The sequence below is a fragment of the Aquimarina sp. Aq78 genome, assembly GCF_900299525.1.
Taxonomy (GTDB): domain Bacteria; phylum Bacteroidota; class Bacteroidia; order Flavobacteriales; family Flavobacteriaceae; genus Aquimarina.
Genome location: NZ_OMKA01000029.1, coordinates 236,986 through 698,358, shown reverse-complemented (window position 1 = coordinate 698,358; position 461,373 = coordinate 236,986). Strand labels below are relative to the sequence as shown.

The window sequence follows — 461,373 nt, the reverse complement described above, 5'->3', positions numbered from 1 at the left end:
ATCATTTCTAAAAGAACGAACCCAGCCTTTAACAAGTACGGGCTGTAATAGCTTATCACTTTGTAGTACCTCTATTATTTTAGTATGTTTCATCTGTTTTTTAAATATTATTTGTTTTTGATCTTATATCTACTAATAGAATTGGCAGGTGTAAAACCAAAGATGTTTGAATTTTGAGGTAGCAAAGATAATTTTTTAATCCGATTGAAGCATAATCTTATGAATCCAAAAAAGGCATAGTAATCAAAATATATTTTGATGCTCTTTTTTGGACCTGCAACTTCGTATAATCAAAATACCAAAATCTGACGTTTTTCGGAAATATTGTTCTACGTAAAAACCGTAAATAGGTGTGTTTTTGATTGGTAAACAGATGTTTTTCGGAGTTTTTTTGCTAAAATACCGTAAAAAAAGAAAGTTTTTTTTAATGTTTAAAATACTGTTAATCAGTAATTTAAATGTTGTTTTGTTGAGTTTTACTTGTTTAAATAGTGTTAAAGTTTATGTTGTTTGTGCAAAAAGGGGATTTTTCCCCCCTATTAGGTATTTCAAAATATAAAAAGGGGCAGTATCTTGCATATGCAATTATGACGATTGTGTTTACGTTAAGTTTAGTTCGATAGGTTTTGGGGTAATCTATCTTACAGAAGTCCCGCTAGTTTCTAGCGGGGCTTTTTTTATGAAGATATTACGTGTTCTTAGTACTTTATTTCCTTATTCTTCCTCGTCTTGAGTTTCTTCAAGTTCTTCATCATTAGGAATGATTTTCAAGGTAGGCTCTTTAAGAGTTTTCTTATTTGCAATACTTCGTTCTAACGAAAGTAATAGAGAAGGAAGTAATAAAAGATTTGCCAGCATAGCAAATAATAAGGTTGTTGATACCAGACCTCCAAGCGCCTTGGTTCCTCCAAAACTAGATATCATGAATACAGAAAAACCAAAAAATAAAACGGTTGAGGTATAAAACATACTCACACCTGTTTCTCGCAATGAAGCAAGAACAGATTTTCTAATTCTCCAATGATTTGATTTTAATTCTTGTCGGTATTTTGCAAGGAAATGTATGGTGTCATCTACAGAAATACCAAATGCAATGCTAAAAACTAATATTGTAGAAGGTTTTATCGGTACTCCAAGATATCCCATAAGACCGGCAGTCATAAGTAATGGTAATAAATTTGGAATAAGTGATATAACAATCATTTTCCAGGATCGAAACATCCAGGCCATAAAAAGGGCAATCAAGATTACTGCAAGCCCCAGAGAAAGAGATAAGTTCCATACCAGGTATTTGGTTCCTTTCTGAAAAATAAGCGCCTTACCGGTAAAAGAAACATCGTATCTCTCTTTAGGGAAAATTTTCTCTAGCTGTGGTTTTAGAGTAGCTTCTATACGCTCCATTTCTTCTGTCCCTACATCTTTCATGAAGGTAGTGATTCTTGCATATTGCCCGGTAGAATCCACATAGCTATTCATTATTCCAACTTTAGACTCAAAACTTTTGGCGTATGGTAAAATAAAATTTCGTTCCTGGTTTGTCGGTATTTGATAATATTTTGGATTTCCATTATAGAAAGCTTGTTTAGAGTATTTAACAAGGTTAACAATAGAAATAGGTTTTGATAACTCAGGAGTTTCTTCGAGAAGTACCTGAAGTTTTTCCATACGTTTTAATGTAGGTAATTTTAATACTCCTTGTTTTCTCTTAGTATCTACTAATATCTCTAAAGGCATAACACCATCAAATTCTTCTTCAAAAAATTCTATATCCTTATAAAACCCAGCAGATTTTGGCATATCTTCTAATAGACTTCCAGAAACTTTTATGGTGTAAATACCAATAATACTAACGATTAAAATAATGACAGAAGAAAAGTAAATTGTTACCCTTCTGGTTTTTACCATCCTTTCCATCCAATCCATTAACTTCTCAATCCATCCTTTGCCCAGATGTTTTAAGTGTCTTTCTTTGGGTTGAGGCATATAGCTATAAATGATGGTGATGACCAGAAGACAAAGTATAAATAGAGCAATTATATTTAATGAAGCAACAATACCAAATTCTTTAAGTAATTTACTTTCGGTTAAGGCAAAGGTTGCAAATCCTGAAGCGGTAGTTACATTAGTCATTAACGTAGCATTACCTACTTTGGTAATTACCCGTTGAAGAGATTTTGCTTTATTTCCATGTTTTTTTATTTCTTGTTGGTATTTGTTGATTAAGAAAATACAATTAGGAATACCAATTACAATCACTAATGGAGGAATAATGGCCGTAAGTACGGTTATTTCATATTCTAAAAGCCCTAAAATTCCAAAAGCCCACATTACTCCAATAATTACAGCAGTCATGGATATAAAAGTGGCTCTTAAGGACCTAAAAAAGAAAAAGAAAATCAATGAAGTAACCAGTAAAGCTGCAAGAATGAAGATTTCTATTTCATCCATTATGTTTTGAGAATTCAAAGTTCTGATATATGGCATACCAGATACTTTTACATCCATGTTATACTCTTTCTCAAAAGCTAGAACAGCAGGGAGTAAAACTTCTTCAATAAACTTTTTTCGCTTTTTGGTGTTTACAATATCCTTTTTTAGATATAGTGCACTTTGGATAGTTTTTGATTTCTTGCTGTATACAAGCCCTTCATAAAATGGTAGCTTATTAAATAACTCGTGTTCGTATTTAGAGACCTGTTTTTCAGTATAGCTAGAATCTTTAATAAAAGGTATTAACTCGAATCGTGCAGGGTTATCTTCTTTTTTTAAAGTTTTAAGATCGGCAATAGAAACAACCAGATCAATTTCTTCATATTTTTTAAACGAATTATTAAAATCATTCCAAGCCTTCAGTTTTTTAGAAGTAAAAAGCGTACTGTCTTTGACAGCCATTACAATTAGATTGCCTTCTTCTCCAAATTTTTGAAGGAATTTTTGATATAATATATTTACCTCATGATCATCGGGGAGTAGATTAGCCTCTGAGTGAGAAAACTTCATGTTTTTCCACTGAAAACCTAAAAAAATTGTAATTCCTATTATTGCTAGAAATATTATCGCTCTATTACGAAGTATAATTCCAGCCAGTGCATTCCAAAACCCGAAACTGAATAATTTTGCCATCCTTTATTTTCCTGCTGCAAATGTAAGGATTGGGGAATTATTATTTATGTATTTCTGAAAAGAAAATGATTTATTGTATAATGACTATAGTTTTAGGTAAAAAGTAAACTTACCCGAAATATTATCCTCAAAACGAGGAAGATGATAGGCCCCATAGCGATATGCAAAACTAAGCCCAAAGCCAGCAAATAATTTGTTGATTTCAAATCCGGATTCTTGATAGCCATGTTGCAAAGATGAAAAAATTACCCCTTGATGATTTTCAAGATTACTTACATCTCCGATTGCATAACGAGTTATAAAAACGAGTTCTGGTTTAAACCAATTCGTCACTTTTACGGGTTTAATTCTATGTTTAATCTGTAATGTTGTCAATCTATCATTAAAAAACTCACCAAAATACATGGTTTCAAAGGTTCTTCTGCCAGCTACAGAAAATCGTTGAAGTACTGTTTCTTTGGTTGGTGCATTGGGATAAGCATGGTACAAATGTGTAAGAGGGATATCCCCAGTGGCAATATCTGCTTCAAATAAAATACTCGTTTTAGATTGGTTAATACGACTAATAATATATTCTGCTTTTAATCCTATTTTACTGTAAGAGAAATTACTATCAAATACGCCCTTAAAACCTTGTGTGTATTGTGCTGTAATTTTTGGATATCCGTCATGAATTTCTTTATACCTATTAGGTGTTTTTAGAAATTTACTAAATGGACTCCATCTCAATGCAATTGTAGCTTCTGCTGTTTTATATCCCGAAAATAGATTGCCGTCATTTAGATATTGATACCCTCCCGTTTGATTTATATTACTCATAGAAAATTGAGTTTCTGAAAGTAGTTTAGGAAATATCTGCTGCTGCAAACTAGCACTCCATGTTCTGTGTTTGTAATAGAAATCTATATTTACTAAACGTGGCTCGAATAAAGAATATACCCTTCTATCTGTAAGATAGAGAAAACTACCTACTTCTCTAATATCATCGGTATAATTAAAATTAAACCATGAGTTTGATTTTTTATTGATCAATAAGCCTCCTCCTATACCATATTTAGATTTTGAATCTCTAAATCCATACACAAAATACCCCTCTAGTCTAAATTGATTAGAGAATTTTGTATTTGTTAGGCCACCAACTCCTAACCGTAACCCTTCATAATTATTATATTTTATAGGATAAGTGAGATCAAAATTGAAAAAACCTACAGGGTAATATCCAATATTAAAACTTTGGATAACATCAATTCTACGTTCTATGTTTTGTGCTTTTACAATACTATCTATAACATGAAACGAGTTTAGGTCTTTTTCTGTAATTGCACTGGTACGATATTGATTCCAATATGACTCGGGTCTGTTATTGGCTTCGGGATCTATCCTTATCGCTGCTTGATTTTGTTTAATGTTTTGAGTGGTATCTAATTTGATATCAAATAAGTCTGTTGTAGAAACTAAAAAATCATTATTTCCAGAAAAACTTTTTTTATCATTGCCTAATCTTCCTACAGAGATTTGTCCACCAAATAAGCTCACTTTTTGTCTTCCATTCCCTGGTCTTATTGCGATATCTTGTTTGGTTGGAAACCAGCTTTCTTGTTCAGAGAAGTATTTAAAACTATGAGTTGCCATCACATTAAGTTCACCTCGCAGCTCTATAATAGCTTTTTGAATAGCAAATGTTTTTGTGTCTATGTAAAGTACGCCTTCTAAACTCGCATAATTTTTAGACTTACGAGGTTGAAAAAGAATAACAAAAGCTGGATTTTTGCCCTGTACAGTATCCAGAACTTTATAATAATAATTTCTAAGAGCTCTGTTTGATAATGGTCCTATGTATTTGTTATTAAAAATTGTATAATCTTCATTGTAAAGAGAGTTGGATTGTATTTTGATCCCTAGTACATTATAGATAGGCTCTTTAAAACCACTCATTCGAGTCGCTAAAACTGTTTCTTTTTCGCCAGCATTTTTTCTAAATTGGTGTAAACTTATTTTCTCTGAAAGGAAAGAATGAGCTTTATTAAATAGATGTTCCATATCGACACTAGTAGTGTCTCGAGTATTTAATTGAGCCTGATTATCTTCTGTGATTTTTAATTTATTATAGCTTTTATAGCTAAAACTGCGTAATAACTTTTTGGGGTTATTTTTGTTTTTCCTACGTATTGCTTCTACAATAAGTTGAGTTGCAATGTTCTCGGGAGTATCTAGCCTTACTGCCTCAAGATTTTCCTCTTTAGTAGTAAGTCGTATTTCTATTTTTTCTGAATTTCTGGATGTAATTAAAACAGTCTTTGTTTGATATCCCAGATAACTTATGGTAAGATTAACAGGGTAGGTGTTACATCGTATAACAAACTCACCCTTAACAGAGGTTAAAGCGTATGAAGAACTACTGGTTTTTACAGTGGCAAAAGGTAAGGGTTGATTAGAACTTTCATCAATGACAATACCGTTAATACTAACTTGAGAAATTAAGACAAAGTGTACAAAAAATAATAAACAAAAAAATTTGTTCTGCATTATACCAAATAGGTTCAAAAATGACGAAGATACAAAAAAAGCGTTTCTAATTAGAAAACGCTTTATTTATAATTTCTATACATTAGAAATGTTAAACTGTCATAATTTCTTTTTCTTTATGACTAAGCATCTCATCAACTTTTTTAATGTATGTATCTGTTAATGCCTGAATGTCTACTTCTGTATTTTTTGCCAAGTCTTCTGACAATCCATCTTTTTCTAATTTTTTAATCTCATTATTGGCATTTTTACGATCATTACGTATACCAACTTTAGAATCTTCTGCCTCAGCTTTTGCTTGTTTTGCAAGATCTTTACGACGTTCTTCTGTAAGAGGGGGGACGCTAATGATAACGCTTTCGCCATTATTCATTGGATTGAACCCTAAATTAGCTATCTGAATACCTTTCTCAATCTCAGGGATTACAGATTTATCAAAAGGTTGAATTGTAATAGTTCTTGCATCAGGAGTGGATACATTTCCTACTTGGTTTAATGGGGTAGGAGAGCCATAGTATTCTACCATAACGCTACCTAACATGGCAGGAGATGCTTTACCAGCTCTAATATTGAGTAATTTTTTTTCTAAATGAGTAATTGCTGCTTGCATTGACTCTTTGGTCGAATCTATAATAAAATCTATTTCTTCGTTCATGTTTTAGTTCTTTTCTTCTGACTAATCAAAAAATAAGCCAATATGATTAAAGGTTTACTTGAGTACCTATGGATTCGCCAGAAACTACTCTTAGTAAATTTCCAGCTTTATTCATGTCAAAGACTATAATAGGTAATTCATTTTCCTGACTTAATGTAAATGCTGTTGTGTCCATAACTTTCAGACCTTTACGTAAAACATCATCAAATGATATGAAATCAAATTTTGTTGCATCAGCATTTTTTTCTGGATCAGAGGTATATATTCCATCTACTCTTGTGCCTTTTAGAATAACATCTGCATTAATTTCTATAGCTCTAAGTACAGCGGCAGAATCAGTAGTGAAATAAGGATTTCCTGTTCCTCCACCAAATATTACAACTCTTCCTTTTTCAAGGTGACGCATTGCTCTTCGGCGTATAAACGGTTCTGCAACTTCATTAATCTTTACTGCAGACTGTAGTCGAGTAGGTATTTCGGCATCTTCAAGAGCACTCTGTAAGGCTAATCCATTAATAACGGTTGCAAGCATACCCATGTGGTCTGCTTGAACCCTATCCATTCCTTTACTGGCACCTGCGACACCTCTAAAAATATTACCTCCTCCGATCACAATAGCAACTTGTACACCTTTTTCTGTGATTTGTTTGATTTCATGGGCATACTCTGCCAATCTTTTAGGATCAATTCCATATTGACGATCACCCATTAGAGCTTCGCCAGATAATTTAAGTAATATTCTTTTATATTCCATTATGAGATTTAACTGTGGTGCAAATATAGCGATATTCTTAATTTAGAAAATAGTTTGGATTATAAAGGTGAATTTTTAAGTTAAATTGTATAAATGTTAAAGTTTAAAAACTATTTAAAAAAGGGTGGTTTTCCCCTGTACAAGGTATTGATTGGTGTTGAATTATGTTATAGGTTTGCGTCAAGGAAAACAAAAAAGGTGTTGGGGGATGATAAATATTTTCAGAAAGGAGATAAAACGTTTTTTTAATATACGAATACCATATAGGTATTGATGTATTATAGACTGATTGGGGAGTTAGTCTGTATTGGGGGAAAGTTTTTGGAGAAATTCAAAACTTATAAACGTTAAGAACCAGAAAGAAAATATTTTGAAAATGATGAATAAAAAACCGCTTCTGTAATAGAAGCGGTTTTTATTTTTTCAGATAAATCTGAATACTATGTGATTTTTGGATTAGCCTAAAGCTACTCTTTCAAAAGCAACTACAGATACATCACCAAGTGTTTTTACATAATCTGCAACACTTTTCTTTTCATCTTTAATGAAATTTTGGTCAAGAAGGCATTGTTCTTGATCTAGTGTAGTATTATCAGAAATAAATCTTTCTAATTTTCCAGGAAGAATTCTATCCCAGATTTGCTCAGGTTTACCTTCTGCTTTAAGCTCTTCTTTCAATTTTTCTTCTGCTTGTGCAATTACATCATCAGTCAATTGAGATCTTGAAATAAATTGAGGAATATTTTTCAACGTTTTCCCTAATCGACCAAGTTCAATATTTTCTTTTTCGATTGCAGCAATTCTTGCTTGAGTTTCTGAAGCAACATATTCTGGATCAAAATCTTTGTAAGACAATGTAGTTGCTCCCATAGAAGCTACTTGCATAGAGATATCTTTAGCAAGTGTCTCTGCACTATCTATATCGGTTGATAAACCGGTTAAAGCACCAATTTTATTACCGTGGATATAAGATCCTACAAAAGGAGCTTCTAATACTTTAAAATCTCCTATTTCGATTTTTTCTCCAATAACACCAGTTTGCTCAGTAAGTTTTTCCTGAACAGTCATACCATTAAAATTTGCAGCTAAAAATTCTTCTTTAGAAGAAGTGCTAAGTGCTAGTTCGGCTAATTCTCGTGCTAAAGAAACAAAAGAATCATTTTTCCCTACGAAATCAGTTTCGCAGTTAAGAGAAACGATTACTCCTTTGTTTTTTGCGTCATTAACTTTTGCAATAACGGCACCTTCGGCAGATTCTCTATCTGCTCTTTTATCAGCAATTTTTTGTCCTTTTTCTCTCAGGATCTTGATAGCTTTGTCAAAATCTCCTTCGGCCTCAACAAGGGCTTTTTTGCAGTCCATCATTCCGGCACCTGTAGCTTTACGCAATTTACTTACTTCGGCTGCTGTAATATTTGCCATATCTTTAAATATTTAATGTGTAAAATGTATTGTTTGTATAAAAAACAAGTCGTTTAGTTAGTACTGCAAAAGTAAAGAACCAAACGACTTATCAATTTTATATTAAAGTTAAGTTTTATCATAGAGACAAAAATTTAACTTCGAATTTTAATAGATTGTATATCTATTTGTTTATTCTTCCTCTTGCTTTGCAGCTTCAGTTGCTGGAGCTTCTACTGTAGCCTCAACCTTTGCAGGTGTTTCAACCTTTGGAGATGTTTCAGCTTTTACAGGAGCTTCGGCTTTTGCCGGTGCTTCAGCTTTTGCATCTTTTTTAGGAGCATCTTTTTTAGGTGCTTCTTTTGTTGCTTTTCTTTCGCTTAAACCTTCTATAACAGCATCACTTACATAAGTCATAACTTTGTCTATAGATTTAGAAGCATCATCATTTGCAGGGATTACATACTGTACCTGACGTGGATCAGAGTTGGTATCAACCATTGCAAAAATAGGAATGTTTAATTTCTGAGCTTCTTTTACTGCGATATGTTCGCGAGTAATATCTACAACAAATAATGCCCCAGGTAGACGAGTCATATCAGAAATAGAACCTAAGTTCTTTTCTAATTTTGCTCTTAAACGATCTACTTGTAAACGTTCTTTTTTAGATAGTGTGTTAAAGGTACCGTCTTTCTTCATTCTATCGATAGAAGCCATTTTTTTGACTGCTTTACGAATAGTAACGAAGTTAGTAAGCATACCACCAGGCCATCTTTCTGTGATATATGGCTGATTAGCTTTACTTGCTTTTTCGGCTACGATTTCTTTAGCTTGTTTTTTAGTCGCAACAAAAAGGATTTTTCTGCCGGACGCTGCTATCTTTTTTAAAGCTTCACCAGCTTCATCGATTTTTGCAGCAGTTTTATATAAGTTAATGATGTGAATACCATTACGCTCCATATAAATATATGGTGCCATATTTGGATCCCATCTTCTTGTAAGGTGACCAAAGTGTACACCTGCATCAAGTAATTCTTTTACTTCGATATTGTTTGCCATTTTTGTAATAGTTTACGTTCTGTTGAATTAGCAATGCTCAAGTGACTACTTTTTGTATGGCCTTGTGCATTTAGATGCTAAACTAACCCCTCATGAATTGAGGTAACAACAAATACTGTTTTAATAAATTAACGTTTAGAGAACTGGAATTTCTTACGAGCTTTCTTCTGACCGAATTTCTTACGTTCTACCATTCTTGGATCTCTGGTCAATAAACCTTCTGGCTTAAGAATACCTCTGTTTCCTGTTGCTTTTCCGTCTTCTGTTTCTTCAGCTTCATCTGTATCAAAAGTACACATTGCTCTTGATATTGCTAAACGTATTGCTTCAGCTTGTCCTGTGATACCACCACCGTAAACATTTACCAAGATGTCAAATTTTCCATCATTTCCTGTTAAAACCAATGGTTGGTTTACTTTGTACTGCAATGTAGCAGTAGGGAAATAATCATTTAAATCTTTTTTGTTTACCACGATCTTTCCAGAACCTTCTTTAAGATATACTCTGGCTACAGCCGTTTTTCTACGACCAATTTTGTGAATAACTTCCATTACTTAAATTCGTTTAAGTTAACAGTTTTAGGTTGCTGAGCTTCCTGACTGTGATCTGCTCCTGCATATACCTTTAAATTACGGAATAAAACTGCACCTAATTTGTTCTTAGGTAACATTCCTTTTACCGCTTTTTCAATTAAACGCTCTGGATTTTTGTCATACAATTCCTGAGCAGTAAGACTTCTTTGCCCTCCAGGGTATCCAGTGTGACGGATATACGATTTATCTGTCCACTTTTTTCCTGTTAAGTTGATTTTCTCGGCATTGGTAATGATAACATTATCACCGCAATCAACGTGTGGGGTAAAGTTAGGCTTGTGTTTTCCTCTTAGTAGTAATGCAACTACAGAAGAAAGACGCCCTAAAGTCTGTCCCTCAGCATCTACATGCAACCATTCTTTTGTAACGGTAGCTTTGTTGGCAGATACTGTTTTGTAACTTAATGTGTCCACACTAATTATTTTTACTTAATTAAACATTCCTTTTCCTATATAAAATAGGGGTGCAAATGTACAATTATATATTTATATAGCAAACAGGTAATAGATATTATTTTTAAAGTATGATGCATTGGTTTTCAGCTACATTAATGTAATAACAAGTTGTCTTGTTTGTTTTATGCTCCATAATCACCTTCTCCTGTTAATTTTTTACTAAAAAATGACATAAAGTGTGACAAACTAAAATAATTTCTGTCATCTTAGTTATATCAATCATCAAACTTCTAATCATCATGAAATGTTATACCTATTTATTGGTACTCTTTTTGGTTCCTATTATTTCTACTGCACAAGATTCTACAGGTACAGTTAAAAAACGAATTTACACTACAAAACTACTTAATAATGCCGAAGGATTAACAATTAATGGTTTAATTGATGAACCTGGTTGGGATGTGGTAGAATGGGCAGGTGATTTTATTGAAAATGAGCCTGATGAAAATACGCCTCCAAGTCAAGAGACTAAATTCAAAATTGTATATGATCAGAAATATCTATATGTAGCGTATCGATGTTATGATACCGAACCAGATAAAATAGAAAAAAGACTATCGAGAAGAGACGGTTTTGCTGGGGATCGTATTACACTTATCTTAGATACATATCACGATAAGAGAACAGCGTTTTCTTTTACTATAACAGCGGCAGGAGTGAAGGGGGATGAGTTTGTTTCGCGAAATGGTGATAACTGGGATAGTAGTTGGAATCCAATATGGTATGCAGCAAGTAATATAGATGATGAAGGGTGGACCGCAGAAATAAAAATACCTTTAAGCCAGGTAAAATTTGGTAAAAGCAAAGAACAGGTATGGGGGCTTCAGGTAAACAGACTGTTTTTTCGAAAAGCTGAGCGATCAGTTTGGCAACGAATCCCTAGAGATGCTCCTGGATTTATAAGTGAATTTGGAGAGTTGCATGGTTTGATTAATATCGAAGCGCAAAAACAATTAGAAATCCAACCATTCGCAGTGACACAATTTGATACGTATCCTGAAGAAGAAGGAAACCCGTTTAGAGATGGTGAAGATTTTAAATTAAATGGAGGATTGGATGCTAAAATCGGAATCACAAATGATCTAACTTTGGATCTAACTGTAAATCCGGATTTTGGGCAAGTTGAAGCTGATCCGGCTGCTATTGCATTAGATGGATTTCAGATTTTCTTTAGAGAACAACGACCTTTTTTCGTAGAAAATAAAAATATTTTTGATTACCGTTTTGCTAATAATCAGGATAATTTATTTTATTCTCGTAGAATTGGAAGAAGCCCGCAAGGTTCAATCTCAGGAATTGATAATGAATTTATAGATAAGCCCACTAATACCACAATTCTTGGAGCTGCAAAGTTTAGCGGAAAAACCAAAGATGGATGGTCTATTGGTATTTTGGAGAGTGTAACTTCTAGAGAAATTGCCAAAATTGAAGATGAGAATGGAAATGAAAGAGAAGCTATTGTAGAGCCATTAACCAATTATATGGTAGGTAGGGTACAGAAGGACTTTAATCAGCGTAACTCATTTATTGGTGGAATTATTACAGCCACTAATCGAAATCTTGGAGACACTTTTGATATAGATGAGGATGATCCAAATACAGATGAGACATCAGAAGTAGCAGGAACAAGAGAAAATAATCTTAATCTTCTTCGGAAATCTGCATACACAGCAGGATTAGATTTTAGACATAACTGGAAAGATAGAAAGTATTTTGTAGAAGGTAATATTGTAGCTAGTCATGTTGAAGGTTCTGAAGAAGCTATCGAAAATACTCAGAATTCACTCACACATCTTTTTCAGCGTATTGATGCAGATCATGTAAACTTAGATCCTAATCGTACTTCACTTACCGGAACTGGTGGTAAGCTTAGAGGAGGGAAATCCGGAGGTGGAAATTGGAGATATGGAGGAGGAATTTATTGGCGTTCTCCAGAATTAGAATTAAATGATATCGGTTTTTTACGACAAGCAGATGATATTAGACAATTTGCAAACCTTCGTTACCTCTTTTTAAAACCTACCAAATTTTATAGAAGAGCTAATCTTAGATTTAACCAATCATCAGCATTTGATTTCGAAGGTAACTATAATCGTATTGAATACGTTTTAGGAGGAAATATTGATTATAAGAACAATTGGTGGACCGAGGTAGAAATGATTCATAAACCTCGAATTTTTACCAATACAGTTCTGCGTGGTGGTCCTCGTTGGAGATTCTCTGAAGAAAATATAGGAGTGTTGTTTTTTGGATCAGATCAAAGAAAGAAATTTAATTTTACTGTCGGTCATGTAAATTCATGGACGAAGCAGAATAATTTTTCTTTCAAAAGATACGTGTTAAGACTTAGGTATCAGCCATTTAATTCGTTTAGTATGTCTGTGAATCCAGAATTTGTACGACGCCGTAGTAAAACACAATATGTTACCGATGTTGATTTTAATGGTACACCGAGATATATAACCGCTAACATTGATCAACAAACTCTAAGTGCGAGTATACGATTAAATTATAGTATTAATCCGAACCTTACGATTCAGTATTATGGACAACCGTTTATATCTCGAGGGAGGTATACAGATTTCAATAGTGTTAATAATCCAATTGCAAAAGATCTTAATGAACGTGTAACATGGTATGATCAGGATCAGATTTCGTTTGCAGATGATGAGTATTCTGTAGATGAAAATAGAGATGGTAATGTAGATTATACTATTGACAATCCTGATTTTGCATTTGTTCAGTTTCGTTCTAATCTAGTGTTGCGTTGGGAATATATTCCTGGTTCCGAAATATTTTTGGTATGGTCACAAGGGGTTACCGGAGATGGAAATGCTACTGATGATCTATTTAAAAGTTTGGATAATCAGATTCTGAATCAGCAGCCAGAGAACACATTTTTAATTAAAGCAACATATCGCTTTGTATTGTAAAGTTTCTGAAAAAGTTTTTATACAATAAATAATATTAAACGTATTTTGCGACAATATAGAATGTCGTAATATGAAGTATTTTTATGTTGTATTAACTCTGGTTTTTTTAGTGGCTTGTACTACGTCAAAACCTAAAGAAAGAGTTGTTGTATTTGAGGAGAAACCAGAAGTATCAAAAAAGGATTCTATATCTTTCTTTTTAGAACATTATGAAAAGTTTTTTGCTACTAATTTTAATGTTTCAGAATGCCCTGGAGCAGCAGTCGTGGTGGTTAAGGGTGATGCTGTTATTTATAAAAGGGGCTTTGGGGTAAAAGAAATTCATACACAGGATTCTGTAGATGTAAATACAGTCTTTAGAATCGCAAGTTTATCCAAGGGTGTGACGGCAGTTTTGGCAGGAAATTTAGTAGATCGTGATGAATTACAATGGGATCAAAAAGTTAGGGAATCAGTAAAAACATTTAGTTTAAGAAATAGTGAACAGGCAGATCGACTTAAAGTAAATCATTTATTATCACATACAACAGGACTTTATCCCTATACATATACCAAGCTTATACAAAAAGGTTGGTCTTTAGAACAAATTATCAGGAATTTTAAAAGAAAAGGAGTTGTATCCAAAGAGGGCGTAGATTACGAATATCAAAATGCAATATTTTCGGTTATTGAAAAAATAATGGAAAACCAAACCGAGAAATCGTTTGAAACCCTTCTTAAAGAGAGGGTATTTGATCCGGCAGGGATGCGTACAGCATCAAGTACATATTCGGCAATAAAAAAGAATGATAATGTAGCTTTACCACATAAGTATAATCATTATTCAAACAAATACAGGGTTACAGAGATTCATAAAAATTATTATAATGTAGCTGCTGCAGGAGGAATTAATGCGTCAATCTCTGATATGGGAGAGTATTTAAAGGTGTTGTTGGGATATCGTCCAGATGTTATATCAAAAGAAAGTTTGAGTGATATTTTTAATCCTATTATTTGTACTAGTGATGAAGATACCTATGTTAATCTGTGGGATGGAGTAACAGATTCATATTATGCAAAAGGTTGGCGAGTTTTGGATTATAGAGGCAGAAGAGTAATGTATCACGGGGGTAATGTAAATCAATATAAAACACAATTGTTAATTGATCCAGATAATAACATTGGTGTTTGTGTGTTATTTAATGGTCCCAATCCATTTAATGGACCGGTGATTCCTACTTTTTTAAATTATTATGATTTTTATAAAGAAATAGGTCAAAATCAATAGGTGAAATGATCTTTAGTTTTGACCGGCTTAACTTTTAATATTTGCTGAAATGAACTTAAAATTTTTATTTTTTTTAGCTGTATTTGGACTCACATCCTGCTCTTCTAATGATGATTCTGGGGATGTAAAGCTTCCGATATTTGGCACTTACAAATTGGTTACATATACTACTAATCCTACCTCGGATATCAATAATGACGGAACAACATCAGAGAATCAAACATCAGAGACCGATTGCCATGATAGCTCTTTTCTTACTTTAAATGATGATAATACATTTAAAGGAAAGCTTACTTTTCTTGAGTTGGAATCGGATACTAATGGAGTGGAAACACAAAATATAGAATGTTTTTCAGAAGATATAACCGGAACTTTTGTGCGTGAAAATGAAACTGTAACATTATCATATACATTTGATGAAGTAGAAAAAACCCTAGTGCTAACATTGGTAAATAATCAAATAACTTCTAAAAAGATGGATATTGATTTATTGACTAGAGATGATAGTAATACTTTGGTTTTTGTTGACGCTACCCTGATATTGGTTTTTGAAAAATAAAATAAGTAAAACAAAGAGCCCCTAGAGGTCATCAATACCTTTAGGGGCTCTTTGTTTTACATTGAATTTTCTACACTGTTTTAAATTGATATTTTTAATAAGCTTCTAGCCAGTCTTTACCCAATCCAAGATCTACATCTAATGGTGCCTCTAAAGTATAGGCATTTTTCATTTCGGTTTTGATACTTTTTAATTTGGTTTTGGAACTATTTGCTTTTAATTTTTTGTGCAATCACACCAGAAGATATTGTAACTGAAATAAACTTTTAGGCTAGTTTTATCTAAAAATAACAACAAATGATTTTTTGCGAAAAATTTTGTTTGTAATTTTATATGAACAAAACAGAATAGCATTTATAGTTTGTTAAGATTCTTGCATGTAAAAAGTATCGGTTGTTCAAATTTTGTAAAGTTATTTATAGGGAGATAGAAGAGAGTTATTGTAAAGAAAAATATTTTAAACAGTAATATTTTAAGCTGTTAAGGATACTTTATTTCAATATTGTAAACTTTTAAAACCTAAATAAATTATGAGAAATTTAAAACCAGTATTTTTTACAATTGTCATTTTGTTGATGGGAAAGATTTATTCCCAGGATCACAATTATGCAGAAGCACTGCAGAAATCACTATATTTTTATGACGCAGAAAAATCCGGAATTGGTATTACCGGCGGACGTTTGGAATGGAGAGGGGATTCTGAAATCGAAGATTCTAGAATCCCATTAGACGGTAGCCTAACCAACCTATCGGATAGTTTTATTGCAGAATATAGAGAGATTTTGGATCCAGACGGTAACGGAACGATGGATTTAAGCGGAGGATATCATGACGCCGGAGATCATGTAAAATTTGGATTACCCCAAAGTTATGCTTCTTCTACTTTGGAGTGGGCTTTTTATGAATTTAAAGAGGCCTTTAATGTAATAGGAGAAAGAGCTCATATTGAAGAGATTCTTCGATGGTCTTCAGATTATTATTTAAGAAGTACTTTCAGAAAACCAACAGGAGAAGTTATTGCATTCTGCTATCAGGTAGGAGAAGGTAGTGAGGATCATAATTATTGGGGACCGCCAGAATTACAATCATCAGAAGAATACCCGCGTCCAGCTTATTTTGCAACAGAAGAGAGTCCTGCAAGTGATCAGGCTTCTGGTGCAGCTGCGTCATTAGCTTTAACCTATCTTAATTTTAAAGAGGATGATCCAGATTATGCCAAGAAATGCCTGGAAACAGCAGTTGCTCTATATGAATTTGCTGTTTTGCATCGAGGGAACGGTTATTCTGGAGGGTTTTATAATTCATCATTTGATGAAGATGAGCTTTCCTGGGCGGCTATATGGCTTCATATTGCTACTTCAGAACAAAAATATCTTTTAGATATTATAAGTGTTGATGCAAATGGGAGATATACAGGCTGGCTGAGTAAAATAATAGCATCTGTTCAAGATAACTGGCAAAACATTTGGGTACATTCTTGGGATACCAAATGGGGAGGTGTGTTTGCAAAACTGGCCCCTGTCACCAATAGTGATAGAGATTGGTATATGTTTAGATGGAACTTGGAATATTGGTCAGGAATTCCTCATCAGGATAGTGGTGATGGGGCTTATCTTGCAAAAAGCCCTGCAGGGTTTTCTTTTTTAAATGCATGGGGAAGTGCCAGATATAATGCTGCCGCACAATTTCAAGCTCTTGTGTATAGAAAATACACAGGAAGAACAGATTTTTCAGATTGGGCTAAAACTCAAATGGATTATATATTAGGTGATAACCCTTTAAAAAGGTCATACTTAGTAGGGTATTCTGATAATTATGCAGAACATCCTCATCACCGGGCTGCACATGGATCATCAACAAATAATATGGATGTTCCCGAAAAACATAAGCATATTTTGTGGGGAGCATTGGTTGGTGGACCGGATTCCTCAGATAATCATATAGATGAAACCTCAGATTATGTTTATAATGAAGTTGCAATTGATTATAATGCAGGCGCAGTAGGAGCACTAGCTGGGCACTATTTTTATTATGGACAAGGTGATTCTCCTATTCAGGATTTTCCTCCTAAAGAGCCTAAAACAGATGAGTATTTTGTAGAAGCCAAAGTTGAACAGGAAAATAAAGAACGATCACAAATAACAATAGCTATAAAAAATGCTACTGTGCATCCCCCTAGAATGATTGACGATATAAAAGTTCGTTATTTTTTTAATATTTCAGAGCTAATTGAACAGGGGCAAAGTATTGAAGATGTTTCAGTTGAAATATACTATGATCAGAGTGGTTTTGAAGGAAAACCCACCAAAGTAAGTGAAATTTTAGCCTGGGATATGGCTAAAGGAATATATTATGTAGAGTTTGATTGGGCCTCAAATTATTTTTATGGTTCAAGATCAATTCAGTTTGCGTTAATATCTCGTCAAGATGATAACTGGACTAGCCATTGGGACCCATCTAATGACTATAGTAGGCAAGAAATAAATTCGGATAGTTATTTAAAAACAACTTATATGCCTGTTTATGTAAATGATAAGTTGTTTTTTGGAACCGAACCAGATGAAGGAAATAATAATAGTCCTGTAGCAAAAATTAAAGCTTCTCAAACATCTGGGACTGCTCCGTTAAGTATTGTTTTGTCTGCAGAAGATTCTTTTGATCCGGATGGTGATGAAATTACTTATTTGTGGAAACTACCCAATGGGGTTACAAGTACAGAAAAAGAGATTGCCACTACATTTACAGAATTTGGGAAATATGTTGTGGAGCTAAAAGTTTCGGATCATGAAGGCCTTAGTGCAGAAGCTCAAGTTACGATTACTGTAACAACAGATACAGGAGGGAATTCGTGTTGGTTAGATTTTTTTCAGGTTCCGAGAAATACTTCTTTACCTTCTACTAGTCAGAGTAAGGAATTTAAATCAATCCATGTTTTAGGTAAGGATATAGCATTAGATAATGTAGTAAACTTTTCTTTTAATTGGGATGTGATTAATAATGGGTTATATCAATTTGCATTAAATACAAACAATGGAACCCCAAGTTGGTATGTAGACCTTTTGAGTAATATTGAACATTCTTTTGGTCAAGATAGGCCAAAAATTACCATTTCAAATTCTGGTTTGGCAGGTTTAGATAATACGTATTATCCAAATTGGTATGGAAGCTCATTTGTTCTAGTGCAGACAGAAGGGGATTATGCTATCTTATTTAGTAATTCTGATGATAAGCCAGATTGTGGTTTAAGTAAATTCCAGAATACTTCGAATTTACTAAGTAGTATAGAAGTGGTTCCAAATCCGTCAAAAGATAAAATTACAGTATTAAATACGCGAGAAATTAATGAGTTTGAGATAACTGATATAATGGGAATAAGAATCGAAAAGAAAAGGTTTGATAATCAAAATTCTTTCGAGTTAGATGTTTCTCAATATCAATCAGGAGTATATTTTGTAATATATGAAAACAAGTTTGGGGGTATTCAATATAAGAAGTTTGTGAAAAATTAGATCAGATAAATAGAGTTGTATTATGGCTGTAATTTAGATTAATCGAGTTTCGATTTTTTGAAATTAATAAAAAGAAATGACTCTTGAAAAGTAAAGAAGCCTGAAAAATTTGTTAAATCTAATTTTTCAGGCTTTGATTTTTTAGCTTTTTATTATTGAAATGGTTTCTGGTAAAAAAACAAAGAAAATTAATGAGCTTCTAGCCAGTTGTTACCTAATCCAAGATCCACATCTAATGGTACCTCTAAAGTATAAGCATTTTCCATTTCGGTTTTGATTAAGGTTTTTATAGTTTCTAGTTCAGGTTTAAAAACATCAAATACCAATTCATCATGAACCTGAAGTAACATTTTGGTCTTGTAGTTTCCTTCTTTCAATTTTTTATGAATATTGATCATTGCGATCTTGATAATATCAGCTGCACTTCCTTGAATAGGAGCATTTACTGCATTTCGTTCTGCTGCACCACGAACAATTGCATTAGCAGAGTTAATGTCTTTTAGATATCGGCGTCTTCCTAAAACTGTTTGTACATAGCCATTTTCTCTTGCAAAATCTACCTGCTCACTCATATAGTTACGTAGCTTTGGGTAGGTTTTGTAATACGTATCGATTAATTCTTTGGCTTCACTTCGCGAAAGACTGGTTTGATTACTTAATCCAAAAGCCGAAACACCATAAATAATACCAAAGTTTACTGTTTTGGCATTACCACGCTGCTCTCTGCTAACATCTTCTATAGGAACATTAAACACTTTTGCAGCTGTCGAAGCGTGGATATCTTCTCCATTTTTAAAAGCCTCGATCATGGTCTCTTCTTTACTTAAAGCAGCAATGATCCTTAATTCTATCTGAGAATAATCTGCCGCTAGTAGTGTGTGTTCTTCATTTCTGGGAACAAATGCTTTTCTTACTTGTCTTCCTCTTTCTGTACGAATAGGGATATTCTGTAAATTAGGATTATTAGAACTTAGACGTCCGGTAGCAGCCACTGTCTGCATATAATCTGTATGAACGCGCCCGGTATTTTCATCAACCTGTGCTGGTAATGCATCAACATAGGTGCTTTTTAATTTAGATAAACCACGAAAATCTAATATATTTTGAATAATCTCATGGTCCTTTGCTAAGTAAGATAATACATCCTCTGCAGTAGAATATTGTCCTGTCTTTGTTTTTTTGGGTTTATCTACCAATTTCATTTTTTCAAATAATATAACACCCAATTGCTTTGGTGAAGCAATATTAAACTCTTCTCCAGCTGCTGTATAGATCTTTTGCTCTAATGTTTTAATATCGCTATCTAGTTCTTCAGAAAGAGATTGTAAAAAGTCTTTATCTAGATTAATCCCTTCGACTTCCATATCTGCTAGAACTCTTAGTAACGGAATTTCAATATCCTTAAACAAAGAAACCGTTTTAGCTTCAGTAAGTTCTGGTGCAAAATGTTCTTTTAGCTGAAAAGTAATATCTGCATCTTCTACAGCGTATTCGGTTTGTTTGTCAATTGGTACTTGTCTGAAGGATAACTGATTTTTACCTTTTTTACCAATCAATTCGGTAATAGAAACAGGGGTGTAATTGAGGTAGGTTTCGGCAAGTACATCCATGTTGTGTCTCATATCCGGATTAATGAGATAATGCGCTAACATCGTGTCAAATAGCGTTCCTTTGACCTCGATATTATATTTTGCCAGAACTTTGATATCATATTTTAGATTCTGACCAATTTTTGTAATATGTTCGGCTTCAACGAAAGGTCGTAGTTGTTCGATCAACTCTTGTGCCTCGTTACGATCTTCGGGAAAAGGAATATAAAAACCTTTTCCTGCTTCCCAGGAAAAAGCAATCCCTACCAGCTCTGCAGTTAGTGGGTTAAGACCTGTGGTTTCAGTATCAAAACAAACATTCTCTTGTTTTAATAAATTCTGAAGGAATAACTTCATTGCCATTCCCGGGGCAATACTTTGATAAAAATGCTCGGTATTAGTGATTGTTTTTCTACTGGAAAAAGAAACGGCTTCACCAGATTCCTCTGCTTCGCCAAATAATGAAAATTGACCTGCTCCGGCTTGTGTTGTTTTCTTTTTTGTAGCAGAACTGCTTGCAGCTTGGGCAGATGTAGTTGTTGCTTCTCCCGAAAAAATCTTAACAAACTGATCTGCAAGTCTTCTAAACTCTAACTCTTCAAAAATCGTGTGTACTTTTTGTGCATCAGGTTTTGTGAGTTCATAATCATCGGCATTAAAGGTTACATCGCAATCTAAAATAATGGTTGCAAGTTTTTTAGAAAGAAGGCCTAATTCTGCATTTGCTTCTACTTTTTCTTTCATTTTTCCTTTTAGCTTATCAGTATTAGCTAATAAGCCTTCCATAGAGCCGTATTCTGCCAGGAATTTTTTAGCAGTCTTGTCGCCAACACCTGGTAGTCCAGGGATATTATCAACAGCATCCCCCATCATACCGAGGTAATCAATAACTTGCTCTGGTCGTTCTACTTCAAACCTTTTTTGTACCTCTGGGATTCCCCAGATTTCGATTCCATTTCCCATTCTGGCAGGACGGTACATAAAAATATTCTCAGAAACTAATTGCGCATAATCCTTATCAGGAGTAACCATATAGGTTTGATATCCTTCTTTTTCAGCTTGTTTGGCGATGGTACCAATTAAATCATCTGCTTCGACACCAGCCCTTTCTATAATAGGAATGTGCATAGCCTTTAATATTTCCTGAATTATGGGTACAGCTATTTTAATGGCTTCAGGAGTTTCATCACGATTAGCTTTGTACTCAGGAAAAATTTCTAATCGATCTTTGCTCCCTTGTTTGTCAAATGCAACAGCCAAATGATCAGGTTTTTCTCTTTTTATAACATCAAATAAAGAATTTACAAAACCTAAAACTGCAGATGTATCCTGCCCTTTTGAGTTAATTCTCGGGTTTTTAATAAGTGCATAATACCCTCGAAAAATAAGAGCGAAAGCATCCAGAAGAAAAAGACGTTTTTGTGACATGATGTAAGTTAAATTTTTAGAAATGCAATATAAAAAGAAGATTAATCAAATTAGTGTCAAAAACTATAATAAATATAAAAAGAAATGCCGTCAAAAACTGACGGCATTTCGCCCCAAAATAAAATTGATAACAATGTATCAACTGCTATAAATACGATAGTAAATTTTATATATAGTATATGATTTTTTAAATTGTAATTAAGCCCTAAAAAGGAATATGAAACGAAGTTACAAATAAAAATCTTAGTTCTAAAAGAAATTGTTAAGATTTATGCCCGATAAAGACATGATTTTAACGCTTTTCGGTCACAAAATTTATTTATCGTTAATTTTTACTTAAAAAATAGCTGCAAATTAAAAAGGAGGAATAGCTTTGTTCAATAATAAAACTGTAAAACAAATTATGCGTTGGTTAATTCCTATAATTCTATATATACTTATTGAAACTTATGCATATCAAGCCATTCGAACTATCACCAAAAATCAATGGGTACAAATAGGATATGTGGCATTGTCATTACTTATTTTAAGTTATGTGATTTATGTTTTTGCTAATTATGACCGTAGTGTTGGTCCAACTAAGTACACATTACGAGCTAGTGCTCTTTTGTTACTCACGTTGGTGCCTAAATTAATTATGGTGTTGTTTTTATTTGGAGAAGATATCATTAGAGTTTGTGTGGCGGGATATAATTATCTTACCAACACTTTTTTTGAAGGTACAGCCACTCAATATTTTCCGGACCGAAGAAAATTTATAAGTCAATTAGCGCTGGGTATTGCTGCAATACCTCTTGGAGGATTGTTACATGGTATTTTTAGAGGGAAATATAATTTTAAAGTGATACGTCATGTATTGCATTTTGAAGACCTTCCTGCTGCATTTGATGGGTTTCGGATTACACAAATTTCAGATATACATTCTGGAAGTTTTGATGATGTTGCTAAAATTGAATATGCTGTGGATTTAATTAATGAACAAGAAACAGATTTATTGTTATTTACCGGGGATATTGTGAATACTGTAGCAGAAGAAATGGATGACTGGATAGATACATTTAAGCGTATTAAGACGCCCAGGTATGGTAAATATTCTGTTTTAGGAAATCACGATTATGGAGAATATGTTACTTGGGACAGTCAGGAGGAGAAAGATGCAAATTTTGAAGCAATAAAGGAAGTTCATACTAAAATCGATTTTAATCTGTTACTTAATGATAGCACTTTTGTAGAAAAAGATGGTGAACGTATTGCTGTAATAGGAGTAGAGAATTGGGGGCATAATTTTAAGAAAGCTGGTGATTTAACAAAAGCGTCTGAAAAGGTGACCAAAGAAGATTTTAAAGTGTTGTTAAGTCATGACCCTTCACATTGGGAGTATGAAGTAAAGAAACATTCGGATCATTACCACCTTACGCTAAGTGGGCATACACACGGATTTCAATTTGGGATTGAAATTCCCGGATTTGTACGATGGAGTCCAGTGCAATATGTATATAAGCAATGGGCAGGTATGTATGACGAAATGGGAAGATATCTGAATGTAAATCGAGGTTTTGGGTTTCATGCTTTCCCAGGACGGGTTGGTATATGGCCTGAGATTACAGTTATTGAACTGAGAAAAGGATCTAAAGATGCTTAATTCGCAGAAAGTGTTATATTTACAACTGTTTAATGGCCGATTATAAAAGGCCCAAACATAAAAGTTTTTGAACATGTCAAAGTTTGGAGATATAATAGGTATTGAAGTTCCTGTTTTATTAGACTTCTTTACCGAATGGAATGAGCCCTCTCTGGCAATGCACCCTGTGTTGAAGGATGTAGCCGCAGCACTTGGAGATAAAGGGAAAGTTATAAAGATCGATGTAGATAAGAATGAAGAGTTGGCTACAGCTTTACGTATTAAAGGGCTTCCTACATTAATGATTTATAAAGAAGGTGAGATGGTTTGGAGACAAAGTGGTGAGCAAGATGCTAATACACTAATAGGTCTCATGAAAGAGTATGTTTAAAACCTAATGGTGTCAAAAACATATCCTCTCTTGGTAAAATAGTCTAAAACTTCTGGTAGTGCGGTAGTAAGGTTTTTTGAGGCTTTTATGCTGTCATGAAAAACAATAATGCTTCCCTGTTGTGCATTTTGGAGCACATTTTGTAAACATTCTTCTGGAGATATTGTTTGTTCCCAATCTTTCGATAATACATCCCAAAGTATAATTTTATATCCTAACTCTTCTAGTGCTTTAAATTTAGTATGGCTTATTTGCCCATATGGCGGTCTAAATATCTGTTGTATGTCTTTGTTGGAGGAATACTTCTGGATTAGATTTTGGCAATCTATAGTGTTGTTAATATACATATCCAGGCTGGTTTTCCAGGCTTTTAAGTGATTCATAGTGTGGTTACCTATAGTATGACCTTCTGATAGAATCTGTCGAAAAACCTCGGGATGTTTTCTAATGTTATCACCAATACAAAAAAAAGTTGCTTTGGCATTATATTGATTTAATTGTGTCAAAACAAATTCTGTAACACCTGGTATAGGACCATCATCAAAAGTTAAATATAGCTTCTTTTCATTATTTGCATAAAAATCCCAAGTGTAATTTGAGAAAAGCTGTTTGATAACTTTAGGAGTTTTATTTGGGATTATTTGCACCATGAGTATACTAAAAAAGTGAGCCTCAAAAAGACTCACTTTTAATAATTAGTTTGGTATGCTGTCTAAAGAATCTAAAGGTTTTTCCTGATTTTGAAACTCTTTAATTAGATCTTCTTCTTGTTTTCGTATGGCTTCTTCATCGTTGTATTCTTCATCTTCAGAGTAGAGTCTGGTAAACAATCTTAAGTATCTGTTAAACTCATCTGCTTTTTCTTCTATCATTTCCCGATCCTGATTGATTAGCAATAGATCAACTACACTACGATAGCGTTCTACATTGGTAACAATCTCTTCTGCATGACGGTATTGATCTTTAAGCTCTAGGCTGCCAAAATAAGTAAGTTGCTCTTGGTATTTTTTAGCAAGTTTTGTCCAAAGATCTCGTGCTTTTTGCTTTTCTCCTACTTCATAATAACCAGAGATGTATGGTTCTACCAGAGTGTAATATTCGTAATATTCAATCGGCATCTTGTCCATTGCCAGATCTAGAATTTCTTTGGCTTTATCTTTTTTATCCTCCTGGATTAAAACCTCTACAAGTCTTGCTAAATTACTACGATATGTAATTGCATTTTTTCTGGTTTCTGGATCATGATATATATTTGGATCATTGCTATTGCCCCAATCCCAGCTGGTTACATTTTTATACATGAGATCTGTATCTATTCTACCCATTTCAAAAGGATTTCGTGGGTTTACTTTAGTACGAATCGGAACTAATTTGAAGGTTACTCCATCTAATTGAAGGTAATCTTTCATCCATAAGAAATCATCATTGCCATAACTTCCTCCAGTAAAATAGATGGGTCTTTCCCAGTTATTATTGGCAATAATATCCAACATTAAAAGACGATTTTTAAATAATAAATCTCCATTAAGATGAATATCAATATAAGGTACAATAAGATCTGCATCTTTTTGAGCTACAATACCATTTCTAAGTACAGCTTCTTTATCTACAGGAATTCGTATATGTTTTGTAGGAAATGTATTTACTTTTTTACCACTTTGTAAATCTCCTTTGGTTCTGGGGTCATCTGTTTCTATCCATCTCATCCAGTTTTTGATAAGCATGGTATCAGAAGTTACGGGTTTGTGGTAAATAGCATCATTATTTCCGAATCGATAGAATTCATGAGTTAATTGAGAAGGAATAGGTTTTCCTTCATATGCAGCCCTTTTCATTTGATCGATATACCAATCTGTTGCAAAAAGGCTTGTGTTTACAGTTCTAACATCTGTACGGTAGCCTTCAATTTCTTGTGCATACCATAGTGCAAATGTGTCGTTATCTCCTATCGTAAATAATATAGCATCTTTCTGGCAAGATTGTAAGTACATTTTTGCCATGGATTGTGCAGTATATCGATTCGAACGATCGTGATCATCCCAGTTTTGTGCTGCTAATAGTATAGGTACAGCTAATAAGCAAACCACGGTAACTATAGGAGCAAGTATTTTGGGTTGTAGATATTTTTTAAGCAAATCAAACAAAGCATATACACCAAATCCTATCCAAATGGCAAATACATAAAAAGACCCTACCAGTGCATAATCTCGCTCTCTTGGTTCAAAAGGTCTTTCGTTAAGATAAATTTTTAGTGCTAAACCTGTAAACAAGAAAAAAATGAGCAAAGCCCAGAATTTTTTCTTATCTCTTTGTAACATAAATACAAACCCAATTAGCCCTAGTAATAGTGGTAAGAAATAGTAGGTGTTACGAGCTTTATTTTTAAGAACGTCACTAGGCAGGTTGTCTTGAGATCCTAAGCGAGCTTCATCGATAAATTGGATACCGCTAAGCCAGTTACCTTCTAGATCTGTAAGTTTACCTTGGTTATCATCTTGTCGTCCAACAAAATTCCACATAAAATAACGCCAGTACATATATCCTATTTGATAATCAAATAAGTATACCACATTATCCCAAAAAGAAGGTTTCTCTACGTCGATATAGTTGCCAAACGATTGTAGAAATTTATTATAATCATCATTATCTAATTTTCCGGTGGCATATTCCCTTCTAAATTGAGTAACGGCATTAAGTAATTCTTCTTCACCTTGATATTCGGGTTTAATTGTAAATTTAATTGGTCCGGTAAACTCCATATAGTTAGCGATATGTTCTGTACTCCACATTCTTGGTAAAATAGCTTTATGGGCATCATCAAGATTCTGTTTTGCATTTTTCCAATCGTTAACTATAATATATTTTCCGGTTTTAAGATCTTTTTCATATTTAGGTTTGCCATCTTCATAAGGACTGTTCTCATCCAGGCCTGCATAGATTTCTGTAAATTGGGGTCCGTAAAAAAGATGAGTTTCTGGATATTGTTCTAAGTTGTAATACGCCAGAAGTTCTCTTGCGTTATTAGGATTATTTTCATTGATTACAGTTCCGGCATTTGCTCTAATGGGTAACATAACCCAGCTAGAAAACCCTAATAGAATAAACATAACACATAATAATAATGTGTTTAATTGTATATAATTTTTTTTACGAGTGTATTTTATTCCAAAATAGAAAGCTGCAGCGATTATTAATCCAGCAATAATAGTCCCCGAATTAAAAGGCATGCCAATAGAATTAACAAAAAATACTTCAGCTGCACCAAAGAATTTAAGTGTTGAAGGTAATAAGAGTTTAAAAATAAACAATAGTATTGCGACAACAACGATATTGGCAATAATGAAATTTTTTATAGTAATCTCTTTATAGTTTTTGAAATAATATAATAATCCTATTGCTGGGATAGAGAGTAATCCCATAAAATGAACACCGAAAGATAGTCCTACAATAAAAGAAATTAAGATTAGCCATTTATTACCTCTAGAGGTATGCATATCCCGTTCCCATAATAATCCGAGATAGAAAAGAACAGATAAAATACAGGTTGCCATTGCATATACTTCGGCTTCTACAGCATTAAACCAAAAACTATCAGTAAATGCAAATGCAAGAGCTCCAACCAAACCACTTCCTAGAATAGCCATTGCTTTTCCATCTGTTAATTCTTCATCTTTTACAATCACTTTTTTAACAAGAATAGTTATAGACCAAAACATAAAGAGAATAGTAAAAGCACTCGCAAAAGCAGAAGTCATATTTACCATTAATGCAACTTGTGTTGGGTCTGATGCAAAAGCAGAGGCAAATGCTCCAATCATTTGAAACAATGGTGCTCCTGGTGGGTGGCCAACTTGTAATTTTGAGGAAGTAGCAATGTATTCTCCTGCATCCCAAAAACTAGCAGTAGGTTCTACCGTCATTGCATAAACGCATAAAGCGATGACAAAAACGATCCACCCTAATATTTTATTCCACTTGGTGAAGTTGAATGTACTCATAAGATTTGTTCAGTTATATAACGTGTGGCGAATTTAGTAATAAAAATACTTTAACCTTAGTTTTTTTAGGAAACGCTTAACAGAAGTTTATATTTTACGCTTATAACAACTGTTTTATAAATAGATTAGCGATTTAATAGAATAAATTTTAAAAAATGTTTGCAGAGCCAAAAGAAAATTTTAAATTTGCACCCGCAAACACGTATTGGCCTATGGTGTAACTGGCAACACGTCTGGTTTTGGTCCAGAAGAGTCTAGGTTCGAGCCCTAGTAGGCCAACAAAAAAGGAGCAAATTTATTTGCTCCTTTTTTATTTTATGTTGTGAAGACATTAAATTTTAAAAGTCAACACTGGTCTTTTTGCGTGATTTACAACATCTTCACCTAAGCTTCCGTTAATAAAATGTGATATTCCTTTTCTGCCATGAGTGCTAATTCCAATCATACCCGCATTGATAGAATCGGCAAAATTAAGTATTCCTTTTTCTACCGTATTGTCGTTATAGATGTTTAAGCTATAATCTTTTATTGCCAGGTTAGAGATCATATTATTCATTTTCTCTTCGGTTTCATAAGTAGTTTTAAATCCATTGGCTGTGTTTACCCATACTAAATGAAGCTTTGCTTGAATTGATTTAGAAAAATCGTGCGCTGCTAAAAGGCATGGTTTATCTTCATCATCAAAATTTGTAGCATATACAAAATCATTAATTCCAAAAATATCACAATCTTCTTTAATTACTAATACCGGTTTTTTTGATGTTCGAACCACTTTTTCTGCATTAGAGCCTATAAATAATTCTTCAAAACCGGAAGAACCATGAGATCCCATGATAATAATATCTATATTATTTTTGGTACTCGAATTGATAATCCCATGTAGTACATCTTCAAAATTCACAGTCTCAATGACATCAATATCTTTTAAATAATCTTGATTTAATACTTCTTCAAACTTTTTATGGGTTTGTTTCATGAAAAAAATGGCTTCGGGAGCAGGCCCTGGTGCCCCAGAAGACATTAGATCTGTAAGATGCATAGGGAGCTCTAAAATATGTAACAGATAGATTTTAGCGTTATTTTTTTTCGCTATTTGAGCCGCCACTTTTAATGCATTTTCGGCTTGTTTAGAAAAATCTGTTGGGACTAGTATGCTTTTGATCATAATACTGCTTTTTTGAAATGTGTTATTTGTTTATCACTCTGGATTTAGAACGTATTGGTAGTTATGTGCTTAAAGTAAGAAGCTACTTATTATAGTATATCTTAAATTTACGAATAAATTCATTCTTAGCGATATTTTGTATATAAGATATTATTACTATCTTTGCACCGTTGAAATTAAAAAACCAGGATGAGGGGACGAAAAGTCCCCTCTTTTTATCTATTTATGTCATTAAAAGACAAAGTTCAGAGTTTATTAGAGGGGGCACTTCGAGAAAATCCGTCCCTATTTCTAATTGAAAGTAAAATTCATCCCGATAATAGTATTGAAATTATTATTGACGGAGATGATGGTGTGAAAGTAGAAGATTGCATTGCGGTAAGCAGAGCAATTGAGCACAATTTAGATAGAGAAGAAGAAGACTTCTCTCTTCAGGTAATGTCTTCAGGTGTTTCTGAAGGTCTGAAACATGTTCGACAGTATAAAAAGAATGTGGGCAGAAAACTTAAGGTGAAAACAACCGAAGAAACAATCGAAGGAGAGTTGATCTCAGTGACCGAAGATGCAATTGTCTTAACGTGGAAAACACGAGAGCCAAAGCCTGTAGGTAAAGGTAAAGTGACTGTTACTAAAGAAGCTAATATAGCTTATGAAAATATTGTAGAAGCAAAAGTTATGATAACATTTTAATTATAATATATTGATATGGAAAATATCGCATTAATAGAATCATTTTCAGAATTCAAGGATGATAAATTTATAGATCGTGTTACTTTAATGTCGATCTTAGAAGATGTATTTAGGAATGCTCTAAAGAAGAAGTTTGGTAGTGATGACAATTTCGATATCATTATAAATCCTGATAAAGGAGATTTAGAAATTTGGAGAAACCGTATTGTAGTAGGAGATGGCGAAGTTGAAGACGGTAATCAAGAGATATCACTAACTGAAGCACAAAAAATAGAGCCTGATTTTGAGGTAGGTGAAGACGTGTCAGAAGAAGTTAAACTCATAGATTTAGGAAGGCGTTCTATATTAGCGCTACGTCAGAATTTGATTTCTAAAATTCATGAACATGACAATACTAATATTTATAAACAGTTTAAAGAATTAGAAGGAGAAATATATACTGCCGAAGTTCATCATATTCGTCATAGAGCGATTATCATGTTGGATGATGAAGGTAATGAGATTATATTACCTAAGGATAGACAAATACCTTCTGATTTTTTCAGAAAAGGAGAAAATGTACGAGGAGTAATCGAATCTGTTGAGCTTAAGGGTAATAAACCATCCATAGTTATGTCTAGAACATCGCCTCTGTTTTTAGAGAAATTGTTCGAATCAGAAATACCAGAAGTATTTGATGGGTTAATTACAGTTAAAAAAGTAGTTAGAATTCCTGGAGAAAAAGCAAAAGTTGCAGTAGATTCGTATGATGATAGAATTGATCCTGTAGGAGCATGTGTAGGTATGAAAGGTTCTCGTATACATGGTATCGTAAGAGAATTAGGTAATGAAAATATTGATGTTATTAATTATACAAATAATTTACAATTATTTATTACTAGAGCATTAAGCCCAGCAAAGGTAACTTCTATAAAGATTAATGAAGAGACCAGTCGGGCAGAAGTAATGCTAAGACCAGAAGAAGTTTCTAAGGCTATTGGTCGAGGAGGTCATAATATTAGATTAGCAGGGCAACTAACAGGCTATGAGATAGATGTGTTTAGAGAAGGGGTAGAGGAAGATGTAGAACTTACAGAATTTTCTGATGAAATCGATTCATGGATTATTGAAGAATTTTCTAAAATTGGTTTAGATACTGCAAAGAGTATTTTAGAACAAGATATTAGTGATTTAGTAAAGCGAACTGACCTTGAGGAAGAGACAGTAGGCGAAGTGATTAGAATTTTAAAATCTGAATTTGAAGATTAATAATCACAATTAATTATATTTGAGCATTAAATAAAAGGCATTTATGGCTGAAGCAGGAACAATGAGACTAAATAAAGTATTACGCGAATTCAATATCTCGCTAGATCGGGCTGTTGACTTTTTGAATTCAAAAGGTCACGAGATAGATGCGCGTCCTACTACAAAAATTTCTTCAGAGATTTATCAGCTCTTGTTTGATGAATTTCAAACGGATAAGAGTAAAAAAGTGGCTTCAAAAGAAGTTGGAGAAGAAAAGAAGAAAGAAAAAGAAGCGTTGCGAGTGCAGATCGAAAATGAGCAGGAAGAAAAGCGTAAACGTGCAGAAGCTCGAGAAGTTGTAAAAGCCAAAGCTCAATTAAGCGGACCTAAGCAAGTTGGTAAGATTGAATTAGAAGGTGAGAAACAAGAAGATAATACTGCAAAGCCCGAAGAAAAAGCAGTTGAAGCTCCTAAGAAAGAAGAGGTAAAAGAAAAGGAAGATGTGAAAAGCAAAACTCCTGAAATAGTTTCAAATAGACCTCAGAAAAAAGGAATTAAAATAACGCGACAAGCGCCAAAAGAAATAAAAGAAGAAAAACCTGTAGAGCCCGTTGTGAGTAAAGATAAGCCTAAAACTCCAGCGCCAGAAGTGGAAGCTGAAGTTTCTGTAGAACCAGAAAAGGTTAAAACTCAGTATAAAAAATTAGATGGCCCTAATTTTACGGGTCAGAAAATTGACTTAACTCAGTTTAAAAAACCAGCAAAAAAGAAGGAAGATAAATCAGATAAGAAATCTTCAAATGCAGGAGATGCCGCCAAAAAACGTCGACGAAGAATAAGTAAAGAAGGTGGAGGTGCTCAAAAATCTGGAGGCGGTAGACCAGGAGGTCAGTCTGGCGGAGGTAACCGAGGATCAGGAGGAAATAGAGGTAGAGGCCCTGTAAAAGGTAAAAGACCTGCTATTGTAAAAGAAGAACCAAGCGAAGAAGAAGTACAAAAACAAGTGCGAGAGACTCTTGAGAAGTTACAAGGGAAATCTAATAAATCAAAAGCGGCAAAGTATCGTAGAGATAAGAGAGATCAACACCGCCAGAAAGCGGAAGATGATGTAGCACAACAAGAGCAAGAAAGCAAAGTGCTTAAAGTAACAGAATTTGTTACAGCTTCTGAAGTTGCTACGATGATGAATGTAGCGACTACTGATATTATTTCGGCTTGTATGTCATTAGGAATAATGGTGACAATGAATCAACGTTTAGATGCAGAGACCCTTTCTATCGTTGCAGATGAATTTGGTTATGAAGTTAATTTTGTAACTGCAGATATTGAGGAATCAATAGAAGAAATTGTAGATGCTCCTGAAGATTTAGTAGAAAGAGCTCCTATTGTAACTGTTATGGGACATGTTGATCATGGTAAAACATCTTTACTTGATTATATTCGAGAAGAAAATGTAATAGCCGGAGAGAGTGGTGGGATTACCCAGCATATCGGGGCTTATGGAGTACAGTTAGAAAGTGGACAAAAAATAGCATTTTTAGATACACCAGGTCACGAAGCGTTTACTGCGATGCGTGCACGTGGTGCACAAGTAACGGATTTAGCTATTATTGTAATTGCTGCAGATGATGATGTGATGCCACAGACTAAAGAAGCGATTAGTCATGCTCAGGCAGCAGGAGTTCCAATTGTATTTGCAATTAATAAGGTAGATAGACAAGAAGCAAATCCTGAAAAGATAAAAGAAAAACTGGCTTCTATGAATTTATTAGTAGAAGATTGGGGAGGAAAAATCCAATCCCATGATATTTCTGCTAAAACTGGATTAGGAGTTAAAGAATTACTTGAAAAAGTACTTCTTGAAGCTGAAATATTAGAGCTTAAAGCAAATCCAAATCGACTGGCGTCTGGTACAGTTGTCGAGGCGTTTTTGGATAAAGGACGTGGTTATGTTTCTACTATTTTAGTACAAACAGGTACACTTAAAATAGGAGATTATGTTCTTGCTGGTAAAAATAGCGGTAAGATTAAGGCAATGCAGGATGAACGAGGAAATAGCGTGAAAGAAGCAGGGCCTTCTACGCCAGTTTCAATTCTTGGATTAGACGGTGCTCCACAAGCAGGGGATAAGTTTAGTGTGTTAGAAGATGAGCGAGAGGCTAAAGATATCGCCTCAAAACGAGCGCAATTACATAGAGAACAATCTGTACGTACACAACGACATATTACACTGGATGAGATCGGACGTCGAATTGCTTTAGGAGACTTTAAAGAACTTAATATTATTCTTAAAGGAGATGTTGATGGTTCTGTAGAAGCATTGACAGATTCATTCCAGAAACTATCCACAGAAGAGATTCATGTAAATATCATTCATAAAGCAGTGGGGGCGATCACAGAAAGTGATGTGTTACTTGCATCTGCATCTGATGCTATTATTATTGGATTTAATGTAAGGCCAGCAGGTAATGCGAGACAAGTCGCTGATAAAGAAGAAATCGATATCAGAACATATTCGATTATTTATGATGCTATTAATGATCTTAAAGATGCAATGGAAGGTATGCTTTCTCCGGTAATGAAGGAAGAGATTACAGGAACTGCAGAAATTAGAGAAACATTCAAGATTTCTAAAGTTGGTACAATTGCAGGATGTATGGTTCTTACAGGTAAGCTTTTCCGAAATTCTGGCATACGCTTGATTCGAGAAGGTGTTGTAGTGTATACCGGTGAGTTTGCTTCTTTAAAAAGATTTAAAGATGACGTAAAAGAAGTGGCGAAAGGATATGATTGTGGTCTGCAGATTAAGAACTATAATGATATTAAAGAAGGTGATATAGTAGAGGCTTACCAAGAAGTAGCGGTGAAGAAGAAGTTATAATGCTTAGAACATATAATAAATAATAAAACCCGATGTGAAAACATCGGGTTTTGTTTTTTATGAATAAAAAAGAATGCTTATTTTTTTTCAGGTCTAAATATGAATGCATTAGGGAATTTAGTGTGCACTTCTTTTAATGCTCTGTCAGCTTCAAGTCTTGTGCGATAGTTTCCCATCCATACTTTGTAATTAGGTGTTTCCCATTGGATCGATGAACTCCATTTCGGAAATGCATCTTTTGATGCTCTTATGATCTCATTTGCCTTATTTAAGTTTCCATAATATAGCTGAATCTTGTAACGATCACTAAATTCTCCATCTTTTTCCATTTTAGATTTTATGTCAAGTAGCATTTTTATTCTTGGATCTTGATTGATGGTAACAGACGCTTCTGGTTGTGGTAATATGTTTACGGGCACAAAATTTGGAGTTTCAGGAGTGTTATTTGTGGTATCCTGAGCATTTAAAGTGCTGGTAATTATAAGGTAAAAACCAAACAGAAAAATATGGTTTGTGGTGTTTAACATTCTCATTACAAATTGATTTGATGCAAAGGTAAAGTATAATAACTCAAAATCATTAAAAAATATTATTTAGAATTGTTATAAATTAACAGTTAACGGTTCTCTAACATTTCCAAAATCGACTAATTATAGTACTTTTGTCGTCGAATTAAAAGTGCTGGTTTTATATCTTTTTTAAGAGATTAATGAAAAAACCATACCAAAAATAAGACGATAATTCTACTTGATAATATGAAACAGGTGAAACACCGAAATTCAGCCTCTAAAATCCTAATCCTAGGAACTGTTTTTTTATTTACTTTTTTTAACCCTGTCTTTGCACAGGATGAAGCGGCTGTTGATAACGCTGCTGTAACTGAAGCTTCGTCTGGAGGAGATGTAGCTAAAGGGGAAGAGTTGTTTAAATCACTTTGTGCGGCTTGTCATAAGCGTTATAAAAAATCAGTTGGTCCTGCTCTTTTTGGAGCAGCTGATAAGTATGACAAAGCATGGTTGTATTCATGGGTAAAAAATAGTGCAGCTATGGTCGCTTCTGGCGACGCGCAAGCTGTTGCTGTTTTTGAAGAATATAATAAGACTGCAATGAATGCTTTTCCGCAGTTAACAGATGGTGATATTGATAATATTTTGGCCTATGTAATGGTGCCTAAAGCTGATCCGCCACCACCTGTGCCAGGAAGTGATACTGCTTCGGGAGGTGAAAGCTCCGGGGTTTCTGCTAATGTGATTTTAGCAATATTGGCGTTAGTATTTCTAATGTTACTAGTAGTTTTATTTCTGGTAAATAAAACGCTGAGAAGCTTTGCAGAAGCTAATAATGTAGAATTGCCACAGATAGAAAAGAGAACTCCAATATGGAAAGCATTTATCCAAAACCAATTCTTGGTTATGGTTACAGCTATTTTCTTGTTACTGGCTAGTGGTTACTTTGTGTATGGATACTTTATGCAAATAGGGGTTGACCAAGGGTATCAACCTGTTCAACCAATACACTATTCTCATAAAATTCATGCTGGTGATAATAAGATAGAATGTAAATATTGTCACTCTTCTGCTAGAGTTAGTAAGACATCAGGGATTCCTTCTCTTAATGTTTGTATGAACTGTCATAAATCCATTAGTGAAGTGGCCGATGCTACTGCAACAGCAGAATACTCTAAAGAATTCTACGATGGTGAAATCCAAAAATTATATAAAGCAGTAGGTTGGGATACAGATACACAGGCATATACGGGTGATACACAACCAGTGAAGTGGGTTCGTATTCATAATCTTCCTGATTTTGCATACTTTAATCACTCTCAGCACGTAAGTGTTGCGGGGGTAGAGTGCCAGACATGTCACGGTCCGGTAGAAGAAATGGAAATTATGTATCAGCATGCTCCACTTACTATGGGATGGTGTATCAATTGTCACAGGGAAACCAATGTGAAAATTGCTGATAATAAATATTATGAGAAAATTCATAAAGAACTTTCTAAGAAATATGGTGTTGATCAATTGACAGCTGCTCAAATGGGTGGTCTGGAATGTGGTAAATGTCATTATTAATAATAAAACAATTGTTTTTCGTAAACGGAAAAATAGTAAGAAGCTAATATCAATTATATATGTCATCAAACAAGAAATACTGGAAAAGTGTTGAAGAGCTAAACGAAAATAGCTCTATTGTTGAGACGCTACAACAAAACGAATTCGTTAAGGAGATTCCTACGGATGAGTTTTTAGGTGATAAGTCATCATTAGAAAATTCGTCGACTTCTCGTCGTGATTTTCTTAAATATGTAGGTTTTAGTACAGCAGCTGCTTCGTTAGCAGCATGTGAAGGTCCTGTTAAAAAATCAATACCTTACGTAGTTCAACCGGATAGAATAGTACCTGGTGTTGCTAACTATTATGCTACTACAATAGCAGATGGGTATGATTTTGCTAGTGTTTTAATTAAAACTAGAGAAGGTCGACCTATAAAAGTAGAAAATAACAACCTTGCAACATCTAATGGTGATGCAAATGCAAGAGTTCATGCTTCGGTATTATCATTATATGATAGTTCTCGTCTTCAAGGACCTAAAAAAGGAACTGAAGATATCAGTTGGGATGAGCTTGATAAAGAAGTAGGAGCTAAGCTAAATAGCCTTGGAGGTAAACAAATTGTTTTGTTAACACAAACATATGCTAGTCCATCTACATCGAAATTGATTTCAGAATTTAAAGCAAAATATCAAAACGTTAAACACGTAGTATACGATGCTGTTTCTAATAGCGAGGCTTTAGATGCATATCAAATGATGTATGGCGAAAGAGCACTGGCAGATTATGATTTTTCTAAAGCAAATACAGTAGTAAGTATTGGTGCAGACTTTTTAGGAGATTGGCAAGGAGGAGGATATGATAGTGGTTATGCCAAAGGGCGTATCCCGAAAAATGGAAAAATGTCTAAGCATGTCCAGTTTGAGGCAAACATGTCTTTAACAGGAGCTAATGCAGATAGAAGAATACAAGCTACTCCATCAGAACAAAAACAAGTACTTGCTGCATTATATAAATATGTAACGGGATCTGGTTCTAAAGGAGCTTTGGATTCTAAACTGGATGCAGAAGTAGTTAAAGCGGCTAAGCAGATTCAAAAAGCAGGAAGCAATGCTGTAGTAGTTACTGGGATTCAGGATGTGGATGCACAATTAGTAGTTTTAGAAATTAATAAAGCAATACATAGTAAAGCTTTTAGTAAAACTACTCCACGTACTATCCGTCAAGGAGACGCTAAAGCAGTTGCTCAATTGATAAAAGATATGAATGCTGGGCGCGTTGGTGGTTTGCTAATTGCTGGTGTTAATCCAATGTATTCATTGCCAAATGCAGACGAATTTAAAAGTGGTCTTGAGAAAGTAGATATATCAGTTGCATTTAGTATGCATAATGATGCTACGGCTGAGTTGTGTAACTACGTTGCAACAATACCTCATTATTTAGAATCTTGGGGGGATGTTGAGTTGAAAAAAGGGAGCTACAGTTTAATGCAACCAACTATTCGACCATTATTTGATGCAAGACAATTCCAGGAAACTTTATTAAAGTGGACAGGTAATTCATCTACATATCTCGATTATATAAAAAGTGCATGGACAGGTATTCTAGGAGGTACTTCATGGAATCAAGCCTTGCATGATGGAATATTGGTAAAACCAGTACTTCCAAAACAAGAATTGGTAGAAGCACTTGAAGCGCCAGAAGGAGATGTGGCTGATATAGAAGCTGCTCCGGTACCAACTTCGGCTGGACCAGATGTTAGTGCTGCATCAAGAAGACTTTCTGTAGCGAAATCAAGTGGAATAGAACTTACATTATATACTAAAACAGCATTAGGAGATGGTCAACAGGCTAATAACCCTTGGCTGCAAGAAATGCCTGATCCTATTACCAGAGCATCTTGGGATAACTACTTAACGGTTTCTAGAGCAGATGCTGCTGAGTTAGGGTTAACCAATGAAAATGTAGCAAATGGAGCTCTAAACGGTAGTTATGCAAAAGTAACAGTTGGCGAAACTGAAGTTGTTGTTCCAGTAATTATTCAACCAGGACAAGCTAAAGGCTCTGTTGGTTTAGCTTTGGGGTATGGTAAGTCTAAAGGACTTAAAAAAGATATGATAGTAGGAGTAAATGCCTATTCTTTATATCAAAACCTTAATGCAGTACAGAATGTTTCTATTATGGCTGCAGAAGGAGTACATGAGTTTGCTTGTGTGCAATTACATAATACATTAATGGGTCGTGGAGATATTGTAAAAGAAACGACTCTTGAAATATTCAATACAAAAGATAAGCACGATTGGAACGCAATTCCTGAAGTGAGTAAAAATCATATAGAATATGAGGTTACCTCTCCAGAAGTTGATCTTTGGGATGAATTTGACCGTTCCGTTGGGCATCATTTTAATCTTTCAATAGATTTAAATGCATGTACAGGATGTGGTGCTTGTGTGATCGCTTGTCATGCAGAGAATAATGTACCTGTTGTAGGTAAATCAGAAATACGTAGATCTCGTGATATGCACTGGTTACGTATTGACCGTTATTATTCTTCACAAGACAGTTTTGAAGGAGATAATAATAAGAAAGATGCAATAGCAGGTTTAGGAAGTTCCTTATCAGAGTTTGGTGAGATGGAAAATCCGTCAGATAATCCTCAGGTAGTATTCCAACCAGTAATGTGTCAACACTGTAACCATGCTCCATGTGAGACTGTATGTCCAGTTGCTGCTACATCACATGGTAGACAAGGACAAAACCATATGGCATATAACCGATGTGTAGGTACAAGATATTGTGCTAATAACTGTCCATATAAAGTACGTAGGTTTAACTGGTTCTTGTATAACAACAATGATGAGTTTGATTATTACATGAATAATGATTTAGGTAGAATGGTACTTAATCCTGATGTAACTGTACGTTCCAGAGGGGTTATGGAGAAATGTTCTATGTGTATTCAAATGACGCAAAAAACTATTTTGGATGCAAAACGAGATGGTAGAGAAGTTAAGGATGGAGAATTCCAGACGGCTTGTTCTGCAGCTTGTTCATCAGGTGCTATGGTATTTGGTGATATCAATGATAAGGATAGTGAAGTAGCTAAACTTAAAGAGGATGATCGTATGTATCACTTACTAGAACATGTTGGAACTAAGCCTAACGTTATGTACCATACCAAAGTAAGAAATACTACAGAAGCTTAATTAACTAATTAAAGAATCAATTCAATTATAAAGGATTATGTCTCATTACGAAGCACCTATAAGAAAACCTTTAGTAACCGGTGATAAAACATACCATGATGTAACTTTGGATGTAGCAGCAGCGGTAGAAGGAAAAGCAAATAAATCTTGGTGGATTGTCTTTTCTATTTCACTTATTGCTTTCCTTTGGGGGATAGGGTGTATTATTTACACAATATCTACAGGGATAGGAACCTGGGGATTAAACAAAACAGTAGGATGGGCCTGGGATATCACCAACTTTGTTTGGTGGGTAGGTATTGGTCACGCCGGAACCTTGATTTCAGCAGTACTACTGTTATTTCGTCAGAAATGGAGAATGGCAATTAACCGTTCTGCAGAAGCGATGACTATTTTTGCAGTTATTCAAGCAGGATTATTCCCAATTATTCACATGGGGCGCCCTTGGCTGGCATATTGGGTATTACCAATACCTAATCAGTTTGGATCGCTATGGGTGAATTTTAATTCACCATTATTATGGGATGTATTTGCAATCTCTACATATCTTTCTGTATCACTAGTATTCTGGTGGACCGGATTGCTACCCGATTTTGCAATGATTCGAGACCGAGCGATAACTCCATTTACAAAAAAAATATACGGACTTCTATCTTTTGGATGGAGTGGTAGAGCAAAAGACTGGCAACGTTTTGAGGAAGTATCTTTAGTACTTGCAGGTTTAGCTACACCATTAGTACTTTCTGTACATACCATTGTATCATTTGATTTTGCTACTTCGGTGATCCCTGGATGGCATACTACGATATTTCCACCATATTTTGTGGCTGGAGCGGTTTTTTCAGGATTTGCTATGGTGAATACGCTTCTTATTATAATGAGAAAAGTATCAAACTTAGAAAACTACATTACCGTTTTACATATAGAATTGATGAATATTGTAATCATGATTACAGGTTCTATTGTAGGTGTTGCCTATATAACAGAGCTGTTTGTAGCATGGTATTCTGGAGTTGAATACGAACAATATGCATTCCTTAATAGGGCAACAGGACCATATTGGTGGGCATATTGGGCGATGATGACATGTAACGTATTCTCACCGCAGTTTATGTGGTTCCCAAAATTAAGAAGAAGTATAATGTTTTCTTTCTTTATCTCTATTGTGGTAAACATAGGAATGTGGTTTGAGCGTTTTGTGATCATTGTAACATCACTTCACAGAGATTATTTACCATCATCATGGACGATGTTCTCTCCTACTTTTGTTGATATAGGAATATTTATAGGAACAATTGGTTTCTTCTTTGTCTTATTCTTATTGTACTCACGTACGTTCCCTGTAATAGCACAAGCAGAAGTAAAATCAATTCTGAAATCTTCTGGAGAAAAATATAAGAAACTAAGAGAAGCAGGAAAAGATCATAGAGATGAGCTTCCCAAAGGTAAAGCAGAAGTGGTTAAAGAAAAACCAACAAAGAAAAAAACCGAAACCAAAGTAGAAGTAAGTGAAGAAGATATCAATAGTCTATTGGGTAACCTAGGGACATTTGATCCATCAACACAAACTGCTGATGATCTTAAAAAGGTTAATGGTATCGGACCAGTAATGGAAAAGAAACTTAACGAGATCGGAATATTTACTTTTGATCAAGTAAGTAAAATGACCGAAACTGAATACGATTTATTAGATAATATCACTGGATCTTTCCCTGGTAGAGCACAACGCGATGATTGGGCTGGTCAGGCAGAAAAACTTAAAAATAACTAGAAGTATGGCATCAAAAGTTATACATGCATTATATATAGACGACGACATCCTGATGGATGCTGTCAAGAAAGTTCGTGCAGAGCATTATCATATCGAAGAGGTATATACTCCTTTTCCGGTTCATGGACTAGATAAAGCAATGGGATTACCTCATACACGATTAGCGATTACATCTTTTATGTATGGCTGTGTTGGGCTAACGGTTGCAATTTTGATGATGAACTATATCATGATCGAAGATTGGCCTCAAGACATAGGTGGTAAACCTAGTTTTAGCTATATCGAAAATATGCCGGCATTCGTTCCGATTATGTTCGAACTTACAGTGTTCTTTGCAGCCCATTTAATGGTGATCACTTTTTATATGAGAAGTAAGCTATGGCCATTTAAAAAAGCCGAAAATCCTGATGTAAGAACTACAGATGATCATTTCTTAATGGAAGTAGATGCAGGAAATCACGATGTTGATCAACTCGCTAGCTTTTTGGGTGATACCGGAGCAGTAGAAATTAAAGTAATAGATAAGGAAGAAGATAACCATTAGTAATAATGAATAATACTATAAAAATATTAGCCGCGGCAGTAGTGATGATTTGCGTTGTTTCTTGTAAAAAAGATTCAAAACCTAATTATCAATTTATGCCTAATATGTATGAACCGATAAGTTATGAAACTTATGGTGAATATGGTGTTTTCCCTGGCAGTCAGGAAGCTATGTTACCTGCCGAAGGCTCAATACCAAGAGGATGGATGCCATATGATTTTGAAAACTCACAAGAAGGTTACTTACTTGCTAAGGATACATTAAAGAATCCTATCCGATATACAAAAGAAAATGAAGATGAAGGAAAAGAATTGTATGACATCTATTGCGCAATTTGCCATGGGGGAAAAGGAGATGGAAAAGGACCTTTGGTACAAAGAGAAAAGATTTTAGGAGTTCCTAGTTATGATGATATTGGTAGAGCAATTACTGAAGGAAGTATTTATCATGTAATGTATTACGGAATCAACTCTATGGGATCGTATGCCTCCCAAACCAATGAGCATGAACGTTGGCAGATTGTCCAATATGTACAGAAATTAAAGGCAGACCTGGAAGGGAAAACGCCTCGAATAGATACAGATGCTACTACTACTGTTGTAGAAACAAAAGTAGAAGAACATCAAGAATCAGCAGAAGATCATAGTAACGCACACTAGTGCATTAGTAAAAAAGTTAAGAATAACGATATTATAAAGATATGTATACGCTATCAAATAGATTAAGATTATTTTCTGTCATCCTTATGGTTGTAGGTCTTGTAGGTCTTATTGTTGGATTTGGACAAAGACCTGGATCTGTAGAAGAGGTAAAAGAAATGATGGCAGCGCACGACGCTCATGGGGGTGGTCATGGTGAATCCCAAGTAGCAGAGAGTGGTCATGGTAATCAAGGACACGGAGAAGAAGATGCTCATGGAGGAGATGCACATTATGAACATATATTACACCAACTACAAAATAAGCCTTGGGCTTCATTATATGTAGCAGCATTTTTCTTTTTTATGATAGCATTGGGAGTATTAGCATTTTATGCAATACAATTTGCATCACAATCGGGATGGTCTCCAGTACTTTTTAGAGTAATGGAAGCGATAACAGCATATTTGGTGCCAGGAGGAATTATCCTCTTCATAATCTTAGCATTATCAGGATTCCATGTTAATCATTTGTTTGTATGGGCAGATCCAGAAGTTGTAGCTCATGATGCATTAATTCAAGGAAAATCTAGCTGGTTAAATGGCTGGGGATTCATTATTAGAGCAGCTATATTTTTAGGAGGATGGTTACTATATCGTCATTTTGCTGTTAAATATTCAAGAAAGCAGGATGAAGATACAGAAGGAAATAAGTGGTATAAAAAGAGCTTTAAGATATCTGCAGGTTTCTTAGTATTTTTTATCTATACAGAATCTATGGCATCTTGGGATTGGATTATGAGTTTTGATCCACACTGGTTTAGTACCTTATTTGGATGGTATGTATTTGCAAGTTTATTTGTTTCGGGTATTACTACGATCGCTTTAATAAGTATTTACTTAAAATCTAAAGGATATTTAGAATTTGTAAATAATAGTCATATTCATGATTTAGCTAAGTTTATGTTTGGTATCAGTATTTTCTGGACATACCTTTGGTTCTCTCAGTTTATGTTGATATGGTATTCTAATATACCAGAAGAAGTAACCTATTTTATTACTCGTATAGAAGATTATAACCTTCCATTTTTTGGGATGTTAGTAATGAACTTTATTTTCCCAATATTGGTATTAATGAATAGTGATTTTAAACGAGTAAACTGGTTTGTTGTAATGGCAGGTATCGTTATTCTTTGTGGTCACTATATTGATGTTTATAATATGGTAATGCCTGCAACAGTTGGTGAATCCTGGTTTATAGGTATTAGTGAAATAAGTGCTGTGTTATTGTTTTTAGGACTATTCTTATTCGTAGTGTTTAGAGCATTAACTAAAGCTCCATTATTGCCTAAAGGAAACCCTTATATAGAGGAAAGTAAACATTTCCATTATTAAAATTTGAATTGTAAAAAAAGAAGATAGATAAAAATGACTGTATTCTTAACCTTAGTAGTTATAGCACTTTTTGGAATCACGTTGTGGCAAATGTCAAAGATATTGAAGTTGTCTCAAGCTAAAACAGATAACTCTCAAGTAGCGAACGACAAAGACAATAATTTGCAAGGTAAGCTTATGCTTGCATTTGTAATATTTCTTTACCTGCTTACCATATATTGTTTTGTACAATATGACTCATATTTCCTTCCAGAATCAGCTTCTGAGCATGGTGTGGATTATGATAGATTAATGTTGATCTCGATGGTATTGATCATGATTGTACAGATCCTTACACAAGGATTGTTACATTTCTTTTCATATAAGTATCGAGGTAAAAAAGAAAATAAAGCATTATTCTTTGCAGATAATGATAAATTAGAATTTATCTGGACTATTATACCAGTTATTGTACTTGCAGGATTAATTATATATGGACTGTTTACATGGACCGATATCATGAATATTGATGAAGAAGATGGAGACCCATTAATAGTTGAATTGTATGCATATCAATTTGACTGGCGTGCTCGATATTCTGGAGAGGATAATGAATTAGGTAAAGCTAATGTTCGTTTTATAGAAGGAATTAATACCTTGGGTCTTGATGTTTCTGATACCTACGGAAAGGATGATAAAATAACTAACGAATTACATTTACCTGTAAATAGAAAGGTCATTTTTAAAATGCGTTCTCAGGATGTATTGCATTCTGCTTACATGCCATTTTTTAGAGCACAGATGAATGTTGTACCTGGTATGATTACAGAGTTTGCTTACACACCAACTGTTACTTCTGACGAAATGAGAAATAGCGAATTTATGGTAGAAAAAGTAGCTACAATTAATAAAATAAGAAGAGAAAAAAGCAAGAAACTAGTAGCTGCTGGAGATGAGGCTTTAGAAGAATATACATTCGAATACTACCTGTTGTGTAATAAGATATGTGGAGTATCACATTATAATATGCAAATGAAGATTATAGTAGAATCCGAAGAAGATTATAAGGCATGGTTAAAAACACAACCTACCTTTGGTGAGCAATTATCAGCTCAAGCAAGCAACTAAGAAAGAAGAAAATTAATATATTATATTAAAAAGAAATAGCGTTATGTCAGTAACTCAAGGAGATAACCACGATCACGATCACGACGATCACGGACATCATAAAGAAACATTTATTACCAAATATATTTTTAGTCAGGATCACAAGATGATCTCTAAGCAGTACTTGATTACTGGTTTGATTATGGGTATTATTGGTATTGCAATGTCTTTATTATTTAGAATGCAATTGGCATGGCCAGACCACCAGTTTACCATTTATGAAATTCTATTAGGTAAATTTGGCGAGGATGGAATTATGGATCCGGGGATTTATCTGGCTTTGGTTACAATACATGGTACTATAATGGTATTTTTTGTATTAACAGCAGGATTGAGTGGTACATTTAGTAACCTTCTTATTCCATTACAGATTGGAGCTCGTGATATGGCTTCTGGATTCTTAAATATGATATCATACTGGTTATTCTTTCTAAGTAGTGTTATCATGGTATTGTCGTTATTTGCAGAAGCAGGACCCGCATCAGCAGGATGGACAATTTATCCTCCTTTAAGTGCATTGCCACAAGCTATAGGAGGTTCTGGAACAGGGATGACACTATGGTTAGTTTCTATGGCGATATTCATTGCTTCTTCTTTACTTGGTTCTTTGAATTATGTAGTAACCGTAATTAACTTACGAACCAAAGGAATGTCGATGACACGTTTACCTTTGACAATCTGGGCGTTCTTTGTAACGGCTATTATTGGTATTGTTTCGTTTCCGGTATTATTATCAGCAGCATTATTGTTAATTATGGATAGAAGTTTTGGTACTTCTTTCTATTTAAGTGATATATATATACAAGGAGAAGTACTGCATAACCAAGGAGGTTCTCCGGTTCTTTTTGAACACTTATTCTGGTTCTTAGGACATCCAGAAGTATATATTGTATTACTACCTGCTCTAGGTATTACCTCAGAGATTATAGCTACAAATGCCCGTAAACCTATATTTGGGTATCGTGCGATGGTTGCTTCTATTTTAGCAATTGCATTTTTATCTACAATTGTTTGGGGTCACCATATGTTTGTATCTGGTATGAATCCTTTCTTAGGTTCTGTATTTACATTTACAACCTTATTGATTGCTATCCCTTCAGCAGTAAAAGCATTTAATTATATTACCACCCTATGGAAAGGTAATCTGCAGTTTAATCCCGCAATGTTATTCTCAATAGGATTAGTATCAACATTTATTACTGGAGGTCTTACAGGAATTATCCTTGGAGATAGTACATTAGATATTAATGTTCATGATACTTATTTTGTAGTAGCACATTTTCACCTGGTGATGGGTATTTCAGCACTATATGGATTATTCGCAGGAGTATACCATTGGTTCCCTAAGATGTATGGCAAGATGATGAATAAGAACTTGGGGTATGTTCATTTTTGGATTACCGCAATCGGAGCATATGGAGTATTCTTCCCAATGCATTTTGTAGGAATGGCTGGATTACCAAGACGTTACTATACCAATTCTAATTTCCCGTATTTTGATGATTTAACAGATACCAATGTGTTGATTACAATTTTCGCTATTTTTGCAGCTGTTGGGCAATTAGTATTCTTGTATAATTTTATCAGCTCTATTTTCTACGGAAAGAAAGCAGTTCAAAATCCATGGAAATCGAATACTTTAGAATGGACTACACCAGTAGAGCATATGCATGGTAACTGGCCAGGAGATATTCCTCATGTACACAGATGGCCTTATGACTATAGTAAGACAAATGAAAATGGTGAATATGTAATTGCAGGACAAGATTTTGTCTCTCAGATTATTCCATTACAAGAAGGAGAAGAAGAAATGCATCATTAATATATGTATTTTAAAAATATATCAAGCCTTTTCATTTTTGTGAAAAGGCTTTTTCTTTTCTGATCTATTCCTATTAATTAACGGGTATTCGAAGTTGATCGGGAGCTCTTTTTACTATATTTGTTAATGACACTCTGGTGTTATCAATTAAACCCGGATTAAATAGTAGTAGTAAAATTAATACCGATATAAAGCTATCGGATCAATGATAAAGAGACTTTATAAATGAACGAAAACCTTGATCCAACAAACGAAAACTTTTCTAGCGAAGACCTGGATATAGAAAGAGCATTAAGGCCTCTTGCCTTTGATGATTTTGCTGGTCAGGATCAGGTTTTAGAAAATTTGAAGATTTTTGTTCAAGCAGCAAATTTAAGAGATGAAGCTCTTGATCATACCCTTTTTCATGGCCCTCCTGGTTTGGGTAAAACCACATTAGCTCATATTCTCGCCAATGAATTAGGAGTAGGAATTAAAGTTACTTCGGGCCCAGTTTTGGATAAACCCGGAGATCTAGCGGGATTATTAACAAATCTTGATGATAGAGATGTATTATTTATAGACGAAATTCACAGATTAAGCCCTATAGTAGAAGAATATTTGTATTCTGCAATGGAAGACTATAAGATCGATATTATGATCGAGAGCGGCCCTAATGCACGTACAGTTCAAATTAATTTGAATCCATTTACTCTGGTTGGAGCAACAACACGCTCAGGATTATTAACGGCACCTATGAGAGCTCGTTTTGGGATTCAGTCCCGATTACAATATTATACGACAGAACTCTTGTCTACCATAGTACAGCGTAGTGCTCATATACTTAATGTGCCCATTTCTATGGAAGCTGCTATCGAAATAGCAGGTAGGAGTAGAGGAACACCTAGAATAGCTAATGCTTTATTGCGTAGAGTGCGCGATTTTGCACAAATTAAAGGAAATGGAAAGATAGATATCGAAATCTCAAAATTTGCCTTAAAAGCACTTAATGTAGACGCCCACGGTTTGGATGAGATGGATAATAAAATTTTATTGACTTTGATTGATAAATTTAAAGGAGGCCCGGTAGGATTAACTACAATAGCAACTGCGGTTAGTGAAAGTCCAGAGACTATAGAAGAGGTATACGAGCCCTTCCTGATTCAGCAAGGATTTATTATGCGTACACCAAGAGGTAGAGAAGTAACAGAAGCAGCCTATAAACATCTGGGAAGAGTAAAAGGAGGAATTCAAGGAGGATTATTTTAATAATTATTAGTTCTCAATTTAATACAAGACCACAGTAAAATGAATACCAATCTCCCCATAGTTTCTTTTTTTAGAGTTCTTAATAATGCAAGTCGTATTCTTAAAAATCCACTTCCTTTTCATCATGAAAATTTTGAAAAGCATGGAGACACTTTTAAAGTTCAATTAGGATTTGGTAAAACCGCTATTTTTACTCGTGATGCAGGTTTTGCAAAACATATGTTGCAAAAACAACATAGACGATATAGTAAATCCGAATTACAAACTAAAGATCTGGCAAAGTATGTAGGAGAAGGATTATTAACTTCTACAGGAGAAAAATGGTTAAAACAAAGACGTTTAATTCAACCTGCTTTTCATAAAAAAAAGCTGGAATCCTTGATAGATACGATCAAAGAAGTAATTCAGGAAGAATTCCTTAGGATACCCTCTAACAAAGAGATCGATATTTTTCCTGTAATGAGTGATTTGGCCTTTAAGGTAGTTGCAAAATCATTATTTGGTTATACAGATACCCAAGGAGATACCATTTCACGATTGCAATATATAACAGAAGCAGCTCAGAAATCATTAGTACAGGAAATAAGACAGCCTTATAAACGATGGTGGTTTTATTTGAGTGGAAAAATCAAAAATACACTCAAGCTAACTCAGGAAGCAAGAGATATTCTTAATACAATTATAGAAGAAAGAAGAAACTCGGATAAAGTATATAATGATCTGTTGGATATGTTATTAACATCCAAATATGATGATGGTAGTGTGATGGGTAATGAACAGTTGATAGATGAAATTCTAATTCTATTTGTGGCGGGTCATGAAACTACATCTAATGCTTTAACCTTTACTGCTGTATTGCTGGCACTTCATCCCGAGATTCAGGAACAAGTGTATAAAGAGGTTTCTGAAACTCCAGATGATTTACAACCAATGGAACATATAGCAAAATTTCGATATACAAAACAGTGTATTGAAGAAGCAATGCGGTTATACCCACCAGCTTATTTTTCGGATCGTGTGGCTATAGAAGAAGATAATTATCAGGATTTAAAACTAAAAAAAGGAACGACTATCCTGGTTTCTTTTTTTGAAATCCACAGACATAAAAGTTTTTGGAAAAACCCTTCAGCATTTGATCCCGATCGATTTCATCCCGACATAGATAAAAAAGAATATTCTGATTGGTATTTCCCTTTTGGATCAGGACCCAGAATGTGTATTGGTAACAATTTTGCGATGTATGAAATGATTTTGGCTATAAGTACTTTGGTAGGGAAGTATAAAATAAGTACTGATCTTCATAAAGTAGATATTAAACCATTGATTACCTTAAAGCCCGAAAACGCAATGCTTACATTTGTCGACAGATAAGCATATTGTAGTTTACATCTTTAGTTTTATATTTAAGCTAAACTTTTATCTTATACCAATTTGATTATTTAATGACGTATTAAATGAAGAAATTACTGATCTTTCATTTATGTTTTTTGATAAGCTCATCTGTCTTTTCGTTACAAGAAGGTGAAGCATATCAAAAAGGAGTTGCGGCTTATACTCATTATAATTATAAAGAAGCAATACTTCATTTTAAGCTTGCTTCACGCTATTTTATAGAGAAAGATGATATTAAAAACTATCTAAAATCACAATTGTATATTTCTAATATCGAAATTTATAAAAACAATTTTTCTTCAGCATTAAAAACTATTAATGTTTCTATTCAAAACTATACATCCTCAAGAATAAAAAACGACAGTCTATGGGGTGAGTTAATGAACACAAAGGCTGTCGTTTATAGAAAAGATGGTTTGACTACAAAAGCATTACAGATAAGCGATGAAATTTTAAAAGAACAATTAAAGAAATCAACTTTACCTAAATATAATCTTGTAAGAACATATACTGTACGAAGTAACATTTTATGGACTATTGGTCGATTTGATGAAGCGGTACAATTGATAAAGAAAACATTAAATCTTTCCGAGTATTCGATTTCAGATTTAAATAGAGCAGAATTATTAAATAATTTGGGAAGCGCCTATTTATTGAAAGGAGATTTTAATAAAGCACATAATTATTATAATAAAGCATATCAGCTTAAGTTAGAAAACAAGGCTAATTTATATGATCTGGCAATAACAACTTTTAATATAGGAGTTGTAAATGAGGCCTTGGGAGATTATGATAAAGCTATAGAATTTTATCAAAAATCAGCTGCGTACGATCTTAGAAACCAAGGCGAAGAGGTAGGCTTTATTACAGATATTTATACCGCTATTAGTGGTATTTATTCTAAGAAAAATGATTTAGAAAAAGCAGAAGAGTATATCGATAAGGCTTTAAAAAAAGCAATGATTATTTATGGGGAGAATCATCTTAATACTGCAAATATACAAGCTTGGTATGTTAGATATTTAAAGTTAAAAGGAGAGTATACAATATCTTTAGATTTTGATAAGAAAGCATTACAAATTAGAGAAAAATCTTATGGAGTATATAATTGGTTTCCAATACAGAATCTAACATCAATTGCTGATACTTACGTGAAGCTTGTCGACTATGTAGAAGCCGAAAAATACTATAAAGAAGCATTACGAAGAAGTGAAAAAATGGATTCTAAGTTTCAGGAAGCAGAGTGTTATCAAGGTTTGGGCGATATGCATATGAAGCAAAAGAAGTATAGAGAAGCAATAGATTTCTACACTAAGGCATTCATTAATTTTTCGAATCACTTTTATAAAAATCATAGGTATGTCTTAAAAAGTGAGCTATTATTAGCAGAAGCTTTGTTTAAACAAGGAAATCATAAAAAAGCTTTTACAATAATTCAAAAACATCTTGCCTTGTATACTAAAGGAGAGCATGATTTTCCTTTACTGGTAGTAGAAGCGATACATCTTAATAATTGTATTGCTTTAACCCAATATACGAATTCAAAAACAATAAAATCAGTTGAGGAATCGTATAAAAACATGGATTTGATGATCCAAAATATTCGTGAAATCAAAAAGCAATATACTACTGATCGATCCTTGATAAATGTAGGACGTAAAAACCCAGATTATTTTGATAAGGCAATCGAGATTTGCTATGTTTTGTTTCAAAATACTCAACAAAAGAAGTATTTGGAAAAAGCATTCCAATTTTCAGAAATTAATAGAAATAGTGCATTGGTAACGGGGATAAAAGATAAACAGTTTAAAAAAATTGCTGGAGTCCCTGATTCACTATTACAACGGGAGAATATGTTGAAAAGAAAATTGTCCTCTATTAGAACAGTACTACATACTCAAACACATTCATTCAAGATAGATTCTACTATGAGTTTACGATTGAAGTATAGTATGAAGCTTGAGAATTTGTTACATAAAATTGAAAGAGACTATCCTAGGTATTATCAGCTAAAATATGCTGATCACACGATCAAAGTCTCGCAATTACAAAAGGAATATTTGGATACAAATACAACTTTGATTGAGTATTTTGCTGGAGAGGAAAACCTATACATTTTTGTTATAAATAATGATACTATTGACTTTAAGAAGTTTCCAATAATAAAGGGTTTGACTAAATCAATTAAGGAATTTAGAAAACAAGTACTTAACCAACAAAATATCAAAGAAAATTCTGAACGAATATTTACAGCTTTACTGAAAAACTTGAACCTGAAAGAAACACTGATATTGGTAACAGATAACATACTTAATTATGTTCCATTTGAGGTTTTGCATAATGGAAAAGGATATATGCTCGAAGAGTATGCTATAAGTTATGCGGGTTCTGCAACAGTATTGAAAGCATTAACCGAGAGGTCATTAAAAACTACAAAAGAAATGAAATGGAGTGGTTTTGCACCGAAATATAAAAATAATAATTCCTTTGCTTCAAGCGATACCGAGGTTAGGAGTATTTCGAAAATCATGAAAGGTAAAGCATTTTTGGGTGAAGAGGCTTCTGTTAAAAATTTTATTGCGAGTGCTACTAATTCTTCAATACTACATTTGGCCACTCATGCAGAGATTGATAAAAAAAATGCAATGTTGAATAGGCTTATATTTTCTGAAAATGGTAATAAGAATATTTTAATGGCATCGGATATTTATGGATTATCAATTCCTTCAGAAATGATTGTGCTTAGTGCTTGTAACACAGGATTCGGAAAATTAGAAAAAGGTGAAGGCGTGATGAGTATGTCAAGAGCTTTTCATTATGCGGGAGCAAAAAGCACAGTAATGAGCTTATGGAAAGTGCCAGATAAAGAAACCTCTGTGATAATGAACTATTTTTATAAAAACTTGAAAAAAGGATATGCTAAAGATAGAGCATTGCAACAAGCAAAACTTAAGTATCTCGGTAGTGTAAAAGATAACGCATTAAAACACCCTTTTTATTGGGCCGGATTTGTGGTTTCGGGTAATACAGAATCTTTGGAGCAAGGTTTTTTATACTGGTGGATGACGATATTGGTTTTGGTTCCGGTTTTTATTTTTAGAAAAAAACTAATTAAGTTTTTTGAGTAGCTCTTTAGCTTCTTCCTTTTTATATTCACTGTCAGGAATCTTTATTAGTAATTCTAATTGTTCTATGGCTTTGCTAAGCTGATCAACTTTTAGATAAGCCATAGCCAGATACCAATGATTTTTTTCACTAAACGAGTTTTCAATTTTATCTCGCTCTTCCAAAATCACAATTGCTTTTTCAGCTTCATTTAGTTTTAACAAGGCATTTGCTTTATAAAATTGAAGAGTGTCGTTTTCTTCAGTTTCTAATACTGTATTGAATGCGTCAAGAGCCTTTTTAAAATTACCGTTTTCGTAAGCATTAAAGGCTACTGATATTTTGTTTTTATGATCATTTCCTCTTACTACAGGTTGAAGAATATTTCTATACGGCTCAAAGTAAGTAGCGAATAACTCTTCATTTGATACTGGTTTTTTGATGTTCCAAAAATAGGTGGTTCCTAATAGTACAAGAATAGAAGCTGCTATAGACCACCATTTTAATTTATTTTTTTTCTTAACATTAGACTCAAGATCAGAAAGCAAATGTCTAAAATCATCATCATCCTTATGTTCTACTACTTTTTTAAGGTTAGTATGAAATAGTACTTCATCTCTGAAATTTTGATCAACACTTAATAATGTGTCAAATTCCTGTTGTTCCTCAATTGTTAAGGTGCCTTGAATATATTTTGATATGAGATCCTGGGGTTTCATTGTTTAGGGGGATTAATCATTGCTCTTAATTGCTTAATACATCGGGATTTTTGACTACTCACCACATTAGTATTATCATATCCTTCTTTTTGGGCAATCTCTTCTACTGTTAGTCCTCGATAATAGAATAATATTAACATCTCCTGGCATCGTTTTCCTAATTTATTAAAAAAAGTTTGTAAAAGCCTTTGCTCTAACGAAAGCTCGACAGGTTCATCAAATGTGATTTTTTCGATGTTATCGTTGGCAATATGAAGTTTTGGTTCTAGTGAAACGGTATTTTTATGCTGTTTATAATGATTGAAAATCATTCGTTTACCGATACCAAATAAATAGGTTTTTAAAGAGCTGTTCACAACTTCCAATTTTCCTTGTATTGCTTGCTTTCTAAGTACTACAAATGCATCTTGATAGATATCGGCCATGGTGTCTTGGTCTACACCATATTTTTTTCCAAAATTAAAAAAAGCGCTCCTGTGTAAATAATATAATTTACTTATTTCCTTAGGATTACTATGAATTAAAATGTCAATAAGGGATTGATCCACCGAGTATGATTTCTATTCCTCTAAGGTATAAAAAAACATTTTTCCTCCTATAGATGTTAAGATTCGGTTTTTTTCTTCCATAAAGAGTATAAAACATATAAAAGTTAAGAATTATGAATCGCATTTTAAAAAAATTAACGCTTAAGGAAATTACTCTTGAATTCATTCCCTCACTAGGGATATCACTATTAATAGCAGAATCTTTTTACAAATTAGGAAGCTTTGCTTTTGAGTGTATTGCTTTTTTAGCAACCTGGTATTTTATTGGTTACGCAATCGATAAATTAAAAATAATTAGTAACGCAATAACCAAAAACAATTAGCATTATGGCAAAAGTGACAAAACCAGCGATAAAAATCAATCCGGTAGTAGTAGGTAAAGTATTCCAGCCAAATCAACAACAGGCAGATATTGTTTTGACAAATAGTAAAGTAAAATTACAAGGAACAAAGATAGAAATCTTTGGATCCGCAAACAATTTACTTGCCACTTTCGATTCTAAAACATCAAACTTTATAGTACACAAAAAGTTGATGGTAGGAAACCTTGACGTGTTGGATAAACTAAAAGATCTGGAAACGAGAGTAAAAAACCTGGAACCTTAAAAAAAGAATCATGGCATTAAGTGTAAGAAATATTTACCAACAACAAGGCATTTCGTTTCCCGTAATTAGTATAAGACAACATCATGAAATGCATTTTGGCTTACCAACATCTATAAAAAAAGCACATTCGGTGTTTTCTTCAGAAAATGATGGAAATGGATTTAAGTGTGGGTGCAGGAAAAGCAATTCATTAAAGCTTGTAATCTTGCCTAAAATCTTAACAAAAGAATTTGGAGAGGTTGTTCCTTCCTGGGTCTCTGCAGCAAAAAGAGATTCAAGGACCGGCGCGCAAATACGAACGATAAAAGGTGTTTTGACACAGAGCAGAATATCGGGTACAGATTTTCCTCTTAAACCATGGCATCATAGTTATGACTGGAACTATTTTGTAAAAACTGACAAACAGTTCTTTTACCTAAATAGCCCTGCAAATGGGAAGTATGATGCTAAAAATAAGATTGCCGTAATGGAATGCGAATGGGATTCTAAATTTGTTCCATTATGGTCATTACCCATGCCTGGCGATCGTATACAAGTTACAGGAAGATGGATCTATGACTGTGGGCATCCTAAAAATGGAAAACACAGATCCGAAATTCACCCTCCAAAAGCAGTAGTTTCTTTTCGGGAAGAGACAGATCTTTTTTCGGGGAATAAAGGACTGTCCAGGGCTAATCAAGCAATCGTTTACATAAATAAAAAAGGGGGATACATCAACCAAAAGATCAATGATCAAAATTATACTTTTGATCTCTACCTGCCGCCAAAACCATCAGATTCTTCAATCCCAAAATTCAAAGTAAAGAAAATGATTGCTAGTGCTATTAATCCAATAATTACTCCTTTTCCTAGTGATGATCCAAAATTGTTACGAGTGACGATTCCACTGAAGGGGAAAAATATTCCATCAGAAAATTATGGAGTAATAATTAGTGGGGGATGGTCGGATCCCAAAGGAATAGATGCTAAGCATATTAAAAAAGTAACTGTTGCAGTACGAGAAGCTGTTTTTAAGAAGGATAAAGATCCCGATGGAATAATTTTTAAAAAGAAGGATGAATGGTATCTGTATGTTGGTATTAATGGCCGATGGAGATTGTTTGAAAGTTTGGATAAAGGAAAACGCACATTAAATCACAACGTAGTTCTTCATTTACACAAAACACAACACGTTAAAATATCAACAAATGGATATGAAGCCGATCCTATTCATGATATTCTTGGTAAATCTGTAGGATTGTCCTCAAAAGTAGCAAGTTCGTCCAGCTTAAATTCTCAGGAAAGAAAAACAGCAGGAGAGGGGATTAGAAAAGGGTTTTTAAAGCTAGGAACAGATTTGTTAGAAGGAGGTGATATTGAGAATGATAAAATTGGGATTGTAAATGCTACATTTCCTTCAGGTAAAAGAAGTACTAATAGTGTTGTCACTTCGAATCTAGGAGATTATCAAATTACTGTGAATATTACATAACCTAACCTTCTCATATAAAATTTAACGTAATCAATGATCCCATACTCTTATGGATATGGAGACATATACCCTTATGTAATATAAAAATAGAACTATTAATAGTTCAGAATTAAAGCTTAAAAATAATTGGTATTAGATAACACGTAAGCTGAAAAGTGTATAGAGTAAGCAAGAAAATAAAATATATAATAAGTTATGGCCACGATTAGGGAAAAATTTGTGAAAAAGGGGAAATGGAAAACTATGGAAAGCTTTTTTAATGCCAATGGGGTTGCTTTTTTTAAAGCCCCAAACGATGCTTCAATTAAAGTTAGATATGGTGTTGGCTGGTTTGGGAAAGACAGACAGAAACAAAAGTTAGACGGAAGAACCTACAAAAAACTTCAAGTTGGTAAATGGTCATTGACCAGAGCAAGAATGCAAATAAAAGTAAAAAAGGATACTAATGTGACCTATTATGTTGATGGAGGAGGAGTGGCTCAAAACTCTCCTGAAATTAGATTCTGAATACAACTGAAGTATACTTTCTAAAACCATTTTTTGAATAGCATAATCTGGATTTAAGTAAACACGGTAGCCGAAAAGTGAATAGAGTAGGCAAAAAACTAATTATTAAATAAAATGAAAAAACTAACAAATCTAAAAATGTATGTAGTAGGAGTATTTTGCATAGTAGCAATTGCTTCTTGTGAGAAGGAACAAGAGGTTATTCCCGAAATTTCAAATAATACCGAAGGCTTTATGAGCAAAACAGGTAAAAGTGATACCAAGATTGAAGAAAATGCGGAAGTTGTAGTTCCAATATTGCATCGAAGTTATAGCGCCGATATAAGTAAAGAAGATGCTGATGCAAGATTTGAAGAAGAAGTTGCAGAATATATGAATAAGAATTCGGTAAATACCAATTATGAGAAAGGTTATAGTACAAGGTGGTATTATAGAATCCGTACAAAGACAGGAGCTCAAAAAAATAATGAAACTGATGGAGATGCTAAGGCTAGTGTGAGGTTTCGAACTAGTAGAGGAATCTATACGCATTCGGTATCTAGTTTAAATAATGCTGGGGATGATCGAGAAAGAGGGCAAACAGACTATTATTATTTAAGTGCAAGATACCCGGGACAAGCTATAAGTTGGGTAGAAATTCAATCCGCCAAAATTTCATTAAAAGGAACAGATGGATGGTTTATAACAAATTATGATGTCTATGCGTACCCATCATATCAAACAGTTTCTGCTACAGGAAGTACTTATTTAAGATCCTACCCAAATCGATGGTTGGATAACACATTTTTCTGGGGATGGGATACGTATTCTACAGGAGAAAGAGGAACTGGTAGATTAAATTTTTAAAATAACGATATGAAAAATTTAAAAATAGAAGGAATTAAAACCCTAAGCAAAACTGCACAAAAATCAATAGGAGGCGGAGATATAAACCTTCCTGACCCCATACTTACGTGTTGGCAATGGAAATGGTTATGTGATACAGTTGGCTTTCCGCCATTAACCGGAAGATATTGTAGATGGGTTAAAGTACGAGTACCCTGTAGATAGATATAATCTTGAATGTCTTTAAATGTTCATAGAATACTAATTTTAAAATAATAAAAATCATGAAAATTCTTAAATTAAATGGGGTTAAGGTTCTTAGTAAAATTGCTCAAAAATCAATTTTTGCAGGAAGGATCAATAACTGTAAACAAATACTCTGTGCCGGTTTGTCGGCAAGAGAATGTGCAGAGATTTGTAGAAACCCATACTAGACTATGCTTAATTATAGATGTAGTTAGGTCACAGACTAAGGAAAACCAGATTGCCAAAATTGGTATTCTGGTTTTTGAGATAAATAATAATAAACGTGCTAACTAATACTTTTTTTAGTATTAAAATGTTAGTAGATGTAGGGTAACTATTTAATATATAACTGATTATGAAAAAACAGATTTTTGTACTTGCTATATTGGCAATTATGATATCATCGTGCTCAGGCGATGATGATTCAAATCCAAATCCAAACACTAATAATGATACTATTATTGGTACATGGATTTTAGAAAGTACAACAGAACAGGGCTACAATCAAAACATAGAGAGTACTCCGATAGGTTGTGATAAAAATGCAACAACATTAAAATTTGATAAAGAAACCACTGTGAATATAAATTCGATGGTAGTTGTTCAAAACGGGACTAAGTTATGTGTAAGTGGAGGCAGTGAAGAAATTACAGATGATACCATAAAATTGATAAAAGGAACCTTTCCTCCTCCAAAGGATATATTTTCATATAAATTACAAGGTGATATACTTACACTTACTGATGGGGGAAATGATGATTTTGTATTTAAAAGAGCGAATTGAAAAAAGTTTAAACAACTTCTTTATGTATTTTTGCAGGAACAAATATGCAATACGCTAATAAACTAAATGATGATTGCTTTTAGAAATGAAATTTTACTAACCGTTATAGTATTAATATTATTATTTTTTGTGTTATTGATAACAAAAAGCGTAATCAGGAAATTCTCAATACTAAAATCCATAAATGCCAATCGAAGAAAATTAATTCGCAATTTGACCAATCTGGTTCATTATCTTATTGCAGGGATTGCCTTGGTTATTATCTGGGGAGTAGAACTTAAACAATTTAGTGTTTTTATTTCTTCGGTTTTAGCAGTATTGGGCATTGCTTTTTTTGCGCAATGGTCAATCTTATCTAATCTTACCGCAAGTATTATTTTGTTTTTTAGTCACCCGGTTAGAATAGGAGATAGGATACGGGTTTTGGATAAAGATTTTGACTGGACCGGAGAAGTGAAAGATATTACAGGATTTTATCTTTTTATGGTTACAGATCGAGGCGAAAACATAACTTTGCCTACATCTCTGGTGATACAGAAAGGAATCCAAATCATGAATAAATATCCAGAAAAACAAATTGATCATAAAGAAGAGGTGTAATTGAATTCTAAAACCAAATACACTCAACGTATTAAAACCGAGGCAAAACGCTTGGGTTTTCTGTCGTGCGGAATTTCTAAAGCAGAATTTCTGGAACAGGAAGCTCCGCGTTTAGAAAAATGGCTCAACCAGAATATGCATGGTGAGATGCAGTATATGGAAAATCATTTTGATAAACGCTTAGATCCTACCAAATTGGTTGATGATTCAAAAAGTGTAATATCATTATTACTCAATTATTTCCCTTCAGAAACACAAAAAGATCCCGAAGCTCCCAAACTATCTAAATATGCTTATGGTACCGATTATCATTTTGTAATTAAAGATAAGCTAAAGCAGTTATTACATTTTATTGAGGAAGAAATTGGTGATGTACATGGGCGAGCTTTCGTAGATTCTGCGCCAGTATTAGATAAAGCCTGGGCCGCAAAAAGTGGATTGGGTTGGATTGGTAAAAATAGCAATCTGTTAACACAACAAGTAGGTTCTTTTTATTTTATTGCAGAGCTAATCATAGATCTTGATTTAGAATACGATACACCTGTTACAGACCACTGTGGTACGTGTACAGCATGTATTGATGCTTGTCCTACACAGGCAATTGTAGAACCTTATGTGGTAGATGGCAGTAAATGCATATCTTATTTTACGATAGAACTTAAAGAGGAGATTCCTAATCACTATAAAAATCAATTTGAAGATTGGATGTTTGGTTGCGATGTATGCCAGGATGTATGTCCGTGGAACCGTTTTTCTAAACCACATAATGAACCACTTTTTAATCCGAAACCAGAACTGCTAGAGATGTCAAAAAAAGATTGGCAAGAAATTACACAAGAAGTATTTTCAAAAGTGTTTCAAAAATCTGCAGTAAAAAGAACCAAATTCTCTGGATTGAAAAGGAATATTGATTTTTTATTTGAGGATTAAAAAACGGTTAACATGATTCTCTAAAAATAAGCTTGGTAGGTAGAATGACTTCTTTATGAAGACTAGGAATATTCTCTTTGTTTAGTTCAATTTCATTTAACAAAATCTCGGTGGCAACTACTCCCATTTGATGCGCAGGTTGATGTACTGTTGTTAATGTAGGAGAGACAACAGAAGACATAAACCAGTTACTAAATCCAAAAACAGCTACATCATTGGGGATTTTGATGTTGTTTTCATTAAAATATTTTATCGCACCAATTGCGACAAGATCGGTTATTGTAAAAATAGAATCGACCTCGGGATTTTCCTGTATTAGCTTCTTTGCATTGTTATATCCATCTTCAAAATCTGTATTGTTATTACACAGATACACCAAAGAAGCATCATATGTGATCCCATGATCTTCTAATGCTTCTTTATATCCCTCAAAACGATCGTTAGAAATTTTTGGATTAAGATCCCCTCTGAAATGTGAAATCTTTTTGTATCCTTTGGAAATAAGATATGAAACAGCCTCGTATGCAGCTTTTTTATCGTCGATCCGTACTTTAGAACAAGGTATAGAAGGTTCTATTTTATCAAAAAGTACCAAAGGAATATTTCGACTCAGTACTTTTTTTAAATGAACGAATTCGTTAGTTTTATTAGATAAAGACATTAAAATACCATCTACTCGTTTATCAATTAATAAATTTATTTGTAATTTTTCAAGAAATAGTTTCTCACTAGATTGGAGGATGATAACCAGATACCCTTTTTTTTCTGCTTCTTCAATGATACCATCTATTACTTTAGAAAAAAAATGATGTACCGTAGTCGGGATGATAACACCAATTGTTTTTGTTTGCTTAGTTCTTAGGTTTACAGCTAATTGATTAGGTGAGTAATTCAATTTTCTGGCAGTCCGAAGAACCTTTTCCTTGGTGTCTTTATTTACATCTGGATAGTCTTTTAGAGCCTTAGATACAGTTGCTACAGAAATTCCTAATTCATTAGCAATATCTTTTAGAGTAGTAACTTTCATAGACTAAATGTTATATTTATTAAATATACAATTTAAGCTAAAATACAATTAGATTAATAAAATATAAAAATTTGAAAAGCCTCTCTTGTTAGTGAAAAAGGACAAAATGAATGAAAAAAGTACTTTTATATGGGCTTTTTACCCTAAATGAATAGTTCTTTCGAAATCGTTTTCGATCGTATCGAAAACGATTTCGAAGCCCATGAACCTTAAAGAAAAAATAAATTATCATTATGGTTTTATGAAATTGCAGAGAACTAAATACTTAAAAAATTATGAGAACAAGACTATGTATTATTCTCTTCTTAGTTTTCGGGATAGGGGATTCCATTGCTCAAGGAGGAAAAAGCGTATCAGGAACAATTAAAGATAATAAGGGCGTTCCGGTAATTGGGGTTAATATAGTACTGGAAGGAACCAATAGAGGAGCAACATCAGATTTTGATGGAGAATATATTATTAATAATCTAGAAGCCAATGCTACTTATGTTTTGATAATTTCTTCGGTGGGATTTAAGACCGTAAGAGAGGAGATTGTTATGGCAGATAACATCGTTAGAGATATTGTTTTAGAAGAAGATCTACTTTCATTAGATGAGATTGTAGTTACTGGATCTTCTAATCCACGAACAAAATTAGAATCCAGTGTAGCAATAACCACAATGGGAGTCAAAGAAATAGAGCAAAAGGCTCCGCAGAGTACTGCTGATCTACTACAATCAGTCCCTGGATTTGTGGTTGAAACTTCAGGAGGAGAGGTAGGAAATAATCTTTTTGCCAGAGGAATTCCATCCGCTGGAGCATATGAATTTGTTCAGATTCAGGAAGATGGACTTCCCGTTTTTGAAGATGGGGCCTTACAATTTGCCAATGCAGATAACTGGTATAGGTTAGATGAAACTGTTAAAAGAATGGAAGCTATTCGAGGAGGATCTGCCTCTGTTTTTGCTACAAATTCACCTGGTGGAATTATCAATTTTATCTCTAAAACAGGTCAAAATGAACTAATAGGAAGAGCCAAAATGACTGTAGGAGATTATGGGCTTTTTAGAACTGATCTCAATATTGGAGGAGCAATTATCGAGGATAAATTGCTTTTTAATATAGGAGGATTTTATAGAGTAGATCAGGGAATTAGAGACCCGGGATTTGAAGCGAACAAAGGAGGGCAGATGAAATTTAATCTTACCTATAAATTTGATGGAGGTTATGCGAGGATCAACTATAAAAAACTGGATGACAGAAACCTCTTCCTACTTCCTATTCCATTGCGAGGAGATAGCGATGGAAATCCAGAAGAATTCGAAGGATTCGATGCCAATTACGGAACATTAGCATCAAGAAATTTTAGTAGACTTCGTGTGCCTCAAATAGGAGGAGGTTTTTTTGAAAGAGATCTAGAAGATGGTGTAAATCCCAATGTAGATGCGATTGGAGGAGAGCTTAAATATCAGATCTCTGATGTGGTATCAGTAAAGAACACATTCAGAAATACAAGCATTGATCTAAATTATAATGCAATTTTTAGTACTGGAGGGCCAAATACACAAGCCGATTTTGCTACAGGAACAACTCAGTTTCCACTAACCGATGCAGCAAATGCCGAGTACACATATGTAGATACAGGCGCAGCTTTGAACCCAAATACATTGGTAATGCGTGCAGATCACTGGGCAATCGATAAAGACATGTCTAATTTTGCAAACAACCTGGCATTTTCATTTAATTTCGAAAAAATAAATGTCACCCTGGGATATTATTATTCTAATTGGAAATCAAACCAATATTGGAATTGGAGTAATTACCTGGTTGATGTATCTGATAATCCAAGATTGGTAAATCTGGTAGATACCAGTACAGGAATTTCCAGGACCTATAACGGAATAGAAAGAATTACCTGGTTAGAAAGAGATGCACAAACCAAAGGAAGATTAAATGCTCTTTACATAGATGCAGAAGTTAATTTTACCGATAATTTAACTGCTAATTTTGGACTTCGCTACGACGATGATAAATATTCTGGATATCGCGATAATGCACGCTTTTTTTCGACAGATTTAGGCTTGCTGCCTGATAATACTGCCGATGATGCCCTTACTGTTGTAGATGGTAATCCATATACATATTGGAATTATGATGTAGACGAATTATCATATACTACTGCATTAAATTATAAGTTTAGTGATAACATGGCAATCTACGCAAGACATAGTCATGGATTTAGATCACCAATAGAAGAATCTTACTATGACAATGCCTCTGATCTTAGTGCTATCGAAGTTACCGAGGTCGATCAGTCAGAATTAGGATTTAAGTATTCTTCGTCTAACATAGGTATTTATGCTAACTTTTTCTATATGAATATGGATAATATTGCCTTTACAGATATTTTGGCAGATGGTACTTCAGAAAATAAATTTGCCGATGTAAATAATATAGGAATAGAGCTTGAAGCTAATGCTAAATACAAAGCTTTTGCAGTAGAAGCTAATATTACAGTTCAAAAACCAGAGTATGATAATTTTTCTGGAGCTAATGCAGATGGTACAACTTTTAATTATGAAGGAAACAGTGCCAGAAGAATCCCTAATGTATATTTTACATTGAGACCGCAGGTAGAAATTATTAAAGATCTGGGATTATATACGCAATGGTCTTATTTTGGAAAAAAATATCAGGATGAAGCTAATACCACAGAACTCCCTGCTTTTAATGTTTTTAATGCTGGAGCGTATTACAAGATAAAAAACTTACGTTTTGGGTTTGATGCTTCTAATCTGTTTAATGAAATAGGATTAACAGAAGGTAACCCAAGAGGAACAACTAATGCTAATGATGATGTCTTTCTGGCACGGCCAATTTTGGGTCGAGCGTATAGATTATCTGTAGCAATAGATTTTTAATTGTTTGGAGCCAAAAAACTGCTCGTATTGCTCGGGCAGTTTTAAATTAATAACCAGTCACGACTATTTTTAATGAAGAATATATCTATAAAAATATCCTTGTTTATCAACTATTTTATTTTTGCTATTCTCCTTAATAGCGTAGGAATAGTGATCTTAAAATCTCTGGAGAATTACCATGTTGATGAGATCGAGGCAAGTACTTTAGAATGGTTTAAAGATTTACCGATAGCATTGGTTTCATTTTTAATCGCTTCTTTTTTACCAAGAATAGGATATAAGAAAGCAATATTATCAGGGTTACTGATTTCTTTTATTGGGTGTTTGGGGATGTACTATGGTAATTCTTTCTGGTCTGCAAAACTTCTTTTTGCTGCAATAGGAGTATCCTTTGCTTTAGTTAAAGTTTCGGTATATACATTAATAGGGATAATTACAGAAACCAAAAGAGCCCACAATAGTTTAATGAGTACTATAGAAGGGGTTTTTATGATAGGAATAGCTACGGCTTATTTTCTGTTTCCTGGATTTAATAATGATAATGATCCAGATGCATGGTTACGGGTGTATTGGCTTTTGGCGGCATTGATTTTTGTGTCATTTCTATTGCTGTTCTTTATCAGATTTGAAGAAGGAAATGAAGTTCCGGGGGTAAATCTATTAGACGATATCAGGCAAATGATGCTTTTATGTACCAAAATGTTGGTCATCGTATTTGTTGGTAGTGCTTTTTTATTTGTGATGGTAGAACAAGGAGTGATGACATGGTTACCCACATTTTATAAAAGGGTATTACAACTTCCACCTAATGTAAGCATTATGATGTCTAGCGTTTTTGCAATATCATTGGCTATAGGAAGGATAGGTGCAGGAATTTTATCAAAACGAATACCTTGGGTTTATATTCTTACCGTATGTATAGGATTAGCAATACTTATGGTAGTTTTTATTTTACCAAAAACCCTTAATGTTGAGGTGCAGGAAATCCAGAAGATTACAGATATACCATGGATTGGATATGCGTTTCCACTTATTGGATTATGCATTGCCCCGATATATCCTTTAATAAACTCTGCCGTATTAAGTGCTTTACCCAAAAAACTGCATAGTTCTATGACTGGTCTTATTGTAGTTTTTTCTGCTTTAGGAGGCACTACAGGATCTACAATAGTAGGCTGGTTATTTAAAAATGTTGGTGCCCAACAAGCATTTTATTATACGATAATACCAATGATTTTACTGTTATTGACATTGCTGGTATTACACAAATTAACAAGAAATAATGTTGATTAAAATATATAAAAAAGATGTCTTACACAGTTTACTTCAACAAGAAGATACAGATGAAGACAAGAAGATTACCATTGATGATCAGGGTCCAAGAGAATTTAAAATACAGACCATAAGTAACGAAGTTTATACTATTCGGGGAACCTATCACTTGTCTAATCTGCTTCAGGAATTAAAATTGGCAAAAGAAAACCAGGAAGGGGTTATAGAAATTTCTTTAGCAGAGGTAAAACAGCAACCCGGCATTAGAATTTCTAAAATGATAAAAGAACACTATTGGGATCGGTTGACCAGAAAATTGGATCGAAGTGGTATTGAAAAAATTCTGTCTGATGATAAACAGAATATAAAAGAGAAACGGTTATATGTTCCTTTTCATGATAAAGAAGCTTATTCTTATTATCAAGAAATTACAAAAGAAATAGATCATATTATACTGGAGACTCTTCCCGAAAAAATAACGCCAGAATTTGTGCGATCCATAAATGATAAACCTGGGATTTTAGGATTAGCATTAACCACTACTAATCATAAAAAAGAAGCTGTTCCGTTTTTGGTCCCAGGAGGAAGATTTAATGAAATGTATGGATGGGATAGCTATTTTATAAACATAGGCCTTTTGCTGGATGCCAGAAAAGAACTTGCCAAAGGGATGATAGATAATTTCACATATCAAATCAAGAATTATGGTAAAATTCTAAATGCCAATAGAAGTTATTATCTAACAAGAACTCAACCTCCCTTTTATACATCTATGGTTGTAGAATATTATGAAAAATATAGAGATCAAACACCCATCTCCTGGCTAGAGGAATGTGTAAGGACAGCTATTTATGAATATGAAACTGTTTGGATGCAATCAGGAAAAAGATTAGCGTCAAATGGATTAAACAGATTTTATGCAGAGGGGATAGGTATAACAGCAGAAGTAGAAGAGGGACATTATGATTACATATTACATAAATATAAGAATGACGATTCGCAATCTATCGAAGAATTTAGAAAAAAATACCTGCAAAGAGAGATTGATAGTGAGGAACTTGATCAATATTTTTTGCATGATCGAAGTGTAAGAGAAAGTGGCCATGATACCACATATAGATTAGAGGGGATATGTGCCGATCTAACTACTGTAGATCTCAATACATTGTTATATAAGTATGAAAAAGATCTGGCATATATCATCAAGAATTTTTTTGATAATGTATTTGTATATGAAGACAGAAAACTACGATCAGAGTATTGGGATGATGTTGCATCCAAACGAATAGCACTAATGAATCAATACCTATGGGATGAAGAAACAGGAAGTTATTTTGATTATAATCTGTTAGAAAAAAAGAAAACCCGTTTTGAATCGGCAACCGGGTTTTATCCATTATGGGCAAAAATATGCACAGCTGATCAGGCAAAAAATATCATAGCGTACTTATTGCCTAAGCTAAAATGTAAATTCGGGATTGCCGGAAGCTCTAAAGCTTCACTTCATGATGTTCCAGAAGATGCACCACAACGACAATGGGACTACCCGTTTGGGTGGGCACCACATCAAATGATAATTTGGAAAGGACTGCTTAACTACGGGTATCAGGATCTGGCAGAAGAGCTTATATATCGATGGCTATGGATGATCACTAAAAATGCAGCAGATTATAATGGTATTATTCCTGAAAAGTTTGATGTTGTTAATGGTACTTATAAGGTAGATGTAGAGTATGGTAATGTAGGGTCTGATTTTAAATATGTTCCCGATGGTGGTTTTGGATGGATGAATGCTTCCTATCAACTAGGGTTAAGCCTTCTGCCTGTAGAATATAAGTATAAATTAAATCAACTTGTGGATCCTGATGAAATATTCAGTAAAATCAATAATTAATTGATAAATCTTTAATAAGATTGTTAAATGTAGGGTGTTTTTTCTCAATTCTGATTTTTCGCAAAGATTCCTTTATATTAATTTCCGCATCTCAAACAGACTTGTACCTTTGTATATATATTAGTATCAAAATACCATAACCGCAAATCACGTAGTTATGGTATTTTGATCTTTATTTTTATTAGCACATATATCTTGATTTAGTATGAGTATCGAAAGTAAAAGAAGAGAGGCATTAGTATATCATGCCAAGCCTACCCCGGGTAAAATTAAAGTCGTTCCTACTAAAAAATATGCAACTCAAAGAGATTTGTCTTTAGCATATTCTCCTGGTGTTGCAGAGCCTTGTTTGGAAATCGAAAAGGAAAAGGCAGACGTCTATAAATATACAGCAAAAGGAAATCTGGTAGCTGTAATATCAAATGGTACTGCGGTATTAGGATTAGGAGATATTGGTCCAGAAGCTTCAAAACCTGTAATGGAAGGAAAAGGGTTATTGTTTAAGATATTTGCCGATATTGATGTGTTTGATATCGAAGTAGATACCAAAGATGTAGATGCTTTTATCGAAACAGTTAAAAATATTGCCCCAACATTTGGAGGAATAAACCTTGAAGATATTAAAGCTCCAGAAGCTTTCGAGATCGAAAGACGATTAAAAGAAGAACTGGATATACCGGTAATGCATGATGATCAACATGGTACAGCTATAATTTCTGCCGCAGCGTTATTAAATGCATTAGAAATTGCAAATAAAAACATTGAAGAAGTAAGAATTGTGGTTAGTGGTGCCGGTGCAGCAGCAGTATCTTGTACAAGATTGTATAAAGCTTTTGGTGCCAAAGCCGAAAATATCGTCATGACCGATAGTAAAGGTGTAATTCGTAAAGACAGGGAGAGTCTTACTCCCGAAAAAGCAGAATTTGCTACAGATCGTGATCTAAATGACTTAGAGGATGCAATGCGAGATGCAGATGTGTTTATCGGTTTGTCGATGGCCAATCTGGTAACTCCGGATATGCTGGTAACGATGGCAGATAATCCTGTTGTTTTTGCAATGGCAAATCCTGATCCCGAAATAAAATATGACCTGGCAATTAAAGCTCGTAAAGATGTGATCATGGCTACAGGAAGAAGTGATCATCCTAACCAGGTAAATAATGTATTGGGATTCCCTTTTATTTTTAGAGGAGCGCTGGATGTTAGAGCTACTGCAATTAATGAAGAAATGAAAATGGCGGCCGTAAAAGCATTAGCCGAGCTAGCCAAAGAACCTGTTCCAGAGCAAGTAAATATAGCATATGGAGAAACACGTCTTAATTTTGGTAAAGACTATATCATCCCAAAACCGTTTGACCCAAGACTTATTGCCAAAGTACCTCCTGCAGTAGCCAAAGCAGCTATCGAAAGTGGTGTAGCAACCGCACCCATTACTGATTGGGAAAAGTATGAAGATGAATTGCTGGAGCGAATGGGTAATGATAATAAAATAGTACGATTGTTATTAGATAGAGCAAAAACAAACCCTAAACGAGTTGTTTTTGCAGAGGCAGATCATCTGGATGTATTAAAAGCCGCTCAGACTGTAAAAGAAGAACGTATTGCGTTTCCGATTTTATTAGGACGTAAAGATATCATACTCGAACTAATGAAAGAGATTGATTTTGATCCTACAGGTGTTGATATCATTGATCCTAAAGCAGATGAAGAATGTGATCGTAAAAACAGATATGCCAAACAATATTGGGAAACCAACAAACGCAAAGGAATTACCCTCTATGATGCAGAAAAATTAATGCGGGAGCGTAACTATTTTGCTGCTATGATGGTTAATGAAGGAGATGCAGATGCATTACTTTCTGGGTATTCCAGAAGTTATCCAACTGTAGTTAAACCTATGATGGATTTGATAGGGCTTGCCAAAGGAGCGACTCGTATTGCAACGATGAATGTGATGATGACCGATAAAGGCCCATTGTTTATAAGTGATACCTCTATTAATATCGAGCCTTCTTCAAAAGAATTGGCAAAAATAGCGCAAATGACTGCAAGAACAGTAGAGATGTTTGGAGTTAAACCTGTGATTGCGATGGTTTCATATTCTAATTTTGGATCATCAAAACATCCTACCGCTTCAAAAGTACAGGATGCAGTAGCATATTTACATAGATATTACCCTAATCTTGTTGTAGATGGTGGACTGCAAATGAATTTTGCATTAAATAGAAAAATGAGAAAGGACAAATTTCCATTCTCTAAGCTTAATGGGCAAAAAGTCAATACGTTAGTGTTTCCTAATTTAGATTCGGCCAATAGTAATTACAAATTATTAAGCGAAATTAATAATGCAGAATCTATAGGGCCCATTATGATGGGGATGAATAAACCAGCTCATATACTTCAGTTAGGAGCAAGTGTAGAAGAAATGATCAATATGGCAGCAGTTGCTGTTATTGATGCTCAGCAGAAAGAAAAAAGAGATTTGCAATTATCATTAATGCCTGATGTTGTTTAAACGGTTGATTGGTAACACCAAGTGACGGTAATGTCCCAGACTGGTGCTTTTGAGAAAAAGTGTGTTTTTAGGATTGATTATCAATATTTTATATAATAAACGAGCCTCTTTATTGAGGCTTGTTTATGTTGTTTACACTACTTAAGATTGTTTAGAACCTATGAAATAAGGGTTTTATATTGCTACGTGGGTCAAATTGGTGCTTGGTTATATTTGCAATTATGAATTGTAAAAACTGTAACCAACCAAATTGTATAAAGCGAGGTAAAAGAAATGGCAAACAACGTTATTACTGTAGAGATTGTTGTACTTCATTCCAAGATTTATATTCTTATAAAGCATATCAAACCACAACAGATACTTTAATTAAAAGTTTACTCAAAGAAAGTTGTGGTATTTTGAGTATTTCTAGAATTATAGGTATTTCAAAAAATACAGTACTCTCTAGAATGCTAAAAATTAGTCATCAAATTAAAGTTCCATATTTTAATAAGTTAGGTTGCAAATTTGAGGTCGATGAGCTGTGGAGCTTTATTGGTAGTAAAAACAATGTAGTCTGGATTACATATGCTATAGAAAGAGAGACCAAGAACATTATTGATTTTTTTGTAGGTAGAAAAACAAAAGATACCATCAGACCTTTGATAGATAAATTAGTGTTATTAAAGCCTAAGAACATTTATACCGACCGATTAAATATTTATCCAGGATTGATCCCTAAAGAAATTCATAAAGTGTTTCGGTATTGTACCAATAGGATAGAACGTAAGAATTTAACCTTACGTACTCATATTAAAAGGTTATCAAGAAGAACAATTTGTTTTTCGAGAAACAAAGTATATCTCACGGCACATTTACGAATCTATTTTTGGGGATAGTTTTCTTAACCATAAAAAATTACTTCTATCCCAATCTCACTGATTTAATATGGAAATCGGGGGTTACATACTACCCTTTACGAAAACGGAGAGGAATCTAAAGCGGAAGAAGAAAAAGAAAAAAATTAAATTGCAGATATATGGATTTTGTTAATATAATTTTGGGTTTCTTATTAATCGTGTTTGGCATACTTATTTTGATTTATTACCGAAATCATGTGAAAAAGTATACAGGTCTTACGATGAATCTTATAAGCGGTGGTATAGGCTTTATTATAATTGGAATTGGATTAATAATAAGAGAGCTTTTAAAAATTTAAAATGAAGTAAAATGAAATACGTATTTATATTATTTATTTCTTGTTGCTCTATTAAAGCACAAAACTGTAAAGGATTTATGCATGGCACTTTTGAAATGAAATATCAATATGGCGAAGTCATGGTGGAAAGAAGTGGTAATTGGCAATTGGAAAAAACCGAGGAGTACCAAACTGTTAGTCTTAGTAAAATAGAAAAGATAAATGATTGTAAGTATCTTTTAACTCTTTATAAACAGTTAAAATTAGGTAAGCTTGCAAATCCGAGTGATCGGGTTTACAAACCCGATCACTCGGATATGATAGCGCAGAAATGTTTTCTGTGCTGCGCATGAGTAAGCGGTAAGAGTAATTAAAGATTAAAAATCAACTATATCTCTGTAGCTAGTTTTTTGTTGGTATTACCACAAGAAATATTACCCATTTTTACGATGCCACTGGTGTGAAATTAAAAAAGATCGCAACAGAGGGAAGTTCTTTAACAGGATGGAGTGTAAAGAAAATACCCTGTCTCGTCCTAAAATCGAATTACATTACTAGAACGAATTAAAAGTTATGAAGTTTTTTTTTAGGACAAAATGAGGCGAGACCCCACTTACATAAGTGGGGGTAAGTACTTATATAAGTAGGGTGTTAATGGTATACATGCCCCAGGGGTACTTATGGTAGTGGGTATAGTTCGCTAGAATCCCGGTTAGGGGTACTTCGATTAGAGGGGTGGGGTACTTCAATCAGAAGCAGCACTTGTGTTCAACAGAGGTGCCACCTCTGTTTTACATAGGATTGCCCTGTATTTACACAGGGGGAGGGGTACTTCTGCAGTAGGGGGAGGGTACTTCATAAGTACCCCTTTATATACTTCTTTTTAATTAAATATAGAAAACCTGATGGTTTGGATTTGCACCTTAAATTTGAACTATTGGGCTATAATACAGCAGAAATGTTTTCTATGCTGGGTAGAGTAAGTGGTAAGCGTCCAAAAAAAGAACTCCATTCTTAAAGGGCTTTTTTTATCCCGTGTATGTAGCAGAATTTTATTACATTTGGTTGCTTAACACTCAACTCTTCTTGAATTTTAATATTCAAGCAATAATAATTATGATTTTATGCTCTGATAAAGTGTTTTTTTTGGTAGCACTAACGATGTCACTAAAAAAATAAGATTGGAGAAAAACTAACCCTGATGAAGATCAGGATTTATTTTTGCAGTATAGAAACTCAAAAAGAGTACATTAACTTAACAAATGATCACACATATCAAGGGGAGGCTTGTCGAAAAAAATCCAACTGATGTAGTAATAGATTGTGGTGGAGTAGGGTATTTATTACATATTTCATTACATACTTTTTCTTTGATTCCCGAAGGAGAAGTGCTACAGTTATATACACATCTGCAGGTAAAAGAAGATTCTCATACCTTATTTGGTTTTGCCGAAAAATCAGAAAGAGAAATTTTCAGGCTTTTAATCTCGGTTTCGGGAATAGGAGCAAGTACAGCCAGAACCATGTTATCCTCATTACACCCCGATCAAATTAAAGAAGCAATAGCTTCTAATGACGTAGCTACAATTCAATCTATTAAAGGAATCGGAGCCAAAACTGCCCAACGTGTTATTATAGACCTAAAGGATAAAATCCTTAAAGTATATAATATAGACGAAGTTTCAGTGTCGCAAAGCAATACTAATAAAGATGAAGCGTTATCTGCATTAGAAACCCTAGGATTTAATCGAAAAATTGCAGAAAAAGCTATTGATAAAGTTCTAAAACAAAGCCCCAAAGAAACAGTTGAAAATATTATTAAACAGGCACTAAAAAATTTATAAAACATTGAGTTTTTCGAATTACTTACGCGTTGATTTTTTTAGGATATTAGTATGTTTGATAGCACTTTATAGTGGGGTGTTACAAGGGCAGGACAATCAAACTGTTCGGGACTCTACAAGTACTACATTTTCTTTGGGAGCATTATCTTTACCAGATCCAAACAGTATTGTAACCAAGTATGAATACGATCCGATTACGAATCGATATATCTATCGAGAGAAACTAGGGGATTTTAATGTACGATATCCTCTTTTCTTAACTCCATCAGAATACGAAGCTTTAGTAGAAGAAGAACAACGAAGAGCTTATTTTAAAGAAAAGATAGAAGCTTTTAGCGGTAAAAAAGACGGTAGTGAAGAGAAACGAAAGAATTTACTCCCTATTTTTTATGTCAATTCTAATTTCTTCGAATCTGTTTTCGGGGGAAATGAAATTGAAATTGTTCCGCAGGGATCTGTAGAAATAGATTTAGGATTACTCTATACAAAACAAGATAATCCTGCTTTTTCTCCTCGTAACCGAAGTAATTTTACATTCGACTTTGATCAAAGAATCAGTTTAAGTTTACTGGGTAAAATAGGGACAAGGCTACAGGTAACAGCCAATTATGATACAGAATCTACTTTCGACTTTCAGAATCAATTAAAATTAGAATATACGCCTACAGAAGATGATATTATCCAAAGTATCGAGGTAGGTAATGTAAGCATGCCATTAAATAGTACATTGATCCAGGGAGCACAAAGTCTTTTTGGAGTTAAAATGGGATTGCAATTTGGGCGAACCACTGTTACGGGAGTGTATTCTGAACAGCGTTCTGAAACAAGATCTGTAAATGTAGAAGGAGGAGGAACGGTAGAAGATTTTGAACTTTTTGCGTTGGATTATGATGAAAATCGACATTTCTTTTTATCACATTATTTTAGAGATACATATAATAATTCTTTGGCTAGTTATCCTTTTATTAATAATAATATACAGATAACAAGGATCGAAGTATGGGTGACGAATAGAGCAACAAGTGCGCAAACCTTGACCAATGCGCGTAATATTGTTGCGCTTCAGGATATAGGAGAAGCACCAGATGCGGGTAATTTTACAATACCAGCCTCTTTATTTAATACAGGTGCAGGAGCTTTTCCTGATAACAGTAATAACGATCTGGATCCAGCAACTATTGGTCCAGGAGGACCTGTTACCGAAGCAGTGCGACAAGTATCAACTGTGCAACAAGGATTTGTTGGTGCAATAGCTGGTTTTAATGAAGGATTTGATTATGCAATTTTAGAAAATGCAAGAAAATTAAATCAAAGTGAGTATACGCTAAATACCCAATTAGGATATATCTCTTTAAATCAAAAGCTGAATAATGATGAGGTTTTGGCAATTGCATATCAATATACCAGAAATGGAGAAGTTTTTCAGGTTGGTGAATTTGCAAATGATGGAGTAGATGCTACTGTAGGAGATAATACAGGGGGTACTGTAGACGCAGGTTCAAGTCAAAGTTTAGTAGTTAAAATGCTTAAAAGTCCTATTGTTAATGTGACATTACCAATATGGGACCTGATGATGAAAAACATCTATAGTACAGGAGCTTTTAGACTAGAACAAAATGATTTTAGATTAAATATTTTATATTCAAATCCTTCTCCGGTAAATTATATTACTGCTGCAGAAGGATCGTCGGTTGCATTACCGAGTGATGTAGAGCAGACAACACTACTCAAAGTTTTTAATCTGGATCGTCTTAATCCTAATAATGATCCGGTGCAAGGAGGAGATGGTTTTTTTGATTATGTACCAGGGGTCACTATTGACTCACAAAATGGCCGTATTATTTTTACTACTATAGAACCATTTGGAGAGCATCTTTTTGATAAACTGGATAATGGACCCGTAGGAGCAGATTATACTAATCCTAATTCGTATAACCCAAATCAGGCGCAATACGTATTTCGCGATTTATATACACAGACTAAGATTGTTGCGGGACAGCAATCTGCCGATAAAAATTACTTTCAGTTAAAAGGAAGATATAAATCTTCTGGTCAGGATGGAATTCCTTTGGGAGCATTTAATGTTCCTCAAGGTTCTGTAACTGTTACTGCGGGAGGAAGAACTTTGCAGGAAGGAGTAGATTATACAGTGAATTATCAATTAGGAAGAGTAAATATTCTGGATGAAGCATTACTATCTTCGAATACACCTATCCAGGTTTCTACCGAGAATAATGCTGTCTTTGGTCAACAAACAAAACGTTTTACAGGACTAAATATAGAACATAAATTTAGTGACGATTTTATTATAGGAGGAACCTATTTAAATCTGAATGAAAGGCCAATTACTCAAAAATCTAATTATGATTTTGAGCCTATTAATAATACAATATTAGGGTTTAATGTAGCATATTCTACCGAAGTTCCTTTCTTAACCAGAATGGTGAACAAACTCCCTAATATCGATACAGATGTACCCTCGAATGTTTCGGTTAGAGCAGAAGGAGCATACCTGATTGCAGGGGCGCCAAGAGGAGCTAATTTTGATGGTAAAGTAACCACATATATAGATGATTTTGAAGGGGCACAGACCAGAATAGATGTAAGTTCGCCATTGTCGTGGGAACTCTCTAGTATACCTATTGGTTTTGGTGATCCTAGTAATCCTGCTAGTGATATTGTTGTTGATGGTATACAATCGGGATATCAAAGAGCAAAATTGTCTTGGTATTCTATTGACCCGATCTTTTATAGTAATGGAAGACCAAGTGGAGTGTCTGAGCAAGATTTGGCCTCTAATGCTACCAGAAGAGTATTTATTAATGAAATTTTTCCAGAAACAGATATCTCACAAGGGCAAACCTTAGCATTGTTTACACTGGATCTTAATTATAGACCTGGGCAAAGAGGACAATATAATTTTAATCCAGCATATGCTCCGGGGAGTTCGTTACCACAACCCGATTCCAGAAATAATTTTGGAGGAATAACCAGGCAATTAACATCTACTAATTTTGAACAATCTAATGTAGAGTTTATTGAGTTTTGGTTAATGGATCCTTTTGAATATGATGATGTAGATAATCCTGGAGGTACCATCGTGTTTAATTTAGGTAATATTAGTGAAGATGTACTTAAAGATGGTAGAAAACAATATGAAAATGGATTACCCAAAGGAGGAAGTGGTAGTTTTGTAGATACAGATTATGCCAGAGTTCCTGTAAATCAATCTTTGATCTATGCTTTTGATTCTGATGGTCCGGACAGAATAGATCAGGATGCTGGATTTGATGGTTTGGGAGATCAGGAAGAAAAACAAAAAGCCGAATATGCTGCATTCCAATCTTTAGATGATCCTTCGGGAGATAATTATACCTATTTCCTTCAGGCAGGAGGAACTATTCAACAACGATATGACGGTTATAATGGTACAGAAGGTAATTCACCTACCAATGTGTCTAATGATGATCGAGGAAATACCACTTTCCCTACAGCAGAAGATGTAAATAGGGATAATACGATGAATACGATTAATAGTTATTTTGAGTATGAGATTCCAATTTTTAGAGGTATGGGAGTGGGTAATGATAACGGGACTGGTTACATATCTGATGTTAGAGATATTCCGGTTAATGTGCTGGGAGGTCAAATAAATACTAGATGGGTACGCTTTAAGGTTCCTATTTATAATCCAGATAGAGCTATAAATATTAGTGATTTTAGATCTATTCGATTTATGAGGATGTATCTTACTGGTTTTGCAGAACCAACTTTGTTACGATTTGGTAGTCTTGATTTGGTAAGAGGTGATTATAGAAGATATGTTGTAGAAGGTAATACTGTAAATGACCCAACAAGTGGTCTTAATATAACAGGTAACAGTGATGTAATTGTGACCTCGGTAAGTTCTGAGGAGACCGCAAATTATGTGACACCGCCCGGAGTTGTGAGAGAGCAGTTAAATAATAACAATAATATTATAAGAGACGATGAGCGATCATTGGCGCTTACAGTAAATGACCTGCAATCTGGTGATGCCCGTGGAGTGTATAAGAATTTCAATGTTGATATGCGTCAATATGAGAATCTTGAAATGTTTTTGCATGCAGAATCACTTCCTGAACCGGCAATCCCAATTCAGGATGGAGATCTAAAAGCTTTTATTAGAATGGGTAATGATTTTACCAATAATTTCTACGAGATCGAATTACCTTTAACCGTTTCTGGTCGGAATGATAGTAGTCAGAATGGAGCGTGGCCAGAAAATAATCGATTAAGCCTTCCTTTAGAATTTCTTCAGCAAATAAAATCTAATGTATTAGGAGATGATGCTCTTAGTGCAAATGATCTTAATTTCTTTACAGGTCCTAATAATCTTAGAGTAGGAATTAAGGGTAATCCTAATTTTGGAGATGTACGAGTGATGATGGTGGGTATCAAAAATGATAGTGGTAGTGATCAATCAGGAACAGTTTGGTATAATGAAATGCGTCTAAGTGATCTTAAAAATAGAGGTGGTTGGGCTGCTGTAGGTAGTTTGGATGCTAATATTGCGGATTTTGCTAATGTTAGTGCTTCAGGAAGAATTAGTACTATTGGATTTGGAGGGATTGAACAAGGGCCTAATGAACGAAGTAGAGAGGATCTTAAGCAATATGATGTAACCACCAATGTTAATTTAGGGCAATTATTACCCAAAAAATGGGGAATGCAAGTGCCATTTAATTATAGCCGTGGAGAAGAGTTAATTACTCCGCAGTTTGATCCCGAATTTCAAGATATAGAACTTCAGGATCGATTGGATCGCGAAACTGATCCTGCTGAGAAAGAACGTATAGAAAAACAATCAACAGAGTACACAAAAAGACAAAGTTTTAATGTTATCGGATTACGTAAAGAGAGAACAGGGGATGGTAAACCAATGCCATATGATGTAGAAAACTTTGCGTTCTCAGGGACGTATAATCAAACAGATCATCGTGATTTTGAGATAGAAAAATCACTAGATCAAAATGTAAGACTGGGAGGAACCTACGATTTTAGTTTTCAGCCAAAAGAAGTAGAGCCTTTTAAGAAAGTTAAATTCTTAGGCAAGAGTAAATATTTTGACTTGATTAAGGATTTTAATGTAAACTTACTTCCTACGAGTATCTCGGTAAACTCTAATATCAATAGACAATATAATGAACAGGTTTTTAGAGATATTACTTTAGGGCCAGACGATATCAGGTTGCCGACATTATATCAACGTAATTTTCTGTTTGATTGGCAATATGGAGTCAACTATAATTTGACCAAGTCTTTAAATTTTAATTTTACTTCTGCTAATAACCGTATTGTCAAAAATTTTATTGATGAAAATAATGAAGTTGATAATACCATAGATGTATGGAGTGGCTTTTTTGATATAGGAGATCCTAATACGCATAGTCAACAACTTCAGGTTAATTATGAAGTTCCTTTTAAGAAAATACCGGTGTTAAAATTTATACGTGCAACATATGCGTATAATGCAGATTTCCAATGGGTAAAAGGAAGTGAAGCTTTAAAGACTTTGGAGAATATTCCAGATCTAGGAAATACTGTTCAGAACGCTAATGTGCATACGTTAAACGGTTCATTGGATATGAATACATTGTATAAATATGCAGGATTAACCAAAGTGAAACCCGGAAGAAAAAGTGTAAAAAAGAACGGTAAAGATTCGAAAGATAAAAAAGAAGGAGCTCGGGCGCCAGAGAGTCCACAAAAAAATAAACCCAAAAGAGGTAGAAGCAAATTAAGTGTTGGTGATAAGGCATATAATACACTTATAGGATTAGTTACCGCAGTAAAAAAAATAAATGTGAATTACCAACAAGATAATGGTATTTTCCTGCCCGGTTATACCAGATCTCCAGGGTTTGTAGGTACTCTTAAACCTACGGTTGGGTTTACTTTTGGTAGCCAATCTGATATTCGGGACCTTGCTGCACGTAATGGGTGGCTTACGTTATATCAAGAATTTAATCAACAATATCAGGAGGTAGAAGGAAAACAACTTAATATACAAGCTTCTCTGGGATTGTTAAAAGGGCTTAAAATTGATATTAGTGCCAATAGAAATTCTGCTGAAACCTTTACCGAAAATTATCGGGTAAACACAAATTCTGATGGTAGTATTTTTGATGATGATCCGTATCAATCTCTTACCGGAAATACCTTTGGTAATTTTACCATATCAACAGTAATGATCAGGACTGCGTTTAAAAAGAGTGATGAATTTTCATCAGAGGCGTTCGATAAATTTAGAGAAAACAGATTGATTATTGCTAGACGACTGGCAATAGAGAGAGGGAACAACCCAAATACAGATAGTGATGGAGATGGTTTTCCTGATGGTTACGGAAGAACGAATCAAGCAGTTTTGCTACCGGCGTTCTTAGCCGCTTATACAGGAGGCAGTCCAGAAAAAGTTAAAAAAGGAGCTTTTAGAGATATCCCATTACCTAATTGGGATATAAAATATACAGGTTTAATGAATTTAAAATGGTTTAAGAAACGTTTTAAAAGATTTTCTGTAGCTCATGGGTATCGAGCTAATTATACCATTAATCAATTTCAAACCAATCTGGAGTTTAGAGGAGGAAGTGAATTTGATGAGGCAGATAACTATAGAAACCCTTTGTTGTTTTCTAATGTTAATTTAACCGAGCAGTTTAGTCCGCTTGTTCGATTGGATATGGAGATGAGAAACTCGATCAAAATCCTTGCAGAATGGAAAAAAGATAGAGCGTTGTCATTAAGCTTTGATAACAACCTACTTACCGAAATTCAAGGAAATGAATATATCATTGGGCTAGGATATAGGGTAAAAGACATTACGTTTGCTACTAAAATAGCAGGAAGAAAAAAAGTAATAAAAAGTGACCTTAATCTAAGGGCTGATTTGTCACTACGTCAAAATGAAACGCTGATTAGATATCTTGACTTAGAGAATACTCAAGTAACGGCAGGACAAGATATTTATGGAATAAAGTTTACTACAGATTATGCGTTAAGTAAAAACTTAACAGCGTTATTATTTTATGATCACACCTTTTCTAAGTATTCTATTTCTACCGCATTTCCTCAGACAACAATTCGAGGAGGATTTACATTAAGATATAATTTTGGGAATTAAGATTTTCCTATTACCTTTTGTTTAAAATGGTGTATTATTGTTTTTTGATAATTTTTTATCAGGTTTTCTCAAAATTTAATAAAATAGATTTATTTTCGTCATCATAATATTAACAACTCATAAATTTTTTTGAAATGAATACTCCTGTAGATTTAAAATATACCAAAGATCACGAATGGATCAAAATTGAAGGCGATATTGCAACTATTGGTATTACTGATTTTGCGCAAAGCGAATTAGGTGATATTGTTTATGTAGAAGTAGAAACAGTTGGTGAAGAATTAGAAGAACAAGAAGTTTTTGGTACCGTAGAGGCGGTAAAAACGGTATCAGATCTATTCTTGCCAATGGCAGGCGAAATTATTGAATTTAATGAAGCTTTAGAAAGTGAACCAGAATTGGTAAATAGTGACCCATATGGAGCTGGTTGGATGGTAAAGGTTAAAATATCTGATGTTTCTCAAATTGACGATCTATTGCTGTCTGCAGATGAGTATAAAGAAGTTGTTGGGGCATAAGACCCTTTTTGTCTTGGTTGTCGTATTAACCTCTCTGGTAACATGGGCATCACTGGCAAAATTTATTAACCCAGTTACATTTAAGATAGAAGGGAGTGATAAAATAGGTCATTTTATTGCATACTTTACCTTAACTATAGCATGGGCTTTGTTTTTCTTTTTTTCTGAAAAACTGAATAAAAATTTAAAACAGAGTTTGATTATTACTTCGATTATATGTATCCTATATGGTATCCTGATGGAAGTATTACAAGCACTTTTAACAACATATCGTAGTTCTGATTGGTATGATGTAGTTGCAAACACAAGTGGTACAATTTTTGCAGTATTTGTTTTTGTAGTGTTTAAAAGTAAATTACTGAGATTTAAGCAAAATAAACAGGAAATCAGATAGATAACAGCTGTGTTATCACTGAAAAGTAGATAACATAAAAGTTAAAAAACTTATTTTTTGTTTTACATTTTGATCTTTAGTTGGAAATTACAAAAGAAATTAGCTATTTTAGCAATCCTATAACGATTATATAATATGGAACCAAAGAAAAATCCAAAATCAGATTTAACTAAGAAAAGTATCTTATTCCTTCAATTAGGACTTATTTTAGTTCTTTTTATAACATGGCAAGGAATAGAGTGGAAAACCTATGATAGAACCAATATAGATATAGGTCAGGTTAATCTTGATGAATTGGAAGAAGAAGATGTGCCAATTACTCAAAACCTGAATACACCTCCACCACCTCCACCACCTCCACCAGCACCAGAAATTATTGATGTAGTAGAGGATGAAGAAGAAGTAGAGGAGACTATTATTGAGTCTACAGAAACGAATCAGGAAGAAGAGATCGTTGAGGTAGAAGAAATTGAAGATGCAGATGAAGAAGAAGTAATTGCTGATGTACCATTTGCAGTTATTGAGAATGTGCCGATTTTTCCTGGTTGTGAGAAAGCAGGAAATAATGCAGCTAAAAAGAAATGTATGAGTGATAAGGTTAAGAAGTTTATTAACCGTAAATTTAATACAGAGATTGGTAGTGAATTAGGTCTTTCGGGTGTTAATAGAATCTATGTGAGATTTAAAATTGATAGAAGTGGTAATATTGTTGGTGTTCAAGCAAGAGCTCCACACCCAAGATTACAAAAAGAAGCACAAAGAGTTGTTAAGTTATTACCTAAAATGACTCCAGGAAAACAAAGAGGAAAAGCAGTAGGTGTACTGTATTCTCTACCAATAGTTTTTCAGGTACAGGACTAAAAAGAAAATACTTTATAAAATATCAGAATCCCGTCACAGTATGTAGACGGGATTCTTTTTTTGGTATGCTTGTTGATTTAGATTAATTGTAACGTTAAAACTAAATATTATGAGTAACAAGCACGATGCTAATGTACGAAAAAGTACATTGGTGAATTTTCAGATTGGACTTATAGCAAGTCTTTTATTTACCTATGTAATGTTTGAGGTGTATACCGCTACACCAATAGTTAATGATAACGACATTGACCTTACAATCGAGGAACCTGATATAGATTGGGATGGGGTTTACAAAATTTATGAAGAGCCCAGGCCAAAAGAAGTTGCCAGAAAGTATACTAAACCTGTAGTGACTCCAGAGGAATTTAAAGTCATTGATAATGATACTGAAATAACAGATGCAGATAAGGTGTTCAAAAATGAGCCAATCGAATCTAAGCCATTTGATCCTAGTACAATTAATGATGTAGAGCCTATAGTTGAAGATCCTCCGTTTTTTGATTTTATAAAAGTGGAATCTGTTCCTGTATTTCCTGGATGTGAAATGTTAGGGACCAATAAAGAAAAGGCAGCTTGTTTTTCTGAAAAAATTAGAAAAATCGTTTCCAGAAAATTTAATACTGGATTAGGAGAAAAATATGGTTTAACAGGAGTGCAGCGAATCTACACTCAGTTTGATGTTGATGACGATGGGATGATTAAGAATATCAGGGTTAGAGCAGCGCATCCAAAATTAAAAAAAGAAGCGCAAAGAGTGATTAACTTGTTTCCGCAGATGACACCTGGTAAACAACGAGGTAGAGCTGTAACTGTAAAGTATCAGTTGCCAATTGTTTTTAAAATACAGAACTAAAGATAAAAGCCTGCTGATTATATTAGCAGGCTTTTTTAATGGATTCTTTTTATTTGGTGAGACTAGTGTAAATCGTTTTTCGCATACGTTCTGAGTTAATAAATCCATCACCGTATCCTTTTGCATCATAGGTCGCCGTAAGAGAGGTGTTCTTTATAATATCTTTTTCAGATTTCCCAGCATCGATTTCTTTTTGAATAGTACCGGTAATTTCTTTTAGCATTTTCAAAAACATTTCCAGATCTTTTTTTGCTGCCAATTTCCCATGTCCGGGAATAATTTTAGTGGCATCGTTTGCGATAAGTAATGCTTTTTCTGATGCTTTTATGTACCCCTTAATGCTTCCTCCAGATTTTAAATCTATATAAGGATACCGTCCATTAAAAAAGGTATCTCCCATATGTAGCACATTTCCATTTGCAAAATAAATAAGAGCATCTCCATCGGTATGGGCATTGTGTACATGAAACGCTTTTACGTTTTCATCTTTGAAATATAATTGCAAGCCTTCGTTAAATGTAATTACAGGTAACGATGACGGAACAATGCTTCCTTTTTCCTTTTGTCTTTTTTCCATTCTGGATCTTACATTTTTTTGAGCAAAGATCGTAGCGCCTTTATTCGCCATATTTTCATTTCCGCCGGTATGATCCCCATGATAATGTGTGTTGATTACCATAGTAACAGGTTGGTTGCTTATTGTTTTTAGATTGGTGAGAATTTTATCAGATAATCTTGCAAATTGATCATCAATGATAAACAATCCTTTTTCGTTTTTGAAAACACCAATATTACCTCCTTGACCAGTTAGCATATAAATATTATCAGACAATGGGTCAATGGTGATTTTGACTTCTTTATCTTGTGCATTGGCAGCAAAGAAAAGTGTAAAGACTGCGAGAATCAGTAATTTTTTCATTAGAGATGATTTTATGTGGTTTTTTATGATGATTTGTCGGTAATAAAGCACAAAAATTACTCTTGGCTATTGGGGTGATTATCAAAATGTTCTGTAAAAAGAAATTTTGATCAACTCTTAGAATTGTTTGTTTGTTGTAGGGAAAGTTGTTAAAAGGTGAATTATAAGTAGTTATAAGTTGTCTAAAATGCTTTTAAGATATATCTTTGCACCACTTTTAAAAAAGCTATTTAGAAAACGTGCAAAATTTGAGCGTGACCCAAACGAATACTATAAAAATCTCGATTGTTCAGGATTTTAAAGAAATTACAAAAATGCGTCTGGCATTAAGTGTGGTTTTTTCTTCTGTTGCCGGATATTTGTTAGGTGTAGAAACGGTTTCCTGGAGTACCCTGATTCTTCTCGCTGTAGGAGGTTATTTTATGGTAGGGGCCTCAAACGCGTATAATCAGATTATAGAAAGAAATTTAGATAAACTGATGGATCGTACTAAAAATAGACCGATTCCGTCTGGAAGAATGTCTGTTAATACGGCTTTTGCAATTGCTACATTTTTTACAATTGCAGGAATATCTGTGTTGTATACGATTAATCCTCAAACGGCTATGTTTGGAGCGATTTCTATATTTATATATGTAAGTTTATATACTCCTTTAAAAACAAAAACACCATTGTCTGTTTTTGTTGGTGCTATTCCTGGAGCAATTCCTTTTATGTTAGGATGGGTGGCGGCAACAAATAATTTTGGGATAGAGCCAGGAACATTGTTTATGATTCAATTCTTTTGGCAGTTTCCACATTTTTGGGCTATAGGGTGGTTTTTGTTTGATGACTATAAAAAAGGAGGATTTTTTATGCTTCCGACAGGTAAAAGGGATCAAGGTACTGCTGTGCAGGTTATTATTTATACATTATGGACTGTGGTAACCTCTTTAGTACCTGTTTTTGGAGTTACTGGTAAACTTTATCTTACTCCGGTATCAGGAGTAATTCTTCTATTTTTAGGAATAATTTTAATTAGATCTGCAGTTCGATTATATAAGGTTAGAGATGCTAAAACAGCAAAGCAATTAATGCTAATGAGTGTCTTATATATTACATTATTACAAGTCATTTATGTAGTAGATAAATTTGTTAGAATATGGATTTAACACAAGGAACAACACAAGAAAAAGTTAATAGGTCCAAAAAAACCATGATGTGGTTTGCTATGATTAGTATGGCAATGGTGTTTGCAGGACTTACTAGTGCTTATGTTGTGAGTAAAAGCAGGAAAGACTGGGGGATAGATCTTGTTTTTCCAAATGCATTTATATATAGTATATTGATCATAGTAGCAAGTAGTGTTACATTCTACTTTGTGAAAAACGCGATTGAGAAAAATAATAGAAGTCTGGCTACAGTATTACTGCTCTCTACACTTGCATTAGGAATTGTATTTATATTCTTGCAATTTGAAGGGTTTAGCGATATTATTAGACAAGGATATCATTTTACAGGTCCGACATCTAATATCGTTACTACGTTTATGTTTATAATTGTAGTAACACACCTAGCACATATCATTGGAGGGATATTAGTGCTTTTAGTTGTAATTTATAATCATTTTAAACAAAAATATAAAACAGGTCAAACTCTTGGTTTAGAACTAGGTGCTATGTACTGGCATTTTGTTGATTTCCTGTGGGTTTATCTCTTTTTGTTTTTGTATTTCGTTAAATGATCTTAGATCATTGATTTAATACTATAAAAGAGATTGTTTTAAAGAAAAGCATCTGTGACAATTAAAAAATAAATTTGAGCAGGTGAAATGATAAAATTGATTATTTTTGTGGGAAATTTAACAATACCAAATTCTTTATATGGAAACAACTGTTACTAAAACAGGTACTGAAGATAAAACCTGGGGAGGTGGCAATCAACCACTCAAGGTAAGTTATGGTAAAATGATGATGTGGTTTTTTATCCTTTCGGATGCACTTACATTCTCTGGTTTTTTAGCCTCTTATGGTTTTTCAAGATTTAAATTTATAGATTCCTGGCCTATAGCCGATCAAGTATTTAATCACTTTCCATTCTTACATGGGGTAGATGCTCCAATGTATTATGTGGCTTTGATGACTTTTATCTTGATTTTTTCTTCGGTAACTATGGTATTAGCCGTAGATGCTGGACACCATATGAAAAAGAAAAAGGTAATTTTTTATATGTTCTTAACTATAATTGGTGGAGCAATATTCGTAGGATCACAAGCCTGGGAGTGGAAAAACTTTATCAAAGGAGAATATGGCGCGGTAGAAACCAAAGGAGGACAAATTTTACAATTTGTAGATGGAGAAGGGCATAGAGTAGGTCTAAAAGATATCGCAATTATCGATACCCATAAGGATAGGACTCAACATGAGCGAAAAAATGGAATCTGGTATAAAAAAGAAGGAACTCTTCCTACCTATACTATTGAAGAAATAAGAACAGGTTTTGCAAAAAGAAAAGATCTTTTAGTAAGAACTCAAACGCTAACAGAAAAAGGAGAGAAAACAATCTTGTCAAGAACAGAGTCCTTGAAAAGAATGCAAGCAGACGCTATTGGTATTGTAGAAGGAGCAAATCTTACACATAATGAATATGGTACTCCATTATTTGCTAACTTCTTCTTCTTTATAACTGGTTTTCACGGTTTTCACGTGTTTTCTGGAGTCGTTATTAATATCATCATCTTTATCAATGTAATTCTCGGTACTTATGAAAGAAGAAAGAATTATGAGATGGTAGAAAAGGTTGGTTTATACTGGCACTTTGTAGATTTGGTATGGGTATTTGTATTTACATTCTTTTACCTGGTTTAATAAAAATTTAGTAGTTATACAGCATGGCACACGATACAGCGCATCACGAATCGAATATAGGAAGAATCTGGAAAGTATTTATTCTATTATCTGTTGTTACAATAGTAGAAGTAATATTAGGGATTATAAAACCTGCATTTTTAGTAGAAACCACTTTAATTAGTATGAAACTATTAAATTGGATTTTTATTATTCTTACAATTTACAAAGCATATTATATCACCTGGTCATTTATGCATATGGAAGGTGAGACTAAAGGCTTAAGAAGATCTGTCGTTTGGACAGGAATTTTCTTAATTTGTTATTTAATGTTTATCCTGCTTACAGAAGGAGATTACATATTTGAAATCTATAAAAATGGGCATGTAGCTTGGGATTTTTAATCCGTTAAATATATAAGTTAAAAGCATTGTAAAAAGACGGTCTATTAAGCCGTCTTTTTTTATTTTTACACAATTGTTCTGAGCTTATTTCAGAATTTATACCATTTGTTGTTTGAATTTTATTTTCTAGTAAATTGAAAGAATGAACGGTATTAGATATCGATTTTATAACTATTTGATACTTGTCAAATGAAAAAATTTCTTGTCTTAGGAGTCTTATTTGTATTGCCATTAGTGGCCTATTTATTTTTTGCTTCTGGAGTACATAATTTCGCCAAACTTCCTGTGCTTAATGAATCTATAGAAAATCTTAAAAATTTTGAACCACTAGCCAAAAAAGAAGTTAGTTTTTCTGATAAGATTACTGTACTTGGTTTCTTAGGGAAAGATATTCATAACAAACAGGGAAATGCTTTTAACCTAAATCAAAAAATTTATAAAAAAAATTATGGGTTTCGTGATTTTCAGTTTGTAATGGTTTTGCCTTATGGTAGTGAGAATGCTGCAAAGAAACTATTGGACGAATTAGACAACATTACCGATGTTTCTGAGTGGAACTTTGTTTTTGGTACCCCAGAAAGTATAAAAACCTTATTTAGGAGTTTAAAGACTCCGCATCAATTAGATGATAATTTGGCTACTCAGTATGTGTATATAGTCGACAAAAATGGAGGACTAAGAGGTAGAGATGGTAATTTAAAAGAAAATGAATCAAAAGTATATGGGTATGATGCAAGTTCTGTTGCTGATTTATCAAATGTCATGAGTGATGATGTAAAAGTGATTCTTGCAGAATATCGTTTGGCTTTAAAAAAATATAAAGCTGATCGTAAAAAGAAATAAAGAGTAAGCGCATGAAAAAAAATTCTTACATCGGGATATCGTTTATCATATTGGTTTTTGGAATCATTTTTATACCAAAGATTATAAATAGAATTAAAAGTACTTCGATTGTTAAAAACGATAGGATGAGTGCTAGTAACCCTGTTGCTAATGAAAAACTTAGTTATATAAAACTTAACGGAGCTCCAAAAAAGGTTCCTGAGTTTGCATTCTTAGATCAGGATAGTATTCTAATTACTAATCATGATTATAAGGGTAAAGTATATATAGCAGAATTTTTCTTTACCAGTTGCCCTACTATTTGTCCTAAGATGAATAAAAATTTAGTATATCTGCAAAATAAATTAAAAGACGATGAAAACTTTGGAGTAGCTTCTTTTACGATTAATCCTAAGTTTGATACGCCAAAAAGACTTAAGAAGTACGCAGAGAAGTATAAAGTAATAGATCCTGACTGGCATTTTTTAACAGGAGATAGAGAAGATATCTATGAACTGGCCAATGCTGGATTTAATATTTATGCTGCAGAGAATCCCGATGTGCCAGGTGGATTTGAGCATAACGGCTACTTTGCTTTAATTGATCAGGAAGGATATATAAGATCTAGATATGATGCGTCAGGTAATCCTATTATTTATTATAGAGGAACAATTGGGGTAAAGGAAAAAGTAGATGAAAATGGAGAAGAAGAACAAATAACTATTTTATTAGAAGATATAAAGAAACTATTAGATAAGAATGAGTAACAACAACCAATCAGATGTAGAAAAAAAATACAATAAATGGATTGTAATTTTATCGGTTTTTATTCCTCTTGCAGTAGCAGCATTATTTGGAGTTAATCTGAGAAAACTTGGGTTTGATGTGCAACCCCTTACTTTTTTACCCCCAATATATGCAACTATTAATGGTTTAACCGCTGTGATTTTACTAGCTGCTTTATGGGCAATAAAAAATAAGAATATTGCATTGCATGAGAAGCTCATGAAAACAGCTATTTTATGTTCGGTGTTGTTTTTATTGATGTATATCGCGTATCATATGACTAGTGATTCTACTCGATTTGGAGGAGAAGGAACGATACGATATGTATATTATTTTATTTTGGTCACTCATATAATCCTGTCTGTTGTTGTTATTCCTTTTGTATTGATTACTTATGTAAGAGCACTAGCGAAACGATTTGATAGGCATAAAAAAATTGCGAGAATTACATTTCCGATTTGGTTATATGTAGCCGTTACAGGAGTGATTGTGTACTTTATGATATCACCATATTATGTTTAGTTTGAATACATATTTATGCGAATAAAAGTTTTTTACATACTAATTCTTTTTTTGATATTTACCATCCCGGTAGAGGCACAATGTGCAATGTGCAGAGCAGTTTTGGAGAACGAAGAGGGGCAGGAAACAGCAAAAGGAATCAATAATGGTATTGTATACCTAATGGTTGTACCATATATCTTAATAGGAGTTGTGGGGTATTTTATTTATAGAAATAAAAGAAAATCGACAACTACAAAAAAGCCATAATTAAAGAGTTCTTAATTTTTTAACATTTTCATAACAAGAAAAGCTGTAACAAAAATACCATGTAGCTAGTCTTATGTAACAAGACGACACTAACCAATCAATAAGTCTTCAGGGGAAAACTGTAAGATTGATCTAATACTATACAGTATTTTTAGGCTAGTGTGTCTCAGTTTTACTAAGGTATTTTGCCTTGCAAATCTTAATCCAGTATTATGATTGAAATAAAAGACTTACATAAATCTTACCAAATGGGAAGCAATTCGCTTCATGTACTTAAAGGAATAGATTTTAATGTAAAAGAGGGCGAGTTGGTCGCTATAATGGGATCTTCGGGTTCTGGAAAATCTACATTGTTAAATATCTTAGGAATGTTAGATGAGGCCGATAGCGGAAGCTATTTTTTAGATGAAGTTCCTATAAAAGGATTAAACGAAACTAAAGCAGCACAGTATCGTAACAAATTTTTAGGATTTGTTTTTCAATCTTTCAATTTGATTAACTACAAGACAGCTTTAGAAAATGTTGCCCTTCCATTGTACTACCAACGCAAAAAACGAAAAGAAAGAATTGATACAGCAATGGATTATCTTAGCAAAGTAGGATTGGCAGAATGGGCAACCCACCTACCAAGTGAGCTTTCCGGAGGACAAAAACAACGTGTAGCAATTGCCAGAGCATTAGCTGCAGATCCTAAAGTGTTATTGGCAGATGAGCCCACAGGAGCTTTGGATAGTAAAACTTCGTACGAAGTAATGGATATCATTCAGAATATTAATGATGAAGGCAAAACAATATTAGTAGTAACTCACGAACCAGATATTGCTGATATGTGTAAACGTATAGTACACCTTAAAGATGGTGTTATTGTTGAAGATAAAGAAGTAGAACAAGTTAGAGCATCTCAATATGTTTGATAGAGATAGATGGGGTGAAATATTTGAAGCTATAGGAAAAAATAAGCTACGTACATTCCTTTCTGGGTTTACAGTGGCTTTAGGAATCCTGATCTTTACCATTCTGTTAGGACTGGGTAATGGTCTTCTCAATAGTTTTTTAAGCAGTTTTGTAGATGACGCTCAAAATATCATATTCATTCGTGGAGGAAATACATCAAAAGCGTATAAAGGCTTTCAGGAAAATAGAAGAATTCAGTTTAAAAATGAAGATTTCGAATTTATAAAAAGTAATTATATAGGCAAGGTTGAGTTTGCTACCCCAAGAATATATAGAAATGGTTCTGCAAAATATAAGAAAGAATCTGGTAGCTATAGCATAAGAGCTGTGCATCCAGATCATCAATATCTTGAGAAAACCATAATGATGAACGGACGATATCTTAATGAATCAGATGTTAACGAGCGTACCAAGAACATTGTTATTGGTAGATTAGTAGAGAAAGATCTTTTTAAAAATGAAAAGGCCTTAGGTAAAATGTTAAATGTAGATGGGATAGCCTATAAAATAATTGGAGTTTTTCAAGATAGTGGCGGTGATAATGAAGAGCGAATAATCTATATGCCATATAAAACTGTTCAATTACTCTATGGAAATAATGATCATATTAATCAGATAAACCTATCTTATAATATGGCTATGAGTACCGAGCAGGCTATTGCATTTTCTAAAAAAATTGAAGAAGATTTTAAAGAAAAATTTAAAGTAGCCCCAGATGATCAAAGTGCAATCAGGGTACGAAGTTTTGCAGAAGATATTAAAGAAACTATGGTTATTCTTGGAGGTATTTATATGATCATATTTGTTGTAGGTATAGGGACTCTAATCTCTGGAGTTATTGGTATTGGTAATATCATGACATTTAGTGTTAAAGAACGTACCAAAGAATTAGGAATCAGAAAAGCACTGGGAGCATCACCAAAATCAATCATAGCTATGGTGCTTCAAGAATCAGTTCTGATAACATCTGTTGCAGGATATCTTGGATTAATTTTAGGGATTTTGGCATTAAAACTTATAGGTAACAACCTGGAAGAGTTCTTTATTCTTAACCCTAAAGTTGATACAGGTATTATTATGACTGCAACAATAATATTGATATTTTTTGGTCTTTTAGCGGGATATATTCCAGCAAGAAGAGCAGCAAGAATAAAGCCTATAATTGCATTGAGAGATGAATAACTAAAAATCGAATTGGTATGAAATTTATATTTGAAAGAGATACCTGGCAAGAAATTTATGGAGCTATTCGTAAGAATAAAATAAGAACCATAATTACAGTTATCGGGGTAACCTGGGGAGTGTTTTTATTTGTGTTTCTTTTGGGGATGGCTAAGGGCTTGGATAATAGTTTTAGAAGTCAGTTTAATGATTTTGCAACCAACACGATGTTTGTTTGGGGGCAACAAACCAGTATACCTAACGAAGGTTTTAAAAGAGGGAGACGAATGCAACTCACATTAAATGATGTAGAAACATTAAAATCTCAGGTCGATGATATTGAGTATATCGCCCCTCGTAACGTTACTGGTCAATGGGGAACCCCACCAGGGCAATTTGTAAAAGGTTCTAAGTCAGGAGCATTTAAGGTGTTTGGTGATTATCCAACGATCGACAAAGTATCAAAGAAAAAAATATTTGATGGAGGGAGATTTATTAATGAAGAAGATATAAAATATGAACGTAAGGTCTGTGTGATTGGTGAAGATATCTATAAGCAATTCTATGATAAAGATGAAGAGGCAGTAGGAGACTTTGTGAGAATAAATGGAATTTATTTCAAAGTAATAGGAGTATATAAACCTACTCAATCTGGATTTGAAGGAGATGATTCTATTTTTCTGCCATTCACAACATTTCAAACAATTTTTAACCAAGGTCAAAATATATCCTGGATGGTAATCACCGCCAAACCAGATAAGAATATAGTAAATACAGAAACTACAATAAAAACTACGCTTAAGAGAATGCATAATGTGCACCCAGATGACACTCAGGCTTTTGGGAGTTTTAATCTAGGCGAAGAAGTAGCGAAAATTAATGGATTTCTGGGTGGTATGCGTTTGATTACCTATATCGTAGGAATAGCTACACTTATTGCAGGAGTAATTGCAATAGGTAATGTTCTTTTAATTACAGTTAAAGAGCGTACAAGAGAGATTGGAGTGCGTAGAGCATTGGGGGCGACACCAGCAGAAGTAAGAGGGCAAATCATGTTAGAGTCTGTATTGCTTACTTTTATAGCAGGATTATTAGGTTTTATTTTTGGTACACTGTTACTTTGGGGTATCAATACTGCAATTGGTAATAATGATGATGTGCCCATTTTAAATCCTACAGTCGATTTCTTTGCGGTAGCAGGAGCATTATTGTCAATAGTGTTGTTAGGAACGTTAATAGGACTTATTCCAGCACAAAAAGCAGTAAGTATAAAACCAATAGAAGCATTAAGAGAAGAATAAAATAAATAACCAGAATAATCATCAATCAAAATGAAAAAGTTTTTTAAAATTTTACTAGTTGTAGTTTTCGTGGCCTTACTTGGTTTTTCAGGTAAGTACCTTCTAGATTCTAATAGCAAATCACCGATTGTATTTACTACAGAAAAAGCGTTTAAAACTTCTATTGAAGAAAAAACAGTAGCAACAGGAAAAGTGGTTCCAGAAGATGAAGTGGCAATCAAACCCCAGATCTCAGGAATTATAGAAAAGATTTATGTTGAAGAAGGAGCAGCAATAAAAACCGGAGACTTAATAGCCAAAGTAAAAGTAGTGCCTAATGAACAATCCTTAAACAGTGCCAGAGGACGTGTTAAAAATGCGCAAATTGTTCTGAATAATTCTAAGGTAGAGTACGATAGAAATAAAGCGCTTTTTGATAAAGGAGTAATCTCTAGTCAGGATTTTAATACTGTAGATCTAAGATATAATCAGGCAAAACAAGACCTTTCAAATGCTCAGAGCGATCTTCAGATCATACGATTGGGTTCTGCAGGAGGTTCTTCTACAGCTAATACTAATATACGTGCAACTGTATCAGGAACAATCCTTGAGATTCCTGTTAAAGAAGGAGATCAGGTGATCGAAAGTAATAACTTTAACGATGGAACCACAATTGCTACAATTGCAGATTTGAACAAAATGATTTTTGAAGGAAAAGTAGATGAAGCAGAGGTGAATAAATTAAAAATTGATATGCCTCTAAAAGTTAGTCTGGGAGCAATTCGAGATAAAGAATTTGATGCAAAACTAAAATTCATTGCACCAAAAGGAGATGAAGAACAAGGAGCAGTTCAGTTTAAAATTGAAGGTGAAGTTTTTCTGGATAAATCATACTTTATAAGAGCAGGATATAGTGCAAATGCTTCAATTGTTTTGGAAACAAAGAATGATATTCTCGCTGTAAAAGAAGCCCTTTTACAATTTGATAAAGAAACAGAAGACCCTTATGTAGAAGTACAAACGGGAGATCAAAAGTTTGAAAGAAAAGATGTTGAGATTGGTATTTCTGATGGCATTAATGTTGAGATCCTATCAGGAATAACTGAAGAAGATGATATTAAAGTTTGGAATAAAACCGAGCCAATTAAAAAAGAAGATGAAAAAGGTTAAAACCAGCATGTTTTAAAACAATATTTTTGATAGTAGTTAGGTAATTAAAAATATTTTTTTAAATAATCTGTAACAACATCAATCAAATATATACCTATACCATAGTATGAAAATAATAGTAAAAGATTTAGGCAAGTTCTCGTCACAAAAGGACACTATAGATTTTAAACTTATGAGAGTTAGAATTTTAATTTTATGCATTACATTTTTTGGAGTGCTAGAAACTCAGGCACAAGAAAAGAAGTGGACATTACGCGAATGTGTAGAATATGCTTTAGAAAATAATATTGCGATAAAGCAATCAGCATTAGATGTAGAGGCAACAGAAATTGATAGGATTGATGCTATAGGAAATTTTCTACCTACGTTAAACGCATCTGCTTCTAACTTTTGGAGTTCTGGTTTATCAACAGATCCTATTACAAACGAAAATAAAACACAGACATTTAGAAGTTCTAATTATAATATAAGTGCTGGAATAACCATATTTGGTGGTTTAAGAAATATAAAAAGATTTCAAAGAGCAAAACTTAATAAACTACTAAGTCAATATAACCTCGGTAAGTCTAAAGATGATATCGCGTTATTTGTTGCAAATAGTTATTTGCAGGTCCTTTTAAACAAAGAATCATTAAAAGTAGTAGAGAAACAGCACGAGATTACATTAGAACAATTACAACGTACTAAAGATCTTGTAGAAGCAGGAGTGTTGCCTCAAGGTGATCTTCTCGAAATTGAAGCAACTTCGGCAGATGAATTAACTAGAATTGTGCAGGCAGAAAATGCTGTGCAGATTGCATTAATTGGATTAGCACAACGGTTGCTGATTAAAAATTACGAAGATTTTGATATTATAGAACAAGAGTATCTGGTTCCCGGATCAGAAATGTTAGATAAACCTATAGATCAAGTGATTGCTCAGGCCAGAGAATCAAGATACGAAGTACAGATTGCCGAGCAGAATAAACTTATAGCAGAAAAAGACCTTGAAATTGCAAGAGGAGCATACTATCCTACATTAAATGGTTCTTTTAATTATAATACAAGAGAATCAGGAGCTAAATCTTTTGCACGTATTTTGGATGAGAATAACCCTGTAACAACTCAAAGTATTGGTGTTGTAGAAGCAACAGGGCAGAATGTTATTGGTCAGAGCCCTAATCTACTTCTTGTAGAACAGAATGCTGCATCATATATTGATCAGTTGTATACTAACGATGGGATTTCTTATGGATTATCTCTTCAGGTACCAATTTTCAATGGATTTTCTGCAAGGAATGCTGTAAAAAGAAATAAGGTTAATGTAAAGCGTACAGAATTTCAATTAGAACAAGCAGAATTGGATTTGGATAGTAACGTATACCAGGCATATCTTGATGCAAAAGGAGCTGCAGAGGCATATGAAGCTGCTCAGGTTTCTGTAAAGGCTCAGGAAAGAGCATATGAATATGCAAAAGATCGTTATGATGTAGGACTAACTAATGCATTTGATTTTAGTCAATCAAAATTTAGATTAGAAAATGCTCAGAGCCAGGAAGTACAAAATAAATTTGATTATATTTTTAAATTAAAAGTGCTAGAACTTTATTTCGGAATAAAGATCGCTGATATAAAATTATAGAATAGTGGCATTCGATTTTTTGGCTGCTATATAGAAAAAGATTGTATTTTCATAGAATAGAATTAACGTTAAAGTACGTCATGAATAAAAAAAAATTACTCTTCATTTTAGGTATAGTTGCTGTTGTAATTGTACTACTCGTTTATGGTAAAAAAGCTGGATGGTTTGGTGAAAGCGGAAACTTTAAAGAAGTATCAGTTACCAAAATTGAGAAAATTGATATTGTAGAAACTGTTTCGGCTACGGGTAAAATACAACCCGAAGTAGAGGTTAAACTTTCTTCAGAAGTATCGGGAGAGATTATCGACTTGCCAATCAAAGAAGGCCAACAAGTTCAAAAAGGAGATCTTTTGGTTCGTATAAATCCAGATATTATTCAATCTGGATTAAACAGATCTCAGGCGGCATTAGAAAATGTAAGAGCAGGATTAAGACAGGCCGAAGCTAGTTTAAAAGAATCAAAACTAAGCTATGATCGTAATAAAGCATTGTTTGACAAAGGAGTGATTTCTAAAGCAGATTGGGATAGATCAATCTCGGCATATGAAGGAGCAGAAGCTGCTAAACAATCGGCATATTATAATGTAAGAAGTGCTCAGGCAACTGTTAATGAAGCCAAAGATAATTTAAGCAGAACTACGATATATGCCCCGATGACTGGTACAATTTCTAAGTTGTCTGTAGAACTTGGAGAAAGAGTAGTAGGTACTCAACAAATGGCGGGTACAGAGATTGTACGTGTTGCTGACCTTAGTAATATGGAAGTAGAAGTAGATGTGAATGAAAATGATATCGTTAAAGTTTCAATCGCTGACTCTACTATTGTTGAAGTAGATGCTTATCTAAAGAAACAATTTAAAGGAATTGTTACAGAAATCGCTAACTCTGCAGAAAATGCTGTAAGTGCAGATCAGGTAACTAATTTTAGAGTGAAAGTTCGAATTCTGGAAGAATCATATGCCGATTTAACAGAAGGTAAACCCGAAAACTATTCTCCGTTTAGACCAGGTATGACAGCTACAGTCGATGTTATTACTGATAAAAGAAAGGATGTAATAGGAGTTCCTATAAGCTCAATAGTAATTAAAAATGATACTTCAGCTATAAAAGAAATCTCATCTAAGGATAAAATCTCATCAGATACCAATAAAAAATTCGAATGTGTGTTCGTTAAGAATGGCGAAACAGCAAAATTAAGAGTGATAAAAACAGGTATCCAGGATGATAGTAATATTGAGATAACTAGCGGATTGAAAGAAGGAGATGAGGTTATAACAGGGCCCTATAATGTGGTTACCAAAATACTTAAAACAGGAGATAAGGTAACTACCGAGAAAGAGAAAAAATCTACCAAATAAAAATACGATCAAAAGTTAGGTATTAATCAAAATATCTATCAGTTAAAACTTCAGTATAATATTTAGTAAAGGACACATCTAATTAGATAAACAATTTTGTCTAATTAGATTATCTTTGCCTAAATTTTTGATAAATGGCCTATATCCTTTGCATAGAAACTTCAACAACCAATTGTTCTGTAGCTTTAGCTAATGGCGAAGAGGTGATTGGATTAATAGAGGATTATGATAGTACATATTCTCATGCAGAACGGTTGCATAATTTTATAGATAAAGTTATCAAAGAAGCTGGGTTGACCCCAAAGGATCTTTCTGCGGTTTCGGTTAGCAAGGGTCCTGGGTCATATACGGGATTAAGAATAGGAGTGTCTGCAGCAAAAGGTTTATGTTATGCATTAGATATACCATTACTATCTGTTTCTACTCTTCACTCATTAGCACTACAAGTATCACAGGAAAATGATAGCTACATTGTCCCTATGCTTGATGCTCGAAGAATGGAGGTGTATTCTGCTGTATTTACTAATACTTATGAAGAAATAAGAAAGACAGAGGCAGAGATTCTTATTGGTACTTCTTTTGAAACATATTTGCAGGAGAAAAAAGTATATTTCATAGGAAACGGTGTAGAAAAATTTTCAGCTATTTGTAGCGATGCTAATGCTGTATTTATACAAAACAAATTGCCATCTGCAAATGAGATGGCAATGTTAAGTTATCCTAAATTTTTGAAAAAAGATTTTGAAGATGTTAGTTACCTCGACCCGTATTACTTAAAAGACTTTGTGACGGGCTAGAATCAGAGCTTTTTAGAGCATTATATCTAGCAACAAGTCGAATTAAATCTTCTTCTTTTCTCAAACGAATTCTTTCCTTTTTTAAATAAGTTTTTAATTCGTTTTCTTTATCATTAAATGCTGCAAGCATTTCTTTTTTGTTCATAGGTAATTCCATGATAACACCCGATTCTTCTAGATAATAGGAGGTAAGCATTCTAAGTGTACCTGGATCAGAAGGACCACTGATTATCGGGCCTGTTTTTTCGGGATCTTTTACCTTGAGTGTAAATTTTTTATAAATACGATATTTATCGGTTAATTCTACTAATACATAGTAGCCATCTCTATTGCTTCCTCGTTGATTTTTGAATTCACAGTAATAAAAATAATCACCATCAATTCGAGCATGAATAGTTGGGCTTTTAACCACTTCGTATAATTTGGATTGCGAATTATATTCAAGAGCATCAGAATAGATGTTATATTTAAGTTTAGCATCAAAAGTTCCTGATTTTTCATCAATAACACTAGATTCTTTATAACGACTCTTCATATAAATACTACCATCATATTCATCATATAAAGAAACTCTGGTAGTAGGTGTAAGTAAATTTCGGGGTAATTGAGCAAATAATGCCGACGATGCTGTTAAGCATAAAAAAAGTAATATTCTTCTCATAGTTTTTCGATTTAGGTATGATAAACTTAAAGAAATAACACTTTAAATACAAATATTATGCTTTTTTGATCAAATTTTTACGAATTTCATAATTCAAACACATGAAGCGTTAAATTATTAGGAGTAAAATTGCAATTTTAACAAATAATTCACATACAATTTTTACGGTAAAACCGTAAAAATTGTAAGATTTAGACTACTAACTTGCTGTTTGTCTATGGTTTAATGTGTTTAAAAAACCTGTGAAATACACTTTTTTAACATTTATTGAGTGACTCAAAATGAAAAAATGATTGAGCATTTTATGAACACATTATTGAAAAAAGGTTTTATAATGTGCTATAGAAATTTATTAATTTAGCCAAATCTTTTTCTTTCTTTAAACTTAATTTTTCTTTACCAATAAAATCTTTTACTTCTTTTTGATTTTCAGGAAAGATACTTACCGTTTTCTTTTTACTTGAACTAACAGGGAATAGTTTTTCGTTTATTTCTATATAATAGGTCTGTTGATCTGTAAACTTTGCAGGAGTATTTTTATGGTATGAAGTATTTGCAATTTTGGCTTTGGTATATTTTTTTACAAGTAATTTGTATAAACTAATTTTAGCATTACCTCTTAGTTTGACTAAATACCCCTTCTTTGTTTGGTCGTTTAAATCTTTGTACTTCTTGTAATGATATTCTTTATTATTAATACGAGCATATATATGTTCACTCTTAAGAAGACCATGTAATTCGGTAACTTCTGAGGTTTTACTTACTTCTATTTGATCGTCAAATACATTATATCGTAAAAATAATTTTTGAATTTTTTGTTTAGAATTCGTATGTACAATTTCTCCTAATTCAAACTTTTCGTTTTCATATGGAGATCCTTTTGTTTTACTATGAATATCATTTGATTTTTTAAAGTCTTTAACATTATTGTGTGTTTGAAATAAAGGAGTTAAAAAATCTGCATGAGCAGTTCCTATTTGAGCATTAACGGCAAATACAAACATGGAAGCTATAAAAAATAAGATCATTTTTTTCATAATAAGTGAATTTTGGATTAGTGTTAAAATACTGTTTTAGATAAATTTGGTTCAAAAACCACGCCAATTTAATTTAAAATTCAATATTGATTTCAGTTGAATCCCTTATGAGCTTTTCTCAAAGGTATTTACTCTAAAGGTAAAATGTTTTTAAATTCTTCAACCGGATATTTACATGAATTGTTTACGCATAAATAAAACAAAGTTTTGTCTTTAACAAATCTGTTTTTTAATAAGGCTGTATCAGAATCTGATGTACCCCCCGCCATTAGTTTATTTGGAATATAAATTTGACTGACTTCTTTTAATTTAATTTTTGCTTCTTTACCTATAATAACCAATTCATAAAAGTCAAAAGAAAAATTAAGCATAAGGTCTAACCAATTAGAGTATCCTGATGCATAAGACTTGATTTTCGGTTTAATATTATGTAACATTTGTTCACTTATTTCTTTGTAATTAGAACGATCATAATAATGAGATAGTAGAAATAAGTTCTTAGCCATAATCGAATTGGATGCCGGGATTACATTATCACTATATTCTATAGTGCGAGTAATGAGTTTTGGATCTTGATCAGAAGTGAAATAGAATATGTTTTTATTCTCATTAAAAAAGTGACTTAAAGTATATTGTGTAAGTTGCTCTGATATTTCTAGCCATTCTGGATCAAATGTATTTTGGTATAAGGCTATAAAGGCTTCGATAACTAGTGCATAATCTTCTAAATACCCATTAATGGTACTTTTACCATTTTTGTAGTTATGAAATAAAGAAGTATCGGTTTTTAACTGAGTAGTTTTGATGAAATTTGCATTTTTTATAGCAGCATCCAAAAACTTTTTCTCTCCAAAAACTCTATAAGCATCCAGGTAACCTTTTAACATTAAAGCATTCCAGGAGGTTAAAGTTTTATCATCTAATCGTGGCCGAGACCGTTTTTCACGTTCATGAAGTAAAACTTTTTTCCATTGAGAGATTTTTTTTATCAAGACTTCGCTGTCGATATTATTTTTATCACAAAACTTTTGATGAGTATCCTTTCTAATTAAAACATAGTTTTCTTTTTCCCAGAAACCGTATGAATTTATATTATAATAATCAGCAAAGAGGGGATAGTCATCATCTGGTACTATATTTTTTAGTTCTTCTTTGGTCCATACATAAAAAGCTCCTTCTTCTAATTCTCCGTCCAGAGTTTTACTATCTGCATCCAGGGATGAATAAAAGGCACCTTCTTTATTAGTGAGTTCTCTTGATATAAAATCCAGAGTTTCATATACCACATCCTTAAACCAGGGATCATTGGTGATCAAAAAAGCATCAGAATACAGACTTACCAATTGCGCATTATCATATAACATTTTCTCGAAATGAGGAACATGCCATTTCCCATCAGTAGAGTATCGCGCAAATCCTCCCCCAACATGATCATATACCCCACCATATGATATTTTTATCAAAGTATTTTTTACAAAATCTAATAGCGTTTCGTCTTTGGTTTGATAGGCATATCGAAGAAGAAAATGATAATTATTTGGCATCATAAATTTTGGAACTCGTTTTGTACCTCCTTTTTGATGGTCAAAATGAGAACTCCATTCTTTTACAGAAGATGCTATAAATTCTTTGTCAAAATTAATAGCATTAGTATTTACCTCGATGAGGTCTACAGCTTTAATTCCTTGTTCCAGTTTTTCGGCATATTCTATTAACTTATCGGGTTGTTTTTCATATAAGTTTGAAATTTGTTTTAATGCATCAACCCAATTCCCTTTAGGAAAATAAGTACCTCCCCAAACAGGTCTTCCGTCGGGTAATATAACCATATTAAGAGGCCAACCACCACTACCAGTCATTAATTGTACAGCACTCATATATACCTGATCTATGTCTGGTCGTTCTTCACGATCTACTTTAATATTTACATAGTTAGCATTCATGATTTCTGCTACTTTTGGGTCTTCAAAACTTTCATGTTCCATAACATGACACCAATGACAAGCTGCGTATCCTATGCTTACAATGATAAGCTTGTTTTCTTTTTTAGCTTGTTGTAGTGCTTCTTCTCCCCAAGGTTTCCAATTCACGGGATTGTGTGCATGTTGCAAGAGGTATGGACTGGTTTCATGAATAAGATCATTAGTATAGGTATGTTGTTCCATAGGAGATTTGTTTTGACTTGTGCATGTTGTGAACAATAATGATAATATAAAGAGGTATGAATATTTCACCAGAGTCGATTTTAGTAATGTATAAAAATATAAAAAGCATCCTGAATAATTCAGGATGCTTTTTATAAAGAAGAAATAAAATTATTATTTTACTTCAAAAGAGATTTTTAAGTTCACTCTAAATTCGGATACGTCATCATTTTTGACCACTACGCTTTGATCAACTATATATGCCGATTTAATATTTTTTACCGATTTGCTAGCTTGTTTCACTGCATTTTTGGTTGCATCTTCCCAGCTTTTTTCAGAATTCGCTAGAACTTCAATAACTTTAATAATTGCCATTTTTATGAGTTTTTAAATTAATTTTTTTAAAGAGTCTCTAAGATACAATAAACAGTTGCTTTTCGGAAAAAATAGCATGTATTCTTTTATATGATTTTTCGATATAATTATCAATTTATCGTTTAAAAGCATGCCAGTTAAATTTTTGATAGAAAACTATTATTCTGCGCCTATCAATTTTTTATATCCATCAGCATTTAATAAGGCATCAATTTCGTCTGGATTAGAGATCTCTATTTTAGCAAGCCAACCATTGGTATAAGGATCAGAATTTACCATTTCTGGATTTGACTCCAGTTCTTCATTAACTTCGATAACAGTACCTGAAATGGGCATAAAAATATCAGAAACAGTCTTAACCGCTTCAATGGACCCCATTACTTCTCCTTCATTAAGTTCTTCATCCAAAGATTCGAGCTCTACATAAACGATATCTCCTAACTCACCTTGTGCAAAATCGGTAATACCTATATGTGCAATATTATTCTCTATTCTGATCCATTCGTGATCTTTACTATACTTTAATTCTTCTGGTATATTCATAGTTTTATTTTTTTATGAAGGGTGTTTTTTTAACTACTGCTTTGATACGCTTATTTCGAATTTCGATAAAAATAGTACTGTCTGCTTTAGCATGGGAAACCGTTACATAGCCAAGCCCTATTCCTTTTTCTAATATAGGTGATTGACTTCCGGAAGTTACTTTTCCGATGAGTTCATCATTTTCATTATATATTGTATATCCAGCTCTAGGGATACCTTTTTCTATCATTTCAAAACCAACTAATCTTTTGGTAATCCCTTCTGCTTTTTGTTTTTGTAAGGCTTCAGAATTGATAAAAGGTTTAGTGAATTTTGTAATCCAACCTAACCCCGCTTCTAATGGAGAGGTAGTGTCATCAATATCGTTTCCGTACAAACAGAATCCCATTTCTAATCGTAATGTATCTCTTGCTCCAAGTCCGATAGGTTGAATGTTATCTTCTTTTCCGGTTTCAAGAATTGCATCCCAAAGTTGTTCTGCTCCAGAATTAGGCACGTAAAGCTCAAAACCTCCTGCACCTGTATATCCTGTAGCAGAAATAATTACATCTTGTATTCCTGCAATTTCCCCCATAACAAAAGTGTAGTATGGGATATCAGCAAGAGTTACTTTGGTAAGTTTTTGTAATACTTGACTTGCAAGTGGACCTTGTACAGCAAAAAGTGACATCTCATTAGAACGATCAATCATTTCTACATTATCGGTATTATGACTTTTTATCCAGTTCCAATCCTTATCAATGTTAGAGGCATTAACTACCAATAGATATTCTTGATCATCTAGTTTATAGATAATAAGATCATCTACAACACCGCCTTTATCATTAGGCATACAAGAATACTGTGCACTTCCAATGTTTAGTTTGGTAGCGTCATTACTACTTATTTTCTGAATTAAATCTAACGCTTTAGGGCCCCTAAGGATAAATTCACCCATATGCGATACATCAAATATACCAACACCTTCTCTTACGGTTTTATGTTCTTGTACTACAGAGGTATATTGAAGTGGCATTAAATATCCTGCAAATGGGACCATTTTTGCTCCCAATTCTTGGTGCTTAGCTTCGAGAGCTATGCTTGTTAGTTCTGTTTCCATATTAGTTTATAGTTATTTCTGTATTCTTTGTATCTTCTTCAAAAGCCGAAACAGGTAGACAACTGCACATTAAATTTCTGTCTCCATGGGCATCATTTACACGACCTACACTAGGCCAGAATTTATTACTTTTTATATGAGGTAAGGGAAAAGCAGCTTTGGTTCGGGAATACGGCATATCCCAATTATCCTGAGCAATAAAATCCATCGTATGAGGTGCATTTTTTAGGACGTTTTGATCTCTAGAGGCAACTCCATTTGTTATTTCTTCTATTTCACTTCTGATACTGATCATAGCATCAATAAAACGATCGAGCTCTTCTACGGTTTCACTTTCTGTAGGTTCTATCATAATCGTTCCTGCAACAGGAAATGATACAGTTGGCGCATGAAACCCATAATCCATAAGTCTTTTTGCAATATCAGTTACGGTAATATCCTCTTCTTTAAATGCTCTACAGTCGATTATAAGCTCATGAGCATTACGTCCGTTTTCTCCAGTAAATAGGATAGGGTAATGATCTACAAGTTTTTCTTTAATGTAATTAGCATTTAGAATTGCCATTTCTGTCGCAGAGGTTAATCCTTCGCCACCCATTAATGCAATATATGCATAGGAGATAGAAAGAATACTTGCACTACCCCAAGGTGCTGCAGAGATAGCTGCGATAGCTTTTTCTCCTCCCGCGTTTTTTACCACAGCGTTACCAGGTATAAACGGAGCAAGTTCTTTACTTACTGCAATAGGACCCATTCCTGGTCCACCACCACCGTGTGGGATACAAAAGGTTTTATGAAGGTTAAGATGACATACATCTCCACCGATAATTCCAGGGCTTGTTAACCCTAGTTGAGCGTTTAGATTTGCTCCATCCAGGTATACTTTCCCTCCATTATTATGAATAATCTCACAAGCTTCTTTGATGTTTTCTTCAAAAACACCATGAGTAGAAGGGTAGGTAACCATTAATGCCATTAAATTATCTTTATGCTTTTCTGCTTTAGCACGCAAGTCATCAATATCTATATCTCCATTTTCTCTACAGGATACAATAACTACTTGTTGACCCGCCATAGTTGCTGTTGCTGGATTGGTACCGTGCGCAGAGGATGGGATAAGGGTTATATTTCTGTGGGTTTGATTTTTATCTGCATAATATGCTTTTATAACCATTAAACCAGCGAGTTCTCCCTGAGCTCCACTATTTGGTTGTAGAGAGGTGGTATATAAACCAGTGATTTCTGCTAACCAAGAGGCCAAATGTTCAAACATTTGATGATATCCTTTTGCTTGATTTGTTGGTACAAAAGGATGAATATTAGCTAATTCACCCCACGATAAAGGCATCATCTCTGTAGTTGCATTAAGTTTCATGGTGCATGAACCTAAGGCAATCATAGAATGTACTAATGAGAGATCTTTATTTTCTAATCTTTTTAGATATCTAAGCATTTCATGCTCTGCCTGATAAGAATTAAATACAGGGTGTTCTAAATAAGAAGATTTTCTTTTTAAAGAAGCAGGGATTGCTGTTGTGTCAATTTTCCAATCTGTTATTTTTACAGCTTTACCCTTTGCAGTAGCAAAGATTTCGGTGATGTCTTGTAGATCTGCTAATGTTGTCTTCTCATGTAGTGATATTCCTATATGATTATCATCAAAATATCTGAAATTAATTTCTTTATCCAGCGCTAATTTTTTGATACTTTCTTTGTCCTCAACTTTAATCTTTAAAGTGTCAAAAAAATGAGTGTTAGTTTGCGTATATCCAAGTTTTTCTAATTCCTGATTAAGCTTAGCTGTTGATAAATGGATTTTATTGGCGATCCGAGATAGTCCATCTTTCCCGTGATACACAGCATACATACCAGCCATTACAGCAAGTAATACCTGTGCGGTACAGATATTTGAGGTAGCTTTTTCTCGTTTAATGTGTTGCTCTCTGGTTTGTAGTGCCATTCGATATGCAGGACGACCATGGCTATCTTCTGTTACTCCAATAATTCTACCAGGAATATGACGTTTATATACTTCTTTTGTAGCAAAATATGCAGCATGTGGCCCTCCATATCCTAGGGGTACTCCAAATCTTTGTGAAGTACCTACAACTACATCTACTCCCATTTCGCCTGGTGCAGTAATATGTGTTAATGCCATTAGATCTGATGCTACTGCAATTTTTACTTCATGCTTTTGTGCTTCAGTAATATAAGATGCTGGATCTGTAATTGCGCCATCACTATCCGGATATTGGATAAGAAGTCCGAAAAGATCTGGATTTGAGATATCAAGTTCAGCGATATCTCCAACAATTACATTAATACCGATAGGTTCTGCACGACCTATGATAAGCTCTATGGTATGCGGAAATGTTTTTTTATCAATGAAAAATGTACTGGCTTGTTTTTTTGCTCTGCTTTTTACACGATATAGAAGTGTCATGGCTTCTGCTGCAGCCGTAGCTTCATCCAAAAGAGAAGCATTAGCTAGTTCCATTCCTGTAAGATCTGTAATCATGGTTTGATAATTGATCAAGGCTTCTAATCTACCTTGTGCTATCTCTGCCTGATACGGTGTGTAAGCAGTATACCAAGCTGGATTCTCAAGAATATTTCGCTGAATAACTGGCGGTACAATACAGTCGTGATATCCCATTCCTATAAATGAACGGAATACTTTATTGTTTTCCATCATAGATTTGAAGTTGGTAAGGAACTCCAATTCTGTTTGAGCTGCTGGTAATGCTAATGGTTTTGTAGAACGAATGTTTTTTGGAACCGTTTCATCAATTAACTGTGTTAATGATGAAACACCAATCACGTTTAGCATTTGACCAATTTCCTTTTTACCTGGGCCTATATGCCTTGGTAGGAATTCTTGTTTAAGTGTACTTAGATCTTTCATAATATAACTATCCGCTAGATTGTTTTTATTTATACAAAGGAAATTTTTTCATCCAGTTATTTACTTCTGTTTTGATAGATGAAATCTTAGAATCATTATTATGGTTTGATAATACTTCATCTATAAAACCAACCATGGTATACATATCATTTTCTTTCATTCCTCTTGTAGTAATGGCAGATGTTCCTAATCGCATACCAGACGTTACAAATGGTGATTTATCATCAAAGGGAACCATGTTTTTGTTAATTGTAATATCTGCTTTTATCAATGTGTTTTCTGCTAATTTTCCTGTGATGTCTTTTGATCGCAGATCAATAAGAGCCATATGGTTATCGGTTCCGTTAGAGATAATATCATACCCTCTTTCTATTAAGGCAGCACACATTGCTTTGGCATTTTTTGCTACTTGTTCTACATATACTTTATAGTCATCTGTAAGTGCTTCGCCAAATGCAACTGCCTTTGCTGCGATTACGTGCTCTAATGGTCCTCCTTGAGTTCCAGGGAAAACAGCCATATCTAAAACATTAGACATCATTTTGATTACTCCTTTTTTGGTAGCATGGCCCCATGGATTTTCAAAATCTTGCCCCATCATAATCATTCCTCCTCTTGGGCCTCTCAATGTTTTGTGTGTTGTGGTAGTTACAATATCACAATGTTTTATAGGATCATTTAATAGACCTTTAGCAATTAATCCTGCCGGATGAGAGATATCTGCTAATAATAAAGCTCCTGTCTGATCTGCTATAGCTCTTAATCTTTCATAATCCCAATCACGACTATAGGCAGATGCTCCGCAAACAATTAATTTAGGCTTTTCTCTTTCTGCTGTTTCTGCAACGGTATCCCAATTGATAAGACCTGTTTCTTGTTCTACTCCATAGAAACTTGGTTGATAAAGTTTACCGGAAAAGTTAACCGGTGATCCATGAGTAAGGTGGCCTCCGTGTGATAGGTCAAAACCTAGTATTTTATCACCTGGATTAAGACAGCCTAGCATTACAGCTGCGTTTGCTTGTGCTCCAGAGTGCGGTTGTACATTTACCCATTCTGCTCCAAAGAGTTTTGCAGCTCTATCTATAGCAAGTGTTTCTACCTTATCGACTACTTCACAACCACCATAATATCTTTTTCCAGGAAGCCCTTCTGCATATTTATTGGTTAGAGAAGAACCCATGGCCGCCATAACCTGCTTAGATGTAAAGTTTTCTGAGGCAATTAGTTCTATTCCATGTTCTTGACGTTCTGTTTCTTCTGTGATAAGGTTTTTTATCTCATTGTCCTGAATATCTTGTACCATATTTTCTTTTTTTTAGCATATTATATCCAATATTGAGCATCGGATTTTGGTTACTGTATTTTTTTTGACGTATAAGATTTTTATGAATCAAAAATTAACGGATGCAAATTGTGAAGAATAAAATTGAAAAAATAGTACAAAATTGCAATCGAATATTTGTATCGATTTAATAAAATGAAAACGGAGATAGAATGCTGTTTTGTAGTTTGTAAGGGGATATTTTAGGTAATTACCTTATTGGCAAATTGTTTAGGGGTAATACCTATTATTTTTTTAAAATGCCGGGTAAAATGACTTTGGTCAAAAAAACCAGACTGATACGCAACTTCTGTTGCTGATAATCTTTCTGTTAGTAGTTTTTTGGCTTTTTCTATTCTAAGATTTACTAAATATTGATGTGGAGGTAGTTGATATTGTTTTTTAAAAGATTTGATCAATCCGTATTCTGAAATGCCTGTTAAGTTAGAAAGATCATGTGTCGAAACTTCTTCAAGATAATGGTCGTGTAAATATTCTTTGATTTGCCGTGCAACAATAAGTTTTTCTGAAATTGGTTCATTATTTATTTCAGTATACGCATACCTTTGGATAAGCTCTTTAAGAAAGTCCATAAGTAAACATTCGGACTTTGGATTATGTTGATTGTAAATCAAATTCGGAAATACGGCTTTCCCTTTTTTGAATAATACCTTATTGTTTATAATATTTTCTTTGAAAATAGGTAACTCTATAGGCAGATTTAGAGTATCCATAGCCTTTTTCATGATCCCAATAGGAACATACATAGTAAGAAAGTTCCATGGAGAATTATTCACGGGTTTTCCAGTGTGTACTTCATAGGGATTGAAAACAAGGATTGAGCCAGTGGATAAAATAAAATTAGAAGAATCGTTAGAATAATCACCAATACCATAATCCATAAAAATTATAGTATAACTTTCATGAAAATGAGGTTTAAATTGATGAGATGTAAATGATCCTTTAAATAACTCTAAATTATCGAGAGCGTTATTTATAAAATGCTGGACATTATTATGTTTATTTTTGTCATACATTATCCCAATAATTTATTTTGAGTGATTCATTCATCATCCAAAACCCAAAAAATATTTTCTTGGGATGATTCTTAATTTACACTAATAAAAAATAGTTTGTACTTCTTTTAAGTAGCTAATATATGTCGGTTTTATAAATTATCTACGATCAATAGTTTGAAATGTATTAAAAAGTGTATGATTTGGTGTTTTGATACTAGTATATGGTAATTTAGTATGATAGAGAATAGATAAAAGACTATGTTTAAGGTTTTTGATAAACAGTATTAGCCATTTATAGCCTCTACATATTCTACTTTATCTTTTAGCATCTCTTTCAACATGTTTTCGATTCCGTTTTTTAATGTAAAAGTAGAAGATGGACATCCACTACAAGCACCTTGTAAAACAACCTTTACACCTTTGCTCTTTGGGTCATAAGAATCAAATAATATGTTACCTCCATCACTGGCTACAGCTGGTTTTATATATTCTTCAATAATATTTACAATATCTTTTGAAACATCATCCAGGTTTTCAAAATCTAAATCAGATTGTTTTTCTACTTCCCCTTTTGACACAGCAGCATTGGCGGTTAAAACTTCTTTCCCTTGCTCTAGATAATTACGTATAAAATCTCTGACCTCAGTAGTGATATCATTCCAATCTGCCATATCATATTTACCTATAGAAATATAATTCTCATTAATGTATATTTCTTTAACAAATGGAAAATGAAATAACTCTTGTGCTAAAGGGGCTTCGCCGGCATCATCAATATTTTTAAATTCATGCCCCGAAGTGACTAATTTTTTATTAGCCACAAATTTTAATACCGCAGGATTAGGTGTACTCTCTGCATAGATAGTAATAGGGACTTTTTTTGTGGTTTCAGCTTCGGTTTCAATAACAATTGGTTGACCGCTATTAAGATAACTTTTGATTTGTTGTGCAACTTCTTCTTGCACGTCAGACCATTCTACAATATCATACTTATCTATAGCAACAAAATTTTGTGCAATAAAAACTCTTTTTACAAATGGTAGATAAAACAACTGTTGTGCAAGAGGAGCATTTTTGGCCTGATCTATATTCTCAAACTCATAACTGGTATGCTGTGTTAAAAAGTAATTGGCTTCAAATTTAACAATACCTGGATTTGAAGTAGTTTCTATTTTTATTTCAAAATTCTTTTCCATGCGCTATTTTTTGCAAATTTACTAAAAAGCAACACGATATTAGTAGTGTATTTGTAATGCTAACAATTTTTAACTAATCTTTGATAAATGTAAATAAAGAAAGTGTATAATTTTAGTTTTGTTATTGCATTAATAATACTTGTAGAGATATAAAGAATAATAAAATTACCTGCTAAAATAATTCATCTCAAAATCTAAGTTAGATATTGTTATATTTTATGAATGTAATTGTGTTTGTGTAAAACATCATGGTCAAATATTTTTTCTAATGTCTGTCAATGAGTTAACAATAACAACGTACGAGAGATGTGAATTCTTTGGTTTATATTGGCTTCAAAAAGTATAAATCTTGTATTCTGGCAAAAATTTATATCTTTGGAACAATTGAAATACAAAGATTTATTTTAAAAATTAAGGTGAAGCCTCACAATATAAACTGTTTTTAATAGTTTAGATTGAATTCACAAATTCTATTTTAGCCCCTAAATGATAGTGCTCAAATGAACTTAAAAACATTCTATGTAGTAGTATTTGTACTAGTATCTCCATTTGTCTTTTCGCAAGAAGGTATTCCTGTATACTCTGATTATCTTTCTGATAATTTGTACTTGATACATCCTGCAATGGCTGGTGCATCAAATGCTAATAAAATTAGGCTTACTGCTAGAAAGCAATGGTTTGATGTGAATAATGCTCCTAATTTACAGACCTTAAATATTAATTTTAGAACTGGTGAGAAATCTGGTTTAGGAGGAATTGTATATAGGGATGAAAATGGTAGGTTTTCTCAAACAGGACTGTATTTAACATATGCTTATCATCTTTTGTTTTCTAGAGATAGAACAGATTTAAACATGTTATCTTTTGGTCTTAGTGCCGGTTTAATACAATCTAATGTAGATTTAAGAGGGCTTGATGATCCTTTTGATCCTGATCCTGTAATTCTGGATAGAGTACAAAAAGATGTATATTATAATGTAGATGTGGGATTATCCTATAATTTTTTAGAGTGGTATGCTCACATTACTGTTAAAAATATATTACCAACTGTTCGTGATATTTTTGATAATGATACACCAATACGAGAATCTAATAATCAACGTAGATATATCTTTTCTTTAGGATATTTATTTGGCATTGGTGCTACTCCTTGGAGTTTAGAGCCATCTATTATGTATCAAGCTACAGATGAAACTCAAGAAAGTACCATTGATGCTAATTTAAAAGTGTACCGGGATTTTAGCTCCAGTACTTTATGGGGAGGGATATCTTACAGACGTAGCTTGGATGGAGCAGAATTTTCTCAGGATGGTACTTCGATAGAGAGCCAGCAATTGCAATACATAACCCCATTTTTAGGAATTAATTATAAAAAATGGATGGCTGGATATACCTATAGTTATCAATTAAATTCGGTAGTTGTTAGTAATGGAGGTTTTCACCAAATTACTCTGGGGTACGATTTTGGAAAACGTAAAGAAAGATGGAACTGTAATTGCCCCGCCGTTAATTCAAAAAACTAATCAAAGCAAAAAAAAAATAGTATTTAAAATAGAAATGCCTGCAAATCTGCAGGCATTTCTATTTTTATTTGGTAAAAGTACCATCAAATTGTAGTCTTTGATCTTTTATAGGAACCAAAGAGGATAATTCGTATACATTTTTATAACCATATCCATAGAGGTTTATAAATGTTGGGATGTTTAATGCTAAAGGAGCCATTTTAGAAGCAAAATTAATAGAATCTCCATCAATATTGTTATTGCAGTAAATCAAAATTCGAGTTTCTTTAGAAGGTATTTTCTTTGCCAGTTTACCTTCTGTAAAATCAGAAAAATTGATGTGGGTAGCACCTCTAAGATGTTTTTGTTTGTAAGCGCTTTCAGAGCGAGTATCTAATAAAATAGTGTTCTCCTCTGTCATATACTTTAGAAAAATTTCCAGAGGGATTAATTGTTCTTTCCTATATTCTAAAATTTCTTCAGATATTTCCAGAAAAGAATCATAATCAACATTCGATTTTGATAACTTCTTTTGTTGCTGCGCCTGCATGGATATTGGTATTAGAATTAGTATGATTATTTTAATAACTGTTTTCATCTTGAATATTTATTTTTCTTTGAATACATTATTATTTTAGGATTTATTCTTCCCAGGAGAAAGATTTTTTTCTTCCTTGCTTTTTGATTGCATTTAGTAAAGCAGCTTCGAGATTTGTATCATCTTTTTTACTATTGTCTTTAATATATAATACACGCTTTTTATTTAACTCTTTAATCTTTTGTTGTATCTTTTTACGTGCTGTACTTTTTTCTGCGATATATTGCTTTAACTCGGCTTTAGATTTACCTTTAAGCTCTTTTGGTAATTCGTCTTTAGCTACTTTTTCTACTTCAAAAGCCTCGTCTTCTGCAGCATCAATTAGATCCCAACTTTTGTTTTTATAGAAACCAGAGCTTTTACTAACGGTTCGACTTACAGCATTTGCAGAGCTATACGATCTTGCATTACTGTCTTGTTCAGCTTGCAATTGTCTTTTTTGAGCTCCTTGATGGCCGTAATAGATATACGTACTATTTAGTTTATGATTGAGTTCGAGAATGATATCATCATATGGTGTTGCAATATGTACGGTTTCGCGATTATGATCTATGGCACTATATTCTCCGGTTGTGATATCTGCTCCGTGTTTCCACCTCGTCTCAATACCTTGTCGGTAATTACCACAAAAAATAGTGTTAATTGTAATGTCTTTTTCTAATGCATCTGTAGCTGCATCTTTATAATCTACGGGACCTTGAGTAAATGGTTCATTACCCGCTATGAAAATTAGTTTTAAGTGATCATTATTTTTTTTCCAACCTAATTGGTTAATTGAGGTATTGATCACTTTACCACAATATTCGTTCCCTCCATTAGTAGTAAGTGCAAAAAGCTCTTTTGATATCTCATCCAAATCATCAGAAAACGGTAACACCTGTCTAATAAATCCTTCTTGAGATGGTAAACCATCATTACCATATTCATATAATGCTATCTCCAACTTTATTTTGTTATGTCCACATTTAGCATACGAAAGCTCATTTACGATTTCCCATAGTTGAGCCTTAGCCTGATCAATAAGACCATCCATACTATTACTGGTGTCTAATAGTAAAGCTACTTGTATGTTACGCGTATTCGGATCAGTTTTAGTAGTCTGTATCAGGTGATTTTTTTCTTTTTGAAATGCGAGATCGGAGTTCGATTTATTATTTGCGTTACAAGAAATAGTAACAAGTAAACATAATATACTCCATGTAAAAAACGTCTTCATAGTTTCCCTTTTTTAATTTTGGATAAAACTACAGCGAACTTTTTTGACTAAAAATCTAAAATGAGGGATTAGAGAAAGTGAATGAGGGAACTTACCCTTTTAATTAGGGAAGTTTCTTTTTTCTGCTAAAAAGCTGCTATAAAACAGTATAATCAAAAGATCCGAATTTTATTATCCCATTTAAATGGGTTAAGTTTACCTTGTTTTAATAGTATATAATGAAGAAGATTGGTTTGATAATAGTATTTCTTTGGTTCCTGCCTGTATTGGTTTTGGGACAAGAGAATGCTAGAATGAAGAGACCAGAATCAATGAGTATCAAAGGTTCTGTGAAAGAAAAGAGTACTCGAAAAGCGGTTAGAGATGTAGAGGTAACTGTACTAGGGAAAGGAACAGTAACAACTGATATTTTTGGTAATTTTAAAATAGAAGCCCGTGTTGGAGACGAACTTGTAATTACTCATGATAGTTTTAATACAATTCGATATACGATCAAAGATGGTCAAAAAATTGATATTGAAGTACATGATAACCCTCGGGAGGCTGAATCACCATCAATTTCAAAACAAAAGAGCGAGTCTCGGTATAAGAAAAATCTAAAAGCAGCAAAAAGTACTTTAAAAAAGGATGCTGCTACAAGTATAGAGTATATCACTAATGCTTTAGAGACTATACGAGATGATGACCCTTCGTCAGATGATAAAAAAGCCGAATTGTTTGAGTCATTAGCAGATATTTATAAGTATTGGAAACAACCCGATCTTGCTGAAAGTAATTATCTCATGAGTCTTAAAAATAAATATAGTACTGATGTAAAAATTAAATTGGCTAATGCACGATTAGAAGGTAAAAATTATCAGGCGGCTTTAAATACTTTTGACCAGTTACAGCGATCTAGGTTAAATAATACTCAAAGGGCTATTGTCTATGAAGGTTTAGGAGATAGTTATAAAGGACTACAAAACTACCCTGATGCTATTGCCAATTATAATAAAGCTCTTTCTATAAGCCAGAGAAAAAAACTGGATGATAGAGTGATTTTATTAAATTCTAAGTTAGCCGAGGTATTACAGCAGGAAGGAAATATTAGAGATGCTGAAGAGTATTTGGATAATTCGGTACAGTTAGCGCAACAAAAGGATAAAAAGACATCGGCACGGCAAAGATCGACTGCAGCAGATTTTTATAATAAGAGTAATAGCTATGGTAAAGAAATACAATTAAGAAAAGAGGCACTCGAGGATATCGAAGAGATCGAGAAAACTAATGAAAATGAAGGTCCAACGGCAGAAGATAACTCTTTAACTACCCAGGTACAGAATTATAAAATTGCTAGTGCCTTTGCTGCGCAAGAAGAATATGATGAAGCTATTCCATATCTGAAAGAAAGTATTAAGGAAGCAGAATCAAAAAATGATCTAATTGTTCAAAAAGATGCCACCCGAAAACTGGGAGAAGTCTATCGAGAAAAAGGAGAATTAAAAAAAGCATCAGATGCCTTTGAAGAATATGAGGTAATCATTGATAAATTATATATACAAAAAGATCAGGAGATATCACAGGCAGCTCGTTTTAGTAGAGAGTTAGCACAGAGAGCAAATAGGATTACCACGCTAGAGAAAGACAGGGAGCTAAATGAGGCAAAATACGAATTGGCATTTGCTTCTCAAGAAATAGCAAATCAACAAAGTATACGACAACAAACTGTAATCTATTTTTTAATAGGGTTAACAGTTTTATTACTTCTTGCTGCATATTTAATGTATCGTAATATGAAGCAACAACGGTATGCAAATAACCTTTTAGCATTAAAATCACTACGCTCCCAAATGAATCCTCATTTTATTTTTAATGCTTTAAATTCTGTAAATACATTTATAGCTACGAGTGATGAAAGAACCGCAAATCGATACCTTACTGATTTTTCGTTATTAATGAGAGCCGTTTTAGAGAATAGTGAAGAAGATTTTATTCCTCTAGAAAAAGAAATAGAACTCTTAAGGTTATATGTGCAATTAGAGCATTTTAGGTTTCAGGATAAATTTGAATATACGGTTGAGGTTGATCCCGAAATCGACATTAATGAATATATGATTCCTCCTATGTTATTGCAGCCATATGTAGAGAATGCTGTATGGCATGGATTACGATATAAAACTGAAAAGGGCTTGTTGTCCATACGTTTTCAAAAAGAAACATCAGAGAGTATAGAAATTATAATTACTGATGATGGAATAGGGCGTAAAAAGTCTAAAGAATTGAAAACGCAAAACCAAAAACTTCAAAAATCCAGAGGGATGGGCAATATCAAAAAGAGAATTGCAATCCTTAATAAAATGTATAAAGATAAGGTAGATGTTTTTATATCGGACCTCGAAGATAATACAGAAGGAACCCAGGTAAAATTAATTCTTAAGAAAGACAAGTAAATGAACTTAACTGCAATCATAGTAGATGATGAAGCTAATAGCCGAGCCATACTTAGAAATTATTTAGGCAAATATTGCCCATCGGTTACCATTTTGGGAGAAGCTTCCAGTGTAAAAGAAACATTAGTCCTGCTAGAATCTCATACTCCTGATATGTTGTTTTTGGACGTAGAAATGCCTTACGGTAATGCATTTGATTTATTGGAACAAGTGCCTGATCGTACATTCGAAATTGTTTTTGTAACGGCCTATGATCATTATGCGGTAGATGCTTTAAATGCTCAGGCAACCTATTACCTGTTAAAACCTATTGCAATTGATAATCTTATCAAAGCTGTTGATCATGTAAGCTATATCAAGCAACGGGAAGCTGCTCTTTTGGACACTGTTTTAGTTCCTAAGGTGACTACGGTAGAAGGTAAAATCACGATCCCACAGCAAGATGGTTTTGAAGTTCTACAGATTTGTGATATTCTATATTGCGAAGCAGACGATAACTATACCAAAATTTACCTGAATAAAGGTCAGAAGCTAGTAAGCAAAACGCTGAAATATTTTGAAGAATCCCTAAATACGCACGGATTTGTACGAACTCATAAAAGCTATTTGGTGAATGTGAGTAAAATAACACGATATCGGAAGGGAAAAGGAGGAAGCGTTGTGCTTTCTTCGGGCAAAGAATTATCTGTGTCTTCTTCTAAAAAAGGAACATTATTGAATTATTTTAAATAATCATGATTTATAATTATTAAATTCTAATTTTTTTTGTTAAAATACGCTAAGAAAACAAGTGTTAGTTGTTGTAATTTGTAATATCCGGTATTATTAACTACAAAAACTTAAAATAATGAAAAAAAGAGAATCGTTAAAAAAACTATCTCTAGAAAAAATCAAAATTTCTAACCTAGCCTCTAAAGCTATTATTGGAGGGACAGGTAATCCATCATTACATAGTTGTGCCGGACAAGGTAATCAACCGGGGCAAACGTGTTACACTAATAATTGTGGAGGCACTGGTGGAGGTACTGGTGGTGGAGGAATTAGCGGGCCTATTTACTGTTAATCCTCTTTTAAGTTAGAGAAATGAAGATTGTCTAGAAGTAACTTGTTTATTGTCTTTTTGAGAACTAATTTATTGCTTATGTCTTATAAAAATGAAGAACATTATTTTTTAGACAATCTTTTTTAAGTTTATGTATTATAAAAATTAAAAGTCTAAAGTTTTAGCAGTATACGTAATAGTATTTTCATGTAATATATTCTTTAGTATATCTACGTTACCATTAGTATATAAAGTATGTTTACCTATTTTGGGGTTTGGATTTAAAAAATTATTTGCAATCAACACAGCTTTAGTTTGTCGTGCAACCGCCTCTCCCGAATCAATAATTGTAATCTCGTTGGGGAGCATTTTTTTTAGAAGTGGGATTAAGTACGGGTAATGTGTGCATCCAAGGACTAAATGATCTATGTTTTTGTTAAGCATAGGGGTAATATAAGAATGAAGTAATGTGTACATTTCATCCGTATCTATCTTGCCTTTTTCAATAAGCTCCACCAGTCCAGTGCCAATGACTTCGAGGACTTCAATATTTTGAGTATATAGATCTGATGTTTTGACAAATAACTCACTAGATAAAGTACCTTTTGTAGCAAGTACACCTACTTTTTTTGTTTTGGTGTAAATAGCTGCCGGTTTTATCGCCGGTTCAATTCCAATAATTGGTATGTTGTAAGTGGATCGTAGCGTTTTTATGGCATTTGTAGTCGCAGTATTGCATGCAACCACGATGATCTTACAATTTAAATCAAGGAGTTTTTCGGTGTTTTTAATGCTTAATGCGGTAATCTCTTCTTTACTACGTTTGCCATAAGGAGCATATTTGCTATCAGCCAGAAAGATAGTGTTCTCATAAGGCAATAGGGAGGCGATTTCTTTCCAGATTGTTGTTCCACCAACACCTGAGTCAAATATACCAATAGGTTGATCTTGCATAATCACATAATAGTTTATCCCAAAAATAAAAAAACAGTGAGATGACATCTCACTGTTTTTTTATTTTTATTAAAAGTTTAAAGTAAAACTGTTAGATACCTAGGTCTTTTTTTACATCTGCCATTAGGTTTTTACCATCAGCCATAATTACTCCGGTTCCTGTAGTAGAATCTAATACATATTGAAAACCTTGTGCTCTTGCTACCTTTTGGATAGATGTACGTGCTTGTTCATAGATAGGCTTCATTAGTTCGATCTCTTTTTTCTGAAGATCCTGAAGTGCATTTGTTCTATAATCGTTAATGCTTTTCTCTGTAGCCTGTACTTCTTGCTGTCTTTTTAAGTTCTCCTCATCAGTTTTAGTTTCAGCTTCCTGAGAATATTTTTTGATAGTGTTTTGTAACTCTAACACCATATTTCTAATTTCTGCGTCATAGGTCTTATTCAATTTTTCGATCTCACTTTTTGCAGCTTTAAAAGCAGGCATTGCTTCTACTAGCTCTTGTGACGCGATATGCGCTACTTTAGATTGAGCATTCATAAAACTTGAGGTTCCTATGATAAGTGCAATAGCTACTAGTAATGTTCTAAATTGTTTCATTTGTAAGTAATATTAAAAGGTGTTATAAATTTATAAAAATTAATTTTTTAATCATTATCTGTTCAGTTGTCAGAACCAGACGATGAATCATTATTTTTCAGATTTTCTTTTTGAGCTTTTAATGCATTAATAGAATCTTTTTTTCTTTTTTGTAGTTCTAATAATCTTGCTCTTCTTGCTTCGAATTCTTTCTTTTTTGCAGCTCTTATAGAATCTCTTTGGATTTTACGTTCTTTAAGAAGTTGCTCTCTTTCTGATAATCTTTTTTGAGCTGCTCTTTCTCTATCTGATATTTCTGTTTCTTGTTCTACATTTCTTTTTTCGGCTCTTTCCAGAGCTTTCTTGTCTTTTTTGCTATTGAGCTGTTTTCTTTTTGAAGCTCTGTTTATTCTTAGCAATACCTGATCACTTATATCAAATCGATCTGCAGAATAGAGCATCACAAGATCTGCTGATTTGTCAAAAACAAAATCATACTTTTTGTTTTTTGCAATCTCTTGAACTGCTACAAAAACTTGATCCTGTACTGGTTGAACTAATCTTTTTTTCTGAATAAAAAGATCTCCATTTGGACCAAATCGTTTTTGCTGATATTCTAATATCTCTTTTTCTTTAAAAAAGATATCTTCCTCTCTTTCTTCAATTAGTTCTTTGGTAAGCAAGACTCTTTCATTATTAAGGTCTTTACGCATTTCTTCAACTTCTTTGAGCTCAGCTTCTATTTCAACTTTCCATTTTTGTACTTTGGTTTCGAGTTCAGAAGAAGCTTCATTATATTCTGGAACATTTTCCAGAATATATCCCATATCAATATAGCCAATCCTAATACCTTTCTGCGCATGTACTGCGTTTGTGAAAAATAGCCAACTGACTGCTGCAACTAGTAAAAGACCCTTTGTTTTCATAACTTTGTGTGTATATAGAAATAATCGTGCCAAAACTAAAATTGTTGTCCTATAATAAAATGGGTTTCCCATCCATTAGCCTGATTTGTTCCCGGAATAGGATCAAAACCATACCCAAAATCTATACCTAATAACCCAAATGCTGGCATAAAGATACGTAAACCTGCTCCAGCAGAACGACTTAATTGGAAAGGGTTGAAACTTTTAAAGCTATCATAGGAAGCTCCACCTTCCAAAAATCCTAGCACATATATTGATGCTGCGGGTTTTAGTGTTATAGGATAACGAAGCTCTAACGAATATTTGTTATAAATTGTTGCCCCATCGGCATCAAAATCTTGATTATTAGTTCTACTTTGAGGTGTAAGAGATTGATTTGGGTATCCTCTTAATGAAACAACTTCACGGCCATCAAGACTTGTAGCCCCTAATCCATCTCCTCCCAGGAAAAAACGTTCAAAAGGAATATTACCTCTATTGTTGTTATATGCACCTAAAAAACCATATTCTGCTTTTGTCTTTAAAACCAGGGGTTTTTTCCCTATATTAACTAAACTTGTATACCAGGTACCATCAAATTTAAGTTTATAGTATTCTAGCCATTTAAAACGCTCCTGATCGATTTCTCCAATTTCAGTACCTATTTCAGCACTTCTTACAAGATCTCTCGAATTTGTGTTATCAAGATTACTTCTTTCTTCTTCTAAAGAATCTCTACGATCTGCTAATTCACCATAATCTACCCCATCAAAAAGAGAGTAGGGTACAGAAAGTTTAGCAACAAGATTAAACTCTGATCCACCAGTTGGAAAAATTGGGTTTACAGTAGTGTTATTTCTATTGATCCCAATGGTATAGGATAAATCATTAGAAGATCCATTACCAAAAGTAAATAATCGAGTGTTATAGTTTTTAAGATTGTAATGTCTTACACTGATGGCTTGAGATAATGTAAAGTAATTATCTGGCCAATTTAATCTTTTGGCTATTCCTATTGATCCACCAGTAATAAGGAATTTACTGTCTCTATCTACTTTACGTGTTCTGTTGTTAAGCAAGAACTGAATAGTATGAGAGAATGATGTAGAGAGCTGATATGGTCTTTTTCCTCCTAGCCATGGTTCTACAAAAGAAAGGCTATAGGTTTGAAAAAATCTACTGGCCTGAGCTCTAACTCTAAGAGTTTGACCATCTCCCATTGGTAGAGGACTGTAGGATTCTTTGTTAAAAATATTACGTATTGAAAAGTTACTAAAAGCTAGTCCCAGAGTTCCTACAAAACCACCACCTCCAAAACCACCTTGAAGCTCAATTTGACTGGATCCTTTTTCTACTACCGGATAATTAATATCTATAGTTCCTGCTTGAGGATTTGCATTTTGAAATTGAGGTTCTAATTGTTCTGGATCAAAAAATCCTAATTGCCCCAATTCACGAACGGTTCGTACTACAAGATCCTTACTGTAACGTTGACCTGGTCTGGTTCTAAGTGTTCTATAAATTACGTGATCATTTGTTTTATCGTTTCCGGTAACGGTAATATGATCAAAATAGGTTAATTTCCCTTCACGTACTCTGATTTCAAAATCAAGAGTGTCATTGTACACTTTTGTTTCTACTGCATCAATAGAAGAAAATAAATACCCATTATTTTGATATAAATTGGTAAGATCATTTGCATCTGGCTTACTATTATCTGCAATTTGTTTTTCTAGAAGAACGCCATTATAGACATCTCCCTTTTTAATAACTAGCTGTCGGGCTAATTCTCGGTCGGTATATACGCTATTACCTAAAAATGTAATATTACCAAAATAATACTTATTACCTTCTTCAAGATTAAGATTAAGCGATACACTATTATCATCTTCTATAATCAAACTATCAGAGGTGATACGAGCATCTCGATATCCTTTTTCTTTATATTTAGTAATGATATTATCTTTATCCTCCTCGTAATCTGCCCGGATATATTTTGATCGTTTCCAGAATCTTAAAAATTTCTTACGCTTGGTGTTTTTCATTGCTCTGCGCACCTTAGCATCAGAAAGTTGCTCGTTTCCTTCTATATTGATTTTATCAACCTTAACCCGATCTCCTTTGTCGATCAGAATAACCATATTTACCTTGTTGCTAGCAACTGTATCTTTAATAGGAATGGTGTTAACAACAACTTTAGTGTTTAGGAATCCGTCTTTTTTATACTTATTAGTAATAAAGTTACGAGTTGTAGTTATAAGGTTTTCTGTAACCTTAGCGCCTTTGGTTAATCCATTATCTTTAATTAACTCTTCGGATTTACGCTTTTTAATTCCTTGAATACGGGCTTCGTTTAACTCAGGTACTTCTTGTATGTTAATTTCGAGATCAGCAACGTCTCCTTCTACATTACTAATGTAAAAATTAATATCGCTAAATAATTCGAGATCCCACAATTTCTTAATGACTTTACTTATCCGATCTCCCGGAAGAAAAACACGTTCCCCTTTTCTAAGACCAGTAAAAGTAATTACTGTGTTTTCATTGTAACTGGTAATCCCGGTAACTTTAATATCCCCAATAATATATTCTTTCCCGTTAGCACCAGGTAAATTTTGTGCAGAAAGTGATGTTGATATTAATAAGGCGAGTAACGTAAAATACGTAATAGGTAGTTTTTTTGTCATTTCTTTAACTGAGCTGCTCACTAGTTTTTCCAAATCTTCTTTCTCTTTTTTGATAATTGAATATGGCCTCGAATAAATCGGCTTTTTTAAAGTCTGGCCATAAAATTTCTGTAAAATATAATTCTGCATACGCAATTTGCCATAGTAAAAAATTACTAATACGTTGTTCCCCACTGGTACGTATCAATAAGTCCACATCAGGCAGGTCTTTTGTGTACAAATGCTCATTAATGACTGATTCATTTATAAGATGTGGCGAAATTACACCATTTTTAACTTTAATACTTATTTCTTGGATAGTTTTTATAAGCTCTTCTCTGCTTCCATAGCTCAGAGCCAGAGTAAGTGTCATATGTGTATTGGATTTGGTCTTTTCGATAACTTCTAAAAGTTCTACTCTTGCTTTTTTGGGAAGCGACTGCAAATTTCCAATAGCATTAAGTTTAATATTATTGTCTTGAAGTGTTTTGATTTCCTTTTTTAAGGAGTTTACCAAAAGTTTCATTAAGGTGTCTACTTCAAGTTTTGGTCTATTCCAGTTTTCTGTAGAAAAAGCATAAAGTGTAAGATACTTAATGCCTATCTCGGCACTGCTTTCTACAGCTTCTTTAACAGCTTTAGTTCCGTTTTCGTGACCAACGGCTCTAAATAGACCTTTCTTTTTTGCCCATCGCCCATTACCATCCATAATAATGGCAACGTGCTGTGGGATATTAGTGTTTAATTGTTTTTTATCAATCATTTTTAGAAAGCACAAAAACACGGTATTCTACCCCAGGTATACGATAGTGTTATACCTGTAAATACATACCAGTCATTGTTATTTAAATTACCAAATCCTGTTCCAAATCTATCATCAGGATTACTGCCATCAAGGTTATCAGTAAACGTGTATCGAGCACCTATTTCTGCGCCAAATACAAAATTTTTACCTAATGTTTTTTTAATCCCTAAAACCATAGGGATTGCGAAACTCCATTTATCAGCATATGCGTCGATTTGATTATTCGCATCAACAGCTAATGCACCATAATTAAATGTGGTGATTCCTGTATATAGATAAGGGGTAAATTGGGATCCTCCGTCGTAAAGATACCAATCCCAGAAATTAAATTCCATTCCTAGCGATATTTCTTTTACAGAATTGCTAAAACTTAATCCTCTTTGTTTTCTTCTGTCATCTCCTTTATCGTCATTAGCATTGAGTTTAGCATATAAAAATGAAGCTCTAAAAGCATGTCGTTTACTTCGATTCCATTTTCCGATAGCTCCAAAAGCAACATTATTAGGTGAAATATAGTATGTAGATCCTACATCTCCTATATAGTTAGCTCCTCCAGCCATCAAACCTACCTCGTAAGTTTGTGATGCGATTGGTTGTATAAAAAATACAACAATTATAAGTGATGCTAAGTATCTCATAGATTTTCAAAAGTTTGCAAATATAACAATTAACTTTAGTACACAAGAATTTGAGTAAAATAGTATGAATAAAAAACACTTTTTAGTACATTTTATTGTTCAATTGCGTTTATCTTCCCCCCAAAGCATCTTTTTACGCAACGTTTTTAGAAAACTATCATCTTGAAGAACTACCATGTTGATTTTGAAAGGAGCTTTTTTAATAACTACTGTAGCTTCATTTGGGAGTGTATGTATTCTAGAGTCTAAAGAAATTAAATAGGTGTCTTCTCTTCCGGAAACTTGTAATTTGATTTCTTGACTATCTGGTATAACAAGAGGTCTTGCATTAAGGTTATGTGGAGCAATAGGAGTGAGTACCATGCTTTCTGCATCAGGCATCATTACCGGGCCACCGCAACTTAATGAATATCCTGTAGAGCCGGTAGGGGTAGAAACAATTAAGCCATCTGCCCAATATGAAGTAAGGAATTCATTGTTAAGACTTGTGTGTACAGTAATCATAGAGGTTGTATTTCTTCGGCTTACTGCGATCTCATTCATGGCAAAATTTAATACTCCGAATTCTTCAGTTGCTGGTAAAGTTTCTATCGTTACGAGACTTCTTGAAGAAATATAAAATTTTTTGTCAAGGATGAGTGCTATAGTATCTTTAATTTCTTCTTTTTGAATGGTTGCCAAAAAACCTAGTCTTCCAGTGTTGATACCCGCAATAGGGATTCCTAAATCTCGAACATAGGTAATCGTTTTGAGAATAGTACCATCTCCTCCAATACTAAAAAAAAGATCATAAGATGTATCCAATTCCTCAAAAGTGCTAAAATGAGAATATGTTTTATCTATTTCATCATGAAGATTTATCAATTCGAGAAAATTTTTCTCAATTACAACTTCTACACCATTTTTGTCAAGAGTTTCTAATAACTGTTGGATGTAGATTCCCGAATTTTTATGATAGAACTGGCCGTATATACCGATCTTCATTATAATTTGATTTGTGTTAGTATTTGATTAGGTAAACTGTTTTAAATATTAAGGTATTTTGCTAAATATTGGGATCTTTCTTTAAGGTTTGTCAAAAATGTATCATCTTGATGTTTTGAAACAATATTATAGCTATATCTTCTAAACGTTTGTACAATATTGTTAATGTCACTATCACTAATTTTTAATGTGATCTGTGCAACATCATTTTCCATATTAGATATAAATAACCCCAACACCTTGGCATTATTTGATTCTACAATTTGTGAAATTTCACTAAAAGAATAATCCAAAACACCTTTTTCTACTATTAAAATATTACCAGGTTCGCTAAGAAACGGGGTTTCATTAAAAAGGTTTATAATATCTCCAAGTTCAAAAAAGCCTAAATAACTATTGTTGTCGTCAAGTACTGGCATAATATTAGAATTATTTTGTGCAAAAGATTCTAGAATATCCAACCAGTTATCATCTTTCCTTACATAAAACCCTTCAAGGGCGTATTGATATGTATCCAAAGTTTTGTCGGTTTCAAAACATCGGATATCTGCTTCAGAGATACATCCTAGATATATATTCTGTTTTATAACTGGAAAATGGGTGTAAGTAAGTTCATTGAATAGCAATTGTGCCTCTGTTACTTTGACAGATACATCAAGAGGTTCTATTTCATTAACTATGTATAAATTCGTTTTCATAACTTTTGGGGGCTATATTATGCAAAATAATCAAAAAATATACAATCAAGGCGTTCTCAACTTTGTATTTTTGCTTTTTTAGTAAAAGACATCAAAAACCATGACAAAGTTAAGTGTTAACGTTAATAAAATTGCAACTTTACGTAATTCAAGAGGAGGAAATACTCCGAATTTAATACAAGTAGCTACCGATATTCAGCATTTTGGAGGGGAAGGAATTACGATACATCCAAGACCAGATGAGAGGCATATACGATATCAGGATGCGTATGATCTGAAGCCAATTGTAAATACAGAATATAATATAGAAGGAAACCCAATCCCTAAGTTTATAGAGTTAGTATTGGCTGTTAAACCAACACAGGTTACTTTGGTGCCTGATGCAGTGGATGCTATAACAAGTAATGCGGGCTGGGATACAAAAAAACACGAAAGTTTTTTGAAAGAAGTAATATCTGAGTTTAAACGTAATGATATTAGAACCTCAATATTTGTAGATCCCGTTTCTGAGATAATAGAGGGAGCTGCAATTACGGGAGCGGATAGAATTGAATTGTATACCGAAGAATTTGCTTCAGAATATGCTAAAGGAAATTTGAAAGCGATACAACCTTACACGGTTTGTGCTCAACAAGCAATAGACCTTGGGATTGGGGTGAATGCAGGTCATGACCTCTCTTTAGATAATATCAAATTTTTTAAAGAAAATATTCCTGGACTTCTTGAAGTTTCTATTGGGCATGCTTTAATAAGTGAATCTATATATCTGGGATTAGAAAATGTAGTTAATATGTATTTACATCGATTAAAATAAATTGTAGATATGAAGTTACATGCAAACGTTTTTGGCAAAGGGCAACCTTTTATAATCCTTCATGGATTTTTAGGGATGGGAGATAATTGGAAAACACTTGGAAAGAAAATCTCTGAACAAGGATTTCAGGTTCATTTGGTAGATCAACGAAACCATGGTAGAAGCCCTCATAGTAATGAGTTTAGTTATGACATACTTGCAGATGATTTAGCAACGTATTGTGAAGAACATCATTTGCAAAACTGTAATGTTTTGGGACACTCTATGGGAGGGAAGACGGTAATGCTTTTTGCATCAAAATATCCTGATTTGATTGACCATCTAATTATAGCTGATATAGGACCAAAATATTATCCGTTGCATCATCAGGATATTTTGGATGGGTTAAGTGCTTTAGATTTTGAGATTTTAAAATCCAGAGGAGAAGTGGATCAGGAGTTAAGCACGTATGTGCCTGATGCAGGAGTAAGAATGTTTCTTCTTAAAAACTTGTACTGGATAGATAAAGGAGTACTTGGATTGCGAATAAATTTAAAAGCATTGATTGAAAATGCTCATGAAATAGGAGTAGAACTTCCTGAACAATATACCTATTCTGGGTATACTCTTTTTCTTAAAGGAGAAAGATCTAATTATATTCTGGATGAAGATGAAACCAGAATAAAAAAACAATTCCCTAATTCGATAATCGGGGAAATTTCAAACGCTGGCCACTGGTTACATGCCGAAAACCCAACTAATTTTTTGGAAGAAGTGTTAGAATTCATCAAAAAATAGAGAAAAAATGCTATGTATGCATAATATTTTGATGATTTCGTTGGATAATTAGTATTTTCTATTAAATTTGGAAAATCAAATTTTAATATAGAACTTATATAAACTTTTTGTTTACCTACGAATTTTACATTTTGGCCTCTAAGTTTTTGTGTCTTTACCATAATATGGCTTGGTGATACTCTCAGGAAATCTTTTATTCTAGATTAACTGTCAAAATTTTTCACTTACAAACAAAAAAGTAGACAAGTTCATTCTAAACATAACAAACAATACTAATTAATTATGAGAAAACTTTTATTATTTATTCTGTTCGTCTCGGTAACCTTGGTTACGTATGCAGGCGGATATAGAGTTAGTGTGCAAGGACAAAGAGCTGTTGCCATGGGGCATACTGGAGTAGCGGTGGTGAATAGTGCAGAATTGGTATTCTTTAATCCTGCGGGTCTTGTGTACTTAGAAAATAAATTAAACGTAAGTGTTGGTGCAAGTGGTATCTTTACGAATGTAATATATCAAAACCAAGGATTAGGTACCTCTTCAGAAACTGATAGTTCTGTAGGTACTCCTCTTAGTTTATACGGTTCTTATAAGGTAAATGATTGGATGTCTATTGGTTTGGGGGTATATACTCCTTTTGGTAGCGAAGTAGAATGGCCGACTGATTGGGCAGGTTCTCATTTGGTTAATAATATTGAATTAGCGGCAATCTATATACAGCCAGTAGTATCATTTAAGATTTCTGATCATTTTAGTATTGGAGGTGGGCCAATTTATGTTACCGGTTCTGTGAATTTTAATCGTAATGCTAGTAGAACAACAACCGATTTAGAAGGTAACCGTTCCAATATTACGGTTGATGATTCTGGAGTTACTAATTGGGGATGGAGTATAGGTGCAATGTTTAATCCTACCGAAGATTTTCATATAGGATTTAACTACCGTAGTGAGATTATTATGGAAGTTGAAGGGGGAGAAGCTACTTTTTCGAATTTTCCAAATTCTCCTGCTACACCAGCTAATGGAACTACAACTTTTAATGCAGAATTGCCATTACCAGCAGAGCTTACTATAGGACTGTCATACGAATATGAGAAATGGGTATTTGCATTTGATTATAACAGACAATTCTGGGATGTGTATAAATCATTGGACCTTACTTTTGGTAATGGTTCTAATTCAGTAAACCCACGTAATTATAAAAATTCTTCAGTATACCGACTTGGATTACAGTATCAGGCGACTGATAAAATTACCTTAAGAGCAGGGTATTATCGTGATGAAACTCCGGTGCAACCAGGCTATTTCGCTCCAGAAACTCCTCGTAATGACTCTGATGGGTTTACTGGTGGTTTGAGTTTTGCTGTAACACCTAAGTTAGCTATTGACGCTTCATTCTTTTATTTAAGATTTGAAGAAGTAGATGCTTCTTATGATTTTGGTACAAACTCGACAGGTGGTAGAGAATCTTTTGGAGGAACATATAAATCCAGCGCATTTGCTCCTGGACTTGGTTTAACTTATAAAATGTAATAAAGATGATGAGGAAAAATATAAAATACTTAGCAATTCTTGCATTAGGAATAATAGCATGTGAACCAGAATTTGATAATCCTATTGATGAAGCAGGAACGTATACAAGTGGAGAAGCTGATTTTAGTACTTATGTAGCATTAGGGAACTCACTTACGGCTGGTTTTGCGGACGGAGCATTATATATAACAGGACAAGAAAATTCATATCCTAATATAGTATCCAAGCAATTTGCATTTGCAGGTGGTGGTGATTTTACACAACCATTAATGTCGGATAATACAGGAGGAGCATTACTAGGAGGAACTCAGATTTTAGACAATAGATTTGTGTTAGTTTTTGATGCAGATGGTAACCCTGTAGGACCTTCTGTATATACAGGAGCTGCACCTACTACAGAGATAACTAGTAGTTTAGATGGTTCTTTTAATAATATGGGAGTTCCAGGAGCAAAAAGTTTTCATTTGGCTGCACCAGGATATGGTAATGTAGCTGGGGTAGCAGGTGGTTTGGCAAATCCTTACTATGCAAGATTTGCTTCTTCTACAACGGCAACGGTGATAGGAGATGCTGTAGCACAGAATCCTACCTTCTTTAGTTTATGGATCGGAAATAATGACATACTTAGCTATGCTACTTCTGGCGGTGTAGGAGCAGATAATAATGAAGTGCCTAATCTTGATCCAACTTCATATGGTTCAAATGATATTACAAATACTACTGTATTTGCAGGGGTATATAGTCAATTAATTGATGCGCTTACTGCAAAAGGAGCTAAAGGAGTGTTGTTGAATTTACCAAGTGTAACTTCTATACCATTTTTTACAACTGTTCCTTATGCACCATTAAGTCCTTTAAATCCTGATTTCGGACCGCAAATACCAACACTTAATGCAACCTATGCAGGATTAAACCTTGCATTTGCAGGTATTGGTGTTCCAGAAAGAGCAATAGAATTTTCTGCTACTGGAGCAAGTGCTGTGGTAATTAAAGATGAATCACTCGATGATAAAACGGCACAATTGACTGCGGCTTTGACTCCTACATTTGGAGCATTAAAAGCAGCTCTTTTTGGAGCGCAGTACGGTCAGGCAAGACAAGCTACTGCAGATGATTTGTTAGTGCTTACCAGTTCAAGTATTATAGGGAAACTTAATGAAGCCAGGTTTGCAGAATTAGTTGGTTTAGGTTTGTCTCAGGAAGAAGCCGGACAATTAGCAGTTAATGGTGTTAGTTTTCCTTTAGAGGATAAGTATGTGTTAACACCTGCAGAACAAACGGCTATAGAAAATGCTCGTACAGGATTTAATGCTACTATTGCAGGTCTTGCGACAGCAAAAGGGTTGGCATTTTATGATGCAGCAGCCGATTTGGCGCAAGCAGCAAATGGAGGTATTCCTATTGATGGAGGAGCGATTACATCAGAATTTGTTACAGGAGGAGGGTTCTCATTAGATGGGGTGCACCCAACACCAAGAGCTCATGCTCTGATAACAAATGGGGTATTGGATGCTATCAAAGCTACTTATGGGGCTAATTTGCCAAGGGTTAATCCTGCGGATTATGGTACTATTACCTTAAATAATGATGTTAATTAAGAAAATATACTAAACAATGTTTAGATAAAAGCCTGCTGTTTTTTTTCAGCAGGCTTTTTTATTGAATGAGATAAAGTTTATATTTGAGGTATGAATTTTATACTTAAACTTATTTTAAATGCATTAGCAGTGCTTCTTCTAGCCAAGATCCTGCCAGGAGTAGGAGTCGATAACTATGTTAGTGCATTGATAGTTGCAGCCGTTTTGGCAATTTTAAATACAATTGTAAAGCCTTTACTGGTTATTTTAACGCTACCAGCTACAATACTTACTTTAGGATTGTTTCTTTTAGTTATTAATGCAGCAATTATTTTATTGGCAGATTATTTTATAGCAGGTTTTAGTGTAAATGGATGGTTGTGGGCACTGATCTTTAGTGTCTTGTTATCTGTGTTTCAATCAATACTACATTCTATTTTGAAGAAAGACAAGAATTAATGTAACGCTTACTGTTTTTCAAGGAGTTAAAAGTTTGTTGTGATGTAAAAAAGTATTACTTTTGCAAGCCAATTTTTAGTAGTAAACGTAGAGATAATGAATATTTCAAAAGAGCAATTAGACGAATTAAATGCAGTGGTAACCGTAGATATCGCTAAAGAAGACTATAGTGATAAGGTTGAAAAAATCCTTAGTGATTATCGTAAAAATGCTAACATTCCTGGTTTTAGAAAAGGTCACGTTCCTATGGGACTTGTTAAAAAACAATATGGAAAAGCAGTTTTGGTAGATGAGGTAAATAAGCTGTTACAAGATGCATTAAATAAATATCTTACAGAGGAAAAACTTGATGTATTAGGAAATCCTTTGCCTAAGGAGCAGGATAATTTTGACTGGGATACTGATAATTACTCTTTCGAATTCGAACTTGGATTAGCTCCAAAATTCGAAGTGAAGCTTAATGGTAAAAAAGCTATCACTCACTACAAAATTGTAGCAAACGATGAGATGATCGATAATCAGATCAAAACTATCCAAAAGCAATATGGTAAACTAATACCTAAAGATACTGTAGAGGAAGATGATTTGGTAGCTGGTTCTTTTGCTAATGAAGAAAAAGAAATTGATAATCCATTTACTGTTTCCCTAGATAAAATTAAAGGTAAAAAGAACCTTGATAAATTTATGGGAGCAAAGGTAGGTGATGTTATCAAATTAAAAACAAAAGGATTGTTTGCCGATGATCATGATTTGATAAGTGCTTTAAAAATAAATCATGATGAAGCACATGATCTTAATATAGAAGTAATCTTTACAGTTTCAGAAATAAATACTCAGGAGCTTGCAGATTTAGATCAAGAGTTGTTTGATAAACTATATGGTGCTGGTGTTATAAAATCGGTTACTGATTTGAGAGAAAAAATAAAAGAAGATGCCGAACGCCAGTTCGAGCAACAATCAGAACAACAATTGCTTAATGCTATTACTGAAAACGTTTTAGAGAATACTAAATTTGACCTTCCTAATGAGTTTTTACAGAAATGGATTAGAGCAACTGGTGAGCAGCCTTTAACAGAAGATGAAGCAAAGGATGAGTTTGAAAAAAGTGAAAAAGGATTACGTTATCAATTAATCGAAGGTAAAATAATTAATGATAATAACCTTCAGGTAACTTTTGAAGAATTAAAAGATTTTGCAAAAGATTTGATTAAAGGTCAGATGGCTCAATTTGGGCAAAATTCTCCAGAAGATAAAGAGCTAGAGGATATTGCAGCAAGAATATTATCAAATCAAGAAGAGGTTAAAAGAATCTCTGAGCAATTGATGAGTAAAAAGTTGCTTAATTATTATAAAGAAAATGCGAAGCTAAAGATAAAAGAGGTTAGCTTTGATGAATTCATAAAAGAAGTTTACAAATAATTAATGTTGTAATTTACTAAGGAATTATACTTATATTTAGGGCGTTAAACTATCTTTAGGTTAACGCCCTTTTTATCAATAAAAATTTCAGAAAAAGAAATATGGATTACGGAAAAGAATTCGAAAAATACGCTACACAGCATCATGGTATTAATAGCAATTATTATGGCCAGATCGTTAGTAGTATGTATCCAACCGGGATGACTCCTAATATCATAGAAGAACGTCAAATGAATATTGCTATTTTTGATGTTTTTTCGAGGTTAATGATGGATCGTATTATATTTTTAGGAACCGGGATTAATGATCAGGTGGCTAATATTGTTCAGGCTCAATTGTTATTTCTCGAAAGTGTAGATTCTTCTAAAGATATTCAGATTTATATTAATTCTCCAGGAGGAAGTGTCTATGCAGGCCTTGGTATTTATGATACAATGCAATTTATCAAACCAGACGTAGCTACTATATGTACAGGTATGGCTGCATCTATGGGAGCTGTGTTATTATGTGCAGGGCAAAAAGGAAAACGTTCTGGATTACCTCATAGTCGCGTAATGATTCATCAGCCATTGGGCGGTGCTCAAGGACAAGCAAGTGATATAGAAATCACTGCACGTGAGATTTTGATATTAAAAGAAGAATTATATAAAATTATTGCCAAACACTCCGGACAAACCTACGATAAAGTTTATGAGGATAGCGATAGAGATTATTGGATGAAAGCAGATAAAGCTCTGGAGTATGGAATGATTGATGAGATTTTGACTAGAGAATGATGTGATTTTTCTTGTTAATAAGGGGATTTTTCCCTTATACTTGTATGCATATACGAAAACAGGAGAAGTTTTTATGAAAATGAAATTAAATAACTATGGCTAAGGAAGACTTAGAATGCTCTTTTTGCGGAAGAAAGAAGCCCGAAACCAATTTGCTTATTGCAGGGTTAGATGCCCATATTTGCGATAGGTGTATTGTTCAGGCACATGGAATTGTAGTAGAAGAAGCTAAAGATGAAGAAACAGGTGAGCTTAGTAACGAATTAATGTTACGAAAGCCTATGGCTATCAAGAAGTTTTTGGATGAATATGTAATAGGACAGGAATTTACAAAAAAAGTAATGTCTGTTGCAGTATATAATCATTATAAGCGCTTATTGCAACCACAGACAGAAGATGATATTGAGATTCAAAAAAGTAATATCATTATGGTGGGTCAAACGGGTACGGGTAAAACATTAATGGCTAAGACCATTGCCAAAATGCTTAACGTTCCATTGGCTATTGTAGATGCAACTGTACTTACCGAAGCGGGTTATGTGGGTGAAGATGTAGAAAGTATTCTTACACGATTACTTCAGGCTGCAGATTACAATCTTGAAAAAGCACAGCGAGGTATTGTATTTATTGATGAGATTGATAAAATAGCTCGTAAAAGTGACAATCCTAGTATCACCAGAGATGTTTCTGGAGAAGGAGTTCAACAAGCTTTACTTAAGTTGCTAGAAGGTACTGTAGTAAATGTTCCGCCAAAAGGTGGACGTAAGCATCCAGATCAAAAATTTATCGAAGTAGATACCGAAAATATTCTTTTTATTGCAGGTGGTGCCTTTGATGGGATCGAAAAAATGATCCAGAAACGATTAAATATGCAAGCGGTTGGATATAGTGCTTCTAAAAGTGAAGACGCTATAGAGAAAGATAATCTGCTGCAGTATATTATTCCGAGAGACTTAAAAGATTTTGGATTGATTCCTGAGATTATTGGTAGACTTCCTGTGCTTTCTTATATGAACCCTCTGGATGAAGAAACCCTTAGGTCTATTTTAACAGTTCCTAAAAATGCTATTATAAAGCAATATAAGAAGTTGTTTGAAATGGATAATATTGGTTTTTCAATTACTGATGGTGCATTAGAGTACATTGTAGAAAAAGCTCTGGAATACAGATTAGGAGCAAGAGGTCTTAGATCACTTTGTGAAGCAATTCTAACAGACGCAATGTACGAACTGCCAGAAAGCGAAGAAACAGAGTTTAGAGTAACTAAAGATTATGCCGAAAAGAAGCTAAATAAATCTACAATTAAAAAGCTAAAAGCAGTCTCTTAAGTAGAAGAAAAATATAGAAAAACTTTTTATATAAAAAAAACACCTTTATAAATTTATAAAGGTGTTTTTTGTTGGTTGATTAGTTGATGATATAAATTATTCTGAATATGATATTCGTTCCTTATTATTAGTAATAATATCTTCTGTATTTTTTAAAACGAGATCACTGTTGTTAAGGTGTATTTCGAAACCATTTTGACGAATTAAAGCTTCGTAAAATGTTGCTTTAGAAATTTCACTATAACATGTGTCTTCTTCTAATGTGTTTTCTGTTTTTAAAGCCCTAGTTGAAGAAGAAATATTTGTAGTAGTCTCCTTTGAAGTTACAGTAGCCGTTTCATTGGCTTTAGTAATATGATTTTTGGTTTTGATTTCTTGTGCGTTAATTCCTATAACCAGAAATAATAAAGTAATGCAAGATATCGTAGTTTTCATATTTTGGGGCTTTGGTATATTTAATAACTATCTGAGGACAAATTTAATATGAAAATAAGAGCCTAAAAAATGATTTGATATTTTTTAGATCAAACGCTTTTTTTGAACGATGAAATACTAATAATTTTGTTAAAAACGACAATTCTTACATAGTTATTTTACGGTTTAACCGTAATTATTTATGTTTTTATTTGAAGTTTTTATGGAAAAAAGACCGATTTAGATAGGCTTAACTGTTTCTTAATCAGGGAGAATAAGAACCCACACTATTTAATGCAATTAATTCTTCAATATAGGTTCGTTCATTGGATAACCTTGGGATTTTATGTTGCCCTCCCAGTTTGTCATTCTTTTTCAGCCAATCATAGAATAGGTTTTGTCTTGCAATACGTACATGAAGAATATTAAGAGTTGTATTGTTGTATCTTTTGGCTTCATAATCACTATTTACCTGTTGCAGGTTTTGGTCTAGAATATGAATAAATTCTTTAATGTCTTTAGGATGTTTTTTAAATTCAATGATCCACTCATGTGCGCCTTTTTCTCGTCCTTTCATGAAAATTGGAGCCACGGTGTAATCTACAATCTCACTATTAGTGGTTTTGGTTGTCTTTCTAAGAGCTTCTTCTGCATTTTCGATAATAAGCTCTTCTCCAAAGACATTAATGTGATGTTTGGTTCTTCCTGATACCTTAATTCTATATGGATCTATAGAGGTAAAGCGAATAGTATCTCCAATTTTATAACGCCATAATCCAGCATTAGTCGTAATGATAATAGCATAATTTTTTCCAACTTCTACTTCGCTTAATGGGATCACCTTTTCGGTTTTGGTACCATATGTATTCATGGGTATGAATTCATAAAATATCCCATAATCTAACATTAATAATAACTCAGAAGAATTATTATGATCCTGTATAGCAAAGAAGCCTTCAGAAGCATTATATATTTCATAATATTTAAAAGAGTTTCTAGGTAAAATTTTGCTGTATTGATCTTTGTATGGCTCAAAACTTACCCCACCATGAAAATACACTTCGAGATTATTCCATATTTCGAAGATATTCTCATTTCCTGTAATTTCTAACACTTGATTAAGTAAAACCAACATCCAGGAAGGAACACCAGCTAAGCTAGTTACATTTTCCTGAATAGTCTCATTAACAATAGCTTTCATTTTATACTCCCAATCACTCATTAATGACACTTCGTTGCTAGGAGTAGAGCTAAACTCTGCCCAAAAGGGCATGTTATCTATGATTATTGCGGATAAATCTCCAAAAGAAGTTCCGTTTTCTTTATATAATTCTTTACTACCTCCTAATCTAAGGCTTTTGCCGGTAAAGAGTTTTGATTCCTCATTATTATTAAGATACATGCATAAGAGATCTTTACCAGCGGCAAAATGACAATCTTCTAGTGATTCTTCACTAACAGGGATAAATTTACTTTTTGAACTGGTAGTACCGCTAGATTTTGCAAACCACTTGATAGGAGTGGGCCAAAAAATATTGTGTTCTCCCAAACGACTTCTTTCGATTATCGATTCATAATCTTCATAAGATCGTATAGGTACACGTTCTTTAAAAGTTTCATAATTGCTTATGGTTGCAAAATCATAGCTTTTCCCAAATTCTGTATTCTTAGCTGTTTCTAATAGCACATGCAGCAACTCAAGCTGAACCTCATTAGGATACTTAAGAAAAAGCTCCATTTGATGAAAACGCTTTTTTAAGAACCAGCTGGCTATAGAATTAACTAATGGGATTGGCATTTTTTAATGTATATTTAGGCAAAAATAAAGTACACCAATTCTGATATAAAATTGGAATACATTATTTTTGTTGTTGTCAATTAGAAACTAAAATAATAAAAATAATCACATTCTTCTTATTAGATTATTATATAACGAAATTTTATGCAATATCAGGGAGTACTAACAAAAATGCAAACAGAAATTAATGACCCTATTCAATATTATTTGGTTTTCGAATCCGATTTTATCCATATGAATCAGTTATTGGATAAAAAAATACGAATAGAATTTGTAGGGTATCAATGTCTTGCCTGTGGTGAAAATAAAAAAATATTTAGACAAGGATATTGTTATGATGACTTTTATAACCAACCTCAAGTTGGAGATTGGGTAATGCGCCCAGAATTAAGTACTGCACATTTAGATATTGAAGATAGAGATTTAGAATTTGAGAAAAAGGCACAGCTTCAACCACATATTGTGTATCTGGCTAATTCTAGTAATGTTAAGGTGGGGGTAACCAGAAAATCCCAGGTACCTACAAGGTGGATAGATCAGGGAGCACATGAGGCTATAGAAATTGTAGAGGTTCCTAATCGGTATTTGGCAGGTATTACCGAGGTGGCCTTAAAAGAAAAGGTTGCTGATAAAACAAATTGGCGTACCATGCTTAAGAATGAAATAACAGACGAAGACCTGATCTCTTTTAAAGAGAAACTAAAGGATTTTATCCCTGATGAGGTAAAAGAGTATTTTATTGAAAATGGAAAAGAAACTCAACTTCATTTTCCTGTGCTTCAATATCCCAATGCATTAAAAAGCCTCAACCTAACGAAAACACCAGAATATTCTGGTGTGCTAAAAGGAATTAAAGGGCAATATCTTATTTTTGAAGATAATACAGTCTTTAATGTGAGAAATAACGAAGGATATGTGGTTAGTTTAACAATAACCTAGCATGTTTTTTTTGCAATTATAGCCAATTCTTCTTTTCCGTAGATTTCACATTGTTGTAACGTACTTTGAATATCATCAATAGTTGTTCTTGGGTTTATAAGGCACATTCTAAGTACGATCTGACCTTGTAAAACTGTAGTTACCAGTATTGCCTCTCTGGAATCGACTATTTTTTTAGAAATATTCTGATTGATACGATCTAATTCTTCTTCAGAAAGCTGATGACCAATAGGATGATATCTAAAGTTAATTATGGCTAATGTCGCCGGTGATGTAATTTCCCAATATGTGCTTTTTCGTAAGATATCTTCGGTCTGTTCTGCAAGGTCTATGTTGTATTGTATGGCTTTTCTAAAAGATTCGAGGCCAAATGTCTTCAATGACATATAAAATTTTAATGCACGAAAACGTCGAGTTAACTGAATACCGTGGTCATAAAAATTAATTTCAGACTCATTACCTTCTATATCTCTTAAGTATTCTGGTTTCTCACTAAATGTACCGCTTAACCAGTTATGATCTTTAACCAATAAACAACCCATCTCATAAGGTTGAAAAAACCACTTGTGTGGATCTACAGTTAATGAGTCTGCTCTTTCGATACCTTTTAAAAGTTTTTTTCCTTTATCAGCTAAAATTGCCGCACCTCCATAAGCTCCATCGACATGCATCCATAAATTTTCTTCCTCACAGATATTTGCAATTTCATCCATAGGATCTACAGTTCCTGTATTGGTAGTACCTGCAGAAGCAATTATGCAAAATGGTTGATATCCTTCAAGACGATCTTTGGCAATCACATTTTTTAATTTGTTTAAAGAAACTTTAAATTCTAGATCAGTAGGGATAAGTCTGATCTGCTCTTTTTTAAAGCCAATTACTTTGATTGCTTTTATATTTGAAGAGTGAGCTTGATCTGATAAGTAGATTATAGCTTTAGAAAAATCTTGCCCACATTTTATCCTTCTGGCTGTTACCAATGCAGTAAGATTTGCCATCGAACCGCCACTTGTAAATATTCCTCCACCCTTTTTTGTTGGAAATCCAAAAATCTTAAGCAACCAATTCATAACTACTATTTCTAATTCTGCTGCTGCTGGAGATGCTGCCCAACCACCAGAGAATATATTAAAACCAGTTGCAATAGTATCAGCCATTGCACTTATATAGTTACTTGGCCCAGGTACAAAAGAGTATGATTTTGGGTGAGATACAATACTACTGTTTGGAATGACTTGATCCATTACAAAATCCAGAATTTCATCTGCAGGAGTGGGGTGATCAGGTAGATCTTCTGTTAGTAATGAGTCCATCTCTTCTCTTGAAGCAATGGTTACAGGTTTTTTTGAGTTCTGAGTCTCAAAATGATCTACAATATGATCTATAATCTTATACCCATAACGTTGCATTTCTTCTTTTGGCAACATTAATTTAGAGTTGAAATCGTCTTTTTTCACAGCAATATAATTTTATCAGAATTGCGAACAAATATAAAAACACTTAATGGATAATTACTTGTACAAATGGATCAAAAAATGGTATTTTGCTATAGGTTACGTCTTTATTCAGCCAAAAAATTGATACCTTGGAAAATAGAAATAACTACCAAGACTATACCTATAATCCTAGAAAGCTTAGCTTTTGAATCCCCTGGTTGTTGTGCGATTTTATTTCCCCATAGACTATAAAAATATAATGTTCCTATTTTTCCTAAGTAGATTCCCAGAAAGAAAAGAAAAAGAGAGGTGAGCGGATTTTGAACTGTGAGTTTAAAAATATATTTGTTCACCAGTGAAATGGCTAAAACCCAGTAAATAATTACTGGAGGATTTAATACTGCTAAAGAAAAGCCGGTAAGGAATTTAGAATTGGATAGTTTTAATTTGTTGGATTTATGTTTAGTATTTATTTTCTTCTTGAAAAGTAAGAAATACATTCCAATAGAGAAGAAGAGTATAATGAACACGATTTGTATCCATTGATTTTCTTGAAAAAAATCGGATAATTCCATACTGCAATGCAACGCAAAAAGGGCTAGTAAAACTTCACCAATCCCTGCAGCTAATGCTATGTAGGATGCGTTTTTAATATTCTCTTTTACAGAGGTATGAATAACAGCCAGATTAACAGCTCCAAGAGGAAGTGCACCTATTACTGCCGTAACGGTTCCTAATAAGAGATATAGTACAGATAATGTCATAAAATCTTAGTAGTTATAAATCCGATAATCTTACAATTAAATAAAAAAAATAGAAGCGACAACTGTCGCTTCTAACCCTAAGTAAATATGATAATTTAAACACATTACTAATTTAATTTTTTAAAAATTTCCGTTAACTCCTATTCTCATTTTTTTAATGACTTCTTCATAGTAAAGAATTGTCCAGATAATTTTTTCTGTATCAGCATACGGAACCAACTCTTCTATCGTTTCTTTGGTGACTTCTAAGTTTTTTCGTGTAGACTCCTTGTTATTTCTGAGGATTTTGAGGTGTCGGGAATCTTCCTTAATGCCAATATCACTTAGTCTTACACCAGGTTCATTGGTAAGTGATAGAAATGGGAGTATGGTTATGATTTCCTCGACCCGATCTTGATATAACTTTACGAGTTGCCCTTTCTTTAAGGCTTGTAGGTCACTAATAGTGTGAAATTTATTAGTCTGACTCCTTTGTGTAAAGAATATGGCTTCATTTGCTTGTTGTGCAAGAATTGTACTTGCTGCAAGAAAGAAGATTAAGCTTGTTAATATTTTTGACATAGTGTTTGTAATATACATTTGATTTGGATTGATCTCGTATAGTAAAATCAAGAGCAAGCTATTTTATTATTGCATCACCATATAATTGTTTAATGATTTTTTTAATTGAAATTTAGGAACAATAGAGCTTTTTGGATCACTAAACAAATCATTTACACCGACAAAGCTTTCGGTAAATCTATTGTATTTTAGAATATCCAGGGCTCCGTTAATTGTCGCATTGCTAGTGGTTATACCTTTACCATGAATATTGAAAAAACTATTATCCATCATAAATGCTTTTTGTATAACGGCTAAAGATGTATATGATTTATCAAACTTAACAACATCAGAGAAACCAGATATTTTAGAATTATGTATATATGTTATTGCCGAATTAGATGTAGAAATAGCTGCAGTTGTATGTTGGTAATTGGTTTTGTCAGACAGATTAACAAGAGTTGCATTTGCAATAGTAACATCTGTTATAGCATCTGGTTTAATGTATCCAAGTTCTTTATTGTATCCATCTATTTCGATAGCATATGACCCCTGTGGACTGTTAATGTATGGGTGTCTTATAGCAAGAACATTCTTAATTGTTCCTCTAAAACCTTCAGAAATTTGGTAATCATCATCTTGTGCCTTAAGCGAAACCAGATTTTGAATATTATTTTTTCCTCCGTGGATATTATAAGAATCCTGACCAGAATAACTTACCATAATATCTTTTACGATAGAAGAAGTTCCTAAGCCATATAGAGATAATCCATTAGATTCTTTGTTTCCAGAAAATTCGATTCTCACATATCTTAGTATTGTTGTTTCTTCATTTATGTTATTTCCGCCATAAACAGAATACTGAGGGTTGAAATCTCCTTCAAGTATACCGTTACCCGAAACAGTATTCACTTTTCCTGATCCAGCAATAATTATACCTCCCCAATCACCACTATTTCGGGATTTAGAAGCTTTGCTAGAGGTAAAAACAATAGGATAAGCTTTGGATCCTGCTGCAATTAACTTTGAACCTTTAGAAATAATAAGATTTGCAGGGTTTTCATGATCACATCGTATAATTGTTCCTTCTTGAATAGTTAAAGATGCACCATTCGTTACATATACATCACCAGACATTGAATAAACAATATCATTTCTTAAATAAGTGTGATCCATTATAATATTAGGTAGTTTCTCATCAGCTTCTGGATAGTCAGTTTTATTTGGTGTAAAGTTTGTCCATCCTTTGGTCCATCTGTCATTATTTTCATTAAAATCTTGTGCAATAGCTAGATTAGAAGTTAATAGTAGGATAAAAGCTGTTAATAGAGAACATCTTTTTTTCATAATAGTTTATTTTGGGGTTAAACTTTTTTTGGAAGAAATTTCTTTCCTCCGATTTTGGGACTACTAAGATAGAAGAGTTTTAACAAAATTGGTTACGTGTTTACCGTAGACTTTGTACGTTGGTCGTTATTTTAACTTAAATTAGTAAAATATTATGAGTAAAATTCCTACATAACTATTTTTCTATCATGCTGATAATCAAAAAATTAACGAATGTTTACTGGATTTTTGTAAATATTAAACAATTTTGTTTGGTAAATTCATTTTTTTGTTAAAATAGGGGCGTTTCCCCCTATTTTAGGGAGCTATTTGTACGCTGTTTTTCCTTAGAATGTGATATTTAAGAACGGAAAATGACGACATATTACATGTGATATGTGTGATTTGTAAGTGAAAAAGTGTTTTGAAAACCTGTTTATTTGTAAAAAAAATCGACTTATTAGTTAATAACAAGTCGATTTAATTATATGGATAGGAATATGTACTAATATACTTGGTTAAAAATTTCCATTAGCACCTATTCTAACTTTTTTAATTACTTCTTCAAAATATAAAATACCCCAAATAATCTTTTCTGTATCTGCATAAGGGATAAATTCTGAAATTAAGCCTTCATTACTTTCGATCATGTCTGTAGTCATCGTATGGTGCTTATTAAGTGACTTTAAGTGATCTGAGCTTTCTTTAATACCAATATCAGACAATTTAATACCAGCTTCATTAGTAAGAGCTAAATAGGGGAGAACGGTTATTATCTCATTAATACGATCTGTATACAATTTAACAAGTTCACCCTTTTTTAGGTCTTCTAATTCATCTATAGTATGGAATTTTTTGGTTAGTGCCTTTTGCTCAAAAAAAACATTCTTTCTTGTTTGAGCATAATTAAGGTTCATGATAAAAAAGACAAAGAAAGCGATACTGAATAATTTCATTATTGTGATGATTTTAAGTGCATATATTCAAATTTACTGCATTACAGTATAATTTTCCGAATCCTTTAATGTAAATATTGGTTTTTTTTCATCAAAAGGATCAGTAAACAAATCGGCAGCACTTTTAAAATGATTGGTATACATATTATATTTAAGTAATTGATCAGTATTTATAGCAGAGTCATATTGTGTTAGAACTGATTTACTATGCACATTGAAAACGCTATTTTCTAATGAGAAATACTTTTGAAGATCTGAATAGGATTTGTATGTCTTATCAAATTTTACAACATTAGCAAAACCAGATATACGCATGTCGGTAAGGTTCAGTTTAGCTAAATTCTTAGATGAAATTGCAGCTGTAGTATGCTGATAATTGCTTTGATCAGACAAGTTTACTAAAGTTGCATTTTTGATGTGTATGTTTGATAATGATTCTAGATTGATAAAGCCTTCTTTTTTATCATATCCATCTGCTTCGATAACATAAGAACCACTAATATCACTAATATAAGGATGTCTAATTGCAAGAATATTGTTTAATTCTCCACTATACCCTAGTGTAAAATCATAATCATCATCTTTTGCTTTATAAGAGATTAGGTTAGACATGTTCACATTACCTCCAAAGCATTCGAAGGAATCATCAGCCGAGTAACTAATCATGACGTTGTTTATGATGGAACCATTTCCTAAAGCATAAAGTGATAATCCATTTAGCTCCTTGGATTGATTAATTTTTTTCCCTGCATATTCAATTCGAACATAAGACATCATAGTTGTTAATTCATTTTCCTGTGTTCCTCCATATGAAGAATATTGAGGTAGAAAATTTCCTTCTATCATTTTAGATACAGCAGGAGAATTAATTGTGCCGGATCCGGCAATTATAATACCACCCCAATCTCCGGCTTTTCTGGATTTTTGGGCCTTATTTGATGTAAATACAATTGGAAACCCTTTTGTGCCTCTTGCAATTAATTTAGAACCTTTGGTTATTACTAAACTTGCAGCATTTTCGACATCGCATCTGATTATGGTTCCTTCTTGTATCGTTAAAGTGGCATTATTAATTACATAAACATTTCCCGACATTAGGTAAGTTACATCATTTTTTAAATAATAGTTACTATCAATAATATTAGGAAGTACTTCATCTGGTTCTGGGTACTCTCTTTGATTAGGCTCAAAATTTGTCCATCCTTTAATCCATTGCATTTGATTGTCATTAATTTCTGCTTGCGAGAATGATAAAAAGGAAAGGGAACAAAAAAGAATTATGGGGATACTCTTCAATTTCATAGCTATGGGGATTTAGTTTTACAGTAAAATTATAACTATATGTATACTTATATTGTAGGTATAAGATTACTAAATTGTTAACGTATCTTTAACAGGTGTATTGCATCCAAGATTATGTTTTTATCAGTGAAACTCTATTTTGAAAAGCTGCGTAGCAATGTATTCAAAATATACCATTGCACTACATTTTTCAGTGTAACCGTAGCCCTTCGATAAACTCAGGATAAACTGGCTATGCTAAAACTAGGAAAATGTGTCATATTTTATGGTACTTTCAAATCTCATAACGAAGTTCTAATCTATAATTCGGGTTAAAGGGAAACTTGTCGTGAACCCGTTACAAGGTTGTCCTAATTTTTTGATTATTCAAAGAATCAGGACAATATAGTGTCAATAGTATTATAGTTTTACAAAAATGCTAGAAAGGGGGTGTACGACGATTTCCCTTTTTAAAGGAAAATTTGCAATGGTATAAACAATTGTTTATCTATCCCAATTCAATCTCCCAAGGGAGGAGGATAAGTTTCCCTTTGAGTTGGGGGATAAATAAGATAGTAAGGGAAGTTTTTGTTCACCCCAGTATCTGTGCTTGTTTTATAATAGAAAATCTATTACATTTTTGAAATACTGCAAACACTACTGTTTTTCCCTATATTTTTCAATTTTACTATAATAATGATGCTATACAAAAATTAAAAAAAAGCATTAGTATTTATGGTAGTACACTAATGAATTGAATCCTATTGAATAATCCGGGTTTAAATAATTTTTTAAAACAAACTTAATTTCACACAATCATGAATACAAAAAAAATCAGGTCATTTAAAACTCTCGCACTGGGCACAGTTTTACTTTTCGCTTCTTGTCAAAAAGAGAACGTAGAAGAAAGTGTAACCGAAGACGTAACAACATCTAACGGAAAATTAATTGAAAAGTATTTTGATGGAGATTTAGTTACTGTCAAAGACATGGGTAACGGAGAATACCTTTACCATGATGATATCATTCTTTCTGAAGAACATGTATCAGACACTCCTCAAATTGTTGATCAAAAATTAACGTTACAAGATCCTGTTAAAAAATGGCCAAACAACACTGTTATTTTTGCCTTAAGTAGTAACTTAAGTCTTAAGTTACGTACTAATATACTATTGGCGATGAAAAGATGGAGTAGAAAAACTAATATAAAGTTTAAAAAAAGAACCAATGAGTTGTTCGGTTATGTAACTTTCACACAATCTACAGATGTATGTTCAACTTGTGGTTTGGCATCTATTGGGTTCAATTTAGGTGGAGGAATTATTAAATTAGGTCATAATGTCGGTGCCAACCTTGTTACTCATGAAATAGGTCATACGCTTGGTTTTCGTCATGAACAAGCAAGACCAGAAAGAGACAACTATATTATTATAAAATGGGAAAACATTCGAAGTGGTCAAGAAGATCAATTCAAGATTAAGAATTCAAGAAGATTAACTAGGGCATTTGATATTAATAGTATAATGATGTATCATCAATATGCTTTTTCTAAAAATGGTAAACCAACAATTACGTTACTTAATGGTGAAGGCTATACCGGAGCTCAGGAAACTATATCCCCGTTAGACATTATAGGCACTAATTTAGAATATCCTAAAAGATAATTCTATATTTTGATGGAAAATCTCTATACACATATAAATCTGTGATGTAAAAACCAATTGGATCATCATATCCAATAAAATATTATTTTCGAGTATAAGAGAGTACTTGAGAAATCAGGTACACTCTTTTCTATTACATTTATTAATTCTTTGTTTTTGTAGAGTCTTTTTTCTTTTTCTTACCTAAAAACCCTCCTAAAATATTTTTTGCCGTATTTTTTAATGTTTCTTCAGTATTATTTGAATTCGTTTTAGAAGAATCAGTTTGTTTTTTAGAATTTCCTAATAGGTCTGTTAATACTTTCCCACCCTTGCCGATAAGCTCTCCTTTCACTTTTTCTTTCTGTTTATCTACTATTTGTTGTGTGAGTTGTTTTATAGCTAGGTCTGTATTTAAGTTAATCTTTGGGTTTTTAAAATTACCAGAGAGCCCAATTGGTAGCCCAACAGTCATATTATTAGCTTCTTTTTGATCAAGTTGCGAGATCAAATTTCCAACCTCACTACCTAGATATTTGGCCGGTACATCTAGTTTGATATTATAATTCATGTTTTGTTCAAAACTATGGTCCCCACCAGCAGTAACCTTTATCCCCTGGACATCAAACTCAAAAGGTTTTACATTAATTTTTCCATCATCAAAACTCAGGTTAGTTTTAATGTCTTTTAGATTCAATTGATCAATTTCTACAAAATTAAGCTGGTTGTCTAAGGTAGATAAAAATGGAGTCTTAGTTGTAGAAACTTGAGCATTAAGGATTTCGGCAAGTGCTTTACCTTTTAATGAGGTTAAAACAGGAATAAGATTTTCATTGAGATTACCATTCAGGTTGATTTTTGTTGTAAGGTTACCAGTAAGTGCTTTTGCTATGGGAGCTAAACCTTTTATTAATTCTAAATTATTAAAAGATTTTACAATATCTATTTTACTTAAGTCGAGAGCCATATCAAAAGTTGGAACTTTAGACTTAGTAGATACGTTACCATTAAGAGCCATTCCTCCATCAAAAATATTAGAAGTTACGTTTTCTAGATAGGCGGTTTCATCTTTTATCTTTACTGTTCCTTTTGTATTTTGTAATTCTAAGTTATCGTAGAATACTTTTTTGGTATCAAAGTTTAGTGTAGCATCCAGAAAAGAGGGAATTCTCATGGTTTCATCTTCTGTTGTGCTTGCTACCTCTTCTTCGGCTTCGGCCTCTTGTTCACTCACCATAAAATCATCTACAGCAAACACATTAGAGTTTACATCAAAATTTCCTTTTAGGTCTTGCTTAGCAAATAAAAAGCCCATAAGGTTTTGTATAGTACCTGTAGCTGCAAGATCAGATCTTCCGGTGGTGGCCTGCATCTTATCTAATGAGATGGTTTCTGGTGTAAAACTTACATTGGCGTTTTCTATTTTTATTTCATTAGGCGTATCAGAAGAAGCATATGTAAATTGAGAGATACTGGCAGTACCTGAGCTTTTTACATTCTGATATTGTTCCTTTTCTAAAGATTGCATATCAAAATTGGTTTTGACATCTGCATTAACAATTCCATTTATTTTTTCTTCCAATTGTAACGGATATGCCTGATTTAGATTAGCCAGGTTTAATGTGCCTTTCAGCATCATATCTACGACCATGTTTTTAGTTAGATTTCGCAAACTACCTTTGGCAGCAAAAGAATCCTGATCTATTTTGAAAGTTAGATTATCAATGTTTATATATGTATCATCCACTAACCCGGTTTCATTCTTGATCTGAGTATCGATATTTATGCTTTTAACACCTTTAGGTAAGTCAGGGTATTTAAAAGAAGCATTACTTGAAGCGATCTTGATATCCATTTTTGGGATATAAGTATCATCAGATTTTCCTTTAATAATTCCATTAATAGAAAAATCTCCGCTAGTTTGTACTCCATCCAGGTTTTTGACATAAGTTTCGGGGATAACAGCCAGAAAATTCTTAAAATCAGACGAAGGGGTTTTAAAACTAAGATCTACATCAGTATATTTTTCGAATAACTGAACGTAACCAGCAAATTCAAGAGGTAATCTGTTGATCTGGGCCTTATTTTCTTTAAAAGAATAACGTTGATTCTCAAGATCTAATTCTATTTGAGCATCAAGTTGTAATTTGTTTTTATTTAGATACTTAGTGCCATCGAGGTTTAATGAGGCTTCAGTATTCGTTTTGGTATCCAAAATTATTTTCTCACCAGAGATCGACCCATCACCGCTATGATTAAGATCTGTCATCGCCAATATGGTTTTGCTTATATCATCTTTAAATAGAATTTTACTATCGTTTATTTCATAATGATCTAAAGCAAAGGTAAAAGCACCACTTTCTTCTTCTGGTTGAGTTTCTACAACATCTTCCTGTTTTTTAACGATATCAACATTAGAATTTCCTAATGAATCAGTTTTGATTGCAATATTGGCTTCATCGATTACTATTTTTTGAACACTAATAGGTTCTGAAGCATTTTTAAATAACTCTTTAATAGACATATCCAAGGCAATTTTTTTAGAATATGCTAAGGTATCTCCTTCAAAAGGCGCATAATTAATGATCGAAAGTTCATCGATAACCACAGATGCCTGAGGAAAGCTCCTGATAAGACTGATGTCCAAATTTGCAAAATCTACTTTTGCATGTACATGCTCATTGACCAGGTAACGTACTTTGTCCTGGATAGTTCCCTTAAATAAAAAAGGAATTGAGATGACACCTATGATAAGTAATAGTAAAAAAATACCAAGAATTTTGAGGACTTTTTTCATGATAAAAATAGCTTTGAGATAAAGTAACGATTTACAAAGATACGATGTTACTTTTTTTAAGTTAACTATTTGTTAGATTTTAAATTTCCAAAGCTAATTCACCACCTTGTTTTAGCTTAAATCGTTTTCTCATAACATATACACATAGATACAAAATTGGAGTATCTAGTGCAGCAACCAATATTTTAAACAAAAAACCATTAAGTAATAATATTCCAAAACGATCCCAATCGATAATCCCAGCAGAGCAGAGTAATAAAAGAACTGTTAGTGTATCTATAAACTGGGAAGAAAAAGTAGAGAAATTATTTCGCAGCCAAAGGTGCTTTCCTTTGGTGACGCGTTTCCAAAAATGAAAAATCTGGATATCGATATATTGTGCAAAAAGATAAGCCATCATTGATGCAAATACAGCAATTACTGTAGCGCCAAAAACCTGATTAAATATTTCATCATTTATTGGAGACCAAGCCGTAGCAGGAACCGAAGATGAAGCATATACGATAAGTAATGAAAAAAAAGATGCAAAAATACCAGCAGTAACGATTTGATTAGCTTTCCTCTTACCATATACTTCACTAATAATGTCTGTGATCAAAAATGTAATAGGGTATGGTAGAATCCCTACAGAAATTTCAAAAGTATATATTCCAAAAAAATCCCAGTAAAAGAATTTTTGAAAAATAAGATTAGATACCACCAAAGATGAAATAAAAAGCGCACCAAGTATCAGGTATATTCTATAAGCAGTACGTTTATTTTTTAAGTTTAGAAGAGTTTCGCTCAAAATAAAATAATAGTTAATAATAGTTCGCTCAAAAATAAGGCGAAGTGATTTTGTTTTGTTTAATTTGTCCTAAAAATAAGGAGTTCTGATCAGAATATAAAAAATCCAATATTGAAAACATCCCGTTTATTACATATTTCATTAGGAAGTAATATAGGAAATCGCATAGATTTTCTGCAGAATGCTGTTAATGAGATATATGAAACGATAGGAGATATAGTTTCAATTTCTGGAGTTTATCAAACTCCGGCCTGGGGATTTAATAGTGATGATTTTTATAATGCTTGTGTTACAATACGTACTTTTCTTTCTGAAACTGAAGTATTGACGATCTTGTTAGGAATCGAAAACTCTCTGGGTAGAAATAGAACAGATGGCGAAGGGTATGAGGCAAGAACGATTGACCTGGATATTATTTTCTCTTCGGAAGGAAATATAGAAACCAAAGAATTGATAGTTCCCCATCCTGCAATGCAGGATCGAAAATTTGTGCTAGAACCACTAGCAGAGATTGCGGGAGATATGGTACACCCAATATTGAAGCAAAACGTAAAACAATTGTTAAAGAGTACTTCTGATGATTCAAAAGTGACTCTACTTGGTGAAAAAATAACAAACCCAAAAGAGAAGTATACTTTATCACGGTTTCAATACCTTACTGTCGAGGGAAATATTGGAGCTGGTAAAACAAGTTTGGCACAATTGATTGCTAAAGAGTTTAATGCAAAACTCATTCTGGAACGGTTTGCCGATAATCCTTTTTTGCCAAAGTTTTATGAGGATATGGAGCGTTATGCTTTTCCTCTCGAGATGTCTTTTCTGGCAGATCGTTATCAACGTTTACAAGATGATATAGCGCAATTTGATTTGTTTAAAGATTTTGTAGTGAGTGATTATGATGTATTTAAATCATTGATTTTTGCTAAGGTTACTTTACAATCAGAAGAGTTTATGCTGTATAAAAAAGTATTTGACCTGATGTATAGAAATTTAGCCAAACCCGGACTATACGTTTATTTATATCAAAATACAGAACGTCTTTTAGAAAATATCAAAAAAAGAGGTAGAGACTATGAGCAAAAAATCCCTGCAGAATATCTGGATAAGATCAATAAGGGGTATTTGCAATTCATGAAATCACAACCGCAATTTAATATAAAGATAATCGATGTATCTGAACGGGATTTTATAGCAAACCGATCTGATTACATTTCGATTATCGAAGAGATTTCAAAATAATGCTATCCAGCTTGATTTAACTCCTTTGCTATTTTTTGCACTTCATCAAGAACACGTAACAGATTTCCACTCCAAAGTTTTCCGATTTGTTCTTCTGTGTATCCGCGTTTTACCAATTCTAGAGTTACATTAAAAGTTTCAGAAGCATCACTCCATCCTTCAATTCCACCACCTCCGTCAAAATCAGAACTAATGCCTACATGATCAATGCCAATTTTGTTAACCATATAATCAATGTGATTTACAAAATCCACGACATCTACAGCAGGAGGAAGACTATCCATTTTTTTTACTTTTTTTCTTCGAATCGTTAGCATTTTCATATAAAAATCATAGTACTTTTCTTTTTCTTCGGTACCTAGCTTAGCTATTTCTTTTCGATCTATCCAAGTTACTCCCATAGAATCAGCAATTTGCTTAGCTATTTCTACTTCTTTCTTATTTCGTTTTTCAAATTTCTCTGTATTTAGGTAAGAGGTAAAAGCTACGGTTTGAACCACACCACCATTTTCTTTTAACCATTGCAATTGTTCGTCATCCAGATTTCTACTATGATCACATAATGCTCTTGCAGAAGAATGAGAAGCAATGATCGGAGCTTTGGTAAGCTTGATCATTTGTCGCATAGATTCTTTAGAAGGGTGGGAAACATCTATCATAATCCCTGTTTTATTCATTTCTGTAATAACTTCTTTTCCTAGATCGCTTAAGCCATTATGCAACCAAATGCCATCTGCTTCACCAGTATTAGAATCACAAAGCTGGCTATGCCCATTATGAGAAAGTGACATATATCTGGCACCAAGGTCATGAAACTTCTTTACATTACTAATATCGGTTCCTACGGGATATCCATTTTCGATACCAATCATAGCTACTTTTTTTCCTTTTTTATGAATACGACGAACATCATCAGATGTTAAGGCTAGTTCAATTTGATCTGGTGCAATTTCTTCTGCTAGTTTATGAATAGCCTTAAATTTTGACATTGCAATTTCGTACGCTTTTTCATAACCTTTAGTTGTTAGAGAGTCTTGTCCTGTATAAACAATAAACCAGGCAACATCTAATCCACCCTTTTTCATTTTTGGTAAAGTGATTTGTGAACTAAGATCCTGAGTGTAATTTATAGAGTCTGTAAAGTTTTTTACATTAATATCACAGTGAGTATCTAGAGTAATGACTTTATTATGAATTTCTTTTGCTTTGGCGATAAGTTGATCCTCTGTAATGGTTGATTGATCTTCTGTAGAAGTATCTTTTTTCATATTCTCTTGTTTGCATGAAATAAGTAAGAGTACAATAGCAGCAAAAATTGAAAAGTTTTTCATAATTAGATGTGATTATGTGTTTTATAGCGTTATAAACTTACAAAACAAATTCCAGATGATATTTTTAATAATAGAAACTGCCCGAAAAAATTCTCGGGCAGTTAGGGTACATTCAAAAAAACTAAACAAATCTTATCTTTTGATAAATTTTTGAGTTACTTGTCCTTCTTTATTATTAATGATTATAAAATAAACACCGTTACTTAGATTACTAACATCGTAAGCCGTAGTTTCGTTATTAGAATCTACTATGTCAATTGTTTTTCCTAGAAAATCTGTAATGGTGATTTGTGTTTTTCCTCCATTTTTCGAGAATCCAGGATGTTGGATAGATAAAGAGCCAGATGCAATAGGGTTGGGATAGATACTTATCTTTGGATTCGTTGTACGGATTTCATTATCAGTGAGATCACTATCTGCAGAACCAGAAGTAATTTTTAAATTATCGATAGCCATATCACTTCTGTAACTAGATCCTGTAGTTCCTTTAAGTTGTAATTTTATTGTAGATCCGCTATAAGTAGATAAGTTTACGGTTTGAGAACTCCAACTATTTCCCTGGTTTCCATTTTTGCTCCAGGCAGTGGTCCAGTTTACACCATCATTGGTAGATACACGTATTTCTAAAGTACCCATATTTGATCCATACATGTGATAATCAAAGCTAAGTTCTGCATTTGATTCACTGGTTAAATCTACACAAGGACTTGTTAATAAAGCTACTTTATTAGGAAATCCATTTCCGCTACCAGAAGCTTCGGTAAAAATGTAATTACTACCATTAGTTGCAGAAGAAGGCCCTGTGCTAGATGATGGCGTGCTATTGCTATCAACGGTCCAGTTTATATTATCACTAGTTTCTTGTGTCCATTCACCAATCCCGGATTCAAAACTTTCGTTATAAGGAAAACTGGTAATCCCGTTACAAGAAGAAGGATTGGTTGTAGTTTCCTTGATTTTGATATTATCAATTGCTATATCACTTCTCCAACTCGTTCCTGTTGTTCCTTTAAACTGCAATCTAATCACAGAACCAGAATATCCAGAAAGATCAACAGTTGCTTGATTCCAGGTGTCTCCTTTGGCTCCATTTTGTGACCATATAGAAGTATAAGATGTTCCATCATTAGTACTTACCAAAACTTCTATAGTTCCTATATCTCTACCTAGCATGTGATATCCAAATTCTAGAGACATATTACCAGCCTGGGGTAAATCTATACATGGGCTGTTTAATATTGCTGTTTTATTAGGACTCCCGGCTGGGGTTACATTTGTAGATGCTTCTGTGTAAAGGTAGAAAGAGCCGTTTTGTGCTGTAGAAGGTCCTGTTCCCGACGAGGGAGTTCCGTTAGAGTCTCTTGTCCATTCGATATCATCTCCTGTGGCATTAGTCCAATCTCCTAATCCAGATTCAAAACTTTCACTATACGGAAAATTACTGATAGTGGAGCATACGGGTGGATTTGTTGGACTGGTTAAATAAGCTCTGTCTGATTCTAATGATGCTACAATAGCATTTTGTTGTTGACTAGAGAATCCCCCTGTACGACAACTTTTACGAGTGTAAGACATTACATTGTTAACATCGGGTTGATATTGATCTCCATTGGCATCTGTTGCTGTTCCGGTATAATTGCAGCTAGAATTAACAAGGCTACTAAGTCTTGGATCTGCTGGGGTATCGCAGAAAAAATCTCCTGCAGAAGAGCAGTTTGTTCGTTGTACAAGTTCTCTTCCATTAGACGTAGAGTGCGTATGCAGGATAGAAAAATAATGCCCTAATTCGTGAGAAGAAGTAGAGCCATTTTGTGAGCAAGAAGCATCTAATATTGCTCGGTTTCCGGTTCCCGGAAATTTAGCAAATCCACAGATGGTAGAACTGCCCGAAGTTACTTCAGAAAAGTAAAAAATATTGATAGCCTCGGCAACTTCATATTGTACTAGTTGACTGTCATTGCTTTTATTAAAAGAATTATTCCAACTGGTCTTGTCAATGTATTTGGTAGGTGCATATTCGTGAAATGAAATATTCATCGGAGCATACGTTGCATTTAATTCATCCATTACATTTTGAATCTGTGCGCTGGATACTGCAGGAGAACCTCCGCTCGAGTTACGAGAGACATGATGTTGTATTGGTAATGATACAGGTGTTGCCAGAGCCTTACTGCCGTTATCGGTAATAGATTTAAGGCGTTTGAGCATAAAAGTATCGTAGTTTTTAGGCGGTTCTGCACCACAATCTTTTTCCTGAGCAAATCCGAATTGTGTTGTTGTTAGCATTGCGAGCGCGAGAAAAACAACTGCTTGTTTTCTTAATTTCATAAGTTTGAGTTTGTTAATGTTTTTTAATAGTTCTTATTAATAAAGACGTAAAAAAGATAAATAACCCTTATAAAATTATTTTTTGTGTTAAAATAGTATAGATCAGGACTGGGATTCTATATCAGAAAAGAGAAGGATAAGTATAGTAGTTTTGTTTCGAAATCTCCTATAGCTTATTAAAGAGATCCCAGATCACAACTCCTGCACTAACCGAAATATTGAGAGAATGTTTGCTACCGTATTGAGGGATTTCAATAACAGCATCACTTTCAGAAACAACTTGCTGCTGGACACCTTTAACCTCATTCCCAAAAATAATTGCATATTTTTGATTGGGTTCTAGACTAAAGTCATTTAACATAATTGCATTTTCTGCTTGTTCGATAGATAAGATTTTTACATGCTGAGACTTAAGATTCTGTACTAGCTGTAATGTATCTTTTTGATGCTCCCAATCTACAGTGTCGGTAGCTCCTAATGCAGTTTTTTGAATATCTTTATGGGGGGGAGTTGCAGTTATACCACAGAGGTATATTTTTTCCACTAAAAATGCATCGGCAGTTCTGAATACTGATCCGATATTGTTTAAACTTCGAATATTATCCAGAATAATAATTAAAGGAGTTTTTTTTGATGCCTTAAATTCTTCTACAGTCTTACGATCGAGTTCGCTATTTTTGAGTTTTCTGCTTCCTTCCATTATCGCAAAAATAGTATTTATCACAAATTCTACGATTTATACTCGATAAAACTTTGAGAATTCTTTACATTTTTTGAAATGAATTATGGTGTTAAACAATCATTATTTAAAATAATTTACAAAGTCCTTGTATTTAATGTAGTATAGACCTCTTTCTGTATTGAAGTAAAATTGTGAATAAAATTGAATAACTCCTACGGGCTATATTTCAAAAAAGATAGAAGAATAGCTACTTTAGCATGATTCATAAAACTATACTTCATTGGCAGCAAAAGACGGAAAAAAGGTAACTCCATTAATGAAACAATACAATGCTATTAAGGTTAAATATCCTGATGCATTATTATTATTTAGAGTAGGGGATTTTTATGAAACTTTTGGTAAAGATGCAATTAAAGCTGCGGCTATTTTGAATATTGTTTTAACCAAAAGAGGTAATGGGAGTGAGCAGGAAACGGCATTAGCTGGATTTCCGCATCATTCTTTAAACACGTATTTACCAAAATTGGTTAAAGCTGGGGAGCGAGTTGCTATCTGTGATCAATTAGAAGACCCTAAGCAGACCAAAACTATTGTTAAACGAGGTGTAACAGAACTTGTAACTCCTGGAGTTGCACTTAATGATGAGGTGTTACAGAGCAAAACCAATAACTTTTTATGTGCGTTGCATTATGGGAAAAAAGAATTGGGAGTAGCGTTTCTTGATGTTTCTACAGGAGAATTTCTTACCGCTCAGGGTGATGTAGCTCATATGGATAAGTTGATGCAAAACTTTAATCCTAGTGAAGTTTTGATTAGCAAGCCAAAAAAGAAAGATTTTGAACAAGATTTTGGCCAAGACTTTCATACATTCTTTATAGAAGATTGGGTGTTTAAACCTGATTATGCAGATGAGACTGTAAACAAACATTTTGAGACAAAAACATTAAAAGGATTTGGGGTAGATCATTTACAGGAAGGTGTTATAGCGGCAGGTGTAATTCTTCATTATCTTGGAGAAACCCAACATCATAAATTAAAACATATTACAGGGATCCAACGTATTGCAGAAGATCAATATATCTGGATGGATCGTTTTACGATACGTAATCTTGAGCTATATCATGCCAATGCAGCAAATGCGGTAACTTTACTTGATGTTATAGATAAAACGATCTCACCGATGGGTGGTCGTACATTAAAACGTTGGTTAGCATTACCACTTAAGAATATTTCTGCCATTCAAAAACGTCATGAAGTAGTGCAGTTTTTTTTGAATAACACAGCATTGCATCAAAAAATTCAGCATCAGATTAAGCAGATAGGGGATATTGAGCGATTGATTTCTAAGGTAGCTACCGGAAAAGTAAACCCTCGTGAGGTTATTCAGCTTAAAAACTCTTTGGAAGCTATTGTGCCTATAAAATCACAGGCATCTAATAGTAATAACGATGCACTAAAAGTAATAGGAGACACTCTTAATGACTGTGAGTTACTACGTAATAAGATTAAAGAGACTTTAAATGAAGAAGCTCCTGTAAATGTGTTGAAAGGAAATACAATTGCTAATGGATATTTAGAAGAATTAGATGAGTTAAGATCTATTGCTTTTTCGGGAAAAGATTATTTGGATAAAATGCTGGAACGGGAAACCGAAACTACTGGTATTACTTCTTTAAAGATAGCTTCTAATAATGTATTTGGATATTATATCGAGGTTCGAAATACACATAAAGATAAAGTCCCTGATACCTGGATTCGTAAACAAACCCTGGTAAATGCAGAACGTTATATTACAGAAGAACTCAAGGAATATGAAGCCAAAATCCTTGGAGCCGAAGAAAAAATTCTAGCACTAGAACAACAGTTGTTCGGTGATCTTGTACTTTGGATGAATGAGTATATCAAACCTGTACAGCTAAATGCTACTTTGATTGGTCAATTGGATTGTTTATGTTCTTTTGCTCAATTAGCCACAGAAAATCAATATGTACGTCCTTTAATAGACGAATCGCATGATTTAGAAATTAAAAATGGTAGACATCCTGTAATCGAGAAACAATTGCCACCCGGTGAGCAGTATATCGCTAATGATGTTCTGTTGGATAGAGATAATCAACAGATTATTATGATCACGGGCCCTAATATGAGTGGTAAATCTGCAATATTAAGACAGACAGCATTGATTGTGTTATTGGCGCAAATGGGATGTTTTGTTCCTGCGGAAGAAGCAAAAATAGGAGTGATTGATAAAATATTTACCAGAGTAGGAGCAAGTGATAATATCTCTATGGGAGAATCTACATTTATGGTAGAGATGAATGAAACTGCAAGTATCTTAAATAATATATCTGATCGTAGTTTGGTGTTGTTAGATGAGATTGGTCGAGGAACAAGTACCTACGATGGAATATCTATTGCCTGGGCAATTAGTGAATTCTTACACGAGTATCCGGCAAGGCCTAAGACTTTGTTCGCCACACATTATCACGAGTTAAATGAGATGTGTGAGACCTTTGGTCGTATTAAAAATTATAACGTATCGGTAAAAGAATTAAAAGATACAGTTCTTTTCTTGCGTAAATTAGTTCCTGGTGGTAGTGAACATAGTTTTGGGATTCATGTGGCTAAAATGGCAGGAATGCCTCAGCAAGTCTTACATAGAGCAAATAAGATGCTTAAAAAACTTGAAAAATCGCATAGTAGTGAAGAGCTTACCGATAAGATCAAAGGAATGCAGGAAGAAGATAAGGTGCAATTGAGTTTCTTTAATTTGGATGATCCATTACTAGAAGAAATCAAGGAAGAAATTCTGGATATCGATATAGATACGCTTACTCCGGTAGAAGCATTAATGAAGCTTAACGAGATTAAACGTATGTTAACCAGGAAGAAAGCATCGCAGGTGTAAAAAAAAATATTCTTTTTTGTAAAAAGACTTTGGTATTACTAGAATTGTTTTAAATTTGCATCCGCAATAACGAGTTGCGAAGTTCTTAAACATACTGCGAAAGTAGCTCAGGGGTAGAGCATCACCTTGCCAAGGTGAGGGTCGCGGGTTCAAATCCCGTCTTTCGCTCTGAGATAAAATATATACCAAGCTGAAGTGGTGGAATTGGTAGACACGTTGGACTTAAAATCCAATGGCCTGTAAGGCCGTGCGGGTTCAAGTCCCGCCTTCAGTACTTAACCCTCAAAGTCTTTTGATTTTGAGGGTTTTTTGTTTTTTTCTTCTTTCAGATTTATAATAACTAAATCAATTTACAGGAATATATAAACTGCAACATAACCTAAGTCTAATCAAGATGCATTTAGACACATGAATACTTTAAATAGATCGAAAAAAATACCTTTATTCAATTCAATTTATTATTTTCGATTATAACTAAAAAACTCCTCAACAAGCTAAATATAATCTCGATGATAATACTAAACTAAAAATATAAACGAACTTCAAATTTGTGGAATTGCTCATCGGCGATTTCAAGAAAAACAAATCTTCCATCAAAGGAATTGAACTTGTTTTTAATTTAATCCAACCTCTTTTTCTGAATATCATACTCTACAAGTTGTTCTTCGTGTTTGTATAAGATCGTATAGATGAAAGATTAAATATAATCGCTGTTTCTGATTAATTTAAAGTGTATGAAAATAATGTTTTTATGAATAATTTAAGAAATATATTTTTTGCTAATAAAATGTTATTTATTTGTTAAATAATGTCGTGGTAAGAGTGTTTATACATATTTAAATTACTGTATATCAGCATATTGTAAATGGTTGTTCTTCATGTTTTTTTTAAATACGGTTTTACCATAAACACCCTGTTGATTAAGATTTGTACATTTGAAATGACATTTAGAAAGAGACTTACTCTTATAAGCTAAGTGACAAACTACCCCATTGCTTTTATTATAAAAAGATTGATTAAATGAAATGATTTTCAACTTAATTGATCTACTTTCAAAATTATTTTTCAATAATCTTGATTCATAAAAATTCTTACTAAAAAGGAATTGTGAGTCATGTGGCGAAGCTATATCCTTAACTTAATAAACCTTTATACTCTTAAAACCAAAGAATATGTGTAATAGTAAACCTCAGTGGTATGTGCTATATGTAAAAGCGCGTCATGAAAGAAAAATAGAGATCCTGTTAAAGGAGAATCAGATAGAGACATTTTTACCATTAGTTAAAACAGTTCGAAAATGGAGTGATCGAAAAAAAGAGATAGAGATGCCATTATTTCCCTCCTATATTTTTGTGAAAATTAATTTAAAGAAAGATGCACATAAAGTTTTATCTGTAAGATTATATTGCTTTTTCATTCGTTTCGGAGAAGAGTTTGCAAAAGTTCAAGAATACGAAATAGACTCGATTAAACTTCTTATTAAGATGAATGTACCCATGAAAGTAGAAAATTACACCCCGCTATTAAAAGTAGGCAAACATGGAAGAATAAATGGAGGTGTATTAAAAGGGTTAAATTGTGAAATCATTAAAGCTGATAATGAAAATAAAATCGTAGTACGTATTGATTCTATTAAGCAAAATATTGTAGCAACTGTGCCATTATCTTCCATTTCTGAAGTTGCAATTTAAGAGAATTTTAATAATGTAAAAGTTCTAAAAACATAAGGTTATTTGGACTGTCAATGATACTTATACTCTCAGTTATCTAATTTATGAAAATTGATGATTTTAAAATCATCAAAAATGATATGGATTAAAAAAACAGTAGACGTCATAATGTAGATATAAGTATTTAACCTCTGGTTTTATAAATCAAAACATATTTCATAATAAAAATTACGATAGAATATGGTTGTATAACTGTTGTGCTTTTTTAGAAAATGAACACCTAAAAGAAGGTAAATACCAGATTTATAAGGTCAGATTACGTATAAAGTAGGTGAAAATCATTGGTTTTTGCGTTGCTTCAATATAGATACACAAACACTTTAACATATCATATCAGGATTATTTAACAGGGTAATCCTGATTACTAACTCTTTTATTTATGATTATGAAACTAATTGAAAAATTAAGTAAAATCGAAAAATTTATAGGGAACACAAAAACCTATCAATTGGATTACAAGCGTTCTAATCTTTTTGCAAAATTAGAATATGGAAGTTTTATGGGAAGTATAAAAGATCGACTTGCATTTTATACAGTAAGAAAAGCAATACTAGATGGTTATATTAATGAAGATACTACTGTCATAGAATCATCTTCTGGGAATTTTGCAGTCGGTTTAGCTGGAATTTGCAAATGCTTAGGACTTAAATTTGTTGCAGTTGTAGACCCCAACATTACAGAAGAAAAAGAAAAACATCTTTCTTTTTTAGCACATAAAACTATCAAAGTTCACAAAAGAGATCAATATGATTCTTATCTACTTACTAGGATCAAATTGATTAATACCATTCTAGAAGAGAATGGTAATTACTTTAATATCAATCAGTATAAAAATATTAATAACTATTTATGCTATTATAATACAATGGCAAACGAAATCATTAGGGATTTTAAAAGACTAGATTATCTTTTTATAGCTGTTAGTACTGGAGGTACAGTTACAGGACTATCGTTAAAATTAAAAGAGCATTATCCAAACATTAAGATTGTTGCAGTAGATATAGAAGGATCAATCATATTTAGCAATGAGGTGAAAAAAAGAAGCATTTCAGGAATGGGAGCCAGTAGAAAGAGCAACTTTATAGAAAAAGGAAAACTAGATGAAGCGATAATTCTTCCTCAGAATGAGATAATGCAAGGATGTTTTGATTTACTAAAAGAACAAATGGTATTTGCTGGAGGGTCTTCTGGAGCAGTATACGTAGCAGCTAAAAAACTACTAGAGAAAGAAAATAACCCTGATTTGAATGCTTTAATTATCTGCCCAGATAGAGGACATGCCTATATAGATAGTATTTATAAAAAAGTAGATAATAAAGTATTAGAAAAACTTCCTAAATCACAACTAGAATACGGGTCATTGGTATAAAATAACATTACGAGAAAATAAAAAATAACTATCAATATTGCATTATAATGATTTACTTAAACGAAAAAGATTTATTTACAATCGGGCTTAATTGGAAAGAATTTACAGAAACGATTAGAGAAGGTGTACGTTGCTTAAACCAGGGGGAAAGTGTACAGCCCATAAAACCATATTTAAGGTTTAAAGATATTAAAAACAGAATTATTGCTATGCCTGCATATCTGGGTAATGATTTTGACGTAGCCGGAATTAAGTGGATAGCAAGTTTTCCAGATAATATCAAAAAAAATAAAGCAAGAGCAAACTGTGTTACCATCTTAAATCATGCAGATACAGGAGAACCAATTTGTATTATTAATACACAACTTATTAGTGTATTAAGAACAACGACAGTAAGTAGATTAATGATCGAAGAGTATTGTTCTTTAAAAAAAATACAAAATCCTAAAATCGGGATTATAGGATTTGGCCCTATAGGAAAGTATCATTTAGCAATGTGTCAGGATTATTTTAAAGATGATCATGCAGAGTTTTTTATTTATGACCTTAATGGAGTACGTCCAGAAGATATAGATATGTACGATAATGTTACTGTCGTAGATGACTGGTATAGTGCGTACAAAGATGCAGATGTTTTTATGACATGTACAGTTTCTAATGAGAGATATATAGATAAAAAACCAAAAGAAAACTCACTACACCTAAATGTTTCACTAAGAGATTATAAAACCGAACAACTCGATTATTTTAAAGATGGAATAATAGTAGATAAGTGGAAAGAGATTTGCAGAGAAAATACAGATATCGAAGCCATGCATAAAGAACGTAATCTCGTTGAAACCGATGTTAAATCGATAGAAGATGTTGTAATCAACAAATGTTTAAAAGATATGGTAGATAAAACAGCCATCCTTTTTAATCCTATGGGAATGGCAATTTTTGATATCGCCTTAGGACATTATTTTTATAATAAATCAAAAGAATTAAAAGTAGGTGCAGTATTGTGATCTTTTGTATAAAGATTGTAAAAAAATATTTCAATTGCTTTCATTTATTATATGTGGAACACATATAAGCAAATAAAGTCTCTTATCTCTCTTTAATTTCTTCATTCATCAACAATACTGTTATACTTTTTCAGGTATAAAAGAAACCATTTCGATAGTATTTTTTGCATAGTTAAGCAATACTACAGCCGTCGTATAACCTAATTATAGTGGGGTGTGTGATGATGATATGCGCAAAGAAGTCAAAAAATAATAAAAAACTAAAAAATGAACTCACTTAAAAAATACCATTTATCTGAAACATCAAAAATAGTTTCATCTTCAGTACCAGGCAAAAAATCAAAACTATTATTAGATCTGCAAAAAGATATAGAAAGCAGCGTAGTTTCTTATCCCAGAAGTATGCCTATTGCTATAAAAAGAGCAAAAGGAAGTATTATCGAAGATGTAGATGGAAATCAATTCATAGATTTTTTTAGTGGATGTGGCGTTTTAAATGTTGGGCATAGTAATGATTTTGTTTTAGAATATGTAAAAAATCAACAATCAGAATTAATTCATGCCTTAGACTTTCCTACAGAAAATAAGCTTTTATTAATTCAAAAAATAATTAATCATTTACCAAAAAACATTAGAGAAGATTATAAAGTAAGTTTTGGTGGACCCACTGGTTCTGATGCTGTTGAAGCAGCAATCAAGTTGGCCAAAATCAAAACAGGAAGAGATGGTATCATTGCTTTTACAGGGGGGTACCATGGGATGACTTCTGGAGCCCTGGCTGTGACTTCTGATACGTTTTTTAGAAATAATTTAACATCTCTAATGCCCAATGTACATTTTGCGCCTTATAATTATCCATACAGAAAGACATCCGATATTAGTAATGAGATAGATGGTATAGCTTACTTTAAAAATATACTCACAAATGGTCATTCTGGGATTTCTAAGCCAGCTGCAATTCTTGTAGAACCTATCCAGGGTGAAGGAGGGAATATTGTACCAGAAGACGGCTACCTCGAAGAACTGGTAAGAATTGCACATGAGAACGATGTACTGGTAATATTCGATGAAATACAGTGTGGTTTTTTTAGAACCGGTAGTTTTTTAGAATTTATGAATACAAGTGCTGTACCCGATATCATAACTTTTTCTAAAGGTTTTGGAGGAATTGGGTTTCCAATTTCGGGATTGATCTATAAAAAAGAAATTGAAGCTTGGGGGCCTGCTGCACATATAGGAACTTTTAGAGGAAACCAAGTTAGTATAGCTGCAGCACGAGGAGCCTTTGATTTTATTGAAACATACAATATAGAAGAACATACTATAGCAATAGGTTCATATTTATTAGAGAAATTAAAGGAATTAGAAGAAGAAAACCCATTTATAGGAGAAGTACGAGGAAGAGGAATGATGATAGGAGTAGAATTTGTAAAAGATAAAAAAAACAAGGAACCTTTTCCAGAATTCATAAAAGAGTTCAGATTTCAATGTTTTCAAAGAGGTTTGCTATTTGAAGTGGGAGGGCATTATAGTAATGTATTGCGACTAGTACCTCCGTTGGTTACCACATATAAGATTGTAGATGCTGCAATAGCTATTATGAAAAAAGCAATAGCCGTTTGTATGGAAGAATACTTAGAACCTACTCTCGCATAAACCTTAATAATACTACTAATAACAATGTCACTCATGAAACCGTCTGTTCCGGAAAGTATATCCATGGAAAAAACACTTATAGAAGTATTTGATACATACTTACAACAATCACCAGATAAAACTCTTTATAGATTTCTCGAAGACGGGGAAGAAGAGAGTGATTCGAGAACGTATCAAGAATTATATAATAGAGCTCAAATTATAGCATCTCACATTTTGGAATATGCTAATCAGAGAGATCGTGTTTTGTTATTATACCCTTCCGGATTAGATTTTACAGATGCTTTTTTTGGTTGTTTACTTGCAGGGGTGGTTGCAGTTCCTGCATTTCCCCCTCAGGGTAAACGAAGAATAGGAAGATTAGAAAAAATAGTTTCGGATTGTAATGCTACTCTTGTTTTAACCAAAGAAACAATTTATGAAAAAACCAGGTCTTGGTTTGATTCTGAATTAGATTGGCTTAGAACAGATGAGTTAAGCGATATTTTGAAGAAAAAACTACCAGAAATCTATCCTGATACTATTGCTTTTTTACAATATACTTCCGGATCTACAGGCAACCCAAAAGGGGTTATTGTTAATCATTCCAATATAGTTCATAATAGTGAATTATTTAAAAAATGCTTCAGAACAAACTCAACATCTGTTGGAGTGTCCTGGTTACCAATTTACCATGATATGGGATTAATAGGAAACATAATTCAGGCATTTTATGTTGGTTTTGAACTTATCATTATGCCTCCGGTAGCATTTGTTCAAAAACCTGTCAGGTGGTTAAAAGCATTTTCAAAATATAGAGGAACAATTAGTTGCGGACCAAACTTTGCTTATGATTTATGTACAAATCAAATAAAAAAAGAAGATTTAGAAGGAATAGATCTAAGCAGTTGGAGAGTGGCAATTAACGGATCTGAACCTATTCGCCCGGACACCTTTGATAAATTTGCTTTGAGATTCGAAAAATACGGACTTAAAAAAGAGACGTTATTTCCAGGATATGGGATGGCAGAAGTCACATTAACTGTCAGTGGATGTAAGTTCGATACTCCACCTATTACATTAGAATTAGACAAGAGAAAATTCCATAACAAAGAAATTAACGTTGTAGAACCTTCTGAGGATCAGGAAGACACCATACGATTAATGGGAAATGGACCTGTAATAGAAGGTCTAATTGTAAAAATTGTAGACCCTGAGACTAAGCAAATTTGTGATAGTAATCAAATCGGAGAAGTGTGGGTCAATGGAGAAAGTGTAGCTAAAGGATACTGGGAGAAAGAAGAGATGACAAAAGAAATTTTCCAGGCATTTCTCAAAAACACAAACGGAGAAGAAGATAAAGAACAAGGACCTTTTTTACGAACAGGAGATATGGGGTTTCTTTATGATGGGGAACTGTATATTTCAGGACGTTTAAAAGAAATGATGATTTTTAATGGGGTAAATTACTATCCTCAGGATTTAGAGCGTACTGTACAATATGCACACCATGATATACAAAATAATGCAGGAGTGGTGTTTTTTACAAACATTGACGAACAGGAAAGGTTAATTGTAGTTCAGGAAATTAAACGAACAAGTATCCGAACATATAGCTTAAAATCTGTAGTAAGTAGTATATGCCAATCGATATTGGAAGAGCATGAATTATCCGTTCATAAAATAATCCTAATAAGCCCAGGACGAGTGTCCAAAACCTCTAGTGGTAAGATTCAGAGATTAGCAACCAAATTGGCATATGAGTCTGATACACTTGATGGTGTAATTGATTTCTGGGAGAGAGGAGTTATCTCAGAAAAAGAAGAAAATCTAACCTCAGAAAAAGATTCATCACAAAAAACCAATGAGCTTATAAAATGGCTTCAGGAACAGATAGCTCAAGAACTAAACTTAACCCCTTCTCGAATCAATATAAACAGATCTTTTGCAGAGTTAGGAATGACTTCAATACAAGGTATTCGATTATCTGGAGAACTATCAAGGTATTTAAATAGAGATGTTTATCCGACTTTGATATACAGTTATTCTAATATTGTCGATCTAGCTATACACCTTTCAGGAGAAGAAAACGAAAATATTGATCAGGAACGAAAAAATGAAATTTTAAAGAATGAACCAATAGCCATTATTAGTATGGCATGCAGATTTCCGGGAGCTGAAAACTTGCAGGAGTTTTGGGAAAATCTAATTGGAGCAAAAGATGCAATTACGGAAGTACCAGAAGATAGATGGGATATTGATGAGTTTTATGGAGATATTTTAGATGGACGTAATATGAATACCCGTTGGGGAGGGTTCATAAATAATGTAGCAGAATTTGATGCAGATTTTTTTGAAATCACACCGCAAGAGGCAAAAAAGATGGATCCCCAACAACGTATCTTATTAGAATTAAGTTATCATTTATTAGAAAATTCTCTCAAAGGACCTAAATCATTTAAAGGTTCAAATACAGGTGTCTTTATCGGAATTAGCCAGAATAGCTATAATGATTTAATCAAAAATAGTGAACAAGATAAGAATGTATATTCAGGTTTAGGAAGCGCCTTAAGTATTGCTGCAAATAGATTGTCATATTACTACAACTTTGATGGCCCAAGTATGGCAATAGATACTGCCTGTTCTTCTTCGTTGGTAGCTATTGATGCAGCGGTAGAGAAATTACATAATGGAAAATGTGACATGGCAATTGCAGGTGGGGTAAACTTAATTATATCTCCAGAAATAACAATTGCTTTGTCCCAGGCTGGGATGATGTCTGTTGATGGTAGGTGTAAAACATTTGATGGTAGTGCCAATGGATATGTTCGTAGCGAAGGATGTGGGCTGGTACTGTTAACACCTTTATCTAAAGCACAAAAAGAAGGTCATGAAATATTAGCAGTAATAAAAGGTAGTGCGGTTAACCAGGATGGGCATAGTAATGGATTATCTGCTCCGAATGGTCTGGCTCAGGAATCAGTCATGAAAAAAGCACTTCAAGATGCACAGATTACTCCACAAACTGTAAGCTATGTAGAAACTCACGGAACTGGAACTTCACTTGGTGATCCAATTGAAGTAAATTCAATAAACAAAGTTTATAATATAAATCGATCCAAAGAGAATCCGTTATATCTGGGTGCAGTTAAAGCTAATATAGGACATCTGGAATCCGCCTCAGGAATTGCCGGGCTTATCAAAACTGTGTTGTGTTTGCAACATAATGTAATCCCTGCCCAACTTCATTATAACAGTCCAAATCCACATATCAACTGGAAAGATATGACTGTAGCCATATCTAATAAAACTTTAGAATGGAATTCTACTCAGGAAAATACAGTAAAAAGAGCAGGGGTTAGTTCTTTTGGTTTTGGAGGTACAAATGCACATTTAATTCTCGAAGAAGTAATACCGGATTTTGATAAAAAACAATACCCCGAAACTATTGAAAACGACCATTTGGTTTTAGCTCCGGTATCTTTAAAATCATCAAAAGGATTAACATCTTACTACAAGGATATTATCAATTATGCAGTCTCTAATTCTTCGATTTCCTTATCAACACTTGCACATAATTTGGCTCTAGGTAAAGAGCATTTTTCCGAGAGATTAGCAGCCATTTATTCTCCAAATGATGATATAACTAAAGGTTTACAAGAAAATAAGGAAGGAATAGTAGCACGAAATCACCAGTTTTCAAATCTTGAAACAGCTTTTTTATTTACAGGACAGGGAGCTCAGTATATTTCAATGGGACAAGAACTGTATGCAGAACAACCTGTTTTTAAGGAAGCGATAGATACTTGTTTTTTGATACTAAAGGATATCTGGGATTTTGATTTAAAACAACTCTTGTTTTCTGATACTAGTAAAGAAAAAGAGGCTTTGCTGGCTAGAACAGAATATACTCAACCGTCTTTGTTTTGTATAGGGTATGCGTTATTCAAAGTTTGGGAAAATTGGGGAGTTTATCCAACAGCCCTGTTAGGGCATAGTATTGGCGAAATAACTGCAGCCTGCATTGCTGAAATATTTAGTTTGGAAGATGCATTGAAGTTGGTTGTTTCTAGAGGAAAACTCATGCAAAATTTACCAGAAAATGGATACATGATGGCTCTGTCAGTGACAGAAACAATCGCTATGGATTTGATAAAAGATTTAGAAAACAAAATTGTTATTGCAGCAGTAAATAGTCCAAATCATATCGTTTTATCCGGCGAAACCGAACCAATGTCATTATTGGAAGAAATACTGTCTTCCAAGAAAATTCCACATAAAAAATTAAATGTATCTCACGCTTTCCATTCACCATTGATGGAACCCATGTTGAAAGATTTTGAAGAAGTAGCTTCAAAAATAAAATATCACAATCCCAAGTATAATGTTGTGAGTAATGTATATGGTAAAGTTTCAGGTGGTGAGCTATGTAACTCTTCATACTGGGTGTCTCAGATAAAATCAACAGTATTGTTTTCTCAAGGAATTTCAGAATTATGTTCGATAGGGATAAACACTTTTATAGAGCTAGGCCCACACCCAACATTAACGAGTTTAGGACAATATAGTACTCCTAAAGGTTATGAAGCAATTTGGTTACCATCTTTACAAAAAAGGAAAGAAGACAATAGGGTTTTGTTAAATAGCCTAGCAACCTGGTACGTAGAAGGTGGTACAGTAAATTGGGAAAATTATTATCGAAATGCTATTTGTGAAAAGCAATGGTTACCTAACTACCAGTTTCAAAAGCAACGTTATTGGGTTGATGATGTTCAAACAGGAAAAGAAGAAAAACAATATCTATATGATTATTCCTGGGAGAAAGAAAACTTGGAGGTCAATGATGTAAATAATATTGAAGGGCATTACCTGATTATAGGTAATAAGGAAACATTAGATACTACTTTAATAGAATCCGTTGAAATGGTAAGTACCAAGGTTGATTATGTGGATTATAATGAGTTTAAAAGCTTTGAAAAACTGGATTCAATCACAAATATAATTGTGACATGGCACTTTTTTGAGCGGAACCGAAAGATGAATTTTGGTGAATTTTCTGAAGAGACAACCTTAGCAGGAGCGACACAATTACAAGAAATTATTACACTTTTTGAGAACAAAAGATTATCCAAACTAAGTCATTTCTGGTGGGTAACCAGTGGAGTTTATGCAGGTTCGGAAACAGGTTTGTCCTTATCTCCATTATTAGGATTGTCCAGAGTGTTTATGAATGAGCATCCTGATATTTCGATGGGAATAATAGATATTGATTATGGAGATATTGAAAAAAATACGCTCTCAACGGTGTGGAGTCGAGCAACCGGTAGGGAGCAATATCTATACAAGGATAATGAAGTATTAGGATTAAAACTTACCCGGTATTTACCTGATAGTACTCCAAAAGCTTCTTTGACATTATCACCGGATAAAGCCATCCTTATTACCGGAGGATTAGGCGAAATAGGATTAGAGGTTTCTAAATGGCTAATTGAACATACAGAAAGCAATAGAATTGTATTAATAGGGAGAAATCAACCAACAAAAAAAGCTCAGTCCAAAATAGAAGAGTTACATAAATTAGGTGGAGAAATTATAACAATCAAAGCAGATGTTGCTGACAGGGAGTCTATAGAAAAGTGTATTAAGGAAATTCAGGAGATATATACAATTCAAGGGGTAATTCATCTTGCTGGAGTCATAGATGATAATGTATTGGTTGATCAAACACCTGAACGTTTTACAAAAGTCTTAGTACCCAAAGTTAGTGGAGCTTGGTATCTTCATGAAGCCACAAAATCAATCGAATTAGAGTTTTTTGTACTGTTTTCTTCAATAGCTTCCGTTTTTGGATCAAGTGGTCAGTCTAATTATGCAGCTGCTAACTCTTTTTTAGATGGTTTAGCAACGTATAGAAGAAACAATGGCTTGGTTGCCAATACCATCAATTGGGGAACCTGGACAATAGGTAGTTTTTCAAACTTATCAAAACAGGAGAAAAACAGGATTGCACAATCAGGTATATCGCCTATTTCTAAAGAAGTGGGGTTTGATTTACTTCATAAAATAATTACCAAAAAAGAAAAATCAAATCTGTTGTGCGCAGATATTGATAGTAGTAAACTACAACAGCAACTACTAAATTTTTATGGAAGAATTCCTTCTTTTTATAAAGAAATAATTTTAGAGAAGAAAGCAGAATCAAATGTTGTTATTAACGATTTTTCATTCATAGATAAACTTAGAAATTTGGCTCAAGAAGATCGCGCCAATTTTTTACAAGAGGAGTTAAAAAAAGAAGTTTGTAATATTCTTTCATTGCAAACTGTTGCAATAGACCAACCTTTATTAAATTTTGGTTTAGATTCTTTGATGGCATTAGAACTACGAAATCGTCTGGCCAATAAATTAAAGAAGAAACTACCAAATACAATCTTATTTCAATTTCCTACAATCATAGATTGTGTAACATATTTACTCAATGAAATTGAAAATGATGAAAAGGTTAAAGAAGATACGGTTATAAGCCTGCAAAAAACAAAAAGACAGGATACTATTCCAGCATCTTATGCTCAGGAAGCGTTGTGGTTCATAGACCAATTACAAGGTAGTAAAGAATATCATGTATTTAGAGTATTAGAATTATCAGGGCTACCGGATAAGGAAGTCTTAGGAAAATCACTTACTCAATTGATCAATAAACATGAGATATTACGTACGGTTATAGTAAATGATGATAACGGAAATTTATATCAAAAAATCCAGGAAACAGAAGATTTCAAAGTAAACCATCTTTATCTGGAAAACAGATCAGAATTAGATACAGAAATAAGGAATATTCTGAACAGACCTTTTGATCTATCCTCTGATGTAATGTTTAGGGCAACTTTAATAGAAACAACAACTTCTGAGAATTTCCTGATTTTCGTATTACATCATATAGCCGCAGATGGTGTTTCTGACGCGATAATCTTTGATGAGTTTCTGGAAGCATATCAAGCTTTTTCTGCAAAGAAAGAAATACATAATGATGTTCTGGATATACAATATGCAGAATATGCTATATGGGAACGAGAGTATCTAAAGGGAATCACTCTGGAATCCATGTTGGATTATTGGAAAAACAAATTAGAAGGACATAACAGGTTACAATTACCTTTTGATTTTTCATATCACCAAAAAGAAAATAGAAGAGGAAAGAAAATCGAAGTTAGATTGGATGATGCACTTAGAACAGAGTTGATTTATATCTCAAAACAGGAAGGTGTTACCCTTTTTATGACCATGCTCAGCGTGTTTAAAGTGATGATGTATAGATACAGTGGTCAGGATGATATATGTATCGGGACTCCTGTGGCCAATCGTACAGAGAAAGAACTTGAGCACATGGTTGGGATGTTTGTCAATACATTGGTTTTGAGAAGTGATTTAAGCGGAAATCCAAATTTTAGGTCATTATTACAACAGATCAGACAGATTACGTTGGAAGCGTATGAAAACCAGTCGGTTCCTTTTGAAAAAGTAGTAGAAAAGGTTGTTACTCAAAGAGACTTTAGCGGTAACCCGATATTTCAGGTAATGTTTGGTGCCCAAAGTACTACAGATATAGATAAGTTGGAAGTAGGAAACTTAAAAGTTTCAGAATATAAAGTTACAGACATACCAGCTATGTTTGATCTAACCTTTACAATGGATGAAAGAAAGGATCATGTGTTGCTTATAGTAGAATATTGTGCAGATCTGTTTAGAGAAGATACTATATATAGAATGATTAGCCATTACAATGAGTTATTAAAATCTGTTATAGAGAATATAGAAAGTTCAATAGACACCTTGTCAATGCAAAGTATAAAAGAGAAAAACCAACTTTTATACGAATTTAATGACACCCAAACCGATTACCCTTTAGATAAGGCACTAGTTGATTTACTGCAAGAGAAGACAAAGCAAATTCCCAATAAAACTGCAATTGTTTTCGAAGAAATAACACTTACATACAAAGAATTAGATGAAAGGTCAAATCAGTTAGCCCATTATTTAAGAGAAAAAGGCATAAAAGAAGATGTACTGGTTCCAATTTGTTTAGAGCGTTCTATAGAAATGGTTGTTGCAATTTTAGCTGTATTCAAAGCTGGAGGTGCTTATGTGCCAATGAAACCTGATTATCCGGAGTCTCGTATGCGCTATATCTTGGATCAAATACAAGCAAAAATAGTACTTACTGATGACCGAACTAGTTCAATCATTCCGGAAAATGATAAAGTAGAAATTTTCAAAGTAGACAGTGAAAAGAAACTGTTAGGAAAATATCCAGTTAATCTGCCTGACCTAATAGTATCGCCTGATTCACTGTCATATGTGATTTATACCTCAGGAAGTACAGGAAAACCTAAAGGGGCAATGATTGAACATCGAGGTATGTTAAATCACTTGTTCGCAAAAATAGATGGTTTAGGGGTTACCGCAGATAGTGTCGTTGCTTTTACAGCACCATTTACATTTGATATATCGGTATGGCAGATGTTCAGTGGGTTGCTGGTAGGAGGAAGTATCGTGATTTATAAAGAAGAAATGATTTATGAACCTACTTCATTATTGGCTTCTATAAAAGAACATAAAGTGAACATTCTTCAGCTGGTTCCTTCATATGTATCCGAAATATTAAATATAGATTCTGAAAACGTACTTAACCAACTTACATACTTTATAGTTACCGGAGAAGCTGTCTCACCGGCATTGTTGGTGGATTGGTTTAATAAATATCCAACCGTTCCTGTTGCTAATGCATATGGTCCGACTGAAGCATCAGACGATGTAAGTACACATTATATGCATAGTGCACCGGATGTAGTTAATGTTTCAATTGGTAAGCCTATGTCTAATCTGCAATTATATGTAGTTGATTCATCTGCCAACTTATGTCCAATTGGAGTTCAGGGAGAATTATGGGTTTCTGGTATTGGTGTAGGAAGAGGGTATCTTAATGATAAAGAACGAACTAACAAAAGCTTTATAAATAACCCTTTTGTAAAAGGAGAGAGAATCTACAAAACTGGAGATCTGGCGAGATGGTTACCCGATGGTAGTTTGGAGTATCTGGGACGGATTGACAATCAGGTAAAAGTTAGAGGTCATAGAATAGAATTAGGAGAAATCGAAAATGTACTGTCAAAATCGGAGACCGTTAAGAGTTGTTGTGTTTTGGCAAGAAAGGATCATAGAGGAAGTAATCGCCTGATAGGTTATGTGGTATCGGAGAATGAATTCGATAAAATCGGCTTGCAAAGCTACCTGAAATCCAAATTACCAGAGTATATGGTTCCTGGGTTGTGGGTTAATCTGGATAAAATGCCATTAACCCCTAATGGGAAAATAAATAGAAAAGGTCTTCCGGATCCGGATGAATCAGAATTTTCGACACAAGAATATACAGCTCCTACAAATGAAATAGAAACTCAAATGGTTACGGTTTGGGAAAACTTGCTTGGGATAGATAAAATAGGAATACATGATGGCTTTTTCGAATTAGGAGGACACTCACTATTAGCTACGCGATTAGTATCAGAGCTTCGGAAACTGTTTAATGTTGAAGTGACTATAAAAGACATTTTCGAGTTTACAACGATAGAACAATTAGCTCTTTGCATACAGTATGCTATTGATACTCAGAAAAAAGATAAAAAGGAATATAAACTAACGATCGAACTGTAATTGCAAAGAAATGAAAAATAAAGTTTTTGATATTTTAAAGGAAGCACATAGCAAAGGAATAATATTAGAACTGAATGATGATTCGTTGAGTTTAAAATCAGAAAACGATACTATAGATTCTGGTTTACTTAAAGATATAAAATCAAACAAAGAATCAATTGTAAATCATTTAAGGAGATATAAAAATGAATTTAAAACTCCTGCCGAAATTTCATCAATTCCTGCTTATGACCGGGAAACCTTAGATAAAATCCCGTTGTCATTTAATCAGGAACGTTTATGGTTTATAAATCAATTAAACGAAGGGAGTTCAGAGTATCATATGCCCTTGATATTAAAACTTCAGGGAGATATCGACGATACAATATTGGGTGCCGTATTGAAAGAAATCATTTCGAGACACGAAATTTTACGTACTACAATATACGCAGAAGATGGAATTGGTTATCAATCAATAAAAGCTGTGGATCAATGGCAATTGGGATCAAAAACATGTACTACCCAATTAGAAATAGAAGAAGCAATAGTAGATTTTGTACAAAAACCTTTTGACCTATCTCAAGACTATACGGTTAGAGCTTGTTTGTATAGGTTGAACCCCAAAGAGAGTTTCTTAACCCTGGTATTTCATCACATTGCGGCAGATGGGCAGTCGCATAGTATCATTGTTAATGAATTCACAGAGTTATATAGTGCATTACGAGAAAACAGAACACCAAAATTAGAAAAACTACCTATTCAGTATGCTGATTACGGAATATGGCAAAAAGAGTATTTTGATGAGGTAGAGTTAGAGAATCAATTAGCTTATTGGAAAACTCAACTTGATGGTGTACCTGTTTTGAGATTACCCTTAGATTTTAAACGCCCATCCGTACGAAGTACCCAAGGAGCCAATTATTCTTTTAAATTGGATGAAGAGCTATACCAGCATTTAGTCCGATTATCGGATCAGGAAGGAGTTACCTTATTTATGTTGTTAATATCCGCTTTTCAGGTAATGTTACACCGATATAGTGGTCAGGATGATATATGTGTGGGAACTCCAATGGCAAATAGAAATTTAACAGAGTTAGAGAGTTTAATTGGATTTTTTGCAAACACGTTGGCGATTCGTAACAATTTCAGTAATGACCCCACATTTATTGATATAGTAAACAACATAAAGCAAACAACTTTAAATGCATATCAATATCAGGCAGTTCCTTTTGAAAAAGTAGTAGATGCTGTTGTAGATGCACGAGACATGAGTATAAGCCCTCTGTTTCAGGTAATGTTTGCGCTACAGGATATCCCTGATAACATAGCATTAGAAGGAGTTGATGTATCAATCCATGAATATAAGAACACAACATCAAAGTTTGATTTTACTGTTGTGGTGATGAATAATCAGTCCGACCTTAGTCTTGAGGTAGAATATTGTACTGATCTGTTCAAAGAAAGTACAATTCAACAAATGATGACGCACTATCAGCAAATTTTGAGGAGTATCATTAAAAACCCAAATGAACGTATAGCATTATTGCCAATGCTGACTATAGTAGAAGAGGAACAATTGTTATCAGCATTCAATGCTACGCAGGTATCATATCCTAAAGATAAAACTATAGTGGACTTATTTATGGATCAGGTGCACAAAAATCCAGAAAATATTGCTGTTATCTACGAAAGTAAATATTTGACTTATAAGGAGTTAGATGAAGAATCGAGTTGTTTTGCAAATTTTTTATTGTCTAATCATGAAATTGCTATTGAAGATCTGATTGGAGTAAAATTAGAAAGAAGTGAATGGTTAATCATAGCTTTTCTGGCAGTATTAAAAACGGGTGCTGCATATGTTCCTATAGATCCTAACTACCCGAAAGAAAGAATTGCATACATCGAAAAAGATAGTAACTGTAATATTATTATAGACGATAATTTACTTCAGGAATTTATTCAAAGTGAAGAATCGTACAATATTGAATTACCTCAAATCAATATAGAAATTAATAACCTGGCTTATGTAATCTATACATCAGGATCTACAGGTAAACCAAAAGGAGTATTGATTGAACATAAAGGTATTATCAATACAGTATTATCTCAAATCCACGATTTTTTAATCAAAAGAACAGATCATTGTTTGCAGTTTTCAAATCAATCATTCGATGCCTCCATTTGGGAGATATTAATATCATTGTTAGGAGGAGCAAAGCTTTTTATAATAGATGAAGAGGTAAAATCTGATACAACTCAGTTTGTAAAATATATTCAGGATAACAAGATTACTTTTGCAACATTACCTCCTGCATTTTTAAAATTAGTTGACTGTGAGCAGATACAATGTATTGATACATTAATCACTGCTGGAGAAGAAGCTCCATTAGAACAGGCAAAAGCTTTTTCAAAGTTTGGAACTTATATTAATGCATATGGTCCTACAGAAACAAGTATATGTGCAACCACATATAATGGTGACATAGTTAACCCTGTTCCGATAGGAAAACCTATTTCAAATACAGAAGTATATGTTTTGGATACAAATCAGCAGTTATTGCCAATAGGATGTGTAGGAGAATTATGTGTGTCTGGTAACGGACTGGCAAGAGGATATTTAAATCAAGAGGCTTTAACCAATGATAAATTTATACCTAATCCATTTTTTGCAAGAGATCGAATATATAGAACAGGAGACCTGGCAAGATGGTTACCTGATGGAAATATAGAATTTGTAGGAAGGATAGATAATCAGGTTAAGATTAGAGGATATCGAATAGAATTAGGAGAAGTTGAGGCAGTATTGCAAGAAATTCAAGGGGTTAAGCAGTCCGTTGTTTTAGCAAAAGAAGATACAAAAGGAAATAAAAGTTTGGTAGGATATGTGGTTTCTAACCAAACATTTGACAAAGAATCAATTCAAGAGCATCTACTATCAAAACTACCGGATTATATGATACCCAAGTTATGGGTATCATTAGATGCAATCCCAATAACTTCTAATGGTAAAGTTGATAAGAAAAACCTTCCGGATCCTGATACATCATATTCTAGTGTAGCTACATATGTTGCACCCAGAAATAAAACGGAAGAACAATTGGTTTCTATCTGGAAATCATTGTTGAATGTGGATACCATTGGAGTGTATGATGATTTCTTCAAACTGGGAGGCCATTCCTTGTTGGCAACACAAGTGGCAGCCAAAGTTCGAACAGAAATGAGAAAAGAGCTGAGTATAAAGAATGTTTTTAATTATTCTACTATTTCGAGTTTAGCAATGTTTTTGGCCAAACAGGGTAAAGGAGCTTCATTACCACAAATTACTAAGCAAGATAAGGAACCTACAATTCCTTTGTCTTTTAGTCAGGAACGTTTGTGGTTTTTGGATCAGTTACAAGGAAGTGCAGAATATCATATTCCGGTTATTTCCAATCTGGAAGGAGATCTGCAAATTTCATTATTAGAAGCTTCTTTAAAAGAAATTGTAATCAGGCATGAAGTATTACGAACCGTTATCGGATCAAAAGATGGAATACCTTATCAAGTTGTGATCCCTTCAGAGGATTGGCAATTATCTTTGGTAGAAACAACAACAAGTCATTTAGAAAATCAATTAGAAGAATTCATAAAAGAACCGTTTGACCTCGCAACGGATTATATGTTGAGAGCTCAATTATATCGACTAGAAGGTGAAAAATATACGCTGGCTCTGATCTTGCATCATATTGCAAGCGATGGATGGTCAGATGGTATTTTGGTTAGCGAATTAACATCATTGTATACTTCTAAAACTCAAAATCAGGATAAATTATTAAACGAAATAACACTTCAATATTCAGATTATGCCATCTGGCAAAGAAAATATTTGAAAGGAACATTTCTAGAATCTCAGTTAAAGTATTGGAAAGAAAAATTAAGCGGAGTAACCCCTTTAGGTTTGCCTTTAGATTTTCCGAGACCTTCAATTCAAAGTACTTCAGGAGCTGACTTACAATTTAAGCTGGAAAGGAAGTTGAGAGCACCTTTAATGGCAATATGTAAAGAAAAAGAGGTTACCCCATTTATGTTTTTGCTTACTGTTTTTAAAATATTGATGCATAGATATAGTGGGCAAAAGGATTTTGCCATTGGAACTTCAGTTGCTAATAGAACACATACGGAGCTTGAGAATCTAATAGGCTTCTTTGTAAATACCCTTACCATTAGAAGCAACCTGGATAATGATCCTACTTTTGATGAATTACTAAAACAAGTAAAACATACAACCATAGAAGCTTTTGATCATCAATCTGTTCCTTTTGAACGTATTGTTGAGCAAGTTTTAAGTACCAGGGATATGAGTATGAATCCATTATTTCAGGTAATGTTTGAGTTTCAGGAGATTCCTGAATCATACGATATGGAACTGGAAGGATTACATTTATCTCCGTACCCATATAAAAATACAACAGCTAAGTTTGACCTTATCATGACAGCTATAGATACTGGAACTGAATTGGTATTAAATATGGAGTATTGTACGGATCTCTTTACAGAAGAAACCATACAAAGAATGGCAGGTCATTATCAGGAGTTGTTACGAAGTATTATACATCATACCGATCAGAAGATAGTTGTTTTGCCGATGTTACTTCAGGGAGAAAAAGAGCAGATAGTCAATGAATTTAATGATACCAAAGTTGAGTACCCGTTTAACAAAACAACAGTTGAAATCTTCGAGGAACAAGTGCAACAAACACCAGATAATGTTGCTGTGGTATTTCAAGGAGAGCAGCTAACCTATGCAGAACTTGATGCAAAATCAAATCAATTAGCTCATTATTTAAGAGAGAATGGGATTAAAGAAGATATGACCGTGGCAATTTGTCTGGAAAGATCAATAGAGATGATCATTGGTGTGATGGCAATACTAAAATCGGGAGGAGCCTATGTGCCTATAAAACCAGATTACCCCGAATCACGAATTCAATATATCCTTGAGGAGATACATACTTTTGTTGTACTGACAGATATTGCAAGCAAAGAAATAATACCAGAGTTATCAGGTGTAGAAACGGTGATCTTAGATCAGGGAAATAAAGTGTTTTCAGAATTTCCAGAAACATCATTAGGATTGAATATCTCACCTTCATCTTTGGCGTATTTAATTTATACCTCAGGAAGTACAGGAAAGCCGAAAGGAGCAATGATCGAACACTTAGGGCTTTTGAACCATTCGTTATTGATGATCGATAACTTCGAAATGGATGCTAATAGTGTGGTTGCTTTTACTGCACCTTTTACTTTTGATATATCTGTATGGCAGATGTTAAGTGGGTTGCTATGTGGAGGTCAAATTGTTGTTTATCCAGAGAAACTGATTCAGGAACCTCCTCTTTTTCTTGAATCATTACAAAGAGATAAAATTAGTTTACTACAACTTGTACCATCATATATGTCCAGTTTGCTGGAAATAAGTTCTGAAAATGATTTACAAAAACTAAAATACTTTTTAGTGACTGGAGAAGCAGTATCGTGTGCTTTACTATTATTATGGTTTAACAAGTATCCTGATGTTCCGGTTGTCAATGCTTATGGACCTACTGAGGCATCCGATGATGTTAGTTTTCATTTCATGTACGAAGCACCGGATGTGGTAAATGTTTCCATCGGAAAACCAGTAGCTAATATGCAATTATATGTAGTGGACACCTATCATAATTTGTGCCCTATTGGAGTACAGGGAGAATTATGTGTATCCGGAGTAGGAGTAGGAAGGGGATATCTTAATGATCAAGAAAAAACACACAAAAACTTTATCAAAAACCCATTTTCAAAAGATTCTCAATCCCGAATGTATAAGACCGGAGATTTGGCTAGATGGCTACCTGATGGGAGTCTGGAATATTTAGGAAGAATGGATGATCAGGTAAAAGTAAGAGGTCATCGAATTGAACTGGGAGAAATAGAAAGTGTTTTACTGCAAAAAGAAGAAATAAAGAATTGTTGTGTACTGGCCAAAGAGGATTCCCGTGTTGGTAATCGCTTAGTAGGCTATGTCGTTTGTCAGGAAGAGTTTGAAAAGAAAGATATTCAGGAATATTTAAAATCCAGATTACCCGATTACATGGTTCCGGCTATATGGGTGGAGTTAGAAACCATGCCATTAACTGCTAATGGTAAAACAAATAAAAAAGCACTACCTAATCCGGATATTACCAAACTTTCATCACAAGAATATGTACCTCCTAGAAACGAAACTGAAAAAGAACTAATTGACATCTGGAAAAACCTCCTTGGAGTGGATGTAATTGGAGTCTATGATGATTTCTTCGAGTTGGGAGGTCACTCACTACTAGCAACACGTCTTGTGTCTGTAATTCGAAAGAAGTTAGGTGTTGAATTGATTATCAGACAAGTTTTTGAATTTACAACTATAGAAGAACTAGCAAGTCATATAGATCTTTTAAAGCTCGATCAGGGAGAAGAAGAATATGCCTTAACCATGAATATATAATTTTATCGTAATGAGTAAAAAGATTCTAGACCTTTTAAAAAAATTACATAAAGAAGGAATTAAAGTAAAACTAGATAAAGGTTCTTTATCCATAAAGTCTAAACAAGAGCGTATTGAACCGATATTAATTGAAGAAATAAAAAAACATAAACAAGATATTATATCCTATCTTGAAAAACATCAAAATCCAGTACAAAAGAAAGGTAGTCTTTTGGAGAGTGCAATTACTCCATTTGACCGTACAGTCATAAATAAATTTCCATTGTCGTTTAGTCAGGAACGATTATGGTTTATAGATAAGTTAGAAGGGAGTATTGCATATCATATTCCTGTTGTTCTACAATTGCAAGGAGATCTGGATATTATAGTTCTGAAAAGTTCTTTAAAAGAAGTATTGTCCAGACATGAAGTATTACGAACAGTAATTCAATCAGAAGAAGGTAAAGGAAGTCAGGAACTCTTATCTCCGGATAATTGGAGCATGGATGTTATAAAAATGACTTCATCTTCTATACTGGATGAAGAGTTGAAAAACTTTATCGATCAACCTTTCGATTTGTCGAAAGACTATATGATGAGAGCTAGTTTGTATGAGCTAAGTAAAGATGAACATATTCTTACAGTAGTTTTTCATCATATTTCCAGTGATGGATGGTCTGATGCTATTCTGATCAATGAATTTGTAGAATTATATACTGCACAAAAAGAAAAACGAAGCCCCGCGTTGAATGATTTACCCCTTCAATATATTGATTATGCATTATGGCAAAGGAAATATATACAAGGCGAAATTCTTGATGGAGAATTAGCATATTGGAAGAATCAACTTTCCGGAATATCTCCATTACTGCTACCAACTGATTATCCACGACCATTAATTAAAAGTAAGTCGGGATCCGGATTTTTATACGAGCTGGATATTGAATTAACCGATAGGATATCAAAACTCTGCAAAGAGCAACAAGTGACATCTTTTATGATGTTATTATCTGCTTTTAAAATAATACTGTCCCGATATAGTCATCAAGAAGATATTTGTGTAGGAACACCAATAGCCAACAGAACACAGGCAGAACTCGAAGAATTAATAGGCTTTTTTGTCAATTCACTCGCTTTGAGAACTACAATTGACTGTGAACTTGATTTCAATGATTTATTGCAAGAAGTGAAGAAAACCACATTAGAGGCTTATGATCATCAGTTGGTTCCTTTTGAAAAAGTAGTAGATCAGGTGGTTGATAGCCGTGATATGAGTACTACACCTTTGTTTCAGGTAATGTTCGTTTTACAAAACATCCATTCAGAAACAGAAATAAAATTGGATGGATTAACATTGTCTAACTATGAACAAAATAATACTACGGCCAAATTTGATCTTACGTTTACTATAGAAGAAACTGAATCAGGATTTTCGCTATATGTAGAATATTGTACGGATTTGTTTAAAAAAGAGACGATACAACGTATGGTAATTCATTATGAAGAACTATTAAAAAATATCGTTCGAAACCCAAAAGCAAAAATTGGCAACTTGTCAATGATAACCGAGACAGAAAAGGAAGAACAATTAAATTTACTTTCAACAACATCAATAGATTACCCATCAGACCAAACTATAGTAAGTTTATTTGAAAATCAAGCATTGAAAAACCCAGATGCAGTAGCGGTAGTCTTTGAAAATGAAAAGCTTACGTATAAAGAATTAGACGAAAAATCTAATCAACTGGCTAATTGTTTGGTAGCTAATGGAGTCCAGAAAGAAGAGTTGGTTCCGATATGTATGGAACGATCATTAGATATGATCATTGGACTGATTGCAATCATGAAAGCTGGGGGTGCTTATGTACCGCTAGATCCATCAATACCAAAGAGTAGGGTCGATTTTATTTTAGAAGATACACAAGCAAAAATAATACTTATCCAATCCTCACAGATATCTCTTTTGGAAGATAAAAATAGTATTAAACCAATTCTTCTAGACAAACTCTCATATAACGATTATAAAAGAACCAATACCGGAATAATAATTCATCCAGAGTATTTGATTTATGTGATATATACGTCTGGAACCACAGGAAAACCCAAAGGAGTTCTATTAGAACATCGTAATGTAGTTCGTTTATTCTTTAATGAGAAAGGGCTTTTCGATTTTAATGATCAGGATGTTTGGAGCATGTTTCATTCATTTAGTTTTGACTTTTCGGTATGGGAAATGTATGGTGCTTTATTATATGGTGGAAAACTGGTAATAGTACCAAAATCTCATACCAGAGATATGGTATTGTTTTCAAAGTTTGTTGAAAAAGAAGGAATAACTGTTTTAAATCAAACACCATCAGCATTCAAGGTATTTCAGGAAGAAGCTTTAAAAGAAAAAATAAAATCATCAGTTCGATATTTAATTTTTGGAGGAGAAGCGTTAAGCCCTTCAATGCTAAAAGAGTGGAATTCAATTTACCCGGATTGTAAAATCATTAATATGTATGGTATCACAGAAACTACCGTTCATGTGACCTATAAGGAGATCACCATACAAGAAATTGAAGCAAACATAAGTAACATAGGTACAGCAATACCTACATTGGGGTGTGTGGTATTAAATGAGGGTAAACAAATAGTACCAAAAGGAGTTGCAGGAGAATTATATGTTTTGGGCGCAGGAGTAGCAAGAGGATATCTTAACCGACCGGAACTAACAGAAGAAAGATTTACACCATTAAACATAGATAACTTAAATACAATTCCTTGTTATAGATCGGGAGATTTAGTTAGAAGACTGGTTACCGGAGAATTAGAATATTTAGGGAGAATTGATACGCAGGTAAAAATCAGGGGGTATCGCATAGAGTTAGGAGAGATAGAAGCGCAAATCGAAAAATTAGCTGTAGTAAAACAATCAGTGGTCTTAGCAAAAGCAGATAAGAATGGTAATAAAAGACTAGTTGCCTATATCGTATTTGAAGAAGAAATTGATAGTGCAGAAATTATAGAAGAGTTAAAAGGAAAACTTCCTGAATATATGGTACCTCAGTTGTATGTATCATTAGAATCTTTTCCATTAACTTCTAACGGGAAAGTCAATAGGAAATCACTTCCGGAACCACCAGAAAATGCTTTTGTACGAAATGAATACATCGCTCCGGAGAATGAAAAACAAGGAATTCTGGTAGAAATCTGGAAAAATCACTTAGATCTGGATACTATTGGAATTACCGATGATTATTTTAGAGTTGGAGGAGATTCCATTACTATGATCCGCTTGATGAGCGAAGTAAATAAGAAATTTAAAATTGACATAAAAATAGCCCAGTTCTATGCTAATCCTACTATCAAAGGTTTATCCAAATTATTAGGCACTTGTGGATTATCCGAAAGCAAAAACAAACTAATAGTTGAGATAGAAAAGACATTAGAAGAGTTACAGGAACAAGTAAAAAATATCCACCCGAACCCACAAAGTATAGCATCAGTATATCCTATGAGTGATATTCAAAAAGGAATGCTCATTACTTCTCAAAATGGGGTCGAATCTGGTGATTTTGGTATATACCATGATCAGTTTGCAGATCAGGTACCATTGGTTGATGTTCAATTGATGCAGAGGTCTTTAGATCTTTTGGCGGCGAAACACGAAACATTAAGAACAGGATTTGATTTTTATAATTTCACAGAACCTGTTCAGATAATATACAAAGAAGTAAATAACTCAATTGGTTATGATGATATTTCATATAAAAACACTTCAGAAAAAGAAATATACATTGAAAAATTCTTGAAAACCGAACGTGAGCTACATCCTTTTCAAATTGATAAAGCACCTTTATGGCGAATCAATATTTTCAAAGTAAGTGATTCAGAGATGGTCTTTGTCATACAATTTCATCATGCCATATTGGATGGATGGAGTGAAAAGACATTAAAAGTAGAACTATTTAATCTGTACGAGAAATTAAAAGAAGATTCATCTTACACTCCGCCAAAATTACAATGTGGTATGAGAGATAGTATGATTTCTGATATGGTAGAGCAGAATGATGTGGAGAATAAAAAGTACTGGAAACAGGAATTAGAGGATTATAGAATACTAGATATTTTTACAGAAGCATCTAAAGTAGAAATGCAAACCAGAAATTATGAAGATGATTTCAAGGATAAGTTATTAACAAAATGTGAGAAGGATAATGTTTCTCCTAAAGCTTTGTTTTTCGGAGCATATGTATATGTACTTAGCATGCTATCCGGAGAGAAGGACATGATCGTTGGGATGGTAACTAATAGAAGGCCAATGGTGAATGATGGAGAAAAATTATTAGGATGTTTTTTAAATACAATTCCATTTAGATTTGATTTAACTTCAAGAATCCTTAGCTGGACTGAATATATTAAGCAAATAGATCAAAAACTAAAAGATTTAAAAGGTAAAGATCGATTATCTCTCATAGGAATTTCCAAGCTAACTGATGAAATACATTATAACAACCCGTATTTTGATATTCTTTTCAATTTTGTTGATTTTCATGTATTTAATCAAATAAAAGATAAAACTCTTCTTGATCATGAAGCAAATGAAAAACTCAATATTGAAGATGATTTTGAACGTACCAATACATTTTTGGATTTTAACGTAAGTCTAACATTTAACAGATTACAAGTTGGAATAACTCAAGCTAGAGAATTAAAATCAGGTCATTCGATAGATGATGTATATAAGTATATTGATCAATTCCTGAATTGTTATTTGGATGAAACAAACCAAGTTTTTGATAGCACATATTTACTTCAGGAAATAGAGAAAGGTCAATTACTAAAATCTTTTAATGCTACTAGTTTTCCATACCCTAAAAATAAAACATTAGTAGAGTTATTTACAGAAAAAGTTAAAGACTCTCCGGAAAGTCTGGCATTAGTTTCTGAGGGCACACGGATTACTTATAAAGAACTGGATGAAGAGTCCAATCGATTAGCGCACTACCTTTTATTAAATAATTCTTTAGAGATAGAAAATTTAGTAAGTGTAAAACTCCCTCGAAGTGAATGGTTAGTGATATCCTTTTTGGCAATTATAAAATCAGGGGCTGCATATGTACCGATAGACCCTAATTATCCTGAAGAACGAATTCATTATATAGAGAAAGATAGTAATTGTGCGGTTGCTATAAATGAAGGATTGCTAAAAGAATTTCGGGAGAATAGGGAAAACTATGATATAACGTTGCCAAAGGTTAATATCACTGCAACTAATCTAGCCTATGTAATATATACATCGGGATCCACAGGTAAACCTAAGGGAGTAATGATTGAGCATCAGGGAATTGCAAATACCATATTATCACAACTGGATAATTTTGGAATTTCTGTAACAGATAATTGCTTGCAGTTTTCGAATCAATCTTTTGATGCTTCTATATGGGAGATATTATTATCTCTCTTGGGAGGAGCTACATTATTCGTAATAAGCGAAGACACAAAATCCGAAGTAAAACGTTTTGAACAATATATTGAGGAACACAAAATTTCTTTTGCAACCATACCACCAGCTTACTTAAAGTTAGTGGATTGTAGCCAGATAAAAAATGTAAAAACCTTGATCACAGCAGGAGAGCAGGCACCTCTGGAAAAAGCAAAGTCTTTTTCAGAATATGGAACATATGTAAATGCGTATGGTCCCACTGAAACAAGTATTTGTGCAACAACGTACAAAGGAAATATCACAAGCTCAGTTCCTATAGGAATACCAATTTCCAATACATCTGTTTACATCTTGGGGTCAGCACATGAGTTACTCCCATTAGGAGTTATAGGAGAATTATGTGTGTCTGGAACAGGGTTAGCTAGAGGGTATCTGAATAAAGAAGACCTTACAAATGAAAAATTTGTACCCAACCCATTTGTAAATGGAGAACGAATGTATAAAACAGGCGATTTGGCAAAATGGTTACCTGATGGCAATGTAGAGTATGTTGGTAGAAAAGATGACCAGGTTAAGATTCGTGGATACCGTATTGAACTTGGTGAAATAGAAAGCGTATTGCAAGAACAACCGGAGATAGATCAATCTGTTGTATTGGCAAGTAAAGATATCAATGCGAACAATAGATTGGTAGGATATGTTGTATGTAAAGATGTTTTTGACAAAACCCACATACAGGATCAATTACAATTGAGATTACCCGATTATATGATTCCTAAGTTGTGGATAGAATTGGATGCTTTACCGGTAACACCAAACGGAAAATTAGATAAAAAGGCATTGCCAGAGGTAAATGACATAGTACTATCTAAAGAAAATTATATAGCACCGCAGAATGCCATAGAAGAAAATCTATGTGAAATATGGCGGGATCTGTTGGGTATTGAAAAGATAGGGGTGTCAGATAATTTCTTCGAATTAGGAGGCGATTCAATTTTAACTATCCAGGTTATAGGAAGAGCCAGGCGTTTGGGGTATTCGGTACAATCAAAAGATGTGTTCAAGTATCAGACAATTGCCGAATTATCAAGTTTTATTAGAACCAGAACTAAGTCGGTTATTGGTGAACAGGGGAAGTTAACAGGAAGAAGTGATTTATTGCCTATTCAACAATGGTACCTTGACACTAGTTACTCCAGGAATATTCATTTTAATCAGTCTATGTTATTGCTTGTGGACAAATCAGTAGAAGAGGAGTTTATAGTAGGGGCGACAAATTTATTGATAGAACATCATGATGCACTCCGTTTTGAATACTATAAAGAAAATGATGTATGGTACCAAATATATGGAAGAGGAAACGGTAAAGTATACATTGAAGATATCAGTACCAAAACGATAGAAGAAATACCAGATGCTCTTGCTGAGATATGCCAATCCTATCAGCATAGTATATCTATTGAAAAAGGAGAGGTTTTTAAAATGGTACTGATTAAAACACCAGAATCAGAAGAAAAAAATCGTCTGTTTATGGTAGCACATCATATGGTAATAGATGGAGTTTCCTGGCGAATTTTATTGAACGATTTGGATCATATTATCCCTTCTTTAATAAACCATAAAAAAGTACAACTGGGAGAGAAAACCAGTTCGTATCGTCAATGGAGTAAACATCTAAGGGAATATACGACCAATAAAGCATTTTTTACCCAAAAATCTTATTGGGATACTATTATATCGTTTTATAAAGCCTTGCCGGTAGATAAAGAATTTATTGGAGAAAAGAATGGGAGAGATGTAAATAATTATGCCATCACGTTAGATGAAGTTTTGACAGAGACATTGCTGAAAGAGGTTAATCAGACGTACGGAACAGAGATAAATGATATCTTATTGAGTTGTTTAGCAATGACAATTAGTAATTGGTCGGGCTATGATAAGATTGTAATTGGTTTAGAAGGTCATGGTCGTGAAAATATATCAAAAGATATTGATGTGGCTAATACTATTGGATGGTTTACCAATTTATACCCTGTAAGCTTACCCGCAATTCCGGGAGAACCTCTTGAAAATGTAATAAAATCAGTAAAAGAAGAACTACGTAACATCCCTGATAAAGGGATTGGATATGGAGCTTTGAAATACTTACATCCGGAAGATGAGGTAAGAAATGCCCTGTCTGGGGATCATTGGGATATTATATTCAACTATTTAGGACAATTCGACAATATTGTAGATCAGGATTCCTGGTTTATGATGTCCTCAGAAAATGTTGGGAATGATGTAGGAGATCAAATGGAATTTGATAACAAATTAGAAGTAAACGGCTCTATCCAGAGTGGTAAGCTAATACTAGGATGGAGTTATTCTGCTTTAGAGTATAACCCAACCACAATAGAAACGTTGGCGGATAATTATTTGTCAAATCTTAAAAAGATAATTCTTCATTGTAAAACTAAAGAAGAAAGAGTAGTTACTCCTTCTGATTACGGTTTAGGGAAGGAAATAGGATATGAAGAATTGGATCTTTTTGCTAAGGCTTCCAAAGAAGCAGAGCTAGAGGGAGATGACATCTTGGAATTTTAAATTAAAATCAATCAAAAGAGTCGGTACTAAAAAAAACATAATGGAATTTTTTATAAAAAAATTAGAAAACCTTAATCTGTTTTTGGTGAACAAAGATGGGAAGTTAATACTAAGAGGACGTAAAGGGAAATTAGAGGAAGATGAGATTACCAAAATAAAGAATAATAAAGAGATTATTGACTTTATTAATACAAACAAAGGAAATTTAATTAGATACCTATCTGAGCAATCGTTAACGCCATTAGTTTATAAACTAAGTCCGTTACAGGAAGGAATATTATTTCATGGATTATATGATGAAGGTTCAAAAGCATATATAGTTCAGTTATCCATAGATTTTCCTGAAGGAGTTCGGATAGAAGCTTTAAAATTATCCTGGCAATATGTTTTGTCAAATCATAGTATTCTCAGAAGTGGATTCTTGCATGAAGAACTAAGTATCCCAGTCCAACAAGTTCATAAAACAGTTGATATGCCTTTTGTAGAGTTGGACTATAGTATGTATTCGGGATCAAAACTAGAAGAACAAATAATTTCTTTTTTAGAAGCAGACCGTCAGCTGGGATTTTCATTTAGTGAACCTCCTTTGATTCGGGTGGCTTTTATAAAAACAGGTGAAATTTCTTATAAAATGATTATAACCAATCATCATATTATAAGTGATGGTTGGTCTACACCTATTATGATGGCCGAGCTAATAGAGGGATATGAAGCTTTTGTAAAAGGAGAAACACCTCCGGCAAAAAAAGAAGATCTGTACGAAGATTATATAAAATACATTGCAAGGAAAGATGTTCAAGGAGAAGAAAAATTTTGGTCTGATTACCTAAAGAATATAGAAACACCTTGTTTATTGCCTTTTTCAAAAGCAGGATTATCCAGAAACAAAGCTGTAGGTGAATTTAAAGAAATAGTATCTCTGTTGGATTTTAATTTTACTGAAAATCTAAAAAAGTATGCACAAAAAAACCGTATCACTGTAAACACATTAATCCAGGGAGTTTGGTCTTTACTTTTGTCTAAGTATACGGCAAATCAGGATGTTGTATTGGGAGTAACAGTATCGGGACGGCCAGAAGAGCTGGAGAATTCGGAACAACGGATAGGGCTATATATTAATACCTTGCCATTATATACTAGAATAGACGAAAAAGCTTTGATAACAGATTGGTTATTAGAACTGCAATCCACTCATGCTACCTGTAGAGAACATCAATATACAAGCTTGTCCAAAATTCAAAGCTTGAGCGGGGTTAAAGGAGACTTGTTTGATAGTATTATTGTATTTGAAAATTATCCTGTTTCCGATGCTTTTCAGGAAGGAGGAACGTTACAAGCTGGAGAGATTACAGGTAAAGAACAAACAAATTATTTGTTAACTATAGAAGCCGGACAGGGAAAAGAGTTCGAGATAAAGTTTTGTTATAATAGATCTCTGTTGCCAGATGCTACTGTAAAAATGATTCAAGGGCATTTTAATACAGTGCTAAACCAAATTATAAATACAACAGCAAGTACCGTTTCAGAAATTGATATTTTAACCAAAGAAGAAAAGCACCAATTGTTATTTGATTTTAACGATACGGCTGTTGGTTATCCATTAGACAAGACGGTAGTTGATATTTTTGAGGAAAAAGTAAAAAGTATTCCTAATGAGATTGCTGTTGTTTACGAAGAAGAAATAGTAACATATATAGAATTAGAAGAACGCTCCAATCAGCTTGCGCACTACCTAAGATCTCAAGGTGTTGAAGAAGATGTTTTGGTCGGTATCTGTTTAGATCGTTCTTTGGATATGATTATCGCTATTTTGGGGGTGTTTAAAGCTGGGGGTGCTTATGTACCAATGAAACCCGATTATCCGGAATCACGTATCAATTATATCCTAAATGAGATAAAAAGCACTATTATTATTACAGATATAAAAAGCGAATCTGTTATTCCTTTAATCTGGGAGCGAAATATATTTGTTTTGGATGCCAATAAAGATTTGCTTTCGGAATATCCTGTAAGTCCTTTATCGATACCTATTTCTCCTACGGCTTTATCTTATGTGATTTACACATCAGGTAGTACAGGTAAACCAAAAGGCGCTATGGTAGAACATAAAGGGATGCTCAACCATTTATATGCAAAAATTGACGGATTAGAGATTACATCAAATAGTGTGGTGGCCTTTACTGCTCCCTTTACTTTCGATATATCTGTATGGCAGATTTTTAGTAGTTTAATGATGGGAGGACGTATTATTGTGTATAAAGAGGAATATGTCAGAGATCCTGCATTACTATTAGGATCAATACATAAAGAAGGGGTGAATATCCTTCAGATAGTACCTTCTTATGTGTCATCACTATTAGAAATCGATTCGAATAACATTTTAAATCAGCTAAAATATTTTATTGTTACCGGTGAAGCTGTATCTGCCTCCCTTTTAGCTGACTGGTTTAGTAAATATCCTAATATTCCTGTAGCAAATGCATATGGTCCTACAGAAGCATCTGATGATGTAAGTACTCATTTTATGTATGAGGCTCCTGATGTGATAAACGTTTCTATTGGTAAACCTATGTCAAATATGCAACTATATGTTGTGGACAAGTTTAATAATCTATGCCCTTTGGGGGTTCAGGGTGAATTATGGGTTTCAGGAGTCGGAGTAGGAAGAGGATATCTTAATGATCAGAGAAAAACGAAAAAAAGCTTTATCAATAACCCATTTGTAAAAGGAGAAAAAGTATATAAAACAGGAGACTTGGCTTGTTGGTTGCCTGATGGAAGCTTAGAATATCTGGGAAGAATTGATGATCAGGTAAAGGTTAGAGGTCATCGCATTGAACTAGGTGAGATAGAGAGTGTTTTATCAAAAGAAAATACTATAAAAAGCTGTTGTGTATTGGCAAGAAAGGATAGCAGAGGTATAAATAACTTAATCGGTTATGTAGTGCCAAAAGAAGATTTTGATAAACAACGAATTGTGAGGTATTTAAAATCCAACCTGCCAGATTATATGGTTCCTGTTTTATGGGTAGAATTAGGGGATATGCCTTTAACTCCTAATGGAAAAATAAATCGAAAAGTTTTACCGGAACCAGAAACCTCAGAATTATCATTGCAAGAGTATGTTCCTGCTAGAAATGATATTGAAGAAAAGTTAGTGGATATCTGGAAACATATTTTATCCATCAATCAAATAGGAATTTTTGATAACTTTTTCGAATTAGGTGGGCATTCATTGCTAGCTACCCGTATGGTATCAGCAACTCGAAAAGCATTAGATATAGAAATTGCGATCAAAGATGTTTTCGTATATCCTACTATTGCGGAGCTGGGAGAACATATCCAGGGAAAATCAAAAGGTAAGTTATTGCCTTCAGTGACACCTCAGGAAAGAACAAATCGTATTCCTTTATCATTCAGTCAGGAGAGATTGTGGTTTGTAGATCAATTAAAAGAAAGTATTGCTTATCATATTCCTGTAATTGTAGGTTTAAAAGGAGATTTGGATATTTCTGCTGTGGAGATGTCTTTGAAAACTATTCTTTCTCGTCATGAGGTTTTAAGAACTGTAATTAAATCAGATGAAGGAGTTGCGTATCAGGAAATTTTGCCCCCAGATGAATGGAAAATGGATAGAATTACGATATCCGACCCTTCAGAATTAGATAAAGTAGTAACTGATTACACTTCTCGACCATTTGACTTATCGTCAGATTATATGCTTAGGACATGTTTATGTGAACTGGGAGAAGGAAAATATGTGCTAGCTACGATTTTTCATCATATTTCCAGTGATGGCTGGTCAGATGGTATTTTTATTAATGAATTTGTAGAATTATATCAATCTCAACAAGAAAAAAGAGAACCGTCATTAGTAAATTTACCTATACAATATGTTGATTACGCCTTGTGGCAACGTAAGTATATCGAAGGACAACTTATGGATGTTGAACTGTCTTATTGGGAAAACCAACTGACAGATGTATCTCCTCTGGTCTTACCCACGGATTATTCAAGACCTCAAATACAAAGTACTTCAGGAGCAGTGTTATCATTCGAACTGGATAAAGAACTACGAGATGTATTGATGAATACGTGTAAGGAGGAAGGAGTCACTTTATTTATGCTTTTATTGACAGCATTTAAAGTGCTGTTGTATAAATATAGCGGCCAACAAGATATATGTGTAGGTACGCCTATTGCAAACAGGACACAAACGGAACTGGAAAATTTAATAGGTTTTTTTGTAAATACACTGGCAATCAGGAGTAATTTAGAAGGAAATCCAACATTTGTTGATTTACTTAATGTTGTAAAATCGACAACCTTAGATGCTTATGAACATCAATTGGTTCCCTTTGAAAAAGTTGTAGATCGTGTAGTAGATGTACGCGATATGAGTACGAGTCCGTTGTTTCAGGTATTCTTTGCATTACAAAATACTCCGGAAGAGGAAAATTCTGAGTTAAATGGAATTACTTTATCCTCCTATACTTCTGAACATACAACTTCCAGATTTGATATATCAATGACAGCAGAAGATATAAAATCCGGAATATCATTAGAGATAGAATATTGTACAGATTTATTTAAAGAAGAAACCATTTATCGTATGATGGTTCACTTTGAAGAATTACTAAAAAATATTGTAATAAGACCTAAAGAACATATTGCTGATGTAACAATATTGACCGAAGCAGAGAAGGAACAGTTGCTAGTTAATTTTAATGCTACCCAAACAGATTACAATAGTAAAAGAACGGTTGTTCAATTATTTTTAGATCAGGTGGCTAAGACTCCCGAACATACAGCTATCGTTTTTAAGGGAGAGGAAATGACGTATACCGAATTAGATAGACATTCTAATCAATTAGCTCATTACTTGTTATCGAATTATACATTGGGTAAGGAAGATCTGATTGGCATCAAATTAGACCGAAGCGAATGGTTGATTATTTCAATACTGGCAGTTCTAAAAACAGGATGTGCCTACGTGCCAATAGATCCCAATTATCCTCAGGAAAGGATATCCTATATCAAGGAAGATAGCAATAGCGGGACTATAATAGATCAGGATTTATTGGATCAATACCAGGGAGATAAAGAAAATTATGATGATACTCTTCCGGATATAGATATACAAGCAAATCATCTGGCATATGTTATCTATACTTCAGGATCTACCGGGAAACCTAAAGGTGTCATGGTCGAACATAAAAGCTTGATTAACCTCTGTCTATGGCATCAACAAACATATGAGGTTACGGATCAAAGTAGAGGAGCATTGTTTTCAGGAGTAGGGTTTGATGCTTCAGTTTGGGAGATTTACCCATATATCTTAGGTGGAGGATCGCTTTATCCAATATACGAAGACGAAACTCGATATGATATTTCCTGGTTGACAAACTTTATAGAAGTAAATGAGATTTCACATATATATATCCCATCTCAAATTTGCCATAATTTAGTAGAAGAGCAGGTGTATCTTGATCAGGTAAAGATTCTTACAGGAGGAGATACGCTTAAATTAACCAAACCTACATCATTAAAGATTTATAATAATTATGGTCCTACTGAGAACACTGTGGTTACCACTTTTTGCGAAGTGTCAGAAAATCAATCTAATGCAATCCCTATTGGTAAACCTGTTTCTAACACATCAGTTTACATTTTGGGAACCAGTGAAGAATTATTACCAATAGGAGTAACCGGAGAATTATGTATTTCCGGATCAGGGCTGGCCAGAGGATACTTAAATCAAAAAGAGCTAACCCAGGATAAGTTTGTAAAAAATCCTTTTCAGGAAGGGCTGATGTATAAAACCGGAGATTTAGCCAGATGGTTACCAGATGGGAATATAGAGTTTATAGGAAGAAAAGATGACCAGGTTAAGATTCGGGGGTATCGTATAGAGCTGGGAGAAATAGAAAATGTATTAGAAGAAATACCTGATATTATACAAAGTGTAGTGTTGACCAAAGAAGATACACACAGCAACAAACGTTTGGTAGGATATGTGGTAAGTAACGACACGATAGACAAAGAAGAGCTTCAGAACCTTCTCCTTTCTAAATTACCAGAATATATGGTGCCAAGATTATGGGTAGCATTAGAAACGATTCCGTTGACCAATAATGGTAAAATAGATAAAAAGGCTTTGCCAGATCCTGATATGTCTGATATAGTCAAGGATTACGTAGCACCACAAAATGAAATAGAAGAAAGCTTATCTGTAATATGGCAGGATGTATTAGGAATAAAACAGGTTGGGATACATGATAATTTCTTTGAACTAGGAGGAGATTCAATCATTACTATTCAGGTAGTAAGTCGAGCCAAACATGAAGGGTTGGTAATGCAGCCAAGAGATCTGTTTAAGTACCAGACAATTTCAGAATTAGCAGAAGCTATACAACAAGGATCATCTTTGGTTGTCGGAGAACAGGGAATATTGACAGGAGAGAGTGATTTGTTGCCAATCCAGCAATGGTATTTTAACAATTCTTATTCTGAGCTGGAAGACGCTAACTATAATCAGACATTATTACTTTCTATTGATAAGAGTATGAAAATCTCATATCTCGAAGAAATGGTACAAACATTAGTGGAGCATCATGATGCGCTTCGTTCTACCTACCATAAAGAAGGAGAAGAATGGAAACAAACATATAGCAAAAATGTAAGTACATTAATAGTTGAAGATCTTAGTTTGATTCCTACGGGTAACCTTACAGAATCGATAACAACCGTATGTAAATTTTACCAACGCAGTTTATCGATCGAACGAGGAGAAGTTTTTAAAATAATAGTATTTAAAACACCAGAGGAAGAAAGTGACAATCGTTTATTTATAGTAGCACATCACTTATTGATTGATGGGGTTTCCTGGCGTATTTTGATAAATGATATAAATCTTATCCTGAACTCATTACAAAGAGAAACGAAGGTTGATTTAGGTGTAAAAAGTAGTTCATATCGTCAATGGGTAAATAGCATAAAAGAATATGCTGTAAACAAAGCGTTTTTCTCTCAACAGGAATACTGGTCTTCCATTATAAACTCTTATAAAACGCTAACTGTAGATTATTCTGATAAAGGTCTTAAAAAATGGGGGACAGTGAGTGAGTGTCATATGATACTTGATAAAGAACTAACAACTTCGCTATTACAGGATGTAAATCAAGCCTACGGAACAGAAATAAATGACATATTATTAAGTTGTCTGGCATTGACCATTAGTAAATGGTCAGGTTTTGAAAATGTTGTAGTAGGTCTCGAAGGCCATGGTCGTGAAGATATAGCAAGAGATATAGATACAAGTAATACAGTTGGGTGGTTTACCAGTTTATACCCAATCAGCTTATCACTACAGTCTAATTTTTCATTGGGTGACGTTATTAAATCTGTAAAAGAAGAGTTACGTAGTATCCCGAATAAAGGATTAGGATATGGAGCATTAAAATATTTGCATCCGGACACTGCGGTTAGAGATGCATTATCAGGAACGCATTGGGATATTACATTTAATTACCTGGGGCAATTCGATAATATTATGAAAGAAGATTCTATAATTGGTCTGGCTGGAGAATTTTCGGGAAATGATGTAGGAGATCAGGTAGCGTTTTGTAATAAACTTGAAGTTAGCGGATCTATAAATGATGGATCTCTGGTGTTGACTTGGTTTTATTCCGAAAATGAATATAATCAGGATACGATAAAAAAACTTTCCGACGAATATAAATCTAATTTAACAGCTTTGATTCATCATTGTGTGTCCAAGGAAGCTAGAGATTTTACGCCTTCAGATTACGGATTGGGAGAGGAAGTAAATTATCAGGAATTAGATGCTTTTTTAAATGAAGATTCGGACTCCGAAGAACTCTTAAAAATTTAAAAAGAATTACATCCACGGTAATTCTAAACAATAAATTTTATTACTGTATTTAATCTGCGATACCTGCTTGGAACTACAGGTTAGAATTCTCTACTGCACAATGTTAATGTGGGTTTTACCCCATCATAAAGAAATTTAAACGTATTAAAAAATGAAAAACTTTATAGATCAGTTAGCTATCTATGGCTTGTTTTTAAAGGAAGAGAAAGGAAATTTGTCATTAAAAAAATATAAAAACAAGTCAGATGTAAAACCATATGATCTGAAAAAAGACCCTCTTAATATCATAAGTTTTCTAAAAGAGAATAAAGAAGGTTTAATCGAATTTTTGAGAACAGAAAATAAAAACTCAGAATCTCAAAAGGTTAGAGATTCAATTTATAAACTCAGCCCTCTTCAGGAAGGGATGTTGTTTCATAGTCTATACGATGAGGATGCCAAAGCATATATAGTGCAATTAACCATGGATTTTCCAAAGGGAGTGGACACCGAAATTTTAAAATCTGCCTGGAATCACATTATAGACAACCACAGCATATTGAGAAGTGCTTTTTTCTACAAAGAACTAAGCGTTCCGGTGCAACGTGTTTATGATAAGGTAGTAATACCCTTCACAGAGTTGGATTATAGCATGTATTCCCCTACAGAGTTGGACGAAAAAATAAACGCTTTTATAGAATTAGATAGTACAAGAGGTTTTTCTTTTACCCAGGCTCCTTTGATGAGAGTAACACTTATTAAAACAGGAAAAGTATCCAGTAAAATGATTTTTACAAATCATCATATCTTGTTTGATGGGTGGTCAATGCCTATCCTTCTGGAGGAACTTCTTAATGCATATGAAACTATTTTTCAGGGGAGTAATCCACCTGAGCAAAAGAAAGATTTATATGAAGATTATATAAAATATATAGCAAAGAAAGATACCGTTGAGGAAGAGAGATTTTGGAAAGAATATCTTAAGAACCTGGAAACCCCGGGATTATTACCTTTTTCAGAAGCAGGAGTATCCAGGAATAAGGCAATTGGAAACTTCAAAGATGTTTCATTGACCTTGGATGATAATTTTACGGATAAACTAAGGAATTATGCTCAAGACAAACGATTAACGGTCAATACCATATTACAGGGAGTTTGGGCCCTTTTGTTGTCAAAATACACAAATAATAATACGGTAGTATATGGAGTAACGGTATCCGGACGTCCTGCAGAATTGGAAAATTCTGAACACAAGGTGGGATTATATATCAATACACTACCACTATGTACTACTGTAGAAAATGATATGTTGATCTCGGATTGGCTTTTAGAATTACAATCTGGCCATGCAGCAGGAAGAGAACATCAATATACAAGTTTATCTAAAATACAGAAAATCAGCAATGTTCAAGGAGATTTATTCGATAGTATTTTGGTGTTCGAAAATTATCCTGTATCGAAAACACTCTCCGAAAGAGAAAGCATATTAGAAGTTGATAATTCAGAGGTTAAAGAATTGGCAAATTATCTATTGAACATTACAGTAAACCTAAGCGAAGGGTTAGAAATTAATTTTAACTACAATGCTTCATTACTTGAGGATGCTACCATTAAAATGATCCATAATCATTTTGAATATTTATTACAGCAAATAGTAAACCCTTCCATTAACAAAATATCAGAATTCGACATTCTTACAGAAAAAGAAAAAGATGAAATACTACATGTGTTTAATCCTGATAAGATAGATTATGTACAAGATAAAACAGTGTTGGATGCATTTGAAGAACAGGTGCAAAAATCACCTGATCAGATAGCAATAAAATTTAAAGACAAGCAACTTACTTATCAGGAACTAGATGACGAATCAGACAATCTTGCTAATCATTTGTTATCCGGCTATGAGATAAAACCCGGAGATTTAATTGGAGTAAAACTGGAGCGAAGTGAAGTGTTGCTATGTGCCTTAGTAGCAATTCTGAAAACAGGTGCAGCATATGTACCTATAGATTCCAATTATCCGGAAGAAAGGATTTCTTTTATTGAGAGTGATACCAATTGTAAAGTGATAATAGATGAAGATTTTCTGGATGCATATAACAAAAAGGGAAAAGATAGTGAGTTTCCAAAAATAGCAATAGATCCAAATCATCTTGTGTATGTTATGTATACGTCGGGTTCTACAGGAAAACCTAAAGGAACAATGATAGCACATAAAAGTATTGTGAGTCTGGCAAAATCCTGTGATTATGTACCGTTGGGTTTTCAGACCAAATGGTTATCGACCGGATCTATTTCTTTTGATGCTACTACTATTGAGTTTTGGGGGACATTACTTAATGGAGGAACATTGGTTCTTATGGATAGAGATACCTTATTGGATTGTCAACGCTTGAAAAATGTAATTATAAAAGAGAGCGTAAACACCTTATGGATGACAGCTTCCTGGTTTCATCAAACCGTAGAAGAGGATATAGCTGTTTTCGAAGAAATCAAATACCTTATTGTTGGAGGTGATAAAGTTATTTTTAAGTATACCAATAAGTTGTTGTCTCATTATCCGAATATAAAAATAACAAATGGGTATGGCCCCACAGAGAATACTACTTTTTCAACAACATATTCTATTGAAGAAGAATTTAGTAAAGATCTTCCGATAGGAAAACCTGTGAATGATTGTCAAGCATACATCTTTGATGAATCCTTATCCTTTTTACAACCCGTAGGAGTTGTAGGAGAATTGTGTTTGGGAGGAATAGGATTAGCAAAAGGTTATTTACATCAAGAAAGTTTAACAAATGAAAAGTTTATCCCAAACCCGATAATAGAGGGAGAAAGAATGTATCGTACCGGAGATTTGGTAAAATGGTTACCTGACGGGAATATCGAGTTTTTAGGAAGAAAAGATAATCAGGTTAAGATTAGGGGATACCGTATCGAACTTGGAGAAATAAATAATGTAATACAAGAGATCCCGGAAATTAGTCAATCTGTAGTAATTGTCAAAGAAGACCATGACCAGAACAAACGATTAATAGGATACGTAGTTTATAACGAACCAATTAGTAAGGAGCTTATACAGGATTATCTACGGTCAAAATTACCTGGGTATATGGTCCCTCAGGTATGGCAGGAATTAGATGCAATACCATTGACTAATAATGGTAAGATTAATACAAAAGCATTACCGAATCCTGATTTATCCGATTTAATAGTAGATTATGTAGCTCCCCGTAACTTAATAGAGGAAAAATTGGCGATCATATGGAAGGATTTATTAGGCATTTCAAAAGTGGGTGTTTATGATAACTTTTTTGACCTTGGAGGTCATTCTTTGCTAGCAACCCGATTAGTATCAGCACTTCGCAAAACCATGAAAATTGAGATTGCTATCAAAGATGTTTTTATATATCCTACAATTTCAGAGTTAAAAAACTATTTGGATACGAGATCTACGGGAGTTGAGCTACCATCATTGGTTAAGCAGGATGTTGAAGGAAAAATTCCTTTGTCATTTAGCCAAGAACGTTTATGGTTTTTGGATCAGTTACAAGGTAGTTTAGAATATCATGTGCCTATTATCTTACGAATTAAAGGAACATTGGATATATCTATCTTAGAAGCTTCTTTAAAAGAAATAGTTAAAAGACACGAGTCATTACGAACGATCATAAAATCTGATGAGGGGGTTGGATATCAGGAAATTTTATCCTCAGAAGATTGGTGGATGAATACAATTCCTATATCATCTTCCGTAAAACTAGAAAATTTACTTTCCATATTTGTGGAAAGACCTTTTGATTTATCCAAGGATTATATGTGTAGGGCGTGTGCATTTAAACTTGGAGAACAAGAATATGTTTTAGCGATTGTTTTTCATCATATTTCCAGTGATGGATGGTCTGAAGGAATTTTGATTAACGAATTAACAGAATTATATACCTCAAAATTAGAAAAACGAACTTCAAAACTAAAAGGGCTTTCACTACAATATAAGGATTATGCCATATGGCAACGTAAGTATTTAGAAGGGAAAATACTGAAAGAACAATTATCATATTGGGAGAGAAAATTAGAAAAAACGTCTCCTTTAATTCTGCCTTCTGATTATGAAAAGCCAGCCCAAAAGAGTGGTACTGGCGCTGGTTTTTCTTTTGAGCTGGATAAAGATACAAGAGCAGCTTTAGAAGTAATTTGTAAACAAGAAGGAGCTACCTTATTTATGGTTTTGATAGCAGCTTTTAAAGTTTTGCTTTATCGATATAGCGGTCAATCAGATATTTGTATAGGTACACCAGTGGCCAATAGAACACAGGAAGAATTAGAAGGGATCATTGGTTTTTTTATAAATACATTGGTATTGCGTAGTAATTTAGAAGGAAATCCAACTTTTTTAGAATTTCTTAAAGAAGTAAAAAACACAACATTAGAAGCTTATGATCATCAGTTAGTTCCTTTTGAAAAAATAGTTGATCGTGTTGTTGATACACGAGATATGAGTGTTAATCCATTGTTTCAGGTAATGTTTGTTTTACAAAACATTACCGAAGAGAAAAAAATTGAACTCGATGGATTAAGTTTGGCGCCGTACCATTATACTAATACTACTTCCAAATTTGATATTAAAATTACCGCAGAGGATAATGAAGAAGGATTGTCCCTATGGGTAGAATATGCAACAGATCTTTTTAAGGAAGAAACTACTCGTAAAATGATTTGTCATTATCAGGAAATATTAACTAATATATCTAAAAGCCCTGAAACATCAATAGATATAATCCCTCTGTTAACCGAAGGTGAAAAAAATCAGTTGTTAGAAGTGTTTAATTCTGATAAAACTAATTTCTCTTCAGATAAAACTATCGTGGATTTGTTTGAAGAGCAGTGTTTGAAAAATGAAAAAGCCGTAGCAGTTGTTTTTGAAGGAAAAGAAATAACATACAGAGAGTTAAGAGAAAAATCTAATCAATTAGCTCATCTATTAGGTGATAAAGGAATAACCAAAGATACATTGGTAGGAGTATGTCTGGATCGATCTCCTGAAATGATTACAGCAATTATGGCAGTGCTTAAAGCTGGGGGGGCATATGTCCCAATTGATTCTGAATTTCCAATGGATCGAATAAGCTATATTATTGAAGATGCAGAGATAAAATTGATTTTATGTGCTGAGACCAATATCCAACTTCTAGAAAGTATTAGAAATATAGACCTCGTTGCATTAGATAGGGATCAGGAAATTATCAGTAGTAAATCTATTGAATCATTAAATAATTTGATATCCTTAAACGATTTAGCATACGTAATCTATACCTCTGGATCAACTGGAAGACCTAAAGGAGTAATGATAGAACATAAAAGTATATTAGATTATTTTCATGGACTGATCAAAAAACTTGGGATAAAAGATTCATATCATTATGGATTAATGTCTACAACAGCGGCAGATTTAGGAAATACTGTTTTGTTTGGTTCTTTACTAACAGGAGGGACTTTACATACATTCACAAAAGACGAACTAAAAAATCCGGTAGCACTTCAATCATATTTTGAAAACAACTCAATCGATTTTATAAAAATAGTTCCCTCTCACTGGCTTTCTTTAGAAACTAATAATGGAGTATTATTACCAGAACAAGGGATTATTTTTGGAGGGAGCATTCTGAATGTTGAAGTAATTCAGAAGATAAAGAAAACCGGAAAAGACTTAAAAATAATTAATCATTACGGACCAACGGAAACTACTATCGGAAAACTACTTCATGAAGTAAATATTCATAGACAATACAGCAATATACCAATAGGTAAACCTTTTTCGGATGCAAGGATCTATATTCTGGGACCCCAGGAGCAATTAGTGCCGATTGGTGTTGTTGGAGAATTGTGTATCAGCGGACCCGGGCTGGCCAGAGGATATTTGAAGCAAGAAGATCTAACAAGTCAGAAATTTATAGATCACCCATTTATAAAAGGAGAAAAACTATATAAAACAGGGGATTTGGCAAAGTGGTTGCCAGATGGTACTATTGATTTCATAGGAAGAAAAGATCATCAGGTAAAAGTTCGGGGATATCGCATAGAACTTGGAGAAATAGAAACAGTACTATCTCAAATACCTGAAATTGTGGACTGCTGTGTAATAACCAAAGAAGGAGCAGGAGGTGATAACCAATTGATAGCATATGTGGTCACGGAAAAAAAGTTTAATAACGAAGCTTTACAGAATAATTTACAATCCAGATTACCAGAATATATGATCCCGCGATTGTGGATGAAACTGGATGAAATGCCTTTGACAAATAATGGAAAGGTTGATAAAAACTCATTACCGGATATAGAGTTGTTAAAGACTTCCAGAATAACATATGTTGCACCTAGAAACAAAATTGAGAAACAGTTTGTAGAAATATGGCAAAACATATTAGAGGTAGATAAGGTAGGAATACATAACAATTTTTTTAGCTTGGGAGGGCATTCCTTACTAGCTATGAAATTAGTAGTTCAAATGAATAATGTATACAATACAACATTAAGTATTCGAGATGTATTCGAGTGTCCTACGATAGCAGCATTAAGTGATAAATTGCCATCAATAGACAATGATTCAGATAAGATTCTTATAGGCTTTAATAAAGAAGGATATAAAAAACCTATATTTTGTGCTCCTTCCGGAGTGGGTACAGCTATACCTTTCTACAATCTGGCAGATTTATTAGGTGAAGAACAACCTTTTTATGCTTTTCAATGTCCGGGAATAGATGGAATAACTCCTACCCTGAAAACTGTAGAGCAAATAGCCTCTCTTTTTATAACAGAAATGCAAAAAGTAAACCCTTATGGACCGTATTGTATAGGAGGATATTCTTTTGGAGGTAAAGTAGCGCTTGAGATGGCATTACAACTCCATAATAGAGGTTATGAAGTTAGTGAACTGTTAATTTTTGATGCGGCAGTAATTAACCACCCTTTGACTTCTGTTCTGATACCTGAAGAAGACATTGAAACACTATTATTCGAGATAGTTCGTTTTATTAATCTGGAATTTGGCGTAAATATCAACTTAATTCCTTCTTTATTCCAAAATGTATCGGACGATAAAAAGATAGGAGTGGTGTATAAATTAATAGAGAAGCTGAAGTCTCCATTTGAAACAAAAATGAAAGGACGGGTTCAGGTTTATATTAATAACTGTACATTTAGTTACTATCCCCAAACTAATGTTAAGTTAAATACTCAGGTTTTATTGTTTAGAAGTAAAGACAAATTAGATGTTGATCCCACAACACTTAGAGGTACAGACAAAGAAATTTTTGAGAAAGTATTACAGGCAAAAGATTTTGGTTGGCAGGAGTATACTAATAAAGAAGTAAAAGTATACCCAATAAAAGCAGGTCATACCGAAATATTATCACTTCCACATGTCATTGAAATAAGTCAAAATCTCAATGAAAACTTAAAGATACATCAGCAGATACTTGCCGATGAACCTTCTTTGGGATAAAATCTTCAAAATATTACATCCGAACACAGGTGTTGTGTAGGTGTATCACATATAAATAAAAAGTTAATGAAAAAATATTATGTCTATTTGGGACTACTAATGTTTTCAATATTTGGAACGGATTTAACAGATTTTGCATTGAGTGTGTGGATATTGGATCAGCCTGAAGGAAGTATAACTATATACTCAATGATTTGGTTTTTTGAAGCTGCGCCGGCAATTTTTTTGGCTCCTGTTATAGGTGGTTTAGTAGATCGATGGAACAAAAAAAAGATGATAATTTATGGTCAGCTCATTGCAGGATGTGGTAGTTTGACCTTAATGACGTTGTATTATCTTGGGAATTTGGTTCCGTGGCATATCATGATAGTCGCTGGGATAGGTTCTATAGCCAGTATGTTTGTGTTTAACGCCTTTTATATTTCAACCACCGCATTGGTGCCAAAAAATAGATTAGTGAACGCACAAGGGGCATCCAGTACAATCCATTCTATTATCCAGATGGGGGTTCCTATACTAGCTCCTGTGCTGTATAAACTCATTGGATTGAAAAATATATTTTTTATTGATGCAGTGACCTTTTTTGTGTCAGTTATTTCTTTTAGCATATTAAGTTTTGTCGTTGTCGCTCAGTCAGAAGAAAAATTTAGCTTAAAAGCAGATTTTTTAGTTGTCAAAGAATTTATGAATCAAAAAAAAGGATTTATTTATCTATTTTCATTCTTCTTCTTGACAAATTTTTTGATAGGACTTATTACGGTATTACTGACACCGTTAATTCTTGACTTCTCAGATGAGTATGTCTTGGGAATTGTACTAGCAGTAGTTGGTTCAGGAAGTTTGATTGGCGGAATTATTATGAGTAGCACAAAGGGCATTAAAAAGCCAATTCAAGTGGTTATTTGGGCAAATGTTATAGTAGGCCTTACTCTCTGTAGCTTTTTTATTCAGATTAATCCTTATATCCTGGCAATCGGAGGAATGCTAATATTGGCCATGTTTTCTATTTCAGGGATTGCTAATGATACATTTTTTCAAACTGTAGTTCCCGTAGACTTACTTGGAAGATTAACAGGCGTCGGAACTTTAGTTATAGGAGCGGCTGCCCCTATCGCCTTTCTTTTATCAGGATTTGTTGTCGATAAATTAAGCAATATATTTAAGAATTTTTCTCTGCAAATACTTAATCGTTTTCCAGGAACCAGTATCACAACATCTATTATAATCGTATTCGTAATATCAGGTGCATTATTAACTATAATTTCATTGGTGTATAGAAAAAATAAATCATTGCAAGATCTTGACAGATTGTATTTTACAGAATTAAATAAACACCAAAAAAGATAGTTTCTAATGAATGAAATTTTAAGAGATAAAATAAAAATTATAGCAATACCTTTTGCAGGAGGTAATAAATATAGCTTTAAAAACATATCAGAGTTTATGTCAAAAGACTTTGAATGGATTACTGTAGAGCTACCTGGTAGAGGAGCCCGGTTTAAAGAAAGGTTGTTAGATGAAATCTCAGTAATGGTTCAAGATATATTTGAGCAAATATATCGGCATATAAAAAACGAACCTTATCTTATTTATGGTCATAGTATGGGAACCCTGTTGGGTTACGAATTAACCAAGCTGTTGATTCAGAAGAATATGCGATTGCCTATTTGTTTGTTTTTTACAGGTAGAGGAGCTCCTGGAGCAGTTTCAAAAAAGGAAATCTCCTCATTACCAGAAGATTTGTTTTGGAAAGAAATTAATGAGATGGGTGGGCTTCCTAAAGAAATTTTACAGCATCAGGATCTTTTATCCCTATACTACCCAATTCTGAAATCCGATTTTAAAGCTATCGAAAATTATACATACTATAAGATTAAAAAGCCGCTGCCCGTTCCTTTATTTGTTTGTATGGGAAAAGATGAAATAGGGCAGAGAGAAGACAAAGTTTCTTTAGATAAAATTAAAAAATGGAATGAAGAAACAGAACTTCCTCAAATCATACAATTTCTGGAAGGAGATCATTTTTTCATATTTAAAGACCCAAGAGCTATTGCTTATAAAATTAGTAATGCCTGTGGTTCAATATTGAATCAAAAGATGATTATAGTACAATAGAAAAGTCTAGTTTTGAATGATTTAGTTGTCTAAAAAGACTAAAAAGTTGAAGGTTGTCAATTTAAGCTGACAGTTAAAAAGTTATTTTCAAAACTATTTATATGATCTCTATTACTACGTTTGAAAAGATTTAAGAATGCATTCTATAGATATATTTTATACATCTTTTAAAACCCCTCTGGAACAAAGTCTTTTTTCAGATTATTTATCATTACTATCGCCAGATTTGAGAAAAAAAAATTCACAATATATTCGTTGGCAAGATAGACATGCGCATTTGTTCGGACGCTTACTATTGATTGAAGCACTAAAGAGTTGTCATATAGAAAACAATATCTGGGATCTTATCGCTTATAACTCACACAAACGACCATATTTAACCTTAAATGGATATGACTTTAATATATCTCATTCTGGAGATTATGTGATTTGTGCAATAGGAAAAAATACCAGGCTTGGTATTGATATTGAAGAACATCGAAAGAGAAACCTAAAAGATTTCAGAGATTTAATGACTGCAGATCAATGGGATGAAATTAACAGTGCGAGCTGCCCGTTAAATGTGTTTTATAAATATTGGACTATTAAGGAAAGTGTGATTAAGGCAGATGGACGGGGGTTTTATATACCTCTGAATGAACTTGAAGTGAAGAATAATACCGTTAGTTTTGACGATGAATTATGGTTTGTGAATGATTTTGTGTTCACTAAAGGTTATAGTGCTGCACTAACAACCAGTCAATTATCAACATTTAAAATGCATGATGTAAATTTTTATAACTCTCTTATGGTGTAGCTCAAATTAGTGACAAATAGGTTTATTCTGTCTTTTTAGAATCACTGATCATACCAATACTTAGGACCGTTCTAAACCCTAGATGCTCTAACGAAGAGTCTATGCTGGTGGCCATTCTGGCACTATTACGATAACTGGCACAATAAGAATCACTACATAAAAAAGAACCCCCTTTTATGACCTTTTCTTGCAAAGCAGGATTGTTAGGATTGTAGGGTTTTACAGCGCCCTTAGGATTATGAGTTAAACCTTGCTGTTTTAATTGATTGTAATACGTTGTATTGTACCAATCTTGTGTCCATTCCCAAACATTTCCAGCCATGTCATATAGATTATACGAATTGGATGGATAGGAGCGAACCGGAGCTTTGTTTTCAAAACCGTCTGTTTTGGTGTTTTCTAGAGGAAACTCTCCTTCCCACGTATTGGCATGATTACTTAAATTTTGTATATCATTTCCCCAGAAAAAAATAGTGCTTTTTTCTTTCCCTCTGGATGCATATTCCCATTCTGCCTCAGTAGGCAATCTTCTTTCTGCCCATTTACAATACGCCACAGCATCTTCATAGGCAATATGAACAACGGGATACTTGTCTTTTCCTTCAATAGAACTTTCTGGACCTAAAGGATGTTTCCAGTTAGCTCCGATTTTCCATAACCACCATTGAGAATAGTCGAAAAGATTTGGAACACTCTTTTTTGTTTTTTTGAAAATTAATGATCCGGGTTGTAGTATAGAGTCATGAGGTTTAGGAGCATTAGGAGGTAATTGTTTTTTCATCTCTTCCCAAACAATTTCTCGTTCTGCTACTGTTACATAGTTAGTGGCATCAATAAATTTTTTAAACTGCGCATTTGTAACTTCTGTTATATCCATAAAAAAACCATCTACCGAAACGGGATGAGCAGGAGTCTCATGTTTCATGATCATACGATCATTTTTCACGGCTCCTTGATTGAAGTTTCCTCCGGGAATCCAAACCATTCCTTCTGGTATTGTTATTCCTTCTGGTATATCCTTAATGATTTGTATCTGTTGTGTAGTTGAGGTTTTTTCAACTTTTTTGAGCTCTTGTTCTTTTTTACAACTTGTAATTATTGCTAAAAAGATAAGTAATAGTGTCTCTTTTCTATATCTTTTGCAGTATTTGTCTTTATTCATTTAGTAATTGTGTTTTATATCTAAGTTGTTTTAAGCTGGTTATTCAAATGTAATCTTTTTTGGATCATTAAAAGATAAAGTTTTTAGGTGTATTCTGCAAAACGATAAAAGCTGCTTTTAATCGAAGATTAACCTTTTTATTAGGCTGTTTTTGTACTTTTTGAATATCATAATTATATTTTAGTATCTAATTCTTAGGGAGTTACTTAAAATATTTCTAATGAAAAAGGAGCTAGATATTTCAGAAATACAATTGATCATACGCAATTTAATCGCATTTATAGTGGTAGAAGGAAAGGAGTATGTGAGCGATAAAAAAAAGAAAGCATATGTATCTGGATATGTACAGCTTTTGATAAAAACTATTCACCTTATCGATGATCAGGAGGAACTCTCGATAATAGAGGATATTGCAGAAGATATCTCGACTTATCTCGAATGAAAAAACACCACTACTGATTTTACTATGATCGAAGAGAGCCTTTTTACTACGTTAAGAAAGCTCTCTTTTTTTTAAAGTAATAATAACTTTTATATCTTATGCGTTTTAATATCCAAATCTATAGCGCTGTGAACGAACAAGATTATATTGAACGGTTAAAAAACGAAAATAAGTTACTTCAGGATAAGCTGGATAAAATTAATAAAGGGAAACAGAAAAAAAGAAGATTTAGATGGTGGCTCTTAAAAAAATCCAGTACTCCAATTTTTGGCAATCGACTTAAGCGAAGTATTAGTGCTGCTATTAATGAGTATAAAGAATATAAAACAGTTTCTGTAGATACGGTTTCTGATGTATCATCTAGTGTGATCTGGCGAGTTACGAGAATTGGATTGTTTGCATTTTTGTTTGCGATAGTGCCTTCATTGGTATTGATTTTTCAGACAAAACTATTGCTAAATCAAAATAAATTAATTACCAGCCAGAATAACCTTGTAGAGGCAGATCGAAGATCGTCATTAGTATTTGTAATGGGTGATGTTCTTACTGATTTAAATGAAGAATTGAAATATAAAGGCTCTGGTAGTCGTAATATAAGCAAAACATTAGAAGCTAGAATAGTTGGTCTGTGTATGGCAATGAAACCATATCGCTATATTGATGATGGAGTGTTAATTGAAAAACCAATTAGTCCAGAGCGGGGGCAACTACTATTTACGCTTTTAAAAAGTGATCTAGGTCTAGAATCTTCACAAGATATTTTAAATTCTGCAGAGTTTAGATATACAAACCTTAGAAAGGTTAATCTGGGAAGAGGAGTTAATCTTAAATATGCACGATTAGATTATTCTGATTTAACAGAAGCTCAGATGCCTGCTGCTAATATGGAAAGCTGCGACCTTAAAGAAGTACGAATGAGTAAAATCAATTTATCAGATGGTAATTTAAAAAGAGCACGGTTACATAATGCTAATTTGCAGCGAGCAGAATTGTTAAGTGTTGATTTTACAAATGCTAATTTGTATGGAGCAGACCTTAGCGGTGCTGATCTCTCTGAAGCGATATTGTGGGGAACCAAATTAGAAAATGCAAATTTAACAGATGCAATATTGGATAATGTTATTGTAGATAGGCAAGATTGGATAGCATACATTTCGGACTCTTTGGATCTGGAAGGTGCAGGAGAGATCGCAAAAAAATATAGAATTAAAAAACAAGGAAAGAAACAGTTTGTTCTGATTCCCAAAAAATAATACTATTTATTACTTGAACTCATCTTGAGTAATGCTTTTGCCTACAAAATTCACATTTTGTACCATAATGAAGTTCTTTCTTTTCAACGTAGCTAAGGCTATGCAGAAAAGAAAGAACTTCATTATGGCACAAAAGCCATACTTTTCAGCTTAAAACCGCTACTCAAGATGAGTTCCTTATAAAAATTAGGTCATGTGTTTTTTTAACGAGCCAGTTTCCTGCCGGAAAATATAATGCAAAGAATAAAGCCATCCCTAAACTGAAATTTTGAGGGCTAAATACCTTATCCAGGATATTATCTGGATATACATAAGATGACTGAAGCCAATATCCTAAAAATTCTAATATCCCCATTGCAACTAACCCATATGCATATTGCTCAAAAAAGGTGTATTCCTTTAAGATAATTGAAATGGGTACCATATATAAGATATAACATGTAATTACTTGCCACCAATATGTAAACCTGGCAATTTCTACTTCGGTTCCAAAACGATTCATTCCCAATCCCCATAAGAAGTAGATAATAATATAGGTTAGGATTAAAGTTTTTGGAGCTTCTTTTAGAGTGTTTATATGTTTAGACAGTATTCTTTTCATTATGAAGATATATTTGAGCAATCATACGGAAAAACGGCTTTTTGGTAATACTATGTTTTTCTATTGTACTCTTGCGAATAATAGTTTCTAATTCTTTATTAGTAAAGGCTCTTTGTATAGCAATCAATCCATCTTTCTTTGTCATATCCGAAACAGGAAGCATAAAACGTATTGTTTTAAACATATGGTACGCCATTTTACTTCTATACAATTCACTAAAAATAATATGTTTTACAGTATTAGATTGCAATTTTTTTAAAAAATAAATTAGGTTTTCATTATTGAAATGATATATAAAATGGCTACTGATCAAGAGGTCGCAATTAGGTAATACAAAATCCTTATCTAAAATATCAGCGGTATTAAAATTAATATGAGTAGGATCAGGATTATTTTGCAGTGCATAAGAAATACTTTTAGGATTGCCATCAATTCCTGTAAATGTGGCTTTTATATTATGTTTCTTTAGTGTTTCTGAGATATGTGCAATACAATCTCCACCACCACAACCAATATCAACAATATGAATTTTTTCTATAGTTGGATGTGTTATACAATAGTGCAATATGGCCTTACTTAATTGTCTATGATTACCAAAATAAGTATTGATAAATTTTAAGCTGGCTAATGTTGTATCGAGTATCCCTCCTGATAGGGATAAGTTGTCAAGTTGCTCAGATTTATGTAATCGAACTCTAAGGTTCACAATATTGTATTAATTAATGATACTAGTATTTTTAGTCCTTAGAATAATAATAACTTTACAAAAAAAGACGAAATTCTATGACTAATGATGATATTAATGAAATAATTAGGAGAAGACGATCTGTTTTTCCGGCACAATACAATGAGAAACCTGTACCTAAAGCATTGATTAAAATGGTATTGGAAAATGCAAATTGGGCTCCGACACATAAACTCACACAACCTTGGCGTTTTAAGGTGGTAGAAGGAGAAGCCAAAGATCGATTGGGAGTGTTTTTATCAGATACATATACCGATATCACTTCTAATGAAGATTTTTCTCCGTTTAAGCACACTAAAATTATTGATAAGTGTAAATCTGCCAGTGCGATAATTGTGATTTGTATGCAACGAGATCCAAAAGAGCGTATTCCGGAGTGGGAAGAAGTTGCATCAACTGCAATGGCGGTACAGAATATGTGGCTAACATGCACGGCAAACGATATTGGTTGCTATTGGAGCAGCCCTAAGTTAATCAACTATATGGGTGATTTTTTTGATTTTGAAGAAGGAGAACACTGTTTAGGTTTCTTTTATCTCGGGTATTATGATGAAGACGAGAAAAACACTTCAAAACGAGAACCGATAGAGAGTAAAGTACAATGGATGGAATAAAAAAAACCATCCACATTGTGGATGGTTTTTATAAGTCATACGACTTATTGTATTTTAAAAATACGACTATTGCTGAGTCATTGCTTGAGCAAGTTTTTGCATCTTTTCAGAACTAGCAGTCATATAGTCAGTCCATTTTTTAACATCATCACCAGATAATTTTCCAGCAATACCTTGAGCTGCTGCGCCAAGTTCTGATCCTTCTTGAGCAAGTCCAGCAAAAGCAGTCATATCTTTGCTTTCTACGATTTTTGCATACTTAGCCATATACGCCTCATATTTTTTTACGTATTCTGTTACTTCAGCGTTGTCAAAATTAGGAACACCGTCAACAGCTTCTTCTACTTTTTCTGCAACTTCTTCGGCAGCTTCTTCTACTTTTTCTGCAACTTCTTCAACAGCTTCTTCTGCTGTATCTGCTGCTTCTTCAGCTTTATTAGCAGCATCTTTACAAGAGATCACTGTTAAAAACACTAGAGCTAAAGCTCCTAAAAAAATTTTTTTCATAATAAATAGATATAGTTAATTTTGGTTACTTAACGCCAAATCTAATACTTTATTTTATCTATTCGAAATTTAAGATGGGTAAAAAATACACACTGGTTTTTATTATTTGGCTACTATATAGGCCTAAGTGCTTGTTATCCTTGTAAATTAGGTGTTTATATAGATAAAGATTTCTTAACGATATATTATTATAAGCTACTATTTTTCTCGGTTAAGTATTTCCAGTAGCGTTTTGGAAGGTGTTGTTTATGTAATTTGTTGTTTTTACGGGATTTTATGTTCACATTATTGTAGTATGTTCCCCATAATTTTTGAAATTCGGCTTCATTCTGAGCGAGTACCTCTTCTGAAATTCGAACCTTTTTTCTAGAAAAGCCTTCTATAGTTACTGTTTCTACAGTGTTTAGATCGTAGTAAATACCATAATTTCTTTTGATATCATAGATAACCCATTGCTGGTCGGCATATCGATCTTTAAAATGATGAATGATTAGTGGCAAAACATTAAAATCTGGTTCGACAGTAGCGGTGTATATATTGTCATTGGTTAATTGAAAACGTACAAATGCTTCCATTCTGTGTTTTTCTCGACCTACCATCCTCGCAACCTGACTAATTTTTAGAATATCTTTATTACTGAAATCAATATTTCTATCGTTTTTTTTGGTAAAAATGTTTTGTACATAACTCAATAATGTATTCTCTACGCCTTTGATTTCACTCAAAAATACTTTAAAGAAATCCTGTTGTTCATTTCGAGTTGTTTTAGATTTAAATCCTTTCCATACTCTTGATGCTTTATACCTCTCGGTGATAACCTCTTCTGTTATTGTAAATAATTGAGTATTGGTTTCTGATTCTTTTCTAATAACTGCATCAGATATTTTTTGATCATATACCATAAAAATACAACTTAAAAATCCTTCAAAACTTCCATCATATAGTAATATCGTTTGCGGATTCATAAGTATTGATATTAGGAGAAAAGACTTAATTGTTGATTAAAGTATTTTTTATACTTACTATTAGAGCTTTTTAGGATCTTAGCTTTTAATGTATGAGGATCATGATCTTTGTTATAAAAATCCTTAGAATTACAAGTGATAAAATATTGGGCTCTGTTTATGGCTATGCCAATAGCTTTAAGATGAGACCAATCTAAATTTCTAAATTTTCTGGCCTGTAGTATTTTAAATACAGATTGCATGCCAATACCGGGAACTCTGGCCAATATCCTTTTATCTGCTTTGTTGATGTCAATAGGGAAGAGATGTAGATTACGTAATGCCCAACTTAGTTTTGGGTCAATATCTAAGTCCAGGTTTTTGTATGTGTCATTCAATATTTCGTTAACAGAAAATCCATAAAATCTCAATAACCAATCGGTTTGGTAAAGACGGTTTTCTCTAAGGATAGGAACCTCAGTTCCTAAGGATGGTAACCGAGAGTCTGTCATAACAGGAATATATCCAGAGTAATATACTCGTCGCATATCAAATTTTTTATAGTAATAGGTGGCAGAATACATGATATCTCGATCACTCTCACCAGTTGCTCCAATGATCATTTGAGTACTTTGCCCTGCCGGAGCATATTTGGGAGTGTTCTTTATCGTTTTACGCTCTGCTTTATATTGAATGATTTCATTTTTAACCTTTTGCATAGGTTTTATGAAATCCTCATGTTTTTTATCTGGCGCCAAAAGTTTTAATCCGGATTTGGTTGGGATTTCAATATTCACACTTAATCGATCGGCATATAATCCTGCCTCACGCATCAATTCATCACTGGCACCAGGAATGGATTTGAGATGGATATAGCCATTAAAATTCTCTTCTAATCTGAGTTTTTTGGCCACAGCAACTAATCGCTCCATGGTAAAATCAGAGTTTTTGAATATTCCAGAGCTTAGAAATAGCCCTTCGATATAATTTCTTCTATAAAAATTAATAGTTAGATCAACTACTTCCTGAATTTTAAAAGCAGCTCTTTTAATATCATTACTTTTTCTGGTAATACAATAGGCACAATCATAAATGCAATGATTGGTAAGCAAAATTTTTAATAAAGAAACGCAGCGTCCATCTTCTGTATAACTATGACAAATTCCGAAACCTGTATTATTTCCTAATCCTTTTTTAGGATTGGCTCTTTTACCTCCGCTACTGGCGCATGAAACATCATATTTTGCGGCATCTGCCAAAATGGAGAGTTTTTGACGTATTCGCTCAAACGACATAGATGCATTCTGTAGCGGTTTTTATTTGATTTTTTACGGTTCTTATTATTTCTTCTATATCGGTTAATATCTGATAATCTGTAAACCTAAGAACGGTAATTCCTAATGACGAAATAAATAATTTTTTTGGGGCATCTAAGTTGTGGATATCCGAGAACTCGTGCGCATAACTGTCAATTTCAATAGCAATTTTTGATGTAGTACAATAAAAATCAAAATTGTAATTTTTCACGGCCTTATTTCTAAGAAAATGAAATCCTTTTTCTGAGAGTTTTTGATGAAGTTGATCGATAGTTGTAATAGAACTATCGAGTGAATGTCTAATGATTTTCTCTGATACTTTTTGGTATAAAGGAATGGTTTGTGAAGACATAGTAGATGTATTTAGTTGTAATTTTTCCAAATTTATGGAATTTTTCCATAAATATTAAAATAAAATTATGTTAAAATTGGAAATATTCCAAAATCTTGTATCTTTGCTACTAATTATCCCAGGTCACAGCACCGTTTTTATATGATAATACTATTAAAATTTCGATTTTATGGATAATTCAACCAACCAAACCATAAAGCGTTTTAAACAAATTCGCGAGGAAAACCATTTTACCCAATCTGATTTTGCTAAGGTTTTGCAGATTAAAAATTCTACAGCTGATATAGAAAGGGGTAAGACCAAGATTTCAGGAAAAGTTGTAGCCAGATTATTGCAGGAATTCAATATTAATCCCTTGTGGTTGTTTGGAGAGAGTACTCAAAAGAAAATACAATTACACCTGGGAGATGTATCTCCAAAAGTAGTTACTATAGATTCTCAGAATAATGAAAATATAGTTTTGGTAAATGTAAAAGCCGCAGCAGGATATCCTCATAATGTTCAAGATTTAGATTGGTATCAACAATTACCTGCATTTGATATTCCTTTACCAGAATATCGAAATGCTACATATCGTGGTTTTCAGGTAGAAGGGGATAGTATGCTGCCATTACTAGAGCCCAAAGAGTGGGTGATTGGTAAAGCGGTAAACAACCTTTCTGAAGTGAGTAATAATACAATTTGCGTAATCGTTTTAGAAGATAGTGTAGTGGTAAAGAAAATTAGAAAAAATAAAGATGCTTCTATAATAACGTTAATCTCTTTAAATTCTGAGTACTTACCATATACGATTCAGACACATCAAATAGTTGAGCTTTGGGAAATAAATAGCAAGTTAAGCTTCAATATTGATGCTAATTCTGATACGGCTAGTATGAAACAGCTACAAGAGGCAATGTTGGAATTAACCTCTGAGGTGAGAAGTATGAAACACTAATTTATGAATCCAGACTCTTGTGCGTGTTTGATAGCTTCATCATACGTGTGAACAAGAAGAATAGGAGAGGCAGTAAAGGAATGTATAATCTTTTTAATTCGTTTTTCTTTTCGGCGATGCTTTACGTTTCTTAAGTAAATGGCTAAAATACGACCACGATATTGCTCTGCAATTTTAGTATAAATATCGGCATCTTTTTCTCCACTATCTCCAATAAGAATAAATTTAAGATGTGGATACATCGTTAAAAGATTCACAATTTCGGACTGCTTATGCGGAACTTTAGGTTTTGGTGTTTTATCAAATGGTGTTCTAAAATCTCTAAGTAAAATTGGACCTTTTGGAAAATGATGTTTGTTAAAAAAGGCACTTAGATAATCATACAAATTCCACGGACTATTACTTACATAAAAAAACGGATTAACAGGCGTTCCTTTTGTCCCCAGATGTAATTTTTTACAAAATTTCACCGTGCCTTCTATTGCAGTTCTTTTATCAAAGTTTTTGAAAAGTGTATTAGCAATAACTCTCCATTTAAATAATGAAGCGACACCTGTATGTATAATAGTATCATCAATATCACTTATAATTGCGAATTCTGCATGATCTGAAGGGACAAGCATTTGACTGTTAAATATATTTTTATTGCTTATTTCTTTGCGTGTGTCTTCTTTTTTGTAAGATACACTATACGAAATCCAACCTTTTTCATTTATATATTTAGAAAGCTTAGGGATATCGAGTTCCAGGTTGTAATACCCTTCGAGATCTGTATTTGTTTCTATAACTTGCCCATCGGGTAATTTTAGTTCTATCTTGATATTTCGGATTTCATCACTTTCGAGCTGTCTGTAAATATTCCGTAAGGTTTTAAATATATTTTGATTTGTACTAAAATCAATATTTTCATCTTCAAGAGCTCTTCCTGTTGCACGAAAAATGGAATTTGTGCCGTAACCAAGGTAAGTATTGATACGTAAAGCTTTTTTCTTAAACATGAAAAATATAAATTTTAGTAATTTGCTTATGCTTCGTTTGCTATAATTTTATGTATTAGTCGTAGTTATTTAGTTTTTTTACTAAGAGATATCATAAAAATAAACAACCTCGCCCAAAGAGCGAGGTTGTCTTATACATTAATTTTAGGATTCTTATTTTATAGAAGCTTTAATTGCTTCAATTTCTGCTTTTACTTCAGCTTCTGATCCTTTTAATTCTTTTACATCACGTTTTACTTTTCCTTTTTCAGAAGTTTCTATGGTAACAGTAGCAGTTGCTAACTCGCCTTCCATATTCATACGAACTTCGATTTTCTTTTCTGAAGCATTATTCGTTGACTGTGTCACTTCTATAGTATTAGTTGCAACAGCAGTTTCAGAAGTGTGTCCTCCTAAAATAGGAGCAATTACTAGTCCTATAAGGCATGTTAACTTAATTAAAATGTTCATCGATGGACCAGAAGTGTCTTTAAATGGATCTCCAACAGTATCACCTGTTACTGCAGCTTTATGAGCATCAGAACCTTTAAAGGTCATTTCTCCGTTGATTTCGACACCGGCTTCAAATGATTTTTTAGCATTATCCCAGGCACCACCAGCATTGTTTTGGAAAATAGCCCATAACACACCACTCACGGTAACTCCTGCCATATATCCTCCTAGCATTTCTGCGATGGCTTTAGTATCCATACCAAAAATCATCGGAATGAAAGCTATTACCAGTGGAAATCCAATAGTTAATAAACCAGGTAACATCATTTCTCTTAAAGATGCTTTAGTAGAAATAGCTACACATTTATCATATTCTGGTTTTCCTGTTCCTTCCATGATTCCTGCAATATCTTTAAACTGGCGACGTACTTCTTGTACCATTTCCATAGCAGCTTTTCCTACAGCATTCATTGCTAAAGCAGAGAATACTACTGGCACCATACCTCCAACAAATAACATTGCTAATACAGGTGCTTTGAAAATATTAATTCCGTCAATTCCTGTGAAGGTAACATAAGCGGCAAATAAAGCTAAAGATGTTAGCGCAGCAGAAGCAATAGCAAATCCTTTTCCTGTTGCTGCTGTTGTGTTCCCCACAGAATCTAGTATATCTGTTCGTTCTCTTACTATTGGTTCCTGTTCGCTCATTTCTGCAATCCCACCAGCATTATCAGATATTGGTCCAAAAGCATCAATAGCTAATTGCATAGCTGTGGTAGCCATCATCGCAGAGGCTGCCAGTGCAACTCCATAAAACCCTGCAAAGGCATAAGATGCCCAAATAGCTCCTGCAAATAATAATACAGAAGGAAATGTAGAAATCATCCCGGTAGCTAAACCAGCAATAATGTTTGTTCCAGCACCTGTGCTTGATTGTTGTACAATTTTAAGGATAGGCGACTTACCTAATCCAGTATAATACTCGGTTACAGAAGAGATTACTGCTCCTACTAATAAACCTACTAAAGTTGCATAAAAAACTCTCATTGAAGAGATCTCAACAAGACCTTCACCAAAGAATTCCATTTTCATTGTTTCAGGAAGCATCCACTTACATAATGCAAAACAAGCCGCTGCTACTAAAATAATTGATGTCCAGTTACCAATATTAAGTGCTCCCATTACTTGAGCTTCTTTGGCATCGTTACTTTTAATTTTGACAAGCATCGTACCTATTACAGAGATGATAATTCCAACACCTGCAATTGCCATTGGCAATAAGATTGGTCCAATACCTCCAAAAACATCTGTAATAGAACCTCCCATATCTTTGATCACATAGTTACCTAATACCATAGCTGCAAGGACAGTTGCTACATAAGATCCAAATAAATCTGCACCCATACCAGCAACATCACCTACATTATCCCCTACATTATCTGCAATGGTAGCAGGGTTACGTGGATCATCTTCTGGGATACCTGCTTCTACTTTACCAACCAAATCTGCTCCTACATCTGCTGCTTTGGTATAAATACCTCCACCAACACGAGCAAATAATGCAATAGATTCTGCTCCTAAAGAAAATCCGGCTAAGGTTTCTAAAACGACAGTCATTTTATCGGCAGAAGTCCATTCACCTCCCATAAAGACATTATAAAATATGATAAAGAAAGTTGTTAATCCTAATACTGCTAATCCTGCAACACCAAGTCCCATTACCGTACCACCACCAAAAGAAATTTTAAGTGCATTTGGTAAACTAGTACGAGCTGCTTGGGTAGTTCTAACATTTGTCTTGGTAGCAATTTTCATCCCTATGTTTCCAGCAAAGGCAGAGAATACTGCTCCAAAAATAAAAGCGATCACAATCAGCCAGTGTGTTGTGTCTACTACTATAGAAACTATAAATAATAAAACACTTACTATTACCACGAATATTGCAAGTAATTTGTATTCTGCATTTAAGAAAGCTAAAGCACCTTCATAAATATGATCCGAAATTTCTTTCATTTTACCATCACCTGCATCTTGTTTCATTACCCAAGATTTTTTGATAAGCATATAAACTAGCCCTAGTAATGCCAAAACAATGGGCATATAAATCATATTCGATTCCATTAAATATATTTTAAGTTAATTCGTCGCTAAAAGTAGTAAAAATACCCTAAATACAAAAGGATAGTTAGATGGCAATAATTTTAAATAATTGATCGTACAAAAAATGAAAAAAACTACTGTTTTCGGGGAGTAAATTATGATAATGATGTTCTATTTTTGTGTAAGTTTAAAAAAGAGAGATAGATATATGATTTTATATTTTTATAGAACTGCGTTTCTGATAGTGTTTTATAGTATCTTTTTTATAAATTCTTCAAATGCTCAATATGCATTTGAAAAATATTCTGCTCCATCCTACAAAACATATAATACGTGGAAAGAATATGATAAAATAGCTACTAAGGGAACCTATGATTGTACTTTATCGATAGATCAATTTTTTGATAATAAAGATAGTATAACTATTCAATTAACCTGGTTCGCTGCCCAAATCGATTTTGGGATGATTCGTATTTTTCGAAATAAAAGGCAAATTCAAAAAATGAAACAACCAGGTTCATTTTCTCCTTTAACTATGAAAGGAGGGCTTGTTTTGGTGTCGGATATTAATGGTGATGGGTATAAAGATGTAAAGTTGATACAACAAGGTACAGGAAACGGAGTGATGGGTATGCTTGTTAAGGTCTTGTATTTATTTCAAAAAAATGATGCACTATTTCAAAAAATATCTTTTGATGATATGGTGTTTGAAGGGCATCGAGCAGAAAGGGATGTTGATGATGATGGTAATCATGAAATCATAACAATGAATCTGGAGCATGCTAATGGACACAGTTACTGGGCTTATAATGTTTTTGAGTATAGTAATGAGAGTTTAAGAAATGTAAATTTTAAAGTAGATTATCCAGTTCTTATTCAGTATACATACAAAAGGAATTATGAAATTACTCAACATATGAGTATGCTTCAAATGAAAAAGTATGAAAGAGAATTTCCTTCTGAGTATGATGTAAAATAAAAAGCATGGAGTTTTCTTTAAAAGAAAACTCCATGCTTTTTAAAGTTCTTAGAATTGATATTTAGTAAATACTAAATAATCCTTTTGGTTTGTTTTCTAGTTCATCAAAACGTTTAATACAGGCCTTGATAATATCTTTAGCTTCATCAATATTACCCCATCCACCTACATCAACTTTTTTTCGCTCTAAATCTTTATATACCTGAAAAAAGTGTTCTATTTCTTTTATTAAATGAGGATTCATTTCTTTTAGATCGGCAAGTCGGCTTGCAATAGGGTCAGAAACAGGAACACATATGATTTTTTCGTCAGGCCCTTTTTCATCTGCCATATGAAAAACACCAATAGGTTTAACTTCCATTACACAACCAGGAAATGTTGGTTCTGTAACTAACACTAAAACATCCAGAGGATCTCCATCTAAAGCCAGAGTTTCAGGAATAAATCCATAATCTGCCGGATACATCATAGAGGAAAAGATCATACGATCATATCTGATTTTTTTTATATCAAAATCGTACTCGTATTTATTTCTACTTCCTTTTGGTATTTCAATTAGTACGTCAAAGCTTTCTTTAGTAGCTGTACTCATAATTCTATTCTCTTTTTAATGGGCGGCAAATATAGGTATTACAAGGGGTTAGTTAAAATTTATAAAGAAAAATTATTACTTTTTTAGTTAAATCTTAATATTGTGATGAACTAAAAGGTTTTTAGATAAAAATAGACGGTAACAATACAGAAAAATATAATGATTGTATGATGCAATCGATGTTTTTAAACCAGTATACAGTAATCTTTTTCTAGAAATAAAATCCAAAAGATCCGGTAACTCCAAATTTACGAGCATCAGGATTATCGAAATAGTTCCCTCTGAAATGAAAATCTATTCTGAAAACCTTAAAAATATTCCCTACACCCAAACTATACTCCCAATAAATTTCGTCATTTGGAGCTCCTACACTTTGTAAAAACCCTGAGGCATCGATTGCGATGTTTTCATTAGATAATTCTCCCCAAACACCTCTTATACCAACCAATTCTCTAAGATTTAGTTTTCTTAGTAGCGGGATTCTAGAAAATATTCTACCATTAAAATTATGTTCTAAGTGAAGAGAGGTATAAGTATCTGTAACAAATTCATAATAGTTTAATAATGGAAAAGTATTATATATTGAAAGATAAGTTTGATTTCCTGGGATAACACTTAACAAGCCTAATGGGACTTCGCCAAATGTTTTTCCAACTTCCAGTGAGCTGTTTAATACACCAAAACCTCCAATGTTCCATGGTTGTCGGTAGAAAAATTGTAATTTTTGATATTCAAAATCACTTTCTATTAAACCCTTTACACCAACACTATAATTTAGAAATAGGGTGGAAAAATCCCCATCATTTACAACAATTCTATCTACACCATATCCTGTAGTTTTCCTACCTGGTGTATATGTAATTTGTGTTGCTATTTCGGTTTGTTTGATCTGAGTCCGTAATTCATTGGTTTCGGGATCAAGAAAATCTAAGCTAAATAATGAACGATCTGCTGGTTTTAAAGTTCTATAGGATCCTGTGACTCCAATTGTCAGGTTTTTTTTGGGTTCTATTTGCATAGAAAAAGCAGACAGATTGATAGATGTAAGTCTATCATTATCTCCAGTCGCAATAACAGAAGAGGAAGCCAGACTTCTCCCTTCAACATTATTAGTATTGGTTAAACTGGCACCAAGTTGCTCTACATCTCGTCGGTTTCCGGCAGCTACGATAAGCCTTGATTTTCGATCGACAAGATATTTTCCTGAAATCCCATATTTAAACTTATTGTCTTTAAAACCGTAAGCACCATATCCTTCGATACGCCATCTATCATTAGAAGTGAAATAAGTTCTACCACCTGCTCTAAGTCTAAACCCTTCAATATCATTAAATCCAATAGTATTGAAAAGTGGTCCAAAATCAAAACCATTAAACTCTACGTAACCCGAAGCTAATATGGTTCCAATATTATAAAGGCGTTTAAAAGCTTTTACTGTTTTAAGAGTATCGAGCAGTTTGTAAACTTTTTCTTCATCTTTATTAAGTTTTTCCATTCTGGCATTAGCCCAGAAAGAATCCTCTCTATTATAAATATCTTGATTATATGGATCTACTTGGCTTTGATAGAATTTGTTGTCTTTTTTTATGTCAAATTTATAATTGTCATATAAAGTGGTTCTTTTACCATATACTCCACGTGATTTTTCTTTCTTACTAAAAGCGAAATCAGACTGAAAATAATCTTTGGTAATTAGAAAAATAGAATCATTTAATACATCGAACTCTTGTTCGATATATAAATCTTTTACCCAGTTGATATTGGCACTCTTTGTAACTTCTAAGTTTATTTCTTTAATGGCCCAGGTGGTGTCATTTACCCAAAAATCGCCTTTAAAAGTCAATTCGTTTTTTCTTCTAGGGTAATATATAATATTATAACACCATTTGTTGCCTATATATGCACTATCGGTTAAGACATAATTATATACGCTAATACCGGTCCTAGATAGCGGACTGGTAAAACTTTTGTCAAAGAATTTTAAATAATTTTCATACACATCGTAATCAGAGTACAGATCTTTAACAAATGCAATTAAAGTTTGATTATCACTAAATCCGGCATTTTTATTTCCTGCCAGTACTTCTTTCTCTTCATTGATTATATTATCACCATATACTTTAGAAAGAGCTTCGTTAAGAAAAATAGGTAAATAAGTTTTTCCGGTTATTCTCGACGTATCTACATCATCAAAAATAAATTCCATGCCATTAAAAATCCTACTGTTGACCAAAGCACTATCAATAGTATTAAGGTCAAATTCTAATTTTTCATATTTATCATAGGTGTACTGTTTAAACTTCTTAACTCCGTTTTCTCGTCGATTTTTCCAGATTTTTCTTAGAATATCAATTGCGGGATTATTTTTTTTAGAAGTTTTTCCTTTATAAATAACAACTTCATCTAATGTAGCGGCTTCCTCTTCGAGGACGATTTCCATCTTATAGGTAACCCGTTTGGCTAGTTTTATAGTTTTGGTTTTAAAACCAATAAACGAAACTTTGACATTAGAATAATTATTATCGGATTCCATATAGAACCTACCATTTTCATCGGTTATGGTACCTATTGTAGAATTTGCAAATACAATATTAGCAAAAGGAACAGGTTGCTTATTACTATCATAAACCTGGCCGCCAATTTTAGTTTGTGAATAAAGAAATGTACAGCTACATAAAGTAAAAAGTATTCCTAAAATCAAATGTCTCATCTAAAATTATTAAGATTAATACTTGTGATAATTAGTGGATCACCTCAATTTTTGGGCCATTTTTGTACTTGATGGTGTTCCGAAAACTGATGAAACGCAAAATAAAGGAGTTCATTTTATTTATACATCACTTTTTTAACAGCTTTAACAACATCTTTACTGTTTGGTAACCATTCTTCTAATAACTGAGGAGAATATGGGGTTGGTGTATCTGCTGTATTGATTTTTATAATGGGTGCATCTAGGTAGTCGAAGATATTGGATTGCACCTGATATGTGATTTCTGAAGAAATATTAGCTAAAGGCCAAGCTTCTTCAAGAATAATTAATCGATTTGTTTTTTTAACAGAAGTAAATATAGCATCCAGATCTAAAGGTCGAACAGTTCTTAAATCTATGATTTCACAGGAAATATTTTCTTTAGCTAATTCATCTGCTGCTTTATAAGCTTCTTTGATAATTTTCCCAAATGAAACGATAGTAACATCATTACCTTCTCTCTTTGTTTCTGCTACTCCAAGAGGAATTGTAAATTCACCTTCTGGCACTTCGCCTTTATCACCATACATTTGTTCACTTTCCATAAAGATAACAGGGTCGTTATCTCTAATAGCAGATTTTAATAATCCTTTGGCGTCTTTTGGATTTGAAGGAACCACTACTTTTAATCCTGGTGTATTGGCAAACCAATTTTCAAAAGCTTGTGAGTGTGTAGCTCCTAATTGCCCTGCAGAAGCAGTAGGACCTCTAAAAACAATAGGAATGTTAAATTGACCACCACTCATTTGGCGCATTTTTGCAGCGTTATTAATGATTTGATCTATTCCAACCAATGAAAAATTAAACGTCATGAATTCGATAATTGGTCGATTACCATTCATGGCACTTCCAACACCAATACCAGCAAAACCTAATTCAGAGATAGGAGTGTCAAGAACTCTATCTGGGCCAAACTCGTCCAGCATGCCTTTACTCGCTTTATACGCTCCGTTATATTCTGCAACTTCTTCACCCATTAAGTATATGGATTCATCTCGTCGCATTTCTTCAGTCATTGCTTCGCAAATTGCTTCTCTGAATTGTATGGTTTTCATGTGCTTATTTTTATTGTTTTTAGTCGACACTGTTTATTTTTAGAATTAAAATTATCCGTAGATGTAACACTTATTGATAATTTAAATTCTTCTAATTTTATTTTAAAAAAATATTTTGTGCCATAACGAAGGCAAAAGTAGCAATTAAAACCCTTTGATAGGGGTTGAATATTGAAAAAATTTATTATGCGTGCATAGTAAATTATACTTTTTATTTGTACCTTCGCCTTTATTATTAAATTCTCAAAAAATACATATATAAAATGAAAATATTAGTTTGTATTAGCCATGTGCCAGACACAACTTCCAAAATTAATTTTACGGATGGAGATACTAAGTTTGACACCAATGGAGTGCAGTTTGTAATTAACCCTAATGATGAATTTGGATTAACTCGTGCAATGTGGTTTAAAGAAAAGCAAGGAGCATCTGTAGATGTTGCAAATGTTGGTGGCCCAGAGACAGAACCTACTTTGCGTAAAGCTTTGGCGATTGGTGCAGATAATGCAATTAGAGTAAATACTGAAGCAACAGACGGTTTTTATGTTGCTCGACAATTAGCAAAAGTTATACAAGATGGTGGTTATGACCTAGTTATTGCAGGTAGAGAATCTATTGATTATAATGGTGGTATGGTGCCTGGGATGATTTCTGCTCTTACAGGTGCTAATTTTGTAAATACATGCATCGGTTTAGAGGTCGAAGGAGATACGGCAACAGTTACTCGAGAAATTGACGGAGGAAAAGAAACTTCTACAGCTAAATTACCTTTAATCGTTGGTGGACAAAAAGGATTGGTAGAAGAAAGTGATTTACGTATTCCAAATATGAGAGGAATTATGATGGCCCGTAAAAAACCACTTACGGTAGTAGAGCCAATTGAAGCAGATCAGGAAACAAAAGCTGTTCAATTTCAAAAACCAACTCCAAAAGGAGAAGTAACATTAGTAGATCCTGATAATGTAGATCAATTGGTTGCATTATTGCATAACGAGGCTAAAGTGATTTAATTGAAGACTAAATCATTCCGAACTTGTTTCGGAGTCTTTTGAAAATTAACAAAACAATCAAACAGTTCCTGAAACAGATTCGGGAAAAATTAAACAAAATTTTTATGTCAATTTTAGTATATACAGAAAGTGAAGGCCAAAAATTTAAAAAAGCCGCTTTCGAAGTAGCATCTTATGCAAAAGAAGTTGCTGCTATGCTTGGTACAACTGTAACCGCTGTAAGTATTAATGGAGGAGATAGTAGTGAATTAGGAGCGTATGGAGTAGATAAAGTTTTAGAGATAAAAAATGATAAGCTATCTACATTTAATGCAAAAGCATATGCAGATGCAATAAAACAGGCAGCAGTACAAGAAGGAGCAAAGGTTGTTGTGGTAAGTTCTACAGCAGATAGTAAATTTTTAGCACCTTTATTAGCTGTGCACCTTAATGCTGGATATGCATCTAATGTTGTAGGGTTACCAGAAAGTGCTTCTCCTTTTAAAGTGAAACGTACTGCATTTACCAATAAAGCATTTAATGTTACAGAAATACCAACTGATGTTAAAGTAATTGGTTTATCTAATAATGCTTTTGGTCTTAAAGAAAATGCTGCGTCTGCCACTTCTGAGGCTTTTGATCCGTCGCTTTCTGATGACGATTTTGGAGTACAGGTAACCGCTGTGGATAAAGCTACAGATAAGGTTTCTATCGCAGATGCAGAAATTGTAGTATCAGGAGGACGTGGGTTAAAAGGTCCTGAAAATTGGGGAATGATAGAAGAGCTGGCAGAAGTGCTTGGTGCCGCTACCGCATGTTCAAAACCAGTAAGTGATATGGGATGGAGACCTCATAGCGAACACGTAGGACAGACAGGAAAACCAGTTGCATCTAACCTGTACATAGCTATCGGAGTTTCTGGAGCTATTCAACACTTGGCAGGGATTAATGCCAGTAAAGTAAAAGTGGTGATTAATAACGATCCCGAGGCACCTTTCTTTAAAGCGGCAGACTACGGAATAGTAGGAGATGCTTTTGAAGTAGTGCCAAAACTTATTGAAAAATTAAAAGAATTTAAGTCGAATAACGCATAATTTTCATAAATTGTGCCCAATTAGGGGCTGTTTGAACCTACGTAAAAATCCGCATGTTCAAACAGCTCTTTTTTATTGAGAGCAATATGAGTTTAGTTCGACTGAACATAAAAGGAATATCATACAGTCAAACCCAAAATGGCGCTTATGCGCTAATTTTAAGTGAGGTGGATGGAGAAAGAAAGTTGCCAATTGTTATAGGTGCTTTTGAGGCGCAATCTATAGCTATTGCTTTAGAAAAGGAAATAAAACCGCCAAGACCACTTACCCATGATCTTTTTAAGAATTTTGCAGATCGGTTTGATATTATAGTGAAGCAAGTAATTATTCATAAACTGGTAGACGGTGTCTTTTATTCCAGTGTTATTTGTGAACGCGATAAAATTGAAGAAATCATTGATGCCAGAACAAGCGATGCTATTGCATTGGCCTTACGATTTCAAGCTCCTATATTTACGTATAAAAATATTTTGGATCAGGCCGGTATATATCTTAAAGTAAATCCCAAAAAGGATGATGAGACTGATCCCGAGAGTCTTTTGGTAGATGAACTGGTTTCTGATGATGTTGAAATGGTAGGTAAAGAAACAAGTTATAAAGACTTATCTATTGAAGAACTCAATCGAATGCTTGATCAGGCAGTTACTAATGAAGACTATGAATTAGCAGCAAGGATTCGCGATGAAATTTCCAAACGAGGCTAATTTGTATGTCAGCATTAAAGATCTAATCTATTTTAAATGAGTTCAATTTTTATGAAGAAAGGATTACTTACTTTTCTGTTATCACTATTCGTTTTCACCATATTATCAGCACAATCCATAGAGAAAAAATGGATTTTAGAAAAAGTTAACGGAACTCCAGAAGAAACTTTTGCCGTTAAAAAGGGAGATTATCTTTCATTAGAACAAGGCCAGTTTTCATATTCCTTTAATGGTGCTTCAGAAATACTACAAGGAGATTATTTACAGCAAAATAGCGTTTTATTACTTTTCCCCGAGACAGCTCAAGATTCCCTTATACGATATAAAGTTACTACCTTAACTGATTCTACGCTGGTCATTTCAAAAAATAATATATCATATGCTCTTACTACTCAGGAAGAAACTGTACAAGTAGCTCCTGTTGCAGAGGTTAATCAGCTTATACCCAATCAAGGATTTTCGTTTAATAGTTTATGGAGAGGTATTTTAGGAATGATAGCACTTCTGATAATTGCATTTTTATTTAGCAGTAACCGAAAAGCTATTAATTGGAAAACAGTTGGATTAGGTGTTGGATTTCAATTAATAATTGCTATTGGAGTTTTAAAAGTACCGTTTGTTCAAACGATATTTGAATGGGTTGGAGGCCTATTTGTTAGTGTTTTAGACTTTACTAGAGCGGGAAGTAAATTTCTGTTTGAAGGTTTGGTTGTAGATATGGATACTTTTGGTTTTATATTCGCTTTTCAAGTATTACCAACTATTATATTCTTTTCAGCTTTAACTTCCTTATTATTTTATTTAGGTATTATTCAAAAAGTAGTAAAAGGCTTAGCTTGGTTGTTGACCAAAGCACTCAAGATATCTGGAGCAGAAAGTTTAAGTGTCGCTGGTAACATCTTTTTAGGCCAAACAGAAGCGCCTCTATTAATTAAAGCATATTTAGAAAAGATGAATAAGTCTGAAATGCTATTAGTTATGATCGGTGGCATGGCAACTGTTGCTGGAGCCGTACTGGCAGCATATATTGGGTTTTTAGGAGGAGACGACCCGGTTTTACGATTACAATTTGCAAAACACCTATTAGCAGCATCAGTAATGGCAGCTCCTGGAGCAATTGTTATTTCTAAAATACTATTTCCGCAAACAGAAAAAATTAATACAGACGTGCATGTTTCTTCAGAAAAAATAGGATCTAATATTTTAGACGCTATAGCAAACGGAACAACTGAAGGCTTAAGACTAGCTGTAAATGTTGGTGCTATGTTATTAGTGTTTGTAGCCTTTATTGCTATGCTGAACGGTGTATTAAGTTGGGTTGGAGACATCACTTCTATAAACACTTGGATAGCATCAAACACAGCCTACCAAAGCTTATCTCTTGAACTTATTTTAGGTTATCTTTTTGCGCCATTAATGTGGATGATTGGAGTCGCCAAAGAAGATATAGCTTTAATGGGTCAACTCCTAGGAATTAAATTGGCAGCAAGTGAGTTTGTAGGATATATACAATTAGCAGATTTAAAAAACCCAGCTAACGCACTACATTTTACCTATAATAAATCTGTGATTATGGCTACTTATATGCTATGTGGTTTTGCAAATTTTGCTTCAATCGGAATACAGATAGGAGGTATTGGTTCGTTGGCACCTGGTCAGCGAAAAACATTGTCTGAATTTGGTATGAAAGCACTGATCGGAGGTACGATAGCATCCCTGTTATCTGCTACAATTGCAGGAATGATAATAGGATAATAGTTTTTTCATAATGTATTGTTAAAAACTATTGTACAACAATCCTTAAATCAATAAATTAAAGAGTGCCTCGTATGCTATTTTTTGTATATTTGGAAAGCACTTTTAACTTTAAAGATTAACATAAACATAAACTGTAAGAGAGAATATGAAGCAATATCTTGATCTTGTGAATCATGTAATTGAAAATGGAAATGCAAAAGAAGATCGAACTGGAACAGGCACAAAAAGCGTTTTTGGTTATCAAATGCGTTTTGATCTAAGTGAAGGTTTCCCTATGGTTACTACCAAAAAACTACATCTAAAATCTATAGTCCACGAATTATTATGGTTTTTGAAAGGAGATACCAATGTAGGCTACCTTCAGGAGAATGGTGTTCGTATCTGGAATGAATGGGCTGATGATAATGGAGATTTAGGTCCTGTGTATGGTCATCAATGGCGTAATTGGGATGGTAACGAAATTGACCAGATCAAAGAAATAGTAGAGACGCTTAAAAACAACCCCGATAGTAGACGTATGTTAGTATCTGCCTGGAACCCAAGCGTTCTACCGGATACATCAAAGTCATTTTCTGAAAATGTGGCTAACGGTAAGGCAGCATTGCCTCCTTGTCATGCTTTTTTTCAATTTTATGTTGCTAATGGTAAGCTATCTTGTCAACTGTATCAGCGTAGCGCAGATATTTTTTTAGGAGTACCATTTAATATAGCTTCTTATGCCTTGTTTACCATGATGATGGCACAGGTTTGCGGCTACGAAGCAGGTGAGTTTATACATACTTTTGGAGATGCTCATATCTACAATAACCATAAAGAACAACTAGAACTTCAGCTATCTAGAACACCTCGAAAATTACCCAAAATGATACTTAATCCAGAGGTGAAAAATATTTTTGGCTTCGTTTTTGATGATTTCAAGTTAGTAGACTATGATCCACACTCTCATATAAAGGGAAGGGTTGCAGTTTAAGCCCAAATTTTAAATGAACTACGATGAAAAAAACATTACTTATTTTAACACTTTTGCTTTCGGGAATTTCTTTTTCCCAGGATGCAATAATTTTATCGCAGGAAAATGCGAATGAAAAAGGAATCACACCGATGTGGCCAAAATGTGATCGATCAAGACAGACTCCTACTCAATGTTTTGACCAAAAATTGAGAAATCATATTATTCAAAATTTTGAGTACCCAGAAATTGCTTTGAACGAAGGATTAAGCGGTACAGTAACGGTAGAGTTTATTATAAATAAAAAAGGAAAAGTAGAAGTGCTTGAAGTTACAGGAGCACATAGATACTTACAAAGAGAAGCTATTAGAATTATTAGAGCTATACCTAAGATGAAACCCGGTAAATGGGGAGAAAAACCAATAGCTATCGCTTATACAGTTCCAATTACTTTTAGAAAACCACAGTAATATATAGATTGGGCATTCTAATTTTAACATTGGATTAACCTTGTTATAGGATAAAAAATAATAAAAATCAGTAAATTTGAGTGTATACGTAAGTTGTATACACTCTTTTTTATGATCATTATAGATAATTTAATAACTTCCTTTTTAAGAACCCGATCAGATACCGAAGAAATTTGTGCTCCTCTCCAGATAGAAGATTATGTCATCCAGCCAATTGTAGATGTTTCTCCTCCAAAATGGCACCTAGGACATACTACCTGGTTTTTTGAAGAATTCATTCTATCAAAATATGTGTCAGGTTTTAAACGATTTCATCCAGAGTATGCCTATGTTTTTAATAGCTATTATGAAAGTGTTGGAAAACGGGTAATACGTACCGATAGAGGAAATCTTTCTAGACCAACAGTAAGTGAAGTATATGAATATAGAGATTATATTACCTCGCACTTGCAGACTTTTTTAGAGGAAAATGATGATCCAGAAATTAGAGAATTGGTAGAGATTGGTATTCATCATGAAAAACAACATCAAGAATTATTGATTACAGATATAAAATTTATATTGGGAAATAATCCGTTGTTTCCTAAATATAATGATACGTTTTCTGAAAACCCTATTTCTAATGATGATCAAACTCCTGAATATAGTACTGTAGAAGCAGGTATTTATGAGATTGGATATACAGGAAATAAATTTTGTTATGACAATGAGCTTGGCAGACATAAAGTATATCTTAGAGAGTATACGATTGCAAATGCACTTGTGACAAATAGAGAATATCTTGATTTTATCGAAGATAAAGGGTATGAAAATAGCTTGTTATGGCATGCAGAAGCCTGGGATTGGATACATAAAGATAACATCAAAGCTCCATTGTATTGGCATAAAATAGATGGACAATACTATCAGTATACCTTACGGGGATTAAAAACAGTGGATTATACAGCTCCGGTTACTCACATTTCGTTCTATGAAGCATTTGCTTTTGCCCAATGGAAAGGAGAGCGATTACCAACCGAGTTCGAATGGGAAACTGCACAATCTCTTTTCGAATGGGGGATACGATGGGAATGGACAGAAAGTGCATATTCGCCTTATCCTAACTACAAAAAAGCTCCTGGAGCATTAGGTGAGTATAACGGAAAATTTATGGTTAATCAGAAAGTGTTGCGAGGAGGATCGGTAGCTACACCACGAAACCATACAAGATCAACATATCGCAATTTTTTTCACCCACACCTTAGATGGCAATTTACAGGATTGCGATTAGTGAAGGATTAATAACTCTATTTTTTACATGAATTCTAAAGATCAAAAAGTATTGGTTTCTACTTTCGAGAAAGAAGTATGCGAAGGTTTAACTGCGTTTCCAAAATATTTATCATCTAAATTTTTTTATGATGAAATAGGAGATGAACTCTTCCAACAAATAATGGCATTGCCAGAATATTATCTCACACGAGCAGAATATGAAATTTTTGAAACTCATAAATCTGATATTATTCAAAAATTTGATACCCACAAAGAAGGTTTTGACTTAATCGAATTGGGAGCAGGTGACGGAAAAAAAACAAAAGTGTTATTGCAAGAATTGCTAAATCAACACTATAATTTTACTTATAACCCCATTGATATTAGCGAAAATGCTATTGATGGATTGGTAAAAAATTTAAACCAAGAAATGCCTGGAGTTACTGTACAAGGACAAATAGGTGAGTACTTTGAAGTCTTAGATCGATTAAAGCACATGAGCGACCGTAAAAAAGTAATTATGGTTCTGGGATCTAATATAGGTAATCTATTACATGCAAGAGCCATTCAGTTTTTGAAAAAATTATACAATGCAATGCATACTGGTGATTTGCTTTTTATAGGGTTTGACCAAAAAAAACACCCCCAGAAAGTTTTGGATGCATATAACGACAAATCTGGAGTAACAGCAGCTTTTAATAAAAATGTTTTGGCAAGAATCAATAAAGAACTTAATGGAAATTTTGATCTGGATAAATTCATGCACTGGGAAACGTATGATCCCGAAAATGGAACTGCCAAAAGTTATTTGGTGAGTAAAGAAAAGCAAACTGTTGATATTGATGGTTTATCATTACAAGTTCACTTCGAAGCCTGGGAAAGCATTCATACCGAGATTTCTCAAAAATATGATGATGATATTGTAAAATGGCTGGCAAAAGAATCTGGTTTAAAAATCGTGAAATCTTTTTCTGACCAGAATAATGACTATAAAGACTATCTAATTACAAAAGAAGAATAACAAAATAAAAAATACCCAGAATATGAAAGCAATTTGGAACGGACAAGTGATAGCAGAAAGTAATGATACCAAAGTGATAGAAAATAATCATTATTTTCCGCCAGAAGCAATAAAAAAAGAATTTTTTAAGTCGAGTGACACGCATACTAATTGTCCATGGAAAGGAGTGGCATCGTATTATACAATCGAGGTAGATGGAAAAGAAAACAAGGATGCAGCATGGTATTATCCAAATACCAGTGATTTAGCAAAACAAATTAAAGATTATGTTGCCTTTTGGAAAGGTGTTGAGGTTGTGGATTAACACCTTTCAACACCTTATAAGATTTATTAGAGTTAAAAATCAATTAGACCTGATAAAAACCGAAGTCTTTAGTCTTAGATTACAAGTAAACTATTATCTGTAGCAGCAAAATCGTTCCACTGGTATCCATCAGCTTCGATTTCATTGGTCCATTCACCATCTACAATATATTTAAATTCAAATTTATTGTCTTTAGGAAGATTGATGGTCCCTTTAAAGTTTCCATTTTTTAACTTCTTCAAAATGGTAGCTTCTGTATTCCACTCATTAAATTCTCCAGCTACGCTTACATTATTTGCTTCTTTCGCAGGAACAATAAAGGTAACTTTACAAATAGGTTTAGATTTTAAGTATTGCTTAGTAATCGCCATAATTTATGTACTATTAAATATTGGTTAATAAATTAAAAACTAAAGTTACTGCAAAACATTAAAAGCGAAAAGGAGGAAGTGTCAGATTATCAGTAATTTAATCAACATTTAACAATAAGATATTAACGATAACGATGTAGTATATCAAGTAATTTTTCTAAATCCTCTTTTGTGTTATAAAAATGAAGGCTAACTCGAATACCCTGTCCACGAAGAGAAGTAATTATTTGATGTTTTTTTAAATGTAAATGTAGCTCCTGATCACCCTTTATATTAAAAATAGTACTATGTTTTTGTCGCTTTACCACATTTTCTTCTAATAGATTTAGTTTGGTAAATTCTGATTTTGCATACTCACATAATTTGTTCATATGATCTTCAATAGTTGCAATGCCTATTTTGTTTAGAAAATTCAGAGAATATTGTAAGCTTCCAAAATTAAAGGTGTCCAAATGACCACATTCAAATCTTGCTTGCAAACTTGTATATGAAGGATCATAATTGGTTTTGGTAGCAGCATCGATATATGAAGAAGGTGTAATCTGATCTAATATTTGATGGTTAAACAACATAAATCCATTACCATATCCTCCCAGTAACCATTTGTAGCCACTACATCCCAAAATATCAATTCCCGAAGCATTAAAATCGAAAGCTCTAGTGCCACAAAACTGTGTAGCATCGGCGATAAAAAGCACATCAGGATATTTGGTTTTTAATGCGGTAAGAAAATCAAGATCTATTGCAATACCATTAATGTATTGTATTAGGCTAAATGCAAAAATATCAGGCTTGTGTTTTTGTATGGCACTTTCAATATTTTGTTCTACTGTAGCATCTATTATAGCATAGCAAACATCAAATCCTTTGCTAGTTACAGCAAAGTTAATTGAAGGATAGTCTTCATCCAGCAATAATACTTTTTTATTTTTATCTAACCCATTCAATATCGTATTGAACCCTAAAGAAAAATTAGGAGTTAATACCACATTGTCATTAGAACTTCCAAAAAATGTTGCAATAGTTTTACGCACATTATTTAAAAAGTCCTGTTGATGATCTCTAAATAGGCTTCCACCAATAAGAAAATCTAAATCATGTTCTTGTCTAAAATCTAAAAGCGAATCATAAAGTAATCCAGAAGATGCTGTATTGAGATATGTATTATGAGATAAAACAGGAAACTCTTTTCTTAAATTCTTCATAAGTAATTTTAGTGCTTTTTGGTAAAAACTATATCTTTACTTGCCGGTACTAAGTTAGCATTAATATGTTTTCAAAAAAGAAAGAAACAACACAAATTGACCCACAGCAACGTGAGCTATATGAGCATGCACGTAAACGTGTTATTCAGAAAAAAAGATTATTTCAGCACTTTATTATTTTTATAGTTGGATCAATATTCTTAGCAATTCTCAATCTAGTATTTGGTTATGGAAAAGAGGTTACCTTATTAGGAATAGATTGGTATATTATTGCAATACTTTGCTGGGCATTCCTTTTGGTAGTACATTTTTGTAATGTGTGGTTGTTTAGTACATTTATGGGGCAAGAGTGGGCAGATCGCCAGATGGAACGATTAATTACCAAACAAAAAGAAGAAATTGTTTTACTTCAAAAAGATGTAGATTTAATGTACCCCAAAGAAGAATTGGTTAAAAAGAAAGAAGGATTTATAAAAGGAAAAACATCAGAGATTGTGGGAGAGTTAAAAGAAACTAAGAATATGATTACAATGATTGCAGCGGCAGGAGAAAATAATGCCTTAGGTAAGGATAATGATCTGGTTTGGCATTTGCCAGATGATTTTAAGCGGTTTAAAAAACTAACGACCGGCCATCATATTATTATGGGACGTAAAACTTTTGAAACTTTTCCTAAATTACTTCCAAACCGCGTACATATTGTTATTACCAGAAATACAAACTATCAGGCAGAAGGTGTAATAGTAGTGCATAACATGCAGGATGCTTTAGAAATTGCTAAAGGTGATGCACAACCTTTTATTATAGGAGGTGGCGAGATTTATACCATAGGGATGGATTATGCAAATTGTATAGAGTTGACCCGGGTACATGAGTCTTTTGAAGCAGACGCTTTTTTTCCTGAAATTGATGCTAAAGCCTGGAAGTTGGAGAAAGAAGAATTTCATGATATAGACGAAAAGCATAAGTACCCTTTTACGTATTTGACGTATATTAAAAAATAATGCGCTCTTCAAAATTCACATCTCATTTTGAAGAATTACTTTCAGAAAAGATAATAGCGATACAGCCATTATCAGGTGGAGATATTAATGAGGTCTGTCTTATACAGACTAGCCATCAAAAGGTTGTTGCTAAACTTAATAGTGCTTCAAAATTCCCTGGGATGTTCAAGACAGAAGCCAAAGGTCTTGAAAAACTTAAAGATTCAAACACATTTACCATACCAGATATTATTCATTTCGGTGAATTTGATGATATTGCTTTTTTGATATTAGAATATATTGATTCTGGAAAACAAACAGATGATTTTTGGGAAACGTTTGGAGAACAATTAGCAGTTCTACACCAACAAAATGATTCTTATTTTGGTTTCGAAAATGATAATTATATCGGGAGTTTACCGCAGTATAATACTGTATGTGATTCTACATATCAATTCTATGTGACCCAGCGATTACAACCACAATTTGAATTATCGCGACAAAAAGGATTTAAATTTTCAAACTTAGATACATTTTATAAAACGATTAAAGATGAAATTCCAGACGAAAAACCAAGCCTGATTCATGGTGATTTATGGAGTGGTAATTTTATGATTGATATGCAGGGATATCCTTGTCTTATTGATCCAGCAGTTGCTTATGCACCCAGAGAAATGGATATAGGTATGATGCATCTTTTTGGAGGTTTTAACTCTAAAGTATTTGATGTCTATAATGAAGTTTTTCCTCTTGTCGGGAATTGGAAAGATCGATTACCGATTTGGCAATTGTATTACCTCTTGGTTCACCTTAACCTGTTTGGGAGTTCTTATTACAATAAGGTAAAAAGTATTGTAAAGCGGTATTCGTAATAAACTCACCTTACTTTTTTTAGACGGTTATATAAATTAGAGATAAATAATTTGAATTAAGTTTTTTCAGTTCCGAAAAATGAAACTGAGATGTTCTACTATTGCATAGAATATTACATTTTAATCTATAGAATTCTTTGTGGCTTAAAAGAAAATTTGAAAACCTAAAGCCCTTATCTAACTAAATAATAATTAGCTAATCTAAAATGAAAAAACAACTACTATTTCTTTTAATCGTAATTTTAAATATTAATTGCTATTCACAAATTACTTTCCAGAAAGGTTATTATATCGATAATTCTGGTCAAAAAATTGATTGCCAAATTAGAAATATTGATTGGAAAAATAATCCAACCGAATTTGAATATAGATTATCAGAAGATACAGAACATAAGAAAATCACGATCAAATCTGTTAAAGAGTTTGGGGTTTATGATATATTAAAATATCGTAGACATGTAGTTATGATAGAGAGATCAAGCAATGTAATGAGCAAATTGAGTACTAGTGGAAATCTTACATTTAAAGAAGAAGAACTTTTTTTAAAGGTAGTAATAGAAGGAAAAGCTAATTTGTACTCATTTGAAGGTAAAAACTTGTCAAAGTTTTTTTATAGTGTAGATAATTCTGAAGTTAAGCAACTAATATTTAAAAAATATTTAACCCCAGAAAACAAAATAAATATAAACAATAGATATAGGCAGCAGTTATGGAGTGATTTAAAATGCAAAGGCATTTCAATGAACACTTTTAAAAATGTAGATTATTATAAAAATGAACTAAAAGCTCTTTTTGAGAAATACAATAAATGTAACAATTCAAAATCCATCAATTTTGAAAAGAAACAAAAAAGAGATTTATTTAATTTAACAGTGAGACTTGGTTTAAATAGTTCTTCTCTATCCATACGCAATGATGCTTTGTTTTCATCATATAATATGGATTTTGGTAATGAATTAGGATTCAGGTTTGGAGTTGAAGCTGAATTCATTTTACCGTTTAACAAAAACAAATGGGCCGTGCTGGTTGAGCCAAAATATCAATATTATAAATCAGAAAACGAAAGAATTTTAAACCCGAATACTGTTATTGAGCGAACAGAACAGATTGAGGTGGATTACAAGTCTTTAGAAATACCTATTGGGATTAGACATTATATGTTTTTAAATGAAGATTCAAAATTATTTATCAATAGCTCTTTTGCATTTGTTTTAAATCTAAACTCAAATATTACTTTTGAACATAGTGAAAATTTGGATATTCAGGCAGGAAGCAATTTAACTTTTGGTTTAGGATACAAATACAATGATAAATATAGTTTGGAATGTAGATATGGATTAAGTCATGATATCTTAAATGATTATGCAGATTGGAGTTCTGATTATAAAACACTGTCTATAATCTTTGGGTATTCTATATTTTAAATAAGACAACTTGTTGCGTTAGGGATAGTAGTAGAAATCCCGAGTATTGTCTTTTTAAACTAAGATACTGAGTTTAACGAAGTGTTGTCTAGGGGTAGATAATGCGAGGAATTGTAGCGAATAGCCCGCCCGGACGCCCAAAACAAAAATTCTAGTTACTCGTACCAACTTTATCCTTACTTTTGTCAAAATTTTAAATACACAGTATCATATGAACGCATATGTATTTCCTGGTCAAGGAGCTCAATTTTCGGGAATGGGTCTTGACCTATATGAAAACTCAGATATCGCTAAAGAACTTTTTGATAAAGCAAATGATATCTTAGGGTTTGAGATTACCAAAATTATGTTTGAAGGTACCGCAGATGAGTTAAAACAAACTAAAGTAACACAACCCGCTATCTTTTTACATTCTGTTATCTTAAGTAAAGTATTAGGAGATAGTTTTAAACCAGATATGGTTGCGGGACATTCTTTAGGTGAATTTTCTGCTTTGGTTGCTAATGGAACTCTTAATTTTGAAGATGCATTACGATTGGTATCCAAACGAGCGATGGCAATGCAAAAAGCATGTGAGTTAAAACCATCTACAATGGCAGCTGTTTTGGGATTAGAAGATGAGGTAGTAGAGCAAGGGTGTGAAGCAACAGATGGAATTGTAGTAGCAGCAAATTATAATTGCCCAGGGCAATTAGTAATCTCTGGCGAAGTAGAAGCTATCGAAAAAGCTTGTGAGTTGATGAAAGAAAAAGGAGCCCGAAGAGCATTGGTATTGCCTGTAGGAGGCGCTTTTCATTCGCCATTAATGGAACCAGCCAGAGAAGAATTGGCTGCAGCGATTGAAGCTACGACATTTAATGTGCCTAATTGCCCAGTGTATCAAAATGTAACCACAAAAGCAGTTACAGATCCCGAGGAAATTAAAAAGAACTTGATCGCACAACTTACTGCACCTGTAAAATGGACACAAAGTGTACAAAATATGATCAAAGATGGTGCAACATCATTTACCGAAGTTGGACCAGGAAAAGTATTATCAGGACTGGTTAAAAAAGTAGATCGATCTATGGAAACTATTTCGGCTTCGATGTAAGAATTTCAACGATAAATTATAAACCTCGCAGAAGATCTTCTGCGAGGTTTTTTATAACCGATATGTACAGCTTAATGGTTTGATTCTGGAGCTTACTCGTTTTTTAAATCAGATAGATCTTTTTCATATTCCTCTAATCTCCAGTCAGAATTTTTCTTGCCAAGTCGAATAGCACGTTTATAATACATCATAGCTTCTTTTTTATTTTTTAAAGCACGATAAACATCGCCTAATCCATTAACCGGGCGTGCCGAGTTAGGAGATTTCTTATTAAAAAAAACGTACAGTTCCTTTGCTTTTTCGGGTTGGTTGTGTTTCATATAAAATGCAGCAAAGACACATCCCCAATTTGTTCTTAGGTGTTCAAGAAAGTCATTAGGTTTAAACTGATTCATAAAAGTGTTAAATGCCGTATAATTATCTTCATCAGAAGCTTTTTTTACAAGATTCCACATTGTAGGTTGTGCAACTTTTTCGGGAAAACCAAATTGTTCTGCTCTCTTTTTATAATAGGTAATCACATTATCCATTTCTCCTAATTTTTTATATTCTTCTAAGGAGTTGAACCGAAGTTCTGGATAATAACGATAATATTGTTTTAAACCATGATAAAGGGTGTGATATGGGGTAGAGCGATGCTCTTCGTTTTGTAGATAGGTATATTCCCACCTCAAGGTATCGGGAGCTTCTGATTCTAGTTTGTTTTTAAGGTATTCGGTCCCCTCTGTTACTACACCTTCATGAGTACTGGAAGTAAAAAACAGAAAAGTTTCGAGCTTTTTTTTGGCACTAAGGACACTATCCAGAGATTTCATCCTGTTTGCAGATATGGGTAAGCTTGTATCATGAATAGGGAAAGGACTTGCTGCCATATATCCATTAAATAGCTCAGGATTTTTGGTCATAGTCTCAATAACAAAACCACCGGCATATTCCCATCCAAACAATAATCGCTCTCCAGATGTTTTAAACTCTTGATCTGTATATGGAATAAGTTCTTGAGCGATAAAACTTAAAAAGGTTTTTGCTCCAGCACTAAAATGACCAAATCGTTTGGGATATGTATTCGTAATCCCAACAATGATACATTCTGGGGTGAGTTTAAATTTTTTAAAGGATTGTGATAAACTTACTGCATGAAGAAAAAGCCGTTGCCCGTCTAATATGTAAATTACTGGATATTTTTTTGAAGAATTATCATAATCTTCTGGTAGAAAGATTTGAATTTTTCTTTCTTCATTTAGTATTTTAGAAGGAATTACAAAGTTTTTTCCTATAGTATTTTCTGTTATCTGGATTTGCGAGAATGAAGAACAGAAAATTAAATTAATTAGGATACATAATAAAAATAGATGTTTAATATTCATAGATGATATGTATAACATAATAGAAATTAACCTGTTGTGCATTTTGATATTTTTGGATCCCAAATTCGTCAATTCGAGTGCTTCGACCATAGGAAGAAGTGTATCGAGAATAGGATTTGGGATCAAAAAAGCTATTCTCGATACAATTTTTCTTCGTTTCACTATGAAAAACCACTCGAATTGACGCTTTTTTTATAGTATTAATCTTAAAATGCACAACGGGTATAAATTATCGTTTATCTTGTTTCTCAAGTTTGGTTTTAATTTTAGCCAATTGCTCTTCATATACAGATAGGTATTCGGTATCATATTCTTTGGCGAGTTGCAATGCCTTTTGCTGTGCTTCTAGTGCAGCATTGAGTTGATTGTTTTTTTCTAATGCTTCAGATAGACTGCTATATGCCCATGGAGATTGAGGGCGATACTGTATTCGTCGTTTAAAAACCTCTATAGATTCTTTAACTCTTCCATCTTGTAATAATTTTCTACCAATAAATCGTAAAGAATTTACACTATTCCATCGTTCAGCTTTTGGTAAAATAGAAAAGCCATATGTTGTTGATAGCTTTTGGTGATAAACATCAATATTCTTTAAAGCATTCCCTGGTTGTTTTATGATATCCCTAAACCTTGGAGACCATTTTTCTTTCGGAAAAATCATTTCTATTGAAGAAAGCAGTGCTTTTATGATACATGCATAATGATCTTCATTAGGAATCACTTCAACTTTTAGGTTTAAGTTTTTCGAAGTAAATGGAGACAAGCGCTTTTTCAACTCTTCCATATTCTTGATATAGGGTTTGTTTTTACTAATATCATTTTCGGAGACACCCAGGTAGAATTGTGCTTTACGATTGGGGTTTTTAACAAAACTTTCTTCAAAAGCATCTATGAAGGTAGTGTTGGGTTGGTAACCCATACCAATCATATCTGCTGTAGCAACAGTAATATGTGCCTGAAACAGATCTGGTTCCTTTGCAAATGTGTGTAGTGGATATACACTACTTCCTGATACTCCAATGATCATTCTGTAATCAGCAGCGCGATATTGTTCTTTTAAATACGGAAATAGTTCTTCTTTAAGGTGTTTTGTGAATTTATCTGGATCGGCATTAAATTCAAGTTTCTCTCTGTTTCCCCACATGCCATTATTATATACATTAGGAGCATAATGTGTTTCTTCTTCAAAACTAATAACAATAGCTTCGGGCATTCGAGTAACAGAACTTAGATGTCGTATAACTCCAGATATCATTTGAAAAAACTTAACACCATGAGAACCGCTTATCATCACTACAGGATATGTATGATCTTTTGAAGCTTCATGAAAACTTTCGGGAATATAAATATTCATGACTCTATTTTCATCCAGTATCTTAGAATGAAAAGTAATCTTTTCTGCATAAGTGATAGGAGAAGAGGAGATTTTGGATAATGACGATTCATGAGATTGTTGCGCTTTCCCAGTGAAAATAAATGTGAATAAAAGGATTGTAATTATAGAGAAACTATTCGTTTTCATAATGTGATTGATGAGGTTTTTTTACTAATAATTGATTTGTTCTTACTACCAAATCATAAGGATCAATGATTGATTCATGATTACCAATATTCTTCGATATAATAGATTTTATCTTTTCTAAATTTTATAAGCGTCATTGTACTTTCGGTTTCATCCTCTTGTAATTCTTCTATAACAATAGCGTTTAATCCAATAATTATATTTACAATTTTGCTTTTTGGAAAATCATTATAACTACCTTTTTTTAAGTATTTAACGGTATTGTTATAAAGCAATTCTCTGGAATAAATACCGCCATATCCGGGGTGGTTATATTCAAAATCTGTTGTGTAAAAACGATATAAAAAGTCTACGTCTGCTACTGTAGATCCTTTTTTGAAGACTTTTTGGTGAGCATCTTTATATTTTTTGAAAATTGATTTTAATTCTTCCTTAGATAAAGGTTTAATTTTTTCATATTCGGCTGCTACAATTTCTGTGACTTCTTTCCACCTTGGATCAGTATATAGAGATTTTAAATCGTTATCACTCGTTAGCTGCTTATAATTAGAAAACTTTCCTTTTTTTGCTATTTTAAGTAATTGCAGAAATGCAGCATCTGATTCTTTTGCCAATGCCCAGGCGCATGCAGCATTAAATCGATTAGAAACCTCTTTGTTAGACATATTTGATTGACTGCCTAATACATCGAACGCTTCTGTATATTTTTGACCGGATTTATAAAATTCTTTAGATTGGTATAGACCCCAGGCTTCTTTTAATAATTTAGAATAAGATTCGTTTTCTTGCCCAAATCCATGGTACATTAAAAAACTAATCAATACGACTACAATTTTATTTCTCATATTTTTAGTAATAACCTGAGTTAAATATAGCATATAGCCCCAAAGCTAATCTTAAAATAGTGATGAATTGGGGTAAAAGAACAGTAAAGCGTTTCTTTTTACCGTTGAAGAATTAAAGTACGTACTCGCTTAAAATTGCACCCATTTTCTGAATGCAGAAGTTGTACTGGAGCTAGTGATTACACTTTGCTCAACTCCATCCAGGATAATTAATAATCTGTTTTTGCTATGGCTGTCCATTGCCTTGATGTGATTGATATTAACCATTTGACTTCTGTTAATTCTGAAGAAAACTTTTGGATCTAACTGATCGATTAGAGTGCCTATTTTTTGCGTTGCTCTATGTATATTGCCTTTTATATCTGTGATCTTACAAAAATCTCCATAAGCCTCGATTAAGGATATTGTACTTGTATCAATCAACTTGATACCATTTCCTTTTTTAATCACAAAACGTTTTAGGAATTGTCTTTTTTCGGGAGTCATTAATTCTTTAAGCTCTTTAAAAACATTTTTGTCTACCGAAGGCGTGTTTTTTGGTAATGCAATAAGAGTTTCATATTTACGAAGTGCTTCAGAAAGCTCTTCTTTTGAATAAGGTTTTAGGATATATGCGATGCCATTAGTTTTAAAAGCATCTAATAGAAACGTATCATAAGCTGTACAAAAGATAATAGGAGAAGATATTGGTATTTGATCAAAGAGATCAAATGCATTGCCATCTAATAATTGAATATCTGAAAGGATTAAATCATACTGGTGTTTAGAAAACAAAGCTGTGGCCTCATTTACTGACCTGGACCAATCTAAAGTAAGATGTGACTCAAAATACTCGGTAAGATATAGTTCAAGTTTTTCATAAGCCGGAATTTCATCTTCTAAAATCAGAATATGCATAGGATCAACGATGTGGTTTTAGTCTTTTAATGTTAAAAGTGGTAGCGAAACAGTAAAATACGCTTTATCTTCTTCAATTGTTACTTTTCTATCAGAAAGCAAAAGATACCGTTTTTTTATATTCTGTAGTCCGCTTCCTGAAGAATGATTAGTTTCTGAAGTGTTTGAGGTATTATTTTTGACCAGGATAAGATCTTCGGTAATCGTGATTTGTGTAGTAATGATTTGATCATTAGTTGGTTTATTGTGTTTTACTGCATTTTCAATAACCGTTTGTAGCGCGCCGGTAGGTAGATATTTATCTTTTGGAAGGTTGGTTTCGGGTATTTTAAATTCATAAGAATGCCCAAATCGTGTTTTGATAAGAAAGAAATAGTTTTCGGCTAATTTGATTTCTTCTTTCAAAGAGACGACTTCCTGATCCTTGGTTTGGATTAGGTAACGATATAATGCAGCTAATCGCGCAGTATACACTTTTGCTTTTTGAGGAGAAGAATCAATAAGCGCATCCATAGTATTTAAGCTATTAAATAAAAAATGAGGATCAAACTGTGATCGTAATAACTTAAGTTCTGTTTCTCGTTGTTCTTTTTCAATTTGATTAACTTTTATAAAGTTTTCATAGTACTTTTTACCCAACAATAACCCTAGAGGCATAGCAATATCTATTGCAGAATTATAGTAGCTTTTAAAAAACAAACGATTACTCATGTCTGAAAAATCTAGTGGATTACCATTAGACCAAAACTCAATGATAAGAGATCCAAAACCGATTAAAATAACACTTCCCAGTGCCAAAATAAAAAACAGAACATACTTTTTACTCTTAACCAGTAATTCTATGATGAGGTACTTAAAAAGAAAGAGTAGGATAATTGTTTTTACCCAAAAAAGAGGCAAGTTTACTATATATTGTAATAATGACATATCCAAAATATAGTATCTAATGACATCCCAGAGAGTAGCCAGAACAAAGTAAAATATAAGAAGCTTATAATCTGATTTATTAAGTTTTAAGTATGTCATAGATTACAAATATAGCATTCAATTCAAATAGGAGGTTTTACTTTTGAACTGAATTTATTATTTCGCTTTCGCGAAAGCTATTTTTACTGCTAATCCTGTTAATACAGAAGCCATAAACCACTTTTGAACCCTTACCCATAATGGGTTTTTGGCAAACCAATCCGCCATTTTTGCTGCAGAAATAACGATACCGAAATTAATTGAAAAACTAATAATAACCTGTATGATCCCCAATTGAAAACTTTGCCCTAAAATTGATCCGTATTCTGGTTTGATAAATTGAGGAAAAAATGACAAGTAAAACAATGCCATTTTGGGATTGAGTACATTGGTAAGAAGCCCAATATTAAATAGCTTAAAAGGTTTGTCTTCTTTTAAAGAACGATCGGTGTCGAATATTTTAGTACCACCAGATCTAATAGTATTGTATGCCAAATATAATAAATAACCAACTCCCAGGAATTTAACAATCACAAAAGCATAAGGCACTGCAAAGAATATGGCAGTTAACCCAAACGATACCATAAGAATATGAAATAAAAATCCGCAGATAACTCCAAAAAGAGAGATAATCCCAGCTTGTTTTCCTTGGGATAAGGATCTCGAAATAAGGTAGATCATATTAGGTCCGGGAGATAAAACCATAACTAGAGAGGCAAGGGCAAATATAAGAAGTTCGTTGATCGGTATCATATACTTTGATTACAGGTTCATGGTATAAAAGTATTATTTTTTTTACAGTTCTGAATACTATTGTGTAGTACTGGCCTCAAATATTTAATGTCGAATGTAAATGTCTTTAGACAAAATTTAAAATAGACCTGAGTTTACAGATATCTGTATTTATCTCTTACGGAAAAACCATAATTTCGATTTTTATTACGATGTCAAAACCATAAAGAATACTATTTAAAAAAGCAATTTCTCATATTTCGTAGTACAGTGTACATTTTTAATCTATAGTTATGAATTTAATGGTAAAGCAAATACAATTGATAGAGCGAATGGATCAACTCATTCGCATGCAAGCTACGGGATCACCAGAAGAATTGATCTCTAAATTAGGAATCTCCAAAACCAAACTGTATCGCATGATTAATACCATGAAAACTTTAAATGCTCCTATTGAGTATGATATCACGCTACAAAGTTTTGTATATGCCGAACCCGTAGGATTTACTTTTGGATTCTATACAAAAGGTCAAAAAATGAAAATTCTTAATGGTTATGGAGGATAACCAGAGGTGTGGATTGTGTAAAGTCAAATACTAAACTTTAAACTTGAAGCTAGTATATATATTATTTTGTTTCTCCTATAATTACGCCAAAGTTTCCGTCTAATTGATTCCGGTTTTTAGAGGGTAAATATACTCTGGATACAAACCCATCCAGATACAATGCGTTTTTACAACCATTTTGTTTAAAATAGGAAGCAAAATCATAAAAGTTTGTTTTCTCTTTAGAGATGGCAAAAAGTAAATTCCCATTGGGTAAGATTCCTACTCCGTTTCTAATATGAACATTAGAAGACCCTTCTCTAAATTTGGGATGGATTTTTCCATCAATCAAGAGCATAGGGCCAGATTGTGTGGCATATTTGATACTTTCACTACCCGTAAACATCTTTGTGATGCAAATGACGGGTTTGTTTTTTTTAGTCAAATAGAATATCCCATTGGGTTGAAGATAAAAATTACCATAGCCACTTTGAGATGTGTCAATCCTGGCTTTGGTTTCTCCATTTTCAATATAAAGCCCTTGAGGGGATAGGTCTTTGTTATACATCCCCCCATTCATTGCAAAAACCAATTCCTTGTTTTCTTTTTCAAGTTCTGATTTTAAATTTTGAAAGCTTTTGTAAGTATTAATATTCTCATTTTTCCAATAGAAATGTAGTTGCTGTTGCAATGGGTTTACCTCGTAGCTTAAAAACCTGGATTTTTCAACTTGGGTTTCTGATTTCTTAACAAAAAAGAAACTGGTTAATAGTACCAGAGCTCCAAGTATTACAATAGAACCAATGAGTTTTTTCATTACCTAGTGCCTGGTCTGAAATAGGCGATTTTTATGATTTGAATTATTTTTGATGGAATTTTGATTTTCTTTTTTGACACAGATGCCTTAGCATCAGGTGATAAAAAATAAATTGAAATTGCGCAAAAAGAAACAAATCTAATAGGGATCTATTTCCGATCAGGCACTACCTACTATTTCTTATATATTTTTCCGTCTTTCATTACAAAGACTACATTCTCCATAGTATTTATTTTTTGGGTTGGATCATCATTTACTGCTACGATATCGGCTAAGAAACCGGGAGTAATTTGCCCGATCTGATCTTGCATATTCAGAATTTTGGCGTTGGTAGTAGTAGCACTTTGTATAGTTGCCATTGCAGGCATACCCGCTTCGACCATAAAACCAAACTCTTTTCCGTTTTGTCCGTGTTTAAATACTCCTGCATCCGTACCAAAAGCGATACCTACACCACGATCATATGCTTTTTTAAATGTATTTTGGATTTTTGGACCGATCTCTAATGCTTTAGGAACAATAATAGCAGGGTAGTACCCATCAATAGCTGCTTTTTCGGTAACCTCTTTTCCTGCGGTAATGGTAGGTACGAGATATGCATCATGCTGTTTCATTAAATCCATCGTTTTCTCACTCATTAATGTACCGTGTTCAATAGTTTTTACACCACCCAGAATAGCACGTTGCATTCCCTCATCACCATGTGCGTGCGCTGCAACATGAAACCCATAATCTTTTGCGGTTTCGCATATAGCCTTAATCTCCTCTACAGTAAATTGAGGATTAGAGCTGCTTTTTGCTACACTCAATACACCTCCGGTAGCTGTAATTTTGATGAGATCTGCACCATTTTTATAGCGTTGTCGTACTGCTTTTTTAGCATCTTCGATACTATTTACTACGCCTTCTTTTGGGCCTGGATCACCAATTAATGATCTTTTACTTCCGTTTGTAGGATCTGCATGTCCACCAGTGGTAGCCAGGGACTTGCCAGCTGTAAATACTCTGGGGCCTTTTATACGTCCGCTTTTAATTGCTTTTTTAAGCGAAATATTTACTCCGCTCCCTCCCAGGTCTCTTACTGTGGTAAAACCTGCCATTAGTGTTGTTTTAGCAAACTGAACTGAGTTAAAAGCGACATCTGCTTCGCTATCGGTATATTTTTGAAGATATGCCTTTGGATTTGTTTCACCTTCTAGATGTACGTGCATATCGATCAAACCGGGCATCACTGTTTTATTTTTAAGATCTATAGTGATATCATCTTTTTTACCGACTACAAAGCCATTTTCGATTTTAATAATTTTATTTCCAGAAACGACAATCGTTTTTTCGGTAAGGATTTTACCTGCTTTTGTATCGATTAGTTTTCCGCATTGCAAATACGTGTTTTGAGCTAAAATGGTCGTACTTATAAAAACAAAAAGCACTGTGTATAGATATCTCATAAGTGATGGTGTGAAAAATTACTATAAATTAAAATTGAGTTTTGAATATAGAAAAGGAACAATTTAAAATAAATTGTTGTGATTAAGAGGTTGATTATGATTTCTTTTAGAAATATGGGAATCGATTTAAGGCCTCACAGGTTTTTAAAACTTGTGAAGCCTTAGGTTTTTTTGTAAATAGTATCAAATTATTTTAGTAGCTCTTCTAAATTTTGTTCTATGTACTGAGGGATAGCATTAATATCAATAATTTCATCAGATAGACCTTTTTTCTTTTCTTGTAGCTGTAGTATTTTTTCTTCGATAGTATTTTTGGTAATAAATCGCGTGACCATCACATTATTAGTTTGTCCTATACGGTGAGCTCTGGCAATTGCTTGCTTTTCAATAAATGGATTCCACCATGGATCTAATAATACTACATAAGATGCTTTGGTAAGGTTTAATCCAACACCACCTGCTTTTAATGAAATGAAAAATAAATTGATATCATCATTTTTCTGAAACTCATTTACAATAGCTTCTCGATCAGCACTCTTAGTTTGCCCGGTTAATGTTAAATAAGATACGTTATTTGCCAAGCACCATTCCTGGTATAAGTCAAGATGGGATACAAAGGAACTGAATACGAGCACTTTTTTGTTGGCTTTGACCAGTGTGTCAAGGTAATGAGTAACATCCTGAAATTTTCCTGATAAATCTTTTGTTTTATCGTCTACAAGTTTAGGATGATTTACAATCTGGCGAAGTTTGGTTAGTGTATTAAGAATATGGATCTTATTTGTTGATGCAGAATCAATACCTAGTAATAGATTTCTGGCTGCCGATTTCTGAGATTCGTATTGCTTTTCCTGTTCAGAAAGCATTTCTGTGTATATTGTCTGTTCTGATAATTCGGGAAGATCTTTGGCAACCTGTTCTTTGGTTCTTCTTAGTATAAAAGGCTCTATTAACACTTTTAACTCTTTGATACATTCTGGATCTTGATGTTTTTCTATCGGAGTTTTAAAGCGATCCTTAAAAAATGGATAACTGCCTAACATTCCCGGGTTAATAAATTCCATCTGAGACCAAAGATCAGATAATGAATTTTCTATCGGTGTACCACTCAGAGAAATCTTATGGGTAGTATGTATATTATTTATCGCCTGAAATATTTTAGATTCTTTGTTTTTGATCTGTTGACTCTCGTCTGTGATTAGATAGGTGAAATTTACCTTTTCTAAAGCAGCGATATCCTTTGATACTGTAGTATAAGTCGTGAGAATAACATCGTAGGTCTCTAGGTACGGAGTGATTTTTTTACGATCAGGACCTGTATATTTAACAATATTGAGATGCGGAGCAAACTTTAATATCTCCTGTGCCCAATTAAATACCAGAGAAGAGGGGAGTACGATCAAAGCTTTGAGATAGGTTTTTACCTCTAGAGGGTCGATAAATAAGTCTAACCGAATTTTTTCAAGCTTTTTATCTATAGGCTCTAGTCGTTCTTTTGCATAAACCAGCATCGCAATAGTTTGCAAGGTTTTTCCTAACCCCATATCATCTGCTAAGCAGGCACCTAATTTATTGTAATGATGATTGACCAGCCATTGCACTCCTTCTTCCTGATAAGGGCGTAATGTTGCTTTAAGTTTAGGTGATGGTTCATAAAGATGACTGGTAGAGTCTTCTATACTAATTTCTTCTGGTGGAATAATATCTTTTAACAGGATGTAGTTACTTTTGGTGATACGTACACTTTTATCTTGTATCTGACCAAAATCTACAAGTTTTTTATATCGTGTCATCCATTCGTTAGGGATAATAAAAACCTGATCCTCATCAATTGGAAAAAAACGATTGTTTTGCTTGATATATGTTACAAATTTTGAAAAAGGAATTTCGTGATTCCCTATAGTAACAACTCCTTTAATATCAAACCAATCATTCTCTTGTTGACTACCGATCTCAATAGTATGTGGAGCAAGATTAATTGTTCTCTCGTCTAATAAAGGTAGTTTTATCTCAAAACCATCTGCTTCTAATTGGGCTTTGTTCAATTTTAACCAATTTAGAATTTCAAAAGGATCATCAGAGGCTTTAGTCTCTAGTAATAAATTATTGTTTACCTGTAGTCCTTTGGATGTTAGTAGGTTAATGATTTCTTGTTCTGCTTCTGGATTGCGTTTGGTTTGAATAATTTGAATTTGATCATCATTTTCGAAACGTACATTAGAAACTGTAGTTTTTGTACTATTATAATCAAAACGAATAGTGTTATATTCAAAAATAACCTTAATTACATAAGTGTTCTGAATAAAATCCTGGATAATTTCTATTCCATATGATGCTATATTTTTATGTGTAATAATATCAAAACCATGGGTTATAACATCTACATTTTTGATTATAGGTATGATTACTTTTTCTAAGTAAATTTTGATATGCTTACGTGCAATGGTAATTTTTTCTTTATCAAAAAAAGGTTTTAATTTATTGGCATTTAGATTTTCAATTTGGTATAAGTATTTATCTACTATAATCCACGAAGGCTCGTTAAGTAATATTTGGATATCATTATTTTTAGGAATAATGAGAGCGTCTTTGTTTTTTAGAGAAAAAGCATATTCAATGCCTTCATCTATCTTAGTGAATTCGAGAATAGGCTTTAGTGTAGTATTGCCAATTGATAATTTATGGTTTTCGAAAGGATCTTTTCTCTGGGCATTAATAGTTATTGCATATTGATGCGAAACAATCAAGGAATAGAAAACAGATAATTTTTTACTTATATAATCAAGTACAACTTCGTTTATTTTTGGATCTTTTAATACCTCTGAAAAGGTTAAGCTTTTTCTCCTTTTTACAGGCATAAATTGTTGTTCTAATGCTTTGATTTTTAAGGATGAGCATATCTCTAGTAATTGCTCATGAGGAGTGTCATGAAATGTGATTTCGTAGCTTTCTAAAGTTTCGGGGGTTGCTTGTTTTTCTACATAGCCAAGATGGCCATTCGTTATTGGTACAACATATGCTTCTGGTAAAAGGGGAATTTTAGAAAGACTGTGATCAACAAGGTTATAACAAATGCAAAGGGAATCCATGAAAAAGGAATAAGTTTAAGAGATTAAATTAGATTTTTAGAAGATAGATTTCTTTTTCTTCTATTATTTCAAACAAAGCCAAAAAAACATTAAAGAAATTTTTCTTTAATGTTTTTTGACTTCGTCTTATATTTTTTTAATGCTTTAGATTGTTACAGATTTGCCTACAAAATCAATAACCGTTTTGGTGATAAAATCAATTTGTTCATCATCCAATTCTGTATGCATTGGCAAAGAAATAACTTCTTTTACCAACTGATTAGTTATAGGGAAATCAGTTTCATTATAGCGTTCATCCTGATATGCTTTTTGACTGTGCAGAGGGATAGGGTAATAAACGCCACAAGGAATTCCATTATCATTTAAATGTTTAGCCAGAGCATCACGATCTATATCGACCACTCTAAGCGTATATTGATGAAACACATGTGTGTCTTCTTTGTCAATAATAGTTGGAGTAATAATATGCTCCTGATCGGCAAAAGCCGCAGTATATTTTTTTGCTGCTTCCCGTCGGGCATTATTATAGTGATCCAAATTAGGAAGTTTTATTCTTAACACTGCTGCTTGTATAGAGTCTAAACGAGAATTTACACCCACAACATCATGATGATATCTTTTATACATTCCATGATTTACTACTCCACGTAAGGTATGAGCCAGATCATCATCATTAGTAAAGATAGCACCACCATCTCCATAACATCCTAGGTTTTTAGAAGGGAAAAAAGAGGTAGACGCTACATGACCTATGGTTCCGGATTTTGAAGTACCCCCATCTTTAGAATGATAACTTCCTCCAATACCTTGAGCATTATCTTCAATTACATATAAATCATGTTCTTTGGCAATAGCCATAATAGCATCCATATTGGCAGATTGCCCAAATAGGTGTACAGGTACAATAGCCTTCGTTTTTGGAGTAATTGCTTTTTTAATGGCTTCGGGATCAATATTAAAAGAATCAGGTTCAACATCTACCAGAACAGGAGTAAGTTGTAGCAATGCAATTACTTCTACTGTTGCAGCAAAAGTAAAATCTGCAGTAATTACTTCATCACCAGGTTGAAGGCCTAATCCCATCATTGCAATCTGTAATGCATCTGTACCATTAGCACAAGGGATAACATGTTTTACACCTAGATAATCTTCTAGTTCTTTTTGAAAACTATGTACTTCTGGGCCATTAATAAAAGCTGTAGATTGTATAACGTCGAGAACAGATGAATCTATGTGTTCTTTGATTTGTTGATATTGACCCTTAAGGTCAACCATTTGTATCTTCTTCATAAATGTTTTATTGTAACCTTACGAAAGTACAAAATATTGATGCTATTGCCAATGCGATACAAGGTTTTGATATAATTTTTATTAACGATAAACAATATATGAGCATGAATTTATTCTTTAATAAATTTAATAGATTTAAAACCTTGAATATTAAGAAAATAAACGCCGCTGTGTAATGTTTTCAGTTTTTCTGAAATATGATATTGTGAATTTTGATTTGTTCGAATACTGAAATTCTTAATTTCTTTTCCTGTGATATCGTATATTTTTATAGAAAATGGATCTGGTAAAACATGCCCCCGAACAGATAAAAATGCTTGATTTTTGACTGAATTTGGTGTTATCCAAATTGCTTTTTCGGATTTATATATGTGACTCTCATCCTCGATCTCATTTAAACTGTTTTCAACATCTCCAACTACAAATCCAGAAATAATACTTCTTCTGAAATTATTTTTATTTTCTGAATTCAGAAATAAACTATACACTCCTTTTTCTAGATTTTTAGTGTTAAAATAGAAGCTATGGTCATTCTCATTAAATGTAATCATCTCGGGATCACTTTGTACTGGTGTACCATCTATTTCTGAAGTTTTGAGTATTACACCATGAACTTGAGTGTTTAAAAATAATTCAGAATCTTTTTTATCCGAGTATAAATCAACTTTTAGTATTGGATACCTACTCATAGAAAGTTGCTCTAGAGACATTAATATTCCACTGTTTTGTTTGATAAATGCCGTAAATCGAGAATTACTTTTTAAGGTTGTATTATTTTCGGAAATAGGAATAATGGTTTTATGATTTTCATGGCTAGAGCTTTTGCGAATATTCAATTTTTGAAGGTTTTTATCAAAAACTTCAAAACTAGCAGTTGGATTTTCATGTATAACTTCGGCTACCGCGTAACTAGAACCCTTATCCAGTAGTATTTGATCATATTCATTTTCAGAATAAATAATATAATAGTTACTTTTTATTTTGGAGTTATCGAATTTACTATCGGGTACAATAGCACTTTTTAGAGAACGATTTTCGATATAAGATTTTATATAAGACCAACTAAACTGCCCAAAACTAATATCAAGGTGATCAATAATTGCTCTGGGATCATTTTTTCTGAAGACATATTCTGCACCAGGTCTAAGTGTGCTTTTATACGGTGCTACTCCATCATTAGCTCCTTGAATTGGGAATAGAAACCCTCCCGTTAGTAAAAAAGCTGGAGCAGCAATGGTAGATCCTTTATAAAAACCAGAAGCTCCCAATACAATAAACTTTTCTGGTTCGTTATCCGGATGATTATCCAGATATGGTCGTACTACATCTCTACAATAATATGTAGTCGAGGTTTGTGCTCCTTCATTTAATCCAGTAAGTTTCCATGCCCAGTTTAACCAGGGCATCTGAGAAATATCTGCCAGATATGTTCCCCAAAAAGGAGTTCCAAGAGCAAAAGCCAATGCTACTTTATCCTTTTTTTTATAAGTGAACATTGCTGCTTCTGAAGCTTTGCCACCATTACTATGTCCAACCAGATATACCTGATTTACATTAAATTTTTGGGTAACAATATCAATAGATTCTGCTAATAATTTTCCGTTTATCCAGATTCCTCCACCTCTGGTAGTGGCAACAAAAACTGCTTGATATCCTTCATTGTATGTTTCTTGATAAAAGGAATTATTAAACAGAAACTGAGATTGATTAAGATCTATATAACCATGGTTAAAAAGGATTATTTTTCCATTGTAATTAGGAGGAGTGGCGCCATAATGAATTGTGGATTTAAACAAGGGGCCAATAAAAAAGGGAGATACCTTGTCTGGTTTAGGAAGCTGTACTTCGTCAAAGTTTTGAGAACATAATATTGCACATGAAAATAATGCAATTAAAGTAAGTTTTAATTTCATAAATATAGAGTTTGTGTAATAGTTGATGTTAATTTAACTATTTTGTTGCTTTTCTTTTGTAAAAAAGATCATTTTGTTAAGTTTTATTCACTTTAAATTAAATATTAATGCATTTGCCTTAACCCTTAGAATAAGGTTTTTGTGATGGATAATTACCTTTTTTAATAGGAAGAAATGTATTTTAGCAATTCATAAAAATTATCATTCTTGGGCATTTTATATAACATCTTTATTGCAATATTTAATGGGGTACTTCCTATAATAGGTTTGTTAAGCCCTAAACTCAAATTGTTTGCTAACGGAAGGAAAACAGTTTTTGAAACTCTTGAGAAATATTTTCCTGCTCAAGATCGTATTATCTGGTTTCATTGTGCATCTTTGGGAGAATACGAGCAAGGTGTTCCTGTAATAGAGGCGCTAAAGAAAAAGTATCCTACTCATAAAATAGTAGTCACTTTTTTTTCCCCTTCAGGTTACGAAGCCAAAAAAAATAGCACTTTGGCTGATATTATAGTGTATCTGCCTATGGATACAAATGCAAATACTATTCGGTTTATTCAGCTTGTAAAACCTGAACTGGCTGTCTTTGTAAAATATGAATTTTGGCCTAATTACTTAAAAGTACTACAAAGCAGAAACATTCCAGCAGTGTTTATATCTGCTGCATTTAGAGAAGATCAGGCATTTTTTAAATGGTATGGTGGTTTTATGAGAAAAGCTTTGCAGACCGTAGATCACTTTTTTGTTCAGGATAAAATATCCCAAACGCTAATAGAAAAGCAAGGTTTTACTAATGTTACTTTGAGTGGAGATACACGTTTTGATCGTGTGTCACACCAAATTGAAATGGATAACCATGTTGATTTTATTTCAGAATTTATTAATGAACGACTTTGTATAGTGATGGGGAGTTCATGGCCAGAAGATGAAGAAATTTTTATGGAGTATATAAACCGTGCTTCGGATGAAGTTTGTTTTATTATTGCTCCTCACGAAATAAAAGATAGTAGTACAAATGCATTAAAACAAAAGATTAAAAAGAAAACCGTTTTATATTCTGAAAAAGAAGGAATAGTGCTGAAAGATCAGCAGGTGTTTATAATGAATACTATTGGGTATTTATCCCGAATATATAGTTATGGTGATGTTGCGTATGTAGGCGGAGCTATGGGAACGGGAGGATTACATAATATTTTAGAACCAGCAACTTTTGGAATCCCTATTGTTATTGGTAAAAATTTCGAAAAATTTAGAGAGGCCAAGCAGCTTCAAAAATTGGCTGGGCTATTTTCGGTTTCAAGTGCAGATGAATTTGACCAGGTACTAAATAAGCTTGTCGAGGATAAAAAGTTTAGAGAAAAAACAGGAATGATTTCTGGTCACTTTATCAATAGTAATACTGGGGCTACGGCAATGATTATGGCATATTTAATTAAGAAAATTAATTAGAATAAAAACTGGTAAAAACAACAAAGTACCATGTTGATTTTTACTTTTAACAGCTATACGGTAACAGCCTGATTAAAGTACCGCCTAAACGGAAGCATTTCTTTATACACAGTAATCACCTTATTCATAAAATCTTCTCTAAGGATATCTTCTTTAGTTATGGGATGGATTACAGCAAATGTTCTATGACGCAGCAGATCGATATATTCATGATCAGAAGGGTAGCCTTTGGGAGTAGTTTTTAGTTTATCCTTATCTAAGTACATTCCTCCGAAAGTGTGTTTGAAACTTTTTTTGTTCAAAATCTTAACTAGTTCTTCACCATTGTAATCAATCGCTTCTCGAATACTGTTAAGCATTTTGTTCTCTGGCCTCCAATAACCACCAGCCAATTCGCATTCGTTAATCCCAATTTGGATATAAAAATCACCTTGTTTGGTACGTTGATCCAATCCTGCAGCAAAATGATCTTTATAAACCGGTTTATTTGGGTGAAAAAGTAAATTATTATTAATACGATTAATACCTTTTTTACCTGATGTATGATAATAATTGGGGTCGATTGCAGCTAATTTCACATCCAATTCATCTAACCATTGTATGAATGAATTACGAACAATTTGATACTGTTTTCTATTAGCATCCATCCATTCTTTATGATTATTGGCCTGTAAACCTTGTAAAAATTGAAAGAGTGCATTAAAATCCATCTTGATTCAAAGATTAAAATAACCCGTTTAGTTCGGCATCAATACGGTTTATAATGTTCCCCAGATCTTCTGGATTATCCACAAAATTAATATTGTCTACATCCACAATAAGAAGATTGCCTTTATCATAATCATGTGCCCAAGCTTCATATCGTTCATTAAGCCTGCTTAGATAATCAATACTAATTGTATTTTCATATTCACGTCCACGTTTATGAATCTGATTTACGAGATTAGGAATACTACTTCTAAGATAAATCAATAAATCAGGACCTTCGACTACATTTTCCATAAGATCAAAAAGAGATCTGTAGTTTTCAAAATCACGATTGGTCATAAGCCCCATTGCATGTAAGTTTGGGGCAAAAATATAGGCATCCTCGTAGATCGTTCTATCCTGAATAATATCTTTTCCACTTTCGCGAATATCTAATATTTGTCTAAAACGACTATTAAGAAAATAAATCTGAAGGTTAAAAGACCAACGCTCCATTTTATTATAAAAATCCTCTAGATAAGGGTTCTCTAATACATCTTCAAAATGAGCTTCCCATTTATAATGTTTAGCAAGTAATCGGGTCAATGTAGTTTTTCCGGCTCCGATATTTCCAGCTATTGCTATATGCATAGTTGATTGTTTTTCTTGAGGTGTTTTGTAAAAATGTACGTTAAAGTGTGGGCGTAAATATAGTGGATTTTATGACGAACATAAAAGGGATAGAAAAGAATTTCGGTAAGATGCATATTTTAGAAACTTAAGTGCTCGTTTAATCAATATAAGTAACGCACAAAAATTGATTTTAGCATACTAGTTTATATCCATATCCTCTTACATTAATAATTTGGATGGATTCATCTTGTTTTAGTTTTTTGCGAAGTTTAGTGATAAATACATCCATACTTCTACCACTAAAAAAATCATCATCACCCCAAAGTTTTTTAAGAATTACTGAACGATCCAGTACTTGATTTTTGTTTTTAATAAGGTGAAATAACAAATGAGCTTCTCTATGGGTGAGTTGTAGTGTTTCTTCTTTATAAGTAAGTAATTGTTTAGGGAAATCAAAAGTGTATTGACCAATACTAATAACTTCTGCACTCTGTTGCAATGTAATGCGGTGAAGTAAATTATTGATTCTTACAATTAATTCTTCCATGCTAAAGGGTTTTTTTAGATAATCATTACCTCCAATAGTAAATCCTTCTACGACATCTTGTGTTTGAGACTTAGCGGTAAGAAATATAATAGGAATGGTGTTGTCTTCTTGTCGAATTTCTTTAGCCAGAGTAAAACCATCTTTTTTAGGCATCATAACATCCAGAACAAGTAATTTTGGCTTTACAGATTTATATAAATTATAGGCTTCTTCACCATTTTTGGCCAGATGTACTTTAAAGTTTCTGGTTTCCAGGCTCTCTTTAATAATTTGACCTAAAGAGGGTTCATCTTCTGCAAGTAGTATTTCGATTGTATCAGTCATTAGGTAAAGTGATTTTGAAATTTGTTAGCCCTTGATCTAATGATAATTGTATGGCTCCTTTATGTTTTTCGACTATAGTCTTGGTATAAAAAAGACCGATACCAAAACCTTTAATATCATGCGTATTTCCTTTGGGGACACGATAGAATTTTTCGAATATTTTCTCTTTATGAGCTTTGGTTAATTCTGTACCATTATCTCTAATTTCTATGATACTGTGTGAATCTGTATTTGTAATACTAATACCTACTATGTTCCCTCCATATTTAATGGCATTATCAATAATATTATTTATTGCATTTTCAAAATGAAACACATCGATTTTTCTCTTAATATTTTCATGAGAACTGGTAAAGGTTATATTTTTTAGAGGCGAATTTACTTTGTGCTTTTCTGCAATGGTTTGAATTAGCGGTACTAAATTTATTTCCTCCAGGTTTAATTGTAATTCATCGCTGTCTAATGTAGCGGTTTCCAGGATTTTTTCGACCATGGTATTAAGCTTGTTTAATTGACCAGAAGACATTTCGATATACTTTTTTGTCTTTTTCTGATCGTTTTCCTGGTTAAAATTTTGAATACCTTCCAGAGCAGCACTTATAGTAGCAATAGGGGTTTTAAATTCGTGAGTTATATTACTTATTAAGTCATTTTTAAGCGAGGCCAGGTGTTTTTGATGATTAATGATTCTTAGTAAAAATAAAAGACATGCAATCACGGCACTTACTAATAAAAACGAGAGAGTAATACTGATCAGATTTTTCTTAAATATGACTAGTTTTTCATTAGTAAAAAATAATTGTAATGAACTTGTTTTTGGTAGATATAGTGATTTTGAAGAAGTGCTTAGAATAGCAGATTTAACAATGTCACTTTTAGTTTCTTTTTTTTCTCCTAAAGTATCGTTGAACTTTAGTCCAAAATCTACGGCAATTTTTTTACGTAAAAATTCTTGCTGTACTAAAGAATCTATTTTTTTAAGTTGAAGTGAATCTTGAGTAATCGAAACTACAATTTTAGATGTCAGTTGTTCAAATATGTTATTTTGATTTGTACTATCATTAAGTCTATTAGTAGTTACAGATATGTTTCTACTGCTCCTTCTATGTTTATGCTCACCTTCATTAAGTATGGATATACTAGTCATATCTATACTATCCGGAATCTGGAATCTTTTAAAATTTATGGTATCAGAATCTATTTTCTTTAATAATATTTTGAAATCTCCTTTTTCTAAGAAATTTTTAAGGTTGGTAGAATCTGAAACAAATCCTATTGTATTTTCTTCAGCAAGTTTAGTATAATATTGATTTACGGCATTGTCTAAACTGATCTGTACTTCATTAATTAATTGTTGTTTTCCGATTTGATAGTTCTTATAATTCCAATACACTTGTATACCCAGTGTAATTACAATTACAGCGGTGATAAAATATAATATATTCTTGTAACTTCCTTTTCGCATACTTCAAAAGTAAGGTTCTTATCTTATATAAAACCAATCGGTTAACACACGTTAACATTGGTTAACCTTCTGGTTAGGATTCAGTTTTCATATTTGTAACATATTAATCGAAGTGATTGAAAAAAGTTTAAGCACTTCATCAAAAATAATAGCTATGATACGAATTATGATATTGATATTACTTTTTATGATTGAAAGCTTGTTTGCACAGGACTTTCAAGGCATTGTAACGTATAAGACGAATAGAAAGATGGATCTTAATATGGAAGATTCTAAAATGAATGCTGATATGCAAAAACAGCTTCAGGAAATGCTGAAAAAGCAATTTCAAAAAGAATTTAGGTTGAATTTTAATACTACAGAATCAGTATATAGAGAAGAAGAAAATCTGGGGGCACCACAACCAGCTTCGGGAGTGCAAATTGTAGTTGCAGGATCGGGAGCATCTAATATTTTGTATAAAAATATTAAAGAAAAACGTTTTGCCAGGAAACAAGATATGATGGGTAAGCTATTTCTGGTAAAAGATAATTTAGAAAAATTAGATTGGAAACTTGAAGATGAAACAAAAAAAATAGGGAAGTATACTTGTTATAAAGCAACAGCAAAACGAATGGGACAACGCATGCGAAGTATGACGATTAGTACCGATAATGAAGAAGAAGAAATGACAGAGCCTGAAGAAGAGGAAATTACGATTACAGCCTGGTATACCCCAGAGATTCCAATCTCTAACGGACCAGGAAATTATTGGGGACTTCCCGGTCTGATATTAGAAATCAATGATGGGGATCAAAGTATACTGAGTACTAAATTGGTGTTGAATCCAAAAAAGGAAATTGATATCAAAGAGCCTACAAAGGGAAAGGTTGTTACAGAAGAAAAGTTTGAAAAAATAATGGAAAAGAAAATGAAAGAAATGAGAGATAGAATGAATACACGAGGAAACGGTGGTAATTTCGAAATACGAATCGGAGGATAAAATTGATATTCTATCTAAAAAAACAATTATATAGCAGTAACTCCCCTCTTCATTAAGAGTTACTGCTTCTATGACTTTTGTTGTAGAAATAGATAAAAATCATTATAAAATGTACAAAAAACTAGGATTATTGGTTTTCCTCTTTGGGGTAACCTTGGCATCTACTGCCCAAAAAGTACAAATCACAGGTTTTGTCAAAGATTCATTAGGCAGCCCTATATCAATGGCTAATGTGATTGCGTATAAGAAACTGGATAATGCGATGGCCAGCTACGGAATAACGAATGATAAGGGTAAATATAAAATTTCGGTTCCTGCGAATGAAACATACATATTGAAAGTAAGTTTTATTGGTCTTACAGCAGAAACAAAATCAATTACTATATCTACCAATGATGAAGTTATTGATTTTGAGATGAGGTCTGAAGAAAATAGTCTGGATGAAGTAGAAATTGTTTATGAGATGCCAGTAGTGGTAAAAGGAGATACCTTAGTCTACAATACTGATTCTTTTGTCAATGGTACAGAAAAAAAATTGGGAGATGTATTAGAAAAACTACCGGGAGTTGAGGTTAATGAAGATGGTGAAATTGAAGTCGAAGGCAAAACGGTTTCTAAAGTGATGGTAGAAGGAAAGGATTTTTTTGATGGAGATTCTAAACTGGCCACTCAGAATATTCCTGCCGATGCTTTGGATAAGGTAGAAGTATTACGAAATTATGATGATGTTGGACAGATGCGTGGTTTACGAAATTCGCAAGATCAGGTGGCTATTAATATTAAGCTGAAAGAAGGTAAGAAAAATTTTTGGTTTGGTGATATAACTGCTGGCGCAGGAGTGGGAGAGACAGAGCGTTATATAGTAAAACCTAAGCTGTTTTATTATAGCCCAAAATACAGTGTTAATGTTCTTACTGATATTAATGATATTGGTGAAGTTCCTTTTACAATGAGGGATTACTTTAATTTTACAGGAGGTTTTAGAAATTTAGGGAGTGGAGGTACATCTTTTAGCATTTCTACAGATGATCTTGCATTTGCTACATTACAAAATAATCGAGCCAATGAGATTAATACCAAATTTGGTGCAGCTAACTTTAATCTTATGGTCAATAAGAAATTGGATATTAGTGGTTATGGAATTGCGAGTGATAACAAAGTAGATTTAATAACCAATACCCGAAAAGTTTATGTTGATGATACCCAGGATCCTACAGATAATACAATTGAAGAAACTTTTGATAATACTATGCAGCGAAGTACGTTGGGATTATTAAAACTAAATGCAAGTTATAGACCTAGTAGCAGTTTCAGATTAGATTATGATATTCTCGGAAAACTTTCTGAACAAAAAGAAGAAGATGCTTTCTTATCTACAAGATCGACTGTTTCTGAAGATATAAATGAGAGACTTGAAAACTCTCCATTTTCTATACAACAAAATATGAATGCTTACTATACATTAAATACAAAACATATTTTCTCTTTAGAAGCACGGCATTTATTTCAAGAAGAAGATCCTTTTTATAATGCAATACGAGCAGAAATTCCATTTAGAGGTGTTTTTACACAAATAAATGACCCTTTACTTCCAGGTTCAGACATTTTTGATCCATTAGAGGAATCTGAAAGCTATAGTATCAATCAAAAAAAAGAGGTAAAAACCAGTAAATTGGATGCGAAACTGGATTACTATTATGTGATTAACAAAAAGAGTAACCTCAATCTTACGTTCGGAAGTACACTAAGTACTCAAAATTTTGATTCAAGTATTTTTCAGATTTTGGATAATGGAAACCAGAATAACTTTGAGGCTGATGAATTTAGTAATGAGGTGAAATATAATTTCAATGATGTATATGTTGGCTTGCATTATAAGTTTATTAAAGGAATTTTTACGTTTAACCCAGGGGTGAGTGTGCATAATTATGATTTAAAAGATCAACAATTAGGTACTAAAATAACCCAGAACGAATGGCAGGTTTTACCAGATCTTTTTGTTTTAGCTCAATTAAGACAAAGTGAAAGTCTACGGTTTAATTATTCGATAACCGCAGAGTATACCGATGTTAATCGTTTAGCAGCTGGTTATGTGTTTAATAATTATAATTCATTATTTCAGGGAAACCGAAACCTGGAAAATTCATTGTATGATAATTATTCCATAAACTATTTCAATTTTAATATGTTTAGTTACACTAATATTTTTGCTCAATTAACATATAGTAACCGACGTAATCCTATTAAAAACACTAGTATGATTACAGGTATAAATAGGGTAGATACACCTATAAATTCTAATGTTGCAGATCAAATTTTTTCAGCCAACGGAAGTATTAGTCGAACATTTGGAAAAATAAAAGGAGGGTTAAATGTAAATATAAACCGATCTGCTTTCAATACCATTGTGAATACCTTGCCCAGTGAAAGTATAAGTCTTACCCAGACTTATAAGACAGAATGGTCAACAAATTTTAAAAAAGGACCTAATTTTGATTTAGGATACAGTCTTACGGTCAATGATTATGATAATAATGGAGCCGAAAACATATTTTATACTAGTCAACCATTTGCTCGACTAGATTGGTCTTTTGCTAAAGGTTTTTTATTAAAGTCATCTTATAATTATTATGAGTATCGTAATACAGAAACTACATTAAACGAATATAGCTTCTGGGATGCAGATTTATTTTATCAAAAACCAGACAGTAAGTGGGAATATAAATTTTCTGTAACTAATGTATTGGATACCAAAAGTATTAATAGAGATAGTTTTAATGAGTTGTATAGTAGTACTTCGAGTTATGTAGTTCAACCTCGTTACTGGATTTTAAGTATAAAATATAATCTGTAATTATAGAGTAGATTGTTACGACTAATCAGGCACAGCCTAAAAAAAACTATAATGACAACATATAAAATATTGGGGGTTTTATTGCTAATAGTGATGATATCATGTAATCAAAATCAAAATGATACGTCCAAAGATGTACAAACGAATTCACAAAAAGAAATGGAAATTACCAAAACAAAAGGTGTAATCACAAAAATAAGCTCTAAAAGTTTTGAGGATACTTATAACACATTAGTAGAAATCATAACCAATAATCCTAATCTAAAGATTATAGCACAATTAGACCATCAGGCTAATGCAGCATCAGTAGATTTAGAATTGAATCCAACCCGAGTGATTATGTTTGGTAATCCTAAGTTAGGAACTCCTTTGATGCAGAATTCGCAAATTACAGGATTAGACCTTCCGCAAAAGATTCTAATATGGCAAGATGATGAAGGTGTTGTCAATGTTTCATACAATGATCCTGAGTTTTTAAAACTTCGTCATGAGATTATTGGTAAAGATGATGTCTTTGCAATCATTTCTAAAGCCTTAGATAATCTTTCAAAAGGAGCCACAGGAGCATAATAATTTATTACGATACTTGAGTTAGCCCAATATTCAATATAGATGTCTCCAGAAATGAATACTATTTTATTTCTGGAGGCTAATTTTGTAGTTTTACCTTGATTGGTCCACCACTGGATACATAACTTCCTCCTATTTCATCAATATTAATATCCAATTCGTCTTGTGTGCTGATACTGTTAAGATCTATTTTAAGTTTATCATAAGTATCTATATTTTTAATATTTACATCGATCTCATCAGTATTGCTTAATCGAACCGTTATAGATCCATCATCATTAATAGGGAGTAGCCCATAGTTTGTAGTGGGGACATTGTTTGCGTGTGCTTTTGGAATAATATCAATATCTCTTATTACAATAATAACGAGACAAATAGCAATAATCGTAATTATAGACTTGGTATAGGTATCAGTTTTCATAAAGTATGACTTTTATTTATTGAAAAAGATACCAATAAAGATGCCAAAACTTGACTTTTTTTATGTGAAGTATAGGATTTGTTTTATATAGTTTATGCTTACCAATTAAGTAATGCTTTAATAGAAATAAAAAAGATGCCTGTTTTGGCATCTTTTTTATTTCTATTTGTTACTGTGTTTTTAGGAGTTCTTTGTAGTGATCCCTATAGATATATAGCATAAGAATGTTTAGAGCCAAGAACACAACACCTATTATCCAATTTTCGGTATCAAGTTTAATGTGATACAAAAATGCATTGACAGATACACTCATTAGAATGACCATCATTAAGGGAGCAAATTTATTGGTTAATAAAGCAACCCCTGCACAGATTTCTACAATAGCCACCAACATCATAGTTTTAGAGGATACTAAAACTTTTAAGAAACTTATAGCTATTTTGGTTGAAGGAGCTGGTGGATCCATAAAATAAAATAGTTTGTTACATCCAAAAAATAAAATGGTTAGGCCAAAAATTATTCTAATTCTTAAAATTACTTTTGTATTCATAGATTGAAGATTTTGGTTATTAGTACTATTGTTTAACGTATTAACCTTTTTAAAATTGCCGGGTTATGCACGAGCTTTTAATGATTTTATGGGTTTAAAGTCTTGAAACTATCGATATAGGGTGCTTTATGGCATTATTGTCTTGCGTAAAATCCTACAAATATTAAGGACTTAGAGATAAACACCTTAAAATCAATACGAAAACCAGGAAAAATTGTCTAGATTTGCGCTTTTTTAAGCAATAATACAACCCGAAAACTCGTTTTTTGGGAACAACCTAACCAAAGACCACAATAATGACTAAACGTACTAGTCGATTGCATTTTCTTGATGCAATTCGGGCATTTGCTATTCTTATGATGCTTCAGGGACATTTTGTACATTCTCTTTTGGGAGATGTGTACAGGGATAAAAGTAATCTTGTGTATACGATATGGGAATATTTTAGAGGAATGACTGCCCCAACGTTTTTTACAATAACAGGCTTTATTTTTACGTATTTGCTACTAAAGCAAAACACAAAAGGAATTGACAATCCAAGGGTTTTAAAAGGTGTAAAACGTGCCGTTAAAGTTATTTTTTGGGGATATTTATTGCGATTAAGCTTTTATGAAGTTTTTAGAGGAACAGTAAACCCTTCATTTTTTTATGTAGATGTATTACAATGTATAGGTACATCATTGTTACTGTTGATAGGAGTATATCTTATTTTGTGTCGAATTAATGAAGCTTGGTTTCAGAATATAGTGTTAAGTATTGGGGTGATTATTTTTCTTCTACAACCAATGTATGGTAGATGTATATTAGAGTTTTTACCGAAAACAGTTGCAAATTATTTCACCAGTAGAAATGGATCTATTTTTACGTTACTACCCTGGTTTGGGTATGTGTGTATAGGTAGTTTTATGGCTAGCTTGTTTTTGAAATACGGAAAACGGAAAATGTTTTACCCTCGTGCCATTATAGCACTTTTATCTGTAGGAGTGGTATTGGTGTTTTATTCTTCGGCCATATTAATGATGATATACAGTATAACAGGTGTCGGTATTTTTAAATCAGTAGCTTATAACAATTTCTTATTTATAAGATTAGGAAATGTGTGTATGCTTTTTTCTGTATTTATTTTGATGAAAAACTATTTTACAAGTCACATGATAACCAAAATAGGAGGGAGAACACTATCTATCTATATAATTCACTTTTTTGTGCTTTACGGAAGCTGGTTCGGATTGGGGCTTAGTCGCTTTTTTTATCACAGTTTAACGCCGGTACAAGCTTTTATAGGAGCATTATTGTTTATAATTGGTGTATGTACAACAGTTTTGTATTATTATAAATATGAAGAAGAACTGAAGCTTCAAGCATATCATTTGCTTAATTCGACAAATCAGAAGATGAAAACTATCGTGCCAGAAGCTTTTATGCTGTTTAGAAATACTATTATTCGTACGTATCGAAACATTAGATATACAAGGCGATAATATTGTGATCTATAGATTGGTTAGTTGAGTGTTTTTTTATTGCATTAAAAATCAGTACCTTATAGTGGTCTAATCAATACTCATTTTGTCATGCCAACAATAAAATCATTAAACAAATGGGCTAATGCACATACGTATTATCCGTTAGATTTATTAAGAATTGCCTTAGGAGTTTTCTTATTCATAAAAGGAATAAATTTTATTAGTAATAGCCAGATTCTTGTAGATCTTATTAAACCGGTTCAAAACCTTGCAGGGGCTATGATTATAATTCATTATGTAGCTCCAGCACATTTAATAGGAGGTTTACTTATTTCTTTTGGACTACTAACACGATGGTCAGTTACGGCACAACTTCCATTATTAATAGGAGCAGTTCTTATTAATTTTATGGGAGAAATGAACGTAGCAAATCTTATTATTGCCAGTATAATTTTGTTATTATGCGTATTTTTCTTGTTCTACGGTTCGGGGAAACATTCTGTAGATTACTATTTAAAAATGCAACAGTGAAGCTGTGAAGATGAAATATGAGTTTAATACATTTTAAAAATAAAAAAACCGCTCGGTGAGAGCGGTTTTTTTATTTCTTTTACCATCCCGATAAACGAGATTTTTCATTATGGGAGGGAATGTCTAAGTATATAGTGTCTATTTTTTTTGAAGCATAAACATTGCTTTTGTATTTAGAAACTCTTTTTTTATTCCTTTGGATTTGCTTTCTTATCTTTTTCCACTCCTTTTCACTATATCTATTGGTGTTTTTTGATCGCTGGGCTACATTTTCATTTGCTTCTATTGAATTAGTAGTATAAGAGAGGTTCTGTTTTTGTAGCGTATTATTAGTGATAGTAATAGATTTGAAATCAGTTGTATTACTTTGTCCTATTGATGAATATGTTATACATAGCAATACTACTGTAGTCATAGCGATTTTCATTTTCATTTTTTTAGATTTTGGGGGGTTAGTGATCATAAGTATAAAATTGAAGTTATTTATAAAAGTTTAAATAAGATTAATTTTAATAATCTAGATATTAAATAAACATCTGATCTTCAGTTACTAAGATAGTTATACTAATTCAATTTTGACTACGGAAAAACCGCAATATAGTACAGGGATTTTTCCCCTAAAAGGAGCTGAGAAGTACTGTGATTACTCATATTTTTTTCTAAATATGAAGTGAAATTTTTATTTTATTTTTTTCTAATAAAAAACATAAAATATTGAGCTAATCAAGTAATAATAAGGAGTGAGAGCTGTTTTGAAATATGAAATAAACAGGTCAATTTTCTTGAAAAAAGTACTGTTTTCAAGAAAATTGACCTGTTTATTATTTCACAAAATGGTGAAAAACGTCAGATTTTATATAAGATAGAAATAACTATATGTTAATTAAAGTGAAATAAGGTAATTGAAAAAAATAATTTTTCCTAGAATATTTTCGATCTAATAATAGTTTACCAACCTGATAAACGAGATTGACTACTACCAGTATTATATGTCGGAATATCTATGTATATAGTATCCATAACCTTAGAAGCATAGATACTATTTTTTGCATTAGAAACTCTCTTTTTATTTTTTTTGAGCTGCTTTTTGATTTTTCGCCACTCTTTCTTGCTATAAAAATCCTTATCCTTAATTCTTATAGGGGCTTGTATTACCAAACGATCTGTCATGGCAATTTTATCAGTACTATATTGCTCTTCCTGAATTTGGTCATCAATGGTTTTTACCGAAGTGAGATCATTTTCAAAATCTTGACCAAAAGACATGCTACATACTAATAAAAAAGCGATGCTAAATGCAAATTTTAATTTCATTTCCCTAAATTTAAATGTATTAATCAATAGTGATACACTAAAATTCTAAAAAACATATCAAAATTATTTCCCCTCAGAATAGATATGTTTTGTATCTTATTATGTTAACGGGATAAATGTAATGATAATACTTGATTTCATAATACGGGAAAACCTCATTTTTTCAAGGCTTCACCTAATTTTTCGATGAATAACTATAAAACCAGATAAACGCTATATTTTAAAGGCTTTTTGAACCGCTTCTACATAGTCAAGTTTCTCCCAGGTAAATAGCTCTACTTCCTTTTCAATTTTACCAGAATATGGACTTTCAAAAACCTTAGTAATTGTTTGTGGTTCTTTACCCATATGACCATAAGCGGCTGTTTCCTGATAGATAGGATTACGTAATTTAAGGCGCTTTTCGATGGCAGCTGGACGCATATCAAAGATTTTACCTACTATTTCTGCAATTTCACCATCTGTTAATCCAAGAGAACTACTTCCGTAAGTATCTACAAAAATAGAAGTAGGTTCAACAACACCGATTGCATAAGATACCTGCACCAATACTTCGTTTGCTACTCCTGCAGCTACAAGATTTTTTGCAATATGTCTAGAAGCATATGCAGCAGAACGATCTACTTTACTTGGGTCTTTACCCGAAAAAGCACCTCCACCGTGAGCTCCTTTACCACCATAAGTGTCAACTATAATTTTTCTTCCGGTAAGACCGGTATCTCCATGAGGACCACCAATCACAAATTTTCCAGTTGGATTAATGTGATATGTGATCTGATCATTAAACAATTGTTGAATATAACTAGGTAATTGTGCAACTACCCTAGGTATTAAAATAGAAATGATATCATTTTTTATTTTACTCAGCATCACATCATCATTACTGTCAAAATCATCATGCTGTGTAGATACAACGATGGCAACAATACGTTGAGGTACATTATCATCATTATATTCGATAGTTACCTGACTTTTAGAATCAGGACGCAAATAAGGAATTTCTGTTCCTTCACGTCTTAGTTTGGCCAATTCAATTAATATTTTATGCGAAATATCAAGAGCTAATGGCATGTAATTAGCAGTTTCTTTGGTGGCATATCCAAACATCATTCCTTGGTCACCAGCACCTTGCTCTTCTTTATTTTCACGATCAACCCCTTGATTTATATCTTGTGATTGTTCATGAATAAGAGAGATTACTCCACAAGAATCACCGCTAAATTGATATGCACCTTTGGTGTATCCAATAGTATTAATGACATCTCTTGCTATATGTTGTACATCAAGATATGTTTTTGATTTTACTTCTCCGGCAAGTACAACCTGACCAGTAGTTACAAGTGTCTCACAAGCTACCTTAGAGTCAGCGTCAAAAGCTAAAAAGTTATCTAATAATGCATCACTTATTTGATCTGCTACTTTATCTGGGTGTCCTTCAGATACACTTTCTGAAGTAAATAAATATGCCATTCTTTATTGTTTTTATGGAAAAATACTTAGGCGTAATTGCAATGTGAAGCTCTCGACAGTATATCTTAATCGAACTGCTTTAGCATTTTTATACTGTAAAAAAAAATCAGTATTCGGGTTGCAATCAGTCAAATCTTTCCCTGAAAAATATTTTGGCAAAGGTAAAAAAAATGATAATACTTAAAAGCATTTAACGTATCATTAATTTTCTTTATTGAAGATTATTTTTATTAGGTCAATTTTAGCAAAATAATTTTCGAAAGAAAAATGATGTGATTAAAAAATAATTACTAGCTTTGTCCCCGAAGTTTCTTATACATATTAGTAAGTTATTAAGAAAGGTGGAGGGAATAGACCCTGTGAAACCTTAGCAACCCTTTGATTTATTAAAGAAGGTGCTAAATTCTATCCCGATTAATTGGGAGAAGATAACTCGATACAATTTCAATTTTTGTAATTGTCGTTTTCCTTTCTTTTTAATTTTCTATTTACATGCACTACTATAATCGAGTGTTTGATGTATTTGAATTTTGTTTAAAAATTTAAAATAGAAAATTATGAGTACACAAAAATTTGCAACAGGAGCTTTACATGCAGGTCATGATGTGTCGGCCAATGGTGGAACAAGAGCAGTGCCTATTTATCAAACAACATCGTACGTTTTTAACAATTCTGATCATGCTGCCAATCTATTTAATTTATCCGAAACAGGATTTATTTATACGAGATTAAATAATCCAACAAATGATATTCTGGAGCAACGTCTTGCAGCTTTAGAAGGTGGTATCGCGGCAGTAGTAACGTCATCAGGTACAGCAGCAATTAATACGACCTTACTAACTTTATTAAAAACAGGTGATCATATAGTTGCATCCAGTAGTTTATATGGTGGAACATACAACTTGTTAAATGTCACGTTACCTAGGTTTGGGATTACAACAACTTTTGTAGATCCGTCAAACCCAGATAACTTTAAAGATGCTGTACAAGAGAATACACGTGCATTTTTTGTAGAATCATTGGGAAACCCAAAGCTGGATGTATTAGATTTAAAAGCGATTTCTTCTGAAGCCAAAACCTATAAAGTGCCTCTGATAGTTGATAATACAGTTGCTACACCGGCACTACTTAATCCTATCGAGTATGGGGCTAATATCGTAATTCATTCACTTACTAAATATATTAGTGGTAATGGTACATCTCTTGGAGGAGCAATTATTGATGCAGGAACTTTTGATTGGTCTAGTGGTAAGTTTCCTGAGTTTACAGAGCCCTCACCTGGATATCACGGACTAGTATATCATGATGCATTAGGGCCGGCAGCATTTATAGCAAAAGCCAGAATAGAAGGATTACGGGATCATGGAGCCGCACTAAGCCCATTTAATGCGTTTCAAATCTTGCAAGGCCTAGAAACTTTAGAAATTAGAATAAAAAAGCATAGTGAAAGTGCATTAGAACTTGCTAAATGGTTAGAAGAGCAAGAAGAAGTAAGTTGGGTGAAGTATCCAGGGCTCAAAAATAATAAGTACTACGAATTAGCTCAGAAGTATTTGCCGAAAGGACAAAGTGGGATTATTACTTTTGGAATAAAAGGTGGTTTTGATTCGGCTAAAACAGTAGCTGATGAAACAAAAATTTTCTCTTTACTGGCAAATATTGGAGATTCTAAATCTTTAATTATACATCCAGCTAGTACTACACACCAACAATTAGATTCTGCACAGCAAGCATCTACTGGAGTAACTCAGGATTTGATTAGGTTATCAATTGGACTCGAGGATATTGAGGATCTAAAAGAAGATTTAAAAGAAGCTTTTAATAAAGTAAAAGTCACAATTTAAAAGATCAAAAAAATCTCTATCCTTTCTAAAAGGATTTATAATAAGAGGATTACCAAAATAACCTCAAAGAAATTATAAGTAATGCTTCAAAAATTAGACATCTTAAACTATACCACGATAAAGGGAAGATCTATTGATCAGATTCATCTCACATACGAAGTGTTTGGAAAACCCCTTTATACGGCACCAATTGTTTTAGTTAATCATGCTCTTACTGGCAATTCTGCTGTATGTGGAGAGCATGGTTGGTGGAACGGTTTAATAGGAAAAGATAAGTGCATTGATACCAATAGATATACCGTTTTGTCTTTTAATATTCCGGGAAATGGATATGATGGAAAAGAAGAAAACTTAATTGAAGAATATAAAATATTTAATGCACGAGATATTGCCGCTATCTTCTCTGAAGGATTAAAATTATTGAAAATAGGTAAACTACATGCCGTAATTGGAGGATCTGTTGGTGGCGGAATTGCATGGGAATTAGCTGCTCTTAACCCTAGTTTGATTACTCATTTAATCCCTGTGGCTACAGATTGGAAATCTACCGATTGGTTAAAGGCTAATTGTCTGGTTCAAGAACAGATTTTATTGAATTCTAAAGCCCCAGTTCATGATGCCAGATTACATGCGATGTTAATCTATAGATCTCCAGAATCATTTAAGCAAAAATTTAACCGTACGTATAATGATGAAAAAGATATGTACAATATAGAAAGCTGGCTGTTATACCATGGAGAACGACTAGACAGTAGATTTGAACTTTCTGCTTATAAGGAACTAAATTATATTCTGGCGAATATCGATATAACCGAAGGGCGAGGAGATTTTAATAAAGTAGCCGCATCAATCCAATCCAATATTCATATCATAAGTGTAAACTCTGATGTGTTTTTTACAGCAGCAGAAGATAAGATTACATTCAAAAAACTGAAAGAAGTAAAACAAAATGTTACTCATAAAATAATTAATTCGGTTCATGGTCATGATGCCTTTTTAATAGAATTTGAACAATTAAATGCATTATTGAAAGATGTATTTTAAAGAAAAAGAAAAAATGAAAGTTTTAAAATTTGGAGGAAAATCACTAGCTAACGGAAAAGGAATTCATGCAGTGATTGATATAATTGAAGATAAGGTGAAAAATGGCGAAAAGATTACCGTTGTCCTTTCTGCTCGTGGTAATACAACCGATGAACTTGAGGGAATTCTTGAAAAGGCTGTTAATGGCAAAAAGTACCAGTTGCAGTTAGAAGCATTTAAAAAATATCAAATTGCAGATTTTGATAATGCTGATTTTACTCAGGAGTTCGAGACATTAGATAAACTTTTTGAAGGAGTTTCACTTTTGAAAGACTATAGCAAGAGGATAAAAGATCAGGTACTATCACAAGGTGAAGTTATTTCGGCCAAATTGGTAACGCAAATCCTTAAAGAGAAAAATATCAATGCTAATTTTACCGATAGTAGAACTCTTATCATAACAGATGCCCAGTTTGGAGATGCCCAGCCTCTTGATAAATTGTCTAAAGAAAATGTAATTAATCATTTTCAAACGTATAATGGTGCTACTGTAAATATAGTTACTGGGTTTATCGCATCTAATACCAAAAACGAAACGACTACTTTAGGAAGAAATGGTAGTAATTATACAGCATCATTATTAGCTAATTATCTCGAAGCAGAAGAATTACAAAATTTCACTCATGTAAATGGGATCTATACTGCTAATCCAGAATTGGTGCCCGATGCTATAAAAATTGAAAAACTGTCATTTACAGAAGCCAATGAATTAGCATATTTTGGAGCTAATATTTTACATGCGAAAACTATAATTCCATTAATTGAAAAGAATATCCCACTTAGGATTCTGAATACTTTTGATCATAAAAATAAAGGAACCCTGATTACATCAGAGGCGAGTGAAAAAGGAATCAAATCCCTTTCGGTTTTAGAGAATGTAGCTCTAATAAATCTCGAAGGAAGAGGTCTTCTGGGAAAAGTAGGAGTAGATGCGAGAATATTTAAGGCACTAGCCCATAAAAATATTAGTGTTAGTATTATTTCACAAGGCTCATCAGAACGGGGAATAGGTTTTGTTGTTGATGCAAATAAAGCAAAAGAAGCTAAATCTATATTGGAACAAGAATTCGAATCTGATTTTTATAAACGTGATGTGAGTGGTATTTCAATAGAAAAAGACGTGTCTGTGATTTCTATTATTGGCCAGGATTTAAGTACATTTCATAAACCATATAATGCACTAATAAAAAATCAGGTAATTCCATTACTGTTTAATAATACGGTTACAGGAAAGAATGTGAGTTTAGTAGTGCAAAAAGAACAATTGCATCGTGCTTTAAATGTGATTCATGGTGAGATTTTTGAAATTTCTAAAAAAATCAACATAGCTATATTTGGTCATGGACTGGTAGGAGGTACATTGATAGATCAAATTTTAAAATCTTCAGAGCAGATCGAAAAACGAAAAAAGATTAGCCTCAATATTTTTGCAGTAGCAAATTCTAGAAAAGTACTTCTGGCTAAAAACGGGGTAGTTCAAAATTGGAAAGATGTAATCAATGAAAAAGGAACTTCATATGCAGTTGAAGATGTGATTCGATTTGCAGATGATCATCATTTAGAAAACCTAATAGCTATTGATAATACAGCTAGTCAAGGGTTTACCGAAAACTATATAAATTTGGTAGAACATGGTTTTGATTTGGTTTCCTCTAATAAAGTTGCCAATACATTAAGTTTTGATTTTTATAAAAAATTAAGAGTAAAGCTAGAAGAAAATCAAAAGCAGTATTTATATGAAACTAATGTAGGGGCCGGATTACCATTGATTGATACTATTAAGTTGTTACATTTGTCAGGTGAAAATATAACTCGAATCAAAGGAGTTTTCTCTGGATCACTAAGTTATTTGTTTAATACTTTTTCTGTAGAAGAACGACGATTTAGCGAGGTATTACAAGAGGCGATTGATAATGGATTTACAGAGCCTGATCCAAGAGAAGACCTCTGTGGTAATGATGTAGGTCGAAAATTATTAATTCTTGCAAGAGAATTGGATCTAAGTAACGAATTTGAAGATATTAATATTCATAACCTAATTCCTGAAGAACTAAGAGCTGGTGAAGCAAAAGAGTTTTTAGGAAGACTAAAAGAGTTAGATATCGTATATAAAAATGTTAAAGAAGAGCAAAAACCTGATCATGTATTGCGATATATTGGTGATCTTTGGGGTGACTTGTCACAAGAGAAAGGAAATCTGGACGTTAAATTAGTTTCTGTACCTCAGAGTAGTGCGTTAGGACAAGTAAAAGGTTCCGACTCTATATTTGAGATTTACACAGAGTCATATGGAGACCAGCCTATTGTGATTCAGGGAGCAGGTGCTGGTGCAGCAGTAACAGCAAGAGGAGTGTTTGGAGATGTGTTACGATTAGCAGAAAAAGGATAAAATTATAATTGCGTTAGGGATTGAAGCGACATCCTTTTGTAATCCTGTTACCTTGAGCGAAGTCGAAGGGTTTCTGACAGATTACAAAAGATATAGCAGAAAGCCCGACCCTGATTAGTCAAGGGAACGCCCAAAACAAAATAAAATGAAAATACAACTCAAAAGAATAGACAGTGATTATCATTTCGAATTAAAAAACGAAAGAGGGCATGTAACATATATAGATAGTACGGCCAAAGTTGGAGGACATGATCTGGCTCCAAGTCCAATGGAATATGTTTTAATGGGAGTAGCAGGATGTAGTGCTATTGATGTGATTTCTATTTTAAAGAAACAACGACAAGAAATTACAGACTATAGAGCAGAAGTAGATGGTGCTCGCGAAGAAATTGATGGGGCAAAACCTTTTAAGAAAATTACGGTAACCGTTTATCTCGAGGGTGATATTGTTCCAGAAAAAGCACAGAGGGCAGCAGAATTGTCATTTGAGAAATATTGTTCGGTATCCAAAACATTAGAACCTACAGCTACAATAGAGTACAAGGTTGTGGTTAATAATAAAGAAATATGAGTCTGGAAAGTTTAAATTTTGAAACGCAAGCGGTAAGAACGCAAACTGATAAAACACAGTTTTTAGAGCATTCTACACCAATGTATTTAACCTCGGGCTTTGTTTTTGAAGATGCAGAAGAAATGAGAGCTGCTTTTGCAGAAGAGAAAGAACGAAATCTATATAGCCGTTTTAGTAATCCTAATACAACAGAATTTGTAGATAAAATCTGCAAATTAGAAGGAGCAGAAGATGGATATGCATTTGCAACAGGTATGGCAGCAGTGTTTTCTACATTTGCTGCGTTATTAGATGCTGGTGATCATATTGTTTCTGCTCGATCTGTATTTGGTTCTACACATACTTTATTTACCAAGTATTTTCCAAAGTGGAATATCGAAACCAGTTATTTTAGGGTAGATGAGGTGGATAAAGTAGAAAGTTTAATTCAGCCCAATACAAAAATTATATATGCCGAATCCCCAACAAACCCCGGAGTAGATGTTTTAGATTTAGAATTGCTGGGAACGATAGCAAAAAAGCATAACTTACTTTTGGTTATTGATAACTGTTTTGCGACTCCATATTTACAAAACCCAATTAAGTTTGGTGCAGATTTAGTAATTCATTCTGCAACTAAGTTAATTGACGGACAGGGAAGAGTTCTGGGAGGAGTGACTGTTGGTAAAAAAGAACTGATAAGAGAAATTTACCTCTTTTCGCGTAATACCGGGCCATCACTATCGCCTTTTAATGCATGGGTGTTATCTAAAAGTTTAGAGACTCTGGCAGTTCGGGTGGATCGTCATTGTGAGAATGCACTAAAATTAGCAGAATTCTTAGAGTCACATCCTAAAACAAACTGGGTGAAATACCCATTCTTGAAATCTCATCCACAATACGAAGTTGCCAAAAAGCAAATGAAAATGGGAGGTAATATTATTGCTTTTGAAGTAAAAGGAGGAGTGCAAGGAGGTAAAGCTTTTTTTAATAGTGTACAAATGTGTTCTCTATCTGCTAACCTTGGTGATACCAGAACCATAATTACACATCCTGCCTCAACAACACATAGTAAACTGGCAGATGAAGATAAGCTCGTTGTTGGGATTACAGATGGAATGGTGCGTTGCTCTGTGGGGCTAGAACATATTGATGATATTATATTGGATATTGAGCAAGCCCTAGAAAAGATATGAAAGCCGTAACTAAAAAAAGATTTATAAATATTAAGCTATCATCGTTTTTGTGAAAAACTTAGGGAATAGTATAAACATGTAAAAGCAGGAATTATAAGAAACTATAATTCCTGCTTTTAATTTTAGAAATATATGCAATATCCATTAGGTTGGCATTGCCCTGCGTCACAGAGACTTCCATTGCCAATTTCTCTACAACACTGATTTCCGTTTTGATAACAAGGAGTCCCGCTACGAGAACCCAAAATTTGACTTTGGTTATTTTTACTTAATAAAGTAACTCCTCCTAAATTTAAGATTTTTTTCATATTGTAATATGTTTTAAGAATGAATAGAATTACACATTTTGATTGGGGGATCATAGGTTAAATGAGTAATTCTATGATTTAGTTTCTCAAATTTAAAATTTCAATATAGAATACAGAACACTGTAAACCGTGAAGTGATACCCCCTGTAAATAGGGGTGTGTATTCTTGATAATAAAATGGGGTTTAGAAAAGTATGTGAACAAAAAAAAGCTGAGAAACTTCTCAACTTTTTTATTCAAAGAATTTGAAATTCACAGCCTTATTTTTTTGTTAAAGTGAAAATTTGGCTTCCCGTAACTTCAAAAGTAATACCTTGTTGTTCGACTGTTTCTTTGATATCCTTTTTTATACTTAGGGTTTGTGCAGTTAATGCAATAATATCAAAAGAGACGTCTTTGTCTGCAACAGTAGTAATAAGTTTAGTTCCGTCTATTTTCCAATCACCGGCTCCGATAAAATCAGGAATTGCTTCTTCATAATCAATAGATTGAGTGGGGATAGTTATTTTTGCTACTAATGTAAACCCTCCAGAACTAACAAAAGTATTGGGTTTATCAGCTTCAGAAGCTTTTGTAAAAGTTGCTTCTGCAGTATAATCTTTACCTGATAAAGAATAACTGCCACTCACTGGTATGTTTTCAATAGTAGCGGTAACTTTTCCATTTTCAGATTTAACTTCTGTGAGACTCCAATCACCTGGGATTAAGGATTGATCAATTTCAATTGGAGAATCATCATCATCGTTACAAGAAACAAATAGTAAGGTACTTGCTAAAAATAAAAACATTGCAAATCTTTTCATTTCGACTATATATTTTGGGTTAATATTACTTTTATCAACGAGATAGAAATTCACATATTGTCATTTTTTTAAATGAAATCTCTTTTTATGTGATTTTTAAGGATAATTAGTAAAAGTTTAATAGGGTGTTCCTCAATAAATTATATAAAGATTCTGGGATTGTCTTAATAATCTACTAAACTACTAGGGTTTTTGTTGAAGATATCATAATTCTTATAATTTTCTTTAAGAACTTATGAGATTTTTGTGCTATAAACAAAATATTATATATACATTTGTTTAATAATCTACTATTCCGATAGGGTAATAGAGTTTTTCAAAAAAAATGATTTTAGATCAAATGATATTAGATAAAGTAGCTACACAGAAAACAACGTATCAGGATGATAAAACCTCTGAAAAACCAGTACGTAGTATCGCAAAAGCAGTAAGCTGGAGGGTAGTGGGTACATTAGATACATTAATAGTGTCTTATGTATTAACAGGAGAAATAGCTCTTGCTACTTCAATTGCATCTATTGATTTTATAACAAAAATGATTCTTTATTTTTTTCATGAAAGAATTTGGAATCGTATTAAATGGGGAAAATAATTGCGATAGTAGAAAAACAAGTATAGTAAACTATGAGTTTAACAGAAAAAGAAATAGAAAACTTAAATAAATCTCTAAAGGATAAAACACCTTTAGAAATTGCACAATGGGCAGTTTTAAATGCGAAGACTCCAGTTGTGACTACTAATTTTAGACCATATGAGGTTGCAATTCTTAATGTTTGCTCAAAGGCATTGTCAGATATTCCGGTAATATGGTGTGACTCTGGATACAATACTCCAAACACCTATAGGCATGCAGAAGAGGTCATTGATATGTTAGGGCTTGATGTTAAATTATATGTGCCTAAGCAAACCACAGCACATAGGGATGTAACTATGGGGATTCCAGATATTGATGATCCCAAACACAAAGTTTTTACAGAACAAGTAAAATTAGAACCATTTAGAAGAGCAATGTCTGATTTTACTCCCGATGTTTGGTTTACAAATCTTAGAAAAGGGCAAACGGCACTTAGAGATTCGTTAGATATTGTAAGCATGGGTAAAGATGGAGTTTTAAAAGTAAGTCCATTTTATTATTACAGTGATGAAGAGTTAGATGTGTATTTAGAAGAATATAAGTTACCTAACGAATTCAAATATTTTGATCCAACTAAAGTGTTAGAAAATAGAGAGTGTGGATTACATACTAACTAATAAAATACGAAAAAGATAAGAATGGAAATACTAGAAAAGAAAATAGAACAAATAGAAGGGTCGGCAGGTAATCTAGCTAGAGTATCTGTTCTTAAGGTAAATCCTTTGGAGAGTGAAGCAATTTATATTTTTAGAGAAGTAGTTGCACAGTTTGAGAAACCGGTATTACTTTTTTCTGGAGGAAAAGATTCTATTACTTTAGTACGATTAGCCCAGAAAGCATTTTATCCCGGAAAAATTCCTTTCCCTTTATTACATATTGATACAGGGCATAACTTTCCCGAAACTATAGAGTTCAGAGATCGATTAGTAGAAGAATTAGGTGTAGAACTTATTGTTCGCAATGTTCAGGATTCTATCGATCAAGGTAAGGTCGTAGAAGAAAAAGGAAAATACGCTAGCCGTAATAGTTTACAAACTACTACACTTTTGGATGCTTTGGAAGAATTTAAGTTTGATGCAGCTATTGGTGGAGCTCGTAGGGATGAAGAAAAAGCTAGAGCCAAAGAACGCATATTCTCTGTTAGAGATGATTTTGGTCAATGGGATGAGAAAAACCAACGCCCTGAGTTATTTGATCACCTTAACGGAAAAATTGATTTAGGTCAAAATGTAAGGGTATTTCCGATTAGTAACTGGACAGAATTAGATGTATGGAGTTATATCCAAAAAGAAGGAATCGAAATTCCGTCTATATATTTTGCTCATACTCGTAAAACATTTGTAAGAGACGGGATGATTTGGTCTGCCGAAGATGATGTTGTGTATAGAGAAGATGATGAAGTGGTAGAAGAAAGAATGGTGCGTTTTAGAACTGTAGGTGATATGTCATGTACCGCAGCAGTGCTTTCTGATGCAATTACTATAGATAAAGTAGTATCAGAGATCAGGGAGTCCACAATTTCAGAAAGAGGAGCTCGTATCGATGATAAACGATCAGAAGCTGCGATGGAAAAACGAAAACAACAAGGATATTTCTAGATTGGCTTTTGCCGTTCCAGTACTTTGTCTACGCTCAGCATAGACTTCGGCTGGAATCCAAAGTAAAGTCAGAGTGTAATAATAATAACGAATATTACTCCGAAAGGAGAAACAATAACAGCTATGGATGTATTAAAAATAGCAACAGCAGGAAGTGTAGATGATGGTAAAAGTACCTTAATCGGTCGTATTCTATATGATACAAAATCATTAACGACAGATAAATTAGAAGCAATTGAAACCAGAAGTAAAGCCAACGGTTTTGATTATTTAGATTTTTCATTAGCAACAGATGGATTAGTAGCCGAACGTGAACAAGGGATTACCATTGATGTTGCCCATATCTATTTTTCTACAAAAACCAAAAGTTATATTATAGCCGATACTCCTGGGCATATTGAATACACCAGAAATATGGTCACAGGAGCATCAACATCACAAGCCTCTATCATTTTGGTAGATGCTCGTAAAGGTGTAATAGAACAAACGTATCGTCACTTTTTTATCAACAACCTGCTAAGAGTTAAAGATGTGATTGTAGCTGTTAACAAAATGGATTTGGTAGATTTTTCTCAAGAGAAATACAAAGCCATTAAAGCCGATTTTGAAACATTGATCGAAAAAAGCGATTACAAAGAACAAAATATAACGTTTATCCCGGTAAGTGCATTACAAGGAGATAATGTGGTAGATAAGTCTGAGAATACTCCTTGGTATAATGGGCAAACTTTACTAGAACACTTAGAAAAATTGGATGCACAAGATGTATATGAAAAAGCTCAGGTACGTTTTCCAATTCAAACTGTGATTCGTCCTAAAAAAGATGAGTTTCATGACTTTAGAGGATATGCAGGTAAATTATATGGAGGTGACCTTTCTGTTGGAGATGAGGTAACAATTTTACCATCGTTAACTACATCAAAAGTAAAAGAAATTTACTTCTTCGATCAAAAATTTGATACAGCAGGTAGAGGGAGTTCTTGTACAGTTACTTTAGAAGACGATGTAAATGTAAGCCGAGGAGATATGATTGTGAAATCATCAGAAAAACCCCGAGTAGAAAAACAACTCACAGCAACAGTATGCTGGATGGACAGTAAAGATCTAAATCCAGGGACAAATTACTTTATACAAAGTGGAAGTAATCGGATTTTGGCAAAAGTGAAAAGTATAAACGGAACCATTGCAACTGATTTTTCTGGTGATGATACTTCAAAAAATGCTTTGAGTTTAAACGAAATAGGAAAAGTTCAGATACAGTTGAGCAAACCTTTAGCAGTTGATTCTTATAGCAAGAATAAAGCTTCAGGATCATTTATATTAATAGATTCACAAACCAATACTACTTCAGGAGTTGGCTTTATAGAATAAATATAAGTCATTCTTTATAGGAAGAAAAACAAAAAATTAGAATCATAAAACCATCATACAAAAGTCATAACTATGACCTTTTTTAAAGGCAGAAATACGAAAAAAGATGCAAAGTTTTAGAACCGAAATAGAAAACCCAATTGTTCAAAAAGATGTTATAGAATTAGCTAATAAAATTGAGCAATTCCATAAGGGTAAGATTGATGAAGAAAAGTTTCGTAGCCTTCGTTTGGCACGTGGCGTATATGGCCAACGCCAGGAAGGAGTGCAGATGATTCGTATTAAGTTGCCATACGGTAAAGTGCTGAGTAATCAATTAAGACGTATTTGTGAAGTCTCTGATGAGTATTCCCGAGGGAGATTGCATATCACTACACGTCAGGATATACAAATTCACTATGTAGACTTAAATAGAACCCCAGAACTTTGGGCAGAGTTAGAAAAAGATGATGTAACATTAAGAGAAGCTTGTGGTAATACAGTACGTAATGTAACCGCATCAGAAACTGCCGGAATTGATCCAAAAGAACCTTTTGATGTATCACCTTATGCGGATGCATTATTTCGTTTCTTTTTAAGAAACCCTATCTGTCAGGAAATGGGACGTAAATTCAAAGTTTCTTTTTCAGGAACTGAAGAAGATACAGGACTATCCTATATGCATGATCTTGGCTTTATTGCTAAAATTGAAAATGGAGTTAGAGGATTTAAAGTAATGCTAGGCGGTGGATTAGGGTCACAACCAAGACATGCAGATGAGTTGTATAGTTTCTTGCCATCAGAAAAGATTATTCCTTTGATGGAAGGAGTGCTGAGGATTTTTGATCGTCATGGGGAACGAAAAAGTAGAGCCAAGGCAAGAATGAAGTTTTTACTTAAAGACATAGGAGTTGAAGCGTTCAAAGAATTAGTAGAAGCAGAACAAAACGCAATAGAACAGAAAACTGTTGTGATTGATGTAGAAGCATATAAAACTTCAGTTCCGGTTGAAGTTGAAGCACCTCAAGTAGAGATCAAAAACCAAAAAACCTTTGATCTGTGGAAATCTACCAATGTAATAGCACAAAAACAAGAGGGGTATGTAGCCATAGGTATCAAAGTACTATTAGGAGATTTTTATACTGATAAAGCTAGGTTACTAGCAGATTTAGTTGAGAAATATGCGGCGGGAGAAATAAGATTATCATTGCGCCAGAATATTTTGATCCCTTTTGTAAAAGAAGATATAGTACCGTTTTTCTATAAAGAATTAGAAAAATTAGGATTTGTAGAATCTGGTTACAATAAAGCAGTAGATATAACCGCTTGCCCAGGAACAGATACCTGTAATCTTGGAATTGCAAGTAGTACAGGTATTGCCGAGGAACTAGAACGAGTAATCAAAACAGAATACCCTCAATATCTTGAAAAAGAAGATTTGGTGATCAAAATTAGTGGATGTATGAATGCTTGCGGGCAACACAATATGGCAAATATTGGTTTCCAGGGAATGTCTGTACGTACTAAGGATAAACTAGTTGCACCTGCATTACAAGTATTATTAGGAGGAGGAAACTTAGGAGATGGTAATGGTCGTTTTGCAGATAAAGTAGTAAAAATACCAAGTAGAAGAGGGCCAGAAGCATTACGTAGAATTCTTAATGATTTTGAAGCAAATGCTAACGGTAAAACTTTTATAGACTATTATACTGCGCAAGGAGAAAAGTATTTCTATGATTTTCTTACGGATTTATCTAATGTAGATAGTCTTACTCAAGAAGATTTTATCGATTGGGGAACAGAAGAGAATTATGTAAAGGCAATCGGAGTAGGAGAATGTGCAGGAGTAGTTATAGATTTAATAGCTACTTTGTTCTTAGAAAGTGAAGAGAAAATAGAAAATGCGAAAATATCTTTTGAGAATGAGATATACTCTGATGCTGTATATCATGCATACAGTTCATTAGTTAATTCTGCAAAAGCATTATTGTTAGCCGAAAACAAAAAAACAAATACACATGCAGGAATCATTCGTCAGTTTGACGAAGAATTTGTAGCAAGTGGAAAAGTACAATTAGAAGGAACATTTGCAGATTTGATCTACCAACTTCAAAAAAATACGCCTACCAGAAATTTTGCAGTGGATTATATCAAAAGTGCAAAACAGTTTTTACAAAAAGTACAGGAGTTTAGAGCTGTCGAAGTAGAAAATGCATAAAGAAAATGATGAATACTAAAACACCAAAATTAACAGTAGTAGGAGCAGGTCCGGGAGATCCGGATTTGATCACTCTTAAAGCAATTAAAGCTTTAGAGTCTGCAGATGTGGTGTTATATGATGCACTCATTAATGAAACCTTATTGGGTTATGCATCTAAAGCAGAAAAGATATTTGTTGGTAAAAGAAAAGGATGCTATGCATATCAACAAGAACAGATTAATGAACTAATAGTAAGTAGAGCCAAAAGTCATGGGCATGTAGTACGATTAAAAGGAGGAGATCCTTTTATTTTTGGACGCGGAGCAGAAGAGATTGATTATGTACAACAGTTTGATGTAGAGGCTAATATGGTTCCGGGCATATCATCATCTTTAGCTGTTCCAGCATACCAGGGAATCCCATTAACAAAAAGAGGATCCTCAGAAAGTTTTTGGGTGATTACAGGAACTACAAAATCCCACAAATTATCACAGGATATATGCCTGGCAGCAAAATCAAATGCAACTGTGGTAATTTTGATGGGAATGAGTAAGTTGAATGAAATAGTTAGTATCTTTGCAGCCGAAAATAAGAAAGACATTCCGGTTGCTATTATCCAAAACGGAACTACAAAAAAAGAGAAGTTTGGATATGGTACAATAGAGAACATTGAGGAAGTAGTTTTAGAGAAAGAATTATCCTCACCGGCAATTATTGTAATAGGAGAAGTAGTAAGCCAACGAGTTCGGCTAGCTTCGATTTATAATAAAGTTCGGGAAGAAATTGTATCTTAATAGTTCGGGACTAGCTTAAAGATGAAAGAAAGAAATAATTTATATCCGGTTTTTTTAAAGGCTGCAAACCTTGAAATCCTAATAATAGGAGGAGGGAATGTAGCAGAAGAAAAACTTACGTTCTTACTAAAATCCAGCCCAGATGCTAAGGTGACTATAGTATCGCCAATGTTTAGAAAAGATACAATAGCATTAGCAAAGAAGTTTGGAGTGGAAATGATACATAAAAAATATCACAAACGTTTTCTTAAAGGAAAACACATTGTGATTGCTACTACAGATGTTACCAAAGTTAATATGCAAGTATATAAAGATTGCAGGAAACGAAGTATATTGGTTAATGTAGCAGACAATCCACCATATTGCGATTTTTATATGGGTGCAATTGTCACCAAAGGTAATGTAAAAGTGGCTATTTCTACTAATGGAAAATCGCCAACAACAGCCAAACGATTACGTCAGTTTTTTGAGGAAGCGATACCTGAAAACATTGATGATTTAGTCAAAAATTTAAACGAGTACAGAAAAACAATAAAAGGTAATTTTGAAGAAAAAGTGGAGACACTAAACGAATTTACCAAAGGATTAATAGGAAAAAAAGAAGTTGAAAAATGATCAAGACTGATATTTTAATAATCGGAGCGGGACCAACAGGGTTATTTACTGTTTTTGAAGCAGGATTACTGAAGTTAAAGACGCATCTTATTGATGCCTTACCACAACCAGGTGGGCAATGCTCAGAAATATATCCCAAAAAACCAATATATGATATTCCTGGATTTCCAGAAATACTAGCAGGAGAATTGGTAGATAACTTAATGGAGCAAATAAAACCTTTTAACCCTGGGTTTACTCTGGGCGAAAGAGCAGAAACTATCGAGAAATTAGAAGACGATACTTTTTTGGTAACTACCAATAAAGGAACGAAGCATAATGCGCCAGTAGTTGCGATTGCTGGAGGATTAGGTTCTTTCGAGCCTCGTAAACCACCGATTCCAAATATTACTGATTTTGAAGATAAAGGAGTAGCATATATTATACGTGATCCAGAAGTATATAGAGATAAACGAGTTGTAATTTCAGGCGGAGGAGATTCTGCTTTAGATTGGTCGATTTTCTTGGCAGATGTTGCTAGTGAAGTAACTCTAGTACATAGACGAAACGAATTTCGAGGAGCTTTAGATTCTGTAGAACGAGTAGCAGAACTTTCTAAATTAGGTAAAATAAACCTGATTACTGAAGCTGAGGTAAAAGAATTAAAAGGCGATGATCACATTACAGCTGTTGGTATAAAACATAAAACAAAAGGTGAAATTATTTTAGATACAGATTACTTCATTCCGTTATTTGGATTATCACCAAAATTAGGACCAATAGGAGATTGGGGATTAGAGATCGAAAAAAATGCGATCAAAGTAGATAATTCTTACGACTACCAGACTAATATCCCGGGAGTTTATGCCATTGGTGATGTAAATACGTATAAAGGAAAACTAAAATTGATTCTTTCAGGTTTTCATGAAGCAGCCATTATGTGTCAGAGCGCTTACCAAAGAATATTTCCAGATAAAAAGTATGTTATGAAATATACAACTGTTGGAGGAGTAGAAGGATTTGATGGAACTAAAAAAGAAGCTAAAAAAGAAGTGGTAAAAGCCATTAATTAAAAAAGATTTTACCTTAAAAGTAAACAGGTGCATACTGAAAGCGATTTTTCAGTATGCACCTGTTTTGTTTTAAACCCTACCAACAAAGAGGTAGTTGCTTCAATATCTCGTTTTGATGTTATCAAAAATGGTATAATAGGCTATAAAACAGGTTGTACTTCTATGAAATGATGTGTTTTGTAGAAAAAAATTTTAAACTCTATTTTTTTTCTTTACCTATGGTTCTAATTTTTTTTAAACGTTCTTATGAAAAAGCTACTTTCTATTCTTTCGATTGTTTTTTTATTAATTGCTTGTAAAAATATAACTGAAAAAAGTGTAGTAACTAAAAACAAAATACCTGTTTATGCATGTACGCCATTAATCGAAATGGTGAATCTGCATATGATAAACCTGCATATGTTTCACATTACCAGTTTTTATGTCCTAATAAAGAAGAAGTTTATGATTTCCTCAAAAATCTATACAGTAGTGTTGCTGATGTAAAGGAAGTAGACGGAATTCATTTAGATTATATACGTTTTCCAGATGTAATTTTGGCAAAAGGATTATGGGAAAAATATGATTTAGTAATGGATAAAGAATACCCTCAATTTGACTATTGCTATTGTGATAAATGTGTTCATGATTTTAAATCATTATCGGGTATTGATATTAAAGAGGTTGAGGACCCTTCACAAGTTGAAGAATGGAAACAGTTTCGTTATGATTTGATAACTAAAACAGTAAATAGATTGGCAGATGTAGTACATGGTAAGAATAAAGTGATTAACGCAGCAGTTTTTCCAGGGCCGAATTCTATTGCAAAAAAACTAGTCAGACAAGAATGGGATAAATGGAATTTGGATGCATTTTTTCCAATGAATTATAATGACTTCTATATGGGAGATACAAAATGGATTGGTGAACTTACAAAAGAAGAAGTAACTGCTGTTAATGGTAAGAAACCTGTTTATAGTGGTTTATTCATTTGCCCGAAACCTAAAAATAAAGCAAATGAAGCCGATCCCGAAAATCATGGTTTATTACCAGAAGAATTAGAAGCTGCAATTATTGAATCAATTCAAAATGGAGCAACTGGTATTTGTCTTTTTACACCAAATAGAATGACAGATGAACATTGGGAAGTTTTGCAAAAAACAATTAATGCAGATTTTTAAATATGAGGATTGCATCAATAGATATTTTTAGAGCTTTGACAATGGTTTTAATGATCTGGGTAAATGACTTCTGGACACTTACAGATATTCCTAAGTGGCTTCAACATGCCAATGCGAGTGAAGATTACATGGGATTTTCTGATATTATTTTTCCTTTGTTTTTATTTATTGTTGGTCTTAGTATTCCTTATGCAATCGAAAATAGACTTGCGAAAAAAGAAAGTAAATCTTTGATTGCTAAGCATATACTGATAAGGTCTTTATCGTTGTTGTTAATTGGAGTTTTTATGGTGAATTATGAAAATGCACACCATGAAAGTATTCTTATCGGGAAATATTTTTGGGGTTTACTTATGGCCTTTGCAATATTATTAATTTGGATGAATTGGAAAAAAAGTCCAATTCAGAAAAAATGGCATATTTATTTTCAAGCCTTAGGGTTTATTATACTTGTTTTTTTAGCAGTTATATACAATGGAGGTTCTCAGGGAGAAAGTTGGATGAAAACACATTGGTGGGGAATTTTGGGACTTATTGGTTGGGCTTATCTTTTAAACGGGCTGGTTTATCTATATAGCAAGAGAAATATTACAACAATGGTTATTTTATTGGGAATTTTTAATGTGCTTTCTGTATTGAATCAGACCGATAAACTAATTTTTGAAAACGATATTATTACTTTGTTTTCTACATTATATACAGGTACTATTCCTGCATTTACTACGGCTGGTATCGTAGCAACATTAGTATTTAAAAAGTTATCGGGAACAAATGTAAAATGGTGTTATATATGTTTAACAGGATTAGGAGTACTACATATTGTTTTTGGAATGATAACCCGACCTTATTGGGGTATTTCTAAAATACAAGGAACACCATCTTGGTTAACTATCTGCACAGGAATAGGTTTTCTTATGTTTACAATGTTGTATTATATCACAGATGTGAAAAAACAAACAAGCTGGGCAAAAATAATTGCTCCGGCAGGTACAGCAACGTTAACATGTTACATGATTCCCTATCTCATATATCCAATTTATGTAATTACAAATATTAAGTTTCCTGGCATATTAAATTCTTCTATTATAGGACTATTTATGTCTTTTGTTTTTTCTTTATTGGTAGTTGTTTTTACTGGCTGGTTAGAACAAAAAAAATACAAACTAAAACTATAATAAATCTTAGTTGTATCTAATTTTGGTAATTTCTTTTTATTAATTTTCATTAAAGAGATCCCTATACTATAGTAGTTGTGGGGTAGCTATAAGTTTTTAGTGTAATTGATGTTTTCTTACTCTGTTATTTCTCATTATATGGTACATTTTTTGTTGGTTTAATTTTTACAAAATTGTATACTTATACGTTGATTATTGTGTAGGCATTTTTTATAAGATTCAGTATATTTGATCTTTTAAAAAATCTTCATAATTACCAGTTTAAAGAAACAAGATATAGCTCTTAAATAGATACTCTAAATAATTTAAAATAAAATATAAAGACCTTGCATAAGACCTGTGTGGTCTTTGATTATATTTGCAGACAGAAATAAAAAGATATGTCAGATGTTACCATAAAAATAAAAGATAGAGAAGGTGTAGTACATGAGATACAAGCGCCTACAGATATGGCTATGAATTTAATGGAAATTTGTAAAGCGTATGAGTTGCCAGTAGAAGGAACTTGTGGAGGAATGGCCATGTGTGCTTCTTGTCAATGCTATATTTTATCTGATCACGAATTACCAGAAATGGGGCAGGATGAAGATTTGATGTTGGCAGAAGCCTTTTATGTAGAAGATAATAGTAGATTAGGATGTCAAATCCCAATTACTCCTGAGTTGGATGGATTAGAAATAGAATTGGCTCCGGAGTCTTAATTATATTATTCTCCCAGGATTTTAATAGATTCTTTTTTTGGCTTTTTAATTCTAACCATAATTTTTTGGTATTCCCAGTTTGCTCCTTTTTTATAAGCTACAATATCTAATTTAGCTTTTCCTTTGGTGCCTCTAATCCCTACTGTTATTGCAATAACAGTATTGTGATTTGAATATTGAACTTCTCCTTCTAGTAATCGAAAGAAATCTACTGGAGATAGTTCACCTAATTTTTCAATAACACGATCGTTTTTTTTGGCTATTTCAAGAGCATTTCCTGTAAGATCGGGTTGAACATAAACAGACCCATATCTAAAAGCGGCATTACCCGTCATTATAAAAAACACGAATATACAAATAACTATCCCTGTCATAGGAAGTACCCATTTCCAGTTTCGATTCCACCAACTTTTTTTAGAAATTAATTCGTTCATGCTAGCCAATAGTATTGCTGTTAAGTTCTTTTTTGTAAAGACCTCTTGTCAAATGTATATGTTGCAATAATCACTTGAAGAAAAAGGTGTTTTCCTCTTGTAATAGATGTATTACACTTATGTGAAATGGGGTTTTTGACCCCACTTTTTTATTTGTTTTGGCTGTATTTTTGAATTGAAAAATAGACTTAAAAATATTGTTAGGAGTATTGTTAGGAGTATTTGTCTAATGAGAATTAACATAACTACAGTATAAAAAACACAAAAAAACAAAGGGCATGAGAACAAAAAAAAATCGATTTAATTTAGGCGTTTCCATTCTTTTATTAGCAAGTATATTAGTATTTACAAATTGTGAAAAAGAATCAATTGTAAACGAAGAATTAAACACATTAAATACAGAACAAGAAGAATTCCTCACTAAAGCAAAAAAGGATTATTTGAAGGAAAATGGAATCAATATTGATATCATAGATATCGATTGGTGTTCTATTATACCAAATTTGTCTGGGTATTATTATGCTAATGATGGAGGACATTATTATGTTAGACATATTGGAAATAAGGTGTATTGGTTTGGAGAACATCCATCAGGTATTTGGGCCAATGTTTTTAAAGGCACTATTAGTGGTAAAATAATAACCGGAAGTTTTTATGACGTCCCTAAAGGTAAAATAGCAGGAAGTGGAAGTTTAACATTGTCGATTGGTTGTTTTGGAAGTGGTTTTACTAAGGTGTCTGGAAGTAATTTTGGGGGTTCAGTTTGGACAAAAACAACCCGACCTTCATACCTTCCCCGTCCACGTCAGGCAGGATTTGGGGTTGTAAATGATAGTAATAATATTACTGGTCGATGGGTAGGAAATGATGGAGGCATTTACTATATCAGACAGATAGGTAATATGGTTGTTTGGTTTGGAGAACGCAATTTTGTAAATGGTCGCCCTACATGGTCTAATGTTGCCTGGGGAAGTCGTTTCTATAGCCAGTTATGGTTGGATTGGATAGATGTTCCTAAAGGAAATACAAATAACGGTGGAATTCTAAGAGGATTTGTCGAAGGACCAAATTATATATCTCTGGGACATAATACAGGAGGTTTTGGAGGTTCAGAGCTTCGAAGGTAATATAAATATATACATGTAGAATAGAGATTACCCTTTTGGGTAATCTTTTTTTTGTTAATACGAGGTGAAATTGATAAATAAACTTGCATAACAAAAGGCTATGCCTTTTATTTGTAGTTAGATTAACAGCAGATGCTGTTTAGTTCATATATATACTAATTGTTATCGAGAAAGGTGGAGGGAATAGACCCTATGAAACCTTAGCAACCCTTTATCTTGTAAAGAAGGTGCTACATTCTATCCGTTATAACGGTATAGATAACGAAGATTCATAGCTCTGCTATGTCTTTCCATTTATTTTTCTTGATATACGAATTCTTTATTTTAATAGAGAATTAATACTATTTTTTGTTATTCCAGTACTTTGTTTGCACATAGTATAGGCTAGAGCTGGAATCCACAATAATATTTGATAAGTAATGAAAGAGATATACAAAATACTAGAAGAAAGAATCCTTGTGCTTGATGGAGCCATGGGAACCATGTTGCAAAGACATAAGTTTACAGAAGAAGATTTTAGAGGAGAACGATTTAAGGATTGGCCTACTCCTGTGCAAGGTAATAATGATTTATTGAGTATTACCCAGCCCGAAGCAATAAAAGAAGTACATCGACTTTATTTTGAAGCAGGAGCGGATATCGTAGAAACTAATACCTTTTCGGGTACAACCATTGCTATGGCAGATTATGAAATGGAAGATTTGGTTTATGAGCTAAATTATCAGTCAGCAAAAATAGCCAAAGAAGTAGCGGATGAGTTGACCGAAAAAGAACCTCATAAACCCCGTTTTGTAGCAGGATCTATTGGCCCAACAAACAGAACAGCAAGTATGTCTCCAGATGTAAATGATCCGGGATATAGAGCAGTAACTTTTGATGAATTAAGAATCGCTTATAAACAACAGGTTGAAGCGCTATTAGATGGAGGTGCAGATATTTTATTGGTAGAAACTATTTTCGATACATTAAATGCTAAAGCAGCACTTTTTGCAATTGAAGAAGTAAAAGACGAAAGAAATATCGATGTACCCATCATGGTAAGTGGTACAATAACGGATGCAAGTGGAAGAACATTATCAGGCCAAACGGCAGAAGCATTTTTAATTTCTTTATCTCATATTCCGATGTTGTCGGTTGGATTTAATTGCGCATTGGGAGCAAATCAACTAACTCCCTATTTAGAAGTTTTAGCTCAGAAAGCAAGTTTTGGAATATCTGCACATCCTAATGCCGGATTGCCAAATGCATTTGGAGAGTATGATGAAACACCAGAGCAAATGGCAGAACAGATTAAAGAATACACGGAAAAAAACTTAGTAAATATTATTGGCGGTTGTTGTGGTACTACTCCAGAACATATTAAAGCAATAGCAGATTTAGCAAAAGATTATAAACCAAGAGTAGTAGGAGTAGAAGTATAACATATGAGTACTAAGGAAGAAAGAAAATATCTTAAGCTCTCTGGTCTGGAACCAATGATCGTTTCTGCTGAAACGAATTTTATTAATGTTGGGGAGCGAACTAATGTAGCAGGGTCGCGTAAGTTTTTGCGTTTGGTCAAAGAAGAAAAATTTGATGAAGCTTTAGATATAGCAAGACATCAGGTAGAAGGAGGAGCACAGGTCATTGATATCAATATGGATGATGGTTTGATCGATGGTAAGGATGCAATGGTGAGGTTTCTTAATCTTATCATGGCAGAACCAGATATTGCTCGAGTACCCATTATGATAGATAGCTCTAAATGGGAAATCATTGAAGCAGGACTGCAAGTAGTACAAGGAAAATGTGTAGTAAATTCTATAAGTCTTAAAGAAGGAGAAGAAGAATTTATATTACATGCAAAAGCCATAAAAAGATATGGTGCAGCTGTAATTATAATGGCATTTGATGAGGTAGGACAAGCAGATAATTATGAACGCCGTATAGAAATTTCAAAACGATCTTATGATATATTGGTTAACAAACTGGGCTTTCCACCAGAAGATATCATATTTGATCTAAATATATTTCCGGTTGCAACCGGAATGGAAGAGCATCGTAAAAATGCCATTGATTTTATTGAAGCCACACGATGGGTAAGAGAAAATCTACCACATAGTAGTGTAAGTGGAGGTGTAAGTAATGTTTCGTTTTCTTTTAGAGGAAATAATACAGTTCGCGAAGCTATGCATTCTGTTTTTCTGTATCATGCAATCAAGGCAGGAATGAATATGGGAATCGTAAACCCGGCAATGCTAGAGGTATATGATGATATTCCAAAAGATCTTTTAGAACATGTAGAAGACGTAATTCTGGATCGGCGAGATGATGCCACCGAACGATTATTGGATTTTGCAGAAACAGTTAAAGGAACCAGTAAAGAGAGAGTTGTTGATCTTTCATGGCGAGAAGAACCATTACAGGATAGGATCACAAGAGCCCTTGTGAAAGGGATTGATCAATATATCGTAGAAGATGTAGAAGAAGCAAGGCAAATAGCAGATAAACCTATAGAAGTTATAGAAGGAAATCTGATGACAGGAATGAACGTTGTTGGTGACCTTTTTGGATCAGGTAAAATGTTTTTGCCACAGGTTGTAAAATCTGCCAGGGTGATGAAAAAAGCAGTAGCATATCTACTTCCATTTATTGAAGAAGAAAAGAAAAAGAATGCACTTTCTGGAGGAGTAGTAAAAGAAAATGATTCTAATGGCCGTATTTTGATGGCAACGGTAAAAGGTGATGTACATGATATTGGTAAAAATATTGTTTCAGTAGTATTAGGATGTAATAATTATGAGATTGTAGATCTTGGAGTGATGGTTCCTCCTGATAAAATTATTCAGACAGCAATCGATGAACAAGTGGATATTATTGGATTAAGTGGATTAATAACTCCATCACTAGATGAAATGGTTCACCTGGCTAAAGAAATGGATCGTAAGAATTTCAATATTCCATTATTGATTGGTGGGGCAACTACATCAAAAGCTCATACCGCAGTTAAGATTGATCCACAATACAAAAATGCAGTAGTACATGTTAATGACGCATCAAGAGCAGTAACAGTTGTTGGTGATTTATTGAATAAAAGAAGCAATCAAAAATATGTAGGTGATCTTAAAGAAGATTATGAAAAATTTAGAGATGGATTTCTAAAGAGAACAAAACAAAAAGAATATCTGAGTATTGAAGAAGCCAGAAAAAATAAATATGTAATTGATTGGCAAACTTCTGAAATTGTAACACCAAACAACCTAGGAATTAGAGTTGTAGAAGATTTTGATTTGAAAAAATTAGAACCTTATATCGATTGGTCACCGTTTTTTAGATCCTGGGACTTGCATGGTAAATACCCTGCTATTTTAACTGATACTGTCGTTGGAGAACAAGCTACATCTTTGTTTAAAGATGCACGAGAATTATTACAGAGAGTATTTGATGAAAAATTATTAGGGGCAAAAGCTGTGTATGGGCTTTTCGAGGCTAATACGGTAGATGATGATGATATTGAGGTGTCTTCAGAACAAGGAGATTTTAAATTTAGAACACTACGTCAACAATTAAAAAAACATGCTGGTAAACCAAATTTTGCATTATCTGATTTTGTAGCTCCAAAAGAAAGCGGAATTCAAGATTATATGGGGTGTTTTTGTGTAACAACAGGTTTTGGAACCAAGGAACTTGCCGAAGCTTTTGAGGCAGATCACGATGATTATAATTCGATTATGATTAAAGCATTGGCAGATCGATTAGCTGAAGCTTTTGCAGAATATTTGCATAAAAAAGTACGTAAAGAAGATTGGGGATATGCTAATAACGAATCATTAACCAATGAAGAATTAATAAAAGAAGCATATAAAGGTATTCGACCTGCACCAGGATATCCTGCTTGCCCGGATCATCTCGAAAAGATAACGATTTGGGAATTACTTCGGGTTAACGAACGAATCGGAGTAGAATTAACAGAAAGCCTGGCTATGTGGCCTGCAGCATCTGTATCTGGATATTATTTTGCTAATCCCGAAGCTCGATATTTTGGATTAGGAAAAATGAAAGAAGATCAGGTAAAAGATTTTGCAGAACGTAAAGATGTAGATCTTGAGTATGCAAAGAAATGGTTGAGTCCCAATATAGTTGACTAAATACAAACCCGGATGAATATAAAAGATAGTATTAAAAAGTATGATGAGGTTTTTGAAGGAGAACCATGGTTTGGAAATTCTATATTAAAATCATTAGAACATATTCCTGTACTTTTTTGGGATAAAAAACCAAAGAAAGTATCGCACTCAATATCAGAATTAGTTTACCATCTTATAGATTGGAGAGGGTTTGTTATCGAAAAACTAAAAGGAAATAAAGCTTTTGATATTGAATTAAATTCTGAGAAGGATTGGAGGAAAGGTGTTTTAATACAAAATGAAAAAGAAAAGAAAAAAACTCTTGAAGAATTAATTGAGACTCAAAATATAATATGTGAATTACTATTAGCAAAGCCGGATTCATGGTTGAATGAACAAGTAGCTGGCCGTAGATATAGAAATGAGTACATGATAAATGGTGTGATACAACATGATATCTATCACTTAGGGCAAATCAATATAGTATATAGTCAATTGAAATAACGAATATTAAGAATAGGTGCTTTGTTAAAAAAAGAGATTTTATGCTAGAATTTTTTAATACGATGAAGAGATATTAAAGAATAGATCTGAAAAACGTAGATAACGAGAATTATCCTAACACCGAAAAAAATAAACGAAGAATAAGGAATTATAGATTAGATGAAAGTAACAGATCACATAAAAAAAGCAAAAGAAAAAACATTGTTTTCTTTTGAGTTAATACCTCCACAGAAAGGAAGAAGTATACAAGAATTATATGATAATATTGATCCATTAATGGAATTTAATCCTCCTTTTATTGATGTAACTACTTCCCGAGAAGAATTTATTTATATTGATAGAGAAGGATTGTTAGATAAGAAACTAACCCGTATGCGTCCAGGTACGGTAGGTATTTGTGCTTCGATTACTCATAAATACAATGTAGATACAATTCCTCATGTATTATGTGGTGGATTTACCAAAGAAGAAACAGAATATTTATTGGTAGATTGTCACTATTTGGGTATTGAAAATGTAATGGCTTTGCGTGGTGATGCAATGAAGGAGGAAAAATATTTCACTCCTACCAAAGGAGGGCATAATTATGCTAATGAACTTGTAGAGCAGATATTGAATATGAATAAAGGGCAGTTTCTTCATGAAGTAATTGAAACGGATAACAAATCCGATTTTTGCATAGGAGTTGCTGGTTACCCAGAAAAACATATGGAAGCTCCTTCGGTAGATTCTGATATTAGAAGGTTAAAAGACAAAGTAGATGCTGGAGCAGATTATGTAGTAACCCAAATGTTTTTTGATAATAAAAGATATTTTGATTTTGTTAAAAAAGCTAGAGAAGCAGGAATTAAAGTGCCTATAATTCCAGGGATTAAACCCGTAGCAGTAAAAAGACATTTACAATTGTTACCTCAGGTTTTTAAACTGGATATGCCAGATGAATTGGTTAGAGCAGTAGAAAAATGTAAAACAAATAAGGAAATTAGAGAGGTAGGAGTAGAATTCGCAATACAGCAATCTAAAGAACTGATGGAGTATGGTGTTCCTGTACTGCATTATTATTCGATGGGTAAGTCGGATAATATTAGAAAGATTGCTGAAGGCGTGTTTTAAGAAAAACCTTCTTTCCAGAATATAAAAGAGCGGCAATCACTGCTGATTTTTAGTATATAATTTTAGTATAACCCTGTTGGATTAATGTCTAACAGGTTTTTTTATGAAGTAGAAACCAAACAAAGCTTTTACTTTTTTATCAGATTTACTGTTTACAGTTTTTTTGACACAGATTAATTAAGTCGGGATCCAAGAGAGGTTTTTGAACCTTTTACAAGAGTTATCTTAGATTTATAACCTTTTTTGAAGCAATATTATTAAGCTTATATGATTGGTGAAATATTTGATTTACAGTGGTTTAATTGATGAAAATAATAGAAGGGTAAAACCAGATCCATCAGTGTTTGGAAACCTCGAAGGTCTATCATACTTTTGCCGGATGATAAAAAGGATTTATTTACTCATCTTTATCGTTCATTTTGGTACGTATGCTCAGATAGAATCTAAAGTGAATTATACGTTGGATGTCAATAACTTTTATGGTACCATCCTAAAACATAATCCTGATATCTCGCATTTAATCACAGGTCATCCATCTGGTGTGATTCTTTCCTTTCAGCGTAAGACATTTGGAGATAAAAAATGGCAACGATTATATAATTATCCTGATTATGGCGTTTCTTTTTTATATCAAGATATGGATAATGAGTTTTTGGGAAAGCATTTAGGTCTGTTTGTCCATTATAATTTTTATTTCTTAAAACGGTATCTAAATCTTAGGATAGGCCAAGGAATTGGATATAGCACAAACCCCTATGATGAAGATGATAATTATAGAAATGTAGCCCATGGTACACATTTATCCAGTGGAACTTATTTTTTATTACAAGCTAAAAAGGAGAACCTTATTAAAGGTTTTGGGTTGCAAGCAGGTTTAGGAGTTGTTCATTATTCTAATGGAAATTCTAAGGCGCCAAATAAAAGTACTAATACATTGTTCTTAAATGCAGGAATAACCTACACATTAGATCAGGAAACCCCAGAATACATAGAAAAGGAAAAAGGAGATCTTAAAGGAGGAGAACCAATAGGTTATGGTTTTATTTTTAGAAGCGGAGTTAATGAAAGTGATGTAGTAGGATCGGGAAGGTTCCCTTTTTATACGTTTGGAGGTTTTGTAGATAAGAGATTAAATAAAAAAAGTGCCATTCAGTTAGGAGCAGAAGTGTTTTTTTCTAAAACCTTGGAGCGTTATATAGATTTTAGAGCAGCAGGAGGGTTTAATGATGGAACTACAGGGGATGAAGATGCTAAACGAGTAGGGATGTTCCTAGGGCATGAGTTAAGAGTAAATAGAATTTCGGTACTCACACAAGTAGGGTATTATGTGTATTATCCTTATGATTTTGAAGGACAAACGTATCTTAGAGCAGGAGTTCAGTATTATTTTACTAAAAACATATTTGGTTCACTAACTGTTAGATCTCATGCTGCCAAAGCTGAGGCTATGGAGTTTTCGATAGGGTATAGATTATAAAAGCACTGCTATGGATCTTAGTATAAATTTAAAAAAACAAAATACCGGACTTAATTCGTTGAAGTCTTTTTTGAAATATATAGCGGTAAGATGTATAGGGATATGGGTTGTGTTATTTTTATTTGGCTGTGATTCTGAGAATGCTTCAGATTGTTTTCAAAGAACAGGAACAATAGTTAGAAAAGAAATTGAAGTTTCTGATTTTACACGTATTTTGGTGAATCCAAATGTAGAACTTATCATAAAAGAAGGAACAACTACTTCGGTAATTATTGAAACAGGAGATAACTTGCTAAACGAAGTTTCGGCAATAGTCGAAGATAATCGTCTAGTACTTAGCAATACTAATGATTGTGCCTTTTTTAGAGATTTTAATCAAACTAAGGTTTTTGTTACTGCTCCTAATATCACAGAAATAAGGAGTGGGACACAATTTGACATCTCCTCTGATGGAATATTAACCTATACTTCATTAACATTATTAGCCGAAGATTTTGGTGAAAATACTGAAACTACAACGGGAACATTCAATTTGAGTGTAGATTGTGAAAATATTAATATAGTAGGAAATAACATTGCTTCATTTTTTATAAACGGAACAGTACAGACATTAAATGTTAATTTTGCTTCAGGAACCGGAAGATTTGAAGGAGCTAATTTAGTGGCAGAGAATGTTCAGGTTTTTCATAGAGGAACTAATAAAATTATAGTAAACCCTCAACAATCAATTACAGGAGAGATACGAAGTACAGGAGATGTAATTTCGGTTAACAGACCTTCAATTGTTGAAGTAGAGGAGTTTTTTATAGGGAAACTTATATTTCAATAAAGATATCAATACTATTCTCTTAGTAGTTGTGAATAAGGCACCTATATCTTTTTATACTTACTATGATATCTCTTTTTTATCTATTATATCATTTCAATTTCAAACTGATTTTAACAAAATTTACCCAAAAAAGAAGTAGGGTAACACCATAAAAAGTTTGCGGAATTTAAATCTTTCTAATTGAAATTAATGTCTAACTTTATAAGACACCAGGATTTTATTCCAAATTTTATATTTAAAAATGATTCAAAATCAGTTTGATAATGCTCAAGATGTTGAGAATGTAGAAGAAAATTATCTTAAAGAAGAACTGTATGCTCTTATTAAGAAAGACGATTATATTTTTGATTTTATACAGAAATCGAGCCTTGACGGGCTTTGGTTTTGGGATCTAGATAATCCCGAAAATGAGTGGATGAATTCTAAGTTTTGGACCACCTTGGGATATGATCCCGATAAGATGCCACATAATGCTTCTGCATGGCAGGATATTATAAATAAGGAAGACTTAGAAGTGGTGTTCCTTAATTTTACAAAACATTGTAAAGATCCATCACATCCGTATGATCAAATCGTAAGGTATAAACATAAATTTGGGCATACTGTATGGATTCACTGTAGAGGTTTAGCGATACGTGATAGTAAGGGGAAACCAGTACGAATGTTGGGTGCCCATACCGATATTACTAAATTAAAAAAAGTAGAAGTACAGCTGCAAAGACAGGTAGATAGTTATCAACACGTTATTGAAGGTACAAACCTGGGGACCTGGGAGTGGAATGTGAAAACAGGAGAAACCATATTTAATGAGAGATGGGCTAATATAGCAGGCTATACACTTCTAGAATTAGAACCAGTTTCTATCAATACATGGGCAGAAGCCTCACATCCAGATGATTTGAAAAAATCTAATCAACTGTTACAAGATCATTTTGCGGGAAAAACACCTTTTTATGAATGTGAAGCCCGAATGAAGCATAAAAATGGAGAATGGATATGGGTTCTGGATCGAGGAAAAGTGGTGAGTTGGGACTCAGAAGGAAACCCAGAATGGATGATTGGTTCACACCAGGAAATCACTGAGAGTAAGAAAGATTTAGAAAAAAGTAAATTATTTATACAACAAGCTCCAAGTGCTATAGCAATGTTTGATACTAATATGTGCTACTTGGCAGTTTCTCAAAAATGGTATGAAGATTATAGTATTAGTGATAATAATATTATAGGTAAGTCACATTATGACGTTTTCCCAGAAATAGGAGAAAAATGGAAAGATGATCATAAAAGATGTCTTAATGGAGAAGTATTAAAAAGTGAAGAAGATCGTTTTGAAAGATTAGATGGATCTGTGCAATGGCTTACGTGGGAGTTGCGACCATGGTATACCGATGAAAATAAAATAGGAGGTATCTTAATGCATACTGCAGATATCACTAGAACCAAAAAAGCGGAAATAAATCTACGCATTAGCGAAGAAATGTTCAGGAGAAATTTTGAAAATGCCGCAATAGGAATGGTAATGTTGGATCAAAAAGGTCATTTTACAAAAGTAAATTATAAATTGTGTGAGATTCTTGGGTATTCTAATAAAGAATTGACAAAGCTGGATTTTAAAGATATTCTTCACCCAGATGATTTGGCAATCAGTGACAAATTATTTCAAAAACTTTTTAGAGGAGAAACATTATATAGCAATATGGAAGAAAGATGCTTTCATAAGGATGGTCATATTGTATATATTAATCTTTCGGTTTCAGTTATTAAGGGAGAAAGTAATAAACCAACATATTTTATTGCACAAATTGCAGATATTAGTCATAAAATTATTGCCAGGCAGAAACTACAGAATACTGTTGGTGAACTAAAAAGTATAATCGATGATATAACTCAAGTAAGTATAATTGGTACAGATAAGAATGGTTTGATCACTACATTTAATAAAGGAGCAGAAAATCTATTAGGGTATACCAAAGAGGAGGTAATATTAGAAAAACCACTCATAGTATTACATCAAAAAGAAGAAATAGAGAAGAGAGAAAAAGAATTATCATGGTTGTTGGATCGAGAAATTAAAGGTTTTGAGGTTTTTACAGCATTACTCGAGAATCAAGAATATGATGTAAAAGAGTGGACACATGTAAGAAAAGATGGGGCTTGTTTTCCTGTTCAGGTTACATTGTCTCCTATAAAAAACAAAGGTGTGATTAGTGGATATCTTGGGGTAGCAACTGATATTAGTGAGATTAAAAAAGTAGAACAAGATTTAAAATCATGGTTAACGGTTGCAGAAGATCAAAATAAAAGACTACGTAATTTTGCGCATATAGTTTCACATAATCTAAAATCACATTCTGGAAATTTTCAAATGTTACTGGATTTGTTTATTCAGGAAAACCCGGAGATTGAGGATAATGAAATTATTCAACTTTTTAAAACAGCATCCGAGAACCTTACCGAAACCATAGTGCATTTAAACGAAGTAGTATTAATGAATACTTCTGTTGATGAAAATTTAATAGGGTTGAATTTATATGAGGCAATTAACAAAGTGACCGAAAGTGTTTCTGCTATTGCAAAAGAGACTATGGTGACTATAAATAATAATACACAACCAGATATAAATATTTTAGGAATCCCGGCATACTTGGATAGTATTTTATTAAATTTTATAACTAATGGGATAAAGTATAGTTCTGAAGAAAGAGAGAGTTATATCGATTTAACTACTAGAATAGAAGGCGAATTTGTGATCTTGGATATCAAGGATAATGGATTAGGGATTGATTTGAAAAAACATCAGGCTAAACTATTTGGGATGTATAAGACTTTTCATAATAATAAAGAAGCCAGAGGTATAGGACTATTTATTACCAAGAACCAGGTAGAAGCCATGGGAGGTAAAATAGAAGTAGAAAGCACAGTAAATAAAGGAACAACTTTTAAAATTTATATGAAATATGAAAAAAATTGATATAGCTTGTATTATTGATGATGATCCAATTTTTGTATTTGGTATTAAAAAAATAATGGAACTTGTTGATTTTTGCAATGGTTTTATGGTCTTCCGGAATGGAGAAGAAGCGTTAAATAATCTAAAAGCAATTATTTCGGCAAATGAAAAATTACCAGATGTTATTTTGTTGGATTTAAATATGCCAGTGCTTGATGGGATACAATTTTTGGAAGAATTCATAAAAGTGCCATGCACGAAGAAAATAATTATTTATGTAGTTTCTTCATCTGTTGATCCAGAAGATATCCTAAGAGCTAAATCTTTTGAGCATGTAAGCGATTACATCGTTAAGCCTATTTCTGTAGAAAAACTCAAAGATATTTTAAATGATATAGAAAAGACAAGTCAATGTCAATAAAAGGATTAAGGTATAGGTGTAAGAATTATATTTAAGAAGGGTTGGTGAGTTCTCTAAACAAACCTTCCAGGTTTTTATTTTTTCGAGATAGTTGTAATATCTTTAGCTTATTATCATGAGCAAAGTCAAAAACTACTGGGCGCATATCCGTTTTAGTATCAAAAGTAATTTGATAAACAAACCCATGAATGTTTTTTACATCACTTACATCAGACAATTTTTGTAAAAAGGCTTCTTCTATACGATAATCAAACTCGACTTCGATAATCTGCTCAGTCTCGTCTACTATTTCATGTAAATATTTGTCTGCAACAATTTCTCCTTTATTAATAATAATGACCCGATCACACATTGCTTCAACCTCTTGCATTATGTGGGTAGATAAAAAAACTGTTTTTTCTTTACCAATTGCCTTTATTAATTCTCTAATCTCTACTAGTTGATTGGGATCTAAACCTGTTGTAGGTTCATCCAGTATTAAAACTTGAGGATCATGAAGTAATGCGCATGCCAAACCAACTCGCTGGCGATATCCTTTAGAAAGTTGACTAATTTTTTTATTGGCCTCTGGAGTTAACCCTGTTAGTTTGATTACCTCTTCAATTCTGGATTTTGAAATCTTATATACTCGGGCATTAAATGCTAAATACTCTCGTACATACATTTCCAGATACAAAGGATTATGTTCAGGAAGGTATCCTATACTTCTTTGTACATCAATAGCTTGAGAGTGTATGTCAAAATTATTAACAACGGCAGAGCCCTCAGAGGGATCAAGATAGGTCGTTAGAATTTTCATCATAGTAGATTTACCTGCTCCGTTAGGACCAAGAAAACCAACAATCTCACCTTGTTTTATTGCAAAAGAAATAGCATTAAGTGCTTTTTGATCATTATAAAGTTTAGAAATATTAGATACCGAAATTGACATATAGAACAAGTATGAGGTCTGTTTATACCCAAAAATACATAATTCATATATGTATTGTATGAGAAATTTAGAAAAAATAATTTAACGTAAATTTTCTTTATTCAGTATTCACACTAAGTTAATTAATGCGAGTAAAAAGAGTATTCATTATTTTTTTGACCAATCATTTTCTATCCAGAAGAGCCCGGTAATAAAAATGAATACCCCTAAAAATGCAGGAAATAGATGTGAGAAATTTAAATACCCGATAGCAAAATGAACTAAAATAGCAGAAGAATATCCTATTGTTATTGCAATTGCCAATGTTTCCCATAAGATTTTCGAAGGGTTAGCATACCAAATTATAAAATATAACATAATACCGATAGTAGCCAAACTACCTCCAAATGAAGCTCTATCATGCGCTATTACAGGAATAAGATTAGGGTTTATGTCCTTAAGCCCACATACTTTGATATCCATAAAGGCAAGATCTTGAGGAACAAAAACAGAAGTCATGCCTACTATCATTATAATTATACCTCCCAGAAAAAGCGATAAAGCACTAAGTAGCATTAAACAGTTTCCTCTACCTAGTTTTGAATTTAGATGAAATCTTTCCTGTTTTTTTAAAAGAGAATTAAATTGATATTTTCGCTCTTTCTGGTAAGAATGATATAATCCTAATATAAATAATGGGGTTATTGCTATTGTTCCTAGTGCATGCCATGAGTCAAAATAATTATATCCCAAATAAGAGAAAAAACTTGCAAAACCATAGATACCCGAAATAAAAAGAACCCACCATGCCCAAGGTTCTTTTTTTTGTAATGGAACTAATGCTAACCAAAGATATAGGATGCCAACTGTAATTAAAGCACCTCCATAAGAAACACGATCATGAAACATGAACTTCACAATTTTTCCATTTTTATAATTAGAAAGCTGTTTTGCTGTCATTCCTATAATATCAATATCATGTGGTAAAAAGCTTCCAGAAATCGATTGGCCTATTAAAAACACACCAACAAATAATAATATAATGCCCAAAACAACAAAAGGAAGAATTCCATTTTTAATAAATAGGCGATATAATTTCATTAATTTTTATTTTATAATTTGATAGTTTCGAGATCGTAATTTTTAAGGTGTGGTAGTAATCTTTTTCCAAGTTTTCTCCAATTTTGATGAGGAACCATGGGGTACAAGTGATGTTCTAAATGATAATTATGATGGGCAAAGAAGAAGCTTATGATTGGACCTCTAAATAGTTTTGTTTGAAATATTGGATGTGTATAATTTACTTTATGGGGAATATATACTGTAAACAATGGGTAAAACCAACTTCCTATTTGAACTAATAAAAAATAGTATAATAAAAATGGGTAATGTTGATATAGTAGTATTGCTATTACTATATATATTAGAAATAAGGATCCTTCAACATTGATCCAAATTTTATCCTTAGTCTTTGAGTGTTTGCGAGCCCAGAAAAAAAGCTTGTATACATAAATAGAGCTTTCTAGAATTAATTCGTACGGTTTCATGTGTATAGACGCACCTTCAATGTCGCTTTCTTTAGGAAAATTGCGATGGTGGTTAATATGAGATACTTTAAAAGCATGACCGCTTCTTAATGTTAGCATTTCAATAATTGATAAGAAAAACCTATTTATACCAGGAGATAGTTTTAAAGTTCCATGTACAAGGTCATGAGAAGTCGAAACATAAGTAACAAACATTAATATAACAACAGATAGTATTGCCAAGATCCATAATTCATTAATTGCAAAATAAAAATATCCAAAACAACACAAAAATGGTTTCGCAATAGTCCAGATTTTTTGCGCCTTGGTTAAATATAATAAGTCCTTGCCTAATACTTTGATACTTGGCAGAATTATCTCCTGCTCCATTCGTTTTTTGATTAGATTATAGTATAGATAGCCTTTATTTCTATAATTCTTCTATGGTTTGTTTAATAGAAATATAGTTTCAATTGCTTTCTCATCATTAAAAGTTGATGTTCAAAAGTACATAATTCAATATGCATTGTATGAGAAACTTAAAAAAAATGATAGTAACATTAAGATAATGTTGGGGTAAAATGAGAAGGTAAAGGATGTGGTATCTTTATATAGGATAAGATTTTTAATATGTCACTAATCAATTTAAAACAAATAGTCCATAATTTCCTTCATAAACTGGTTTGTCTAAGTCAGCAAGTTATCTTTTTTATACTCTCTCTTTTTCTTAAAAAAACATTGTTTAAACATTGATGTGTTATGTTTTTCTTTTTTAGAATTTTAAGACGTAATGAACAAAATTAAGAACCTTAAATGGGGGGTTACAATTGCCGCTCATCAAACCGAAGGAGCTTATAATAAAGATGGAAAAGGTCTTTCTATTTGGGATACATTTACTCAAAAATCGTATAGAGTCAAAGACCGTTCTAATGCCAGAATGGCAACAGATTTCTATCATAGATTTGAAGAAGATATTGATCTAGCAGTTGATATTGGGTTACAGATATTTCGTTTTTCTATTTCCTGGTCAAGAATATTCCCAGAAGGTACAGGAGTAGTGAATCCAAAAGGAATTGAATTTTATGATAAGGTAATTAATTACTGTTTAAAAGTAGGTATAGAACCTTGGATTACAACATATCATTGGGATTTGCCACAAAAATTACAAGATAAAGGGGGGTGGACAAACCGAGATAGTATTGGCTGGTATGCAGCATATATAACTGTACTAAGAAACCACTTTGCAGATCGGGTAAAATATTGGGTATTGATTAACGAAGGAATAGTATGTATAGGAGGAGGCTATTTTCTTGGTGTACATGCTCCTGGTAAGAAAGGGATTGGCAATTTTATTTCGAGTACACATCATCTTTTATTGGCACAAGCCGAAGGATTTAAAATTTTGAAGGAAAAAAGAGAACTTCAGGTGGGTACTGCAATAAGTTGTACTAAAATAGAGCCCTATAGAAATAAAACTGCTGATCATAAGGCAGTTATTAGGATTGATACATTGATGAATCGCCTGTTTATAGAGCCTCATTTGGGATTAGGATATCCAGACGATGATTTTCCGGTTCTAAAACGTATGTCTAGATATTATAAAAAAGGAGATATGGAAGCATTAAAAACTGATTTTGATTTTTGGGGAATTCAAACCTATGCAAGAGAAGTGGTTAAAGCAGCTTGGTATGTTCCATATCTTAGAGCAATCCAGATGAAACCTAAAAAAAGAAATGTAAAAACTTCGGTGATGGGGTGGGAAACATATCCAGAAGGAGTGCAGTATTTTTTGGAAAGGTTTGCTCAATATAACCCTAAAAAAACACTTTGGCTTTCTGAATGTGGAATGGCACTATCTAAAAATGAAGATGAGCAGATAAGAATCGAGTATTACCAAAGAGTGATTAAAGGGATGAAAGCTGTGTTGGATAAAAACATAAATCTCAAAGGAATTTTACTTTGGACATTGGTAGATAATTTTGAATGGGCAGAAGGATATATTCCTAAGTTTGGGATAATAAGTTTAGATAGAAAAACTATGCAACGCCGAATGAAAACATCTGCACTCTGGTTAAAAAAATATTTATCAAATATAAAACTCTGATGTGTGCTTAATTTCCTTAAGAACAAAAGTGCTATTTAGGACACCAATATTTTCGATTTTTGAAAGCTTTGTTTTTACAAAATCATGATATTCTTCCAAACTTTTGGTGTGAATTTTCAAAACAAAATCTACCTGCCCTGCCATATGATAACATTCTTGTACTTCTTGCAGATTCTGAATTTGCTTTTCGAATTTTTCTATAAAAGCTTCATTGTGATAGCGCATAGAAACCTGACAAATTGTGGTGATAGCGCGATCAATTAATTTCTTGTCTAAGATGGCAACATACTTTTTGATGAATCCTTGTTTTTCTAGTCGCCGTATTCGCTCATATACGGGAGAAGCAGTAATGTTAAGGATTTTGGCAATTTCTTTTGCTGTTTTTTTAGAATCTTCCTGTAGGATTCTAAGTATAGTAATGTCAGTATGGTCTAATTGTTCCATTTTAATTCAAAAAAAAGTTACTTCAAAAATAGAATTTAAGCTTATGTTGAAGTAAATATAGCTGAAATTATTATGGTTATTAGTAATTATTGCTTAATTATTTAGTAATCATGGCAGGAAAAGTTACATTTTGTATTTTGCGAAGTAAATAACACTGTTAAGTGCTTAAATTTTAAAGTGAAAATAGAACATATGGAAACGATTATTTTGGTAATAGGAGCGAATGGTCAATTAGGATCTGTATTAACAGAATCTCTTAAACAAAAATTTGGAAGCTCTAATGTAATTGCTTCTGATTTAAGATCTAGAGAAGGATATGAAGGCTCTTTTGAAATAATTGATGCAACAGATATAAATAGAATAGAAGAGGTAGTTGTTCAATATAAAGTTACTCAAATATACCATCTTGCAGCAATTCTTTCTGCCAAAGGAGAAGAAACACCCTTAAGAACTTGGGATATTAACATGAAAACTTTATTTAATGTACTCGAAGTTTCTAGACAACATAATATTGATAGAGTGTTTTTTCCGAGCTCTATAGCTGTTTTTGGTGAAGGAGCACCCATAGAGAATACGCCAAACGATGCTTATTTGGATCCCGCTACTGTATATGGGATCAGTAAAGCAGCAGGAGAAAATTGGGCACAATATTATTTTTTAAGATATGGGCTTGATGTTAGATCAATTCGTTACCCTGGTGTAATTGGATACCAATCATTACCAGGAGGAGGTACTACAGATTATGCAGTAGATATCTATCACAAAGCAGTTTTAGGAGAAGAATTTAGTTGTTTTTTGAAAGAAGATGCTACCTTGCCCATGATCTTTATGGAAGATGCCATACGGGCAACTTTAGAATTAATGGATGCGCCTAAAGAAGATATCAATATGAGGACTTCGTATAATATTGCAGGAATTAGCTTTTCTCCTGCAGAAGTAGTGGCAGAAATTCGTAAATTATATCCTAATTTTAAAATCAAATATGATCCTGATTTTAGACAGGAAATTGCTGCACGTTGGCCTAAATCTATAAACGATTCTGCTGCGATTAAAGATTGGGGATGGAAACCAGAATTTGACCTTAAATCAATCACAAGTACAATGATTCAAAAGCTAAAAGAAAAATATAAAACAGGATCAAAAAATCAGAAAACGATAGTGCTTTGATGCGATGTATCTTTTCATGAAATGAAATATAACAATAAAGAATAAATACCAAGTAACATGTTTTCAAATATAAAAGACGACTTACAAAAAGAGCTGGATGAGATTATATCGGCAGGATTATATAAATCCGAAAGAATAATTACCACCCCACAAGGAGCCAGTATTGACACGACAAATACTAAAGATGTGCTAAATTTTTGTGCAAATAATTATTTAGGTCTTTCATCACATCCTGATGTAATTGATGCAGGTAAAAAAGCCATAGATTCTCACGGGTATGGATTGTCATCTGTGAGATTTATTTGTGGAACTCAAGATATTCATAAAGAATTAGAGCATAAAACTGCTGAATTTTTGGGAATGGAAGACTGTATTTTATATGCTGCTGCTTTTGATGCTAATGGAGGAGTGTTTGAACCTATTCTTGGCCCAGAAGATGCTATCATCTCTGATGCACTAAACCATGCTTCTATTATAGATGGAGTTAGACTATGTAAAGCAAAACGTTTTAGGTACGAGCATAATAATATGGTAGATCTAGAAAAGCAATTAAAATCGGCAGAAGGATGCAGACGTGTACTTATTGTGACAGATGGTTCTTTTTCTATGGATGGTACAATTGCCCAATTAGATAAAATCTGTGATCTGGCTGATCAATATGAAGCTATGGTTATGATAGACGAATGTCATTCAACTGGTTTTTTAGGAAAAACAGGTCGTGGGACACATGAGTATCGTGATGTAATGGGACGTATAGATATTATTACAGGAACCTACGGTAAAGCTTTGGGTGGTGCTTCAGGTGGATTTACTGCTGCCAGAAAAGAAATTGTAGAAATGTTAAGACAACGATCCAGACCCTATTTGTTCTCTAATACAGTAGCACCATCAATTGTTGGGGCGTCGATTAAAGTATTAGATCTGTTAAGTTCTTCTACAGTACTACGAGATAAACTAGAAGAAAATACAAAATATTTCAGATCAGAAATGACTGCAGCAGGATTTGATATTATTCCGGGAGATCACCCTATAGTCCCAGTAATGTTGTACGAAGCAAAACTTGCACAAGAATTTGCAGCTAAATTACTTGAAGAAGGAATTTATGTTATAGGATTTTTCTATCCGGTTGTACCTAAAGGGAAAGCAAGAATTAGAGTGCAATTATCAGCTGCTCATGATCGTAATCACTTAGAAAAAGCAGTAAAAGCTTTCACTAAAGTGGGTAAAGAACTGAATGTGATATAAATACAAACGTTTGTTAGTAGTTTAAAAAGTAGAGGATTCATAGAATACGTAGAGTTTTATTTAAAATATTTCAGTAATATCCATTAAAACATCAGGATTTGATGATAATACTCTGGTGATTATGAAAAAAATCAAAAATTATTTTGAATCGTAATAGTTTTAGCTAATTTAGCAACGTAATAATGATACAATAATGAGCAATTTATTTACTTGGAACGGATTCTATTTTTTCTTCTTTTATTTTAAAAGCAAGATCGGGATCGTTATGTAAATAAATCAGCAAAATTTATAAAACTAAAATCCCGATGAAAAATCGGGATTTTTTTTTGCAATAAAATTAAAAGATGAAACAAAAGGTTGCTATACAAGGAATAAAAGGTTCATATCATCACGGCGTTGCTCAGGCATATTTCGGAGAAGATATAGACGTAAATGAATGTATGTCTTTTCAGGAATTGGTCCATAGTTTAGAACATAATAAGAGTACAGATGCTGTAATGGCGATAGAAAACTCTATTGCAGGCTCTATTATTCCTAACTATGCTTATATAGACGAGCATGACCTTACGATTAGGGGAGAATATTTTTTACCAATTCATCACTGTTTAATGGCTTTAGATGGGCAAGAAATTTCAGATGTCAAAGAAGTATATTCTCATCCAATGGCTTTGCTACAATGTAAAGAATTTTTTAGAGGACAACCACATATAAAATTGATTGAGGATGCAGATACAGCCGATGTAGCAAGAAGAATTCATAAACAACAATTAGAAGGAGTTGCCGCTGTAGCAGGAGAAACCGCTGCAAATATTTATCAACTAAATATTTTAGCTAAAGAGATTCAAACTATAAAATCAAATAGTACCCGGTTTTTTATTTTAAATACAGAAGAAGAATCTAACTCAGAAAAGAAAGATATCAATAAAGCATCTTTAAAATTTCTAACAGATCATAAAAAAGGAAGTTTAGCTACAGTGCTTAATGTAATGAGTGATTGTGGATTGAATTTAACTAAAATCCAATCATTACCTATTATTAGTATGCCTTGGAAATATTCCTTTTTTGTCGATGTAACTTTTATGGATTATGATGATTATGCTAAAGCAATGTCGATCTTAAAAATTATGGCATTAGAACTAAAAGTATTGGGTGAATATAAAAACCAAAATGGATGAGCATTCAAACAGCAAAAAGATTAGAAACGGTAGAGGAGTATTATTTCTCTAAAAAATTGAGAGAGGTTAGAGAGCTTGTTGCTTCAGGAAAACCAGTTTTAAATATGGCTATTGGGAGTCCCGACCTGGATCCGCCAAAAGAAGTAGTGCGAGCTATCCAAGAAGCGGTACTTGTAGATGGGGCTCATAAATATCAAAGCTATCAAGGGTTGCCAGAATTACGAGAAGCTATTGCAGATTTTTATAGCGCAAAATATCAAGTTTCCCTAAACCCTAAAAACGAAATCTTACCCTTAATGGGGTCCAAAGAAGGAATCATGCATATTTCTCTGGCGTATCTTAATAAAGGAGATGAAGTGTTGGTTCCTAACCCTGGATATCCAACATATAGCGCAGTAACTAATTTGGTAGGCGCAAAACCAATTTTCTATGATTTAATTGAAGATAATGGATGGGAGCCAGATTTTCATAGCCTTTCAAAAAAAGACTTAAGTAAAGTGAAAATTATGTGGATTAACTATCCGAATATGCCAACAGGAGCCTCGGGAGATGTAGAGCTATTTAAAAAAATGATTGATTTTGCTAAAAAACATAGCATTCTATTGGTGAAAGATAATCCATACAGTTTTATCTTAAACGATAGTCCAACAAGTATTTTATCAATAGAAGGAGCAAAAGAAGTAGCATTGGAGTTAAACTCTTTAAGCAAAACTTTTAATATGGCAGGATGGCGTGTAGGAATGGTTAGTGGTAGCTCTGATAAAATTGAAGCAATCTTAAAAGTAAAAAGCAATATGGATAGCGGGATGTTTCAGGGAATCCAAAGAGGAGCTATCGCGGCATTACGCATTTCTAATGGTTGGTATGATAAAATGAATGCAATCTATAAAGAAAGAAGAGCCTTGATATGGGAATTGGTAGATCTTTTGGGGTGTAGTTATGATAAAACTGCAAAAGGGATGTTTGTTTGGGCTAAGTTACCAAAAGGAGTGGATGCTATAGAATATATAGACACAATCTTATATGAGAATGATATCTTCATCGCTCCAGGTGATATTTTTGGAAGTAATGGAAAAGGATATATACGTTTTTCACTTTGTGTAACCAAAGAGAATATCAAAGAGGCTATAGGAAGATTTAATAAAACAGAATTACCATTGATGAAAGATATCGCAAATCAAAACTGTAACTAGATGAATGTATTTGTAGTAGGGATAGGGCTAATCGGAGGTTCTTTTGCCATAGATATTAAAGCAGCTTTTAATGAAGCTAAGATTTATGGGATTGATAGAAGTGATGATAATCTAAACGAAGCACTATCATTAGGCCTTATTGATCATAAATCTAGTTTGGATACGTTGGATAAAGCAGATGTGGTTATAGTTGCTATACCTGTAGATGCGACCGTTGAGATATTACCTTCTATTTTGGATAAAATAGATGATAATTGTTTAGTTTTTGATGCTGGTTCGACCAAGAAAAAGTTGTGTAATGCAGTTGAAAACCATACCAAAAGAAGGAATTACCTGGCAATACATCCAATTGCTGGTACAGAATTTTCTGGACCACAAGCAGCAATTGCAAACTTATATAGAGGAAAAACGAACATTATCTGTGAGGTAGAAAAAACGGCATTTAAATTACAAGAAAAAGGAATGGAGATTTTTTCAAGATTAGGTATGCGAATTCGTTATATGGATCCTTCATCACATGATAAGCATATTGCCTACGTTTCACACTTATCACACATCAGTTCTTTTATGTTAGGTAAAACTGTGATCGAAAAAGAGAAAAATGAAAGAGATATTTTTGATATGGCTGGTAGTGGTTTTGCATCTACTGTTCGATTGGCAAAGAGTTCACCCGCTATGTGGGCGCCGATTTTTAAGCATAATAAAGAAAATATAATAGAAACACTAGAAGAATATATTGCTAATCTAGCTCAATTTAAGGAGTTGATTGAAAACGATGATTTTTTAGCAGTATATAGAGAAATGGAAGATACAAATCATATAAAGACAATTTTAAAAGGAATTGCTTAGAGCATGTTTAAATAAAATACGAACTGAAAATGAATAATTTAAGGTTTTGGCAATGATTTAAAAATACGGGTTTATCGGGATAAATACATTTTTTGAACCGAAGCCAAGTTCTTGAAATATTATTTTTCAGGAAGTAAGGTGTTTAAATATACTCTTAAACTATAAAACCAATACAAACTTTAATAAATTAAGAATAAAAAATAAAAATGGAGAATAAAAAAGAACTTAGAAACTGGCTAGATGATTACAATCTGGATCACCCATTGGTGATCGGGGGACCTTGTAGTGCCGAAACAGAAGACCAGGTGGTAAAAATAGCGCATCAACTTAAAGATTCTGATGCTACAGTATTGCGGGCAGGAATCTGGAAACCAAGAACAAGACCTGGGAATTTTGAAGGAGTAGGCGCTTTAGGATTAAAGTGGTTGCAAAGAGCTAAAGAAGAAACAGGGATGAAGATTGCTACAGAGGTAGCAAATCCACATCATGTAGAATTAGCTTTAGAACATGGAGTTGATGTTTTATGGATAGGAGCAAGAAGTACGGTATCTCCTTTTATTGTTCAGGATATTGCAGATGCCTGTAAAGGAATTGATAATCCGGTCTTAATAAAAAATCCAATTAATCCCGATTTATCCCTTTGGTTAGGTGCTGTAGAACGTTTTTATACCGCAGACGTTAAAAACCTGGGAGTAATTCATAGAGGATTTTCAACATATGAGAAGACAAAATATCGTAACATCCCAGAGTGGCAAATCCCCATTGATTTACAAAACCGTTTCCCAGATTTGCCATTGATCTTAGATCCTTCTCACATCGCAGGAAGAAGAGATTTGATTTTTGACCTGTCTCAAACAGCGTTAGACCTTAATTTTGATGGACTTATTGTAGAAACACACTACGATCCTGATAATGCATGGAGTGATGCCAAACAACAAATTACACCAGAAACATTGGTTCAGTACATGAAAGATTTAAAGATTCGTAAAGAAATTGGAGAGGATGAAGCGTATCAAAAAGTACTTGATGAATTACGTGCTAAGATTGATATAGCAGATAATCAATTGCTAGAAGTTTTATCAAAAAGAATGAAGATTTCTGATGATATAGGAAAAGCAAAAGCTAAGCAAAATGTAGCTATTTTACAATCTAAACGATGGAACGAAATACTGGGAAGAATGATCCTTGAAGGAGAAGAAAATGGATTGAGTGAAGAATTTATACTTCGTATTTACAAAGCAATTCACCAAGAATCTATTAATCATCAGAAAAAAATAGTAAAAGGATAATTAATATTAGGAGAACCACTCGCTATGAAACTAACGAGTGGTTTTTATGTTTTATTTTGAGTGGATATTGAATGATATAACTTTTTATTATACGTTACCGTCAAAAAATTCTATTTCAGTATGATGATATTTCTATAGTAGATTCTACTAATTTTCGTACAAACTTTTTAATTAAGAAAAGAAATAAGGCCTCTACAAATATTAATATTTGCATCTTTGTGTTTATGACAGGTACCGTTTATAAATCTACAGGAAGTTGGTATACCGTAAAAACTAATAACGGAAAAGTATACGAATGCCGTATAAAAGGAAAATTTAGAATTAAAGGCATCAAAAGTACTAACCCTGTGGCTGTAGGAGATCTTGTAGATTTTAAATTAGAAACTAATAACGATCAGGAAACGGGAGTTATCGAATATATTCATGAGAGGCATAATTACATCATTAGAAAATCAGTGAATCTGTCGAAACAGACACATATCATTGCTTCAAATGTAGATGTAGTCTTTTTGTTAATAACCTTAAATAACCCTACAACATTTACAACATTTATAGATCGATTTTTAGTTACAGCAGAAGCATATGGTATTAAAGCGGTATTGCTTTTTAATAAAATAGATACATATAATGAAGAGGAACTTTTGGAGATTAAATATCTGGCAGCGATATATAGAAAAATAGGATATGAATGTATAGGGATATCTGCTAAGAAAGGTAAAAATGTAGACAAAGTAAAAGCAATAATGAAAAGTAAAGTAAGTATGTTTTCTGGTCATAGTGGAGTAGGAAAATCTACTTTGGTTAATACGATTGCTCCAGATTTGTCATTAAAAACAGCAGAAATAAGCGATCAACATCAACAAGGATTGCATACTACTACTTTTGCAGAAATGTTTGATCTTAATTTTGATGCCAAGATTATCGATACACCTGGGATAAAAGGTTTTGGAGTTGTTGATATGGATAAAGAAGAGTTGGGAGATTATTTTCCCGAGTTTTTTGAGTTAAAATCAGATTGCAAGTTTAATAACTGTTTGCATATTAATGAACCCAAATGTGCTGTTAAAGAGGCATTGGATAACGAAGAAATTGCCTGGTCAAGATATAAAAGCTATTTGCAAATTCTTGAAGGAGAAGAAGAACACTACAGAAAAAATAATTACGACGACGAATAATTTTTATAATCCACAGAAGTAAAATAGATTAAATTTCTAAGTTGTACAAAATCAATTGATAAGAAAATAAAAAAAAATTCTCAGTTCCGAAAAATGAAACTCAAACAATGTATACTTGTGCCGTAAAGTTGTTAATTAAAATGATTTTTAGAATTATTTAATATAATAATTGAATGAAAAACACGCAAACAAAACACATTGTCCTATATCAAATAGACAGAATAATAAAAAAGCTTTTGTTTTTTAAAATCAATAATGAATAAATGAGGGCAGTAATTCAGAGAGTTTCTGAGGCATCGGTATGTGTCGAAGGCAAAATTATTTCAAATATAAATAAAGGATTACTTATTCTAATAGGAATAGAAGAAAAGGATTCACAAGAGGATATAGATTGGTTATCAGGAAAAATATCTCGTCTTAGGATATTTGAAGATGAAGCCGGTGTAATGAATAAAAGTATATTGGATATAAATGGAGATGCAATAGTTGTGAGTCAATTTACATTGCATGCAAGTGTCAAAAAAGGGAATAGACCCAGTTATATTAAAGCTGCAAAGCCAGAAATAGCTATTCCGCTTTACGAGAACTTTGTACAGCGATTAGAGTTGGATTTAGAAAAGAAAATAGGTACAGGTATATTTGGAGCTGATATGAAAATATCATTACTTAACGATGGGCCTGTTACAATTACAGTAGACACAAAAAACAAAGAATAAACTACCCCCTAAAATAATTTTTATGTTACAAAAAATACTACTGGTTTCGGTTGTGCTTACATTATTTTGTACTGTGCAAACTACAGCTCAGGATGATGTAAGATTACAGGCTATACTTTTGGATTCTACACTTACCAAAAATGCTAATGCTATTGTAAGATCAGAAGAGGTTACTATTGAGATAAAATCGGTAAACTCTGTGGTTGTGAAAACCAAAAGAATTGTTACCGTACTTAATAAGTATGGAGATGGATATGCTGATTCTTATGAAGGGTATAGCCCATCTACAAAAATTAGGAAATTAGAAGCCATAGTTTATGATTCTTTTGGGAAAGAGATTAAAAAATATAAAAAGAAAGATTTTAAAGATAGAAGTGTTTCTGATGGGATATCATTGATGAATGATAATAGAATAAAATATTTTGAATACACCCCATTGAATTATCCTTATACACTTGCATTTGAAAGTGAAGTAGAAAGTTTAAGTACAGCATTTATAAAACATTGGAGACCTATTCTGGCATATAGATTAAGTATTGAAGAATCTAAATATAAGATTTTAAATTCATCAAAAATATCAATTAGATACAGAGAAACAAATTTTGATGATTATCCAGTTGAAACGAATAAGACGAACCTGGAAACTTTGTATTCAATTTCTAATATCCCTGCACGATTACCCGAAGCATATAGCCCTTCTCTCAATGATATGACACCAATGGTAAAGGTGGCATTAAACGAATTCTCATTAGAAGGAGTTAAGGGTACAGCAACAGACTGGAAATCTTTTGGAAAATGGCAATATGACAAACTCATATCTGGTAGAGATAAATTACCTCCAGAGACTACTGAAAAGATAAACAAGTTGGTTGCAGATGCAAAAACTAAAAAAGAGAAAGCCAAGTTGATTTATGAATATGTACAGGATAAAACTAGGTACATAAGTGTGCAATTAGGTATCGGAGGTTGGGAGCCATTTTTGGCAAGTGATGTTGATAGATTAGGGTATGGGGATTGTAAAGCATTAACAAACTATACTAAATCTTTATTAGATAGCCAGAATATAACTTCTTATTATACTATAGTGTATGCAGATGAAAGAAGGGATGTTGATTCAGAATTTGCTTCAATGCAAGGGAATCATGTGATACTTAATATACCAGATGAGGGAGAGGATCTCTGGCTTGAATGTACCAGCCAAACCACCCCATTTAATTTTATAGGAGATTTTACGGATAATAGAAATGTATTGGTTGTAAAGCCTGAAGGCGGAGAAATTAAAAGAACCAAGAAGTATGAGCCTGAAGAAAATATACTTCATACGAAAGCAACAGTTAATCTTGAAGTAGATAGATCCATGTCTGCAACAATTAAAAGAGTATCGCAAGGGCTTGAATATGACTGGAACTATAGCATTCAGTTTAAAACGCCAAAAGATCAAAAGTTATATTATAAAGAGTTTTTGGGGCATATTAATAACTTGGAAGTAGGCAAGATAAAGCTTAATGATAATAAAGATGATATCAAATTTACAGAGGATGTAGAAATCTCCTGTGTTTCTTATGCTAAAAAAGTAGGAAGCCGTTTATTGATATCTCCTAATCTTTTTAGTCAGGATCAGATTAATTTACCTAAATATGATAGCAGACAAACACCTTTGGTAATATCACGAGGGTATGTAAATACAGATGAATACATCATTAATTTACCTGATGGATATGCGACAGGAAATTTACCAGAAAAAAAATCTATAGAAACTGTATTTGGTAGGTATAGCTATGAACTCGAAAAAATTGATGATAAGCAACTTAAATTCAGACGATTTTTGAAAATAGTTGATGGCACATTTCCGAAGGAAAAATATGAAGAATATAGGAAGTTTAGATCTCAAATTAAGAAAATAGACAAATCTAGAATAGCATTAAAACAACAATAAATAACCATCTCAATGAAAAATATAAATAAAATACTATTAGGTTGTATTCTTATAGTTTCTACAAGCGGTTTTGCGCAGGAGTATAAATATGGAAAAGTTTCTAAAGAAGAATTAGCAGAGCAATCATATCCTATCGATAGTACAGCACATGCTGCCGTTCTTTATGAAAAGAAACATATACACATGAATTATAACCAATCTCAGGGTTTTCAATTGATTACCGAGGTGCATAAAAGAATAAAGTTATATAAAAAAGATGGGTTTGACTATGCGACAGATGAGGTGTTTTTGTATCATAAAAATAGTGAAAATGAAAAAATAGTAAGTTTAAAAGGGGTTACATATAATTTGGTGGATAATAAAATTGTCGAAACCAAGCTTAAAAAGGATGGGATTTTTAAAAATGAACACTCTAGATATTATGATCAAACAAAATTTACAATGCCCTCTTTACAAGAAGGTTCGGTAATTGAGTATAAGTATAAGATCATTTCACCATTTATATATAATATGGATAGAATCTATCTTCAATATGAAATACCAATTAAAAAACTCGATGTAGTAGTTGAATCACCAGAGTATTTTATATTTAAAAAGTTTACATCAGGATATCTTCCAATTGATGTTAAAGAATCTAATCATAATGGTAAAATTACATTAACATCTAAAACAAGAAGTGGTACTGGAGGTATAGGAGGAGGCGCAGTAAAATCAACGTTTTCAACCAATGGTGTTGATTTTAAGGTTATTAAAAATACGATTAACTCTACCAATGTACCAGCTTTTAAAATAGAGCCTTTTTCTGGAAATATTAAAAATTATATTTCAAGCATAAGCTATGAGTTGTCTAGTGTTAATTGGCCAAATAGACCTGTTAAATACTATTCTACAACTTGGGAAGATGTTACAAAAACAATCTATAAGAGTGGTAGTTTTGGTGAAGAATTAAAAAAGAAAAGTTATTACGAAGAAGATTTGAAAGCGGTAGTATCCCGGTCAGAAAATCAGACTACCAAGATGATGAAAGTATTCAATTATGTGAAAAACAGAATGCGATGGAATGATGCATATGCTGTGGGTACAAGTGTTGGAGTCAAAAAAGCATATAAAGAAAAGACGGGTAATTCGGCAGAAATCAACCTAATGCTTACTTCTATGTTATCTTCTGTAGGACTGGATGCTAACCCGGTACTAGTAAGTGCAAGTAACAGAGTTATTGCTATGTTTCCTACTGTAGATGGGTTTAATTATGTGATATCTCGAGTGAAATTAGCCGATGGTAGTCATGTTTATTTAGATGCTACAGATAGATATGCCTTACCTAATGTTTTACCAGATAGAGTAATTCGTGGATCTGGGAGAGTAATTTCTAAAAATGGTACTTCACAAAGAGTAGACCTTAGGCCAAGAAAATCTTCTTTAAAAAGATATAGTGCACAATGCCAGGTTGATAAAGACGGAGTCGTAAAAGGTAAATTTAATGTGCGTCACATGGACTATTTTGCACATGATTTTAGAGTAGATAATGGAGCAAAAGATGATGAAAGTAAAGTAAAGCGTTTTAAGAAAAGATTTGGCCTGGATGAAATTGAGGAATATACGGTTAAAGGTATAAATGAAACCGGGAAAGGAGTTAGCGAAAGCTTTAATTTTATATCTTACGACCAGGTAGAATCCATCGAAAATGAAATGTATTTTTCTCCGTTATTATTTTTAAGAGATAAAGAAAATGTATTTAAATCTAATGATAGAGAGTACCCGATAGATTTTGGTTATGGATTTACCAATACTTATATGGTAAATATCAAAATTCCCGAAGGATATGAAGTAGCCGAACTTCCAAAATCCGGAGGTTTTAAAATGCCAGAAAACATAGGTGCTTTTTCATTTAGATCAAATATAGCCAATGGGATGATACAGGTTGTTGTTAATGAAACCGTTAATGTAGCTTTTCTTCCTTCTGAGTATTATTTGACACTAAAGGAGTTTTATAGTCAAGTTATTGAAAAAGAAAATGAACAGATAGTTCTTAAAAAAATATAATTATGAATATCCAGGATGCCCAACGTGCTGTAGATGATTGGATCAAAAATCACGGAGTACGGTATTTTAATGAATTAACCAACATGGCGCAGCTTACAGAAGAAGTAGGAGAAGTTGCCAGAATTATAGCAAGACGCTATGGTGAGCAAAGTGAAAAAGAAAGTGATAAAAATAAAGATCTTGGAGAAGAGTTGGCGGATGTTTTATTTGTAGTGTTATGCCTGGCTAATCAAACAGGAATTAACCTTCAGGAAGCTTTTGATAAAAAGCTGGATGTTAAAACAAAAAGAGACCATGATCGTCATCATAATAACGAAAAATTAAAATAATGTTCACATCAATTCTTTTGTCGAAAAGGTATTGGCTCTCTGTGTTTTTTGTAGGATTTAGCTTTATAATTATTTTTAGTGTTATTGAGTATTTTATGCAATACAGTAGCTCTACCTGGGATACTTTTATAGAAGAAAGAATTAATCATCAACAATGGATTAGATATATGATATCCCGAATCGTAGGAGGATTAATATATGGGATGATCATGGGATATTATTTTGAATTAAGAAAACGGAAATCAAATCGATAAAATGAATTTGAAATTAGAACACATTCCTAATATAGAAGGCAATACACTGCAAATTACGGGATCAAAAAGTGAAACAAATAGATTACTAATACTCCAGGCATTATACCCTAATATAGGTATCGAAAATGTGTCCAATAGTGATGATTCTGAGTTAATGCAAAAAGCTTTGCATAGTGATGAACTCATTGTAGATATTCATCATGCAGGTACAGCAATGCGTTTTCTTACGGCATATTTTGCTGTTAAAAATGGTAGAGAGACTGTACTCACAGGAAGTAAAAGAATGAAAGAGAGACCAATTAAAATATTGGTCGAAGCATTACAACAATTAGGATGTAAAATTAGTTATGAAAACGAACATGGGTATCCTCCGATACGTATTCAAGGAAAGCAACCCGAAACCAACTCTGTTTCTTTACAAGCAAATGTGAGTAGTCAGTATATTTCGGCATTAATGTTAATAGCCTCTTCTTTACCTAATGGATTAGAAATTTTATTAGAAGGAAAAGTAACCTCTGTGCCATACATTAATATGACGTTAAGTTTGTTAAATGATGTTGGTATTAAAGGAGTCTTTAAAGACAATAAAATCACCATTAAACCTTGTAAAGAAATTTCTCCAAAAAATATTGTAGTAGAATCAGATTGGAGCTCTGCTTCTTATTTTTACAGTATTGTTGCTCTATCTGATAATAAATCTGTCACTATTGGAAGTTATAAAAAACAGAGCTATCAAGGAGATGCTGAACTTGCAGAAATTTACAAAAACCTGGGGGTAGAAACAACTTTTGATCAAAATACAATTACCTTAAAAAAGGTATCAGATAAAGACCAGATGCTTCAGGATGGGTTAGATTTATCCAATTCTCCTGATATCGCTCAAACAATTGTTGTGACCTGTTTTGGATTAGGTATTGGTTGCTATCTTACTGGTTTACATACGTTAAAAATAAAAGAAACGGATCGTCTTGAGGCTTTAAAAAATGAAATCGGAAAACTAGGAGGCCAAGTTCATATTACTGAGAATTCTCTTCGTTTAGAGTCTTCTGCATCAATAAAAAAAGATGTAACTGTAGCAACATATAATGATCATCGTATGGCTATGGCATTTGCACCTCTTGCGCTTAAAACATCATTACAAGTTGAAGATGCTAATGTTGTTTCTAAATCCTATCCCGATTTTTGGTTAGATTTAGAGAAATTAGGATTTAAAATTTCAGAAGTGTGAAAGAGAGTTAAAGCAGGTTAGCAGTGCTTTGAAGGTGGTTTTCTTATGGAATATTTAAAAAACAGTACCTCTGGATATGTAAATATATTCTAATTTACTTGACAACCCCTATTCCAAGATTGTATATTTGCACCTTCAAAAAATAAACACGAATGAAGCTATCACATTTCAATTTTGATCTTCCACAAGATTTATTGGCTGAGTATCCAGCTGAAAACAGAGATGAATCTCGCCTAATGGTTCTTAATAGAAAGGATCAAACCATAGAGCATAAACAGTTTAAAGATCTTATAGATTATTTTGAGCCAAATGATGTGATGGTTGTTAATAATACTAAAGTTTTTCCTGCTAGATTGTACGGTAATAAAGAGAAAACAGGAGCTAGAATTGAAGTATTCTTATTACGTGAACTAAATCCTGAAACAAGACTTTGGGATGTGCTCGTTGACCCAGCTAGAAAAATACGTATCGGAAATAAGCTGTATTTTGGAGATGATGAGAGTTTGGTGGCAGAAGTAATAGATAATACGACATCTAGAGGACGTACATTACGTTTTTTGTATGATGGTTCTTATGATGAATTTAGACAAAAACTTAATGATCTGGGAGAAACACCTCTGCCTAAATATATTAAAAGAGATGCAGAACCAGAAGATGAAGAAAGATATCAAACTATATATGCTAAAAATGAAGGCGCTGTTGCTGCCCCAACTGCAGGACTTCATTTTTCCAAACATTTAATGAAAAGACTAGAAATCAAAGGAGTTGATTTTGCAGAAATTACATTACATGTAGGTTTAGGAACATTTAACCCTGTTGAGGTTGAAGATTTATCTAAACATAAAATGGATAGTGAAGAAGCTTATGTTACTGCTAATGCTGCTCATACTATTAACAACGGGATAACAAATAAAAGAAGAATTTGCGCTGTAGGAACTACGGTAATGAGAGCTCTCGAAAGCTCGGTATCATCAGAAAGAACGTTAAATGAATTTAGAGGGTGGACTAATAAATTTATTTTTCCTCCTTATGATTTTAGTATTGCAAATTGTATGATTACGAATTTTCATACGCCTAAATCTACTTTATTAATGATGGTATCTGCATTTGCAGGACATGATTTCATTAAAGAAGCATATGAAGAAGCCGTGAAAGAAAAATATAAATTTTATTCTTATGGTGATGCTATGCTAATCATCTAAAAGTAAAAAATGAATAATATTAAAAACCCTGCTAAACCCTGAATTTGGTGGGGCTTTTTTGTATGTTTCTAGAAATTAGCTTATTAAATTGCATTATTCGCAAAAAAAATGCTATTTTCGAGGCCTTAAAAAATTATGGGAAAACCGTAATTAGTTAAAATGCCAGAAAACGATTAATATCGGTTTTTGTCGAAAAACATGCTAGATGAGGCTTATAAACGTACTTTTTATAAATTTGTACTGTTTTTTTTGTATGTTCCAATTATGAAAAAAGAACTAAACCTAATTATAGAATGAGAAAAGTAATTTATTACATAGCATTTTTCAGTACTGTTTTTTCTTATGCTCAAACCAAAGTTGGTAGTATTAGCTTTAACGATGTTGATGTTTTTAATGAATCAGAGTTAATGCTTAATGGCGCAGGGTCTACAGAAAAGTTATATGCAATGGCATTATATTTGGACTTTGAAGTAGATGGAGTAGAGGATGGAGTTATGGTAGCAGAAAAAGATGTTACTATGGCTATTACAATTAAGATTATTTCTTCAATTACTGATAGTGAATTTAAGGATATTATAAGAAATGGTTTAGAAAGAGCTACAGATGGTAATAGCTATTTATTAGAAAACCAAATAAGAGATTTTCTTAACCTTCTTCCTAATGAAATAGATAAATTTGATATTTATAAAATTTTATACGTTAAAGGAGGGAAATTAACTCTCTATAAGAACAAAGAATTACTGGGAACAATAAATAGTAAAGAGTTTAAAAAGGCTTTGTTTAAAATTTGGTTAGGAGAAAACCCTATAGATTCACAATTAAAGGAAGATTTACTTGCTTCTTATGAACCTAATCCTATACTTGGAAGATGGAAAACATATGATAAAAAAACAGGGGTTGCTATTAGTATTGTTCAATTATATATTATAGAGAATAAAGTGTATGGTTCAATACAAAGGATGATGCGTATATCAGAAAGAGATGCGATCTGTTATGAATGTGAAGGTGCTGATAAAAATCAAAATGTAGAGGGATTGGTCATTTTGAAAGGATTAAGATTAAAAGGAGATAAATATGTAAATGGAAAATTTACAGATATAAAAAATGGTAGAATTTCAGAATGCCAAATATGGATTGATGAAGATGAACCAAATATACTTAGGGTTAAGTATAAAGGCGGAGGTGGAGCCCATGAATGGAAAAGAATAAAAAAGTAAGATGACTATTATAAGATAGTGCTAAAAAACCTCGGATATTTTTTCCGAGGTTTTTTGATTACTATAATAAAGAACGAAGATGTATGTCACAGTACCATTTATCTTTATACTTTTGCAGAAGTTATGAATGTGAAGAAAAAAGACATAAGAACCTTAACTAAAGATCAGTTACGGCTTTTTTTTGAAGAAAATGGAGATAAATCTTTTAGAGGAAATCAGGTTTATGAATGGCTATGGAGTAAAGGCGCTCATAGTTTTAATGATATGACCAATATTTCCATAGCTACTCGAAAAATACTTGAAGAAAACTTTGTGATCAATCATATTCGGGTTGATCAAATGCAACGAAGTACAGACGGTACTATTAAAAATGCAGTAAAATTGCATGATGGATTAATAGTAGAATCAGTGCTAATTCCTACCCCAACCAGAACTACAGCTTGCGTGTCTTCTCAAGTGGGGTGTAGCTTGGATTGCAAGTTCTGTGCAACAGCTCGACTAAAAAGAATGAGAAACCTTAATCCTGATGAGATTTATGATCAGGTAATGGCTATAGATAAAGAAAGTCGATTATATCACAATCGTCCCTTATCAAATATTGTGTTCATGGGTATGGGAGAGCCTTTAATGAACTATAATAATGTATTGAAAGCCATTGATAAAATTACTTCTCCTGAAGGATTGGCAATGTCTCCAAAAAGAATCACGGTATCTACTTCTGGTGTCCCAAAAATGATTAAGAAAATGGCAGATGATGAGGTGAAATTTAAATTAGCAGTTTCATTACATTCTGCAATAGATGAAATAAGAACATCAATAATGCCTTTTAATGAAACATTTCCGCTTATAGATCTCAGAGAGGCATTAGAATATTGGTACGCAAAAACAAAAAGTAAGATCACTTATGAATATGTTGTTTGGAAAGGTATAAATGATAGAAAGGAAGATATTGAAGCTTTGATACGATTCTGTTCTTATGTACCATGTAAAGTAAATTTGATAGAATATAACCCAATTGATGATGGAGCATTTCAACAAGCATCAAACAAAGCAATTGATAACTACATTAATGGACTAGAATCTCATGGTATTGTTATAAATGTTCGCCGTAGCCGTGGAAAAGATATAGATGCAGCCTGTGGTCAATTAGCTAACAAATCTTAGAGATACTTCTTATATTTTTTAAATTATAAGTAATATTCTTGATATATAACAGTATCGGTTTCAAAGAAAAACTATTTACGCTATCTTCGCGTTACTATAGAAAACAGAATCAAGTACAGCATATTGAAAGTTGTAGAACAAATAAAATTACCGATCATTGATGAAATGGAGCTTTTTGAACAAAAGTTTTCAGATTCAATGATCTCTAAGGTAGCCTTACTCAATAGAATTACACATTATATTGTAAATAGAAAAGGTAAGCAAATGCGACCTATGTTTGTTTTTCTGGTCTCTAAAATGGTATCTGGAGGAGAAGTAAACGAACGAACATACCGAGGAGCTTCGGTAATTGAATTGATTCATACTGCAACTTTGGTCCATGATGATGTCGTTGATGATTCTAATCAAAGGCGAGGCTTCTTTTCTATTAATGCCCTATGGAAAAACAAAATAGCAGTTTTGGTAGGGGATTATCTATTGTCAAAAGGATTGTTGCTCTCTATTGATTATGGGGATTTTGACCTTTTAAAGATTATTTCGGTAGCAGTAAGAGAAATGAGTGAAGGAGAACTGTTACAAATCGAAAAAGCTAGAAATCTTGATATCACAGAAGAGATATATTATGAGATCATCCGCCAGAAAACGGCAACATTAATAGCAGCTTGTTGCAGCTTGGGAGCATGCTCTGTGTCCCCTGATTCTGATGATGTTGAAAAAATGAGAAAATTTGGAGAACTCATCGGAATGGCTTTTCAAATTAAGGATGATTTATTTGATTATGGTGATACAGCCATAGGAAAACCCACCGGGATTGATATTAAAGAGCAAAAAATGACACTCCCTCTTATCTACACACTAAATCACTGCACTAAAGAAAAAAAGAAGTGGCTTATTAACTCGGTAAAAAATCATAATAAAGATAAAAAAAGAGTTAAAGAAGTTATAGACTTTGTAAAAATAAGTGGAGGATTGGAGTACGCTATTAAAATAATGCATCAATTTAAAAATGAAGCACTTTCCATTTTATCAGAATATCCAGATTCAGACTATAAATCTTCTTTAGAACTTATGGTTGATTATGTTATCGACCGAAAAAAATAATTGAAAGTTTTTTAGTACTAAAAAAGAGATGCCCATTGCGTATACAATAAGTTTTTTAAGAAAAAAAGATATCGATTATCTCTAAATATTTATAATTCAACATTAATTATTTAAAATACGAGGCAACCTTTTTATTTTTATTCTCGTCTATGTAAATAGAAGATCTAATTAATTGATTCTATATTGAAAGTTATTCAATTTTATAAAAGCGAAACCCAACTCATTAAAAGGGCAGCAAAGCAATATCGTGATGCGCAACATCAGTTATACAATCAATATGCACCCAAAATGCTTAGTGTGTGTAGACGATATATTAAAGATATTCATTTTGCCGAAGAAGTAATGCTTGGAGGGTTTTTAAAAGTTTTTATGAACCTGAATAAATTTAAATTCGAAGGAAGTTTTGAAGGATGGATGCGAAGAATTATGGTTAATGAATCTATCTCTTTTTTAAGAAAAGAAAAAAAGGTTCTTTTTACCGAAGAAATAACAAGCTATACTGAAGAATCCTGGAACAATATTAATACAGAATTAGAAGTAGACCAGATTCAGGAATTAATAGATAGTTTACCAGAAGGATATAGAATGGTATTTGTGTTATATGCTATAGAAGGATACAAGCATAACGAGATAGCTAAAATGTTAGAAATTTCTGTGAGCACTTCAAAATCTCAACTATTTAAAGCTAGGAAAACGTTACAACAAAAGTTAAACGAACAAAATAAGATAAATAATGGCGCCATTGAAATTTGAGGAAAAGATGAAAGAAAAGCTGGAGCAACGCGCTATAAAGCCTTCAAGTGATTCTTGGGAGCGATTAACAACGCAGTTAGACAGCGCAAGAAAACAAAAAAAAGAAAGTAAAAAAATCCAATGGTATGGTATCGCAGCAATTTTTGTTGGGGTTTTGATTCTGACTTCAATACTGATGAACCAAAATCCGGTTTCAGAACAAGATAATACTCAATTTGTTGATAACAATAATGAGGTTATTAAAAATGAAAATACTGAGGTAGTTGAAAATAAGAATACACAACAAAAAGTTATAGAGAAAAGTAATTCTAAAGCTTTTGAAGAAAATCCAATATCGAATAATACTGTGACATCCTCTCTTAAAAAAGAAAAAGAGAATCTTAAAAAGAAAAATGTTACCTCAGAAATAATAATGCATGAGGATAAGACTGTAAAAAAGATGTTAGGGAATAGGGACTATGACACTGAGTTAGCAGAAAATGATAAAAATGCCAATACGATTAAAAACAAAATTTTACCTGTAGATTCTTTAATAATTGAAGATAAAGTGGCAGGAGTAGTGGCGCAAATTCAAGAGCTTCAAAAAAATAATACTCAAGTGACCGATGACGAAATCAATAGGTTATTGCTTGAAGCGCAACGTGAAATTTCAGCAGAAAAAATATTAGAATCTAATACAGTGAGTGCATCAAATCTTCTACAGGATGTAGAGGCAGAACTTGATGAGACTTTTAAACAACGTGTTTTTGAAGCGCTTAAAACAGGTTTCCAGAAAGTTAAGACAGCAGTAGTAGAAAGAGATAATTAAAATCATTCATCAATCAAATAATCCGTAATCTCCCTAACTCTAACTAGGGAGATTACAAATAAAATTCAAAAAAATGAAGACGATAGTTACAATAGCTACATTTGTGGCCATGGCACTTTTTGCCCAATTGTCAAGTGCACAGGAAGCAAGTGATAATAATGTAGTAGAGCAATTGAAACAGCAGAAAGAACGTGTTATTAATGCCGAAAAAGAAGCATTAAAAAAGGAAGTAGAAGAAATTAATGAAAAGCTGGTAAATGAAGAAATAACCAAAGAAGATGCGCAAAAACTTAAAGAAGAAGCTGCTAAGATACATGCCCTTAATATTGAAAATAGAATAGCTATTATAGAAAATAAAATTTCACTTTTGGAGCGCAATGAGGGGAGGGCTATAGAATTTTTGGAAAAAGATCTGGAGTACAACTTTACTTTCTTAGGGTTTAATTTTGGGTCTGATAAAGACAGAGAAATACCGTATGATAGACGTACGAGATCAAATTTGGTAATTGCTTTTGGGCTTAACAATGCAATTGTAGATGGGCAATCATTGGATGATTCTGATTATAAAATTTCTGGAAGTAGGTTTTTTGAAATTGGATGGGCCTGGAAAACAAGAGTGTTTAAAAACACCAATTTCCTAAGAGTTAAATATGGGATCTCATATACTTCTAATGGTTTAAAACCTACAGATAATAGATATTTTGTAGAAAATGGTAATCAAACGACATTAGAAGAATTTAGAGTAGAATTGGATAAATCCAAATTTAGAATGGATAACCTTGTGGTTCCTGTACATTTTGAATTTGGTCCGTCAAAAGTAACAGAGACAGAAAAGAGTATACGATATTCTACAACAAATAGATTTAGAATTGGTCTGGGAGGGTATGCCGGAGTAAATATAAGTACTCGCCAAAAATTAAAATATAAAGAAAATGGCGATCGCGTTAAAGATAAAATTAAAAGAGATTATAACACCAGTGATCTAATATATGGATTAAGCGGATATATTGGTTTTGGAGATATGTCTATATATGTTAAGTACGATCTGTCTCCAATTTTTAAAAATGCAGAGATTGAACAAAATAATGTGTCGTTAGGATTACGTTTTGACTTTTAATCGATGAATAAATTGATGCGGTTACCCGTATATTTTATGAAATTAGAGGACTATAACAGATAAAATAGTTTTTTGTTAATAAAGTAGGAGCAAGTAATGATTATTTTAAAAGAGCGATATGATGATATCGCTCTTTTATTTTTTTTATATCATATGCTGTTTGAGTTATGATTCTCAGACCTTTATTTAACAGCTACCCTATCAAATCGATATGCTAAACATCTATATTTTTTTGTTATATAATTTACTAATAATGGATATTTGTTAAATATATAAATAAAAGCATTGTCCTCAAATTAATTATGGTTTTAACGTAACAATTTGAATGTAAGTATTTTATGACAATTTATTTTTTTGTTTCTAGATGAAATATTCTATATTTATCCAAGTCATAGTTGAAATAATTCTTTCCAAAATTTTAATAACGATTCTACATTTTTTGCCTCAAAATGTTAGTCGTTACTACTTATGCTGAAATTGGTATAAAACCGAACAATTAACCAAATTTCACTCATATGAAAACTAAATTTTTTTATTTAACATTATTCATGTTTTGCAGCTTCGGGCTGCTAGCTCAACAAGGGACTCCTGTTAAAGCAAGTTTAACTAGTCAAGCAGAATACATGAAGGAAATTCCCGCACTCTCTAGTATGAAGAATATTATTTCTGCTAAAGGAATAATAAAGCATGGGAGAGAGAAACAACGAGGAAAAAACAATTACGTGCCTGGTAAAGGACTTCCGAAAACTGGTCAGTCCGACCCTTTGATGAAGTATCAGCAAAAATCAATGAAAACTGCTATTTCTACTGAAGTTGCCAATTTTGTTGCTCATCAAGGTAATAGTACGCCTACTGACCCAACTGGTGCAATTGGACCTAATCACTATGTGTATGCTTTTAATTCAGGTTTTGGTATTAGAGATCGAAACGGGAATGTATTATTAGCAGAGGCTTCTTTGGCTACGATATTTCCTGGAGAGAGCTTAGGAGATCCAATCGTAGTTTATGACAATTATGCAGAACGCTTTATCATTATGCAATTTAGTAATTCCCCTAATGGTATTCTTATTGCAATAGGGAAAGGCCCAGATCCTGTTAATGATGGCTGGTATACGTATAGATTTAATACAGGAGAGTTTCCTGATTATGAAAAATTATCGATTTGGAGCGATGGGTATTACATAACTTCTAATAAAGCTCCAAGTGGAGCAGTAGGAACGTTGGAAACTGTTTATGTTGCTGATAGGGATAAAATGCTTACAGGAGATGCTAGTGCAGGATTTGTAGGTTTTACACTTCCGGGAGCTATTTCAAGTGGTTTTTATAGTCCAGCAGGATTTAATGCTACTGGTCCTACATTACCACCAGTTGGAACAGGAAATTCTTTTATTTATCTACAGGATGATTCTTGGTCTGGAGTATCATCGGATCATTTAAAAATTTGGACAACGGATGTTAATTGGTCTAATCCTTCTAGCTCAACCATTTCTCAACCCGTAGAGGTTACTACTTCGCCATTTGATAGTGTATTTGATGCAGGGTCATTTTCTAATTTACCTCAACCTAGTGGAGGTGATATAGATGCATTGCAGGCAACGATGATGTATATGACGAATTACAGACGTTTCGGAACTCATAATTCTGTTGTTTTAAATTTTGTGGTAGATTTAAATGGAAATGATGATTTAGCTGGTATTCGCTGGTACGAACTTAGGCAGACAGGTGATGGTCAGCCGTGGACAATTCATCAGGAAGGCACATATACCCAGCCTGATGGACATAGCGCATTTTGTGGTGCTATTGCAATGGATGGGCAAGGTAATATAGGTCTTGGATATACTGTAGTTAGTAGCTCAATTGTTCCTTCTATTAGATATACCGGAAGATTAGCAAGTGACCCTTCAGGAACAATGACGTTGACAGAACAGGTTGCTGTAAATGGAACTCAGTCTAATCCTTCGACTAGATATGGAGATTATGCGCAAATGACTGTAGATCCATCTGATGATGCAACTTTCTGGCATATTGCAGAGTATTTTGATGGGGGATCTAGAAAAAATCATGTAGTGGCTTATAAATTGCAGCCCGATACTCCAGATACAGAAGCTCCTACAGTTCCTGCTAATCTAACTGCATCTAATACTACTGATGTTTCTACTTCATTGAGCTGGGACGCATCTACTGATAATATAGGAGTTACTGGGTATGACGTATATCAAGATGGTACTGTAGTGGCAACTGTAGCTACAACTACAGCAGATATTACTGGATTAACAGCAAGTACCTCTTATGATTTCTCTGTAAAAGCAAAAGATGCAGCAGGAAATGAATCTGCCGCAAGTGCAACACTTACTGTTACTACAGTTGCACCAGATACTCAGGCACCAACTGTACCTGCAAATTTAACAGCATCTAATACTTCAGCAGGTCAAACTACCTTAAGCTGGGACGCATCTACTGATAATGTGGGTGTTGCAGGATATGATGTGTTACAAGACGGAGCGGTAATTGCTACTGTAACGACTACAACTACTGTAGCAAGCGGGCTTTCTCCTGAGACTACATATGAGTTTAAGGTATTAGCTAAAGATGCTGCCGGAAATGAATCAGCTACCAGTACACCAATAAGTGTAACTACTCCAGCTGCAACAGGATGTTTAAATGGTGTTGCTGTTCCATATAGTGAAAGTTTTGAAAGTGATTTTGGAGGGTGGACACAAGCATCGGGAGATGACCTGGATTGGACAAGAGATTCTGGAGGTACACCTTCTAATAATACAGGGCCTTCAAGTGCAGATGATGGATCAACGTATATCTATGTTGAAGCATCTGGTAATGGTACTGGATATCCAAACAAAAGAGCAATTCTTAATTCTCCTTGTGTTGATCTTAGCGGTGCTACAGCGGCTGTATTTTCATTTAGTTATCATATGTATGGTGGTACTGATTTTGGATCACTAGATGTTGAAGCAAGTAATGATGATGGTGCAACCTGGACCAGTATTTGGAACAAAAGCGGAAACCAGGGGAACTCTTGGCAAGCGGCCACAATAGATTTGGCAGCTTATCTTGGAGTTGGACTACAATTACGATTTAATCGTGTAACTGGGAATACTTGGCAAGCCGATGCGGCAATAGATAAAATATCACTTACTAGTGATACTGCAGGAAATTGTGCTTCTGGTGATTTGTCCTTAAGTATAACATTTGATAACTATCCAGAAGAGACTTCTTGGACATTAACTGATGCAGGAGGTGCAACAGTGGCTTCAAAAAGCTATTCTACGGCAAACCCAGATGGGTCTACTGTTACAGAAACTATTAGTGCACCAGCTTCAGGAAGCTATACATTTACAATTTCTGATTCTTTTGGAGACGGGATTTGCTGTTCATATGGTAATGGTTCTTATACGTTATCAAGTAGTGCAGGTACTATTGCATCAGGAGGAGAGTTTACAAATTCTGATGCTACAGAGTTCTGTGCTCAAGGATCAAGTGTAAGGCTAGATACTTATGAATTAACAGATTTTAACTCAAATGACAAGCGATTTATGTTGTATCCGAACCCTACTAAAGATGTTTTAAATATTTCAGTTGGTAAAACACCAATCCAAAAACTAGAGATCTTCTCTATGTTTGGTCAAAAAGTTCGTAGCATTGATGACAAGGGAATTAAGCAAATCGATGTAAGTAACCTTACTGCAGGAACTTATTTTGCAAGAATTACTGCTAAAGAAACTATTGTTACAAGAAGTTTTATTGTAACAAAATAATTTTCTGAACAAATAAAAAATTAATGTTAAGAGGCTGTCTTTTTTAGGCAGTCTCTTTTTTTATTAAATCAAGAAGAGGATGGTGTTTCAGGAATTATATTATTTTTGCGTTGAGCTTGTCAATATAGATAAAGACAAACTTTTGTAGTAGGATTCTCAATAAAGTGCTTACTGCTCAATATTAATTATATAATACCAGATAATGATCAATAAGTCCACTATAGATGCTGTATTCGAAACTGCTCGGTTAGAAGAAGTAATAGGTGACTTTGTGCAATTAAAAAAAGCGGGAAGTAATTTTAAAGGATTAAGCCCATTTAGTGATGAAAGAACACCTTCTTTTATGGTGTCTCCCGTAAAACAGATTTGGAAAGATTTTTCTAGCGGAAAAGGAGGTAATGTAGTTGCTTTTTTGATGGAACATGAGCATTTTACATATCCTGAAGCCATAAAATATTTGGCTAAAAAATATAATATTGAATTTGAAGAAACCGAGCAAACCGATGAGCAAAAACAGCAGGCAGATGAAAGAGAAAGTATGTATCTGGTTAGTGAGTTTGCTAATGCTTTTTTTCAGAATTCTTTACTTAAAACAGAGCAAGGTAAAGCCATAGGGCTAACTTATTTTAAAGAAAGAGGATTTACCGAAGAAACTATAAAAAAGTTTGGACTAGGGTACTCTCCCGATGTTTGGGATGCATTGACGGCAGAAGCAATAAAAAAAGGATATCAATTAAATTACCTGGAGAAAACAGGTCTTACCATAGTAAAAGAAGAAAAACAATTTGATCGTTTCAAAGGTAGGGTGATGTTTCCCATTCAATCAATGTCTGGCCGTGTTCTGGGTTTTGGAGGGAGAATCTTAACCAATGAGAAAAAAGCGGCAAAATATCTTAACTCTCCAGAGAGTGATATCTATCATAAGAGTAAGGTACTTTATGGGATTTATTATGCAAAACAAACTATTGCCAAAGAAGATAACTGTTATCTTGTAGAAGGATACACAGATGTAATTCAGTTTAATCAAACAGGTGTTACTAATGTAGTTTCTTCATCTGGAACAGCATTAACATCGGATCAAATTCGCCTAATTAGCAGACTAACCAAGAATGTCACGGTATTGTTTGATAGTGATGCTGCCGGGATGCGAGCATCTTTAAGGGGGATTGATTTGATTCTTGAACAAGGAATGAATGTAAAAGTCTGTAGCTTTCCTGATGGGGAAGATCCAGATAGCTTTGCCAAGCAAAATACGCTAGAAGAACTAACCGGGTATCTCGAAGAGAATGTTCAGGATTTTATTAGTTTTAAAGCGTCGTTATTACAGCAAGAATCTAAGAATGATCCTATTAAGAGGGCAGAATTAGTTAGAGATATGGTAACTAGCATTTCTAAAATCCCGGATGTGATCAAACGGGAAATTTATGTCAAAGAATGTTCTAGAATAATGGATATTTCTGAAGATGTATTGTTCGATACTTTAGCACAAATTCGTAATGTTGATGTAAAAGAAGACCGTAAACAGCAAAAACAACATCAGAAGTCGCTAGAAGTTGTAAAAACAGAACCTAAATCCCCAAAGGTTGATGAGCAGTATGAATTAGAGCGAAAGATAATAGAGATATTGCTGCTTTATGGAAGCCGAGAAGAAGAGTTTGAAGATCTTGTCTTAAAGGAAAATGATGAAGGAAATCTCGTTTTAGAACCAGAAGCACACACTACAAAAGTGTTTGAGAAAATATATCTCGATCTTCAGGATGATGAAATAGAATTTACTAATAATAGTTTTAAAGAGATATACGCCGTTTTGATTGAGCAATTGCATCAAAATGAGGAATTTAAAATCGAAACCTTTATTAATCATATAGCTCCAGAAATAGCCTCAGAGATTACGGCTATCATGATGAATGAAGAGCGATATACATTACATAGATGGATAGATATGGAAATCCATGTAAAACAAAAAGATTTTACGATTGCTCAGTATGTAAGTGATATTATTTTAAACCTACGAAGATTCCTGATTAGCCAAAAAGTAGAAGAGCTCTCACAAGAAGTGAAAGCTCCAAATACCGATGCCAATGATAATCAAGAAACCATACAGGATATCATGGATTATCTATCATTAAAAAGAATATTGTCTGAAAAACTAAACCGAGTGGTCTAGCTAATATGCAATAATCTGGATTGATGAATTAGGTCAGCAAGATTATCCACTTTTAGTTTTTTGAGCAGTCGCGTCTTATACGTACTTACCGTTTTCTCATTAATAGATAATGTAGAAGCTATATCTTTATTACGTTTTCCAGAAGATAATAGATTGAGTACTTCTATTTCTCTGGAGGATAGTTTTTTATATTTTACAACCATATTATTTTCATTAGCATTTCCGTTTGCTAATTGTTGTGTAAGGTTATCATTTAAATATATACCACCCCTTGCAACGCGTTCGATTGCTTTTTTAAGTGTTTTTGTTGGGACTGTTTTGGATAGGTATGCCGAAGCTCCTGCTTTAATAGCACTTAATGCGTACATTTCTTCGGGATGAGAACTAAAAATAATTACTTTGATTCTAGGAAATTCTTTTTTAATTGTTCTCAATGCCATAATTCCATTGATTTGAGGTAAATCTAACTCCATGATGAGTACATCTGGAGTATTAGCTTTCAAAACATCATACATCTCGTTTCCGTTACTTACTTTGCCAATGATCTCATAATCTTCTGAGTTGCGAAATAAAGAAACGATCCCCTTCCTTGTAATTGGATGATGATCTGCGATTAATACGGTTGTCATTCTTGTTTACGATTGTTAATGTTAGTTTAATTTTAAGAGTGTAACATCTTAGGCTAGGGGTAATTTTAAATCTTTGTGCAAAATTACTAAGAACTAGTCCTCGTAAACTTTTTTTTATGTATTTATCGACAAAATGTTGCTTATAATAGATTAACGGGTATTTTACACACCGGAATAGGGGTCATTTTGTGTTGGTTTACGGTATTTAGGCGGACGAAAATTTTAAAAACCTCTTGCTCTCTTCCTTTAAAATCATCAATATTTTTACCTTCATCTTTCATTTTCATAGCCCATTCTAATTCATCATAACTTGCGCCAATTTGATCTTCATCACTCCTGCTATCTCCAAATAACCCATCGGTTGGAGAAGCAATTTGTATAGAATTTGGAACTCCTAGAGTTTCTCCTATTGTGTAGACTTCACTTTTTAATAAGTTTGCAATAGGACTTAAATCTACACCACCATCCCCATATTTGGTGTAAAAACCAACTCCAAAGTCTTCAACCTTATTGCCTGTTCCAGCAACTAGGTATTTATATAAACCAGCAAAGTAATATAATGTAGACATTCTTAATCTCGCTCTGGTGTTTGCTAATGATAGATCAAGTTGTGCACTTGGAGCCGTTTCTGGAACGACAGATTTTAGTTCTTCAAAAACAGGAGTTAAATCAACTCTTGTATCAGAAACATTAGGAAACCTTTCTTTTAAATGATTAATATGTTCTTGGGCTCTTGTTACTTGACTCTGAGCTTGATGAATAGGCATTTCTACACAAAGCGTTTTTAATCCTGTTTTCGCACATAAAGAAGAAGTAACAGCGCTATCAATCCCCCCGCTTACACCAATAACAAAACCTTCTATGTTTGCATTAGTAGCGTATTCTTTTAACCAGTTTACAATATGATCAATTACTTTTTCTGTTTGCATTCTTCGTTATTTGTTAGTGTTAATTTAAATCTAAATACTACGAGTATTTCAATTTTATACTTCGTATTTCGATCTTTGTCTGTAGTAATTTGATATATTACCTTTGCGAATATAAAATTAATAAAAAAAGATGGCGTTCTGGAATAGTAGAAATTATTTAGAGAGATATTATAATTTAGGAATGAATAGTATTAAGTATATAAAATTCGCCATTGTTTTTTGCATTTTATTTTCTTGTTCAAACAAAAGTAAAGTAGATAAAGAAATTGCTGAAATCCCTGTAGAAATTAAAGTTGAACGTTTTGATCGATTATTTGCAGAAGTAACAGAAGAAAACTTACCTAATCTTAAAAAAGAGTACCCTTTTTTATTTTCGGAAAAGTATGCAGATAGCGTATGGATTAAAAGATCTCGAGATACAATACAACAAGAAGTAAACAAAGAAGTAGAAAAAACTTTTTCTGATTTTTCTACTGAGGAAAATGAACTGCATTCACTTTTTCAACATATTAAATATTATTTCCCAGAAATTAAAGAACCTAGAGTGGTTGCAATTACCAATGATGTAGATTATCATAATAAGGTTGTACTTTCAAAAGGACTGCTTATTATTTCCTTGGATACATATCTAGGTAAGGATCATCACTTTTATGAAGGGATACAAAAATACTTAAGACAGCATTTTGATAAACAAAATATAGTGCCAGATGTAGCTTCTATGTATGCCAAAAACCAGATAGGACCGATTAGAGATAGAACGTTTTTAGGTAATCTTGTGTCCTTTGGAAAAGAACTATATCTAAAAAATTTGCTTTTACCTGATTTTAGCGATGCCAGAAAAATAGGATATACCGAAGAACAGTATGCCTGGGCAAAAGCTAATGAAGAACAAATCTGGAGATATTTCATAGATCGCCAATTGTTATATAGTACTGATAGTGCTCTTATGCCTAGATTTTTGTATCCTGGGCCTTTCTCAAAATTTTATTTAGAAGAAATTGATAAGGAAGCACCAGATAGAATAGGACAATTTATAGGATGGAGGATTGTAGCTTCGTATATGAAAAATAACAATGTATCTTTGCGGCAATTAATAGTGGCAGATGCCGAAACGATTTTTAATAGATCAAAATATAAACCCGAAAGATAATGGCGAACAATCATAAATCAGAAATAAAAATAGATATAGAGCTAGATGAAAACAGGATTCCAGAAAAATTAAGATGGACAGCAAAAGATGGTGGAGTAGAGAACGAAGAGACCAAAGCAATGTTGTTATCTGTATGGAATAGCAAAAGTAAAGAAAGTCTTCGTATTGATTTATGGACTAAAGATATGCCTGTGGATGAAATGAAGATCTTTTTTCATCAAACATTAGTTGCTATGAGTGACACTTTTTATCGAGCTACGCAAGACGAAAAAATGTCGGCAACCATGAAAGATTTTTGTGATTACTTTGCTGAAAAACTGGAACTTAAACAAAAATAATAATTTATTTTTTTTGAAATGTTTTACCAACTTTGTTGACTAAGTGTCAAAATTCAAACGTTGAAAAAAACCTTGTTTTTTGTATATAATGCACAGTCGGATATTTGGAATAAATATCTTGATAGCCTTCATAAAATTATAAGTCCGGCTACATATTCATGTGACCTTTGTAGTCTTACTCATGGTAACTTTTCTGAAAAAAAGGTGTGGAAGAATTTCAGGGAAAATTCAGATTATGAATTCGTGTTTATGTATAAAGATGAGTTTTTAGATACATATACGTATCTAGAAGATAAGAGTTTTAATCTTCCTATTATCTTTCAAAAACAAGAAGAAAAAATTAATTTACTGTTTGATTCAGAAGGGTTATCGTCCTTAAACTCTGTAGAAGAATTAATAGAATTTTTGAAAAAGAAAATAAGCTAAGATTTTTTTAGCTTCGAATTAATTTCTGCTATGTAGTTAAGAACGTCTTCTTTGCCTAAGCCAGAAGAAGAAGAAGTGATAAAATAATTAGGCATTTCTTCCCAGTACTTGAGCATTTCTTCGGTATAGGCAGCTATTTGGGCGGGTAGCTTATTTTTTGAAAGCTTGTCAGATTTTGTGAAAATAATAGAAAATGGTATTTGATTTTCACCCAACCATTGCATAAACTCAAGGTCTATTTTTTGTGGTTCATGACGGCAATCCACTAATACAAAGGCACTAACTAATTGTACTCGTTTAGAGAAGTACGCTGTAATAAATTTCTGAAATACTTTTTTTGAAGATTTAGATACTCTTGCATATCCGTATCCTGGTAAATCAACTAAAAACCAGGTTTTATTGATAATGAAATGATTAATCAGTTGTGTTTTTCCTGGTCTTCCAGATGTTTTAGCAAGACTCTTACGGCTAGTAAGCATATTGATCAATGAGGATTTGCCAACATTAGATCTACCTATGAATGCATATTCAGGGAGTTTGTCTTTAGGACATTTGTCAACATCGCTATTACTCATTACAAATTCAGCGCTACTAATCTTCATAGTATCAATTATGATTAGAAGTTACGTTCTTGTAACCAATTGTATAGTAAACGGTTAAATTCTTCTGGATGCTCCATCATAGCAGCATGACCACATTTGTCAATCCAATACAAGTCAGAATCAGGTAATAAACGATTAAAATCATCTGCAACTTCTGGAGGAGTAACATTATCATTTTTCCCCCAGATAACACAAGTTGGAGTATTCATTTTAGGTAAGTCTTTTGCCATGTTATGTCGAATAGCACTTTTAGCAATTGCAAGAGTTCTGATTAACTTATTGCGATCATTAACAGTAGCGTATACTTCATCTACAATTTCTTTGGTAGCGATTTCGGGATCATAAAATACATTTTCTGCTTTAGCTTTAATATATTCATAATCACCTCGCTTTGGATAGCTTTCTCCCATGGCACTTTCATAAAGGCCAGAACTTCCTGTTATAACCAGACCTTTTACTTTTTCAGGAAACATTTTGGTGCATAAAAGTGCAATGTGTCCTCCTAGAGAGTTGCCTAGAAGTATAACTTCTTTATCGCCATATCCTAAGTGATCTATAAAATCCTTAAGGTACCGGGCATAGGTACTAACTTTGGTTTTTAGTAAAGGTAAAGTGTATACAGGGAGCTCAGGAATCAGTACCTTATATCCGTGTTCAGGGAAGTAAGAACCAACACCTTCAAAATTACTCAATCCACCCATCAGTCCGTGTAAAATGATGATTGGTGTGCCTTCCCCTAAATCTAGATAACTAAATTTTCCGTCTTTTTTTAATTCGTGCTTCATTAATACTTCTTACAAGAATTAAAAGCAAATATAGCATTTTCATAATTAGTTTTGGGATTTTTTATTAATACTACAGAATGAATTTTTATATTTTTTTTTGTGATCGATTATTTCTATCTCAAAATGAGTAAAACCAAGAATCTACAAGTGTTATCGTAGTATGCTGATAAACAAAATCTTAAAGTTTTTAGCTGCCATGACTTTACTGTTTAGGTGACAATTTATTAACAATGTGGTAAATTGTGGTAAAAAGTGGTAATTTTTTCAATATATTTGACTAATTAAACGTTTAGGGAAATAAAAGTGGTAAATCTAATCGGCACATATGAGTGTAAGGCAGACGCTAAGGGACGTCTGATGATGCCTGTGGCTTTTAAGAAGCAACTCTCGCCGGTGCTACAAGATGGATTTGTGTTAAAAAGAGCTGTTTTTCAATCTTGTTTGGAGTTATATCCAATGGCAGAATGGAATCTTTTAATGCAAAAAATCAATAAACTCAACCGCTTTAAAAAGAAAAATAATGATTTTATCAGAAAATTTACAGCCGGTGTAAAAGTAGTTGAAATTGACGCTGCTGGCCGCCTTTTGATCCCAAAAGATCTAATTGGTTTTGCAGGCATTACTAAAGACTTAGTGCTGTCATCTGCTGTAAATATTATAGAGATTTGGGACAAAGATCAGTATGAAAAGGCAATTGATGATACGGCTGTTGATTTTGCGGATTTGGCAGAAGAGGTAATGGGGTTTGATGACGAAATAGAGCATGATTAATAGAATTGATAGAGGTTAAGAGGCTTATTTTGATAAAGATTAGTAGAAGCTTAACTTTTGTTTAGACTGTTGAAAACTAGAAAAGAAGAGATGGAAGAGATGGAATATCATAACCCGGTTTTACTCAAAGAAACTGTAGATGGGTTGGCAATAAAGCCTGATGGAACCTATGTCGATGTGACATTTGGAGGAGGAGGCCATTCTAGTGAAATTCTCAAACGATTAGGGCCAGAAGGGAAGTTATTTGCTTTTGATCAAGATAAGGATGCTTTGGAGAACGCAATTGATGATGATCGATTTACTTTAATAAATGAAAACTTTAGATTCATTAAACGATTCCTTCGATTCTATGGAGTTAGAAAAGTAGATGGAATTTTGGGGGATTTTGGGGTTTCTTCACATCAATTTGATGTAGCAGATAGGGGCTTTTCTACCAGGTTTGAAGCGGATCTGGATATGAGGATGAATCAAAGTGGGGAAATATCAGCTTATCATGTAATTAATGAATATGATGAGTCTGATCTAAGAGTAATGTTTTTGCAATATGGAGAATTGCGAAATGCTCCTAAGTTAGCAAGAGCAATAGTTGGAGCCAGAAAAGAAGAAAGTGTAAAAACCAGTGTAGAGTTAAAAGAAGTTTTAAAACCATTTTTACCAAAGCATAAAGAGCATAAAATACTGGCTCAGATATATCAAGCGATTAGAATTGAAGTAAATCAGGAGATTGAAGCTCTTAAGGAATTTTTAATACAAACAACAGAACTTTTAGACGCTAAAGGAAGGGTTAGTTTGATCTCTTATCATTCTCTTGAAGATAGGCTGGTAAAGAGGTTTATACGTAGTGGAATGTTTGAAGGAGAGCCAGAAAAAGATCTATACGGTAACGTATCGGTGCCTTTTAAAAAAATAGGTGGGTTGATAGTCCCTGGAGAAGAGGAGATTAAAGAAAATAATAGAGCACGAAGTGCAAAACTTAGAATAGCAGAAAAAATTTGAAGCAAACAATTTATGACATATTAAAAGGTAAGTTTCTTATTGCAGATGATGCAATGAAGAATTGGAGAATGCTATTGTTTCTCTCCTTTTTGGCAATAATAATGATCGCAAGTTCGCACAATGCAGAAAGTAAAGTGCATGAGATTGCTAGATTGAATAATGAAGTTAGGGAATTAAGAACACATTTTGTAGATGGGAAGACCGAATTAATGAGATTGAAGATGGAGTCATCAATAATAAAAAAGATGACACAAAAAGGATTAAAACGTCCTGAAAGACCTCCAAGGAAAATAATAGTAAAAAACTAAGCTGTTGGCAATAAAAGAAAAAAACATATTAAACCGATTGTATTTCATAGCAGCGTGTATGTTCATCTTTGCAATAGCAGTATTGGCCAAGTTAGTGAATATACAGTTTGTAGAAGGAGATATGTATCGCAAGAAAGCTCAGGAACGAGTTTTTAAAACCTTTGATATACCTGCAAATCGAGGTAATCTGTATGATAGTAAAGGTAATTTACTGGCTACATCGGTACCCAAATATGATATAAGATTCGATGCGCTTACAGTAAACGAAAAAGATTTTAGAAAATATATTAAACCGCTTTGTGAATCATTGTCCAAAGAGTTTGGGAAACCTGTTTCATATTATGATAAAATTATTAGAGTAGCCAGAGATAATAAAAACAGATACTTATTGCTACGCAGAAATATAGGATACTCTCAATATATGAGAGTTAAGAAATTCCCTTTGTTTGAATTCGGTGCAAATAGAGGAGGGCTAATTGTTGAGCAACGTACGATAAGAGAGCACCCTATTGGGAAAATTGCAGAACGTACAGTTGGATATGAAAGAAGGGATGAGCAAGGGTATTATACCAGAGTAGGTTTGGAAGGAGCTTATGGACCATTTTTAAGAGGGAAAGAAGGAAAACGAAAAAAACAAAAGATAGCAAAAAACCAGTGGAAACCTATAGGGGATGATAATGAAGTAGAGCCACAAGATGGGTATGATGTTGTTTCTACCATTGATGTAAATATTCAGGATATATCCCATCATGTGTTATTAGGGCAACTCGAAGAATTCGAAGCAGAACATGGTACTGTTGTCGTAATGGAAACAAAAACCGGAGAGATAAAAGCAATATCTAACCTTGGGCGTACCAAAGCAGGGAAATATTATGAGAAACTAAATTATGCTGTTGGAGAATCTCATGAACCAGGATCTACATTTAAATTGATGACAATGGTTGCGGCTTTAGAGGATAGAGTTATAGATTCAAGTTATGTAGTAGATACCGAAAATGGTCGTGTAAAGTTTTATGATAGAGTTGTAAAAGATTCTAAATGGGGAGGATATGGTAGGATATCTGCTGCAAAAGCATTCGAGCTATCTTCAAATACAGCTTTTGCAAAAATGATTAATGAAAATTATAAGGATAACCCAAGAAAATTTGTAGATCGATTGATTAATATGGGGCTTGGAGAAACACTTGGGTTGGCAATTAAAGGAGAGGGAAAACCCAAAATTCCTTATCCAGGAGATAAAGATTGGTATGGTACTACTTTACCGTGGATGGCACATGGATATGGTGTAGCAATTACTCCACTACAAACTTTAGCTTTTTATAATGCTATTGCAAATGATGGTGAAATGGTAAAACCAAGGTTTATAAAAGAAGTGAAAACCTGGGATAAGACACGAGAAAGATTTGATAAAGAGGTTTTAAACCCTACGATATGTTCTAAGACAACAGCAAAAATAGCGCAGGAAATGATGAAGAATGTTGTGAAGAGAGGAACAGCAGATAATATTCGTACTAATAATTTTGGTATTGCAGGTAAAACAGGTACATGTTGGGGGAACTATGGAAAAGATAAAGAACGAGAGTATATCTCATCTTTTGCAGGATATTTCCCTGCAGATAACCCTATTTATTCTTGCATTGTTGTAATTCATAAACCGAATAAGAAAAAAGGATATTATGGTAGTGAGGTTGCTGCCCCTGTTTTCAAAACTATTGCCACAAAAATATATAATGATATACCGGTGATTGATGAGGTGTCATATGCAGCGATTGAGAGTAATTCAGTTGTGAATAGTTATGAGAAATATTATGAGAATGCTCGAAAATATAAGACCATAATGCCTAATGTGAAAAATATGCCAGCAATGGATGTGATCTCTCTTTTAGAAAATATGGGACTGAAAGTCGAACTAAAAGGATCAGGGAGGGTGAAAAAACAATCTATAGAACCAGGAACTAAAGTAAAGATAAACCAAAAAGTGAGATTAGAATTATCGTGACAGAGTTAAAAGACATTCTATATAAGGTAGCGATTAACGCCGTAGTTGGTAATACAACAATGAGCGTTAATAAGATTGAATTCGACTCAAGAAAAGTTGAACAGGATGATGTGTTTGTTGCTATTAGAGGCTCTGTTTCAGATGGTCATGATTATATAGAAAAAGCTGTTGATCAAGGAGCTTTGGTTGTGATCTGCGAAAAGGTGCCAAGTATTGCAGTTAGTGGTGTAACCTATGTAGAAGTTGAAGATACCCAATCTGCATTGGCGATCATGGCGTCTAATTATTATGATTCTCCTTCGGGAAATCTAAAACTAGTTGGAGTTACCGGTACCAATGGTAAAACAACGATAGCAACTTTATTATATCAACTTTTTAAGAAAGCTGGATTCAAAGTAGGGTTGTTGTCTACAGTAAAAGTTGTAGTAGATGCCAAAGTTTATGATGCGACACATACTACCCCGGATTCTTTAACTATTAACTACTACCTCAAAGAAATGAATATTGCAGGAGTAGAATACTGTTTTATGGAAGTTAGTTCTCATGGGATACATCAAAAACGTACAGAAGGATTAGATTTTGCCGGAGGAATTTTTACAAATCTGTCTCATGATCATTTAGATTATCACAACACATTCAAAGAATATCGCGATGTAAAGAAAATATTCTTTGACGAGCTGCCAGCAAAAGCTTTTGCATTAGTAAATAAAGATGATAAGAACGGAAGTTTTATGATTCAAAACACTAAAGCAAAAAAGCATAGCTATGCTTTAAAATCCTATGCAGATTATAGAGGTCAAATTTTGGAAAGTAGTCTCGAAGGGTTATTACTAAAGTTAAACGATCATGAAGTTTGGGCAAAATTAATAGGGAGCTTTAATGCATACAATCTACTGGCAATTTTTGGTACGGCCGAATTATTAGGACTCGAAACCTTAGAAACTCTTCAGTTACTAAGTGACTTACAAAGTGTAAGTGGTAGATTTCAATATCTGATCTCTGATGAGAAAATTACTGCAATAGTTGATTATGCACATACACCTGATGCGTTAAAAAATGTGTTAGAGACCATTAATGATATAAGAACCAATAATGAAACGCTTATTACAGTTGTGGGATGTGGTGGAGATAGAGATAAAATGAAACGTCCTGTGATGGGAAACATTGCGGCAAGACTTAGTAATAAAACAATTTTTACGAGTGATAATCCCAGAACAGAAAATCCAGGTCAGATTATAGAAGATATTGAGAAAGGAGTAGAGCCGCAGGATTATAAAAAAACACTGTCGATTACAGATAGAAAACAAGCCATTAAAACTGCATGCCAATTAGCTAATAAAGATGATATCATCCTTATTGCTGGTAAAGGACATGAAACCTATCAAGAAATTAATGGAGAACGAACTGATTTTAATGATTTTGAAATTGTCAAACAAGAACTAAAGAAACTAAATAAATAAATCCTTTGCTCTCTTAGAAAAGAGTAAAAGGTAGTAACCTATGTTATACTATCTATTCGAATATTTGGAAAGCGAATACCAGTTCCCCGGGGCGACGTTGTTTCAGTTTATCACTTTTAGGGCAGCAATGGCAATTATTTTATCGCTATTGATCTCTACAATTTATGGTAAACGAATCATAAATTTTCTTAGAAAGAAACAGATGGGAGAAAGTATTCGTGAGCTTGGTCTGGATGGTCAAGCCGAAAAAGCTGGTACTCCAACCATGGGAGGAATTATTATTATTCTGGCAACTCTGGTTCCTGTACTATTGTTTGCTAAACTTGACAATATATATGTAATCTTATTGATCATTACTACATTATGGATGGGAGTTATAGGTTTTACGGATGATTACTTAAAAATAAAAAGAAAAGATAAAGAAGGCCTGGCAGGAAAATTTAAGATAATAGGACAAGTTGGGCTTGGACTTATTGTGGGATGTACAATGTATTTTCATAATGATATTACCATCAAAGAAGAAAAGGTAAAATCAGAAACAGAGCAAATTGTAAATGCAGGAGAAGAGGTATCCGATTTTAATCCGGCTATGAAATCTACAAAAACTACGATACCTTTTTTTAAGAACAATGAGTTTGACTATTCAGATTTGATAACCTGGATTAGTCCCGAAATGGAAAAATATGCTTGGTTAATTTTTATACCCATTGTCATTTTTATTGTTACGGCAGTATCAAATGGAGCTAACCTTACTGATGGGATTGATGGTCTTGCAGCAGGTTCGTCTGCAATAATGGTGCTAACATTAGCTCTTTTTGCATGGGTGTCGGGTAATATCATTTTTTCAGATTATCTCAATGTGATGTATATCCCAAAATCTGGAGAAATGACCATCTATATTACTGCATTTGCAGGAGCGCTAGTAGGGTTTTTGTGGTATAATACTTACCCGGCTCAAGTGTTTATGGGAGATACAGGTAGTCTTACTATAGGAGGAATAATAGCAGTAATTGCAATCGCAATACGTAAAGAATTTTTGATACCAATTTTATGTGGCATCTTTTTTATTGAAACCGTATCAGTAATGATGCAGGTAAGCTGGTTTAAATATACCAAAAAAAGACATGGAGAAGGAAGAAGAATATTTCTAATGTCTCCATTGCATCATCACTATCAAAAAAAAGGAATACATGAAAGTAAGATCGTTACAAGATTTTGGATTGTCGGCATTTTTATGGCGATCATAGCAGTGATTACGCTTAAAGTGCGATAACATGAAAAGACTAGTAGTGTTAGGAGGAGGAGAGAGTGGGGTAGGAACAGCTATTCTGGGTAAAAAAGAAGGATTCGATGTTTTTGTTTCAGATAAAGGAATAATTACAGATCAATATAAAGAAGTTCTTAGAAATTTTGAAATCGAATGGGAAGAACAACAGCATACAGAAATTAAAATTCTAAATGCAGATGTTGTTATGAAAAGTCCTGGAATTCCTGATAAAGTAGCATTAATAGTGAAGCTACTTAAAAAAAGAATTCCTGTAGTGTCTGAGATAGAATTCGCTGCAAAATATACAACCGCTCAGATTGTTGGTATTACCGGGAGTAATGGAAAGACTACAACTACAATGCTAACGCATTATGTGCTTAAGCATGGCGGTTTAGAAGTTAATATGGCTGGTAATATAGGAGATAGTTTTGCAAAACAAGTAGCAGAAAATGATGCTCCTTTTTATGTGCTTGAGCTAAGTAGTTTTCAGCTAGATGGGATAAAGGATTTTGCTCCTCATATTGCTGTTCTTACTAATGTTACTCCGGATCATTTGGATCGATATGAATACCAGTTTGAGAACTATATAGCGTCAAAATTCAGAATTGCAATGAATCAAAATGAAAATGATTATTTCATTTATGATGCAGACGATACAGTAATAACAGAATATTTAAAACAACATCCCGTTCGTTCAAGATTGTTGCCTTTTTCATTGACCAAAAAGGTAGAAAATGGAGCGTATTTAGAAGAAGAAAACATAACAATAATAATAGATAACAACAAAGTAATCATGCCAACAACAAATTTAGCATTAAAAGGAAATCACAATGTGAAAAACGCTATGGCCGCCGCTACAGTATCACAATTGTTAAAAATTAGAAAAGCAACCATTAGAGAATGTCTGGAAAACTTTCATGGAGTAGAGCATAGACTAGAAAGCGTGTTGAAAATTAATAATGTACAATACATTAATGATTCTAAGGCAACAAATGTAAATGCTACGTTTTATGCTTTGGACGCTATGAAATCGGCAACTGTTTGGATTGTTGGTGGAGTAGATAAAGGAAATGACTACACAGAATTGTATTCGCTGGTTAATGAAAAAGTAAAAGCTATTATTTGTTTAGGAGTAGATAACTCCAAGATTATTAATGCATTTGGAAATTGTGTTGATAATATTGTGGAAACACAATCAATGAAAGAAGCTGTAAATATAGCATATAAAATAGCTGAGAGAAATGAAAATGTGTTGTTATCTCCAGCATGTGCAAGTTTTGATTTATTTAAAAACTACGAAGAAAGAGGAAGGCAATTTAAAGAAGCAGTAAGAGAATTGTAATAAAAAACACAAAAAATTAATAGTAAGAATGACTAAAGTATTAGCAAATATAAAAGGGGATAAGGCGATCTGGGCGGTAGCAGCTTTGTTGGCATTGTTTTCGTTCCTACCTGTATATAGTGCTAGTAGTAATTTAGCGTATTTGTATGGAGGTGATGGAGATACTTTTAGTTTTTTGGTTAAACATTTTGCGCATCTCGTTTTAGGCTTTTTGATAATGTATGGTGTGCATAAGATACCTCACCATTATTTCAAAGGACTTTCTATTATCATGATACCGATGGTGATCATATTATTATTAATCACATTGGCACAGAATACAACAGGTGGGGGAACAAACGCAAGTAGATGGATTCGCTTGCCATTTGTTGGTGTAGGTTTTCAGCCTTCTACTCTGGCAGCGGTAGTTTTAATGGCTTATGTAGCTAGATATCTTTCAAAAATTAAAGATAAAGCTGTTACCTTTAAAGAAACATTATTGCCATTGTGGTTACCTGTATTTTTGGTGTTAATGTTGATCTTACCTGCTAATTTTTCTACTGCAGCGATCATATTTTCAATGGTTATTGTTTTGGTATTCCTGGGCGGATACCCACTAAAATATATCTCGGTGATCTTAGGGTCCGGACTTTTGATACTTACCTTTTTTATTTTGTTTGCAAAAGCATTTCCAGGAGTTTTCCCAAATAGGGTAGATACTTGGGTGAGTAGAATAGAAAACTTTACAGATAATAAGGATACTCAAGAAGATTATCAGATAGAACGCGCAAAAATTGCAATTGCAAGGGGAGGAGTTATTGGCACAGGTCCCGGCAAAAGTGTACAGAGAAACTTTTTGCCACAGTCATCATCAGATTTTATTTATGCAATTATTATTGAAGAATGGGGTTTTGTAGGAGGAGTATTTCTAATGTTGTTATACATATTATTGTTACTCAGATTAGTGATTGTAGCTCATAAAAGTGCAGATATTTTTGGTAAGTTGTTGGTTATGGGTGTTGGGTTGCCTATTGTTTTTCAGGCATTTATAAATATGGCTGTTGCTGTAGAGTTATTTCCGGTAACAGGACAAACACTTCCGCTTATTAGTAGTGGTGGAACATCAATTTGGATGACCTGCCTGGCGATTGGTATTGTATTAAGTGTAAGTAGTAAAAGAGAAACAAGTATAGCAGAAGAACGAATAAAAGAAAAAGAAGAAGACCCTTTAGAGGTTTTGAGTGAAGTTTTATGAGCAAAAAGCTAAGAATCATATTATCAGGAGGAGGCACAGGAGGACATATCTATCCTGCGATAGCTATTGCTAATGAAATAAGTGAGAGGTATCCAGATACTTCTATTTTGTTTGTAGGAGCAAAGGATCGTATGGAGATGCAAAAAGTACCGCAAGCTGGATATGAAATTGTAGGATTGTGGATTAGTGGTATTCAAAGAAAACTAACGTTGAGTAATTTATTGTTTCCGATAAAGTTGTTAAGTAGTCTATGGAAATCCAGAAAAATTATAAAAAAATTTAACCCTGATGTGGTTATAGGAACTGGGGGATTTGCAAGTGGGCCATTATTAAAAATGGCAAATTCTAGAAAGATTCCAACGGTACTTCAAGAGCAAAATTCTTTTCCGGGAATTACCAATAAATGGTTGTCAAAAGGAGCACATAAGATTTGTGTTGCTTATGATAATATGGAAAAGTTTTTTCCGAAAAGTAAAATTATAAAAACAGGAAATCCTGTTCGTCAGGATTTACTAAAAACTGAAGAAAAAAGAGATCAGGCAATTGCAAAATATGCCCTTGATCCAGAAAAGAAAACGGTTTTGATTATTGGCGGGAGTCTTGGGGCAAGAAGAGTTAATCAATTAATCGAAAAAGAACTTGGTTTTTTTGCAGGAAAAGAAGTTCAGTTACTCTGGCAATGTGGCAAGTTGTATTATTCAGATTATAAAGGATATACGGATCAAACGCATGTACAAGTACATGAATTTTTGGATACTATGGATTTGGCATACGCAGCAGCAGATATTATTATATCAAGAGCAGGTGCAAGTTCAGTTTCAGAACTATGTATTGTTGCTAAACCAACATTGTTTATCCCTTCGCCAAATGTAGCCGAAGATCATCAAACCAAAAATGCAAAGGCAATTGTAGATAAAGACGGGGCTGTAATGTTAAAGGAGAGCGAATTAGATAACAAGTTTCAGGATACAATTTCAGAATTATTGGATTCTGAAGATGTGCAAATTAAACTTTCCGAAGGAATAAAAAAATTGGCGTTACCCAATGCCACTTCGGATATAGTAGACGAGATTGAAAAATTAATGCAAAATAGAGCAGCAAGAAATTAGAGGTATATAATGAACAAAGGTTTAGAGAACATACAGAATATATATTTTATCGGTATCGGTGGTATCGGTATGAGTGCTCTTGCCCGATATTTTAAATTCCTAGGTAAAAATGTAGCTGGGTATGATAAGACTCCTAGTCAAATTACTTCTGATCTAATAGCATTAGAAATTCCAATTCATTTTGAAGATAGCATTGATCATATTCCTAAGACATTTTTGAATATTGAGAATACGCTAATCGTATATACTCCTGCTATCCCAAAAAATCATAAAGAGTATGTGTATGTAAAGAACAATGGATTTTTGATCAAGAAGAGGGCAGAAGTTTTAGGAATTATTACAAAAGATACATATACACTTGCAGTGGCAGGAACGCATGGCAAGACGACGACGACCGCAATTCTTGCACATTTACTTAAAGAAAGCGGAGCAAAAGTGACTGCTTTTTTAGGAGGGATAAGCGAAAATTATAATTCTAACCTGGTATTAGAAGGAAATGAAGTAGTTGTAGTAGAGGCTGATGAATTTGATAGATCATTTTTGCAACTATATCCTGATATAGCTGGGATTACTTCGATGGATGCAGATCATTTGGATATTTATGAAAAGGCCAATGCATTAGAGGAATCTTTTATCGAATTTTCTTCAAGAGCAAAGGATCATCTTTTGGTTCGTAATGGGTTGCCCCTTTCGGGTATCACTTTTGGAATCGAAGATGACTCAGATTACTGTGCTCAAAATATAAAAATAGATAATGGAACCTATGTTTTTGATTTAAAAACACCACATAAACGTATTAAAGATTTGCATTTAAACCTGCCAGGTAGACACAACTTGTTAAATGCTATTACAGCCTTTGCTATAGCGATGCTTTACGGCTCCCCGACCGGACCTTTGGCAAAGGCTTTATTTTCTTTTAAAGGTGTGCAAAGAAGATTTAGTTATCAGATTAAAACAGATGACCTGGTGTATGTAGATGATTATGCACACCATCCCACAGAGATTAATGCGCTGCATCAGGCAGTAAGGGAGATGCATCCTGATAAAAAGATACTAGCTGTTTTTCAGCCACATTTATATAGTAGAACCAGAGATTTTGCTTCAGATTTTGCGCAGAGTCTTAGTCAGTTTGACCAATTACTGCTTTTGGATATCTATCCGGCAAGAGAATTGCCGATAGCTGGAGTGACCTCGGATTGGTTGTTAAACATGATAGATGCAAAAGATAAAAAACTAATACAAAAAGATAATTTAATTGAAGCAATAGTAGGTAGTAATGCCGAGGTAGTATTAACTATTGGGGCAGGAGATATCGGAGAAGAAGTATATCGTATAAAGGAAGCTTTGTTAGTATGAAAAGAAAGATTTTGACATATTTAAAATTTAGTGGCCTGCTTATTTTAATGGTAGTTCTTTTTGCTTTTGCCAGCAAACGTAATGAGCAACGAAAGATTAGTGAAGTGCTTATAGAATTTATTGAAGAACAAGATCCTTACGTAAATGAAATAACGGTTAATAAATTGTTAATACAAAATCAGGATAGAGTTACGAGCGTGGGGAAAGAAATTTTAGTTTTGAATACTGTAGAACAAAAGCTCGATGCACATAAAATGATTGAACATTCTGATGTGTATCTTACTGTAAATGGAGAACTTAGGGCGAGAATCAAGCAACGCACCCCAATTGCTAGGGTTAATGCGGTTACTCCTTTTTATGTTGATGTTACGGGAAATACGATGCCTTTGTCTGATAGTTATTCGGCTCATGTGCCAATAGTACATAATGTATCAGAACGAGAAGTTATTCAGATTTTTCCTTTATTAAAAAAAATTCAGGAAGATGAATTTTTAAAAAAACACGTTGTAGGGATTTACCTTAATGTCGAAGGGAATTATGAACTAGAGTTGCGAGTGTACTCGTTTAAATTGGTTTTTGGAAAAATAGAGAATTTAGATAATAAGATAAGGAACTTTAAAGCATTTTATCAAAAAGCACTAAGAGATAAAAGTCTTGAAAAATATAAAAAAGTCAGTTTGCAATTTAGTAATCAAGTGGTGTGTACAATAAAATAATACCAATATGGAAAGAGAAGTAAATGAAATAGCGGTAGGACTAGACATAGGGACAACTAAGATTGTTGCCATGGTAGGGAAATATAATGAGTACGGAAAGATGGAGGTATTGGGAATTGGCAAATCCAAAAGTTTGGGCGTACACCGTGGTGTGGTTAATAACATAACACAAACAATTCAATCAATACAACAAGCAATTCAGGAAGCAGAAAGTGTTTCAGGATTAAAAATTAATGATGTGACGGTTGGGATTGCAGGTCAGCACATTCGTAGTTTACAACATAGCGATTATATCACCAGGCCTAATGCAGATGCTGTAATAGATGAAGATGATATAGACAAATTATGCAATCAGGTACATAAATTAGTGATGTTACCTGGCGAGGAGATTTTACATGTATTACCTCAGGAATATAAAGTCGATGGTCAAGCCGAAATAAAAGAACCGGTGGGTATGTATGGGGGAAGATTAGAAGCTAATTTTCATGTAGTAGTGGGACAAGTGACTTCTATTCGTAATATAGGGCGATGTGTGAAAAGTGCAGGATTAGAATTATCAGATGTAACTTTAGAACCATTAGCATCCGCTAATGCAGTGCTAAGCCAGGAAGAAAAAGAAGCAGGAGTTGCACTAATTGATATAGGGGGAGGTACAACAGATTTAGCCATTTTTAAAGATGGGATTATTCGTCATACAGCAGTAATACCTTTTGGAGGTAATGTGATAACAGAAGATATCAAAGAAGGATGCTCAATCATCGAAAAACAAGCAGAATTACTAAAAATAAAATTTGGATCTGCTTGGCCAGGAGAAAATAAGGATAATGAAATTGTTTCAATTCCTGGATTAAGAGGAAGAGAGCCTAAAGAGATCACTTTAAAAAACCTTTCTAAGATTATTCATGCACGAGTAGTCGAAATTGTAGAGCAGGTTTTTTTAGAGATCAAAAATTATGGACATGAATCCCCTAAGAAGAAATTAATTGCAGGAATTGTATTAACAGGAGGAGGGTCACAGCTTAATCACCTTAAGCAGCTTGTAGAATATATTACAGGTATGGATACCCGAATAGGATATCCTAATGAACACCTCGCAGGGAATAGCGATTCAGAAACTACAAGCCCTATGTATGCTACTGCTGTAGGATTAGTAATGGACGGATTAATACATATTAAGAAACAAAAGAAAATAAGTGAAAAAGAACCTGTTGTAAGCGTTCAATCAAAACGACAACCTGAAACAGCAACTATAGATGATGATATCACTATTGAAGAAGAAGATCCAAGAGTTGATCTAAAACCAAGGAAGAATATTCTAGAGAAATGGACAGAGAAATTTAAGGAATTCTTAGATAATGCAGAATAGTTAGAAGATTAAGTAATGTTCATTTTTTGAACAGTGAAAATATATAAAGATACAGTAGGAGAACCAGAAAATTAGCAATTATGAGTAAAAATGAGGAGTTCGAAAACATTTCGTTTGATTTACCAAAAAATCAATCTAATGTAATTAAAGTTATTGGAGTAGGAGGAGGAGGTAGTAATGCCATTAATCACATGTTCCAGCAAGGAATTAAAGGAGTTGATTTTGTCATTTGTAATACAGATGCTCAAGCATTAGAAAACAGCCCAATACCTAATAAAATACAGTTAGGAGTTTCACTAACCGAAGGATTGGGTGCAGGAGCAAATCCAGAAGTGGGTGAGCAATCTGCGGTAGAAAGCTATGAGGAGATAAAAACAATGTTGGATACCAATACCAAAATGATCTTTATCACGGCTGGTATGGGTGGAGGAACCGGTACGGGAGCTGCTCCTATTATTGCCAAAATGGCAAAGGAGTTAGATATTTTAACTGTTGGAATTGTTACAATTCCTTTTCAGTTCGAAGGTCGTATGCGTAATGAACAAGCGCAATTGGGAGTAGAAAAACTTCGTGCTCATGTAGATTCTTTAGTTGTTATTAATAATAATAAGCTAAGAGAAGTTTATGGTAATTTAGGATTTAAAGCTGGCTTTTCTAAGGCAGATGAAGTTCTTGCAACCGCATCTCGAGGTATAGCAGAAGTTATTACACATCACTATACACAAAATATAGATTTACGAGATGCAAAAACAGTACTAAGCAATAGTGGTACAGCTATTATGGGGTCTGCTAATGCCTCAGGTAATAAACGTGCTCATGATGCTATTGTTAAAGCATTAGATTCTCCTTTGCTTAATGATAATAAAATTACCGGTGCTAAAAATGTACTCCTGCTAATTGTATCTGGTAAAGAAGAGATTACTATTGATGAGATTGGTGAAATTAATGATCATATACAACAAGAAGCTGGTCACGGAGCTAATATCATTATGGGAGTTGGTGAAGATGAATCTCTAGAAGATGCAATCTCTGTAACAGTTATTGCTACTGGATTTGATGTAGAACAACAAGATGAAATTGTTAATACTGAAACTAAGAAAATAATTCATACTCTAGAGGACGAACAACGTTCGGCAATACAAGACTTATCTCCTAAGTCTACAGGAAATGTTACTCCTATGCGTTCTCCTTTACCAAAGAAAAAGGAAGTAGAAGAACCATCAATTATAAAGCACGAATTAATTGAAGATGAAGAAGTAGATGAAGATTCCCTATTGATCCCTACAACAGATCTGCTAAAAAATATTGATGTATCCTACGAAGTAGTAGATGCGTTTTCTTCAGATAATGATTTTGTGATTATTAATGCACAGGATATTATTAAACAAATAGAAGTTAATGATGAAAAAGAAGTAAATGCTGAAGAAGAGAAAGAAGATCAATTTGCATTAGCATTTGATATGCCTGTAGGAGGAAACGAAGAAGAATCTGTACAGACGCCAAATGCTACTTCTAATGAACAAAAAATAGAAGAGGAAGAAGAACAACCTATTGTTTTTGACCTAAGTGATGATATTCTCGATTTAGAAGTTAATGACGCAATAGAAGTGGTTCCTGTTGGAGAAACTGCATCTGAAGGAGTGCGTAAGTATAGCTTAGAGGATTATATGGAAGAAGAAAAGCGATTAACTGAAGCACAACCGGCAGAAGTTATGGAAGAGGAAGATGAAGAGATTATTTTAGAAAAGAAAATTATAGATCCAACTCCAGAAACAGAAAAAACAGAAGATGTAGATCCTGTTAATCAACCTATTTCTGAGACTTTAAAAGCCAGAGCAGCAGAACGTAGAGCTAAGATGAAAGAATTTAATTATAAGTTTAGAAATAGCTCTTCTAAAATTGATGATATAGAAAAAGAACCAGCCTATAAAAGAGCAGGAATAGATGTAGATACTAAACCAGATGATTCTGGACTATCAAGAACTTCTTTAGGAACTGATAGTAATGATGATATACAATTGCGCAAAAACAATTCCTTTTTGCATGATAATGTTGACTAATTTCTATAATAATTAAAACAATAATATTGTATAAAGTATAAACATGTAATTCTAGCATTTCGTTTACACTTGCCTTGAGCATGTCAAAGAGTTAAGTATAGACTTCGTTAGAATTTATAAATAGAGATAGTATTTAAACTAAACCGATAATCTAGGAGTAGATTATCGGTTTATTTTTTATCTTCGCAATCCAAAGATAAAAAATCAATTATCATGAGTTTAGAGCAAAAAGTAATGACTGCAATGAAAGAGGCTATGAAAGCTAAAGATACTAATGCATTGACATCATTGCGTGCTGTGAAATCAGCTATTTTATTAGCTCAGACTGAGAGTGGAGCAAAAGAAGAACTCACCGAAGATCAGGAATTAAAATTATTGCAAAAACAGGTTAAGCAACGTAAAGATAGTGCTGCAATTTTTACAGAACAAGGACGTGATGACTTGGCAGAACCCGAACTGGCTCAAGCAAAAGTGATTGAGCAATTTTTGCCAGAACAATTAGGTGAAGCAGAGATTGAAAAAATAGTAGTAGATATTATTGCTAAGACTGGTGCAGAAGGAATGAAAGATATGGGTAAAGTAATGGGGATGGCAAATGCTGCATTAACAGGAAAAGCAGATGGAAAAACGATTTCTACAATAGTAAAAAGTAAATTATCTTAATATAAGAAAATGGCCTCGTGGCGCAACTGAATAGCGCATCAGATTTCGGCTCTGAGGGTTGGGGGTTTGAATCCCTCCGGGGTCACGAATGAATGAAAGCCAGCACGATAGTGCTGGTTTTTCTTTTGTATAAAAAAAAGGTGTTGAAATATAATTTCTGTTGGCTTTCATTTTCAAAACAGAACATTATCGGGATCATATTTATAATTCTTCCGTGGTCACTAAACGGGAATTGTAAAAATCTCAATGATAATTCCTGTTTCTTTTTTGAATAAAACCTACTGATAATTTAGGTGTTAAACTATTTTTTTTCGTTTACTCTAAAAGTTTGAACGACTTCTATAAGTATAATATAGAAAAGAGTTTCTCAGTTAGAAAAAGAAATAAATACTAAAGAAACCAGTTGCCAATAATCTTTTCCTTACAAAAATTCAAATCTCCATAATTGAAAAAATAACTTACTCTTATTATATTACAAATAAAGACCACAAAAAAATATTTCTCAGGCAGTCTTTATGCATTGGTTAACAAGTGCTTATGCATTAACTGGCACTGTTAGCACTTCTTTCAATAGTTTTAAAACCTAAAACCTAGCTTTAAACAGGACTATAGATTTAACATGTTAAATAATATATTGTATTAATTTGTTTAGAGTACTATCTCTTAATAATTTGCTTAGTAATTATTCCTTTTTCATAAGGGATTTTTACAAAATACAACCCAGGGGTGCATTCAGAAACATCTATCTTCGTTATGCCAAAAATGGGATTTAAAGTACTGTTTTTTATAACTTTTCCTTTAACATCTACAATATAGATCGGTAAACCATTCATAGAGGGTTGTCCCTGAATTATAATTTTGTCTAAAACCGGATTAGGGAAAGTATAGACTTCTAACTGATTAAATGCTTTTTTCCCTTTGACTTCTTCACAAATGGGTGCTACATCGCTATTACTAAAATGTATAGTAACGTTTCTACTTTTAGAAACAAGAGCAAAATTCTGGTCATCCAAAGTTACATAATACGAATCATCCAGATTAGGAATACCTGTTCCAGAAAGAGTAATCGAAGGGTTTGAAGTATTTAGATTTTGACTTGTTATCTTACTTTTTAAATCATTCCACCAATTAGGAATTCCATTCGTAGTATTCATGGACAACTGCCATAAGCCATTATTGGGTAAGTCCCAATTTATATCAAAACTAGCCATATTGCTTAGATTAGGACCATTGGTTCCAAATATATGAACCTTGGTATACGTTGCATTTGCAATACTTGGTAATGGATTCGGTAATGGAGCTCCAAAATCACATGGATCGCTATTTCCTGGTCTCGTAACAATAATCGTGTCGGTCGATGTACTACTATTCCCAGCAGTATCCGAAACGATCAAAGTCACGGTATAGCTTCCTGCACTGGTAAATGTATGTGAAGTGATGTCCCCGGTTGCTGTTGCTCCATCTCCAAAATCCCATGAGTATGCTAGCGGATCATTATCAGGGTCTGAAGAATCCGATGCATCAAACTGAATTGTTAATGGCGCATCTCCAGAAGACACATCATTCGTAAATCTGGCTATTGGCGGCAAATTACTACTCCCTCCTATAATATTAGGAATCAATGGTGCAAAATGAGGTCGTAGCACATCCATCTTCCATTGGTTCACTGAAGACCAATCATCTTTCAAAATCCCACCTGTATCCCCAGAATTAGGGTTCATCGTCCAGAAAGTCCAGGAATAAATATCTCCCATAAAATTCATCCACTCTGTAAACCAGGTATAAGCAGTTCCTCCAAAAGCTCCTTGGTTTCTGATTCCAAACTCTCCAGCAAATAATGGAGAAATCTCTTCTTCATACAGGTAATGAAAATTTTCTCGCCATATGTCTGGCATATTTTGAGGGAAATTAGCTGCTCCAAACCAATCTTGATTAAATACTTCTGGTCCATACTCGTGAGCAGAATACATTAATTTATTGGGATTAGAAAGTTGTACCGGGTATTTTCTAGCCCCCATCAATTGGCCACCCCACCAGTAAGAATTTCCTTCGAATTCACCAACACCTTCAACAATAATCAATACATTAGGGTTGACTTCTAAAATGGCATTTCCACATCGTTCTGCAGCTTTATTCCAATCTGTTGCCGGATTGCTATTCCCCCAAGTAGATCCGTGAGGTTCGTTATTTAAATCCATAGCAACCACGGCCGAAAAATCTTTATATCGTTCTGCTATAAATACCCAATCATCGATCCAGCGATTCTCAGAATACTGATTTGTATACCAAAGCGCTTCGTCAAGAAAACCATCGGCAGCTCTCGAATGATTATCCAGTACTATTTTGATATCATTATCCTGACACCATTGTACCATAACATCCATTAGTTCTATGGGTTTCGTTAATTTTGATTCTTCTTCGTTCATTGGAGAAATTCCTGTATATGGATCCGTTCCAAATGAATTTATATTGATCGTAGATCCGGGATTAAGCATCTCGTTACACCAAGGTACTCTAATCGTATTAAATCCTAAATCTTTTATTTGCTGGAGTACACTTTTCATATCTCTGGTCCAAATCCCATGAGGACTATATAAAGACGTTTCAAAACCAAACCAGTTAACACCTGTTAACCGTACTTCTTTTTCTTCAGAATCAATTAATTTATTTCCTGATACAGAAAGCCAGTTTTGTTCTTGGGCTATAGTATTTAAAGTCGCACCAAAAATTAATAGTGTAACCAATACCCATTTTATTTGTTTGATTATGTTTTTCATGAAAATGTATATTTAAGTTGATATAAAATTTTTAGTAAGTGAAATCGTTTTTGTTGTTTATTACGAAATCGATTTCGCTTACCATCTTATATATAAATAAGCTGTTAATCAGGTGTTTATAGACACCTTTTTACCGCAAACATTATACTTTTTTACCATACCATTTACACTATTATTGACATAGAGGTGGTCGAAATTTTTATTTCCTTTTTGTTTTTAATTCATCAATCCATATTCAAACCTACTTCTATCGTATTAGTGTGCCTTACTTCATTTGAGTTTTAGCCGTAAAAAATTGCTTTTTTTGATACAAAATGTGTTAAAATTTAGCAAATGCGTAATCTAACTAGTTGATATGCGTGTAATTAGTGTTAGCTTAATAGCATTATTAACTAACTTAAATTTATTTTTAACATGAAGAATTATAACCGTAAAAACGAAATTTTTACGGGGGTAAATCCCCGTTTAAAAGATTGGTCATTGCAGATTTTACTCTGTATAATTTTATTATTCTCACCTGTTCAGTCCATTTTCACACATGGTACAGTAACAAGTCCTCCCAGCCGAGTTTGGATTTGTTATCAGGAAGATCCCGAGAGTCCCGATTCACCGGCTTGTATCGCAGCAGTTCTCTCTCACGGGACACAAGCTTTCTACGATTGGAATGAGGTTGCAAGAATGGATGCACATGGTATGCATCAAGAAATTATTCCGGATGGTAACCTGGCCAGTGCGGGACGACCGGACAAATATGGTGGATTGGATCAGGTAAGAAACGATTGGGTATCTACCCCTGTTACTCCTGGTCCTTTTACAGTAACCTGGACTAATTCGGCTCCGCATCAAACATTATACTTTGATGTGTATATAACAAAAGCAGATTGGACACCAGATCAACCGCTCACATGGGATAGCCTTGAACGTCTTGTACGTACCGGACCAAGACCGGCTTCATCAATTGATAATATAGATGTTACATTACCAGAAAGAACAGGTAAGCATGTTATTTATAGTATCTGGCAACGATCACTTACCGGAGAAGCTTTTTACTCAACAAGTGATGTTGATTTTGGAGGTGGGCCAAATAAACCTCCTGTCCCTTCGTTTAAAAGTGATAATGGTAAATGTGGTGGCCCCAATGTTACCTTTGATGCATCTGATTCTTATGATCCCAATGGAGATGAACTGACCTACACCTGGGACTTTGGAGATGGTAATACTGCTCAAGGTGTTACAGTTTCTCATAACTATTCTAATATGGATAGCGTTACGGTTACATTGACCGTAAGTGATGGAGAGTTCAGTAGTGGCATAGTCGAAACGATTAGCTTATTAGAAGAACCAGATTGTGTAGAACCTATTTGTCCTCTTGATACTCCTATTGCAACGGCATTACCTTCTTTGATCCAAACATATACAAATGTCCACGTATTAGGAGATAATGGCCCTAATCTAGATAGTATTACTATGTTTACCATAAATTGGGATTTAAAAAATAATGGTTTATATCAATTTTCTTTTAATTTAAATACGGCTCCGTGGTACATGAATTTTTCAAATGCTGCGCAAAACTTTAATGGACCTAATCCGGAAATTTCGTTAACAGGAACTGGTATTTCCGGTTTAGATGGAGATTATTATGTAACGATTGACCAAGGAAACTTTGCAATGGTTTCCAAAGACGATGCGCATACTATCTATTTCAGCGGTTCCTCAACAATACCTGATTGTGGGGCTATAACAACCAGAACAAAAAAGGCCAAAGAACTTTCTTTTGCTATGTTTCCGAATCCTGCAGTTACAAATATTTCAATACGAAATAAAACAAATCTAAAAGGCAGCATAATTACTATTTACAATCTTACCGGAAAAGAAGTAAAGTCCCTGCCAATAATGGAAAACACAATGAGTATGAGTATTGATATTTCAGGAATTAAATCAGGATTATATATGGTGAGAATTTTAGACCCTTCTGGCGTAAGTAGTTCTCAAAAATTAATTGTGAAGTAAGATTCTGTTTAAAATAATTCAAAGGATTTTACAAAGGAGGTCAGAATTATTCTGTTCCTTTCCTTTTAACAAAAAGAGGTTGTCTTGTTTTTAGGTAACCTCTTTTATTGGACTTGCTACCTTTATTCGGACAGATATTTTAAGACAGTTTATGTTTAAATAAATATCTTAGAAAAATGAAGAAACGATTTTACAGTAAAGAATTTAAATCAGAAGCTGTTAGGTTAAGTTATCAACTCCAAAATCAAATTTGTTATTATGTAAATTGTTATTTCTTATAATCACTTGAAAAAACTGGTGATTAGATTGATTTTTTTTCTCAAAAAGTTTGAACTCTTTCCCTTCGGGGTCACGAATGAATCACGAAGTGAGTTTCAGCAATGAAACTCGCTTCTTTTTTTGAAAATTACGAAGTGGTTCTTTTTGTGATTCTCAAAGTGGAGCTTTGTAGCGATCAATGATAGTTAATCCCCGATTTTCATTTTAAGATTTTTGGAAAAAATAAAGAATCAAAGAGACAGCTTGTCGTTTTGTATTTATAAAGGAGGAGTGTCTTGTCCCAAAAAGTTTACATACTCTAAATTTTTAAGTACTATAAACTAAATTCTAAAATCTTTTGTTTTAGTAATCATTGATAACTCTAGTTGTAGCAAAAAGAGTACTCACTAAAAGAGAATAAGCCAATTTACAAACAAAAATGAAGTAGAATTAGCTGTATTATTGGCTATTATATTTGTATTGGGGTCCTATTTTGTAGCAAATTCAAACTGCAATAAATTTGTTAATATCAAGGTTTTAGTATACTGTTTTTTATAAAATAAGTATATTTGAAATAGGGATAAAAACAAAAAAAGGACTAAGGAATGATAGAATATTGTATTCTTTGTTTTTTTAGTCTATTGGAATTTTAATTATTCATGAATACACAAAAATATATAGAAGAGCTACTTAAGTCACATACTTTAAAAAAGACTTCTGTTCGAATAGAAATGCTTAAAATATTTCTGAATTATAATCATGCATTATCTGCAAAAGAAATAATTTCTCATATGAAGATAAGTCATGATCGGGTAACAATATATCGAACTTTAAATTCTTTTGAAGAGCATGGAATATTACATAAAGCTTCAGAAGATAGTCATGGTATTAGATATGCGTTATGTAGTCATGAATGCCCTGAAGAAATCCATACAGATGAACATGTTCATCTTATCTGTGAAAAATGTTCACATACATATTGCCTGGAAGATATTAAAATTCCAAAAATTGAAGTTTTAGAAAAATTCTTAGCACAAAAAATAAACTATACGATTAATGGTATTTGTAATGCATGTCTCTCCAACTAAAAAATAATGAATGAATAATTCTTGGAACACTCATTACCATTATTTTGATCAGAAAAAACACCCTCCAGCAGCTACTTTGTGTAATGCGATAGCTCTTTCTCGAAAAACACAAATTAGTCAACAAGATAAACTAGCGATTGATTTGGGTTGTGGGAATGGGGTAGATACTTTTGCTCTTCTTCAAGATAAGTGGAACGTACTTGCAATTGATAAACAAAATGAAGCTTTGTTGCGAATTAAAGAAAATACCCCAGATACATATAAAGAACAACTTCGACTTAGTTTAAATTCTTTTGAAAATATAGAAGAGCTTCCTAATTGTCAACTCATTAATGCCACTTTTAGCTTACCATTTTGTCACCCTGATCATTTTGGTAAATTGTGGAATATCATTACTTCTTCAATAACTAAAAAAGGAATTTTCAGTGGGCATTTTTTTGGCATTAATGATTCTTGGAATTCTAATCTCGAAATGACCTTTCATACCCAAAAACAAATAACAGAATTGTTTAGTCGTTTTGATATTGAATATTGTAATGAAATAGAAAAGCAAGGCAAAACAATATCTGGAAAAGAAAAATATTGGCATGTATTTCATATAGTAGCCCAAAAAAAGTAAGCTATACCATTTACCATTTGATTTCACTATTTCTGAAACGCAATTCTTTCAGAAGTTGAACTCAACAGTTTTTTAAGTTCAATAGAAGATACTACCCATAATACTAATGCATAGATTATATTTTCTATAACAAGAGTATAATATATTCCATTAATACCAAATACTTTAGGCAAAAACCAGATTAGTGGTAGAAACAAAACGATTTGTCGACTTATCGGAAATATACTGGCAAGTTTTCCTTTTCCTATGGCTTGAAAAAAAATAATACTACTTGAGGCAATAGGCAATAGAAATAATACGGCCAAAATACTTCTTAGATTGAAAATTTCTTGTGAATCTAAAACCATATCCGGAAGCATCAATTGAATACAATATTCAGGAAAAATCAATACAGGAATCATAAACACCAGTATAAAGGAAACACCGCCTATTCTAAATGTCTTTATCGCTTCAATACATCTTGATATATTAGATGCTCCATAGTTGATTCCTATTATGGGTTGCATTGGTTGTAATAAACCTAATACTGGTATTGCCAAAAATGAAAATAATCTAAATGCAGCACTAAAAAAAGCAATATCATGAGGAGTACCATACCATGCTAAAGTCCTAAATAAAAAAAACTGCTTTATAACATTAGACAATTGCATAACAAAAGCAGACGTACCTACGTTAATCACATCTTTTATGATGTTTTTTTCAATTTTGATACTAAATTTTCCGGTGCTAAAAGATGCTTTTCCATTAACAAAATAAAGCGAAGTTGCTATCGCATATATGAACATGGATATGATACTACTCCAGGCGGCACCAGCAATATCCATAGAAAAGGTGTGAATAAATAGAGGAGTTAATGCGATGTTTAATAGTACAGATAGTACAGTAAATGTCATCGCTTGTTTAATCTTACCTTCGGATCTAATAAGTCCATTGGCAGAAAGACCATAAATACTAAAAAAAGCTCCAAGAATAGATATTTTAAAATAAGATATACCATATTCTAGCATAGCACCGGTAGCTCCCATAAAAGTTACCAGTTCTTCAGAAAAAAGTATCCCTACAATCATTAATATCAGCGAACTAATAAGAGAAAGCGCAATCATATTTGGAATTACTTTTTGTTGTCTTTCTGTATCACCAGCACCAATAGCTCTGCTCAAAACTGAAGACGACCCAGCGGCAATAAAAACAGTAACACTGGTAATAACCAAGGTGAGAGGAAACAATAAAGAAATCCCTGCAAATGCTTCTGTTCCTATGAAATGACTCACATATACAGCATCTACCAGAGAATTGATAGAAATAACCATCATTCCTAATATGCCTGGTAAAGAAAGTTTAATCATTAATTTCCAGAGATTATCTTTTAATATATCAGGCTGTTTTTTCACATTTAAAATTGTTTCAAAAAAGTAATTTTACTAATGAACTGTTGGTTTCTCTGTATAGGGTCTAGTGATGACTTTATTTGAGAGTCGTTAAACACAAGGTAAATAAAAGATAAAGGCATATATTCCCAACTAAATCGTGCATTCCACCTTCCTTGCTTATTAAATGAATTATACTGATAAAAGGTAGATAGTTGCATTCGAGGAGAGAGTGCAAGACGAAGGCTGGCAGAATATAAATCGGTTTCTAAACTTTCTTTTTGTAGACCTATTTTCCTAAGATTATTATGTTCATAATCTGCAGTTAAGGCAATATGTGGTAAAGGAGCATATCGCATACCAGCCGTAATAGTATTTCTATGTCCATTATAGAAACCTCCCCATTCGTATTTTAAAGAAGCAGATAATTTTCTTGATCTATCAGAGTTGTATCGTACAAACTGTCGAGTATAGAAATATCTTTTTTCTTCAATTGATATTCCTAAAGGGTTAAAATCAAAATTTATATTTTGCCAGGAAGGTGTAACAGAGTATTCTACAAAGCTGTTGTCTTTAAAAAAGATGTATACAGGAAAAAGATACAAACTTGCTTGTTGAAACTTTTCAGGGTTTTGAAAATCATGATAATAACTGGCAAAAAAACCAGGATCCCAACGGCGAATCCAAGGAAGTTTTTTTGGCCTAACAATAAAATACCCACCTGGATTGTGTTTTATCACATCATTCTGAAAAACAAAACCTGTTCCTGGATTATAATCTTTACTAACAAAATCTGTAGACCACCCCCAGTACATTTTATTACTTCGATATCCTGAAAAAACACTTCCTGCTTGTCCCCATTTACCTGCTTGATCATCATATGAGGACGAAGCGAGATAAGAAATCGTCCATTTGTTTTTTATTCGTACCAGGCCATCAATCGTTGCAGTTGTATTGTTATTCTCATCTGTATCTAATGCTTTGCTATTTTCATCTAAACGATGATTGATCATAACGCCCACGTTATTTTCTTTTCCATAATTCTGTAGATACCGAAATACTCCGAAATTTGCGTTGGGGGTATTATCCGTTTTTCTTTGATGGATATATAATCCGGCCAGAGTGCGCTTATCATTTCTATCTGTAAAACGTGTTCCAACATCGATTGGAGCGGGAATGGCATTAAATTTCCCCTCGAGCCCTATTTTTCTGCTAAAAAATGGACGAATTAAATTACTGGAAGCTCCAGCCCAGATTCCCGAATTTTCTAAAAAAAATTGCCTTCGCTCTGGGAAAAAAATATTAAACCGACCAAGATTATTAACAGCTCTATCTACATCTGCTTGAGCAAAATCGGTATTAACAGTTACATCCAAAACAGATCGTGAACTTATAGCCCATTTTGCATCACCTCCAAATTTTATTTTACCTTCAGAGTTTTTCTCTCCTTTGTTATTGGTAGTAGTATATTGATATAACGAATAAGGTTCTACGCGAAGATTAACACCCGAATCCGGAAGTTCTAATCCTTTTAATTGTGCCGCATATGTCATTCTGTAAGGAGAAAAAGATTGAGGAATAGCTGGAAAAACGGTTCGTTCATAGTCTCTTCTTGCTAATCTGCTAAACGTAATTCCCCAGGTAATATCTTCTTCTTTTTTTTGTGTATCATATCGAATAGAAGTAAAAGGTATCGCAAACTCTGCATAATATCCTATATCGGTTCTATGAGTACGTACAGACCAAAGTGCATTCCAGTCATTATCGGTACTATTATCATTAAAATTCTGTAAATCTCGTTGATTACCATACGGAGTTGTCTGAAAAGAAACACAGTATTGTTTGAGATTTTGAGGATCTAATTGTATGCTAAAAATATCATTTTCACCATCACTAAAATCTCTTCTTAAATCTTGTACACGAACTCCTTTTTTTCCTAATGAATCTTCACAAAATACTCCTATGTATAACTGTTTCTCATCAAATAAAACACGTACTTCGGTTTTATAAGTATAAGCTCCTCCCTGTCGGGGTTCCATTCTAAAAAAATCTTTGGTAACAGGAGTTTCCTGCCAATCAGACTCATTTAGTTTCCCATCGATTTTTATGGAACCCTTAACACGTTTTGCAAAAACTTGGGGAGGATCACTAGGGGGTGGAAAATTTTGATTCGTATCTTGTGCAATACCGATCATATGTTGCATAATAATTACTATGACACAAAGTGAATTTCTCATATTCTCTTTTTTTTCATTATTACAAAGCCTATCACAAAAAACAAGATCATTGCAATACTAACCTTTGCTATTCCTAATAAAATAAGAGTGCTCCATTTTACCTCATCTCTTTGTATGGTAAAAGATGGTAATCGAGAATAATCTTCAGGTTGTATAGGTTTATCCCAAAATAGCTTCTGGAAATAAAAATCTGAAATATTGCGATGAAATAACTCAATAGAAGTATGAAACTGGTGAAAGGTATTAAGATCTGTTTTGGCAATGTGAATAAATACTCCTTGCATATTTACCGCAGGGTTTATCCAATGTAAATCAGAGGTCCTTTGATTTCTTTGATATATTTGATTATTATAGTGATCTACATCCTCTTTGCTATGCATATCTTTTAGTGACGTTAATGCTGCATATGCTTTTGCTAGGGTATTATTATGTATCAGACTATCAGAATCCTTAAGATGTGGGTTATGTGCCAAAAATTCGGTGATGACTTCTTTTGCTTCATTCTCATCTTCCTCATTTTCCAGGCTTGTTCTACGGGTGATTTCTGCAAGTGATGTACTGTTTGTAGGATATTTGGCAGTTATCCAAACATTAAGTACCGCAGGTATTATGATAAGGAATAGTAACCAAACTCCTGCTGCACTTATAGCAGTAAAGGATGAATTCATTTTAAAACTTACGATACAAAACAATATCGCAAACCAGAATGCAGAATAGACAATGACTCCCAGTAACCAAAAAAGAGTTGCCAATCTATTTTCTGAAATCATAATATTACCCGAAGTAGTAAGTCCAATAAAAGAAATGAGCAACGCTAATCCAGTGATGAGACAGAAATAAAAAACTAATCGTATTATAATAATTTTTCTAATACTTACTGTCTGAATATGTAATAATGGTAGTACTCCACTTTCTTTTTCTCCTGAATATAAGTCATAAGAAAAGGCTATAATCAATAGTGGAAAGAGGTAAATTAGAACAAATGATAAATCAAAATTACCAACATATAGTTTTACGGGATTTGCTATCTCATTTTCAAAGAGCTGATAGTGTAAACTCATTCCTGTAAGACGGTAATAAAATGGATGTAAATCACATTGTCCAATTGCTAAAGCAGCATAATCATGCGGATGTAAAATGGCATGATATCCATGTCTATGCCATGCGTAAGCTGGATCGGATGCAATTGTTAGTTTCTTTTTTTGTGTTACAGAAGCCAACTCTTCTTTAAAACTTGCTTGATATTGATGAAATTCTGTTTTTTCAATTTCTATAACATCTTTAATAGTTTCTCGCTGTACCTTAATCTCTGATTGTCCATAATAGATTGCATAAAGCCCTAATAAAAAAGTGCACCCCAGCATTACTATTTGGAAAATATTTCGAGTAAAAGAAACCCACTCAAAACGTAATAATGTTATGGTTACTCTATTCATAATACTGGTTTGATTTTACGGGATGAATATCCTAGAAGGAAAAAAACGAGAATTGCCCAACAACATAATGACAATAGTTCTATTCGATATAATAGTAGTATCTTATACGCTGGCATTGTTTTATAACGAAAACCGTTGACTGTTTTCCATAAGTTTTTACTTGCTTTATATTCATAAAACTCTCCATACCTGGAGTTTTGAGCCATATCATGATTCATTTTCCGGATTAATTCTCTGCGGTACTTTTCTGTTGTTTTCTGAAAATGAATAGAAGTATGGAGATCTGTGGCTGTAAGTCCCATAGATACATTACGTATAGACAAATATGGAGTGATAAAACTTGATAGACTGCTGATACGGTTTTGTTTATCGAAAATTTTTATTAATCTTTTCCAATGTATATCATATACCTTGTTTCCATAATCCTCTCCCACTTGCATACGTATTCCTTCAAAATTTAATGGTAATTTGTGAATTGAATCTACTTTATAATCCTGAAGGTATTTCTTTTTTAATTGCTCTTCTCGAGTAGTTTTTGGAGTTTTACCGTCTAAACCATTTCTAATGTCTTTTTGGATTGCTTCTCTATAAATTTTCATAGAGGGTAGAGGGTAGAGACTTTCTCCTAAATTAGCCGTTGTTTTTGGGATAATAATGGTAAAAAGAATCCAGCAGGTTAGTAAAGTAAGTAATGCATTTCTCCCCGTTGATGATTGAATAGAAACCCATACTGAAAAAGAAACAAAAATCAACAAGTACAATGCATATATAAGTATCAAAAACAGTACACGTAGCCAAGGATCGGGAATACTGTCTGAAGTTGTTATTCCCGTAGATAGAATAATGGCTAAGGCAAAAAATGGGAATACTATAGCAAAAAGAATACTTAAATATGCTAGTATTTTCCCCCAAATAATTGGAGTGTAAGAAACTCCCTGACTTACTAATAACTTAAGAGTTCCGTTTTCTCTTTCTTCTGTAAATGCAGGAAATGCCAAAAATATAATAAGTAAAGGAATTAATACTTGTAATACCAATGAAGCACTAAGTTCTCCAAACCGAATCATACTACTGTGATCTTGTGCCGGACGAAACATAAACTCATGCTGATAATGCGCCTCCAGATATACTGAAGTCCCTGTAAAAGTATCCAGCCCAAAATCAAACAGACTTAAAATGGTTTTTGGTTTAAATACAAAAGTACCATAGTGTGCAGCTATGTGCGGGTGTTTGTCCCCTTGTTCCAACCATTCTTTTCTGCTTTTTTCTTGTGCATTTTCTACTACAGTTTGTTGTTGTGTATATGCTATATATCCTGCATATAAGGCTACACTAAGCAATCCCATGATGACAATTGCCAGAGCTGTGATCAATTTCTGCCGTAATGCAATTTGTATTTCTTTTTTAGCAATCAGGAATACTGGATTCTTCATTTTAATTGTGCATATGTTTTAAGTACAATTTTTCAAGATCCTGGAAACTAACATCTTTAGATTCAAATTTTTCTAATAGCATACCTTCTTTCATAATGCCAATATGTGTACCAGTGTCTTTTGCTCTAAAAAGATCATGAGTTGCCATTAAGGTAGTAACTCCTTTTTCTTTCATGTTCAATAGCAATTCAGAAAATTCGTTACTGGCTTTGGGATCGAGTCCAGATGTGGGTTCATCGAGCAATAATACTTTTGCTCCTCGTGCTCTTGCCAAAGCGATACCTACCTTTTGACGCATTCCTTTCGAATAACTACTTACTCTTTTGTGTATAAAATCTATCTGTAAGCCTGATTGTTCTAATAGTTCTTCCAGCTCACCTTTGCTTTGATTTCCTCCTCCTAATCCACAAAAAAACCTCAAATTCTCTAGCCCACTAAGGTTTTTGTATAGCATCAGGTTTTCAGGAATATAGGATAGTAATTGTTTGGTTTCCTTATGCTTGGAGACATCCATATTATTAATCATTGCTTTACCATGAGTGGCATCTATAAAATTTAGAAATAGATTAATGGTGGTAGATTTTCCTGCCCCATTTGCTCCCAACAGGCAAAAAATCTCACCTTCTTTTATGGTAAGATTTAAAGATTTTAGAGCGATGAAATCTCCAAATTTTTTTGTTAAATCAATTGCTTCAAGCATTTTTATATTATTTTAATGAGATCAATCCTGTTATATAGCCACTATTACTTTTCATTTTTCTTGAAACGGTACCAGAGCTAATTTCATAACTGTATAAAGCATCTTCTTCTGTGCCTGCAATGGCAAAAAGAACTTCTTCTTCGGAAACTTTTTTCATAAATGATGTGCGAGATGCTGCAAATGTATTGGGTAAAGAAGCTTCTAAATCTCCCAAATCTGTAGTGCTGGAAAGATCAATTTTACGATATCTAAAAGCTGGATTGGCCCCGTCTGTTCCAAAAAAATTGTCATCATTTTCAGAAATAATGGTACATGCTACTCCGTTACCAAAATGATATAACCCAAAACATGTTTTACCAGTGGCAGCTTTCAGATCAAAAAAGTAATCTTTATCAAATTCAGTTTCTCCTGCTTTGATTCTAAGAACACCGCTTGGTTTATCGCTAAACAACCCTGAAGCTTGGATGTAAATATCTCCTTGAGCGTCTGTTGTCATAATTTCAGAAGTAAGCGTATTGAAAAGTGTGGCTGTACGATCATCTGTTATAATTTTACTTAAGGAATTTGTGTTTAAATCTACTACGGCAATCTTAGCAGTACCGGATCCTCCAAAATCATTAAGAGTGATAAATAGATAGGTGTCTCTTATAATCATATCAGAGTAAAAAAGACCATCGCCAGCATCTTTTAGATTTATTTCTCCCGTAATTCTCATAGTAGTTGGGTTAAATTGAATAACCTTAGATATTCCGCCTCCAACTGTTGCATAGCCGGTAGTTTCATTAAGAATCTCGAGAGAAGAAAAAGAATTAGATCCTGGAATTATTATTTCTTGATCTAAAATAGCTTTCCCCGTTTTATCAAACACAAATTTTTTCATTGTTGCTGGAGCACCAAAACCTGCCGTGAACATAGATTTTCCATCAGAATATATAGAAGAGAACTGGCCTACTTCTGTACCATTGGCATTGTCTATCGAAGGTTTATTAAGATCTGTAAGTCCTTGTAAAAAAGTTGTTTTCACATCTCCTGCACCTGATACTATGGCCAGGCCATGGTTTATTTTTACAGTTGTTTCTTCTGGAGGAATAGAATTATCATCGCTTTTACATCCTGATAGTATGCTTATTGTTGTAAAAATAAATCCTGTAAAAAGTATGTGTGCTGCTCTTTTTAATGTGTTCGTTTTCATTACTCTAGTTTTTGTATTATGATTTAAATAGTGAGGTTTTTAACTTAAGATGCCATGATCTTCCTGGTTTTTGAACTCCAAAATTATCATAGGCTTGTTGATCAAATATGTTGTGAGTTTCGAGAGTTACAGTATATTGCTTATGCCTTCCTGTATATGCAATTCCTATATTATGAAGCCATTGAGTTGGCACGACTAGTTTATCTTCTTTTCGTCCATCAATCTCCCAATACCTAAAAAATTCTTCTACATAGCGGGTAGACCACCATACTTGTAATTGGTCATTACGCTTCATTAAACTATTTCTGGTAATTTGAATTTCTCCATTTCCGAATAGATACGGTTTGTTGGGTAGACGAGCTCCAAAATAGCGATCGTTAGATACTCCTGAAGCTTCTTTTTTGGATCGGTTTCGCAAATCCTGAAAAGTGCCATTTAGCGTAATATTTAACCATGATAATGGTCGCATGCTAATTTCACCTTCGACCCCTATAATTCTTGTTTTTAATAAATTTTGATAGGTACTCAAAACAGGAGGTGGAACCGCTTGAAGTATAATAATATTCTCTATCTCTCTAAAAAAACCATTAGCTTCTATGCTCCATGCTTCTTCTTTAAAACTCCCTCCGAGATTAATATTATGACTTCTTTCGGGTTTTAAATTGGGATTGGCTGCTACTGCAACACTAAAATCTCCTAAAGTTTCAATTCTATCTGGTAACCTTGTGGCATACTCATAAGATAGTTTACTTAAAAAATTACGATTATGCCTCCAGGAAAAAGATTGACTTGCTCCAAATTCTGTCTTTTGCTGTTCTACCTCATCGATTTCATTATTTTCAATTTCAAAACCTTTTGCGGTATAGTGATATAATTTTACAGCACTGTGACTTACTATTTTTTTATCTAGAAAGTCTTTTTCTAGACCTATCCCACTAATAATTTTATTGATATGTACAGGGTTTTTATAGTAATCATTTCCGTAAAACGCAGCTGCAACGGGATCTTCTCCTGATCGTTCAAAAAAAGAGGTCACACCATTAAAGAGAATTCGTGAAGTAGTATTGACATTATATTTTAGATTAATTCTTCCCGAAATATTATCTCCGGTAAGTTTTAATTTATTTTGAGAAGGTGTAATCTCGCCTCCAGAGGTTCTCTGCCCAATAACTTCTCCTCTCCAGTTGTATATATTAAGTGTTGTATCATCAAAATTAGTAATAATTCTATTGTATCCTATGTATAGATTAGCATCAAGGTTTTTTATAAGATCTTTTTTTTCATATTGTAATGCGTTATTGTATACAGATACTTTGTTAAGTGCTTCCCCGTAAGGTTGTCTCATTTCGAAATTATGCTGAATCTCATCATATAAATTTGCATAAGAAAAATTGAGTGTTATATAATCTGCCCAGGATTGATCTATCAACCCTACATCACCTTTTATCATATAACTTCTAAAAGCATCGTGAAACTTTTTTGCAGAAATTGATTCTGGATTACCTTGTTCATTAATAAGTGTTACATCGTTTAGTGTGTAATTATTGTCTGAATACGTGTAATACCCTGTTAACCCTGCTGTTAGGCCAGAAGGCATTACTTTTCTCGCATTTACTGTTGCTTGCCAAGTATTAAATGAACTATATGCTGCCGATGTTTCAAAAAAATCATATTTCTCTTTTCTTGTAACTATGTTAATAGCGCCTCCTAGTGCATCTGCCCCCATACTTACCGGAACAGCGCCTTTATATACTTCCATTCGTTTAATAAGATTAACAGGAAGCATAGCCAAAGAGGGGCCTATTCCTAATTCTTCTACGGGGAGTAAAAAATCCATGGGAACTCCATTTACAAAAAGCTTTACTTGTCTACCACTTAATCCTTGAATAGAGATTTCTGTGGCATTTCCAACTCCTCCGCTTTGTCTTATTTGTACTCCGGGTACTGTACTTAAAAGATCAGATGTAGTGACAGATCTATTATTAATTTTTTTAGCTTCTATAACAGATACTGTTGTTGTACTATTTCTAATTTTTGTTGCTTCAGATGTACTCAATACTGTTACTTCACTTAATTCATCAAGTTGTTTAGCAAGGCGAATTATTATTTTTATTTCGGGTTGATTTTTAAGTAGTGTTATTGTTTTTTGCTGTGTTTGATATCCTATATGGGATATCACAATCTGGTAGTCTCTCAATTTTAAATGTTCTATTCTAAAAACTCCTGAAGTATCGGATACGGTGCTTTTATTTATTTCAGGAATATATATATGGACAGTAGATAAAGGGGTTCCTTTTTCGTTGGTTATCGTACCAGAAATTACTCCTTCCTGACCTATAGAAATGATTGGGATTAGTAAAAAAACAAGTATAAAATATGAGATATATTGCATATAGAAGTAGTAGACGATTTATTGTATTTAATTATGTATTCTGATTTTTTAAGAATAGAATGTTATTTGTTATAAATTAATTTCCTGAATTAACTCTTCTGAACTCATTTCTTTAAAAATTGCTTTTTCTATCTCTGACATTTCATCTTTATGAAATAAACCATTTGATTTTTCCCACAATTGTTTTGTTTCGGGAGTTAATTGATAGGCTTCATCTTTATCTTTCTTTAATAAATAGGTTTTTTCATCTTCTTTATGAATTTCGAGTACCTGCTGATTTCTTAATAAATAGGATGATGAGGTAGTTAGAGGAAGTACTTCTCTTTCTTCATTGTATAATAAGAATTCTTTATTCGAAGAAAGTTTTATTGTTGTTTCCTGAAGAGGTTCAATTTCAAAAACACGTACTTTAGTTTTTAATTCTCCTTGCTTGTTTTGGTAACATTCAACGATTTTTATAGGAGTTTTTTCGGATGAATGATTTATAATTATAGCTTTTCTTTCTTCATTTTCTATAATTTTATCTAGTGTTATTCTTTCAACAAAAAAGAAATCATCAACTGCTGTTTTAGAATACTTTATTTCTCCAGAACTGTGTACTTCTGAAATAAGTGTGTATTTGCCTAAAGGTGCATTGTTAGGAATGGTATATGTAAAGTAATAGTGTCTTCCGGATTGAATATTCTTGAGTATTTGTATTAATTGTTCTCTTTTACAAGCTCCACTCAAATAATCTGCTAATAACAGTAATGGAACATTTTTATTTAAGTATTTAAGTGATTGTTCTTTCTCTTGTGTTACATCGTTTATGGGGTTTGGTAACCCCAAAACATGTTCTTCAAAAAGCATAGTAACATTTCCGTTAGGGTCTTTGACACCTATTCTAACCCAAGGAAACACATGTACATTTTTTAAGGCAGAGATATTAAAGTTCCAGTGAATAGTAACAGTCTTACCAGGGATAGCTCTTTTTGGAAAAATACTCATGACTATTTTCTTAATGCTTTAAGTTGTTCTTTGCTATATTGGTTTGCATACTTCCTGAACCATTTTTCAACCGTTTTTTCTCCTAAATAATCATAGGTTACAGATAGTAAAAACTCTAACTTTTGCAAATACTCTTTTTTGGCTTTTTCTGGGTCTTTCATCATATTTCTTGTACGATCTTCTTTTTCTTTTTTTGAAGCAGGAACATGATGAAAATAAGTTGTGTTAAAGTATTCCTTACTAAACTCGTGATATTGAGGAGTAAAAAGAATCATATTATGCCACATTTCGTCGATAATTAAAAGATCATCTGGTATAAAAACTCCTGGAATCTGACTTATGAATAAAAACTTGAGTGTTTCATTAAAAATGTCATTTACTTCTTCGGTTTCTATTTGATACATATCATTAAACCTCGAAATAATGTCTTCATTTTTAAACTGAAGAATATTTTCTAATTGTTTTTTGTCTAACCTTTTCATGCTTAAATCTTATTAAAAAACGGTAGTACGATTTATCATACTACCGCAATAGATGTCTACAATGTAGATGAACAATGTCCACAGTTACTACAATGTGTACCTCCAACTGGATTGGCTGATTTTTCGGCTAGAATCTGAGAGATTAGCGCTTCTTTTTTAATTTGCATGATTACAATAAATTAAGATTATACCTACTCTGTTTTTTAAGGTTTTCGGCTCGCCCTTTGTTGCAACATTGTTGCAATATATAAGATATGTGTATCAGATGCAATGCTGTTGCATTTAAAATAATGTTAAAAAATGACCTTCATCGATTCTACTGGGCTTACTAATTTTTTAGGATAAATTATTAAAACCCATATATTACTTTATTTGATTGATCAAATTTCTATATGTTTCCAATTAGATTGTTTTAGTTTTTAATCTATGCGTATAAGATTGTGAACTCAAAAGGGGGAATTTTGATAGAGAAATTGTGAAATGTCTTTTTGATTATCGATTAAGAGCATAATTCAATTTATAATAGTTAAACTATTATAAATTATAGTTAAACTTTTTTATTTAATAGTATTACTATTATATCTTTGTTTTAAGAAAATAAAAATATCATTGTTCGTTTTGCCAAGATCTTATACTAAAAACTATAAAATGAATTTGTACAGGAAGAACATACTAATGTTTTTTAAAAGCCTCCCAGTATCGGTAATATTGTTTGCTGTAGTTATTCAGCCTCTGGCTCAAACCATAAGTTTTTTTACAGATTCTTCTTATGGATTAGTTCAAGTAGATGACGAAGAAAATGTAGAGAAAGAAGAGCAACAGGAAGAAGGGAAAAACGAATTACAGATTTTAAGTGTATATATCCATTCTTTGAAATATGGCATAGGACTTTCTACCTATTCATCTCAAAACATGTATTGTAGTCTTTATATAGAAATCCTTATTCCGCCACCTGATGCGGCATAAAAATGACCTCAGTTATTTCATATGTCTTTCCTAATTCTTAAGGGAACATTTCATTCAAATTACATAAAAAAGTAGGGATCAATACATATTGATCCAAACCATTAACACCCAATTATAAGTTAAATGGAAAATATAATATCACCCTGGAAGAGGTTTTTAAGCCTTCTTGAACTTGATAAAAAAGATATTCGTCAAATTTTTTACTATGCTATTTTTGCTGGTCTAGTCGCTCTGACCTTACCATTAGGAATACAAGCCATCATAAATCTTATTCAGGGAGCACAAGTGTCTACCTCGTGGATTGTACTTGTGGTTCTCGTAACAATGGGAGTAGCATTTCAAGGAATTTTACAATTAATGCAAATACGCATTCTAGAAAATATGCAACAAAAAATTTTTACCAGAGCCTCTTTCGAATTTGCGTACAGATTCCCTAAAATCAAAATAGAAGAATTAAGTAATTATTATCCACCAGAGTTAGCAAATCGTTTTTTTGATGTATTAACCATTCAAAAAGGATTATCCAAAATATTGATTGATTTTCCAGCTGCAGTGTTACAAATCATATTTGGTCTAATGTTGCTCTCGTTCTATCACCCATTCTTTATCATTTATGGTTTCTTGCTAGTATTACTCATTTACATTGTATTTAAGTTTACTGCAAAGAAAGGTCTAGAAACCAGTCTTGTCGAATCTAAAAGTAAATACAAGGTGGCACATTGGATACAAGAAATATCACGTTCCCTTATTAGTTTTAAACTATCTGGTACGACCAATCTAGCCATGAAACGAAACGATGATCTCACAACAAACTATCTGGAAGCAAGAGAAAATCACTTTAAAGTATTGATAACCCAGTTTATTCAACTTATAAGTTTCAAGGTATTAGTTACTGCAGGACTTTTAAGTATAGGTGGTTTATTAGTACTTAACCAGCAAATGAATATAGGGCAGTTTGTAGCTGCCGAAATCATCATATTACTAGTGCTTAGTTCTGTAGAAAAATTGATAAAAGGGTTAGAACCTTTCTATGATGTATTGACATCACTCGAGAAAATAGGGCAAGTGGTAGATAAAAAATTAGAAGTTCAAGATGGTGAAGACCCATTTATAAATGATGATAAATTACATATAGAGCTCGATGATTTAAAATATATCACACCAGGAGGTCAAGAAGTTTTAAGCAATATTAATTTTAATATAGAACACAAGGATAGAATACTTTTTGAAGGCGCTTCAGGTTCTGGTAAGACAACGTTGTTAAAAATATTATCTGGACTTTTAACACCATCCAAGGGGTCTTTATATGTGAATGATGTTTCTATAAAAGGAGTTTGGCCTAATAAATATCGCTCACATGTAGGACAGGTAATTCCTTCACAGTTACCATTTGAAGGTACAATACTCGAAAACATAACATTTGGTAGAAAAGATGTATCTCAAGAACATTTACATACAGTGCTTAAAGAACTTGGTTTACTTACGTTCATTAAACAACAACCAAATGGGATAAACACAATACTATATCCTGAAGGGCAACAAATACCATTTACGGTCTCTAAGCGTATTGTTTTGGCCAGAGCCATTATACATAACCCCAAATTACTATTACTTAAAGATCCTTTAGAGCATTTTGAAAAGGAAGAAACAGAACAAATAATCAAATATTTAACCGGATCAGAAAGGCCTTGGATATTAGTTGTTTCTAGTCGAAATGATTACTGGAAAACTCATTGTAATCAGACGATTAAAATTTCAGAAGGAAAAATAACCTCAAAAAATAAGAACAATGCTTAATATCTCTTATAATCAATTAAATAAGAAAGTGTCATTAAAGGGGTATACCGCTTTTGCAAAAGCGTTTGCCCCAAGACATAATAAGTACTTTAATCGCTTTTTAGGAGCATTTGCACTTATACTAATCATTGTGCTTTTTCTACCCTGGACTCAAAACGTGAGTGGTAATGGCTATGTTACAACACTTACACCCGATCAGCGACCACAAACTATACAATCACCTATTCCTGGTCGTATTGAAAAATGGCACGTAAAAGAAGGTGATTATGTTACCAAAGGAGATACCATTCTCTTTATTTCTGAAATTAAAACTGAGTATCAAGACCCTCGTTTGGTAGAGCGAACAAATCAACAACGCGAAGCAAAAAGTCGCTCAGTGGTTTCATACCAAGAGAAAGTTAAAACACTAAAAGGGCAGGTAACAGCCTTAATGAATGAACGCACATTAAAACTTTCTCAAGCTAGAAATAAATTAAAACAAACGCGCTTTAAAGTAAAGAGTGATAGTATTGATCTTCAGGCGGCAAAGACTAATCTTGATATTGCCCAAAAACAGTATGACCGTACAGTAACGCTTCAAAACGAAGGCCTTAAGGCTGTAACAGATGTAGAAGCAAAGCGCTTAAAATTACAAGAAACACAAGCGAAACTCATATCACAAGAAAATAAACTACTAGGGAGTCAGAATTCTGTAATGAATGCACAACTAGAAATAAGCCGTATAAGAGCAGAGTATTCTAACAAAATTGCAAAGTCAAGAAGTGAACGTTTTACAGCTGAGTCAAATCAATTCGAAGCAGAAGCGCAGGTGTCAAAACTAGACAACCAATCCTCTAGCTATAAAATACGTAATGAGATGTATTATATCACTGCTCCACAGAATGGTTATATAAATAAAGCTATAAAAGGAGGTATAGGTGAAACGTTTAAAGAAGGAGAAAAATTGGTAGGTATAATGCCGGCAAACTATGACCTTGCAGTAGAAACTTTTGTAAATCCTATCGATTTACCGTTAATGCATATAGGTGAAAGTGTTCGTGTCCAGTTTGATGGATGGCCTGCTATTTTTTTTAGCGGTTGGCCTAATGCATCTTATGGAACCTATGCAGGAAAAATTGTTGCGATAGAAACCTTTATAAGCGTTAATGGAAAATTTAGAATCCTCATAGCCCCGGATGATAAAGGAAATCCATGGCCTAAAAATGTTCGTGTAGGCTCAGGAGCATATACCATTGCTTTATTAGAAGATGTCTCTATTTGGTACGAATTATGGCGACAACTTAATGGTTTTCCACCTAATTATTACACTCCAGAAGATAGACAAGTTAAAAAAGATAAGAAGTAAATGAAGACACTTATAAAATACACATTGCTACTTTTTATTTTTGTTTATCCTGAAATATTAGCAGCTCAAACCATGCCCGTTTCATTAGAGAATGCACTTTCTTTTGAAGAGTATTTGGGTTATGTGAAAAAGCACCACCCATTAATGAAACAAGCCGAACTTGCATTGAGTGTAGGTGAAGCAAATCTGTTAAAAGCACGTGGTGGATTTGACCCGAAAATTGAAGTAGATTATGATCGAAAGAAATTTAAAAACACAGAATATTACGATCAACTTAGTGCTACCTTTAAAATACCTACTTGGTATGGCGTTGAGTTCAAAGCAAATTTTGAAGAGAATACGGGTGAATTTCTGAATCCTGATCACACTGTTCCTGATGGTGGATTGTATAGTGCAGGTGTCTCATTTTCATTAGCTCAAGGTTTTTTGATCAACAAACGTATGGCTTCGCTTAAAAAAGCGCGTTTTTTTAGAGAGCAAGCCAAAGCTGATAGAGATTTACTTGTTAATACACTATTGTTCGAAGCTAGTATAGCATATTTAGAATGGTTAAAAGCTACTAATGAAGAGCTTATTTATACAACTTTTCTTAAAAATGCAAATGTGCGCCTTATTGCCATAGAACGTAGTGTTGAAATAGGTGAAAAAGCAGCTATTGACATTACTGAAGCCAGAATTGCATTTCAAAACAGGCAACTTAATCTAGAAGCATCTTCCTTAAAAAGAAGAAAAGCTGCTCTAATAGTTAGTAATTATTTGTGGTTAAATGATATACCAATGGAGATTCAGGAAGAAGTGGTTCCCGTATTGCCAAAACTAAGTACTTTAGAAGCTTCACTTTTATTAAAAGGCATCACAGGTACTTCGAGATTACTTCGTAATCATCCCAAATTATTGAGCCTTGATGCCAAAATTGATGGGCTCACAGTAGAGCGTTCCTTAAAACTAAACAAGTTATTACCTAAAATAAATGTTCAGTATAATTTCTTAACATCAAAAATAGATCAGGCACGTACTTTTAATACAGAGAATTATAAAGCATTCGTTAATTTTAGTTTCCCATTATTTTTGCGCAAAGCAAGAGGAGATTTACGACTGGCCAATTTGAAATTACAAGAAGCCAATCTTGAACGTGTATCCACAACGATTACTCTTCAAAATAAAATTGATGCTGTATACGCCGAGATTAATTCATTAACTAAACAAAATGAATTAGTAAGAAACATAGTCACAGATTATAAAGCATTAGTTAAGGCAGAAGAACGTAAATTCTTTTTAGGAGAAAGCTCATTGTTTATTATAAACTCGCGAGAACAAAAATTAATTGATGTACAATTAAAGGAAAATACTTTGCTCATTAAACGACTTATGGCGACAGCAGGCCTGTATAATACTCTGGGAGTATCTATCTAAACAAAAATTGTAAAAGTGATAACAGATTTTAGAAAAGCATATAAGATTATTCATCTTAGATATAACTTTATGTAAGTCCTGTTAAATTATAATTTTATCCTATTAAATAGATTGCAACGAGAACTATTTTTGTAAATAAATAACCAATTGCAATTTATTAGTAAAATGTAAACCGAATCAATATGAATGAGAAATGGGATAAAAGGTATAAAGATCAAGAATTTGCTTATGGCAAAGAACCAAATGTGTTTTTTAAAGAATGGCTTTCAAGATTTGAACCGGGATCTATATTGATGCCAGCAGATGGAGAAGGACGTAATGGAGTATTTGCAGCGCAACTTGGATGGAAAGTCACGTCGTTTGACCTAAGTATAAAAGGGCAGTCAAAAGCAGTACAACTTGCAAAAGATAATCATGTTACTCTTGAGTATATTGTTGGAGATTTAGAACAACTCGAGTTTAAAAGAGAAACATTCGATGCTATTGGACTTGTATATGCTCATTTTTCTGCCGAAAAGAAGTCAGTATTTCACAAGAAATTAAATGACTATCTCAAAGAAGGCGGTATCATTATTTTAGAGGCTTTTAGCAAAAATCATATATATCATAACAAGCTTAATCCTAAAGTTGGAGGTCCTAAAGATATTGACATGCTGTACTCTAAAGAAGAAATAATAACTGACTTTAAAAATTATGAAATAGTACTATTAGAAGAAGAAGAAATTCTTTTAGATGAAGGTAAATATCACATAGGGAAGGGGAGCGTGATTAGATTTGTAGCAAGAAAATTGGGTAGCAATCATTAATATTTATGATTAACTTTATATAGTTAAAGCTATACTTATTTTTGGATAAGTAACAGTTTTTATCAATAAGATGGCTACGGTTACCACAAAATTCATTTTCAGAAAAGAAATATAAATTTTAAAAGGGTTTTATAAAAATAATTAATTTAAGTATCGATGGTGATATAAACTAAACCTCTAAACAATGTTTTCTAAAAGAGGCTCGGCCATCGCTGCAGATGTATCTCTGGGATCAATAATGATAATATGCCCATGATGTTTAAAATGATATCGAATATGAGTTGATACACCTCTATAAAACCATGCAGTATTTCCTGTGTATTTAAACTTTGTATTTGCGTTTTTAAGAAGAGGTAAAGAAGATTTTTCTTTTGATTCTTTTTTGGAACTGAGCTCTCTGGTTAGTTCCAAACGTTTTTGTGAACAACATGACATAGATTTCTTTTTTTAATTATGGTTTGACGTAGCCTGTTCTAACAGGCAAGCAAGTCCGGATAATGCAAACCAAAGCAAGAGTATTTGACTCCAACTTTCTCCTTTCCATATTGCAAAGGGTAAGCTTACCCAAATACTAAGGCAATAAAAACAATCTAATAAGGACCCAAAAAATCCTTGCCCCAGCCATTTTCTGATTGTAATAATGATATCAAAGGGGCCGTCTTCGGCACTACACAAATGTGTAATTCTCCAGATGCAAAGCCCCTTTAGAATAAATATGAACCAATCCATTGGCTATGGAGTTGGTAGATTTATACGTTCCATCAAAATACCTCTGTGAGCTTGGTATAAACTGCTTAACCCACTATTGTACCCATTAGTAACTCGCTTACGAGCGGTAAGATGAAAAGAAAGACGAGTAAAATATTCATCTGCTTTTATCCACCCTCCTTCTGTCAATGCTGGTTGTATACCCACATTTATTAGTCCTGCATCTGAAAATTCCTGAAGAGTTCCGCTATATCCAGCACAGGCGTGCGGCTGGTTTCCTGAGGCATTTCCAGAAGAAAGTATAGTATCTCCAGAAACCGTATCAGATAAAGGAGGGCTAGGCTCATTAACTCTTAACCCAATCATCGGACCAGGACATCTGCTCATTGTTAGGGCATAAGAATCAACAAATCCATATGGATCATTTGCTCTAAAATTGAAATTGATCTCGGTATTAAGTTCATAATCTTCTAATCGATATAATCCGCAACCTGCATTTACAATTGAGGAATCAGCAAAGGTTAGAGCAGATAGATTAAAATTCAATGGTTTGTTATGAATATACAAGGCAACCATATCTGTGGCATTAGCTACTGGATTACCATTACTGTCATAACCATCTACACGTACATAGAATGTTCCTGGTTTGGTTTCACCTTGTACCTTATCGTAAATACTGGTTCTAAGTTGCATGTAGCGACCAATTTTATCTGGTACCCAGTCAATATGATCAACATTCATTTCTCTCTGAATATTCTTATAGGCGGGTACACTCACGGCAGGACCACCATCAACTTTTAGGAGTTGACTGTAAAATGGACCCACATCATCACCGTTATAATTAGGTAAATTACGTTTAGAATAACGAGGGTGCTTGTAATTTTGACTAACAAATACCCAAGGAATAGTTCCTGAACGTTTTATACGAATGGTATACCATTTTATTTTATTTTGTGTGGCTGTCTTACTCACATCATACATACAACCAGTCATGTCTATAGTACCTCCCCAAGCAGCACAATCTATTTTGAAACCTGCCAGACTACTATTTACCGAAATTTTACCGCTTGGTTCTAGGTCATTATTAAAACCATTACGGTGCAATTGAGATGGAAAAAAAGAAGCTGTTGTATTTTGATTTCCTCCAATAAAAACATTCCCTAAGCTGCCAATCAAGTTTCCGTTAAAACATGCAGACGAAGGTTGTATTTGTGATTTTGGCAAACAAAGGTTTATTCTTTTTTTGTTTGGAATATTATAATATGGAGCACTTTCATATAAAATAGTATTAGGAGCAAGGCTGGTAACTTTTACGATAACATCTGGGTATGCAACTACATTAATGTTTTCGCCTGGAGCCTGATCACTAGAATCTTCGATCCCGGGGAAAGTCATATCGAATGAGAACCTGAAAATATAGTTTCCATTCATATCGGTAATAGTATCTCCCAACAATCTTCTGTTCCCTTCTCCTGTATATGCATCTCCTGCAAGCTCTGCAGCTGTACGATCATATTCCTCAAAAGTTAATGTGATATTATTTGCAGGTTCTGTATTACATCTAAAATATAATCCCTCAATGGCTTTTACCAATTTTAGATCCTGTACTCTTGATGTATCAACCAAGGAAACTTCTCGTTTTCTAGTGTTGATAAGCTTGTAGTTTGTAGCGGCAAATTCCGAAGCTTTTTCTTTAACTTTTTTCTTAGACAGCAAATCAGGATTCTCTAACTTTTGATACAGTAATTCGGTTTTTGGGGCAGTAGCCTCTCCTTTTAAGTCGATTACCATGGGTTTAAAAGGAGCAGGGTCTGGTGGAAATGGACCTATATCTTCTGGAATTCTCTCTGGGTATATTTTTTCGATATACTTTTTGATTTTATTATTCTTAAGTGCCTCGAGTAAGCCAACATAAGTGTCAATTACAAAAGGCCCTCTCCAGCATGGGTTAAATAGACATCTTCCACTATACATAGAAACATGACCATAAATAAGAAAATCATTAATGTTCACTGGTGTAGAACATTCGAGTACCAGGTCGTTAAAATCAGAATCACCTCCGGCATCATTAGATAGAATTTCGAAAGAGTGATTGCCTCCGATAGTTTTTGGAAATTTAATTTTGGTATCAGATTGTTGATATCCTCCTCCCGGATCGTTTTGTATGGCAATTGCCCATTGATCACCTGTAACATTAACAGTAGTTCCTACGGTTCCTGGGTGAATTCCGTTTCCGGTATCAGCTCCGATGACGACAAATCTTTGAGGATAAGAAGCAGATTTTGCTTTTACCTTAACATTCCAATCCCCTTGCATTGAAATAATCATAATATACTTTTTTTAATTAATATGAATTAATGAAGATTATAAAAATAGAATACAGAGTAATGGTTGTCAAGGTGTGTAAAACCCTTATTTAAAGGTGTTTAAACTGTGTTTTTTAAGAGTGTATACCCCAAATTTAGTGAGTGGTAAAACGGTGAGAATTATATATTCAGGTTTTTGTCGATGTATTAAAAGTATATTATCTCATATAAAGTATCATTAATATTTATGAATAACTTTATATAGATTTATTGATCACTTCATTACCTTTGATTGTTTCTTGGAAAATAATTATTGTTATCAATACGATAAGTATAGTTTCCTGATACCTGTTTTAGAAAGAAAACGATGGATTCATAAAAAATTCTATAAAATGAACAAGGCTAAAAATTCTATTTCCAATCGGTCTACCCATCTATTACTTAGTGTTGCTAATTACATTAATATAAAATCTCCTTTTTCATAATAATTTCGATTTGATTACTAATTTATTACCTGCTATTTGAGTTTGAATTTTTTCATAACAATACTCATTTGGTATGATTATCCTTCTTCGAATAATTTTGTAAAACATAGTAAAAGCAGAATTATATCGAGTGTATATTTAAATCCGTATTATACAGATAAACATTATGACTAGAAAAGAATTATTAGAAGCTATAGATAAAAAATATAATGCAATGGGGCAAGATCCAGATGTACATCTGTCTGGTTTATTGCATGCCGAACCCATGAAATATTGGGATTTTATTCAGGTAGATGCCTTATTAGGGCTACAAACCCAACGAACACAATTGCCCGATGAGATGGTGTTTATTATGTATCATCAGATTAATGAATTATTGTTTAAAATGATTCTTTGGGAAATGAGTCAAATTTCTCATACTGAAAATATAGAGCCTAAAAAATTTGAAATGCATCTTATGCGTGTGAGTAGATATTTTGATATGCTTTCAAACTCATTTGATATCATGGGAGAGGGAATGGAGATTGATCAGTATATGAAGTTTAGAGATACTTTAACTCCTGCGAGTGGATTTCAATCTGGACAATATCGTAAAATAGAGATTGCTTCTACAGAATTAATTAATTTAATTGATTTTAGATATAGAAAGACAATTGATAGAAATACTCCATATGAGTATGCCTTTGATAATATGTATTGGCAAGCGGCCGGGACAGATCATAAAACAGGTAAGAAGAGTAAATTGATGATCAATTTTGAAACAAAGTACAAGAAAGAATTGATCGAATGGATGAAAGAATATAATACAGTTAATTTATGGACAAAGTTTAAAGAACTTCCCGAAGAATATCAGAAAAATACTGAGTTAATTAATGCCATGCGTCATTATGATCACACAGTAAACATTAATTGGGTAATGCACCATTATGATGCAGCAGCAAAATATTTGGATCATGGAAAAGTAAATGTGGAAGCAACCGGAGGTAGTGATTGGCATAAATACATGCATCCAAAATATCAAAAGCGCATATTTTTCCCAGAATTATGGAATAAAGAAGAGCTTGAGAATTGGGGAATTACTAACCTAGAAGGATATGAGAAAATTTCATAACCTTATTCTACCTATATGTAATGTCTAGTTACTTATGAACAGAACTTAATTGATATTAAGTTCCTGTAGTTCTGTTTCGGTAACTTTTAAGAGCTTTTTTAATTTTCTTTTTGTGAATCTACAATTAGAATTTGATATATCTTCTTTAGTACGATACACTAGAGATTCACAATATTTAATTCGATTAGCAATTGGGAGTTTTGAGATAACATTTTTATAAAGTTGATCTAAATTCGTTAATGAGTCTGGGGGATTCCTCTTAAATGAAAACATTATTGGTTGTAATTTTAGTAGTGTTAGGTATGCTGGTTTTAAAAATAAACACCAACTGCCATAGAGTATCAAATTTCATTCCCAAATCCATACAGAATAGTTAAATTTCTAATAAGAATAAGTTTATAGATGTTTGCTGTATTTACTATTTGCACTTATATCATAAGGTTGAAATATAAGATGTTGGTAGTATGTAAAATAGCATTGATTAATGTTAAATTGTTATTTTAATACCATTTCTGCTTCTAAAACGTTATTTTTAGTAACCTTAACCTACATTATCTTTTTTTTGAATCTTTATATAGCATCTTTATTATTGTTTGAAGAAGAAACTTCTAATACATTACTCCAAAACATACTTGGAGTATTTGTTACTGTCGGAATTGTTTCGATATGTATATATTATGTTTTGCGATATTTAGAATCAATTTATGTAAAGTATAAGAAAAGGCCTTATTTTATTCATTTTTACCTTACTCCGAAGAAATTACCACCTCATTTACAAGCATTTCTGGATGAGAATGATTTTTATACTACTCTTGATAAAAGAAGAAAGCGATATTTTGCGCATAGAACAGTAAGGTTTCTTGAAGATACTCGTTTTGTTGGTAGAGAAGGATTAGCTATTGATGATTTTATGCGTATGCAAGTAACCATTATGGTTACACAGCTTACTTTTGGGATGCGTCACTATCTGTTAGAATATTTAGAAACCATAGTTTTATACCCAACATCATTCTATTCAATTTTAAATAAAACAGAAAATATAGGGGAGTTTAATCCTATATCCAGGGCATTGGCTTTATCCTGGAAAGATTTTCAGAAAGGAAACTTGCACATGGATAAAGGAAAAAGTTTGGGTGTCCATGAAATAACACATGCGATTCATCATAACTCTATAAAAAACAACAATATTAGCTGTGAAATTTTTTATGACACTTTTTTATTGTTAGAAAAGTATCTTGGTGCTGAAGAAATAAGGAAAAAGATAGTAGATTCTAAAATATTGAGGGATTATGCATATACCGATAAATTTGAATTTATTGCAGTTTTGGTTGAAGTTTTTATGGAGTCACCAAAGGAGTTAAAGAAACAATTTCCTGAGATATATTATTATGTAGTACAGATGTTTAATTTTAGATATTTTGAGGATTAATTATGATATCATTTTCAAGAAACGATTATATTTATAGCCATCAATAATTTTAATTTATTATATCATATATGGAAGAATTTCAGCAAATACTACCTGTTAGTTCACTTACCGATGAAAAAAGGGTTGCGTTTTATAAAAAGACCTATACCCATCTTGCTATGGCTGTTCTACTTTTTGTAATCGTAGAATGGATATTTTTTCAAATAGAACCTATTGTAAATTTTGCATTTTCTATGACACAAGGATGGAGATGGCTTATTATGCTGGGCGGTTTTATGCTGGTGACAAATTATGCAGAGAAAATGGCATTAAAGAATCATAATATCAATCAACAATATTTAGGATTGTTATTATTTGTAGTAGCAGAAGCTTTTATCTTTATTCCACTTATTGGGATTGCTATGATGATTGCAGAAAGCGGAGGCGCTAATATTCTTAACCAAGCTGCAATTTTGACTCTAGCATTATTTACAGGGCTTTCGGCTGTTGTTTTAATTACCAAAAAAGATTTTTCGTTTTTAAAATCTATACTGGCAATTGGATTTTTTATAGCAATAGGACTTATTGCAGCAGGTTTGCTATTCGGATTTAATCTTGGCCTTTGGTTTAGTGTGGGGATGGTAATTCTGGCTTCTGGGTCAATTCTATATCAAACCTCTAATATGGTACATAAATATTCTGAAGATCAATATGTAGGAGCATCATTAGGATTATTTGCTTCTTTGATGTTATTGTTTTGGTACATATTAAGTATTCTCTCTAGAGATTAAACGTCAATTATTATAGAATTAAAGCCAGACTTAGTCTGGCTTTTTTTGTAGCTATTTTTCTGTAATTGATTTTAATATTGTTTTGGCATGAATTCTAGAGTTCTCGATAAACCAAATATGAGTATCCATACCACCACATATTACTCCGGCCAAATAGAGGTTTTTGATATTAGTTTCCATTGTTTCTTCATTATATTGGGGATATAATTTTGCATCGTTAGAGAGTTGGATTCCTATCTTTTGCAGAAATCCAAAATTTGGTTTATAACCCGTTAGTGCCAATACGAAATCATTTTGAATACTAAATTCTCCTTGTGGTGTTTGGATATCGATTTTTTTTGGTAATATTTCTTTTATAGTTACATTATAGAAAACTTTAATGCTACCTTCCTCAATACGATTTATAATATCAGGTCTTACCCAATATTTTACACGTTTTCCAATTTCTGGCCCACGAACCAACATTGTTACCTCTGCACCTTTTCTATAACATTCTAAAGCTGCATCTACTGCAGAATTACTTGCACCAATAACAGCTAATTTTTGTTTAGCAAAAAAATGAGGATCTTTATAATAATGGGAAACTTTAGGTAAATCTTCTCCAGGAACATCCATAGTATTTGGAAGATCATAAAACCCGGTAGCAATGATTACATAAGAACAAGTATATTGTTCTTTATCGGTTTTAATATAAAAAGTGTCTTGTTTTTTGAGAACTGTATTAACTTTTTCAAACAGATTAATATTTAAATCGTTAGAAGTTACAATCCTACGGTAATATTCAAGAGCTTCATTACGCTTTGGTTTAGCTTCATTACTGATAAATGGGATATTATCAATTTCAAGTTTTTCTGAAGATGAGAAAAACTGCATATTAAGAGGGTAATTATATAAGGAATTAGTGATAGGTCCCTTTTCGATAATACAATAATCAAGTCCTTTTTTCTTTGCTTCGAGGCCACAGGCTATACCAATAGGTCCACCGCCAACAATTATCAAATCTATATGTATCATTAAAAATCATATTGACAAGGCTCTAATTCTAGCTTTTAGAGTAATACCTTATTCTTACTCTTGTAAAACTAATGATTTTTGTAATCTCTAATGTAAAAAAAGATGAGGTTCTGTTATAAGCCTCACCTTTTCTAAGTAGCAATTGACTACTACTTAATAATTAATTTTTTCACAACTGTTTTTTCCTCTAGTATAATGTTCAAAAAATAATTTCCCGGTGATAAAGAAGCAGTGTTTAGTATAATCTCCTGATTGATATTAAAATTGGTTTCCGAAATTTTTAACCCCGTGGCATCTACGATTTTAATCGTAACCGGAATACTTGTTTCTAAATTATCAATTTTGACTTTTACTGTGTTTTTAGAAGGGTTAGGATACATGATTACTTTAGAAGTATCATCGTTTCTCTTTTTAATAGGTGGGTCAATTGGTTTTTTTTTACCTTCTTCTATAGTGTAAAATTTATTTACTCTTAGTTTTAAAAAAGTATCGACATTTCCGGAGGGCCAATACACGATGAGTTTTTCAATTTTTGGGGCTTTACCGAGTCCAAAATGAGCTCGCAAACTGTTTTGTCCCATAAATGCATTTGAGGCAGAGATTTCTCTTTTTTGAGTTACCAATTTCCCTTTTACTCTGGTGGTTAATTCTAATCTTGCACCTAGTGCGGCTTTATTTGATGGGTTGCCAATGAGTTTAATATTTACGAAATGATTTTTTACAGCTAAATCATTTCTAAAAAGCCCTTTTACACCCTGGCCAACAACAAAGAAATCCAAATCACCATCGTTATCGTAATCTCCAATAGTAGCCCCAGTAGAGTTTCCAGAGGTGGCTGCATTAATAAGATTAGAATTATGTTCTGTAAAAGTCCCATCTCCATTATTGACAAAATACCCACTACCAATTGCACTAGAAGCTGTAATGATAACATCTAGATCACCATCATTATCAAAATCTCCCCAAGCATTGGATAAGTTTTGATTGTTGCCGGTTGTAAATGGGGTATTGGTACTTTGATATTCGCCAGAAGTATTAATATAAAACTTGTTTTCGATTCCAGAATAGTTGGTAAGACAAATATCGAGATCGCCATCATTATCGTAATCAATTGCATTATAACATTGTCCATCTTGTGGATCTTCTGCAAATGAGAGGTCTGTATTGGTTAATTTTACAAATCCTTCGCTTCCGGTTTCGACTTGTAGGTTTTTAAATAAAAAATCATGCTTAATTCCTGCAGGACCGGCAGCAGGACCACTGGCAATAAATAAATCGGTATCTCCATCTTCGTCATAATCAGTCCAATTAGATACAGTGTAGGCTGCTTTTTCTGTAAGAAAGTCGTAAGGCTCTGTTACTTCGGTAAATGTGCCATCACTATTTCCCCGATATAAACGATTAGGAAATCGATTTGATCCAAGAAATAAATCGGCAAATGTAAGAATAAAATCAACATAGCTATCATTGTTATAATCACACCATTGTACGCTCCAGGTTGCCGAATTGATTGTGTTTAAGATTGTATTCGTTTCGGTAAATTGGCCAGTACCATCATTAGCATAAATTCTGGTTTGCAAGGTAGACGGTGCAGTAAATCGCGAATAAATTAAATCCAGATCTCCATCATTTTCATAGTCTGCCCAACTGCAGCTGTTTAGCGATGTAGCAACAGGTATTGCTGTACTGCCTTCTGCAATTTTAAAATTTCCGTTTCCAAGATTTTTGTATATAGTCCCGGCATAGAATAAATCCAAATTGCTATCATTATCGATATCTGTCCATCCTGTACCAAAATAGGTCCCCCGAATAGTTGAATCAGATACTATAGGGTTAATACTGTCTTTGATAAGTGTAAATTTTTGTGCAAAAGTGATACTAGTAAAACTGTAAAAAATGAATAAAAATAAAGTTCTCATAAGCTCAAGATTTTTAAGAGTTATAAGATTAAAGTTCACTAAAACAAGAAGAGGATAGGTTTAGAATTATAATTTTTAACCTTTTTAATTCGAATCTAATTATTCTGAACTTCCATTTTTTTTCTTTTGTACTCAGATGGGGTACAATTGAACTTATTTTTAAAGGCAGTGTTAAAAGTAGCTTTGTTATTAAACCCAACATCAAAATAAATCGTTTTAATGCTAGCTTTAGAATTTTCTAGAAGTAGTTTTTTTGCTTCTTCCAATCTATATTCATTTATAAATTGATTAAAATTCTTTTTAGATTTTTCGTTTATAAGCTTTGATAGTATATGGCTAGAAAAACCAATATTATCTGCTAATTGGACCAAACGTAAATCATTGTTTAAATAGGGTTTATTTGTTTTAATATATGATAATAACGTATCATAGAACTCATCTTTGGTGGATTCGGTTAGCTCTTGATGAGTTTCTCCTTTTAAAAATAGATTGGATAATAATTCTCCGTTAAAGATAGAAGGCTCTTTATATACCATATAACCAATACCATATATAGCTATAGACATTGAAAAAGAAATTGCATAATCCCAATGAATGTTGAAAAATGAGAATCTAACCAATACATAATAACTTATATAGGCTATAATAAAGACTAAGAATAAATTGATGAGAAAAGTTGACCATTTTTTTCTGATAATCTCATATTGAGACTTTTTATCATTTTTATGAAAAGAGATGAAATCTTTTATTATGATTACATAAATTATTAGCGATAAAGCTACCAGCCAGGGAGAGCGAAGTGACCAAAAAAGATAAAATAGAAATTCATCTTTATATTCTTTAAGGTTTTGAAAACCTTCTGATACAATAAGAAAATATCCATTAATAATAAATGATAGTATTGCTGGTGCAAAGTGATACCATCTTATTTTGAAATTTTTACTGTAAAATCTTGTAATATAAATGTACAGCAGAGGTCCAAACGCGAGATACCAACTAGAGTCAAAAAAATAAAAATAAGGATATACAGACCCGTAGTTAGTCCAGAAAAACACATATTGAAGTAGAATAAAAGAAAACCCTAAAATAAGTAAAACAACGGGAAGATTATTCATTCTTCCCGTTTTACGAATACTTAGAATAATACTTAAGAAGAACCCTAGTGAACTTACGATTAGGAAAATTGATGTCCAGGTATCAAAAGACGGAATAGGGTTCTGCTCCATTTTTTATTGACTAAGTGTTTATAATCTCCTTCAATTCTTTAATGGTTTGATTCGGGTCAGTACTTTTAAAAACGAAACTTCCGGCAACCAGTACATCTGCTCCGGCATCAATAAGTTGTTTAGCATTTTTATTGGTTACACCTCCATCAATTTCAATTAACGTGCTTGCATTATTTTTTACAATAATCTTACGAAGTTGTTTCACCTTTTCATAAGTGTTTTCTATAAATGATTGACCACCAAATCCAGGGTTTACACTCATTATACATACCAGGTCTATATCATTAATAACATCTTCTAATAAACTTACATTGGTATGTGGGTTTATAGCAACACCAGCTTTCATTCCTTCGGCTTTAATAGCTTGCAATGTTCTGTGAAGATGTGTGCAAGCTTCATAATGTACGGTAAGGATATTACTTCCCAGATCAGCAAAAGTTTTAATATATCGATCTGGATCAACAATCATAAGGTGTACATCAATTGTCTTAGTTGCATGTTTTACGATATCTCGTAAAACTGGCATTCCAAAAGAAATATTAGGAACAAAAACACCGTCCATAATATCTATATGAAACCAGTCTGCTTCACTTTTATTAATCATTTCTACATCGCGTTGCAAATTAGCAAAATCTGCAGCTAATACTGAAGGGGCTATACGTTTTGAAGCCATAAATCTGTGTTGTTTCCCGCAAAAGTACTATTTAATACTATTTATCCTTTGAATTTACTATAATAAAATGCTCTTTTTTCAACCTTGTTTCAGAATAAGAAAAAATGGTAACCCTGCTATGCTTGATAGCCAGTCAAACCGAAGATGAGTTTTTCCTATTTATTAGAGTAAAAAAAATCTGATTCTTCTGTTCTAGTAAATTCAAAAAAATAAATAGTCTAAGTTTTATATTGGAGAGTGTTTTGTTTTTAAAATCTATGATACTCTTAATTAGTTGAATTTCATGAATTTTTGAGCTAGGTAAGAAATACTTTTATAATGTTCGGGGTTATTTTCTTGTTCTTTTTTTAAGAATTGATGTAATTCACTTTGATTGTAATGATCAGATATTACAGTGAAAGAAGAACGAGATTCTGAAAAAGAAGAACCCATTATTTCTTTATCCAGCATTTTAATAATATTATGGTGTCGATAATCTTTTCTTATTTTTTCGAACATCATTTTAACGACTTGTTCTTCACCTTCGAGAATTTGAAAAAAATTTCCTTCAGAATATATTAATATTCCCATAAGGCCAATTGCATTATTATTAAGTCTAACATAATCCATAAGCTCTGTCATATCAGAATGTGATATGTTTGGATTTACCGTGCTAACATAACTTATTATATATCTCATAATGAACAATATATTAAGAAGGGGGGGTAGCTACTTAAAGATACAAATTTTGAGATACTTTTGCCAAAATATTGGGGGTTCTGTTGGGAAAATTCTTCATTTTTAGATCTAAAAATGAATTTTTTACGGGTTACCGTAAGATTTTTACGGATTACCGTAAGAAAAAACCTCCGGTAATCAGCCGGAGGTCATTCATCAATCAAAAAACGAACAGTTATGTTATAAAACTGTTTGTAACCGCAATTTAGGAATTTATCCTAAATAAGTCTTTAATATTTTACTTCTAGATGTATGTTTTAATCGTCGAATTGCTTTTTCTTTGATTTGACGCACACGTTCACGTGTAAGATCAAAAGTTTCTCCAATTTCTTCAAGAGTCATTGGATGTTGATCTCCAAGACCAAAATATAATCGTATTACATCTGCTTCTCTAGGAGTAAGTGTTTCTAGAGCACGTTCTATTTCTGTACGAAGAGACTCATGCAATAGTGTTCTATCAGGGTTTGGTGATTCTCCAGAGTTTAATACATCATAAAGGTTAGAATCTTCTCCTTCAACAAGTGGAGCATCCATACTTACATGGCGTCCAGAGTTCTTCATTGATTCTTTAACATCATTGATGGTCATGTCTAATTCTTTTGCAATTTCTTCAGCACTTGGTGGGCGCTCATGTGATTGCTCTAAGAATGCATATGTTTTATTGATCTTATTGATCGAACCAATTTTATTTAATGGTAAACGAACAATACGAGATTGTTCTGCTAAAGCTTGTAGAATAGATTGACGAATCCACCATACGGCATAGGATATAAATTTAAATCCACGAGTTTCATCAAAACGTTTTGCAGCTTTAATTAGTCCAAGGTTACCTTCGTTAATTAAATCTGGAAGGGTAAGACCTTGATTTTGATATTGTTTTGCAACCGATACTACGAATCTAAGGTTAGCCTTTGTTAGTTTTTCAAGAGCTCTTTCATCACCAGCTTTTATACGCTGAGCTAATTCCACCTCTTCATCTGCAGTAATAAGGTCTACTTTTCCTATTTCTTGCAAATACTTATCTAGCGATGCAGTCTCACGATTCGTTACCTGCTTCGTAATTTTAAGTTGTCTCATCTATAGTTCTCCTTGAAATTTAATTTTGTGAATATTTAGGGCCTTTTACTTATTATACGTAATATGTTATAGAAATGTTACAAAAAGATTGTTTTTTTATAGAAAATATTCTTTTAAATAGTTTGTTGTACCTTGCCAAGTGTGAATATAAGGGAGTTTGGTTGTTTTTTGAAAAAAAATATTTTTTTTCAAAAAAGATTTAAAAAATAATGGATTTTATAAAGAATGTAAAAAACCATGCTGTACAGAACATTATTTAGAACTCATAAGAAACTCCTGTTTGAATTGTAAAGTATAAAGGTCGATAACTTTCAGAATTTTGACTAGCATTTTTTAATTGATACTTAAGTAAAGGCTCAACATTCAAAAACACTTTTTTTGATAGCTTATATCTAAGATTTGTTCCAATGTTAATACTGAAATTTGTTTTCAAAATATTAGTATTGCTTCCTAACTTAAAATTGTTAGAAGCAGTATTTATGGCAATATTATTTTCATCTAGAAACAGAAAACTTAATTCTCCTATTAGTGAAGTGCTAATCTGATTGTCTAAGATTTGATATTGTAACCCAAATGAAATTTCGTTGTAAATTGTCTTTTGTATTACATTTACTTTTTCAGAATTTCCTATAATATCATTAATGGGTAAGATTATTCCCAAATCATTAAGTATAATGGGTAGTTGATCGGTTTGGATGTTTTTTATTTTGTTGCTTAACTTTAATCGATTATATCCAACTCTTAATGCTATTTTGTTTGTGTAATATGATTTAAAGAGAACACCATAGCTCAAGCTTATTCTACCACGATTTGTGTTTTTTGCCAGGTGGTTGCTTATCAAAGATCCGTTGGGTGCGATAGTATATGTTGGGATGACCTGCGCTCCTATGCTAAATTTTTGAAATGGTTTTTTCTTTATAGGATTCATATAAACTAATGTATCCTTATTCTTACGGTTAGTGATAGTCGTATTCTTTTTGGATGCTATTAAAGTTTTTAGAGAATCATCTTTACGTTGTTTATGCTTTTCATTTTTAGATGCTCTGTTGCGATTGTTATTTAAAGCTTTATCTGCTTTATTTTCTATTTGGCTTGTAGTTACAGTTGAAGATATTGAGGTTCCTCCATTTATAGGATTAGTTTTTGTACTAGAAATAGAAGTGTTTTTCTTATTTTTTATTTCTTCGATACCTCTATTGGTACCTTTTTTTGTGCTGGATGCCTGTTGATTAGTTTTGTGAGTAGGAAGAGGCATTTTATTTGTCGTTATTAAAAGGCTAGAATTCGAAACATTTTTATTTGATGATAAACCAATACCATTATTAGTTTCACTATATAGTAAAGACCATTTGTTTTCTACCGTACTTGTATACAGGTCGTTGATGTCAGGTTTTGATTTGGGTGACATAGATACTGTTGTTATAACTTCATTGTCTAATATTTGTAGTTTGTTATTTTTTAGATCTATTTCTTCACAATTTTCTGGGGTTACTGGTTTTTTTGTTTTAGTATTAATTGAGTTTTCTGTGATACTATTATAGTTATATGTATTAGCAGCAAAAAGTATTAATAGCAAAAGAAATATAAGTACACCTGTTACTTTTGCCCAATAAAAAAGTGTGTTATCTTCTTTTTTGGGTAATTTAGGTTCGATATCTTCCCAGGATAAATTACTAGGTGATTGATTAAAGCCTTTAAGTTTTTCTTTAAAAGCTTTTCCTATGTCTTTTGGGTCAGCCATTACTTACTGCAATTTTTTTTAAATAATTGTTACTGGATGTTATTTTGGTTTTCAGTATAACTTTTGCTCTATGTAGGTTTGATTTTGAGGTTCCTTCAGAAATATGTAACATTTTAGCTATTTCTTTATGAGAATACTCATCTAGTTCATATAAGTTAAAAACCAATCTATATCTGTCAGGTAATTCCTGTATGTGTTTTAGTAATTCATCTAATGAAAGGTTTAATGTTTCAGAATCAATTTTGGTATCTGCGATTTTCTCTTCATTTATATTTATATCAGTAAAAGATGTTTTTTTATATTTATCGATAGCTTTATTAATCGTTATCCTTTTCATCCAACCTTCAAAAGAGCCTTTAAAATTATATTGATTTATCTTTTTAAAAATTGTAATAAAGGAGTCTTGTAAATTATCTTCTGCTTCATCATAATTTTTGCAATACTTAAGACTCAAAGCAAATAGTATATCCCTATAAAGGTGAAACAATTCACTTTGTGCTTTCCTGTTGTTTTTTTGGCACTTCCTAATTAGCTTTCTTGTGTCCAATTGGTTTTAAGCTTAGCAAAGACTATGTATCGAAATCTTAAATATTTTTAATAAACAAAAAAGAACTCAATTTTCACCTTTAATTTTCACTATGTGGTACTTAAAATACCACATAAATTATCACTAGTTTACTTTTTAGACTGAATTGTTTTAAATGGTTGCGTAAAAGATTAAAAAAAAGCAATCTTTCCTTGTTTTCAGGAAAGATTGCTAAAAATAACAATTAGCTCTCGTCATTATTATCGCAGGCTTCAGCAAATAAAACTATTCTAATTATTTTAGATTCGTTGGTATCTGTATTTTTGATGTTAACGAAAACTAATTGAGGATTAGTTGTGTTTTGATAAACAGATGAGTCTAATATATTTGTTTCTTGTTCTGCATGCTCATAGGTTTGGTAAAATGATAATGTTAATAGAGAAGTATCTATATTTTCCTGAAAAGAAAGAATACAGTCTTTGTAATCATTAAAAATAAAATTGGCGGTATCTTCAAAATTTTTCAATTCACATTCCTTAAATTCTACATAATCGCATGAATTTTTAATATTGCATTGTCTTTTGATGATATATTTATCGGTTTCATTTGATACTTCTACAGTTTCATCATCTATTATCACGGCTTTCCAATCAAAATTCCAATCTTTAGCTGTTTCAGAATTTCCTTCAAGATGAATATTAATATGTAATTTACCTTCAAGGAAAAAGGATATCCACGAGGTTCTGTATGCATTACCATTATCATAAAAAATACCAGTTCCATCGTCATAAAAATCTAGTAATGCATCATTGTAGTTTTGATTATTGGTTGAAGAAGTAATTTTCCAAATGCAATTTTTTTCTAATATTCTATTACAATAGATAATAATCTCTGATTCGATACAAGCTTCTATGGTTTTTTTTAATTCGGCATTGTCCTGGATGCTAAACGAACTGCCATCTTCTAGAATGGTAGTTATAGGGTAACTTAGGCCTATTGCGCTATTAGTTCCTTCTGAGTCTTCCAGAAGACCCACAAAATCTATATTATCATAGACTATTCTACTATCTACAATTTCAGAATCTTCATCAAAAAGATATACATTAAAAGGATAAACGAAAGTGATACAGACGGGCTTATTATCTTCATTTTTATTTTCTGAAATACTTTTTAACGAATTAAATAATTCTGAATCTGTTTCTATTTTTTGGATGTTATCAGGAAATAGATCGAAGGATTCATTATGGCAGGAAACCATTGAAATTAGTAGAGTGCTAAGCAGTAGGGTTTTAAACGTTGTCATAGTTGCATTATTTAAAGTCTTTGTCTTATAGACTGATAGCCTCTAAATGGTTGCGTAACATTAACTTATTTATCCAAATCAATACTTGGTAAAATTTATAAGGAGGGGATGTGTTTGGAATGTAGATTGTGTGTAGTGAAATAAAAAACGCCTTCAAGAATCTTGAAGGCGTTTTGTTAAATAGTATAGAAAAATTAATTTTCTTTTTTATCTCTATGAGGTTTTCGATCTCCTCTTGGCTTATCACCTTCTGGTCTTGGAGGTCTAGGTAATAATGCTTTTCTAGACACTTTTTCTTTACGAGTTCTAGAATCAATTCCGAAATATTTTACGTCAAAGATATCACCCATGTTTACAACATCGCTAACATTCTCTGTGCGTTCCCATGCTAATTCTGAAACGTGAAGTAAAACTTCGTTACCCGGAGCTTCCATATATTCTACTACAGCACCAAAATCTAACATTTTGATTACTTTCACTTCATATACGCTACCAACAGCAGGTTTAAAAGTAATAGAATCGATTTTTGCTAATACTGCATCAATTCCTTCTTGATTTGTACCAAGAATTTCTACATTTCCTTCTTCTGTAACAGGATCTTCATTAATTACTATAGTTGTACCTGTAGTTTTTTGTAATTCTTGAATTACTTTACCTCCTGGACCAATTAAAGCACCAATAAAGTCTCCAGGAATTGTTTTAGTTACCATTTTTGGAGCATGTGATTTCACATCTGCATTTGGCGATGCAATAGTATCTGTTAATTTTCCTAGAATATGTATACGACCATCAGCAGCTTGCTTTAATGCGTTTACCAAAATTTCATAAGAAAGACCTTTTACTTTAATATCCATTTGGCAAGCCGTAATACCATCAGCAGTACCAGTTACTTTAAAGTCCATATCTCCTAAGTGATCTTCATCACCTAAAATATCAGATAAAACTGCATATTTTCCTGTTTCACCATCAGAAATTAATCCCATAGCAATACCAGAAACTGGTTTTACCATTTGTACTCCGGCGTCCATCAATGCCATAGTTCCAGAACATACAGTTGCCATAGAAGAAGAACCATTAGATTCTAATACTTCTGATACTATACGCACAGTATATGGGCAATCAGCAGGAATCATTCCTTTTAAGGCACGTTGTGCCAAGTTACCGTGACCAACTTCTCTACGAGAAGTTCCTCGTATAGGCCTTGCTTCACCGGTACAGAAAGGAGGGAAGTTGTAGTGAAGGTAGAATGTTTCTTCTCCTTCATAAGATGGCATATCAATTTGATTTGCCTCTCTAGAAGTTCCCAAAGTCACTGTTGCTAGTGCTTGAGTTTCTCCTCGTGTAAATATAGAAGATCCATGAGTTGATGGTAAATAATCAACTTCACACCAGATTGGTCTGATCTCATCAGTTTTACGACCGTCTAGACGTAATCCTTCGTTTAAAGTAAGATCACGAATAGCAGCTTTTTCTGCTTTAGAATAATATTTAGATACGAGATCTCCAAAATCTTCAAGTTCTTCTTCAGAATACGTAGCTTTTATTTCTTCTTTTATTTCAGAAAAAGCTAAACCACGTTCTTTTTTAGAAGATCCTGCTTTTGCAACAGCATATACTTTATCATACGCCATTTCATGAATTTTCTTAGCCAAGTCTTCATCTTCTCTTTCCGGATCGTACTCTCTAACATCTTTTTTTCCAAAGGCTTCGGCTAATTTAAGCTGAGCGGCACATTGTATTTTTATATGATCATGAGCGAATTTGATAGCTTCTACCATTTCTTCTTCGCTAATCTCTTTCATCTCTCCCTCAACCATCATTACAGAATCTGCAGAAGCACCAATCATCATATCGATATCTGATTCTTCTAACTGCGCTCTTGTTGGGTTAATGATAAATTCACCATTTACACGTCCTACACGTGCTTCTGAAATGGCACATTCAAAAGGGAAATCAGATAATTGTATTGCTGCAGATGCTGCTAGTCCAGCCATTGCATCAGGCATAACATCGTCATCATGAGACATTAACTGGATCATCACCTGAGTTTCTGCGTGATAATCTTTTGGGAATAGTGGTCGTAATACACGATCTACTAACCTCATTGTTAGTACTTCACCATCACTTGGTCTTGCTTCTCTTTTGAAAAAACCACCAGGGTAACGACCAGATGCTGCGAATTTCTCTCTATAATCTACTGTTAATGGTAGAAAATCGACATCACTTTGTTTGTAATTTGAAACAACTGTACATAATAACATACACTTGCCAGATTGTACAACAACAGAACCATGGGCCTGTTTTGCTAATTTTCCGGTTTCGATAGAAATTTCTCTACCGTCACCAAGGTCAATGACCTCTTTATAAACTTTTGGAATCATAATTTTTTTGATTCTAACGTATCAGTTTTATCATACAGATAAATCCTGATATGTTTAATTAAACATTGGTTTCCGTCTTACTCGGACGGACAAGGTTGTGTTGTTGTAGTAATTGCGCGACCAATGAAAAACTAAGGCATGCATCCGTACTCTAGTGAAGTACAAATGTTTTTTAATTATTTAATATAAAAAAAGAGGCATGCAGCCTCTTTTTTATTACTTTCTTAATCCTAATTCTTTTACAATTGCACGGTATCTCATGATATCCTTTTTAATAAGGTAGTCTAACAGATCTCTACGTTTTCCTACCAGCTTTACCAAAGAACGCTCTGTATTAAAATCTTTACGATTCTTTTTTAAGTGCTCAGTAAGATGAGTAATTCTGTGTGTAAACAATGCAATTTGACCTTCTGCAGAACCACTGTCATTCTTTCCTTTACCGTGCTTTGCGAAGATTTCTTCTTTAACTTCTTTCGTTAAATACATTCCAATATTATTTAAATGATTTTTATGTATAAATAGCTCTTTGCTATTAGCGTGCAAATATAATATTTTTTGGATTAGAAATGCATTTTATATGAAAAAACATAATGCAATTAAACGTTTTGCATAATATATGGTCTTAGTATCGTAACGTTAAAATTAAATATTATGAAAAGTAACTTATTTAAATTTAGTTTAATCGCATTATTTTTTTTGATTTTAGTAGGATGTAATGAAGAAGATACTGAAGATCAATTGGTAACATCTTTTATTACCGAAGAAACAGAACTTAATACCAAGGTAGATAATACGACCGAGGTAATAAGTGATACATTTTTACAAGTGTATGAGTATGAGGAAAGCGCTGTAAAAAGCCCAATACATCCTTTTTTGCCAGACTGTGCAACTATAACCATTGAGATTACAAATACTTCTAAAGAAGTGACTGTAGATTTTGGTGCTGAAGGATGTGAAGTTAGAGGAGGGCATATTGTAAAAGGAAAGGTGAATATGTCATACGTGGTAGATACCGAAGTAATGACAAAGATTATTAACTATACTCTCGAGGACTTTTTTGTTGATGATGTTCAATTTGTTGGGTCTAAAACCATAACCAGGCAAAAAGCTAATGATAATGGTAATCCTCAATATACAATGAATCTTGATTTAACGGTTACCTTTGCTGATGGTACGCAGGCATCCAGAACGGGGTCAAAGGTTCGTGAATGGATCGAAGGTTCTTTTAATGGTAATTGGGGAGATAATGTTTTCTTAATTACAGGCGCCTGGGAAACTAATTTCAAAAATGGAAGCACACATAGTACCACAATTATAACACCATTACGACGAGAGGCGAGCTGTAGATTTTTGGTGAGTGGTGTTGTTGAGTTAGTAAGAACAAATTATAGTGGTTCGTTAGATTATGGTAACGAAGAGTGCGATAATTTAGCAGTATTTACTAATGATAATGGAGAAGAACGTGAGATTCGATTATAACCTGATGATCTACAGGTCTTTGGTGTGATTATATAAAAAGGCCCGACTTTAAGTCGGGCCTTTTTATATATAACTAGATGTATTATATCTTAATTTGCTAAAGGGCGATTTAGAATTAAACTTAGATATAAGTTTATCTTTTGTTTTAGTTCGTGTCTTGGAGTTATAAAATCAAGAAACCCGTGTTCTTTTAAGAATTCGGCGGTTTGAAAACCTTCAGGTAATTCTTTTCCTGTGGTATCTCTAACAATACGCGGGCCAGCAAACCCAATTAATGCTCCTGGCTCTGCAATATTAATATCACCCAACATGGCAAAAGAAGCTGTTGTACCTCCTGTTGTTGGATCTGTACATAAGGATATATATGGTATTCCTGCATCGGCTAATTGAGCTAACTTAGCAGATGTTTTTGCCAACTGCATTAACGATAATGCCGCTTCCATCATACGAGCACCTCCAGATTTAGAGATAATCATAAATGGAATTTTATGCTTTAATGAATAATCAGCAGCTCTTGCGATTTTTTCACCTACAACACTACCCATAGAACCTCCAATAAATGCAAAATCCATACATGCAATAACTAAATCATTACCAAAGGATTTTCCTACTGCTGTTCTTACAGCATCTTTTAAATTTGTTTTTTCTTGTGCGTCTTTAAGACGATCAACATATTTCTTTTTGTCTTCGAATTTAAGAGGGTCTTTTGAGGTAACACCTTTATCAAGTTCTTTAAATTTATTGTCATCAAATAGGATTTCAAAATATTCTTTACTACCTATTCTTACATGGTATCCATCTTCTGGACTTACATAGAAGTTTTTTTCAAGTTGCTCTGCATCTACAATTTTTCCAGTTGGAGATTTATACCAAAGTCCTTTAGGGACATCCTTTTTGTCTTCGGTAGCAGTTTGTATACCTTTTTGTGTTCTCTTAAACCAAGCCATATAATTTTATTATAATTAAAAAAAGCTGAAACTCATTTAAGGAGTTTCAGCTTAAGTTTTCAGTCTTCTATAATGTATTTACATTATTTAAATCCTCGAATGCCTTTTTAAGACGGTTCTTAAAGGTAATTTCTCCTTCTCGTAACCATTTTCTGGGATCGTAATACTTTTTATTAGGTTCTTCTGATCCATCAGGATTACCTATTTGCGTCTTCAGATATTCAATATTATTGGTCATGTAATCTCGAATACCTTCATTAAATGCAAATTGCAGATCAGTGTCAATATTCATTTTAATGACTCCATATCCAATTGCTTCTCTTATTTCTTCAACAGTAGAGCCACTTCCTCCATGAAAAACAAAATCGATGTGGTTATGTTCGACTTCATATTTCTTTGAGATAAACTCCTGAGAATTTTTAAGTATTTTTGGTGTTAATTTTACATTACCAGGCTTGTATACACCATGAACATTACCAAAAGCTGCTGCTACAGTAAATTTATCACTTACTTTACTTAATTCTTCATAGGCGTAGGCAACTTCTTCTGGTTGAGTATATAGCTTAGAATCATCTACATCGCTATTATCTACACCATCTTCTTCACCGCCAGTGATTCCTAGTTCGATTTCTAAGGTCATACCCATTTTGCTCATACGAGCCAAATATGCTGCACAGATCTCGATGTTTTCTTCGATTGGTTCTTCAGATAAATCAATCATATGAGAACTGTACAATGGTTTTCCGGTTTCTTTGTAAAATTCTTCTCCGGCATCTAATAGGCCATCGATCCAAGGAAGTAGTTTTTTTGCACAGTGGTCAGTATGCAAAATTACAGGTACTCCATAGGCTTCAGCCATTAAATGTACATGTTTGGCACCGGCAACTGCTCCCGCAATTGCTGCCTTTTGATCTTCATTAGAGAGGCCTTTTCCAGCATTAAACTGTGCTCCTCCGTTAGAGAATTGAATAATTACAGGAGAATTTAACTCTGCAGCAGTTTCTAAAACGGCATTAATCGAATTAGAACCGATTACATTAACTGCAGGTAATGCAAAAGCTTTCTCTTTTGCATATTTAAAAATTGCCTGAACTTCGTCTCCTACGGCAACTCCTGGTTTGATGTTGTGACTCATAATTTAGTTTTGGTTTATAAGGCTACAAAAATAGTAAAATTATACGGAAACAGATAGGATTAAAATAATCATTGAAACAAGCAGAGTTGTGGTTGTTTTAATTATTATGGATTATTGATTTTTCTTAAAAATAAGATATATAAATGTTTGATGTTCGAATTAAACTATCTGATATGATGAATGGCTAAAAAGGATAATTAATTCCAAAATTATAAACTGCTTCAGAGAAGTTATATCCTTTAAACCACCTTTTGTTTTGATCATTGGCTGGGTTAAAAGTTTTAAACCCTATGTCAAGTCTTAAAACGAAGAAATTAAAATCATATCGAAATCCGAAACCACTTCCTAGAGCAATTTCCCGTACATCATCTAATTCTGAAAAGATAGCATCTTCTTCTTCTACATTGTCCAAAACATTCCAAATGTTTCCGGCATCAACAAATAATGCTCCATGTAATGATCCTAGAATCTTGTATCGGTATTCTGCATTTAGAGCAATTTTCATGTTAGCTTCATTAAACTCATCTCTCCCGCCAGTACTTCCTGGTCCCAGATCATATACTAACCATGCTCTGTTATCATTAGGTCCACCACCAAAGAAACTTCGTGCAAAAGGAATACTATTAGAATTGCCATAGGGAAGTGCAATTCCTCCAAAAGCTCTAAATGCAACCACGTTTTTTCGCCCTAAATCCCAATGTTTTATGTAATCCAATTCTGTTTTTGCATATTGAGAAAATTCTACACCAAATATCTCAAAACGTTTATTAGAATTTTCTTTTAATCCCGATATATTTGAAATTGCACTTAATACATTACCTGCTAACTCGACTTTTGCTCTAAATCTTGAGTAGCTTTCATCATAAAGATTTTCTCTATTGTTCTTTGTGTAGGTATAACTTGAGGCAAAGATTAAGTTGTCTTCGGTTAATCTTACCTTTCTTTCGTTGATATTTCGAATCTCTTGTAATTGATCTGATGTTAGATCAGGATCTGCTGCAGAGCTTAAAGATTCTGCTATAAATCCATTTGCTCCACTAGGTATATGTAATACAGCATTATCTATATTTGGAGTACCAGTATCTGGTTGAGAAAAGAATGGTGAATCTGCCTCTAAAACTTTTGTAGCAATATTATTTAATCTGTTAAATGAAGTGTTGTAGATGTTAAAATAGTTACTAGTATTTAAGTTTCTTACGTATTGTATGTTGACAAGATCAAATTGGTTGGTTAGGATATTGCTAGGTTTCCATCGATAATTAAATACTCCTGTGGCATTTTGTTTATCAAGGCCAATATTTTGCTGAACATTCATTCCAAAAATAAGATTGGTAGTCGGCGACATATGTTTTGGAATAATCTTATGATTTATAAAAGGAAAAACTATTTTAGGAAAAGATAGTTTTACATCTGCTCCTACTTCTGATATATTAAAGAATTTTTGACCACCATCTACTGCATCACTAGAAGATCCAATACTTCCCCGAGCCGAGATTTCTAAAATTTCGGCACCTCCAAAAACATTTCGTATTAAAAGAGATCCCCCAAAACCTATTCCAAAAGCTTGAATATTTGATGTCGATACATCAAAATCTATATTTGTACTGTATTTTTTTCTTGGGGTTAATAAGATATTGGCAACAAGATTTTCTCCAGCCGGATCATTAGGGTCAATATCAAATCGTATGTTAGGATATTTAAATGTTCTTAAATTATTGATTTGATTATAAGTAAATGTTCTGTCTTTATCTCTGAAAATTTCACCTGGAGTAATGAGAACAGAATTTGTAATTGCTTTACGAGTATATTTTATTTTCTCGAAACCGTAAATATTATACCCTTTATACGAAGTGCTATCTTTAGGTTTTTGATTTCGGTTTTGATAAGAATAATCTGTATAAATGTTTACTTTACTTATTTTGTGAACTTTAAAAGGGATTCTAGCGGTAGAATCTCCATATGTTACAGAGCGATTCTTTATAAGTAGATTTAGATTTACTTTATGATCCGTGTTAACAGTATCGGCATCAAATTTTATAAATTCTTTTTCGAAGTGAAATAATCCAGAATTTCGATATAATGAAGTAAGCCTTTCTCTTTCGGTCTCAATATCTAATGTCTTATATTGTTTTCCTGAAATAATTATAGATTTTTGAGCATTTAATTTGTAAATAGAATCAGCAACCTTAGATTCTATTTTTGTTTTTAATGAATCGATGAAATAAGGTTCGTGTGGTTTTACATAATAATCTACAGTTGCAGTTTTATCGTTCTTTGTATTGATCTTATAATCTGCTTCAATATTAAACCAACCGTTATTCCAATAATAAGCTTGTAGTCTTTTTATAGAGCGTTTTACTTTAGATTCATCAATAATTGAAGGAGATTCTCCTGTACTTTTTACCCACTCATTAATACCTGATAATCCTACGCCCAATCTATCTACTTGTTTTTTTGAAAGGAACTTAGTGATTCTTTTTTTTCGCTTAGGTTTCCTCGTTAGCCAATCTTGATATAAAGAATCTTGATTTATTCTTGCTAGATTATATATATGAAGTCTAATAGGGATTCCTAATAGTTTGGTATTTGGTTTTTGATATAATTGATTGTACAGTTTTGGATCCTTAGTTTTAGCGCTATCGACATAAATTTGATTTTTTTTCAAAAGATATTCGTGCTCAGGAACTCTTTTTACCGCATTACACGAAAATAAAAAGATGCTAGTTAAGGTAATTAATAATATTTTTGTCAGAAAGTGTTTCAACCTGTATTCATTCATTGATTCAAAAATACACTATTTGTATGGTTAGCAAAAACCAAAAGAAATTAATAAAGAGTTTATATCAAAAAAAGTACCGAAAACAACATGGATTGTTTGTTGTAGAGGGTAAAAAAGTAATTAGGGAGTTACTTGCTGCTGATCTGAAGCTTCATTCTCTCTTTACTTTAGAGACTGGAATCTTTGATGTTTCTGCGGCATTAGAGTGTCGTGTTACCGAGGAGGAGTTAAAACAGATTAGCTTTTTAACTACTCCGCAAGTTGCATTAGCAGTATTTTGTATTCCAGAAATAAAAAAAACAAACTCAAAAGGTTTGATCTTGGCATTGGATGATGTTAGAGACCCTGGTAATTTGGGAACTATAATCCGTCTTTGTGATTGGTTTGGAATAGAAGATTTGGTATGTTCTTTACAAACTGTAGATTGTTATAATCCAAAAGTTATACAGGCTACAATGGGGTCTATTACAAGAGTAAACATTAGTTATGTGAATTTGAAGAATTATTTAACTTTAGAAACACCAAATTCCAGGATTTTTGGCACTTTTATGAATGGGAATTCTATTTATACCGAGAAATTACCCAAAGATGCTATTGTTATAATGGGTAATGAAGCAAATGGGATCTCTGAAGATATCGAGAATCTTATTAAAGACAGGGTAACAATTCCACAATTTGGATCAGATCAAAAAACAGAAAGCCTTAATGTTGCTACTGCAACGGCTATTGTGCTTAGTGAATTTAGAAGATCTTAACTAAGTGATGTTATTGGAATGTGAAATTTATAAAAATCCCTCTCGTTGACATTTTATCAATAGTCGAAGTATATGGACTATTAGGGTCATTATCTTTTATCAACTCATCAGACATAGCAAATACACCTCTTATAGATGGAGTGAATTTGAAATAGTATAAATATAAATCTACACCAAAACCAATTTCGTAATAATTAGTATTGGTTTTCATTCTAAATTGCCCTACACTATTATCATCGGGATTATCTTCGTTACTAGACAAGTTTATAGAGGTAGAAACACCTCCAACAATAAAAGGTTTAATATTATTGATTCGTTTGGTCGATATTTTTAGTAATAATGGTACATGTACATATGTTGATTTCACTTCTCTTACAGATTCAAAATCTGAAGTGAATTGAGAATTAGAAAACCTTAAATTTCGCGTGTTAAAAGTAACCATAGGTTCTAATCTAAGATCGAAATAATCATTTAGCCTTAGATTCCCTAAAAGACCAACACTAAAACCAACAGATTCATTATGTATAATATCAGTATCTGGTGCATCTGTTGTATAATCAAAATTAAAATCATAAAGATTAAACCCAAGAATATAACCATAACTAAACCTTGGTTTATCAAAGTTTTGAAGGTTCTGTACCTTTTCTTTAGAAAATAACTGCGCACTCATATTTTGAGTACATATTAAAACTACTATTAAGATAAATATTCTTTTCATCTAAATTAAAATTAACCTTTTAATGGTTTAAAACCCTTATTCGTTTTGATACTATTATTTTGTGGCTGTATAAATTGTAGCTACACCAAAAGTTTGGGGATTATCTTTGACTTCTATAAACCCGATTTTTTTCAAAATATTGTTGAAGGCTTCTCCATAAGGAAAAGCTGCAGCACTTTCACTTAGGTAAGAATAAGCAGATTTATCCTTTGAAAACAACTTACCAACAAGAGGTAATATTGTTGAAGAATAAAACTTGTATCCTTGTTTATATGGGGTTTTTGTGGGTATCGAGGTTTCTAAAACTACAAAAACACCTCCAGGTTTAAGAACTCTAAAAATCTCTGAAAGCCCTTTTTCTAAATTTTCAAAATTTCGTACCCCAAAAGCTACAGTTATCGCATCAAAATAATTTTCATCATAAGGTAGATTTTCACTATCCCCTTGTACCATATTAATAATGGTGTCTAATTTTTTTATTGCAATCTTTTGTCTTCCAACCTCCAGCATTCCTGTAGAGATATCAAGACCAATGATTTCTGATGCTCCTGTTTTTGATAGATTTATGGCCAGATCACCAGTTCCTGTCGCAACATCCAAAATTCTTTCAGGATTCGTCTTGCTAACCAGTCGAACTACTTTTTTACGCCATTTTACATCAATGCCAAAAGAAATAACACGATTTAGCCCGTCATAGTTCTCTGAGATAGTATCAAACATCTCGGCAACCTGCTCTTTTTTAGATCTGGTTTTGTCTTTATATGGAGTTATTTTTTCTGACATTAAAAAAATTTAGGCAAATATACATTTTTGATATTGAACTAATCCTGAGTTTTGTTGTTTAAGCAAAAAAATGTGATTTTGTTCTATAATAATGGTTTTTATAAGACATATTTTTTGGTTGTAAAATGATGAAAAATAAAATCATAATTATTAGAATTGAAGTTGGGGGTCATCAAAATTTTACCAGTTAGTCAATTTACATTATCTTTGTACGCTTTTATATTCTAAGACCTTACTTCTAGTTATTTTGAAGTGTAGTATTTAGTCTTAGTTTGATTTTATCTTTAGATGGAAAACAATAAACAAAACCAATGAAAATCATAATCGCCGGAGCTGGTGAGGTAGGATTTCATTTGGCGAAATTACTCTCGTTTGAATCCCAGGACATTACACTTATAGATACAGATAAGGAATGCCTTAATTATGCGGATACTCACCTGGATATTAGAGTTATTAAAGGAGATTCTACTTCAATTGCTATTTTAAAAGAAGCAAGAGTAGATAATGTAGATATGGTAATTAGTGTTACCTCTAGCGAAACAACCAATATTACGATATGTGTATTGGCGAAACAGCTTGGAGCTAAACGAACTATTGCTAGGATTTCTAATACAGAGTTTATAGAAAATAAAGAAGAAGTTGGATTCATTAAATTTGGTATTGATGAGCTGATTTCTCCAGAGGCCTTAGCAGCTAGTGAAATAGAGTTGTTGCTTAGTCAGTCTGCATTTCATGGTAGTTATGAGTTTGAGAATGGCGCACTAACGATGGTGGGGACTACTTTGTCTAAAGAAGCATTATTTGTCGGTAAAACAGTAAGAGAAGCAGCGGACGTTTTTCCAGAATTACATTTTATGCCTATCGCAATTCAGCGTTCAGGAACTCAATATACTTTAATACCAAGAGGAGATACTACCTTTAAAGAAGGAGATCAAGTGTATTTTGTAACTTCAAAAGGTGGAGTAGAAGAGCTGTATAAGTTAACAGGAAAAGTTAAAGAGCAAATCAAAAATGTTATGATTCTGGGGGGAAGTAAGATTGGTTATAAGACTTCTCGCGATCTTTGTGATCATAAGTTTAGAGTAAAACTTATTGAGAAAGACAGGGAGAAATCCTTTGATCTTGCAGATGAACTGCCTAATGCTTTGATTATTAATGGTGATGGCCGAAATGTAGAACTATTACAAGAAGAAGGTATAGATGGGATGGATGCTTTTATAGCTGTAACTGGTAATTCTGAAACCAATATAATGTCTTGCCTGGTGGCTAAGTCTAAGGGAGTGAGAAAAACTATCGCATTAGTAGAAAATATGGATTATTTCCAGTTATCTCATTCTATTGGTATAGATACCTTGATCAATAAGAAACTTCTGGCTGCAAATAATATTTTTAGATTTATTAGAAAAGGGGAGGTTGTAGCAATGACCAAACTTAATAATATGAATGCAGAGCTGTTAGAGTTTATTGTTAAACCTTCATCAGAAGTAAGCGATAATTCAATCAAAGATTTAGATTTTCCTCGTTCTGCTATAATTGCTGGTGTTATTAGAGATGAAGAAGGAATGATCCCGCTGGGAGATTTTTATATTCAGGCAGGAGATAGAGTAGTGGTATGTTGTTTGCCAAAATCTATTAAGAAAATAGAAAAGCTTTTCCTTTAAGATGTATAGATTAAACTATAAGATTATCTCACATATCATGGGGCTTTTATTGCTCTGTAACGGCGGCTTTATGCTAATCGCCACATGTATCAGTTTTATCTATAAAGATGGAGTTACTATAGAAATCATGATGGCGTCTTTAGCTACGATGTTTATCGGGATCATCTTAATGTTTTTAACAAGAGAACATCAGAAAGAGATTAATAAACGAGATGGGTATATTGTTGTAACTTTTGGTTGGATATTCATGTCTCTTAGCGGAACATTGCCTTACTTATTCTCTGGAGCAATACCATCTTTTACCAATGCTTTTTTTGAAACGATGTCCGGATATACTACTACTGGTGCATCTATTCTTAATGAAATAGAGATTATCCCTAAAGGAGTTTTGTTTTGGCGTAGTTTAACACATTGGATTGGAGGCATGGGGATTATTGTGTTGGCTATTGCTATTTTGCCATTATTAGGAATAGGAGGTATGCAGTTGTTTGCAGCAGAGGCACCTGGGCCAAGTGCAGATAAATTACATCCTAGAATTACAGATACTGCAAAGCGATTATGGTTGATTTACTTTGGGTATACTGTTGCAGAAACGATTCTTTTGAAACTAGCAGGGATGAATTTCTTTGATGCTATAAATCATGCATTAAGTACATTGTCTACAGGAGGGTTTTCTACAAAAAATGCAAGTGTTGCCTATTGGAATGATCAACCGCTAATACAATATATTATCATACTGTTTATGTTTTTGGCTGGTATGAATTTTGTTCTTAGTTATTTTGGGTTTAAGGGTAAGATTCAGAAAATTATAAAGGATGAAGAATTTAAATTTTATGCCCTTTCTGTTATTATTTTTACAGTAATAGCTACCCTTGTGATATATAGTAAAGCAGATGTATCTATGTCATCTATTGATCATCCGATGGTGTGGGGAGAGGCAGAGAGTGCTTTTCGTCATGCATTATTTCAAGTGCTTGCGGTAATTACTACTACAGGTTTTGTGAGTGCGGATTTTACAATGTGGACCCCTTTTTTAACAGTTCTTTTCTTTGGAATTATGTTCTTGGGAGGTTCTGCGGGATCTACCTCGGGAGGTATAAAAGTAATGCGGCATTTGATAACTATTCGAAATGGGATTTTAGAATTTAAAAGAACATTACATCCCAGAGCAATCCTTCCGGTAAGGTATAATAGAAGATCAGTCTCTAAGGAAATTGTATTTAATATATTGGCATTTTTTATATTATATATGCTTGCCTTTATTATTGGTTCTGTGGTCTTAGGCGCATTAGGATTAGATTTTGAAACTGCAATTGGAGGAGCTGCTTCTTCTCTAGGTAATGTTGGTCCTGCTTTTGGTAAACTTAGCCCTGTAAATAACTTTGATGTATTGCCTGCCTTTGGGAAATGGTGGTGCTGCTTCCTTATGTTAATAGGAAGATTAGAGCTCTTTACAGTGCTGATACTTCTTACCCCATTCTTCTGGAGAAATAGGTAATCTAGAGTTTATTGCATTTGCCACTCCCAGGTTGCAGAAGAATTTGGCACGATAGCCCATAATTCAGCAACTTTTTTGATGGTGTCTTTTACAGTTCCCTTTATGCTTTTTAGCTCTCTATCTTCAATTAGAAAAATATCTAATATTGATTCATAGTATCTGATATAATTAGCGCTAAACTCTTTTTCTGGTTTAATGTTTAAGATTTCATCATCTGTGTGAGTTACGTCAAAGTTTTCTTTAAAAATTTCAAGAACATTTTTTTTGACGATACGTTCCTTTTCTAGAGTATCCATAACAATTGGTTTTAAGTTGGTTCTTTTTGAATATTTGTTTCTTAGAAAAACTAATATTCGGGATATAGCTAAAGTATAACTCTAATTTCGCTTATTTAGTATAGAAGGCAATTTTAAAAATTGTAAAATAAGGTTAAAATTTACTTAACGTTTACTAAAAAAATATGCCAATACCTTATTTTATAGGCATTGGCATATTTGTAAAAAGTCAAAATCGTTAATTTTTAGCTCACGATTTCTTTAATTCTTTTGATAGCTTCTTTAATTTCTTCTGTACTGGCAGCATATGATATTCTAATACAATTGCTATTTCCAAAAGCGATACCTGTTACTGTGGCAACATTAGCTTTTTCTAATAAGAACATTGAAAAATCTGTAGCATTTTCAATAGTGTGTCCTTGTAATGTTTTACCAAAGTAATGTGAGATGTCAGGAAAAACGTAAAATGCTCCTTCTGGTTCATTACATTCGAATCCTGGAATCTCAGATAACAAACCTAGTATTAGTTTTCTTCGCTCTTTAAATTCATCAACCATATATTGAATTTTGCTAACAGGAGCTTCAAGAGCTGTAATTACTGCACGTTGAGCAATACAATTAGCTCCACTGGTTACCTGGCCTTGCATTTTATTACATGCGCGAGCAATTGAAGTTGGTGCTCCAATGTATCCTATTCGCCATCCCGTCATAGCAAAAGCTTTAGCGACTCCATTAACAGTTACTGTTCTGTTATACATGTCTTCAAATTGAGCCATAGAAGCATGACCGCCAACATAATTAATATGCTCATATATTTCATCACTTACTACAATGATATTAGGGTATTTCTGTAGTACGTCTGCCAATGCTCTTAATTCTTCTTTGCTATAAATAGATCCACTTGGGTTACAAGGAGAGCTATACCATAGCATTTTGGTTTTTGGTGTAATCGCTTTTTCGAGCTGTTCAGCCGTCATTTTAAAATCGGTATCAATAGAAGTTTTTACTTCTACTGGAACTCCACCAGAAAGCTTTACAATGTCACTGTAACTTACCCAGTAAGGACATGGTAGAATTATTTCATCTCCTGGGTTGATATATACTTGAGCAACGTTATAAAGAGATTGTTTTGCTCCGGTAGACACAACAATTTGTGAGCGATCATAAGTAAGACCATTATCACGTTTAAATTTAGTAATAATTGCGTCTTTTAATTCTACGTATCCATCAACCGGCGTATACGAATTGTAGTTGTCGTTTACAGCTTGTATAGCAGCTTCTTTAATAAAATCTGGAGTGTTAAAATCTGGTTCTCCAAGACTAAGGCCAATAATATCTTTCCCTTCGGCTCTTAGTTCACGTGCCTTTGCAGCCATTGCTAATGTAGCTGATGCTTTAAGTGCATTGATTTTGTCTGATAATTGTATGCTCATTTCTGATACTTGTGTGCTCATTTTATCTGGTAAATAAAAATTATGATTGTATTGCAGGCTTCATTCCCATTTCTTTAAGATGTTTAAAATGGGCAATAATAGCTTTCCGCGTGGTTTTGTACTCGTTATATGGTAGATTAAATTCTAAAGCTGTTTGTTTTACAATTTTAGAGATTTTGGTATAATGAATATGACTTATGTGAGGGAAGATATGATGTTCTACCTGATGATTTAAGCCACCGGTAAACCAATTTACTAATCTATTTTTTGTAGAAAAATTAACTGTAGTAAACAGTTGGTGTACAGCCCAACTATTTTTCATGGTTCCTGTATTATCAGGGATCGGCATTTGAGCTTCTTCTACCATATGGGCTAATTGAAATACTACACTTAATATCAATCCTGCAACATAGTGCATTATGAAAAACCCTATTAAAATTTTCCACCATGCGATAGACATAATGATCATAGGAATTACAATCCAGATCAAAAGATAAATGATTTTAGTTATTACTACTGTGCTCCATTGTTTTAATGGACTAGGTAGTTTTCCATAAGAAAGCTTACGGGCAAGATAATTTTTAGTTTGCTTAAAATCTGTAGTCAACGCCCAGTTAAAAGTTAGTAAACCATAAAGAAATATAGAATAATAATGCTGAAACTTATGAAAACGTCTCCATTTTGAATGTTTTGTGAAACGAATCACCCGGCCAGCATCCATATCTTCATCATGACCATGGATATTTGTATATGTATGGTGTAAAACATTATGTTGTACCTGCCAGTTATAAACATTACCTGCCAGGATATACATACTGCCTCCCATTAGGTTATTGATCCATTTTTTTGAGGAGTATGAACCATGATTGCCATCATGCATCACATTCATACCTACACCAGCCATTCCTACTCCCATTACTATAGTGAGCAGTAGCATCCACCATTGCGAAATGTTAAGGGTAAGAATTAAAAAATAAGGAGTTAGAAAAAGAGAAAACATAACGATGGTTTTAATGTGTAATCGCCAGTTTCCTGTTCGTTTAATGTTGTTGTCCTTAAAATATTGATTTACACGTTTGTTCAATGTTTTAAAAAATTTAGCAGAATCTTCTCTGCTAAAACGTATGTTTGGTGCAGTCATGAGCATTGAGGTTTATGATCAAACGAGATTGATCATAATTATATTGGGTAAAGTTAGGTATTTAAATTTTTTTAAGTTCCTAAAAAGAAGTAAAATATCTCATCTTAAGGTGTATTTTTGTGCTTTAATTACTATTTGATGGATATTATACTTAAATACTTTCAGAACCTAACTGAAGAACAAAGATTACAGTTTTCAAAACTTGAAGATTTATATACAGAATGGAATGCTAAAATTAATGTTATCTCTCGTAAAGACATCGAATTGTTATACGAAAGACATATTTTGCATTCTTTGGGGATAGCAAAAATTTTGGAGTTTAAACCGGGAGCACAAGTACTGGATGTGGGAACTGGTGGAGGTTTTCCTGGAATTCCATTAGCGATTTTATTTCCCGAAACTCAATTTTATTTGGTTGATGTTATTGCCAAAAAAATTAGAGTTGTCAATGAAGTGGCAGATGCATTAGATCTAAATAATGTTAAAGCAGAACAGCGAAGAGCTGGTACATTTGATAATCGTTTTGATTTTATTGTAAGTCGTGCGGTCACCAATATGCCTGATTTTGTGAAATGGATCAGAAAAAATATTGCCAAAAAGAATAATCACGAATTACAAAACGGGATTTTATATCTTAAAGGAGGTGATCTTACAGAAGAACTAGCTTTATTTCCAAAAGCTGTAGAACACAAATTATCAGATGTTTTTGAAGAAGAGTTTTATGAAACTAAAAAAGTGGTTTACCTTCCTTTAAAATATAAAGTATAAGGAAAAAGGAGTTTTATAATGGATCTAAAACTCCTTTTTTTGTAATATGCTTTAACTAATTTACATGCTAATATAATCTGTATAGCCTTCTTCACCAGGAGTATAGAAAGTATCCATGATAGGCTGAGTTAATGCAATGTTATTTTTTAATTTTTCAATAAGATTTGGATTTGATATGTATGGTCTTCCTATGTAAACAAGATCACTTCCTTTATCCAATACTGTTTGCGCTTCTTTTGCTGTATTTATATTTCCTCCTGTGATAATTGTTCCTTTAAAAATATTCTGGATTGTTGTAACAATATCTGTCGGAAAATCTGGAGCTCCCATACCACGATGATCTACGATGTGAATGTATGCTATATTAAGTTTTGATAACTCTGCAGCTAAGTAGCTATACATTTCTACTAAATCATCATACGTACCTTGCATATCATTAAAAATACCATAAGGAGAGATTCGTACACCTACTTTATTTGCGCCAATAGCATCAATGGTTTTTTGTGTTAATTCTAGTAAGAAACGAGTTCTGTTTTTATAAGAACCTCCGTACTCGTCGTTACGAATATTAGATGCGGGATTCAAAAATTGGTCAAGTAAGTAACCATTCGCACTATGAAGCTCTATTCCGTCGATTCCTGCTGACACTAAATTAGTTGCTGCTTGTATGTATTCGTTTTGAGTTTTTTGTATTTGGTCTATCGACATGGCTTCAGGAATGGCATAAGGACTACTTCCTAATAAGTCAGTGTGAATTTCTCCACTTAGTTGTACGCTTGATGGAGCCATTGCCTTTGCCTCTTCTGGTAAATTTGGAGTTGCAGAAGCTCTTCCGCAATGCATTAATTGCACAAAAATTTTACTGTCTTTGCTATGTACTCTTGAGGCAATATTTTTCCATCCTTCAATTTGAGTATTAGTAAAAGCTCCGGGAATTCTAGCGTATCCTAATCCATTAGGAGATGGCGAAGTTCCTTCGGTTATAATCAATCCAGCATCAGAACGTTGTTCATAATACAATGCCATAATATCATTTGGAATGTTTTTGATTGCTCTATTACGAGTCATAGGAGCCATCACAATATGATTTTTTAAAGTAATTGAACCTAAGGAATATGGTTGAAAAATTTTCATTTTGTATATTTTTTGTATTAAAAGTTTATAAAAGTAATTATTAATAGTTTCTAAAAGAAACATTTGTATTTTTGTATTCTAAAAAATGGTAACCTCGATGTAACTAATGGGGTTGTTTAACGGAAAATTAAGAATTATGAGCAGGAAATTAATTCATAATCCGAATCATTGTCCAATGATTCACGCAACGAATATTATAGGAAATAAATGGGCACCTATTATTATTTATGTTTTAGGAGAACGTAAGTTAAGATTTGGGCAATTAACGGTTTTTGTAGAAGGAATTAGCAGAAAAGTTTTAACAGAACAACTTAAAGAATTAGAACAAAAAGAGGTTGTGAAGCGCGAATCATTTGCAGAAGTTCCCCCCAGAGTCGAATATTCTTTAACAGAAAGGGGGAAGGAATTGTTGCCTATATTAAGTCAATTGTGTGTTTGGGGATCTGGGGTTAATACTGGTAAAGAAGATGAAAAAAATATTGAAGTAAAAAAGAGTGTTTGATTTGTAAGTTAAAACCTTATACATTCATTTTTTTTGAAGAAAGGATAATGTATATATCTTTAAAATATATGCATTAATTTATGTCCTTTAGATTAACTCGCATTTCAATAAGATGCTTTTTAAAACCAACTTTTTCATAAGCTCGTATAGCTCTTGGATTTTGATCATAAACGGTAAGGCGTATTTCTTCTAGATTTTTACTTGCAAACCAATCACATATGTATTTTATGATTTCCTGGCTAACACCTTTTCCTCGATGTTCATCTTTTACATACATAAAACCGATATACCCCAATTGTTTTTGTTTAAAGAAGTTTTTTCGGTCACGTATTTGTCCGTAGCCGCTTCCAACAATTTCTCCTTCAATCTCAGCAACAACAACCTCTGTGTGATCAGATAAGACATAATCCTTAACACTATAATAGCTTATTTTTTTATCCTGTATCAATGTAGGATCCATTGGGCGCTCTGCCTCAATGATTTTTTGTTCAAAATCCAAAAGAATAGGTAGATCTTCTATTATAGCTGTTCTTATAATCATACTAGGTTGCGATATGTTGTTTTTTTGTTTAGAGGAAAAAGATACATGTATTATTTAAATCTACCAATTAGGGGTTTTGGTAAGAGGCCTGTAATCTTCGGTCCAGTTTTTTTCTCCTACTTTTTTTAATCCTAGCTTGGCAATCCAATAAGGTAATTTAGAGAGTTTTTCGCGTTTTTGATTACGAGCTCTGGTCCAATCTATACGATTAATCCTGTTTTTTGAAAACGTAGAAGCCATGGTGCTCCAATCTTCGTTTTTAAGTAAACCAGATAATACAACAGCATCTTCCAGAGCTAGAGCACCACCTTGCGCCATAAATGGAGGCATTCCGTGGGCTGCATCTCCTATGAGAACGACTCTGCTACTACCCATAACTGGTAATTGAGGAAGTTCTTCTAAATCATTCCAGTAGGCTTCATTGGGGTCCCATGTGTTAAGAATTTCGGGAACTGGAGAAGCAAATTTTTTAAAAGGTTCCATATATTGTTTTTTGTCATATGTTTTAAAACCTTTTGTTTTTCTATTTACATAACAATATGCAGAATCCTTATCGGTAGGGATGATTAGAAATTGCCCTGCTGAGCTTATAAATAAAGTCCATGAATTAATGTCTTTTGGTTTTTTAATCATAAAACGACATACCTGAGTAGTTACTTTTCTTAGAGGGATATCTCCCAAAACTAAATTTCTGGTCTTAGAATACAACCCATCCGCCCCTATAACCAGATCATATTCTTCTTTAGAACCACTAGAAAATTCTACTTCTACAGATTGTGGATTTGTTTTTAAATTCTTGATAGTGGTGTTAAAAACAATGTCAATATTATTTATTCCATTAATAAGAATGTCGTGGAGTACTTTTCTTTTTATGCCCAGACATGGTTTTTCTCTTCCCCATATTTTTTCAAGATCTAAATCAAGTATCGTTTCTGCTTGGGCACTTTTTATATTGCGATAATCTATAATAAACCCTTTCTCTCTTGCAATAGCTCCCAGTCCGATTTTATCCAATGCAACAATTCCGTTAGAAGGTAAGTATAATCCAGTTCCAGATATTTGCCATTTAGGCTGTTTTTCAATTAACCTGATCTGATACCCTTGATTTTGAAGCATCCTTGCGGCTGCAAGACCAGCAATACCTCCTCCGGCAATTAATATTTTCTTCATGTTAAGTTGGTGTGTAATTTGGAGTAAATTTAAAAGTTTTAAGTGGTATGCCCAAACAAAAAAAAAGTGCCATTTGGCACTTTTTTTATATATAATTTGTTGAGATTATTCTCCCAAAAAAGGATATCTGTAATCTGCCGGAGAAACAAATGTTTCCTTAATCATACGGGGTGATACCCAACGTAATAAGTTGAGGTATGAACCTGCTTTATCATTTGTACCAGAAGCTCTGGCTCCACCAAATGGTTGTTGTCCTACAACAGCTCCAGTACATTTGTCATTAATGTAGAAGTTACCCGCACAGTTTTCTAATGCTTTAGTTGCTTCTGCAGCAGCATAACGATCTGTAGAGAATATAGCTCCAGTTAATGCGTATTCACTTGTTCCATCAACCAGTTCTAATGTTTCAGCCCATTGATTGTCTTCATAAACATATATTGTAATAACAGGACCAAATAATTCTGTACACATTGTAGTGTATTTTGGATCTTTAGCTACTATTACAGTTGGCTCAATAAAATATCCTTTGGATTTATCGTACCCACCACCAGCTATAATTTCTGCATCTGCATCATTTTTTACCTGATCGATATATTTAGCAAGTTTGTCAAATGATCCTTCATGTATCACTGCAGTAATAAAGTTACTCATATCTTCTGGCGATCCCATTTTGAAAGACTTGACATCTTCTTTCAGATATTTTTCTACATCTGCCCATAAGCTCTTTGGTATATAAGCTCTAGAGGCTGCACTACATTTTTGTCCCTGAAACTCAAATGCTCCACGAGAAATACCAGTAGCAACTTGTTTCGCATTTGCACTAGGATGTGCCATGATAAAATCTTTACCACCAGTTTCTCCTACAATTCTTGGATATGTTTTGTAGTTATGAATATTGGTACCGATTTTTGCCCAAATATCTTTAAATACATGAGTACTTCCTGTGAAATGGATTCCTGCAAAATCAGGACTTGCTAAAACAGTATCAGTAATCATAACAGGATCTCCATAAACTACATTGATAACTCCATCAGGTACACCTGCTTCTTTAAAGATATCTACGATAACTTTTGCAGAATAGATCTGACTGTCACTTGGTTTCCATACTACGGTATTTCCCATTAAAGCAGCACTGGCAGGTAGATTTCCTGCAATTGCTGTAAAATTAAAAGGAGTAATTGCATATACAAAACCTTCTAGTGGCCGATACTCTAATCTGTTCCAAGCACCAGATGTAGAATCTGGCTGATCTTCATAAATTTGAGTCATATATTCTACGTTAAAACGTAAAAAGTCGATAAACTCACACGCTGCATCAATTTCTGCCTGAAATATGTTTTTAGACTGCGCAAGCATAGTAGCTGCGTTGATTTTTGCACGATATGGCCCTGCAATAAGTTCTGCAGCTCTTAAAAATACAGCAGCACGTTGTTCCCATGCTAAGTCAGCCCATTGTTTACGAGCTTCAAGTGCAGTATCGATTGCTTTTTGGATGTGTTGCTTCTCTGCCTTATGGTAGGTCCCTAAAATATGCTGATGATCGTGTGGAGGCGCCATTGTAGAGGTGTCTCCAGTTCTTATTTCTTCACCATTAATATATAAAGGTACGTCTACAGTAGTGTTGTACATTGCTGCATAAGTTGCCAGAACTTCTTCTCTTTCCGGTGTACCGGGAGCGTAAGACTTTATTGGCTCATTTAATGCAGTAGGAACTTGAAAAAAACCTTTTCCCATGATGTAATGTGTTAATTTAAATTAGTAAGATGTATTTATCTAATGAATTAATCATTTTAAGATAGCAAAGATAGAAAATTATATAGGCTAAAATCTATTTTAACCTTTTATACCAAAAAAATCTGTAAAATGCTTGAATTCATATTTTTTCCCTCGTGTTTTTGTAGTTATACTTATCTTTTTTGATAACGGGTTGTTTTAGAATAGTTATGTGGTGTTAAACAAAAAAACTACTTCTCCATTTGATATTGTAAAGATATATAGTATGTAATTTTTTTTGTAAGTTGTGGGATATTTAGCCGACCCAAAATTTATGTGTACAGTTACGTTAATCCCAACTCAAGAAAATAATTTTATACTAACCTCTAATCGTGATGAGGCTGTAAATCGAAAAACACTACTTCCTGAATTTTATCAGGTAAATAAAACCAGAATGCTATTTCCTAAGGATGCTGTGGCTGGAGGTACCTGGATTGGTGTTAGTGATAAAAATACTATGATTTGCTTACTTAATGGAGGGTTCGAAATTCATGAAAGGTCGGCGTCGTATAGGCAGAGTAGAGGAGTGGTCGTGAAAGATCTATTAGAAGCCGATGATTTAGAAAAAGCAATTCTGGCATATAATTGTAAAGGGGTAGAGCCTTTTACGATTGTAGCTGCAAATTGGCAATCTGATCTTTTACTTTTTGAAATGGTTTGGGATGGGCAACAAAAACACCTTAGGAGATTAGAAAAGGAAACCCATATATGGTCGTCTTCTACTTTATATACTAAAGATATGAAAGCAACACGCAAAAAGTGGTTTGCTGCTTATGAAAACCAGAATGTATTAACTCCAATGACACTTTTGGATTTTCATAAAAACGCCGGAGTAGGTGATAAAGATATTGATCTGCAAATAGATAGAGGGTTCTTGAAAACCAGAAGTATTACTCAAGTTATAAAAAATGAAGAAGAGCTTTCTATGCGATACGAAAATCTGCAAAATAAAGAAGTAAGTACTGTTGTTTTTGAAGCTATAACAGCTTAAGAAAACTATCTAAATTTATGTAAAATTGAATTATACAGGTAAAATAATTTCACTTGCTTATCCTGATACATTTGTAAAACACTCTGATGAGCCCTCGACTAAAGTGCTTTTAGCTTTGGGTCTGGGAAAGCATAGTTATATCAAAGCAGGTCATGCGGCTTTTGTTCTTATTGAAAATGAAACAGGTAGAGCAGAGTATTATGATTTTGGCAGATACATTACTCCGCCAGGGTATGGTAGGGTGAGAAGTGCGGTTACCGATGTTGAGTTAGAAATACCATTCAAAGCTACTATAACACCTGATTCGAAGTTGGATAATGTAGAAGAGTTTTTGCTTTGGTTAGAAGCAAATCCAGACAAAACACATGGCGACGGACGGTTAGTAGCTTCTGTGTGTGACTATATTCATTATAAAGAGGCAAGTAGCTATGTGTTGTCTGTTCAGGAAAAAGGATGCTTACCATATAAAGCTTTCGGAAAAGAAGGAAGTAATTGTTCCCGAATTGTTACCGATACGATTTTGGCAAGTACAGATTATGCTAAAATTAGAAAACCGCTGTTACGTAATAAAATGTTTACACCAAGCCCTTTGGGGAATGTAGAAAAGGGAGCTGCTGGGAATCCAATTTATCAAGTAGAACATGGAAAGTTGAATGTATATCCAGGATCTGTTTTTAAAGAAAACCTGACTAATTATTTTGATAAAAACATCCCCAAGATTAAGCATAATCATATTGTAAATCCAAAAGGGTTTTTGAAAAATGCTCATTTTCTTTCAGGTACCGGTAGTAGCGCATATTTTACATTAGACAAATCTTTAGAGAATGATATATTCGAGATTAGAAGGTATACAGAATATGGTAAAGAAGATTTTAAAGGACTTTTTACTTTGGTAGAGGATGGTTTTGATATCTTAAAGAAATATAGTTTTGTATATGATTCTAATTGTAAGTACTGTCATGTAGAGCAAAACGGAAAGAAAATTAGATTTGAATTAGTGAAGAGGATTGTTAGTTAAGTGCAAAAGGGGCACTTAGTTTAAAACCAGGAATCATGACTTGAAATTTTCTGGTGGATGTAAAATTAACCATATTGTAGTGCCCTTTCATAGCGCCAAAAGGAGAACTAAGCAAACAACCACTATTATAAGTGTGAGACTCGCCAGGTTTTAAAACTGGCTTCTTGCCAATTACACCTTCTCCTTCTACAATTTCAGTATTATTTAAAGCGTCTTTGATTTCCCAGAAACGAGAAGTAAGTTGTACAGAATCTTTACTTTGATTTTCTATAGTAATTCGATAACCAAAGGCAAAGTGAATCTTATAGTTCTTATAGAACGTACCTTCAAAAGTCGTATCCACCGAAATTTTTATTCCTCTGGTAATTTGCTGTACCATATCAAAATATAAACACCGATCCTATTATAGTTAATATAGAACCTATGCCTGCTAAGATAAAAAATAATACGTTCACAAGCAGAAATTTAACAATTGTTTTGACTCTACCTTGGTTATAAAATTTCCGCATAGCTTTATATAGGTAAAATAAGAAAACAAGCATTGCAATCCCAAAAAGAGTATTAATGTTGGTGATTTTCGCAATCAAAATTGAAAAACCTATGATTATAAAAAACATAGTCTGTGTGTGAAATATGAATACCAGATGTTCCATATAGTTAAAAGGCCTTCTGATATATATGAGCCAAATGCTTAAAGCAAAAAAGGGAAGAAAGAAGAATATAATGAAGGGTAATTTATTAAATATGAATTCAAAGAATTCTTGCCCATAGTTTTCTTCTATTGATTTGGTTTTTAGCACTCTATGATAGATGTATTTGTTAAATTGATTTCTTTCATGTTTTAGTTCTGATAACGCTCTATAGGTAGATTTTTCTTTTGTTTTATCATAATAATCTTCATACATAGGCCATAGTTTAAAGCCTCTTTTGAAAAAACCAATACTATCAATCTGTTTTTGTGAATAATAGGTGATTTCTTTTGGTTCGGTTGGTTTGTCATTCAATAAAGGGAATTCCTCAACTTTTAGAATTCCTTCACTAATTTTTTCTTTGTCTGATTTAGAAATGCCATTAGTCGCTAATATTTGATCACTAATTTTCTGTTTTAGCGAATCATCCACTTTGATGTTTTCTTTGATATTGGTAATAGCTTCTTTTCCGAAGCTGGCTTTATCTTCAATTTCTGTCCTAAATCCATCAAAATCAATAAATAAACCATTAATGATAAAAAAGATGATAGAGACACTAAGGTAAAACCGAAATGGGTTAGCATATTTTACTCTTTTACCTTGGGTGTATTCTTTAGAGATTTTTCCAGGTCTAAAAAGTAATGCGATAATAGTATGCCTTAAGCGAGAATCATAAGAAAAGATACTGGCAAAAAACTCACTAAAAAAATCTTTGAGCGATAATCTTTTATTGGTATTAATTTGCCCACAATTATGACAATATCGATCGATAACATCTAATGGTACATTACAATTAAGACATTCGCTACCGCGATACTCTTTTAAGAATCTTCCCGTTTCTTTCATTTTTAGTTGATAGTAGTTTCCTTGTGAGGCTAAAAGTAATAATATTTTGTTGTAACATAAAAGTTCTGGATTATTATGATCTTTTCATGTATGAAGTTAGATGAAGAAAGTTGTTTAAAAATAAATAACCCCCAACGAATCGGGGGTTATTTATTTTTAAACAACTTTAATTAAATCAATGTGTTTTGTTTACTTTATAATGAATTTTTTAATTTGAGTTTTTGTATTTGATGTAACTGAAATAAAATATAATCCAGAAGGTAAATTATTTAATTCTATTTTATTTCTGGATATTATTCCTGTTTTTATAATTTGACCAATTTTGTTAACAATTTTGAAGCTTGAATTGTTAGAATTATTGGTTTTTATAATTATAAAACTTTCTGCAGGGTTTGGATAAATTTTAAAACTAGAATTGTCTAAATCTATTTTTAGATTAGTACTATTAGTACCAACACAGAAATTTTTGATTTCTTCTGAAGTAAAGGAAGCACCTGAAGCTAAAATGGTATTAGTGGAGACATTAGTTAGTTCGTAAGATCCGTTACCATACCTACAGCAAAGTCCATCACTATATGCATCCTTTATTACAAAAGTGTAACAACCTTTGTCTAGAGTTTTAGTAATGTTTATAGTAGAATTAGCTGCTTGTGATTCGTATGATCCTCCAGAGTGTATTACTTGATCGCTAACATCTTTAATCTCCCAACTGGTATCCTGTGGATATCTGTCAAAAGTAATACGCAGTTTTACATCATAAGTAGAAGATGCTCCAGCGGTAGTTACATTTAGGGTACTACTTACTGTAGATTCATTTCCTGCAGCATCTTTAGCTTTTACAGTAAACTGGTATGCTGTGTTAGCGGTTAATCCAGTAATGTTTCTTGTAGTTGCTGTTACCGATCCAAGATTAGTAGCTCCTTGATATACATCATATCCCGTAACTCCTACATTATCAGTAGCTGCATCCCAGGATAGCGTAAGTGTAGTTTGAGCAACATTAGAAGCTGTTAATCCGACAGGAGCAGAAGGAGCTTGAGTATCTGCACCAGATCCACTTATAACAACTGTGTAATCTTCTACTTCTCCATAATCAAATGACTCACATGGAGTTGGTATTGCATTGTATTTCATAGATACTCTCATTCTGGTGTTTCCATTTTTTGCTGTTGCAGGCACAGTAAAGTCACCACTTACCGGAGTTGTTTGTGAAGCAGCATTAGTCCATACTTGTTCTCCTGTATCAGCAAAATCCCCATCTTGGTTATAATCAATCCATACACTGTATCCTTCATCATATTTTCTTCCTGTCCAAGTAGGAGTGATAGTAATAGTGTTAGCATTTCCTTTAGAAAGATTAGTAGATTCAGCAGTAAAATCGTTGTATCCACCGCTTCCTCCAGTCGATGTTTTATTGATGGTTCCTAATTTTACATTACTGATATATTCATCTGTTATACTTTGCCCATTAGAGGCGCAGTAGTTGAGTTGTACATCTGTAGTTGTAAAATTAGTAGAGCTACTATAATTAGAAGTAGTTCCATCGGTACACTTACTTCTTACCTGTACTTCATAAGCCGTAGAAGGGTTTAATCCAGAAATGACTTTAGAAGTTCCATTTTCTGCAGAAGTTGTCCATGTTGTTGTTCCTGTTTGTCTGTAGCGTAGGTCATAAGTTGCACCAGCTACTGCAGTCCAACCAATAGTAGCTGTGTCAGATCCCACTGCAGAAGAAGATACTTCTGTAGGTACAGTTGCTGTGCATGAGGTGTTTGGTGAGTTGCTCCATGAAGCAGTGTTTTTAGCATTTATAGCTCCTGCTTTGGAAAAATTGCCACCAACAAATATTTCTTTAGTTTGAGAAGAGAGTGTTATAGCGTTAATGATGATATCAACACCAACGTTGGTATTGGTTCCTAAAGCTTTCCATCCGTTGTTTTCACTCCATTGAGCGATATTGTTGACAATTTTATTACTGTTATTGTCAGAGGCAGTAGTAAAAGCTCCAGCAGCGTATAAATGAGTTCCATCATGAAGTAATGAGCGGACATTGTTGTTAACTCCATTACCTAGTTTTGACCAGCTATTGGTTGCGATGTTCCATTTTGCAATTCTATTTACGGTTGTATTTCCTGCAAGAGCAAAATTTCCACCAATATAGATAGTGGTTGGGGTGGTTGTTATAGCTTCAACAAACCCACTGGTTCCATCTCCCAATGTTCCCCAATTAGATCCGTTCCATGTTGCAATTCTTTTAGCTATATTACCTCCTGCTTCATCAAAATTACCTCCTACATATAAAGTTCCATCACTCCCTATTGCTAAGGATCGAATTTCGTTATTAGTTCCTGATTTTTTATTTGTTACATCTTCTAATGCTGACCATTGACTACCATTCCATTTAGCAATATTTCTTACTGTAGTCCCATTAATGGTTTTAAATACTCCGCCAACAAAAACATTATTGTTGCTATCTGTTTCTATTACAGCAACTGTTCCATCAATTCCAGAACCTAATGCAGACCATTGTGATCCATTCCATACTGCAATATTATTCGCATTAATTCCGCCAATTTTGGTGAAAACTCCACCTGCATACAGATTTCCGTTTGAGGCAATTTTTAATGTATTGATACTGCCGTTTGCTCCACTACCCAAGGTAGACCAGCCAGAGTTTTTGTTCCACACAGCAATATTATTCGCATTTATATTTCCTGCTTTACTAAAATTGCCTCCGTGGTATATGTTTCCATTAGAGTCTGATGCTATTGCTTGCACACCTCCGTTAACTCCTTGGTTTAGTGAGCTCCAAGATCCGATTCCATTTACTACAGTACCTGGAGGTGATGTGTTCCCATCAGTGAGCTTGTATATTTTGGCATTGTTTCCATAGCTGCTAAAATATAATTCCCCCTCTGTGTCCAGACCAAAAGAAGAGATATATAATCCATTGGTTTTAAATAATAATTCGCTGGAGGTATTTCCTGTAGAGGGATTGTAATTTAATGCCCAAACTCTACCACTTACATAGTCGCTAAAAATATATTTTGAATTGATATCGGGGGTTAGACTGGTAATTTTGGAACCTCTATATACATAACCTCCAGTAATTGAAACATCACCTTGGTTATGGTTATAATTAAATATTGGAGATTCTACAGGGCCTGAAATAATTACATTACTGTTGGCTACAGAGGTGCCTTCGAACCTGCTCCATCCATAATTTTTACCATTTTTGATAAGATTAATTTCTTCAAATGCATTTTGTCCTACATCTGCTCCCCACATTCTTCCTGTAGGTTTATCAAAAGAAAATTTCCAGGTATTTCTAATTCCATAAGCATAAATTTCATCTAAGCCATCAGTTCCTACAAATGGGTTGTCACTTGGGATTTCATAATTGCCATTTGGTAAAATAGGGTTGCTTTCTACAGGGTTGCTCCCGTCAAGATCAACATCAATACGACATATACTTCCGAATACAGTATTTTTGTTTTGTCCATTGCGTTTAGGGTCATTTGCTCCACCACCATCTCCAAAAGAGATATAAAGATAAGAATCTGGGCCAAACCCTATTTTTCCTCCATTATGATTGCTGTTATCTTGATTTTTGTCAAATTGAAAGAGTATGAGTTCGCTATTGGGATCTGCAAGGTTAGGGTTGTCTGTTTTAACGGTAAAACGAGATAACACCATTCGTGTAGAAATACCAGAAACAGGACTGTTTTTAGTGTAGTACACATAAAAATAGCCGTTACTACTATAATTAGGATGAAAAGCAAAACCTAAAAGTCCTAATTCTTGACCGTTAGAGAATTGAACACGATCTGTAATGTTAAGAAAGGTGTTTACTTGTGATGAGGTTACATTTTCATTTTTCGGGAATACTTTAATTTTTCCGTTTTGTTCTACAACAAACATTCGATCTGATCCATTGTTTATACATTGAATTTCTACAGGGAATTCAAAACTAATATTTGGAAAAATAGATTTGTAAGTGATTTGTGAATGAATATAACCACAGGTTGATAGTGTGACTATAATGAATAGATAAGTTTTAAGTAAAGTTTTCATTATGAGTGGTTTTAAGAGAGTTGTAATAATGTAAACAATAAAAAAACTGATTTTATTGTATGGTTTAATTTGGTTGTATTTAATAAATCACGTAGAATTAGTGTTCGACTAAAGATTTGTATAGTGAAGTGTATTTGAGCTGTTGTTTTGAAATATATTGTTCTTAATAGCTGTTTTGTAGAAAGTGTAGATATAGCACGAATAACTCTTGTAGAAATGCAAGGTTAAATTTTTTTCTTTTGAAGAAAAAGTGGTGTTTATGGATAAAATGATTGAGAATCTGAGCAAATCTCTTAAAATTGCTGTTGTAGAATAAAAAGAAGCTAAACAAGCCTAAAAGATGAATGCAGTTATCTTAATTTGTAATAGTAGCTGAGTTCCCTATTCCTTTTCCGATAGCCCTGTCATAACGTGCTCCGGGAGCTCTGTAATAAGGTATCACTGTGTATTCATTTTCAGTTTCATCAAAATTACCACTAATAAAACCTGGATCTATAGTTCCATCTGGTCTTAAGAGGACATATTTGTAATTATAAAATCCCTGTTTAAAAATGCTTTTGTTGAAGTATCCGCCACTTTCTTTATCGTATTGAAGAAGTGTTGATTCATCAAGAGTATAGTTGTTGAAATTACCATAAAGGTGAATTTCTCCTCCTTCCAGAGGTTCGTAGCACTCTAGTGAAAAGTGCATCCAAACATAATCTGCTTCAACATTATTATTTTCGGCATCTAGATTTCTGATAACAAAATTACCATTGATATCGGGGTTATACGTATATCTTCGATTAGCTCTAACCCGATTAGAATATAGATAATTGTGGTAGATATCTCTTAGTTCTATGCTTCGCGTACTTACAGTAGAAGCTCTAATGTCCTTGCTGTCAAAAAATAAGTATTCATTTCCGCCCCAAAAACTAGACTCTTGATCGTATTTGTATACTAGGCTATTAGCAATGGTAAATTGAGGGACCAGATTAGTAATCGCATTTTTGAGATCGTTATTTTGCATTACTAAGGTTTTTACTGTTTGTCGAGGGTTTCTTAAAATTTCATTTGGTGAGTTTATTTCGAATTGAACTGATTGTTTGGTATCTATGTGTTTGAGATCTCTGGATCTCTTTGTGTACACTTTTACTGATGTTAAAGGCTCGTAAACAATAAACTTTCTAGAGAACACCACTTCATCATTATCATCATATATTTCTATGAGATAGTTTCCGCTTACTTTAAGCCTTCTGGTATCTTCATTTGGAATACTTAGGCTATAATGACTATACATCTGTAATGTGTTGAAAGAATTTTCATAGGTTACAATCCTGATTTCGTCAAAACCATCCAGATATTCATTCTTGTATAAAGAAGAGGGTGTCCAATCAAAGTTATAATGACTTATTCTGTAATAATAATCAGATTCATCGCCATTAATGTCATCAAAAGTAATTCTAAAAGGAGCTCCAAGTTTAAGGATAGGTATTCCAGAAAATTCTGCACCCGTAAGTAGTTGGATTGTTTTAATGTGATTGGCAGTATTGGTTTCACTTATAGATGATTGTCCAAAAAAATGATTAGGAACACTAATAAGTAGTAATAGAAGTAATAGGGATGGTTTAGGTCTTTGTGACATCATATAGAGAATTACGGGTATAAATATAAGCAAAATGTGTGCCTAAAGAATGGAGAGTGTTTTTTTTAGTTACGAATCATTATTTAGAAACATTATAAATAATTATCTTATAGGAGAACCAGCTTTCACTTACGTGTTTTAATTAGTAAATTTGCACGATTTTTTTAGTTAATTAACATAGACTACAAATATGTCAAAAGACATTCGTATCAGAAAAGGCTTAGACATTAAACTCGTTGGCGAAGCAGAAAAAGTTACTGTAGACGCCATCAGAAGTAATGTGTACGCAATTAGGCCTGATGATTTTCACGGTATAGTGCCAAAGGTTGTTGCTAAACAAGGTACAGAAGTTAAAGCCGGCGAACCACTTTTTTATTCAAAATCTAATGAAAAAATGCTTTTTCCTTCTCCTGTCAGTGGAGAGGTAATAGAGATTGTACGTGGTGCCAAAAGAAAGATTTTAGCTTTTAAGATTCTTGGAGACAAGGAACAGAAATATGCAGACTTTGGTGTAAAGGATGTGAATTCTATGAGTGGGGATGATATTAAAACCCACCTTTTAGCATCAGGTTGCTGGCCATTTATTAAACAACGTCCGTATGACGTAATTGCTAACCCTGATGTAGCTCCAAAAGCTATTTTTGTTTCAGGATATACAACTGCTCCACTTGCGGCAGATAGTGATTACATACTAGAAGGGAAAGAAAAAGAACTTCAAGCTGCAGTTACTGCTTTAAGCAAATTAACTGAAGGTAAAGTACATATTTCTGTTGGTAAAAAAGGAAACTCACCACTATCTGGCTTAGAGAATAGCACACTTCATAACGTTTCAGGACCTCATCCTGCAGGGAATGTGAGTGTACAAATGGCCAAAATAGATCCTATTAATAAAGGAGAAACAGTTTGGGTAGTAAATCCACAAGACTTAGTAGTTATTGGGGAATTATTATTAACTGGAAAATATAATGCAGAAAGAACAATAGCTTTGGTAGGTTCTTCTGTTAAAGCTCCTAAGTATTTTAAAACTAAGATTGGGGCAGAGGTGTCATCAGTAGTATACACTTCTGGAGTACATGATGAAGGAAATATTAGAGTGATTAGTGGAGATGTGCTTACAGGAGAAAATGTAAAACCAGATGGTTACCTTGGATATTATCATAATACCATAACAGTTATTCCCGAAGGAGACGATTATGAACTTTTTGGATGGAATAAACCTATTTTCAATAAGATTTCACCTTCTAGAGCACTTACTTTTTCCTGGTTATTTCCTAATAAAAAGTATGAACTTACTACCAATACAAATGGTGAGCATAGAGCTTTTGTAGTTACAGGAAATTATGAAAATGTATTTCCTTTAGATATTTACCCATTGCAGTTACTTAAGGCTTGTGCGGTAAATGATCTGGATGCAATGGAGCAGTTAGGTATGTATGAGGTTGCTCCAGAAGATTTTGCCCTAACTGAATTTGTATGTGTTTCTAAACAACCACATCAGCAAATCATAAGAGAAGGGTTAGATTTAATGTTAAAAGAAATAGGATAGTGCTATGGGATTAAAAGATAAATTACATAAACTAAAACTTAAGTATAAAGGCAAAAAAATGGCTCCTGCATTTAATGCAATCCATACATTTTTGTATTTACCTAATGAAACTACACATTCTGGATCTCATGTTCGTGGAGCAGATGATTTAAAACGTACCATGAATACGGTGATCATGGCATTATTACCATGTTTAATATTTGGAATGTTTAATGCAGGATATCAACATCATCTTGCAGCAGGAGAAATAGAAGCTGTAGCTAATGGTTTTTTTAGTGCAGGATTCTGGTCAATTGATAATCTTGTTGTTGGACTATGGAAAGTATTACCATTAGTTGTTATTTCTTACGGGGTTGGACTTGGAGTAGAATTTCTATTTGCGGTAATAAAAGGACATGAAGTAGAAGAAGGATATTTGGTTACAGGAATGCTAGTACCATTAATTGTTCCAATAGATACTCCATTATGGATGCTGGCAGTTGCAGTAATCTTTGGAGTAGTAATTGGTAAAGAAGTATTTGGAGGAACAGGTATGAATATCCTGAATCCAGCACTTACAATAAGAGCATTTTTATTCTTCGCTTATCCAACATGGATGTCTGGAGATAAAGTATGGGTGCATGGTGCTGTAGAAAGAGCTAGCGAAATAGCTGGTGGAGCACAGTTAGATGCAATATCTGGAGAAACTGTTCTGGGAAGCTTAGCACAAGGAAAAGAAATTTCATACTCAGTTGCTGATATGTTTTTAGGATTTATTCCTGGTTCTGTAGGCGAAACTTCTGCAGTATTGATTTTATTAGGAGGGTTATTCTTAATCTTTACCAAGATTGGAAGTTGGAGAATTATGGCAAGTGCCGTTCTTGGAGCCTTAGCTATGGGATTAATTTTTAATGGAGTTGTAAACGCAGGATGGATTAGTGAAGGAAGTAAATTCTATAGTTTGATGAGTACAGAATTCTGGCATCATCTAATTATCGGTGGTTTTGCTTTTGGAGTTGTATTTATGGCTACCGATCCGGTAACTGCATCACAAACGAATAAAGGAAAATGGATATATGGATTCTTGATTGGATTTATCTCTATATTAATCAGAGTATTCAATCCTGCATATCCAGAAGGAGTAATGCTAGCAATTCTATTAATGAACGTATTTGCTCCAACTATTGATCACTACGTGGTTCAGGGTAATATCAAGAAAAGAATGAAACGTTTAAAACTAAAAACGGCTTAATCATGGCGATGAATACAGATAAAAATTCATACACGATCATATTTGCCATTGCAATGGTAGTTGTGGTTGGTTCATTATTAGCATTTACTGCATCTTCATTGAAAGGTAGAATAGATGCTAATAAGCGTACAGAAAAACAGCAGAATATTTTGTTTGCAATGGGTATTGCAGATACAGAAGATCCTAATGAATTTGTGCCTGCAGAAAAAGCACAGGAGTTGTTCGATAAATATGTTGGTGATGAGCAATATATCATTACTGGTAGTTCTGCAGAGAAAACAAGTGACGCTTTTAGTATAGAAGTGAAAAAGGAAAATGATAAAATTAAGCAAGATGCTAATTATCAAAGAAAACTTCCTTTGTTTATAGGTAAGAAAGACGGAGAAGAGTTTTATGTGGTTCCTATGAGAGGTAACGGTCTTTGGGATGCAATTTGGGGTTATGTCTCTTTAGATAAAGAGTTTAAAACTGTAAAAGGAGCATTTTTTGATCACAAAGGAGAAACTCCTGGATTAGGTGCTAACATTAAGGAAGCTTATTTTAGAGATGATTTTATAGGAGAAAGTATATTGGATGCTTCAGGAAACTATAAAGGAATTACTGTTAAAAAAGGAAATGCAGATCCTAAAAATGTAGATAAAAGTGATAATGAAGTAGATGCCATGGCCGGAGCAACAATTACAGGTGATGGTGTTACAGCAATGGTAAAGAAAGGAATAAAGATGTATCAACCTTATTTCGAAACTTTAAAAAAATAACAGATGGCTGAAGTAACAGAAGAAAAAGTTAAAGTAAAAGAGCCTAAAGAGCCTTTGTTTTCGAAGAAAAACAAGAAATTATTAACAGACCCTCTTGCCGATAATAACCCAATTACTATTCAAGTATTAGGAATATGTTCAGCTTTGGCGATTACTGCACAATTGAAACCTTCGATTGTAATGGCAATCTCAGTAATTTTTGTATTAGGAATAGGTAATGTAGTCATCTCTTTGATGAGAAATATTATCCCTTCAAAAATTAGAATTATTGTTCAATTGGTGGTGGTAGCAGCCTTAGTAATAGTAGTAGATCAAGTATTAAAAGCTTTTGCTTATACATTAAGTAAAGAGCTTTCTGTATTTATAGGATTGATAATTACCAACTGTATTATCATGGGACGTTTTGAAGCATTCGCTTTAGGTAATGGTCCATGGAAATCATTCTTAGATGGTGTAGGTAATGCTGCGGGTTATGGAGTATTATTGGTTATAGTAGCTTTCTTTAGAGAGTTATTAGGATCAGGAACATTATTTGGTGCTAAAGTATTAGGTGATCCAATCGAAAAGACCGGATTGTATGCTATAGGTTATGAAAATAATGGTTTTATGGTATTAGCACCTATGGCGTTAATTACTGTTGGAATTATTATTTGGATCCAGAGAAGTAGAAATAAAGCATTAATAGAAGATCATTAAAATAAAGAGACATGGAATATTTAGAATTATTTTTAAAATCGATCTTTATAGATAATATGGTATTCGCATTCTTCTTAGGAATGTGTTCATACCTTGCTGTATCCAAAAAAGTATCTACTGCGGTAGGACTGGGAGCTGCAGTGATATTTGTATTGGCAATTACAGTACCGCTAAACTTTTTGTTAGATAAATATATTCTTAGAGAAGGCGCTTTGGTATGGTTAGGACCAGAATATGCAGATTATGACTTAAGTTTCTTAACCTTTATATTGTTTATTGCAACTATTGCTACTATGGTACAATTGGTAGAGATAGTAGTTGAGAAATTTTCACCATCCTTATATAACTCTCTGGGTATATTTTTACCATTAATTGCGGTAAACTGCGCAATTCTTGGAGGATCTTTGTTTATGCAACAAAAAGAATTTGCAACTATTTCTCACGCAGCAGTGTATGGTATAGGATCAGGAATAGGATGGTTTTTAGCTATTCTTGCTATCGCAGCGATCCGTGAAAAAATCAGATACTCTAATGTGCCAGCCCCTTTACGAGGGTTAGGGATTACATTTATTCTTACAGGATTAATGGCGATTGGCTTTATGAGCTTTGGAGGAATGTTAACAGGAGGCGAAGAAGAAGAAAAAGAGCCTAAAGCTGTTCAGGTTGAAAAAAAAGAGACTACAAAAGAAGTAGCCGAAAATACTAACGTTACAATACTTAAATAATATGATATTTTTAGCATCTACCGCTGGAACAATAGCGATAACCATTATTTCGTTTTTGGTGCTGATTCTTGTTTTAGTAGGAATCTTATTATTTGCAAAAGATAAGTTACTACCATCTGGACCTGTAAAGATTACCATTAATGGCGAAAAAGAAATTGAAGTAGCTTCAGGAGGGACATTATTATCAACTTTAGGAGCTCAGAAAATATTTTTACCATCCGCTTGTGGTGGTGGTGGGACTTGTATCCAGTGCGAATGTCACGTATTAGAAGGTGGTGGAGAAGCATTACCAACAGAGACGCCTCATTTTTCGCGAAAAGAGTTACAGCATGGAGCACGTTTAGCCTGCCAAGTTAAGGTGAAACAAAATATGAATATCGAAGTTCCGGAAGAAGTATTCGGAATTAAGAAATGGGAAGCTGAGGTTGTACGTAATTATAACGTAGCGTCCTTTATCAAAGAATTTGTAGTTCGTATTCCTGAAGATATGGGATATAAAGCAGGAGGATATATCCAAATTGAGATTCCACAATGTGAAATTAAATATTCGGATATTGATATCACTGCGCATCCAGAAGAGCATGAAACTCCAGATAAGTTTCAGGCAGAATGGGATAAATTTGGTCTATGGCCACTAGTGATGAAAAATGATGAAACTGTAGAGCGTGCTTATTCTATGGCCTCTTACCCTGCAGAAGGAAGAGAGATAATGCTTAATGTACGTATTGCTACACCACCATGGGATCGATCTAAAAATGGATGGATGGATGTAAACCCAGGAGTTGCTTCATCTTATATTTTTGCTCAGAAGCCAGGAGATAAAGTAGTTATTTCTGGCCCTTACGGAGAATTCTTTATTAATGAATCAGATTCAGAGATGCTTTATGTTGGAGGAGGAGCAGGTATGGCGCCAATGCGTTCTCACTTGTATCATCTATTCAAAACCTTAGAAACTGGTCGTAAAGTAACGTATTGGTACGGAGGTCGTTCTAAACGTGAATTGTTCTACTTAGATCACTTCTATGATTTAGAAAAGAATTTCCCTAACTTTAAGTTTTACCTTGCATTATCAGAACCATTAGAAGAAGATAACTGGAAAGTTAAAAGCGATATTGATGCCGAAGGAGATGGATTTGTTGGATTTATACATAATTGTGTAATCGATAACTATCTAAATCATCATGAGTCTCCAGAAGATATAGAGCTATACTTCTGTGGACCACCATTAATGAATAAAGCTGTTCAAAAAATGGGAGAAGATTTTGGTATCCCAGATGAGCATATTAGATTCGATGATTTTGGAGGATAAAATCTAGCATTTACTACTATTTTCTGATAATCAGGAAAATATTTAGATAATTCACTGTAAACCGGTATAAGTAATTATACCGGTTTTTTTATTTTTGGATACCAAGGTTTTTAATACAGTATTGATTATGGATAAACTAAAACACTCATTTTTATCGGTATTGGTTTCTTTTTTGATCGGTATGGTTGGTCAGTCTTTGTTTTCTCAAAACATAAAAATATCCAGAGATTCTTTGATTACTATCGTTGAATTTGATGGAGCGTTTCATAATAAATATACATTAAAACGATTGATGGTTGATACTTGTAAGGCCACTAGTGTTTTACGAAGTAAAAATCAGGATTATTCTGAAAATAACCTTATAGATGACAATGATCATACAGCGTGGGTCGAAGGTCTTTCAGGTTCTGGTATAGGAGAAAAAATTAGGATTACTTTTAAAAATAAGAGTGCTTTGCCTTATGTAATTAGAATAGTTCCGGGATATTCGAAATCTAAAGAAACTTGGTATAACAATAATAGAGTTGCTAATATTACTATCAGAACCATAGGAGTAGGAATAGATTCAGAATATATAATTGATGAATGGAAAGATGTAAGTTTCAGAAAAGATTCTTTGTCTAAAGTATCGATTTCCCCACAATATATTGATATTAGTCAAAACTATATTCAGCATATGGGGTATAACGATTTTGTGGCCATTGAATTTGAAATTATGGAAGTTGATGATGTTGGAGCAATATATAATGACACGTGTATTTCAGAAATAACTTTTTATGAAATTGATAAATTAATCAAAGCCTATACCTCTGATGAATATGAAAAAATAAAGAATTAACCTGTTGCGCAGATAGAAATTAATAGCATAAAAAAGTGTCAATTCGAGTGGTTTTTCGGAATAGAATGAAGAAAAATTGTATCGAGAATAACTTTTTTGAATCAAAATTCTATTCTCGATACACTTCTTCCGTTGGTCGAAGCACTTGAATTGATAAATTTTGAATTAAAAAACCTCAAATGCACAACGGGTAGAATTAGTACTAATCATGATGTTATGAAGAAATATATAGTATCCCTAATTATAGTAATCATTTTGTTTTTGATATTGAGAAATACTTCAAAAGGTAAAATGGTAACTAATCACATAAAAGGTGCTGTAACAAGTGTAATTAAAACACCTGATCACGTTAATAAGGAGGGAGATTCTATCTCAACTCGAGTTATGATTCCAGAAGGGTATAAGAGGGTTGAATATGCACAAGGTTCATTTCAGAGATACTTGCGTCATTATCCGCTAAAACCTTATGGAAGTAAGATCATAAATTATGATGACAGCGAATATTTTGCTCAGAATTGGCACGAAGCAATTCTGGAAGTTCCGGTTCCATCAAATGGATTGCAACAATGTGCAGATGCATTGATGAGAATTCGATCAGAGTATTTGTGGGAGCAAAACAGAAAAGACGAAATTGGGTTTAATTTTACCTCGGGTCATTATTGCTCATGGAGTAAATATGCACAAGGATATCGCCCAAAAATAAAAGGCAATAAAGTAACATTTCATAAAACGGCATCACCCAATTATTCTAAAGCTAATTTTTATAAATACTTAAACCTGATCTATACCTATGCAGGAACATTATCGATGCATAATGAGCTAAAAAAGATATCTGTTAAAGATATACGAATTGGTGATATGCTGGTAAAACCTGGTTCCCCCGGTCATATCGAGATTGTTGTAGATGAAATTGTAAACGAAAAAGGAAATAAGATGTATCTTCTGGCTCAAGGAAATACACCGGCGCAGAATGTGTGCTTACTTAAAAATTTTGAAGATACTACGATCTCACCATGGTATAGATTTGATGAAAATCAACCTGTATACACACCTAGTTATTATTTTGATAAAGCGCAGTTTATTAGATTTAAGTAAATAGTTGTTCCCATTTTTATTAGATCATTTCTTATAAGTTATACCCAATTTAGATACACTTATGCTTTAGTTTTTAACGCTTATGGCATTGTTTTCATGAGATGGCGTATTTCTGATTAATTTTATAATGGAAATGATAATGAAGCTAGATTGGATAACCAATTAAAAGAGCACGAAGAAGGAAATAGTAATTTGAAAACGAATTATAAAGATTGGTTTTTTACGATTAAAAACATTTATAGAATTTGTATTTAGTTAAATAAAATAAAACGTTCATACATTTAGTTTTTATAGAAAATATGCTGCTTCTGCTGATGGTGAAATGGGGGTTTTCCGTTATGGCAGGAGCAGCCATATTTAAGAAAAGCATAAATTCTTTGTTTTTTGGTGCTAATGGATATATACCCTGTAATACAATTCATTTAGTTTAATATATCGTTATCCTTTATAAATAAAGCTTTATAACGTTCGCTAAATGGAATTTTGGCATCGTCCATCAATATGATAAGATTGTCTTCAAAGTAGATTTCTTTAATTTTTTTAATATTGACCAAAAAATTACGATGCACTTGTGTAAAGTTTGGATTTGATAATAACTCTTTTACTTTTATTAAGGATAGCTTAATCAAAAAATTACCTTCTTCACTTATCAGATTACAATATTTTTCTTTTACCTCAATATAATGAATAGATTCTATAGCTAATTTCATAACACTTTTATTCTTTTTTACAAAAATATAAGTAGGGCTCAGTACTGCATTTTCTGAGTTAAAACTTAAGGTATTAGATTGTTTATAGTGCTTTTCGATAGCAAGCTCTATAGAAAATAAAAGCTCTAATGTGTTATATGGTTTAAGTAAATAGGTTGCTGGTTGTGTGAGTTTAGCCAGGTCAAAAAAATGTTTACTCTGCGTACTGGTCAAAAATAAAAAAGGAATGTTAAGTTGTTGCTCATTAATCTGTTGTGCCAAAACAATACCATCTGGTTTCCCGTCTATCATAATATCCAAAATGATCATATCAAAAAAATGATCCTGTATTTTTCTTTCAGCATCCTGTATGGTTGAGGCTCTCGTCACTTCAAAATTATTATTGTTTAAAAATTCTGAAATCTCTTTAGCTTCTTCGTCTTCGTCTTCTAATACTAATAATCTTAATGTTTTCATCTATATACATTTCACAAACCACATCGGTAATGGTTTTGGTGCATTAAGTACCTATTACAGGCTTTTATAACTAATCAATTCCTTTTGGTAATACAATTTTGATCCTTGTTCCTTTACCAGACTCGCTATCAAATAGTATTTGCCCATTATTTTTTTTAACGAGTGTATGACATAATAATAACCCAAGACCTACTCCTTTAGACCGATCAATTTTATCAGTGGTAATATCATGTAATGAGTTGATTTTGGCTAAAATCTCTGGAGGAATACCTGCCCCAGTATCTTTAATCTCAATAAAACATTCGTTCGCAGTGTGATCACCAGATGATATCGTGATCTTTCCTTCGTTTTTGGTGTATTTAATAGCATTGTCAAGAATATTACGAATGACAATTTTTAAAGATTCCTTGTCAACCGTAACCAAAATAGATGCATCTAATAAGGTTTGGAGTACAATGTCTTTGGTTGTTGCCAAATACTCATAATCACTTATAACATGTTCAAGAATGGGTTTTAAAGGATATGTTTCGGGTTCAAAAAATAATTGTTCACTTTGCTCTAACGACCAGTGCAGTACATTGTTTAATAAATGACTGGTAGATTTTGTTAGGGTAATTGCAGTATCCGTAGTTTTTTTGATTCCCAACAAATCTTTTTCTGTTATGTAATCCAGCAATTTTTCATGCTGTCGTTTCAATGCATTAACAGGAGATCGTAAATCATGCGAGACTACAGAAAACAGATAATCTTTGGTTGTGTTTGCGATATCTAGTTGTTCTTTCTGTTCTGTAATCAATTTCTTTTTACCAATTAACAATTTATAAAAATAGCCCAGAACACCAATAAACAAGAGTAAGAGCGAACTGCCTATAATTAGACCGTTACGTTGTGTTTTTTGCTGCTTTATTTTTTCATCCTGTAACCGTATTTCTTGCTCCTTTTGTGCAATGGCAAGTTGTTTGTCTTTTTCGGTAAGCTCCCAGATTCTATCTCTGTTCCAGATAGAATCTTTCCACTTCCCATATTCTATATAGTAAGCGACACTTTCTTGATACCGTTTTCTGTTTTTTTCTACCACCGCCATGTTTTTGGCAGCGTTTTGTTTGAGTTTGACATCATGAAATAGTGCAGCTAATTGGTAGGCTTCTTTGAATAAAGCGATCGCTTCTTCATCTTTATACTGGCTATAATAGGCGTTGGCAAATTCCATTTTGGCTCGAATAATAAGAGCAGTATCTTCCTTTTTGATTAAGGCTAACTCTTTAGAAAAGTAATGCTTTGTATTTACATAATCTTTTTTATGTAAATGGGAAACGCCCATGTTGTGATATGCTGTTTTCAAAAAAACTTCATCTTTAGTTCGCATATCCTGATTCAGCCATTTTGTATAATAGTGTATTGATTGATCATAATTTTCTAAAACCAAGTGTATTTCTCCAAGTTTATGATCTTTTAGTCCTAAGAATTTAAAGTTTTCAGAAATACTGTTCATGTTTTGGAGGGATTTTACAAAAAGTTTCTTGTTAATAGCACTAACTCCCTGTATATAATACAAGATGTCCAGTTCTTCTTGTTTTTTGGTCACCTCTAAAGCCTTGCCTGCATATACATAACAAGAATCTAGTTGAAGATTTCGATAAAAACCAATAGCGCTACAAAAATCAGTAACCACAACCTTTTCTTTACAATAACCATCCAGATGCTTATAAAATAAATTGAGTTTGGTGGTTTTTTGAGACTGACCATATATATAAGTGCCACCCAGAAGTGCACACGATATGATAATCGCTTTATACATTTTATTGGTTACTCGTTGCAGGGGTAGTCACTGTACCTCTATCGGTTTCGGGATCTAAATTTTTATCATGTACTACAATAGCTTCTACACTCTGTGTTCTCAGCGACACAATTTTATAATCTATCTGTATATGGTACATATCAAATTCTGAAGGAATAGGATCTGTAGAATCATATACAATATTAAAATCTCTGGAAACGACTAAGCCACTTTCGGTATGTATACTGGTTTTTACATCTGTAACTCCATTATAGTTAAAAAATATGGTTTTTTCTTCATTTAAAAACAAACCACTACTGGTGTTTTCTAAATGATCAAGTTTAACGGGTAGAAATGAAATAATATTAACAATATAATGCCTTTCTCCTTTGGGATTGGCATATATATTAGCTAAAGATTGTTGTGGGATTTCTGCCAGGGGAATAGGTTGAGCATTTATTTTGTTACAAAAATTAATTACAAAATCTAATCCGGCCAAAGTAATTTTATTTTCCATAGGGTGTGCTTAATACGGTTATTACATTAAAAAGGGTTAAGAATTTTAATAAACTAAGAAAGATAATTTTATAGACTTTTTCAGGACTACTAAATTCTCACATTAAACATACAATAATTTCTCTGAATGCATAAAATAATAACTACGTTTTATGATATTTTATAAGGCTATAAATTTACTCACAGCATAATTCTGAATAACGTTTCCAAAATAATATCTTTGTCATCCTATGGCCAGAATACTTACCAAACAAGAATTACATAACCTTGCAATGAATATTGTAGGTGAAGAATTAGAAAAAAAAGGTTTCGAATTTATTGCAATTAATAGCACTCTGGGAAAACATCCGCAGTTTGTGTGTGTTGATACATCTAATCAAAGATATTTCGTACTTGTTAAAGTAGTTTCGTATCCAGATAACCCTCATAATTATGATGTCATCTGGATGGAGTCGTTTAAAAAACATGCTATAGAACAAGAAGCAAAAGTATTCTATGCAGGTGTTGGTTTGCAAAATTCTGAAAACCCAAATAAGCCGTTGCTTTTAAACGAAGAATATGTTTTAGAATATGCAGGATTACAAACAATAGAAACTCATTTGAACTAAAATTATGATTCGAAAAATAGGTATAGTTATAGTAATAGGGTTGTTTGTCTCATGTAAAAAGGGGACTAAATTACACCTTAACTACACTAATGGAAAAGCTTTTGGAACCACTTTTTCTGTTCAGTTTATAGATGATAAAGAGTATGATTTTGAAAAAGAATATGACAGTTTGATTGATGTTATTAATAGATCAATGTCTACTTATATCAAGGATTCTGATATATCCAGAATTAACTCTGGTGATACTACAGTAACGATAGATAAATACTTTGTAAAAGTATTTACTGCTTCTAAGAAAATATATAAAGAAACCAATGGTGCTTTTGATCCTACTATTGGGATTTTGGTAAATGCATGGGATTTTGGGCCAGAAGGAAAAATTATCTCTTTAGATAGCCTTAAAATAGATAGCTTGTTGTTATCGGTTGGTTTGAACAAAGTAACATTGGTAGGAAATAAAATTGTAAAAGATGACCCTAAAACGTATATCGATTTTAATGCATTGGCAAAAGGATATGGGGTAGATGTTTTTGCTGAATTTTTTGAAAACAAAGGATTTGAAAATTACCTGGTTGAGATAGGAGGAGAGATTAGAGGTAAAGGAAGTAATGTAATTAAACAGAAACCATGGAAAATAGGAGTAGAAGACCCTAATTTTGATGATACGCAATCCTATAGTAAGGTGATTTCATTACATGATGAAGCTATGGCCACTTCTGGAGGTTATAGAAAGTATAAAATTGATGAAAACGGAGAGCGATATATTCATATTTTGAATACCAAAACAGGATATCCTCTAAAATCAAACCTTCTAGCGGTTTCTATTATTGCCAATACCTGTATGGAAGCAGATGCATATGCAACTGCATTGATGTCGATGGGATTAGAAGGCTCAAAAAAATTCTTAGAAACACATCGTGAACTCAAAGCATACTTTATTTATGAAGATCAGGATAAGGAATTAAAAACACTATCTGTAAATGGTTTTCCTGAAAAGTAAGTATTAAGACTTATAACAAACAGGAAGGATCTCACCAGGGGCAAGGCAGTATTTTGTTACACATTCTTTTGATAAAATATTGGTGTAGTCTACTTCATCGACCTTAAAACCAATAGATCTTAATTTTTCGAAATAATCCCGGCCATAGACCCTTACATGATCATATTGACCAAATATCCTGGCTCGTTCTTGTGAATCTGTAATGCTGTTATCTTCAAAGGTTACATCTCTATTTAGGTCCTGAGGAATTTGTAGAATTGCCATTCCGCCTGGTTTTAATACCCTGAAAATTTCTTGTATAGCTTTAGTGTCATCTGGGATGTGTTCTAAAACATGATTGCAAAAGATAATATCGTATTCATTATCAGTAAAAGGTAAATTGCAGATGTCTGCTTTTACATCTGCCAATGGAGAATTAAGATCAGTAGTCGTATAATCAAGGTGTTTTAAATTTCTAAACCTTTTATAAAATGCTTGTTCAGGAGCAAAATGTAATACTTTGGTGGGAGTGGTAAAAAATTCGGTTTCATTAGTTAGAAATAACCAGAGTAACCGATGTCGTTCTAATGATAAAGTCGAAGGAGAAAGTACGTTGTCTCTTTGTTTACCATATCCATAAGGCAAAAAACGAGAAAAACTCTTACCATCAATTGGATCAGTATATGTGTTTCCTCGTAAAAATAATGATAATATCGGGCGTGCTATATAACTCAATCGAATCAATAGCGGCCTGGGGATAGTATTAAGTATAAATTTAAATAGTTTTTTCATCTTGAAAAGCTACATAAAGAAGGCTTTTGAGTACTAAAAATATATACTATACAGTTAGCACTTCTTGCCTAAAGGCATCTTCTTCATTAGACTCGATACCTAATGCCTGATAAATATATTTAAAAGTTGATAGGATTTCTGGTTTTCCATCAATTATAGCTACATCATGCTCAAAATGAGCACTTGGTTTTCCATCTGCAGTAAGAATAGTCCATCCATCTTGTAATTGTTTGATACGATGTGTTCCCATGTTTGTCATAGGTTCAATAGCAACCACCATACCTTCGATAAATTTTTTCCCTTTACCACGGCGACCATAATTAGGCATTTCGGGATCTTCATGCATTTTTCGACCTAAACCATGACCTACTAATTCTCTAACTACACCATAACCCGCTTCTTCAGTAAATTTTTGGATAGCATACCCAACATCACCTACTCGTTTTCCAACTTTAAGCTCTGCAATCCCAACGTATAAAGATTCTTTAGTAACGCGAAGTAAACGTTCTACTTCTTCTGATACTTCGCCTACAGGAAAGGTATACGCATGATCTCCATAGAAATCATTTTTAATAGCACCACAATCAATAGATATAATATCACCTTCTTCCAAGGGAGTATTATTCGGAATCCCGTGAACTACTTGAGCATTGGGACTCATACATAAGGTGTTTGGAAAATCATACAATCCCAAAAAACCAGGAATTGCACCGTGATCTCTAATAAATTCTTCTGCAAGTTTATCCAAATGTAGCGTAGTTACCCCAGGTTTAACTTCGGGGGCTAACATCCCTAATGTCTTTGATACGATTAGTGCACTTTCGCGCATTAATTCTATTTCTTCACGTGTTTTGGTAATAATCATATGTAAACAATTCCTTGGTAAAAGAAGGCAAATTTACAAAGAATAATGCTTGTTCTACCTAACAGTCCACTCTATTTTGAGATTTCACTTTTTTACGATAATGATTAGCGTATTTTTAAGTGGTTTTTAGTGTAAATGATGTAGTTAGACCCACGCTAAAATTCCGGGGAAGTTTATCCACTCCAAAAATTGCTCTGGTGTGTATACCTTTTTGTTCTAGTACTTCAATAAATAAGTCTGAAGCACCATTTACCACAATAGGAGAATCGTCCCAGTTAATACTTGACTGGAAATAAGCGTCAATATGATTAAGCCCTTCAATAGCATCAAAGCCAATTTTCTCATCTATTTGGGCAAGAACATTAAGAGCACATAATTTCATAGCTTCATATCCTTGATCTGTAGTTATGGTGTCTCCCAATCTACCTTGATATAAATACTCTCCATTGCGAATAGGGAATTGAATGGCTACATAAGCAATATTTCCTCTTGTATTTACAGATACGTAAGATCCTCCTGGAGTTGATATTTCTGGTAATTGGAGTCCGAGTGCGTTTAATTTTTCTTTTGGTGTCATCGAATTATTCAATCTTTGTAGGGTTGTTCAGAAACAATGGCTAACATACCTTTTTCGAGAGTTTCTCTTGCAAACTTTCCGCAAGAAAAAAGAAAAATGGGAATAGCTAAAAAAATGTTTTTCTCATTTTGATCCGTAATTGTTTCCCCAGCCAATATATACAAAATCTAATGTCTGATCCAATGATTTGACGCTAGTTTAACAAATAATGAAGTATCGACGCAGCGTTTTTATTTTTTTAAGGTTTAATAAATAGAAAACAAAGATAATATTCACTTAAAAAAAGAAAACCATGAAAAAACTATTGATTTGTGCCCTGATTTTTGGCCTAGTAGTGAGTTGTACTAAAAATGATGTTGATGATAGTGTTTCTGAACAAAATAATAAAGAAACATTTGAATTGAGTAAAACGGTAAACTTCGCTATGGATGATTTTGGAAAAATCTCAGAACAAGCTTCTCTAGATCTTAAAAAATCATCCAAAAACAGCAAAGGGACTTGTTTCTCTATTGAATTATTAATCCCTTATCCAGAAAAACCTATCCCAGGTTTTTCTGGATATGATCATTACAGTAAAATGATTTTGAATGATGCAGGAGATCAATGTCAATTTGATGATTGGACAGGTAGCCTAGAATACTATGTAGCCGAAGATTTACCATCTAAATTTAAGGATTCTGCAGTGTTTAAAAATGTACAATATGAACGAGGGTATATTTTTGATGGATATAGAGTAGCTCAAAAAAATGAAGAACAAAGCACCAATGATATTCCTGTATTTGATGTAGAAATAGATGGAGTTATTACAGCTCCCGATGGAAAAACATATCATTATACTACGAATAGAAATTTTTCTTTTGAAAACCGTTTTACAGAGCAAGAGGTTATTACCTTGAAAGAATCTTCTTCATTAGAAAATTTAAAAGAACCTTTCTTTGTGAAATCAAAATCTGTTGATGGATCTCCAATAGTATATAAGGCGGCATGTTTTGAAGGGGTAAGCTTTCTTAAATACCCTGTACAAGGAGCGCAAGATTATTCTAGTAATTTTGGAGTTAATTTTAATATTGATTTTGGTGATGGGGCCTGTGATCGCGAGGTTGTACTTACTTCAATAGAGGGAACGATAACTTTTGATTTATAGAACAATATATCAAATTTTAAAAACCGGTCTATAAAACACTTTATAGACCGGTTTTTTAATATACAAATAATGTATTTATAACCCGTTGTGTATTTAGAAATTAATAGCATAAAAAATCTCAAATGCACAACGGGTTGTATTTATAGTAAGAAGCACTAAAAAGAATCAGATGTGTTAAAATATCTTTTTAGAGTTTACAAAGAAGATCTTTATGTTATGCGAATTTTTAATCTGCGCAATTACCTTCTCCTATAATTATAAAAATATCGCCTTCCTTTTCTATTTTTATATTTAACTTCTTAGCCAATTCATCAAGGACTTTTTCGGTAGTTGCATTGCTAAAAGATCCAGTGTATTTGCAATCGAGTAAAGGACTGCGTTTTAGTCTAATTTTGGCATCAAAGTTTTCTCCTAAATCATGGATAATTTGACTCACACTAACATTTTTATAATGTAGAACACCAGTTTTCCAGGCAAATTGATTAGGAGATCTTTTAAGGAGAATAATTTCCTGGCTATTGATACTAAAACTTTGCCCCGAAACTACTTTTTGTTTATCACCAGTTTTACGATGGATTATTTCTGCAGAACCTTTAACAAGTGTGATATAATCAGCATCTTTTTCTGTAGATATTGCAAAAGAATTTCCGCTAACTTGAACATTACAATATTTTCCGTGTATAACAAATGGTTTTGATTCATTTTTCTGTATTGAAAAGAATATGGTACCAATAAGATCAACTCTTCGATAACTTTGTATTGAAGTATTAAAGTTAACTTTACTATTTTTCCTCATTACCATTATACTCGAATCAGGAAGTTTAATATACTTAGTGTTTTTTGTTGAAGCATATTTTTCTGAAGCGATATAGGATACTCCAATAAATCCTTTTTCTTTACTTTCCTCGTCTGGTTCTAAAATGGTAGAGTCGATAGAAAAAGTTTCTGTTTTGGCTGTTTTTACAGATTTAGAATCTGTATTGGATTCTACAGGTTTGACTTCAATAATTTTTGGTTGCTCTTCTGTTTGGATTGTAGTTTGATCATTTTTTGGCTCGATAGAATCGATATTTTCTTTAAGTGGTGGAGTGATGTCTGTTTTTTCTGAAGTAGTATCATTCATTACATAATACAAGATGAATACAGCGCAAAGCAATATAGCAATTACAGTAATTTCATGCCAAGGTATATAATTGCGTTTAACCTTTTGCTCCTGTACTGCATTGTATATGTCATCAAACCTGTCCTTCGATGGTATAACCGAATCACTTTTAAACTTTGCTCGTAAAAGCGGTTTTAAAAGGTCTTTGTCATCTTTCATTTGTTACTCATTTAGGTTTTAAACATTAAAACTTTACAACTCCATTATTTCTCATACGCTCTAATAGCTTCTTTCTTGCCCGAGTATAGTTAGATCTTGATGTACTCTCTTTAATGTTAAGCATTTTTCCTATTTCTTTATGAGAATATCCTTCTATGGCATAAAGATTTAGAACATAGCGATACTGTTCTGGTAAATCACTAATCAAGGTTCTTAGTTTCTCTATTGATATTTCCTTAGATAGATACTCTTTTTCGGGCTCTTCTAGTTCTTGTATCTCATTTTTATTAATGAAATCTTCATGATCAACATAAATCGTTTTTTTCATTTTATGCCAATGATCAATGGCACAATTCACAACAATTCTTTCAATCCAACTCCCCAATGTTCCTTTATGACGATATTTTTGAATGCCTTTAAACACTTTAATAAAAGCATCTTGTACAATGTCTTCTGCATCAGATTGATTTGTACAATAGCGAAGACCCACCGCTATCATTCGCGGCGCAAAAGTGTTGTATATTTTTTCCATGGCATCCCGATTACCCTTTTTACAGGCTTTTACTAGTCTGTCTTGTTCTTTTATATTCATGAATAAGGGTTAGTGCTTAACTCATATAATGTATAACCAAGAATATCGGGTTTCGCTGCGTATTAATTACACTTTTTTTACTTACATAAAGAGGTATAATCTAGGTTAAGGTAATAAAAGAATTTTGAAAAATAAAAAACACTCTTTATCATAGTTGTATAAAGAGTGTTTTTTGTTTACTATATTCTTATTAAGAATAGCTTTAAGATTATATAGAAAGCATCTTAATGATGATTATTTTAGTAATGAATCTTGTGTCATAGCTTTAGGTTTTTCTATCCCCATAAGCTCAAGAATCGTGGGAGCAATATCTCCTAAAACCCCATCTTTTACTTTTATCTGATCATTATCTATTAAAATAAAAGGAACAGGATTAGTCGTATGAGCCGTATGTGGTGTGCCATCTGGATTAATCATAGTTTCGCAATTACCATGATCCGCAATCATAATAATAGAATATTGGTTTTCTAGTCCGGCGGTTACTACATCTTTTACACATTGATCTACGGCTTCACAAGCTTTAATAGCAGCTTCCATCACTCCTGTATGCCCGACCATATCGCCATTTGCAAAGTTTAAACATACAAAATCGACATCACCTTTTTGTAGTTCTGGTACAAGGGCATCTCTTAACTCATAAGCACTCATTTCTGGTTTAAGATCATAAGTTGCTACTTTTGGAGAATTTCTTAATATTCTGGATTCCCCATCAAAAGGTTCTTCTTGTCCTCCAGAAAAAAAGAAGGTAACGTGTGGATATTTTTCTGTTTCTGCTATTCGAATTTGAGTTTTGCCAGCTTTAGAAATGATTTCGCCTAGAGTTTCAGTAATATTATCTTTATTATAAATAACATTGATACCTTCAAAGTTTTCATCATAATTAGTCATTGTAACATAATGTAAAGAAAGCTTGTGTGTATTATACTCGTGCATATCTTTTTGAGAAAGCATTTCGGTTAACTCTCTGCCTCGGTCTGTTCTGAAATTAAAGAAAATTACAACATCGTCATTATTTATTGTGGCTACCGATGCTCCATTTTCTTGTAATATAATTGGTTTGATAAATTCATCTGTAATGTCATTATCATAACTATTTTGAATGCTATCCAAGGCATCAGTGCTGGTTTCTCCAATTCCATTTACCAATAGGTCATAAGCTAATTTAACACGTTCCCATCTTTTGTCTCTATCCATGGCATAGTATCTTCCTATGATAGAAGCTAATTTGCCTGTGGTATTGGACATGTAATCCTGGATGTTTTTAATGTGACTTTTACCAGATTTAGGATCTACATCACGACCATCGGTAAATGCATGAAGGAAAACATTTTTTAATTCATAAGAATGAGCTGCATCAAGTAGCCCTTTAATATGATTGATATGAGAGTGAACCCCACCGTCGCTTACCAGGCCAAGTAAATGAACATTTTTGTTTTTTTCTTTGGCATAACGAAAAGCATCTAGAAGAACAGATTCGTCTTTTAAAGTGTTGTTTTTGACTGCCATATTGATTTTGGCCAAATCCTGATATACAATTCTGCCAGCCCCAAGGTTCATATGACCAACCTCACTATTTCCCATTTGTCCATCTGGTAAACCTACATGAAGTCCATCTGTACGTAAAGAAGCATTAGGGTAGTGAGTGTATAAACTATCGATATACGAAGTGTTTGCATGATCGATGGCGGATACTTTAGGGTCAGGTGATGTTCCCCATCCATCCAGGATCATCAGGATTACTTTTTTGTTCATAATGTATTCTTAATTATGGTTTTTGGTTGGTTATTTTTTGAACTTGAATCTCAAAAAAATGAAATAAGAAACAAAGTTACAACTTCACTTACAAGCATACAAAAAGCTTATGTTATTCCTATGTGATTTATACCTTTTTGTAATATTATCTGACGCGTCTTTTTTGTGAAATTATTAACGAATTTGTGTAGGGAAGGTTAAAAGTAAGTTATTCTTAAAATTAGACTGTTTTTTATGAGAATAATGTAATTCATTTGCGGCGTCAAATTTTGACATAGCGCAAATCAATAATGAACTTATAAAAATAAAAAATGAAAAAGCTATCAATTTTAGTAATGTGTATGACGGTTGGTCTAGTTTTAGCAAATGATCCCGTGAAAAACCTTAAATCGTATAAGGTTGTAAAAACAGAAATTATTAATGTATCTCCTTTTTGTATTTCAATCGCTAAAGGCGACTATGAAATGGTAAAAAAAATGGTTGAATTAGGGAGTGAAGTAAATAAATTTTCGGAGGGTATGACACCTCTTATGTATGCAGCTCGTTATAATAGATTAGAAATCATTAAACTTTTGGTTGCTAACGGTGCAAAAATCAATCTTAAAAATACGAAAGGCTATACTGCAATGAAATATGCAGAAATATCAGGAGCCAAAGAAGCTATGGCTTTGATCTCAGAGCTTAAGAAAAAATAATTACTCAGAATTAGTTTTAAAACCTGTATAAACCCGTCTATCATTTTGTAATGGTAGGCGGGTTTATTGCTTAAAAATGCATCGATTTTATCAGAATATTTTGTTATGAGAAAGTTAAATTCGTGTTATTTGGCAAAAGTAGGTGTAACATGATATCGATTCTAAGGTCGTACTGTATATAAGTCAATCAAATAACTTAAAATCAATTTCATCATGAAAAAAACAGTTTTAGCAACCTTATTGGTTATGTGTATTACCTCTGTAAGTATAGCTGCAGAAACAAATGTGACTACCGCCAGTCATAATTATGATCTTTCAACATATAAGACAAGTCCGTTTTGTATGGCAATTGTAAAAGGAGATTTAGAAACCGTAAAAAAATTGATTGAACTCGGTAGTGATGTTAATCAAAAATCCGACGGGATGACCCCACTTATGTATGCTGCACGATATAACCGTACAGATATTATTAAAGTGCTTGTGAAAAATGGAGCAAATATCAAAACCAGAGATAGTAAAGGCTATACAGCAATGAAATTTGCAAAGCTATCTAATGCTAAGGATGCAGTAGCTCTTCTAGAGAAACTGTCATAAGTTTTGAAGCCATTGCTTGTTGATATAAACAGGCAATGGTTTTTTATTGCACATTACTATATTCTCGTATTGCCTCTTTGATTTTTTCTATGCGATTTTCGGGATCAGGGTGGGAGCTTTGAAACTCAGGAGTACGGTTAGGTCCGGCAGCAGCTTTTAGAATTTTCATCACGCCAATCATTTCTTCAGGATTGTAGCCCGAATTGATCATAAACAAAATACCTAGTTTATCACTTTCTAATTCATCACCACGGCCATTTTTTAATAAAACATTTTGTCCGATGCCATTTACAATTCCTCCAGCATCTGCACCAACTGATGCCCCAGTAGATATAGTTTTCCAAAATTCGTGTTCTGCTATTCTTTCTGCAGAATGCCGCCCTAATACGTGGCCAATTTCATGACCTAACACACCAGCAACCTGATCTTCATTTTCTAATTTGGATAACAAAGCATAGGTTATAAATATTTGCCCTCCTGGTAATGCAAAAGCATTAATAGTATTTGGATCGGCTAATAAGTGAAATTCATATTTGTAAGGAGTTTGTTTTGCCATACTCGAATTGACTAATTTGTTTCCAATCATATCGATATAGCTTTGTAATTTTTGATCAGGGTATAATCCTCCGTGTTGCTGGGCCATTTCAGGAGCACTTTGTAATCCTATAGCTATTTCCTGATCACTTGTCATATTAATATTTTGTACTCTATCCGTATAGGGATTTAGTGTTTTATTATTACATTTTTTGAAAAATGCAAATGCTATAATTGCTAAACCTATTAATATTCTAATTTTTAAGCCGCCACGTCTCATTATAAACTAATTTTGATATCGAAAAGTTTAAAGTTAATAAATATAAAAGTTGCTTACTAATAAAATGCAAAAAACACTTTTTAGTAAGCAACCACTAGAGGTACCGTTCTTAGTTAAAGAACAAGATTAGTGCTAACCTTGCATAGTTGAGTTTGCAGAGTTTAGCGGTAAAAAATTTGTGTATAGTAGTATCTGCCACTTTCATCTTTTATAGCAGCAATACCAGTGTGGGTGTAGTTACCCTCAATGTTTTTTCTATGTCCTTCACTGTCAATCCATCCAGCTACAACACTTTGGGCATCGGGATAAAAACTAGCTACATTTTCTGCCATTCCTGTAGCATTTTCCTTTTCTCGTAAAGTTTTGAATTTAGCATCAAAATTATCATGGTTGATATTACCTTTAGAAATCATATATCGTGTATGATCCGCAGCTAATTCTTCGGCAGTTGTATTTTTTGCTAATGCATCTAGCCCTTTACCTTGTCGGTATTCATTTACCAATTTTAGTATTTCGTCTGTAATCGAAACCTCACTTGGAGTTTCTGTAATGGTATTGTCATCATCTTTAGAACAAGAAAAGGCAGTACATAAAAGAATAAAAGCACAAAAATATTTAATTAAAGAAGTTTTCATTAGTATGGGGTCTTTATTTTAATAAATAACTAAAATAGTATAATTTTAGTATATAGAATTCATCTTGACTTTTTTGATTTAACCGAAAAAGAAGAATTTTACACATAGCATAGGATGCGATGAAATAGTAAAAAGGTGATTTTGAGTTAAAAGGAACATTTTTATGGGGGATTATAAAAATAATAAGAATTTTATATTACTATAATAATTCTGGGTTAATATCGGATATATTCTCTGTAATATATTGTTTAATGAAGTCTTCTGAGAAGAAGTTACTACCAAGTAAATTCGCCTTTTTTAACTCTGTAGCAATATCTAGTTTCTGATATGCTTTTAGCATAGGAATAGAAAGTGGAGCATACGAATAGTGCCAAGGTTCATATTTAAAACCTTTTCTGTTTTCTTTATCTGTATATACAAGATAGAAGCCAAAAGAGTTAGCATGTTTATCCATCCATTCTTTAAACTTACAAAATGGACCATCACCCTCAAAATTCTCGGCAAGAAGCAATCCTTTGGGTTGTGCAGCATTACCATCTACAATATCTAAATCGGTACCCCAGTGATGTCTTGATGTACCAGGAATTGTAGAATATTCTATAATCTTTTGTATTGCTTTAATAGGAGATAACCCTTCAGTTGTAAACTTTTTGTATTTACGTTCCCAGATTCGATTCTGGTGTGCATAGTTTCTATAGCTGGAAACAACTTTTATTTTGAATCCACTTTTTAGTGCTTCAGTCTTCATTTTAAGAAAAGCTTCATAAGCATCTTTTCGAAGCTTATATCCATCACCAAAAAGTGATGGATTGCTTTTTCCCATAAGATCATCTTTAGAGAATTCTAACTGAAGCATAGAAAATGATGATAATGAAACTCCGATCATCCCCAGAGCACTAATACCAATAAAATCTCTTCTTACCATAGGTATAATCGGATTACAATTATATCATTTCTGTATGTATTATTCCAGAATTCCGTCTATAATTCCGTACTCTAATGATTCTTGAGCATCCATCCAATAATCACGATTAAAGTCCTTCAATACTTTCTCAACATCTTGTCCGCAGTTATCAGCAAGTATTTGAGCACTTAGCTCTTTGGTCTTAAGAATTTCTGCTGCCTGAATTTCGATGTTAGAAGCTTGTCCTCTGGCACCACCACTTGGCTGATGAATCATCACTTTTGCATGAGGCTGGATAAATCTTCGACCTTTTTCGCCTACACTTAGAAGTATTGATCCCATAGAAGCAGCTAATCCAGTGCAAATAGTAGAAACCGGACTTTTTAAACTTTTAATCGTATCATACATTGCAAACCCTGAAGTAACGTATCCTCCAGGACTATTAATATATAGTTTGATTTCTTTGTTACTTACCATATCCAGGTACATAAGTCTGTCGATTACATGTTTAGCCGACTTGTCATCTACCTGTCCCCAAAGAAATACACTACGTTCCTCTAGAAATTTTTTATCGATCAGATCTTGTGTTTTTCCTGATTTTTCTTTCATCTTTATATTTTTTGTTCTTTTAGACTTGTTTGAGATACTTAAAAAGAAGTTATAAATAGCCAACAAAACAGTATAATTGGCAGATTCTTTATTTTTTAAGAATTCTTTACATCTTTGAGATAAATGTATAATTATTTTTGCAGAAAAGCATCATATGGATTTAGCATTTCACAAAATTTTAAAAGAGGACTTTGATATCGTTTTACCATTGCTTCAGAAATTGATGAATAATCAATTTTCTGATGCTGTTTTAACACAAAGGTTTAGCGAGATGTTTGAACAGAATTATGAATGCTGGGGAGTGTATTCAGATGAAAAAATAATTGGTTTTTTTGGGTTATGGTTTATGACACGTCATTATGTTGGAAGGTCATGTGAGCCCGATCATGTATATATTGATGAGCAGAACAGAGGTAAAGGAATAGGGAAGAAGGTATTTAATTGGATTTATGAATATGCAAAGAGTAGGGGATGTGAAGCTTCTGAGTTAAATAGTTATGTAGTGAATTATCCTTCACATAAATTCTACCTTAATGAAGGATATGAAATATGGGCGCATCATTTTGTGAAAAAATTATAAATGCTAAAAATCTATTACAGTGAAGTAGAATATGCGATCTATTCTGTTTCCAAAATAATCTGTAATGTTAACATCAAAACGATTTGTTGCCTGATTTAATACTGTTGCTGCCATGTCAAGATCATTTTGACGACCTATTGTTAATTGTACAATATAATTAGCGGTAGATCTAGCTGTTCCAAGTGTTACTCTATACCTTCCAAGCCCAGTTCTGGTAACTGTAGCTCCATTAATTCTTAAAGCACTACCGTTTGAAGCAACTTTACCCATTGCCTTTACAGGACTATCGAAAAAAGCTCCACTATCAGTACCTGCTGTAATATCATTATTAGTGTCTGTACTTACAATTACTCCTGTGCTAGATCCAGTAGTATTATTTATTTGTTGCCAATTGGTGCCATCACTTTTTATCCATAATACAGATTCACTTCCGATAGTAGTAGTCTGGTTTGAATTGGTAGGATCACGATACGTGCTAATAGTTCTGTTTGCATTGGTACTATTTTTCAGAATGTAAATTCTACCCTCACAAGTATTGGCATTTGGTAGTGTTATGTTATGCGCTCCTGTGATGTGAATTGTATGATGATTTTCGGTTAATGTTAGATTTCCGGTAGTACTGGTTATCGAAGTTGAAAAGGATCCCTCGAGTTGTAAAGTAGAGTTTGCGACATTAAACCCGGTAGACGGATCATCATAGTCAGTGTCTACAGCAACTTCTTGCGGGTTTATATTAATACCAAATCTTGTGGTGGCATCAGCAGTATTATTACTTCCTTGCACTCTAAAAAACTCTCGATGAAACTGACCACGTCTATAATCGTATCGTTTAAATACAATAGATTCATTACCATCATCACCAATGATAAATTCTAATTTCCCATCATTTGCAGGTCCTGCAGAACCTATTTCAAAAAGATCCGTTCCTCCAGTACTTCCTTTTAGGCGAAAACTTCCATTTGTTGTTGTAAAGAACATTGGTTTATAAAAAGACGCACCTGCAGCTGCAAACTGAAGTGCAGATGTAGTACCGTCTCCATTAATATGTACCATGGGTTGATCATTATCTGTGTAATCCGGAAAGGCTTGTGTTAATCCTAAGGTTTGTCTTCTTCCAAATTGCAATAATGATAAGTTGTTGGATCGGATTTCCATTTTTACATCATCGATGTGACCTAAAAAAGATGTGGTGGGTAAGCCCGTATTGCCATCTACCAACCAATTATCATTAGTAGTAGCTACCCAATTTGTGCCATCAAAAACAAATATTTTACTTTCTTCCAGGTTATATAGAATTGATCCTGTAGCAGCGGCAGTTACGCCATTCATTTCTACATTTGTAGCAGCGGTCGGAAGACCCATAACGGAAAACTCATCGATCTGAGAAAAAATAATTCCAGGTAGAATTAGCAGGATAATAAGAAATGTTTTCTTCATTTAATACTAATTTTAATTAGTAACGTCTCTAAAAAATGACATTGCGTAATCTGAAGTTAACTATTTATTATTTTATAGGTATTATGAATTTATATTTTTTTAAAATATAACTTTTTTATTTGACGGAAATAATACTGTATTAATGAGTCAAAATTATAGTTTTTGACAAAATGTAATCTTATACATTGATATACAAATACCCTGAACGATCTTTTTGACCTTCAATTTTTAAGATATAATAATATGTACCTACTGGTAATTGTTCATCTTTGGCAATAGTAGCTCTACCTTCAGAGTAACCTCCCCATGAATTGTCATATCCTTTTTTACGGTATACTTCAACTCCCCATCTATTAAAAATTGTTAGTTCGTTGTTTGAAAATTGCTCGATACCCTGAATGATAAAAGTATCATTAACTCCATCACCATTCGGAGAAACTGCTGTAAATATTTCCAGATCACCGTCTAATATAATATCAGAAGAACCAAATGTAAGAATAACGTAATTATCAGGAATCATTAGTTCTGAAGTAATTTCTCCACTATTTAAATCTCCAGAAGCGGCAAAATTTCCTAAACTTACCCATTGTTGTAAATTTCTATCCCATCCTACAACTCTAAGATCTTCTAACTCATCAACAAGAGTTGGTATATTACTATTGTCATCCCAGGTAAGAGTTACTCTAGTTTCTACATCTCCATCAAGATCCCAAAATTCAAAAGAGCTCACACCAAATAATACATTACTAAAATTATCAGTATTAAAACTGGTAGAGAAAAAATTAGGAGTATTTGGGTCTTCAAAGAAATATGCACCTCTCGCTGTATTTACAGCTGCCTGCGTGTCGATACGCATAGGACGTAATCTAAAATCATCTCCAATAGGGAAAGTGAAATCTAATACTCCGGTAATAGAAGAATATCCATCTACATATCGATCATCATTTTCACCCAGATATGGAGCATCATTTATATAATCTAAAGAAACATTACGTCTATCTCTGGGAGTTTGTACTCTTCCGGTTATAAATTCCTGAAAGTTTGTTACACCAACAGCAACATCCAACAACAAATCGTCTACAACATCAATTTCCATATTATGAAATACGGGACGATTATCACCTGTTACATTAAGGCTACCTGTAGGATTATAAAATCCTGCAAGACCTAAATTTTGGTCGAATGTACCATCATTAATTAAATCAGTGTGGAAACCAACTTCACCTTGATCGTGAATTTGAATATTCCCATAGTTATGAAAAGCTTGTTGAGCTATAGTAACTTGGGCCAGAAAGCATACGACAATAAAAATTATTCTATCCATAGTTATATTGGGGTAACACTGTTTTACGGTTTAACAGTAAATATGTTATGGCAAATATATTCTTTTTTAGCAAAATACACTACTTTTTCACGATAAAATGCAATTATTTATCGGTGAAATGCATTTTTGGTTCGATTAAAGGTATGGTTTTGTTGAAAAGTTACATATTCGTAAAAAATAAACATTTTGACAAAGCAAACATAAGAAAATAAATAGATTGACGTATAAATTTTACTGAATTAATACGAATACCAGTAATACGATGTGAATTATGAGGTATTTATTATATTTTTTTGATGTTTTGCTTTAATGGTTGATAATGAATTTGATTTTTTTCTTTGGGGGTATTTAAGTTGTTATTTTAAAAATCAATATATAATCATTAAAAAGGCAATGTAGTGTTTGGTTCATAAAGATTTGACAAATATGTGTTTAACAATCATTAGGATTATGTATTAAGGTAAATTAAATACGGGGTAATAAATACATCTAACCTAATTCTAAATATTTTATTTTTTTATAAATTGCTAATTAGGATTTACTCTATAAGTAATCTTCCTATTAGTTATTACAGTTTTAACAATCACATTAAGTGTTCCAGTAGTCGTTCCCGCTAAGGGAATATTCTGATCATTCGAAATGTCACCAGACGATACAGTGTTGTCAAAAGTTCCTACCGCGGTCCCTATTACATCAAATGTAAAAGTGCAAGAATTACCAGCTGGTAGACTTACTCCCGAAATAGAAAAGTTATCAGAACCTGGTACAGATGTTATGGTTCCACCACAAGATGAGGTTCCATCTGGCGAAGTTGATATTACCATTCCTGAGGGTAAATTATCTGTAAGTGACAAATTTGTAAGATCTACTCCAGTTGTAGGATTTTCTATAGCAATAGTTACTGTCGACTCTTCACCATAGCCAATTGTTGCGGGAGAAAAATCTTTACTAGCCACTGCAGGGAAAGCAACTTCTGTAGAAAGTGCAAAAACTCCTCCCCAAATACCTTCATTAGCACTTCCAAGATCTACATTTAAAGTTGTTGCATTGTTAGGAACCAAACCAGTAGCATCAAAAATATCAATGTCCATTCCCCAGTTAAAATTTAAATTAGGGTTTCTTCCACCAATATCTACTCCAAATTTAGAGATTGTACTATTCAATGTATTGTTAGCTGGGTTTAAAGCGTTAGAAAGGACTGTTCCATTTATAGATACAAAATCCCCAGCTAAATTTGCTTCACCATCAAAAGCAAAATATCCCGCATCCGTATCAAAAGCTCCCAAAGATGGAGTTAGTAAACCAGTAACCGTAAAAGTATCATTAGCTCCAAATCCAAAAAAATCAAAGCCATCCCATATACTTACACTCCGCGTAATATCTGAGGGATCTTCATAAATAATTACCATTGTCCATCCGCCAAAAGGTCCGGTAAAGGCACTACCTGTTATTAATGGAATATCTGCAACAGTGTAGGTTCCTGATCCTGCTGTTTGCACAACTGAAGTTACATCTGCAAAAGACATAAATGTATTCCATCCTGCAAATGAGCCAGTTTCAATATTTGTTACACCGGCATTAACCGTTGTGTATGTTCCTGCACCAGGTTCTCTAAACTGTACTTGCTGTAAATTCAAAGAAGGGTCTGGATTTGTTATTCCCCCGAAGGTAGAGTTATACGAACCACCCCAATACAATCCAGCCCAAGCTACAGTTGCTCCTGCAGGTAAAGTGAAATTTGAGCTACTTGAGTTTATGGTAGTACCATCAACACTGGCATACCCCATAACTACAGTAGGATTATTAGATGTAGGAGTTCCTGGGCAATTTGCTGTACAAATAAGGTTTGTATTTCCAATCATATCAAAATTACCTCTGACATTGATCGTAATTCGTTCTTCATATGGTCTTGGGTTATCTATTTCAACATCGACAATGGTACCTATTCCTTGATCTGTAATATCAACCGAAGCATCACTTACGCCAGAAAAGTTAATAAAATAGATTTCATTTCCTTCTACAATAATATCGTCTAAAATAGTAACGATAATAGTTTCAGTATCTCCGCTAGTTCCAGAAAAATTCAATGTCCCACTATTTGTTGTATAATCATTCCCGGCCGTAGCTGTATTGTTGGCTGTTGTGAAATTTACAGAAAAAGGCCCTGTTGTATTAGGCCCGGCATGTGTAACCGTAAAAGTAGCTGTGCCTGCATTTTCATTAACTGAAATATCATCGATACTAATTGCTGCATCATTGTCCTCAATTGTAGCCTCTCCTTGATTATCACTTATAGCAACAAGTGGACTGCTTACTGCACCTAAGTTTACAAAAAAGTTATGATTTCCTTCAATATCTGTATCATCAATAATTGGTATTGTAATTTGTTGTGTCTCGTTAATATTTCCTGCAAAATTAATAGGAGAAGTAGTAGCACCGACAGTTGTATAATCGGCAGGATTAGTTGCAGAACCATTAGCGAGCGTGTAAGGTACAGAAAACCCTCCAGCTACATTGGCTCCTGATAAAGTGACCGTAAAAGTTGCAGTTCCGTCACCTTCATTAACCGTTACATTATTTATTTCTATAGATGCATTATCATCATCATTAATTGTGATTTCTCCTTGGCCATCTATAATGGTAATAGAAGGATCACCAACTATAGCGCCAAGATTTACAAAAAAACTTTCAGTGGTTTCTGCGAAGTTATCATTAATAATGGGTATTGGAACCATTAAAGTTTGTGTTTCAGGACTTGTGCCCGAAAATCCTATAGTAGAACTTGTTGTTGTATAATCACCAGGTGCATTTGCAGAGTTATTAGCAGTGGTATAAGCAACAGTAAAAGCTCCAGATGCATTTCCTCCAGAATGACTAACTGTAAGATCTGCTGTTCCTGCATTTTCATTAACAGAAATATTAGTAATACTTAACTCTGCTATCGATTGAACGACGTCAAATGTAATGGTAGTGTTTGCTCCAAAATTACCAGGGAAATTCTGTAATATTTCGACTCCATCTACATATACTCTTACATATGAAGGTCCTCCTCCATAATTTTCCCATCCATCACCAAAAGCATCTGTTATAAGCAAACTATATCCAGTGGCATAAGGGACATTAAAACTCGCTGGACTTGCAATATTATCGAATGTATTATCAGCAAACGTTACAGCACCACACGTTGGATCACAAATAGTACCAAGAGCTACATTTGCCGGATTCCTAAATGTTATTACATTTTCTTCAGAGAAATTATTCCAATCCACTTCAATCAACACAGTTGCTTGTGCAATAGTATCTATACTTGTCATAAAAACAAGGACTGATATGATAAGTGAAAATTGTTTAATGTAATTCATCTATTTTTTAGATTATTTAACAACAAATACTACATTGATTAATGTGTTAAAATCTAATGGCTGACCAATAACAGTATAAGTTAAAACTCCATTTGCATCTATACTCATAGTGCCAGTGTTAAAAACTGCTGGATCGGCAAAGGTTACATAGTAATGCAATTCGTTTGCAGCATATACAGGTATATCTGGCGCTAAAGGACTAGTTGCAGTAGGAGAAGAAAACTGAGCAGTGTATTGGGTATAAAGATTTAATGTAAATGTACCGTTCGTTGCTACAGGAACTTCAATAGATGGAGGGTAAAATACTCTTGCAGCTCCAGATGTAATGGGAGCGATAGCTTGTATTACTTGCTGTACATTAGTTTCAAGAGTTGGAGTGGTTTCACCACTTTCATCAACATCAATAGGAGTTGCCAGATTTACTTCAGAATCTAATTGGTCATCTGTACTTCTTTGCCACCCTGTATTGGTAAATCGATAAATTTCCTGATCATCTAAATTAAAAACCACAGAGCCTATACTAGGACCAATAATCGCATTTATTTCAGCTAAATCAGTAGCGGCAGGTAATCCCATTAATGCACCAGCATCACCCGTGCCAATTTGTGCAAACATACCAGCAGATAAAATAAATGACAAAGCTATTAGGGGTATTTTTTTCATTTTTAATAGTATTACGCTTTTCCTTACCTTAATTTTTTAGATACTATATCTAATTTTATAAAAGATGAGTAAAGTAATTAAGTTAAAAATCAAGTACAGTAAACATGAATTCTAAATCTATATCATCTTTTTGATTAGTTCCATTATCGCTGTCTCCTATATTAACTCTAAATCCAGCTGTAGTTTGACTATAATATGTGATACCAGGATCATCATAGTTTGCTCCGGTATTACCAGGGCAATCACCTCCACAATCTACAATTGCTAATTGAATAATATAATCATCGTCTGGCATTGCAGATGTAAATGTTATTTGATAATCACCTTCATTTATTCTAGAAACGGTTGCATTTAATATTTTAGCAGCGGTACCATTACCTGCAACTTTCCCCATCGCTTTTACTGGGCTGATAAAAAATGCACCACCATCAGTTCCTGCTGTGATTTCATTATTAGCATCTGTACTTACAACATTTACATTAATTGTATTTCCACCACTTATAGAGACATTACCTGGAGTTCCATCGGTAGAAAGTGTTTGATCATCTGTTGCAGGGTCACCTTGTGCACCAGTAGCACCTCTTGCGCCATCAGTTCCAGCTGTACCGGTAGCACCTCTTGCACCATCGGTTCCATTTGTTCCGTTAGTTCCATTGGCCCCGTTAATTCCAGCTGCGCCAGTAGCACCTCTTGCACCGTCGGTTCCATTTGTTCCGTTAGTTCCAGCTGCGCCAGTAGCACCTCTTGCACCATCGGTTCCATTAGTTCCAGCTGCTCCAGTAGCACCTCTTGCACCGTCGGTTCCATTTGTTCCGTTAGTTCCGTTAGTTCCAGCTGCTCCGGTAGCGCCTCTTGCACCGTCGGTTCCATTTGTTCCGTTGGTCCCGTTAGTTCCAGCTGCTCCGGTAGCACCTCTTGCACCATCGGTTCCATTTGTTCCGTTAGTTCCAGCTGCACCAGTAGCACCTCTTGCACCGTCGGTTCCATTTGTTCCGTTAGTTCCAGCTGCTCCGGTAGCGCCTCTTGCACCATCGGTTCCATTTGTTCCGTTAGTTCCATTGGTCCCGTTAGTTCCAGCTGCTCCGGTAGCACCTCTTGCACCATCAGTTCCATTTGTTCCGTTAGTTCCGTTGGTCCCGTTAGTTCCAGCTGCTCCGGTAGCGCCTCTTGCACCGTCGGTTCCATTTGTTCCGTTGGTCCCGTTAGTTCCAGCTGCTCCGGTAGCACCTCTTGCACCATCG

At 33.3% G+C, this 461,373-nt stretch carries 362 protein-coding genes, 4 tRNA genes, 1 pseudogene and 2 riboswitches (1 of these 369 only partly in view); of the genes and pseudogenes, 212 read left to right on the top strand and 155 right to left on the bottom strand.

What is annotated here, in order from left to right; genetic code table 11:
* The 9 genes from asnS to rplM all read right to left on the bottom strand — a co-directional run.
* Positions 1–93: the 5' portion of an asparagine--tRNA ligase gene (asnS, locus tag DG435_RS22375; RefSeq protein WP_024772301.1), read on the bottom strand. It extends 1,350 nt beyond the left edge of the window; the window shows 93 of its 1,443 coding nt (coding positions 1–93); the start codon lies at positions 91–93; its stop codon lies beyond the left edge, outside the window.
* A 621-nt stretch (positions 94–714) separates the two neighbouring features.
* The gene (locus tag DG435_RS22370) at positions 715–3,123 is read right to left on the bottom strand and encodes an RND family transporter (protein WP_106791952.1); all 2,409 of its coding nucleotides are present in this window, start codon (positions 3,121–3,123) and stop codon (positions 715–717) included.
* An 84-nt stretch (positions 3,124–3,207) separates the two neighbouring features.
* Positions 3,208–5,649 (bottom strand): DUF5686 family protein, encoded by a 2,442-nt coding sequence (locus tag DG435_RS22365; protein ID WP_106791953.1) that lies wholly within the window; start codon positions 5,647–5,649, stop codon positions 3,208–3,210.
* A gap of 91 nt (positions 5,650–5,740) precedes the next feature.
* Positions 5,741–6,304: a ribosome recycling factor gene (gene frr, locus DG435_RS22360; protein ID WP_024772304.1), complete on the bottom strand. Its 564-nt coding sequence runs from the start codon at positions 6,302–6,304 to the stop codon at positions 5,741–5,743.
* 46 nt (positions 6,305–6,350) lie between these two features.
* On the bottom strand, positions 6,351–7,058 hold the full coding sequence (pyrH, locus tag DG435_RS22355; RefSeq protein WP_106791954.1) for a UMP kinase: 708 nt from the start codon (positions 7,056–7,058) through the stop codon (positions 6,351–6,353).
* 456 nt (positions 7,059–7,514) lie between these two features.
* A complete protein-coding gene (gene tsf, locus DG435_RS22350; protein ID WP_106791955.1) occupies positions 7,515–8,480 on the bottom strand; it encodes a translation elongation factor Ts in 966 nt (321 codons plus the stop codon).
* 171 nt (positions 8,481–8,651) lie between these two features.
* A complete protein-coding gene (gene rpsB / locus DG435_RS22345; protein ID WP_106791956.1) occupies positions 8,652–9,518 on the bottom strand; it encodes a 30S ribosomal protein S2 in 867 nt (288 codons plus the stop codon).
* A 128-nt stretch (positions 9,519–9,646) separates the two neighbouring features.
* Positions 9,647–10,069, bottom strand: coding sequence for a 30S ribosomal protein S9 (rpsI, locus tag DG435_RS22340; RefSeq protein WP_106791957.1), 423 nt, complete (start codon positions 10,067–10,069; stop codon positions 9,647–9,649).
* Positions 10,069–10,524 (bottom strand): 50S ribosomal protein L13, encoded by a 456-nt coding sequence (rplM, locus tag DG435_RS22335; RefSeq protein WP_024772309.1) that lies wholly within the window; start codon positions 10,522–10,524, stop codon positions 10,069–10,071. Before rplM ends, rpsI begins: the two co-directional genes overlap by 1 nt.
* A gap of 281 nt (positions 10,525–10,805) precedes the next feature.
* Between rplM and DG435_RS22330 the strand changes: the two genes are divergently transcribed.
* The 3 genes from DG435_RS22330 (at position 10,806) to DG435_RS22320 (ending at position 15,325) form a co-directional block, all read left to right on the top strand.
* Positions 10,806–13,499 (top strand): DUF5916 domain-containing protein, encoded by a 2,694-nt coding sequence (locus DG435_RS22330; RefSeq protein ID WP_106791958.1) that lies wholly within the window; start codon positions 10,806–10,808, stop codon positions 13,497–13,499.
* A 70-nt stretch (positions 13,500–13,569) separates the two neighbouring features.
* Positions 13,570–14,766, top strand: a complete 1,197-nt coding sequence (locus DG435_RS22325) for a serine hydrolase (RefSeq protein WP_106791959.1) — start codon at positions 13,570–13,572, stop codon at positions 14,764–14,766.
* 49 nt (positions 14,767–14,815) lie between these two features.
* Complete coding sequence (locus DG435_RS22320) at positions 14,816–15,325, top strand: hypothetical protein (protein ID WP_106791960.1); 510 nt, start codon at positions 14,816–14,818, stop codon at positions 15,323–15,325.
* Positions 15,326–15,419: 94 nt separating this feature from the next.
* On the opposite strand, the gene DG435_RS25870 is transcribed toward DG435_RS22320, so the two are convergent.
* On the bottom strand, positions 15,420–15,557 hold the full coding sequence (locus DG435_RS25870) for a hypothetical protein (protein ID WP_199852653.1): 138 nt from the start codon (positions 15,555–15,557) through the stop codon (positions 15,420–15,422).
* 298 nt (positions 15,558–15,855) lie between these two features.
* On the opposite strand from DG435_RS25870, the gene DG435_RS22310 reads away from it, so the two are divergent.
* Complete coding sequence (locus DG435_RS22310) at positions 15,856–18,834, top strand: glycoside hydrolase family 9 protein (RefSeq protein WP_106791961.1); 2,979 nt, start codon at positions 15,856–15,858, stop codon at positions 18,832–18,834.
* Positions 18,835–19,022: 188 nt separating this feature from the next.
* On the opposite strand, the gene polA is transcribed toward DG435_RS22310, so the two are convergent.
* The gene (gene polA, locus DG435_RS22305; protein ID WP_106791962.1) at positions 19,023–21,854 is read right to left on the bottom strand and encodes a DNA polymerase I; all 2,832 of its coding nucleotides are present in this window, start codon (positions 21,852–21,854) and stop codon (positions 19,023–19,025) included.
* Between the two features lie 400 nt (positions 21,855–22,254).
* Here polA and DG435_RS22300 point away from each other — a divergent pair, with 400 nt between their 5' ends.
* Both DG435_RS22300 and DG435_RS22295 read left to right on the top strand, forming a co-directional pair.
* Positions 22,255–23,493 carry a metallophosphoesterase gene (locus tag DG435_RS22300; RefSeq protein WP_106791963.1) on the top strand — a complete coding sequence of 413 codons (1,239 nt, stop codon included), beginning with the start codon at positions 22,255–22,257 and terminating at the stop codon, positions 23,491–23,493.
* Positions 23,494–23,566: 73 nt separating this feature from the next.
* The gene (locus DG435_RS22295; RefSeq protein WP_103069911.1) at positions 23,567–23,863 is read left to right on the top strand and encodes a co-chaperone YbbN; all 297 of its coding nucleotides are present in this window, start codon (positions 23,567–23,569) and stop codon (positions 23,861–23,863) included.
* Here the strand turns inward: DG435_RS22295 and DG435_RS22290 are convergent.
* Together DG435_RS22290 and DG435_RS22285 are read right to left on the bottom strand one after the other, a co-directional pair.
* Complete coding sequence (locus DG435_RS22290) at positions 23,860–24,513, bottom strand: polysaccharide deacetylase family protein (RefSeq protein ID WP_106791964.1); 654 nt, start codon at positions 24,511–24,513, stop codon at positions 23,860–23,862. The two genes, DG435_RS22295 and DG435_RS22290, sit on opposite strands and share 4 nt — an antisense overlap.
* 45 nt (positions 24,514–24,558) lie before the next feature.
* Entirely contained in the window at positions 24,559–27,861 is a 3,303-nt protein-coding gene (locus DG435_RS22285) for a DUF2723 domain-containing protein (protein ID WP_106791965.1), read from the bottom strand.
* Between the two features lie 206 nt (positions 27,862–28,067).
* Between DG435_RS22285 and DG435_RS22280 the strand changes: the two genes are divergently transcribed.
* Positions 28,068–28,140: transfer RNA gene (locus tag DG435_RS22280), tRNA-Gln, on the top strand.
* 52 nt (positions 28,141–28,192) lie between these two features.
* Here DG435_RS22280 and DG435_RS22275 read toward each other — a convergent pair.
* Positions 28,193–29,026 carry a universal stress protein gene (locus DG435_RS22275; protein WP_369872377.1) on the bottom strand — a complete coding sequence of 278 codons (834 nt, stop codon included), beginning with the start codon at positions 29,024–29,026 and terminating at the stop codon, positions 28,193–28,195.
* A 189-nt stretch (positions 29,027–29,215) separates the two neighbouring features.
* On the opposite strand from DG435_RS22275, the gene rimP reads away from it, so the two are divergent.
* From rimP to infB, 3 genes are read left to right on the top strand one after another with little or no spacing between them, the layout of a single operon-like run.
* Positions 29,216–29,716, top strand: a complete 501-nt coding sequence (rimP, locus tag DG435_RS22270; RefSeq protein WP_234387063.1) for a ribosome assembly cofactor RimP — start codon at positions 29,216–29,218, stop codon at positions 29,714–29,716.
* Between the two features lie 15 nt (positions 29,717–29,731).
* The gene (gene nusA, locus DG435_RS22265) at positions 29,732–30,964 is read left to right on the top strand and encodes a transcription termination factor NusA (RefSeq protein ID WP_024771645.1); all 1,233 of its coding nucleotides are present in this window, start codon (positions 29,732–29,734) and stop codon (positions 30,962–30,964) included.
* 43 nt (positions 30,965–31,007) lie between these two features.
* Complete coding sequence (infB, locus tag DG435_RS22260; RefSeq protein WP_106791967.1) at positions 31,008–33,824, top strand: translation initiation factor IF-2; 2,817 nt, start codon at positions 31,008–31,010, stop codon at positions 33,822–33,824.
* A 77-nt stretch (positions 33,825–33,901) separates the two neighbouring features.
* Here infB and DG435_RS22255 read toward each other — a convergent pair whose 3' ends face one another.
* Positions 33,902–34,357, bottom strand: coding sequence for an SPOR domain-containing protein (locus DG435_RS22255; RefSeq protein ID WP_234387064.1), 456 nt, complete (start codon positions 34,355–34,357; stop codon positions 33,902–33,904).
* Between the two features lie 222 nt (positions 34,358–34,579).
* On the opposite strand from DG435_RS22255, the gene DG435_RS22250 reads away from it, so the two are divergent.
* The 11 genes from DG435_RS22250 (at position 34,580) to DG435_RS22200 (ending at position 52,167) form a co-directional block, all read left to right on the top strand.
* A complete protein-coding gene (locus DG435_RS22250; protein WP_106791969.1) occupies positions 34,580–35,899 on the top strand; it encodes a c-type cytochrome in 1,320 nt (439 codons plus the stop codon).
* Between the two features lie 59 nt (positions 35,900–35,958).
* Entirely contained in the window at positions 35,959–39,084 is a 3,126-nt protein-coding gene (locus tag DG435_RS22245; protein WP_106791970.1) for a TAT-variant-translocated molybdopterin oxidoreductase, read from the top strand.
* 34 nt (positions 39,085–39,118) lie between these two features.
* Entirely contained in the window at positions 39,119–40,855 is a 1,737-nt protein-coding gene (nrfD, locus tag DG435_RS22240) for an NrfD/PsrC family molybdoenzyme membrane anchor subunit (RefSeq protein ID WP_106791971.1), read from the top strand.
* Positions 40,856–40,859: 4 nt separating this feature from the next.
* Entirely contained in the window at positions 40,860–41,399 is a 540-nt protein-coding gene (locus DG435_RS22235) for a DUF3341 domain-containing protein (RefSeq protein ID WP_074409749.1), read from the top strand.
* 5 nt (positions 41,400–41,404) lie between these two features.
* Positions 41,405–42,058, top strand: a complete 654-nt coding sequence (locus DG435_RS22230; RefSeq protein ID WP_106791972.1) for a cytochrome c — start codon at positions 41,405–41,407, stop codon at positions 42,056–42,058.
* Positions 42,059–42,099: 41 nt separating this feature from the next.
* Complete coding sequence (locus DG435_RS22225; protein WP_106791973.1) at positions 42,100–43,431, top strand: quinol:cytochrome C oxidoreductase; 1,332 nt, start codon at positions 42,100–42,102, stop codon at positions 43,429–43,431.
* 33 nt (positions 43,432–43,464) lie between these two features.
* The gene (locus DG435_RS22220; RefSeq protein WP_106791974.1) at positions 43,465–44,538 is read left to right on the top strand and encodes a cytochrome c oxidase subunit II; all 1,074 of its coding nucleotides are present in this window, start codon (positions 43,465–43,467) and stop codon (positions 44,536–44,538) included.
* 43 nt (positions 44,539–44,581) lie between these two features.
* Positions 44,582–46,399, top strand: coding sequence for a cbb3-type cytochrome c oxidase subunit I (locus tag DG435_RS22215; RefSeq protein WP_106791975.1), 1,818 nt, complete (start codon positions 44,582–44,584; stop codon positions 46,397–46,399).
* Between the two features lie 225 nt (positions 46,400–46,624).
* Positions 46,625–47,647, top strand: coding sequence for a Holliday junction branch migration DNA helicase RuvB (ruvB, locus tag DG435_RS22210; protein ID WP_024771634.1), 1,023 nt, complete (start codon positions 46,625–46,627; stop codon positions 47,645–47,647).
* Between the two features lie 39 nt (positions 47,648–47,686).
* Positions 47,687–49,018, top strand: coding sequence for a cytochrome P450 (locus tag DG435_RS22205; RefSeq protein WP_106791976.1), 1,332 nt, complete (start codon positions 47,687–47,689; stop codon positions 49,016–49,018).
* An 83-nt stretch (positions 49,019–49,101) separates the two neighbouring features.
* Positions 49,102–52,167 carry a CHAT domain-containing protein gene (locus DG435_RS22200; protein WP_106791977.1) on the top strand — a complete coding sequence of 1,022 codons (3,066 nt, stop codon included), beginning with the start codon at positions 49,102–49,104 and terminating at the stop codon, positions 52,165–52,167.
* On the opposite strand, the gene DG435_RS22195 is transcribed toward DG435_RS22200, so the two are convergent.
* Together DG435_RS22195 and DG435_RS22190 are read right to left on the bottom strand one after the other, a co-directional pair.
* A complete protein-coding gene (locus DG435_RS22195) occupies positions 52,147–52,863 on the bottom strand; it encodes a tol-pal system YbgF family protein (RefSeq protein WP_106791978.1) in 717 nt (238 codons plus the stop codon). The two genes, DG435_RS22200 and DG435_RS22195, sit on opposite strands and share 21 nt — an antisense overlap.
* Entirely contained in the window at positions 52,860–53,411 is a 552-nt protein-coding gene (locus DG435_RS22190) for an RNA polymerase sigma factor (protein ID WP_106791979.1), read from the bottom strand. Before DG435_RS22190 ends, DG435_RS22195 begins: the two co-directional genes overlap by 4 nt.
* A 113-nt stretch (positions 53,412–53,524) precedes the next feature.
* Here DG435_RS22190 and DG435_RS22185 point away from each other — a divergent pair, with 113 nt between their 5' ends.
* The 10 genes from DG435_RS22185 (at position 53,525) to queG (ending at position 59,380) form a co-directional block, all read left to right on the top strand.
* Positions 53,525–53,734 carry a hypothetical protein gene (locus DG435_RS22185; RefSeq protein ID WP_106791980.1) on the top strand — a complete coding sequence of 70 codons (210 nt, stop codon included), beginning with the start codon at positions 53,525–53,527 and terminating at the stop codon, positions 53,732–53,734.
* A 4-nt stretch (positions 53,735–53,738) separates the two neighbouring features.
* Positions 53,739–54,017, top strand: a complete 279-nt coding sequence (locus DG435_RS22180; RefSeq protein WP_106791981.1) for a hypothetical protein — start codon at positions 53,739–53,741, stop codon at positions 54,015–54,017.
* 10 nt (positions 54,018–54,027) lie between these two features.
* Positions 54,028–55,488, top strand: coding sequence for a hypothetical protein (locus DG435_RS22175; protein WP_159025519.1), 1,461 nt, complete (start codon positions 54,028–54,030; stop codon positions 55,486–55,488).
* Between the two features lie 195 nt (positions 55,489–55,683).
* Positions 55,684–55,995: a hypothetical protein gene (locus DG435_RS22170; protein WP_024771625.1), complete on the top strand. Its 312-nt coding sequence runs from the start codon at positions 55,684–55,686 to the stop codon at positions 55,993–55,995.
* A 114-nt stretch (positions 55,996–56,109) separates the two neighbouring features.
* On the top strand, positions 56,110–56,841 hold the full coding sequence (locus tag DG435_RS22165) for a hypothetical protein (protein ID WP_106791984.1): 732 nt from the start codon (positions 56,110–56,112) through the stop codon (positions 56,839–56,841).
* A 9-nt stretch (positions 56,842–56,850) separates the two neighbouring features.
* Positions 56,851–57,045, top strand: a complete 195-nt coding sequence (locus DG435_RS22160; RefSeq protein ID WP_024771623.1) for a hypothetical protein — start codon at positions 56,851–56,853, stop codon at positions 57,043–57,045.
* A 59-nt stretch (positions 57,046–57,104) separates the two neighbouring features.
* Positions 57,105–57,254 (top strand): hypothetical protein, encoded by a 150-nt coding sequence (locus tag DG435_RS25725; protein ID WP_159025520.1) that lies wholly within the window; start codon positions 57,105–57,107, stop codon positions 57,252–57,254.
* 167 nt (positions 57,255–57,421) lie between these two features.
* A complete protein-coding gene (locus DG435_RS22150; protein ID WP_106791986.1) occupies positions 57,422–57,850 on the top strand; it encodes a hypothetical protein in 429 nt (142 codons plus the stop codon).
* 129 nt (positions 57,851–57,979) lie between these two features.
* Positions 57,980–58,450 carry a mechanosensitive ion channel domain-containing protein gene (locus DG435_RS22145; RefSeq protein ID WP_234420913.1) on the top strand — a complete coding sequence of 157 codons (471 nt, stop codon included), beginning with the start codon at positions 57,980–57,982 and terminating at the stop codon, positions 58,448–58,450.
* Positions 58,451–59,380, top strand: a complete 930-nt coding sequence (gene queG, locus DG435_RS22140) for a tRNA epoxyqueuosine(34) reductase QueG (RefSeq protein ID WP_106791988.1) — start codon at positions 58,451–58,453, stop codon at positions 59,378–59,380.
* Positions 59,381–59,387: 7 nt separating this feature from the next.
* Here queG and DG435_RS22135 read toward each other — a convergent pair whose 3' ends face one another.
* A complete protein-coding gene (locus DG435_RS22135; protein ID WP_106791989.1) occupies positions 59,388–60,407 on the bottom strand; it encodes a LacI family DNA-binding transcriptional regulator in 1,020 nt (339 codons plus the stop codon).
* A gap of 275 nt (positions 60,408–60,682) precedes the next feature.
* Here DG435_RS22135 and DG435_RS22130 point away from each other — a divergent pair, with 275 nt between their 5' ends.
* The 12 genes from DG435_RS22130 (at position 60,683) to DG435_RS22075 (ending at position 81,800) form a co-directional block, all read left to right on the top strand.
* Positions 60,683–63,310: a TonB-dependent receptor gene (locus DG435_RS22130; RefSeq protein ID WP_106791990.1), complete on the top strand. Its 2,628-nt coding sequence runs from the start codon at positions 60,683–60,685 to the stop codon at positions 63,308–63,310.
* Positions 63,311–63,382: 72 nt separating this feature from the next.
* Positions 63,383–64,603, top strand: a complete 1,221-nt coding sequence (locus DG435_RS22125; RefSeq protein WP_106791991.1) for a sugar MFS transporter — start codon at positions 63,383–63,385, stop codon at positions 64,601–64,603.
* Positions 64,593–66,476, top strand: coding sequence for a trehalase family glycosidase (locus tag DG435_RS22120; protein WP_106791992.1), 1,884 nt, complete (start codon positions 64,593–64,595; stop codon positions 66,474–66,476). Before DG435_RS22125 ends, DG435_RS22120 begins: the two co-directional genes overlap by 11 nt.
* 205 nt (positions 66,477–66,681) lie before the next feature.
* The gene (locus DG435_RS22115) at positions 66,682–68,991 is read left to right on the top strand and encodes an NADP-dependent malic enzyme (RefSeq protein ID WP_106791993.1); all 2,310 of its coding nucleotides are present in this window, start codon (positions 66,682–66,684) and stop codon (positions 68,989–68,991) included.
* 221 nt (positions 68,992–69,212) lie between these two features.
* Positions 69,213–69,869, top strand: a complete 657-nt coding sequence (locus DG435_RS22110; protein WP_106791994.1) for an IS1 family transposase — start codon at positions 69,213–69,215, stop codon at positions 69,867–69,869.
* A gap of 331 nt (positions 69,870–70,200) precedes the next feature.
* Positions 70,201–70,521, top strand: a complete 321-nt coding sequence (locus tag DG435_RS22105; RefSeq protein WP_106791995.1) for a hypothetical protein — start codon at positions 70,201–70,203, stop codon at positions 70,519–70,521.
* Positions 70,522–71,430: 909 nt separating this feature from the next.
* Positions 71,431–72,012: a Holliday junction branch migration protein RuvA gene (gene ruvA / locus DG435_RS22100; RefSeq protein ID WP_024771611.1), complete on the top strand. Its 582-nt coding sequence runs from the start codon at positions 71,431–71,433 to the stop codon at positions 72,010–72,012.
* A 55-nt stretch (positions 72,013–72,067) separates the two neighbouring features.
* On the top strand, positions 72,068–79,174 hold the full coding sequence (gene sprA / locus DG435_RS22095) for a cell surface protein SprA (RefSeq protein ID WP_234420912.1): 7,107 nt from the start codon (positions 72,068–72,070) through the stop codon (positions 79,172–79,174).
* Between the two features lie 134 nt (positions 79,175–79,308).
* A complete protein-coding gene (gcvH, locus tag DG435_RS22090; protein WP_024771609.1) occupies positions 79,309–79,692 on the top strand; it encodes a glycine cleavage system protein GcvH in 384 nt (127 codons plus the stop codon).
* A complete protein-coding gene (locus DG435_RS22085) occupies positions 79,664–80,086 on the top strand; it encodes a VanZ family protein (protein ID WP_159025672.1) in 423 nt (140 codons plus the stop codon). The genes gcvH (DG435_RS22090) and DG435_RS22085 overlap by 29 nt, the downstream gene beginning before the upstream one ends.
* Before the next feature lie 135 nt (positions 80,087–80,221).
* Positions 80,222–80,947, top strand: coding sequence for an energy transducer TonB (locus DG435_RS22080; RefSeq protein WP_024771607.1), 726 nt, complete (start codon positions 80,222–80,224; stop codon positions 80,945–80,947).
* Positions 80,948–81,056: 109 nt separating this feature from the next.
* Positions 81,057–81,800: an energy transducer TonB gene (locus tag DG435_RS22075; RefSeq protein WP_106793853.1), complete on the top strand. Its 744-nt coding sequence runs from the start codon at positions 81,057–81,059 to the stop codon at positions 81,798–81,800.
* 49 nt (positions 81,801–81,849) lie between these two features.
* Here the strand turns inward: DG435_RS22075 and DG435_RS22070 are convergent, their stop codons facing one another.
* Positions 81,850–82,719: an MBL fold metallo-hydrolase gene (locus DG435_RS22070; protein WP_106793852.1), complete on the bottom strand. Its 870-nt coding sequence runs from the start codon at positions 82,717–82,719 to the stop codon at positions 81,850–81,852.
* Positions 82,720–82,967: 248 nt separating this feature from the next.
* On the opposite strand from DG435_RS22070, the gene cyoE reads away from it, so the two are divergent.
* From cyoE to tsaB, 15 genes are all read left to right on the top strand, one after another.
* On the top strand, positions 82,968–83,870 hold the full coding sequence (gene cyoE, locus DG435_RS22065; protein WP_106793859.1) for a heme o synthase: 903 nt from the start codon (positions 82,968–82,970) through the stop codon (positions 83,868–83,870).
* Positions 83,861–84,442 carry a cytochrome c oxidase subunit 3 gene (locus DG435_RS22060; protein WP_024771603.1) on the top strand — a complete coding sequence of 194 codons (582 nt, stop codon included), beginning with the start codon at positions 83,861–83,863 and terminating at the stop codon, positions 84,440–84,442. The genes cyoE and DG435_RS22060 overlap by 10 nt, the downstream gene beginning before the upstream one ends.
* A 139-nt stretch (positions 84,443–84,581) precedes the next feature.
* A complete protein-coding gene (locus DG435_RS22055) occupies positions 84,582–85,565 on the top strand; it encodes a cytochrome c oxidase subunit 3 (protein WP_024771602.1) in 984 nt (327 codons plus the stop codon).
* A 23-nt stretch (positions 85,566–85,588) separates the two neighbouring features.
* A complete protein-coding gene (locus tag DG435_RS22050; RefSeq protein ID WP_024771601.1) occupies positions 85,589–85,948 on the top strand; it encodes a cytochrome C oxidase subunit IV family protein in 360 nt (119 codons plus the stop codon).
* A gap of 189 nt (positions 85,949–86,137) precedes the next feature.
* Positions 86,138–86,791 (top strand): hypothetical protein, encoded by a 654-nt coding sequence (locus tag DG435_RS22045; protein WP_106793851.1) that lies wholly within the window; start codon positions 86,138–86,140, stop codon positions 86,789–86,791.
* Between the two features lie 11 nt (positions 86,792–86,802).
* Positions 86,803–87,537, top strand: a complete 735-nt coding sequence (locus DG435_RS22040) for an SCO family protein (RefSeq protein ID WP_106793850.1) — start codon at positions 86,803–86,805, stop codon at positions 87,535–87,537.
* Positions 87,530–88,078, top strand: coding sequence for a DUF420 domain-containing protein (locus DG435_RS22035; protein ID WP_024771598.1), 549 nt, complete (start codon positions 87,530–87,532; stop codon positions 88,076–88,078). The genes DG435_RS22040 and DG435_RS22035 overlap by 8 nt, the downstream gene beginning before the upstream one ends.
* Before the next feature lie 15 nt (positions 88,079–88,093).
* Complete coding sequence (locus DG435_RS22030) at positions 88,094–88,327, top strand: hypothetical protein (RefSeq protein WP_106793849.1); 234 nt, start codon at positions 88,094–88,096, stop codon at positions 88,325–88,327.
* A 212-nt stretch (positions 88,328–88,539) separates the two neighbouring features.
* A complete protein-coding gene (locus tag DG435_RS22025) occupies positions 88,540–89,241 on the top strand; it encodes an ABC transporter ATP-binding protein (RefSeq protein WP_024771596.1) in 702 nt (233 codons plus the stop codon).
* Positions 89,234–90,463 carry an ABC transporter permease gene (locus tag DG435_RS22020; RefSeq protein ID WP_024771595.1) on the top strand — a complete coding sequence of 410 codons (1,230 nt, stop codon included), beginning with the start codon at positions 89,234–89,236 and terminating at the stop codon, positions 90,461–90,463. Before DG435_RS22025 ends, DG435_RS22020 begins: the two co-directional genes overlap by 8 nt.
* 17 nt (positions 90,464–90,480) lie before the next feature.
* A complete protein-coding gene (locus DG435_RS22015) occupies positions 90,481–91,743 on the top strand; it encodes an ABC transporter permease (protein ID WP_024771594.1) in 1,263 nt (420 codons plus the stop codon).
* A gap of 30 nt (positions 91,744–91,773) precedes the next feature.
* Complete coding sequence (locus DG435_RS22010) at positions 91,774–92,892, top strand: efflux RND transporter periplasmic adaptor subunit (protein ID WP_106793848.1); 1,119 nt, start codon at positions 91,774–91,776, stop codon at positions 92,890–92,892.
* A gap of 106 nt (positions 92,893–92,998) precedes the next feature.
* Positions 92,999–94,513, top strand: a complete 1,515-nt coding sequence (locus DG435_RS22005; protein WP_234387144.1) for a TolC family protein — start codon at positions 92,999–93,001, stop codon at positions 94,511–94,513.
* An 80-nt stretch (positions 94,514–94,593) separates the two neighbouring features.
* Positions 94,594–95,871, top strand: coding sequence for an efflux RND transporter periplasmic adaptor subunit (locus DG435_RS22000; RefSeq protein ID WP_106793847.1), 1,278 nt, complete (start codon positions 94,594–94,596; stop codon positions 95,869–95,871).
* A 134-nt stretch (positions 95,872–96,005) separates the two neighbouring features.
* Positions 96,006–96,668 carry a tRNA (adenosine(37)-N6)-threonylcarbamoyltransferase complex dimerization subunit type 1 TsaB gene (gene tsaB, locus DG435_RS21995; protein ID WP_106793846.1) on the top strand — a complete coding sequence of 221 codons (663 nt, stop codon included), beginning with the start codon at positions 96,006–96,008 and terminating at the stop codon, positions 96,666–96,668.
* Here the strand turns inward: tsaB and DG435_RS21990 are convergent.
* From DG435_RS21990 to DG435_RS21945, 10 genes are all read right to left on the bottom strand, one after another.
* Positions 96,622–97,329: a hypothetical protein gene (locus DG435_RS21990; RefSeq protein WP_024771589.1), complete on the bottom strand. Its 708-nt coding sequence runs from the start codon at positions 97,327–97,329 to the stop codon at positions 96,622–96,624. The two genes, tsaB and DG435_RS21990, sit on opposite strands and share 47 nt — an antisense overlap.
* Before the next feature lie 329 nt (positions 97,330–97,658).
* Positions 97,659–98,366 (bottom strand): hypothetical protein, encoded by a 708-nt coding sequence (locus DG435_RS21985; RefSeq protein ID WP_106793845.1) that lies wholly within the window; start codon positions 98,364–98,366, stop codon positions 97,659–97,661.
* Between the two features lie 128 nt (positions 98,367–98,494).
* Positions 98,495–100,531 carry a thioredoxin domain-containing protein gene (locus DG435_RS21980; protein WP_106793844.1) on the bottom strand — a complete coding sequence of 679 codons (2,037 nt, stop codon included), beginning with the start codon at positions 100,529–100,531 and terminating at the stop codon, positions 98,495–98,497.
* 153 nt (positions 100,532–100,684) lie between these two features.
* Positions 100,685–100,885 carry a dodecin family protein gene (locus DG435_RS21975; protein ID WP_024771586.1) on the bottom strand — a complete coding sequence of 67 codons (201 nt, stop codon included), beginning with the start codon at positions 100,883–100,885 and terminating at the stop codon, positions 100,685–100,687.
* A 159-nt stretch (positions 100,886–101,044) separates the two neighbouring features.
* A complete protein-coding gene (gene gcvH, locus DG435_RS21970; protein ID WP_024771585.1) occupies positions 101,045–101,428 on the bottom strand; it encodes a glycine cleavage system protein GcvH in 384 nt (127 codons plus the stop codon).
* Between the two features lie 4 nt (positions 101,429–101,432).
* Positions 101,433–102,527 (bottom strand): glycine cleavage system aminomethyltransferase GcvT, encoded by a 1,095-nt coding sequence (gene gcvT, locus DG435_RS21965; RefSeq protein WP_106793843.1) that lies wholly within the window; start codon positions 102,525–102,527, stop codon positions 101,433–101,435.
* A 1-nt stretch (position 102,528) separates the two neighbouring features.
* Entirely contained in the window at positions 102,529–105,432 is a 2,904-nt protein-coding gene (gcvP, locus tag DG435_RS21960) for an aminomethyl-transferring glycine dehydrogenase (RefSeq protein WP_106793842.1), read from the bottom strand.
* 25 nt (positions 105,433–105,457) lie between these two features.
* Positions 105,458–106,738 carry a serine hydroxymethyltransferase gene (gene glyA / locus DG435_RS21955; RefSeq protein ID WP_106793841.1) on the bottom strand — a complete coding sequence of 427 codons (1,281 nt, stop codon included), beginning with the start codon at positions 106,736–106,738 and terminating at the stop codon, positions 105,458–105,460.
* Between the two features lie 221 nt (positions 106,739–106,959).
* Positions 106,960–107,793, bottom strand: coding sequence for an AraC family transcriptional regulator (locus tag DG435_RS21950; RefSeq protein ID WP_106793840.1), 834 nt, complete (start codon positions 107,791–107,793; stop codon positions 106,960–106,962).
* A 266-nt stretch (positions 107,794–108,059) separates the two neighbouring features.
* On the bottom strand, positions 108,060–108,971 hold the full coding sequence (locus DG435_RS21945) for a NifU family protein (protein WP_106793839.1): 912 nt from the start codon (positions 108,969–108,971) through the stop codon (positions 108,060–108,062).
* Between the two features lie 500 nt (positions 108,972–109,471).
* Between DG435_RS21945 and DG435_RS21940 the strand changes: the two genes are divergently transcribed.
* A complete protein-coding gene (locus tag DG435_RS21940; RefSeq protein ID WP_024771579.1) occupies positions 109,472–110,494 on the top strand; it encodes a type IX secretion system membrane protein PorP/SprF in 1,023 nt (340 codons plus the stop codon).
* A 64-nt stretch (positions 110,495–110,558) separates the two neighbouring features.
* Here DG435_RS21940 and DG435_RS21935 read toward each other — a convergent pair whose 3' ends face one another.
* Both DG435_RS21935 and DG435_RS21930 read right to left on the bottom strand, forming a co-directional pair.
* A complete protein-coding gene (locus DG435_RS21935) occupies positions 110,559–111,071 on the bottom strand; it encodes a rhodanese-like domain-containing protein (protein WP_106793838.1) in 513 nt (170 codons plus the stop codon).
* Between the two features lie 43 nt (positions 111,072–111,114).
* Entirely contained in the window at positions 111,115–112,287 is a 1,173-nt protein-coding gene (locus DG435_RS21930; RefSeq protein ID WP_106793837.1) for a VWA domain-containing protein, read from the bottom strand.
* A 218-nt stretch (positions 112,288–112,505) separates the two neighbouring features.
* Between DG435_RS21930 and DG435_RS21925 the strand changes: the two genes are divergently transcribed.
* The 3 genes from DG435_RS21925 to DG435_RS21915 all read left to right on the top strand — a co-directional run bounded on the left by DG435_RS21925 (position 112,506) and on the right by DG435_RS21915 (position 115,779).
* Complete coding sequence (locus tag DG435_RS21925) at positions 112,506–114,716, top strand: histidine kinase (protein ID WP_106793836.1); 2,211 nt, start codon at positions 112,506–112,508, stop codon at positions 114,714–114,716.
* Positions 114,717–115,448 (top strand): LytTR family DNA-binding domain-containing protein, encoded by a 732-nt coding sequence (locus tag DG435_RS21920; RefSeq protein ID WP_106793835.1) that lies wholly within the window; start codon positions 114,717–114,719, stop codon positions 115,446–115,448.
* Between the two features lie 115 nt (positions 115,449–115,563).
* Positions 115,564–115,779: a hypothetical protein gene (locus tag DG435_RS21915; protein ID WP_106793834.1), complete on the top strand. Its 216-nt coding sequence runs from the start codon at positions 115,564–115,566 to the stop codon at positions 115,777–115,779.
* A 144-nt stretch (positions 115,780–115,923) separates the two neighbouring features.
* On the opposite strand, the gene murI is transcribed toward DG435_RS21915, so the two are convergent.
* The 8 genes from murI to DG435_RS21875 all read right to left on the bottom strand — a co-directional run bounded on the left by murI (position 115,924) and on the right by DG435_RS21875 (position 123,988).
* A complete protein-coding gene (gene murI / locus DG435_RS21910) occupies positions 115,924–116,760 on the bottom strand; it encodes a glutamate racemase (RefSeq protein WP_234387143.1) in 837 nt (278 codons plus the stop codon).
* A 43-nt stretch (positions 116,761–116,803) separates the two neighbouring features.
* The gene (locus DG435_RS21905) at positions 116,804–117,313 is read right to left on the bottom strand and encodes an OmpH family outer membrane protein (protein ID WP_024771572.1); all 510 of its coding nucleotides are present in this window, start codon (positions 117,311–117,313) and stop codon (positions 116,804–116,806) included.
* A gap of 62 nt (positions 117,314–117,375) precedes the next feature.
* Positions 117,376–118,218 carry an OmpH family outer membrane protein gene (locus DG435_RS21900; RefSeq protein ID WP_106793857.1) on the bottom strand — a complete coding sequence of 281 codons (843 nt, stop codon included), beginning with the start codon at positions 118,216–118,218 and terminating at the stop codon, positions 117,376–117,378.
* Positions 118,219–118,253: 35 nt separating this feature from the next.
* Positions 118,254–120,884, bottom strand: coding sequence for an outer membrane protein assembly factor (locus DG435_RS21895; protein WP_106793832.1), 2,631 nt, complete (start codon positions 120,882–120,884; stop codon positions 118,254–118,256).
* Between the two features lie 4 nt (positions 120,885–120,888).
* Positions 120,889–121,626: an isoprenyl transferase gene (locus tag DG435_RS21890; protein WP_106793831.1), complete on the bottom strand. Its 738-nt coding sequence runs from the start codon at positions 121,624–121,626 to the stop codon at positions 120,889–120,891.
* Positions 121,627–121,628: 2 nt separating this feature from the next.
* Complete coding sequence (locus DG435_RS21885; protein WP_106793830.1) at positions 121,629–122,306, bottom strand: DUF6089 family protein; 678 nt, start codon at positions 122,304–122,306, stop codon at positions 121,629–121,631.
* Positions 122,307–122,405: 99 nt separating this feature from the next.
* On the bottom strand, positions 122,406–123,290 hold the full coding sequence (locus tag DG435_RS21880) for an NAD kinase (RefSeq protein WP_024771567.1): 885 nt from the start codon (positions 123,288–123,290) through the stop codon (positions 122,406–122,408).
* 41 nt (positions 123,291–123,331) lie between these two features.
* Complete coding sequence (locus DG435_RS21875) at positions 123,332–123,988, bottom strand: CBS domain-containing protein (RefSeq protein ID WP_106793829.1); 657 nt, start codon at positions 123,986–123,988, stop codon at positions 123,332–123,334.
* 100 nt (positions 123,989–124,088) lie between these two features.
* On the opposite strand from DG435_RS21875, the gene DG435_RS21870 reads away from it, so the two are divergent.
* From DG435_RS21870 to clpX, 8 genes are all read left to right on the top strand, one after another.
* Positions 124,089–124,802 (top strand): pyridoxine 5'-phosphate synthase, encoded by a 714-nt coding sequence (locus DG435_RS21870; protein ID WP_106793828.1) that lies wholly within the window; start codon positions 124,089–124,091, stop codon positions 124,800–124,802.
* A 9-nt stretch (positions 124,803–124,811) separates the two neighbouring features.
* Positions 124,812–125,579: an alpha/beta fold hydrolase gene (locus DG435_RS21865; RefSeq protein ID WP_106793827.1), complete on the top strand. Its 768-nt coding sequence runs from the start codon at positions 124,812–124,814 to the stop codon at positions 125,577–125,579.
* A gap of 282 nt (positions 125,580–125,861) precedes the next feature.
* Positions 125,862–127,109: an OmpP1/FadL family transporter gene (locus DG435_RS21860; protein WP_106793826.1), complete on the top strand. Its 1,248-nt coding sequence runs from the start codon at positions 125,862–125,864 to the stop codon at positions 127,107–127,109.
* Between the two features lie 5 nt (positions 127,110–127,114).
* Positions 127,115–128,707, top strand: a complete 1,593-nt coding sequence (locus tag DG435_RS21855) for a G-D-S-L family lipolytic protein (RefSeq protein ID WP_369872352.1) — start codon at positions 127,115–127,117, stop codon at positions 128,705–128,707.
* A gap of 90 nt (positions 128,708–128,797) precedes the next feature.
* The gene (locus DG435_RS21850) at positions 128,798–129,145 is read left to right on the top strand and encodes a phage holin family protein (protein WP_106793824.1); all 348 of its coding nucleotides are present in this window, start codon (positions 128,798–128,800) and stop codon (positions 129,143–129,145) included.
* A gap of 96 nt (positions 129,146–129,241) precedes the next feature.
* Positions 129,242–130,564: a trigger factor gene (tig, locus tag DG435_RS21845; protein ID WP_106793823.1), complete on the top strand. Its 1,323-nt coding sequence runs from the start codon at positions 129,242–129,244 to the stop codon at positions 130,562–130,564.
* A gap of 101 nt (positions 130,565–130,665) precedes the next feature.
* Complete coding sequence (gene clpP, locus DG435_RS21840) at positions 130,666–131,340, top strand: ATP-dependent Clp endopeptidase proteolytic subunit ClpP (RefSeq protein ID WP_106793822.1); 675 nt, start codon at positions 130,666–130,668, stop codon at positions 131,338–131,340.
* A 95-nt stretch (positions 131,341–131,435) separates the two neighbouring features.
* On the top strand, positions 131,436–132,668 hold the full coding sequence (gene clpX, locus DG435_RS21835) for an ATP-dependent Clp protease ATP-binding subunit ClpX (RefSeq protein ID WP_106793821.1): 1,233 nt from the start codon (positions 131,436–131,438) through the stop codon (positions 132,666–132,668).
* A gap of 96 nt (positions 132,669–132,764) precedes the next feature.
* On the opposite strand, the gene DG435_RS21830 is transcribed toward clpX, so the two are convergent.
* Together DG435_RS21830 and DG435_RS21825 are read right to left on the bottom strand one after the other, a co-directional pair.
* A complete protein-coding gene (locus tag DG435_RS21830) occupies positions 132,765–133,103 on the bottom strand; it encodes a hypothetical protein (protein WP_106793820.1) in 339 nt (112 codons plus the stop codon).
* 244 nt (positions 133,104–133,347) lie between these two features.
* Positions 133,348–134,880, bottom strand: coding sequence for a GH3 auxin-responsive promoter family protein (locus tag DG435_RS21825; protein WP_106793819.1), 1,533 nt, complete (start codon positions 134,878–134,880; stop codon positions 133,348–133,350).
* Positions 134,881–135,024: 144 nt separating this feature from the next.
* Between DG435_RS21825 and DG435_RS21820 the strand changes: the two genes are divergently transcribed.
* Positions 135,025–135,819 carry a DUF2797 domain-containing protein gene (locus tag DG435_RS21820; RefSeq protein ID WP_106793818.1) on the top strand — a complete coding sequence of 265 codons (795 nt, stop codon included), beginning with the start codon at positions 135,025–135,027 and terminating at the stop codon, positions 135,817–135,819.
* Here the strand turns inward: DG435_RS21820 and DG435_RS21815 are convergent.
* The 6 genes from DG435_RS21815 to DG435_RS21790 all read right to left on the bottom strand — a co-directional run bounded on the left by DG435_RS21815 (position 135,816) and on the right by DG435_RS21790 (position 142,143).
* On the bottom strand, positions 135,816–137,246 hold the full coding sequence (locus DG435_RS21815; RefSeq protein WP_106793817.1) for an aspartate aminotransferase family protein: 1,431 nt from the start codon (positions 137,244–137,246) through the stop codon (positions 135,816–135,818). The genes DG435_RS21820 and DG435_RS21815 overlap by 4 nt on opposite strands.
* 134 nt (positions 137,247–137,380) lie before the next feature.
* Positions 137,381–138,019: a LysE family transporter gene (locus tag DG435_RS21810; protein WP_106793816.1), complete on the bottom strand. Its 639-nt coding sequence runs from the start codon at positions 138,017–138,019 to the stop codon at positions 137,381–137,383.
* A gap of 120 nt (positions 138,020–138,139) precedes the next feature.
* Positions 138,140–138,580, bottom strand: a complete 441-nt coding sequence (locus tag DG435_RS21805) for a hypothetical protein (protein ID WP_159025671.1) — start codon at positions 138,578–138,580, stop codon at positions 138,140–138,142.
* A 66-nt stretch (positions 138,581–138,646) separates the two neighbouring features.
* On the bottom strand, positions 138,647–139,906 hold the full coding sequence (locus DG435_RS21800; RefSeq protein WP_106793814.1) for a hypothetical protein: 1,260 nt from the start codon (positions 139,904–139,906) through the stop codon (positions 138,647–138,649).
* Between the two features lie 497 nt (positions 139,907–140,403).
* Entirely contained in the window at positions 140,404–140,841 is a 438-nt protein-coding gene (locus DG435_RS21795; RefSeq protein ID WP_159025670.1) for a hypothetical protein, read from the bottom strand.
* Between the two features lie 33 nt (positions 140,842–140,874).
* Positions 140,875–142,143 (bottom strand): hypothetical protein, encoded by a 1,269-nt coding sequence (locus tag DG435_RS21790; RefSeq protein ID WP_159025669.1) that lies wholly within the window; start codon positions 142,141–142,143, stop codon positions 140,875–140,877.
* A 797-nt stretch (positions 142,144–142,940) separates the two neighbouring features.
* On the opposite strand from DG435_RS21790, the gene DG435_RS21785 reads away from it, so the two are divergent.
* Positions 142,941–143,786: a M57 family metalloprotease gene (locus DG435_RS21785; RefSeq protein WP_106793811.1), complete on the top strand. Its 846-nt coding sequence runs from the start codon at positions 142,941–142,943 to the stop codon at positions 143,784–143,786.
* 142 nt (positions 143,787–143,928) lie between these two features.
* On the opposite strand, the gene DG435_RS21780 is transcribed toward DG435_RS21785, so the two are convergent.
* Both DG435_RS21780 and DG435_RS21775 read right to left on the bottom strand, forming a co-directional pair.
* Positions 143,929–146,562: an AsmA family protein gene (locus tag DG435_RS21780; RefSeq protein ID WP_106793810.1), complete on the bottom strand. Its 2,634-nt coding sequence runs from the start codon at positions 146,560–146,562 to the stop codon at positions 143,929–143,931.
* A gap of 79 nt (positions 146,563–146,641) precedes the next feature.
* The gene (locus tag DG435_RS21775) at positions 146,642–147,349 is read right to left on the bottom strand and encodes a queuosine precursor transporter (RefSeq protein WP_106793809.1); all 708 of its coding nucleotides are present in this window, start codon (positions 147,347–147,349) and stop codon (positions 146,642–146,644) included.
* A 111-nt stretch (positions 147,350–147,460) separates the two neighbouring features.
* On the opposite strand from DG435_RS21775, the gene folK reads away from it, so the two are divergent.
* Complete coding sequence (gene folK / locus DG435_RS21770; RefSeq protein ID WP_106793808.1) at positions 147,461–148,588, top strand: 2-amino-4-hydroxy-6-hydroxymethyldihydropteridine diphosphokinase; 1,128 nt, start codon at positions 147,461–147,463, stop codon at positions 148,586–148,588.
* A 2-nt stretch (positions 148,589–148,590) separates the two neighbouring features.
* On the opposite strand, the gene DG435_RS21765 is transcribed toward folK, so the two are convergent.
* The 3 genes from DG435_RS21765 to DG435_RS21755 all read right to left on the bottom strand — a co-directional run bounded on the left by DG435_RS21765 (position 148,591) and on the right by DG435_RS21755 (position 152,947).
* The gene (locus DG435_RS21765) at positions 148,591–149,919 is read right to left on the bottom strand and encodes a dipeptidase (protein ID WP_106793807.1); all 1,329 of its coding nucleotides are present in this window, start codon (positions 149,917–149,919) and stop codon (positions 148,591–148,593) included.
* Positions 149,920–150,051: 132 nt separating this feature from the next.
* The gene (locus DG435_RS21760) at positions 150,052–152,247 is read right to left on the bottom strand and encodes a T9SS-dependent choice-of-anchor J family protein (RefSeq protein WP_106793806.1); all 2,196 of its coding nucleotides are present in this window, start codon (positions 152,245–152,247) and stop codon (positions 150,052–150,054) included.
* A gap of 166 nt (positions 152,248–152,413) precedes the next feature.
* The gene (locus tag DG435_RS21755) at positions 152,414–152,947 is read right to left on the bottom strand and encodes an RNA methyltransferase (RefSeq protein ID WP_106793805.1); all 534 of its coding nucleotides are present in this window, start codon (positions 152,945–152,947) and stop codon (positions 152,414–152,416) included.
* Positions 152,948–153,245: 298 nt separating this feature from the next.
* On the opposite strand from DG435_RS21755, the gene mutS reads away from it, so the two are divergent.
* The 15 genes from mutS to DG435_RS21680 all read left to right on the top strand — a co-directional run bounded on the left by mutS (position 153,246) and on the right by DG435_RS21680 (position 204,042).
* Positions 153,246–155,837: a DNA mismatch repair protein MutS gene (mutS, locus tag DG435_RS21750; RefSeq protein ID WP_106793856.1), complete on the top strand. Its 2,592-nt coding sequence runs from the start codon at positions 153,246–153,248 to the stop codon at positions 155,835–155,837.
* A gap of 96 nt (positions 155,838–155,933) precedes the next feature.
* Positions 155,934–156,005 (top strand) — tRNA-Gly (locus DG435_RS21745).
* Positions 156,006–156,026: 21 nt separating this feature from the next.
* Positions 156,027–156,111 (top strand) — tRNA-Leu (locus DG435_RS21740).
* An 898-nt stretch (positions 156,112–157,009) separates the two neighbouring features.
* Positions 157,010–157,528 (top strand): UpxY family transcription antiterminator, encoded by a 519-nt coding sequence (locus DG435_RS21735; protein WP_106793804.1) that lies wholly within the window; start codon positions 157,010–157,012, stop codon positions 157,526–157,528.
* 418 nt (positions 157,529–157,946) lie between these two features.
* Positions 157,947–158,936: a pyridoxal-phosphate dependent enzyme gene (locus DG435_RS21730; protein WP_106793803.1), complete on the top strand. Its 990-nt coding sequence runs from the start codon at positions 157,947–157,949 to the stop codon at positions 158,934–158,936.
* A gap of 47 nt (positions 158,937–158,983) precedes the next feature.
* Positions 158,984–159,943, top strand: a complete 960-nt coding sequence (locus tag DG435_RS21725) for a 2,3-diaminopropionate biosynthesis protein SbnB (RefSeq protein WP_106793802.1) — start codon at positions 158,984–158,986, stop codon at positions 159,941–159,943.
* A gap of 267 nt (positions 159,944–160,210) precedes the next feature.
* Positions 160,211–161,599 (top strand): aspartate aminotransferase family protein, encoded by a 1,389-nt coding sequence (locus DG435_RS21720; protein WP_106793801.1) that lies wholly within the window; start codon positions 160,211–160,213, stop codon positions 161,597–161,599.
* A 33-nt stretch (positions 161,600–161,632) separates the two neighbouring features.
* Entirely contained in the window at positions 161,633–171,286 is a 9,654-nt protein-coding gene (locus DG435_RS21715) for a non-ribosomal peptide synthetase/type I polyketide synthase (protein ID WP_159025668.1), read from the top strand.
* A gap of 10 nt (positions 171,287–171,296) precedes the next feature.
* Positions 171,297–177,761 carry a non-ribosomal peptide synthetase gene (locus DG435_RS21710; protein WP_106793799.1) on the top strand — a complete coding sequence of 2,155 codons (6,465 nt, stop codon included), beginning with the start codon at positions 171,297–171,299 and terminating at the stop codon, positions 177,759–177,761.
* 10 nt (positions 177,762–177,771) lie between these two features.
* Positions 177,772–185,757, top strand: coding sequence for a non-ribosomal peptide synthetase (locus DG435_RS21705; protein ID WP_106793798.1), 7,986 nt, complete (start codon positions 177,772–177,774; stop codon positions 185,755–185,757).
* A 40-nt stretch (positions 185,758–185,797) separates the two neighbouring features.
* Positions 185,798–193,651 carry a non-ribosomal peptide synthetase gene (locus tag DG435_RS21700; protein ID WP_159098269.1) on the top strand — a complete coding sequence of 2,618 codons (7,854 nt, stop codon included), beginning with the start codon at positions 185,798–185,800 and terminating at the stop codon, positions 193,649–193,651.
* 151 nt (positions 193,652–193,802) lie between these two features.
* Complete coding sequence (locus tag DG435_RS21695; protein WP_106795022.1) at positions 193,803–201,131, top strand: non-ribosomal peptide synthetase; 7,329 nt, start codon at positions 193,803–193,805, stop codon at positions 201,129–201,131.
* Positions 201,132–201,197: 66 nt separating this feature from the next.
* Positions 201,198–202,478 (top strand): MFS transporter, encoded by a 1,281-nt coding sequence (locus DG435_RS21690; protein ID WP_106795021.1) that lies wholly within the window; start codon positions 201,198–201,200, stop codon positions 202,476–202,478.
* Positions 202,479–202,484: 6 nt separating this feature from the next.
* A complete protein-coding gene (locus DG435_RS21685) occupies positions 202,485–203,246 on the top strand; it encodes a thioesterase II family protein (RefSeq protein ID WP_106795020.1) in 762 nt (253 codons plus the stop codon).
* Between the two features lie 136 nt (positions 203,247–203,382).
* The gene (locus tag DG435_RS21680) at positions 203,383–204,042 is read left to right on the top strand and encodes a 4'-phosphopantetheinyl transferase superfamily protein (protein WP_106795019.1); all 660 of its coding nucleotides are present in this window, start codon (positions 203,383–203,385) and stop codon (positions 204,040–204,042) included.
* A 22-nt stretch (positions 204,043–204,064) separates the two neighbouring features.
* Here DG435_RS21680 and DG435_RS21675 read toward each other — a convergent pair whose 3' ends face one another.
* Positions 204,065–205,204 carry a formylglycine-generating enzyme family protein gene (locus DG435_RS21675; protein WP_106795018.1) on the bottom strand — a complete coding sequence of 380 codons (1,140 nt, stop codon included), beginning with the start codon at positions 205,202–205,204 and terminating at the stop codon, positions 204,065–204,067.
* Between the two features lie 220 nt (positions 205,205–205,424).
* Between DG435_RS21675 and DG435_RS21670 the strand changes: the two genes are divergently transcribed.
* Positions 205,425–205,646 carry a hypothetical protein gene (locus DG435_RS21670; protein ID WP_106795017.1) on the top strand — a complete coding sequence of 74 codons (222 nt, stop codon included), beginning with the start codon at positions 205,425–205,427 and terminating at the stop codon, positions 205,644–205,646.
* Positions 205,647–205,774: 128 nt separating this feature from the next.
* Positions 205,775–206,899, top strand: a complete 1,125-nt coding sequence (locus DG435_RS21665) for a pentapeptide repeat-containing protein (protein WP_159025795.1) — start codon at positions 205,775–205,777, stop codon at positions 206,897–206,899.
* A gap of 163 nt (positions 206,900–207,062) precedes the next feature.
* Here DG435_RS21665 and DG435_RS21660 read toward each other — a convergent pair whose 3' ends face one another.
* A complete protein-coding gene (locus tag DG435_RS21660) occupies positions 207,063–207,500 on the bottom strand; it encodes a hypothetical protein (protein WP_106794772.1) in 438 nt (145 codons plus the stop codon).
* Positions 207,481–208,206, bottom strand: a complete 726-nt coding sequence (locus DG435_RS21655; RefSeq protein WP_159025771.1) for a methyltransferase domain-containing protein — start codon at positions 208,204–208,206, stop codon at positions 207,481–207,483. Before DG435_RS21655 ends, DG435_RS21660 begins: the two co-directional genes overlap by 20 nt.
* 77 nt (positions 208,207–208,283) lie before the next feature.
* Here DG435_RS21655 and DG435_RS21650 point away from each other — a divergent pair, with 77 nt between their 5' ends.
* A complete protein-coding gene (locus DG435_RS21650) occupies positions 208,284–208,859 on the top strand; it encodes a nitroreductase (protein ID WP_106794774.1) in 576 nt (191 codons plus the stop codon).
* Between the two features lie 66 nt (positions 208,860–208,925).
* On the opposite strand, the gene DG435_RS21645 is transcribed toward DG435_RS21650, so the two are convergent.
* From DG435_RS21645 to DG435_RS21630, 4 genes are all read right to left on the bottom strand, one after another.
* The gene (locus tag DG435_RS21645) at positions 208,926–209,321 is read right to left on the bottom strand and encodes a hypothetical protein (protein WP_199852730.1); all 396 of its coding nucleotides are present in this window, start codon (positions 209,319–209,321) and stop codon (positions 208,926–208,928) included.
* Between the two features lie 233 nt (positions 209,322–209,554).
* Positions 209,555–210,331, bottom strand: a complete 777-nt coding sequence (locus DG435_RS21640; protein ID WP_106794776.1) for a TIGR03915 family putative DNA repair protein — start codon at positions 210,329–210,331, stop codon at positions 209,555–209,557.
* 11 nt (positions 210,332–210,342) lie between these two features.
* Positions 210,343–211,605, bottom strand: a complete 1,263-nt coding sequence (locus tag DG435_RS21635) for a putative DNA modification/repair radical SAM protein (protein WP_106794777.1) — start codon at positions 211,603–211,605, stop codon at positions 210,343–210,345.
* On the bottom strand, positions 211,595–212,008 hold the full coding sequence (locus tag DG435_RS21630; protein ID WP_234387185.1) for an endonuclease domain-containing protein: 414 nt from the start codon (positions 212,006–212,008) through the stop codon (positions 211,595–211,597). The genes DG435_RS21635 and DG435_RS21630 overlap by 11 nt, the downstream gene beginning before the upstream one ends.
* A gap of 139 nt (positions 212,009–212,147) precedes the next feature.
* Here DG435_RS21630 and DG435_RS21625 point away from each other — a divergent pair, with 139 nt between their 5' ends.
* The gene (locus tag DG435_RS21625) at positions 212,148–212,915 is read left to right on the top strand and encodes a LexA family transcriptional regulator (RefSeq protein WP_106794779.1); all 768 of its coding nucleotides are present in this window, start codon (positions 212,148–212,150) and stop codon (positions 212,913–212,915) included.
* Here the strand turns inward: DG435_RS21625 and DG435_RS21620 are convergent.
* Complete coding sequence (locus DG435_RS21620) at positions 212,912–213,913, bottom strand: App1 family protein (protein WP_106794780.1); 1,002 nt, start codon at positions 213,911–213,913, stop codon at positions 212,912–212,914. The two genes, DG435_RS21625 and DG435_RS21620, sit on opposite strands and share 4 nt — an antisense overlap.
* A gap of 153 nt (positions 213,914–214,066) precedes the next feature.
* Positions 214,067–216,466, bottom strand: a complete 2,400-nt coding sequence (locus tag DG435_RS21615) for a sodium-translocating pyrophosphatase (RefSeq protein WP_106794781.1) — start codon at positions 216,464–216,466, stop codon at positions 214,067–214,069.
* A gap of 187 nt (positions 216,467–216,653) precedes the next feature.
* Here DG435_RS21615 and DG435_RS21610 point away from each other — a divergent pair, with 187 nt between their 5' ends.
* The gene (locus DG435_RS21610) at positions 216,654–217,424 is read left to right on the top strand and encodes a hypothetical protein (protein WP_106794782.1); all 771 of its coding nucleotides are present in this window, start codon (positions 216,654–216,656) and stop codon (positions 217,422–217,424) included.
* Between the two features lie 61 nt (positions 217,425–217,485).
* Here DG435_RS21610 and DG435_RS21605 read toward each other — a convergent pair whose 3' ends face one another.
* The 3 genes from DG435_RS21605 to DG435_RS21595 form a co-directional block, all read right to left on the bottom strand.
* Positions 217,486–218,016, bottom strand: a complete 531-nt coding sequence (locus DG435_RS21605) for an inorganic diphosphatase (RefSeq protein ID WP_106794783.1) — start codon at positions 218,014–218,016, stop codon at positions 217,486–217,488.
* A gap of 211 nt (positions 218,017–218,227) precedes the next feature.
* Positions 218,228–220,726, bottom strand: coding sequence for a DUF5686 and carboxypeptidase-like regulatory domain-containing protein (locus DG435_RS21600; protein WP_106794784.1), 2,499 nt, complete (start codon positions 220,724–220,726; stop codon positions 218,228–218,230).
* Between the two features lie 116 nt (positions 220,727–220,842).
* On the bottom strand, positions 220,843–221,850 hold the full coding sequence (locus tag DG435_RS21595; protein ID WP_255409750.1) for a pyruvate dehydrogenase complex E1 component subunit beta: 1,008 nt from the start codon (positions 221,848–221,850) through the stop codon (positions 220,843–220,845).
* Between the two features lie 233 nt (positions 221,851–222,083).
* On the opposite strand from DG435_RS21595, the gene DG435_RS21590 reads away from it, so the two are divergent.
* From DG435_RS21590 to DG435_RS21550, 9 genes are all read left to right on the top strand, one after another.
* The gene (locus tag DG435_RS21590) at positions 222,084–222,830 is read left to right on the top strand and encodes an electron transfer flavoprotein subunit beta/FixA family protein (protein ID WP_106794785.1); all 747 of its coding nucleotides are present in this window, start codon (positions 222,084–222,086) and stop codon (positions 222,828–222,830) included.
* A 104-nt stretch (positions 222,831–222,934) separates the two neighbouring features.
* Positions 222,935–223,903 carry an electron transfer flavoprotein subunit alpha/FixB family protein gene (locus tag DG435_RS21585; protein WP_106794786.1) on the top strand — a complete coding sequence of 323 codons (969 nt, stop codon included), beginning with the start codon at positions 222,935–222,937 and terminating at the stop codon, positions 223,901–223,903.
* Between the two features lie 86 nt (positions 223,904–223,989).
* Positions 223,990–224,607 (top strand): bifunctional nuclease family protein, encoded by a 618-nt coding sequence (locus DG435_RS21580; RefSeq protein ID WP_024770597.1) that lies wholly within the window; start codon positions 223,990–223,992, stop codon positions 224,605–224,607.
* A 51-nt stretch (positions 224,608–224,658) separates the two neighbouring features.
* On the top strand, positions 224,659–226,362 hold the full coding sequence (locus DG435_RS21575; RefSeq protein WP_106794787.1) for a NupC/NupG family nucleoside CNT transporter: 1,704 nt from the start codon (positions 224,659–224,661) through the stop codon (positions 226,360–226,362).
* Between the two features lie 148 nt (positions 226,363–226,510).
* Positions 226,511–227,335, top strand: coding sequence for a thymidylate synthase (locus DG435_RS21570; protein WP_106794788.1), 825 nt, complete (start codon positions 226,511–226,513; stop codon positions 227,333–227,335).
* 23 nt (positions 227,336–227,358) lie between these two features.
* A complete protein-coding gene (locus tag DG435_RS21565) occupies positions 227,359–227,784 on the top strand; it encodes an energy transducer TonB (protein WP_106794789.1) in 426 nt (141 codons plus the stop codon).
* A gap of 111 nt (positions 227,785–227,895) precedes the next feature.
* The gene (gene egtB, locus DG435_RS21560) at positions 227,896–229,065 is read left to right on the top strand and encodes an ergothioneine biosynthesis protein EgtB (RefSeq protein WP_106794790.1); all 1,170 of its coding nucleotides are present in this window, start codon (positions 227,896–227,898) and stop codon (positions 229,063–229,065) included.
* A 16-nt stretch (positions 229,066–229,081) separates the two neighbouring features.
* The gene (gene egtD, locus DG435_RS21555; RefSeq protein ID WP_106794791.1) at positions 229,082–230,056 is read left to right on the top strand and encodes an L-histidine N(alpha)-methyltransferase; all 975 of its coding nucleotides are present in this window, start codon (positions 229,082–229,084) and stop codon (positions 230,054–230,056) included.
* 22 nt (positions 230,057–230,078) lie between these two features.
* Positions 230,079–230,360: a DUF427 domain-containing protein gene (locus DG435_RS21550; RefSeq protein ID WP_024770603.1), complete on the top strand. Its 282-nt coding sequence runs from the start codon at positions 230,079–230,081 to the stop codon at positions 230,358–230,360.
* Between the two features lie 74 nt (positions 230,361–230,434).
* On the opposite strand, the gene DG435_RS21545 is transcribed toward DG435_RS21550, so the two are convergent.
* Positions 230,435–230,731, bottom strand: a complete 297-nt coding sequence (locus DG435_RS21545) for an isoamylase early set domain-containing protein (protein WP_024770604.1) — start codon at positions 230,729–230,731, stop codon at positions 230,435–230,437.
* A gap of 122 nt (positions 230,732–230,853) precedes the next feature.
* The gene (locus DG435_RS21540; RefSeq protein WP_106794792.1) at positions 230,854–231,936 is read right to left on the bottom strand and encodes an aminotransferase class V-fold PLP-dependent enzyme; all 1,083 of its coding nucleotides are present in this window, start codon (positions 231,934–231,936) and stop codon (positions 230,854–230,856) included.
* A 65-nt stretch (positions 231,937–232,001) separates the two neighbouring features.
* Here DG435_RS21540 and DG435_RS21535 point away from each other — a divergent pair, with 65 nt between their 5' ends.
* From DG435_RS21535 to fabD, 4 genes are all read left to right on the top strand, one after another.
* Positions 232,002–232,940: a dihydrofolate reductase gene (locus DG435_RS21535; RefSeq protein ID WP_106794793.1), complete on the top strand. Its 939-nt coding sequence runs from the start codon at positions 232,002–232,004 to the stop codon at positions 232,938–232,940.
* Positions 232,940–233,791, top strand: a complete 852-nt coding sequence (locus tag DG435_RS21530) for a fructosamine kinase family protein (protein ID WP_106794794.1) — start codon at positions 232,940–232,942, stop codon at positions 233,789–233,791. Before DG435_RS21535 ends, DG435_RS21530 begins: the two co-directional genes overlap by 1 nt.
* A 206-nt stretch (positions 233,792–233,997) precedes the next feature.
* Entirely contained in the window at positions 233,998–235,215 is a 1,218-nt protein-coding gene (locus DG435_RS21525; protein WP_108840667.1) for a PorT family protein, read from the top strand.
* Positions 235,216–235,426: 211 nt separating this feature from the next.
* Complete coding sequence (gene fabD / locus DG435_RS21520; protein ID WP_106791403.1) at positions 235,427–236,308, top strand: ACP S-malonyltransferase; 882 nt, start codon at positions 235,427–235,429, stop codon at positions 236,306–236,308.
* A gap of 92 nt (positions 236,309–236,400) precedes the next feature.
* Here the strand turns inward: fabD and DG435_RS21515 are convergent, their stop codons facing one another.
* From DG435_RS21515 to DG435_RS21490, 6 genes are all read right to left on the bottom strand, one after another.
* Complete coding sequence (locus tag DG435_RS21515; RefSeq protein ID WP_108840666.1) at positions 236,401–237,837, bottom strand: alpha/beta hydrolase-fold protein; 1,437 nt, start codon at positions 237,835–237,837, stop codon at positions 236,401–236,403.
* Positions 237,838–237,904: 67 nt separating this feature from the next.
* Complete coding sequence (locus DG435_RS21510; RefSeq protein ID WP_106791405.1) at positions 237,905–239,197, bottom strand: alpha/beta hydrolase-fold protein; 1,293 nt, start codon at positions 239,195–239,197, stop codon at positions 237,905–237,907.
* Positions 239,198–239,277: 80 nt separating this feature from the next.
* Complete coding sequence (locus DG435_RS21505) at positions 239,278–240,042, bottom strand: hypothetical protein (RefSeq protein ID WP_159025463.1); 765 nt, start codon at positions 240,040–240,042, stop codon at positions 239,278–239,280.
* Positions 240,043–240,171: 129 nt separating this feature from the next.
* Entirely contained in the window at positions 240,172–240,939 is a 768-nt protein-coding gene (locus DG435_RS21500) for a LytTR family DNA-binding domain-containing protein (RefSeq protein ID WP_106791407.1), read from the bottom strand.
* An 18-nt stretch (positions 240,940–240,957) separates the two neighbouring features.
* The gene (locus DG435_RS21495; RefSeq protein ID WP_106791408.1) at positions 240,958–241,965 is read right to left on the bottom strand and encodes a sensor histidine kinase; all 1,008 of its coding nucleotides are present in this window, start codon (positions 241,963–241,965) and stop codon (positions 240,958–240,960) included.
* Between the two features lie 57 nt (positions 241,966–242,022).
* Positions 242,023–242,658, bottom strand: a complete 636-nt coding sequence (locus DG435_RS21490) for a LysE family translocator (RefSeq protein ID WP_106791409.1) — start codon at positions 242,656–242,658, stop codon at positions 242,023–242,025.
* Positions 242,659–242,930: 272 nt separating this feature from the next.
* Between DG435_RS21490 and DG435_RS21485 the strand changes: the two genes are divergently transcribed.
* A complete protein-coding gene (locus DG435_RS21485; protein WP_108840665.1) occupies positions 242,931–243,203 on the top strand; it encodes a DNA-binding protein in 273 nt (90 codons plus the stop codon).
* A 61-nt stretch (positions 243,204–243,264) separates the two neighbouring features.
* Here the strand turns inward: DG435_RS21485 and DG435_RS21480 are convergent, their stop codons facing one another.
* The 5 genes from DG435_RS21480 to DG435_RS21460 form a co-directional block, all read right to left on the bottom strand.
* The gene (locus tag DG435_RS21480; protein WP_106791411.1) at positions 243,265–243,999 is read right to left on the bottom strand and encodes a phosphodiester glycosidase family protein; all 735 of its coding nucleotides are present in this window, start codon (positions 243,997–243,999) and stop codon (positions 243,265–243,267) included.
* 173 nt (positions 244,000–244,172) lie between these two features.
* The gene (locus tag DG435_RS21475) at positions 244,173–245,447 is read right to left on the bottom strand and encodes an amidohydrolase family protein (protein WP_106791412.1); all 1,275 of its coding nucleotides are present in this window, start codon (positions 245,445–245,447) and stop codon (positions 244,173–244,175) included.
* A 188-nt stretch (positions 245,448–245,635) separates the two neighbouring features.
* Positions 245,636–248,536 (bottom strand): DEAD/DEAH box helicase, encoded by a 2,901-nt coding sequence (locus DG435_RS21470; protein ID WP_106791413.1) that lies wholly within the window; start codon positions 248,534–248,536, stop codon positions 245,636–245,638.
* 144 nt (positions 248,537–248,680) lie between these two features.
* A complete protein-coding gene (locus DG435_RS21465; RefSeq protein ID WP_106791414.1) occupies positions 248,681–249,826 on the bottom strand; it encodes a DegT/DnrJ/EryC1/StrS aminotransferase family protein in 1,146 nt (381 codons plus the stop codon).
* A 110-nt stretch (positions 249,827–249,936) separates the two neighbouring features.
* Positions 249,937–251,739, bottom strand: a complete 1,803-nt coding sequence (locus tag DG435_RS21460; protein WP_106791415.1) for a T9SS type A sorting domain-containing protein — start codon at positions 251,737–251,739, stop codon at positions 249,937–249,939.
* Between the two features lie 207 nt (positions 251,740–251,946).
* Between DG435_RS21460 and DG435_RS21455 the strand changes: the two genes are divergently transcribed.
* Positions 251,947–253,188, top strand: coding sequence for a 3-deoxy-D-manno-octulosonic acid transferase (locus DG435_RS21455; RefSeq protein ID WP_106791416.1), 1,242 nt, complete (start codon positions 251,947–251,949; stop codon positions 253,186–253,188).
* Positions 253,189–253,241: 53 nt separating this feature from the next.
* On the opposite strand, the gene DG435_RS21450 is transcribed toward DG435_RS21455, so the two are convergent.
* The 4 genes from DG435_RS21450 to DG435_RS21435 form a co-directional block, all read right to left on the bottom strand.
* Complete coding sequence (locus DG435_RS21450) at positions 253,242–253,898, bottom strand: DUF2461 domain-containing protein (RefSeq protein ID WP_106791417.1); 657 nt, start codon at positions 253,896–253,898, stop codon at positions 253,242–253,244.
* 13 nt (positions 253,899–253,911) lie between these two features.
* On the bottom strand, positions 253,912–254,526 hold the full coding sequence (locus DG435_RS21445; RefSeq protein ID WP_024770627.1) for a deoxynucleoside kinase: 615 nt from the start codon (positions 254,524–254,526) through the stop codon (positions 253,912–253,914).
* Positions 254,527–254,698: 172 nt separating this feature from the next.
* The gene (locus tag DG435_RS21440) at positions 254,699–255,379 is read right to left on the bottom strand and encodes a response regulator transcription factor (RefSeq protein ID WP_106791418.1); all 681 of its coding nucleotides are present in this window, start codon (positions 255,377–255,379) and stop codon (positions 254,699–254,701) included.
* Complete coding sequence (locus DG435_RS21435; protein WP_106791419.1) at positions 255,372–256,844, bottom strand: sensor histidine kinase KdpD; 1,473 nt, start codon at positions 256,842–256,844, stop codon at positions 255,372–255,374. The genes DG435_RS21440 and DG435_RS21435 overlap by 8 nt, the downstream gene beginning before the upstream one ends.
* A gap of 154 nt (positions 256,845–256,998) precedes the next feature.
* Here DG435_RS21435 and DG435_RS21430 point away from each other — a divergent pair, with 154 nt between their 5' ends.
* From DG435_RS21430 to DG435_RS21420, 3 genes are all read left to right on the top strand, one after another.
* Complete coding sequence (locus DG435_RS21430) at positions 256,999–257,826, top strand: GLPGLI family protein (protein ID WP_106791510.1); 828 nt, start codon at positions 256,999–257,001, stop codon at positions 257,824–257,826.
* 109 nt (positions 257,827–257,935) lie between these two features.
* On the top strand, positions 257,936–260,680 hold the full coding sequence (locus DG435_RS21425) for a carboxypeptidase-like regulatory domain-containing protein (protein ID WP_106791511.1): 2,745 nt from the start codon (positions 257,936–257,938) through the stop codon (positions 260,678–260,680).
* A 51-nt stretch (positions 260,681–260,731) separates the two neighbouring features.
* A complete protein-coding gene (locus DG435_RS21420; protein WP_106791420.1) occupies positions 260,732–261,250 on the top strand; it encodes a DUF302 domain-containing protein in 519 nt (172 codons plus the stop codon).
* A gap of 79 nt (positions 261,251–261,329) precedes the next feature.
* Here DG435_RS21420 and DG435_RS21415 read toward each other — a convergent pair whose 3' ends face one another.
* The gene (locus DG435_RS21415) at positions 261,330–261,671 is read right to left on the bottom strand and encodes a hypothetical protein (protein WP_106791421.1); all 342 of its coding nucleotides are present in this window, start codon (positions 261,669–261,671) and stop codon (positions 261,330–261,332) included.
* 169 nt (positions 261,672–261,840) lie between these two features.
* On the bottom strand, positions 261,841–262,221 hold the full coding sequence (locus tag DG435_RS21410) for a DoxX family membrane protein (RefSeq protein WP_106791422.1): 381 nt from the start codon (positions 262,219–262,221) through the stop codon (positions 261,841–261,843).
* A gap of 296 nt (positions 262,222–262,517) precedes the next feature.
* Between DG435_RS21410 and DG435_RS21405 the strand changes: the two genes are divergently transcribed.
* Entirely contained in the window at positions 262,518–263,702 is a 1,185-nt protein-coding gene (locus tag DG435_RS21405; protein ID WP_106791423.1) for a heparan-alpha-glucosaminide N-acetyltransferase domain-containing protein, read from the top strand.
* A gap of 90 nt (positions 263,703–263,792) precedes the next feature.
* The gene (locus tag DG435_RS21400; protein ID WP_106791424.1) at positions 263,793–264,215 is read left to right on the top strand and encodes a DoxX family protein; all 423 of its coding nucleotides are present in this window, start codon (positions 263,793–263,795) and stop codon (positions 264,213–264,215) included.
* A gap of 79 nt (positions 264,216–264,294) precedes the next feature.
* On the opposite strand, the gene DG435_RS21395 is transcribed toward DG435_RS21400, so the two are convergent.
* The 3 genes from DG435_RS21395 to metK form a co-directional block, all read right to left on the bottom strand.
* Positions 264,295–264,648 (bottom strand): hypothetical protein, encoded by a 354-nt coding sequence (locus DG435_RS21395; protein ID WP_159025464.1) that lies wholly within the window; start codon positions 264,646–264,648, stop codon positions 264,295–264,297.
* Positions 264,649–265,163: 515 nt separating this feature from the next.
* Complete coding sequence (locus DG435_RS21390; protein WP_159025465.1) at positions 265,164–265,529, bottom strand: hypothetical protein; 366 nt, start codon at positions 265,527–265,529, stop codon at positions 265,164–265,166.
* 213 nt (positions 265,530–265,742) lie between these two features.
* On the bottom strand, positions 265,743–266,999 hold the full coding sequence (metK, locus tag DG435_RS21385; RefSeq protein WP_106791427.1) for a methionine adenosyltransferase: 1,257 nt from the start codon (positions 266,997–266,999) through the stop codon (positions 265,743–265,745).
* 326 nt (positions 267,000–267,325) lie between these two features.
* Positions 267,326–267,434, top strand: a riboswitch (SAM riboswitch).
* A 122-nt stretch (positions 267,435–267,556) separates the two neighbouring features.
* Here metK and DG435_RS21380 point away from each other — a divergent pair.
* From DG435_RS21380 to DG435_RS21360, 5 genes are all read left to right on the top strand, one after another.
* Positions 267,557–268,843, top strand: a complete 1,287-nt coding sequence (locus DG435_RS21380; protein ID WP_106791428.1) for an O-acetylhomoserine aminocarboxypropyltransferase/cysteine synthase family protein — start codon at positions 267,557–267,559, stop codon at positions 268,841–268,843.
* Positions 268,844–268,924: 81 nt separating this feature from the next.
* Positions 268,925–269,887 carry an alpha/beta fold hydrolase gene (locus DG435_RS21375; RefSeq protein WP_106791429.1) on the top strand — a complete coding sequence of 321 codons (963 nt, stop codon included), beginning with the start codon at positions 268,925–268,927 and terminating at the stop codon, positions 269,885–269,887.
* 13 nt (positions 269,888–269,900) lie between these two features.
* Positions 269,901–272,315, top strand: a complete 2,415-nt coding sequence (gene thrA / locus DG435_RS21370) for a bifunctional aspartate kinase/homoserine dehydrogenase I (RefSeq protein WP_106791512.1) — start codon at positions 269,901–269,903, stop codon at positions 272,313–272,315.
* Positions 272,316–272,460: 145 nt separating this feature from the next.
* Complete coding sequence (locus DG435_RS21365; RefSeq protein WP_106791430.1) at positions 272,461–272,886, top strand: OsmC family protein; 426 nt, start codon at positions 272,461–272,463, stop codon at positions 272,884–272,886.
* On the top strand, positions 272,883–274,061 hold the full coding sequence (locus DG435_RS21360) for a PLP-dependent aspartate aminotransferase family protein (RefSeq protein WP_106791431.1): 1,179 nt from the start codon (positions 272,883–272,885) through the stop codon (positions 274,059–274,061). The genes DG435_RS21365 and DG435_RS21360 overlap by 4 nt, the downstream gene beginning before the upstream one ends.
* A 122-nt stretch (positions 274,062–274,183) precedes the next feature.
* Here the strand turns inward: DG435_RS21360 and DG435_RS25720 are convergent, their stop codons facing one another.
* Complete coding sequence (locus DG435_RS25720) at positions 274,184–274,369, bottom strand: hypothetical protein (RefSeq protein ID WP_159025466.1); 186 nt, start codon at positions 274,367–274,369, stop codon at positions 274,184–274,186.
* 260 nt (positions 274,370–274,629) lie between these two features.
* The gene (locus DG435_RS21355; RefSeq protein ID WP_106791432.1) at positions 274,630–275,172 is read right to left on the bottom strand and encodes a hypothetical protein; all 543 of its coding nucleotides are present in this window, start codon (positions 275,170–275,172) and stop codon (positions 274,630–274,632) included.
* A 325-nt stretch (positions 275,173–275,497) separates the two neighbouring features.
* Here DG435_RS21355 and DG435_RS21350 point away from each other — a divergent pair, with 325 nt between their 5' ends.
* The 11 genes from DG435_RS21350 to DG435_RS21300 all read left to right on the top strand — a co-directional run bounded on the left by DG435_RS21350 (position 275,498) and on the right by DG435_RS21300 (position 286,451).
* Positions 275,498–275,764 (top strand): DUF2061 domain-containing protein, encoded by a 267-nt coding sequence (locus DG435_RS21350; protein WP_106791433.1) that lies wholly within the window; start codon positions 275,498–275,500, stop codon positions 275,762–275,764.
* A gap of 32 nt (positions 275,765–275,796) precedes the next feature.
* The gene (locus DG435_RS21345; protein WP_106791434.1) at positions 275,797–276,423 is read left to right on the top strand and encodes a phosphoadenosine phosphosulfate reductase family protein; all 627 of its coding nucleotides are present in this window, start codon (positions 275,797–275,799) and stop codon (positions 276,421–276,423) included.
* A gap of 21 nt (positions 276,424–276,444) precedes the next feature.
* Positions 276,445–277,404 (top strand): sulfate adenylyltransferase subunit CysD, encoded by a 960-nt coding sequence (cysD, locus tag DG435_RS21340; RefSeq protein ID WP_234387046.1) that lies wholly within the window; start codon positions 276,445–276,447, stop codon positions 277,402–277,404.
* Positions 277,405–277,527: 123 nt separating this feature from the next.
* Entirely contained in the window at positions 277,528–278,775 is a 1,248-nt protein-coding gene (locus DG435_RS21335) for a sulfate adenylyltransferase subunit 1 (RefSeq protein WP_024770648.1), read from the top strand.
* A 106-nt stretch (positions 278,776–278,881) separates the two neighbouring features.
* The gene (locus DG435_RS21330) at positions 278,882–280,972 is read left to right on the top strand and encodes a HEPN domain-containing protein (RefSeq protein ID WP_106791435.1); all 2,091 of its coding nucleotides are present in this window, start codon (positions 278,882–278,884) and stop codon (positions 280,970–280,972) included.
* A gap of 8 nt (positions 280,973–280,980) precedes the next feature.
* Complete coding sequence (gene cobA, locus DG435_RS21325) at positions 280,981–281,748, top strand: uroporphyrinogen-III C-methyltransferase (RefSeq protein ID WP_106791436.1); 768 nt, start codon at positions 280,981–280,983, stop codon at positions 281,746–281,748.
* Positions 281,749–281,769: 21 nt separating this feature from the next.
* The gene (locus DG435_RS21320; protein WP_106791437.1) at positions 281,770–282,363 is read left to right on the top strand and encodes a bifunctional precorrin-2 dehydrogenase/sirohydrochlorin ferrochelatase; all 594 of its coding nucleotides are present in this window, start codon (positions 281,770–281,772) and stop codon (positions 282,361–282,363) included.
* Positions 282,360–283,415: an NAD(P)/FAD-dependent oxidoreductase gene (locus DG435_RS21315; protein WP_024770652.1), complete on the top strand. Its 1,056-nt coding sequence runs from the start codon at positions 282,360–282,362 to the stop codon at positions 283,413–283,415. Before DG435_RS21320 ends, DG435_RS21315 begins: the two co-directional genes overlap by 4 nt.
* Positions 283,416–283,765: 350 nt before the next feature.
* A complete protein-coding gene (locus DG435_RS21310) occupies positions 283,766–284,575 on the top strand; it encodes a hypothetical protein (RefSeq protein ID WP_199852640.1) in 810 nt (269 codons plus the stop codon).
* 2 nt (positions 284,576–284,577) lie between these two features.
* Positions 284,578–285,750, top strand: coding sequence for a DUF5009 domain-containing protein (locus DG435_RS21305; protein ID WP_106791438.1), 1,173 nt, complete (start codon positions 284,578–284,580; stop codon positions 285,748–285,750).
* A 380-nt stretch (positions 285,751–286,130) separates the two neighbouring features.
* Positions 286,131–286,451: a 2Fe-2S iron-sulfur cluster-binding protein gene (locus DG435_RS21300; protein ID WP_024770655.1), complete on the top strand. Its 321-nt coding sequence runs from the start codon at positions 286,131–286,133 to the stop codon at positions 286,449–286,451.
* Positions 286,452–286,456: 5 nt separating this feature from the next.
* Here DG435_RS21300 and DG435_RS21295 read toward each other — a convergent pair whose 3' ends face one another.
* On the bottom strand, positions 286,457–286,885 hold the full coding sequence (locus tag DG435_RS21295; protein ID WP_106791439.1) for a cytochrome c oxidase assembly factor Coa1 family protein: 429 nt from the start codon (positions 286,883–286,885) through the stop codon (positions 286,457–286,459).
* A gap of 278 nt (positions 286,886–287,163) precedes the next feature.
* On the opposite strand from DG435_RS21295, the gene DG435_RS21290 reads away from it, so the two are divergent.
* The 9 genes from DG435_RS21290 (at position 287,164) to DG435_RS21250 (ending at position 299,412) form a co-directional block, all read left to right on the top strand.
* Entirely contained in the window at positions 287,164–288,012 is an 849-nt protein-coding gene (locus tag DG435_RS21290) for a hypothetical protein (RefSeq protein ID WP_106791440.1), read from the top strand.
* Between the two features lie 159 nt (positions 288,013–288,171).
* Positions 288,172–288,277, top strand: a riboswitch (SAM riboswitch).
* A gap of 154 nt (positions 288,278–288,431) precedes the next feature.
* Positions 288,432–289,433: a homocysteine S-methyltransferase family protein gene (locus DG435_RS21285; RefSeq protein ID WP_106791441.1), complete on the top strand. Its 1,002-nt coding sequence runs from the start codon at positions 288,432–288,434 to the stop codon at positions 289,431–289,433.
* A gap of 3 nt (positions 289,434–289,436) precedes the next feature.
* A complete protein-coding gene (gene metH, locus DG435_RS21280) occupies positions 289,437–292,139 on the top strand; it encodes a methionine synthase (protein ID WP_106791442.1) in 2,703 nt (900 codons plus the stop codon).
* 12 nt (positions 292,140–292,151) lie between these two features.
* Positions 292,152–292,622 carry a DinB family protein gene (locus DG435_RS21275; RefSeq protein WP_106791443.1) on the top strand — a complete coding sequence of 157 codons (471 nt, stop codon included), beginning with the start codon at positions 292,152–292,154 and terminating at the stop codon, positions 292,620–292,622.
* Positions 292,623–292,781: 159 nt separating this feature from the next.
* The gene (gene metF / locus DG435_RS21270) at positions 292,782–293,735 is read left to right on the top strand and encodes a methylenetetrahydrofolate reductase [NAD(P)H] (protein WP_106791444.1); all 954 of its coding nucleotides are present in this window, start codon (positions 292,782–292,784) and stop codon (positions 293,733–293,735) included.
* A gap of 379 nt (positions 293,736–294,114) precedes the next feature.
* Positions 294,115–295,212 carry an acyloxyacyl hydrolase gene (locus DG435_RS21265; RefSeq protein WP_106791514.1) on the top strand — a complete coding sequence of 366 codons (1,098 nt, stop codon included), beginning with the start codon at positions 294,115–294,117 and terminating at the stop codon, positions 295,210–295,212.
* Positions 295,213–295,222: 10 nt separating this feature from the next.
* The gene (locus tag DG435_RS21260; protein WP_106791445.1) at positions 295,223–296,041 is read left to right on the top strand and encodes a head GIN domain-containing protein; all 819 of its coding nucleotides are present in this window, start codon (positions 295,223–295,225) and stop codon (positions 296,039–296,041) included.
* A gap of 241 nt (positions 296,042–296,282) precedes the next feature.
* Positions 296,283–299,012: a PAS domain S-box protein gene (locus DG435_RS21255; protein WP_106791446.1), complete on the top strand. Its 2,730-nt coding sequence runs from the start codon at positions 296,283–296,285 to the stop codon at positions 299,010–299,012.
* Positions 298,999–299,412, top strand: coding sequence for a response regulator (locus DG435_RS21250; protein WP_106791447.1), 414 nt, complete (start codon positions 298,999–299,001; stop codon positions 299,410–299,412). Before DG435_RS21255 ends, DG435_RS21250 begins: the two co-directional genes overlap by 14 nt.
* Positions 299,413–299,443: 31 nt before the next feature.
* On the opposite strand, the gene gldA is transcribed toward DG435_RS21250, so the two are convergent.
* The 3 genes from gldA to DG435_RS21235 all read right to left on the bottom strand — a co-directional run bounded on the left by gldA (position 299,444) and on the right by DG435_RS21235 (position 302,238).
* A complete protein-coding gene (gene gldA / locus DG435_RS21245) occupies positions 299,444–300,343 on the bottom strand; it encodes a gliding motility-associated ABC transporter ATP-binding subunit GldA (protein WP_106791448.1) in 900 nt (299 codons plus the stop codon).
* Between the two features lie 147 nt (positions 300,344–300,490).
* Positions 300,491–301,423: a hypothetical protein gene (locus DG435_RS21240; protein ID WP_106791449.1), complete on the bottom strand. Its 933-nt coding sequence runs from the start codon at positions 301,421–301,423 to the stop codon at positions 300,491–300,493.
* Positions 301,424–301,434: 11 nt separating this feature from the next.
* Positions 301,435–302,238, bottom strand: a complete 804-nt coding sequence (locus tag DG435_RS21235) for a fatty acid desaturase (RefSeq protein WP_106791450.1) — start codon at positions 302,236–302,238, stop codon at positions 301,435–301,437.
* 400 nt (positions 302,239–302,638) lie between these two features.
* On the opposite strand from DG435_RS21235, the gene DG435_RS21230 reads away from it, so the two are divergent.
* The gene (locus tag DG435_RS21230; RefSeq protein WP_106791451.1) at positions 302,639–303,952 is read left to right on the top strand and encodes a glycoside hydrolase family 1 protein; all 1,314 of its coding nucleotides are present in this window, start codon (positions 302,639–302,641) and stop codon (positions 303,950–303,952) included.
* On the opposite strand, the gene DG435_RS21225 is transcribed toward DG435_RS21230, so the two are convergent.
* Positions 303,935–304,396: an Lrp/AsnC family transcriptional regulator gene (locus DG435_RS21225; RefSeq protein WP_024770670.1), complete on the bottom strand. Its 462-nt coding sequence runs from the start codon at positions 304,394–304,396 to the stop codon at positions 303,935–303,937. The genes DG435_RS21230 and DG435_RS21225 overlap by 18 nt on opposite strands.
* A gap of 192 nt (positions 304,397–304,588) precedes the next feature.
* Between DG435_RS21225 and DG435_RS21220 the strand changes: the two genes are divergently transcribed.
* The 22 genes from DG435_RS21220 (at position 304,589) to dnaG (ending at position 332,297) form a co-directional block, all read left to right on the top strand.
* A complete protein-coding gene (locus DG435_RS21220) occupies positions 304,589–305,563 on the top strand; it encodes an NAD-dependent epimerase/dehydratase family protein (RefSeq protein WP_106791452.1) in 975 nt (324 codons plus the stop codon).
* A gap of 57 nt (positions 305,564–305,620) precedes the next feature.
* A complete protein-coding gene (gene kbl, locus DG435_RS21215) occupies positions 305,621–306,808 on the top strand; it encodes a glycine C-acetyltransferase (RefSeq protein WP_106791453.1) in 1,188 nt (395 codons plus the stop codon).
* 344 nt (positions 306,809–307,152) lie between these two features.
* On the top strand, positions 307,153–307,983 hold the full coding sequence (locus DG435_RS21210) for a prephenate dehydratase (RefSeq protein ID WP_024770673.1): 831 nt from the start codon (positions 307,153–307,155) through the stop codon (positions 307,981–307,983).
* The gene (locus DG435_RS21205; protein WP_106791454.1) at positions 307,980–309,176 is read left to right on the top strand and encodes a pyridoxal phosphate-dependent aminotransferase; all 1,197 of its coding nucleotides are present in this window, start codon (positions 307,980–307,982) and stop codon (positions 309,174–309,176) included. The genes DG435_RS21210 and DG435_RS21205 overlap by 4 nt, the downstream gene beginning before the upstream one ends.
* The gene (locus DG435_RS21200; protein WP_106791455.1) at positions 309,177–310,025 is read left to right on the top strand and encodes a prephenate dehydrogenase; all 849 of its coding nucleotides are present in this window, start codon (positions 309,177–309,179) and stop codon (positions 310,023–310,025) included.
* A gap of 206 nt (positions 310,026–310,231) precedes the next feature.
* Positions 310,232–311,314 (top strand): bifunctional 3-deoxy-7-phosphoheptulonate synthase/chorismate mutase type II, encoded by a 1,083-nt coding sequence (locus tag DG435_RS21195; RefSeq protein WP_024770676.1) that lies wholly within the window; start codon positions 310,232–310,234, stop codon positions 311,312–311,314.
* A 224-nt stretch (positions 311,315–311,538) separates the two neighbouring features.
* Positions 311,539–312,489: a ribosome small subunit-dependent GTPase A gene (gene rsgA / locus DG435_RS21190; RefSeq protein WP_106791456.1), complete on the top strand. Its 951-nt coding sequence runs from the start codon at positions 311,539–311,541 to the stop codon at positions 312,487–312,489.
* A 263-nt stretch (positions 312,490–312,752) separates the two neighbouring features.
* A complete protein-coding gene (gene dtd, locus DG435_RS21185) occupies positions 312,753–313,205 on the top strand; it encodes a D-aminoacyl-tRNA deacylase (protein WP_106791457.1) in 453 nt (150 codons plus the stop codon).
* Between the two features lie 22 nt (positions 313,206–313,227).
* Positions 313,228–315,141 (top strand): DUF3857 domain-containing protein, encoded by a 1,914-nt coding sequence (locus DG435_RS21180; RefSeq protein ID WP_106791458.1) that lies wholly within the window; start codon positions 313,228–313,230, stop codon positions 315,139–315,141.
* A gap of 12 nt (positions 315,142–315,153) precedes the next feature.
* Positions 315,154–317,184, top strand: a complete 2,031-nt coding sequence (locus DG435_RS21175) for a DUF3857 domain-containing protein (RefSeq protein WP_106791459.1) — start codon at positions 315,154–315,156, stop codon at positions 317,182–317,184.
* 2 nt (positions 317,185–317,186) lie between these two features.
* On the top strand, positions 317,187–317,513 hold the full coding sequence (locus DG435_RS21170; RefSeq protein WP_024770682.1) for a nucleotide pyrophosphohydrolase: 327 nt from the start codon (positions 317,187–317,189) through the stop codon (positions 317,511–317,513).
* Positions 317,513–317,767, top strand: a complete 255-nt coding sequence (locus DG435_RS21165; protein WP_159025467.1) for a hypothetical protein — start codon at positions 317,513–317,515, stop codon at positions 317,765–317,767. The genes DG435_RS21170 and DG435_RS21165 overlap by 1 nt, the downstream gene beginning before the upstream one ends.
* Position 317,768: 1 nt before the next feature.
* The gene (locus DG435_RS21160; protein WP_106791461.1) at positions 317,769–318,995 is read left to right on the top strand and encodes a 3-phosphoshikimate 1-carboxyvinyltransferase; all 1,227 of its coding nucleotides are present in this window, start codon (positions 317,769–317,771) and stop codon (positions 318,993–318,995) included.
* A gap of 152 nt (positions 318,996–319,147) precedes the next feature.
* Positions 319,148–320,197, top strand: coding sequence for a tRNA preQ1(34) S-adenosylmethionine ribosyltransferase-isomerase QueA (gene queA, locus DG435_RS21155; RefSeq protein WP_024770685.1), 1,050 nt, complete (start codon positions 319,148–319,150; stop codon positions 320,195–320,197).
* 293 nt (positions 320,198–320,490) lie between these two features.
* Positions 320,491–321,414, top strand: coding sequence for a chalcone isomerase family protein (locus DG435_RS21150; RefSeq protein WP_106791462.1), 924 nt, complete (start codon positions 320,491–320,493; stop codon positions 321,412–321,414).
* Between the two features lie 123 nt (positions 321,415–321,537).
* Positions 321,538–322,578, top strand: a complete 1,041-nt coding sequence (gene rlmN / locus DG435_RS21145; protein ID WP_106791463.1) for a 23S rRNA (adenine(2503)-C(2))-methyltransferase RlmN — start codon at positions 321,538–321,540, stop codon at positions 322,576–322,578.
* A gap of 123 nt (positions 322,579–322,701) precedes the next feature.
* A complete protein-coding gene (locus DG435_RS21140) occupies positions 322,702–323,679 on the top strand; it encodes a polyprenyl synthetase family protein (protein ID WP_106791464.1) in 978 nt (325 codons plus the stop codon).
* 183 nt (positions 323,680–323,862) lie between these two features.
* A complete protein-coding gene (locus tag DG435_RS21135; RefSeq protein WP_106791465.1) occupies positions 323,863–324,432 on the top strand; it encodes an RNA polymerase sigma factor in 570 nt (189 codons plus the stop codon).
* On the top strand, positions 324,422–325,240 hold the full coding sequence (locus DG435_RS21130; protein ID WP_159025468.1) for a hypothetical protein: 819 nt from the start codon (positions 324,422–324,424) through the stop codon (positions 325,238–325,240). The genes DG435_RS21135 and DG435_RS21130 overlap by 11 nt, the downstream gene beginning before the upstream one ends.
* A gap of 73 nt (positions 325,241–325,313) precedes the next feature.
* Complete coding sequence (locus DG435_RS21125; protein WP_106791467.1) at positions 325,314–326,357, top strand: hypothetical protein; 1,044 nt, start codon at positions 325,314–325,316, stop codon at positions 326,355–326,357.
* A 515-nt stretch (positions 326,358–326,872) separates the two neighbouring features.
* Positions 326,873–330,130 (top strand): T9SS type A sorting domain-containing protein, encoded by a 3,258-nt coding sequence (locus DG435_RS21120; protein WP_159025469.1) that lies wholly within the window; start codon positions 326,873–326,875, stop codon positions 330,128–330,130.
* A 202-nt stretch (positions 330,131–330,332) separates the two neighbouring features.
* Positions 330,333–332,297, top strand: coding sequence for a DNA primase (gene dnaG, locus DG435_RS21115; protein ID WP_106791469.1), 1,965 nt, complete (start codon positions 330,333–330,335; stop codon positions 332,295–332,297).
* Here the strand turns inward: dnaG and DG435_RS21110 are convergent.
* Together DG435_RS21110 and nadE are read right to left on the bottom strand one after the other, a co-directional pair.
* Positions 332,294–332,926, bottom strand: coding sequence for a response regulator transcription factor (locus tag DG435_RS21110; RefSeq protein ID WP_024770694.1), 633 nt, complete (start codon positions 332,924–332,926; stop codon positions 332,294–332,296). The genes dnaG and DG435_RS21110 overlap by 4 nt on opposite strands.
* Before the next feature lie 140 nt (positions 332,927–333,066).
* Positions 333,067–333,855, bottom strand: coding sequence for an NAD(+) synthase (nadE, locus tag DG435_RS21105; RefSeq protein ID WP_106791470.1), 789 nt, complete (start codon positions 333,853–333,855; stop codon positions 333,067–333,069).
* A 130-nt stretch (positions 333,856–333,985) separates the two neighbouring features.
* Here nadE and gldB point away from each other — a divergent pair, with 130 nt between their 5' ends.
* The 3 genes from gldB to DG435_RS21090 are packed head-to-tail and all read left to right on the top strand — an operon-like array spanning position 333,986 to position 335,769.
* Positions 333,986–335,005, top strand: a complete 1,020-nt coding sequence (gene gldB / locus DG435_RS21100) for a gliding motility lipoprotein GldB (RefSeq protein ID WP_234387047.1) — start codon at positions 333,986–333,988, stop codon at positions 335,003–335,005.
* Positions 335,005–335,343, top strand: coding sequence for a gliding motility protein GldC (gldC, locus tag DG435_RS21095; RefSeq protein WP_106791471.1), 339 nt, complete (start codon positions 335,005–335,007; stop codon positions 335,341–335,343). The genes gldB and gldC overlap by 1 nt, the downstream gene beginning before the upstream one ends.
* Positions 335,344–335,403: 60 nt before the next feature.
* The gene (locus DG435_RS21090) at positions 335,404–335,769 is read left to right on the top strand and encodes a GTPase (RefSeq protein WP_106791472.1); all 366 of its coding nucleotides are present in this window, start codon (positions 335,404–335,406) and stop codon (positions 335,767–335,769) included.
* On the opposite strand, the gene yihA is transcribed toward DG435_RS21090, so the two are convergent.
* Positions 335,766–336,371, bottom strand: coding sequence for a ribosome biogenesis GTP-binding protein YihA/YsxC (gene yihA, locus DG435_RS21085; RefSeq protein WP_106791473.1), 606 nt, complete (start codon positions 336,369–336,371; stop codon positions 335,766–335,768). The two genes, DG435_RS21090 and yihA, sit on opposite strands and share 4 nt — an antisense overlap.
* A gap of 14 nt (positions 336,372–336,385) precedes the next feature.
* Positions 336,386–337,156, bottom strand: a complete 771-nt coding sequence (locus tag DG435_RS21080) for an alpha/beta fold hydrolase (protein WP_106791474.1) — start codon at positions 337,154–337,156, stop codon at positions 336,386–336,388.
* 303 nt (positions 337,157–337,459) lie between these two features.
* On the opposite strand from DG435_RS21080, the gene mraZ reads away from it, so the two are divergent.
* From mraZ to DG435_RS21005, 15 genes are all read left to right on the top strand, one after another.
* Positions 337,460–337,927 carry a division/cell wall cluster transcriptional repressor MraZ gene (gene mraZ / locus DG435_RS21075; protein WP_106791475.1) on the top strand — a complete coding sequence of 156 codons (468 nt, stop codon included), beginning with the start codon at positions 337,460–337,462 and terminating at the stop codon, positions 337,925–337,927.
* 99 nt (positions 337,928–338,026) lie between these two features.
* Positions 338,027–338,923, top strand: coding sequence for a 16S rRNA (cytosine(1402)-N(4))-methyltransferase RsmH (rsmH, locus tag DG435_RS21070; protein WP_106791516.1), 897 nt, complete (start codon positions 338,027–338,029; stop codon positions 338,921–338,923).
* Positions 338,920–339,231: an FtsL-like putative cell division protein gene (locus DG435_RS21065; protein ID WP_101447528.1), complete on the top strand. Its 312-nt coding sequence runs from the start codon at positions 338,920–338,922 to the stop codon at positions 339,229–339,231. The genes rsmH and DG435_RS21065 overlap by 4 nt, the downstream gene beginning before the upstream one ends.
* Before the next feature lie 4 nt (positions 339,232–339,235).
* On the top strand, positions 339,236–341,230 hold the full coding sequence (locus tag DG435_RS21060) for a penicillin-binding protein (protein ID WP_199852642.1): 1,995 nt from the start codon (positions 339,236–339,238) through the stop codon (positions 341,228–341,230).
* The gene (locus DG435_RS21055; RefSeq protein ID WP_106791477.1) at positions 341,227–342,690 is read left to right on the top strand and encodes a UDP-N-acetylmuramoyl-L-alanyl-D-glutamate--2,6-diaminopimelate ligase; all 1,464 of its coding nucleotides are present in this window, start codon (positions 341,227–341,229) and stop codon (positions 342,688–342,690) included. The genes DG435_RS21060 and DG435_RS21055 overlap by 4 nt, the downstream gene beginning before the upstream one ends.
* A 40-nt stretch (positions 342,691–342,730) precedes the next feature.
* Entirely contained in the window at positions 342,731–343,963 is a 1,233-nt protein-coding gene (gene mraY / locus DG435_RS21050) for a phospho-N-acetylmuramoyl-pentapeptide-transferase (protein WP_106791478.1), read from the top strand.
* Position 343,964: 1 nt separating this feature from the next.
* Positions 343,965–345,299, top strand: a complete 1,335-nt coding sequence (gene murD, locus DG435_RS21045; protein ID WP_106791479.1) for a UDP-N-acetylmuramoyl-L-alanine--D-glutamate ligase — start codon at positions 343,965–343,967, stop codon at positions 345,297–345,299.
* A 28-nt stretch (positions 345,300–345,327) separates the two neighbouring features.
* The gene (locus tag DG435_RS21040) at positions 345,328–346,533 is read left to right on the top strand and encodes an FtsW/RodA/SpoVE family cell cycle protein (RefSeq protein ID WP_106791480.1); all 1,206 of its coding nucleotides are present in this window, start codon (positions 345,328–345,330) and stop codon (positions 346,531–346,533) included.
* A complete protein-coding gene (gene murG / locus DG435_RS21035; RefSeq protein WP_106791481.1) occupies positions 346,530–347,642 on the top strand; it encodes an undecaprenyldiphospho-muramoylpentapeptide beta-N-acetylglucosaminyltransferase in 1,113 nt (370 codons plus the stop codon). Before DG435_RS21040 ends, murG begins: the two co-directional genes overlap by 4 nt.
* 9 nt (positions 347,643–347,651) lie before the next feature.
* Positions 347,652–348,998 carry a UDP-N-acetylmuramate--L-alanine ligase gene (gene murC / locus DG435_RS21030; RefSeq protein ID WP_106791482.1) on the top strand — a complete coding sequence of 449 codons (1,347 nt, stop codon included), beginning with the start codon at positions 347,652–347,654 and terminating at the stop codon, positions 348,996–348,998.
* Entirely contained in the window at positions 348,995–349,714 is a 720-nt protein-coding gene (locus DG435_RS21025; protein ID WP_106791483.1) for a cell division protein FtsQ/DivIB, read from the top strand. The genes murC and DG435_RS21025 overlap by 4 nt, the downstream gene beginning before the upstream one ends.
* A gap of 7 nt (positions 349,715–349,721) precedes the next feature.
* Positions 349,722–351,080, top strand: coding sequence for a cell division protein FtsA (ftsA, locus tag DG435_RS21020; protein WP_106791484.1), 1,359 nt, complete (start codon positions 349,722–349,724; stop codon positions 351,078–351,080).
* An 80-nt stretch (positions 351,081–351,160) separates the two neighbouring features.
* Complete coding sequence (ftsZ, locus tag DG435_RS21015; protein WP_106791485.1) at positions 351,161–353,140, top strand: cell division protein FtsZ; 1,980 nt, start codon at positions 351,161–351,163, stop codon at positions 353,138–353,140.
* Between the two features lie 213 nt (positions 353,141–353,353).
* Positions 353,354–353,803 (top strand): GatB/YqeY domain-containing protein, encoded by a 450-nt coding sequence (locus DG435_RS21010; RefSeq protein ID WP_106791486.1) that lies wholly within the window; start codon positions 353,354–353,356, stop codon positions 353,801–353,803.
* 11 nt (positions 353,804–353,814) lie between these two features.
* Positions 353,815–353,888, top strand: a tRNA-Arg gene (locus DG435_RS21005).
* A 571-nt stretch (positions 353,889–354,459) separates the two neighbouring features.
* Here DG435_RS21005 and DG435_RS21000 read toward each other — a convergent pair.
* Positions 354,460–356,580, bottom strand: coding sequence for a cellulase family glycosylhydrolase (locus tag DG435_RS21000; protein WP_106791487.1), 2,121 nt, complete (start codon positions 356,578–356,580; stop codon positions 354,460–354,462).
* Between the two features lie 414 nt (positions 356,581–356,994).
* Here DG435_RS21000 and DG435_RS20995 point away from each other — a divergent pair, with 414 nt between their 5' ends.
* The 3 genes from DG435_RS20995 (at position 356,995) to DG435_RS20985 (ending at position 360,555) form a co-directional block, all read left to right on the top strand.
* Positions 356,995–358,590, top strand: a complete 1,596-nt coding sequence (locus DG435_RS20995; protein WP_106791488.1) for a lytic polysaccharide monooxygenase — start codon at positions 356,995–356,997, stop codon at positions 358,588–358,590.
* A gap of 917 nt (positions 358,591–359,507) precedes the next feature.
* Positions 359,508–359,936, top strand: a complete 429-nt coding sequence (locus tag DG435_RS20990; protein ID WP_106791489.1) for a Fur family transcriptional regulator — start codon at positions 359,508–359,510, stop codon at positions 359,934–359,936.
* 10 nt (positions 359,937–359,946) lie between these two features.
* Entirely contained in the window at positions 359,947–360,555 is a 609-nt protein-coding gene (locus DG435_RS20985; RefSeq protein WP_106791490.1) for a class I SAM-dependent methyltransferase, read from the top strand.
* Between the two features lie 26 nt (positions 360,556–360,581).
* Here the strand turns inward: DG435_RS20985 and DG435_RS20980 are convergent, their stop codons facing one another.
* The 9 genes from DG435_RS20980 to DG435_RS20940 all read right to left on the bottom strand — a co-directional run bounded on the left by DG435_RS20980 (position 360,582) and on the right by DG435_RS20940 (position 372,781).
* Complete coding sequence (locus DG435_RS20980) at positions 360,582–361,946, bottom strand: MATE family efflux transporter (RefSeq protein ID WP_106791491.1); 1,365 nt, start codon at positions 361,944–361,946, stop codon at positions 360,582–360,584.
* Between the two features lie 2 nt (positions 361,947–361,948).
* Complete coding sequence (locus DG435_RS20975; protein ID WP_106791492.1) at positions 361,949–364,159, bottom strand: DUF5916 domain-containing protein; 2,211 nt, start codon at positions 364,157–364,159, stop codon at positions 361,949–361,951.
* Positions 364,156–365,595, bottom strand: a complete 1,440-nt coding sequence (locus DG435_RS20970) for a DUF3526 domain-containing protein (RefSeq protein ID WP_106791493.1) — start codon at positions 365,593–365,595, stop codon at positions 364,156–364,158. Before DG435_RS20970 ends, DG435_RS20975 begins: the two co-directional genes overlap by 4 nt.
* Entirely contained in the window at positions 365,592–367,028 is a 1,437-nt protein-coding gene (locus DG435_RS20965) for a DUF3526 domain-containing protein (RefSeq protein WP_106791494.1), read from the bottom strand. The genes DG435_RS20970 and DG435_RS20965 overlap by 4 nt, the downstream gene beginning before the upstream one ends.
* Position 367,029: 1 nt before the next feature.
* Complete coding sequence (locus DG435_RS20960; protein ID WP_106791495.1) at positions 367,030–367,728, bottom strand: ABC transporter ATP-binding protein; 699 nt, start codon at positions 367,726–367,728, stop codon at positions 367,030–367,032.
* Positions 367,729–367,735: 7 nt separating this feature from the next.
* Entirely contained in the window at positions 367,736–368,920 is a 1,185-nt protein-coding gene (locus DG435_RS20955; RefSeq protein ID WP_106791496.1) for a hypothetical protein, read from the bottom strand.
* A 16-nt stretch (positions 368,921–368,936) separates the two neighbouring features.
* A complete protein-coding gene (locus DG435_RS20950) occupies positions 368,937–371,312 on the bottom strand; it encodes a TonB-dependent receptor (RefSeq protein WP_106791497.1) in 2,376 nt (791 codons plus the stop codon).
* Positions 371,313–371,381: 69 nt separating this feature from the next.
* On the bottom strand, positions 371,382–372,299 hold the full coding sequence (locus tag DG435_RS20945; RefSeq protein WP_106791498.1) for a hypothetical protein: 918 nt from the start codon (positions 372,297–372,299) through the stop codon (positions 371,382–371,384).
* Positions 372,300–372,301: 2 nt separating this feature from the next.
* A complete protein-coding gene (locus DG435_RS20940; RefSeq protein ID WP_024772539.1) occupies positions 372,302–372,781 on the bottom strand; it encodes a hypothetical protein in 480 nt (159 codons plus the stop codon).
* A gap of 648 nt (positions 372,782–373,429) precedes the next feature.
* Here DG435_RS20940 and DG435_RS20935 point away from each other — a divergent pair.
* The 5 genes from DG435_RS20935 (at position 373,430) to DG435_RS20915 (ending at position 379,108) form a co-directional block, all read left to right on the top strand.
* Positions 373,430–373,747, top strand: a complete 318-nt coding sequence (locus tag DG435_RS20935) for a hypothetical protein (RefSeq protein WP_159025470.1) — start codon at positions 373,430–373,432, stop codon at positions 373,745–373,747.
* Positions 373,748–373,870: 123 nt separating this feature from the next.
* Positions 373,871–375,544 carry a peptidase domain-containing ABC transporter gene (locus DG435_RS20930; protein WP_106791500.1) on the top strand — a complete coding sequence of 558 codons (1,674 nt, stop codon included), beginning with the start codon at positions 373,871–373,873 and terminating at the stop codon, positions 375,542–375,544.
* Complete coding sequence (locus tag DG435_RS20925) at positions 375,537–376,889, top strand: HlyD family secretion protein (RefSeq protein ID WP_106791501.1); 1,353 nt, start codon at positions 375,537–375,539, stop codon at positions 376,887–376,889. Before DG435_RS20930 ends, DG435_RS20925 begins: the two co-directional genes overlap by 8 nt.
* The gene (locus DG435_RS20920; RefSeq protein ID WP_106791502.1) at positions 376,890–378,302 is read left to right on the top strand and encodes a TolC family protein; all 1,413 of its coding nucleotides are present in this window, start codon (positions 376,890–376,892) and stop codon (positions 378,300–378,302) included. It begins immediately after the preceding gene.
* Positions 378,303–378,484: 182 nt separating this feature from the next.
* The gene (locus DG435_RS20915; protein WP_106791503.1) at positions 378,485–379,108 is read left to right on the top strand and encodes a bifunctional 2-polyprenyl-6-hydroxyphenol methylase/3-demethylubiquinol 3-O-methyltransferase UbiG; all 624 of its coding nucleotides are present in this window, start codon (positions 378,485–378,487) and stop codon (positions 379,106–379,108) included.
* Positions 379,109–379,285: 177 nt separating this feature from the next.
* Here DG435_RS20915 and DG435_RS20910 read toward each other — a convergent pair whose 3' ends face one another.
* From DG435_RS20910 to DG435_RS20900, 3 genes are read right to left on the bottom strand one after another with little or no spacing between them, the layout of a single operon-like run.
* On the bottom strand, positions 379,286–379,543 hold the full coding sequence (locus tag DG435_RS20910) for a hypothetical protein (RefSeq protein ID WP_106791504.1): 258 nt from the start codon (positions 379,541–379,543) through the stop codon (positions 379,286–379,288).
* A gap of 12 nt (positions 379,544–379,555) precedes the next feature.
* The gene (locus tag DG435_RS20905) at positions 379,556–379,837 is read right to left on the bottom strand and encodes a DUF1360 domain-containing protein (RefSeq protein ID WP_106791505.1); all 282 of its coding nucleotides are present in this window, start codon (positions 379,835–379,837) and stop codon (positions 379,556–379,558) included.
* Positions 379,838–379,840: 3 nt separating this feature from the next.
* Complete coding sequence (locus DG435_RS20900) at positions 379,841–382,144, bottom strand: hypothetical protein (protein WP_106791506.1); 2,304 nt, start codon at positions 382,142–382,144, stop codon at positions 379,841–379,843.
* A 629-nt stretch (positions 382,145–382,773) separates the two neighbouring features.
* Between DG435_RS20900 and DG435_RS20895 the strand changes: the two genes are divergently transcribed.
* The 3 genes from DG435_RS20895 (at position 382,774) to DG435_RS20885 (ending at position 385,917) form a co-directional block, all read left to right on the top strand.
* Entirely contained in the window at positions 382,774–383,718 is a 945-nt protein-coding gene (locus DG435_RS20895) for a tryptophan 2,3-dioxygenase family protein (RefSeq protein WP_106791507.1), read from the top strand.
* Positions 383,719–384,202: 484 nt separating this feature from the next.
* Complete coding sequence (locus tag DG435_RS20890) at positions 384,203–385,147, top strand: zinc-dependent peptidase (protein WP_106791508.1); 945 nt, start codon at positions 384,203–384,205, stop codon at positions 385,145–385,147.
* Positions 385,148–385,215: 68 nt separating this feature from the next.
* Positions 385,216–385,917 (top strand): Bax inhibitor-1 family protein, encoded by a 702-nt coding sequence (locus DG435_RS20885; protein ID WP_106791509.1) that lies wholly within the window; start codon positions 385,216–385,218, stop codon positions 385,915–385,917.
* Between the two features lie 51 nt (positions 385,918–385,968).
* Here DG435_RS20885 and DG435_RS20880 read toward each other — a convergent pair whose 3' ends face one another.
* From DG435_RS20880 to rpsO, 11 genes are all read right to left on the bottom strand, one after another.
* A complete protein-coding gene (locus DG435_RS20880) occupies positions 385,969–386,931 on the bottom strand; it encodes a YpdA family putative bacillithiol disulfide reductase (protein ID WP_108840663.1) in 963 nt (320 codons plus the stop codon).
* 149 nt (positions 386,932–387,080) lie between these two features.
* Complete coding sequence (locus DG435_RS20875; RefSeq protein ID WP_106793161.1) at positions 387,081–388,850, bottom strand: FG-GAP-like repeat-containing protein; 1,770 nt, start codon at positions 388,848–388,850, stop codon at positions 387,081–387,083.
* A 95-nt stretch (positions 388,851–388,945) separates the two neighbouring features.
* On the bottom strand, positions 388,946–390,076 hold the full coding sequence (locus tag DG435_RS20870) for a helix-turn-helix domain-containing protein (protein ID WP_106793160.1): 1,131 nt from the start codon (positions 390,074–390,076) through the stop codon (positions 388,946–388,948).
* 10 nt (positions 390,077–390,086) lie between these two features.
* On the bottom strand, positions 390,087–390,749 hold the full coding sequence (gene rpe / locus DG435_RS20865; protein ID WP_106793159.1) for a ribulose-phosphate 3-epimerase: 663 nt from the start codon (positions 390,747–390,749) through the stop codon (positions 390,087–390,089).
* Between the two features lie 270 nt (positions 390,750–391,019).
* Entirely contained in the window at positions 391,020–391,427 is a 408-nt protein-coding gene (locus DG435_RS20860) for a BLUF domain-containing protein (protein ID WP_106793158.1), read from the bottom strand.
* Positions 391,428–391,679: 252 nt separating this feature from the next.
* Complete coding sequence (locus DG435_RS20855) at positions 391,680–392,543, bottom strand: RNA polymerase sigma factor RpoD/SigA (protein ID WP_024772554.1); 864 nt, start codon at positions 392,541–392,543, stop codon at positions 391,680–391,682.
* 256 nt (positions 392,544–392,799) lie between these two features.
* The gene (locus tag DG435_RS20850) at positions 392,800–394,284 is read right to left on the bottom strand and encodes a hypothetical protein (RefSeq protein ID WP_106793157.1); all 1,485 of its coding nucleotides are present in this window, start codon (positions 394,282–394,284) and stop codon (positions 392,800–392,802) included.
* Positions 394,277–394,831: an RNA polymerase sigma factor gene (locus tag DG435_RS20845; RefSeq protein WP_106793156.1), complete on the bottom strand. Its 555-nt coding sequence runs from the start codon at positions 394,829–394,831 to the stop codon at positions 394,277–394,279. The genes DG435_RS20850 and DG435_RS20845 overlap by 8 nt, the downstream gene beginning before the upstream one ends.
* A 223-nt stretch (positions 394,832–395,054) precedes the next feature.
* Positions 395,055–396,113, bottom strand: a complete 1,059-nt coding sequence (locus DG435_RS20840) for a hypothetical protein (RefSeq protein ID WP_106793155.1) — start codon at positions 396,111–396,113, stop codon at positions 395,055–395,057.
* A 194-nt stretch (positions 396,114–396,307) separates the two neighbouring features.
* Positions 396,308–398,494: a polyribonucleotide nucleotidyltransferase gene (locus DG435_RS20835; protein ID WP_234387122.1), complete on the bottom strand. Its 2,187-nt coding sequence runs from the start codon at positions 398,492–398,494 to the stop codon at positions 396,308–396,310.
* A gap of 216 nt (positions 398,495–398,710) precedes the next feature.
* Positions 398,711–398,980, bottom strand: coding sequence for a 30S ribosomal protein S15 (gene rpsO, locus DG435_RS20830; protein ID WP_024772559.1), 270 nt, complete (start codon positions 398,978–398,980; stop codon positions 398,711–398,713).
* Between the two features lie 165 nt (positions 398,981–399,145).
* Here rpsO and DG435_RS20825 point away from each other — a divergent pair, with 165 nt between their 5' ends.
* Positions 399,146–399,973: a hypothetical protein gene (locus DG435_RS20825; protein ID WP_106793154.1), complete on the top strand. Its 828-nt coding sequence runs from the start codon at positions 399,146–399,148 to the stop codon at positions 399,971–399,973.
* An 89-nt stretch (positions 399,974–400,062) separates the two neighbouring features.
* Here DG435_RS20825 and accD read toward each other — a convergent pair whose 3' ends face one another.
* The 3 genes from accD to DG435_RS20810 all read right to left on the bottom strand — a co-directional run bounded on the left by accD (position 400,063) and on the right by DG435_RS20810 (position 404,720).
* Positions 400,063–400,920 (bottom strand): acetyl-CoA carboxylase, carboxyltransferase subunit beta, encoded by an 858-nt coding sequence (accD, locus tag DG435_RS20820; RefSeq protein ID WP_024772561.1) that lies wholly within the window; start codon positions 400,918–400,920, stop codon positions 400,063–400,065.
* A gap of 67 nt (positions 400,921–400,987) precedes the next feature.
* The gene (gene fbaA / locus DG435_RS20815; protein WP_106793153.1) at positions 400,988–402,055 is read right to left on the bottom strand and encodes a class II fructose-bisphosphate aldolase; all 1,068 of its coding nucleotides are present in this window, start codon (positions 402,053–402,055) and stop codon (positions 400,988–400,990) included.
* 184 nt (positions 402,056–402,239) lie between these two features.
* Positions 402,240–404,720 carry a BamA/TamA family outer membrane protein gene (locus DG435_RS20810; protein WP_369872324.1) on the bottom strand — a complete coding sequence of 827 codons (2,481 nt, stop codon included), beginning with the start codon at positions 404,718–404,720 and terminating at the stop codon, positions 402,240–402,242.
* A 137-nt stretch (positions 404,721–404,857) separates the two neighbouring features.
* Here DG435_RS20810 and DG435_RS20805 point away from each other — a divergent pair, with 137 nt between their 5' ends.
* Positions 404,858–405,589, top strand: coding sequence for an RNA methyltransferase (locus DG435_RS20805; protein WP_106793152.1), 732 nt, complete (start codon positions 404,858–404,860; stop codon positions 405,587–405,589).
* A 10-nt stretch (positions 405,590–405,599) separates the two neighbouring features.
* Here the strand turns inward: DG435_RS20805 and DG435_RS20800 are convergent, their stop codons facing one another.
* Complete coding sequence (locus tag DG435_RS20800; RefSeq protein ID WP_106793151.1) at positions 405,600–406,307, bottom strand: porin family protein; 708 nt, start codon at positions 406,305–406,307, stop codon at positions 405,600–405,602.
* 54 nt (positions 406,308–406,361) lie between these two features.
* Positions 406,362–407,090, bottom strand: a complete 729-nt coding sequence (ubiE, locus tag DG435_RS20795) for a bifunctional demethylmenaquinone methyltransferase/2-methoxy-6-polyprenyl-1,4-benzoquinol methylase UbiE (RefSeq protein WP_106793150.1) — start codon at positions 407,088–407,090, stop codon at positions 406,362–406,364.
* A 311-nt stretch (positions 407,091–407,401) separates the two neighbouring features.
* On the opposite strand from ubiE, the gene trkA reads away from it, so the two are divergent.
* Both trkA and DG435_RS20785 read left to right on the top strand, forming a co-directional pair.
* Positions 407,402–408,751 (top strand): Trk system potassium transporter TrkA, encoded by a 1,350-nt coding sequence (gene trkA / locus DG435_RS20790; RefSeq protein ID WP_106793149.1) that lies wholly within the window; start codon positions 407,402–407,404, stop codon positions 408,749–408,751.
* 1 nt (position 408,752) lies between these two features.
* Complete coding sequence (locus tag DG435_RS20785; protein ID WP_024772568.1) at positions 408,753–410,249, top strand: TrkH family potassium uptake protein; 1,497 nt, start codon at positions 408,753–408,755, stop codon at positions 410,247–410,249.
* An 8-nt stretch (positions 410,250–410,257) separates the two neighbouring features.
* On the opposite strand, the gene DG435_RS20780 is transcribed toward DG435_RS20785, so the two are convergent.
* From DG435_RS20780 to DG435_RS20770, 3 genes are all read right to left on the bottom strand, one after another.
* Positions 410,258–410,545 carry a hypothetical protein gene (locus tag DG435_RS20780; protein WP_024772569.1) on the bottom strand — a complete coding sequence of 96 codons (288 nt, stop codon included), beginning with the start codon at positions 410,543–410,545 and terminating at the stop codon, positions 410,258–410,260.
* Positions 410,546–410,769: 224 nt separating this feature from the next.
* A complete protein-coding gene (locus DG435_RS20775) occupies positions 410,770–411,957 on the bottom strand; it encodes a pyridoxal phosphate-dependent aminotransferase (RefSeq protein ID WP_024772570.1) in 1,188 nt (395 codons plus the stop codon).
* Positions 411,958–411,997: 40 nt separating this feature from the next.
* Positions 411,998–413,098 (bottom strand): acyl-CoA desaturase, encoded by a 1,101-nt coding sequence (locus DG435_RS20770; RefSeq protein WP_106793148.1) that lies wholly within the window; start codon positions 413,096–413,098, stop codon positions 411,998–412,000.
* A 138-nt stretch (positions 413,099–413,236) separates the two neighbouring features.
* Between DG435_RS20770 and rsmG the strand changes: the two genes are divergently transcribed.
* Positions 413,237–413,866: a 16S rRNA (guanine(527)-N(7))-methyltransferase RsmG gene (gene rsmG / locus DG435_RS20765; protein WP_106793147.1), complete on the top strand. Its 630-nt coding sequence runs from the start codon at positions 413,237–413,239 to the stop codon at positions 413,864–413,866.
* Between the two features lie 60 nt (positions 413,867–413,926).
* Here rsmG and DG435_RS20760 read toward each other — a convergent pair whose 3' ends face one another.
* Positions 413,927–415,000 (bottom strand): alkene reductase, encoded by a 1,074-nt coding sequence (locus DG435_RS20760; protein ID WP_106793164.1) that lies wholly within the window; start codon positions 414,998–415,000, stop codon positions 413,927–413,929.
* A gap of 136 nt (positions 415,001–415,136) precedes the next feature.
* On the opposite strand from DG435_RS20760, the gene DG435_RS20755 reads away from it, so the two are divergent.
* On the top strand, positions 415,137–415,502 hold the full coding sequence (locus tag DG435_RS20755) for a helix-turn-helix domain-containing protein (RefSeq protein WP_074408594.1): 366 nt from the start codon (positions 415,137–415,139) through the stop codon (positions 415,500–415,502).
* Positions 415,503–415,575: 73 nt separating this feature from the next.
* Here DG435_RS20755 and DG435_RS20750 read toward each other — a convergent pair whose 3' ends face one another.
* The 3 genes from DG435_RS20750 to pruA all read right to left on the bottom strand — a co-directional run bounded on the left by DG435_RS20750 (position 415,576) and on the right by pruA (position 418,947).
* Positions 415,576–416,043 (bottom strand): GNAT family N-acetyltransferase, encoded by a 468-nt coding sequence (locus DG435_RS20750; protein ID WP_106793146.1) that lies wholly within the window; start codon positions 416,041–416,043, stop codon positions 415,576–415,578.
* A 60-nt stretch (positions 416,044–416,103) separates the two neighbouring features.
* A complete protein-coding gene (locus DG435_RS20745) occupies positions 416,104–417,213 on the bottom strand; it encodes an FAD-dependent monooxygenase (RefSeq protein ID WP_106793145.1) in 1,110 nt (369 codons plus the stop codon).
* 105 nt (positions 417,214–417,318) lie between these two features.
* Positions 417,319–418,947 (bottom strand): L-glutamate gamma-semialdehyde dehydrogenase, encoded by a 1,629-nt coding sequence (gene pruA / locus DG435_RS20740; protein ID WP_106793144.1) that lies wholly within the window; start codon positions 418,945–418,947, stop codon positions 417,319–417,321.
* A 313-nt stretch (positions 418,948–419,260) separates the two neighbouring features.
* Here pruA and DG435_RS20735 point away from each other — a divergent pair, with 313 nt between their 5' ends.
* Positions 419,261–419,977 carry an NRDE family protein gene (locus tag DG435_RS20735; RefSeq protein WP_106793143.1) on the top strand — a complete coding sequence of 239 codons (717 nt, stop codon included), beginning with the start codon at positions 419,261–419,263 and terminating at the stop codon, positions 419,975–419,977.
* Between the two features lie 25 nt (positions 419,978–420,002).
* Positions 420,003–420,995: a DUF6695 family protein gene (locus tag DG435_RS20730; RefSeq protein ID WP_106793142.1), complete on the top strand. Its 993-nt coding sequence runs from the start codon at positions 420,003–420,005 to the stop codon at positions 420,993–420,995.
* Here the strand turns inward: DG435_RS20730 and apaG are convergent.
* From apaG to DG435_RS20710, 4 genes are all read right to left on the bottom strand, one after another.
* Complete coding sequence (gene apaG, locus DG435_RS20725) at positions 420,988–421,374, bottom strand: Co2+/Mg2+ efflux protein ApaG (protein WP_024772812.1); 387 nt, start codon at positions 421,372–421,374, stop codon at positions 420,988–420,990. The two genes, DG435_RS20730 and apaG, sit on opposite strands and share 8 nt — an antisense overlap.
* 1 nt (position 421,375) lies before the next feature.
* Complete coding sequence (locus DG435_RS20720) at positions 421,376–422,530, bottom strand: DUF3667 domain-containing protein (protein WP_106793141.1); 1,155 nt, start codon at positions 422,528–422,530, stop codon at positions 421,376–421,378.
* Between the two features lie 189 nt (positions 422,531–422,719).
* Positions 422,720–426,604: a PQQ-dependent sugar dehydrogenase gene (locus tag DG435_RS20715; protein ID WP_106793140.1), complete on the bottom strand. Its 3,885-nt coding sequence runs from the start codon at positions 426,602–426,604 to the stop codon at positions 422,720–422,722.
* Positions 426,605–426,959: 355 nt separating this feature from the next.
* Positions 426,960–428,231 (bottom strand): DUF5103 domain-containing protein, encoded by a 1,272-nt coding sequence (locus DG435_RS20710; protein ID WP_234387120.1) that lies wholly within the window; start codon positions 428,229–428,231, stop codon positions 426,960–426,962.
* A 187-nt stretch (positions 428,232–428,418) separates the two neighbouring features.
* On the opposite strand from DG435_RS20710, the gene DG435_RS20705 reads away from it, so the two are divergent.
* The 8 genes from DG435_RS20705 to DG435_RS20670 all read left to right on the top strand — a co-directional run bounded on the left by DG435_RS20705 (position 428,419) and on the right by DG435_RS20670 (position 436,426).
* A complete protein-coding gene (locus DG435_RS20705; protein WP_106793138.1) occupies positions 428,419–429,774 on the top strand; it encodes a Na(+)-translocating NADH-quinone reductase subunit A in 1,356 nt (451 codons plus the stop codon).
* Between the two features lie 4 nt (positions 429,775–429,778).
* Positions 429,779–431,005 carry an NADH:ubiquinone reductase (Na(+)-transporting) subunit B gene (locus DG435_RS20700; protein WP_106793137.1) on the top strand — a complete coding sequence of 409 codons (1,227 nt, stop codon included), beginning with the start codon at positions 429,779–429,781 and terminating at the stop codon, positions 431,003–431,005.
* Positions 431,006–431,007: 2 nt separating this feature from the next.
* Positions 431,008–431,763 (top strand): Na(+)-translocating NADH-quinone reductase subunit C, encoded by a 756-nt coding sequence (locus DG435_RS20695; RefSeq protein ID WP_106793136.1) that lies wholly within the window; start codon positions 431,008–431,010, stop codon positions 431,761–431,763.
* 3 nt (positions 431,764–431,766) lie between these two features.
* Entirely contained in the window at positions 431,767–432,459 is a 693-nt protein-coding gene (locus DG435_RS20690) for an NADH:ubiquinone reductase (Na(+)-transporting) subunit D (RefSeq protein ID WP_051473916.1), read from the top strand.
* Between the two features lie 11 nt (positions 432,460–432,470).
* On the top strand, positions 432,471–433,184 hold the full coding sequence (gene nqrE / locus DG435_RS20685) for an NADH:ubiquinone reductase (Na(+)-transporting) subunit E (protein ID WP_024772804.1): 714 nt from the start codon (positions 432,471–432,473) through the stop codon (positions 433,182–433,184).
* Position 433,185: 1 nt separating this feature from the next.
* Complete coding sequence (gene nqrF, locus DG435_RS20680) at positions 433,186–434,493, top strand: NADH:ubiquinone reductase (Na(+)-transporting) subunit F (RefSeq protein WP_106793135.1); 1,308 nt, start codon at positions 433,186–433,188, stop codon at positions 434,491–434,493.
* 127 nt (positions 434,494–434,620) lie between these two features.
* Positions 434,621–435,331, top strand: coding sequence for a hypothetical protein (locus DG435_RS20675; RefSeq protein WP_106793134.1), 711 nt, complete (start codon positions 434,621–434,623; stop codon positions 435,329–435,331).
* Between the two features lie 216 nt (positions 435,332–435,547).
* Positions 435,548–436,426, top strand: coding sequence for a DUF4846 domain-containing protein (locus tag DG435_RS20670; RefSeq protein ID WP_106793163.1), 879 nt, complete (start codon positions 435,548–435,550; stop codon positions 436,424–436,426).
* Between the two features lie 422 nt (positions 436,427–436,848).
* Here DG435_RS20670 and DG435_RS20665 read toward each other — a convergent pair whose 3' ends face one another.
* From DG435_RS20665 to DG435_RS20655, 3 genes are all read right to left on the bottom strand, one after another.
* Positions 436,849–437,592, bottom strand: coding sequence for a LytTR family DNA-binding domain-containing protein (locus DG435_RS20665; RefSeq protein WP_106793133.1), 744 nt, complete (start codon positions 437,590–437,592; stop codon positions 436,849–436,851).
* Positions 437,593–437,662: 70 nt separating this feature from the next.
* Positions 437,663–439,390, bottom strand: coding sequence for a tetratricopeptide repeat-containing sensor histidine kinase (locus DG435_RS20660; protein WP_106793132.1), 1,728 nt, complete (start codon positions 439,388–439,390; stop codon positions 437,663–437,665).
* A 1-nt stretch (position 439,391) separates the two neighbouring features.
* Positions 439,392–439,886, bottom strand: coding sequence for a hypothetical protein (locus DG435_RS20655; protein ID WP_106793131.1), 495 nt, complete (start codon positions 439,884–439,886; stop codon positions 439,392–439,394).
* Between the two features lie 229 nt (positions 439,887–440,115).
* Between DG435_RS20655 and DG435_RS20650 the strand changes: the two genes are divergently transcribed.
* Complete coding sequence (locus DG435_RS20650) at positions 440,116–440,493, top strand: Na(+)-translocating NADH-quinone reductase subunit F (RefSeq protein WP_106793130.1); 378 nt, start codon at positions 440,116–440,118, stop codon at positions 440,491–440,493.
* Positions 440,494–440,497: 4 nt separating this feature from the next.
* Positions 440,498–441,493, top strand: coding sequence for an FAD:protein FMN transferase (locus DG435_RS20645; RefSeq protein ID WP_106793129.1), 996 nt, complete (start codon positions 440,498–440,500; stop codon positions 441,491–441,493).
* A 3-nt stretch (positions 441,494–441,496) separates the two neighbouring features.
* Here the strand turns inward: DG435_RS20645 and DG435_RS20640 are convergent, their stop codons facing one another.
* From DG435_RS20640 to DG435_RS20630, 3 genes are all read right to left on the bottom strand, one after another.
* Complete coding sequence (locus DG435_RS20640; RefSeq protein ID WP_106793128.1) at positions 441,497–442,264, bottom strand: class I SAM-dependent methyltransferase; 768 nt, start codon at positions 442,262–442,264, stop codon at positions 441,497–441,499.
* 46 nt (positions 442,265–442,310) lie between these two features.
* Positions 442,311–443,129, bottom strand: coding sequence for a type I methionyl aminopeptidase (map, locus tag DG435_RS20635; RefSeq protein WP_024772791.1), 819 nt, complete (start codon positions 443,127–443,129; stop codon positions 442,311–442,313).
* Between the two features lie 115 nt (positions 443,130–443,244).
* Positions 443,245–443,718: a RidA family protein gene (locus DG435_RS20630; RefSeq protein ID WP_234387119.1), complete on the bottom strand. Its 474-nt coding sequence runs from the start codon at positions 443,716–443,718 to the stop codon at positions 443,245–443,247.
* Between the two features lie 280 nt (positions 443,719–443,998).
* On the opposite strand from DG435_RS20630, the gene DG435_RS20625 reads away from it, so the two are divergent.
* A complete protein-coding gene (locus DG435_RS20625; protein ID WP_159025620.1) occupies positions 443,999–444,850 on the top strand; it encodes a hypothetical protein in 852 nt (283 codons plus the stop codon).
* Between the two features lie 226 nt (positions 444,851–445,076).
* On the opposite strand, the gene DG435_RS20620 is transcribed toward DG435_RS20625, so the two are convergent.
* The 3 genes from DG435_RS20620 to gpmI all read right to left on the bottom strand — a co-directional run bounded on the left by DG435_RS20620 (position 445,077) and on the right by gpmI (position 448,515).
* The gene (locus DG435_RS20620; protein ID WP_106793125.1) at positions 445,077–446,171 is read right to left on the bottom strand and encodes a FecR family protein; all 1,095 of its coding nucleotides are present in this window, start codon (positions 446,169–446,171) and stop codon (positions 445,077–445,079) included.
* Between the two features lie 25 nt (positions 446,172–446,196).
* A complete protein-coding gene (locus DG435_RS20615) occupies positions 446,197–446,763 on the bottom strand; it encodes an RNA polymerase sigma factor (protein ID WP_106793124.1) in 567 nt (188 codons plus the stop codon).
* A 234-nt stretch (positions 446,764–446,997) separates the two neighbouring features.
* A complete protein-coding gene (gpmI, locus tag DG435_RS20610) occupies positions 446,998–448,515 on the bottom strand; it encodes a 2,3-bisphosphoglycerate-independent phosphoglycerate mutase (protein ID WP_106793123.1) in 1,518 nt (505 codons plus the stop codon).
* A gap of 311 nt (positions 448,516–448,826) precedes the next feature.
* Here gpmI and DG435_RS20605 point away from each other — a divergent pair, with 311 nt between their 5' ends.
* Together DG435_RS20605 and DG435_RS20600 are read left to right on the top strand one after the other, a co-directional pair.
* Positions 448,827–449,210 (top strand): ankyrin repeat domain-containing protein, encoded by a 384-nt coding sequence (locus tag DG435_RS20605; RefSeq protein ID WP_106793122.1) that lies wholly within the window; start codon positions 448,827–448,829, stop codon positions 449,208–449,210.
* Positions 449,211–449,423: 213 nt separating this feature from the next.
* Positions 449,424–449,804 (top strand): ankyrin repeat domain-containing protein, encoded by a 381-nt coding sequence (locus tag DG435_RS20600; RefSeq protein WP_106793121.1) that lies wholly within the window; start codon positions 449,424–449,426, stop codon positions 449,802–449,804.
* 43 nt (positions 449,805–449,847) lie between these two features.
* Here DG435_RS20600 and DG435_RS20595 read toward each other — a convergent pair whose 3' ends face one another.
* The 4 genes from DG435_RS20595 to DG435_RS20580 all read right to left on the bottom strand — a co-directional run bounded on the left by DG435_RS20595 (position 449,848) and on the right by DG435_RS20580 (position 452,802).
* A complete protein-coding gene (locus DG435_RS20595; protein ID WP_024772783.1) occupies positions 449,848–450,618 on the bottom strand; it encodes a M48 family metalloprotease in 771 nt (256 codons plus the stop codon).
* Positions 450,619–450,779: 161 nt separating this feature from the next.
* Positions 450,780–451,253, bottom strand: coding sequence for a CAP domain-containing protein (locus DG435_RS20590; RefSeq protein WP_106793120.1), 474 nt, complete (start codon positions 451,251–451,253; stop codon positions 450,780–450,782).
* A 199-nt stretch (positions 451,254–451,452) separates the two neighbouring features.
* Positions 451,453–452,178, bottom strand: coding sequence for a M15 family metallopeptidase (locus tag DG435_RS20585; protein WP_106793119.1), 726 nt, complete (start codon positions 452,176–452,178; stop codon positions 451,453–451,455).
* Between the two features lie 39 nt (positions 452,179–452,217).
* Entirely contained in the window at positions 452,218–452,802 is a 585-nt protein-coding gene (locus tag DG435_RS20580; protein ID WP_255409734.1) for a ClpP family protease, read from the bottom strand.
* A gap of 118 nt (positions 452,803–452,920) precedes the next feature.
* On the opposite strand from DG435_RS20580, the gene DG435_RS20575 reads away from it, so the two are divergent.
* Positions 452,921–453,346 (top strand): GNAT family N-acetyltransferase, encoded by a 426-nt coding sequence (locus tag DG435_RS20575; protein WP_106793117.1) that lies wholly within the window; start codon positions 452,921–452,923, stop codon positions 453,344–453,346.
* Positions 453,347–453,349: 3 nt separating this feature from the next.
* Here DG435_RS20575 and DG435_RS20570 read toward each other — a convergent pair whose 3' ends face one another.
* The 5 genes and pseudogenes from DG435_RS20570 to DG435_RS20550 form a co-directional block, all read right to left on the bottom strand.
* Positions 453,350–454,783, bottom strand: coding sequence for a hypothetical protein (locus tag DG435_RS20570; protein ID WP_106793116.1), 1,434 nt, complete (start codon positions 454,781–454,783; stop codon positions 453,350–453,352).
* 178 nt (positions 454,784–454,961) lie between these two features.
* On the bottom strand, positions 454,962–456,107 hold the full coding sequence (locus tag DG435_RS20565; RefSeq protein ID WP_106793115.1) for a gliding motility-associated C-terminal domain-containing protein: 1,146 nt from the start codon (positions 456,105–456,107) through the stop codon (positions 454,962–454,964).
* 527 nt (positions 456,108–456,634) lie between these two features.
* A complete protein-coding gene (locus tag DG435_RS20560; RefSeq protein ID WP_106793114.1) occupies positions 456,635–459,469 on the bottom strand; it encodes a Calx-beta domain-containing protein in 2,835 nt (944 codons plus the stop codon).
* A 12-nt stretch (positions 459,470–459,481) separates the two neighbouring features.
* The gene (locus DG435_RS20555; RefSeq protein WP_234387118.1) at positions 459,482–460,132 is read right to left on the bottom strand and encodes a hypothetical protein; all 651 of its coding nucleotides are present in this window, start codon (positions 460,130–460,132) and stop codon (positions 459,482–459,484) included.
* A gap of 82 nt (positions 460,133–460,214) precedes the next feature.
* Positions 460,215–461,373, bottom strand: a pseudogene (locus DG435_RS20550) (hypothetical protein); the annotation flags it as partial.

What these genes read in the sequence shown, in the direction of transcription:
- DG435_RS22370 (WP_106791952.1), bottom strand. Translation starts at nt 3,123, where the DNA reads ATGGCAAAATTATTCAGTTTCGGGTTTTGGAATGCACTGGCTGGAATT.
- DG435_RS22365 (WP_106791953.1), bottom strand. Translation starts at nt 5,649, where the DNA reads ATGCAGAACAAATTTTTTTGTTTATTATTTTTTGTACACTTTGTCTTA.
- frr (WP_024772304.1), bottom strand. Translation starts at nt 6,304, where the DNA reads ATGAACGAAGAAATAGATTTTATTATAGATTCGACCAAAGAGTCAATG.
- pyrH (WP_106791954.1), bottom strand. Translation starts at nt 7,058, where the DNA reads ATGGAATATAAAAGAATATTACTTAAATTATCTGGCGAAGCTCTAATG.
- tsf (WP_106791955.1), bottom strand. Translation starts at nt 8,480, where the DNA reads ATGGCAAATATTACAGCAGCCGAAGTAAGTAAATTGCGTAAAGCTACA.
- rpsB (WP_106791956.1), bottom strand. Translation starts at nt 9,518, where the DNA reads ATGGCAAACAATATCGAAGTAAAAGAATTACTTGATGCAGGTGTACAC.
- rpsI (WP_106791957.1), bottom strand. Translation starts at nt 10,069, where the DNA reads ATGGAAGTTATTCACAAAATTGGTCGTAGAAAAACGGCTGTAGCCAGA.
- DG435_RS22330 (WP_106791958.1), top strand. Translation starts at nt 10,806, where the DNA reads ATGAAATGTTATACCTATTTATTGGTACTCTTTTTGGTTCCTATTATT.
- DG435_RS22325 (WP_106791959.1), top strand. Translation starts at nt 13,570, where the DNA reads ATGAAGTATTTTTATGTTGTATTAACTCTGGTTTTTTTAGTGGCTTGT.
- DG435_RS22320 (WP_106791960.1), top strand. Translation starts at nt 14,816, where the DNA reads ATGAACTTAAAATTTTTATTTTTTTTAGCTGTATTTGGACTCACATCC.
- DG435_RS22310 (WP_106791961.1), top strand. Translation starts at nt 15,856, where the DNA reads ATGAGAAATTTAAAACCAGTATTTTTTACAATTGTCATTTTGTTGATG.
- DG435_RS22300 (WP_106791963.1), top strand. Translation starts at nt 22,255, where the DNA reads ATGCGTTGGTTAATTCCTATAATTCTATATATACTTATTGAAACTTAT.
- DG435_RS22295 (WP_103069911.1), top strand. Translation starts at nt 23,567, where the DNA reads ATGTCAAAGTTTGGAGATATAATAGGTATTGAAGTTCCTGTTTTATTA.
- DG435_RS22290 (WP_106791964.1), bottom strand. Translation starts at nt 24,513, where the DNA reads ATGGTGCAAATAATCCCAAATAAAACTCCTAAAGTTATCAAACAGCTT.
- DG435_RS22285 (WP_106791965.1), bottom strand. Translation starts at nt 27,861, where the DNA reads ATGAGTACATTCAACTTCACCAAGTGGAATAAAATATTAGGGTGGATC.
- DG435_RS22275 (WP_369872377.1), bottom strand. Translation starts at nt 29,026, where the DNA reads ATGATCAAAAGCATACTAGTCCCAACAGATTTTTCTAAACAAGCCGAA.
- rimP (WP_234387063.1), top strand. Translation starts at nt 29,216, where the DNA reads ATGAGGGGACGAAAAGTCCCCTCTTTTTATCTATTTATGTCATTAAAA.
- nusA (WP_024771645.1), top strand. Translation starts at nt 29,732, where the DNA reads ATGGAAAATATCGCATTAATAGAATCATTTTCAGAATTCAAGGATGAT.
- infB (WP_106791967.1), top strand. Translation starts at nt 31,008, where the DNA reads ATGGCTGAAGCAGGAACAATGAGACTAAATAAAGTATTACGCGAATTC.
- DG435_RS22255 (WP_234387064.1), bottom strand. Translation starts at nt 34,357, where the DNA reads ATGAGAATGTTAAACACCACAAACCATATTTTTCTGTTTGGTTTTTAC.
- DG435_RS22250 (WP_106791969.1), top strand. Translation starts at nt 34,580, where the DNA reads ATGAAACAGGTGAAACACCGAAATTCAGCCTCTAAAATCCTAATCCTA.
- DG435_RS22245 (WP_106791970.1), top strand. Translation starts at nt 35,959, where the DNA reads ATGTCATCAAACAAGAAATACTGGAAAAGTGTTGAAGAGCTAAACGAA.
- DG435_RS22235 (WP_074409749.1), top strand. Translation starts at nt 40,860, where the DNA reads ATGGCATCAAAAGTTATACATGCATTATATATAGACGACGACATCCTG.
- DG435_RS22230 (WP_106791972.1), top strand. Translation starts at nt 41,405, where the DNA reads ATGAATAATACTATAAAAATATTAGCCGCGGCAGTAGTGATGATTTGC.
- DG435_RS22225 (WP_106791973.1), top strand. Translation starts at nt 42,100, where the DNA reads ATGTATACGCTATCAAATAGATTAAGATTATTTTCTGTCATCCTTATG.
- DG435_RS22220 (WP_106791974.1), top strand. Translation starts at nt 43,465, where the DNA reads ATGACTGTATTCTTAACCTTAGTAGTTATAGCACTTTTTGGAATCACG.
- DG435_RS22215 (WP_106791975.1), top strand. Translation starts at nt 44,582, where the DNA reads ATGTCAGTAACTCAAGGAGATAACCACGATCACGATCACGACGATCAC.
- ruvB (WP_024771634.1), top strand. Translation starts at nt 46,625, where the DNA reads ATGAACGAAAACCTTGATCCAACAAACGAAAACTTTTCTAGCGAAGAC.
- DG435_RS22205 (WP_106791976.1), top strand. Translation starts at nt 47,687, where the DNA reads ATGAATACCAATCTCCCCATAGTTTCTTTTTTTAGAGTTCTTAATAAT.
- DG435_RS22200 (WP_106791977.1), top strand. Translation starts at nt 49,102, where the DNA reads ATGAAGAAATTACTGATCTTTCATTTATGTTTTTTGATAAGCTCATCT.
- DG435_RS22195 (WP_106791978.1), bottom strand. Translation starts at nt 52,863, where the DNA reads ATGAAACCCCAGGATCTCATATCAAAATATATTCAAGGCACCTTAACA.
- DG435_RS22185 (WP_106791980.1), top strand. Translation starts at nt 53,525, where the DNA reads ATGAATCGCATTTTAAAAAAATTAACGCTTAAGGAAATTACTCTTGAA.
- DG435_RS22180 (WP_106791981.1), top strand. Translation starts at nt 53,739, where the DNA reads ATGGCAAAAGTGACAAAACCAGCGATAAAAATCAATCCGGTAGTAGTA.
- DG435_RS22175 (WP_159025519.1), top strand. Translation starts at nt 54,028, where the DNA reads ATGGCATTAAGTGTAAGAAATATTTACCAACAACAAGGCATTTCGTTT.
- DG435_RS22170 (WP_024771625.1), top strand. Translation starts at nt 55,684, where the DNA reads ATGGCCACGATTAGGGAAAAATTTGTGAAAAAGGGGAAATGGAAAACT.
- DG435_RS22165 (WP_106791984.1), top strand. Translation starts at nt 56,110, where the DNA reads ATGAAAAAACTAACAAATCTAAAAATGTATGTAGTAGGAGTATTTTGC.
- DG435_RS22160 (WP_024771623.1), top strand. Translation starts at nt 56,851, where the DNA reads ATGAAAAATTTAAAAATAGAAGGAATTAAAACCCTAAGCAAAACTGCA.
- DG435_RS25725 (WP_159025520.1), top strand. Translation starts at nt 57,105, where the DNA reads ATGAAAATTCTTAAATTAAATGGGGTTAAGGTTCTTAGTAAAATTGCT.
- DG435_RS22150 (WP_106791986.1), top strand. Translation starts at nt 57,422, where the DNA reads ATGAAAAAACAGATTTTTGTACTTGCTATATTGGCAATTATGATATCA.
- DG435_RS22135 (WP_106791989.1), bottom strand. Translation starts at nt 60,407, where the DNA reads ATGAAAGTTACTACTCTAAAAGATATTGCTAATGAATTAGGAATTTCT.
- DG435_RS22130 (WP_106791990.1), top strand. Translation starts at nt 60,683, where the DNA reads ATGAGAACAAGACTATGTATTATTCTCTTCTTAGTTTTCGGGATAGGG.
- DG435_RS22125 (WP_106791991.1), top strand. Translation starts at nt 63,383, where the DNA reads ATGAAGAATATATCTATAAAAATATCCTTGTTTATCAACTATTTTATT.
- DG435_RS22120 (WP_106791992.1), top strand. Translation starts at nt 64,593, where the DNA reads ATGTTGATTAAAATATATAAAAAAGATGTCTTACACAGTTTACTTCAA.
- DG435_RS22115 (WP_106791993.1), top strand. Translation starts at nt 66,682, where the DNA reads ATGAGTATCGAAAGTAAAAGAAGAGAGGCATTAGTATATCATGCCAAG.
- DG435_RS22110 (WP_106791994.1), top strand. Translation starts at nt 69,213, where the DNA reads ATGAATTGTAAAAACTGTAACCAACCAAATTGTATAAAGCGAGGTAAA.
- DG435_RS22105 (WP_106791995.1), top strand. Translation starts at nt 70,201, where the DNA reads ATGAAATACGTATTTATATTATTTATTTCTTGTTGCTCTATTAAAGCA.
- ruvA (WP_024771611.1), top strand. Translation starts at nt 71,431, where the DNA reads ATGATCACACATATCAAGGGGAGGCTTGTCGAAAAAAATCCAACTGAT.
- gcvH (WP_024771609.1), top strand. Translation starts at nt 79,309, where the DNA reads ATGAATACTCCTGTAGATTTAAAATATACCAAAGATCACGAATGGATC.
- DG435_RS22085 (WP_159025672.1), top strand. Translation starts at nt 79,664, where the DNA reads ATGAGTATAAAGAAGTTGTTGGGGCATAAGACCCTTTTTGTCTTGGTT.
- DG435_RS22080 (WP_024771607.1), top strand. Translation starts at nt 80,222, where the DNA reads ATGGAACCAAAGAAAAATCCAAAATCAGATTTAACTAAGAAAAGTATC.
- DG435_RS22075 (WP_106793853.1), top strand. Translation starts at nt 81,057, where the DNA reads ATGAGTAACAAGCACGATGCTAATGTACGAAAAAGTACATTGGTGAAT.
- DG435_RS22070 (WP_106793852.1), bottom strand. Translation starts at nt 82,719, where the DNA reads ATGAAAAAATTACTGATTCTCGCAGTCTTTACACTTTTCTTTGCTGCC.
- DG435_RS22060 (WP_024771603.1), top strand. Translation starts at nt 83,861, where the DNA reads ATGGATTTAACACAAGGAACAACACAAGAAAAAGTTAATAGGTCCAAA.
- DG435_RS22055 (WP_024771602.1), top strand. Translation starts at nt 84,582, where the DNA reads ATGGAAACAACTGTTACTAAAACAGGTACTGAAGATAAAACCTGGGGA.
- DG435_RS22050 (WP_024771601.1), top strand. Translation starts at nt 85,589, where the DNA reads ATGGCACACGATACAGCGCATCACGAATCGAATATAGGAAGAATCTGG.
- DG435_RS22045 (WP_106793851.1), top strand. Translation starts at nt 86,138, where the DNA reads ATGAAAAAATTTCTTGTCTTAGGAGTCTTATTTGTATTGCCATTAGTG.
- DG435_RS22040 (WP_106793850.1), top strand. Translation starts at nt 86,803, where the DNA reads ATGAAAAAAAATTCTTACATCGGGATATCGTTTATCATATTGGTTTTT.
- DG435_RS22035 (WP_024771598.1), top strand. Translation starts at nt 87,530, where the DNA reads ATGAGTAACAACAACCAATCAGATGTAGAAAAAAAATACAATAAATGG.
- DG435_RS22030 (WP_106793849.1), top strand. Translation starts at nt 88,094, where the DNA reads ATGCGAATAAAAGTTTTTTACATACTAATTCTTTTTTTGATATTTACC.
- DG435_RS22025 (WP_024771596.1), top strand. Translation starts at nt 88,540, where the DNA reads ATGATTGAAATAAAAGACTTACATAAATCTTACCAAATGGGAAGCAAT.
- DG435_RS22020 (WP_024771595.1), top strand. Translation starts at nt 89,234, where the DNA reads ATGTTTGATAGAGATAGATGGGGTGAAATATTTGAAGCTATAGGAAAA.
- DG435_RS22015 (WP_024771594.1), top strand. Translation starts at nt 90,481, where the DNA reads ATGAAATTTATATTTGAAAGAGATACCTGGCAAGAAATTTATGGAGCT.
- DG435_RS22010 (WP_106793848.1), top strand. Translation starts at nt 91,774, where the DNA reads ATGAAAAAGTTTTTTAAAATTTTACTAGTTGTAGTTTTCGTGGCCTTA.
- DG435_RS22005 (WP_234387144.1), top strand. Translation starts at nt 92,999, where the DNA reads ATGAAAATAATAGTAAAAGATTTAGGCAAGTTCTCGTCACAAAAGGAC.
- DG435_RS22000 (WP_106793847.1), top strand. Translation starts at nt 94,594, where the DNA reads ATGAATAAAAAAAAATTACTCTTCATTTTAGGTATAGTTGCTGTTGTA.
- tsaB (WP_106793846.1), top strand. Translation starts at nt 96,006, where the DNA reads ATGGCCTATATCCTTTGCATAGAAACTTCAACAACCAATTGTTCTGTA.
- DG435_RS21990 (WP_024771589.1), bottom strand. Translation starts at nt 97,329, where the DNA reads ATGAGAAGAATATTACTTTTTTTATGCTTAACAGCATCGTCGGCATTA.
- DG435_RS21985 (WP_106793845.1), bottom strand. Translation starts at nt 98,366, where the DNA reads ATGAAAAAAATGATCTTATTTTTTATAGCTTCCATGTTTGTATTTGCC.
- DG435_RS21980 (WP_106793844.1), bottom strand. Translation starts at nt 100,531, where the DNA reads ATGGAACAACATACCTATACTAATGATCTTATTCATGAAACCAGTCCA.
- DG435_RS21975 (WP_024771586.1), bottom strand. Translation starts at nt 100,885, where the DNA reads ATGGCAATTATTAAAGTTATTGAAGTTCTAGCGAATTCTGAAAAAAGC.
- gcvH (WP_024771585.1), bottom strand. Translation starts at nt 101,428, where the DNA reads ATGAATATACCAGAAGAATTAAAGTATAGTAAAGATCACGAATGGATC.
- gcvT (WP_106793843.1), bottom strand. Translation starts at nt 102,527, where the DNA reads ATGGAAACAGAACTAACAAGCATAGCTCTCGAAGCTAAGCACCAAGAA.
- gcvP (WP_106793842.1), bottom strand. Translation starts at nt 105,432, where the DNA reads ATGAAAGATCTAAGTACACTTAAACAAGAATTCCTACCAAGGCATATA.
- glyA (WP_106793841.1), bottom strand. Translation starts at nt 106,738, where the DNA reads ATGGTACAAGATATTCAGGACAATGAGATAAAAAACCTTATCACAGAA.
- DG435_RS21950 (WP_106793840.1), bottom strand. Translation starts at nt 107,793, where the DNA reads ATGTATGACAAAAATAAACATAATAATGTCCAGCATTTTATAAATAAC.
- DG435_RS21945 (WP_106793839.1), bottom strand. Translation starts at nt 108,971, where the DNA reads ATGGAAAAGAATTTTGAAATAAAAATAGAAACTACTTCAAATCCAGGT.
- DG435_RS21940 (WP_024771579.1), top strand. Translation starts at nt 109,472, where the DNA reads ATGAACTTAAAAACATTCTATGTAGTAGTATTTGTACTAGTATCTCCA.
- DG435_RS21935 (WP_106793838.1), bottom strand. Translation starts at nt 111,071, where the DNA reads ATGAAAACAGTTATTAAAATAATCATACTAATTCTAATACCAATATCC.
- DG435_RS21930 (WP_106793837.1), bottom strand. Translation starts at nt 112,287, where the DNA reads ATGAAGACGTTTTTTACATGGAGTATATTATGTTTACTTGTTACTATT.
- DG435_RS21925 (WP_106793836.1), top strand. Translation starts at nt 112,506, where the DNA reads ATGAAGAAGATTGGTTTGATAATAGTATTTCTTTGGTTCCTGCCTGTA.
- DG435_RS21920 (WP_106793835.1), top strand. Translation starts at nt 114,717, where the DNA reads ATGAACTTAACTGCAATCATAGTAGATGATGAAGCTAATAGCCGAGCC.
- DG435_RS21915 (WP_106793834.1), top strand. Translation starts at nt 115,564, where the DNA reads ATGAAAAAAAGAGAATCGTTAAAAAAACTATCTCTAGAAAAAATCAAA.
- murI (WP_234387143.1), bottom strand. Translation starts at nt 116,760, where the DNA reads ATGTCATCTCACTGTTTTTTTATTTTTGGGATAAACTATTATGTGATT.
- DG435_RS21905 (WP_024771572.1), bottom strand. Translation starts at nt 117,313, where the DNA reads ATGAAACAATTTAGAACATTACTAGTAGCTATTGCACTTATCATAGGA.
- DG435_RS21900 (WP_106793857.1), bottom strand. Translation starts at nt 118,218, where the DNA reads ATGAAAACAAAGGGTCTTTTACTAGTTGCAGCAGTCAGTTGGCTATTT.
- DG435_RS21895 (WP_106793832.1), bottom strand. Translation starts at nt 120,884, where the DNA reads ATGACAAAAAAACTACCTATTACGTATTTTACGTTACTCGCCTTATTA.
- DG435_RS21890 (WP_106793831.1), bottom strand. Translation starts at nt 121,626, where the DNA reads ATGATTGATAAAAAACAATTAAACACTAATATCCCACAGCACGTTGCC.
- DG435_RS21885 (WP_106793830.1), bottom strand. Translation starts at nt 122,306, where the DNA reads ATGAGATACTTAGCATCACTTATAATTGTTGTATTTTTTATACAACCA.
- DG435_RS21880 (WP_024771567.1), bottom strand. Translation starts at nt 123,290, where the DNA reads ATGAAGATCGGTATATACGGCCAGTTCTATCATAAAAATTCGGGAATC.
- DG435_RS21875 (WP_106793829.1), bottom strand. Translation starts at nt 123,988, where the DNA reads ATGAAAACGAATTTATACATAGTTAATGAAATAGAACCTCTTGATGTA.
- DG435_RS21870 (WP_106793828.1), top strand. Translation starts at nt 124,089, where the DNA reads ATGACAAAGTTAAGTGTTAACGTTAATAAAATTGCAACTTTACGTAAT.
- DG435_RS21865 (WP_106793827.1), top strand. Translation starts at nt 124,812, where the DNA reads ATGAAGTTACATGCAAACGTTTTTGGCAAAGGGCAACCTTTTATAATC.
- DG435_RS21860 (WP_106793826.1), top strand. Translation starts at nt 125,862, where the DNA reads ATGAGAAAACTTTTATTATTTATTCTGTTCGTCTCGGTAACCTTGGTT.
- DG435_RS21855 (WP_369872352.1), top strand. Translation starts at nt 127,115, where the DNA reads ATGATGAGGAAAAATATAAAATACTTAGCAATTCTTGCATTAGGAATA.
- DG435_RS21850 (WP_106793824.1), top strand. Translation starts at nt 128,798, where the DNA reads ATGAATTTTATACTTAAACTTATTTTAAATGCATTAGCAGTGCTTCTT.
- tig (WP_106793823.1), top strand. Translation starts at nt 129,242, where the DNA reads ATGAATATTTCAAAAGAGCAATTAGACGAATTAAATGCAGTGGTAACC.
- clpP (WP_106793822.1), top strand. Translation starts at nt 130,666, where the DNA reads ATGGATTACGGAAAAGAATTCGAAAAATACGCTACACAGCATCATGGT.
- clpX (WP_106793821.1), top strand. Translation starts at nt 131,436, where the DNA reads ATGGCTAAGGAAGACTTAGAATGCTCTTTTTGCGGAAGAAAGAAGCCC.
- DG435_RS21830 (WP_106793820.1), bottom strand. Translation starts at nt 133,103, where the DNA reads ATGAAAACTACGATATCTTGCATTACTTTATTATTTCTGGTTATAGGA.
- DG435_RS21825 (WP_106793819.1), bottom strand. Translation starts at nt 134,880, where the DNA reads ATGCCAATCCCATTAGTTAATTCTATAGCCAGCTGGTTCTTAAAAAAG.
- DG435_RS21820 (WP_106793818.1), top strand. Translation starts at nt 135,025, where the DNA reads ATGCAATATCAGGGAGTACTAACAAAAATGCAAACAGAAATTAATGAC.
- DG435_RS21815 (WP_106793817.1), bottom strand. Translation starts at nt 137,246, where the DNA reads ATGTTGCCAAAAGAAGAAATGCAACGTTATGGGTATAAGATTATAGAT.
- DG435_RS21810 (WP_106793816.1), bottom strand. Translation starts at nt 138,019, where the DNA reads ATGACATTATCTGTACTATATCTCTTATTAGGAACCGTTACGGCAGTA.
- DG435_RS21805 (WP_159025671.1), bottom strand. Translation starts at nt 138,580, where the DNA reads ATGTCAAAAATATTAACAAGCTTAATCTTCTTTCTTGCAGCAAGTACA.
- DG435_RS21800 (WP_106793814.1), bottom strand. Translation starts at nt 139,906, where the DNA reads ATGAAAAAAAGATGTTCTCTATTAACAGCTTTTATCCTACTATTAACT.
- DG435_RS21795 (WP_159025670.1), bottom strand. Translation starts at nt 140,841, where the DNA reads ATGAAATTATTCAGTATCGCTTTCTTTGTCTTTTTTATCATGAACCTT.
- DG435_RS21790 (WP_159025669.1), bottom strand. Translation starts at nt 142,143, where the DNA reads ATGAAATTGAAGAGTATCCCCATAATTCTTTTTTGTTCCCTTTCCTTT.
- DG435_RS21785 (WP_106793811.1), top strand. Translation starts at nt 142,941, where the DNA reads ATGAATACAAAAAAAATCAGGTCATTTAAAACTCTCGCACTGGGCACA.
- DG435_RS21780 (WP_106793810.1), bottom strand. Translation starts at nt 146,562, where the DNA reads ATGAAAAAAGTCCTCAAAATTCTTGGTATTTTTTTACTATTACTTATC.
- DG435_RS21765 (WP_106793807.1), bottom strand. Translation starts at nt 149,919, where the DNA reads ATGAAAAACTTTTCAATTTTTGCTGCTATTGTACTCTTACTTATTTCA.
- DG435_RS21760 (WP_106793806.1), bottom strand. Translation starts at nt 152,247, where the DNA reads ATGAAATTAAGAAAACAAGCAGTTGTTTTTCTCGCGCTCGCAATGCTA.
- DG435_RS21755 (WP_106793805.1), bottom strand. Translation starts at nt 152,947, where the DNA reads ATGGAAGGAAGCAGAAAACTCAAAAATAGCGAACTCGATCGTAAGACT.
- mutS (WP_106793856.1), top strand. Translation starts at nt 153,246, where the DNA reads ATGAAACAATACAATGCTATTAAGGTTAAATATCCTGATGCATTATTA.
- DG435_RS21735 (WP_106793804.1), top strand. Translation starts at nt 157,010, where the DNA reads ATGTGTAATAGTAAACCTCAGTGGTATGTGCTATATGTAAAAGCGCGT.
- DG435_RS21730 (WP_106793803.1), top strand. Translation starts at nt 157,947, where the DNA reads ATGATTATGAAACTAATTGAAAAATTAAGTAAAATCGAAAAATTTATA.
- DG435_RS21725 (WP_106793802.1), top strand. Translation starts at nt 158,984, where the DNA reads ATGATTTACTTAAACGAAAAAGATTTATTTACAATCGGGCTTAATTGG.
- DG435_RS21720 (WP_106793801.1), top strand. Translation starts at nt 160,211, where the DNA reads ATGAACTCACTTAAAAAATACCATTTATCTGAAACATCAAAAATAGTT.
- DG435_RS21715 (WP_159025668.1), top strand. Translation starts at nt 161,633, where the DNA reads ATGAAACCGTCTGTTCCGGAAAGTATATCCATGGAAAAAACACTTATA.
- DG435_RS21710 (WP_106793799.1), top strand. Translation starts at nt 171,297, where the DNA reads ATGAAAAATAAAGTTTTTGATATTTTAAAGGAAGCACATAGCAAAGGA.
- DG435_RS21705 (WP_106793798.1), top strand. Translation starts at nt 177,772, where the DNA reads ATGAGTAAAAAGATTCTAGACCTTTTAAAAAAATTACATAAAGAAGGA.
- DG435_RS21700 (WP_159098269.1), top strand. Translation starts at nt 185,798, where the DNA reads ATGGAATTTTTTATAAAAAAATTAGAAAACCTTAATCTGTTTTTGGTG.
- DG435_RS21695 (WP_106795022.1), top strand. Translation starts at nt 193,803, where the DNA reads ATGAAAAACTTTATAGATCAGTTAGCTATCTATGGCTTGTTTTTAAAG.
- DG435_RS21690 (WP_106795021.1), top strand. Translation starts at nt 201,198, where the DNA reads ATGAAAAAATATTATGTCTATTTGGGACTACTAATGTTTTCAATATTT.
- DG435_RS21685 (WP_106795020.1), top strand. Translation starts at nt 202,485, where the DNA reads ATGAATGAAATTTTAAGAGATAAAATAAAAATTATAGCAATACCTTTT.
- DG435_RS21680 (WP_106795019.1), top strand. Translation starts at nt 203,383, where the DNA reads ATGCATTCTATAGATATATTTTATACATCTTTTAAAACCCCTCTGGAA.
- DG435_RS21675 (WP_106795018.1), bottom strand. Translation starts at nt 205,204, where the DNA reads ATGAATAAAGACAAATACTGCAAAAGATATAGAAAAGAGACACTATTA.
- DG435_RS21670 (WP_106795017.1), top strand. Translation starts at nt 205,425, where the DNA reads ATGAAAAAGGAGCTAGATATTTCAGAAATACAATTGATCATACGCAAT.
- DG435_RS21660 (WP_106794772.1), bottom strand. Translation starts at nt 207,500, where the DNA reads ATGAAAAGAATACTGTCTAAACATATAAACACTCTAAAAGAAGCTCCA.
- DG435_RS21650 (WP_106794774.1), top strand. Translation starts at nt 208,284, where the DNA reads ATGACTAATGATGATATTAATGAAATAATTAGGAGAAGACGATCTGTT.
- DG435_RS21640 (WP_106794776.1), bottom strand. Translation starts at nt 210,331, where the DNA reads ATGAATCCGCAAACGATATTACTATATGATGGAAGTTTTGAAGGATTT.
- DG435_RS21635 (WP_106794777.1), bottom strand. Translation starts at nt 211,605, where the DNA reads ATGTCGTTTGAGCGAATACGTCAAAAACTCTCCATTTTGGCAGATGCC.
- DG435_RS21625 (WP_106794779.1), top strand. Translation starts at nt 212,148, where the DNA reads ATGGATAATTCAACCAACCAAACCATAAAGCGTTTTAAACAAATTCGC.
- DG435_RS21620 (WP_106794780.1), bottom strand. Translation starts at nt 213,913, where the DNA reads ATGTTTAAGAAAAAAGCTTTACGTATCAATACTTACCTTGGTTACGGC.
- DG435_RS21615 (WP_106794781.1), bottom strand. Translation starts at nt 216,466, where the DNA reads ATGGAATCGAATATGATTTATATGCCCATTGTTTTGGCATTACTAGGG.
- DG435_RS21610 (WP_106794782.1), top strand. Translation starts at nt 216,654, where the DNA reads ATGATTTTATATTTTTATAGAACTGCGTTTCTGATAGTGTTTTATAGT.
- DG435_RS21605 (WP_106794783.1), bottom strand. Translation starts at nt 218,016, where the DNA reads ATGAGTACAGCTACTAAAGAAAGCTTTGACGTACTAATTGAAATACCA.
- DG435_RS21600 (WP_106794784.1), bottom strand. Translation starts at nt 220,726, where the DNA reads ATGAGACATTTGATTTTAGGAATACTTTTTACTTTATGTAGCTGTACA.
- DG435_RS21590 (WP_106794785.1), top strand. Translation starts at nt 222,084, where the DNA reads ATGAAAATATTAGTTTGTATTAGCCATGTGCCAGACACAACTTCCAAA.
- DG435_RS21585 (WP_106794786.1), top strand. Translation starts at nt 222,935, where the DNA reads ATGTCAATTTTAGTATATACAGAAAGTGAAGGCCAAAAATTTAAAAAA.
- DG435_RS21580 (WP_024770597.1), top strand. Translation starts at nt 223,990, where the DNA reads ATGAGTTTAGTTCGACTGAACATAAAAGGAATATCATACAGTCAAACC.
- DG435_RS21575 (WP_106794787.1), top strand. Translation starts at nt 224,659, where the DNA reads ATGAAGAAAGGATTACTTACTTTTCTGTTATCACTATTCGTTTTCACC.
- DG435_RS21570 (WP_106794788.1), top strand. Translation starts at nt 226,511, where the DNA reads ATGAAGCAATATCTTGATCTTGTGAATCATGTAATTGAAAATGGAAAT.
- DG435_RS21565 (WP_106794789.1), top strand. Translation starts at nt 227,359, where the DNA reads ATGAAAAAAACATTACTTATTTTAACACTTTTGCTTTCGGGAATTTCT.
- egtB (WP_106794790.1), top strand. Translation starts at nt 227,896, where the DNA reads ATGATCATTATAGATAATTTAATAACTTCCTTTTTAAGAACCCGATCA.
- egtD (WP_106794791.1), top strand. Translation starts at nt 229,082, where the DNA reads ATGAATTCTAAAGATCAAAAAGTATTGGTTTCTACTTTCGAGAAAGAA.
- DG435_RS21550 (WP_024770603.1), top strand. Translation starts at nt 230,079, where the DNA reads ATGAAAGCAATTTGGAACGGACAAGTGATAGCAGAAAGTAATGATACC.
- DG435_RS21545 (WP_024770604.1), bottom strand. Translation starts at nt 230,731, where the DNA reads ATGGCGATTACTAAGCAATACTTAAAATCTAAACCTATTTGTAAAGTT.
- DG435_RS21540 (WP_106794792.1), bottom strand. Translation starts at nt 231,936, where the DNA reads ATGAAGAATTTAAGAAAAGAGTTTCCTGTTTTATCTCATAATACATAT.
- DG435_RS21535 (WP_106794793.1), top strand. Translation starts at nt 232,002, where the DNA reads ATGTTTTCAAAAAAGAAAGAAACAACACAAATTGACCCACAGCAACGT.
- DG435_RS21530 (WP_106794794.1), top strand. Translation starts at nt 232,940, where the DNA reads ATGCGCTCTTCAAAATTCACATCTCATTTTGAAGAATTACTTTCAGAA.
- DG435_RS21525 (WP_108840667.1), top strand. Translation starts at nt 233,998, where the DNA reads ATGAAAAAACAACTACTATTTCTTTTAATCGTAATTTTAAATATTAAT.
- fabD (WP_106791403.1), top strand. Translation starts at nt 235,427, where the DNA reads ATGAACGCATATGTATTTCCTGGTCAAGGAGCTCAATTTTCGGGAATG.
- DG435_RS21510 (WP_106791405.1), bottom strand. Translation starts at nt 239,197, where the DNA reads ATGAAAACGAATAGTTTCTCTATAATTACAATCCTTTTATTCACATTT.
- DG435_RS21505 (WP_159025463.1), bottom strand. Translation starts at nt 240,042, where the DNA reads ATGAGAAATAAAATTGTAGTCGTATTGATTAGTTTTTTAATGTACCAT.
- DG435_RS21500 (WP_106791407.1), bottom strand. Translation starts at nt 240,939, where the DNA reads ATGCATATTCTGATTTTAGAAGATGAAATTCCGGCTTATGAAAAACTT.
- DG435_RS21495 (WP_106791408.1), bottom strand. Translation starts at nt 241,965, where the DNA reads ATGACATACTTAAAACTTAATAAATCAGATTATAAGCTTCTTATATTT.
- DG435_RS21490 (WP_106791409.1), bottom strand. Translation starts at nt 242,658, where the DNA reads ATGATACCGATCAACGAACTTCTTATATTTGCCCTTGCCTCTCTAGTT.
- DG435_RS21485 (WP_108840665.1), top strand. Translation starts at nt 242,931, where the DNA reads ATGAATTTAATGGTAAAGCAAATACAATTGATAGAGCGAATGGATCAA.
- DG435_RS21480 (WP_106791411.1), bottom strand. Translation starts at nt 243,999, where the DNA reads ATGAAAAAACTCATTGGTTCTATTGTAATACTTGGAGCTCTGGTACTA.
- DG435_RS21475 (WP_106791412.1), bottom strand. Translation starts at nt 245,447, where the DNA reads ATGAGATATCTATACACAGTGCTTTTTGTTTTTATAAGTACGACCATT.
- DG435_RS21470 (WP_106791413.1), bottom strand. Translation starts at nt 248,536, where the DNA reads ATGGATTCCCTTTGCATTTGTTATAACCTTGTTGATCACAGTCTTTCT.
- DG435_RS21465 (WP_106791414.1), bottom strand. Translation starts at nt 249,826, where the DNA reads ATGAAGAAGATACAAATGGTTGACCTTAAGGGTCAATATCAACAAATC.
- DG435_RS21460 (WP_106791415.1), bottom strand. Translation starts at nt 251,739, where the DNA reads ATGAAATTAAAACTTACTTTAATTGCATTATTTTCATGTGCAATATTA.
- DG435_RS21450 (WP_106791417.1), bottom strand. Translation starts at nt 253,898, where the DNA reads ATGGATTTTAATGCACTCTTTCAATTTTTACAAGGTTTACAGGCCAAT.
- DG435_RS21445 (WP_024770627.1), bottom strand. Translation starts at nt 254,526, where the DNA reads ATGCATATAGCAATAGCTGGAAATATCGGAGCCGGAAAAACTACATTG.
- DG435_RS21440 (WP_106791418.1), bottom strand. Translation starts at nt 255,379, where the DNA reads ATGACTGATACAATCGAAATACTACTTGCAGAAGATGAACCCTCTTTA.
- DG435_RS21435 (WP_106791419.1), bottom strand. Translation starts at nt 256,844, where the DNA reads ATGCGAAAAGGAAGTTACAAGAATATATTATATTTTATCACCGCTGTA.
- DG435_RS21430 (WP_106791510.1), top strand. Translation starts at nt 256,999, where the DNA reads ATGATACGAATTATGATATTGATATTACTTTTTATGATTGAAAGCTTG.
- DG435_RS21425 (WP_106791511.1), top strand. Translation starts at nt 257,936, where the DNA reads ATGTACAAAAAACTAGGATTATTGGTTTTCCTCTTTGGGGTAACCTTG.
- DG435_RS21420 (WP_106791420.1), top strand. Translation starts at nt 260,732, where the DNA reads ATGACAACATATAAAATATTGGGGGTTTTATTGCTAATAGTGATGATA.
- DG435_RS21415 (WP_106791421.1), bottom strand. Translation starts at nt 261,671, where the DNA reads ATGAAAACTGATACCTATACCAAGTCTATAATTACGATTATTGCTATT.
- DG435_RS21410 (WP_106791422.1), bottom strand. Translation starts at nt 262,221, where the DNA reads ATGAATACAAAAGTAATTTTAAGAATTAGAATAATTTTTGGCCTAACC.
- DG435_RS21405 (WP_106791423.1), top strand. Translation starts at nt 262,518, where the DNA reads ATGACTAAACGTACTAGTCGATTGCATTTTCTTGATGCAATTCGGGCA.
- DG435_RS21400 (WP_106791424.1), top strand. Translation starts at nt 263,793, where the DNA reads ATGCCAACAATAAAATCATTAAACAAATGGGCTAATGCACATACGTAT.
- DG435_RS21395 (WP_159025464.1), bottom strand. Translation starts at nt 264,648, where the DNA reads ATGAAAATGAAAATCGCTATGACTACAGTAGTATTGCTATGTATAACA.
- DG435_RS21390 (WP_159025465.1), bottom strand. Translation starts at nt 265,529, where the DNA reads ATGAAATTAAAATTTGCATTTAGCATCGCTTTTTTATTAGTATGTAGC.
- metK (WP_106791427.1), bottom strand. Translation starts at nt 266,999, where the DNA reads ATGGCATATTTATTTACTTCAGAAAGTGTATCTGAAGGACACCCAGAT.
- DG435_RS21380 (WP_106791428.1), top strand. Translation starts at nt 267,557, where the DNA reads ATGAGTACACAAAAATTTGCAACAGGAGCTTTACATGCAGGTCATGAT.
- DG435_RS21375 (WP_106791429.1), top strand. Translation starts at nt 268,925, where the DNA reads ATGCTTCAAAAATTAGACATCTTAAACTATACCACGATAAAGGGAAGA.
- thrA (WP_106791512.1), top strand. Translation starts at nt 269,901, where the DNA reads ATGAAAGTTTTAAAATTTGGAGGAAAATCACTAGCTAACGGAAAAGGA.
- DG435_RS21365 (WP_106791430.1), top strand. Translation starts at nt 272,461, where the DNA reads ATGAAAATACAACTCAAAAGAATAGACAGTGATTATCATTTCGAATTA.
- DG435_RS21360 (WP_106791431.1), top strand. Translation starts at nt 272,883, where the DNA reads ATGAGTCTGGAAAGTTTAAATTTTGAAACGCAAGCGGTAAGAACGCAA.
- DG435_RS25720 (WP_159025466.1), bottom strand. Translation starts at nt 274,369, where the DNA reads ATGAAAAAAATCTTAAATTTAGGAGGAGTTACTTTATTAAGTAAAAAT.
- DG435_RS21355 (WP_106791432.1), bottom strand. Translation starts at nt 275,172, where the DNA reads ATGAAAAGATTTGCAATGTTTTTATTTTTAGCAAGTACCTTACTATTT.
- DG435_RS21350 (WP_106791433.1), top strand. Translation starts at nt 275,498, where the DNA reads ATGATTTTAGATCAAATGATATTAGATAAAGTAGCTACACAGAAAACA.
- DG435_RS21345 (WP_106791434.1), top strand. Translation starts at nt 275,797, where the DNA reads ATGAGTTTAACAGAAAAAGAAATAGAAAACTTAAATAAATCTCTAAAG.
- cysD (WP_234387046.1), top strand. Translation starts at nt 276,445, where the DNA reads ATGGAAATACTAGAAAAGAAAATAGAACAAATAGAAGGGTCGGCAGGT.
- DG435_RS21335 (WP_024770648.1), top strand. Translation starts at nt 277,528, where the DNA reads ATGGATGTATTAAAAATAGCAACAGCAGGAAGTGTAGATGATGGTAAA.
- DG435_RS21330 (WP_106791435.1), top strand. Translation starts at nt 278,882, where the DNA reads ATGCAAAGTTTTAGAACCGAAATAGAAAACCCAATTGTTCAAAAAGAT.
- cobA (WP_106791436.1), top strand. Translation starts at nt 280,981, where the DNA reads ATGAATACTAAAACACCAAAATTAACAGTAGTAGGAGCAGGTCCGGGA.
- DG435_RS21320 (WP_106791437.1), top strand. Translation starts at nt 281,770, where the DNA reads ATGAAAGAAAGAAATAATTTATATCCGGTTTTTTTAAAGGCTGCAAAC.
- DG435_RS21315 (WP_024770652.1), top strand. Translation starts at nt 282,360, where the DNA reads ATGATCAAGACTGATATTTTAATAATCGGAGCGGGACCAACAGGGTTA.
- DG435_RS21310 (WP_199852640.1), top strand. Translation starts at nt 283,766, where the DNA reads ATGTACGCCATTAATCGAAATGGTGAATCTGCATATGATAAACCTGCA.
- DG435_RS21305 (WP_106791438.1), top strand. Translation starts at nt 284,578, where the DNA reads ATGAGGATTGCATCAATAGATATTTTTAGAGCTTTGACAATGGTTTTA.
- DG435_RS21300 (WP_024770655.1), top strand. Translation starts at nt 286,131, where the DNA reads ATGTCAGATGTTACCATAAAAATAAAAGATAGAGAAGGTGTAGTACAT.
- DG435_RS21295 (WP_106791439.1), bottom strand. Translation starts at nt 286,885, where the DNA reads ATGAACGAATTAATTTCTAAAAAAAGTTGGTGGAATCGAAACTGGAAA.
- DG435_RS21290 (WP_106791440.1), top strand. Translation starts at nt 287,164, where the DNA reads ATGAGAACAAAAAAAAATCGATTTAATTTAGGCGTTTCCATTCTTTTA.
- DG435_RS21285 (WP_106791441.1), top strand. Translation starts at nt 288,432, where the DNA reads ATGAAAGAGATATACAAAATACTAGAAGAAAGAATCCTTGTGCTTGAT.
- metH (WP_106791442.1), top strand. Translation starts at nt 289,437, where the DNA reads ATGAGTACTAAGGAAGAAAGAAAATATCTTAAGCTCTCTGGTCTGGAA.
- DG435_RS21275 (WP_106791443.1), top strand. Translation starts at nt 292,152, where the DNA reads ATGAATATAAAAGATAGTATTAAAAAGTATGATGAGGTTTTTGAAGGA.
- metF (WP_106791444.1), top strand. Translation starts at nt 292,782, where the DNA reads ATGAAAGTAACAGATCACATAAAAAAAGCAAAAGAAAAAACATTGTTT.
- DG435_RS21265 (WP_106791514.1), top strand. Translation starts at nt 294,115, where the DNA reads ATGATAAAAAGGATTTATTTACTCATCTTTATCGTTCATTTTGGTACG.
- DG435_RS21260 (WP_106791445.1), top strand. Translation starts at nt 295,223, where the DNA reads ATGGATCTTAGTATAAATTTAAAAAAACAAAATACCGGACTTAATTCG.
- DG435_RS21255 (WP_106791446.1), top strand. Translation starts at nt 296,283, where the DNA reads ATGATTCAAAATCAGTTTGATAATGCTCAAGATGTTGAGAATGTAGAA.
- DG435_RS21250 (WP_106791447.1), top strand. Translation starts at nt 298,999, where the DNA reads ATGAAAAAAATTGATATAGCTTGTATTATTGATGATGATCCAATTTTT.
- gldA (WP_106791448.1), bottom strand. Translation starts at nt 300,343, where the DNA reads ATGTCAATTTCGGTATCTAATATTTCTAAACTTTATAATGATCAAAAA.
- DG435_RS21240 (WP_106791449.1), bottom strand. Translation starts at nt 301,423, where the DNA reads ATGAAATTATATCGCCTATTTATTAAAAATGGAATTCTTCCTTTTGTT.
- DG435_RS21235 (WP_106791450.1), bottom strand. Translation starts at nt 302,238, where the DNA reads ATGGAGCAGGAGATAATTCTGCCAAGTATCAAAGTATTAGGCAAGGAC.
- DG435_RS21230 (WP_106791451.1), top strand. Translation starts at nt 302,639, where the DNA reads ATGAACAAAATTAAGAACCTTAAATGGGGGGTTACAATTGCCGCTCAT.
- DG435_RS21225 (WP_024770670.1), bottom strand. Translation starts at nt 304,396, where the DNA reads ATGGAACAATTAGACCATACTGACATTACTATACTTAGAATCCTACAG.
- DG435_RS21220 (WP_106791452.1), top strand. Translation starts at nt 304,589, where the DNA reads ATGGAAACGATTATTTTGGTAATAGGAGCGAATGGTCAATTAGGATCT.
- kbl (WP_106791453.1), top strand. Translation starts at nt 305,621, where the DNA reads ATGTTTTCAAATATAAAAGACGACTTACAAAAAGAGCTGGATGAGATT.
- DG435_RS21210 (WP_024770673.1), top strand. Translation starts at nt 307,153, where the DNA reads ATGAAACAAAAGGTTGCTATACAAGGAATAAAAGGTTCATATCATCAC.
- DG435_RS21205 (WP_106791454.1), top strand. Translation starts at nt 307,980, where the DNA reads ATGAGCATTCAAACAGCAAAAAGATTAGAAACGGTAGAGGAGTATTAT.
- DG435_RS21200 (WP_106791455.1), top strand. Translation starts at nt 309,177, where the DNA reads ATGAATGTATTTGTAGTAGGGATAGGGCTAATCGGAGGTTCTTTTGCC.
- DG435_RS21195 (WP_024770676.1), top strand. Translation starts at nt 310,232, where the DNA reads ATGGAGAATAAAAAAGAACTTAGAAACTGGCTAGATGATTACAATCTG.
- rsgA (WP_106791456.1), top strand. Translation starts at nt 311,539, where the DNA reads ATGACAGGTACCGTTTATAAATCTACAGGAAGTTGGTATACCGTAAAA.
- dtd (WP_106791457.1), top strand. Translation starts at nt 312,753, where the DNA reads ATGAGGGCAGTAATTCAGAGAGTTTCTGAGGCATCGGTATGTGTCGAA.
- DG435_RS21180 (WP_106791458.1), top strand. Translation starts at nt 313,228, where the DNA reads ATGTTACAAAAAATACTACTGGTTTCGGTTGTGCTTACATTATTTTGT.
- DG435_RS21175 (WP_106791459.1), top strand. Translation starts at nt 315,154, where the DNA reads ATGAAAAATATAAATAAAATACTATTAGGTTGTATTCTTATAGTTTCT.
- DG435_RS21170 (WP_024770682.1), top strand. Translation starts at nt 317,187, where the DNA reads ATGAATATCCAGGATGCCCAACGTGCTGTAGATGATTGGATCAAAAAT.
- DG435_RS21165 (WP_159025467.1), top strand. Translation starts at nt 317,513, where the DNA reads ATGTTCACATCAATTCTTTTGTCGAAAAGGTATTGGCTCTCTGTGTTT.
- DG435_RS21160 (WP_106791461.1), top strand. Translation starts at nt 317,769, where the DNA reads ATGAATTTGAAATTAGAACACATTCCTAATATAGAAGGCAATACACTG.
- queA (WP_024770685.1), top strand. Translation starts at nt 319,148, where the DNA reads ATGAAGCTATCACATTTCAATTTTGATCTTCCACAAGATTTATTGGCT.
- DG435_RS21150 (WP_106791462.1), top strand. Translation starts at nt 320,491, where the DNA reads ATGAGAAAAGTAATTTATTACATAGCATTTTTCAGTACTGTTTTTTCT.
- rlmN (WP_106791463.1), top strand. Translation starts at nt 321,538, where the DNA reads ATGAATGTGAAGAAAAAAGACATAAGAACCTTAACTAAAGATCAGTTA.
- DG435_RS21125 (WP_106791467.1), top strand. Translation starts at nt 325,314, where the DNA reads ATGAAGACGATAGTTACAATAGCTACATTTGTGGCCATGGCACTTTTT.
- DG435_RS21120 (WP_159025469.1), top strand. Translation starts at nt 326,873, where the DNA reads ATGAAAACTAAATTTTTTTATTTAACATTATTCATGTTTTGCAGCTTC.
- dnaG (WP_106791469.1), top strand. Translation starts at nt 330,333, where the DNA reads ATGATCAATAAGTCCACTATAGATGCTGTATTCGAAACTGCTCGGTTA.
- DG435_RS21110 (WP_024770694.1), bottom strand. Translation starts at nt 332,926, where the DNA reads ATGACAACCGTATTAATCGCAGATCATCATCCAATTACAAGGAAGGGG.
- nadE (WP_106791470.1), bottom strand. Translation starts at nt 333,855, where the DNA reads ATGCAAACAGAAAAAGTAATTGATCATATTGTAAACTGGTTAAAAGAA.
- gldB (WP_234387047.1), top strand. Translation starts at nt 333,986, where the DNA reads ATGGCGTTCTGGAATAGTAGAAATTATTTAGAGAGATATTATAATTTA.
- gldC (WP_106791471.1), top strand. Translation starts at nt 335,005, where the DNA reads ATGGCGAACAATCATAAATCAGAAATAAAAATAGATATAGAGCTAGAT.
- yihA (WP_106791473.1), bottom strand. Translation starts at nt 336,371, where the DNA reads ATGAAGATTAGTAGCGCTGAATTTGTAATGAGTAATAGCGATGTTGAC.
- DG435_RS21080 (WP_106791474.1), bottom strand. Translation starts at nt 337,156, where the DNA reads ATGAAGCACGAATTAAAAAAAGACGGAAAATTTAGTTATCTAGATTTA.
- rsmH (WP_106791516.1), top strand. Translation starts at nt 338,027, where the DNA reads ATGGAATATCATAACCCGGTTTTACTCAAAGAAACTGTAGATGGGTTG.
- mraY (WP_106791478.1), top strand. Translation starts at nt 342,731, where the DNA reads ATGTTATACTATCTATTCGAATATTTGGAAAGCGAATACCAGTTCCCC.
- murD (WP_106791479.1), top strand. Translation starts at nt 343,965, where the DNA reads ATGAAAAGACTAGTAGTGTTAGGAGGAGGAGAGAGTGGGGTAGGAACA.
- DG435_RS21040 (WP_106791480.1), top strand. Translation starts at nt 345,328, where the DNA reads ATGACTAAAGTATTAGCAAATATAAAAGGGGATAAGGCGATCTGGGCG.
- murG (WP_106791481.1), top strand. Translation starts at nt 346,530, where the DNA reads ATGAGCAAAAAGCTAAGAATCATATTATCAGGAGGAGGCACAGGAGGA.
- murC (WP_106791482.1), top strand. Translation starts at nt 347,652, where the DNA reads ATGAACAAAGGTTTAGAGAACATACAGAATATATATTTTATCGGTATC.
- DG435_RS21025 (WP_106791483.1), top strand. Translation starts at nt 348,995, where the DNA reads ATGAAAAGAAAGATTTTGACATATTTAAAATTTAGTGGCCTGCTTATT.
- ftsA (WP_106791484.1), top strand. Translation starts at nt 349,722, where the DNA reads ATGGAAAGAGAAGTAAATGAAATAGCGGTAGGACTAGACATAGGGACA.
- ftsZ (WP_106791485.1), top strand. Translation starts at nt 351,161, where the DNA reads ATGAGTAAAAATGAGGAGTTCGAAAACATTTCGTTTGATTTACCAAAA.
- DG435_RS21010 (WP_106791486.1), top strand. Translation starts at nt 353,354, where the DNA reads ATGAGTTTAGAGCAAAAAGTAATGACTGCAATGAAAGAGGCTATGAAA.
- DG435_RS21000 (WP_106791487.1), bottom strand. Translation starts at nt 356,580, where the DNA reads ATGAAAAACATAATCAAACAAATAAAATGGGTATTGGTTACACTATTA.
- DG435_RS20995 (WP_106791488.1), top strand. Translation starts at nt 356,995, where the DNA reads ATGAAGAATTATAACCGTAAAAACGAAATTTTTACGGGGGTAAATCCC.
- DG435_RS20990 (WP_106791489.1), top strand. Translation starts at nt 359,508, where the DNA reads ATGAATACACAAAAATATATAGAAGAGCTACTTAAGTCACATACTTTA.
- DG435_RS20985 (WP_106791490.1), top strand. Translation starts at nt 359,947, where the DNA reads ATGAATAATTCTTGGAACACTCATTACCATTATTTTGATCAGAAAAAA.
- DG435_RS20975 (WP_106791492.1), bottom strand. Translation starts at nt 364,159, where the DNA reads ATGAGAAATTCACTTTGTGTCATAGTAATTATTATGCAACATATGATC.
- DG435_RS20970 (WP_106791493.1), bottom strand. Translation starts at nt 365,595, where the DNA reads ATGAATAGAGTAACCATAACATTATTACGTTTTGAGTGGGTTTCTTTT.
- DG435_RS20965 (WP_106791494.1), bottom strand. Translation starts at nt 367,028, where the DNA reads ATGAAGAATCCAGTATTCCTGATTGCTAAAAAAGAAATACAAATTGCA.
- DG435_RS20960 (WP_106791495.1), bottom strand. Translation starts at nt 367,728, where the DNA reads ATGCTTGAAGCAATTGATTTAACAAAAAAATTTGGAGATTTCATCGCT.
- DG435_RS20955 (WP_106791496.1), bottom strand. Translation starts at nt 368,920, where the DNA reads ATGAAAACGAACACATTAAAAAGAGCAGCACACATACTTTTTACAGGA.
- DG435_RS20950 (WP_106791497.1), bottom strand. Translation starts at nt 371,312, where the DNA reads ATGCAATATATCTCATATTTTATACTTGTTTTTTTACTAATCCCAATC.
- DG435_RS20945 (WP_106791498.1), bottom strand. Translation starts at nt 372,299, where the DNA reads ATGAGTATTTTTCCAAAAAGAGCTATCCCTGGTAAGACTGTTACTATT.
- DG435_RS20940 (WP_024772539.1), bottom strand. Translation starts at nt 372,781, where the DNA reads ATGAAAAGGTTAGACAAAAAACAATTAGAAAATATTCTTCAGTTTAAA.
- DG435_RS20935 (WP_159025470.1), top strand. Translation starts at nt 373,430, where the DNA reads ATGAATTTGTACAGGAAGAACATACTAATGTTTTTTAAAAGCCTCCCA.
- DG435_RS20930 (WP_106791500.1), top strand. Translation starts at nt 373,871, where the DNA reads ATGGAAAATATAATATCACCCTGGAAGAGGTTTTTAAGCCTTCTTGAA.
- DG435_RS20925 (WP_106791501.1), top strand. Translation starts at nt 375,537, where the DNA reads ATGCTTAATATCTCTTATAATCAATTAAATAAGAAAGTGTCATTAAAG.
- DG435_RS20920 (WP_106791502.1), top strand. Translation starts at nt 376,890, where the DNA reads ATGAAGACACTTATAAAATACACATTGCTACTTTTTATTTTTGTTTAT.
- DG435_RS20915 (WP_106791503.1), top strand. Translation starts at nt 378,485, where the DNA reads ATGAATGAGAAATGGGATAAAAGGTATAAAGATCAAGAATTTGCTTAT.
- DG435_RS20910 (WP_106791504.1), bottom strand. Translation starts at nt 379,543, where the DNA reads ATGTCATGTTGTTCACAAAAACGTTTGGAACTAACCAGAGAGCTCAGT.
- DG435_RS20905 (WP_106791505.1), bottom strand. Translation starts at nt 379,837, where the DNA reads ATGGATTGGTTCATATTTATTCTAAAGGGGCTTTGCATCTGGAGAATT.
- DG435_RS20900 (WP_106791506.1), bottom strand. Translation starts at nt 382,144, where the DNA reads ATGATTATTTCAATGCAAGGGGATTGGAATGTTAAGGTAAAAGCAAAA.
- DG435_RS20895 (WP_106791507.1), top strand. Translation starts at nt 382,774, where the DNA reads ATGACTAGAAAAGAATTATTAGAAGCTATAGATAAAAAATATAATGCA.
- DG435_RS20890 (WP_106791508.1), top strand. Translation starts at nt 384,203, where the DNA reads ATGTTAAATTGTTATTTTAATACCATTTCTGCTTCTAAAACGTTATTT.
- DG435_RS20885 (WP_106791509.1), top strand. Translation starts at nt 385,216, where the DNA reads ATGGAAGAATTTCAGCAAATACTACCTGTTAGTTCACTTACCGATGAA.
- DG435_RS20880 (WP_108840663.1), bottom strand. Translation starts at nt 386,931, where the DNA reads ATGATACATATAGATTTGATAATTGTTGGCGGTGGACCTATTGGTATA.
- DG435_RS20875 (WP_106793161.1), bottom strand. Translation starts at nt 388,850, where the DNA reads ATGAGAACTTTATTTTTATTCATTTTTTACAGTTTTACTAGTATCACT.
- DG435_RS20870 (WP_106793160.1), bottom strand. Translation starts at nt 390,076, where the DNA reads ATGGAGCAGAACCCTATTCCGTCTTTTGATACCTGGACATCAATTTTC.
- rpe (WP_106793159.1), bottom strand. Translation starts at nt 390,749, where the DNA reads ATGGCTTCAAAACGTATAGCCCCTTCAGTATTAGCTGCAGATTTTGCT.
- DG435_RS20860 (WP_106793158.1), bottom strand. Translation starts at nt 391,427, where the DNA reads ATGAGATATATAATAAGTTATGTTAGCACGGTAAATCCAAACATATCA.
- DG435_RS20855 (WP_024772554.1), bottom strand. Translation starts at nt 392,543, where the DNA reads ATGAGACAACTTAAAATTACGAAGCAGGTAACGAATCGTGAGACTGCA.
- DG435_RS20850 (WP_106793157.1), bottom strand. Translation starts at nt 394,284, where the DNA reads ATGGCTGACCCAAAAGACATAGGAAAAGCTTTTAAAGAAAAACTTAAA.
- DG435_RS20840 (WP_106793155.1), bottom strand. Translation starts at nt 396,113, where the DNA reads ATGACAACGTTTAAAACCCTACTGCTTAGCACTCTACTAATTTCAATG.
- DG435_RS20835 (WP_234387122.1), bottom strand. Translation starts at nt 398,494, where the DNA reads ATGATTCCAAAAGTTTATAAAGAGGTCATTGACCTTGGTGACGGTAGA.
- rpsO (WP_024772559.1), bottom strand. Translation starts at nt 398,980, where the DNA reads ATGTATTTAACGAAAGAAGTTAAAGAAGAAATCTTCGCAAAGCACGGT.
- DG435_RS20825 (WP_106793154.1), top strand. Translation starts at nt 399,146, where the DNA reads ATGAAAAGTAACTTATTTAAATTTAGTTTAATCGCATTATTTTTTTTG.
- accD (WP_024772561.1), bottom strand. Translation starts at nt 400,920, where the DNA reads ATGGCTTGGTTTAAGAGAACACAAAAAGGTATACAAACTGCTACCGAA.
- fbaA (WP_106793153.1), bottom strand. Translation starts at nt 402,055, where the DNA reads ATGAGTCACAACATCAAACCAGGAGTTGCCGTAGGAGACGAAGTTCAG.
- DG435_RS20805 (WP_106793152.1), top strand. Translation starts at nt 404,858, where the DNA reads ATGGTTAGCAAAAACCAAAAGAAATTAATAAAGAGTTTATATCAAAAA.
- DG435_RS20800 (WP_106793151.1), bottom strand. Translation starts at nt 406,307, where the DNA reads ATGAAAAGAATATTTATCTTAATAGTAGTTTTAATATGTACTCAAAAT.
- ubiE (WP_106793150.1), bottom strand. Translation starts at nt 407,090, where the DNA reads ATGTCAGAAAAAATAACTCCATATAAAGACAAAACCAGATCTAAAAAA.
- trkA (WP_106793149.1), top strand. Translation starts at nt 407,402, where the DNA reads ATGAAAATCATAATCGCCGGAGCTGGTGAGGTAGGATTTCATTTGGCG.
- DG435_RS20785 (WP_024772568.1), top strand. Translation starts at nt 408,753, where the DNA reads ATGTATAGATTAAACTATAAGATTATCTCACATATCATGGGGCTTTTA.
- DG435_RS20780 (WP_024772569.1), bottom strand. Translation starts at nt 410,545, where the DNA reads ATGGATACTCTAGAAAAGGAACGTATCGTCAAAAAAAATGTTCTTGAA.
- DG435_RS20775 (WP_024772570.1), bottom strand. Translation starts at nt 411,957, where the DNA reads ATGAGCATACAATTATCAGACAAAATCAATGCACTTAAAGCATCAGCT.
- DG435_RS20770 (WP_106793148.1), bottom strand. Translation starts at nt 413,098, where the DNA reads ATGACTGCACCAAACATACGTTTTAGCAGAGAAGATTCTGCTAAATTT.
- rsmG (WP_106793147.1), top strand. Translation starts at nt 413,237, where the DNA reads ATGGATATTATACTTAAATACTTTCAGAACCTAACTGAAGAACAAAGA.
- DG435_RS20760 (WP_106793164.1), bottom strand. Translation starts at nt 415,000, where the DNA reads ATGAAAATTTTTCAACCATATTCCTTAGGTTCAATTACTTTAAAAAAT.
- DG435_RS20755 (WP_074408594.1), top strand. Translation starts at nt 415,137, where the DNA reads ATGAGCAGGAAATTAATTCATAATCCGAATCATTGTCCAATGATTCAC.
- DG435_RS20750 (WP_106793146.1), bottom strand. Translation starts at nt 416,043, where the DNA reads ATGATTATAAGAACAGCTATAATAGAAGATCTACCTATTCTTTTGGAT.
- DG435_RS20745 (WP_106793145.1), bottom strand. Translation starts at nt 417,213, where the DNA reads ATGAAGAAAATATTAATTGCCGGAGGAGGTATTGCTGGTCTTGCAGCC.
- pruA (WP_106793144.1), bottom strand. Translation starts at nt 418,947, where the DNA reads ATGGGAAAAGGTTTTTTTCAAGTTCCTACTGCATTAAATGAGCCAATA.
- DG435_RS20735 (WP_106793143.1), top strand. Translation starts at nt 419,261, where the DNA reads ATGTGTACAGTTACGTTAATCCCAACTCAAGAAAATAATTTTATACTA.
- apaG (WP_024772812.1), bottom strand. Translation starts at nt 421,374, where the DNA reads ATGGTACAGCAAATTACCAGAGGAATAAAAATTTCGGTGGATACGACT.
- DG435_RS20720 (WP_106793141.1), bottom strand. Translation starts at nt 422,530, where the DNA reads ATGAAAGAAACGGGAAGATTCTTAAAAGAGTATCGCGGTAGCGAATGT.
- DG435_RS20715 (WP_106793140.1), bottom strand. Translation starts at nt 426,604, where the DNA reads ATGAAAACTTTACTTAAAACTTATCTATTCATTATAGTCACACTATCA.
- DG435_RS20710 (WP_234387120.1), bottom strand. Translation starts at nt 428,231, where the DNA reads ATGATGTCACAAAGACCTAAACCATCCCTATTACTTCTATTACTACTT.
- DG435_RS20705 (WP_106793138.1), top strand. Translation starts at nt 428,419, where the DNA reads ATGTCAAAAGACATTCGTATCAGAAAAGGCTTAGACATTAAACTCGTT.
- DG435_RS20700 (WP_106793137.1), top strand. Translation starts at nt 429,779, where the DNA reads ATGGGATTAAAAGATAAATTACATAAACTAAAACTTAAGTATAAAGGC.
- DG435_RS20695 (WP_106793136.1), top strand. Translation starts at nt 431,008, where the DNA reads ATGGCGATGAATACAGATAAAAATTCATACACGATCATATTTGCCATT.
- DG435_RS20690 (WP_051473916.1), top strand. Translation starts at nt 431,767, where the DNA reads ATGGCTGAAGTAACAGAAGAAAAAGTTAAAGTAAAAGAGCCTAAAGAG.
- nqrE (WP_024772804.1), top strand. Translation starts at nt 432,471, where the DNA reads ATGGAATATTTAGAATTATTTTTAAAATCGATCTTTATAGATAATATG.
- nqrF (WP_106793135.1), top strand. Translation starts at nt 433,186, where the DNA reads ATGATATTTTTAGCATCTACCGCTGGAACAATAGCGATAACCATTATT.
- DG435_RS20675 (WP_106793134.1), top strand. Translation starts at nt 434,621, where the DNA reads ATGGATAAACTAAAACACTCATTTTTATCGGTATTGGTTTCTTTTTTG.
- DG435_RS20670 (WP_106793163.1), top strand. Translation starts at nt 435,548, where the DNA reads ATGAAGAAATATATAGTATCCCTAATTATAGTAATCATTTTGTTTTTG.
- DG435_RS20665 (WP_106793133.1), bottom strand. Translation starts at nt 437,592, where the DNA reads ATGAAAACATTAAGATTATTAGTATTAGAAGACGAAGACGAAGAAGCT.
- DG435_RS20660 (WP_106793132.1), bottom strand. Translation starts at nt 439,390, where the DNA reads ATGTATAAAGCGATTATCATATCGTGTGCACTTCTGGGTGGCACTTAT.
- DG435_RS20655 (WP_106793131.1), bottom strand. Translation starts at nt 439,886, where the DNA reads ATGGAAAATAAAATTACTTTGGCCGGATTAGATTTTGTAATTAATTTT.
- DG435_RS20650 (WP_106793130.1), top strand. Translation starts at nt 440,116, where the DNA reads ATGGCCAGAATACTTACCAAACAAGAATTACATAACCTTGCAATGAAT.
- DG435_RS20645 (WP_106793129.1), top strand. Translation starts at nt 440,498, where the DNA reads ATGATTCGAAAAATAGGTATAGTTATAGTAATAGGGTTGTTTGTCTCA.
- DG435_RS20640 (WP_106793128.1), bottom strand. Translation starts at nt 442,264, where the DNA reads ATGAAAAAACTATTTAAATTTATACTTAATACTATCCCCAGGCCGCTA.
- map (WP_024772791.1), bottom strand. Translation starts at nt 443,129, where the DNA reads ATGATTATTACCAAAACACGTGAAGAAATAGAATTAATGCGCGAAAGT.
- DG435_RS20625 (WP_159025620.1), top strand. Translation starts at nt 443,999, where the DNA reads ATGAAAAAACTATTGATTTGTGCCCTGATTTTTGGCCTAGTAGTGAGT.
- DG435_RS20620 (WP_106793125.1), bottom strand. Translation starts at nt 446,171, where the DNA reads ATGAAAGATGACAAAGACCTTTTAAAACCGCTTTTACGAGCAAAGTTT.
- DG435_RS20615 (WP_106793124.1), bottom strand. Translation starts at nt 446,763, where the DNA reads ATGAATATAAAAGAACAAGACAGACTAGTAAAAGCCTGTAAAAAGGGT.
- gpmI (WP_106793123.1), bottom strand. Translation starts at nt 448,515, where the DNA reads ATGAACAAAAAAGTAATCCTGATGATCCTGGATGGATGGGGAACATCA.
- DG435_RS20605 (WP_106793122.1), top strand. Translation starts at nt 448,827, where the DNA reads ATGAAAAAGCTATCAATTTTAGTAATGTGTATGACGGTTGGTCTAGTT.
- DG435_RS20600 (WP_106793121.1), top strand. Translation starts at nt 449,424, where the DNA reads ATGAAAAAAACAGTTTTAGCAACCTTATTGGTTATGTGTATTACCTCT.
- DG435_RS20595 (WP_024772783.1), bottom strand. Translation starts at nt 450,618, where the DNA reads ATGAGACGTGGCGGCTTAAAAATTAGAATATTAATAGGTTTAGCAATT.
- DG435_RS20590 (WP_106793120.1), bottom strand. Translation starts at nt 451,253, where the DNA reads ATGAAAACTTCTTTAATTAAATATTTTTGTGCTTTTATTCTTTTATGT.
- DG435_RS20585 (WP_106793119.1), bottom strand. Translation starts at nt 452,178, where the DNA reads ATGGTAAGAAGAGATTTTATTGGTATTAGTGCTCTGGGGATGATCGGA.
- DG435_RS20575 (WP_106793117.1), top strand. Translation starts at nt 452,921, where the DNA reads ATGGATTTAGCATTTCACAAAATTTTAAAAGAGGACTTTGATATCGTT.
- DG435_RS20570 (WP_106793116.1), bottom strand. Translation starts at nt 454,783, where the DNA reads ATGAAGAAAACATTTCTTATTATCCTGCTAATTCTACCTGGAATTATT.
- DG435_RS20565 (WP_106793115.1), bottom strand. Translation starts at nt 456,107, where the DNA reads ATGGATAGAATAATTTTTATTGTCGTATGCTTTCTGGCCCAAGTTACT.
- DG435_RS20560 (WP_106793114.1), bottom strand. Translation starts at nt 459,469, where the DNA reads ATGAATTACATTAAACAATTTTCACTTATCATATCAGTCCTTGTTTTT.
- DG435_RS20555 (WP_234387118.1), bottom strand. Translation starts at nt 460,132, where the DNA reads ATGAAAAAAATACCCCTAATAGCTTTGTCATTTATTTTATCTGCTGGT.